Consider the following 323,884-nt stretch of genomic DNA (forward strand, 5'->3'; position numbering starts at 1 on the left):
GATCACCTGCAGCAGGGCGGCGGAGGTGATCGGTTTCGACAGGATCGTGGTCAATCCCGCCGCACGCATGCGCCGCATCGTCTCCGGCGAGACATCGGCCGTCAGTGCGACGATGCGCGGCTGCGCGATCCCGGTGATTTCGCGGATCGCCAGGGCGGTCTCGATGCCGTCGATTCCCGCCATGTGCATGTCGAGCAGCACGAGATCGAAGGACCGCCGGCGCAGCGTCTTCAGCGCGGCCTCGCCGGAAGCGGCAGCCTGCACCTTGTGGCCGGCCTTGCCGACCATCAGCCGCGCGACCTCCCGCGTGACCGGATCGTCATCGACCACGAGAATCGTCTGCAATTGCCCCGTCGCCACCTCGCCTGGCCGGGCCGCGGCCTTGGCCGCCGTCACCGGAAGCCTGACCGAGAAGGTGCTGCCCTGACCTCTGGCGCTGGCGACGGAGATCGAGCCGCCCATCAGCTCGGCCAGCTTGCTGCAGATCGCCAGGCCGAGCCCGACGCCACCATTGCGCCGCCCGGTTTCCGGATCGACCTGCACGAAATCCTGGAAGATCTGCCGTTGCATGACCGGATCGATACCGATGCCGGTATCGCGAACGGTCAAAGTCAGGTCGAGGCCTTTCCCCGGCGAGGCGCGCTGCAATTCGGCCCCGAGTTCCACCTTTCCCTGCTCGGTGAAGCTGATCGCGTTGCGCAGCAGGTTGACCAGGATGCGGTGGATCTTGCCGGCATCGCCGTGCAGGCGCAGCCCGTCGGACGGTGGGCGCAGCGTGAGGGCAAGACCCTTCTGCTCGGCCAGCGGCCGCATCAGCGCCACTGCGGCGCCAAGGAGAGCGCCGAGGTCGAAATCGCGCCGATCGAGACTTTCGGTTCCGGCTTCCAGCCGCGACAGGTCGAGCGTCGCATTGGCGAGGTCGACCAGCGCCTCGCCCGAGGTCGCGGCCATGGCCACGAGGCGGCGGTCGCGCTGACTCATGCGGCGGCGGTCGATCAGCTCGAGGACGCCGAGCACGCCGGCCAGCGGCGTGCGGATGTCGTGCCCGACCACCGCCAGGAACCGGGACTTGGCTCGCGTAGCTTCCTCCGCCGTCCGCTGCCCTGCGGAAGCCAACTGCAGCGCCTGTTCCAGGGCCGCGGTGCGCTCGGCGACCTTGTCCTCCAGCACGGCGCGGCTTTCCGCCAGGCGCTCGGCCATCACGTTGAATCGGTCGCCCAGTTCCTGGAGCTCATCACCGGTCCGGATCGCAATTCGCGCGTCGAGCTCGCCGCGGCCGATCCGCGCGGCCCCCTCGCCGAGGGTCTTGATCGGCGCGACCAGCCTGCGGCTGAGCATGATGCCGGCCAGCACCGCGACCAACAGGGCCAGGAGCAGCACCGTGAGCGAGCGCAGGATCGAGGCATGGATCGGCGCGAAGGCTTCGCTCTCCGGCAGGTCGATCACCACGTTCCAGTCGAGATCCGGAACCGGTGCCATGACCGAAAGGACGCGCCGTCCCTCGATATCCGTCACCGAAAGCCCGGCTCTGGCCGCTCCTGCGGCTTCATGTGCGTTCACGAGCGCGGCGAGGTTGGTGTTGCGCAGCACGAAGCGCAGGTCGGGATGGGCGATCAGTCGCCCGGAGCGGGTGACGATATAGGCGCGGCCGGCCTCGCCGACCTTGAGGCGCGAGACCAGTTCCCGGATGAAAACGAGATTGACGGTCGCCCGCGCGACCCAGTGGGGAGGCGACGCCGCCCGCTTGAGCAGCACCATATGCGGTTCCGAGCCGCGCCGGAATTCAACCTCGCTGTGGAAACTGCCCTGTGCCAGGGCCGCCTGGAAGCCGGGATCGGTCGACCAGTCGGTGCCGCCATCCGCCCGGTCGCGCGCGTAGCGCGACAACAGCAGCTGCTCGCGCCCCACCGGGTCGATCTGGCGTAGTTCGAGGACGGCGGGAACCTGCCGCATCAGCCGCAGGCCGTCGAGCCGGCGCTCCTCCGGCGAATTGCTGCTGGCGCCGCTCTGGGAGGCCCAGTCGAGATGCCCCATGATGTCGGCGACGAAAGCGCCGATCCTCTGGGCCGCCGCCCTGGCCTGCTCCTGCTGGACCCGGACCAGCAGCGCCCTCTGGTCGGAGAAGGCGAAGAAGGTCGCGATCGCCGTGTTGAGCCCGAGCGCAAGGCAGATCGCAAGGCCGACGAAGAGCGCATATTTGCGGGCGAGCTCGCCGCGCCGGCGTGGCGTGCCCTCCTGTCCTGCCGGACGATCCTGCTGCGTCACGACAGGATCCGTTGTGCACGAATCCGCAGCGAGGCCGGCAGGCTCAGCCCCAGCGCCGCAACCGCCTTCTCATTGATGACCAGTTCGAAGCTGCGCGAGAATTGCACTGGCAGTTCGGCGACGTCGGCCCCGCGCAGGATGAGGTCGATATAGGAGGCCAGCATCTCGGCTGTCTCCTCCCGCGCCCCGGCATAGGACATCAATCCGCCCTGCAAGGTGAAGGTATCGAACGGATAGATGGCGGGCAGGGCCAGGCGCGCCGCAGTGGCAGTGCAGAGCGCAGCGTTTCGGTAGGTGAAGCTGTCAGGCAGGAAGACCAGGCCGCCACCCGCTCCCTTGTCGGCGAATCCCGCGATCGCGCTATCGATCGCGGATGGTTCGGTCACCTGGATCGTCTCGAAGGCCAGCCCTCCGGCTGGCGTCGTCGCCTGCAGGCGCGCGAGATAGGTCGCCCCGGCCGCCGGCGTCGTATGGGGATTGAAGACCACGCCGATGCGCCGCGTCGCCGGCGCGATCTCGGTCAGAAGCTCGACCCATTTCTCCGACATGGCAGGGTCGTTGTTGCTGAAGCCCGTGGCGTTTCCGTCCGGGCGTTCGAGCGAGCGCACGAAGCCGCTCCCGACCGGATCGGAGGCCGTCCCGAACAGCACCGGAATCCGCCGGGTCTTCGCCAGCACGGCCGCAGTCTCGGCGCTGGAACCGACGACGATGATGTCCGGGCTCTCGGCGACCACCTCGGCGGCGCCTCGGGCAAGGTCCGCCTCGCTCGTTCCCCAGACTCTCCAGCTGACCCGCAGATTCTTGCCTTCGACCCAGCCGCGATCGGCCAGCAGCCGATAGAGCTCGGCCACCCGCGCGCTCACGATGGGATGGTCGAGCGGCAACCCGATCAACATCGAAATCCGCTTGACCGGCTCCGCCGAGCGCGCCGGCCGCCCCGATAGCGCAAGGCCGCATGTTGCCAGGGCAACCAGGAGGGAGCGGCGATACATGCAGTGAACCAGATGAAGGAAGGAGCCGGCCGCTCCCTAGTGGATAATTTGCATGCTCCGCCCGTTCGCGTCGAGGGGAGATGGTCGCGGAAGGCAGGGAGCGGCCTTTCCCGGCATTTTCAGCGCGTGCGGCACCGAAAAACTCCCATGGGAGCACTCCCGAGCCGGCGAATCTGCCGCACTTTCACTCCGGGATCGCAACTGCTAGACGGGGGCCGATCGCGCGTGCACGGCGCAAACAGGTTCACGAATTATGCTTCTCCGCGTTGGCACCCGCCGCAGTCCCCTTGCCATGACGCAAACCAACTTTGTAATTGGTTCAATTCAGGCATTACATCCGCATATCGAATTCGAGATCTGCCCGATCTCCACGGTCGCCGATCGCGACAGGGTTTCCGAGTTCCATCAGTTCGGCATGATCGGCGTCTTCACGACCGAGCATGAGGAGCAATTGCTTCGCAAGGACGTCGATTTCGTCGTCCACTCCCTCAAGGACCTGCCGACCATCCTCCGCGACGGGCTGACGCTGGCTTCGGTGCCCAAGCGCGAAGATCCGCGCGATGTCCTGTGCGGCTCGGCGCTCGAAGACCTGCCGGAAGGTGCGCGGGTCGGAACCGGCTCGCTGCGCCGCCGCGCGCAGATCCTCAGCCTGCGTCCCGACGTCACCGTTGTTCCCATCCGCGGCAATATTGGCCCGCGGCTCGCCAAGATCGAAGGTGACGATGCGCTCGACGCCGTCATCCTGGCCCATGCCGGGCTGGAGCGGCTCGGCCTCGGGCGCAAGTCGTCCGAATTCCTCGACCCCGTCGCATTCCCCTATGCCGTCGGCCAGGGGGCGCTGGGCATCGAGGCGCGCAGCGAGGACAGCGAGTTGGTCGAGATCCTGCGCTCGATCGAATGCAGGAAGACCCGGGCCGAGGTCGATGCCGAGCGCGAGATGATGCATGCGCTCGGGGCCGGCTGCAGCCTGCCCGTCGGCGCCGTCTGCAACTGGCAGGACGAGCGGCTCAGCCTGCAGGCCCAGATCACCTCGCTCGACGGCCATGAGCGGGTCGTCGCGACGCAGGACGAGCCGGGCGAGCAGGCGAAGGAGCTCGGCCTCGCCGTCGCCGAGACACTGAAAACCCGCGGCGGCGAGAAGATCCTGCAGTCGAGCTATCGGGAATTCTGCAGCCACTTCAAGATGCTGCAATCCTGAGGCGGCTTCGGCACTCTACCGAAGCCACTGCGATCCAGGCCGCCTCACGCGGCCGTCGATTGCGCCATCGTCTCCATCGCTACCGCGATCGCAGCCTCGGTCGCCTCGATATCGGCGAGGCTATGGGCCGATGACAGGTAGCAGAGCCCCCGCGGCAAGGTCATCACCCCCTGCCTGAGCAAGGCGCCGGTGAAGACCAGCGTCTTGTCCTTATCGACCTTTGCCGTGTCGCGCAGCGTCTCGACCGGCCCCGTGGCGGCGAATATCTGCAAGGCCGCTCCAGACTGGCGCGCCCGGACCGGAACGCCGCGACGCGCAGCCTGATCGTTCAGAAACCCGCACAGCCGCGCCGCGAACCCGTCCATGCGCGGATAGATCTCCCCGCGCTCGGCCTGCAGCACCTTGAGGCAGGCGATCGCGGCTGCCACCGAGAGCGGGTTGCCGTTGAAGGTGCCGCGATGCATCAGGCGCCCGCTCGACAGAACCTCCATCGCCGCGCGGCTGCCCGAGACCGCGCTGATCGGCAGGCCGGCGCCAAGCGCCTTGCCGAGCACGCTGATGTCCGGCGTCACGCCATAGCGTTCCTGCGCACCGCCGAGGGCGAGGCGGAAGCCGGTGATCACCTCGTCGAAGATCAACAGCGCGCCGCAGCGCTGCGTTGCCGTCCGCAGCCGCTCGAGGAAACCGGCCGGCGGCTCGAAGCAGCCGCCATTGATCGCCGCCGGCTCGACGATGACGGCGGCGAAGCTGGAATCGAGCACCGCCTCGACCTGCCCGGCATCGCCCCAATCCAGCAGCGTCACGCTCTGGGCCGCCTGCGGGTCCTGGCCGAGGGCCGAGGCGCCGTCCTGCCCGATCGCGTTGCCGACATGGATGCCGTCAGCCCAGCCATGGTAATTGGCCCGGAACTTGATGATCTTGACGCGTCCCGTCGCGGCGCGCGCGACTCGCAGGGCGAGCTGGATCGCCTCGGTGCCGGTGCTGACGAAGCTGGTCTGCTCGGCCGAGGGCACGCAGGCCGCGATCAGCTCGGCCAGCTCGGCCTCGCCGCGATGCACGCTCGCGGTCCGCAGGCCGCGGCTCAGCTCGTCCTGGACGGCGGCGATCACTGACGGAGGCGTATGGCCGAGGATCAGCGGGCCGTAACCGAGCGCGTAATCGACGAAACGATTGCCGTCGACGTCGACGACATGGGCGCCCTCGCCGCGCTCGATCGTGATCGCCACCGGATTCTGCGTTGCGCGCGGGGTCGAGGAGACGCCATAGGCGAGATGGGACAGCGCGGTCTTGCGATGCGCATAGGAGCCGGCGAAGCGCTGGCGGTCTGCGGCGTCGAGGCTGTCACTCATCACTGTCTCGCAAAGGCGTCGGGTGGGCATCAAAACAGCGAAATAGGTATCAATGATATAAACATAATACAACATACTTCCGCGAGCAGCGGGCCTGATTGGTATTCCAGACCATACATGCTAGCGATTCCCCACGACGAATCCGGAAAGGCAATCCATGGCGAGACCGCAGACGGGTACGGCGGCTGAGCGGCCTTCGTCGGAACGGGACGTCATTCCGCTCTATCACCGCGTCTACGTCATGCTGCTCCAGAAGATCATGGACGGCTCCTATCCGCAGGGCTCCCCGATCCCGAGCGAGGACGACCTCGCCGAGACCTTCAGCGTGTCGCGGGTCACCATCCGCAAGGCGATGGAAAGGCTGGAGCGCGAGGGGCGCGTCCTGCGCCAGCGCGGCCGCGGCACCTTCCCGCTGACGCCGGCCAACGAGGCCGGCGAGTCCGCGAGCCAGCTGCTCAACAACCAGATCTCCCTCGCCCGCAAGACGAAGATCGTCCTGCTGGCCTATGACTTCGTCCGCCCCTCGCCCTTGCTCGCCCAGACCTTCGACATCGCCGACGGTACGGAACTCCTGCGGATCGAGCGCGTCCGGGGCGACGAGCGCTCACCGATCTCGCACACGCTCTGCTATCTCCCTGCCGACCTCGCCCCGCTGGTGCCGCGCACCGCGATCTCGTCACTGCCGGTCTCGGCCACGCTCGCCGCCGCGGGCGTCAAGCTCGCCCGCTTCGAGGAGAGGATCACGGCCGTACTCGCCGATTCCGATGTGGCGCCGCATCTCGACGTCGCGATCGGCACGCCACTGGTGGCGATGACCCGCCATGTCCGCGACGAGGACGGACGCCTGATCGAATTGCTGCAGGCGCTCTACCGGCCCGACCGCTACGAATATCGCGTGCAGTACTCCATCGACGGCCAGAATCTCGGCACGCCCTGGAAGGCGATGATCACCGACAGCGGCGCCGCTTAGGACGCCGCTGCCGGGCTCATGCATCAGCGCCGGATGAACGGGTTCGGGATGTCCGTCGCCGTCGAGATCCAGACGCTCTTGGTCTCCATGTACTCCCGGATGCCGGCGATGCCGCCCTCGCGGCCGACACCGCTCATCTTGAAGCCGCCGAAGGGCGAGGTCGTGCTGGTCGAACGGTAGTTGTTGACCCAGACAGTGCCGGCGCGGACGCGGTTGGCCATGGTCAGCGCCCGGCGCATCGACTGCGTCCAGATGCCGGCGGCAAGGCCGAACTGCGTGTCATTGGCAATGCGGACCGCCTCGTCCTCGTCCTTGAAGCGGATCACCGACAGCACGGGGCCGAACACCTCCTCCTGGGCGATGCGCATGCCGTTCTTCACGTCGACGAAGATGGTCGGCTTGAAGAACAGCCCCTTCGGATAGCCCGGCACCGAGGCCGGCTCGCCGCCGGCGACGAGACGCGCGCCTTCGGACTTGGCGATCTCGACATAGGACTTGATCTTCTCGAGCTGCGGCCTGGTCGAGATCGGCGCGACCTGCGTCGCCGGATCGGAGGGATGGCCGAACCTGACATCGGCGATGAAGGCCTTGAGCTGCTCGACGAAGGCGTCGTGGATCGTGTCCTGCACCAGCAGGCGCGAGCCGGCGACGCAGGTCTGGCCCGAGGCCGCGAAGATGCCGGCGACGGCGCCCTTCACCGCCTGGTCGAGCTCGGCATCGTCGAAGATGATGTTCGGCGACTTGCCGCCCAGCTCCAGCGTCACCCGCTTCATGTGGCGGGCGGCCTTCTCGTTGATCATCCGGCCGGCCTCGGGGCCGCCGGTGAAGGCGATGCGCTCGACCAGCGGGTGGCTGATCAGCGCGTCGCCGACCTCAGCGCCATAACCGGTGATGACGTTGACGACCCCCTTGGGGAAGCCGGCCGCCTCGACCAGCTTGACGAATTCGAGCAGCGAGGCCGAGGTGAACTCGGACGGCTTCAGCACGACGGTGCAGCCGGCCGCCAGCGCCGGCGCCAGCTTCAGGCTGGTCAGCGGCAGCGGCGAATTCCACGGCATGATGCAGGCGACGACGCCGATCGGCTCGGGCTTGGTGTAATTGAACACGCCGGGCTTGTCGGTCGGGATCACCGTGCCTTCGATCTTATCGGCCAGCCCGCCATAGTAGTAATAATAGTTCGCCATATAGCGCATCTGCATCGACAGCTCGGCGAAGAGCTTGCCATTGTCGCGCATCTCGACCCGCGCCAGCCAGTCGGCATTCTCCGTGATGAGGTCGCCGAGCTTGCGCATCAGCGCGCCGCGCCCGGAGGCCGAGAGAGCCGGCCACGGCCCTTCCGAGAAGGCGCGATGCGCCGCCGTGACCGCCCGCTCGACATCGGCTGCATCCCCGCGCGCCACCCAGGCCCAGTCCTCGCCCGTCACCGGATCCGACGTCTCCAGCCAGGCATTGCTCGCCGGATCGACGAAGCCGCCGTCGATATAGTGCTGATAGCGATAGCGCTGGTCCGCATCCTGCTTGGTCGGGCGGATCGCGGACGAGATCGGATCGAGCGAGAGCGTGGCTGCGGTCATCGGAGGTTCCTGGAGAGCACGGCGACGGGTTGCCGTTGACAGATATGTATCATCATCATATCAAAAATACCAATACGCTTGTCACGCGGATGGCAGGCGGCTTGACGCGGCAGCCGCACTGCCGTCGATGGCCGTCGAAATCCGGGCTTGATATCCATAAGAACGAGGGGATGAGCATGAAGACGACGAGATTTGCCTGCGCGGGGCTGTTCGCGCTCGGACTGACCGCAGCAGCGGCTCCTGCTTTGGCGCGCGACCTGATGGTCGTCGGCTTCGGCGGCGGCTTCCAGGACAATGCCCGCAAGCACCTGTTCCAGGGCTATGCCGCCGAGAAGGGCGTCAAGGTCGCCGACGACGTCTATAATGGCGAGATGGCCAAGATCTATTCGATGGTGAAGTCGAACGACGTCACCTACGACGTGATCATGGTCGAGGCGCCCGAGCTCGCCCGCGGCTGCGAGGATGGCGTCTTCGAGAAGCTCGACTGGAGCGTGATCGACCAGAAGAAGTTCATCCCCGGCGGCACCACCGCCTGCGGCGCCGGCGCCGTCGGCTGGGGCGTCAGCCTGTTCTACGACCAGGCCCGCACCGCGACCGGCCCGGCCAACTATGCCGAACTCTGGGACATCCAGAAGTTCCCCGGCAAGCGCTCGCTGCGCTCCGGCGCCAAGATGACGCTTGAGATCGCCCTGATCGCCGACGGCGTGCCGGCCGCCGATGTCTACAAGGTGCTGGCCACGGCGGACGGGCAGAAGCGCGCCTTCACCAAGCTCGACCAGATCAAGCCGCATGTCGTCTGGTGGAAGTCGGGCACGCAGCCGCTGCAGCTCGTCGGCTCGGGCGAGGCCGCCTATGCCGTCGGCTATGTCGGGCGCACGATCCGCGCCAACGAAGGCGGCGCCAAGTACCCGGTGCAGTGGAACACGCTGCTGTTCTCGTTCGACTACTGGACTGTGGTGCGCAACTCGCCGAACAAGGCCGAGGGCATGAAGCTGATCAGCTACATGACCGACGAGAAGCCGCTGACCAGCCTGGCGCAGGATTGGGCGGTATCGCCGGCCAACACCGCCGTCGCCAACAACCCCGAGGTCATCAAGAAGAATCCCGGCATGGTCGCCAACCACGCCAAGGAGGGTCTCTTCATCAACACCGAGTTCTGGGTCGAGCACGGCGAGGATCTCGAGGCCCGCTTCAACGCCTGGCTCGCCAAGTAAGCCGTCGAGCAGGCACGGGGACTCGGCATGTCACGACGGAACCTGCTGGCGGCGGCGCTGATCGCGCCCCTCCTGCTCCTGGTCACGCTGAGCTTCCTCGTCCCGCTCGGGGCGACGCTCTATCGGGCGGTCGACGATTCCGAGTTCTCGACCACCCTGCCCCGCACCACTGCCTTGCTGCGCGCCTGGGACGGCAAGGACCTGCCGCCCGACGAGACCTTCGCCACGATGGTCGAGGAACTCCGCACCGCGCAGCAGAACCAGGAAGCCGGGGCCGTCCTCAGCCGCCTGAATTTCGAGGAGACCGGCCTGCGCAGCCTGTTGCTGCAAGCTGCGCGCGCTTCTTCTCGCCTCGCCCCTCCGATGAAAGACGGCCTGATCGCGCTCAACCCGCGCTGGGGCGAGCCTGAGCTCTGGCGCATGTTCAAGCGCGCGACCGGGCCCTGGACCTCGCTCTATCTGCTGCGCTCGCTCGATATGCGGCCGACCGACAAGGGTATCGTCCATGCCGGTGCCGAGGATGCGATCTTCCTGCCGCTGTTCTGGCGCACCTTCGAGATCAGCCTGATCGTCACGGTGATCTGCGCGCTGCTGGCCTACCCCGTCGCCTATACCCTCTCGATCCTGCCGCAGGGCTGGGCCAATGCCGGGATGATGCTGGTGCTGATCCCGTTCTGGACCTCGATCCTGGTCCGGACGACAGCCTGGTTCATCATCCTGCAGCGCGAAGGGCCGATCAACGCGCTGCTGATGGCCTTCGACATCGTCAACCAGCCGCTGACGATGATCTTCACGCGCTTTGCCGTCTATCTCGCCATGGTCCACGTGCTGCTGCCCTTCGCCATTCTGCCGCTCTACGGCGTGATGAAGGGGATCAAGCCCGATTATATGCGCGCCGCCGCCTCGCTCGGCGCGCCGGGCTGGCGCCGCTTCCTGCGCATCTATCTGCCGCTGACCATGCCTGGCGTCGCCGCGGGATCGCTGATGGTGTTCATGCTCTCGGTCGGCTTCTACATCACGCCCGCCCTCGTCGGCGGTTCCGGCGACCAGATGGTCAGCTACTTCATCGCCTTCTTCACCAACACCTCGGTGAACTGGGGCATGGCCGCCGCGCTGGCGACGCTGCTGATGGCGATGACCGCACTGCTCGTCATCGTCGCGCGACTGATCGTGCCCGGCTTCCGCTCCGGCAATGTGAAGGTCTGAGCGATGGCCGGCACTGCTCCCTCCGCTCCTGCACGCAAGCTCTCGGCCGGGCGCCTCGCACTGGCGCTCGCCACGGCCCTGATCCTGCTCTTCCTGGTGGCGCCGATCGTCGTCGTCTTCCCGCTCTCGCTCTCCTCGGGCGAACTGCTGGTGCTGCCGACGCCGGGCTACTCGCTGCGCTGGTACGAGGACTTCTTCACCTCCAGCCGCTGGCTCAGCGCCACCTGGAACAGCTTCGTCGTCGGCATCGCCACCATGATCCTGGCGACGCTGCTTGGCACCCTCGCCGCCTTCGGCATCTTCCTCGGCCGTTTCCCCGGCAAGGCTCTGCTGCTCGCCATCCTGTCGCTGCCGATGGTGACGCCCGTCATCGTCACCGCGATCGCCATGTATTTCTCGCTGTCGCTCGTCGGCCTCGGCTCGACGCTGACCGGCCTGATCCTCGCCCATACCGTGCTGTCGGTGCCCTTCGTGTTGCTGACGGTGCTGGCCTCGCTGCAGACCTTCGACCAGAACCTGCTGCGCGCCGCCGCCAGCCTCGGCGCCAATCCGGCGATCGCCTTCCGCCGCGTCGTGCTGCCGCTGATCGCGCCGGGCGTGGCGACGGGCGCGCTCTTCGCCTTCGCCACCTCCTTCGACGAGCTGATCGTGGCGCTGTTCATCGCCAGCCCCGGCCAGTTCACGCTGCCGCGCCAGATGTATGCCGGCCTGCGGGAGTTCCTGAGCCCGACCATCGCCGCCGCCGCCGTGCTGCTGATCCTCTTCTCGGTGCTGCTGCTGGCCCTCAACGAATTCATCCGGAAGCGCGCGCAGGCCCGCGGGGCCTCCCCCTCCGGCCCGACCGCATGAGTAGTGGCATGAGCGACCCCATCATCGTCTTCGACAAGGTCACCAAGAGCTATGACGGCGCGACGCAGGTCGTGAAGTCGCTCGATTTCAAGGTCGAGCGCGGCGAGTTCGTCACGCTGCTCGGCCCCTCCGGCTCGGGCAAGACCACGACGCTGATGATGCTGGCCGGCTTCGAGGATCCGTCCGGCGGCACCATCACCTTCGACGGCCGCCCGCTGAACAACGTCCCGGCCCACCGGCGCGGTATCGGCGTGGTCTTCCAGAATTACGCGCTCTTCCCGCATATGAGTGTCGCCGCCAACCTCTCCTTCCCGATGGAGATGCAGAGCGTCGGCCGGGCCGAACGCGAGGAGCGGGTGCGCGGTGCGCTCGACATGGTCAAGCTCGGCCATCTTGCCGACCGGCGCCCGACCCAGCTCTCCGGCGGCCAGCAGCAGCGCGTCGCGCTCGCCCGTGCTCTGGTCTTCCGGCCCAAGCTCGTGCTGATGGACGAGCCGCTCGGCGCGCTCGACAAGCAATTGCGTGAGCACATGCAGCTCGAGATCAAGCACATCCACGAGCAGCTCGGCGTCACCGTGGTCTACGTCACCCATGACCAGGGCGAGGCGCTGACCATGTCGAACCGCGTCGCCGTCTTCCATCATGGCCGCATCCAGCAGCTGGCGCCGCCGACCGAGATCTACGAGAAGCCGGCCAACGCCTTCGTCGCCTCCTTCATCGGCGAGAACAACAAGCTCGACGGCACCATCTCCGCCCGCGATGGCGCCCAGTGCCTGCTTCGTCTCTCGGATGGCAGCGAGGTCCGCGCCATGGCCGGGACCGACCTGCCGGTCGGCGCGCCGGCCGTGCTGGCGCTGCGCCCCGAAAAGGTGCTGATCGGCCCGGCCGCCGCCGGCGAGAACCGCTTCGACGCCGTGATCGAGGAGCTCGTCTATTACGGCGATCATACCCGCCTGCGCCTGCGCCTCGGCGGCTCCGACAGCTTCACCGCCCGCCTGACCTTCCGCGATGGCCTGCCCGCCCTGCAGCGTGGCGAGCGCATCCCGGTCGGCTGGGCGGCAGCGAACTGCCTCGTGCTCGGCCCCGAAGAGACTTGACGGCCGATTCTGGCCGCTCTTGCTAAAACATATTAAGTAGCATACTTAATACAAATAGATGCGCGGCGCTCGGCGCCGCCGCGGAGGATGTCCATGACCACCAGCCTGACAACGCAAGTGATCGTAGCCGGCGCCGGGCCGGTCGGCCTCGTCGCGGCCCTGATCCTTGCCAGAGCGGGCGTCGATGTCGTCGTGCTCGAAAAGCGCGCCGCCCTCACCGCCGCGTCCAAGGCCTCGACCTTCCACCCGGCGACGCTGGAGATCCTCGATGAGCTCGGCGTGCTCGCGCCGATGCTGGCCGAGGGCGAGATCGTCAAGCGCATCCAGTACCGCACGCCGGACGGCCCCTTCGCCGAGTTCGTCCTCGCCGATCTTGCCGAGCGCACCCCCTTCCCCTTCCGGCTGCATCTGGAGCAGGCGCGCCTGACGCCGCTGCTGCTGGCGCAGATCGAGACGCACCCCAATGCGCGCGTGCTGTTCGGCGCGGGTTTCGAGGCAGTGGCGCAGGACGGGAATGGCGTCACCGTCACCGCCGATCGCGACGGTGAGAAGCTGATCATCACCGCCGATTACCTGCTCGGCACCGACGGCGCCCGCAGCACCGTGCGCGAGGCGCTCGGTATCGCCTTCGACGGCATGGTCTATCCGCACAAGGTCCTGCGTGTCATGACCTCGGACGATCTCGATATCGTACTGCCGGGGATCGCGCCGATCACCTATCTGCACAATGGCTCGAAGTCGCTGAGCTTCCTCAAGATGCCGGATTGCTGGCGCATCATCATCCGCGTGCCCGGCGACGTGCCGGACGAGACAGCCTTGCAGGATGGCTGGTTCGCCGATCGCATCCGCGAGGTCATGCCGAGCTGGACGACGCCACCCACCGTGCTCGGCCGCGACGTCTACGGCGCCAGCCGCCGCGTCGCCTCGCACTATCATGTCGGGCGCGCCTTCCTCGCCGGCGACGGCGCCCATGTCACCAACACCCGCGGCGGCATGAACATGAATTGCGGCATCCACGATGCGAAGGCGCTGGCTGAGGCGATGATCCGCGCCCTGCGCGAGCGCCGGCCGGAGCTGGTCATCGCGGCGGCCGCCGAGCGCAAGCGCATCGCCGAGGAGATGCTGATCCCGCGCACCGACCGCAACGTCGCCGGCGGCGAGGACTGGCTGCAGAAGGTGCGCGACCTCGCCGCCTCGCGCAGCAGCGCCATCGACTATCTCGCCGCTGCCGCGATGCTCGACATGCTCGAACGCCCTGCCCGCGCCGCCTGAGGGACACCATGGATCTGTCTGAACTCGCCACGCAGCCCGCGCTCGGCCTGCTCGTCCCGCCGGCCAACCCGACCGTCGAGCCGGAGATGAACCGGCTGATCTCCTCGGGCGCGCGGGTCTACGCCACGCGCCTGCCGGTGATGCCGGACACGACGCTGGAGCAGCGCAACCGGGCCTATATTGCCTCCTACCAACCGGCCTTGAAAACCTTCGGCAGCCTGAAGCTCGACGCCGCGACGGTCGCGCTGACCGGGCCGAGCTACCGGCTTGGCGCCAGCGCCGACGACGCATTGGCAGCATGCCTCTCCGAAGCTGCAGGCTTTCCTGTGGAGACCGCAAGCGGCGCGATCCGCCACGCACTGAAGGCGATCGGCGCCAGGCGCATCTGCCTGTTCTCGCCCTATCCGGCCTGGCTCACCGAGGAGGCCGCCGGCTACTGGACCGGCGCCGGCTTCACCGTCGCGCAGGTGGTCAAGGTCTCCGAGACCTTCCGCGCCTATGAGCTGACCACGGAAGAGGTCGAGGAAGCCCTGCGCCAGGTCGAGACGAACGGCATCGACGCCATCGTCATGAGCGGCACCGGCATGATCACCCTGCCGGCCATGTTGGGGCGCGCCGAGGGCTCGGCCCCGCCGCTGCTCTCGTCCAATCTCTGCTGCGCCTGGTGGATGATGAAGCAGGCGGGCGTGAAGCCCGGCGCGTTGTTCACGCGGGCCTGTTCCAAATTGAGCGCGACCCTGGGCTGAGCCGGGTCCAGCTCAGCGGCCTGGCCGGTGGGCGACGCATTTGATCTCGACCAGCAGGCCGGGATGGGCGAGCTCGGAGACGCCGATCCGCGTCCAGGCATAGCCTTCGCGCGGGACGAGGCGGTTCTTGACCTCGCGGAACACGTCCATGTGGCGCGCCATCCCGACATGGTAGGTGGTGACGTCGACCATGTCGGCGAAGCTGCAGCCGGCCGCTTCCAGAACGATCCGGACATTCTCCCAGGCGGCCGCGAACTGCTCCGCCGGGTCCTCGATCACCTGGAGATCGGCGGTGCGGCCGACCTGGCCGACGACATAGACGATCTCGCCGACGCGCACGGCCGGCGCATAGCCGGCCCGCTCGACGATGGCGCGCATCGATTCCGGGACGATGATCTCGCGATCGGCCATAAGGGTCCTCTCAGGCGTCATGCTCGGGCCTGTCCCGAGCATCTCATGCCGAATGGGGCTCTGGAGCACACTCGTCCAGAGATTCCCGGCTCTCCGCTGCGCTTCGGCCGGGAATGACGTCTGGCGGAAGCCTCAACCCTGCACGCCGGTCGGCAAATCGTCGCGGACGGCGAGGCCGCCGAGATAGTCCTTCACCTCGGCCGACGGGATCACGTCGGCATATTTGCAGTTGAGGTCGAACAGGTTGATCGCATGGCTCGCCTGGAAGCGGTCAAACGCCGTCTCCTCCGGGATCACCACCTTGAAATTATAGGAATAGGCGTCGACCGCCGTCGCCCGCAGGCAGCCCGAGGTGGTGCAGCCGGTCAGGATCAGCGTGTCGACGTCGAAGAAGTTGAGATGACTCATGAAGATGGTGCCGAAGAAGCAGGACGGCTTGCGCTTGCCGATGCGGATGTCCTGCGGGCGCGGCGCCAGCGGCGCGACGGTCTGGGTCGCATGCGTCCCCTCGGTCGAGGTCTTCTCGGTGCCGCGATGGTTCTTGCCGACCTGCACGCCGGAATCGATCATGTCCGGCCGGCGGGCGCTCTCGGTGTAGAAGACCGGGATGTTCTTCTCGCGCGCCATCTCCAGCAGCGGCACGATATGCTCGACCGCGGCCCAGGCTTCGGGGCCGCAATGGGTGCGATACTGCTTGAGGCCTTCGAGGATGTCCTCCGGCTTGTCGCCGCAGAAATTGTACTGGACGTCGATGATGAACAGGGCCGGGCGCTTGCCGAAGCCGCCGCGCTTGCCATAGCCGGCCTGCGCATAGACCTGCTTGTCGCGCTCGGTCAGGAAATCGTCCCAGATTCGCTTGGTCATCGTCTTCAGCTTTCAGTCTCAGGAGCGGTGCAGATAGCGGCCGGCCGGCGTCGCGCGTGCCTCGGCATCGACGGCGCCGTCGCTGGCGATGACGCGGCCGCGCAGGATGGTGCGCACGGGCGCGCCCTTGAAGCGCATGCCCTCGTAGGGCGAGTAGTCGGAGTGCGATTCCTGCGTCGCCGGATCGACTAGGACTTCCTTGTCCGGATCGACGACGACGAGATCGGCATCCATGCCGACGGCGATGCCGCCCTTGTTTGGGATCGAATAGAGCCTGGCGACATTGGCGCTGGTCGCGGCGGCGATCTGCTCGATCGGCAGCCCGCGCCTGTGTACGCCCTCATGGATCAGGATCGGCAGCAGCGTGCCGAGGCCGGGGAAGCCGGCGCTCGCCTTCCAGATGTCCGGGCCCTTGGTCTCGCGCTTGCGCGGCACATGGTCGGAGCCGATGGTCGAGATCGTGCCGTCGCGCACGCCCTCCCAAAGCGCCTCGACATCGTTCTCAGACCGCAGCGGCGGATTGACCTTGCCGAGGAAGCCGATCGGCGACTGGCTGGTCAATGCCAGATAGTGGCTGCAGGTCTCGACATGGATCGGCGCACGGCCGGGCCGCTTCGCCCGGCGTACGATCTCCAGGCTCTCGGCGCTCGACATGTGCACGATGTTGACCGGGCACTGCGCCTTCTCGCCGAAATAGATCACGCGGAAGACGTTTTCGGCCTCGAGGAAACCGGGGCTCTGCTCGTCCCAGGCGGGCAGGTCGTTGCGGCCGGCTTCCTTCAGCGGCTCGCGGAAGACCGGGATGACCTCGACATTCTCGCAATGCACGCCGACGACGCCGCCCTTGATGCGCGCACCCTGCAGCAGCGCCCGGTAGAGCAGGCCGTCATCGATCTCGGTAAAACCCTTCGCCGCGCCCGAGGCGCCCTTGTACATCAGGTAGACCTTGATCGAGGTCACGCCGAAACGCTCGGCGCACTCCGGCAGCGTCTCGATGTGCAGCTTGCTGGTGACGCCGAAATGGAAGCCGAAGTCGATCAGCGACTGGCTCTCGCCACGCTCTTTCCACGGCCCGGTCGACTGGCGCAGATCGTTGGAGCGGTGGAAGGTCATCATCCCGGTAACGCCGCCAATGGCGGCGGAGCGCGATTCGGTCTCGAAATCGGTCTCGTTCGAACCGAAGCCGATATGGGTGTGCGGGTCGATCAGCCCCGGCATTACCCATTTGCCACGGCAATCGATGACCTCCTTGGCGCTCGCCTGCTCGCCCGGCGCCAGCAGCGCGGCGATGCGCCCGTCCTTGACCGCGACCGAGCCGGTGCGGACCCCGACGCCCGGGAAGACGATCTCGCCCCCCGCCAGCAAGAGATCGAAACTCATGGATGCTCCGTCGTGACCAGGGCCGGCGCGGTGCGCCGGGTGAAGAAGGCGAGGACCTCGGCCATGATGCCGCCGGCGCGCAGGCAGGCGCGCTCGCTCTGGGTCGAGACATCGGCCGTGACCGAGAAGCGGATGGAACCGGCTGCGCCCGTAGCAACGACCGTCGCCGAGCCGGTGCCGTCGATCGCGGCGACAAGCCCCTCGATGTCGACGGTCTCGCTGCCGTCGAGGCCGAGCTGGCGCCAGCCGTCGCCATCGGCGAAGCGCAGCGGCACCACGCCCATGCCGATCAGGTTGGAGCGGTGGATGCGCTCATAGCTCTCGGCGATGACGGCACGCACCCCGAGGAGGGCCGAGCCCTTGGCCGCCCAGTCGCGGCTGGAGCCCATGCCGTAATCCTTGCCGCCCAACACGACCAGTGGCACGTTGCGCTCGGCATAGGCGCTCGCCGCCTCATGCACGGAGACGACCTCGCCTTCCGGCTGGAGCTGCGTCCAGCCACCCTCGCGGCCGGGCACCATCTGGTTCTTGATGCGCAGATTGGCGAAGGTGGCGCGCGCCATCACCTCGTGATTGCAGCGCCGGCCGACATAGGTGTTGAACGCCTTCGGCTCGATGCCGAGCCCGATCAGATAGCGCCCGGCCGGGCTGTCGACCGGGATCTCGCCGCTCGGCGAGATGTGGTCGGTCGTCAGCGAGTCGCCATAGGCGCCGAGCGCGCGCGCGCCCGTCAGGCGCTCCGGCACACCCTCGCGCGCCCGCTCGCGGGCAAGCTCCAGGAAAGGCGGCTCGACCAGATAGCTCGATTGCGGGTTCCAGCCGAAGCGCAGGCCGCTCGGTGCGGCAAGCTCGTCCCAGAGCAGCGTCGACGGCGTCTCGCCATAGACTTCACGGAACAGGCGCTCATCACCTGCGCGGGCGGCGAGCGTGGCGATCTCTTCCTCGCCCGGCCAGAGATCGGCGAGATAGACCGGCTTTTCCGCTTCCGCGCCGTTGAGCGGCTCGCTTTCGAGATCGATGTCGATCCGCCCGGCCAGCGCGAAGGCGACGACCAGCGGCGGCGACATGATGTAGTTGGCTCGTACCTGGCGATGGATGCGGCCCTCGAAATTGCGGTTGCCCGAGAGCGCGGCGGCGGCGACCAGCCCCCCGGCATCGATCGCCTGCGCCATCACCGGCAGCAGCGGGCCGGACTTGCCGCCGCAGGTGGTGCAGCCATAGCCGACCACGCCGAAGCCAAGCTGCTCCAGCGGTGCCAGCAGGCCGAGTTCGTCGAGATAGCGCGTCACCACGCGCGAGCCCGGCGCCAGCGAGGTCTTGACCCAGTCGGGAACGTTGAGCCCAGCAGCCACAGCATTCCGCGCCAGTAGCCCGGCAGCGATCATCACCGCAGGATTGGAGGTATTGGTGCAGGCGGTGATCGCCGCGATCGCCAGCGCGCCATGCCGAAGCTCTGCCGAGCCGGCGGGTGTCGAGACCGGAACGGCCGCGCCGGGATCGGCGGCAAAGCCGCCCTCCGCCAGCGGCTGCGGCAGCCGGCCCGCGAAATCCGTCGCGACGGCGGATAGATCGAGCCGGTCCTGCGGGCGGCGCGGCCCGGCGACGCTGCGGCCGACCTTAGCGAGGTCGATCTCGATCACGCGCGAATAATCCGGATCGGGCAGGCCGGGCTCGCGGAACATGGCATTGGCCCGCGCATAGGCCTCGACGAAGGCGGCCTGCTCCGGCGAGCGCGTGCGAGAGAGATAGGCGATGGTCTGCGCATCGATCGGAAAGAAGCCAGCGGTCGCGCCATATTCCGGCGCCATGTTGGCGAGCGTTGCCCTCGATGGCACCGACAAAGTCGCCGCGCCCGGCCCGAAATATTCGATCACCGTCGCAACGACCCGCTCGCGCCGCAGCCGCTCGGTGACGGTGAGGACGAGGTCGGTGGTGGTCGCGCCGGCCGGCAGCGCCCCGATGAGCCTGACGCCGACGAATTCCGGCACCGGGAAGACATAAGGTTGCCCGAGCATCGCCGCCTGCGCTTCGATGCCGCCGACGCCCCAGCCGAGCACGCCGATGCCGTTGATCATCGGCGTATGGGAATCGCCGCCGATGACGAAGTCCGGGCAGGCGATCTCGCCGAGCGATGTCGCGACCCGCGTGACCACGGGAGCGATGTGTTCCAGATTGACCTGATGGATGATGCCGGTGCCCGGCGGATAGACACGGACGGAGCGAAAAGCCTGCTGCGCCCATTTCAGGAAGCTGTAGCGCTCGCCATTGCGCTCGAATTCGCGCGCCATGTTGCGCGCCATCGCATCTGGCGTAGCCGAGACGTCGACCTGCAGGGAGTGGTCGACGATGACGTCGACGGGAATGCGCGGCTCGACGCTGGCCAGATCGCAGCCGGCCTCGGCAACGGCATCGCGCAACGAGGCGAGATCGAGCAGTACCGGCAGGCCGCTGGAATCGGGCAGGATGACGCGGCCGACGGTCAGCGGCACGCCGACGCCATGGTTCTCGCGCCACTGCAGCATCGCCGCGACCGCGTCCGCACCGATATTGGGATCGCAGAGCCGACCGCGTTCGAGATTCTCGACGAAGACGCGGCAGGCGTAGGGCAGCGCGACAAGCGAGACACCGGCACGCTCGGCCGCACGGGCGACCGAGACGTAAGCGCCCGCCGCAGCAGCGCTCTCCAGGGGGTTATCGGACGTCATGACGTCGGCCATTTCGCCGTTCGCATCGTTCTCACTCGCCGAAAATGAAAGGGGGGTCCATAAATGTCAACACTTTCAGAAAAGTATTTTTCTACAGACATTTTGGCTCTCGAACGTCCGACGGCTAAACCAGTATCGCATTAAATACTGAGTCTACCACACGAGGCTCTGCTGGCCGGATTCTGGCAAGCGCCCTTCAAAACTGTTGACACATTTTCAACCCGCTCCTAACGTTCGCGCATGGATCTGCAGGAAGCGGCACCCGGCGAACGGCGCCCCGAGACGCTCGGCGAAGAAATCTTCGGCCGCATTCTCGATCTGATCTACAGCACCGAACTCGCGCCCGGCATGGTCGTCAACGAATCCGTGCTGGCCACGCGCTTCGGCGTCAGCCGCGGCCCGGTCCGCGAAGCGATCCGCCGTCTCCAGGGCATCCAGCTCGTCTCCCGCGAGCCGTTCCTGCGGGCGCGCGTCGTCTCGCTCTCGTCGCAGGCGATCCTCGAACTCTTCCAGATGCGCGAAGCGCTCGAAGGCTATGCCTGCCGCCTCGCCGCCCAGCAGATGAGCGAGGCCGAGATCGACGCGCTGATCGCCGATCTCGAGGCCGCCCATTCCGGGCACCAGCCCGAAGGCGCGCGCTTCGATTTCCACGAGCGCGTCGTCCGCGCCAGCGGCAACAGCCGCATCATCGACAGCCTCTGCGGCGATCTCTACCACCTGCTGCGCATCTACCGGCGCATCTCCGGCGCCGTGCCGGAGCGCAAGGAGCTCGCCTTCACCGAGCACTGGCAGATCCTGCGCGCCATCAAGATGCGCGACGGAGCCCTCGCCGAATCCCTGATGCGCTCGCATGTCGAGCGCGCCGGCCGCCATGTGCTGGCCCAGGTTCCCGAAACACCATCCATTGCTGCCGCCGATGCGGAGAAACGAGCATCATGATCGCCAGACGCGAGATTTCGGCTCCGGCCGCCTTCCGGGCCCTGCTCAATTCCGGCGAGTTCATCGTCTCGCCCGGCGTCTATGACGGCTACAGCGCCCGCCTGGTCGAGGCCGCTGGCTTCAAGAGCGCCTGCACCAGCGGCGCCGCCATCGCCAATGCGATCCTCGGCGTCGAGGACCTCGGCATGATGGGGCTGAACGAGAACGTCAATCACTGCCGCCAGCTCGCCCGCTCGATCGCGATCCCGCTGACCTGCGACGCCGACAATGGCTACGGCAACCCGATGAACGTGCACTACACCGTGCAGATGTTCGAGGAGGCCGGCGCTGCCGGCGTCAACCTCGAGGACCAGGTCAGCCCGAAGCGCTGCGGCCACATGCCGGGCAAGGAAGTCGTCTCCAGGGAGGAGATGGTCAAGAAGATCGAGGCCGCCTGCCTCGCCCGCCGCGACGACGACTTCGTCATCATCGCCCGCACCGACGCCCTCGCCGTCGAGGGTCTCGACGCGACGCTGGAGCGCATTCGCGCCTATGTCGCGGCCGGCGCCGACGCGATCTTCCCTGACGCGGTCAAGACCGAGGACCAGATTGCCCGCGTCGTCGAGGCAGCCGGCGGCAAGCCGGTCTCGATCAATATGGGCTTCGGCATCCGCCCGCGCCCGACCACGCCGCTGATCCCGCTGCCGCGCCTCAAGGAGCTCGGCGTGCGCCGTGTCAGCCTGCCGCGCATGCTGCCGGCCGCCGCGATCAAGGCGATGCAGGAAGCGCTCTCGGTGATGCGCGGCGTGATGGAAACCGGCATCCCGGCCGACCGCTCCGACCTGCTCGTCGGGATCGAGGAGATCTGGAACCTGATGGGCTTCCCGGCCATGCAGGCGCTGGAGAAGCAGCTCCTCACCACCGACCATTACGAGACCAAGTACAAGGCGGCGGCGAAGGCCTCCTGAGGTGGAGCGGGCCATGGCGTCCGCCGAGCCTGACCTCGCGGTCGACGTCCTCGTCATCGGCGCCGGCGGCTGCGGCCTCGTCGCGGCGCTCGCAGCGCATGAGGCGGGCGCCGAGGTCGCGGTCGTCGAGAAGCTGCCGCGCCTCGCCGGCAACACCATGCTGTCGAGCGGCTCGATCCCCGCAGCCGGCACACGCTTCCAGGTCGCAGCCAGCATCGCCGACGATCCCGCCCGCTTCGCCGCCGACTTACGCCGCACGGCCGGCCCGCACGAGGCCGAGGCACTGGTCGATCGCCTCAGCGAAATCTCGGCGCCGATGGTCGAATGGCTCGCCGATACCATCGGCCTGCCGATCGAATTGATCGGCGCCTATCGGCATGTCGGCCACAGCGTCAACCGCCTGCACGCCGTGCCTTCGCGCCGCGGCTCCGACCTGATGCAGGGCCTCTGGCAGGCGGCGGAGATGCGCGGCATTCCGGTGGCGCTGGCCACCCCAGCGACGACACTTCTCGTCGAAGATGGTGCCGTCCGCGGTGCGCGGATCCAGACGCAAGGCAGCGAGGAAAGCCTGATCGCCGCTAAGGCGGTGATCCTCGCCTGCAACGGTTTCGGCCATGACCGCCAGCTGCTCGCCCGCCACGCGCCCGACATCGCCGGAGCCGAGTATTTCGGCGCGCTCGGCAGCGATGGCGAGGCGGTGCGCTGGGGCGAGGCACTCGGCGCGCGCCTCGCCAATATGGGCGCTTACCAGGCTCATTCCGCCATCGCCCAGCCGCATGGCGAGCTCGTCACCTGGACGGTCGTCGAGAAGGGCGGCGTCATCGTCGATGAGAGCGGCCGACGCTTCGCCGACGAGACCCTCGGCTACTCCGCCTTCGCCGCGCCGGCCCTGGCGCGCGGCGGGCGCCTGTTCGCGATTTATGACAGCCGCATCCGCGAGGCGACCGCCGCCGGACAGCCGGATTTCGGCGTGCTCGTCGCCCATGGCGGCGCCCCCGATTTCGCCGATGCCGAAGCGCTCGCCACCGCCTGCCGGCTTCCAGCGGATACGCTCACCGAAACGCTGGCGCTGGCTGCCGGCGCAGCCAAGGGCGACCGTCCGGATGCCCTCGGCCGCAAGGCCTGGGGCATGGGGGTGCTGCAGGCACCTTTCGTCGCAACACGGATCGCGCCGGCACTGTTCCACACCCAGGGCGGCCTGCTCGTCGACGAGGAGGCCCGGGTCCTGCGCGCGGATGGCGGCATCGTGCCGGGCCTCTATGCCGGCGGCGGCGCTGCCGCAGGCATCAGCGGACGGGCAGGCGGCGCCGGCTATGCCTCGGGCAACGGCCTGCTCGCGGCGCTCGGCCTCGGCTTCATCGCCGGGCGAGCCGCAGCCGGCCAAGCGCAAGCGACCTAAAGGGGCGCGCGGCCGATGGATCTCCGGGCGCTGCGCTATTTCCGGACGGTCGCCGAATGCGGCAGCTTCAGCCGCGCCTCGGAGATGCTGCGCATCTCCCAGCCGGCCGTGAGCCGCACCATCCGCGAGCTCGAAGCCGAGCTCGGCAAGGAGCTGCTCGAACGCGGCCGCGACGGCGCCCGCCTCACCGAGGCCGGCCGCATCCTGTTCGAGCACTCAGCCCAGCTCCTGCGTCAGGTCGAGCAGGCCGCCAGCGACGTCCGCCGCGGCGCTGCCGCCCTGACCGGCCGCCTCACCATCGGCATGCCGCCGGGCGTCGGCCATCTGCTGGCGCCGCCCCTGCTCGCCCGCTTCAGCGCCGCACATGAGCAGGTCGAAATCAAGATCGTCGGCGGCTTCTCGAGCCAGCTTCACGACCTGCTCGCTCGCCGCCAGCTCGATCTCGCCTTCGCCCATGATCCTCTCCCTCAGCGCGGCCTCAAGGTCACGCCTCTGCTGCGCGAAGAGGTCTTTGTCGTAGGGCTGCCCGGCAGCCTCGGCGACGGTCGCGGCGGCTTGCCATCGGCCGAGATCGTCAAGCTGCCGCTGATCCTGCCGAGCCGGCCGAACGCCTCGCGCCGGCTGCTCGACGCCTGGGCTGCGCGCGAGGGCTTGTGGATCGACGCCCGCTACGAGGTCGACGATCACGTCATCACCAGCGGGCTGGTCAAGCGCGGCCTCGGCGTCAGCCTGATGACCCGCGCAACCCTCGCCGCCGGCATGCTCGCCGGGGAGATCGAGGTCCGCCCGATTGCGCCGCGCGCCTATTGGCCGCTGGCGCTGGTCGAGCTCGATTTGCCTTCGCCCGCGGGCATCGCCAGCGAATTCGTCCGCATCGCCCGCGAGATCGTGCGGGAGATGACCGAACAGGGACGCTGGCCCGGCGCCATCGGGCCCGAGTGACCGTTTTCAGCCTGGCGCCACCAGCGAGGCCCCACCGCAGACATAGAGCGTCTGGCCGGTGATCGCCCCTGCCTCCGGCGCCAGCAGGCACTGCGCGAGATAGGCGACTTCGTCCGGCGCAATCAGCCGGCCGATCGGCAGCGAGACGGAAGGCGCCTCACCGCGACCGGGATCGCGCAGCATCGGCGTGTCGGTCGCCGCCGGTGCCACGACATTGACGGTGATCCCGCGCGGCGCCAGCTCGAGCGCCAGGCTGCGGGCAATACCGTGCAGCGCAGCCTTGGTCGCGGCATAGGCGCCGCGCCCGGGCCGGCCGAGCGCGCCGCGGCTCGACAACAGCACGATACGCCCCCGCCCATCGGGCAAGGTTGGCACGAGCTCGCGCAGGATCGCGATGGCGGCGCCAACATGCAGCCGCCACAGCACCTCGACATCCTCGTCACGTATCTCAGCGATGCGCCCCGTCCGCATCAGCCCGGCGCAATGCACGAAGGCGTCCGGCCGCTCCGCGATGATCGCCGGCAGGACGCCCGCCAGCGCTGCCGCATCGAGCAGGTCGAGCGGGATCGTGCGCAGGCCGGCAGCTTCAGTCTCGGTCGGCGCCGGCTGGCGGTCGATGCCGGTGACGCGCCAGCCGGCCGCGAGCAGGCGCTGCGCCAGAGCGAGCCCGATCCCGGACGAGCTGCCGGTGATCAGGGCGTGACGTGACATTGCCGCCTCAGCCATGGGCCAGTTCCGATTCCGGCCGCATCGCCCCGGCATCGATCACCAGCCGCTTGCGCAACAATGGGACGACCTTCTCGGCGAATTTGGCGAGCCCCTCCGCCATCGGGTGGAAGCGCAGCATCAGGCAATCGACGCCGATGCGCTGGTAGGCCTCGATCCGCTGCGCCAGCAGCTCCGGTGTGCCGACGAGGCCGGCGCCGAGCCCGCGCGCTGCCACCGCGGCGATCCGGCTGCGCTTGCCGTAGTCCAGCATCTCCTCGGCCTGGGCATAGGCCTCGTCCAGCGTATCGGCGCAGATCACATGCGCGCTGAGCCCGATCCCGAGCTCGCGGCCATGGCTCGCCGCGAGCGCCTTCATCTCGGCGATCTCCTGCGTCATCACCGCGAGATTGTCGTCGTAGAGTCGATAGTCGGGCACGTAATCGGCGAACCAGACATCGCAGCTTTCTGCCACCAGCGCCTTGCCCTCCGGCGAGCGGCTGGCGGCATAGATCGGTGGCGGCGAGCGGCGCGCCTTCAAGGGCAGACTCGCTTTCTCCACCGTGTAGTAGCGGCCGCTGAAGGAGAACGCCTCTTCAGTCCACAGGCCGCGCAGCACCCGGACGAATTCGCCCAGGCGCGCGGCACGGTCAGTGCTGTTTTCCAGCCAGCCGCCATTGCCGAACAGGTTCAGCTCGTCTGGCCACCAGCCATTGACCAGGTTGATCGCGAAGCGCCCGCCGCTGATCCGGTCGAGCGAGGCGCCCATCTTGGCCACCGCCTGCGGCGTGACGATGCCGGGATGGGCGGCGACCATCAGTTCCATCCGCCGCGTTCGCTGCGACAGCGCCGAGGCCATGACCCAGGATTCGAGATCGGGGCCCAGCCAGCGCTCGGCGATCAGCGAGATCGAGAACCCGGCTTCTTCCGCCTGCTGCAGGATGCGCGCGGCGAATTCGAAGGAGGTATCGGCCACTCCACCGGCGCCGGCCGTGCCGAGCTCGGCGATCGCGCGCTCCATCTCGGGCTCGGCGCGGATGGTGTGGGGCAAGGGCGCCCAGATTCCCAGTCTCATGGCGTGGTCCCGGTCGATGTGAAGCTCGCGGCGTGCTGCATCGACGCCAGACCGGCAAGCGTGGACGCTTGCGATTGGGCGAAGGCAAGCACCTGCTCGCCGACGCGGCCGAGATCGGCGGTGACCGCGGGGTCGTTGCAAATTCCGCCTGCGAACAGGCCGGGCACGGTGCGGATCGTCGCGCCATAGGGCGTCAGCCAGCCGCGCAGGGCATGCGCGATCGTCCGTAGCGTCGCCAGTGTCTGGCCCGCCGCCTGCCAGCCGGCGGCACAGGCGATCAGCCCGATCGGAACGCCGTCGAGATAGGGCCGCGCCTCCCCCGACAGCTCCTCGGCATAGTCGAGCGCGTTCTTGATCAGGCCGGAGATGGTGCCGTGATAGGCAGGGCTCGCGATGATCAGCCCGTCGCAATGCATCAGCGCCGAGACCAGTGCGGCGGCCCCCGCATCGCGGCTCGCGACGCCAGGCTGATAGAGCGGCAGCAGCAGCTCGCGCCCGGCGAAGATGCGGATCTCGGCTTCCTCCCCGATCGCCTCGCAGGCCTGGCGCAAGGCGAGCTCGGTCGAGGATTGCTCACGGGGCGTGCCGCCGATGCCGACGATCAGCGGTTTGACGGCAGGTGTTACGGCGGGAGGGGACGTGGCCAGCATGGTCTCCGGCTCGAACGGGACTGATGACGCCACGAAACCGGGTCCACGGCCCGACGTCCAAGGCCGTTTCGTCATCGCCCCATAAGCAGATTGCATGCAGGTTTCGTCAAATACTGTTGACACTATCTGTGACCGCCCCCGCGCCACCACCAACGCCCGCCACGCACCGACACTCCTCGTCTCGACAGAGGTGGGCGGCGGGACACCGCCGGGCAGGGCTTCAATCGACAGCAGCCGCTTGACTGCCTGCTTTCGAGACACATGCAGAAATATGCGCCAGGCTGCACGGTAAGAAGTGTTGACATTTTCTTGCATACAGCAAAGGCTCAGATATCGCGCCTGGCCGGGGCACCGTGCCCGGCACGCGCCGATCAGATCGGAACGAGGGAAGACAAACGATGAGCGGGATGGACGATGCGGGGATCGGGAGGCGCGCCCTCCTCGGCGGACTCGTCGCCACGGCCGGGCTCGGCCTGGCGAGCAGAGCGGCCTTCGCCTTTCCGACGCAGCCGATCACCTTCGTCGTGCCCTATGCGCCAGGCTCGACCGACCAGTTCGCCCGCGCCTTCGGCACCGAGCTGGAGAAGATCCTCGGCAAGAACGTGCTGGTCGAGACCCGGCCCGGCGCCGGCGGCACGATCGGCGCGAACTATGTCGCCAAATCGGCCAAGCCCGACGGCCACACCATGCTGTTCTCGACCTCGGCGCCGCTTTCGGTCGCGCCGCACCAGAACCAGCTTCCCTATGCGGTGTCCGACCTGCGGCCGGTTGCCCGCGTCGGCCTCGGTCCCAACGTCATGGGAGCCCGCATCGGCGCGCCCTTCAACGACGTGAAGAGCCTCGTCGCCTATGCCAAGGCCAATCCGGAGAAGGTCACCTTCGGCAGCGCCGGCACCGGTGGCGGCACGCATCTCTCCGGCGAGGCCTTCGCCCTGGCCGCCGACATCAAGCTGACCCATGTGCCCTTCCCCGGCGCGACGCCGGCGGTGGCGGCAACGGTCGGCGGCACCATCGACCTCGCGCTCGGCTTCGCCCAGTCGATCGTGCCGCAGGCCAAGGGCGGGCGCATGATCCCGATCGCCCAGTTCGGCAAGACGCGCGCCAAGATCCTGCCGGATGTGCCGACCTTCGCCGAATCCGGCGTCGATCTCGCACTCTCGCCGCTGGTCGGCATCTGGGCGCCGAAGGCAACACCCGATGCGGTGGTGCAGCAGCTCGCTGCCGCGATCGAGAAGGCCAGCACCGGCCCGGCGGTCATCGCCTTTGCGCAGAGCACGATGACCGAGGTCGAGTTCGCAGGCCCCGACGTCTTCGGCCGCGAGATCGCCGAGGAAAGCGCGATGATGAAGCCACTGCTCGTCAAGCTCGGCCTGGCCAAATGAGCGACTCGGCGAGCGGCCGGCAGAACGGCCTGATCGACAGGCTGCGGCCACGCCTCGGCGCGGTCGTCGGCATCGCCTGCGGCCTGATCGGAATCGTCGCCTCGCTGCAGCTGCCGCTCGGCACGAGCCGGCTGCTCGGCCCCGGCGCGGTGCCGCTGCTGCTCTCGCTGGCAATGACCGGCCTGAGCCTCGCCCTGTTCGTCAAGCCGGGCCCGGACGAGGCCGACGCCGACGAGGAGGATGGCGGCCTGCACGGCGCGATGATGGTCGCGCTCGTCGCGCTGATGATCGGCGCCTTCGCGCTGCTGCTGACCTGGCTCGGCTTCATCGTCGCCGGCATCGCGCTGATGTACGGCCTCTACGCTGTCGGTGAGGAAAGGCTGGTCTCGGCGAAGGCCCTCCTCCGGGCCGTGCTGACCGCCCTCGCCGCCTATCTGCTCTTCGTCGTCGCGCTCTCGGTCAACATGCCGGCCGGCACGCTCTGGGGTTACTGATGGAAGGCTTGCTCGGAGGATTCATCGTCGCCCTCAAGCCGATGAACCTGGTGTTCTGCTTCGGCGGCGCGCTGATCGGCACGCTGATCGGCGTCCTGCCCGGGCTCGGGCCCACGGCGGCGATCGCCATGCTGCTGCCGCTGACCATCGGGCTCGACCCGGTTTCGGCGATCATCATGATCGCCGGCATCTATTACGGCGCCAGCTATGGCGGCTCGACCACCGCGATCCTCGTCAAGATCCCCGGCGAGGCCCAGAGCGTCGTCACCTGCCTCGACGGCTACAAGATGGCGCAGCAGGGCCGCGCCGGCAGCGCCATCGCCATCGCCGCGATCGGCTCCTTCGTCGCCGGCACGGTCGGCGCGCTCGCCATCGGCCTGATCAGCATGCCGCTGGTCGAGTTCGCCATCCGCTTCGGGCCGGCCGAGAACCTGTCGCTGCTGCTGCTCGGCTTCATCGTCATCCTGGTCCTGGCCAAGGGCAACGTCGTCAAGTCGCTGATCATGATCGCCGCCGGCCTCTTGCTCAGCATGGTCGGGCAGGACGTCATCACCGGCCAGCCGCGCTTCACCCTCGGCATCCCCGAGCTCACCGACGGCTTCGGCGTGGTCGTGGTCGCCATGGGCATCTTCGGTCTCGGCGAGGTCTTCGAGAATGTCGAGAAGTTCCGGACACGCTCGATGCAGGCCGTGCCGGTCGGCAGCCTGATGCCGACGAAGGAGGACTGGAAGCGCTCGGCCATGCCGATCGCACGCGGCTCGGTACTCGGCTTCCTGATCGGCCTGCTGCCGGGCGGCGGGGCGACGCTCGCCTCCTTCATCTCCTATGGCGTCGAGAAGAAGTTCACCAAACATCCCGAGGAGTTCGGCAACGGCGCCGTCGAGGGCGTCGCCGGGCCGGAAGCCGCCAACAATGCCGGCGCCGCCGGTTCCTTCATCCCGCTGCTGGCGCTCGGCCTGCCGGGCAACCCTGTCACCGCCCTGTTGCTCGGCGCCCTGATCGTCCACAACGTCACGCCCGGCCCGCTGATGATCCAGGAGCGTCCGGAGATCTTCTGGGGCGTGATCGCCTCGATGTATGTCGGCAATGTCATGCTGGTGGCGCTGAACCTGCCGCTGATCGGTATCTGGGTGCAGCTGCTGAAGGTGCCTTATCGCGCGCTCTACGCCGCGCTGATCCTGTTCATGATCATCGGCGCCTACTCGCTCAACAACAATCCGGTCGAGGTCCTGCTCCTGCTGCTGTTCGGCGTGCTCGGCTACGGCCTGCGCAAGCTGCGCTTCGATACGGCGCCGTTGATCCTCGCCTTCGTGCTGGGCGGGCCGATCGAGTTCAACCTGCGCCAGACCATGATGCTGGCGCGCGATCCGCTCGACTATCTGATGGGCCGGCCGATCGCCTTGACCATCCTGGCTTTCGGCCTGCTGCTGATCGTGCTGCCGATGTTCTCGAAAGTGCGGCAGAAGCTGATGGTGGCAAGGGCTGTCAATGAGCTCTGAAGCGATCCTCTCCCCTGCCCTGGCGGCCGAACGCCATGACGGCCCGAAAGCGCTCGCACTCCGCTATCTCGCGGCGATGGAGCGGCGCGACATCGACGCCGCTCGCAGCTTCGTCTCCGCGGATGCCGCATTCATCTTCCCCGGCGGCGTCAGGCGCAGCGATCTCGCCGCCATCGTCAGCGGCTCGTCCGGCCGCTATCGCAACATCGCCAAGCACATTGAGCGCTGCGACCTCTGCGAGAGCGCTGACGGCACGGCGATCGTCTACGTCCTCGGCAGCCTCTATGGCCATTGGCCTGATGGCACCGCCTTCTCCGGTATCCGCTTCGTTGACCGCTTCGAGATTGCCGGGGGATCGATCCAGCGCCAGGAGGTCTGGAACGACAGCGGCGAGGCGCGGCTGGCGGCGCAGGCGCAAAATGCCGGCTAAGGCTCCGTTCTCGACCGACAACCTCGAAGAGGTCCATGCAATCTTCGGCGATTGCTCGCAACGACGGGCAGCCGGCCGAGGCAGCAACGGTTGACAGAGCCGAGATTTCGGCACGTACTGAATCCGCTAGGTGACTTGTGCTGGATGCTCCCTCTGCAAAGATGGGCCTCCAGGGAAACATTTCGAACCGGCGCTTTTCCTCTGAGCCCGCAAGGGCCAGGGCGAAGCGCCGGTTTTTTTGTTTCGGTCACCCCGACGTCGCTTGCGAGGGGATAGGGATGACCGACAGGCCGAATGCAGCAGAGCCCGCTCCCGCGGCCGAGATGATCCTCCACAACGGCGTGATCCGCACGATGGACGCAGCGAACCCGCTGGCGGAGGCCCTTGCCGTCGCCGGCGGCCGGATCGTCAGGCTCGGCGCGCGCGAGCAGGTCATGGCGCTCGGCGGAGAGGCAACCACCCTCATCGACCTCGGCGGCCGCATGCTGATGCCGGGGCTGATCGATTTCCACGTCCACCTCCTCCCCAGCATGATCGCGCGCCTCCATACGACGGCGCTCGATACGGCCGACGATTTCGACATGATCCTGCGCAAGATCGAGGCAGCCTGCGCCCGCCAGGACGGCCGCGACTGGGTCGTCGCCGGTGCCTATGGGGCGCTCGCTCTACGCCGGATGCGCGAGCCCGGCGCGCTGGCGGCCCTGGATGCGGTCAGTCGCGGTCGGCCCGTTGCGATGCAGCATCTGAGCGGCCATGGCTATTTCGCCAACTCCGCCGCCTTGCGGATCGCGGGCATCGACGCCGCGACGCCGAACCCGCCGGATGGCGAAATCGTCAAGGATGCCGCAGGCGAGCCGACGGGCCTCCTCATCGAGTCCGGTGCCTGGCCCGTCACCGACGCCATCCCCGAACTGTCTGCGGCCGGAAAGGCCGAGGCGGCGCGCGCCTCGATCGCCTATCTCAACAGCCTCGGCATCACCGGCTTCGCCGATGCATCGGCGAGCCTGGAGTCGCTGGAGTTCTACCGGGCCCTCGACGATGCCGGCGCCCTGACCTGCTGGGCTGCCTTCCATCTCGCTCTGAGCCCGACCTGCTCGGGTTATGCGGCCGACGAGGCCAAGCTCATGCGCGAGCAGCGCCGCGAACTCTGCGGCCCGCATATGAACGCCGATTTCGCCAAGATCTTCCTCGATGGCGTGCCCTCGCTGCGCACGGCCGCGATGCTCTTTCCCTATGCCAGCGCGCCCGACGAGGCGCCGGTCGCGACCTCGCTGACACCGGACGAACTGACCGATGCCATCGCCGATTTCGATCGCGACGGTATCGGCGTGAAGGTGCATGCCGTCGGCGATCGCGCCATCCGCATGGTGCTCGATGCCGTCGAGCAGGTGCGCCTTCGCAATGGTCCGGGCGGACCGCAGCACCAGATCGCCCATGGCCAGTTCATCACGGCGGCGGACATTCCGCGCCTGGCGAAGCTCAACGTCCTCCATGACATGTGCCCGCCGCTCTGGCATCCCAATTCCGCGAGCCTGACGCATGAACGGATGGTCGGGCCCGAGCGCTATGCGACGGTCTGGCCGGTCCGCGACATTCTCGCCGCCGGCGCTGCCGTCGTCGCCGCCTCCGACTGGCGCACGATCGCGCCGGACCTCGATCCCTGGGAGGCGATGTGCGGTCTCGTCACTCGGCGCGATCCGACCGGGCGTCATGACGGCGCGCACGCCCCCGATCAGGCCGTCAGCGTCGCCGAGGTCCTGCCGCTCTATACGGCCAACCCGGCCGCGGCCATGCGCCTTGGCCATCGTACCGGCCGGCTCGCGCCGGGGCTGTCTGCGGACATGATCATGCTGGACCGCGACCTGATGACGATCGATCCGCTGGCGATCGCGCAGACCAAGGTCCTCGCCACCTGGTTCGAGGGCAGGCTCGTGCATGGCAGCGCCTGAGCAAGCTGCCGCGCCGCAGCCGGAATGACATGACGACACAATCGACAAGAGGGGAGATCGGGAGCATGCACCGCCGCCACTTCATCGCCGGGGCGACAGCCGCCGCCGCAGGACTTTCCATGCCGCGCCTCGGCCAGGCCCAGGCGAACCGCGCCCGTACCCTGCGCTTTGCCCCCCATACCGATCTGAGCTTTGTCGATCCCGGCTGGACCCTGGCCTATATCGCGCGGAACCACGGCTTCATGGTGTTCGACACGCTCTACGGGCTCGACTCCAGCTTCGAACCTCAGCCCCAGATGGTAGCGGGGCATGTGGTCGAGAACGATGGCCTGTTGTGGCGGCTGACCTTGCGCGACGGACTGCTCTTCCATGACGGCACGCCGGTGCGCGCCCAGGATTGCGTCGCCAGCATCCGGCGCTGGGCGTCTGCCGACGCCTTCGGCCAGAAGCTGATGGCCGCGACCGACGAACTCTCGGCCGCCTCCGATCGCGAGATCCGCTTCAAGCTCAAGCGCCCCTTCCCCCTCCTGCCCGCGGCGCTCGGCAAGGCCAGCCCGTATATGTGTGCGATCATGCCGGAGCGGATCGCCCTCACCCCGCAGACGACGCAGATCACCGAGGTCATCGGCAGCGGCCCGTTCCGCTTCCTCGCCTCGGAGCGGGTGCCGGGCGCCTCCGCGGCCTATGCGAAGTTCGACCGCTATGTCCCGGCTTCCGGCAAGCCGAGCTTCATCGCCGGCGCCAAGATCGCCCATTTCGACCGGATCGAGTGGGTCACCATTCCCGATGCCGGCACGGCCGCGGCCGCGCTCCAGTCGGGCGAGATCGATTGGTGGGAGGCTCCGCCTCCCGACCTGATCCCGCTGCTCAAGGGCAACGGCAAGGTGGCTGTCGAAGCGCTCGACCCGGCCGGCTCGGTCGGCGTGTTCCGGTTCAACCATCTCCAGCCCCCCTTCAACAACCCGGCGATCCGGCGCGCCGTGCTCGCAGCAGTCGACCAGGCCCCGTTCATGCAGGCCATCGCGGGCGACGATCGGGCGATGTGGAACGACCGGGTCGGCTATTTCACGCCCGGCACGCCGATGGCGAACGATGCGGGCATGGCCGGGCTGTTCGGCCCGCGCGACCTCGCCAAGGCCAAGCGCGACCTTGCCGCCGCCGGTTATCGCGGCGAGCGGGTCGTGCTGCTCGCGGCCTCGAACATCGATGCGATCAACGCACTCGCCTTGGTCGCGCAGGACCTGCTGACCCGCATCGGCATGAATGTCGACTATGTCTCGACCGATTGGGGCACGGTGATGCAGCGGCGAACCAGCCAGCAGCCGGTCGAGAACGGCGGCTGGAGCGCCTTTATCGGCACCTGGTCCGGCAATGACCTGGTGAATCCGGCGGTCAGCATCAGCCTGCGCGGTGACGGCAAGGCGGCAGGTGGCTGGCTGACCTCTCCCGAGATCGAGCGGCTGCGCGACGCCTGGTTCGAGGCGTCTGACCTCTCCGAGCGCCAGCGCATCTGCCGGGCGATCCAGGAACAGGCCTGGCAGGACGTGCCCTTCATCCCGCTCGGCCAGTGGAAGACCCAGAGCGCTTGGCGCACCAGCATCACCGACCTGCCCCGCGGCATTCCTCTCTTCTGGAGCGCGCGGCCGAGCTGAGCGGGGCGCGCCAGTCCCACTTCGCCGCACCGGTCAAACCGCGATGATGTCCGTGGTGAATGTCTTCACGACTCCGGCAGGATCGCGCGTCGAGCGATCGACATGGCCGGCAGCCGGATCCTGGCGGAACGCGGCGTTGCCGACCGGCTCCGGCAAGCCCTTGCCAAGCGGAATGTCTATCGTAGGCCCCAGCCCCTCAAAGGAGAGGGCCATGATGAGCCAGGCGGCGAACGGGTCGCCGCCCGAGCCGCCACCTCCAGGGCGTTTCCGGGGCCCCTTCCTATGCGGCCGTCAGGAAGCCTGTCACCGCGTCGAGGAATTCCACCGGCCGCTCGACATTGAGCATGTGAACGCCCGGCATCAGCACCAGCCTGGCGCCTGGAATCGTCGCGGCGATCTCCTCGCTGTGGCTGGCTAGCGTCACCTTGTCATCTATGCCACCGATCACCAGGGTCGGCGCCTTGATCAGCGCGATCGTCCGGCGCAGATCGTTGTCGCGCAGCGCAGCGAAACATCCGGCGAGACCTCGCGGCGGCGTCGCCAGCACCATGGCCCGGAATGTGTCGACGATCTCGTTCGGGCCAGCCAGCATCGAGGCCGGGAACCAGTTGCGCATGAACTGGTCGGCCGTCTCCGACATGTCCTTGACCGCGAGCACCGCCCGGATCTGCGCATCGAAATTGGAGGGCGGCCCGAGATGGGCCGCGGTGTTGGAGAGGACGAGCCGGCCGATCCGATCCGGCGCATGGACGGCGAGCCACTGCCCAATCCAGCCGCCCATCGACAGGCCGCAGAAATGCGCCTGCTTGATCTCCAGCGAATCGAGCAGCTCGACCACGTCGCGTCCCAGCCGATCGACCGAGTAGGCGCCGGCCGGCGTATCGGACTTGCCGTGCCCGCGAAAATCATAGCGCAGCACGCGGAAGCTCTCCGACAATGTCCGCACCTGCCCGTCCCACATATGGAACGAGGTCGCGATCGAATTCGACAGCACCAGGACGGGCCGGTCGGCGCCGCCGGTCAGCTGATAGGCGATGCGGCAGCCGTCGCCGGCGGTGAAATGAAGGGTCTCGGTCATCTTGCTCTCATTGCTGGTTTGGTTCGGGTTGGCGGTGGTCCGCGCCGCGCCGGCGCTGGAGCCGCCGGCCGATTGGGCTGCGGCCAGGCCGGGCGCCATGAGTGCGGAGCCACCGAGCGCGATCGCGCCGCGACGCGTGACGAAACTGGCCATGCCGCATGTCCTTCTGATCGAACGGGAGGCCTGCTCTGGCCGGCCGCGGGCCCCGGTGGATCGAGCGCCGGCCGCAGATATCGCTAGGCCATGTCAGCGTCGCAGAATATTACTATGTTTCGATAATCTCTGTCGGAAATTATGACATTGAACGAGCTGAAGCTTCACGATCTCCGATGTTTCGAGGCCGTCGCCAGCCAAGGCAGCTTTCAGGCCGCGGCGCTCGCCTTGAATCGCTCGCACCCATCCGTGTTCGCGGCCGTCGCCCGCCTCGAGCAGGTGCTCAAGCTGACCTTGCTCGACCGCAGCGGCTACAGGGTGAGCCTGACCGAGGCGGGAGCATTGTTTCATGCACGCGCCCGGCTGATGCTGCGCGAGCTCGACCACCTGCACGGCTATGCCGATCAACTGGCGAGCGGAGAGGAAACGATCCTGCGCGTCGTTCTGGGCGATGTCTGCCCGCGGCCATCAGCCCTGCGCCTGCTCAGCCGGTTCTTCGCCGGCCACAACCGGACGCGTCTTCATCTGGAGTATGAGACGATCAACGGGCCGCTCGAACGCCTGCTCGACGGCAATGCCGACCTGATCCTGCATCGCGCCGACCCGTCGGATCCGCGTCTCGAACGGATCGATCTCTGCGCCGTCGAGTTCGTTCCGGTGGTGGGGCCGGGGTTCCTCTCATTCGCGCCCGGGCCAGCCATTACGCCCGCGCGGATGCGGCCCTACACCCAATGCGTCATCCGCGACACGGCGCGGCAGCCTTCACCGGACAGCTATTTCCTGGTCGAGGGCTCGCAGCGCTGTTCCGTCCCGGACCATCAGATGAAGAAGGAGCTGATCCTCCACGGCCTCGCCTGGGGCCATCTGCCGGCCTGGCTCATCGACGAGGAACTCAAGGACGGCAGGCTGCTCTCGATCGCTGGTGAGCATCTGCCCGGCCGGGTCGAGACCGTGGCGGCCATACGCCGGCGCGATCGATTCCATGGGCCCGTCGCGGAAGCGCTTTGGCAGCACCTGCGGGCGCAGCCCGCATCAATCACCAGCGATGTCTAGAATCGTTTATGTGCGCGCCATTCCCGGGCGCTGATACGTGGCCGCTTCTTGCGCTTGCACAAAGCGTCGTCAAACGCGACGCTGCATCAATAACCAGCTCGCGTTGAGCGGCTATAGCATCGGACCGACAAGTGGAATCCACTTTTCGGAAAAATCCGATGTGAGAACAAAGTGATAGATCATCGTGACCGCGTCCGATCGGACGCGCGATGATCCAACCCGCCGTCGCTCAGGGCGACGCCTGCGCCTGCCGGGTCGCGCGTAGCACCTCGCGCGGCAGCACGCCGGTCTGGCGCTCGACCATGCGGTGCACGACCGGCGGCTCAGGCCCGATATGCAGCTCTCTGACCCGGTCGCCGATTTCGGCGTCGGCCTGGGTGACGCGCTGGGCCTGGCGGACATATTCGACCCAGGTCGGGCTGTCGTAGCGCTCGATCCAGAGCTCGGCATCGGTCAGGTCGCGCAGCAGCGACCAGTGGCGGGCGCCGTCGCGGCGGCGGATACGCCGGCGCTCCTCCATCGCCTTCAGGAACTCGACCACGTCCTCCTGCTTGATCCGCCATTCGATGGTGACGAAGACCGGGCCGCTGCGCGGCTCGATCTCGACCGCGACTTCGGGCTTTCGCCATCGGCCGAGAGGATCGAGATTGAGTGCCTCGAGCGGCGGCAACTGATATCTAAGCCCGACGGCTGCGCCGAAAACGAGCGCGGCCGCCGCGGCGGTGAGGCCTCCGGCCGGGCCGGAATGAAGGGTGACCCAGCCCCAGGCCCAACTGCCCGCGGCCATGCCGCCGAAGGCCGCCATCTGGTAGAGCGCAAGCGCGCGCCCCACCACCCAGCGCGGCGCCGACAGCTGCACCGTCGAATTGAAGGTCGAGAGCGCCAGCACCCAGCAGGCCCCGCCGACCGCAAGCGCCGGCATGGTGAGCCATAGGGTCGGGCTCAGTCCCACCACCAGGGCCGCGGCCGCATAGGCCAGGAAGGTCAGGCGCACGAGGGTCTCGGTGCTGAAGCGACGGCGCAGTCGGGCGCTGACGAAGGCTCCGGCAACCGCGCCTGCGCCGAAGGCTCCCAGCAGGATGCCGTATGTCAGCGGGCCGCCGCGCACGAGATCGCGTGCGACCAGCGGCATCAAGGCCAGGCCGACGATACCCCCGAAGCCGAAAAGGGAGGCGCGCAGGATGACCGCGCGGATATTGGGCGACATTGCGACATAGCGGAGACCGGCACCCATCGCGAGCCAGAACGTCTCGCGCGGCAGCACGCGCTCGACGCGCGGCGGCTGCCAGCGGGCCAACACGACGAGCAGGCCGATATAGCTGAAAGCATTCACGACGAAGGCTGCGACCGCGCCGAAGGCGGCGACGATGGCGCCGCCGATCGCCGGGCCGACGCTGCGAGCGATGTTGAAGGCGACGCTGTTCAGCGTCACCGCCGCCGGCAGCTCGGGTCGCGGCACCATGTCGCCAACCGAGGACTGCCAGGCGGGGTTGTTGAGCGCGTTGCCGCAACCGAGCAGGAAGGTGAAGGCGAGCAGCAGCCAGGGCGAGAGCAGCCCATGCCAGGCGAAGACCGCCAGCATGATCGAGACAGCGAGCATGAAGCTCTGCGCCGTCAGCAGGATGCGGCGGCGGTCGTAATTGTCCGCGATCGCGCCGGCGGCGAGCGAGAACAGCATCACCGGCAGCGCGGTCGAGGCCTGGACGAGCGCGACCATGTCCGGCGAATCGGAAAGCGAGGTCATCAGCCAGGCGGCGCCGACCATCTGGACGAGGCCGCCGAAATTCGAGGCAAGGCTTGCAATCCAGACCGCACGGAAGATCGGCTGGCGCAACGGCGCAAAAGCCGAATAGCGCCCGTCATGAGGCTTCAGGCCCTCGGCGGCGAGGTCGGCTTCGGCGGTCTCGGCAGTGGTCTGCGTGGCGGGCTCATGCGGCATGTCACAGTTAGAGCATGCCGGCGGGCAATGGGAAGCCGCGCTTCGCCATTGTCCGTCATGGCCCGCCTTACAAGCTGCTTCCCGGCATCGGTTCGCGCGGATGCCGGGCATCCGCACGAGCTCGCGAACGAAAAGGATTCATTTGGTAGACCTGACGCTGTCCGCGTCCGAACATCATTCCGATCCGAGATGGCTCGCCCCGATGCCATTGACGAACAGCCCGATCGTCTCGCAGGCGATGTGGTCGACCGAGAGTGGCCCGGCCGGATCGTGCCAACGGGCGATCCAGCTCAGAGCGCCGGCCGCGGCGAAAGCGAGCAGCTTGGGGTCGCAGGAGCGGATCGAGCCATCGGCGATCCCAGCCTCGATCAGTCCGCGGAAGCGCTTGTCGATCTTGCCCTTGAGCCCGCGCAACTCCTTGCGGGTCTCGGCCGGCAAGGGATCCTCGCCGACCAGGATGAGGCAGCGCCCGAAATCCTCGGTGACGATATGGGCGTATTCGGTCCACAGCACGATCAGCCGGTCGAGCCCGCTGCCGCCGCTGCGCCTGGCCTCGGCCACTGCGGCGGCGGCATCGAGCCGTTCGAGCCCGATGCGCACGCATTCGAACAGGATCTCGTCCTTGCTGCGGACGTAGTGGTAGATCGTCGGCTTGGTGACGTTCAGCCGCTCGGCGACGTCATCGAGCGAGGTGCGGTGGAACCCCTGCTCGGCGAAGGCCTGCGCCGCGACGCGCAGCACGGCCTCGCGCTTGAGCGCGCGCTCGCGCTCACGCTCTGCCGGCGTCTTCCAGAGGGCTGTCGCCATGGTCGGCTCAGGCCCGCTCGATCGCGAGCGCGATGCCCTGGCCACCGCCGATGCACATCGTCACCAGCCCGTAGCGCCCGCCGCTGCGCTTCAGCTCATAGGCCGCCTTCAGAGTGATGATCGCACCCGTCGCCCCGACTGGATGGCCGAGCGCAATGGCGCCACCATTGGGATTGACCTTGGCCGGATCGAAGCCGAGTTCCTTGGCCACCGCACAGGCCTGGGCGGCGAAGGCCTCGTTCGATTCGATCACGTCGAAGTCCGCGAGCGAGAGCCCGGTGCGCTTGAGCAGCGCCTGCACCGCCGGCACCGGGCCGATGCCCATCACGCCGGGCTCGACGCCGGCATGGGCGTAGCCGACGATGCGGGCGAGCACCGGCTTGCCTTCGCGGCCGGCGCGGCCCTCTTCCATCAGCACCATCGCGGCGGCGCCGTCATTGATGCCCGAGGCATTGCCGGGCGTGACCGTGCCGTCCTTCTTGAAGGTCGGGCGCAGGCCCTTCAGCGTCTCGGCCGTCGTGCCGGGCTTGGGATGCTCGTCCGTATCGAAGCTGATGGTGTCGCGGCCCTTGCGCACCTCGACCGGCAGGATTTGTTCCTTGAAGCGGCCAGCATTGATTGCCTCGGCCGCCCGGCGCTGGCTTTCGGCAGCGAAGGCGTCCTGGGCTTCGCGGTCGATGCCGTAGCGCTCGGCGACGTTTTCGGCGGTGATGCCCATGATGCCGTTACCGAACGGGTCGGTCAGGATGCCGGTCAGATGGTCCGAGGCGACCGTGTCGCCCATGCGCTGGCCGAAGCGGGCGGTCGACAGCAGATGCGGCGCGCGGCTCATCGTCTCGGCGCCGCCGGCAACAGCGGTATCGCAATCGCCGAGCATGATCGCCTGGGCGGCGGAGACGATCGCCTGGACGCCCGAACCGCAGAGCCGGTTCAGCGTCAGGGCGGGCACTTCGACCGGGATACCGGCGTCGATCGCTGCGATGCGGGCGAGATAGGCGTCCTTCGACTCGGTCAGGATGACGTTGCCGAACACGACATGGCCGACCTCGGAGGCCGGCAGGTCGGCACGGCGCAGCGCCTCGCCGACGCAAGCGGCCCCGAGCGCGGTCGGCGCATGGCCGGAGAGCGCTCCGCCGAAGGTTCCAATCGCGGTGCGGACGCCCGCGGTAATGACGACATGACGGCTCATGGAATTGCTCCTTCAGGCTGGTTCGGCGTGCCGCTCGGGCTTGTACAGGCCCTCGATCTCGGCAGCGTATTTTTTCGCGATGCTGGCGCGGCGCACCTTCATCGTCGCGGTCACCTCGTCATCGTCATGGTCGAGCTCCTTGACGAGGAGGTGGAAGCGCTTGAGCTGCGCCACCGGCGCGAGCTGGCTGTTCGCCTGCTCGATCTCGACGGCAATCAGGTCGCGCACGCGTTCATGCTCGGCGAGGCTGCGGAAATGGGTGAAGGCGATACGGTTCTCCTCCGCCCATTTGCCGACGGTCTCGGCGTCGATCTGGATGAGGGCGGAGGGATAGCGGCGCCCGTCGGCGACGACGATGCACTCCTTGATGAAGGCGCTGCCCTTCACCGTGTTCTCGATCTCCGACGGGCTGAGGTTCTTGCCGCCGGCGGTGATCATGATGTCCTTGAGACGATCGACGATCCTGACCTGGCCGGCCTCGATCACGGCGACGTCGCCCGTGTGGAGCCAGCCTTCGTGCAGCACGCCTGCCGTCGCCTCGGGATTACGGAAATAGCCCTCGAAGACGATATCGCCGCGGATCAGCAACTCACCCTGATCGCCGAGCTTGGCCTCGGCTCCCGCCACCGCTTCGCCGACCGAGCCGGGGAGCAGGTGTTCCAGGCGCTGGCCGACGGACATGCCCGACGTCTCGGTCAGCCCGTAGACCTCGACCAGCGGCACGCCGAGCGTGCGGAAGAACTGCACGATGCGCGGCGGGATCGGAGCCGCGCCGGTCAGCGCGATCCTCGCCTTGCGCAGGCCGATGAAGTTCTGCAGCGGGCGGAAGATGACGAGGTGATAGAAGCCTGCGATCGCTTTCTCGCGCAGGCTGCGTGCGGCCTTCGGCTTGGTGGCGAAAGGCTCGCAGGCGGCAAGACCGGCCTCGAACAGGCGTCGGCGCCAGCCGCCGGCCTCCATCAGCTTGATATGGATCGAGGCGTGCAATTTCTCCCAGATGCGGGGCACGCCGAGGAAGAGCGTCGGCGCGATCTCACGCAGATCTTCCTGCACCGTGCGGATCGACTCGCCGAAGGAGACGCAGGAGCCTGAATAGATCGGCGCCATCGTGCTCAGCATCTGCTCGGCGACATGGCAGAGCGGCAGATACGACAGGTTCGTCGTCGAGGCATCGTAGCCGAGCCGCTCGACAACGCCCGCCGCCTGGGCGCGCATGTTGCGGTAGCTCAGCATCGCCCCCTTGGGCTTGCCGGTCGAGCCGGAGGTATAGACCATCAGGCCGATATCGGCCGGCGTCTGCGCGGCGAGGCAGGCTTCGACCAGACAGGGGTGCTTCGCCTCGTGTTCCGAGCCGAGGCGCAGCACCTCGGCGAAGGCGACGACCAGCTCCGAGGCATAGCCCCGCAGCCCCTTGGGATCGATCACCACGATGCGCTTCAGCCGCGGCAACTCCTCCAGCCGCTCAAGCACCTTGTCGGTCTGCTCCTGGTCCTCACAGACGACGATCTCGACCTCGGCATGGCCCAGCACATAGGCGACCTCGTTAGCCGGGCTGGTCGCATAGACGCCGATCGCGACCGCATTGACCATGCCGGCGCCGAGCTGGGCGACGACCCATTCGGCCCGGTTCTCCGACAGGATGCCGACATGACCGCCCTGCTCCAGGCCGAGCGCCCGCAGTCCGAGACCGAAATGGCGAGCGCGCCGGTCGTACTGCGCCCAGCTGATCGGCAGCCAGATGCCGAAATCCTTCTGCCTGAGCGCGATACGCTCCGGCATGGTGCGCGCATTCTCGCGCAGCATCTGCGGCAGAGTGAGATTGGGAAGCTCGCGCATTGCCGTCCTCACGAGAGCCAGCGCTTGCGGCGCTTGTAGTGCTTGATGTCGCGATAGCTGCGCTCAGCCCCGGCGCCACCGAGGCCGAGATAGAATTCGCGCACGTCCTGGTCGCGCATCAGCTTCTCGACGGGACCGTCGATCACGACCTTGCCCATTTCGAGGATGTAGCCGTAATTCGCCACCGCGAAGGCCACGGCGGCGTTCTGCTCGACCAGCAGCATCGAGACCTTCTGCTCGGCATTGATGCGGGCGATGATCGCAAAGATCTCCTCGACCAGCTTGGGCGCAAGGCCGAGCGAGGGCTCGTCGAGGAGGATCAGCGAGGGCCGGGCGATCAGCGCGCGCCCGATCGCCAGCATTTGCTGCTCGCCGCCGGAGAGATAGCCCGCAAGCCCTTTCCGGCGCTCGTGCAGCCTTGGGAAATAGCTGTAGACGAGATCGAAATCGGCTGCGGGCAGCTTGCGCCCGGTCAGCGCGAAGGTCGCGGCGGTGAGGTTCTCCTCGACGGTCAGGTCCTCGAATATCCGCCGCCCCTCCATCACATGAAAAAGACCGCGCCGGACGAGCCCGTGCGGGGTCAAGGCAGCGATATCGTCACCGCGGAAGCGGATGGCGCCGGCGGTGACGTCGCCATCCTCGAGCGAGAGCAGGTTCGACACCGCCTTCAGCAGCGTCGACTTGCCGGCGCCGTTCGAGCCGAGAAGGGCGACGATCTCGCCCGCCGGCACCTGCAGCGACAGCCCGCGCAGCACCTGCACGGTCCGGTTATAGACCACCTCGACATTGTTCACGTCGAGCAGCGCGGGACCGGCCATGACCTCTAGCCTCTCACTTAGCCGCCGCCGTTACAGCTTGATCCAGTCAGAGGCCGGCTGCATCTGCTTGGCCTTGGCGTCGAAGCGGTAGATGCGCCCGACCGGCACGGAATTGCCGGGGATCGAGATCGGCACGCCGAACAGGCCGCCAGTGTCGAAATCCTTGATGCTGTTGAGCCCGGCCTTGAGGTTGGCGCCGTTGAGTTCCTTGCCGGCGTCGAGCGTGCGCTTGACCGCCTCGGCCATCAGCATCGCGGTGACGAAGCCCTGCAGATAGCCGGTCGATTGGTATTCCGGCCGCATCTGCCGGATCTTCTCCAGCATCGGCGAGGAACCGTCCTTGTCGTAGTAGTAGCGGTAGGGCATCACGCCCATGAAGCCCTCGGCGGCGTCGCCCATGCGCTGCACGGTCGAGTTGTCCATGGTCCAGAACGTGCCCATGAACTGGCTCTTCATGCCCATCTGCTTCGCCTGGGTGACGAATTCCGGGATCGGCGCCAGCACATAGCCGTGGAAGATCGTGAAGTCGGGATTGGCGCGGCGCAGCTTCAGCACCTCGGTGGAGACGTCGACGCTGCCGGGCGGGGTCACGATCTTCTCGACAACGCTGAGCTTCAGCTCCTTGGCGACGGCCTCGCTCGGCGTAATCGGGTCACGGCCGAACTCGCTGTCGGAATAGACGAAGGCGACGCGGGCGCCCGGCTTCTCCTTGGCGATGTAGCGCAAGAGGATGCCGAACATCTCAGTGTAGTCGGGGCCAGCCATGAACTGCAGCGGGAACTTCTTGGGATCGTTGAGCTCGGTCGCGAAGGAGGCGCCGGCCATGAGCATGCTGCCGCGGCGCTCGAGCTCGGGATTGATCGTCTTCGAGAAGCCGGTCGAGTCGCCGTAGTAGAGCGAGACCTTGTCCTGGCCGGTGATCTTGTTGAAGGCGGCGACGGAGGCGTCGACCTTGTAGGCGGTGTCCTCGGCGACGTATTTGATCTTGCGGCCCTTGATGCCGCCGCCATCGTTCAGGATCTTGAGATAGTCCTGGATGCCGGCATGGATGCCGACGCCGGCGAAGGCGAAGACGCCGGTCAGCGGGATCGAGCCGCCGAGCACGATGTCGCCGCCCTCCTGTGCTGCGAGCGGCCTGACGCCGAGCGCCAGCCCGCTGGCGAGCGCTGCGGTGCCGGCGAGAAGCTGGCGCCTGTCGATGAGCTTGGTCATGTCATCCTCCCCAAGGTTTGGCTGCTCTTGCCGGCAGCGGTTTCAGTAAAGTTCTCAGGTCCTGAACGGCCAGAGATGGAAGAAGCGCCGCAGCCGCCGCCAGATCTCGGCGAGACCGCGCGGCTCGAAGATCAGAAAGCCGACGATCAGCCCGCCGAAGACGATGGTGCGCACCGGCGCCAGCGCCGCGAGCGCATCCGGATAGAACGGCGTCGCCCAGTTCGCGACGAACTTCAAAAGCTCGGGCACCAGCGTCATGAAGACCGCGCCGAGGATGCCGCCGAGGATCGTGCCCATGCCGCCGACGATGATTGCGGCGAGATAGAAGATCGAATTGACCAGCGGGAAGCTCTCGGGCGTGACGACGCGGAAGAAATAGGCCCAGAGCCCGCCAGCGAGCCCGGCATAGAAGGACGAGATCGCAAAGCTGGTCAGCTTGTAGCGCAGCAAGGGAATGCCGAGCACCTCGGCCGAGATGTCGCGATCGCGGATGGCGATGAAGGCACGCCCGATCCTGGTCCGCAGCAGGTTGGCGGCGCCGAGCACCATCAGGCAGGTCACCGGCATGATCAGCCAGTAGAGCAGGAAGGGCTGGTCGAGATTGAGGCCGAACAGGCGCGCCGGCGGCATCGACAGGCCGCGCGACTCGCCTGTCAGCGACCAGTGCGAGAACAGGAAGTGCAGGATGACCGAGGCCGCGATCGTCGCGATGGCGAGGTAGAGCCCCTTCACCTTCAGGCTGGGGATACCGACGAGGATACCGACCATCGCGGCTAGGCTGGCGCCGATCAACAGGTTCAGCAGGAAAGGCGTGCCAAGCCGGATCTCCAGCACCGCGACCGTATAGGCGCCGACGCTCATGAAGGCGGCCTGGCCGAGGCTGACGAGGCCGGTATAGCCGGTGAGCAGATTGAGGCCCGTCGCGCTGGCGACATTGATCGCGCAGAGACAGGCGAGGAAGAGCCAATAGGGGCTGGCGACGAACGGAAAGGCGATTGCGGCGAGTGCAAGCAGCACCAAGAGCCCGCGCTGTACCGACGTATCGAAGAGCGCCTCGTCGGCGGCATAGCTGGTCTTGAGCGTGCCGATCCGCATGGCGCTAGAGCCTCTCGATCTCGTGCGTGCCGAACAGGCCGTAGGGGCGGACCATCAGCAGCACGAGCAGCAGCGCGAAGGTGACGACGAGCTTGAACTCGCCGCCGAGGAAGGCCCCGGCAAGCGCCTCGACCAGCCCGATCAGGAGGCCGCCGACCAGCGCCCCGGTGATCGAGTCGAGCCCGCCGATGATGACGACGACGAGGACGGAGAGGCCGAACACGCCCATGGTCGGCGAGATCCCACCGATCGCCCCGACCAGCACGCCGGCGCCGGCGGCAGTGGCGCAGGCGAGGATCCAGGCGATGGAGAAAACGCGGGGCACGTCGATGCCGACCGAATAGGCAGCGCCCTGATCGGCCGCGGTCGCCTTCAGCGCGACGCCGCCGCGCGAGAAGCGGAACAAAGCGAGGAAGAGCCCGATCACCACCGCCGCGGCGACGAAGCCGATCGCGACCTTCGGCGCGAGATAGGCCTCGCCGATGAAGACCGGCGCCGAAGGCATGAATTCGGGCAGGCGCAGCGGGTCGGCGCCCCAGCCGAGCTGCACGACGCCGGCCAGGATCGAGCCGAGACCGATCGTCACCATGAACACCGAGATCGGGCTCTCGCCCAGCATCGGCCGGATCAGGCTGCGCTCGACCAGCCAGCCGAGCGCGCCGCCGGCGGCGATGGCGAGCGGCAATGCGAGCCAGGGCGAGAGGCCGAGCCCCGCTGCAAAGCCGAGGAAGGCATAGCCGCCGAGCATCAGGATCTCGCCGATGGCGAGGTTCACGACCCGCGTGGCCTTGTAGATCAGCACGAAGGCGACGCCTGTCAGCGCATAGAGCGCGCCGGCGCCGAGGCCGGCGAGGGTGACTTCGGCGAGGAAGAGCGCGTCCATCACGCCACCTCCGCCTTGATGCGACGTGCGATCGCGCCGACATCGCCCGAGCCGAGATAGGCCGCGATCACCGCGTCGTTGCCCTGGACCTCGCGCGGCGTGCCGCTGGCGATGACCTGGCCGAAATTCAGCACCACGACATGGTCGGAGATGTCCATCACCATGCCCATGTCGTGCTCGACCATCAGGATGGTGACGCCCCATTCCTCCTTCACGTCGAGGATGAAGCGAGCCATGTCCTCGGTCTCCTCGCGGTTCATGCCCGCGACCGGCTCGTCCAGCATCAGGATGCGCGGACGCATGGCGAGCGCGCGCGCCAGCTCGACGCGCTTCTGCAAACCGTAGGAGAGGGTGCCAACCGAGGCGTTGCGGATGTGCTGGATCTCGAGGAAGTCGATGATGCGCTCCTCGATCTCGGCCCGGAGTTCCAGCTCCTCCTTCTGGGCCCGGCCCCAATAGAACAGTGCGTCGAGCACGCCGGTGCGCATATGGGCGTGGCGGCCGAGCTTGATGTTGTCGAGCACGGTCATGCCGCGAAACAGCGCGATGTTCTGGAAGGTGCGGGCAAGGCCGCGGGAGGCGCGCTGCGGGGCGCGTACGCCCTCCAGGCTTGTCCCGGCGAAGCGGATGCTGCCGGACTGCGGCCGGTAGAAGCCCGAGATCGTATTGAACAGCGAGGTCTTGCCGGCACCGTTCGGCCCGATCACCGCGGTGATCGCGCCTTCCGGCACGCTGAAGGAGACGTCGCTGAGCGCGCGCACCCCGCCGAAGGCGAGCGAGACGCCCGAAACCTCCAGAATGGGCGAAGCCGTCATCTCAGCGCCCCTCGAACTGCGGCGGCCGCTTGGTCAGGAAGGCCTGCACGCCTTCCTTGAAGTCTGCCGTGCGCGTGCCGGCAAGGAAAGCCTCGCGTTCGAGATCGAGCTGGGCGGAGAGATCGTTGCCGAGCGAGCGGCCAACGAGATGCTTGATCCGGCCGTAAGCCGCCGTCGGCCCCTGCGCGAGCCGGCGCGCCAGCGCCAGCGCCTCGCTCGCCAGATCGACGACCGGCACGACGCGGTTAACCAGCCCGAGCGTCAGCGCCTCAAGGGTGCCGACAGGCTCGGCCAGCAAGGCGAGTTCGAGCGCCTTGCGCTCGCCGACGAGCCTGGGCAGCCGATAGGTCGCCGAGCCGTCGGGAGAGGCGCCGATGCGAGAATAGGCCATGGTGAAGACGGCATCGTCAGCCGCAATGCAAAGGCCGCAGGCCATGGCGAGGCTGAAGCCCGCCCCGGCGACCGGGCCCTGCACGGCCGCGAGCGTCGGCAGCTTCAGCGCGTCGAGCGCACGCAGGGCGGCATGAAACGGGTCGATGATCGCCTCGACCGCTGCGGCCGGGTCTTCCGCCGCGAAGCTGGCGACATTGCCGCCAGCACAGAAGGCTCGCCCCTCGCCGCGCAGCAGCAGGGCTCGTGACGTACCATCCTGTTCGATCCGTGCGAGGGCATCCGCAAGACCTCGCGCCATCTGCGCGTCGATCGCGTTGAGCACGCGCGGACGATTGAGCGTGACGGTGGCGACGGCCTGCTCAATCGTGAGCAGCACCGGGCTTTCGGCCTGGTCCATGACGTTCCCCTTGAGTCCGCGGTCGTTTGCCGCCGCGGTATCTCCAGCTCTACTCGATATTCCTGAGCTTACTCACGAGTAAGGCGAAAGCTGGCGGCCTGCGCTATGCGCAATTGCGCACGGCCGGGATTGTCGAAACGGAACAACCTGATCGAACCGGACGCCGAATGTTGAGGACGTGATCTGACGCCGTACGGTCTGAGAGGCTGACAATCGCCAGCGGCACCGGATGCTTGACGTCGGCACACATCGCCACGTCAAGGCATGCTGCCCTGGCCATCTTCACATTTTGTCACGTCCTGGCCCCGCGACAGCAGCCTGATCGATCATCAGGCTGATCGCTGCGGTCCAGGAGAAGCGGCTGCCGCCCAGCCCTTCGCCGGAGGTCGGGTCGAAATATTCGGCGATGCCGCCATCCCGCATCAAGGCCTGTGTCGCCTGGTGGATCCGGCTGGCGAGGGCCGCATGCCCATAGCGCTCGAAGCCCTCTGCGATCATGAAGTTCACCACCGCCCAGATCGGGCCTCGCCAGTACCGCTTCGGCTCGAAGCGGGGATCGAGCGGCGAGGTGCTCGGCACCGGATAGGGCGCCCTGGCGAGCCAGGCTTCCAGCTCGTCGGCAAGGGCAGCGGCCTGCCCGGCCGAGGGGATCCCGGCAAACAATGGCAGCAGGCCGGCCGAAGTCGAGGCATCGACCGTGCTGCCTGTGCCGAGGTCGAGTGCCTGGTAAATCCGCCGATCCTGGTTCCAGAGGCTTGCGAAGGCCGCGGCCCGGCGCGCCATCCGCGCCGCGATCCGGCTGCGTTCCGCTTCAGTGCCGAACTGCTCTGCCAGCACCAGCAGGTCTTCGTCGGCCTTGTGCAGGATGGCGTTGGTCGCGACATCGACCAGCCTGAAGGGCGAGACGCGCCACATCGCTGCGGGCTCCCAGCCATAGCTGGCATAGAGATCGACCAGCGCGATGAAGCGGCGATAATCCTCGTCCTTGGGGCGCATCTCGGCGCCGATATGCGAGGTGTCGCGGCGCCGGATCGGCGTGGTCGGCTGGAGCGTCAGGCGCGCCATGGCCTCGTCCCAGGCCGGGCTGTTGTCCATGCCGGACTCCCAGGGGTGCAGGATGGCGACGAGGCCGGTCCTTTCCGGGTCGCGAGCCGTCTCCCACCAGTCATGCGAGGCGAGCGCGCAGCGATAGAGCCGGGCGGCTCGAGCCTGTGCGTCAGGCCCCCGTGCGATCTCGAAGACGCGGCGCAGCGCCGTGGCGAAGACCGGCGGCTGAGTGATCCCGGAGGTCGGGATGGCATGGCGGGTGCGCCAGACATCCGGGCCGGGAAAATAGTCGTCGCTCGGCGCATGGAAGACGATATGCGGCACCATGCCGTCATCCCATTGCCCCTCGACCAGCCGCTCCAGCTCGCGCCAGGCGCGCTCCTTGTCGAAGGTTGCCCAGCCCATCGCGACGAAGGCCGAATCCCAGTTCCACTGGAACGGGTAGAGCCGGTCGGTCGGGACCGTGTAGCCGCCGCGGTCATTGGCGCGCAGGATGGCGCGGGCCGCCTCGATATCGATCGTCGTCATGTTCTGGTCCATCATTGCGTCGGAAGGGCCCGGCCGGAGGCCGGGTCCATCCACACCAGTCGTTTCGGGTCGGGCTTGAGGCCGATGCGGGTGCCCGGCCTGTGGCCGCTGCCGGCGGGCGCGGCGACGCGCAACAGCGTCGCGCCGCTGCGGCCGGTGACGAGATCGTGCGCGCCGAGGGGCTCGACCACCGCGATGTCGAAGGGCAGGCCCTCGCCGGCCGCGACCGGCATCAGGTCTTCGGCCCGGATGCCCATCAGCAGCTCGCCCGAGGCCTTGGGCGCCGGCAGGCTGGAGCCGGCGAGATCCAACCGCGCATCGGCGACAGAGACCGGCAGGAAGTTCATCGGCGGGCTGCCGACGAAGCCGCCGACGAAGGTCGTCGCCGGGCGCTCATAGACCTCCGTGGGTCGGTCGATCTGCTCGATGCGCCCGCCATGCATCACCGCGATCCGGTCGGCGAGACCCATCGCCTCGGTCTGGTCGTGGGTGACGTAGATCGTCGTGGTCCTGGCCTCGCGCAGCACCGCCTTGAGCTCGGCGCGCATTTCGAGCCGCAGCAGCGCATCGAGATTGGAGAGCGGCTCGTCCATCAGCAGCACCGGCGGCTCGACTGCGAGGGCACGGGCGACAGCGACGCGCTGGCGTTGCCCGCCCGAGAGCTTGGCCGGATAGCGGTCGAGATAGGGCGTGATGTGCAGGAGCTCGGCCGCCTTGCCGACCTGCGCCTTGATCCTAGCCTCGTCGGCGCCCTGCATGCGCAGGCCGAAGCCGACATTCTCGTAGACGCTCATATGCGGGAAGACGGCGTAGTTCTGGAACACCATGGCGAGCCCGCGCCGGCGCGTCGGCACCTCCGTCAGGTCGCGCCCGCCGATGACGATGCGCCCGCTGGTGGCGCTCTCCAGCCCGGCGATGATCCGGAGCAAGGTGGTCTTGCCGCAGCCGGAGGGGCCGAGCAGGGCGACAAACTCGCCATCAGCGACGGAGAGGTCGATCTGCTCCAGCGCCCGCGTCGCGCCGAAGGATTTGGCGATGCCGTCGATGGTGATCTCGGCCATGTCGTTCCCCGTCAGCGGTTGGCGATGCCCCACATCGCGAACAGGTATTTCCGGACCGCGAAGATGAAGGCGAGCGAGGGCAGGATCAGCAGGAAGCCGCCGGCGAAGCGGAAATGCAGCGGCGATTCCGCCAGCACCGTCAGCAGGTAGGCGGTGAGCGTACGGTTCTTCACCGAGAGCACCGAGGCAGCGAAGACCTCGTTCCAGGAGATCACGAAGGCGAAGATCGCCGCCGCCGCGATGCCGGGCAGCGCCAGCGGCAGCACCACGTTGCGGAAGGCCTGCCAGCGGCTGCAGCCGAACACCCAGGCGGCCTCCTCGAGCTCACGCGGGATCGCCTGGAACAGGCTCGCTGAGACCAGTGCCGCGAAGGGCAGCGCCAGCGCCGTGTGCACCAGGCCGACACCGAAGGCGGTGTCGTAGAGCCCGATGCGGATGAAGGCGACTGTCAGCGGCAGCGCCAGGATGGCTAGCGGAAAGGCGCGGGTCAGCAGGATCAGCAGGCGATAGGCGTTCTGGCCGCGGAAGGAGAAGCGCGCCAGCGCATAGCCGGCCGGGGCTCCGAGCCCGATCGAGAGCGCCATGCAGGTCAGCGCCGCGATGATGCTGTTGACCATCGCTGGCCAGACGCCTTCGACGGCGAGGAAGGTCTGCAAAGCGGTAAGCGAGGCATCGCCCGGCCAGAGCGATTTCGGCCAGCGGAACACGCCGCTGCGCCCGCCGAAGGCGCCGAGCGCGATCAGCCAGATCGGCACCAGCACCCAGGCGCAGAGCGCGACGACGCCGGTCCAGAAGACGGTGCGCTTCAGCCCGCTCATGGCTGCTGCTCCGCCGGGACGCGCAACACGCGCAGGTAGATCGCCGTCGCCGCGAGCGAGATCACCACGATCAGCATCGCGTAGGCGGCGGCGACGCCGGTGTTCTGGTTGGCGTTCTGCCAGGTGTAGGCTTCGCCGACGAGCACCGGGAAATTGGTGCCGCCGATGGCGTAGACCACCGCGAACACCTCGAAGGCCAGCACGGTGCGCAGGATCAGCGCCGTCTGGATGCTGGGCTTGAGAAGCGGCAGGGTGATGCTTCGGAAAATCGTCCAGGGCCGGGCGCCGAAGACCTCGGCCGCCTCGCGATACTCCTTCGGGATCAGCTGCAGGCCGGCGACCAGGATGACCAGCACGATCGCGGTGGCGCGCCAGATCTCGGCGAGGACGACGCCGAGGAAGAGCGTGCCGGGCGTCTCATAGGTCAGCCAGGCGGTCGGTCCGTCGATCAGCCCGAGCCCGTAAAGGGCGCTGTTGAGGTAGCCGCGATCCTGCAGGATCGCGAGCCAGACCAGGCCGGCGGCAAGATCGGAGACGCCGAGCGGGATCGTCCAGACCCAGAGCACGAGATCGCGCCCGCGGCCGATCTTCTCGATCATCACGCTCATGCCGAGGGCGAGCGCGAGCTGGATTGGCACGACGACGAGGACGAGCAGGAAGGTGTTGCGCAGGGCCGGGCCGAAATTCAGGTCGGAAACCATGCGCCGGTAATTGCCGAGCGAAGCCGCCCCGCCTTCGCTGAAGGAGAGCGCGATCGTCTGCACCAGCGGCAGCAGGAAGATCGCCGCCAGAAAGAGCAGCGATGGCGCCAGCAGCAGATAGGGGAGAGCTCGCGACTGCGCTCGCTTCATGGTGGTCCCGGCGGCAGCTTACGAAACAGCGGAAAAAGCGGGCGGCCCGCAAGCCGCCCAGTGGGGAGGAACGGTTCGGCTCAGTTCACCGGGCAGGCGCCTTCGCTCGCCTTGTCCGGCGCCCAGCACGGCGCCTTGGTTCCCTCCATCAGACCCTTGAGCACCACAGCCTGCGCATCGAGCACCGCGCGCGGATTCTCGCCGCGCAGCACGATGCGCTGGAAGCTGTCGGAGAAGACCTTGTTGAACTCGCCGCCCTTGTCGCCGAGCCCGATCGGCAGCAGCGCCGGCAACGCATCCTTCGCCCCTTGCGTCTTGGCGACGCCCTCCGCGATCAGCTTGATGCCCGGCGAGAGATCGGCCGGCAGATCGGCCTTCACCACCGGGAAGAAGCCGACCTCGGCCGCGGTCTTCACCTGCGTCTCGGGCTTGGTCAGATGCTCGATCACCGCAGCGGCTCCCGCCCGGTCGGGCGCGCCCTTCGGGATGGCGAGGCCGGCGATGACCGGCATGTAGCCCCGCCCCTTCGGACCGGCCGGCGCCGGGAAGGTCACGTATTTGTCCGGCTCCTGCACCAGCGCGTCCTTGACGCGGGCGACATGGTCGAACGCGACCCAGACCTCGCCGGCCATCAGCGGCTCCTGCATGAAGTCGTAGCTGGTCGAGTTCGGATTGACGTATTGCCAGAGGCTCTTGAACTTGCCCCACATCGCCTCGGCTTCGGCCGAGCGGAACGGCGTCACCACCCCGCCGGTGAAGGAGGGGTAGAGATAGCCCTGGTAGAACCGCGGCATCAGCCCTTTCGGTCCGGCTGGGAAGCCGATCAGGCGCTTGCCGGTCTTCTCGGTCAGTGCCTTGCCCCAGGCTTCGAGCTGGTCATAGGTCAGTGCGTTGACGTCGGCACCGGCCGGCAGCGAGGCGAGCGCCTCCTTGCGCGCGACCATGATGTAGGTCGCCTGCATCCAGGGAATGTAGACCTGCTTGCCGGTACCGAGCTTGCCGAGCTCCATCAGCCCTTGCGGAATGCCGCGATCAGCGAGCCTGGCGGCGATGTCGTCGATCGGCTCGATATCGCCGGAGGTGACGAGCGGCTGCAATTCGCCGTGCAGCGCTCCGGCGAGGCTGATCGTACGCTTGCCGGCCTTGCCTTCGGCCTTCATGCGCACGTCGAATTGCGGGGGCTCCTCGACCAGATAGGAAACCTTGCCGGGCACGCCCTTGAGCAGGACCTGGCGGACCTTCTGCGCTTCCTCGACCGGGCGTAGCTGCGTCGACAGGAAGTTGACGTCCTGGGCGGTGGCGAAGCTCGCGGTGAGCAGGAGCGCGCCGGCGCTCGCAAGAATGGCTTTCATCATACCCTCCCTCTGCAGTCGTTTTCGTGCGGCCTTGCCGACCGCTTCAGTCCAGCTTTGGAAACTCAGGCTTCGCCGCTCGACCCTCGCGGGATCTGGCGCAGGCTAAGCACGGTCGAGAGCTCGCGCGGATCGCCTCCGCCCATCCGGGCGAGCACCATCGCGGCGAGCCGCATGCCGACCTCGGCCGGCGGCAGTTCCATCGTGGTCAAGCCCGGCCGCGCATAGGAAGCGGCGGGAATGTTGTCATGGCCGGTGACCGCGATATCCGGGCCGATGGCGAGGCCGGCCTCGACCACGGCCTGCATCGCTCCGAGGGCCATCCGGTCGGTGGCGCAGAGCAGCGCGGTCGGTGGCTGTGGGCCGGCCAGCAGTTCAGCGGCGAGGCGGTGGCCGTCCGCTTCGGTCGGCTCGCCCTCGACGAGGAGCTGCCGTGCCGCCTCGTCGAGGCCGCCTTCCGTCATCGCCTGCCGCCAGCCGGCAGCGCGTAGCGTCGCGAAGGTGAGATAGGACGGGGCCGACAGATGCGCGATCCGGCGATGGCCGAGCCCGATCAGCCGCGTCGTCAGTGCCTTGAAGCCGGCCTCACCGTCACCGTCGACGAAGGCGTAGGGCCGCTTCGTCTCGGTTCGGCCATGGCAGATGAAGGGGACGCCCTTCGCCTCGAGATAGGCGACGCGCTCGTCATGGCGGCGCGTGCGGGCGATGATGAAGGCATCAGCCCGGCCGCTCTCGACCAGCCGGCGATAGGTCGCCATCTCCTCGAGGCCGGGGCGGGCCGCGAGCAGGATGAGGTCGTGGTGCTCGGCCGCGAGCTTTTCCCCGATCGCCGCCAGCAACTCCGCGAAGACCGGCTCGTGGAAATGCCCGGGCTGCGCCGGCATGACGAAGGCCACCGTCTCGCCCGCCCCCTTGCGCAGGCGGCGGGCGGCGCTATGCGGGCGATAATTGGCTTCGCGCGCCGCATGCCGGACGCGCTCGCGCGTCGACTGGGCAACGTCGGGATAGTCGTCGAGAGCCCGCGACACCGTGGTGATCGAGAGCCCCAGACGCTGCGCAAGGGCCTTGAGAGAGCTCAAAACCGGTCTCCAAAACGTTTTGGAACGTTATCCTGCCGATGCCGCGAGTCAACTGTCCTGCGCTGCGCTGGATGAGTCGCTGCGGTCGGTGGCGGTATCTGTCATCGATCAAAACGGTCAGGCGCGGCTTGAGCGCGCGATCCCATCCGAGGTCCCGGCCTGGTCCGCTGTCTGCAGGAGTTCGGCGGGCCGACCCACCGAGCCGGCCCTGAGGCGGGCACGCTAGAGCATTTTCGAGCGAAGCGGACACCGGTTCGCGTGAAGAAAATGCGATAAAACAAAGGCGTAGAGCAATTTCGCGATTCGGAGAATTGCGAGATTGCTCTAACCCGACCCCTGACTTACGGCCTGACTGAGACTGGCTTTGATGTCGTCTGCATGGAAGCGCGCCAGGTGAACGTGGCGCTCCCGGCAATGCGCAACAAGACTGACAAGCACGACGCCCGCGACATCGCTCATTCCACGATTTTGATGTCGAGTTCACGGATCAGCCGACCGAACCGCTCGATATCCCCGTTGACGAGGCTCGCCATGGCCGCGGGCGAGCCCGGAGCGGCGACGAGGCCGCTGGCTTCCAGCTTCGTTGCGATTTCCGGCGATTTGATCGCCTTGGCCATCGCCTCGTTCAAGCGCTCGACGACAGCCGGCGGTGTCCCGTTCGGCGCCGCAAGACCAAAGAAGTTCGGGATCAGGGGATCCTCCGCCACCCCGAGCTCGGTCATGGTCGGAACGTCGCTCAGCTGCGTGAGCCGGCGCTGGTCCCCCACCGCCAGCGCCTTGATCTTGCCGTCCTGCATCAGCGACAGCGCCGCAGGCGGCGTGGCGATGGTCAAGGCCACCTCGCCCGTCGCAACCGCGGTGACGGCCGGCGGGGCTCCACGATAAGGGACGTGAACCATCCTGACGCCGAGCTTGCGTGCCAGCGCCTCGATGTTGAGGTGTGCCATGCTGCCCTTGCCGAAGCTCGCATAGGTCAGCTCGCGCTGCTTGGCGAGCTTCGCGAAATCCGCAAAGCTGTTCACGCCAAGCCCGGGATTGACGACGAGCACATAGGGGCCTTCGGCAACGACCCCGACATAGGCGAAATCACGCTTTCCATCGAGCGCCTGCTGCGGCATCAGGATCGGGTTGATGCCGAAGACCTCGCGAGGGGCCATCAAGAGCGTGTACCCGTCGGGTTGCGCGCGGGCGACCGCCACTGCGCCGACCATGCCGTTGGCCCCGGGCCTGTTCTCGACAACGACAGTCTGGCCAAAATCCACCCGCATCCTCTCGGCCACCAAACGGGCAGCCAGGTCGACGGCTCCGCCGGCCGGATAGGGGACGACGAGCTGGATTGGCCTGGCCGGATAGGTGCCGGAGCCCTGGGCGAAGGCGGGCATCGCCAGACCTGCGCCGGCGAGCGCCAGAAAGGCGCGGCGTGACTGCGACACGGACATGATGACCTCCCTCCTGCTTTTTATGAATGAAGCTTACGGCTCGTCTGCGCCCCGAACGCGCCGGGTCCATTGCTCCCAGGCACGGTCCATGGCGAAGGGCGTCAGGTTGAAATCGGAGGCGGCCACCGCCTCGGCCGCTGTCAACCGACGCAGCGTCCCGACCTGAGCTGCCTTCAGCTGCACGTCGGCGTTGCGGGCCCCATAGATCGATCGGAATGTCAGCTCACGGACCGAACGCCCAGCCACCGTGGCCCCGTGGCCCCGCATCAGCACGGTCCAGTTGGCGCCGAGGGTCCGCGCCAGGGAATCCCCCTGCTGCCGCGTCGAGACGATCAGGTTCGTGTCCCCGAACTCGTCCTGGCTGTCCCAGAGAGGCACGGTCGCGCCCATGGTCGCGCCGAGATGAAAGACCGGGACAAGCTCGGCATCGCTCGTGCAGAACGGCATCATCTGCGGGGCGTGGTGATGGCAGACGGCGACCACATCCGGCCGGGCGCGATAGATCGCTCCGTGTATGCTGCGCTCGGCGAAGATCCGCGCCTCGGACTTCGAGACGAGAGCGTCGTCCAGGTCGAATATCAGGATATCTTCGGCGCCGACCAGTTCGGCTGCGCGCGTGCGCGGCATCAGATAGTGGCCGGGAGAATTCGGATGGCGGGCCGAGACGTGCCCGAAGCTGTCAATGATCCCTTCATGCGCCAGGATGCGGCTGGCATCCACGATCTCGGCGACAGTCCGCTCCAGCTCCGGCGATCCTTGCATCGGCCCGGCACCAACGGAACCTTCCAAACCTTGCCGCATGAGACCACCCCGACAAACGTGCGCTCTTGCATCGTCGAGGAGAGCTTCATCCCTTGCTCAGGGCAAATCCAATGCGAAGCGCTTAGCTCAGAGCTAAGCGTTTCGAGAGGGCTCGGTGACCGCGAGCGGATGGCCCAGCCCCCGCATGGCCGCTGAAAGCGTCGTCATCGCCGAGCTGACCGCCTCGCGGATCACAGGCAGTGATGCGAGCTGGCCTGCCTTGCGCGAGCCTGCGAGGAAGAGCGTTCGCCTGAGGACCGGGGAGACGATAGGCTGAACGTGGAGTGTTCCGGCCGCGACTTCCGCCAGCACCGTGCCATAGGGCAGGATGCCGGCTCCCGCCCCGCGTGCGACAAGGGTCTTGATGCCCGAGATCGAGCGGATCTCGTGGCCCACTTCGATGTGCAGGCCCTGCCCCGCGGCGGTCCTCTCGACGAGGGAGCGCACGCCATCCCGCGCTTCCGGCAGGATCAGCGGATGGCTCAACGCGTCCGCGAATGCGATCGCGCCTGCGTCGTTGCCCCCTCCCACCGTCACCAGCACGAGATCCTCCTGGTAGAGCGCCCGCTTCCAGAAGCCGGACAGGTCGGCGACGTCATAGGCCAGGATCAGGTCGAGCTCACCTCGCTGCAGGCTGTCCACGAGGAGATGGCTCATTTCCTCGGACAGGCTGAGGGCGAGCTGCGGCGCGCGCTCGGAGACCGCCAGCAGCAGCTCCGGCCCAATGATCTGCATGAGGCTGGGCGTCAGGCCGAGACGGACAGCTTCACGCGCGTCCTCGGTGACTTCGCGCCGAGCCAGCTCGACGAGATCGAGGATCTGCACGGCCCGCTCGAACAGCTTCTCGCCCGCCGCGGTCGGTGAAACGCCGCGGGAATGGCGGGTCAGGAGGGCGACACCAAGCCCCTCTTCCAGCTGCTTGATCTGCATGCCGAGCGCGGGCTGGGCAATCCTGAGCTCGTCGGCCGCGCGTGTCATGTTGGCGGCCTCGACGACGCGGACGAAGTATTTGAGCTGGCGCAGATTCACGTCCTCTCCTTTCGGATGGAGCAATCTGCCATGATCGGCGGTGAGGCTACGAGTCGGAACGGGCTCGCGTTTTCCAGCCCGGCTCGGAAGTGGCCAGTTTCAAACGATACCGCGCCTCGCATAGACCGGTCGTAAACCTTGCGGCGCAAGCTGAGTGTCATGTTCTGAAGATGTTCCTGAGGGGATTTTTCAATCGAGTGATTCTTTTCCAATGATTTCCGGAGCTTTGCGATGTGCGCGTCGCCATGATGAAGGTGAGATTCTGCCGCCGCTCACCCGATGTCATCCACTCCTTCGTTGGTCCGTCGGTGATGTGCCGGGTCATTCTAAGTGCTCCCTCTCTCCCACCAGCAGCGCCGCGGAGAGCCATCCTGGAGAAATCGCCATGGCAGAACCCGCCTCGACATCCGACGGAAGCTGGCGGAGCTTTGCCGCCGCGCTGCTTTTCTCGTTCGCTCTCGCGACTCCTGCGTCTGCACAGAACGTGCCCGTCACCGTTGGCGCGAGCCCGCCGGAAGACGTGGTAACGCTGGCACCGGGCGGTATCGAAAAGGCCTTGGCCGGATTGCCGGCGACGATCGAGGATATCCTGAAGCGCAGCGGCTTGCCTGGTGCTGCCGTGGCCGTCGTGCATGGCGGCAGGACGGTCTTCGCGCGAGGTTACGGCGTCCGGGAATTGGGCAAGCCGGCCAAGGTAGACACCGCTACGGTCTTCCAGATCGCATCGCTGTCGAAGCCGATCGCGGCCACGGTCGCGGCAACGCAAGTCACGGCCGGCCGCATCACATGGGACGACAAGGTCACGAAATACCTGCCCGAATTCAGGCTCAAGGACGCCTATGTGACGGCCAACGCCACGGTGGGCGACTTCTATGCGCACCGCACGGGCCTCCTTCATGCGGCGGGCGATGATCTCGAGGATCTGGGCTTCGACCGGAAGACAATCCTCGAAAGACTGCGCCTCGTCCCGCTCGCGCCGTTTCGGATCAGCTACAACTACGCCAATTTCGGCATCACCATCGGGGCGGAGGCCGTTGCCGCGGCGGCTGGGGTCGCGTGGGAGGACCTATCCCGGCAGGCGCTTTACGAGCCGCTGGGAATGAGCTCCACCAGCTCGCGTCATGCCGACTTCCTGGCGCGCGATAACCGGGCAACGCTGCATTCCCTGGAGAACGGACGCTTCGAAGCGCGCTTCCGGCGCGATCCGGACCCGCAATCGCCCGCTGGCGGCGTGTCCTCCAATGTGGTCGATCTCTCGCAGTGGCTGAAGCTCCTGCTGGCGAATGGCCGCCATGACGGGCGGCAGCTGATCGCGCCCGAGGCTCTGCTGCCCGCGCTGCGTGCCCAGGCCTTCAGCGCCCCCGCCGATAGCGTCGGCTCGCGCTCCGGCTTCTACGGCTTCGGCTTCAACGTCTCCGTCAATGCCAATGGGCGGCCGAGCCTGAGCCATTCCGGCGCCTTCGCGACCGGGGGCGGCACCAATGTGCAGATTCTGCCCTCGGCCGACCTTGCGATCGTCGCGCTGACCAATGGCGCGCCGGTGGGAGCGGCCGAGGCGATCACGACCAGTTTCATGGAAACCGCCCAGTTCGGGGCGCCGACGCGCGATTGGTATGCCGTGATGAATCCGCGGCTGCTGCAGATGTCCGCTCCCGCTGGCGATCTCGCGGGTAAGACGGCTCCTGCTTCCGCGGTGCCCGCGGCCGCTCTGGGCGACTATGTCGGCACTTATGACAGCGCGTATTTCGGGCCGGCCCGGATTTCGCAGAGCCAGGACGGACTCGTTCTGCATCTCGGCCCGGCTGCGTTTGCCTTGCCCCTGAGCCATTGGGATGCAAACAGCTTCGCCATCTCCCCGCGCAGCGAGAACGCCCCTTACGGCTCACGCTCTTCGGTCCGCTTCACGCTCGTCGATGGCAAGGCGACCTCGTTCACCATCGACTATCTCAACGCCGAAGGCCTGGCCGTCTGGACGCGGTGAACAGCCGCTCCTTGCGGAGCACCAGAAGCCGCGGAAAGCAGCATGGCCAGCGTTCGGCGTCTCTTGCGCGGGGGCATCGGAGGAACCACAATCGAGCGGTCCTGCGTCATGACCGCGATTGGCCTCGATGGCATCCGATACCCGCGCGACCGCCCCGTCGTCCTACGAGTTCACGCAGGTATCGGCCGAGGAGTTCGACCCTTCGATCCGATATGACGCGTGGAGGGCGGCCGCCTATCATGCTGTCGATCTCCTGCCGCCGCAGGATGGTGAATTGCTGGAGGGCTCGTCCCGCTTCGTGCGCGGTGACGGCGGCGCATTCGGCTCCCATCAGGGCAGCCGCCGCCGAACCCAGTTTACCTCGCGCGCCCGGAGCGCCGGGCTGGGCGAGTGCATGGTGGTCAATCTGATGGTCGAAGGGGCGGTACGGCTCGACGCGCCCGATGGAAGCCAGCTGCTGGTGCCGGAAGGGTCCCTGGCCATCTACAATGCGACCCGGCCGATGCATTACAGCTGGAGCCGCAGCAAGGAGATCTACCTGCTGCTGCCTCGGGCTGCGGTGCTGCGGAGCCTGCCCGGCGGCGTGAAGGGCCTGTCGCTGTCGCTCGACGCCTCGCCGCTGGCGCCGTTCCTGCGCAGCCAGATGAGCTTGCTCGATCACCATGGCTCGAAGCTCCCGCGCAAGGAACTGGCCGCGATGCTGGACAGCACGATCGCCCTGGCGATGCTGATGCTGGAGGGGTTGAGCAGCGGGCGGGCCGCCGAGCCGGAGGTGGCTGCCAGCGGGCTCTATGCCGCGGCGCTGCGATATCTCGAGGCGAACTGCCAGCGTCCCCAGCTCGATCCCGAGATGATCGCGAGCGAGCTCGGCTGCTCGCGCGCCACCCTCTACCGCGCGTTCCTCGCCAATGGCGCAACGGTGCGGCAGGCCTTGCGCGACATCAGGCTCGATCAGGCCAGGATGAGGCTCAGCAACGCCGCGGCGCTCGGCCTCAACATCGCGGCGGTCGCCTTCGCCTGCGGCTTCGAGGACGCTTCGCTGTTCGCAAAGCAGTTCAGGGCACGCTTCGGCTTGTCGCCGCGCGACTGGCGCGAGCAAGGCCGCGGCGGGTCTCGCCCGAACCCTTCGCCGGCAATCTGACAGGGCCACGCCGGGGTGCGATTCCTGAGACGCCCGAACCAGTATTGAGACGCTGCTGCTATTGCCCGGCGGCCGGCCGCTTCTAATATCCGCGAGAAGGCGATCGCGAGCAGCGCTGCGGAAGCGGCCTGCGATCATGGTGTCGCATGCACCATCGGGAGCTGGCGCGATGTTCTTGAAAACCCTGGCACATTGCCTGTCGCCCCTACCTGAGACAGCTGCCTCGAGCCGGCCCGGAACCGAGTTCGCGGCGGCGAAGAGACATGCCGCATCCGGGCATGGCAGCGTGGTGGCCAGGCAGGCCTGCGGCCGCCTTGGCTCGACGGTGGATCGCTAGCGGTGCGGAGCGTCCCATCTTACGCTCTTGACGCGGATCGTCGCGAGCCTGTGTCGTATTTCGAGCCCGGAGGCCCACCCCGTCAGGGGCTGGCCGACATCTGCATTCCAGCGGCCCCGGACGCCGGAAACCATCTGGCGCCGAAACTTCGGCTGACCTCCCTGGCACTGGGCTGCTCGACCAACAAGGAATTGTGCGCACGCTTCGCGCAGTGCAACCCTCTGACGCTCTTCATCCCTCAGAACGCCTATAAGTGGTTGAGCGGCAAGGCGACGCCTCGCGCCTCCAGCGTCTACGAAGACTGGGCCAGGGTCCTGGGCAAGCCGTTTACCGCCCCGTTCCTCGCTTATGCCTCCTTCGAGGAATTCCAGGCGCTCGTCAGCAAGCATTTCGCCCTGCCGCAAACCGCGCTTGACGGCATCCGCGTCGAAGCTGGCCTGCCTCCGGCGCCTCCCTCCCATGCGCCTGCGCAACTCTCTCCGGGCCTGGTACAGCGTGGCAAGGGCTGGCTGGAGGGCGAGTATCTCGCGCTTTCGCCGGCTTGGGCGAGCACGGAACGAGGGCGGCTGATCGTCGGGATGGCAAGCATCGCGGCTGACGACCAGGGCGACCTGCAGATCCGCTACACCGAGAATCTCTTCGGTCGCCAGGTCGCAATGCGGGGAGCGCTGGTCAGCGACGGGCGCACGGCCCAGAGCGCGCTCACCTGTTCCTATACGCAGCGGCTGTTCTTCCTTGCCCTGAATGTGCCGACGCCACCGGCGAACCTTGTCGGCGGCATCCTCGCCGGTGCCGCCATCCATGACTCGGATGCCCGCGCCTCGGCCTGCCGCATTCTCCTTCTGCGCAGTGCGCCCGGCCTCTCCGAAAGCCTGGCTGCGCGGATGGGCTATATCGACGCCGTCGCCGATGCGTTGCCGGCGGAGTTCGCCGCGCTGGGCTACCGTACCACCGGGCCGATGCCCGCGCTGGCCGCCGGCATCCTCGATTACCTCGGCGCGGACGCTGCGTCCGGCATCTGCGAGGCGGCTCCGAGAAGCCTCGCCCCGCTCGAACGGGACATCGACCGTCTCGCCATCGGCTGAGGCTCAATTGCCGAGCCGGCGCAGGGGGCGCCCGGAGAGCACATTCGCCTCGATCTCTTCCAGGCTCGCGCCCCGCGTCTCCGGGACGTAGGCGAGGCAGAACAGCACGGCGATCAGGCAGACCGCGAGAAACACCCCGATGGCGCCGGACAGGCCGGCCAGCGCGACGAGCGACAGGAAGGTGAAGGCGATCAGCGCATTGAAGAGCCAGCTGGTGGCCGAGGCCGCCGCAATGCCGGATTCACGGATCTGCGTCGGAAACAGTTCCGACATCAGCACATAGGGCAATGGCCCCAGGCTGAAGGCGAAGGCCGCGATGAAGAGGGCAAGGCCTCCGAGGCCGAGCCAGGGCATGGCGAGCAGGCTGGCGCCGACAACGACGGCGAGCCCGGCTGCCATCGCAACCGAGCCCAGAATCAGGAGCGGCCGGCGCCCCAGGCGATCGACCAGCGCCATCGCGGCGATCGTCGCGAGAACGTTGACGAGCCCCAGCCCGAAGGTGGCCGCGAGCGCAGCAGTGCCTTCGGAAAAGCCGAGTTCGCGGAAGATGCGCGGCGCGTAGTACAGGATTCCGTCGATCCCGCTGAGATTCTGCAGAATGAACAGCGTGCTGCAGAACAGCAGGACCGCGATGGTGCTGCCGCGACGGATCTCGCCGGACCCGGCCGAGACCCCGGCTTCGGCCTCCGACGATCTCTCGCGCCATTCATTCGCCAGCCCGAGCGCCTTCGCTGCTTCGAAAGCGCCATCCCGATCCCCTTTGGCCGCAAGCCAGCGCGGGCTTTCGGGCAGGATCTGGATCGCCAGCAGGCACAGGCCGACCGGGAGGACGCCGGCGCCGAGCAGGAACGGCCAGGGCAGGACCGCGGCGAAGCACAATGCGACGCCATAGGCGGCGAGGATGCCGAGCGTGATCGCCAGCTGAAACAGCGAGACCACCGCGCCGCGATAGCGGGCGGGGGTCGCTTCGGCCGCGTACATCGGAACCACCATGGAAAGCAGGCCGATGCAGAGGCCGACGACGCTGCGTCCGACCAGCAACCCTGTCATCCCCGGGCTGGCGACGATGAGCGCATGGCCCAGCACGCCCAGCACGGTCGCCAGCGTGATCGTGCGCCGCCGGCCCCAGCGCGCCGAGACGGCCCCGGCCATCGTCGCGCCGATGAAACAGCCGAGAACCAGGACGCCGACGATAGCCTGCTCGCCGAATTCGGAGAGTTTGAACTCGGATTTGATGAGATCGAGCACGCCGGCTATCGCCGCGATGCCATAACCGAACACGAGGCCGCCCATTCCAACAATAAACGAGATGCCGATAACAGAAATTATACTATCATCATTCCGAGAATTTCCAGTCATTTCCATTTTTTTCCAAATATAGAGGCCAGATTTTCTATCCGAATGCATGCTATAAATGCGTCGGGCGGGGTCAACTGCATTTCTCCGCCGAGGCGTTTGGATTTGCGGCCGGTTGGCTGTCGCTGGAGGAGATGTCCATGACCGATCTGGCCGAAACTCAATCCCGGATTGGCCAGGAGCGGGCCAACCGCCTCGCCATCGACGGCGGTACCCCTGTCCGCAACGAGCCGCTGCCCTGGGAGCTGCCGGGCGCGCATTGGATCGGCGAGGAGGAACGCGAACTGGTCGATCGGGTGGTGCGGGCGCGCAGCCCTTTCCGCTTCTACGGCCCCGATCCGCAGCACATGGTCGAAACCTTCGAGCGGGAATGGTGCGCGGCGTTCGGCCATCGCCATGCGCTCGCCGTGTCGTCGGGAACGGCGGCGCTGACGATCGCGCTTTCGGCGCTGGGCGTCGGCCCGGGCGATGAGGTCTTCGTGCCGGGCTATCTCTGGGTCAGCTGCCTGTCCGCCGTGGTGCGCGTCGGCGCGATCCCGCGGCTGGTCGATATCGACGCGACCTTCTGCATCGATCCCGAAGACCTGAAGCGTAAGATCGGCCCGCATAGCCGCGCCGTCCTCTGCGTCCATATGAGCGGCGTGCCGGGGCGCATCGCCGAGATCGCGGCGATCTGTCGTGAACACGGCCTCGGCCTGGTCGAGGACTGCGCGCAAGCGGCCGGAGCCAGCGTCGACGGCCGCGCCGTCGGCCGGTTCGGCGACATCGGCATCTTCAGCTTCCAGCTCAACAAGAACATGACGTCGGGAGATGGTGGCCTGATCGTCGCCGAGGATCCGGCCCTCTTCCGGCGTATGGTCGCGCTGCATGATCTCGGCTATCCGCGCAACGACAAGGGTCGTCTCGACGCTTCGGACGAGGCCTGTCAGCTCTGGGGCATGGGCGCGCGCATGTCGGAGCTGGCCGGCGCGATGGCGCTGGCGCAAATGCGCAAGCTGCCGCGCATCACGGCAGCGATGCGCGGCTCGAAATGGCGCATCCGCGAGAGGCTCGCCGATCTGCGCGGCATCGAATTCCGCCATGTGCTCGATCCGGCTGGCGATACCGGGCCGTTCCTGCTGATGCTGCTGCCCGATGGCGAGCTGGCGCGACGCTTCGTCGATGCGCTGCGGGCCGAGGGCATTGCCGGCCCGCCGGGCAGCCTCGCCTGCATCACCATGCGGGAATGGGGCATGCACTGGTACTTCAACATTCCCAGCCTGGTGCAGCGCCGCTCCAACAGCCGCGACGGCTTTCCTTGGTCGCATCCAGCGAACGCGTTCGCAGCCGGCTATGACTATGACATCGGCGCCCTGCCGCGCTGCGACGAATACCATGAGCGCGGCGCGCTGCTCGCCATCGGCTCGACGCTGAGCGAGGCCGACGAGGACGATATCGTCACCGCCTTCCGCAAAGTCGCCAGCCGCCTGCTGGCCTGACCGGCGTGCAACCAAGCCAATCGAGGCGGGGATGATGATCTACTACATTGCCGCGATCGCCGGCATCGCCGGTTTCCTGTTCGGTTTCGACGAAGGCGTCATCGCCGGCGCGCTGCATCTCCTGCGCAGCGAATTCACGATCAGCGCCTTCGACGAGGGGCTGATGACCTCGGCGGTGCCGCTCGGCGCGCTCGGCGGGGCCCTGCTGGTCGGCCGCGCCACCGAGACCTATGGACGGCGTGCGCCCCTGCTTGCCGCCGCCGTGCTGTTCGCGCTCGGCGCGCTGTTCTCCAGCATGGCGACGGCAGTGTGGATGCTGACGGCATCGCGGCTCGTGCTGGGCGTCGCGGTCGGAATCGCAGCAATGGTGGCACCGCTCTATATCTCGGAGAGCGCCCCCGCCGAGAAGCGCGGCCTGCTCGTCTCGATCTACCAGCTCGCCATCACCCTCGGCATTCTCGGCGCCTATCTGGTCGATTTCGCCTTCGCGGAATCCTGGCGCCTGATGTTCGTGATGGGCGTCCTGCCGGCGCTGGCGCTACTGGTCGGCATGTATCGGATGGGCGATACGCCGCGTTGGCTCGCCCTGAAGGGGCGGACGGACGAGGCGCGCCAGATGATTGCGCGCATTCGGGAGCGGCCGGCGGCCGATCCGGCCGTGGACTCGGAGCTGGCGAGCATTCGCGCCACCGCCCTGCATGCGGCCGGCCCGGGCAACTGGGCGGATTTGCTCAGCCCGACGGTGCGGCCAGCCCTGATCGTCGGCATGGGCCTGTTCTTCCTGCAGCAGCTCAGCGGCATCAATGCCGTCATCTACTACGCCCCGACCGTGTTCAAGGAGGCCGGCTTCGGCTCGGCCTCGACGCAGATCATGGCGACGATGGGCATCGGCGTCGTCAATGTCGCCATGACCTTCGTCGGCATGCATCTGATCGACAAGATCGGACGCCGCCGCCTGCTCTTCTTCGGCTTCGCCGGTACGGCGCTCAGCCTGGGCATGATCGCGGTGGCGGCGGCGACCGAGTCGGAGGCGCTCGACACACTGGCGATCATCGGCCTGGTCCTCTACATCGCCGCCTTCGCCGCGAGCGTCGGCCCGCTGCCCTGGGTGATGATGTCGGAGATCTTCCCGCTCAAGGTGCGCAGCCTGGGAATGAGCGTCGCGACCATCGCGAACTGGGGCTTCAACTTCCTCGTCGTCTTCTCCTTCCCGATGCTCGTCGGCAGTCTCGGCCTGGGCGGCGTCTTCGCAATCTACGCGCTGGTCTGCGCGATCGGAGTGGTCTTCACCCATCTGCTCGTTCCCGAGACGAGCGGCGTCTCGCTCGAGGAGATCGAGCGACACCTGGAATCGGGCCAGCCCTTCTCGCGGCTGGGCGCCACGGGCGACCGCCTGGTGACGGCATGACGGCGGCGCGAGCAGAAAAGCCCGTCGGAGCATCCGAGCATACCGACCTGATGCGCGGGCATGATCAGGGCCAGGCCGAGGCGCTCGTCTCCGCCTTCATCGGGCTGAGCCCCTATCGCAAGGCGATTGCTCCGCTTCTCGGCGACATCACCCGGATCGCGCTGGCCAACCGGCAGGTCGGCGAGGCGCTCGCCACGGTGGAGCGGCGCGCGGACTTCAGGAGAACCGGCCGGCTCGACCTGGCCGGGCTCGGCAATGAGAAGGCGGTTATCCTCGCCTTCCTCGAACATATCCGCTTCGCTTCGCCGGATTTCCTGCGCTCCGTCGGTGAATGGCCCCTGGGAGAGATCCGTGGCCGAGTCTGATTTCTGTGACGTCGCCGTCGTCGGCACCGGCGCGGGTGGTGGCATCCTCGCCTACAAACTGGCCCGCGCCGGCCTGCGTGTCGTCTCGCTGGAACATGGCGAGATGCTGCCGGAGGACCAGTTCCGGACTGTTATGCCGCCCGGCGCCGGGCGTGATTTCGGCATCGGCCCCGACACGGCCTGGCCGAGCGATCCGCATGACAGCCTGTTCACCCATCCGCTTTTCGCCGACGGCAACGTCGGCTCGACCGCACGGCCGCCAGGCGGCTTCCGGCATTTCCAGGTTCTTGCCGTCAATGGCCTGCAGAACCTCTGGAACGGCGTCAGCGTCAGGTTCTCGGCCCAGGACTTCGAGACCTGGCCGGTCTCCTATCGGGACATGGCGCCGCATTACGACGCCGTCGAGCGCCTGATCGCCGTATGCGGCACCGCCGAGGGGATCGCGGAGCTGCCGGACGGGATCTATTTGCCCCCCAAGCCGCTGCGCCCGGCGGATCGCCTGATCGTCAACGCCGTCAAATCGCTCGGTGAGCCCGACTCGCACGCCATTCCGAACCGCAAGGCGATCAACACCAAGGCCGGCACCGCCCGCGCCTGCATCTCGACCGGCATGTGCACCTCCGGCTGCCCGGTGGGAGCGGTCTACAAATTCTCGACGCGGCTTCTGCCGGAGATCGCCGGCCTGCCGAACTACGAGTTGCGCACCGGGGCAAAGGTCGTGCGCCTGATCCGCGACGGCGACGGCTCGCGCATCACCGAGGTCGAGTATATCGACCTGCGGGATGGAGGCCGGCGACGGCTTCGGGCCAGGACGGTCGTGCTGGCGGCGGGAGCGGTGGAAACGCCGCGCATCCTGTTCAACTCGGCCGACGAGGCCGATCCCTCCGGTCTGTGTAACCGGCAGGATCGGGTCGGAGCCGGCTTGCAGGACAATCCCAAGGTCGTGCTCTCCACCTCGTTGCTCCGGCTCTGGGGCAAGCGGCGCGACTACGATATCGGCTATGGCGATCTCCTGATCCTGATGTCGCAGGCCGGATTGCCGGATGGCTCGTCCTTCCGCTTCATCGGCCATGCGATTCACGGCATCCCGGACGTTCCGCATTACCTCGCCGGCATGCGGCAGCTTCCGTCTTTCCTGAAGGAGCGCCTCGCGCGGTTGATGTTCCACAGCTACGTCACGCTCGGGCTGTTCTGCCGCGGCGACGCGACGCCGACGAACCGCGTCAGGCGTGGCCGCAGCCTTGATGTCTATGGCGTGCCCCAGGTCGAGGTCGATTTCACGATACCGGCCTCGAGCCATCTGATGATGGACGCGATGGCCGCCTGGGGCCGGCGTGTGCTGCGGCGCGCATCCGCGACGTCGATCTATGCCACCCGCGACAATAGCGGGACGGGCATCCACTATGCCGGCACGACCGCCATGGCCGACGATCCCCGGCATGGGGTGGTCGATGCCGATCTCAGAAGCCATGGCATCGACAATCTCTATATCTGCGATGGCGGGGTCATCCCCGATCTGCCGGACAAGCATCTGACCTTGTCGATCATGGCGCTGGCTCACCGGCTTGCCGAGCATCTCGTGACGGAGCAGCACTCCGGGCGAGCCGGAGCCAAGGTCCGGACGAGCAGCGTCGCCTAGGAATCTCCCGTGCGGTTTCGGCATGGACGGTGCCTGATCTCATGGCCAGGCGTTTTCCGCAGGAGCGGCGCGGTCCGAGCGTGCCCTTCCCCATTCCGCTCTCGATCAGGCCGGGGCACATCGGCTTGATCTTCTTGCCGGCGTCGTCACCACGCGGGCCACCGGCTTCACGCGACCCCGCGCCAGGTCAATTCGCTACGACGGAGCACTCAATTGGCGGCTTTTGCTGCCGCCGCAGCTTCGACTGGAGCAAGTCCGCCATTCTCCAAATCGTGGAATTGCTCTGGGCCTTTGTTCTATCGCATTTTCTTCACGCGCACCGGTGCCCGTTTCGCTCGAAAATGCTCTAGGCGATGTAGGTGTTCGGCTCCTGTTGGTAGCGGTCGTTCAGGTGCAAAGTCGCAAATTCGCTCGCGAGCCTAACCCAGGCGTGCCGTCGAGCGCCGTACCACCAGCTCCACCGGCAGCATCGTCGTCTCGGCGAAATGGCCGGCGACGAGCGCCATCAGCGTCTCCGCCGCCAAGGTCCCGATTCGGCCGATCGGCAGATGGACGGTGGTCAGCGAGGGCGAGACATGGGCCGACATATCGAGGCCGTCGATCCCGACGACGGAGAGGCCGGAAGGGACCGATATCCCACGCGCATGCGCCTCCTCCATGCAACCGATGGCGAGGAGATCGATGCCCCCGATCAACGCCGTTGGCGGATCGTCGAGCTCGAGGAGCGTAGCGCAGCCGGCGCGCGCGCCGGCCAGAGTGACCGCCTGCTCGGAATGGAGCTGGTCGGGCAGGCCCAGGCCGGCTTCGGCCAGGGCCGTCCGCACTCCGGCCAGTCTCGCCCGCTGGCGGTCGTTGAAGCGTAGATGGCCAGTGACCATGCCGATCCGGCGATGGCCGAGGCCGATCAGATGCTCGGCGGCGAGGCGTCCGGCGAGCGCATTGTCGATCGCCACCGCCGTGAAATTGCCGTCGCCGCACCAGGTCAGGACGATCGGAACCCGGGCCTCCTTCAGCATGGCGACGGTCTCGGGCGAACGCTCGGCACCGACCAGCATCAGCCCATCGACACCGCGTCCAAGCAACGAGCGCACGGCCTGGGCTTCGGCTGCTGCGTGCCCCTCATGCGAGGCGACGAGGAGCAGGAAGCCCTCCTGCGCCAGCGTCGACTGCATCGCCTGCAGCGCCCGGGCGAAGATGGCGCTGTCGAGCGTCGGCACGATCGCGCCGATCGTCATCGAGCGCCCCGATGCAAGGGCACGCGCCGCGCCATCCGGCAGATAGCCGAGCCGCAGCGCGCTGGCCCGGACTTTCGCGAGCGTCTCCTCCGAGAGCAGATGCGGCTGGGCGATCGCGCGCGACACCGTCGCCGGAGACACCCCGGCGTCGCGCGCCACATCGCTCAACTTGATGCGACCGCCCTGTCTCATGCCGCGCCCTGAAAATTCTTTCATAAGAGATATCGCCGTCATCGCGCGATCTCAAACAAAAAAGCGCATCATTAGCGAGAGATTAGCGCTTGACAGGCGCGAGTGTCTTTGGAAGCTTGAATGAAAGCGCTTTCAATAGATGCGCAACGGGAAACGCCATGATGGGACGAAGGGGATTGGCCGGCCTGACCTCCGTGGCCGCAGCCCTATTGCTCTGGTTCGTAATGACGACGCTGACCGGGCTGGTCTCGCCGGGCCGCTTTCCATCGCCGGCGGAGTTCTGGCAGTCGCTGATCCAGATCGCGACGCGCGGCTATGCCGGGGCGCCGCTGCTCGCCCATGCCGTCCAGAGCCTCAAGCTTGTGCTGTTCGGCTTTGCCGTGGCGGTCGCCACTGGCGTGCCGCTCGGTCTCTGGATGGGTTGGAGCCGGCGGGCCGAGGCGGCGATCAACCCCATCTTCCTGCTGATCCGCCCGATCCCGCCTCTGGCCTGGATCCCGCTCGCCATCCTCTGGCTCGGCCTCGGCGATGCCGCCAAGATCATGGTGATCTGGTTTGCCGCCTTCGTGCCCTCTGTGATCAACGCCTTCGCCGGCGTACGGGCGATCGACCGCCCGATGATCGAGGCCGCGCGCATGCTCGGCACGCCGCGCTGGCGATTGGTTCGGGAAGTCATCGCGCCGGCCGCTTCGCCGATGATCTTCACCGGCCTGCGTCTGTCACTGCAAGCCTCCTGGACGACACTGGTCGCGGCCGAGCTGGTCGGCGCCCTACTCGGCATCGGCTTCGTGCTGAACGTCGCCCAGCAGGACATTTATCCCGGCATGATCCTCGTCGGCATGGTCACGGTCGGCCTGCTCGGCTGGGCGACGACCTGGCTGCTCGCCATGGCCGAGCAGCGCGCCCTCGCCTGGAACATGGCGGCGCGGGACTGAAGCCGATGCGCGACACGCCTCTCTCCCTCACGGAACGGATCGGCTGGGGTGCGCTCGGGCTGGCTGTACTGCTCGGCACCTGGACGCTGCTCACAGCCTCCGGCCTCGTGCCACGCCCGTTCCTGCCGACGCCGGGCGACGTGCTCGGCCGCATGATCGAACTGATGAGCGCACCTTTTGCCGGTGCGACATTGCCGCAGCATCTCGCCTCAAGCTTCGAGCGCTACGCCTATGGCGTGCTGCTCGCGGCCCTGATCGGCGTGCCGCTCGGCCTGCTGATGGGCTGGTTCCACTGGCTCGACGACATCGTCACCCCGCTGTTCGACGGCCTGCGCTTCATCGCGCCGATCGCCTGGGTCCCGTTCGCGGCGCTGTGGTTCGGCACCGGCATGGGCGGGCCGGTGCTGATCATCTTTGCCGGCGCCTTCCCGCCCTGCCTGATCAACGCCTATCGCGGCGCGCGCTTCGTCGAGCCGCGGCTGATCGAGGCGGCGCGCATGCTCGGCACCGGCAATCTGCGCACCATCCTGGAGATCCTGCTGCCGGCAGCCACGCCGTCGATCGTCGCCGGCCTGCGTGTCGCCGCGGGCCTGGGTTGGCAGTCGCTGGTCGGCGCGGAACTCATCGTCGCCGCGGCCGGCGTCGGCTTCATGATGGTGCAGGCGCAGGCGAACGTGGCGACCCCGACGGTGATGGCCGGCATGGTCGCCATCGGCATCGTCGGCATGTTGATCGATGTCGCCCTGCGTCAGGGCGAGGCATGGCTGCGCCGCCGGCGTGGCCTGGAGGCTTGAGGCAAGATGGGTTCGATCCGCTTCGACAAGGTCGACAAGGTCTTCGGTCCGCTGACAGGCGGCGTGAAGGCGCTCGATTCGATCGATCTGGAGATCGCCGAGAAGGAGTTCGTGGCGATCGTCGGCCCGTCGGGCTGCGGCAAGACCACCTGCCTGCGCATGGTCGCGGGCTTCGAGGCGCCGAGCGCCGGCGTGGTCAGCGTCAACGGCAGGAAGGTGACCGCGCCCGGGCCGGACCGGGCCGTTGTCTTCCAGCAATTCGCGCTGTTTCCGTGGAAGACCGTGCGCGAGAACATCGATCTCGGCCTGCGCAACAAGGGCCTGCCGAAGTCTGAGCGCGACGAGCGCATCGCCGGGGCGCTCAGGCTGATGAACCTCGAAAGCCATGCCGATGCCTTCCCGCACCAGCTCTCGGGCGGGATGCAGCAGCGCGTCGCCATCGCCCGCGCCTATGTGCTCGATCCCGAGGTTCTGCTGATGGACGAGCCCTTCGGCGCACTCGACGCGCAGACGCGCGTCGTCATGCAGGAGGAACTGGTACGCCTCGCTCGGGTCAATCCGCGCACAGTGCTGTTCATCACCCACGCCGTCGAGGAAGCGGTCTATCTCGCCGACAGGGTGGCGGTGATGACCCGCCGGCCCGGCCGCATCAAGGAGATCCTCGATATCCGCTCGGTGCGCGAGGCGGAGAACTGGGATCGCCACCAGAAGATCGAGGATGTGATGGATCTCGAATCCTTCGTCCACCTGCGCACCCAGATCTGGAAGTCGCTGCGCGAGGAAAAGGGGCCGCTCGGCGTCTGATCTCGCAGGCCAACACGGCACGGTCGAAGGCCGGCCGAACAAAAGGGAGAGGAACCATGAAACGGATCATCGCTGGAGTTGGCCTGGCGCTTACATTGGGCCTCGCCGCCCCCGGCAGCGCGCAGGCGCAGACCAAGATCGGCGTCAGCTACCAGCCGTCGCTCTACTGGGCGTTGCCCTGGCACTACGCCACGGTCAAGGGCTGGTGGAAGGAGGTCGGCCTTTCCCCTGAATTCTCGACCTTCCCGGCCGGCGCGCCGCAGATCGCCGCCTCGGCGGCGAAGTCCTGGGATGTCGGCGGCACCGGCTCGGTACCGGCCGTGCTCGGCGCGGTGCGGTTCAATATCCTGACCATCGGCATCACCAACGACGAGTCGAAAGCGAACGCGATGATGGTGCGCGGCGACAAGTTCGACGCGATCAAGTCCGATCCCAAGAGCCTGAAGGGTCAGCGCCTGCTTCTGACCACCAATTCGACCGCCGATTTCGCTGCCCGCAAATGCCTGGCGAAATTCGGCCTCGCCTCGAACGACATGCAGTTCGTCAATCTCGGCCAGGCGCAGATCGTCACGGCGATCACCTCCAACAATGGCGATGTCGCCGGCGTCTGGGCTCCGAACACCTATACGCTCGAGGATCGCGCCAACGCGAAATATCTCTGCTCCGGCGCCGATGCCGGCGCGATCGTCCCCGGCGCGCTGATCGTCCGGGCCGATTTCGCCAAGGAACGCCCGGAGGACGTCGCCAAGTTCCTCGCGGTCTATCTGCGCGGCTGGTCCTGGGCCAAGGCGAACATGGCCGAGGCGCAAAAGCTCGCGCTCGACTTCTACAAGCAGGGCGGGCTCGAGGCGACGGCGAAGGCGATGGAACAGGAGTTCGCCCTGCGCCCGACCTTCACCCTCGACGAGCAGCTGAAGCTGATGAGCCGGGGCAGTGGCGCCTCGACCGTCGACGGCTGGTTCTCCGAGATCGGCAAGTTCATGACCGAGGTCGGAACTATCCCGACCAGCCCCGAGGCGAAATCCTACCTGACCGACGACTTCCTCAAGCGGCTCGCCACCGATCCGAAGCTCAAGGCCTTCGCCACCGAATTCGACAAGAAGTGACATCGCCGCGGGTGGCCTCGCGGCCGCCCGCCCACCCGCACGCGTGCCGGATCCCAACCATGGCCATCACCTATCTCAAGACAGCGTCCAAGACCCCGGAGACCGAGACCGATGCGGCGCGAACGGTCGTGAGCGAAATGCTCGCGGCGATCGAAGCCGGCGGAGAAGCGGCCGTGCGCGACTACGCCCTCAAGCTCGACCGCTGGAGCGGCCCGATCGTCCTGGACCAGGAGACCATCGCCGCGCGCATCCGCGACATCCCGCAGGCCGTGAAGGACGATATCGACTTCGCCGCCGGCCAGGTGCGCCGCTTCGCCGAAGCGCAGCGGGATTCGGTCAGGGATTTCTCGCTCGAGCTCTCACCCGGCCTCCAGCTCGGCCAGAAGCTGGTGCCGGTGAACACCGCCGGCTGCTATGTGCCGACCGGGCGCTACGCCCATATCGCTTCAGCCTATATGTCAATCGCGACCGCCAAGGCCGCCGGCGTCAAGACCGTGGTTGCCTGCTCGGCTCCCTATCGCGGCGACAACATCCACCCGCATGTGCTCTACGCCATGACCGTCGCCGGCGCCGATGTGATCATGTGCCTCGGCGGCGTGCAGGCGATCGCGGCGATGACCTACGGGCTCTTCACCGGCAAGCCGGCGGACATCATCGTTGGCCCTGGCAACAAGTTCGTGGCCGAGGCCAAGCGCATGCTCTTCGGCAAGGTCGGCATCGACGTCTTCGCTGGCCCGTCCGAGGTCGCCGTCATCGCCGATGACAGCGCCGATCCGCTGATCGTCGCGGCCGATCTGGTCGGGCAGGCCGAGCACGGCCATGAGAGCCCGGCCTGGCTGATCACCAGCTCCCGGCGCCTCGCCGACGAGGTCGCCCGCCTGATGCCGGAGCTGATCACCGCCCTGCCCGCCACCGCCCGCGACGCGGCCGGCGCCGCCTGGCGTGACTATGGCGAGATCGTGCTCTGCGACACGCGCGAGGAGATCGTCGAGGTCTCCGACCGCTATGCCAGCGAGCATCTCGAAGTGCATTGCGCCGAGCTCGGCTGGTGGCATGAGCGACTGAGCAATTATGGTTCGCTCTTCCTCGGCGAGGAGACCAATGTCGCCTTCGGCGACAAGGTCTCGGGCCCCAACCATATCCTGCCGACCAAGTTCGCGGCGCGTTATTCGGCCGGGCTCTCCGTGCACAAATTCCTGAAGCCGCTGACCTGGCAGCGCATGGACCGGGCCGCCTGTCAGCGCATCGCCCCGGTCTCGGCCCGGATCTCGCGGCTGGAAGGCATGGAGGCTCATGCCCGCACCAGCGATGTCCGCATGGAGAAATATGCGCCCGGCTCGAACGCCGACCTCGGCCGTCCGGTCGAGGCCTGAGCATGTTCCGCCTCGCCTCCCTGTTCGACCTCTCCGGCCGCACCGCCCTCGTCACCGGCGGCAATAGCGGGATCGGACTCGCCATGGCGCGCGGGCTCGGCCTCGCCGGCGCCCGCCTCGTTCTGGTGGCACGCCGTGAAGCCGAGCTGGTGCAGGCAGCAGCGCAGCTCGAAGCTGACGGCATCGAGGCGCGCTGGTTCACCGCCGACCTCGCCATACCGGAGGTGGCCGCGCAGCTCGCGGAGGCCTGCGCGCGCGAAGGGCTCGATATCGACATCCTCGTCAACGCGGCGGGGATCAATCTGCGCCAGCCCTTCAATGTGGTCAGCGCCGAGGCGTTCGACCTGCACATGGCCGTGCATCTGCGCGCTCCTTTCCTGCTGGCACAGCGCTTCGCTCCCGCCATGGCGGCGCGCGGCCATGGCCGGATCATCAACATCGCCTCGCTGCAGAGCTGGCGCGCCTTTGCCGACAGCGCCCCCTACGGCGCAGCCAAGGGCGGTGTGGTCCAGCTCACGCGGGCGATCGCCGAGGCCTGGTCGCGCCATGGCGTCACCTGCAATGCGATCGCGCCCGGCTTCTTCCCGACGCCGCTGACGGCGCCGGTCTTCGGCGATCCCGAACGCTCAGCGCGCAACGCCGCACAGACCGCGATCGGCCGTAATGGCGAACTTGAGGATCTCGTCGGCGCGACCGTGTTCCTGGCCTCGCCCGCCTCGGCCTATGTCACCGGCCAGACCCTTGCCGTTGATGGCGGCTTCACCGCGAAATGAGGATGCTGCCGCGATGAAAGCGCTCGTCTACACCGGCCCGAACCAGCTCGTCTTCCGCGACGAGCCGAGCCCTGTGCCCGAGCCGGGCGAGTTGTTGGTCCGCGTCGAGGCGGTCGGCATCTGCGGCTCCGACATGCACGCCTATCACGGCTACGATGCGCGCCGCCCGCCACCGCTCATCCTCGGCCACGAGGCAGCTGGCCGTATCGTCGGCGGCAAACGCGACGGCGAGCGGGTGACGATCAACCCTCTGGTGGTCGATCCGGCCTGTCCCTATGCGGTCGAGGGGCGCTGGCACCTCTCGCCGACGCGCCAGATCATCTCGATGCCACCCCGGCCAGGCGCCTTCGCTGAGTTCGTCCGCATCCCCGAGCGCAATGTCGTGCCGATCCCGGATTCGCTCCCGATCGAGCATGCCGCCTTGGCGGAGCCCATCGCCGTCGCCTGGCATGCAGTCAGGATCGGCATGGAGAAGCTGCACCGGCCGCTGGCCTCGGCCCGCGTCACGGTGCTCGGCGGCGGGGCGATCGGCCTCGCCTGCGCGCTGGTCGCGCGCCTCTTCGGCGCCGGCGAGATCATGGTCGCGGAAACCAATCCGCTTCGGCGTCGGACGCTCGAAGCCGAGCCGGGGATCGGTGTCTACACGCCGGGCGACGCGGTCGAGCCCGCCGAGAGCAGCATCGACCTCGTCCTTGATGCCGTCGGCGCCGACGCCACCCGCGCCGCTGCCTGCCGCCTCGTCCGCCCCGGCGGCGTGATCGTCCATATCGGCCTGCTGCCCGGAACCGAGGGCCTCGACATCCGCAAGATCACGCTGCAGGAGATCACCCTGAGCGGCTCCTATTGCTACACGCCGACGGATTTCGTCGATACGGTCGGCGCCCTGGTCACCGGTCGGCTCGGCGTGCTCGCCTGGACTGAGGACCGGGCGTTGTCCGAGGGTGCCGACGCTTTCCGCGCGCTCGATACCGGCACAACCGCCGCCGCCAAGATCGTGCTGCGGATCTGAGGCGTTAGCGAGTCCATCGACCGGCCTTCCGGCCTCGCCCCGGAAAGTTCCGGTTCGGCAGCGCAGACCTGAATGGCGGAACCTATTTGGCGGGTGGGGAGCCGAAAAGCAGACATTTCAACCGTCTGCTAGTGTGAAGGGTTTCGGATGCCGGCCGGTGCGGGCGGGTTTGGAACGGGCTGAGGGCCGGCGTTCGAAAGCCTTCACAGGAGCGGACATTCGATTCTTGCCTGGAAGCGGACATCCTGTGCGCCGGCCAGGGCGATTAACCTCGGTTCGCAACCGTCAAGTCTGCGTTACAGGGCGGTGGAGCCGTCGAACCCCAGCGATGTGAGCTACGCTTGGCTGGCTCCACTCACGATGAGTAGCGGGCGCGATCTCGGCACTTCGCGAGGTTTGGCCGAGATCTTCTACGCTCTGACGCTGCCAGCTTCCAGGCTGGCAGCGTCCCGATCAGCCGCTTAGTAGTCCCACCAGGCGGGCACCCAGCGAAAGAGCTTGCCCTCTGCCGCGACGCGCCCGACGGACGGGAAGGGCATATGCGTGGACACGAGCCAGGAGCCGGTCGTTGCCAGTTCCTGCATCAGGCGCAGCCGAACGCGGGTCGCCTCCTCGGGATCGTGTTCGAAACCGTTATGCCATTCGGGATGGTCGAACGAGACCGGGAAGATGGCATCGCCACCGAACATCAGCCTGTCGCTGCCGGATGCGATGCGGACCACGCTGTGCCCAGGGGTATGGCCTCCGGTGCGCGTGACGACCACGCCCGGCGCAACCTGCTGCTCCTGCTCGAATGTGCGTAACTCGGCATGGTACGCATCCAGGAAGCGCCTCGACGCATTCCTGGCGATCTCTGCAAGCGCCGGCGGCATGCCGGTGAGGGAGAAATCCGGCGCTTCCCAGAACTTGGCCTCCGCCGCGGACACATGGATCCGCAGGTCCGGACGCAGCTGCTCCTTCACGCCTTCGACCAGCAGCCCGCCGACATGGTCGAAGTGCATATGCGTCAGCACCACGTCGGTCACGGCAGCCAGGTCGACGCCCGCAGCGGCCAGCCGGTTGCCGAACAGCCCGGCCCGCGTGAAGTCCGGAACTTCGCCGCCAATCCCGCTATCGATGAGAATGGTCTGGTCCCCGCTGCGCACCACGACCGCATTCAGCGCCCAATCGAATGTGTCATGCGCCAGGAATGAACGGTCGAGCCACGCGTTCCGGGTCGCCGGGTCGGCATTGGTCGCCATCGACTCGGCCGGCGGCTCCAGGACGCCGTCGCTGATCACGAGCACATCGATCTCGCCGACCCGCACGGCGTAGCGCGATGGAACGAGGTCGTCGGGCCCCGGCCTGTCGTCGGTCTTAAAGGTCTTCATCGTTTGTGGCTGTCCCACGAGGGCCTCCTGGTAATCCTGCAACTGAGCCGTATCGACCACGTCCTCGGCGGCAACGGCATCGGCAAATAACCTCGGAATGTGTGCCCGGCGGAATCAAGCAACGGTCTAGTCGATGCACACCAATGGATAGGAATGGACCTTTCTGCACTCAGTATTGGATGAGCACGTTCTCGCGTCGCCCGCATTCTTGCTTTCAGCGGCGGCCAATTTCGATGTGCTTGAGCGGCCCGCCGTGCGACAGGAGACCAACCTGACAGTGCGAACCTATGATTTGGTATGGCTCGCCCTATTCCTTGACCCAATCGACCGAAAAACGGGCTCCCAATAGCGTCCCCGGTGCCGTGAGCAGAGCGGCGTCATTAGGAGACAGTCATGAGCCTGGACATCGCCTCACGCCCAAGCAGGACAGGACCCGAGGAGCTCGTTCCATCGCGCTATGCGGTGCAGATCGGCGACATCGAGGTGCTGATCATCAGCGATGGCGTATTGCCGCTTCCGACGAAGATGTTGGGTCACAACGTCGCCGCGACCGAGCGGGCGACGTGGCTGAACGAGATGTTCCTGCCGCAGGACGCATTCGACTGGTCGCTGAACGTCGTCGTGGTCCGCAGCGGCAACCAGACCATTCTCGTCGATGCGGGACTGGGTCTGGACCCGAACCTGAACCTGCCCAAGGCAGGGCAGCTGATCAAGCGACTTGCGGCTGCCGGTATCGACCTCGCATCGGTCACCGACGTCGTGCTGACGCATATGCACATGGACCATGTCGGTGGGCTGCTGGTCGACGGCGTGAAGGAGCAGCTGCGCCCGGACCTGCGGATCCATGTCGCTGCCGCCGAGGTCAAGTTCTGGGAAGCGCCGGACTTCAGCCAGGTCAACATGCCCGAGGGCTTTCCGGATGCGCTTCGCGCTGCCGCCAAGCGGTTCGCGCAGGAATATCGGAGCCATCTGCGACTGTTCGACGATGAGCACGAGGTCGCGCCGGGGGTGATCGTCCGCCGCACCGGCGGCCACACCCCTGGGCACAGCGTGGTCCGCCTGGCATCCGGCGGCGATCGGCTGACCTTCGCCGGCGACGCCGTCTTCACGGTCGGTTTCGACCACCCCGATTGGCACAATGGCTTCGAGCACGACCCCGAGGAGGCAGCCCGCGTCCGGGTTCGTCTTTTGAACGAGCTCGCGGCGACCGGCGAGCAGCTGGTGGCAACCCATCTGCCGTTCCCGTCCGTCGGCCGGGTGGCCGTCGACGGCGACGCTTTCCGCTGGGTCCCGGCCTTCTGGGACTACTGAACCCTTCTCGATCGAGCCGAACCCGAGGCGCCTGCAAGGCATCTCCGGTTCGGCCCAAGGCCCGCCCCACCGGCGCCGTTCGTCCGCAGACCTGACGAACGGCGCCGCATGGATGGCAGCGAACGGAGACATCAGATGAAAATCGTGATTATCGGCGGAACCGGCCTGATCGGCTCCAAGACCGCGGAGCGCCTGCGCCAGAAAGGGCATGACGTCGTTGCCGCCTCACCGAATACCGGCGTCAACACGATCACGGGCGAGGGCCTGGAGGAGGCGCTGAAGGATGCCCAGGTCGTGATCGACCTCGCGAACTCGCCGTCCTTCGAGGACAAGGCCGTGCTCGAATTCTTCGAGACCTCGGGCAGAAACCTGATGGCGGCGGAGAAGAAGGCCGGCGTGAAGCATCATGTCGCGCTCTCCATCGTCGGCACCGATCGGCTGCCGGAGAGCGGCTATCTTCGTGCCAAGGTGGCGCAGGAAACGATCATCCGCGAGGCCGGCATTCCCTATACGATCCTGCGGTCGACGCAGTTCATGGAATTCCTCGGCGGCATCGCCCAGGCAGGAACGGTCGGCGGGACCACCCATCTGTCGACGGGCGATCTGCAGCCGATCGCCTCCGACGATGTCGCCGATTTCGTGACGGAGGCGGCGTTGGCCGCACCGACCGATGGCATCGTCGAAATCGCCGGTCCCGAACGCGCGCGCCTCTGCGATTTCGTCGCGCGCTACCTCAAGGCGATCGGAGATTCTCGCACCGTCGTCCCCGATCCGGAGGCCCGCTATTTCGGGACCAGGCTGGAGGCCGGCTCGCTCGTCTCCGACAACAATCCCCGTATCGGCCGCATCGATTTCGATCGCTGGTTCGCGACGGCTCCCCGGAAGTAACGGCCTGCAGATGAGCCGGCCCCGAACCGGCTCATTGGTTTCCTTCATGAAAGGACGATAAGCATGATCAGATCACTGGCACGTGCCGTCGCGTTGACGGCTCTCCTGTCTGCCCCGGCTCTGGCGCATGACACGCCTGGTGGCGGCGAAGGCGCGAAGGTCACATTGGTCTACGACCACGAACTGCCGAACGTACCGGGCAAGAGCATGCGGGGCGTGCTCGTCGAGTACGCACCGGGCGGCTTTTCGGAGGGCCACACGCACCCGACTTCGGCCTTCATCTATGCGACCGTGCTCGAAGGGGCGATCCGCAGCCAGGTCAATGACGGGCCCGCCACGGTCTACAAGGCCGGCGAAAGCTTCTCGGAACTGCCGGGCGACCGCCACGGCGTCAGCGAGAACGCCAGCAAGACGCAGCCGGCAAAGCTGCTGGCCGTCTTCGTCGTCGATACCGCCCAGCAGGAACTGACGTTCCCGCTCAAAAAGTAGATGGGCTAGCCGGGCTTCGGCCCGGCGCAGCTCCTTTTCAGCCCGGGCGATCGTGATCGAGGCCTCCCTTCATGTTCGGCGATGACCACACCATCCCGCTTGTCCTGATCAACGTCCTGGGACTTGCCGGCATCGTCATCTGGCACATTCAGGGTTGCGACCGCCCGACAGGCCGCCTGATCGTCCAGATCCTGTTCTTCGCCGGCATGAGCCTCGTGCTCTACCTGGGCGGCATCGCTCCGCATCAGCCCGACGATGCCTATGCCGAAGGCCTGACCGCGCTGCTCTCCAAATCCGCCAGGATTCTCTGGTGGACCCATCTCGCCTGGACGATCATCGGCTTCATCCACATCTATGTCAGGCTGAACCGCAAGCCGCGGGAAGCGCACCTGATCCTGGATATGGCCGTTGCGGCCATCTATCTCGGCGTGGCGCTGTCGGTCATGGGCTTCGTCTTCGGCCTGCCGATCGCCACCCTGGTGACGACCTCGGGCGTCGTCGCGCTCATCCTGGGCCTGGCGTTGCAGAATACGCTCGGCGACGTCTTTTCCGGCATCGCACTCACGCTCGGCAAAGCTTATGCCATCGGCGACTGGGTGCAGCTCAGCGACGGTACGGCGGGTCGCGTCACCGAAACCAACTGGCGCTCCACCAATCTTCTGACCGGGTTGAACAACATCGTCGTGCTGCCGAACAGTCTGCTGGCCAAGCAGAGCCTGACCAGCCTGAGCCGTCCCGACGAGTCCCATCTCATCACATTGGGCGTTCGCTTTACCGCCGGGCAAAGGCCGCGCATCGTCGAGGACGCCATGCGATCCGTGCTGGAAGCCAGCACCCGGATCGTCAAGGAGCCGCCGCCGGCCGTCGCCCTGAAGGGCATCGACGCGAAGGCGATCGAGGTGGAACTGCAGTTCCGCGTCGCGAGCCTCGCCACGGGGACCTCCGCCAGGAACGAGATCATCGACCTCATCCATGATCGCTGCGAAGCAAGCGGCCTTTCGCTGGCCGAGCCGGCCTAAGCCTCATTCTTCACGACTCGATTTTCCGGCAAGTCATGGATTTCCATAAGTGCGGCTGCGGCGTCCCGGCGCTAGTTTCTGATGAGCTAGCCAGTCACGCCTTGGAAGACTGGTGCTAGACGAAGCTGCGACGGTTTCCAGGCATTCCGTCTCCGAAAGGGACAGCCGATCATGGTAGCAGCGCTTCGCCGAACGCCGCCGGTGTTGATGATCGTCTCGCTGGCCGTCGGTCTCGCGGCATGCTGGTCGACCGGGACACTCTTCGGCGTCCTGGCTCCGCTGAGCGCATTGTTTCTCAATGCTCGGAGCTATTGGCTCCTGGCGGTCTGGATCGGGCTGCTGATCGCCTTCGCCGCGTCGGCCTTAGCTGCCCTGTTCTATCCGGGAGCCATAAGGGAAGCTGCGCTTTCGCTCGGGGCGCTTGTCGCTGTCGCCGCTTGTATCGGCCTGCTGCTTGTCCCCGCCCCGCTTCGTCGCGGCAACCATTCCGCAGTGCCGCGGCGACCAGAACCGGGGAAGCCGGAGGGGTTCGGGCCCGTTCCGGCGCACGGCGCGATCCACCCCGATGATCGGGCCGCGATCGCGCATGCTGCGGCCTACGCGTTCTGGACGGGCGTGCCTCAGGTGACGGGCTACCGGCTACGCCAGCCGGATGGCAGCTACCACTGGACGGAGTTGCGCGCCGAGCCGGGCTATGGCGTGAGCGTCGACGTCGACGCCATGGTCTCCCGACCGGATGATCGGTGGAGCGTCGCGGAATCCCTCGGAACGACCATGGAGGCGGTCAAGGCAGCCAAGGTGATCGAGAGCCTGCACGGCAAGGCCTGGGCCTTCGATGCGATGGGCAGGTTCACCTATGTCACGCCGGCTGCCCAGGTCGCCATCGACATGGCCCTCGAGGACCTCAACCGCCGCCTCGGCGAACGCGAATTCATCGACGGCGGCGAAGCCGGCTGGATGCGCGGCGTCCATCCCGACGATGTCGACAGGGCAGCCTCCACCCTGCGTCACTGCCTCAAGACTGGCGAGCCGTGGAACATTGAATACCGGATGCTGCGCGCGACGGGGCAATATGTCTGGCACCGCATCTCGGCGCGGCCGACGCGGGATGACGATGGCCAGATCACAGGCTGGTTCGGCACCTCGATCGACATCGACGTCTACAAGAAGACCGAGGCTGCCCTGCGCGCCAGAGAGCAACATCTGGAGCAGTTGATCGACACGGTCCCGGCCATGATCTGGAGCATGACGGGGGCAGGCCATCCCGTCTATCTCAATAGGCGGATGATGGAAGTGACGGGCGCCACGACCGAGACCGTTACGGCTCCTGATGGGTCACTCACGCTCAAGAGGATGATCCATCCCGATTTTCTGGAGCAGGCGGAACGGACATTCGCCAGATCCGTCACGACGGGAGAGCCGTACGCGATCAAATACCTGCAGCATCGCGCCGACGGCACCTATCGCTGGACCGAAACGCGAGCAGAAGCCCTGCGCGATGAGGCGGGCCAGATCATCCGGTGGTACGGCGTATCCGTCGATATCCACGACCTGATCACCACGCAGACGGAGCTGCATCTGCGCAAGCAGGAATTGACGCGGCTCGTCGATCTGGTGCCGAGCTTCCTTTGGCGGCTGACGCCAACTGGGGCGCCGAACTTCTTCAACCGTCGCTTCATCGATTTTCTGGGCCTTGACGAAGGCAGCCTCGAACAGCCTCAGACGGAGCAATATGCTGCGGCGCTGAAGGCCGCGGTCCATCCGGATGACGCCGCTCGCGTGTGGGCCGGTCTCAAGGATTGTCTGAGCAGCGGCCGGCCTTTCGCCATGCGCTATCGTTTGCGCCGCCACGATGGCGTCTATCGCTGGATGGATGGGCGCGCAGAGCCGCTCCTGGACGAGGATGGCAGCATCATCCAGTGGCACGGCTTGTCCCACGACGTTGATGATCAATTGCGGGTGGAGGAGGCTCTCCGGGAAAGCGAGCGTTCGCTGCGCCAATTGGTCGAGACGCTGCCCGCCCTCATCTACTGCGCCGCACCGAACGGGGAGCCGATCTATCGCAGCGAGAAGCTGCGGGAATTTCTCGGCTTCGGGCTCGGCGACAAGGATGAGGAGGGCAAGACGCGCCTGACCGGCACCCTCGACGCGATCATCCATCCCGACGATCTCCCCGACGTCAAAGAGAGATATGCGCATTCTCTGGCGACAGGCTCCCCCTACGCGATGAAGCATCGCCTCAGACGAGCTGACGGAGACTACCGCTGGGTCGAGACGCGAACCGCTGCGATGCGGAATGCCGAAGGTGAGGTCATCCAGTGGAACGGCATCTGCTTCGAGATCGAAGACCAGGTGCGGGCGCAGGAAGCGCTGACATTGACGCAGGAGCGGCTGGCGCGCGCGGCCCAGGCCGCGAGCCTGGCAGAGCTCTCCGCCTCGATCGCCCATGAGGTCAACCAGCCGCTCGCCGCGGTCGTCGCCAACTCGCATGCATGCCAACGCTGGCTCACCTCGGACCCGCCCAATCTGGAGCGGGCACAGAAGACCGTCGAGCGCATCATCCGGGACGCGAATTCCGCCGCCGACGTGGTCGGCAGGGTCCGCGCCCTGTTCAGGCAGACTGTCGAAGCGCGGAGCTTCTGGCAGCTCGACACGATCCTCCACGAGGCCCGGGACCTGATGCTGGAAGAGGCGACCCGGCGGCGGATCCGCATCGAGATCGATGTCGAGCCGGGGCTGCCACCGCTGGCCCTGGACCATATCCAGATCCAGCAGGTTCTGGTCAATCTGATCCGCAATGGCCTCGAGGCGATGGAGCCGACACAGCGCGGGGCGCTTCATATCCGCTCGATGCGTGCCGGCGATCTCATCCGGACCGAAGTCCGCGATACAGGCGCAGGCATCAGCGCCCTGGAGAAGGTCTTCGAGCCGTTCTTCTCGACCAAATCCAACGGCATGGGCATGGGGCTCGCGATATCGCGCACCATCATCGAATCCCATGGCGGGCGTCTCTGGGCCGAGGACAATCAGCCCAGCGGGGCGACCTTCATCTTCACACTCCCTGCCGAAGCGAAAGCGGACCATGATCGTTGACGACACCATCGTGTTCATCGTCGACGATGACGAGGCTCTGCGCGAGGCGCTGGGCGAATTGCTCGAGGCCAACGGGGTCCGGTCGGCGCTGTTCCAATCCGCCGGCGACTATATCGGCGCCGACAAGCCCGATCTTCCGGCCTGTCTCATCCTCGATGTCGAGCTTCCCGATATCAACGGGCTCGAACTGCAACGGCAGATTGCGCGGGAGGACCATCCGCCAATCGTGTTCATCACCGGCCATGGCGACATTCCCTCATCGGTACGCGCCATCAAGCATGGCGCCGTCGACTTCCTGACCAAGCCGTTCAGCGATACCGCGCTTATGGCGGCGATCGGTTCGGCGATCGCGCAGGACCGGGAGACCAGGGCGAAACGTGCCGAGGTCGCGCTGCTGCGGCAGCGTTATCAGGAGCTGTCTCCGCGCGAGCGTGAAGTCCTGCCTCTGGTGGTGAGCGGGCTGCTCAACAAGCAGGCCGCAGCCGAGCTCGGCATCAGCGAAGTCACCCTGCAGATCCACAGAAGAAACGTTATGCAAAAAATGGCGGCGTCATCGCTCGCCGACCTGGTGCGAATTGCGGAGCGGTTGGCAATCCCGATCCAGCATTCGCGCCGGATGGGAGGAATATAGGCTTGCTCACGCACAAATACATCATAGCTGTCGTCGATGACGATCCGAGATTGCTCGAATCGCTTGAAGACCTGCTCGAATCCGCCGGCTATGCCGTTCGTAGCTTCTCATCGGCGGCAGCCTTGACCCGGGCCGGCCTCTCCGGGTTCGACCTCCTCGTCACCGATATCGGCATGCCGGGTCTGGATGGCTTCGAGCTGCGCGACCTCGTGAAAAGGGAGCGTCCGAAGCTGCCGGTATTTCTGATCACCGGGCGCCATGAGATCGCCGATCAGATCAGGGCGCGTGCCGTGGAGAGTTTCTTCTGCAAACCTTTCGACGGCCAGGCCCTGCTCGCGGCAATCGCAGGTGCCCTGCGTCGGTAGCGCGCTCCCGAGCGAAACAGACGCCGGTTTGCGTGAATACAAGCGACAAGTCGCGGAAAATGCTTCTGAGAGATGTGGAAGGTGAACATGATCATTGATCGCTCACTCTCGCCAAGGTCGAGGTCGCTGCCGGTACAACGCCAGGCCGAGGCGAAGCATCCCCTCGTCATCATCGTCGACGATGACGCCTCGGTTCGTGAGGCGCTGTGCGAGTTGATGCTGTCGGCCGGCTTCGAGGCGGTTTCGTTCAGCTCGACCAAGGCACTGCTCGAGACCAGCGCCCTCGAACAGCCGGGATGCCTGATCCTCGACGTTCGCATGCCTGGCTCGAGCGGGCTCGATCTGCAGCGGCATCTGACGTCGAGCGGAAATCCCAAGCCGATCATCTTCCTGACGGCGCATGGCGACATCCCGATGACCGTCCAGGCCATGAAGGCCGGCGCCGTCGATTTCCTGACGAAGCCGGTCCGCGATCAGACGCTGCTGGACGCGGTCAACGCCGCGATCGGGCTGGATGCGGCGCGACGTGCGGAAGCCGCCAGGATCAAGGGCTATGTCGAGCGCTTGCAGACCCTGACGCCGCGGGAGCGCGAAATCATGCATGAGGTGACGCGGGGGCGCCTCAACAAGCAGATCGCCTTCGATCTCGGCATCAGCGAGGTCACGGTCAAGCTGCACAGAGGCAATCTGATGCGGAAGATGGAGGTCGCCTCGATCGGCGAACTCATCCGGGCCTGGGAAGCCCTGCCGGTCAGAATGCGCGCGACCAACGCCGCATAGGACCTTTGAGCGAAACCGGAAGCGGTCGCGGCTGTGTGATGGGATGAACAGCAGGATGGAGCATGTCTCGGGGTTCGAGAGAAACCCGCGACATGCTCCAAGGCGGCAGTCCAGTCACCGCGCCCGATGCGCAAAAACTCGCGCTATGCCGGCGATCAGGTCAGCGCCATGCCGCCATCGACGGTGAGATTGACACCCGTCACGAAGTCGCTCTGCGCCGAGCAGAGGAAAAACGCGGCTTGAGCGAGTTCGTCGGCCTCGCCCATCCGGCCAAACGGGATCACCTGTGCGGCCATCTCCTCGACCTGCGCCAGCGCTTCGGCCGCGACGCCGAGCTTTCCGATGATCGGCGTCGCGGTCGGACCGGGGCTGAGCACGTTGACGCGGATACGCCGATCCTTGAACTCCAGCGCCCAGTTGCGGGCGAACGCCTCGATCGCAGCCTTGCTGCCGGCATAGACGGCGTGGCCGTCCAGCACCTTGCGGCTGGCGATCGAACTGGTCAGCAGGATGGCGCCGCCATCACGCAGCAGCGGGGCGATCTTCTGCACGCCGAAGAAGGTGCCACGCGCATTGGCGAGGAACTGTGCGTCGTAATCCTGCGGCGTCACCGCGAGGCTCGGCTGGATCCGGATGCCGCCTGCATTCGCCATGTAGATATCGGCCTTGCCGAAGCGTTCCGCCACAAGGGCGGCGACGCGCTCATGCGTGGCGAGATCGGCAACGTCGCCGGTAAGACCGATCGCCCTTTGCCCGAGGGCCTCGACGGCTTGATCGACCGCCTCTTCGCGGCGCCCGACAATCAGGACATTTGCGCCTTCGGCCACGAAGATGCGGGCCGTGGCGAAACCGATGCCACTATTGCCGCCGGTGATCACAGCGACCTTGTTCGACAGTTTGTTCATGCGGACCTCCATGTGGAGGATCCGAGATCGGGACGCGCCCGGCTGAAATCAAAATATTCAAAAGTCGATATGATCTATACATATGTATAGATCGGTCTGACATTGAGATTATTGCTCGTAGAATTGCCTGACGCAAGATCAATGGGCCTCGACAAGCCGCGATTCTCTCAACGCATTCACTGCGGTCTCGAAGCCGGCTCTTCAGGAGATGCACAGCCAGGCATCGCCCGGAGGCGTCGATCGCAGCCCCATAGCCGCGCCTCGGAGGCGCCAATGCCGAACGATACATCATCCAATCCGACCGATTGCAGCCGACGCGACCTCCTGTGCGGCGGCGCCTGCGCGGCCGCGGCCGGCACGCTTCCGCTCTCGTCTTTCGCACAGCCCGCCACCGTTTCCACTCGGAACAGCAGAAGGAGCCAACGCATGAACTATGTGACGACCCGTGATGGCGTCGAGATCTTCTACAAGGATTGGGGCCCGAAATCGGCGCAACCGCTCGTCTTCCACCATGGCTGGCCGCTCAGCTCGGATGACTGGGACGCGCAGATGCTGTTTTTCCTGGCGCAGGGCTTCCGGGTCGTCGCGCATGACCGGCGCGGGCATGGCCGCTCCAGCCAGGTCTCCGAGGGGCATGACATGGACCACTACGCCGCCGACGTCGCGGCTGTGGTCGAGCATCTCGACCTGCGCAATGCCGTCCATATCGGCCATTCGACCGGCGGCGGCGAGGCCACGCGCTATGTTGCCCGTCACGGCAGGAAGCGCACGGCCAAGCTCGTCCTCATCGGCGCGGTGCCGCCGATCATGGTCAAGACCGATCGCAATCCCGGCGGCCTGCCGATCGAGGTCTTCGACGGGTTTCGCAAGAGCCTCGCCGCCAATCGCAGCAGGTTCTACACCGATCTCGCGGCGGGACCGTTCTACGGCTTCAACCGACCGGGGGTCGAAGCGGATCCGAGCCTCGTCCAGAACTGGTGGCGCCAGGGCATGATGGGCGCAGCCAAGGCCCATCATGATGGCATCAAGGCCTTTTCGGAGACCGATTTCACCGATGACCTCAAGGTGATCGAGGCCCCGGCGCTGGTGATGCATGGCGATGACGATCAGGTCGTCCCGATCGGCGACAGCGCTCCGCTCACCGCCAAGCTGCTCAAGCGCGCGACGCTGAACATCTACAACAAGCTGCCCCACGGCATGGCGACGACCCATGCGGATGTCGTGAACAGGGACATCCTCACCTTCGTCCGAGGCTGACCCGCGAGGACGAGGTGGCAAATCCGCCTCGTCCTTATTCACGTCGTTCGGCCATCACGACCTTCGGCGCTGGCCCAAGCGCCGGAATTGCTTCTTTGCCATACGGGAAAGCCTATAAATCTGTCTGCTCGGGCAGGATCAAGACATCATCAGCTTCGATACCGAGGTAGCGGACGGTGCTTTCAAGCCTGAAGCGCCCCAGGAGCAGTTGACGGGCGCGCAGGCTGCCGGTGCGCCTGTAGATCGAGGTAACTTTCGTCCGCCTCAGGCGATGGGTCGCATAGAGAGCCGGATCCAGGCCGATCAGGGCGACCCAGCCATCAAGCAAGCGGCCATATTGCTGGGGCGTCACGTGATCGCCAAGTCGGCTACGGCTTGCGAAAGCCTGTCCTGGATCGGCGACGAAGTCCCGAATCCATTTGCGTAGCACATTCTCGTGCACGTCCAGATCGCGCGACGCCTGCGCCACGCTGAGCCTCGCGCTCGGTCAACGACCGCGCTCCAGCTTTCAGGTTGACCCAGCGCTCCTCGATCTCGGTGAGCACAACGAGATGCTTGCGCTTCGCCACCGTCGGATCGCGCGTTCAAAAGCTCTGCTTCTCCTCGCGCTTGCCTGCGAGCTTCTGCAACTCATCCGGGACGCGCTTGCGGAGCCATTAGATGCCGGGCTTCGGATGCTTCCAGGGACGGGCCATTGCGAGAGCCATGCGCACACCCGTGTGTAGCGCTCGGGTGGCTGCGAGCTGTTGGCTTGGCTAAACTCTCTGGAAGATCAATCCCTTAGAGGATCGATGGCGGACAGGGAGGGATTTGAACCCCCGATACCCTTGCGGGTATGCCGCATTTCGAGTGCGGTGCATTCAACCTCTCTGCCACCTGTCCGCGGTCGCTCTGGTCGAGGCGGGGTGCTTACTACACATTGCATCCCCGCTGCACAAGCCTTTCCGGAGCGATGCGTCCACAACGCCGTCATCGCCCTGAAATCAACCGCTGCCACGCTGCTTTTCCTTGACGGCTCGCCCGTGCGCGACTAGGAAGCCGCGTCCGGCGTGGGGAAACCCGCGCCTGATCTCTTTTGGCTGCCGCCGACCACGCCGCTCCAATGCGGCGGGCGCAGCGGGCTTCAAAGAGCAAACCCGACCACGCAACCGACTGCCAAAAAGCCGTCCCGCGTGCGCCCTTCAGGGCACATGACCGGGCGGGGCTCAACATGGAGAACACTAAGATGTTCGCAGTCATCAAGACCGGCGGCAAGCAGTTCCGCGTCGCCGCCAACGACCGCATTACCGTCGCCAAGATCGAGGGCAACCCGGGCGACACCGTCGCTTTCGGCTCTGTGCTGATGCTCACCGATGGCGAGAAGTCGACGATCGGCGCCCCCTTCCTCGGTGACATCACCGTCGCCGGCGAGATCGTCGAGCAGGCCCGCGGCGAGAAGGTCATCGCCTTCAAGAAGCGCCGCCGCCAGAATTCGAAGCGCAAGCGCGGCTTCCGCGCCGAGCTGACCGTGGTGCGCATCACCGACATTCTCACCGGCGGCAAGAAGCCGGAGATGAAGAAGGGCGCCGCCGCCCCCGTCGCGCTCAAGGCCGGCAGCGAAGCCGTCAAGGGCAAGGCCGCGGCCAAGCCTGCCAAGGCCAAGGCGGAAGCCAAGGCCGGGGGCCTCGACGCCTCCAACCTCTCGCTGATCTCGGGCGTCGGCCCGACCATCGAGAAGAAGCTGCGCGCCGCCGGCATCACCTCCTGGAACGACATCGCCGCCTGGACCGAGGCCGATATCGCCAAGTGGGACGAGGAGCTCAAGCTGCGTGGCCGCGCCACCCGCGAAGAGTGGGTCGAGCAGGCCAAGGAGCTGCTCGCCGGCAAGCCGCCGCGGGCCAAGGCCGACCAGGCCGAGCTCGCTTCCGGCGAAGACTACTGACCGGCGCTGACAGGCACCGCGCAGCTTCACGCCCGGTCGGGGTGGCTTTTGCCGCCGATTCGGGTTACATGGACTGAAGAGTTTTTGAGGTAGGGCGTTATGGCTCACAAAAAGGCAGGCGGCTCGTCCCGCAACGGTCGCGACTCCGAAAGCAAGCGCCTCGGCGTGAAGCGCTTCGGCGACCAGGCGGTCGTGGCCGGCAACATCATTATTCGTCAGCGCGGCACCAAATGGCACGCCGGCGTGAACGTCGGCATGGGCAAAGACCATACGCTCTTTGCCACGTCGAACGGTCGCGTCCGATTCACGACGAAGCTCGGCCGAGCTTTCGTGAACGTAGTCCCGGCCCAAGAGGCCGCAGAATAAACGGCGGATAGGGAATGTTCTCGATCCGCCGGTTCCATCGAACCGGACGGATCAAGGGAATAAAAGCCCGAAAGCGGGTTTCCCGAAGGTCAGCGAGGGGGAGATGGGACCAAAGCCCATCTCCCCCTTTCGTTTGCGCCGACGGAGAGACCAGATGTTCCCCGAATTGACGAGAGACGACGTCTTCCGGCTCGAAACCAGGCGGCTGTGGCTGCGCTGGCCGCGGATTGCCGACTCGACCGCCATCCTGCGCCTCGCCGGCGAGAAGGCGGTGGCCGAGATGACGGCGTCGATCCCGCACCCTTATCCGACCCAGGCGGTCGATCCCTTCGTCTTCGCCACCCGCAAGGGCAATGCGCTCGGTGAGCATCTCGTGCTGGCGATCACCCCGCGTGAGAAGCCGAACGAGCTGATCGGCATGATCGGCGCGCACAAGCAGGCGACCGGACGGCCGTTCCTCGGCTACTGGCTCGGCACGCCGCACTGGAACAAGGGCTATGCCACCGAAGCCGTGCAGGCGTTGATCGACACCATGTTCTCGCTGGTCGAGATCGAGGCGATCGAGGCCGACACCCGCGTCATCAACCCGGCTTCGCGCCGGGTGCTGGAGAAGAGCGGCTTTCGGCAGGAAGGATCCTTCCTGAAGTCGCTGCCGGCGCGCGGCGGTCTCTTCCCTTGCGAGCAGTTCCGGCTCGACCGCTCGACCTGGTCGGCGCTGAAGAGCTGGAGCGCCTCAGGCTGGGCGCCGTTGCCGGCTGCCGAACAGCAGCAGCAGGCGGAACGCTTCAGCGAAGAACCCTGCATGGCCTGACGCGAGCCCATTCACATGGGTTCCCGTCATTCCCGACAAGCCGCGATAGCGGCGCTGCTCCGGAATCCATCATAGAGCGCCTGTGCCCTATGATGGATTCCGGCGTTCCGCTTCGCTCCAGCCGGAATGACGGCGCTTTTTAGAGAGCGGCGTGTTGCGCATTGCCCTGCCCGGCGCATACGACTACCTAGCGATCATGAAATTCCTCGACCAAGCCAAGATCTATGTGAAGGCCGGTGACGGCGGCGCCGGCTGCGTCTCGTTCCGGCGCGAGAAGTTCATCGAGTTCGGCGGGCCCAATGGCGGCGATGGCGGACGCGGCGGCGACGTCGTGGTCGAATGCGTGCAGGGCCTGAACACGCTGATCGATTTCCGCTTCCAGCAGCACTTCAAGGCCAGGATCGGCGAGCACGGCATGGGCAAGGACCGGCACGGCGCCAATGGCCCGCCGATCGTGCTCAAGGTCCCGCCGGGCACCGAGATCCTCGACGAGGACGGCGAGACGCTGATCGCCGACCTGACCGAGCCCGGCCAGCGTTTCGTGCTGTGCAAGGGCGGCAATGGCGGCTTCGGCAACGCCTATTTCAAGACCTCGACCAACCAGGCGCCGCGCCATGCCAATCCCGGCCTGCCGGGCGAGGAGCGCTGGGTCTGGCTGCGCCTCAAGCTGATCGCCGATGCCGGTCTGGTCGGCCTGCCCAATGCCGGCAAGTCGACCTTCCTCGCCACGGTGACGGCAGCCAAGCCCAAGATCGCCGACTATCCCTTCACTACGCTCCATCCCGGTCTCGGCGTCGTCCGCGTCGACGGGCGTGAGATGGTGCTCGCCGACATTCCCGGCCTGATCGAGGGGGCGCATGAGGGCCATGGCCTCGGCGACCGCTTCCTCGGCCATATCGAGCGCTGCCGCGTGCTGCTGCATCTGGTCGAAGGCACCAGCGAGCACGCCGGCAAGGCCTACAAGACCGTGCGCAAGGAACTCGCCGCCTATGGCGCCGATCTCGACGAGAAGCCGGAGATCGTCGCGCTCTCCAAGGTCGATGCGCTGACGCCGGAGGCGCGCAAGGAGCAGCTCGCCCGCCTGAAGCGCGCCTGCGGGCGCACGCCGATCGCCCTGTCGGCGGCTTCGGGCGAAGGCGTCGAGGCAGCACTGCGCGCGGTCTTCGCGGTGGTCGAGGAAGCGCGCGCCCAGGAGGCCAAGGACGAGGCTCCGGCGCAGGAGAGCGGCTGGCATCCTTGACGGCTGTCAACAACTGCCGCTTGCGCTGCGGCCGATCCTGGTCTTGAACTCGGCGATTGCCCGCTTCGGACCCATGCCGCCATGCTGAGACGACCGACTGCCCTCGCCTTCTCCACTTTGCTGTTGGCGGGAACCGCCTTGGCCCAGGCGCCGGCGCAACGCCCCGCCCAGCAGCAGCGCCCGGCCCAGGCGCAGGCAACCCCGACGCCCGGCGCCGTCTCCCAGCCCGACAACACCACCGCGACCTATGGCGACTGGGTGATGCGCTGCCAGCAGAGCGTCGCGGCTCGCGTCTGCGAGATCGTCCAGACCCTGGAGCAGCAGGGCCAGCGCGGCCCGATCGCGCTGGTCGCCATCGGGCGGCCGGTCAAGAGCGAGCCGATCAAGCTGGTGATCCAGGTGCCGCCGAATCTGGCGCTCGGCGACAAGGCCAGCGTGCGCGTTGTCGTCGCCGAGAAGGACGAGGCGGTTGCCGTCTTCCAGCGCTGCCTGCCCGGCGGCTGCTTCGCCGAAGCCAGCCTGAGCGACGACGTCTTCAAGCGCTGGCGTGGCCTCAGTGAGGCCGGTCAGATGCGCTATCTCGACGCCGGCAAGCGCGAGATCACGCTGCCGCTCTCGTTCCGCGGCTTCCCGGCCGCGGCCGAAGCGCTGCTGCGCGAGCCCTGATCCTGCGCGTCATGCTCGGGCTTGCCCCGAGCATCTCAGGCCGGAAAAGGTGCTGGTCAGCGCCTTCTCGTCAGAAGATTCTCGGGTCAAGCCCGAGAATGACGATCTTTAATGCGCCGCCGACGGCTTTGCGTCACGCAAGGTCGTCAGCGCCACTGCAACGCAGAAAACCATGCCGGCGATCGCGATCAGCGCGACCGCATGGAAGCCGGCCATGAAGGCCTCGCGCGCCGCCTGCAGCAGATGCGCCGACTGGTCGGGCGTCAGCCGCTCGGCCGCGGCGAGCGCCCCGCCGAGCGTCGAGCGCGCCGGCGCCAGCGTCGTGCTGTCGACGCCCGCGACCGAGAGCCCCGCCATGCTCTGTCGATAGAGCGCCGCACCGAGACTGCCGAAGACGGCGATGCCGAGCGCACCGCCCAATTCGATGCTGGTCTCGGACATCGCCGAAGCCGACCCTGCCCGCTCCTGAGGCGCCGAGCCGACCACGATCCCGGTCGTCAGCGCGATCACCGGCGTGAAGCCGATCGAGAACACGATCGACGAGGCGACGATCTGCACGAGATTGGGCGCAAAGGCCAACCAGGCGAAGCCGAGGCCGGAGAGCACCATGCCACCGGCCATCAGCATCGCCGGCTTGAACCGCACGCTCAGCGGCGTCACCGCGAAGGAGGCGAGCGTGAAGGCGATCGCCGAGGGCAGCGACCAGATTCCGGCTTCCAGCGGCGTCAGCCCGGCGACCAGCTGCAGATACTGCGCCATGAAGATGAAGCTGCCGAACATCACCATGATGCCGGCGAGATTGATCGCCAGCGCCGCCCGGAAAGCGGGAATCCCGAACAAGGTGAGATCGACCATCGGATCGGCGAGGCTCGTCTGCCGGCGCGCGAACACCAGGCCGAGCACGAGCCCGGCAACGATGCAGGCGACGGCATAGGCCGAGAGCCCGAATTCTGCCCAGTGCTTGATCCCATAGATCACCGGCAGGATCGTCGCCAGCGAGAGCAGCGCGCTGACCAAGTCGAGCTTGCCAGCCTGCGGCGCCTTGTATTCCGGCAACAGGATCGGCCCGATCACCAGCAGCACCAGCATCGGCGGCACCGCGATCAGGAAGACCGAGCCCCACCAGAAATACTCGATCAGCGCGCCGCCGATCAGCGGCCCGATCACGGCGCCGGCCGAGAAACTGGCGATCCACATCGAGATCGCGAAGGTGCGCTCGGTCTCGTCCTCGAACATCACCGCGATCAGCGAGAGCGTCGAGGGTGCCAGTGTCGCCCCGGCGATGCCGAGCAGGGCCCGCATCACGATCAGCATCTCCGTGCTGGTCGAGAAGGCGGCCACGGTCGAGGCCAGGCCAAAGGCGGCCGCGCCGATCAGCAGCAGCTTGCGCCGGCCGATCCGGTCGCCGAGCGTGCCCATGGTCATCAGGAACCCGGCAACCATGAAGCCGTAGATGTCGATGATCCAAAGCAGTTCGCCCGCTGTCGGCTTGAGCTCGCGCGTCAGCGTCGGGACCGCCAGGTTCAGCACCGTCAGGTCCATCGAATAGATCATGCAGGGGAAGGCGATCGCGATCAGACCCAGCCATTCGCGGCGGGTGGCTTTACGCGCCGGCGCGGCGGCGTTCGTCGGGGGCGTCACGGCAAAATCTCTTTCAATTTTTTAAGCCGGGACACTGCCAGCAGATTGTGGCAGCTCCTGTCAGCAGCAGCCTGCCACGGGCGCATGCCCGGCATGCTTGTGGCAACGCCGACGCACCACCCTGGCGCTATGCCGGCAGCGCCCGCCGCAGCAGCAGCGTGTCATGCCCGGAGAAGCTGACGATGCGCTCGTCCCGGAAGCCGAAGCGTCGCGCCAGCCGCAGCGAAGGCTTGTTTTCCGGCGCGATCAGGCAGACCGAGCTTTCATGTGTGCCTTGCCTGTCGAGCCAGGCGAGCGCAGCAGTGAGAGCCTCGCTCGCGAAGCCCTGTCCGTGCGCCCAGCCCGCCAGCACCCAGCCAGCCTCGGGAACTCCGCGGATCGACGGTTCGATCGCCCGGTGGAAATCAGCGAAGCCGAGATCGCCAACGAAGCGGCCGCTCGCCTTCTCGGTCAGCGCCCAATAGCCGTAGCCGAGCAGCGGCCAGAGCCCACGATAACGCAGCAGCCGCATCCAGGCGTCCTGAGGCGTCGAGGGCTGGGCGATATGGTGCACCACCGTCGCATCGCTCCACATCTGGGCGAGCGGCTCGAAATGCTCGACGCCGTGCAGGTCGAGGACGAGGCGTTCGGTCTCCAGGCGAATGGCTCAGCCCTCCGCGAATTGCAGCCGGTAGAGCCGCGCATAGGCGCCGTCGCGCGCGATCAGCCCGTCATGGTCGCCGGTCTCCACCACCTTGCCCTCGTCGAGCACGACGATCTGGTCGGCCTCGCGCACGGTCGAGAGCCTGTGCGCGATGACGAGTGTGGTCCGGCCCTTCATCAGCTCCGCCAATGCCTCCTGCACCAATCGCTCCGACTGGGTGTCGAGCGCGCTGGTCGCCTCGTCGAGCAGCAGGATCGGCGCATCCTTCAGGATGGCGCGAGCGATGGCGAGGCGCTGGCGTTCGCCGCCGGAAAGGCGCGAGCCGCGCTCGCCGACCTTCGTGTCATAGCCGTCAGGCATCGCCATGATGAAGTCATGCGCCGCTGCCGCCCTGGCCGCAGCGACGATGTCCGCCTCGCTCGCACCCGGGCGGCCAAAGCCGATATTGGCGCGCACCGTGTCGTCGAACAGCACCACATCCTGGCTGACCACGCCGATCTGGCCACGCAGGCTGCGCAGGGTCACGTCGCGGATGTCCTGTCCGTCGATCTCGACCCGGCCCTCGGTGGGATCATAGAGCCGCGGCACCAGCGCCAGCATGGTCGACTTGCCCGAGCCGGACCGGCCGACCAGCGCCGTTGTCTTGCCGGCCTCGGCGACGAGATCGATGCCTTCGAGGCCGCGCTGGTCGTCGCGATAACGGAAACGCAGGTCGCGGAAGGCGATCTCGCCGCCGTTCACCGCCAGCGGCCTGGCATCCGGGCGCTCGGTGATCAGCGACTTCTCGTCGATCAGCGCGTAGTAGCGCTTCAGCGAGGCACCGGCCTCCTGGACGATGGCGTTGAGATTGCCGAGCGAGCGCATCGGCTGGGCCGCCAGCAGCAGTGCCGAGACATAGCCGGTGAAGTCGCCGACGGTGGAACTGCCCGAGGTGATGCGCACGCCGATCGCCGAGAGCACGCCGGCGACCGCGAGCCCGCCGGCGACCTCGAGCAACGGATCGAGCCGGCCGCGGGCATTGGCCGCCTTCATCTTCAGTGCCCGGATCGTCTCGAAGGCCCCGGCCGCGCGCTCCTTCAGATAAGGCTCGAGCGAATCGGTCTTGGCGACGCGCGCGCCCTGCAGGCTCTCGGTGACCAGGCTCGCCATGATCCCGGTCTGCTCCTGCTGCGAGGCCGCCATCCGGCGCAGCTTCTTGCCGATCCGGCCGATCGGCCTCGCGACGACCGGCGCGATCAGCAGCACGACCGCCGTCATCTTCCAGTCGATCCAGAGCATGGCGCCGACCAGCGCGATCGCCGTCATCACGTCGCGGACCGCGATGTTGACCAGCCGCGTCAGCGCCTCCTTGACGAAGGTGAAGTCGGTGGTGAAGCGCTGCGTCAGCGAGGCCGGGTTTTCCCTCTGGAGCTGCGCGAGATCCGCATCGATCAGATGCGCGTAGAGCGCGCTCTGCATGTCCGCCTCGATCCGGCTGACCACGCTGTTGGTCATGACCGTCTGGGTCAGCAGCGAAAACCCCTTGATCGCAGTGACGATCACCACGACGACCGCGACGGCGTTGACCACGCCGATCTCGAAATTGATCGACTTCGACACCAGCCGCTCCATGCGGCGCACGAAGCCGGTCGCCTCGGCCCCTATGGGATCCGCGAAGGCGTCGAAGGCCGCCTTGATCAGCAGCGGATAGAAGCTCGTCGTCGCCGCGATGAGCACGACGAGGCCGAGGATGGCGAGGAGTTGCGGCGTATAGTGCCGTCCGCGCTCGCGCCAGACTCGGGCGAAAAGCGCAAAGGTGTCGTCGGTGACGCGTCCGATCTTCATGGCGCGCGGCCTAACATGGCCGCCATGCGAGCGCCACTGCCGGTCTTGCTCCGGACACGAAGCTGACGTCCGATGGACATGAGTTGATTCACCAGATTCGAGAGCACATGCCCCTTTCCCCGCCGGCCCGGCCCGGACAGTCCTTCGCCGAGATCGATACGCCCGCTTTGATCATCGATCTCGACGCCTTCGAGCGGAATCTCGTCACCATGGCGGCTTTCGCCGAGGCGACGGGCGTGCGCCTGCGCCCCCATGCCAAGACGCATAAGAGCCCGGAGATCGCCCTGCGCCAGATCGCCCATGGCGCGATCGGGCAATGCTGCCAGAAAGTCGGCGAGGCGGAGATCCTGGTCGCCGGCGGCGTCACCGACGTGCTCGTCACCAATGAGATCGCCGGCGCTGCCAAGCTCGACCGGCTGGCGAAGCTCGCCCGCGAGGCCCGAATCGGGCTCTGCGTCGACCATATCGACGGCGTGCGCGAGGCGGCGGAGGCCGCGGCGCGCAACGACGTCGTCCTCGACGTGCTGGTCGAGCTCGACATCGGCGGGCGTCGTTGCGGCGTCGCTCCCGGCGAGGCGGCGGTCCGGCTCGCCGAGGCGGTGGCGCGCAGCAACACGCTGCGCTTCCGCGGCGTGCAGGCCTATCATGGCTCGGCCCAGCACATGCGTTCGGTCGACGAGCGCAGCGAGGCGATCGAGCGCGCGGGACTGCTGACCCGCAATGCGATCGAGCGCCTCGCCCAGGCCGGCCTCGCCTGCGAGACCGTCGGCGGCGCCGGCACCGGCACCTTCGAGCTGGAAAGCCGCTCCGGCATCTGGAACGAGCTGCAATGCGGCTCCTACATCTTCATGGATGCCGACTATGCCCGGAACCGCATGGCCGACGGCTCGACCTTCCACACTTTCCAGCATGCGCTGTTCGTGCTCGCGGGAGTGATGAGCAAGCCGGTGCCGGACCGCGCCATCGTCGATGCCGGCCACAAGGCCGCCGCGGTCGATTCCGGCATGCCAGTGCCCTGGCAGCGCGACGGCGTGATCTACACCAAGCCCTCCGACGAGCATGGCATCCTGACCGGCGATCCCGTTGCTGTGCCGCATCGCGGCGACCGCATCCTGCTGGTTCCCGGCCATTGCGACCCGACCGTCAACCTGCACGACTGGTATGTCTGCGTGCGCGGCCTTAACGGTCCGGACGCCCATGTCGAGGCGGTCTGGCCGGTCGCGGCACGCGGCGCGCTCGGTTGATTGCAGGAGCCATGATGTCGTCCGAAAGCAGGCATCCACTTTTCGGCATCATGCCCTGATGCTCGCCGAGTTGGCGCTGCAAGCCCTGACGCCGGCTACGCCGCAGGCGCGCCGGTTCGGCCTGCTGCGGGAGGGCATCGCGCTCTGGTCGCGTGGCCTTCGCCAACGCAAGGCCTGGGAGCCGCATCAGGCCCGCTGCCGCGCCATCATCGCCGAGGTCGCAGCCTCCCTGCCGCGCCGCCGCAGGGTCGTGGTGCTTGGCTCCGGCCCCGCCCGGGACATCCCGCTGGACACGCTCTGCGCCAGCTTCGAGGAGGTCGTGCTCGTCGACATCGTTCATCTGCCGCTGCTGCGCCTGAAGCTCTGGCGGCAGGGCAAGGTCAGCCTCCTCAGCCGCGATCTCACCGGCGCCATGGCCTGGCTCACCGGCGAGGCGGAGGGCCGGCAGGACCCGCTGGCCGATCTCGTCGCCAATGACCGCGTCGACCTCGTCATATCAGCCAACCTGCTCTCGCAACTTGCCTGGCCGGTCGCCGACTGGCTCGAGGACAACCCCGCCCGCGCCGCCACCCTGCCCGAAAACCTACCGGCTCGCTGCATCGCCTGGCATCTCGACGACCTCGCCCGCTTCAAGGGCCATGTCTGCCTGATCAGCGATGTCGAGATGGTCGAGCGCGATCGCGCCGGCGCGATCCATGACCGGCTCGACCTGATGTACGGCGTCGGCCTGCCCAAGGAGGACGAGAGCTGGCTCTGGCCGGTCGCGCCCTTCGGCGAGGCCGAACGCGAGCGGGAATATGTGCACAAGGTCTGCGCATGGCGGACGTTCGAGGGCCGCTCGTCAGCTCTCTGACACTGTGTAGACCTTGTGGACCACCCCGTTCTCGGTCCGGTGGGTCCGGAAGCCTCGCGCCTCGTAATAGGCAAGGCCCATCAGGTTGTCGTCGCGGATAGCGGCGTCGATCCGGCCAATGCCGGCCTCCGAAGCAGCCTGCAGCGTGACCGCAAACAGCGTCGTTCCGACACCCTTCCGGCCGACACCCGGCGCGACATGGGTCCCAATGCTCCCCCAGCCATCCGGCGTTCCATAGGGATCGCCCGGCCGCGCCCGGCGCAGGGACTGGAAGCCGACGACCATCCCCGCATCGTCGAGTGCGACCGTGCAGGCGACGCGGTCGGGATGGGCGATATAGGTCGCGAGAACGAAGTCGGGGTCGCTGGGGCGCTCTCGCCCATATGCGGCGATGATGGCGCGCAGGACCGCGCTCATCTGCTCGGCATCGCCAGCGACGGCAGGTCGTGTGCGCATTCCGTCTGGCCCTTCCGCTGCGAGCTTCGCCATCACCCCACCGCCAGCCGCCGCCTTACGATCTCCGCATGGAAACGCGCGCCATGGATCAGGCCCTTGTCGTCGAAGTCGTAGCGCGGATTGTGCAGCGGCGCGCTGTCGCCATTGCCGACGAAGGAGAAACAGCCCGGCACATGCGCAAGGAAGCGGGCAAAATCCTCCGAGCCGGTGAAAGGCTCCGACACCACCGAGACGTTCTCAGCGCCGAGCACATGCCGCGCCGCCTCCAGCGCCGCCTCGGTCTGCGCCGGCTGGTTCACCAAAGGCACGAATTCGCGCGTGTAGGTGACCGACTGTCCGACATTGTAGGCTCGCGCGATGCCTTCGCTGATCACGCGCATCTGCACCTCGATATCGGCGCTGACCTCGGGGTGGAAGCTGCGGGCGTCGCCGAGGATGCGCGCCTGCCCCGGCAGGGCGTTGCGGGTGCCGTCGGTGATCAGCTCCGTCACCGAGACGACGGCGATCTCAGCCGGGCTCAGGCGGCGCGAGACGATGGTCTGCAGGCTGGTGACCAGGGCACAGGCGGCGACGAGCGCCTCGTTGCCGACATGGGGGCGGGCGGCATGGCCGCCGACGCCGGTGAGGACGATCTCGAAATTGTCCTCGGCAGACATGATCGGGCCGATGCGGGTCTGGAACCTGCCGACCGGCAGCTTCGGCGCGTTGTGCAGCCCGTAGATCTCCTCGAAGGGGAAGCGCTCCAGCAATCCGTCATCGAGCATGGCGAGCGCACCGCGTCCCCATTCCTCGGCCGGCTGGAAGACGAAGCGCACTGTGCCATCGAAGCCGCCCTCCTCGGCCAGCAGCTTCGCCGCGCCGAGCAGCATGGCGGTGTGGCCGTCATGGCCGCAGGCATGCATGACGCCGAGATTGCCGGAGCGGTGGGAGAACTCACTTTGCTCGGGGATGCGCAGCGCGTCCATGTCGGCCCGCAACGCGATCACCCGGTTGCCGCTGCCGCGCTTCAGCGTGCCGACCACGCCGGTGCCGCCGACCCCCTCCGCGACATCGTCAAGGCCGAACTCGCGCAGCTTGCTCGCGACGAAGGCACTGGTGCGCATCTCCTCGAAGCCGAACTCCGGATGCGCGTGCAGGTCGCGCCGCCAGTCGGTCATCTCCTGCACGAGCTTGTCGAGATCGATCGTCACGGGGTTGTCCTCGCCTGCTGAATCCGGTCGGAAGACTATGTCCTCGCCAGCGCAAGAGGCGCTGCAATTGCCCGCCCCATTTGCAAGCTTGTTTCGCAAGCGTCCGCTTAGCGATTCAGCCGCACGCTCCCGCTGATCGACAGGTCATAGCCGCCGAACTCCCGCGCCCGCACCGCCATGTCGGGACCGCGCATCCAGGCGAGTAGCTTCTGCGTCGCCGGCTCGAAATAGCTGCGCCGGCGCATGACCAGATCGACATGTTCCCAGACCAGCGGCAGGAAAGTCAGGCCGAAGGCCATTGCGACAGCACGCGCAGCAATGCCGCAATCGGCCCGGCCGGAGCGGATCGCCAGCGCCAGGTCCTGGCCAGTGGCGCAGATGCCGTCGGCGACGACCATGCGGCCGGCCGGAACTCCGGCGCGCTCCAGCAGGCTGAGCAACAGCAATTGCGCCCCGGCCCCGCGCTGGCGCTGGGCGAAGCGCGCGCCCTTGGCCACCGCCGTACCGAGCCCGTTGATCCCGAGCGGATTGTCGGGCGCGACCAAGAGCCCCTGCTCGCGCCGGGCAAAGTTGATCACGACCGCATCGTGCAGCGAGGGCTCCGCCCGGATCGCCGCGAGATTGGCAGCGTCATCATCCGGCGTCGCGTGCAGGTGCAGCGCAGCGATCGCGACCTCGTTGCGCACCAGCCGGTCGAGTCCGGCCTGTGACCCCTCGGCCAGCAGCGCCAGCCCGCAGCCGGATTCGCGGATGGCGAGCTCCAGCAGCGAATCCTGGCTGCCGCCCACGATCGGCGGTGGCGGGACCGCGTCGAACCCGGCCGGACGCGACAACCCGGCTTCCAGCCAGCGATCGAGCCCGGCGCGCGGGAACAGCCATTTGCCGGAGACCTTGGTGCAGGGCACCGCGCCTTGCCCGACCAGTTCGTAGAGCTTGCGCTCCTTGAGGCGCAGATAGCCGGCCGCTTCTTCAGTCGTGAGCCAAGCTTGATCCTGCATCAGCCTGCACATACCTGCGCTGGTTACGGCGTTGGCATTTGGTCGCATTGAACTCTACCAATTGCAAATGCTTGCAATCTCAAGGCGAGCGCGCGGGAGCAGGCTTTGGACGTCGGCGCGATCTTTCAGGCGGCTTTTGCCCTGGTTGTCGGGCTCGATCCCGGCTTCCTCGGCATCGTCCTGCTGTCGCTGCGCGTCACCCTGACCGCCGTGCTGATCGCGGCGCTGATCGGCCTGCCGCTCGGTGCGGCGCTGGCGCTGGCGCGCTTTCCCGGCCGCTCGGCCATCATCGTCTGCCTCAACGCGCTGATGGGCCTGCCGCCGGTCGTCGCCGGCCTTGCCGTCTTCCTCTTGCTCTCGCGCTCCGGCCCGCTCGGCCCCCTCGGCCTGCTGTTCACGCCGACCGCGATGATCATCGCGCAGGTGATCCTCGTCCTGCCGATCGTGATCGCGCTGACCCGGCAGGTGATCGAGGACCTCTGGAGCGAGTACCGGGACCATCTGCGCTCGGTCGGGCTTGAAGGCCTGCGCGCCATCCCGACCCTGCTCTTCGATGGACGCTTCGCGCTGGCGACGGCGCTGCTCGCCGGCTTCGGCCGGGCCAGTGCCGAGGTCGGCGCCGTCCTGATCGTCGGCGGCAACATCGCCGGCTACACCCGCACCATGACGACGGCGATCACGCTGGAGACCTCCAAGGGCGACCTGCCGCTCGCGCTCGGACTCGGCCTCGTCCTGCTTTCGCTGACGCTCGCCATCAACGCAATCGCCTTCGGCGCCAGCCGCATCGGCGCGCGCTATGCCGGTTGAGCGAACATGCTGAGCCAGACCTCGATCCTGCCGCTCACCGTCGAGGCCGCCGCCTTCTCCGGCGACGGCAAGCTGCTGGTCGAGCCCAACAGCTTCACGATTCCCGCCGGTGGCCTGACCGTGCTGCTCGGGCCGAACGGCGCCGGCAAGTCGCTGACCTTACGCCTCTGCCACGGCCTGCTGACGCCGAGCCGCGGGACGGTGCGCTGGGCTGCCGGGGCTGAAGGCCGCGCCAAGCGCCATGCCATGGTCTTCCAGAAGCCGATCATGCTGCGCCGCTCGGTCGAGGCCAACATCACCCACGCCCTCGCCGCCGCCGGCGCGACCGGCCCCGAGCGCAAGGCGCGTGCGGCGCAAGCACTGCAGCGTTTCGGCCTTGCGGAACGCGCCAGCCAGCCGGCCCGCCTGCTCTCTGGCGGCGAGCAACAGCGCCTCGCCATCGCCCGCGCCTGGGCGCTGCGGCCCGAATTGCTCTTCCTGGACGAGCCGACCTCGCAGCTCGACCCCGCAGCGACCCGCCAGATCGAGGAACTGCTCTCCGGCCTCGTCGCCGAGGGCATCACCGTGATGATGTCGACCCATGATCTCGGCCAGGCCCGGCGCCTCGCCGACCGCGTGCTCTTCCTGCATCGCGGCCGCCTGGTCGAGGACGCGCCCGCCAAGGATTTCTTCGCCGGCCCGCACTCGGCCGAAGCGCGCGCCTTCCTCGCCGGCGAACTGCTCTGGTGACCAATAAAGACCAACGACAGGAGAAACGCCCGATGACCGCTTTGCCCCGACGTTCTTTCCTCGCCGCCGGCCTCTTCCTCGGCCTGACCGGCTTCGCCCTCGCCCAGACCCCTGCCACCCCGGCCGGCGAGCGCTTCATCACCGTGGCCTCGACCACCTCGACGCAGGATTCCGGCCTGTTCAATCACATCCTGCCGTTGTTCAAGGCCAAGACCGGCATCGAGGTCCGCGTCATCTCGCAGGGCACCGGCCAGGCCCTCGACACCGCCCGGCGCGGCGATGCCGATGTCGTCTTCGTCCACGCCAGGGCGCAGGAGCTGAAATTCGTCGAGGAAGGCTTTTCGACCGAGCGCCGGCCGGTGATGTACAACGACTTCGTCTTGATCGGCCCAAAGAGCGATCCGGCCGGTGTCGCCGGCAGCAAGGACATCGTCGCAGCCCTGAAGAAGATTCAGGAAAAGGCCGCACCCTTCGTCTCGCGCGGCGACAAGTCCGGCACCCATGCCGCTGAGCTCAATCTCTGGAAGGTCGCGGGCATCGACATCGCCGCGCAGAAGGGCCCCTGGTATCGCGAGATCGGCCAGGGCATGGGCGCGGCGCTCAACACCTCCGGGGCGATGGGCGCCTATGTCCTCTCCGACCGCGCCACCTGGATCTCGTTCAAGAACCGCGGCGATCTCGTCATCTCCGTCGAGGGCGACAAGCGCCTGTTCAACCAGTACGGCGTGATGTCGGTGAACCCCGCCAAGCACGCGCATGTGAAGTTCAACGACGGCAAGCTCTTCGCCGACTGGCTGACCAGCCCGGAAGGCCAGAAGGCAATCGCCGACTACAAGATCGACGGCCAGCAGCTCTTCTTCCCCAACGCCGGCCAGGCGGGAGCCTGAGCCGATGCGCCGGCTCGTCCTCGCTGCCATCGTCAGCCTGTGGCCGGCGCTTGCCTCGGCGCAGCAGGCTGAGAAGCCGGTGCTGCTCCATGCCGCCGGCAGCCTGAAGAACGCGCTGACCGAGGTCTCCAAAGCCTTCGAGACCTCGGCGCGCATTCCGGTCACGACCAGCTTCCGCCCGTCCGGCCTGCTGCGCGAGGCGCTTGCCAAGGGCGAGCCAGCCGAGGTTTTTGCCTCCGCCAACATGGAGCATCCGCTCGCGCTGGCGAAGGACGGCAAAGCCGGCCCCGTCGTGCTCTTCGTCCGCAACGAGACCTGCGCCTTCGCCCGTCCGGGGCTCGACGTGACCAGCAACACGCTGCTCACGCAGATGCTCGATCCGAAGCTCAAGCTCGGCACCTCGACGCCGAAGGCCGACCCGTCCGGCGACTATGCCTGGCAGGTCTTCGCCAAGGCCGAGGCGCTGAAACCCGGCGCCAAGGCGGCGCTGGAGGCCAAGGCGTTGCAACTCGTCGGCGGCTCCAACAGCGCCCCAACCCCGCCGGACCGCAACGGCACCGGTCATCTGCTGGCGACCGGCGCGGCCGACCTCTTCCTGGGCTATTGCACCAATGCCGACCCGATCGCCCGCGAGCAGCCCGGCATCCGCATGGTCAGGCTGCCGGAGAAGCTGCTGGTCGGTGCCGATTACGGGCTGACCGTGATGAACGGCGCCTCCCCGAACGCCTACCGGCTCGCCATGTTCATCCTCTCGCCGGAGGGGCAGCGCATCATGGCGCGGCACGGTTTCGTCGCGCCCGGCCTGCCGCGCGAAGGGAAGTGAGATTTGGCCGCGGCACCCCAGCCGAGCGCGCGCGCCGCTGCCCCGGTGAGCCTGCACGCCGCCGGCAGCCTGCGCGCAGCCCTGCTCGACATCGCCGACGCCTTCCAGAGCGAGACGGGTATCCCCGTCTCCGCACAATTCGGCGCCTCCGGCCTGCTCAGGGACCGGCTCATCAGGGGCGAGACCGGCGAGGTCTTCGCCTCGGCCAATCTGGAGCATCCGCAGGCGCTGGCGCGCTTTGGCCTCGCCGGCCCGGCCGTGCTCTTCGCCCGCAACGAGCTCTGCGCCTTCCTGCGCCCGGGGCTGGTAGCGACAAGCGCCAACCTGCTCGAACTGATGCTCGACCCCAAGGTGAAGCTCGGCACCTCGACACCGAAGGCCGATCCGTCCGGCGACTACGCCTTCGCCGTCTTCGCGAAGGCGGAGGCGGTGAAGCCCGGCGCCAGGGCTGCATTGGAAGCCAAGGCGCTGAAGCTCACCGGTGGGCCGGAGTGCCTGCCGGCGCCAGAAGGCCTCAACGTCTACGGTCACAAGCTGGCGAGCGGCGAGGCCGACATCTTCCTGGCCTATTGCACCAACGCCCAGCCGCTTGCGAGGGAACAGCCGAGGATCGCGATGCTGCGCCTGCCGGACCAGCTCGCCGTCGGCGCGGATTACGGATTGACGGTGCTGAACAAGGCCTCGCCGGACGGCTACAGGCTCGCCATGTACATCCTCTCGCCTCAAGGGCAGGCGCTTCTGGCAAGGCATGGCTTCGTTGCACCGGGTCTGCCGCGCGAGGGATAGCGGAAGGGCGACATCATGGATTGGCAAGCAACCCGGCTGGGTGAGACCGAAGCGCCCTTGCCCGAACGGACCGATGCCCGGCTCGTCTTCATCGGCCGCATCCGCACGCCCTTCGCGACGCGCGACGACTGCCCGCGTCAGGGCCGGCAGGACGGACCGATCTGCCGCGTCGAGATCGATCCGCATTGGCAGCCTGCGCTCAAGGGCATCGAGGCCTTCGGCGAGCTCGACCTGCTCTACTGGATGCATGAAGCCAGGCGCGACCTGCTGACGCAGACGCCACGCGGCGGCGGCACGCTCGGCACTTTCGCCCTGCGTTCACCGGTCCGGCCGAACCCGATCGCCCTGTCGCGGGTGAAGCTTGAAGGCGTTGAAGGCAACGCGCTGCTGGTGCGCGGGCTCGACTGCCTCGACGGCACGCCGCTCCTCGACATCAAGCCATTTCGATGCAGCCATTCGCACGGCACAACGGAAACCTCCCATGCCGCATCCTGACCGCCGCGCCGTCCTCGCTGGCCTCGGCGCGGCGATCGCCGCCCCACGCCTCGCCCGAGCGGCGACCATCCGCGACGGCGCCGGCCGCGAGATCCAGGTTCCCGGCAAGGTCGAGCGCATCTTCCCGGCCGGGCCGCCGGCAGCGATCCTGGTCTATACGCTCGCACCCGACCTGCTGATCGGCTGGCCGCGCGCCAACCGGCCGGAGGAGCGCGAATTCCTGCTGCCCGGCATTGGCGACCGGCCGGAGGTCGGCCGCATCACTGGCCGTGGCAACAGCGCCAATCTCGAAGCCGTGCTGCAGGCGAAGCCCGATCTCATCATCGATTCCGGCTCGACCGGCCGTACCTATGTCGAGCTCGCCGAGCGCGTGCAGCAGCAGACCGGCATCCCCTATGCCCTGCTCGACGGCCGCTTCGACCAGACCCCGGCGAGCTACCGCATCCTCGGCCAGCTCACCGGTCGCAGCGAGCGCGCCGAGACATTGGCGCGCTGGTGCGAGGACAGCTTTGCCACGATCCGGGGCCGCATCACCGCGATCCCGGCAGAGAAGCGGCCGAGCGTCTATTATGCGCGCGGCCCGCGCGGGCTCGAGACCGGGCTCGGCGGCTCGATCAATGTCGAGACGCTGAGTTTTCTCGGCAGCCGCAACGCCGCCGCCGACACACCCGGCAGCGGCCTCGCCCAGGTCTCGCTCGAACAGGTTCTGGCCTGGAACCCCGACGTCATCGTCACCATCGACCTCGCCTTCGCCGAGAGCGTGCGCAGCGATCCGAACTGGGCCGGCGTCAAGGCGGTGCGCGAGGGCCGCGTCCATCTCTCGCCCAAGCTGCCCTTCGGCTGGGTCGACTTCCCGCCCTCGGTCAACCGGGCAATCGGCCTGTGGTGGCTGGCCAAGCTGCTCTATCCCGCGCAGTTCCCGGAGGATATCCGCAAGCTCGCCCGCGACTTCCACACGCTCTTCTACCAGGTGACGCCGAGCGAGGCGCAGCTTGACCGTGTGCTGGCGGGACGCGGATGAATTGATGATCGCCTTGCGGCCGACCGCCCGACTTGCTTCGCTGCACATGCCATGACCTCCTCCCTGCGCGGCAATCTGATCGCCCTTGTGCTGCTGGCGCTCGCCGTGCTCGCCGCCTTCGCGCTCGGTCGTTTTCCGGTCGCGCCCGGCGATCTCGGCCGCCTCTTCTGGTCGCTGCTCACCGGCGAGCCCTCCAGCCTGCCGGCCCAAATCGAGACCGTGGTCTGGAACATCCGCGGCCCGCGCATCCTCGCGGCGATCCTGTGCGGAGCGGCGCTCGCCATCGCCGGCTGCGCCTTCCAGGGCCTGTTCCGCAACCCGCTGGTCTCGCCCGACATCCTCGGTGCGTCCTCTGGCGCAGCGCTCGGCGCCGTCATCGGCATCTATCTCTCGCTCGGCCTGTTCGGCATCCAGCTTGCCGCCTTCGTCGGCGGACTCGTCGCGGTCGGAGCGGTCTATGCGGTGGGATCGACGATCCGGCGCGGCGATCCGGTCCTCGTACTGGTGCTGACCGGCGTCGTCGTCGGCTCGCTGCTCGGCGCCGGCATCGGCCTGGTGAAGTACTGGGCCGACCCATACAACCAGCTCCCGGCCATGACCTTCTGGCTGCTCGGCAGCCTCGCCGGCACGGCCAAGCCCGACCTCATCCCCTTGCTCGGCCCGGTGCTGATCGGCGCCGTCATCCTGCTAGCGTTGCGCTGGCGCATGAACGTGATGTCGCTGCCGGAGGAGGAGGCACGCGCGCTCGGCCTCGCCACCGGTCCCCTGCGGATCGCCATCGTCGCCGCCGCGACATTGGTGACAGCGGCGAGCGTCGCGGCGGCCGGCATCATCGGCTGGGTCGGCCTCGTCGTGCCGCATCTTGCCCGCTTCCTCGTCGGTCCCGATTTCGGCCGGCTGCTGCCGACCGCGGCACTGCTCGGCGGCGGCTATCTCCTTGCCATCGACACGCTGGCGCGCACCGCCGCTCCGGTCGAGACGCCGCTGGGTATCCTCACCGCGGTGATCGGCACGCCCTTCTTCATCTGGCTGCTGGCCTCGGCGCGCGGAGGCTGGTCGTGAGCCTCGTAGCCTCCGCCCTGTCTTACGGTTATCGCGAGCGCGAGATCGGCCGCGACATCGCGCTCGACCTCACTGGTGGGCAGGTGCTGGCTCTGCTCGGCCCCAACGGTCACGGCAAGACCACGCTGCTGAAAACCCTACTCGGCCTGTTGCCGGCAAAGGGCGGCACGCTCACGCTCGATGGCCAGCCGCTGGCGGGGCTTTCCGTCGGCGAACGAGCCCGCGCCCTCGCCTATGTCCCGCAGGTCCATGCCGGCACCTTCGCCTTCGCGGTCAGCGAGGTCGTGCTGATGGGGCGAACCGCCCGCTCCAGCCTGTTCGCCGCGCCTTCGGCGCATGATCGCGACATGGTCGAGGCGATGCTGCAGCGGCTCGGCATCGAGCATCTGGCCACACGCCCCTACACCGAGATCTCTGGCGGCGAGCGCCAGCTCGTCATGATCGCCCGCGCGCTGGCGCAGGAGCCGCGTTACGTCATCCTGGACGAGCCCACCGCAAGCCTCGATTTCGGCAATCAGGGCAAGGTGATGAGCCAGATCCGCCGCCTCGCCGGCGAAGGCCTCGGCGTGCTCTTCACCACCCACGACCCAAACCAAGCGCTGCGCTATGCCGACCGGGCGCTGCTGCTGCGCGATGGCCAGGCGCTCGCCAGCGGGAAGGCGAGCGATCTGCTGACGCCGGAACGGCTCGCCGCGCTCTATGGCGTCGCGATAGAGACCGTCAGGGGCGACGGAAAGCTCGCCTTCCTGCCGGGGTGACGGATGCCTCGGCCAAGTAACCAATCCCGTCACAATCTCCTGATCCGATTTACCTATGGTCAGAACATCGCGTGTGATCGTCGCGCCGCCGGCGGGCCTGCCCGCTTTCGGCAGCACGATCGATTGGCCTGGTCTATGCCTTCGGGGGGATAGTGAATGAAGCGCATCATCGGAGCCGCGCTCCTGGTCGGCCTCGCCGCCACAGCCACTGTGACGAAGGCGGAGGCGCAGCAGCCGACGCAAGCCTCCATCGAAGCGCTGCTGCCGGACTTCGAGAAGCAGGTCGCCGAGGGCATGAAGGCCTTCTCGGTGCCGGGCGTCGCCGTCGGCATCGTCCATGACGACAAGCTGATCTACACCAAGGGCTTCGGCGTCCGCGAGCTCGGCAAGCCCGAGCAGGTCACGCTCGAGACGATCTTCCAGGTCGGCTCGACCACCAAGGCCTTCCTCGCCACGACGCTGGCACAGGCGGTCGATGCCGGCCGGCTCGGCTGGAGCGATCCGGTCATCGACCATATCCCCGAGTTCCAGCTCGCCGACCCCTGGGTCACCCGCGATTTCCGCGTGCTCGACCTCGCCGCCCAGCGCTCCGGCCTGACGGCGTACGTCAACGACGCGCTGACCATGCTCGGCTACGACAAGCAGACGCTGATCCGCTCACTGCGCGTCGCGCCGCAGCTCGGCCTGTTCCGCTCCGATTTCCGCTATCTCAACATCCCGCATGTCGTCGGCGGCGAGATCGTCGCCAAGGTCAACGGCGCGCCGTCCTGGTTCGACTCGCTGCAGAAGAGCCTGCTTTCCCCGCTCGGCATGAACACGACCACGGCTACAGCCGAGGCGATCACTGCCGCTCCGAACCACGCCCAGGGTCACCGCCTGGCCGACAAGGCCGTCGCGGTGCCGTTCCACCCGTCCTTCCCCTATGCGCTCGGCCCGGCCGGGGCGCTGAACTCGAACATCCCCGACATGGCGAGATGGCTGCGCCTGCAGCTCGGCCGCGGCCAGTTCGAGGGCAAGGTACTGGTCTCCGAGGACAATCTCGACGTTACCTGGACGCCGCGCGTCGCGATGAACGAGCGCACGTCCTATGCCATCGGCTGGGTCGCGACCGCGACGCCGCGCGGCCGGATCATCTGGCACAATGGCGGCACCTCCGGCTTCGGCGCCCATACCGGCTTCCTGCCTGACGGCAAGACCGGCATCGTCATCCTGACCAATCTCGAGAATCTCGGCCTGCCGGACGCGCTGGCGATGTGGTTCTACGACCGCGTGCTCGGCAACCCCGCCGTCGACAACGTCGCGCTCGCTGCCGCCGCCACGAAGAAGCGCCGCGAGGCGGCACAGGCCGAGGCCGCCGGCTTCGTGCCCGGCCCGCTGTCGCTGCTCGCCGCGGGCTTCGCCGGCAGCTACGCCTCGCCGATCCTGGGTGACGCCACCGTGGCGCTGGCCGACGGCAAGCTCGGCCTGACGCTGGAGAAGACCGAGGCGCAGCTCCTGCTCGAGCCGAACAAGGACGATCCCTTCCTGTTCCAGGCACGGCTGGCGCCGATCGGCGCTTTCGTCGCGCCCGCCGCGATGTCCGGCGGCGAACCCTTCGTCCAGCTGCGCTTCGAGACCGATGCCGCTGGCAAGATCACCCAGATCCGCTGGCTCAGCCCCGAGCTGCCGCATTCCTTCGCGCGTTCGGCGCAGTGACGAGGGGAGCATCATCATGACGATCCGACCCGTTCTCCTGTCGTTTGCCGCCGCTCTCGCTATCAGCTCCAACGTCTCGGCTGCGCCAGTTTTCGCGCCTCTGCCCGGAACTGCCGCCTCGCTGCCGGTCGAGCCCGCCCGCTCGGCCCTGCGCAAATTCTTCGACGCCCTCGGCGACGACGACGTCCATGACGATCATTACGACTGGAACGACTATCGCGACGCGACCTCGCGCAAGGACCGCATCCGCGACTGGCAGCGCATGCAGCTCGACGCGCAGAAGGACTACTGGCGCCAGCAGAAGGACATGCAGAAGCGGGCGATCAAGGCGCAGCGCGGCTGGTAGATGGCCGGCGCCACGGCCGCAACGTCAGGGGTTGGCAGGAAACCGCCCCACCCCCCTTACCTTTCCCCCTCAGGCTGTTGCATAGTCGCCCAGACGTGGCGTCATGACGCCGCAGGATGGGGAATGGACATGAAGACCTTAACTCTCGCCGCGGCGCTGCTCGCCGCCGGCACCCTCGCCGCTTCCGCGCAGCAGCTCGCGCCCAGCCCGACCCTCGATGCCATCAAGGCGCGCGGCCATCTCGAATGCGGCGTGCATCTCGGCCTGCCCGGCTTCTCCTTCGCCAACGACAAGGGCGAATGGACGGGCCTCGATGTCGATTATTGCCGCGCGCTCGCTGCCGCCGTGCTCGGCGACGCCACCAAGGTCAAGTACACGCCGACCTCGGTGCAGCAGCGCTGGCCGATCCTGCAATCGGGCCAGGTCGACGTGCTCTCGCGCAACTCGACCATCACCTTCTCGCGCAACGCCACGCTCGGCCTCAACTTCCAGGGCATCAACTTCTACGAGGGCCAGACCTTCATCGTCCGCAAGAAGGCCAACGTGAAGGCGGCCGAGGATCTCGACGGCGCCTCGGTCTGCGTCGCCGCCGGCTCGACCGAGGAGAAGAACGCAGCCGACTGGTTCCGCGAGCGCAACCTCAAGGTCACCATCACCAATTTCCAGAAGAACGACGACGCGATCACCGCCTATGACAGCGGCCGCTGCGACGCCTACACCGCCGGCGTCGGCGCCCTTGCCGGCCAGCGCGCCAAGCTCAAGGTTCCGGACGACCACGTCATCCTGACCAAGCCGATCTCGAACGATCCGCAGGGCCCGGTCACCCGCTATGGCGACGAGCGCTGGCAGCTGATCGTGCGCTGGGTGCTGAACGGCACCATCGCCGCCGAGATGCTCGGCGTCACCTCCAAGAACGTCGACGAGATGAAGGCGAACTCGAAGAACACCGAGGTCCGCCGCCTGCTCGGCGCCGAGGGCGGCTTCGGCGCGATGATGGGCCTGCCCGACGACTGGATGTACAAGGCGATCAAGCAGGTCGGGAACTATGGCGAAAGCTATGAGCGCACCGTTGGCCTGGGCTCGCCGCTGAAGCTCGAGCGCGGCCAGAACCAGCTCTGGACCAAGGGCGGCCTGCTCTTCACCCCGCCGTTCCAGTGAGACGCTCCCGTCATGGTCGGGCTTGACCCGACCATGACGGAAACCAGCCTTCGTGTCAGGAGATTCTCGGGTCGCAGCTCGGCTGCGCCCGAGAATGACGCCCCAAGCCGGACGGCCGCCCCTTGAGCAAAGCCCTCGCCTTCATCAACGACAAGCGCGTCCGCGACGTCTTCTACCAGGCGGCGCTGCTCATCGGCCTCGTGGCGCTGCTGGTCTATTTCATCCGCAACGCCTCGCAGAACATGGTCCAGGCCGGCATCGCGTCGGGCTTCGACTTCCTCTGGCGCACCTCCGGCATCGAGGTGCCCTTCGTCCTGACCAACTACACCCAGTCCGACAACATCCTGTCGCTGTTCTGGGCCGGCGTCGCCAACACCATGCTGGTCACGGTGATCGCGCTGGTGCTGTCGACGGCCCTCGGCTTCCTGATCGGCATAGCCCGGCTCTCCTCGATCTGGTTGGTCCAGGCCATCGCCGGCGCCTATGTCGAATTCGTCCGCAACATCCCGCTGCTGTTCTTCGTGCTGTTCTGGTATTTCGGCGTCATCGCCGCCTTGCCGGCACCGCGCGAGAGCCTCTCGGTCTTCGGCGTCGCCTTCCTCAACAATCGCGGCCTGACCATCCCGCTGCCGGACGCCGGCGCCAACTTCAAAGTCGCCTTCATCGCGATCGCGATCTCCTGCTTGCTGCACTGGTTCTTCCTGCGCTGGGCCAAGCGGCGCAAGGAACAGACGGGCAAGGACGCCCCGGTGCTGCGCGTCGGTCTCGTCCTGCTCCTGCTGGTGCCCGCGTTGGCACTCGCCTGGGCGACGCTGGCGACGCGCTGGGACATTCCCGTCCTGCGCGGCTTCAACTATCGCGGCGGCTTCGTCGTCATCCCCGAATTCGTCGCGCTGCTCGCGGCGCTGGTCACCTACACCGCCGGCTTCATCGCCGAGATCGTGCGTGGCGGCATCCAGTCGGTGCCGAACGGCCAGATCGAGGCATCGAGCGCGCTGGGCCTGCGCCCCGGCCCGACGCTGCGCCTCGTCACCATCCCGCAGGCGCTGCGGGTGATGACGCCGCCGATGACCAACCAGTATCTCAACGTGTTGAAGAACTCGTCCTTCGGCGCCGCGATCGCTTATCCTGATGTGGTCAGCCTGTTCATGGGCTCGGCCCTCAACAACACCGGCCAGGCGATCGAGATCATCGCCATGACGCTCGCGGTCTATCTCGTCATCGGCCTCGCCGTCTCGGCCTTCATGAACTGGTACAATGCCCGCATCGCGCTGGTGACCCGATGAGCGCCGCGACCGCCCTCCCGACCAGCTGGCGCGAGCGCCTGTTCGGCAGCCCCACCGTCACTGTGGTGACGCTGCTGCTCGCAGCGCTGATCGCCTGGATCGCCGTCCCGATCATCCGTTGGGCCCTGATCGACGCGACCTGGAGCGGCCAGACCCGCAATGACTGCACCGGCAGCGGCGCCTGCTGGGTCTTCATCAAGGCGCGCTTCGGCCAGTTCATGTACGGGTTCTATCCGATCGAGGAACGCTGGCGGCCGAACCTCGCCGGCATCCTCTTCGCGCTCTCCGGCGCGGCAATAGTCTTCGCACCGAAGCGGTTGAAGCTGGGCCTCGGCCTCGCCGCGCTGGTCATCCTGCCGCCGCTCGGCGTCTGGCTGCTCGCCGGCGGCTTCGGCCTGCGCGCGATCGAGACGCGCGAATGGGGCGGGCTGATGCTGACCGTCTTCATCTCGATCTATGCCAGCCTGATCGCGATCCCGCTCGGCATCCTGCTCGCGCTCGGCCGGCAGTCCGAGCTCAAGGTGGTCAAGCTGATCTCGGTGCTGTTCATCGAGTTCTGGCGCGGCGTGCCGATCATCGCGGTGATCTTCCTGGCCTCGCTGCTGCTGCCGCTGATCATGCCTGCCGGCATCGGCGTCGACCGGCTGGCGCGCGCGGTGATCGGCCTCGGCTTCTGCATCGCCGCCTATATGGCCGAAGCGGTGCGCGGCGGCCTGCAGGCGCTGCCGAAGGGCCAGCGCGAGGCGGCGACCGCGCTCGGCCTCAGCTACTGGAAGGCGACCTGGTTCATCATCCTGCCGCAGGCCCTGCGCATCTCGCTGCCGGCGATCACCAACGAGTTCATCGCGCTGGTGAAGAACACCACGCTGGTGCTGGTGGTCTCGATCCTCGACCTGCTCGGCATCGCCCAGGCCTCGCTCGCCGATCCCGCCTGGGTCGGCATGAACATGGAGGCCTATGTCTTCTCCGGCGCCCTCTACTGGCTGATCTGCTTTGCGCTCTCGCGCTGGAGCAAGAGCCTGGAGACCAGGCGCGGGCGGTAGCGCTCGCAGCGCTCGTCATGCTCGGGCTTGCCCCGAGCATCTCAGGCCGGAGGAGGCTCCAATCGCCTTCTCGTCAGGAGATTCTCGGGTCTGCGCTCCGCTCCGCCCGAGAATGACAGCCTAAGAGTCTCACCCCTTCATGTAATCGTGGATCTTCCGCCCGAAGGGCAGCGTCAGGTCGGCGATGAAGTGATGCGCCCCCAGCACCTTGCGCACCGGCAGGTCGGCCACCGGCGCGTTGACATGCGGGATCAGGTGCAGCCGGCCGGGACCGATCCAGGAGCCCTTCACCGTGATGTCGGTGAGGTTGAGCGCGACGAGCTGGCAGATCTCCGGCTCGCCATCGACGCCGGGGATGATCTTCAGGTTGACCTGCGTCTTGGTCAGCATCGCCGTGGTCTTCACCCCGTTGCCGGCCAGGCTCTCATGCTTGTAGCCCATCGTGCCCATGGCAACCTGCTGGCCGGCATACTCAAGCGTGCCGGTCAGCGTGTCCTTGACCACTTCGAGCTTGGGATGGGCGTATTTCTTGGGGAAGCCCCAGATCTCGCGGCCAGCCGAGATCGGCGGCTCGATGTCGAGATACATCTGCGAGACGAAGCTGACCTCCTCCTCGCCGAACAGGCAGGGGATGACGATGCCGGTCTCGGTATAGGTACCGAAGCCGGAGGAATCCGGCATCTTGATCCATTCATAGCTCACGATCGGCTGTGCGATCGGCATCAGCGGCTCGGGCAGATGATGGCGGATCAGCTCCGGATCGGTCTCGTAGCTGATCACCATGTATTCGCGGTTGATGAAGCGGTACGGCCCGGCCGGATAGCTCGGCCCGGCGAGCGGCATCGAGGGCAGGTCGAGAATGTCTTTACGATTCATGGTCGTGCCCTCACTGCGCGGTCCAGCCGCCATCGACCGGCAGGATGACGCCGGTGATCGACTTTGCCGCATCGGAAGCCAGGAAGACAGCGAGCGCCGCCACCTCCTCGCTGGTGACGAACTGCTTGGTCGGCTGGGCGTGCAGCAGGACATCGTTGATGACCTGCTCCTTGGTGAGATTGCGCGCCGCCATGGTCTCGGGGATCTGCTTCTCGATCAGCGGCGTCCAGACATAGCCGGGGCAGATCGCGTTGGCGGTGACGCCGAAGGTCGCCGCCTCCAGCGCGACCGTCTTGGTCAGGCCGGCGATGCCGTGCTTGGCCGCGACATAGGCACTCTTGAACGGCGAGGCGACCAGCGCATGGGCAGAAGCCGTGTTGATGATCCGGCCCCATTTGCGCTGCTTCATGCCCGGCAACGCGGCACGGATCGCATGGAAGGCAGCCGAGAGATTGATCGCGATGATCGCATCCCATTTCTCGACCGGGAACTCCTCGACCGGCGAGACGAACTGGATGCCGGCATTGTTGACGAGGATGTCGACGCCGCCGAATTCGGCTTCCGCCTCGTCGATCATCGCAGCGATCGCGCCGCCATGGGCCATGTCGGCCGGCGAATAGCGCGCCTTCACCCCGAAATCGGCCTCGATCCCGGCGCGCTCCTGCTCAATCGCCTCGGGAGCGCCGAAGCCGTTGATGACGATGTTGGCGCCTTCGGCCGCATAGGCGCGGGCGATGGCGAGGCCGATGCCGGAGGTCGAGCCGGTGACGACGGCGGTCTTGCCCTTGAGCATGCGTGATCTCCCAACCACGAAAACGCGACGCGAAGCTTGCGTCGCAAGGTCCATGCCGCTGAGGTGGAAGAGCAAGCTGACGGGGCGATGAAGCTTGTCTGACGGGTCGGTGACACCGATATTCGATCCTGCCCGCGTCACATGCCTGTCACCGCCTGCCCCTCAGACATGGGCAAATCCAGCTTTCCCTGACGACCGAGCGAACGGAATCCGCGCCATGAACGCCCCTTTTGCGCCGTCCTCCACCGACCGCTATCTCGGCTGGCGGCCCGAGCGCTGCGACCGCGTCGCGCTCGTGCTCCAGGGCGGCGGCGCGCTCGGCGCCTATCAGGCCGGAGTCTACCAGGCGCTCCACGAGGCTGACATCGAGCCGGACTGGGTATCCGGTGTCTCGATCGGCGCGATCAACTCGGCGATCATCGCCGGCAATCCGCGCGAGCGCCGGCTGGAACGGCTGGAAGCCTTCTGGAACCGCATCACCGACCGCAAGGTCTGGTGGTTCACGCCCGAGGGCGACATCTTCCGTCAGGCGCGCAACGCGACCTCGTCCTTCCTGACCACCATGCTCGGCCAGCCCGGCTTCTTCGAGCCGCGTCGCACCAATGCCTGGCTTGCGCCAGCCGGCGCCAGCGACGCGACCAGCTTCTACGACACTTCGCCCTTACGCGAGACCCTGTTGGATCTGGTCGATTTCGACCTGATCAACAGCAAGAAGGTCCATTTCTCGGTCGGCGCCGTCAACGCGCTCTCCGGAAACTTCGTCTATTTCGACAACACTCAGGAGGAGATCGCGCCCGAGCACGTCATGGCCTCGGGCGCCCTGCCGCCGGCATTTCCGACCGTGCAGATCGGCACCGAGCACTACTGGGATGGCGGCATCGTCTCGAACACGCCGCTGTCGCACCTGCTCGCCCAGGAGGACACGCTGAACTCGCTGATCTTCCAGGTCGACCTGTTCTCCTCGCGCGGCCCGCTGCCACGCACGATGCAGGACGTGATGGGGCGTCACAAGGACATCATGTATTCCTCGCGCACCCGCATGGTCACCGACCTGTTCCAGACCCTGCAGGGCTGGAAGAAGAAGACCCATGACGCCCTCAGCCACATCCCCGAGGACGCCCTGAGCGAGGAAGACCGCAAGCTCCGCGACGAGCTTGCCTTGATCCCCGAGCACACCATCCTGCAGCTGATCTACCAGCAGAAAAGCTATGAGAGCCATGCCAAGGACCACGAGTTCTCGCGGACCTCGATGAGTGACCACTGGCACTCCGGCTATGAGGACACCAAGCAGACGCTGACCCGCAAGGACTGGCTGGTCATCCCGCCCGACGGCGCCGGCATCTGGACGCACGACGTCCATCGCGATTTCGAGCGGCGCTGAGCCTCGGCGCGCGATCAGCGTTCCTGCGGCGGCACATTGCGCAGCAAGTCGCTGCGCTCGCGTCGCTGCTCGGCCGTCCATTGCGAATGATGCCGCTTCGTTCCAGCCGGGCGGTTGGCGAGGCCGAGACCGAGCCCGCCCCAATCGCCGACCGGGCGGACCGGCCGCTGCACGAAGCCGCCACCGCAGCTCGGGCAGACGTTTTCGAGCGTCTTCTCGGCGCACTCCGCGCAATAGGTGCATTCATAGCTGCAGATGCGCGCCTCCAGCGAGGTCGGCGGCAGGTCGCAGTCGCAGAGTTCGCAATTCGGCCTCAGCTCCAGCATGGCGTCTTTCCTCTCTTTGTGGGGACTGGATGCCATGAGCAGGCGATGTCATAAATGACAAGATGACCTCGTTTCCTGCCAGACCTGCCACGGCGCCGATCCGCGTCGTCATCGTGCTGTTCCCGCGCACCAAGCTGCTCGACGTCACCGGCCCCTTGCAGGTCTTCAACGACGTGAAGCGCGCCGACGGCAGCGCCGTCTACGAGATCATCCTCGCCTCCGAGCATGGCGGCCCGGTCGAGAGCGATGCCGGCGTGCCGCTGCCGAGCATCACGCTGAGTGAGGCCGCAGCGCGGCCGATCGATACGCTGCTGGTTTCCGGCGGGCGCTCGGCACTGGACGCAGCCGGCTCGGCAGCGCTGCTCGCCTTCCTGCGCGAGCAGCGCGACAGCGTCCGGCGCCTCGGCTCGATCTGCCTCGGCGCCTTCATCCTCGCTGCCGCTGGCCTGCTCGAAGGCTGCGAGGCGACAACGCATTGGGAATACACCGAGCGCCTCGGCGCGGCCTACCCGGCGACCACGGTCAGGCCGGACGCGATCTTCGTCAGCAATGGCCGGATCTGGACCTCGGCCGGCGTCTCCACCGGCATCGACATGGCGCTCGCCATGGTCGAGGAGGATCTGGGACGCAAAGTCGCGCTCGATCTGGCGCGTGACCTCGTCCTCTACCTCAAGCGCCCTGGCGGCCAGGCGCAATTCAGCGGAGAGTTGCAGCGCCAGTCGCGCGATGCCGCCGGCCGCTTCGAGTCCCTGCACGCCCATATGCGCGAGCATGCCGCCGGCGATCTCTCCGTGCCGGAGCTCGCCCGCGTCATGGCGATGAGCCCGCGCCATTTCGCCAGGATCTATGCGCAGGACACCGGGATCAGCCCGGCCAAGGCGGTCGAGGCCGTCCGGCTCGACCTCGCCCGCGACCTCCTCGAAGAAACGGATATCGGCATCCAGCAGATCGCAGTCCGCGCCGGCTTCGGCGACGATGAGCGCCTGCGCCGCGCCTTCCTGCGCCGCTACGGCGTCGCGCCGGGCGAGTACCGGATGCGCTTCGGGAATGATCGGGCCGGTTAGCTTCGGCCGAGTTCCACCGGCACCGAATAGGAGCGCTTCACCCGCCCGAGCGCGAAGCTCGATTCGATCGAGGCGACGTTGTCGAGCCGCGTCAGCTTGTCCTTGAGGAAGCGCTCATAGGCGGCAAGGTCGCTGACGATGATGCGCAGGAGATAGTCGCGCTGCCCGGTCATCAGATAGCAGTCGGCGACCTCGGGCCAGCGCGAGACCGCCGCGGCGAAGCGGTCGAGCTCCTCCTCGCGCTGGCGCTCCAGCTTGATCGAGGCGAAGACCGAGACGGGCAGGCCGAGCTTCTCCTGGTTCACGATGGCGACATAGCCCTCGATGATCCCGGCCTCCTCCAGCAGGCGCACCCGCCTGGCGCAGGGGCTCGGCGAAAGCCCGACCTTGCCGGCCAGTTCCTGCACGCTGATGCGCCCGTCCGCCTGCAGGGCCTGGACGATACGGCGGTCGATCTCGTCGAGCTTGAACTCTGGCATTTTCCCTCACCTCGTTGGGGGAGCTTAGCGGAAACCGCCAATTCCGTAAGCCGGCGATGCGGTCTTTAGCTGCCTTCCCCAAGGCGATTGTGCATGATGTGTCGGCCCAAGGAGCACCGCGATGTCCGATCCCCGCCTGCCCGTTCTCGCCGAGCTGGAGAAGAAGATCCTCTGGCTGGCGTCGTGGACGATCCACAACGCCAACCACATCCGCGCCAACGAGGACGGGATGAAGGTCGGTGGCCATCAAGCTTCCTCGGCCTCGCTGGCGACGATCATGACCGCGCTCTACATGGCCGCGCTGAAGCCGCAGGACCGGGTGGCGGTGAAGCCGCATGCCTCGCCGATCTTCCACGCCATCAACTATCTGATGGGCCTGCAGACGCAGGAGAAGCTTGAGAACTTCCGCGGCTACAAGGGCGCGCAGAGCTATCCCTCGCGCACCAAAGACATCGACGACGTCGACTTCTCGACCGGCTCGGTCGGCCTCGGCGTGGCACAGACGCTGTTCTCCTCGCTGACCCAGGATTATGTGAAGGCACATGGCTGGGGCAAGGACACGCCCGAGGGCCGGATGGTCGCGCTGATCGGCGATGCCGAGCTCGACGAGGGCAACATCTTCGAGGCCCTGATGGAGGGCTGGAAACACGGCCTGCGCAACACCTGGTGGGTGATCGACTATAACCGCCAGTCGCTCGACGCGGTGATCCGCGAGGGCCTCTATGACCGCTTCGAGCAGATGTTCAGGAATTTCGGCTGGGACGTCGTCACGCTGAAATATGGCTCGCTGCAGCAGGCCGCCTTCAAGGAAAAGGGCGGCGAGCGGCTGAAGGCCTGGATCGATTCCTGCCCGAACCAGCTCTATTCAGCCCTGACCTTCCAGGGTGGCGCCGCCTGGCGCAAGCGCCTGATGGATGATCTCGGCGACCAGGGGCCAGTCACCAAGCTGATCGAGAAGCGCTCCGACGCCGAACTCTCGAAGCTGATGTGCAATCTCGGCGGGCACGATCTGCCCTCGATCCTCGAAGCTTTCGAGGCTGTCGATCATGACCGGCCGGTCTGCTTCCTCGCCTATACGGTCAAGGGCTTCGGCCTGCCGCTGGCCGGGCACAAGGACAACCATTCCGGCCTGATGACCAAGGAGCAGATGGAAGGCTTCAAGGCCGCCAACAAGGTCAGGCCCGGCCATGAATGGGACCTGTTCGAGGGGCTGAGCCTGCCGGAGAAGGAGATCCGCGCCTTCCTCGACAAGGTGCCGTTCTTCGCCAAGGGACGCCGGCGCCATTCAGCCCCGGCCCTGCCGGTTCCGGCCAAGCTGGAGGCAGGCATCCAGGCGACAATGTCGACGCAGATGGGCTTCGGCAAGGTGCTCGACGAATTGGCGAAGCTGGGCGGGCCGCTCGCCGACCGCATCGTCACCACAGCACCCGACGTCACCGTCTCGACCAATCTCGGCCCCTGGGTCAACCGGCGCGGGCTGTTCGCGCGGGCCTCGATGGCCGACACCTTCAAGGACGAACGCATCCCCTCGATGCAGAAGTGGGAGTTCTCTCCCAAGGGCCAGCATGTCGAGCTGGGAATCGCCGAGATGAACCTGTTCATCAACCTCTCGGCGCTCGGCCTGTCGCATTCGATCTTCGGCGAGCGCCTGATCCCGATCGGCACGCTCTACGATCCCTTCATCTCGCGCGGGCTCGATGCGCTGAACTATGCCTGCTACCAGGACGCCCGCTTCATGGTCGTCGCGACGCCGGCCGGCGTCACGCTGGCGCCCGAGGGCGGCGCGCATCAGTCGATCGCGACGCCATTGATCGGCATGAGCCAGGACGGGCTCTGCGCCTTCGAGCCGGCCTTCGTCGACGAGCTCGCCGTGATGATGCGCTGGTCGTTCGAATACCTGCAGAAGGATGGCGAGGGCGATCCGGACGAGCGCACCTGGCTGCGCGACGAGACCGGCGGCTCCGTCTATCTGCGCCTATCGACCCGCCAGGTCGAGCAGCCGAAGCGCGCCATGACGACGGAGCTGGAGCGCGACATCATCGACGGCGCCTACTGGCTGAGGAAGCCCGGCCCGAATGCTTCGGTGGTAATCGCCTATACCGGCGCCGTCGCGCCCGAGGCGATCGAAGCCGTCGGCCTGCTGGCTGAGGACCGCCGCGATGTCGGCCTGCTCGCCATCACCTCGGCCGACCGGCTCAATGCCGGCTGGCAGGCGGCCGAGCGGGCGCGCCAGCGCGGCAATCATGCGGCGACGAGCCATGTCGAGCGCCTGCTCGGCGATCTCCAGCGCGATTGCGGCATCGTCTCGGTGCTGGATGGCCATCCGGCGACGTTGGCCTGGCTCGGCAGCGTCCATGGCCACAGGCAGAAGGCGCTCGGTGTCGAGCATTTCGGCCAGACCGGCACGGTCGCCGACCTCTACCGTCATTTCGGCATCGACGCGAACGCGATCGTGCACGCGGCGAACGCAGCCGCACCGGGCCGGCCAGTGCGGTATCTCAAGGCGCTGCCGTAGGGCACAACGCAGAACCCCTCTCCTGGAAGGAGAGGAGCAGGGGTGAGGTGTTCAGACCGGAAACATTGGCCTGAACCCGACCGCGCGGTGAGTGCTCGCGGAACTGGTCAAGCCGCCCACACCTCACCCTACCCTCTCCTTCCAGGAGAGGGTTCCCCGCGCCTTGGATCAAGCGCCCCGCTTCACCTTCACGCCCGCGATCAGCCACGCCCCCGTCAGGAAAAAGCCGATCAGTACCGCCAGGCCCGCGCGCTGGCTGGCAAAGATCGTCGTCGCCAGAGCGACCAGCGTCGGTCCCATGAAGGACGTCACCTTCCCCGCCAGGGCGAACAGGCCGAAGAACTCGCCGATCCTCGCCGGCGGCGCGATGCGGGCGAGCAAGCTGCGCGAAGAAGCTTGCAGCGGCCCCGCGACGAGGCCGATCAGCAGGCCCAGCCCGAGATAGACCTTCTCCGGCAGCGAGGCGAAGAGGCCATCACCCGGAACCGGCGGCGCAGCCTCGATCACGAAGGCGACCTGCCCCGGCCCGAGCGAGAGGATGCCGACACAGGCGAAGAGCAGGCAGGCGATGGCGCCGAGGATCACTGGCTTGCCGCCGATCGCATCGTCGAGCTTGCCCCCGGCCCAGGCCCCGAGCGTGCCGGTGACGGTGAGCAGGATGCCGAAGACGCCGAGCTCGATCGTCTGCCACCCGAAAACGCCGGCGCCGTAGATGCCGCCGAAGGCGAAGAGCGCGACCAGCCCATCCTGGTAGATCATGTTGGCGAGCAGGAAGCGGCCGAGCCCCGGCAACGAGGGCAATTCGGCAATCGTCGCCTTGAGATGCGAGAAGCCGCCGGCCGCCGCCTCTTTCAACGGGATGCCGGTCCGCGGTGAATCCGGTGTCAGCAGGAACATCGGCGCGACGAAGATCACGAACCAGAGCGCGGTGAGTGGCCCCGAGAAGCGGTCGCCCTCGCGCGCGGCGGCATCGAGCCCGAACAGCGGTGACAGGCCCGCCAGCGTCTTGCCCGTATGCGGATCGGCCGCAAGGAAACCGAGCGTCAGCGTGAGCGAGACCAATCCACCGAGATAGCCGACGGCCCAGCCGGTACCGGAGAGCCGCCCGAGCCGCTCAGGCGGCACCAGCCGCGTCATCATCGCATTGTTGAAGATCGTCGCGAACTCGGCGCCGATCGTGCCGATGACGAAGCCGCAAAGCGCGATCGGCACAGCCCAGGGCGACCCCGGCTTGGCGTACCAGAGCATCGCCGAGCCCGCGACCAGCATGGCGCCGAATACCGCAATCCACGGCTTGCGCGGCCCAGTCCTGTCGGCGATGCCGCCGAGCAGCGGCGAGAGCAGCGCAATGGCAAGCCCGGCGAGGCCCGTCGCATAGCCCCACAATGCCTGCCCTTCCGCCGCATCGCTTGCCAGCGCCGAGGCGAAGAAGGGCGCGAAGACGAAGGTGGTGACCAGCGTGAAAAAGGGCTGCGCCGACCAGTCGAAGAAGATCCAGGCGACGACCGAACGCCGTGGCGGGTAGGTCGCGGGCGGGCTGTCCGCGCCACCGGATTGGGTCATCGCGACATTCAATGGACCGAACCTGTATCGAGAAGAAGCTGGTCATCCCGGACAAGCCGCGCCAGCGGCGCTGATCCGGGACCCATGCCTGAACCTTTATCGGAAAGGCTCAGGCATGGGTCCCGGGTCTCCCTTCGGTCGCCCGGGACGACAAGGAGAAGGGAAACCCGCAAATCACTCACTGCAGCGTCGTGTCCGGATCGGAGCCGCCGCGCGCCAGCTCGATCTCGGTGATCGCGACCAGCACCTCGGCCCGGGTCTTCAGGCTCGGCGCCTCCAGCAGCGCCTGCTTTTCGCGCGGCCCGAACGGGCACATCATCGAGAGCGCGTTGACCAGCGCCTCGTTCGGCGCCTCGTTGACGCCCTTCCAGTCGATCTTGAGCTCGTTTGCCTTGGCGAAGCTGCGCAGCGCCTTGAGCAGGCCAGCGCGATCGACCTCCCCCTCGCCGGCACGGGCCTCGAAATCGACGGCGAAATCGCCATAGGAGACGCGGCCCTGGCGATAGGGCGTGGTGACGGACAGCTCTTCCTCGAGCCGGAAGCGCGAGATGCCGGTCAGCGTGATCACGTAGCGATCGTCGCCGGTCTCGGCGAACTGCGTGATCCGGCCGATGCAGCCGACCTGAAGCAGCGGGGGCACCTGCGCCTGGCGCCCATTCTCCGGCTCGGGCTGGATCATGCCGATGACGCGATGCGTGCGCAGTGCATCGTCGATCATGGCAAGATAGCGCGGCTCGAAGATGTTGAGCGGCATCTGCCCGCGCGGCAGCAGGAGCGCGCCGGCGAGCGGAAACAGCGGGATCACCGCCGGGCAGTCCTCAGGCCCGGAATAGACCGCGTTCATGCCCATCGGCGTGCGCTCCTCTCTCCTCACGAAAACAGCAGGACCGACAGCTTGCGACGGCCCGCGACACTGTGCTCGTCCATCGGCCCCCAGGCCTCGAAGAACTGCAGCAGCTGCTTGCGGGCGCCGTCATCGTTCCATTTGCGATCGGCCTTGATGATCGCAACCAGATGGTCGACCGCTTCCTCGCGCTTGTCGCCGGCGTTCAGCGCCAGCGCCAGGTCGAAACGAGCCTGATGATCCCGGGGGTTGGCGGCGACCCTGGCCTCGAGCTCGGCCGTGTCACCGAGTGAGGCGGCCTGCTCGGCGAGCTCGACCGCGGCCCTGACCGCAACGACGGCTGGATCCTGCGCCTTCGCGTCCGGCACCATGGCGAGAAAGCCCTTGGCACCCTCTATGTCGCCAGCGTCGAGATGCAGGCGCGCGATTCCGGCGATCGCCACGACATTCTCCGGCTCGGCCGCCAGAACCTCGGCATAGAGCTCGCTCGCACCTGCGGCATCACCCGCCTCGAGCGCTTCTGCCGCAGCAGCCAGCACCTCCTCGACCGGCCCCGGCCCCATCGGCCCCACCAGCTTCTCGATGAAGGCTTTCACCTGGCTCTCGGGCTGCGCACCCATGAAGCCGTCCACCGGCTGGCCGCGCTGGAACGCGATCACCGCCGGAATCGACTGGATGCCGAGCTGGCCGGGAATCGCCGGATGCTCGTCGATGTTCATCTTGACCAGCTTGACCTTGCCACCGGCCTCGTTGACCACCTTCTCGATCACCGGGGTCAATTGCTTGCAGGGGCCGCACCAGGGCGCCCAGAAGTCGACCAGCACCGGCTGGTTCATCGATTCGGCGATGACGTCCTGGCGGAAGCCCTGCGTCGTCGTGTCCTTGATCACCCCCTTGGCCGGGGCCGCATCGCCATTGACCAGCATGGCTCGTCCTTCACCTAGCAATCTGTCGACGTGAAAATCGAAAAAACCGGATGCCCGCACGGCGGGCCACCCCATAGATGGGTGGCTTCAACCGTTCTGTCCATCGTCCGGCGGCGTTGGAAGGTCAATGATCGTCGGCTCGTGCCTGACCGCGCGCATGAAGGCGAGCATGTCGTCTCTGGAGATGCCGAGCGTCGCCGTGTTGACCAGAGGATGGAAATTCAGGCGCTCGCCATCCATCAGCGCGGCATCGAGCACCATGGTGACGTCTCCGGCATGATCGTTTGCCACGGCGAAGGCGGTGACCGAACCCGGGGTCACACCGAGCTTCTCCATCAGCAACTCGGCCGAGCCGAAGGACAGCCGCCCGCTGGCGCCGAGCCGCTCGTGCAGCCGTTTCAGGTCGATCCGCGTGCTCTCCAGCGCCGAGACCAGGAAGAGCCTGCCCTTCTTGTCCTTCAGGAACAGGTTCTTGGTGTGATGGCCGGGAACCTTGCCACGCAGTTCCTTCGATTCGGCGACGGTGAAGACCGCGACATGGTCGATGCGCTCGGTCTTGATGCCGAGCTCATCGAGCTTGGCGATGAGAGCGTCGGGGGTGAGAGGCGTGGGCATGCTCGGCCGATCAGGACAGGAAAGCTGCGCGATGCCTAAGGCCGCCCGCCGGCGCAGGCAAGCGATGCGCGGCGTGAAACAGGTCAGATGCCTCTTCGCATCGCTCCGCGCAGCCTATGACAACCGGACATCGCTCGCGTCGGCATGGCACCCGAGCTACCAGGACAACAGGTGTTTCTCCATCATGTCGTCTACCGGATCGACCCATCTGATGGCGCATCCGGCGCTTATCCCGGCTATGACATTGTTTTTTCAGCAGTTTTGCGATCCTGTCACGCAACGATCAGAAAATTGCAACAAGGCGCTTGCGCTTCTCGTCCCGTTGGGCAATAAACCGGCCGCGCCGCCAACACGGCGCGACTGTCTCGGATGCGGGTGTAGCTCAGGGGTAGAGCACAACCTTGCCAAGGTTGGGGTCGAGGGTTCGAATCCCTTCGCCCGCTCCAGACAATCTCAAGGCTTGAGAGGCACGTAAGCGTCGGATTTCCCGGCGCTTTTTGCTTTTTGGGCCTAAGGAATTCGAGGCCATTTCTGAAGAGCTCCGAAAAGCCGTGGTTACCTCGCGGTTACAAGTCCGATCCGGAGCCGTACAGAGCCCCTCGGCCCGCTCCCGCTAATCCCTATTGTTTGAAGCAGTTTTCCCGATGCCTCCGCAGGAAATGCGGATGCGGGCGATCGCGGGCTCGCACAGGCGGTAGTGCTCGACCTGTCCGACAATTGGACGCGAAGCACGATCTATCGAGGTGATCTTCACCGGAGGGCGAGCTGCCAGTTTGGCTTCGAGGCTGTCCTACCAGTCCTCGCCTTCGCCAGGCCTGCTTCCAGCGGAAGCTGTGGACCACGATGGCGACTTGGTATCAGCTCTGCATTCTGTCGTGCTCAGGACGGCTCAAGCCGGTTATCGAGCCTGGTCGGCACTTGCCCCGTCGCGGGAAATCCAGCCCTTGCCCTGCGGCTCGGCCCGCCCCTCCGCTTGCAGCTTAAGGAGATGGGCAGTGACATTGCGTTCAGCCGCCTGGCGCAGCCAGGGATGGGTCTGTGAATAGAGCCTGTCGACCAGATCGCGTGGAGCCACCGGGGCCTCGCGCAAGGCTTCCGCAATCGCCTCCTCGCGCTTGATCCTGTAGTCGAGCAATTCCTGGATATAGGGCGCCGGATCCGATAGCGGCGGCCCATGCCCCGGCAGCAGGAGCCGATCCTGCCGGGCCAGCAAGCGCCGCAGGCTCGCGAAATAGGCGGCCATGTCGCCACCCGGCGGCGACACGACGCTGCTCGACCAAGTCATGACATGGTCAGCGCTGAAGAGGACGCCGTCCGGACGGGCAAAGCAAAGATGGTCGCTGGCATGGCCGGGCGTATGCAGGCACACCATGCCGACGGCCGGACAGCCATCCTTCAGCGGGACATCCGGCTGGAAAGCCGGCTCGGCACTGCGGTGGAATGCGAAGGTTGTGGCTCCTGTCCGTGCCTTCAGCGCCGCGACTGCGCCGAGATGATCCGGATGACTGTGGCTGAGCAGGATCGCAACGACTTGGCCTCCGGTCGCAGCGAGGATCGCCTCGACATGCGCGGCATCGTCTGGCCCGGGATCGAGGACGACCATGCCCTCTGCCGCCTCGATCAGGTAGGTGTTGGTGCCATGATAGGTCATCAGGCCGGCATTGGGCGCCACGATCCGCCTGATTCCCGGCGCGACCTCGCTCGCCAGGCCACGCTCCGGCTCGGGTTCGCTCAGATAGGGCAAGATTGCCCCCCGCAACGACATCTCGGACATTCTCTCCATGACGCGGGCCCCGCCTTACGCCGAGGCCGCGGCGTTCTGCCCGGCCAGCTGGCCGAAGATCAGGGCCATGCCGACATGGCTGGCCGAGAGGTATCCGGCGCCATGGAAGCCGCCGGTCACCTCGCCCGCGGCGTAGAGGCCCGCGACCGGCTCGCCGAAGACATCGATGACGCGCAAGGCAACATCGACCTTGAGGCCGCCGTTGAAATGGGTCGTGCCCGGCACCGTGACGATGCCGTAGAACGGTCCCGAAGCGATGGCGGGCGGCGTACCGGCCGTGCCGACGAGATGGCGCCGGCCGAAGCCGGGATCCTCGCCCCGCCTGACCGCGCGGTTATAGGCCGCGATCTCCAGCTGCGCCTGTTCGGCGTCGAGCCCGGCAGCCTGCTGGAGCAGGCCGAGAAGCTGCTCCAGGGTATCGGCCTTGTGCTCGGCATAGCCGGACAGGACCCTGCCCAGCATGGTGCCGAGATGCGCCTGGCGGATCGCCTCGTCATAGATCTGGAAGATCAGGCCATCGGGCTGTTCGAGCGCCGCCCAGGAGATGTCGTTGTAGAGCCCGGATTCGTCGCAGAAGCGCTGGCCGTCGCGGTTCATAATGACCGCACCCGAATAGACCAGCATCGCCCCCTTGCCGGTCGCCGGGTCGGCCGGACCGGTCGGAGCGATGCCGGCGGTCAGGTAAGCCGTGTCGGCCCCCAGCGCGAGCGCCATGATCAGGCCGTCACCGCGCGATCCGGCGCCGGTGATTGCCAGGATACGCTCGGTCCCCGGCCGGCCATGGTTCCGGATCAGCGCAAGGTTGCGGGTGAAGCCGCCGCTGGCGAGGACAACCGCTCGCGTCGCCGCAAACCTCAGGGTACCGGCGGGCGTATCGACCATGACGGTATCGACGCGGCCTTGTTCGTCGCGCAGGAGCCGCCGGGCCCGGCTGCGGGTCATGATCGAGATACCGCGCTCGCGCGCAGCGATTTCGAGCAAGCGCCCAAGCTCCGCCCCGCCATGCACGCCGGAGCCGGCGATCTCATGGCCCCATGCCTGGTGCATATGCGCGAACTGGAAAGTGCCGGCAAAGCGGACGCCGAGTTCGAGGAGCCTGCGATAAGCCGCTGCCGCGTGATCGACATAGAGGCGGACGAGCGCCTCATCGTGATCGCCGTGATGGGCCTCGAGCAGATCCAGGTAGAGTTCCTCGCGAGACCCCGGTGCCAGATCGGTCTCGCAGAAGGCTGCGTAGCCCGCCGAGAGCCTGGTGCTCCCAGCCGGGCTCGGCTCGCTCTCGATCACGATCACCCGTGCGCCACGATCGGCAGCCTCGATCGCTGCGCTCAGACCAGCGGCGCCGCAACCGATGACGACGACATCCGCCATACGTGCAGGTTCGGGCCCCATCAACGCTCCAATCGACGGGCCACATAGAGCTGGGACGGAACGACAACGACCAGCAGCGCTACCATCAGCAGGATCGCCAGGGCGGCCGCGCCCGGCAGGTCCGGGAACTGCCAGAGGTTCCAGAGGGTCGACGCCGCGACGAGATTGCCGGTCGACATCAGCATCAACGGCACCGTCAGGTCGCGGGCGCTATGGGCGAAGACCCAGAGCCAGCCATTCAGGATCTGCGGCCAGACCAGCGGGAAGACCACCTTGCGCAGCGAGGTCAGCCAGCTCGCGCCGCTGATCAGCGCTGCATCCCCGAGTTCCTTGTGGATCTGGATCAGCGCGCTGCTCATCGTCCGCACGCCGAAGGCGATGTAGATCGTCACATGGCCGAGGACGAGGATCCAGATCGTCCCGTAGAGCGGCGTATTGAGATAGAGCAGCAGGATCGCCAGCACGAGCACGATCGGCGGGATCGCCATCGGCAGGAAGGACAAGGCGTCGAGAATCTTGCCCGCCTTGCTGTTCGAGCGGACCGTGAACCAGCCGATCAGGGACGACACGACCATCACGATCGTCGCGCTCGAGACGACGAGGATGACCGTATTGAGCACGGCGCGCGAGATCATCGGATTGGCCAGCAGGCGACGATAGATGTCTAGGGACAGGCCGCCGAGCGCCGAGAGGCTGGGCGTGCTGTAGGAAGGCTGCAGGCTGACCCAGAGCAGGATCAGCAGCGGCAGCATCATCACCGCGCAATAGCCGAAGGTGAAGCCGAGCGCGGCGAAGCGCCAGCGGCCGAGCTTGATCCGCTTGGGACGAAAGGCCTTCCCTGTCACGACGCGGAAGCGCTCGCCAAGCCGGGTCGCCCGCATATAGGCCCACATCAGGCCAGCTGCGACAACCAGCAGCAGCACGCCGAAAGCCGAAGCGAGACCGTAATTTGGCAGGCCGTTATCGGGCGAAGAAAGCAGGTAGACGCGCGTCGACAGCACCGGAACGTCGGCCGAAAGCCCGATGATCAGCGGCAGGTCGAAAGCCTGGACTACCGCCATGAACATGTAGATGCCGATCGAGAACAGGCCCGGAGTCAGCAGCGGCAGCGTCACCCTTGTGAGCGTCGCCCATGCATTGCCGCCGTGGACACGCGCCGCCTGCTCCAGATTGGGATCCATATTCCGCAGCAGGCTGCTGATCATCACGAAGGCGGTCGGCACGACCGCGAATGCGGTAACGACGATCAGCGACCAGAACGTGTAGATCGTGAGGAGTGGACGAGCGAAGCCGAACAGCTCCCGGAACATCACGTTGAGGGCACCGTTGCCGGGGTTCAGCAACAGGATCCAGCCGAAGCCGACGACGAGTGCGGGCACCATCATCCATGCGAACATCAAGATCCGCACCAGGATGCGGCCGGGCATGTCGGTGCGCTCGGTGCACCATGCGATGGCGGTCGCGATGGCGACGCCGATCGCCATGCTGGAAAGCGCATAGACAACGGTATTCCAGATCAGGCTCAGCGTGCGCGGACTCTGCAGCAGCTGGACATAGTTCTTCAGCGTGAATTCGAGCGTCTCCAGCGGCATCGACTCGGCCGGGGCGAACGACGCCCGGATCAAGACCAGGACCGGTCCGAGAACCAGGATGCTGACGACCGCCAGCAGCAAGGCGAGAACGAGTTTCTGCTGGTCGAGCCTGACACCGGAGCGGCGAGCGCCTGTGACGGAACCGGTCGTCATTGCGGGTTCCGCCCGGAAGGCGGTTTGGCCGCCGGCACAATGACGCAACGCTCCGGCGGCAGCTCGAGGATGAGCTTCTGGCCGACCACGAGCGAGGTATAGGGGTCGAGCATCAAGGTCAGCTTGCGGCCACCCGTCTCGACCTCGGTCTCGACGACATCACCGAGGAAGGTCATGGCATCGACCCGCGCCTTGAAGCGGTTCGATCCCTGCGCCGGATCCGTATCAGGCGCGATCACAATCGCCTGCGGACGGACCACGACCATGACCTGCTCGCCGGGCGCCAGCTCCGAGCCAGCAATGCCCGAGACCGGCCCGATCGCCGTCTGCGCTCGGGCCGTCGCGCCGCCGTTCTCCAGCACGCCGGGTAGAAGATTGCTGCGGCCCATAAAGTCGGCCGTGAAGACGCTGTTCGGCTTGAGATAGATGTCGCGCGGCGAGCCTTGCTGGACGATCTTGCCCGCCTTCATCAGCACGATCTGGTCGGACATGCCGATTGCCTCGACCTGATCGTGCGTAACGAAAATCGTGGTGATCCCAAGTGATTTGACGAGGGAGCGGATCTCGGTACGCATCGTATCGCGCAATTTCGCATCGAGATTACTGAGCGGCTCGTCCAGCAAAAGCAGCCGAGGCTCGTGCGCCAGAGCGCGGGCGAGCGCGACGCGCTGCTGCTGGCCGCCCGAGAGCAGCGGCGCCGGGCGGTCGGCCAGATGGCCGAGTTCGACCATCTCCAGCGCCTTCTGCACACGCGGCCGCACCTCACGGCTCGGGACGCGTTTCACGCCATGGACGAGCGGGAAGGCGACATTGTCGAAGACACTCATATGCGGCCAGATCGCATAGGACTGGAAAACCATGCCGAGCTCGCGCCGATTTGCCGGGACGAGCACGCTCTCGCGCGATGAGAAGACGGCCCTGTCGCCCATCCGGATCGCGCCGGAATCCGGGTTCTCCAGCCCGGCGATGCATTGCAGCGTCGTGGTCTTGCCGCAGCCGCTCGGCCCCAGCAGCGTGAAGATCGCGCCTTCATCGACCTTGAAGGAGACATCCCTGAGAGCCTGAACCTCATCCTGGCCGTGCTGCCCTGGATAGGATTTGACTAGATTCTCGATCACCAGCATCGGTTTTCCGGCTTTCCGTCGGTAAGGGTTGCGCGGAAGCCTTGTGCTGCTCCCGCGCCACTGCCTGCTTGCTCAGCGCGTCATGAGATCGGCGATGGCGTTGCGAACCGAAAGGGCCTGCTTGGTGTCCTCGAGCGAGGTCTCCGTCAGAATCTTGGCGCCACCCTTGACCCGCTCGGCAATCAGCTCGGTGAGCGCTGTGCCCTTGTCCCCGGCGCGCGGCAGCGGCTCCTGGGCGTTGGCGACCGTAATGCCTTCGGTTGTCAGCCAGGCTGCGAACAAGCGCGCGGCATTCGGGTTCGGCGCGCTTTCCGGCACGTAGATGTAGAGATTGTTCAGCGGGATATAATCGCTGAAGAGCTTGAACTTCACGCCTTCGCTGCGGCCTGCAATGTGCAGCGAGGAAACGCCGACCGGCGCCTGCCCAACCGAGATCGCCCGCGTCGCAGCCGCCGTGCCGCGTTCCAGCACCGGCTTGTTGTCGAGCACCGCTTTTGCCATCTTCAGCGTCTCGTCCTTGCCGAGCGCGAAGGAATAATAGTCGAGCGGATTGAGCGAGAAGGCGTTGATCGCGACCCGGCCACGCCATTCACTCTTCAGCAGCTCGGCCCAGGTATTGGGCACGTCCTCATCCTTGATCAGCTTCGGGTTCCAGCCGATGCCATAGGTCGCGTCGAGGATCGGCAGCGCCGCGCCGCGAAGATCCTTCATGACCCGGTTGGTGACTTCCTCCATCTGCGGGAACTGCTTGCCGAACACCGCAGCCCATGGATAGGGCTTCAGAATCTGCCGCTCGAACAGGACCGAAGCCTCCTGGGCGCCGCCGGCGCCGACGACGTCAACGGATCCGCTGGCACGGCCTTTTTCTGCCATCAGCTTGGTGCCGGTCTGGACAGGGTTCGCCGCATTCCATTCGACGGTGACGTTGAGGCCAAAGCGCTCGTTGAAAGCCTTGGCGATCGCCGCATGCGCCGTTGGCGTCCCAGGGCTGCTGACCGCGATGAAGAGACGGCCCTCCTTGCGCGCGCCCTCGAGAATCTGCTCGTAGGTCGGCGTCTGTGCCTGTACGGCGCCGGCCGTCAGAATGACGGTCGCCACCGCGGCAGTGATTGCAAAATGAGAACGAACGATCGCCATTGTTTCCTCCCTGCAGGGTTTAATCCCTGATAGTTCGCCAATTAATTCCATTATATGGAATTTTTTATCGACATTCAGACGACATTCTAGGCGCACGTTGCAGTTATTAGCAAAGCCTGCCTAAATAACTCCACAATGTGGATCAATAGATCTCGATCAGGCCGGCCGCTCCCATTCCGCTGCCGACGCACATCGTCGCAATCGCGCGCCTGGCGCCACGGCGGCGCCCCTCGATCAGGGCATGCCCCAGCATGCGCGCGCCCGACATCCCGTAGGGATGACCGACGGCGATCGCACCACCATCGACATTGAGCCGGTCAGCCGGCAGGCCGAGCTTGTCGCGGCAATAGAGGACCTGGACGGCAAAAGCCTCGTTGAGTTCCCAGAGGTCGATATCGGCGATCGAAAGTCCTGCCCGCGACAGCAGGCGCGGCACGGCGAAGACCGGACCGACGCCCATCTCGTCGGGCTCGCAACCGGCCACGGCGAAATGCGACAACGCGCCGAGCGGCGACAGGCCGAGCTTTTCGGCGAGCTTTTCCTCCATCACCACGCAGGCGGCGGCGCCATCCGAAAGCTGGCTGGCATTGCCGGCGGTGACGGTTCCGCCGGCACGGATCGGCTCCAGCTTGGCCAGCCCCGCGGCATTGGTGTCCGGCCGGTTGCCCTCGTCACGGCTGAGCCGCACGGCGTCCTCGGAGGTCGTCCCCGTCGCCTTGTCGATGACTGTCTTCACGCTATCCATCGGCGCGAGTTCGGCGTCGAAGCGGCCTGCCTCCTGCGCCGCTGCAGTCCGGCGCTGGCTTTCCAGCGCATAGGCATCCTGCGCCTCGCGGCCGATCCCATAGCGCTGCGCCACGACCTCGGCGGTATCGAGCATCGGCATGTAGACGTCGGGCCGATTCGTCTTCAGCCACTCATCGTGGAAGCGATAGGTATTCTTGTGCTCGTTCTGCACGAGGCTGATGGTCTCGACGCCGCCGGCCACGACCGCTTGCGCGCCATGGCTGATAACGCTGTCCACCGCCATGGCAATCGCCTGCAGGCCCGACGAGCAGAAGCGGTTGATGGTTGTGCCGGCCGTGGTGACCGGCAGTCCGGCGCGCAGCACCGCCTGGCGGGCGATGTTGTAGCCGGAAGCCCCTTCCTGCATGGCACAGCCGAGGATTACGTCCTCGATCAGCGTCGGATCGACCTTGGCGCGGGCGACAGCCTCAGCGACGACATGGCCGGCGAGGCTCGCCGCATGGGTGTTGTTGAAGGCGCCGCGATAGGCACGCCCCATCGGCGTGCGCGCGAAGGAAACGATGACAGCCCGGCGCATCACGCCCTCCCCTCGATCGGCGCGCCGGTTTCGCGCTGCCAGAGATCCATCAGCAGCTCGTCACCACCCTCATTGGATTCGAGCCGCCGGAGCCCCTGCGGGTCGATCACCTTGCGGATCAGCCTCAATTCCTCGGCGGTCGGCTCGGGCGTCACTGGAATCTCGCCTGTGGCATGGACGACGAAGCCGGTCTTCTCCTGCACGCGCTCCAGCGTGATGCCCGGATGCAGGGAGACGACGCGCATCGAGCCGCCCGGCCCCTCGAAATCGAAGACGCCGAGATCGGTGACGACGAGGCCGGGCTTCGCACGGCGCACCGGGCGGACCTGACCGCCGCCATCCCCGTTGCCGCGGCCACAGACGAAATCGACCTTGGCGACGATCGTGCGCGGATTGTGCCGCCGTATGTGATAGCAAAGGCTCTCGCAGCCCCAGAGATCGTCGGGAACACCGCGCGCGCCGACGAGCTGCGCCTTCGGCTTGGCCCAGGGGCCGATCACCGAGATGTTGGAGGCGCCATACTGGTCGAGCTGGACCGTACCGATCCAGATCTGCAGCTTGCCGTGGGCAATGAGCTGGAACATCTCCTGCCAGCTCAGATTCATCCGGCTCGAGGCGGCCAGCGTCCACTCGTCGACCAACGCCTTGGCGTGCACGTCGCAATCGGCAGCGGCCCGCGAGCCCGTGGTCAGGAAGAGATCGGGAACATGCAGCGCCTTCGCCAGGCGCGCCGAGAGATCCGACAGGATCGTCGCGCCGACGCCGATGGCGTTGCCGCGGAACTCCCTGGCCATGCGGCTGATCAGGAGCTCTTCGAGCGTGTAGCCGGTCATCGTCACTGCTCCCGAAGCCATGCGGAGAACCATTCGGAATCGGTCGCCCGCTTCTGGTATTCCAGCACCGCCGGCAGGTTGAAGCGGTAGTCGGGGTAGAGCGCCGTCATGCCGGCTCCGCGCGGCGCCTCGATCACGCCGTCGATCCAGAGCCGGGACAGGAAGGTGCCGCCGGCGGTCGCCACATCGTCAGGCAGCTCGTCGACGATCCTCTCGGCCGTGACGAAGACAGTCTTCGCCGCCTGGACGAGGAGCGGGTCGGCATAACCATCGCCGATGATCACCGCATTGCCATGGCGGTCGGCGATATTGGCATGGATGAAGGCGACGTCCGGCCGCAATGCCGGCACCGCCAGCAATTCCTCGCCACTGAACGGGCAGGAAACCTTGCGAAACGGAGCCGTCGGCGTCGTCAGGATGTCGGTGTCGAGCCCGAAGCGCGTCGGCAGGAAGGGCAGGTTCTTCGCGCCGGCCTCGAAGGCGGCGATGATCGTCGCTTCCGAATACTCGACAACCGAGATGCTGCCTGACTCGCGCGCCTTGCGGAAATGCGGCGCGAGCCCGAAAGCATCGAACCCGACGAAGGCGAACTGCAATTCGCGGACCTTGCCGGCCCCGATCAGGAGGTCGACATCCGGGCCGCCGAGCATGGCGACGAGGGTGAGATCGCCGGCATCCGCAGCCGCAAGCGCCCGCGCCGCCGCCATCGGCTTGCGCTGGATTCCGCCACCACCGAACGCCACGGAGCTGCCGGGCGCGACCGCGGCCAGCGCTTTCTCGAGGGTGATCATCTTCGTCATCGTCACTTCCCGTTCTGGCGCAGATCGAGCAGGCGCCGGGATTTTCCGGTGCTGCCGACCTGGGTGAGCGGCAGCAGGCTCGCCGGTGGAACGATCTCCACCGCGACCCGCACACTCAGATCGCGGTGCAGCGCAGCCTCCATCTCGGCGGCGAACACCGCATCGTCGATCTCGTCCGACTTCTTCTCGACCCGCACCGTCATCGACTCCCGGCGCGACAGGCCCTCGCCCGCATAGGCGACGACGCAGAGGAACTCGCCGGTCGCGCGCGGATCGGCGGTGACGGCGCTCTGGCAGGCCATCGGATAGACGTTGGTGCCGCGCAGCTTCACCATCTCGTCGCTGCGCCCGAGGAACATCGAGAGCTTGCGCGTGCACAGGCCGCAGGAACACTCGGAGCGCTCATAGGCGACGAGCAGGTCGCGCAGGTCGTAGCGGATGATCGGCGGCGTGCTGCGATGCAGGCTGGTCACGACGAGATTGCCACGCTCGCCGGCCGGCAGCACCGCGCCGGTCTCGACATCGGCGGTCTCGATATAGACCGTGTCCTCGCTGATGTGCTTGCCGTCCTGCGCCTCGCATTCGAAGGCGATCTGGCCGATCTCATGCGTGCCGTAGTTGTCGTAGACCGGGCAGCCCCAGGCTTCCTCGAGCTGCTTGCGCAGATGGCCATCGACATCCGGGCCCAGGAAGGAATGCAGCCGCTTGGTCTTGAGCGCCCTCAGGTCGAAACCGGTCTCGTTCGCCACCTGGACAAGCCGCGCCAGATATTCGGCGCGGCCATACCAGGCGGTGGTGCCGATCCTCAGCGCGTATTCGAGCTGGCGCTCGCTCGGCGTCACCACGCCCGAGCCGGTCGTCACCGGCATCGCGCCGAGCCAGTGCAGGCAGGCATAGAGCCCGCAATAACCGGCATTGGCCATGGCGAGCGTATAGGTGATCTGCACGGCGTCGCCGGGCCGCGTGCCCTGCGCCCAGAGCGCGCGCGCCGTCTGGATCGCCTGCACTTCGAGCGCGACCGGATCGAACAGGGTCAGGCGCGGGAAGCCAGTGGTGCCGCCTGAGGTATGGACCTTGAACGGCGTGCTCGCCAGATCCTCGGCGGTCACCGGCTGGTGGCTGCCGAAGGGCGGCGCGTCCGCGATCGCCTCCTTGAGGTCGTCGCTGGTGAAGGTCGGCAGCTTCTCGATGTCGTCGAGGCCACGGATATCGCCAGGCTCGATCCCCGCCGCCCGCCAGCGCGTCGCATAGAACGGCGTGCGCCAGGCATCGTCCATGCGCGCCAGGAAGCGGGCGTTCTGCAGCGCGCGCAGCTCCTGGTCGGACATCTTGCCGGTCGTCTGCTGGAAATGCGGCGGCGGCGGGTAGTCCCGCATCAGCCCGTCCCAGTCGACCGACTTCCAGTAATAGGGAACCGCCGGGGCGCTTTCCTCGTCCGTCCGCGCGGGCTTCACCTCGTTGAGAGACACTGGACTACCTCGCTTCCATCTACACCGGCGGCGCTGACGACGGCGCGCTCCGGTGTCAAAAGGCTTTCGATGAACCGGTCGCCGGCGCGCTTGCGCAGCGCCGCGGTGCCGCCGAAGCTGGCATGGAGCCGGCGCGCGCGCTTGAGATAGAAATGCGCGTCGGTCTCCCATGAGAATCCCATGCCGCCATGCAGCTGGATGCAGTCGGCCGTGATCTTCATCGCGGCGTCGGCGGCGATGACCCGGGCAATCTGCGTCGCATCGAGATCGCCGGGCCTTCGCACCGCGTCGGACACGGCGAGCCGAGCATGCGAGAGCAGCGTGAACCCGTCGGCAAGCCGATGCTTGATCGCCTGGAAGCGCCCGATGACCTCACCGAACTGCTTGCGCTGCCGGACATGTGCGACGGCTCGCTCGAAGGCCGCTCGGGCGATGCCGACCAGCTCGACCGCGGTCAGGATATGGATCGGCAGCAGGACGCGCTCGGCCTCGCCATGGCCGCAGCGCGCTCTGGCGATCTCGGCATCCGGCGCCAGCACGACGGATGCGATCGGCGTGGTCGGGTCCATCGGCTGAAGCGTCTGGCTCGTCGCCCCGCCCATGCGATAGAGAACGAAGCTCTGGCCCGCGTCTCCAGGCTCCAGGCGAAGGATATGGCTCGCGCCGGCCGCATGCTCGACCAACGGCAGGAGCGATCGTCCGTCGGAGAGGGATTGCGCCTCGGTGGTCGCGAGCCCGAGCCGCACCGCGCCCTCCGCCAGCTCGCGCAGGAGCGTGTCGCCAACCGCGCCGAAATGCGGCGCGAGCGCGGGCAGGAGTACCGCCGAAAGCGCATACGGGCCGCAGAACAAGTGTGCTCCCATCTCCTCGACGATGTCCGCTGCCTCGGCGAGGCAGAGACCGAGGCCGCCATGACTTTCGGGCACCATGATGCCCGTCCAGCCCATTTCGGCGGCGAGCTGCCAATGGCTCTCGGCGAAGGTCGCGCAGACCTCCCCATCCTGCGCCAGAGCCGCGTTCGGAGCGGCTTCGGCGAGCGTACGCGCCGCGGCGTCGCGCAGCATCTGATCGGAATAGGCCATGGAAACGCCCTGTGTCATCGCGGCAGCTCCAGGCCACGTTCGGCAATGATGTTGCGCTGAATTTCGGATGTGCCGGCCAGGATCGTCTCAGCGCGGGTCCAGAGATAGTCGCGATGCCACAGCCCCTCGGCCGGCGCCGCCTTTTCCTGCGGCCCGTACTGGAAGGCCGGCCCCATGATGTCCATGGCGAGGTCGAAGAGGCGCTGATGCGTCTCGCTCCAGAGCAGCTTCACTGCCGAGCCCTCGACACCGGGCGGCACGCCCTCCTCCGCCTGCTTCAGCATCCGGTCGGCGTGCAACCGCAGGGCATGGGCATCGCAGAACAGGCGAGCGATGGCGTCGCGGATCAGCGGATCCTCGATCGTCTTGCGCCCGTCGCGCTGGGTCGTCGCCGCCAGCCGGACCAGATCCTCGAGCTCGGTCTGCAGCCGCACGATGCGCGGGATGAAATAGGTGCCGCGCTCGAAATTGGCGGCGGCCATGGCGATGCCCCAGCCGGCATTCTCCTCGCCGAGCCGGCAGGCGACCGGCACCTCGACATCGTCGAAGAAGACCTCGCCGTAATCGGCCTCGCCGGTGATCTGGCGGATCGGCCGGACGCGGATACCGGGCAGGTGCATATCGACCAGGAAAACCGAGATGCCGCGCTGGCGCGGCCCCTCGCTCGAGGTCCGGGCGAGCAGGAAGCACCAGTCGCCGAGATGCGAGAAGCTCGTCCAGATCTTCTGGCCGTTGAGAACATAGACATCGCCGCGGCGCTCCGCCCGCGTCGCCAGCGAGGCAAGGTCGGAGCCGGAATTCGGCTCGGAATAGCCCTGGCACCAGATCTCCTCATTGCCGAGGAGCTTTGGAATGAAGCGGTCCTTCTGCTCCTGCGAGCCGAAGGCGATCAGGGTCGGGCCGACGATGCCATGGCCGATCAGATTGACCGCCAGCGGCGCTTTGGCGCGGGCATATTCCTGATGGTAGATCGCTTGCCGCGTCAGCGAGAGCGGCCGGCCGCCGACAGCTTCCGGCCAGCCGAGGCCGGAGAGGCCGGATCGGCAGAGATGATCCTCCCATTCGCGGCGGAAGGCGAGGCGCTGCATCTCGGCCGTGCCATGGCGGGCGCCCGCCAGCCGCGGCAGCTCCTGCGCGAACCAGACCTTGATCCCGGCCCGGAACGCCTCATCGGTCGGCGCGGCGAGAATGGCCGCCGGCGACAGGGCGGCCGCCACCGCGGAAAGGGTATTCATCGCAGATCTCACCGGCGCCCGCGCTCGATCGCGCTCGCCAGACCGCCACCGCGCATCTGCGCGAACTCGTTCGAGACATGCGAAAGCTGGTGGCTGTCGAAATGGGCGGACAGAGCGTTACGGAAGCCCTGCATGTCCATGGTCCGGTTCAGCGAGCGCTTCATCAGCCGCAGCGCGAAGGGCGGCGCGGCCGCGACCTGCTCCGCCATGGCCTGGACCTCGCCTTCGAGTTCGGCCCGGGCGACGACGCGGTTGACCATGCCGGCCACCAGAGCCTCCTGAGCCGAGAGACGCGCGCCGGTAAAGAGGAACTCCTTGGCCTTGCGCGTGCCCATCACCCAGGGATGGACCAGCACCTCGACAGCGGCCGCCCCCATCGAGTGGCAGACCGGATCGGCAAAGAAGGCATCCTCGGACGCGACGACGAGGTCGCAGAGATTGGCGACCATGAAACCGCCGGCGATGCAGGCACCCTGCACCTGCGCGATCGTCGGCTTCGGGCAATCCCAGATCCGCAGCGCATAGTCGAAATAGCGCAGCTGCTCATAATCCCAGCGCTGCTCGACGGTGAAGCCCTGCCGCTTCGCCTGAGCCTCCTTGAGATCGTGCCCGGCCGAGAAGTGATCGCCCTGACCGCCGATCACGATGACCCGAACCTCGGCGTCGGCCGTTGCCGCGGCGAGCGCCGCATCCATCTCGTCCAGCAGGCACTGGCTTTCAGCGTTCCGGGCACCTGGCCGCGCATGCAGGATACGCGCGACCGCCCCCGACACGCTGTACTCGATCTCGCTGAATGCCATGTCGATATTCCATTATATGGATACTTATTGACAAGGCACGCAGCATATCTGCGCAAAATATCGGGTCAATAGAGAATAACAACAAAATATCATCCACTAAGTGGAATAAGAATGCGAACCATCCCGCCGCACAGGCGCCAACGTGCGGACCTCGCCCAGTCCGGCATATTTGGGCCCAGCGATCCGACAGAGGGGCCGCAGCCGCTCCGCTACCACCTTCCCACCATCAAGGAGATCGCCGCGGACATGGAAACGACGCACACGTCCGACAATCAGCTGCGCGCCCCGACCACCAAAGGGGATGACCTGATCGAGGCCGCATTCGAGCGCCGCCGGGACGCACTCCAGCCGCGGCGTCACAACATCGAGCGACGGCACCAGCGACAGACCGAGCAACTCGACCTCACTCACATCGACGGAATGCTCGGCGGCACTGAGGCGAACCGGCTCGATCAACGTTTCATCGGCAATGTTGACGACAAAATCGGCCCGGGCCGCGATGTTTCGTGCCGTGTCCTTCAACTCATCCCCGCGGCGCATGACACTGATCCCGATCAGCGGCGGCTCCGCCCAGAGATAGGTGAAGGCACTGAACGGAGCCAAATTCACCACACCCTCCAGTGACAGACTCGTCACCCAGGCGATCGGGCGCGGAACGATCAATCCGATCAGGAGCCTGTAGACCTCATCGACGGACAGGCTTTCGGCCCTTGCGTTCGTAATTTCCACTATATGAAATATAAAATCTGACTTTATTCCCTATAGCGTTACAAACAGCAATGACATACCGTTATCATTCATAATGATGATCCATATTATGGCATTCAAAGATCTAACATGACCGAAAACCTGCTGCCCACCGTCGCCGAAGTGCTCGCCGCAGAGCTCAAGGCGGCCGGCGTAGAGCTGATCTTCGGCCAGGGCTCGCCCTCCGCCCTCACCCTGGCAACCGAGCGCGGTGGACTGCGGCAAATCGGGTTCCGGACAGAGAACGCCGGAACGGCGATGGCGGATGGCTTCGCCCGTGCCTCCGGCCGCCTCGGCTGCATCGCCACCCAGAACGGCGCCGCCGCGGCACTGGTCGCCGCCGGGTTGAGCGAATCCTTCAAGGCCTCCGTTCCGGTGCTCGTCCTGGTCCAGGATGTCGAACGCTCCCATGTCGACCGCAACGCCTTCCAAGAATTCGACCACGCGACCCTCTTCGCCTCCTGCACGAAATGGTTCCGCCGCCTCGACGATGGCGCGCGAGCCCTCGAAATGCTGCGCAAGGCGATCCTCACCGCGACCAGCGGCCGACCTGGGCCGGTCGCGCTCGCCATCCCGGCCGACGTTCTGGCCGAGCGGGTGCCTCAGTTGCGGGCCCCCCGTTCCGTGCCCGCGGCCTTCCCCGCACTGCGCCAGCAGCCCGAGCCGGCCGCGATCGCCGAGGCCGCGCGGCTGCTCGCCAATGCCAGGACGCCGATCATCGTCGCCGGCGGCGGCGTCCATAGCTCGGGCGCGCAGGCCGAGCTGGCCGGCCTGCAGGAGCGTTTTGCGCTCGGCGTCGCGACGACGATCATGGGCAAGGGGGCCGTGAATGAAGCCGATCCGCTGTCTCTTGGCGTAGTCGGCAGCGCCATGGGGCCCGGCAGCCCGTCGCGGGCGATGCGCTCGCTCATCCGCTCGGCCGATGTGGTGATGTTCGTCGGCAACCGGACCAACGACAATGGCACGGCCTCATGGAGCCTGTTTCCGAACAGCGCCGCGTTCATCCATATCGACGTCGCGGTGGACGAGGCAGTGCGGAACTATCCCTCGCTTCCGCTGATCGGCGACGCTCGCACGACATTGCGCGCGCTAGGCGTCGCTATGGCAGCTCATTGCGATGGCGAAAGCGCCGCGGCGCTCCGCCGCCCCCCGCTCGCGGCCGCCATCGCGCAGGCCCGAGCTGCCGTCGCAGGCGAGGTCGCGGCCGTGAAGCTGCACACGAGCGACCCGATGCGTCCGGAACACCTGATGCATGTCCTGCAGCAGCGCGCTCCCGCCGACACGGTCTTCGTCGCCGATGCCAGCTATTCCAGCCTCTGGGTCTCGCAATATCTGCAGGCCCGCGAGCCCGGCCGGCGCTTCGTGTTTCCGCGCGGGCTTGCCGGGATCGGCTGGGGCTACCCGCTGGCGCTCGGCACTCGCCTCGCCCTGCCCTCCTCTCCTGTCGTCGCGGTGGTCGGCGACGGCGGTTTTTCACATTGCTGGGCGGAGCTGGAATGCGCCGTGCGGCACAGCATCGGCGTCAAGCTGATCGTCCTCAACAATGCTGTTCTCGGCTTCCAGCGCCATGCCGAGATGCTGCGCTTCGGACAGGCGACGGAGGTCTGCGCGATCACCCGGATCGACCATGCGATGATCGCCCGCGCCGTCGGCTGCGCCAACGCCACGGTCACCTCCGCAAGCGAGCTCACAGCCGGGCTCGATGCCATGTTTGCGGCGCAGGGCCCTTTCCTTCTCGATGTCCATGTCGATCCGGAGGCCTATCCGCCGATCGCGGGCTTTGCCAGGCTGCAGGCATCCTGAATGCGCCGGGCCGACCAGGCGGCACAAAGCACCAGCAGTCTTTCCGTCTCTCTTCTCAATGCGTGGGCGGAAGGCTATGTGCTCGACACGGGTCCGCCCTAGCCTATGGTCCGATGAAAAGACCGAATTCGACTGTTCGAGGCCTGCGCCCTGAACCGGGCTGACGGGGAAGCGGAGACCTTCAACAAATGGCTCAGGATGGCGAGAGCACGACGCGGGAGCCCGGCCAGGGCACCCAGGTCATCGACCGTGCCATTTTCCTGTTGCGCTCGATCGCCCAACGTGGCGGGTCGGCGCGCCTCACCGATCTGGCGCGCGGCGCCGATCTTGCGACCCCAACCGCCCGGCGCATCCTGAAGCGGCTCGTCGACCATGGCATGGTCGGGCAGGATCCCGAGACGCAGCGCTACCATCTGGGCATGCTCGCCTATGAGCTGGGGCTTGCAGCGAGCCACCGGGTCGATGTCGCTGCTCGGCTGAAGCCATTGATGCAAAGGCTGGCCGAGCTCTCCGGAGACACCGCCTATCTGGTGATGCGGCAGGATTTCGAGGTCGTCTGCATCGACCGTGTCGAGGGCAACTACCCGATCAAGACGCTGACCCTGAAGGTCGGCGACCGCTACCCGCTCGGCATCACGGCGGGCAGCCTCGCTTTGCTCGGCGCACTGCCGAAAGCCGAAGCCGACGCCATCGTCGAAGCCAACCGCACGGCCTATTCCGAGCGCGGCCACCTCACCGTCGAGCAATTGCGCGACGATCTGGAGAAGACGCGCCAGCGCGGCTATGCACTGCGGCGCGACGCGATCATCGATGGCAGCATCGGCATCGGCCTCTCGGTCCCGAACGGATCATCGCCGCCCTATGCCGCCATCAGCCTCGCCATGGTGCTGGAGCGTATGACCGACAGCCGGCGAGAGCAGCTTCTTGCCATGATCAGAAGCGAGCTGGAGGCCATCGCAGTGCATGCTGGCACCTGACCGGGATATCGCCAGGAGCAACTGCGGTCGCCCCCGCATTTGGGCCATGGTTACCTCGCGGTTGCAGTTCCAGGGCTCTGCGAGCGTTCGTTCCAGTCGCGCGGCTTCAACGAGCACGGGCGCGCGCCCAATCCAGCAGTTGCCTGATGCCGCCGCCTCCACATGCGCACGCTTAACCGCCACGCCGTGAGTATTCTGTTGCATGAGCTGGGGCGTCACGGAGCCATGACGCGGCACGGCTGTGGCGGTGAAGGGGCGGCGGATATCCTGCCCCCTTGCTGGCTCAAAGAAAGCCGATGCTCAACCAGGGAAACGCTGCAATAAGGACGATCGCGACGAGCAGGGCGACAAGGTAAGGTACCATGTTCCACATCGCGTCATCGGGCGAAACCTTTGCGATGGCGCAAGCCGTGTAGTAGCCGTAGCCGAAAGGCGGCGAAAACAGGCCCAGTCCCATCGAAAGCAGCACCACCATCGCATACTGGACCGGGTGGACACCCAGCGACTGGGCGACGGGTACCAGAAGCGGTCCGAACAGGACGATCGCGGGTATGCCTTCAAGGATGCTCCCGAAGATGATGAAGGCGACGATCGAGACCGCGAGGAACGTCAACTTGCCGCCGGGTAGGCCCGTCATCAGCGAGACCAGCGTGTCGGCGAAGCCGGATTGCGTCAGCGCCCAGGACATGGCTCCTGCGAGCGCGATGATGATCATGATGGTGCCGGTCAGCGCGACGGTCTCCACCAGAATCTCGCCCATGCGCGCCAGGGAGAAGCCCCGCATCATCACGGTTCCGACGACCGCCACATAGGCGATGCCGATGACCGCGACCTCCGTCGCCGTCGCGACGCCTTCGAGGACGGCGGCTCGGATGATAAGCGGCAGGGCCAGGGCGGGCATGGCGATGACGAAGGTCTTCCCGATCAGTTTGAGATCGCGCTTTTCCTCGCCCCGGCGCTCGTTGCGGGAGCGAAGCCAAACCGCGACGGCCAGCGCTAGCATGCAGACAACGGCCGGCACGAGACCGCCTATGAAGAGGGCGGCGATCGAGATGCCGGTCACGGAGCCCATGATGATCAGAACGAGGCTCGGCGGGATCGTTTCCGCAGCCGCTGCTGACACGGCCAGCAAGGCAACAATATCGCCCTCCTTCGCGCCGCGGTCCTTCATGGCTGGCGCGAGAATCGGGCCGATCGCTGCCATGTCGGCGGCCTTGGCGCCGGAAATGCCGGATACCAGATACATCGCGCAGAGCATGACGTAGCTCAGCCCGCCGCGCGCCGAGCCGATCAGCGCCGCCACGAAATTGATCATGGCGCGTGCCATGCCGGTGTACTGAATCTGGATGCCCAGGAAGATGAAGAGCGGGATCGTCAGAAGGATGAAATGCGACATGCCTTCATTGATTCGCCCGACGATTACCGTCAGCGGTAGATCGCTGGTGAGCGTGAAATAGCCAACCGTCGCGGCCCCGAACGCGAAGGCGATGGGCACGCCGATGACAATGAGGGCCATGACGCCGACACCGAAGAACAGCAGCAGATTGAGGTTCCCGAGATCTGCCAGCAGCGGAGGCGTCCGTTCAAGGCTGATCGCTATGGCCACGGCGATCACGATTTGCGCGAGGACGGCACGGGCCGAAGAGGCGCGCCACATCTGGATCAGCAGGAACACGGCCATCAGCACGATGCTGACCAGGCTTGCCAGAACCGGAACCGAGCCGGGAATGGAGAGGTTTGGGGTTGTAACGATATGATTTAGCTCGACGAGCTGAAGCGTCGGGACGACTAGCTTGAGGAGAAAGACCAACAGCACGACATGCGCGATGCGCTCGATCCCCGCCCGCCGCTCAGGCGCGAACTTCGATAGGACGAAGGTGAGGCGCAGGTGGATCTTGCGCCTCAGTGCGCTGGCGACGCCGAGCATACCGAACCAGAGGAAGACGAGCATCGCGACTTCCTCGATCCAGGTGATTGGGACATTGAGCAGATAGCGCGCCGTTACCGCCCAGCCGAGCAGGACGATATCGACGAGGAGGAGAGCGGCTGCGACGATATCGACAAGCCTGCCGAGGCCCGATTCCAGCCTGTCCAATGGGCTGAGACCCGTGTGGCCACTGCCGTGACTGACGGCATCGGCCGCTATGAGATCTGTCGCAGCCATTGTCTCAACCCAGCTTGCCGGTGTAGCGCTCGAGCGTGCCCCAAGCCTCGGCTCCGAACTTCTCCTTCCATTCCTTGTAGAAGGTCGATGCAGCCAGCGCCTCGCGGAAAGCCTGGCGGTTGGGCTCGACGATCTTCATGCTCGCGCTGGCCAGCTTCGCGCGGAGGCTTTCATCGAGCTTGACCAGATCGGCGCGTTCCGCGATGGCCGCCTCGGTGAAGCGCCTGGTGACCACGTCCTTGATCTGCTGCGGCTGGCGCTTCCAGAACGGGCCATTCGCCAGCATCCAGAGCCCGTCCCACATGTGGTTGGTCAGGCTGACGAACTTCTGAACCTCGTAGAATTTGCCGCTGTCGACGAGCGGCAACGGATTTTCCTGCGCATCCACGAGCTTGGTCTGGAGGGCAGTGTAAACTTCGCCGAAGCTGATCGATTGCGGTGCGGCGCCAAAGCTCTTGAACAGCGAGGTCGAAAGCGGGCTGGGTGGGACACGAATATGCACGCCGGCAAGATCAGCCGGTTTCTCGATCGGCTTCGAACCGCTCGTGATCTGGCGGAAGCCGTTGTCGAACATCTTGTCGAAGGCATGCAGGCCGGTTTTCTCGAGACCCTGCCTGACAAGGCCGCCAACATCGCCGTCCATGGCTTTCCAGACGTCATCAAGGCTGTTGAAAGCGAAGCCAACGCCGTTCAGCGAGGATGCCGGGGCCAGGTTCGACAGCTGCGCACCGGCCAGCGGATAGAACTGGATCGCTCCCTGCCGCAACTGGGAGAGCACTTCGAGATCGCCTCCGAGCTGACTGTTGGGGAAGACGCGGATGTCGATCTCGCCGTTCGTGTCGGCCTTGATGTTCTTGGCGGCTTCCTCGATCCGCGTGATCATCGGATGCCCGGCAGGCATATTCGTTGCCAGCTTCTGCGTCGCTGCTTGCGCCGGACGGATGATGGCGAAGGTCGTTGCCGCGAAAGTGCCGGACGCGACGAATGATCTGCGTGTGAGCTTCATGTTTCCCTCCGTTTTGTTCTTCTGTTTGCTGCCCCGTCATCCGGGTTTTCAGGCGAGGATCAGGCCCCCGGAAACGTCGAGGATCGCGCCTGTCATGTATCGGGATGCGTCCGAGGCCATGAACAGGACGACATCGACGATGTCCGCAGGCTCGGCCAGGCGCCCGATCGGAATCTGGCCGTTGAGAGCCTGCCCCTCCTCGTCGTTACGCAGCAGACCGCTGACGCGCTCTCCCGCCACCGGGCCGGGAGCGATCGTGTTCACGAGAATGCCGTGACGGGCATACTCGCGGGAAAGATGGCGGGTCATGCCGATCACCGCCGTCTTGGCCGCGGTGTAGGAGCAGCCCAGTAGCGGGCTGACGGAGCGCCCGGCATTCGAGGCGAAGTTGATGATCCGGCCGCCACCAGCCTCTATCATGTGCGGCAGGATCGTCTTCGCGCACAGGAAACTGCCGCGCACATTCGAGGCAAAGACCGAATCCCACTCGTCGACCGGCGTCTCATGCGTGACGCGATAGGCCGCCCCATAGCTGCCGGCCATGTTGACGAGAACATCGATCCTGCCCCAGCGGGACAGCACGGCATCCACGGCCGCACGAACCTCGTTCTCCTTCGAGACATCGGCCACCAGAGGCACGGCCTCGCCATCGGCCTCGGTGATGATCCTGGCCGTTTCGCGTGCGCGCTCCTCGACCAAGTCGCAAATGGCGACGCGGGCGCCGAGCCCTGCCAGCCGTTCGGCCAAGAGCTTTCCGATCCCTCGGCCAGCGCCGGTCACTAGAAAGTTTCGGCCGGCAAAGATGCCCGGCGCAAAGGCCTCACGCGCGGCCACTAGAGAAATCTGGTTCATGGCTGATCCTGTGCGCCCGCAATGCCGCGCGGCGTGACACCAGCGGGCAACGGCAATGGCGGATTGGCGCTTTCGAGATGCTCGACAGTGACGAAGACGAGCGGAGTGTCGCCGATATTATGGAGGTCGTGGACCATGAACTCACCTGCGCCGAAGCGCATGTGGCTGGTCTGGCCGGCATAGTAGGATGACGCTTTGGGCTCCCCGCCGTTGACATGGGATATGGCCTGCCCGGCGCTCAGCGCCGTCCAGAAATAGTCGAGGACATGCCGGTGGAAGCCAATGCGCTCGCCGGGTTCCAGGCGCATGTACCAGACGCGTGCCCGCTCACTTTCGGAGAGCAGGATCTGACCGACGCATGGGTTGAATGCATTGCGCTCGAACTCGGCTTGGAGCGCCGGATCGTAAAGGGATGCCGGATCGCTCATGGCGCCGTCCTTGCCGGCAGGCAGATCATGGGTGTCTCCTGCGTTCACGGGACGATCTTCTTGCGCTGCAGATCGCGGAAGAGGTCGAGGAACATCTCCTCGCTGTCGAGAAACTCGAGGAAGCCGTAGCGCCGGCATTTCGTGGTGTCGGACATCACGTCCCAGTCGTTTGAAAAGGCGTAGTTCGCGAAATTCCAGTTCACGAGCTGCGCGAGCGGGTGCTGCTGCAGGCCTTCGCGCGCGACGATCTTGTCCCAGAGCACGTCGGCACCAGCCATGCGGGTCGGCATGTCGACGGTTTCGACACCACTCGCCTCGAGGCCAAAGAAGCGCGCGAAGACCGGCCACAGGTTCTGGTAGCGGAAGAAGTCGCCATTGGTGATGTTGAAGGCTTGATTGGCACAATCCGGATTGGTCGACATCCAGACCATGGCCCGCGCGAGCAACCCCGCATCCGTGGCCTGATAGACGGAGGTGAAGGCGCCGGGCTTGCCAGGGAAGGTGAAGGGCTGCCCCATCTCCTTCAGCAGCGTCGCATAGGTCGCGATCGTGGTGATGATGTTGAGCGGGTTGCCCAACGCAAAGCCGCAGATCACATGCGGCCGGGCTGCCGACCAGGACCAGCCCTTTCCGGTGCTGGCCTGTTCGGCCAGATCCTGCTGGTCGTAATAGAAATGCGGCACGTCGATCCGCGGGTCCGTTTCCTTCGCAGGGGTTTTGAACGGGCCGAGATACTGTCCGTAATACTTGGTGCCCTGGAGCAGGCAGACATGCTGCAGGTTCGGCGCAGCCGCCTCGATCACCGGCAGGACATTCGCGAACATCTTCGCGTTCGGCGCGCGCGTCTCAGCGATCACCTTGTTGTCGAGATAGGCGCAATAGAAAACATGCGTGACGTCGCTCAAGCCGCCGAGATTGTCCTTGCAGCTTTGCGGATCCATCAGGTCGGCATGCACGAAGCGAGCCTTCGTCTGGAAATACGGCGGCTTGCGCGATACGCCGATCACGTTCCAGTCGGGCTGCCGATCGAGATGCTCGATCAGCGCGCGTCCGGAAACGCCGGTCGCGCCGATGACGAGGGCGGTCTTCTTCTGCATCAAATCTGTCCTTCCTGAACTCCGAAGGCGGGAGGAGGCGGCATCACCACCACATGCTCGCGCAGCAGCGCGTCCTCCCACCGGGCGATTTCGTCGCGGCCGAAAACCTGGTCCTTCCAGGCCCGCAGCCGATCGCGGCCTTGTGCGGCCGCATTTCGTTCGGTGAACCAGAGTTCCACCAGAGCGTCGTAAGGGGCCTCGCCTGTCACAAGCATCAGGTCTCCCTCCACTTTGGAGTTCAACAACTGCCCGGCCTCGTCGAGGCTGAGACGCGCCTGTGACGCCCCCGTGAGATCGCAGAGCCCGGGCTTCACAACCGCAGCGAGGCGTTCAAGGAAGGCCGCGCGAGACTGGTGGGGCGCCCGCTTGAGACAGAGCAGCAGCTTGAACGGCGTCGACGACAATGAACCGGCCCGCTTCAGCCAGCGCTCGCTGGCCAGCAGATGCTCGCGCCGCGCCAGCCAGGCGGATGCATCCTTCGATCCATTGCGGCCGATCTCCGAACCATAGGAAGCCTGGCAAGCTTCGCGCGTGTCGAACCACAGCTGCGCGACACCATCGGCCGGCGGCTCGCCCTCATCCAACGAGAAGCCGAGCATATAGCCGCGCAGACCCGGAAAGGCGGCTGCGATCGGACCATGGATCGTCTCCCAACGTTCCTCGAACGCGGGGCGCGTCAATTGCTCGACGCGCTTCTGGAAAGTCACGAGCTTGATCATCGGCGGCGCGCCAAGCCCGTCACCTGTCCGACGCTGATATCCGTAATCACTGATTCCTCCGACATCCGGCCGTCGTGCTTGCGTCGCGGCTCTTGGCGTGAGGTCAGGCTATGCTCACAGGGGCTTGGCTTGGAACCACCGTTGGTGGACACATACTGTTGAGTGAAACGCAACGATCGGTCGAAGATGAATAGCGGCAGCGAGCTTCAGGTCTTTGCCCATGTCGTTGACAGCGGCAGCTTCGCAGGCGCAGCAAAAATGCTGAACGTGACCCGATCGGCTGTCTGCCGCAGGGTGGATGGTCTGGAGCGCCGCCTCGGCGTGCGACTGCTTGACCGGACAACTCGTCGCCTTTCGCTCACCGAAGCCGGAGAGACCCTGTACCGGCGCGCGCAAACCATCCTCGCGCAGATCGCCGAAGCCGAACTCGTCGTCAGCGAATACGGGGGCGAGCCGCGCGGCACCTTGCGGATCACGAGCCCGATCATGATCGGGTTGCACCGCTTGATCCCGCTGCTTCCCGAATTCCTGGCACTTCATCCCAATATCAAGGTTCATCTCGATCTGTCGGATGATATCGTGGATCCGGCCCTTGCCGATCATGATGTTGGTCTGCGCTGGGGCGCCCCGAAGGACTCGGCCGCGATCATCACGAAAGTAGCCGCGAGCCGGCAGATCATCTGTGCCGCGCCATCTTATCTTGAGCGCCACGGGGCGCCAGAGACGCCCCAGGATCTCTTGCATCACAATTGTCTTCTGATGAGCCGGCTGGGCCTGTTGAGCAATGAGTGGAGCTTTGTCGTCGATGGCCGGCCGTTCAAGCTGAAGGTCCAGGGCAACTATGTCGTCAATGGCGGCCATGGAAACTATGAGGCGGTCGTCTCAGGGCTCGGCATCGGCCGCGTAACCGATCTGCGCGTGGCAGACGACATCCGGACCGGGCGCCTGCGGCCACTTCTCGAAGCTTACGAACCGGAGGACGCCATGCCGATCTTCGCGGCCTACAGAGCAGGCGCCCTGGTACCACCCAAGGTCAGGATTTTTCTCGACTTCCTGCGGCGACGGATGCGTAACCGCTAGGAAATCGGCCGCGCGAAAATCTTCACGCGGCCGGAAGAGAAGTTTTCCTATATCAAGACAGAAGCCACTGGTTGAAGCGCGGCGTGATCTTGCTGCCGTTCTCGGCCCACCAGTCGTAATCCTGGAACACGCCTTTGCTGATGTTCATATCGGACGAGGGAACGTCCTTCAGCCGCTCCGGTGGAAGCAGGGTCAGTGCGTTCTTGTTCACCGGGCCATAGGGGATCAGCTTCGCGTAAGCTGCCTGCTGTTCGGGCTGCAGCGCAAAGGCAATGAACTCCATCGCAGCCTTCTTGTTCTTGGCGCCCTTCAGGATCTGCATTGCGTTGGCGACGAAGAGCGACTGGTTCAGTGTGAAGTCGAGCGAGCCCCCCTCGGCGCGCGGGTCATAGAGGCGCCCGTTCCAGCCCATCGCCAGCGGCACCTCGTCGTCGAGCAGGATCTGGGTCGACTGGGCGCCGGTGCTCCACCAGTAGAGATTGGGCTTGAGCTTATCGAGGCTGCGCAGCGCCCGCTCCAGGTCAAGTGGGTAGAGCTTGTCCTTGTCGACGCCATCGGCCATCAGCGCGATCTCAAGCGTCTGGAAAGGCTGCTTCCACAGGCCACGGCGGCCCTTGAACTTCTGCTGGTCCCACATCTCGGCCCAGGTCTTCGGCGCCACGTCGGACTTGATCGATTTGGTGCTCCAGCCGATCACCGCGGCGGCGACGTCGAAGGGGATGTAGTGGTCGCGCGGCACGCCGGGGATCAGCGCGGATTTGTCGATCACACCGAAATCGAGTCGCTCGAGCAGGCCCTGGGCGCCGAAGCTCGCGGCGATCGCGGCGTCGGCGCTGACGACGTCCCATTCGATCGCGTTGGCCTCGACCATCGACTTGACCTTGGCATAGACGGTCGAGGTCGTGACGATCTCGATGCCGGTCTTCTTCGTGTAAGGCTCGAAGACTGCTTTCTTGAGCGCTTCCTCGGTCTTGCCGCCGGTCGTGGCGATAACGAGGCTGCGGGTCTGGGCACGCAGCACTGTCGGCGCGACGATCGTTCCGGCGAGCGTGGCGCCGAGGCCGGCACCTAGCACTCCGCGCCGCGACATCAAGGTCATGGTCATTGGTTCTCTCCCGTTCGGTAAAGCGGCTGGTCTTCCCTTGCGCCCATGTGCCGCTCCCGCCCCCGGCTGCATGTCGATGGCGAGTCATGAGCAGGTCGATCGGTGGCGGGTGCGCCACGATCTCGCTCTTGCTGGCGGCTACTCAGGAATGATCAGGGTGTCCTTGGCCTTCCAGGTCACGCTCACGGTCTCCCCCAGATCGTGCAGCCTGGCACCGCGCTCGGAGGCCGCCCTGACGATCACCGAACAATTCGGATTAAGGCGGATGCGGTATTTCACGACGCCCGCCAGGTGCACGGCGTCCTCGATCCCGCCGCTGAAGCTGTTGTCGGAGGCCGCGCTGCCTTCCGACAGCTGGATGTTTTCCGGCCTAACGCAGGCGAAGCACGGTCCCGGATGCGCAGCGACGTGCCCGGTCTTCAGCGACAGCCCACTCTGCGTTTCGACGAGCGCGCCGCTGGACGCACCGTCCCGAAGACGGAACAGGTTCGCCTCGCCGAGGAAGTTCGCGACGAAGGCGTTCCGGGGCTCGTCGTAAAGCTCGCGCGGGGTGCCGACCTGTTCGAGCCGGCCGCGGTTCATGATGGCCATGCGATCGGCCATCGCGGCGGCCTCTTCCTGATCGTGCGTGACGTAGAGAACGGTCGATCCGACCTTCCGATGGAAGGCCTTGATCTCGTCCTGCATGCCCTCGCGCAGCTTCTTGTCGAGCGCCCCGAGCGGCTCATCCATGAGCAGAAGCGGCGGATCGTAGACGGCGGCGCGCGCAAGCGCGACGCGCTGCTGCTGGCCGCCCGAGAGCTGCTTTGGCAGACGGTCACCGAGATGGCCGAGCTGGACCATCGCCAGCATAGCCTCGACCTTCGCCTGTGCCTCCTGTTTCGAGGCGCCCCGCATTTCCAGGGGGAAGGCGACGTTTTGCGCGACCGTCCGGAACGGGAACAGGGAGTAGTTCTGGAAGACCATCCCGATATTGCGCTTGTGCGGCGGGCGGCTGTTGATCGCCTGGCCATCGAGCACGATCGAGCCGCTGCTCAGCGGCACGAACCCCGCGACCGTCCCGAGCAGGGTGGATTTGCCCGACCCGCTCGGACCGAGCAAGGCGAAGAACTCGCCGGGCTCGATATGCAGCGAGGTCGGCTGCAGTACGCTCAGCTCGCCATAGCTCTTGGCGACGTCGCGAAACTCTAGTGCGGCACCCCTCATGGCTGGCTCCCAGACGTGGACGGTTCGCTCGCGGCGGCGAAGCGGTGAAGGACGAAGACGAGGACGAGGATCGCCAGCGACAGCGCGAGCACGAGCGTGGCGATGGCGGCGACGGTCGGAGTGAGCGCGTAGGCGAGCTGGTCCCAGATCAGCCGCGGCAGCGTCTCGGTCCGCGGTCCCGTCAGGAACAGCGACAGCATCAGCTCGTCGAACGAGGTGGCGAATGCGAGCACGGCCCCGGTGACAGCGGACGGTGCGATCATCGGCAGCGTGACCTTGCTGAACGCCCGCCACTGATTGGCGCCCAATGTCATGGCCGCGAGCTCGAGCTGGAAGTCGTAGTTCCGCAGCGCGGCGCTGACGGCGACGAAGACCAGCGGGATTCCGACGACGGAGTGGCCGAGGATAGGTGCCCAGAAGGTCCCGGTCAGCCGCAGGTCGACGACGATCGGATAGAGACCGATCGCCAGGATGACATGCGGCAGCATCATCGGCGCGGTGACCAGCACGGCTGCCGGGCGGGTCCAGCCCGCGCGCGATCGCGCGATCGCCAATGCCGCGCAGGTTCCGACCACCGCCGAGATCGCGGCGACCGGCGCGCCGATCAGGACGCTGTTCCAGGTCGCGCGCCACCAGCGCGGCTCGTTGAAGGCCGCCTGATACCAGCGCAGGCCCCATCCGCCCGGCGGGAACCTTAGATAGGCGTCGCTGCTCGCCGAAAGCGGCACCACCACGAGGATGGGCAGGATCAGGAAAAGGACGACCAGTACGGCATATGCCGCGAGCAGGAGGCGCCCGCTCCGGCCACCGCGCGGCGCATCGTTCATGAGGCTCATGGGCGCAGCTCCTTGCCGGGACCGATGAACCAGTTGGCCGTAAAATAGATCGCGGCCGTCACCCCCAGCAGCATCGAGGCGAGAGCGGACGCCAGGGGCCAGTCGAGGAAGGTCGAGGCCTGCTGTTCGATCAGCACCGCAAGCATGGTATTCGACGCCCCGCCCAGCAGAGCGGGTGTGACGTAGAAGCCGAGCGCGGTGATGAAGACCAGCGAAACCCCGGCAGCGATGCCGGGCATCGACAGGGGCAGATAGACGCGCAGGAACAGTTTGACCGGACCGGCGCCCAGGACCTCGCCGGCACGCAGCAATGTCCTGTCCAGCGACCGCAGATTGTTGATCAGCGGCAGCATCATGAACGGCAGCAGGATATGGACCATGCCGATCTGGACGGCGATCGACGTCTGCAGGATCTGGAGCGGCCGGTCGATCCAGCCCAGGCCGGTCAGGGCTTCGTTGAGGACACCGTTCTTCTGGAACAGGATCATCCAGGCATAGCTGCGGATCACGACGCTCGTCCAAAGCGGGATCAGGAGCAGGCCGGTCATCAGGTTCGCCCGGGACGGGCGCAGGCTCGCGACATAGACGGCGAAGGGATAGGCGATGAGCAGGCAAATCGCAGTCACCGAGAAGGCGGTCTGCAGTGTGGTGAGCAGCACGCGCAGATAGGGCCCGCCCGAGAGGATCCGTTCGTAGTTGGACAGGCCGAGGCTCGGCTCGGTGATGCTGCGCGACAGGACGCGCAGCAGAGGCCAGACGAAGAAGAGCCCCAGAAATGCGATCGGCACCACGATGAGCCGCGCATAGGCCATGTTGGCGTCCCAACTGACGTGCGCAGCGTGCCGGGCTCTCCCGACCGGAAAGAGCTTGCGCAATGCGGGAGCACGACGAGTGTCGCTCATCGCAGCCGCCCCCTTCCCCACCCGGGGCCCCTGTCGATCGGCGGCATGGAGCCAGGCGGCCCGTGCGACGCGACAACCGGGCCGGTCATTGCGGGCGCCCGAAGAGCTGGAAGACGTTGCCGTCGGGATCGCTCGCCGTGACGACCCGGCCGTGGGAACCCATGTCGCGCCGCGCCAGGATCGCGCCGCCGGAACGAACCACCGCAGCCTCGGCCTCGGCGATATCCGCAGCCTCGAAGACCGCGACCGCCCCCTGTTCGACCGCCGACTCGTCCGGGCTGCTCAGGGCGAAGTTCGCACCGCCAACATCGAACTGCGTCCAGCGCTCGCCATCGGCGAATTTGGGCATCAGCGCCAGGGCATCGCGATAGAATGCGCTGGCCCGGGCCATGTCGGATACAGGGTAGTAGACGTTCTGAATTCGCTTCACGGTCATGACCGATGCCCCCTGGCTGCGTCAGTAGGCGGTCCAACCGTCATCGGCCGTGATGTTCTGGCCGTTGATGTAGGCGCTCGCCTCCGAGGCCAGGAACAGCGCCACCGGGCTGATCTGGTCGGGCGTGGCACGCGAGGGCCGGGTCGCGAGCCCCTTGTCGCGCAAGGCGATCGCGGCTGGTGACGCCTCGCCGCCGAACTCGCCGGACGAGATGTCGGTCGCGACGGAACCGGGCGAAATCGCATTGCAGCGGATGCCCTGGCTGCCATAGGCGGCGGCGATGCTGCGGGTCAGCCCGATGACGCCGTGCTTCGAGGCTGTATAGGCGGCGCCGCTGCGACCGCCGAGAAATCCGGCGATCGAGGCCGTGTTGATGATCACGCCCCTGCCCTGCGCCAGCATGACCGGCATCGCCGCGCGGCACATGAGATAGGGACCGGTGAGGTTGACGGCGACGACACGTTCCCAGATCTCCGGGGGCGTTTCGAGCAGCGGGCGCTGGCGGTCCGTGATGCCGGCATTGTTGCAGAGCACGTCGATGCGGCCGAACGCCTCGACGACCTGCTTGACCGCCGCATCGACATCGGCGGCGCGGGCCCCGTCGGCGACGATGCCGATCGCCTGCGCGCCCAGCGCACGGGCTTCCTCGGCGGCCTCTTCGGCCCGGTCCTGGCGTATGTCGAGGATCGCCAGCACAGCGCCGGCCCCGGCGAAGTTGCGCACCATGGCGCGGCCGATGCCCGAGCCGCCCCCTGTGATGATCGTGACTTTGCCGGCGACTGAGTTCGTCATGGTCTTCCCCTCTTGATTGCTTGCGGCTTGAGCGGCGCCGTCTTTCGCGTAAGAGCCCGCCGCGATGACCGCGGCGGGTTTTGGCTGGCGCCTGGCTCAGCGCAGGGTCAGGTGTCGCTGGAGGTGTGGCATCACCTCGGAGCCGAAGAGCTCCATCGAGCGCAAGGTCTTTGCCGGCGCGATGCCCGGCAGAGCCATGAACAGGCTCCAATGGGTCGGCTTCAGCGTCTCGAACTGCTTGTCGAGGCGTGCCGCCACCGTCTCCGGATCGCCGATGATCAGGCGATCGGCGAGCTCGTCGAGCGTCGGTTCCCCAGGCTGCGGCTCCTCCTGCAGGATGACGCCGTCAAGCCGCGCCGAGTTGGCGCGCATGGCGCCGGCCACGCGGCGGATGTAACGCGCGGCCTCGGCTGCCTCGAGGGCCTCCTTCCGGTCGCGCGTCACATAGACGTATTGCTGCATCGCGAAGGGCATCGCCTCGGCGTGTCCTCCGACCGCCGTATAGGCATCCAGCGCCTTACCGCGGAACGCCTGGAGCTCCTCCAGCTTGTTCCAGCCCGCAGTGAAGATCGGAACATAACCCTTCGTGGCGATGCGGCGCTGCGTCTCGGGGTCGTTGCCGAGGCCGGCGACATAGACGTCCGGCCGCTTCTGGGTGAAGCGGAGGCTGAAGGCCGTCTCCGGGATGGTGATGTGCTTGCCAGAATATTCGACGCGGCCGTTCTCGATGAACTGCTCGAACACGTCGAGGGTCTCGAGGAAGATGTTGCGGCCCTGCGCGATATCGACGCCGAGCTTGTGGAACTCGTACTGCTGGTAGCCGCTGCCCAGACCGACCACGGCACGGCCGTCACTGACGATGTCGAGCAGGCAGAGATCCTCGAGCATGCGCAGCGGGTGGTAGAGTGGGACCACGATCACGCCGGTGCCGAGCCGGATGCGCTTCGTCCGGCCTGCCATATAGGTCGCCATGCCGATCGGCGCGGGGCAAAGGCAATAGTTCGAGAAGTGATGCTCCGCGAACCAGGCGATGTCGAAGCCGATATCCTCGGCAAGCGTGACCTGGTCGACCGTCTGGCGGAAGACGGAAGCCAGGGGCTGGCTCGTGTCCCGGTACGGCATGAGGCTGAAGAGCCCGAGATGCATGGGTCTATCCTTGAAGATCTGTCTCGTTACGCGGCCGGTCACGCCAGGATCGCCTGTGCCCGGATCTCGACCAGCGCGCCCTTGCCGGCGAGCGCGGACTCGACCGTCGCCCGCGCCGGCAACGCGGCCGGGTCGGCCCAGCTTTCCCAGGCGGCGTTCATCTCGGCGAAGGTGGAGATATCGGTGAGCCAGATGTTGACGCTGACGAGATGCGACTTGTCGCTGCCGGCCTGCGCCAGGTAGCCGTCGATCTGCTGCAGGATGTCGAGCGTCTGCTGGCGTACGTCGCCGGACTTGTCCTTGGCCGTCAGCCCGGAGAGGAAGACGAACCCGCCTGCCTTCAGAGCCTTGCTGAGGCGGCCGGTGGTTTCAAAGCGTTCGATCATGACGTCCTCTCGGATGTTCAGCTGCAATGCCGGTAGCGGCGGTCGTGATAGAGAAGAGGGTCGGTCGCGGCGGAGCTGTGCACCGCTCGGACGAGCCCCATGAAAAGCGTGTGGCTCGATGCATCGACGATCGTCGTCAGCTCGCATTCGAAGGCCACGACGGCTCCGCGCAGCACGGGAGCCCCGGTTTCCCCCTGGTGCCATTCGCCGGTTGCGAAGCGCTGGTCCGGGCCGGCCCGGCCGCCGAAGGCGTCGGCGATCGGCATCTGGCTCGCATCGAGGATGTTCACCGCGAAGAAGCTCGCCCGGCTGATCACCTCGTGAGCCGAGCTCGACTTGTTGATGCAGACCGCCAGCATGGGAGGCTCGGCAGAGACCGAGCAGATCGCAGTGGCGGTCAGGCCGCGACGCACCCCCTCGAAGGACGCGGTGACGATCCCGACTGAGCTCGCGACCTTGCGCATACCGTCCCGGAAGACGGCCGCTGCATCCGGCTCCGTACCCGGATCGTTCGGGATCAGCCTGGACGGCGGGGCCGCCTGCCGGGGTGCGCTGCTATTGGCAACGTCGCGTCCGACCTGCTGCGCACTGTTGTCCATCGTCATCGACGCATGCCTTTCCTCGAATTCGCGGGCGCCACCTGCGGCCTTCATCGAAGATGATAGCGCTAACATTTCTGGGCGAGCTCCGATTTTCGGCTATGGGTGAAGGCTCCTTCGAGCCGACTCGGCTAGACCGAGACGACCCCGCCATTGGCGACGACGACTTCGCCGACGATGTAGCGGTTGCGTTCCGAAGCGAGGAACACGACGATGCCCGCGACGTCATCCGCCTCGGCAGCGTAGCCGACCGGGATCTCGGTGATGCGCTTCGCCAGCCAGCCCTGCGACTTTGCCGTATCCGTCGCGATCGCCCCCGGGCTGACGGCATTCACGATGACGCCACTGGGCGCGAGTTCCCGGGCGAATGACCGGGTCAGGCTGACGACGCCCGCCTTGGCGGCTGCGTAGTGGCAGTTGGTCGGCTTGGCGATATGGCCATCGACGGAGGCGATATTGACGATCCGGCCATAGCCGCGCTCGATCATGCCGTCCATGAAGGCGCGGCTCATCAGAAAGACGCTGCGCAAATTGACGTTGAAGGTGTCGTCCCAGTCCTTGAGGGTGATCTCGCGGACCGGCCGCCCGGCATAGAAGCCGGCATTGTTGATCAGCACGTCGACGGCACCGTTGCGGCCGGCCTTCTCGCCGAAGGCGGCGATGGCGTCCGGGCTCGAGACGTCGCAGACGAAAGTTTCGACATCGGCACCGGAATTGACCAGCTCAGCCTTCGCCGCGTCGAGCGCATCGGCGTCACGGTCGCACAGGACCAGCCTGGCGCCCTGTGCCGCGAGCATCGCCGCGACAGCGAGGCCGAGCCCCTTCGCCCCGCCCGTCACAACGCAGCGGCGCCCCTGAAATTCGGATACGGCCATCGAAATCTTCCTCTAAAGCTCTGTCTGAGACGCCCGTGGGCGCGTGAAAGGTGGTCAGGCAACGGGGCGCAGGTTCGAACGGTGAAACCGGGTCAGAAAGGCCTTGGTTCTTTCGTGCTCCGGCGTCAGCAGGACCTTGTCGGGCGCCCCCTCCTCGACGATGCGGCCGCCGCTCATGAAGCAGACCTTGTCCGCGACCTCTTGCGCGAAGCGCATCTCATGGGTGACGAGGATCATGGTCATCCCCTCCTCGGCCAGCGAACGCAGGACCTGCAGCACCTCGTCCACCAGTTCGGGGTCGAGCGCCGAGGTGACCTCGTCGCAAAGCATGACCTCGGGATTCATCGCCAGGGCGCGAGCGATCGCGACGCGCTGGCGCTGCCCTCCGGACAGGCGCGCCGGATATTCGTTGCGCTTGTCCTGCAGCCCGACCCGCGCCAAGAGCGCCAACGCCTTCTCCGCCGCCTCCTGCCTGGATTCGCCGAGCACAGAGACCGGCCCCTCCATGACATTGGCGAGGGCGGTCATGTGCGGGAACAGATTGAAGTTCTGGAAGACGATGCCGACATTCCGGCGCAGGGCCAGGATGTCACGCTTGGCGACCCGAGCGCCGTCGCCGCTGAAGTCGATCTGCTGGCGCCCGATCTTGACCTGCCCCCCATTGGGCCGCTCCAGCAGGTTGATGCAGCGCAGCAGCGTCGATTTTCCCGACCCGCTCGAGCCAAGCAGCGCAACGACGCTGCCCTTCTCGACATGCAGGTCGACGTTCCTGAGGACCTCCAGCTCGCCGAAGCGCTTCTGGATGCCGATGAGGCTGACGATCGGTGCGGAGGTCGTCATGTCACTCGCCCTTCCTGATGAGCCGCGCCTCTGCGAACTGGGCGAGCAGGGTCAGCGGGAACAGCATCGCGAAATAGATCACCGCGATCGCCGTGTAGACCTCGAGCGGCCGATAGGTCTCGGCCGTGATCCGGCTGCCCTGATAGACGATCTCGGCGATGGCCAGGGTCGAGACCAGGGAGGTGTTCTTCAACTGCATGATCGACTGGTTGACGAACGGTGGGATCATGCGCCGCGCCGCCTGCGGCAGGATGATCCGCCACATCAGCTTGCCGTCGGACATGCCGAGACCGCGGCCGGCATCCCACTGCCCCTTGTCGATCGAACCGATGCCGGCGCGGAAGACCTCCGCGTAAAAGACGCTGCCATAGAGTGTCAGAGCGATGATCGCCGCCGTCTTGGCGTCCATGCTGATGCCGACCAGCACCGGGAATGCGTAGTAAAACCAGATCAATTGCACGAGAAAAGGCGTGCAACGAAAGATTTCGATGAACCCGATGATCGGGTAGTTGACGATCCGCAGATTTGTCATTCGGCAGATCGCGATCGCCATCCCGAGAAGGCAGGCCAGGACGATCGAGATCGCCGTATAGCTCAGCGTCGTCGCAACGCCCTTCCAGAGCAGGTCTTGATACTCCGCCAGAAAACGGAAGTTCCACTGATATGCCATTCCGCTTCCTCCGGGCCGGCGGGCGAATCCAGCGCCCGCCGATCACAACCCTTCGCCGTTAAAACTGAACCTCGGGCGGAATACTCGCCGCATCGATGCCGATATTGGCGAGCCCGTCGGTCAGCCACGTACGGACCTGGCCCATGCCGCGGTGATAGGCGATCCAGACATTGATGAATTCCATCATGCGCTTGTCCGCCTGAGGCACGGTCGCCACGCAGGAATCGGTGAAGACCACCGGGGACGGCACGGACATCTTGCCGAGGCCTGGATTCTTCTTGATCGCATCGAGCCCCAGCAACGGCGTCATGACCATGCAGTCCGCCTTGTTCGAGACCACCGCAAGGATCACCTCGTCGCGGGTCTTGTAGACGGTGATCGTAGCCTTGGGCGCGTTGCGCTTGGTGATCATCTCATGGGCCGAGCCGCCATCGACAGCGATCCGGACCTCCGGCTTGTTCAAGTCCGCCCAGGTCTTGCTCTCGACATTGCGGCAGATCGTGTTGAAGGTGTTGATATGCACCGGATTCGAGAAGTGCATCACCTTGCCTTTGGCAGGGCTCGGGTTCTGCCCGAAATGCACGTCCGTCTTGCCCGACTGCAGATCGAGCACGGCCGTCCCCCAGGATCCGGTCTCGACGACTTCGAGTTCGACACCGAGCCCCTTGGCCATGTCACGGCCCATCTCGATGAAGATGCCGCTCCACTCGCCCGTCTTGCGATCCTTGATATAGTAGGGCGCTTCGTTCGGGATGCCCGAGACACGCAGCTTTCCGCCCTGTGTCACGCGATTCCAGGTCGAATCCTGTGCAGCCACGGGCGCCGGCGCCGCGCAAGCGACCGCGAGCCCCACCGCCGCCACTGCGGCCCGCATCGAGTTCCAGAATGCCATGCTCATCACTCCCCTCGGTCTTGGTTGAATTTATGATAGCGCTCACATAATGCCCGTCAAGCCAGTTCCGAAAAATTTTTGCGGCATTACGGCGATCGCTTGACCGACCACCCTTTCGCACCGTGAGTTTGGAAGCTAATGAGTCTATCGGCAGCGCCGATCGGTGCCGATAACGATCTCAAATCCTGCCACCTTTTCCGGGTGGAAGAGCAGCGTGCTAATGTTAGCGCAATCATGTCGATAACGGTCTAGCGGATATCAAGGATGAAATCTTCGAAGAAGCTCGCCACATCGACCGGCTTTGCGCGCATGTCGGATATCGCGACCCGTGCCGGCGTTTCCCTCATGACTGTCTCCCGAGCCCTGCGGGAGCCGTCCAAGGTTGCCCCGGCGACGCTCGCGAAGATCCGGGCGGTCACCGAGGAACTCGGCTATGTGCCCAATCTGGTCGCCGGCTCGCTCGCGGGGAAGCGCTCCGGCTTCATCGTGGTCATCATCCCCAATCTCAGAGCCGAGATTTACACCGAGTGCTTCGAAGGCATCACCAAGGTCTCCGAGGCTGCCGGCATGCGAATCCTGTTGGGCTGCAGCGGCTATTCGACCGACAGTGAGTTCCGCCTTCTGGAATCATTGATGTCCTATCGGCCGTCCGGCGTGATCCTGACGGGCTACACCCATTCGGCCGAGGTCCGGGACTTGATCCAGAGGATTGGCCTACCGGTGGTCGAGACCTTCAACATCACCGAGACTCCCATCAGCGTCTGCGTCGGGTACTCGAACTACAAGGCGATGTACGACCTGACCGAGGTCCTCGTCAGACGCGGCTGTCGCAACATCGTGCATCTCTGTACCGACTACGCCCCGAATGACCGCAATGCCGATCGGAGGGCCGGCTATGCAGCCGCCTTGCGCGCCAACGGGTTTGCCGAGGACGCTATCCGCTATGTCCCCACCGAATTTACCCATGCCGGAGCTGGCAAGGCGATAGGTGCTTATCTCGACCGCTTCCCGGAAGTCGACGGCATCGCCTGCGGCGGCGATGTACTGGCGATCGGCGCCCTTCTCGAATGTCAGAGCCGAGGGATCAAAGTGCCCAGTCAGATAGCCATCGGGGGCTTCGACGACCTGGAGCTGTCGTCGATCCTGTCGCCGTCCATCACGACCGTCCGAGTTCCGCGGCGTGCCATGGGAGAAGCCGCGGCCGAGCAATTGCTGCGACAGATCGACGGGATAGGCACGCGGCAAAGAGTGATCGACCTCGGCTATGAGATCGTCATTCGTCAGACTGCGTAGACTGCAGCGAGTTCATGAGCTCTTGCAGCGACATCCCTTCCTCACCGCCGGGCAGTTCGTCGGTCAGACAGGCCTCAGCATGGCGACAGTCAATGCTGCCCTCGCCGATCTCGATCGACTCGGCATTGCCGAGGAGGTAACAGGGCGTAAGCGCGGCGCGTGTTCAGCTAGCGCCGCTATCTGGCTCTTTTGAGCGAGGGTACGGACCCGCCGCGAGTCATAACGTGCCCCGGAGATGTCGGCATCCGGCCCTCGGGCTCGGCTCTCGTCAGCAGGAGCACGTGGCTGGTTTCCAGCCAGCCGAGCTGTCAGCGCCTCGTGGCAGGGCAGGCACATTCGCTGAGCCGATGAGCCGCAATCGACCCGAACGGCATCTTCGTCAACCGATCGCCACCAGCGGATCTGGCGCGTCGAATTTCATCGACGATGGCCAAGTCTGGGCTTCGGATAGAGCCAGCCGGATCGGACTGCGCAGCCCAGAGCCTATTCGAGCGAAGCGGGCACCGGCTCGCGTGAAGAAAATTCGATAAAGCAAAGGCCTGGAGCAATTCCACACCTCGGAGAATGGCGAAATTGCTCTGGAGAGTCGTCTGCCACCAGGCGCCCGCTCTGCGCCGGCGCATAGATTCGGCGGGAGATTTGTCAGCTTCAGCGTACCAGGTTGCAGGCTTCGGTGTCAGGAGCTTTGAAGATCTCGCTCCCCGGCAAAGTTTTGACCAGCTCAAGCAGATCCCATTCGCCTTTCGATTCGGCCGGCTTTTTCGCTCGCAGGAGATACATGTCGCGGATGACACGGCCATCGGCGCGAATCGAGCCATCCTTGGTCATGAAATCGTTGATCGGCGTTGCCTTCATTTTCGGCAGGACCTTGCCCGGCTCGACAGCACCCGCTGCCTCGACCGATTTGAGATAGTGCGTTACGGCACCATAGGCGCTGGCCTGGTTCATGTTCGGCATTCTGCCGAACTTCTCCAGATAGCGCTTGGCGAAAGCACGGCTCGCCTCATTCAGGTCCCAATAGAACGCCTCGACGATCATCAGATCGTGAGCGATCGGCAGACCCAGCGCCTTGATGTCGTGGAACGTCAGGGCCGGGGCCGCGACCCGTTGCCCACCGGCGCGCAGTCCGAATTCCTCGACCTGTTTCATCACCGTGACCGAATGCATGGTCGTCGTCATCAGGCCGACGACCGTCGCCTTTGAGGACTGCGCCCGCAGGATGTCGGAAGCGAAGTCGGTCGCCTCGAAGGAGTGCTTCGAAGTTCCGAGCACCTTGCCGCCGGTCGCCGCGACGCGGTTGGTGACGTCCCGCTCCAGATTGGCGCCGTAGGCATAGTCCATGGTGAGGAAGTACCAGCTGTCCTTGGGCGAGCCGCCATAGGCGAGGAAGGCACCATTGGCCTGGCTGTAGGTGTCGTAAGTCCAGTGGATGCCGTTGGGCGAGCAATACTTGCCGGTGATGTCGGTACTGCCGGTGCTGAGATAGACGACGACCTTGTTCTTGTCGCGCGCGAGCTGTTGGACACCGATCGCGATGCTGGTCAGGCCGACGTCGAAAATTGCTTCGACACCCTCGTCATACCAGCGCCGCGCCAGGGCGACGCCGAGATCCGGCTTGCTGAGATGGTCGCCGTCGAGCAATTCAATCGGCCTGCCCAAAACTTTTCCGCCGAAGTCCTCGACGGCCATACGGGCGGCCAGCACCGTTCCACGACCCGAGAAATCGGCTGCGGCACCCGATTGGTCGGTCAGCACGCCGATCTTGACCGGGGTGTTCGACTGAGCGCGAACGGCGGGTTGCGCCGCCACGAGCCCGCTCCATGCGAGAGCCGAGGCGAACATCATCCTGCGTGCGGCAAGCGTAACCGTCATCATGGCCTCCCCTGCGGTTTTTCTATCGTTCTTGGGGCAGAGTTTCAGCCGACTCTGAAAAATAGTCAATGGCCCTACCATTGACACATTATCGGCTTCGACATAGCCCTTGAGCCAACGAGAATGACGTCATGGGAGGCGGAGCCATGCGCCGGATGCGCTGTTACCAGGTCAACGAATTCGGCGGCTCGATCGAGCCGGCGGAGATAGAGCTGCCGCCGCTGCGGGGCGCGCAGGTGCGCCTGCGCGTGATCGCGGCGGGCTTGTGTCACAGCGATGTCCATATCTGCGAGGGCCATTACGATCTCGGCGGCGGCCGCAAGATCACCTTTGCCGACCGCATCAAGTTCCCGCGGGTGCTGGGTCACGAGGTCTCGGGCGAGATCGTCGAACTCGGCCCGGAGGCGCGTGGCGTCGCCATCGGCGATGTCTGCCTGGTCTGCTCGTGGATCGGCTGCGGCGAGTGCGAGCAATGCGCTCAAGGCCTCGAGAACCTCTGCCTCAAGCCGCAATTCGTCGGCGTCAACCGCGATGGCGGCTTCGCCGAATTCGTCGATGTCCCCCATCCCGATTATCTCATCGATCTGAAGGGCCTCGACCCGGTTGCCGCGGCACCCATGGTCTGCTCGGGGCTGACGACCTACAGCGCGCTCAAGAAGTTCGGGCCGCTGGCCGGCCGGCGCCCCGTGGTGATCATCGGTGCCGGCGGACTCGGCCTGATCGCGATCGCGATCGCCAGGATGCTCGACGCCGCCGGCGTCGTCGTCGTCGAGCTCGATGCGGCCAAGCGCCAGGCTGCGCTGGACGCCGGCGCCTTGGCGGCGATCGCGCCCGGCGACGGCGCGACCGACGGCATCAGGCAGGCGGTCGGCGGCTCGGTCTGGGCGGTGCTCGACCTTGTCGGCAGCGGCGCCACGGCACAGCTCGCCGTCGATGTGCTCGACAAGACCGGCAAGCTCGTCGTGGTCGGCCTCTTCGGCGGCGCCGTCGAGCTGCCTGTGCCGATGCTGCCGCTGAAGGTCCTGACGATCCAGGGCAGCTATACCGGTTCGCCGGCAGAGCTGCGCGATTTCGTCGCCCTCGCCCACGCCAAGGGCTTGCCTTCGGCCCCGCTCGACAGGCGTCCGCTGTCGGCGGCGCCGGTGGCGCTGAGGGATCTCAAGGAAGGCCGCGTCGTCGGCCGCGTCATCCTGCAGCCGTGACCGCTACGGGCCCATCTGGGCCGAGCCAATGGAGATGCCGATGAACAGCCATACACCGGCGGCAGCGCCGCATCCCTATCTCACCCAGCCCGACAAGGGCCATTTGATCGACGGGCGAATGGTGCCCGCGCGCTCCGGCCGCAGCTTCGACACCGTGAACCCCGCCACGGGGCAGGTGATCGCCCGGCTCGCCGAGGGCTCGGCGGAGGATGTCGATATCGCCGTCGCCTCGGCGAGGCGCGCCTTCGAGGGGCCGTGGAGCCGCTTCACACCCTATCAGCGCCAGGCATTACTGGTGCGCGTCCATGAACTGCTCGACCGCCATTTCGACGAGCTCGCCCTGCTCGAGACGCTGGACATGGGCGCGCCGCTATCGCGGACGAAGGCGTTCCGGAGCTATCTGCAGCAGGTGGCGCTCTACTATTCGAGCCAGGCGGTGAACACCGCCGGCGAGACATTGCCGAACTCCCTGCCCGGCAGCATCATGACGATGAGCCTCAAGGCGCCGGTCGGCGTCGTCGGCGGCATCATCCCTTGGAACGGTCCGCTGATCAGCCAGTGGTGGCTGCTCGGCGGCGCTCTCGCGACGGGCTGCACGCTGGTTCTCAAACCGGCGGAGGATGCTTCGCTCAGCGTGCTGCGAATGGTCGAGTTGCTGCACGAAGCCGGGATGCCGGAAGGCGTCGTCAATGTCGTGACCGGCTATGGCGCCGTCGCCGGCGAGGCGCTGGCGCGCCACCCCGGCGTCGACCGCGTCGCCTTCACCGGCTCGACCGAGACCGGGCAGCGCATCATCGAGGCCTCTACCTCCAACATCAAGCGGCTCCAGCTCGAACTCGGCGGCAAGTCGCCCGACATCGTCTTCGCCGATGCCGACCTCGACATCGCCGTACCGGGCGCCGCCATGGCAGTGTTCAACAACAGCGGCCAGGTCTGCTATGCCGGTTCGCGGCTGTTCGTCGAACGCAGCATCCAGGCCGAATTCGTCGAGCGCCTCGCCGCCTTCGGCAAGACGCTGCGCGTCGGCAACGGGCTCGACCCGGCCGTGAATCTCGGTCCGCTGATCTCGCAAAAGCAGCTCGACCGTGTTCTCGGCTATATCGACATCGCCGAGAAGGAGGGCGCGGTGCTGGCGGGCGGCGGCGGCCGCCTCGGCGGCGAACTCGCCGGCGGCTATTTCGTCGAGCCGACGATCTTCGCGCAGGTCCGCAACGACATGAGGATCGCGCGGGAGGAGATCTTCGGGCCGGTGATCTCGGTCATCCCGTTCGACACGCCGGACGAAGCGTTGAAGCTCGCCAACGACACCGTCTACGGCCTCGGCGGCGCGGTCTGGACCCGCAATATCGCGACGGCGCTGACGATGGCACGCGGCATCCAGTCGGGGACGGTCTGGGTCAACTGCTACGGCATGGTCGACCCGGCCGTCGGCTTCGGCGGCATCAAGATGAGCGGCTACGGCAACAAGGGCGGGCCGCACCATGTCGACGCCTTCCTCTATCAGAAGAACGTCTACATCAATCATGGTTGAGCGGCGGCGCGAGAAAGGCACGAACTGATGGCGATCGACTTCGAGATCGACGAGGGGATCGCGACGATCACGATCAACCGGCCCGAACGGTTGAACGCGATGGATGCGGATCATTACCGCGCCCTGTCGGAAGCCTGGATCAAGGTCCGGGACGACAACGACATCCGCGTCGCCATCGTCACCGGTGCCGGCGAGCGCGCCTTCACCACCGGAGCCGACATCAAGAGCTTCGTCGCCTCCCCGGCCGATTATTCGCAGATGTGGCTGACGCAGCGCGACCAGCTGCTCAATCGCGGACTGGAGGTCTGGAAGCCGGTGATCTGTGCCGTGAACGGGCTTTGCCTCGGCGGCGGCATGACATTGCTGATGGGCACCGATCTGCGCGTCGCGGCCGAGCACGCCACCTTCAGCCTGGCCGAGGTCAAGCGCGGCGTCATCCCGGCCAATGGCGGCACCCAGCGCGTGCTGTCTCAGCTGCCCCATGCGATCGCGATGGAGATGCTGCTCACCGGCGACTCCATCGACGCGCAGGCCGCGTTGCGCTGGGGCCTGATCAACAAGGTCGTGCCCGCAGGCGAGGTACTGGATGCCGCCAGGGACTATGCCCGCCGCATCGCATCGGCTGCTCCATTGGCCGTGCAGGCCGCCAAGGAGCTGGCCATTCGCGGCAAGGACATGGACCTCACCACCGGCCTGCGCATGGAGCAGTTGGTCCTGAGGCTGCTGCAGGCGACGGACGACGCAAAAGAAGGCCCTGCGGCCTTTGCCAAAAAGCGACCACCCGAATTCCAAGGGCGATGACGACGCGCCAAATGTCGCGACAGGTGCCGCGCACGGCACGCCGCCTTGCAGCAGGAGCAGCTCCCAGATGACTGTCGACCTCGAGATCAACGGGCCGGTCGCCACTGTCCGGCTCAATCGGCCGGACCGGCTCAACGCGCTCTCCGAGGAGATGAAGGAGGCGATGCCCGACATGTTCGGGCAGGTGAACCGCGATCCGGCGATCAAGGTCGTCGTGCTCTGCGGGGCCGGGCGCGGTTTCTGCGCCAGCGGCGACACCTCGACCATGGGCCGGTTCACCGCCGTCTCCGGACGCGAGCGCTTGAAGCGGGCGCATCGGATGATCATCGCGCTGGCCAATATCGAAAAGCCCGTCATCGCCAGCGTTCGCGGGCCAGTCGCCGGCATCGGCTGGAGCATGGCACTGGCCTGCGACATGATCGTCGCCTCCGAGACGGCGGTTTTCTCCCAGGTCTTCCGCAATGTCGGTCTTTCGCCGGATGGCGGCGCGATCTACTTCCTCTCCAAGGTCCTCGGTGAATTGCGCGCCAAGGAACTGGTCTATAGGGCGCGCAAGCTCCCGGCCGAAGAGGCGTATTCTCTTGGTCTCGTGACGAGGCTGGCAGCGGATGCCGAGCTCGAGGCGACGACGCAGACGCTTGTCGAAGAGCTCGTCGACGGGCCGCATTTCTCGTTCGGCACGACCAAGAAGATGTTCAAGCTGCTGCATTCGCCGAGCCTTGAGACCTTCCTCGATGCGGAGGCCTGGGCGCAGGGGGTCAATCTGATGACCGGCGATCACAGCGAAGGCATCCAGGCCTTCGGCGAGAAACGCAAACCGGTTTTCAGCGGACAATAGCCGGCGCAGATCGTGCCCGAGCCCGTGGCATGCTAGAGCGGCTTTCGATCTGATCGAAAGCCGCTCCAGACTCCGCCGATCTTACTCAAGGCGAGATCACCATCCCGGCCGGAGCGAAGCCTCGCCGAGATGACAACGACGGCTCGGTGCGAAATCGGCGCGCTCTAGGCGGCAGGGCGCTTGCGCTGCAATCCCGAGCGGCGGCATTGAGCGACGAGATCGCCGTGTTGATTATAGGCCCGATGCAGGAACGTCACGATGCCGACGTCCGGCCGCGACCGGCTATCGCGCAGCTCAACCACCTCGGTTTCCACCCTGATCGTATCGCCATGAAATAGCGGCTTGGGAAAGCGGACCTCGTCCCAGCCGAGATTGGCGACCGCGGTTCCGAGCGTCGTATCGCCGACCGAAATGCCGACCATCAGTCCGAGGGTAAAGGCGCTGTTGACGAGGCGTTGGCCGAATTCGGTCTGCGTTCGGCAATATTCCTCGTCGAGGTGAAGATAGGCAGGATTATGCGTCAGCGCGCTGAACCAGACGTTGTCGGCTTCAGTGATGGTGCGTCGGATCTCGTGCCTGAAGCTTTGCCCCACGCTCAGTTCGTCGAAAAACAGGCCAGCCATTTGGCTCTCCGCTCTAGACCGGGCAAGCGCCCCGGCGACACAGCGCCGGCCACTCACCATTGACTGAAATATATAATGGTCCTACCTTTTAATTAGCAAATGCCTCGCGCACAAGAGCAATGATGGGAGGATGGTTATGAAGGTAATGTGCGCGAAAGCGCTTTGGCTTGCGGCCGTGCTGGGCTGGCCCGGTTCCGCGACCGCGCAGGACTATCCGCAGAAGCCGATCCGCATGATCGTGCCCTTCGCGGCAGGCGGCGGCACCGATGTGCTGGCCCGGATCGTCGCGAACGGGCTGGCCGAGCGGATGAAGACGCAGGTCGTAGTCGAGAACCGCGCCGGGGCCGGGTCCGTCAGCGGCACGGATGCCGTAGCGAAGGCAGCGCCCGACGGCTACACGATTCTCTACAATTCGGTCGCCTACGCCATCAATCCGGGCGTCTACAAGAGATTGCCCTATGCGCCGGCCGACCTCGTTCCCGTCGCGCTCGCCGGCAGCGCCCCGCTCGTCCTTGTCGCGCATCCCTCGGTACCGGCCAAGGATCTCAAGGAACTGATCGCGCTCTTCAGGTCCAAGCCCGGCGAATACAATTACGGCTCCTCCGGCAACGGCACGACGTTGCACATGGCGGCCGAGATGTTTCGCTCGATGGCCAAGGTCGACATCGTCCACGTGCCTTATCGCGGCGCAGCGCCAGCCATGACCGACCTCATCGGCGGGCGCGTCGCCCTGGTCTTCGACCAGGTGTCGACCGCCGCTCCGCTGGTCGAAGGTGGCCAGCTGAAAGCGATCGCCGTGACAACCAGGACGAGATCCAACCTGCTGCCGAACACGCCGACGCTCGACGAGGCGGGGCTGCCCGGCTACGAGACCTATACTTGGAACGTCGTCGCGGTTCCGCGCGGCACGCCGCAGCCGATCATCGACAGGTTGAACCGGGAGATCGTCGCGCTGATGGGGGACGCGCCGATACGCAAGCGCTACGATGAACTCGGTGCGGAAACGAGCAAGCCCCTATCGCCCTCCGAGGTCGCCGCCTTCGTCAAATCCGAAACCGACAAGTTCGGCGCGATCGCCCGCGAAGCGGGTGTCTCGATCGAGTAGAGAGTAAGAAGGCCTGCCGGCAGGCCGGCAGGCCTGTTCTTTGCCGAGGCGGAATAGAGGCGGCAGGCGGAGCCGCGGCCCCCGTCTACTCGGCAGCGCTGATCCGATCCTCAAGCAGCCCGAGCTCGGCCAGGATCTCGTCGGTATGCTCGCCATGCAATGGCGGCGGCAGGTCGGGTCGGGCGATGGCGCCATCGAAGCGCACGGGCTGTGCGATCGCGTGCAGCGCGCCCGTTTCCGGCCGCGAGTAATCCATCACGATACCGCTGGCCTGCGTATGCGGATGCTTCAGAAGCTGCTCGAGCGAGTTGATCGGCGAGCACGGAATGCCGGCGTGCGACAGTTCCTCATGCCAGTGCGCGACGGTGCCGTGCAGTAGCGCGGCCTGAACAAGCTCCAGCGTGCGCGGGCGATTGCGAACACGGTCGGCGTTGGTGCGGAATTCGGGATCGTCGACGAGATGTTGCAAGCCAGTGGCCGCGCAGAACTTGCGCCAGAGATTGTCATTGGCGACGCCGATCATGATCGGGCCGTCGGCTGCCTCGAAGGCCTGGTAAGGGCAGAGCGATTCATGGCTCGAGCCGCACTTCTTCGGCTGCACCCCGCGCTCCCAGAAGCTCTGCAGATTATAGGCCATCAGGCCCATGGCGGTGTCGTAGAGCGAGACGTTGACGGTACCGCCCTTGCCGCTGCTCTGCCGTTCGAAGAGCTTCGCCAGGATCCCGGTCAGTGCATGCATGCCGGTCATCTGGTCGATCGGTGAGATCGGGCTGCGGATGTGGCTGCCGTTCTCGTCGCCGGTCAGTGCCATCACGCCGCAGAAGGCTTGCAGGATCACATCGTAACCGGGCGCTGCCCGCATCGGACCGGTGCGGCCGAAGCCCGAAATGCTGCAATGGATCAGCCGCGGATTGATCGCCTGCAAGGTCGGCGCATCGATCGCCAGACGTTCGGCGACGCCGGTTCCGAAGCTCTCGACCGCGATGTCGGCGGTCTTCGCCAAGCGATGGACGATGTCGCGCCCACGCTGCGTCTTGAGATCGACCGCGATGCTGCGCTTGTTGCGGTTCACGCTCAGGAAGACCGCACCGAGGCCGGGCGCCCGGAACGGCGGCCAGCCGCGCGTCTCGTCGCCGAGCTCGACGGGCTCGACCTTGATCACGTCGGCGCCCATCTCGCCGAGATATTGGGTGCAAAGCGGACCGGCCAGGACTTTGGTGAGGTCGAGGACGCGGACGCCGTTCAAAGGCTTCGACAATGCGATTCTCCCACGCCGTCACGGACGGCGTTCAACCATGAAGGATTTCGGCCTGCGCTATGGCCCGGTCATTTCTTCTCGATCTTGGCGATCTCGACCAGTTTCACCCAGCGGGCAGCGTCCTCGTCGACATAAGCGCCGAGTTCCGCTGGCGTCGTCGAAAGGATTTCCGAGCCGATCTGGTTGACGAAAGCGATCATCTCGGGCTCGCGCAGCAGCTCGTTCAGCGCCGAGTTCAGGCGCTCGATCACCGGTCGCGGCGTTGCCGCTGGAGCGAAGGCCGCGACCCAGGCCACGATGTTGAAGTCAGGGACACCCAGCTCCATCAACGTCGGGGTATCAGGCAAGGTCGGCACACGCTTGGGGCCCGTCACCGCCAGAACCGGAAAGCGCTTGTCCTGGATCATTCCGAGCGCGCTCGCCGGATCGGGGAAGAAGACGTCGATGCGATCGCCGATCAGGTCCGTCAGGGCCTGCGGCGAGCCGCGATAGGGCACATGCTCCATGTCGAAGCCGAGGCGGGCCTTGAGTAATTCGGCCGAAGCGCGGCTCCCCATGCTGCCGCTACCATAGGAGAGCGAGGGATTGGCTGCCTTGGCGGCCTTGACGAAACCTGCGAAATCCTTCGCCGGCAAGCCCGGCCGGATGGCCAGGATGAACGGGATGCGAATGATACCGCCGACCGGAGCAAAGTCCTTCTTCGGGTCATAGGGCAGGTGCCGATAGACGCTCGGATTGGCCGAATGCGTCGTGTTGGTGGTGATGAGAAGCGTGTAGCCGTCCGGCGTGGCGCTGGCCACCATTCGACTGGCAATGATTCCGTCAGCGCCAGCCTTGTTCTCGATAACGAAACCTTGCCCCAGCTTTCGCTGAAGACCCTCGCTGACCTTGCGGGCGACTGCATCGGTCGCGCTGCCGGCCGGGAATGGCACCACGATGGTGACGGGCCGGGTCGGGAAGTCTGGTCCCTGCGCCCTGCCCGCTGTCGTCGCGCCGACGCACATCGCCGCGGCCAGCATCACCGCGAACGCGTTTAGTTTCGTCATCGTTTGCTCCCTCGCGCTGCTGTCGAGCGTCCCCGGTGTGCGTCAGGCCGTCAGGCGGTCGGTGGCCCGGCTCGTCCGGCAGCTGAAGCCCCGATAGCCGTCTTCCGCGATCTCGGCGCAAATCCTGCGATAGTTCCCGAGTCCCCCGACATAGGGCATGAACATGCGCGTCTTTCCCGGGATGTTGGCGCCCATGTACCAGGAGCTGGCGCTCGGATAGAGCGTCCGCTGGGCGGCGGCGTTGACCTCCTCGGCCCACCGACGCTGGGCCTCCGGCTCCGCTTCGATGATGTCCAGGCCCCGCGAACGCAGATGCGCGAGGCAGGCTGCGATCCAGTCGACATGCTGTTCAATCGAGACGATCATATTGCTCAGGACGGAGGGACTGCCGGGGCCGGTGACCGTGAACAGGTTCGGAAAACCGGCGACCATCAGGCCGAGATAGCTCCTGGGCCCGTCCTGCCATTCCTGCCTGAGCGTCCGCCCACCCTGTCCCGCGATATCGATCGCCGTCAGCGCGCCTGTAAGCGCATCGAAACCGGTCGCGAACACCAGGATATCGAAGGGATGCGTTTCGCCTCCGGCGATGACGCCATCCGGCGTTATGCGTTCGATCGGATGCTTGCGGGCGTCGACGAGCCGGACGTTCTCGCGGTTGTAGGTGGCATAGTAATCGGTGTCGACGCAGATGCGTTTTGCGCCGAGCGGGTGGTCATGCGGCAGCAGCGCGGCGGCCGTGTCGGGATCGGCGACGATCTCCCGGATCTTGCCGTGGACGAAGGCAGCCGCGGTACGGTTCGCCTGCTCGTCGAGCAGCAGATCGTTGAAGGCGTGCATGAAATTCGCACCGCCCTTCTGCCAGCGGCGCTCGTATTCCTGCGATCTTGCCGCTTCATCGACCTGCAGCGCGCCCTTGTCGCTGAATTCGTAGATCGTCCCTGACCAGGTCGTCTCGCGCGCCCGCTTCCTCAATGCGGGATAGTCGCTCTTCCACGATTGCTCGTAAGCCTCGGTCATGTCCCAGTTGCGGGCCGGCACGCTGAAATTCGGCGTGCGCTGGAAGACCGTCAAATGCTCCGCCTGCCGGGCGATCAACGGAATCGCCTGGATGCCGGAGGAACCGGTACCGATCACTCCGACACGCTTGTCGCGGAGATCGACTGGTTCATGTGGCCATTGCGCGGTCTGGAGAATGCGGCCAGCGAAACTGGCGAGGCCGTCGATTGCGGGCAATCGCGAGGAGGAGAGACAGCCAGTGCACATCACGCAATAAGTCGCTTCGATGAGCTCCCCGTGAGCTGTCTCAAGCGCCCAGCGGACGGCCTGCGGATCGAATGTCGCGGCAACGATGCGGGTGTCGAGGACGACGTCGCGGCGCAGATCGAAACGGTCGGCGACATGGTTGATGTAACGCAAGATCTCGGGCTGCGTCGCGAACCGCTCGCTCCAGTGCCACTCCTGCTCGAGCGCCGCATCGAAGGAATAGGAGTACTGCATGCTCTCGACATCGCAGCGCGCGCCTGGATAGCGGTTCCAGAACCAAGTGCCGCCGATATCGCTGCCAGCCTCGTAGACGCGAGCCCGAAATCCTAGGCTGCGCAGCTTGTGCAGCAGGTAGAGACCGGCGAACCCCGCCCCTACGATCGCGACGTCGAGGTCAGATGTCTGCGCGCTCGATTTTGATTGGGTGTGTGCCACGTCGTTTCCCCGCTCGGCGATCTGCGCCTTTCGCGCGTTGGGTCAACGTTAGGCCGGTTCAACTCAATGGTCAAACCATTTGACGATTATTCCGGATTTGCATTAAGAGCTGGCGCAGCCAAGGAGAGAAACGGATGAAACTGCGTTCCATGTTGTTCGTACCGGCCGACAGCGAACGAAAGTTCGCCAAGGCCAATGCAAGCGGCGCCGACGCCCTGATCCTCGACCTCGAGGATTCGGTTGCACCCGATCGCAAAATGATGGCGCGCCAAATGCTGAAGGACCTTGTGCAGCCTGACCCGAGGCGAAGCTGGTCGTTCTGGGTGCGCATCAATGCGCTGGATACAGGCTTGACGTTGGATGACCTCTCGGCAGCGGTGCAGCAAGGCCTCGACGGGATCATGATCCCGAAGGCCAATGGCGCTGCCGACCTTGAGCGGATTGGCCACTATCTCGACGCCCTCGAGGTGCGCAGCGGCATGGCTCGCGGCACGGTAAAGGTCGTCGTCGTGGCCACCGAGACACCAGCTGCGATGTTCAATCTCGGCAGCTATGCGCCGGCGCATGAGCGGTTGGCTGGCTTGACCTGGGGTGCGGAAGATCTTGGCGCCGTGATCGGCTCCAGCGCCAACAAGCAGAGCGACGGCGACTGGACGCAGACCTACCGTATCGTCCGCTCGATGTGCCTGTTCGCGGCGGCGGCGGCCGATGTTGCACGCATCGACACGCTCTATGCCGATTTCCGGGATCCTGCCGGGCTTGAGGAGAGCTGCAGGATGTCCCAGCGTGACGGGTTCACCGGGCGCATCGCGATCCATCCGGACCAGGTCGAGACCATCAACCGCTGCTTCTCGCCATCGGCCGAGGATCTCGCCCAAGCCAGGCGTATCGTCGCCGCCTTCGAATCCCAGCCCGGCATCGGAACGGTCGGCATCGATGGCAAGATGTACGACATGCCCCATCTCAAGCTGGCCCGCCGCCTCGTGGCGGCAGCCGACTGAGATAAATCTACTCGATCAGCAAATCGGACTCCTCGCGTGCCTTGGTCAGGGCACGCGAGGCCTTGACGTGGCGCTCCATCCGCCGATAGGCCGCTGTCCCGTCTCCAGCCTCGATCGCCGCCATGATCCTCGTATGGGCGCCGACGACGGCATGACGAAGCTCCAGCGTGTCGTACTCCTCGACCACCGTCGAGACCGCGACGTCGTAGGAGATGGAGTAGAGGAATGCCGCCAGCAGGTCGTTGCTGCCCGCAGCCGCGACCGCGTTGTGCCAGTCGATGTTAATGGCGGCGAATTGCTCGCGATCCGCGACCGCACCCGCCAGCTCCTCGCTCAGCTCGCGCAGGCGCTGCAGGTCGCCTTCCGTGCGACGCTCCGCGGCCATCCGCGCAAGCGGCGGCTCGAGCGCCTCGCGCGCTTCCTGAAGAGACCTGATCGATATCCGCCGCCCCCGCACGAACTGGGTAACGAAATGCGCCATTGCATCGTTACCGGGCCGGCTGACGATGATGCCCCCGAGGCGACCAAGCTTCGTCTTGATCAGCCCTTCGACCTCCAGCTTGCGCAACGCCTCGCGAACGGAGCCGCGGCTCAGACCGGTTTGCGAGACCAGCTCCCGCTCGGTCGGCAGGCGAGCGCCTTCTTCCAGCGTGCCGTCCAGAATGGTTTGCCTCAACCTGTCGGCGAGCACCTCGTAGGATTTCTGCACTGAAATCCTGCCGAGCATCGGCTCCGAACCGCGTTCCGTATCGCTCATCGCTCTCCTCGACCATAAAGGCTCGGCCAAAACCCTGCTCATTGGCGAAATGGTAGGAGCATATCAAGGCCAAACTTCGAGATCGCCAGCCCTCACGTCGAAATGACCCCGACAGATCATATCAGAATAATCCTGGCGGTTGTGACCTGAGCGGGTCCCGCGCCAAGCGATCCACCGAAATCCTTGCTTTTGCGAGCACCGCTCACCGCCTGCAAAATCATACCTGCGCAGCACAAAAAAGGTCAAACCATTTGACGATTGTCTCCATAGGATTTAGTCGATTCACATAGACCGGCGAGAGAGTGCATGGCTGGCCGGCCTGAAGACAAATCAGGATCGCGTCGCCTGCATGCGAGCTGATGCGGCCATGCCGGCGCAGGGAGGTCGTGCCATGAAGAAACTGCAAAAGGTCATCATCAGCTGCGCCGTGACGGGCTCGATCCACACCCCGTCCATGTCCGAGGCATTGCCGGTCAATGCCGACCAGATCGCCGAGCAGGCGATCGATGCCGCCAAGGCGGGAGCCGCGATCCTGCATTTGCACGCCCGCAACGAGGCCGACGGCTCGCCCTCCTCGGCGCCCGAGGACTATATGCGCTTCCTGCCGCGCATCAGGCAGGACTGCGACGCCGTGGTGAACATCACCACCGGCGGCGGGCTCGGGATGAGCCTCGACCAGCGCCTGCTGGCTGCCAATACGCTGAAGCCCGAGCTGGCCTCGATGAACATGGGCTCGCTGAACTTCGGCCTATTCCCGGCGGCGGAGAAGATCAAGACGTACAAGCAGCCCTGGGAACAGGGCTATCTGGAGATGACGCGCGATTTCATTCTCTCCAACACCTTCGCGCAGATCGAGCGCGGCATCGGTGAGCTCAGCGCGCACGGCACCCGATTCGAGTTCGAATGCTATGATGTCGGCCATCTCTACAACCTGGCCTGGGCAGTCGAGCGCCGGCTCGTCCAGCCGCCTTTCCTGGTGCAGTGCATCTTCGGCGTGCTCGGCGGCATCGGCCCCGACACCGAGAACCTGATGCACATGAAGCGCGTCGCCGACTCCCTCTTCGGCGACGACTACATCCTCTCGGTGCTCGGCGCCGGCCGCCACCAGACCAGCCTGGTCACCATGGGCGCGATCCTCGGCGGCTGCGTGCGCGTCGGACTGGAGGATTCGCTCCATCTCGGCAAGGGCGTGCTGGCGCGCTCGAATGCCGAGCAGGTCGCCAAGATCCGGCGTATCCTCGGCGAGCTCTCGCTGGAGGTCGCGAGCCCCGACGATGCCCGCGCCATGCTCGGCCTCAAGGGCGCTGACAAGACGGCCTTCTAGATCAAGCGAGAGTTCCTGAGATGATCGAGCTGAACGACGACCAGCGAGCGCTCTGCGACGGTGTCGCCGCAGTATGCAGGCGCTTCGACGACGAGTACTGGGCGGCCTGCGAACGCGACGCCCGCTTCCCGCGCGAGTTCCACCAGGCGATGGCGGCCGATGGCTGGCTCGGCGTCACCATGCCCGAGGAATTCGGCGGGGCCGGGCTCGGCGTCACCGAAGCTGCATTGGTCATGCACACGGTCGCCGGCTGTGGCGGCGCAATGGCGGCGGCCTCCTCGATCCACATCAACATGTTCGGCCCGCACCCGATCGTGGTGCACGGCTCACCGGAGCAGAAGCAGCGTTGGCTGCCACGGCTGGTCTCGGGCGAGGATCAGGTCTGCTTCGGCGTGACCGAGCCCAATGCCGGGCTCGACACCACCAACATCACCACCTTCGCCACCAAGGTCGAGGGCGGCTACCGCGTCTCCGGCCGCAAGATCTGGACCTCGACCGCGCAGGTCGCCAGCAAGATCCTGCTGCTCACCCGCACCACCGCGCGCAAGGACGCCAGACGCCCGACCGAGGGCATGACGATCTTCTACACCGATCTCGACCGCTCGAAATTCGAGGTGAAGAGCATCGCCAAGCACGGCCGCGCCGCGGTCGATTCCAACATGGTCTTCATCGACGATGTCTTCATCCCGGAGGAAGACCGCATCGGCGAGGAAGGCAAGGGCTTCAGCTACCTGCTCGACAGCCTGAATCCCGAGCGCGTGCTGATCGCCGTCGAGGCGATCGCGATCGGCCAGGACGCACTCGGCCGGGCCGCGCGCTATGCGCGGGAGCGCAACGTCTTCGGCCGGCCGATCGGCCAGAACCAGGGCATCCAGCACCCTCTGGCCGAGCGCTGGATCGCACTTGAGGCTGCCTGGTTGATGGCGATGAAGGCGGCCACGCTCTACGACGCCGGCAAGCCCTGCGGCGCCGAGGCGAACGGCGCCAAGTTCCTCGGCGCCCGCGCCGGCTACGACGCCTGCCTGCAGGCGGTGATGACCCATGGCGGCATGGGCTATGCCAAGGAATACCAGGTCGAGCGGCTGCTGCGCGAGGTACTGGTGACGCGGCTTGCCCCGATCAGCGAGCAGTTGATCCTCTCGTTCATCGCCGAGAAGGTGCTCGGGCAACCCAAGTCGTATTGAGAGCCGCCCCTGCGGCCGTGTTGGCGAAACCGAAAAGCGAGGATTCATCCCGTGAACAACCGTCAGTGGCGCCTCGCAGAGCATCCCCAGGGCATGCCGAAGGAACAGAACTGGAGCTTGCACGACGCACCGATACCGGAGCCCGGCCCGGGCCAGATCCTGGTCAGGACGCAATGGCTCTCGCTCGACCCCTATATGCGCGGGCGCATCAGCCCCTCGGCGAACTACGCCAAAGGCGTCGCGATCGGCGAAGTGATGCAGGGCGGCGGTCTCGGCGAGGTCCTCGTCTCGAACCACCCGGATTGGAAGCCGGGCGATCTTGCCGAGGCGATGGGCTTCGGCTGGCAGGAATACGTCGTTCTGACGCCGGATCTACCGGGCTCCGCCAAGGCCAACAAGGTCCGCTCCGATCTGGCACCACCGCAAGCCGCGCTGTCCTGGCTCGGCATGCCCGGCCTCACCGCCTATGTCGGGATGTTCGAGATCGGCCGGCCCAAGCCCGGCGACACGTTGCTGGTCTCGGCCGCTTCAGGCGCGGTCGGCCAGATCGTCGGCCAGATCGGCAAGCTTTCCGGGGCACGGGTGATCGGTATCGCCGGCTCCGACGAGAAACTCGCCTGGTGCCGCTCGGTCGGCTTCGACGAGACAATCAACTACAAGACGGTCAACGACCTCGCCGGCACGCTTGCCGCTATCGCCCCGGGCGGCATCGACGTCTTCTTCGACAATACCGGAGGCCCGATTCACGACGCCGCACTGCGCAATCTCGCGACCGCCGCCCGAGTGGTCATCTGCGGGCGCATCGCGCTGGCGAACGATTTCGGCCAGGACGATATCGGCCTGCGCGCCTCCTCGCGCCTGATCGTGACCCGCGCCATGCTGCAGGGCCTCGTCGTCTTCGATTGGTGGCACAAGCGCGACGAGGCTTTCGCCCGCCTGGCGAGATGGCACCGTGATGGGCGGCTGCAGACCAAGGAAGACGTCATCGACGGCTTCGAGCGCGTCCCCGAAGCCTTCCTGCGGATGATGTCGGGCCGCAACTTCGGCAAGCAGCTCGTCAGGCTGGCCTCAGGCTGAGCCCGAGGGACTCAGCCTGCCTTGGCGAAGGGGCAAGCCGCAGGATCGGCCGGAGCGAAGGCTTCGGCCGCCGGCAGCCCCCCGACGACCTTGTAGAGATCCCATTCGCCCTTCGATTCGGCCGGTGTCTTGACCTGCAGGATGACCTGATCGCGCATCACCTGCCCGTCCGGCCGGATCCGGACATTCTTCGACATGAAGTCGTTGACGGGCGTCGCCTTCATATGCGCGACGATTGCCGCATTGTCGTCGCTGCCGACGGCCTTCACCGCTTTGAGATAATGCAGGGTTGCGCCGTAGGCGCTGGCCTGGATCATGTTCGGCATGCGCTTGAACCGCTCGAGGAAGCGCTTGGCGAAGGCACGGCTCTCGTCATTCTGGTCCCAGTAATAGGTCGAGGTCTCCAGCAGTCCCTGGGCGGTCTGCAGCCCCATCGCCTTCACGTCGTGCAGGGTCATGCTGAGCGGCGCGATGAGTTGCTTGGGGCGGATGCCGAACTCGTCAGCCTGCTTGACGACGTTCGGCACGTGGACGCTCGTCGTCGCCAGAGCGAGAACCTTCGCACCGGAGGACTGGGCCTTGAGCAGGTCGGACGAGAAATCGACCGTATCGAAGCCGTGCCTGGCCGAACCGATCACCTTGCCGCCGGCGGCCTGGATCATCGCCGTCGTGTCGTTCTGGACAGTGTGGCCATAGGTATAGTCCACGGTCAGGAAGAACCAGCTGTCTCCGCCGGCCGCGATCATCGCCTTCACCACGCCGATCGCCTGGCTGTAGCTGTTGTGGTTCCAGTGGATGCCGTTGGGTCCGCACTTCTTGCCGGTCAGGTCAGCGCTCGACGACGAGATGAAGATGACGGCCTTGTTCTTGTCCTTGGCGAGCTCCTGAACGCCGAGCGCGACGCTGGTGATGCCGACGTCGAAGATCGCGCTGACCCCGTCATCGTACCAGCGCCGCGCCAGGCTGATGCCGATATCGGGCTTGTTGAGGTGATCGCCCGGGACGATCTCGATTGGGCGGCCGAGGACGGAGCCGCCGAAGTCTTCGACCGCCATCCTGATGCTCATGAACGAGCCCGGGCCGGAGAGATCGACGACGATGCCGGACATGTCGCTGAGGGCGCCGATCCGGAAGGGCTTCCCCTGAGCCGCCCCCCTGCCCGCGGCGAGCAACGGCGCCGACAGAGCAGTTGCGACAAGGGTACGGCGGCTGATGCTGCGAGGCGATGCCATATGCGACTTCATGGTGCTCCTCCCAAAGGCCGCCCGGCCGGTCTCTCCCCGGCTCGTGCGAGACGCGCTGCGCTCGAACCTGCCAGGTTGGCCCTGGTCAGCGGGCGACTTCCCGGCTACGGTGCGAGAAATCTGATAATTGGTCAAACCTTTTTATGATTTACTGATGCGGACGACATTTTTGCCGACGGTGCGGCGGGCGAGAATGTCCTCGTAGCCGCGAATGACGTCCTCGAAGGCGTAGATGCAGCCGACATGAGGCGAGATGCGCCCGTCCTCTATCCATCCCAGCATCCTGTGATAGTCGGCCATCCCCCTACCGCCGGTGGTTTCGATCGCCAGGCGTGCCTCGACGCCGATTATCGAAATCATCTTCACCAGCAGGACATTGGTCTTGGCGAGAGCAGGCAGGCCGGAGGTGAAGCCGACGACCAGGATCCGCCCCCCCGGCGCGATCGCGCGCATCGAGAGCTCGAACGCCTCCCCGCCGACGGGATCGAGATAGACATCGGCCCCCCGTCCCCCGGTGAGCTCCTTGATTCGATCGCGGGCGTTCTCCGTACGCAGGTTGATAACGTGATCGGCGCCAAGGGCCCTGACCTGAGCAAGCCGACCATCATCGCTGCCGGTGCCTATGACTGTGGCGCCCATCGCCTTGCCGAGCTGGACGGCGGCGACGCCGATGCCGCCGGCCGCGCCATGCACAACAAGCGTCTCGCCGGCCTTCAGCCCGCCCCTGTTCTCAAGGGCGTTGAAGCAGGTCCAGTAATTGATCGGATAGGCAGCGGCCTGCTCGAAGGAGATCGTGTCGGGCTTGGCGAAAACGAAGGCCTGCGGCATGACCGCATACTCGGCCAGGCCGCCGCCCTCGAGACTGAACGAGAAGGCAGACACCGCGTCGCCGAGTTTGAACTGATTGACCCCCTCGCCGCAGGCGGTGACGATCCCCGCCATCTCGCTGACCGGGACATAAGGCAGCGGCGGTGTCTTCTGATAGGTGCCCTTGAGCACCAGCGTCTCGCCGAAATTCAAGCCTGCCGCAATCACCCTGATCTGGACCTGGCCGGGCCCCGGCTGCGGAACCGGTATGTCCTCTACGGCCAGGACGAAGGGATCCTGAAACGCCCTGCAGACCCAGGCCTTCATGGTTGAGTCCCCGCTCCGGCGATCGAGAGATCGGCGAGCACTTCCTCGGTGTGTTCGCCCAGCAGCGGCGCGTGCCGCCGGAACTGCGCCGGTGTCGCGGAGAAGCTCGCCGGGTGAACGGGTTGGCGATATCGGCCAAGCAGAGGATGCTCGCGCTCCTCCAGCGAGCCGCAGGCAATGACGTGCGGATCGTCATGGATCTGGTCCGGGCGGTTGACCGGCGCATAGACCGCCTCGACCGTGGCGAGGCGTGCGAGCCAATCCGCCGCCGGGCGCTGCTTCAGCGCCGCCGCGACCTCCTGATTGAGCGATTTCGCATTCGAGAAGCGCTGCGCGATCGTCGCGAAACGGGCATCCGCGAGCAGGTCCGTCCGCTCCAGGACCTGGCATACGGCCTCGAACTCATCATTCGACACGAAGCCGAGCACGATCGGGTCATCCGCAGTCGGGAAGATGTAGCGTATGCTCGACAGCAACCCGCCCTTGCGCACCCCCTCGCCGACCAGCGTGTCCCAGGGCATCGATTCCGGCCAGATGAAGGCGAGCGCCGCATCCAGCATGTTCACTTTCACATGCTGGCCAAGCCCGGTGCGCGCGCGGTGCAGCAACGCCGCCGTGGCCGCCTGGGCGACGATGAGGGAGGTGACCTTGTCGGTGATCGCCTGCTGGACCTGATGGGGCTCGCCGCTCCCGGTATCCGCCTGCACGCTGGCAAAGCCGGCGATCCCTTGCAGCACGACATCGTAGACTCGGCGCCGACGGCCGATCCCGGTCTCGCCGAGCCCGCTGATGGAGACGTAGATGATGTCCTCGCGCAAGGCCCGCAGATCGTCATAACCCATGCCCAGGCGCTCCACCACGCCGGGGCGGAAGTTCTGGACGACGACGTCGCACTGCCTGGCGATCGCGCGCGCGGTCTCGACATCGGCAGGCGATTTCAGGTCGAGCAGCACCGAGCGCTTGTTGCGGTTGACGTTCAGGAACATCGTGCTCATGCCCGCGACGCCTTCACGCGACGAGCCTACCTGCCGGCCTTGATCTCCGCCCGCCGACTCGATCTTGATGACATCGGCGCCCTGATCGGCGAGCAGCATCGTCGCAAAGGGACCGGCAAGGGTCGAGCAGAGCTCGAGCACGCGATAGCCGGCGAGAGGGCCCGTCGGCACGGCATCTTGCGTCATGTCGTCTTCTCCTGCGGCTTGCCTGTTCAACCGTGGCCGAGATAGCCGATCTGGAGCGCCGCGCCGGTCGCCTCGTCGTCGACGCCGCCGCGGAACGAGATCTGGCCGTGATCGATGACGACGATGGTGTCGGCATGTTTCATGGCGTTGGTCGCGAGCTGCTCGAACACCACCACTGCGACGCCCTCCCGGCGCAGCTCGCTGAGCAACGCGTAGACGCGGTCGGTCAGGATCGGCGCCAGCCCGAGCGAGGGCTCGTCGACGAGGACGAGACGTGGCGACGCCATCAGGGCGCGACCGACCGCGAGCATCTGCTGTTCGCCCCCGCTGAAGGTGATCGCGGCGCGTTGCCGCCCTGAGCGCAGCGCCTCGGGCATCAGCTCGTAGATCCGCGCCAGACGCCGCGCGCGCTCGGCGCGGCCGGCGCCGACCGCGCCGAGGATGAGATTCTCTTCGACGGTCAGTTGGCCGAAGAGCCGGCGACCTTCCGGAATCAGGGCGACGCCGAGATCGACCAGACCGCGCTCGCCGGCGCGCCCGCCAACGTCCTGCCCCTCCATCGACAACCGACCCGCTTGCGGTTTCAGGGCGCCGCTGGCGACGAGGGCGAGCGTCGACTTGCCCGCCCCGTTCGGCCCGAGCACAGCAGTGAAGCTGGCCGGTGCGATCGCCAGATCGACACCGTCGAGCGCAAGGACGCCGCTGTAGCGGTGAACGACGTTCTCAAGCGAAAGCAGGGCGGAACCGGTCTTCACGAGGCCATCACCTTTCGTGCCTGAGACAGATCCGATGTCCCGAAATAGGCGCGCAGGACCTCGGGATGCTGCCGGACGTAATCGGGGTCGCCCTCGACCAGCAGGCGCCCGAACTCCAGCGCCACGACCTTGTCCGAGACCGCCATCACCTCCTGAACCGCATGGTCGATGATCAGGATCGAGACGCCGGCAGCGCGCATGGCGTCGAGGATGGTGCGGATGGCGCGCCGCTCTGCCGCATCGAGCCCTGCGAAGGGTTCGTCGAGAGCGATCACCGAGGCGCCGGTCGCCAGGATGCGTCCAACATCCGCGACCTTCTGGATGCCGAAGGGCAACATGTCCGGGAACTCGTCCGCATAGGCCGCCAGACCAAGCCCGGCAAGGATGCGCTCGGCGACGTCGGCCGCAGCAGATTCCGGCAAACCGGCAGCCCGGCGGCGCCCGGCGCCCAGCGCGGCGGCGGTCTCGAAGGTCTGGCGCAAGGTCAGCTCGGCAAACAGCTCGGCATGCTGGAAGGTCCGGCCGAGCCCGGAGGCGATGCGCGCATAGGCGGGCAGGCCGGTGAGGTCTATCTCGCCAAGCCGGACCACTGCGCCCTGGACCGGCTGGTAGAAGCCACTGCAGACATTCAGCAGCGTTGTCTTGCCCGCCCCGTTCGGGCCGATCAGGCCGATCGAGGTTCCCGCCGGCAGGACGAGACTGACCCCGTCCAGGGCCTTCACGCCGCCGAAATGCACCGAGACGTTCTCGAGCCGAAGCGCGGCGCTCGCCGGAGGAAGCAGCTCGCGCACGAGGGCGGTCAGCGTCACGACGTCGACGGCTTCAGCAGGCACCGCCGCACGCGATGTCGGCCGCAGCAGTGTCCTGAGCGAGGGGACGATACCGCGCCTCAGGAACAGCAGGATCAGCACCGTCGCCGAACCGAAAACGTAATAGGCCACGGCCGGAACAGCCCGCGCCAGCTCCGGCACCGTCACGATGAAGGCGGCCCCGAGCAGAGCCCCGAGCGAGCTGCCGGCGCCGCCGACGACGGTCGCCACGATCAGCTTGACGCCGCCGTCGAGGCCGAACCCCAAAGGATCGATATAAGCGATGGAGTAGGCCAGCCCGATCCCCGCAAACGAGGTGATCGCGGCCGACAGGGCGAAAGCGCGGGCATTCTCGCGCTGAGGATTGAGGCCGATCGCCATTGCCGCAGTGCGCTGGCTCTTCACCGCGAGCCAGCCGCGCCCGACATGGCTGTCAGCGACCACGTCGACGAGCAGGAACACCAGCGTCGCCAGTGCGATGCTGAGAACGAAGGCCCCTCCGAGGCTGATGCTCGCACCTGTGAGCAATAGGCGGGGCGGATCGACCGTCATCCCCTGCTGGCCGCCGGTGACCTCGACCCAATGCTCCATCACCTCGCTCGCGGCAAGGCTGAGCGCCATCGTCAGCAGACCGAAATAGAGCACGGAAAACCGGCCGGTGCTGAGCCCCAGCACATAGCCGAACAAGCCCGCCCCGAGGAAAGCGGCGACGAGAACGGCTTCGACCGGCAGGCCAAGGGCCGTGAGATTGGCGGCGAGATAGGCGCCGAAAGCGAGGAAGGCGGTGTGCCCGAGCGACCAGATGCCGGTCAGCCCGGCGAGCATCGAGACCGCGAGCACCGCGATCGAGAAGAAGGCGATCGAGGCCACCACATATTGGGCGTAGCTGCTCAGGACCTGCGGCAAGCTCACCAGCGCAGCTGCCGAAAGACCGATGGCCAGGATGAGAGACCGTCTCGTCAGCGCACTCATACCCGGGCGCTCCGGCCCGAGCCCATGAAGCCGGCGGGCTTGATGAACAGCACCGCGACGATGACGGCGAATACGATGGTGTCGCGATAATTCGCCGACATGTAGCGGCCGACGACATTGTCGAGAATACCAATGACGAAGCCGCCGACCGCAGCGCCCGGCAGGCTGGTCAACCCGCCCAGGAACACGCCGGCAAAGGCGCGGAACAAGGCCGAGAGCGTCAACGCCGCGCTGGCCGAGGTCTCTATGGCCAGGAAGAAGGCGGCAAGGCCGGCAAGAGCGCAGCCGAGGAACCAGGCGAGCGCCGCGATCAGCCCCGGCCGCAGGCCGATGATGCGAGCGGCAAAATGATCCTCGGCGCTGGCGCGCATCTGAATGCCGAGCATGGTGTAGCGGAAGAACCAGGCCACGGCCGCCATTGCGACGAGCGCGATCGCGGACGTCGCGATCTTCGACCAGCTCAGCGAAATGCCGAAGATCGAGATGCTGCCGGAAACGAGTGGCGGCACGGCCAACGGCCGATGGCCCCAGATCGTGGCGATGACGGCATGAATCAGCAGACCAAGGCCGATCGTCACCACCAGCGCGACGAAGAGACTGGCATGGCCGGCGCCGAGCGGGCGGATCAGCACGCGCTCGGTCGCGACGCCGAACAGCCCCGAGAACAGGATCGCCACGGCGAAGCCGGCCGCGACGGAAGCTCCTGCAGCCATCGCCGAAAGGCCGACGAAAACGCCGAGCGTCGCGATATCGCCAATGGCGAAGTTTACCGTATCGGTCGCCCGAAAGATGATCACCAGCCCGAGCGCAAGCAGGGCATAGGTCGATCCGCTGACGAAGCCAGCGGCGATGACGGGAAGAAGGTCCGACATGCTTTCTCGCAATAGGGACAAGTGAAACGGCGCCGGAACACGTTTGACAAAAGCGCGCTCCGGCCGGCGAGCCGTGTCGGTTCTCGGCCTGGATCAGTTCTTGGCTTCGATGAAGTCGCCGACCGTGACCCATTTGCCGCCCTTGAGGACGACGGGTTGCACGGAGCGCGTCCCAAGATGGCGCTCCGGCGAGAACGAGACCTTGCCGATGATGCCGGTGTCGAACTCCTTGATCTTGTAGAACGCCTTGACCAGCGACTCGCGCGTCAGCGGTTCGTCAGCCTGCTTCAGCGCCTCGACCATCACCTTGGCCAGGGCGAAGGTGAGTAGCGAGACATAGTCCGGCTCTTCCTTCGGCGCGTATTTCGCCAGCAGCTCACGGTACTCTTTGACGCCCGGAGCATCCGATTCGAGTGGCAGCGTGTAGTAGACACTTCGCAGCCCCTCGACGGCATCTCCGCCCATTACGACGATCTCCTTATTGACCGCCGGGGCGTAGGAGAAAATCTGCGTCTTGATCGCCTGTTGCTTCACTTCTTTGGCGAAAGCGGCGAGTTCGCCGACGGCGCCCACGAAGACGACAGCGTCAGGTGCCTTGCGCCTGACCTCGAGCGCGATCGGCGCGTAATCCGTCGTTCCGAACTTGACGGACATGAACTCGATCTTGGCGTCGGCAGAGACCGACCTGACCCCCGGCTCCGTAGCTTTGGCCGCCGCCTCGAACTGCGCGACCGCGGAATGGATCACCAGGATGTTCTTGAAGCCGTCCTTTGCCGCCCAATGGCCAAGCACCCAGCATTGATCGTCATACGGCACCTGGGCGCCGATGAGCAGGGGCCGAGGTGGAACGAACCATTTGATGTCGCTGGCGAACGGTATGACGAAGGGCACGCCCTCCTGGGTGAGATAGGGCAGAGCTGCCGAGCTCTGTCCGGTTCCGAACGCGCCCTGGATGGCGAAGACGCCGTCGCTTCCAACGAGCTTTCGCGCCGCGGTGACGCTTTGCTGGGCATTGTACTGGCTGTCTTCCGTGATCAGCCTGATCTTGCGTCCCTTGATGCCGCCCTGATCGTTGATGTGGCTGTAATAGGCGTTGAGGCCGGCGACCCCAGGCAGCCCGTAGACGGCGAGATTGCCGGTCAGCGCGGTCCAGGAGCCGAGCTTGATCTCCGTCGGCGTTACGCCCGGCGTGTCCTTGGCGCCCGCAGCGCCGACACCGAGAGCCGAGGCCAGGAACAGGGCTCCGGCCATGCCGGTCAAAGTGCTTCGCATAGTTTCCTCCCAGGTTCGGCGCTTGGTGCGTCTCGTTCGGCTTGCGACGGGTGTCAGCTCTCCGTCGGCAGCTCTTCGCGCCAATCTAGCCGCGCCTGAAAAACTGTCAAATGGTTAAACCAAAAACAGTTTGATATATTGACGAGCCGCGCGTGCGGCCAACCTCGATCGCCCGCCCTACCGCCGATCCCGCCGAACGAGGCCTCTTACGAAGCGATGAGGCCGCCATCGACATTGATGGTCTGACAGGTGACGAAAGAGGCGTCTTCGCTCAGCAGGAATGCGGCGACGGCAGCGACCTCGGCCGGGCGGCCGATCCGCCCGAGTGGGATTTCGGCCGCAATGGCGTCCTCTCCCTTCAGCGCGATGACTTCGGCCGGCATTGGCGTATCGATCACGCAGGGAGCGAGTGCATTGACGCGAGCATGCGGCGCGAAACGCCGGCCAAGGCCGCGGACGAGGCCGACCAGCCCGGCCTTGGCGATGCCATAGGGCGTGTGCTGCGGTGCGCCCCGCCGAAAGGCTGACGACGAGACGAAGACCTGGCTCATGACGCGCCCCGGATCGCGGGCCGCGAAAGCAGCATGAGCGGCCAGATAGGCGCTGGTGAGATTGCCGGCAATCGCACGCTCATAGACCGCCATGTCGTCGATGCCGTCGGGGTCGCGCTCGAACACCCCCGCGAGGTGAACAAGCCCCGTCACCACGCCATGGGAGCTTGCAAGGAAGCCGCGCGTGTCATCCGCGCGCTCGAAACCACAGACCCGTAAGGTGATCTTGCCGTCGAGGCCCTGGGTCACCTGCCGCAACCGGTCAAGGGCCCGATCGGAGACGTCGGCACAGAGGAGATGCCGGTTGGGGCGCGCCAGTTTTCTAACCGCCTCAACGCCGATGCCACCGGCCGCTCCAGTGATGACGATGGTCTCCATATGGCCACTCCCGACCCGTTGGGTGAAGACGCCGCCCGCGACTCTCGGGGCGCTGGGCAAGACGTCGGCGCCGCAGCACCTGTTTCTTCGTCGGGCTGAGCCTAGAGGCTATTTTTCTTTGGTCAAACCATTATACTGAAATTGTGCATGGCTACCGAAGTGGCCACCAGCCCCGCGCGAAGACCCCGCCCGACAGGAGCTCAGCCAATGGCGCTTCACCCCTTCATCCAGGCCGTGCTCGCAAAGCAGCGCGAGATGGGCCGACCCGCGATTTCGTCGTGCAGCCCGGCCGAGGCGCGGGCCCTGATCGCATCCGGACGAGCGGGCCTGGGGCCCGGACCTGAGATGGCGCGCGTCGAGCAGATCGAGATTCCGACCCGCGGCGGACGCATTCCGGCCCGTCTCTTCGTCCCCGAAGGCGAGATCCGGGCGCTCATCGCCTATGCCCATGGCGGTGGCTGGGTAATCGGCGAACTCGACGATTTCGACAGCTTCGCGCGCACGCTGGCGGCGCGCGCGCAGGCCGCCGTCCTCCTGATCGACTACCGCCTGGCGCCGGAACACCCGTTCCCGGCTGGGCTCGAGGATTGCGAGGACGCCCTCGCCCGGCTGCGATCGACCAAGGAGCTGTTGGGCCGCGAAGTCCCAGTCGTCATCGCCGGGGATAGCGCCGGTGCGAACCTGATGACCGTGGCGGCACACCGCCTGCGTGGCCGGTTCTCGCCGCTGCTCCAGGTCCTGCTCTATCCGGTGACCGATTGCGATCTCGGGCGCGCGAGCTACCGCAGCGAGAGCGACGGCATGCCGATCACCCGCGCCGACATGGTCTGGTTCTTCGATCACTACGTGCCGGACGGGCAGCGCGCCGACCCCGCGATCTCCCCACTCAGGGAGCCTGACCTTTCCGGCATGCCGCGGACGCTGATCATGGTCGCGGAACATGACGTGCTGCGCGACGAGGGCGAGGCCTATGCGGCCCGGCTGCGCGAGGCTGGCACCGAGGTCGAGCTGAAGCGCTATGACGGCGCTCCGCACGGCTTCATCAGGATGCACAACCTCTACGACACCGCGGATCGGGCGGTGAGCGACGTGGCAGCCGCCATTGCCGGGGCATTGGCCTCGGCGCGGGCCGGCGCCTGACCGGAAGGGGAGCGGCCGATGCAGGAGCTTTCAGGCAAGACCGTCCTGGTCACCGGCGCGGCCTCGGGAATCGGCCTGGCGATTGCGAAATCCTTCCTCGCCGCCGGAAGCCGGCTTGCCCTCGCCGACATAGACGAGGACAGGCTGGAACGGGCCGCCGCCGATTGCGAACGCATCGGGCCGGCAGCCACGCCGATCCGGCTCGACGTCGCCTCGGAGGCGTCATGGGCACAGGCGCTGCGGGAGATCGAGGGGCGGCTCGGCCCTGTCGACATCCTCTGCAACAATGCGGGGATCGGCTCGGCGCGCCAGCCGTTCGGGCAAATGACACCCGAGGCGTGGCGGCGGGTTTTCGACATCAACGTACATGGCGTCTTCTATGGTGTTTCGGCGATCCTGCCGGGAATGCTGAAGCGTGCCTCGGCCGCCCATATCGTCAACACCGCCTCGATCCTTGGCCATTTCGCCCGGCCGGATGTCGGTGAGTACGTCGCCGCCAAATATGCGGTCCTCGGCTTGTCGGAAACCTTGCGGATGGAACTCGCCGATACGCGCGTTGGCGTCTCGGTCCTGTGTCCGGGAATGGTTTCCACGCGAATTGGCCAACCATCCGGGAGCCATGGCGAGCCGGGCCCGGTCGCGCCCGCGAGCCCGCAAGCGGGCGCCAGGCCGCAGGGGCTCGAAGCCGACCGGGTTGGGGACGCCGTCGTGGCCGCAGTGCGCGAAGGGCGGTTCTACATCTTCACGCATCCCGAATATGCCGGACTGCTCGGCCAGCGCTTCGACGAGATCGGCCAGGCATTGGCCTCCTCGGCGGCGCTGGGCCCCGCCGAGGACGTCTCCTATCTCGGCAGCGGCTTCAGCAGGGGCTGAAGCCGGCTCGTTCACAATCGCGGCCGGCCATCAGGCGCTTGGCGGCGTCAACACGATCCGGCCGGTCACCTCACCGCGATGCAGCATCGCCATCGCCTCGTTCACCTGGGTCTTCGGCATCTGCGTGATCGGAATTGGCGCCAGCCTGCCCGACTGCGCCAGAGCGACGACATCGCGAAGATCCTGAGGCGAGCCGGTGGCCGAGCCCTGGATCGTGCGAGGACGGAAGATGAGGCTCGCCAGCGACAGGGCAATCTCGCCGCCGGCGACGCCGACAAGGACGAGCTTTCCGCCGCGGGCAAGAGCATCGAGAACGCCGGGAACGGTGCCCGAGGCATTGACGAAATCGATCGCTGCCTTCGCCTGCCCCCCGGCAGCGGCGACGATACGCCCGCTCAACCCATCAGGCGTGCCATCGACAACGGCGGTCGCGCCCGCGTCCAGGGCAGCCTGGCGCTTGCGGGCGTCGATCTCCACCACCGTGATCGCCCGATGCCCGAACGCATGAAGCATCGAGATCGCCGCCAGGCCGAGGCCTCCGGCTCCGACCAAGACCACGGGGTCGTCGGGCGCGATCGGCTGAATCTTCTTGATCGCCGAATAGACTGTGATGCCCGAGCAGGCGAAAGTCGCAGCCAGCGCAGGATCCACGGAGCCCGGATCGACCAGGAATCTGGGATGGGGCGACATCACACGGTCGGCGAAGCCGCCATGGCGGATGACGCCGATGGCGCTCGGCTTGTCGCAGAGATTGTCTTCGCCCGCGCGACAACGCGCGCAATCGCCGCAGCCCAGCCAGGGGAAGACGATCCGGACATCGCCGATCTCGACGCCGTCGGCCTGAGGCCCCTTGGCGACGACACGCCCGACAACCTCATGGCCGATTGCCCGGGGCAAGGTTACGCCACGATCCGTCAGCTTGAGGACATTGCCCCCGCCGAGATCGTAGGATCCCTTCCAGAAATGCAGGTCCGAATGGCAGACACCGCAATGGGTAACCTCGAGCAGGACCTGCGTACCGGCCGGTGCCTCATCGATCACCTCGATACATTGGAGCGGCGCTCCGTTCTCGACTACTGCCCAAGCCCGCATCGTCGTCTCCTGCCCTTGTAGCTCGCTGTTTTGTTGCTGCCCGGCCGGGGCGAAAGGCCTTAGCCCGGCGCGCTGCCGCTGCCGCCGTCCTCGATCTCGATGTCCAGGTCGAGAATCAGGAACGAGAAGGACTTGCCGTGCGCGTCGAGGTTCAGGGAGGTGTTGACCCCGCCCTCGAGCGCGTCTTCCATCACGAAATTCAGGCCCGCGAGATGATCGAGCGCGAAACGGCTGATCTTGCCGCGGAACAGCGACGGATAGGCTTGCCGGATGCGCGCCTCGGTCAAATACCGTTTGATGTCCGGATAGTGGCGCTTGTCATAGGCCCAGACGGCGATGTTGACGGTATTGCCCTTGTCGCCGGCTCGCGCCGAGGCGATCTCCCGCAGCTTGACGATCCTGCTCATGTCTCGACCATCTCGATCCGCGGCTTGACCAGGGTGCGGTCGATAAGGACGGACTGCGTCACGATCGATGGCGTCAGGCGCCCGCGCGCGCCCCCTCCGCCCGCAGGCCCGGCGATCCACAGCGCCTCGACCTCCGCCAGCAATTGCCTGCCGAGCTCGGGATCGACCGTGCGCATCGCAGCGCGCAGCCTTACGTCCCTGGACGGGGGCGAATCCGAGATCGCCGAAGCGTGCAGCGAGCTCATGCCGATGATGTCGAAGCGGATGGCGTCGCGGCAGCGATGCAGCTTCTCCATGCGCAGGCGGACGATCTCCATGGCGAGCCGGGCCCGCTCCGAAGCGCCTGGGCCGGCATAGCTGATCTCGGCCTCGGCGAGGATGCCGCCGTCGAAGCCGACCGTGACCTTGAGGCTGCCCGGGCGCTCGCGTCCGCGCCCGCCTCTGACGCCCACCCGATCAGGCCCGGCCTGGTCGAGCGCGATCTGCGAGAAGTCGGCAGTCACGTCCGGCGTGAGATAAGCGGCAGGGTCGTGGACTTCGTAGAGCAACTGTTCCTTGACGGTATGCCGCGTCACGCAGCCCCCGGTGCCCTCCGGCTTGGTGATGATCGCATCGCCGCTCTCCTCGACCTCGGCGAACGGATAGCCGACAAAAGCGACATCCTCGACATCCTTGAAACCCGGGTCGGCGAAATACCCCCCGGTGATCTGGCAACTGCACTCGAGCAGATGCCCCACGGCCGTGCCCGCCCCCAGCCGTTGCCAGTCGTCGGCGGCCCAGCCGAAACCGTGCATGAGCGGACCGACGACGAGCGAGGGGTCGGCCACGCGTCCGGTGACAACGATGTCCGCCCCCATGTCCAGGGCCGCGGCGACGACGTCGGCGCCGAGATAGGCATTGGCCCCGATCATCGAGCGCCCGGTCGCGGAAATGCTCTCGCCTGTTTCCAGCGACGGCATGGCCGGATCGAGCAGGGACGTGACGTCATCCCCTTCGACGACGGCAATCCTGATCCCGGAAATGCCGAGTCGCCTTGCGGTGGCGGCGATCGCCCGCCCAGCGCCCAGCGGGTTGGCGGCGCCCATATTCGTCACGATACGTGTGCCATTCGCGCGGCAGGCGGGTAGCACGCTTGCAATGCGACGCTCAAGGAGCGGGTTGTAGCCCAGCGCCGGGTTCTGCAGGCGAGCCAGATGGCTCTGTGCGAGCGTGCGCTCGGCCAGGCCTTCGAAGAACAGGAAATCGAGCCGTCCACGTTCGGCCAATTCGATAGCCGGTTCGATCCTGTCGCCAGCGAACCCTGCCCCACAGCCGATACGGATCGTCTTCGACACTTGCCTGCACGCCTTCTTGACCGGCTCAGGCGCGATCTAATCAAGATAACATTATTTGGTCAAACCATTTCCCGGAACCGCTCGTGAACTGGCGCGAAAATGGCAACTGACCGTATCGACCTGGAGCATTTTCGAGCGAACGGGCACCGGTTCGCGTGAAGACAATGCGATAGAGCAAAGGCGTGGAGCAATTCCGCGGTCCGGAGAATTACGGAATTGCTCCAGGATGCGATCCTGAGGGCATGCTTGCCTTGGTCAGCATCGCGATACGCCGCGCCGATCCTGTCCTCTCGCCGCTAGGCTTGCCCCTGCCCTTGTCCCTGCCAGCGTCATAGCCTGACGGCGGCCAAGCAGTGGCGACAAAAAGTGGAACCATTATGGGTTCACCGATGGCGGAATCGAGCGCACCCTCCAATGTTCTGCGAAACCACGAAGCCCCCGCCATCGACCAGCGGCCTCTTGGTTCAACCAGCCGACCATCGTGCGGAGCCCGCCGCTAATCCATTGAGGTATCGACGGATTGGGCAACATTTCGTGCTGCATTGTCTCTTGTCCAAACCGCGACACCAACCGCTGGTGTTGCGTGATTCCCGTTCGCTGATCTGCGGCCGAGATCACGACAGATCGCCCTCACCGAAACGGACGCTATGGTTCCTTCGGGATGCGATGCACTCCCGCGCGTCGTCGCCCCTCTCAGTGTTTAGGCGGCAGATGCAGCTGCACCAATTCGATGCCATTGACGGTTTCGCGCGGGTAGAGCTCATTCACCAGGGGATCATGGCCGGGAATAATGTGACTGTCCCCGGCGACGAGCGTACGCATCCGCCGATAGCTGTCGAGACTCTGCCCGACATCGATGGTGAGCGCGAAGGGCATGTCGTCCCGATAGTTCGCGTAGTAGTGGCTGACATCGGAAGCGAGCAGGATCGGCCCTCGCGCAGTGTTGACGCGGACAGCCTGCAAACCCTTGCTGTGGCCTGGCAGCAGATGCAGCGAGATGCCGGGGAAGAGTTCGGCATCGCCGTCATGGAAGCAGGCGCGGCCGGCATAAGTGCTGCGCACAAAGGCGACGACATCCTCGACATCGAAGGGGAAGCGCATGACGCGGTGGCACATGCAGCGGCCCGTTGCATAGGCGACCTCGGCATCCTGGACATGCAAGGTCGCTTTGGGGAAACGGTCGATATTGCCGGCATGGTCGTAATGCAGATGGGTCAGGATGATCTGTTCGACGCTCTCGGCCGCGATACCAATGCGGGCCAACGCCTCGACCGGGTCGATATCGAGCGGCCGGCCGCGCTCAGCCGCCGCGCGCGCGCCGAAGCCGGTATCGACCAGCACGGTGCGTTCTGCGTTGCGGATGATCCAGACGAAGAAATCCAGCGGCATCGGCCCGTCATGCATGTCGCGCCGGATGAAATTCTCATGGACGCGGCGCTCGGTCGCGCGGGCATAGCGCAGCGCGAGGACCTCATATTCGGGGGTGTCCATCATCACGTCCTTTGCTCTCAGCCGCCGAGATAAATCCGGCGGACATGGTCATCGTCGAGCAGTGCGGCAGCCGGGCCCGCCAGCGACAGCCGGCCGGTTTCGAGGACATAGCCGTAGCTCGCGAGCTTCAACGCCAGCCGGGCGTTCTGCTCGACCAGCACGACGCCGATCCCCTCCGCCGAGATCGAACGGACGATGCCCGCGACCTCATGGATCAGCTTGGGCGCGAGGCCCAGCGTCGGCTCATCCAGCATCAGCAGACGCGGCCCGCTCATCAGCGCGCGCGCAATCGCCGCCATCTGTTGTTCCCCGCCCGAGAGACTGCCGGCGAGCTGGCCGGCGCGCTCGCGCAGCCGCGGAAACAGGTCCCCCACCATGTCGAGCCGCGTGCGGATCGCGGCCTTGTCACGCACGGCATAGGCGCCGATGCGGATGTTGTCGGCCACCGACATCTCCGGGAAAAGCCGGCGTCCTTCGGGACACAGCGTGATGCCGCGACGCAAGGTCTCGTAGGGTGGCAGTCCGGCGATATCCTCGCCGGAAAAGACGATCTTCCCCTGGCCGACGGGGACCAGTCCGGCGATGGCCTTCAGCAGCGTCGATTTGCCGGCGCCATTTGCGCCGAGCACGCAGATCACACCTTCGCGCAGAGACAGCGAGACCTCGCTCAAGGCCTCGACCGCGCCATAGGCAACCGTAAGACCGGAGACCTCAAGCAAACTCATAGTCGGCCCCCAGATAGGCTTCGATCACGGCTTGATCGGCCTGTATCGCTTCGGGCGTGCCGAGTGCGATGCGGCAGCCCTGACGTACCACCAGGATGCGATCGCAGATGCTCATGATCAGCTTCATGTCGTGCTCGACGACGAGGACGTCGATGCCGCGCTCGTCGCGCAGGCGGGCAATGAGCGCCGCCATGACAGTCTTTTCCGTCGGGTTCAGACCGGCAGCCGGCTCGTCCATCAGCATCAGCCTGGGCCGCTGCATCAACGCCATGCCGACGCCGAGGATCTTCTGCAGGCCATAGGCGAGGCTACCAGCGGGCTTGCCCATCTGGTCGGCGAGGCCGATGAAGGCGGCGATCTCGTCGATATCAGGACGCGTGGCGGCGGGTGCACGCCCGGCGAAACATCGGCGCAGGAACGCCAGCGGAGAGTGGATCTCGCCGAACAGGGCGCCGCGGCGGAGATTCTCGGAGACGCTTTCCTCCTTGAAGACGTTGGTCGCCTGGAAAGTCCGGGCGATGCCGAGGCGGGAGACCCGGTCGCTCCTGCTGCCGGTGATCTCCTTGCCGTAGAAGCTGATCCTTCCATCGCTTGCCGGATGAACGCCGGCGATGACGTTGAACAGCGTCGTCTTGCCGGCGCCATTGGGGCCGATCACGCCGAAGATCTCGCCGCGAGCGGTCTCGAACGACATGTCCGACACGGCGCGCAGGCCACCGAAATTGCGGGAGACGCCCGCGAGCGTGAGGCCAGCGGTCATGACGTCGCACGCTGCCGTTTGGCGAGGTAGCCGACGATGCCGTCTCGGAAGAACAGCAGGAAGACGATCAGGATGGCCGCATAGGCCAGCAGCTGGAACTGCTTGGCGTCGCGCAGCAGTTCAGGCAGCGGCACAAGCAGGATCGCGCCGATGACCGGTCCCAGCGGCGTCGCCATGCCGCCGATCACGTTCATCACGATGGCGTCGACCGAGGTCCAGAAGGAGAAGGCCGGCGGCGACAGAAAGCCGAGGTAATGCGCATAGACGCTACCCGCGAGCCCGGCGAAGAAGGCTGTGACGGTGAAGATGCCGACCCGCCAGGACAAGGCATCGAGGCCCAGCGAGCGGCCCAGCGCCTCGTTCTCGTCGAGCGCGGACAGGACAGTGCCGATATCCGAGCGGCGGATAGCCCGGACCGTGAGATAGGTCACCGCTGCGAGCACCGCTGCGAGGCAGTAATAGTGCGAGGCGGCCGTCAGCCGATATCCGAACAGCGCCATCTTCGGAATGCCGAACAGGCCGTTATTGCCGCCGAACAGGCTGGTCCAGTCCTGGAAGACCAGATTGACGATCTGGCTGAAGGCAAATGTCAGCAGGACGAAATAGACGCCCTTGATCCTCAGGAAGAGCGGGCCGATCAGCAGCGCGAGCAGGGCCGCGAGCAACCCGGCGCAGAGGAAGGAGAGCGCCGTCGGAAAGCCCAGCCGCATCGTCAGCAGCGCCGAGGCATAGGCCCCGATGCCCATGAAGGCCACTTGCGCGAAGGAGAGCTGCCCGATCCGCATCATCAGATGCAGGCTGAGCGCGACGGTCGTCATGATGCCGACCATGGTGCCGATATGCAGGATGTAGCGGTCGCCGAAGATCAGCGGCACTGTGGCCAGCACGAGGGCGGCGATGGCCCAGGCAAGCGTCTTCATGCGGCTTTCCCCATCAGGCCGCGCGGCCGCACCAGCACGATGGCGAGCACGACGACGAAGGTTGCGATCAAGGCGAGCGTGCTGTTGCCGAAGGTCGCGGCGACGGATTCGATCACGCCGATCAGCAGGCCGCCGACCACGGCCCCCGGAACGCTGCCAAGGCCGCCGAGGATGACCACGACGAAGGCCTTGAGCATCGGCAGGTCGCCGATATAGGGCCCGACGGTATAGATCGGCGCCATCAGTCCGCCGGCGAGCGCAGCCAGCCCGCTGGCAATGGCGAAGGCGGAGGAATGGATGAAGCCGGGCCGCACGCCCATCAGGCTGGCGGCTTCGGGATCCTGCGCCACGGCCTGCATGGCGAGGCCCGTGCGCGAATATTTCAGGAAGGCGTAGAACAGCGCCAGGATGGCCAGCGAGCAGCCCGCCACCAGCGCGCGATCCTTCGGGATCACCGCTTCGCCGAGGCGCCAGACGCCGGAGATCGGCCGTTCGATCGACTGTTCGGCCGGGCCGAAGACGATCAGCGCCGCAGACTGCAGGGCGATCGCAATCGCCAGCGACATGATCATTCCCGACAATTCGCGCCCGACCAGCGGGCGCAGCAGCAGCCGCTCGATGATCGCGCCCAGGGCCGCCGTCACGATCGCGGCCAGGCCAAGCGCGACGAAATAGTTCAGTCCGAGCAGGCTGTAGAAGACCAGCACGAGGAACCCGCCGATCATGTAGAGCTCGCCATGGGCGAAATTGACCACGCGCATGATCCCGAAGATCAGCGTGAAACCGAGCGCCATGATCACGTAGACGAGCCCGCTCAGCAGGCCGTTGACGATGATCTGCTCAATGGTTGCGAGCATGCGGGCTTCCCTTCGTCCGTGCCGCGGCCGCGTTCAACGGTCGCCACTTGGAGGGGGGAAGAAGGACGCGATCTCAGCCGTCATGAGCGTTTCTCCACTGGCCGGAATGCGGCCTTTTTTCTTTATGATTATCGAAAAGGTTAGACCAAAAAAGGCCAATGTCAATCCGGGGTACTCCCGAGGTGAGGAGTCGAGATAGAAAAAATAATTCAGCAATATCAATATATTAATTCTAAATTCGAGTTCGATCGTGCTGCGCGCAAATGCACTTTTTGGACTGACCATTATAATTATTGACATAAGATCGGGAGCAAATTCTGATAAGCCTTCGCCGGGTCCAAACAGGGCTCGCGGCAGAAGACCCAACCGCGGCCAGAGAACACGCGGGATTGCGAGGAAGCCTGATGTTCGTCGACTATGCCGAGAGCGATGCGATCGCGACCGTGACGCTGAATCGTCCCGAGCGGCTGAATGCGCTGAACGAGCCGTTGAAGCAGGAACTCGGCCAGATCTTTCTCGATCTCGCCTACACCGACGCGGTGCGCGCCGTCATTCTGACGGGGGCCGGACGCGGCTTCTGCGCCAGTGGAGATGTCGGCAATCTCGGCGCGTTCACACCGTTCTCGACCCGCGAGCGTTTTCGCCGGCTGCATCGGGCGATGGCGGCGATCGCCAACCTCGAAAAGCCGGTGGTCGCGGCGGTACGCGGGCCAGCGGCGGGAGTAGGCTTCGCCATGTGCCTGGCCAGCGACATGGTGATCGCTTCCGAAACGGCGCGCTTCTCGATGGTGTTCAAGAATGTCGGCCTGGCGCCTGATGGCGGCGCGGTATTCTTTCTGACGCAGGCGCTGGGGCAGATGCGCGCCAAGGAGCTGGTGTTTTCGGGCCGCACGCTGAGCGCCCCCGAGGCGCATGCGCTCGGGATCGTCGCCAAGGTGGTGCCCGATGCGGAGCTCGAAGCCGAGGCGCGGGCCGCCGCCGAAATGCTGGCGCGCGGGCCGACCATGGCCTTCGGCATCGCCAAGCGGATGTTCAAGGCCATGACGGTGCCGACGCTCGAGGCCTTCCTCGATTTGGAAGCCGTATCGCAGGGGCTCGCCGTGCTGAGCGAGGACCATGCCGAGGGGGTTGCCGCCTTCCTGGAGAAGCGCGCGCCCGTATTCGTTGGCCGTTAGGGAGCGCCATGAACATTCTCATCGTCTTCGCTCATCCCGAGCCGGAAAGCTTTTGCGGCGCCCTGAAAGACGTTGCGGTCTCGACACTGAGCGCTGCGGGGCACGCGGTCGTCGTCTCCGATCTCTATCGCCAGGGCTTTTCGCCGGTCGGCGATCACCGTGATTTCGATCACCCGACCGATGCCCCCTTCATTTACCAGGCCGAGCAGCGACGCGCTCATCGCGAGGGGAGTTATTGCGAGCCGATCGCCGCCGAGCATGCCAAGTTGATGGCGGCGGACGTGGTGATGTTCAATTTTCCGCTCTGGTGGTTCGGCCCGCCGGCGATCCTGAAGGGCTGGATCGATCGGGTCATGTCGGTGGGCTTCGCCTATGACAGCGACCGCCGCTTCGAAGACGGAGGGCTGCAGGGACGCCGGGGGCTGATCACCGTCACCACCGGCAGCCCGGCCGAGCGCTTCGTCAAGGATGGCGCGCGCGCCTATGCGCCCATGGATGAAACTCTGCTCCCGCTTCAGAAGGGGCTTTTCCACTATGTCGGGATGACGGGGCTCGACCCCTTCGTCGCCTATGCCGCAGCGCGCGTCGAACCGCAGACGCGAGCGCGCTACCTGGCCGAGTACAGGGTGCATCTCGAAAAGCAGATCGACGCCTGAACCGGTAGCTTCGCAAGGGACAAAAAATCCGATGGAACTGCCGCTCACCGGCACGAAGGTGCTCGATCTTTCGAAGGTCCTGGCTGGACCGCTCTGCACCCAGCATCTCAGCGATATGGGCGCCGACGTCATCAAGGTGGAGGCCGAAGGCGTCGGCGACGAGACCCGGCGCTGGCCACCCTACAAGGGCGATACCGGCGCCGTGTTCTTGAGCGTGAACCGCAACAAGCGCAGCATCGTGCTGGATCTCAAATCCGAGCATGGCCGCGAGGCTGTCAAGCGGTTGGCGGCTTGGGCCGATGTCGCGATCGAGAGTTTCGCGCCCGGCGTCGCAGCCCGTCTCGGGGTCGATCATGCGAGCCTGCGGGCGACCAATCCCCGCCTCGTCTATTGCAGCATCTCCGGCTACGGCCAGTCCGGTCCCTTGAGCGCGGCGCCGGGCTACGACCTCGTGCTGCAGGCATTCAGCGGGCTGCTGACGATCACCGGAGAAGAGGGCGGCGGGCCGGTGCGCTCGCCGATGTCGCCGATCGACCAGGCCACCGGCATGAATGCGCTTGCAGGCATTCTTGCCGCCCTGCTGCGGCGGGGCCGGACCGGCGAAGGTGGTTATGTCGAGGTTTCACTGTTCGAGACCTCGGTGGCGTTGATGGGCTATGTCCTGCAGAACTACTGGGAGTCCGGCAAGCTGCCGGGCAAGTCCGGTTGCGGGCATCCCTCGCTTTGCCCCTATGACGTTTTCCAAGCCAGGGATCGCGCGATCCTCATCGGCGTGCCCAACGACAATCTGTGGCGGCGCTTCTGCGTCGCGGTCGGCCGAGCCGAACTCGGAACCGATCCGCGTTTTGCCGGCAATGCCGTGCGTGTCGCCAATGCCGGTGAGACCATCGCCCTCGTGCAGTCGATCATCGGGACGGATGACTGCGAACATTGGCTCGGCGTCCTGGCCAGGGCCGGGATTCCGAGCGCGCCGCTGAACACGTTGCAGGATCTGCTGGACCACCCTCACACCAAGGCGCGCGGGCTCGTTACGCAGTATGAGCATCCGGTGCTGGGGCCGACCCAGACGGTGCTGCAGCCGATCACGTTCGATGGCGCGGCCCGCCAGGTTCGGGCGCCGGTGCCGATGTATGGCCAGCATACCGATGAGGTTTTGGCGGAGCTCGGTCTATCGGTGGGGGCGTGAGCCCCCACCGATGAAGAACTCTACTTCTTCTCCAGCCCGCTGACCTCGATCAGCCGCGCCCAGAGCTTGATCTCCGATTTGACGTAGGCGCCGAGTTCGGCCGGCGAGGTCGGCATCAGCGTCGCGCCCATCTTCTCGATGAAGGCCTTCGATTCCGGACGGGCGAGGATCGTGTTGATCTCGGTGTTGAGTCTCCGGACGATCGCCGGATCGGCCTTGGCCGGCATGAAGGCCGCGACCCAGCTGACGACCTCGAAATCCTTGTACCCCAGCTCGATCATGGTGGGGACGTTCGGCAGCAGGGGCAGGCGCGTCCTGTCGGTGACCGCCAGCGCCTTGAGCTTGCCGTCGTTGATCAGGCTGATCGCGGCGAAGGGGTCGGCGAAGAACAGCTTGATATGGCCGCCGACAAGATCGGTCACTGCCTGCGGCGTTCCGCGATACGGTACGTGATCCAGCTTGAGCTTTGCGTCGTGTTTCAACAATTCGCCGGCAACGCGGCTCGAAGTGTTGCCGCTGCCGAAGCTGAGCGGCGTGGTGCTCGCCTGGGCGACCTTGATGAAGCCCGCTAGATCCTGGGCAGGGAAGTCGCTGCGGACGCAAAGCATCTGCATGATCCTGATCAGCCCGCCGACCGGCGTGAAATCGTCGACCGCATCATAGGGTAACTGGCGGTAGAGCGTCGGGTTGACCGCGTGGGTCGAATTGGTGGTGACGAACAGGGTGTAGCCGTCGGGTTCGGACCGCATCACATGCTGGGCGGCGACGATTCCGTCGGCGCCGGGCTTATTCTCGACGATCACTGGTTGGCCCAGCGATTTGCGCAGCTCTTCGGCAATGAAGCGAGCGACGCCGTCGGTGGCGCTGCCTGCCGGAAAGGGCAGGACCATGGTGATGGTCTTGCTGGGATAGGCTTGCGCGAGCGCAGCGACGGGTAGCGCCAATGCGAACCCGAGCGCAAGCAGCGCAGTCTTCAGCCGTTTCATCGAAGTCCTCCCCGGGTTGGTCATATGAGCCGTTCGGCATCTTTGGGTTCAGTGCGCAATGTTCGGCAGAATCGACCTCGCCTCGTATTGGCCGAGTTGGGCGAGCATCATCTCCTCGGTATCGACGAGCGCGTTGAAGCCGGCCTTGCGGATCTTGGTCGTCGAGGAAATCACGTCGTAGTCCCAGCCGAGGCAGAAATCTGCGAAGCCCCAGGATGCGACCCGGTCGATCGAGAGCGGTTGCAGGCCATGGGCACGGACGATCTCGTCCCAGACGGAGGCCTTGTCGGACATCCACTGAACCAGCGAAAAGTGCCGCACGCGCCCGATGTCGAGCCCGAAATGGGCGGCGAGCTTCGGCCAGACCTGTTCCCAGCGGAAGAGATCGCCATTCGTCACGTTGAAGGCCTGGTTCTGCGCTTCCGGCGCCTCGCACATCCAGAATACGGCCTGGGCCAATAGCCTGGCGTCGGTGAGTTCCTGCAGCGCGGTGTAGTTCCCGGGCTTGCCGGGGAAATCGAAGGGCCGCCCGAGATGGCGGCAGATCGCAGCATAGGCGCCGATGGTCGAGAGCAGATTGGGCGCCATGCCGACGGCGACGCCGCTGATCACGCCCGGCCGGCTCGTCGACCAGCTCCAGCCCCGCCGCGCCGATTCCGCGATCAGGAAATCCTGCTGCCCGAAATAGAAGTTCGGCGGAAGGTGGCCAGGGTCGGATTCGCGCGCCGGTGTGGTGAAGGGCCCCAGATGCAGCCCGTACCATTTCGTACCGGCCAGCGCATGAACATGGCGCAATGCCGGATTCTGGCAGGCCAGCACGATATTGCGCAACATTGCGACGTTCGGCTCGACATCCTCGATGCTGACCTTCGAGTAAGGTACCATCGCCGTGTAGAGGGCATGGGGCGCGCGCGCCGCATAGACCAGATGCGTGTAGTCTGCCCCCACCATCGCATTGCGGCAGGACTGCGCGTCGAGCAGATCCGCCGCGATGTAGCGGACGCCGGCTGCGACCTCCTTTGGCGGGTGGCGGCAAAGCCCGGTGACGCGCCAGCCGGGCGTGGCGCGCGCGATATCCACCAGATGCTGTGTCGCGACGCTGGTGGCGCCTGCCACGAGAAGATGCCTGCCTGCCTGCGTCACGGTCCTCGCCCTCCCGCGGCGTCCGATGCGTCAGAAGTTCGTGGCGTCAGCGCCCTTGAGTTCGAGGATCTCGCGGGCCTCGTCGGGGCTCGCCACCGACAGCCCCAGCCCCTCGATGATCTTGCGCACGAGAGCGACCTGCTCGGCATTGGAGGTGGCAAGCCGCCCCGGCCCGGCCCAGAGCGAATCCTCCAGCCCGACGCGGACATTGCCGCCCATCGCCGCAGACATCGCCGCAATCGGCAACTGGTGTCGGCCGGCGCCGAGGACCGACCAGCGATACTGGTCGCCGAACAGCCGGTCGGCGGTACGCTTCATATGTGCGACATCCTCGGGATGGGGGCCTATGCCGCCGAGCAGCCCGAAGACGGACTGGATGAAGAGCGGCGTCTTGACCAGCCCGCGATCGAGGAAGTGCTTGAGCGTGTAGAGATGCCCGATGTCGTAGCACTCGAACTCGAAGCGGGTGTTGTTGTCGTAGCAGGTGGAGAGGATGTATTCGATGTCCTTGAACGTGTTCCGGAAGACGAGATCGCGGGAATTCTCGAGATGCTCGCGCTCCCACTCATGCTTGAAGGTCTTGTATTTGTCGGCGAGGTGGAACAGGCCGAAATTCATCGTGCCCATGTTCAGCGAGGCGACTTCAGGTTTGAACAGCGCTGCCGGCTTCACCCGCTCCTCGACCTTCATATAGGGGCTGCCGCCGGAGGTGATGTTGATCACCGCATCGGTCTGCTGCTTGATCCGCGGCAGGAAACGCTGGAAGGCTTCGATGGTCTGGTCGGGCCGGCCGGTCTGCGGATCGCGCGCATGCAGATGGAGAATCGAGGCGCCGGCCGAGGCCGCGCCCAGGGCCGATTCGATGATCTCCTCGGGCGTGACCGGCAGATGCTCCGACATGGTCGGGGTGTGGATCGCGCCGGTCACGGCACAGGTGATGATGACGCTTCGGCTCCTGGCCATGCTGGCATGTCCTTATGTCGGTGGCCACGCCCTCGCGCGGCCGGAATTGGCTAGATCACCCTGCGCTGACGCAGGTCGGCGATCTCGGCGGGGCCGAGTCCCAGCATGTCGGAGAGCACCTCGCCGCTGTGCTGGCCCGGGTCACCGCTGGGCACCAGTTCGGTCAGAGGGGTGTCCTGGAAGCGCAAGGGCGAACCCGGCAGCACGACATCGCCAAAGCGCGGATGGGCCACTTCGTTGAGGAAGCCGCGCTCGCGCAAATGCACGTCGTTGACAACATCGTCGAGATCGCGAACCGGGGCGCAGGGCACACGGTTCGCGTTCAGCAGCTCGAACAATTCCTGCTTGTCGAAATCCTTCGTGAAGGACGACACCAGCGCATCGACCTCATCCATGCGCGCAACGCGTTCCTTGAGGGTCGCGAAGCGCGGATCATCGGCGAGGTCGGGGCGGCCGACCGTGCGGGCAAGACGGCGCCAGTGCTCGTCAGTCACGCCGATGATGGCGATGTGGCCGTCCTTGGCCGCGTAGACGTTATAGGGGGATTCGGCGAGGCCGCCATGGCGGTTGCCAGTGCGTGCGGGCGCCTTGCCACCACTGCCGAACCACATGCCGAGATTGGAGCTCAGCGAGGCATAAACCGCCTCGATCATCGCAACTTCGACCAGGCGGCCCTTGCCCGTGCGCTCGCGCTCGAACAGCGCCATCGAGACCGCGGTGCAAAGATGCACGCCCCCGAAGAAATCGCAGACCGCGGGGCCCGAGCGGACAGGCGGCTTGTCCGGAAACCCGGTGATGCTCATCACGCCGGCCATCGCCTGAACCGTCAGATCCATGGCCGGGTAATCGCGATACGGGCCGCTCAGGCCGTAGCCGGAGCCGGAGGCATAGATCAGCCTTGGGTTGATCGCCGAGAGTTCGTCATAGCCGACGCCCAGCCGTGTCATCACGCCGGGCGCAAAATTCTCCAGCAGCACATCCGCCTTGCGGACCAGCGCCTGCAGGATCTCGCGGCCGCTATCGCTCTTGAGATCGAGCACGAGGCAGCGCTTGTTCGAGTTCAGCATGGCGAAGGGGAGTGCCCCGCCGCCGACAACCGTGCGCCGGCGCAGGTTCTCGCCACCGGGCGGCTCGATCTTGATGACATCGGCGCCGGCCATCGCCATCAGGAAGGTGGCGTAGGGACCGTTATAGATCTGGCCGAGGTCGAGGACAGTGACACCGGCGAGCGGTCCTGGCCTGGAGGCATCCGGCTGGAGTTGCTGGCTGTCCGCCATGATCAACGGCCCTGGAAGTTCGGCGGGCGCTTTTCAGCGAAAGCTGCCGGGCCTTCCCTAGCGTCCTCGGTCGCCTGGAGCACGCGGTTGATCAACTGCTCCATGCGCAGGCCGGTGGTGAGGTCCATGTCCTTGCCGCGGATGGCCAGCTCCTTGGCGGCCTGCACCGCCAGCGGCGCCGCTGCCGCGATCCGCCGGGCATAGTCCTTGGCGGCGGCGAGCACCTCGCCCTTGGGCACGACCTTGTTGACCAGGCCCCATCTCAACGCGGCCTGCGCGTCGATGGAGTCGCCGGTGAGCAGCATCTCCATCGCGATCGCATGGGGCAGTTGCGACAGCACGCGCTGGGTGCCGCCATTGGCCGGGATGACGCCGCGCTTGACCTCGGCCAGGCTGAAGGTGGCGTGCTCGGCCGCGACGCGCAGATCGGTGCCCATCAGCAACGTCATGCCGCCGCCGAGGCAAAGCCCGTTCACGGCACAGATCACCGGCTTCCAGACCTCCAGTCCGCGATTGAGCAGCTGGTCGCGCTGGGTCAGCCACATTTCGGAGTATGGCAGGGGCGAGGCGATGAAGCTCTTGATGTCGGCGCCGGTGGTGAAGGCGCGCTCGCCGGCGCCGGTGACGATGGCGACGCGGATGTCGAGGCTGTCGCGCACCCGGACCCAAGCCTCGGATAGCCCGCGATAATGATCGGCATCCATCGCATTGAGCTTCTCGGGACGGTTGATGGTGATGACGGCGATGCCGTCCTCGACCTCGAAATCGATCGACATGATGGATCCTTGCGATGCGTTGGGGCCTTGGCGTTTGTTGCGCCCGGCGTTTACCTGGTGCGGCTGCCGAGAAGATTGCGGGCGACGACGAGGCGCTGAACCTCCGACGGCCCTTCGCCGATGCGCTTGATCCGCATCTCGCGATACCAGCGCTCCAGCGGCATTTCCTGCGCGACGCCCATGCCGCCGAGAATCTGGATGCAGCGATCGACGACGCGGCCGGCCGTCTCGGTGGCGAAGACCTTCGCGACCGAGGATTCCATCTTGATGTCCTGCCCGGCATCGGCCCGGCGCGCTGCATCGAGTACCAACAGGCGCGCGGCGCGCAACTCGATCTCGGAATCGGCCAGCATCCACTGGATCGCCTGACGGTCGGCGAGCAGCGCGCCGAAGGTCTGGCGCTGCTTGGCCCAGTCGATCGCGAGTTCGAGCGCGGCCTGGGCGACACCGATGGTGCCGGCCGCATAGGGAACACGACCATGGACGAGCAGGTCGTTGACGAGCTGGAAGCCTTGCCCCTCCTCGCCGATCCGGTTCTCGACAGGGATGCGATAATTCTCGAAATGCAGCTCGAAGGGCGCGTAGGAGCGGATCACGGGGATGACGGTGTGGCTGACGCCGGGCCGATTCATGTCGACGATGAAGCAGGTTATGCCTTCACGGCTCTTCTCGGCGCCGACTCGGGCGAAGACGATGCCCCATGTCGACTCGTTGGCCGCCGTGATCCAGAACTTGGTGCCGTTGAGCACATATTCGTCGCCCTCGCGGCGCGCCGTGGTGCGGATCGCGCGGGCAGGGTCGGAACCGCCGCTTGGCTCGCTGATCGCGAAGAAGGCCTTTTCGCCACGCTCGATCGCGGGCCTGGCATATTTCTCGATCTGGGCCTGGCTACCGCGGAAGATCACGCTCGGCGGGTCGAAGCCGAAGGCGCCACAGGCCGGGATATAGGCTCCCATCCTGCATTTGGCGGCCTCTTCGGCAACGATCACCTGGCCGACCAGGCTCAGGCCGGCGCCGCCATGCTCCTCAGGGCTTTGCACGTTCCAGAGGCCGAGCTCGCGGGCCTTCTTCTGCAGCCTGTCGAGTTGCTCCTTCGGCAGCTTGTAGGCGTCGTGCGGCAGCCCCTCCTCGGCCGGCCTGACGTCGTTCGTCATAAAGCGCCGTACGGTCTCGCGCAGGAGCAGCTCTTCGGATGCGTAGGTGCCGTCCTCACTCTCGTGCGGGCCGCCCTCGCGTCGTGGTGATGCGCTTTGCAGCACGGGTCGTCTCCTCGGCAGTTTCTTGTTCGGAATGGGTCGCGAGCCAATCCATGGCCCGCTCGGCAAAGGCCGCGGTGTGACGCTGCATGCGGCGGAAGGCGGCTGGCGCATCCTGCTTGCGGATCGCTTCGTTGATGCGGCGGTGGATCTCGATCACGCCCGAGCGGACATCGACCGAGTGAAAATCTTTCAGGCTGCTGGCTTCGTGGATATTGTCGGAAATGGCGTTGTAGAAGGCGAGCAGCAGCTCGTTGTGGCTCGCCGTGATGACGGCGAGATGCCATTCGATGTTCACCGTTCGGAAGGTGGCGATATCGTCATAGGAGGCCTCGAGCTGCCGATGTAGCAGTTCGAGTTGGGCAAGTTCCTCCTCGCTGCGATATTGCGCCGCCAGAGCCGCAGCCGAGGGCTCGATCGCCTCGCGCGTCTGAAGAAGCGATTCCATCCGCACGCGGTGGCCGCGAATATAGAGCGTCAAAGACCGTTCCAGCGCTTCCCGATTCGGCCGCTGCACCACCGAGCCGCCATTGCGGCCTGTCTTGACCGCGATGATGCCCTGGACCTCGAGAATGCGCAGGGCTTCGCGCACCGAGGTCCGGCTCAGGCCTGAATGGCTGGCGAGATCGCGCTCGTTGGGCAGCACTGAACCCTCATGGAATTCACCCGCCAGAATGCGCTCACGCAGCTGGTGCGCGAGCATGTCTGAGGCCTTCGGCACGATTACGGGTTCGATCAGCATATTCATCTCCCCTGAAACTGGATGGCTGGTTAGGGCCTGTCAATATCAACTTGCATTCTTTTTAATGGTATGGCCAAATCCTGTTCATGCCGTTTGAAAGGATTGACTATGCCGGTTCGATCGCTCCTTTTCGTGCCCGGAGACAGCGAGCGCAAGTTCAACAAGGCCATGCTTGGCAATGCCGATGCGCTGATCTTCGATCTGGAGGATTCGGTCTCGGTCGATCGCGCCCCCGTTGCCAGGGCCCTCATCGCCGATTGGCTGCGAACCAATCCTCGCGCTAGCCGGACCAAGCAATTCTGGGTGCGGATCAACCCGTTGTCGCAACCGTCCTCGCTGGCCGATCTCGTCGCCGTGATTGGTGGCGAACCTGACGTCGTCTTCCTGCCCAAGACGCAATCGGGCGCCGATGTGAAGCTGCTGGGCGACTATCTGACGGTGCTGGAGGAACGCGAGGACATTCCGCGCGGCGCAACCAAGATCGTGCCGGTCGCGACCGAGACGCCGGAATCGCTGCTCTCCTTCTCGAGCTATATCGGCGCCAGCCCGCGGCTCGCCGGCCTGACCTGGGGCGCCGAAGACCTGGCGGCGGCGCTGCAGGCGACAACCAACCGGCTGCCCGATGGCAGCTACGAGATGACCTATCGAATGGCACGCAGCTTCTGCCTGCTCGGCGCGCGGGCGGCAGGCGTCGAGCCGATCGACACGATCTGGGCCGACTATCGCGATCCCGAAGGGCTGAAAACCGATTCCGAGCTTGGGCGACGCGCCGGCTTCACCGGCAAGGTGGCAATCCACCCCGACCAGATCGACATCATCAATGCCGCCTTCGCGCCCAGCGCCGAGGAAATCTCCTATGCCCAGCAGGTCGTGCAGGCCTTCGAGATGCAAGGGGTCGGCACCGTCGGGCTCAACGGCAAGATGCTCGACATGCCGCATCTCAAGCAGGCCCGCTCGATACTGGCACTGGCCGGCGAAATAGCGGCCAAGGAAGCGGGCCGGAGCAGTGCCGCCCATGTCTAGCGGGGCGCTCGCCGGCATCTGCGTCGTCGAGTTCGCGGCGATCGGCCCGGCCCCGTTCTGCGGGATGATGCTGGCCGATATGGGCGCCGACGTCATCCGGATTGACCGGCCTGGCGCTCAGGACCCGCTGGCGATGAACGCTGTTTTCGGGCGCGGCAAGCGCTCGGTGACGCTGGATCTGAAGAGCGCCGAAGGTCAGGCCCGGGCGCTGGACCTGATCGCGCGGGCAGACATCTTGATCGAGGGCTATCGGCCCGGCGTGATGGAGCGCCTTGGGCTCGGCCCTGAACCTGCGCTCGCGGCCCGGCCCAAGCTGGTCTATGGCCGCGTCACCGGCTGGGGGCGCGGCGGCACGGCTGCGGAGACGGCCGGGCACGACCTCAATTACATCGCCATGTCAGGTGCGCTCTGGCCGATCGGACAGGCCGATGCGCCTCCCCCGCCGCCAATAAATTTCGTCGGCGATTTCGGCGGTGGCGGCATGCTGCTTTTGTCGGGCGTGCTGGCCGCCCACCTCAGCGCGCTCCGGACAGGCCAGGGCCAGACCGTCGACACCGCCATGATGGACGGAGCGCTGATCCAGGCCGCGATGCTCTACAGCCTGACGCAGGATGGCGGCTGGAGCAGCCGGCGCGAAGATAACTTGCTCGATGGGGGCGCACCTTTCTACACCACCTATCGCTGCGCGGATGACGGCTATCTCGCCGTCGGCGCGATCGAGCCCCGCTTCCATGATGTGCTGATGGACGGGCTCGGCCTGCCCCGGCTGACCGCGCATGACCAGATGGACAAGACGCGCTGGCCGGCGCGCCGTGCGCAGATGGCGGCACTTTTCGCCAGCCGCTCCCGGCGCGACTGGGCCGCTCTGTTCGCGGGCAGCGACGCCTGTGTCTCGCCCGTCCTGACGCCAGCTGAAGCCATCCACCATCCCGACCATCTGGCTCGCGAGAGCTTTGTGCAGGTTGACGGCCAGATGCAGCCGGCTCCGCCGATTCGTTTCGGGCGGACCCCTTCGCAAAGGCCTGCGCCCGCGCCGTGTCCCGGCGCGCAGACCCAGGCGATGCTCGCCACATTGTCCGGCGGAGGCGCACGCGTTCCCGCCGGGCAGCTCTAGGAGACCAAGACGCTTACCCCGCCGGACGTTCAAAAAATGGCTCCAGAACGGAGCTTTCACCTTGGGAGGATCAGATGATGCAATTGTCGAGCGTCTTGTCGCGCCGCGCCGTCATGGTCGGCGCTGTCGCTCTTTACGCCCTGGCGCAGGGTGGTGCGGCGCTCGCCGCCGACACCGTCAAGATCGGCGTGATTTCGGCCCTGACCGGCCCGGGCGCGCCATGGGGCATCGCTGCGGCTGAAGGGCCGCGTATCGCCGCCGACGAGATCAATGCACAGGGCGGGCTCGATGTTGGCGGCAAAAAGCTGAAAGTCGAGGTCGTAGCCTATGACGACCAGTACAAGACCGCCGATGCGGTGGCGGCCTTCAACCGCCTGGTCAACCAGGACGGCGTCAAGTTTGTGATCATTCTGTCCTCGGCGGGTACGATGGCCCTGCGTGAGGCGGTGATGGACAACAAGGTCCTCGGTTTCAGCTCGGCCTATACCCGCAAGGCTCTCGACAAATCCAATCCCTATATGTTCCGCCTCTACAGCACGCCGCATGAATATGTGCCGTCGATGGTGGATTGGTTGAAGGCCAATCATCCGACGGCCAAGCGCGTCGCGATCATCAACCCCAATGACGAGACCGGCTGGGACCAGACTGAACTCGGCGAGCGCGTGTTCAAGGAAAAGGGCTTCGAGGTCGTCGGCAAGGAACTCTACGAACGCGCCTTGCGAGATTTCCAGCCGACGCTGACGAAGCTCATGGCCTACAAGCCGGATATCATCGAGCTTGGCGGCACGCCACCCGCCACCGCCGGGTTGATTGTGCGGCAGGCGCGCGAACTCGGCTATACCGGGCTGATCTTCAAGACCGGCGGCGCGGGGCCGCGCGACATCGTGGCGGCAGCTGGAGCCCAAGCCTCCGAAGGGCTGATCAACATGCTCTATGCCGACCCCAACAATGCCGGCTACAAGCGCATCGCCGCCGCTTACGAAAAGCGCACCGGCCATGTGCCTAACGAGATCCTTGTCGCTTATTACGATGGTGCCAGGGCTATGCTGGCAGCGATCTCAAAGGCCGGCACGGCCGACGATACCGCCAAGGTAGCGGCTGCCCTGGCCACAGCCATGCCAATTGAATCCGTTCAGGGCGACAAGCTCAGTCTCGGCGGCAAGCAAGCCTATGGAGCCGACCTCCAGATCGAGACGGTAAACTATATCGGGATCATCAAAGGAGGGCAGCCGGTGGCCATCGGCAAAACGAGGTGACTGACGGACGAAGGAAACCGTCGCCACCAGAACTCCAGAGCATTTTCGAGCGAAGTGGGCACCGGCTCGCGTGAAGACAATGCGATAGAACAAAGGCCTGGGGCAATTCCACGATTCGGGGAATTGCGGCATTGCTCCAGGACTTCAGAGCACGGCGCGACCTGCCGCGACCGTGGGGCGAGACGGTCATCTTTCGACGATAGGATTCGTTGAATTCGCTACAGCCGTGCAGCGGCTTCAGGCCGGCATCTAACGTAAGGCGCAACGGATCGCCTGATGTGAAGCCCAATTGGCAGCCAGAATACCCAATAATTATGAGAAAAGCGCAATGAATCACGTTCCAATATTGAGGAGCGATGGTTCAAATCCCTTCGCCCGGTCAGGCCGGGGCGAGCTTCGGTGAATTGCCGCGAACTTTGAAAGACTCCTTCAAGGCCCAGTTCCTGAAACCTTGCACGCGCGGATCGTCGAAACGGCTTTCGTGGATCAGGAGGTAATATTCGCCGGCGCTGTCGAGCTCGCTGGTCAGCGGAACCGTCAAGCCGCGCATGCCCTCCTCATGCGCCAGGATGATATCAGGCACGAGCGCGATGCCACGCCCCTGGCGCGCCGCATCGAGCGACATGAAGAAATGCCCGAACTGCAGCGTTTGCTCGATCTCGATCGCCGCGCGCACACCATGAGCCTTGAGCCAGTCGGGCCAGGCATGGCGGCGCGTCGAGGTATGGATCAGCGGCCAGCGCGCCAGATCGGCCGGAGTGACGTCCGTTTCGCCGATCAGGCCCGGTGAGCAGACCGGCACCAGCCGATCGGGAAAGAGCTCGTCGGCATGGACACCGTCCCAGCGCGTCAGCATCGACAATTCGATGCGTGGCTGGTTGCGCTCATAGTGCCGGCCCGGCAGGCGTCCGACGCGGATCGCGACATCCGCCTCGTGGGCGAGCAGGTCAGCCGGCTCGATCGACGAGACGACGCGCAGCTCGATCTCCGGATGCAGGCTGGTGAAGAGATGCAGTCGCGGCATCAGCCAGACGGAAGCGATCGTCGGCAGCACCGACACCGTCAACGTCGCCCGGTCCCTGCGCCGGCCAAAGCGGCCAGCGGCGCGCTCGAGCTCGTCGAGCATGCTCTCGACGCTGCGGAAGAACTGCTCCCCCTCGGCGGTGAGCTCGATCCTGCGAGTGAAGCGGCGGAACAGTTCCTGCCCGAGATGAAGCTCGAGCTCCTTGACCTGCCGACTGACGGCGCCCTGCGTCAGGCTCAGCTCTTCGGCGGCCTTGGTGAAGGACAGGTGGCGCGCGGCAGCGTCGAAGCCACGCAGCGCATTCAATGGCGGCAGGCGCCTCTTTCGCATGCAGTACCTCTCGTATGCATGAGATTAGATCATGCATGAGCGCCGAACAATTCGTTTGTGACGACCGGGCGACGGCTTCATCGTCTCGTCAACGCCGGACCTGCCCACGGGCATGGCACCGGTGAACGGGGAACTGCCGATGACGATCGAGCCAGCGATCGCGCTCGCCATGCGCGACATCGCCAAGCGCTATGGCGCGACCTGCGCACTGCGCAGCGCCGACCTGACCTTGCAGGCCGGCCGCGTCCACGCCTTGCTCGGCGAGAACGGTGCCGGCAAGTCGACCCTGGTGAAGATCATCGTCGGCGCGGTGAAGCCCGACAGCGGCAGCGTCTCCCTCGCCGGGAAGCCCGTCGCCTTCCGCTCGGTCGCCGAGGCGATCGCCGCCGGGATCGTGCCGATCTACCAGCATCTCAGCCTGTTCCCCGAACTCTCCGTCCTCGACAATCTCTCCGCCTTCCAGCTTGCTGCCGGCCGCGCCGGCCTCAGCCGCAAGGCGCTGGTGCCGCGCGAGGAGGCGCGGGCCTGGCTCGCTCGCGTCGGGCTCGACCTCGACCTCGACCGTCCGGTCTCATCGCTCTCGCTCGGTGAGCGCCAATTGCTCGAGATCGCCCGCGGTGTCGGCCGCAATTGCCGCATCCTCGTCCTCGACGAGCCGACCGCCGCGCTGAACGGCGCCGAAGCCGATCGGCTCTTCGCCGTGGTCCGCGATCTCTGTGCCGGCGGCACGGCCGTGCTCTTCATCTCGCACAAATTCGACGAGATCGAACGCCTCGCCGACGAGGTCACCGTGCTGCGCGACGGCGCGACCGTGATCGATGCCGCGCCGATCGGCCGGCATGACCGCGCCACGCTAGTCAAGGCGATGCTGGGCATGCAGGTCGAGCACGAGCACCGTTCCGGCAGCGCCCGGGCGGAGGCGGTCCTGACTGCGGCTGGCGTGCGCATGGCGACTGGCCATGCCCTCGACCTCTCGGTGCACGCCGGCGAGATCGTCGGGCTTGCCGGTCTGGTCGGCTCTGGCGCGCTCGCCATCGCCGCGACCATGGCCGGCGCCGCTTCCGGCCAAGGCGAGATCGCTGTCGGCGAGCAGCGCTTCGCCTTGGGCGATCGACGCGAGGCCGTCCGCCTCGGCGTCGCCTATGTCCCGGCCGACCGCCATGCCGAGGGATTGTTTCCGCCAGTCAGCGCGATCGGCAACGCCTCGGCCAGCGCCCTCTCTCGCTTCTCCGCCCGCGGCCTTCTCGGCAAGACGCGCGAACGCGCCGCGATCGAGCCGCTGCTGCGCCGCCTGCATTTGCATCCGGCCCGGCCCGATGCCGAGGCCGCAAGCTTCAGCGGCGGCAACCAGCAGAAGCTGCTGATCGCGCGCTGCCTTGCTCTCCCGAACCTGCGGGCGCTGGTCCTGCTCGAGCCGACGCGCGGGGTCGATGTCGCCGCGCGCGCCCTGATCCACCGAGCCGTCATCGAGATGGCCAGCAACGGCATCGCCGTCCTCGTCGCCTCGAGCGACCTCGACGAGCTGACGGCGCTCTGCGACCGTTACCTCGTGGTCCGAGACGGCATGATCGCGGAGGACCTGCCGGGGAGCGCCTCGACCGAGGCGATCATGGCCGCGCTCGCCGGAAAGGCCGCGGCATGAGCAGCTTTCCAATCGGCGACCGGGGCCCATCCAGCATGCCTGCCAGCCAGCGCCCGCCCGTCATCCTCATCGTGACGGCGCTGCTCTTCGGATTGGCCGCTCTCGCCGTGCCGCGCTTCGGCACGCTCGGCAATATCGAGAACGTGCTGCGCATCGCCGCCATCCTCGGCATCGTCGCCTGCGGCCAAGCCATCGTCGTCATCCTCGCCGGCATCGAGTTCTCCTTCGGTGCCTCGGCGGCGCTGGCGAGCGTCGTCATCGTCATGGCCTTGCCGACAACCGGTGTCGTCGGCGCCTTCCTCCTCGGCAGCCTGCTGATCCTGGGCGTCGGCATGGTCAACGGCCTGCTTGTCGCCCGCTTTTCCGTGCCGCCGGTGATCGCGACGCTCGGCATGCTGATGATCGCATCGGGCCTCGCCGCCTGGCTCGCCGGCGGCCTGCCGATCGATGCGCCGCCGTCGGATGCGTTCTCCTTTCCGGCACGCGGCCGTGTCTTGGGCATCCCCGTGCCGATACTCTGCGCCGCCGCCGCCTTCGCCGTGCTGCATCTGCTGCTCGCGAAGACCCGACTCGGACGCGGCTGGTATCTGGTCGGTGCCAATGCCACGGCCGCCAGGCTCGCCGGGCTCTCCGTGCCTCGCCTCGTCTTCTCCGGCTATGCCGTGGCCGGCCTGTTCTGCGCGCTCGGCGCTGTGATCCTGACCAGCCGCGTCGCCTCGGGCCAGCCCATGCTCGCGCCGAACCTCCCCTTCGAGACCATCGCCGCCTGCGCCGTCGGCGGGCTGCCGCTCGGCGGCGGGCGCGGCAATGTCCTGCAGGTCGCCTGCGGCGTGCTGATCGTCGCCATGCTCAACAACATCGTCGTGCTGCTGAACCTGCCGACCGCCTACCAGCTCATCCTGCTCGGCACGCTCGTCATCGGAGCCGTGCTGCTCCAGCGCGACTGGGCCTTCCTCGGCAACGCGGTCCGCCTGCTGACCAATGGGAGGCGCGGATGAACCAGGTCATCGCTCCCCGTCTGCTCGTCGCTCCCGCAGGCATCATCGCCGCCGGCCTGATCTTCGCCGCGATCGCGCCCGGCTTCCTCTCGCTCGGCAACGCCGCCAGCATCGCCGGCCAGGCCTGGGTCCTCGTCCTGCTCGCGACCGGGCAGATGTTCGCCCTCGCCGCCCGCGGCTTCGACATCTCGGTCGGCGCCATCGCGGCACTCGCCGGAACGCTCGCCGCCATGGCTGCCAACAGCTTCGGGCTGGCGGGCCTGATTGTCGCCCCGCTGGTCGGCCTCGCCTGCGGCACGCTGAACGGCTGGCTGGTCGGCCGCCTTGCCTTGCAGCCGATCGTCGCGACGCTCGGCTCGCTGGTCGCGCTGAAGGGCATTGCCCTGCTGGTCAGCGATGACGGCCAGGCCGTGCCGCTCACGGAGGCCGGCCAGGCCACCAGCCTCGCCTTCGATCCGGTGCTCGGCCTGCCGCCGCTCGCCTGGCTCGCCCTCGCCTGCGTCCTCGGCGCCCAGTTCCTGCTGAGCCATGCCACGCTCGGCAAGCGCATCCTGATGCTCGGCGCCAATCCCGAGGCCGTCGGCCTGGTCGGCGCCGATGCCGGTGCGCTCCAGATCCGGGCCTACCAGCTCTGCGGCCTCTTCGCCGGGCTCGCCGGAGCGCTGATGACGGCGCGGGCCGGCGCCGGCCTGCCGACCGAGGGCGCCGGCATGGAATTGCAGGCGATCGCCGCCGCAATCATCGGCGGGACTGCCCTGTCGGGCGGCGTCGCCAACGCCATCGCAGTCGCTGCCGGCGCCTTCTTCGTCCAGGTCGTGCTGACCGGGCTCAATCTCACCGGGGTCTCGCCCTTCCTGGCGCAGGTCACCGTCGGCCTCGTCATCCTCGGCTCCGGCCTGATGGACACCGCCCTCCGCTCGCTTCTCACCCGCAACCGCCAGCCCAAGGACGTATCGCCATGACATTCCTGTCCCGCCGTAGCCTCCTGCTCGCCTCGATCGCTGCCGCCGCGCTGGCGCAACCAGCCTTCGCCCAGGAGAAGACGATCGGCATCGCCGTGCCGAACCTCGCCTCCTCCTTCTGGATCTCCGCCGTCTACGGCATGGAGAGCGAGGCGAAGGCGGGCGGCGCCAAGGTGCTGAAGCTCAATGCCGGCGGCGACGCCAACGCCTCGCAGCAGATCGCCCAGGTGCAGGACCTGATTCAGCGCAAGGTTTCCGCGATCGTGATCGGCGCCACCAATGGCGATGCAGTCAAGCCGATCGTCGAGCGTGCGATCGAGGCCGGCATCCCGGTCATCGGCATCTCCTCGCCGCCGAACACGCCGAAGCTCGCCTCCTTGGTCAGCGCCGACCATGCCGACATGGGCAAGCTCCAGGCCGAATGCCTGGCCAAGGCCGTCGGCGGCAAGGGCACGGTCGCGATGATGGCCGGGCCCGCCGGCCAAGCCTGGTCGGACCTGCGCGCCAAGGGCTTCCGCGAGGCGCTGGCCAAGGCGGCCCCGGACGTCAAGATCGTCGCGGAATCGCGCCTCGCCGACAATCGCAACGCCGCGCTCGGCACCGCCGAGGACTGGACGCAGCGCTTTCCTGATCTCGCCGGCATCTATGCCGCGACCGACGACATGGCGGCCGGCGTCGTCTCGGCCTTCAAGTCGGCGAGCAAGCCGGTGAAGGTCTCGGCCTCGAACTTCAGCCCGACCGCCCAGCAGATGCTGAAGGACGGCGACATCGCCTGCACCTCGATCCAGCAGGTCGTCGCCCAGGGCAAGGCCGCGATGGCGCAGGCGCTGAAAGCCGCGGCGAAGCAGCCGGTCGAGGCCCGCGTCGTGCTGCCGGCCCTGCTGGTGACGCGTGAGAACGTCGCGACCGTCGATCTCTCCTCGGTCGTCGCGCCGGCCGATTATCGCCCCTGACGGACCCACGCTCATGCTGCCTACCCCTGGACGCTTCCCCTACTCGCCCATCGTCGACCGGCTGGACTTCACCTGGCCGGGCGGCAAGCGGCTCGCCGTCTATGTCGCGCTCTGCGTCGAGCACTTCGCCTATGGCTCGGGACTCGGCCTGCCCTATTCGCCCGGGCTCCAGCACCCCAACACCTATAACTGGGCCTGGCGCGAATACGGCAATCGCGTCGGCGGCTGGCGGCTGATCGAGCTCTTCGACGAGTACCGCCTGCCGCTCTCGGTGCTGCTCAACACCGAGTGCTACGCGCACTGCCCGGAACTGGTCGCGGCCCATCGCCGCCGCGGCGACGAGATCGTCGCCCATGGCCGCACCAATTCCGAGCACCAGAACGGCATGGAGGTCGAGGCCGAGCGCCGGCTGATCGCCGAGGCGACGCAAGCGATCGCGAGCCATGAGGGCGCTGCGCCTGCCGGCTGGATGAGCCCGGGCGCCCATCCCAGCGCCAACACCGAGGACCTGCTCGCCGAGGCCGGCTACGGCTACACCATGGACTGGCCGATGGACGACCAGCCGGTCTGGCTCAGGACCAAGGGCGGCCCCCTGCTGGCGATGCCCTATCCGCACGAGGTCAACGACGTGCCGATGGTCGTGCTGCATGACGGCACGGCTCAGGCCTTCGCCGATATGGCGATCGACAATCTCGACGAGATGCTCGGCCAGTCCGAGCAGCAGGCGTTGGTCTACGGCATGACGATCCACACCTTCATCGTCGGCCAGCCCTTCCGCATCCGGCAGTTCCGCCGGGTGCTCGACCATCTCAACAAGCACCAGGACCGCATCTGGTTCACCACGGCCGGCGCCTGCGCGCGCCATTACGCCAGCCTGTTCCCGGCACCATCAGCCGGCTGAAGACAAGGAAACGCCCATGACCTCCCCTTCCGCACCCGGCGCGCATCCGCGCCGGAGGGTCGCCATCGCCGGTCTCGGCGCCGTCGGCCTCAAGATCGCCAGCGTGCTCGACCAGGGCGTGCCCGGCTGCGAGCTCGTCGCCGTCTCCGCCAATGACCGCGACAAGGCCCGCGAACGCCTCGCCCATCTCTCCCGGGCGATCCCTGTCGTTGCGATCGAGGAGCTCGAAGCACTCGCCGACATCGTCGTCGAATGCGCTCCGGCTGCGCTGCTGCCGGCGATCGCCGAGCCCTTCCTGCGTGCCGGCAAGACAGTGATCGTGCTGAGCTCCGGCGCCATCCTCTCGCATGAGGGGCTGATCGAGATCGCCCGCCAACATGGCGGCCAGATCGTCGTGCCGACCGGCGCCCTGCTCGGCCTCGATGCCGTCACCGCTGCGGCCGAGGGCGTGATCCGCTCGGTCCGGATGATCACCCGCAAGCCGGTGCGCGGCCTCGTCGGCGCGCCCTATCTGATCGAGAACAATATCGCCCTCGACGATGTCCGGGAGCCGACGCGGGTATTCAGCGGCACGCCGCGCGAGGCTGCGATCGGCTTCCCGGCCAATCTCAACGTCGCCGTCGCGCTCTCGCTCGCCGGCATCGGGCCGGACCGGACGACGCTGGAGATCTGGGCCGATCCGGCCCTGACCCGCAACACCCACACCATCGAGGTCGACGCCGACTCCGCCAGCTTCTCCATGACCATCGAGAACGTGCCGAGCGACAACCCGAAGACCGGCCGCATCACCGCGCTCTCGGTCATCTCCTATCTGCGCAAGCTCGACGCTCCCCTGCGCATCGGCTCGTAAGCCGGCTCTCACAAGGAACCCATCATGGATCTGGAAATTGCTGGACGCACGGCGCTCGTACTGGGCGCCGGCGGCGGGCTCGGCCGCGCCATCGCCAGGACACTCGCCCGCGAGGGCGCCAAGGTTGCGCTAGCCGATATCGACGAAAAGGCTCTCGCCGCGACGGCCGCCGACCTCTCCGCCCTCGGCTTAGCCCATCTGGCGCGGCGCTGGGACATCGGCCGCCTCGACGAGGCCGACGGGCATCTTGCCGCGATCGGCGAGGCGCTCGGCCCCGTCGACATCCTCGTCAACAACACCGGCGGCCCGCCGCCGAGCCTCGCCGCCGGCGTGCCGCCCGAGACCTGGACGGCGCAGTTCCAGGCGATGGTGCTCTCCGTCATCGCGCTCACCGACAAGGTGCTGCCGGGAATGCGCGAGCGCGGCTTCGGGCGGATTGTCACCTCGACCTCCTCGGGCGTCGTCGCACCGATCCCGAACCTCGCGATCTCGAACGCCCTGCGGCTGTCGCTGGTCGGTTGGTCGAAGACACTGGCGCGCGAGGTCGCAGCGGCCGGCATCACCTGCAACATCATCCTGCCGGGGCGGATCGCCACCGACCGCATCCTCTTTCTCGACGAGCAGAAGGCCAAGCGCGAAGGCCGCCCGCTCGCCGACATCGTCGCCGAGAGCACGGGCTCGATTCCGCTCGGCCGCTACGGCACGCCCGAGGAATACGCCGACGCCGTCGCCTTCCTCGCCAGCGCCCGCGCCGCCTACATCACCGGCTCGGTCATCCGGGTCGATGGCGGCTATCTCCAGAGCATCTGAAAGGATTTTTGATCATGACCGAACTGCCGCATCGCGACGCCACCTGGCGCGAGGACATCCGCCGCCGCTTCCTTGCCGTCGACACCTCCAATGTCGCCGACGTGCTCGACACGCTCGGCCTGCCGGACCAGGGGCTGGCGCCGCAATTTGCGCCCTATCCGGCGACGACCGGGCAGCTCGCCGGCTTTGCCTATACGATCCGCGGCCAGATGACGCCGTTCCCGCTCGGCGGCGATGCCGAGAAGATGAAGGCCTGCCAGGGCGTCTCGCCCGGCGAGGTCACGGTCTGGAGCGGCGACGGCGAAGGCATCTGCTATTTCGGCGAGTTGATCGCGATCGGCATGAAGGAGAAGGGCTGCGTCGGCGCCCTCGTCGATGGCGGCATCCGCGACATCCGCTGGATCGGGGAGCAGGCCTTCCCGGTCTATGCGCGCTATCGCACCCCGGTGCAGTCGATCGGCCGCTGGAAGGTCAATGCCAGCCAGGTGCCGGTGCTGATGCGGGGCGCGACCAGCCGCTATGTCGAGATCAAGCCGGGCGACTTCATCCTCGCCGACGAGGACGGCGCCATCGCCATCCCGTCGGAGCGGATCGAGGAGGTGCTGGTGGAGGCCGAACGCCTGACCGCAGTCGAGGTCAAGATCCGGCAGGAGCTCTCGCGCGGGCTCTCCCTCGCCGACGCCCTGGCGAAGTACGGCCACGTCTGACCGAACGCTCCGCCAGCGCTGTTGGTCAGGCTGTCAGCGCCTCGCGCAGTGGGATCATGAACTCGCGCGCGAGCTGCGACAGCTCCTCATGCAGCGGATAGCGGATTTTTCCTCGGAGCCACACCGTCATCCTGGACAAGCGGCGAAGCCGCGCAGCTCCGGGATCCATCGTAAGGCACTGAATCCTACGATGGACCCTGGACGAGCTTTGCTCGCCCAGGGGGACGGTATGGCTCCGTGGGAACTTAGCGCGCTCCAGCGAGCGCCTTACGCGCGCGGAAGCACGGTCGCGTAGCGCTCGCGCAGGTCGATCCGCTGCCCGCCCGCGGCGGCCTCGGCCACGGCGAGCGTCGCGATCAGCGTACGCGCGCCGTCCTCGACCGGCTGCAGCGAGGCGGCTTCGCCCCGGACCAGGTCGCGGAAATGATCGAGCTGGGCGATGTAGGGATCGAGCGTCGGCGCATGGACCCGTTGCGCCTGGATCGGCAGGTTCCAGCTCGGGGCGTCACCAGCCTGCGCCCATTGCACCAGATTGGGGAATTCGAGCGCGCCGCGGCTGCCCATGAAGCGATAGCTGCTCTCGCCGCTGAACGGGAACTCCGGGGATTCGCCGACGCCCTGCTCGGTGGTCCAGGGCGAGACGGCGCTGTCGCTGACGAAGAAGGTGCCGATCGTCCCGTTCTCGAACTCGATCAGCACGCCGGCTGTGTCCTCGACGGCAAAGCCGCGCCGGCGATTGGAGAGGACGGCGCCGACAGCCACGATCTCTCCGACGGAAAAGCGCAGGAAGTCGATCTCATGGATCAGGTTGATCAGGACCGGCCCGCCGCCGGCCTGCGTCCGCCAGGGCGCCGCGCTGAAATAGGCCTCCGGCTTGTGTACCGCCCAGATCGCGGAAACCCCGACGAGATCGCCGATCCGGCCCTCGCTCAGCAGGGAGCGCAAGGTCGCGACCTGGCGATGATGGCGGCGATGATGACCGACCAGTGAGCGGATGCCGGCGGCCTTGGTCGCCTCGATCAGCGCAGTCGCTGTTGCCAGCGTGTCCGTCACCGGCTTTTCGATCAGGATATGGATGCCGCGGCGGGCGCATTCGACGCCGTTCTCGGCATGGAGCTGGTTGGGCGAGGCGATGATGACGGCCTCCGGCCGGGCCTCGTCGAGCATCGTCCGGTAATCGGCGAAGACGCGCGCATCGGGGTTCTGGGCCGCGACCTGCTCGGCATTGACGTCGGCGATCCCCGCCAGCGAGAAGTCGGGATGCGCGGCAATCTTGGCCAGATGCTTGCGCCCGATCAGCCCCGCGCCGATCACGCCGATTGCGATGGTCTTCATGCTCCCACGGCTCCCTATGACCGCCATGCATCCCACAATTAACTGCTGGGATAATTGTGCTTTAATTAACCTGATGGATAATTGCTGTCAAGCGCCGTAGGATGAGCTAATCAAACGGGGTTCCTCATCGGAACAGGCAATCGGGATCGCGGGATGACAGCAGCGAGCACGCGCAAGCCGGCGGGCGACCAACCGGCCAATGTCCGCCGCCGGGATCGCGAGAAGACCAAAGCCGAGATCCTGCAGATCGCCTTCGAGGAGTTCGCCGAGAACGGGCTGCTCGGCGCCAATGCCGACGCGATCGCCGCGCGGGCCGGGATCACCAAGCGGCTGATCTTCTACTATTTCAGCTCGAAGGAAGAGCTCTTCATCGCCGTGCTGGAGATGGCCTATGGCAGAATGCGCCAGGCCGAGGAGAGCCTGCACCTCGAGACGCTGGCGCCGGAGGCGGCGATCCGCCGGCTCGCCGAATTCACCTTCGACTTCCATCAGGACAATCCGGAATTCGTCCGGCTGGTCGCGATCGAGAACATCCATCGCGCCCGGCATGTCGCCCGCAGCGAGACGCTCCAGCAGATGACGCGGCCGATCATCGGCCAGATCGAGCGCGTGCTCGCCAAGGGCAAGGATCTTCGTGCAATCAGGCCTGAGGTTGATGCGCACGCGCTCCATGCCACGCTGAACGCCCTGTCGATCTTCTCGGTGGCGAACCGCCACACCTTCGAGGCGCAGTTCCGCTGGGACATGTCCTCGCCGGAGGCGAAGGCTCGCCAGCGGGCCGAGATCGCCGAGGTGCTCTGGCGCTATGTCCGCAGCGACGCCGCCTCCCCTGCGGAAGACGAGGATTAATCCCCGCCCTTGCGCTTGCGACCGCCATCCTCGGCAAGCAGCTCCTTGCGCGCCTTGGCCATGACCTTGCGGGCCTCGTCATCGACCACGGGGAACTGGGGATCGAGCTTTTCCAGCCGGTTCACGATCGCTGCCGCAACGATCAGCCGGGTGAACCATTTGTTGTCGGCGGGAACGACGTGCCAGGGCGCATGCTTGGTCGCGGTCTCGGCGATCGCGTCCTGATAGGCATCCTGGTAGTCGTCCCAGTGCTTGCGTTCGGCGAGGTCACCCGCGTCGAATTTCCAGTTCTTGTCGGCTTCGTCGATCCGCGACAGCAGGCGCCGGCGCTGCTCATCCTTCGACAAATTGAGGAAGAACTTCAGGACCACGGTGCCGTTGCGGGCCAGATGCTTCTCGAAATCGCGGATGCTCTCGAAGCGATCGCGCCAGACATGCTTGCCGATCAGCTTGGGCGGCAGGCCCTGCCTGCGCAGCAGCTCCTCGTGCACGCGCACGACCAGCACCTCCTCGTAATAAGAGCGGTTGAAGATGCCGATCTCGCCGCGCTCCGGCAGCGCGCAGGCGGTGCGCCAGAGAAAATCATGGCGCAGCTCCAGCGAGCTCGGCGCCTTGAAGGAGGTGACCTCGCAGCCCTGCGGATTGACCCCGGACATGACGTGCTCGATCGTCCCGTCCTTGCCAGCGGTGTCGATCGCCTGCAGCACGATCAGCACCGACCAGCGCCGTTCGGCAAAGAGCCGCTCCTGCAGTTCGCGCAGGCGCTTGACGCCGGTCTGCAGCAGATCGCGCGCACCGTCCTTGTCGAGATCGAGGCCGCAGGTCTCGCCGGGGTCGAAACGCTTCAGCTTGAAGTCGTCGCCATCCGTGACCCTGAAGCGCTTGACCATCTCGTCCGGCAGCATGCCTGGCATCCTCTCGCAGAAAGACCTCGGTTCAATCTGTCGCCTCGTCGCCGATTGTCCAGCCTCGCGGCTTCGACCAGACGATCAGCTCCGATAGCGGCAAGCGTGCTCGCGCTGCCGGAAACGCCCCCGTGGCCAAACCGAGCCTGAAAACATTGACCAGACGGTGGCCTGCCGGAATGCCATGCTTTTCGACAAGCCGTCGGTTGCTCGCCGGCCAGTCGGCCAGCACCGAGACCGGACAGGCGGCGAGCCCCTGTGCCGTCATCGCCAGCCAGGCCCGGTAGAAAGCGCGCCCGCTCACGAGCGGATCCTCGCCATCCGGCCGATGGAAGAGTGCGACGGCGGAGTTCGCGAACTTGCCGCGCTCGCTCGCCAGCGTCGCGGCAAGACCCAGCCGACGCAACAGCGGGAACAGCGGGCCGAGCACCAGCCGCGTGCCGAACGCCACCACACCCGGCATCGCCATCGCCTCGGCGCTGAGCCCGTCGCGCTGGTACAACGGATCGGAGCGCGACAGCCGCATCCAGTACAGCAATTCGGCACGATGGGCGTCCTCGCAGAGGAAATGGAAACCAGCCTCGTCGCCGAGCCGCGCGATCGCGTCGACGCTGTCCACGTCGCGGACCAGCCGCACATCGCCGACCATGGCGGAGTACATATGGAGCGCCGCTTGGCCTGCGGCATCGAGGGGCCGGAAACCACCGCGCCAGCTTGTCCGGATCGGGACGAAATCCGCCAGCCCATCAAGCTCGCCGCCCGCAGCGACGGTGATGCGCGCGACGGGCTGCAAGCCATCCGACGCCATGGCGTCGATCAATGGCCCGACCTCCGCGATCCGCAGCCCCCGTTGGCCGAGCGCCAGCGACAGCCCTTCGATCGCGGCACCATGCGAGAGCCTGACATCGTACCCCGACGGATCAGCTGCCGGCAGGCGCCGCGACACATCCTCCAGCAGGAGCAGCGTGTCGCTGCCGATGAGCCGCCAGCGCGTCGGCTGGATATTGTGGACGCTGGGTGCGAGGCGAACCTCGGCGATGAGGTCTTCGAGCAGGGCGCGGTCGAGCATCGTCGTCAGCCTCGCAGGCTCTTGGCGAAGAGATGCAAACGATGCAGCGGCTTTGCTCCCGCCTTCTCGGCTTGCCTGAGGCTCGGCCCGTTGACGTCGGCGATCCAGGTGCCGCCGAGTTCGTCATAGCCGGCTGCCTTCAGCGCACTCGTCACCTTGTAGAGCATGGCGCCGTTGAGCCCGCGATTATGGAAGGCGCGGCTGACCGACTGGTAGACGATGACGGCGCGCCGGTTGGTCCAGCGATGCCAGAGGAAGCGCAAGGGGAAGCTCGGGCCGATCCGCCCGCCAACCGCCCTCACCAGAGGGTTGAGATCGGGGATCGCGATGATCGCGCCGACCGGCTCGCCCTTGTGGTGCACCACGGTCGAGATGCGCTTGTCGATCACCCACATCATGTCGCCGGCCTGGAAGCGGTATTCCTCGGCCGTGGGCGGCACGAACATCGGGTTGGCATCGAAGCCGTCATTGAGGATGAGGCGCGATTCCTCCAGCCGCTCGGCGAAATGCCGGCGGTCGATCGGCATCCAGCGATAATCGGGATCGGCGAGGATCGCCTTTTGCTTGTCGCCGAGCAGTCCCGAGGGATCAACCTCGGCGAGGGCGATCCGGAAGGTCGTCATCGGGAAGGTCGGGGCATAGCCGTTCGCTTCGAGCAGCCGCGCGATATGCGGCGGGCTGAAGAGCATGTCGGTGAAGGGCGTGTTGTCGAAGCCGCCGGTGACGACGCCGGCCTGCTGCATCGCCGTCAGGTTGAAGTTGCCGACGAGTTCCGCCATGCCGCGCTCGCGCGCCCAGCTCTCGGCAGCACCGAGCAGAGCCGAGGCGACCTCGGCATCATCCGCGCAGTCGAAATAGCCGAACTGGGCCCGGGCCGTACCGTGGCGCGCATTCGATGCGTCGTGGATCGCGGCGACGATGCGCCCGAGCGGGCGGCCATCGCGCAGCGCCGTAAACAGCTCGAAGCGGCCATGCCCGTCCTTGACCAGCGGATTGCGCGCGGGATCGAGCATGCGGTCGAAATCGGACCACATCGTCGGCACATAGGGGCTGTCGGCCGGATAGACCTCGGCCGTAACGGCGAAGGCGGCCTTGCGGTCGTTGCTGGTGATCTCGATCATGCCGGAACCTTGCTCGGGGCGCTCGCCAGGAGCCGGCGCACCAGCGCCAGCGCCGTCTCGGTCGCGGGATCGTCCGAGACGACCGGCACGGTGACCAGCAGCAGGTCGAGCGGCTCCTCGCCGAGCACGAGCAGATGGCTGGCGGAATGGGCCGCCATCAAGGCCGCGAGCCGTTCGGCGGCCGGGCTGGTCGAAGGCCAGGGCCAGCTTCGTCCGGAGGCATGAAGCACGGCGACCTCGCGCAGCGCCGGCTTCAGGATTGGGGGGTCGTAGTCGCGCAGCTCGGCCTCGCCGAGCCGGCGGGCGCTGCTGAACAGCGGATGTCCGGCAAGCTGGGCGATCAGCGCCTCCCGCGTCTCCGCCCGCGAGCGGGCGAGCGAGCCAAGGACGCCGGGCGCGGCCGCATCGAAGGAACTCGACAGCGCATCGACCGCGAGCGCGATCGCAAGCACGCCGGCGAGAGTGACGGCGCAGAGCCTGACGCCATGGGCGAGATCGGCGCCGGGCGTGACATGCGCAGCGGCCACGCCCAGCAGCAGCGCGGCGATGACACGCAGGCTGAGCAGGAAGAAGCCCTGCCGGCGCGTCGGCGCCGCCCCACCGGTCACCAGCACGATCGAGACCAGCAGCAATGCGCCGACGCCGCCGAGCCGGACCGGCATGTCCGGCAGCAGCCCGCGGAAATCGCTGAGCGCGAAAGGCAGGATCAGGAAGGCACAGAGTCCGAGCCGCCAGACGCTGGTATTCTCCGCCTCGGTCAGCGATGCCGGGTCGCGCCGGAACAGCAGCGCGCCGCAAAAGGCGACCGTGACGAGTTGGAAGGCGGCCAGCGCCAGATCATAGGCCCAGGGATGATCGGCAAGACCAATGAGGCTGCCGAGCACCAGCAGGCCCGAGCCGGCGAGCACGGCGATCTTGCCGGCGCGCGGCGCATGCCGGCGCAGCATGCCCTCCGTGACGATCAGCGCCCCCAGCGGGAACAGCGCGGCGCAGGACAGCGCCAGCCGCTCCAGCAGAACGCTGCCGCTCCACCAGCTCAGGCCACGCAGCAGGAAGAGCGCGGCGACAAGCCCCATCGCCACGAGAAAGCGCGTCGTCAGCGCCCCGCGCGGATCGCGCCGGCGCAGGGTCAGCATGGCGACGGCAAGCCCGAGCGCGCCGCAGATGTCGACGATGGAATCGGCGACCAAGGCAGGGTTGGCGAAACCGCCGTTCATGGCCCGGCGACCATCTGCTTGAGTGCCCGCACCACGAAGGGCTTCAACAATGCCGCGATCGGCGCCGGCAAAGGCCGCTCGACCGCCGGCCGATAGGGGTTGAAGAACCAGCCGCGGCAATCGGTGCCGGTGCGCTTGCCCAGCGCCAAAGCGATCGCCTCATAAGCCATCATCATGCCAGTGGTGATGACCATCGGCGCGAAGGACATGCGGCTGCGCCGGCCGGCCGCGACCTCGCCGGCGATGGTAAGGTCGACATGATGGCGCGAGCGCGAATGCAGCATGACATGCGTCACCTCGCACAGCATCGCCGCGCGCTTGTCGTCCTCACTGAGCCTGCGCCAGTCCTTGCCGAGCGTTGGGAAGCCGAGCCGCTCCTCCGGGCGCGGATCCTCCGGCCGGACCACGATCACCGAGGGGAGCGGCGCCATATAGGCATCGATCACGCTGGCGTCCGCCGTTTTTGCCGTGCGGTAGAGGTGCAGGCCGGCGGCGATGTCGTCCATGCCGTTGATGATCACCTTGCAGCGCCCCGCGATCTCCGGCAGGCGCTCCGCCCATTCGGCGCCGAGTACCTCGATCTCGATCTCCGGATTGATCGCGCGCGCCGCCTCGGCAGCAGCCTCGGCCTTGGGCCGGCCGACCGTGCCGGCATTGGCGAAGACCTGTCGGTTCAGGTTCGAGACCTCGAACACGTCGATATCGGCGATGACGAAGTGGCCGACCCCCGCCCGGACCAGCGCCATGAAGGCGGCCCCGCCCATACCGCCGACGCCGCAGACGAAGACCGTCGCCTGCCGCAGTTTTGCCTGCTCCGCCTCCGTGACGAAGCCGATATTGCGGGTGGTGAAGAGCTCGTAGCTGAATCCGGGAATCATGGCTTCGTCCTCGCGGCGCGTGGACGCAATGTGCCAAAACGCCGGGTGTCGTCGAGCCAGTGCAGCAAAGGCAGCACCAGCCGCTGCAGCAGGAGGAAGGCGGAAGCGCCGATCAGCCCAGGTAGTGAGGCGCGCGGCACCTGTCCGAGCAGGTAACCTCGCGCCGCCGCCAGATCCATGCGGCCGAGCTGGAGCACGTCGTCGCCGCGCTCGTAGTCCAGCGTCTCCCGGCAGAAATCGTTGTAGCTGACCTCACGATGCTGGGTTGCCTGCTCGAAGCTCTTCTTCAGGTCGTCCGAGCCGCCGGTATAGGCGTCGGTGATGACCGAACGGGCCTCCTCGAAGCCGGCCTCCTCGCCCACGCCGAAGACATGGCGGTGCCCGCGCATGATCTGCCGGGCGAGCGAAAGATGGGCGAAGCTCTGGCGGCTGCTGGCATCCGGCGAGGGATAGACGTCGGAGAAGGTCTCGCAGACCATGCCGACCACGCTCGGCACCTGCGTCACATTCGAGATCCAGCGTGGCCGGAGGCCGCCGCGCACGAACAGCACCAGCACGGTCAGGCCATAGAGCACCCAGGAGAGCCCGCGCCCGCGCACTTCCGGATCGACCATGACGAGGCCGAGATGCGTGACCTGCTCCGGCTCGCCGTTCAGCGAAAGCTGCATCTGCGCCAAAGCGTTGAAGGCGACCGGGCGCCCGGTCGCCGTCTCGCTGATCAGCGTGACGATGCTCTGGCTCAGGCGCTCGCGCTCGCCGGAGAAGACGCCATAGCTCAGCGCGCCCTGCGCCAGCGTTCGCCCCGCCACCGTGCGGAGCTGCTCGACCAGCGCCGCAAGCTCGGCATCGTCGAGCACCACGCCCGGCCGCTCGATGATCCGCGTCGTCAGGCCGGGCGCGGTCGCGAGCGTCAGGTCGAGCGTCGGTCGCCGCAGCGCCTTCAGCCAGAAGCCGAGCATCAAGCCACCGCTGGGGCGGGAGCCTGGGCACGCTCCTTCACCAGCCTGGAGATGCCGGCGAAGTCGAGCTTGCCGGAGCCGAGCACCGGCACGGCCGGCACCACCATCACCTCGGCCGGAATCATCAAATCGGCGGCGCCCTTGCTCTTGGCGAAGGCCTGGAAGGCGGCGCGCGTCGCGTCCTTCTGCTGCGTCACCAGCACCAGCCGCTCGCCCTTGCGGGTATCGGGCAGGCTGGCGACGCCGGAGAGCACGCCCGGCCAGCATTCGGCCGCGAGAGCTTCGACCGCGGCGAGCGAGACCATCTCGCCGGCGATCTTGGCGAAGCGCTTGGCGCGGCCCTTGATGGTGACGAAGCCGTCCTTGTCGATCACGACGATGTCGCCGGTGTCGTGCCAGCCCTCGGGCGGCGGCTCGAGCACGCCGGGGTTCTCCGACTTGAGATAGCCCAGCATGATGTTCGGCCCGGCGACATGCAGCCGGCCGCCCTCTTCGACACCCGGCATCGGCTCGAGCCTGGCTTCCATGCCGGGCATGATCCGGCCGACCGTGCCGAAGCGGTTGAACATCGGCGTATTCAGCGCCAGCACCGGGGCGGTTTCGGTGACGCCATAGCCTTCGAGGATGCGCAGGCCGAACTTCTCGACATAGGTCCGCCGCGTCGTGTCCTTCACCGGCTCGGCACCGGCCACGATGTAGCGCAGCGAGCGCAGGTCGTAAGGGTGCGCGGCGCGGGCATAGCCGGTGAGGAAGGTGTCGGTGCCGAACAGGATGGTGGCGTTGCAGCCATAGACCAGCTCCGGCACCATCCGGTAGTGCAGCGGCGACGGGTAGAGATAGACCGGTACGCCCGAGACCAGCGGCAGGACAAGCCCCGCCGTCAGGCCGAAGGAATGGAACACCGGCAGCACGTTGAAGACCTTGTCGCGCCGGCCGAAATCGATCCGCGCCGCGGCCTGCGCCGCATTGGCCAGCATGTTCCGGTGCGAGAGCACCACGCCCTTGGGCACCCCTTCCGAGCCCGAGGTGAACAGGATCGCGGCGCGGTCAGAACCCTTGGCCTCTTCGATCGGCGTGCCATGGCGCCAGAGCGCCCAAAGCTTGTCACCGGTCGTGACGGTGGCACGCACGTCCTCGAGGTAGACGATCTTGACCTCGCTTTGCAGCGCCTCGATCAGCGGCCCCATCCGGCCCTTCTCGACGAAGGCACGCGAGGTGACGATGGTCTTGACCTCAGCCGCCTTGCAGGCCGCGGCGATGTTGCTGGCGCCGGCGGTGAAGTTGATCATCGCCGGCACGCGCGCCGCCGACATCAGGCCGAGCAGCGTCACCGCCGCGCCATTGGCGTTGGGCAGCATCACGCCGATCGCCTCGCCCTTGCCGGCGAGCGGCATCAGCTTGCGGCCGAGCACCTCGGCGCCGATCAGCAGACGCTTATAGGTCAGGCTTCCGGTGATCGGATCCTCGACCGCGACGCGGCCCTTGCCGTTGATGGTCGCCGCCTCGGCCACCGCGGCGAAGACGCTGCGGTCGATATCGGTAGTCTTGAAGATCAGGTCGGACATGATCTGGTAGAGCGCTGCGCCAGCCGCCTGGCGCCGCGGCTTGCCCTTCAGCTCCTCGGCCACGGTCAGTGAGACCGGCTCCAGCACGGTGACGTGCACCTTGGGGAACCAGCGCCGGCGCACCTGCTCGCGGGTCAAGCGCGAGAAGATCGTCGCCTCCAGCCCCTCGATCCGGACCGGCACGACCTGCGCGCCGGACTTTTCGGCGATCATGCCGACGCCGTCATAGACCTTCATCAGGCTGCCGGTGACGGTAAGGCGTCCCTCCGGGAAGATCACCAGGCTCTCGCCGTTCTTCACGGCGTTGATCAGCGAGCGCGTCGCCAGCGGCCGCGCCGGATCGAGCGGCATGGCACGGGTCAGCTTCAGGAAGGGCTTCACCCACCAGCGCTGGGCGATGCCGTGGTCGATGGCGAAGACCGGCTCCTTGTCGAGGATCGAGAGCGCCAGCGCCGCATCGAGGAAGGAGACATGGTTCAGCGCGATGATCGCGTTGTCCCCGGCCTTGGCGATGTTCTCGCGGCCGGTGACCTCGACGCGGTAGAAGGCGCGGAACAGGATCGAAAGGAAATCGCTGAGCGGATTGGTCGGCAGCGTCCGCAGGATCCAGATGGACGCCGCGATGGTGAGTACGCCGATCAGCAGGAAGAGATGGCTGAGCGTCAGCCCCGCCGCCTGCAGCAGCGCGACCACCACGGCCCCGGCAACCATGAAAGCAGCCGAAAGCACGTTGATGGCGGCGACGATGCGGGCGCGCTTGTCGGCCGGGGCCCAGGCCTGCGCCGCCGCGAAGGACGGCACGACGAAGACGCCGCCGGCGATGGCGAGGCCGGCGAGATCAATGCCGACGCGCCAGGCGGAGGAGCCGGCGAAAAAGGCGCCGATGTCCTGCGCCGGCTGATGTGCGACGATGCCCGAGACGGCCCAGCCGAGATCGAGCGCGAACAGGCCCATCACCACGCCGGCGACCGGCACCGGCAGCAGCACGATGCGCCCGCTCGACAGGAAGGAGCCGATGCCGGAGCCGACCGCGATCGCGATCGCGAAGATGCCGAGATAGGTCGAGACGACCATTTCGGTGCCGCCCATGCCGTTCTTCACCAGCGAAGGCAGCAGCGACATCACGACAGCGCCGATCAGCCAGAACAGCGAGACCATGACACCGGTGCGCCAGAGCCGGGCATCGCCCCAGAGATCCCTGAGCAGGTCGCGGGTCGAGCGCAAGATGTTGCGGTCGACGACGAGATCGGGCGCCGACGGCCCGGTCTTCGGGATGAACAGCGTCGCGACCCAGCAGGCCAGCGCGAACACCAGGATCAGCAGGCTGAGCTGCGCGGCATCGCCGCCTTCGCGCGCCGTCAGGCCGCCGGCAATGGTGCCGAGCAGAATGGCGATGAAGGTCGCGCCTTCGATCAGCGCATTGCCGGCCGGCAATTCCTCGCGCTTCAGATGGTCCGGCAGGATGCCGTATTTGATCGGCCCGAACAGCGCCGCGATCACCCCGAACAGGAAGAGCGCGACGAACAGCACCGGCACGGAATGCAAGATGAAGCCGAGGACCGCGACCGCCGCCGCGCCGATCTCGGCGAGCTTGAGCCGCTGCGCCATCACCGCCTTGTCGAAGCGGTCGGCCATCTGGCCGCCTACGCCCGAGAGCAGGAAGAAGGGCGCGATGAAGAGCCCGCCCGCCAGGGTCACCAGCGCTTCGCCATGCGAGCCGGCGAGCTTGTAGAGGATGATGAAGACCAGCGCGTTCTTGAGGAAATTGTCGTTGAAGGCGGAGAAGAACTGCGCCCAGAACAGCGGGGCGAAACGCCGCTTCAGCATCAATGTGTCGAACATGGCGATCTCACGGGAAGGGACGGTGAGGTTGCATCGGCCGGGCTTTAGCAACTCTTGCCTGCGCCGGCCGATCTCGGTTTGCGGTTAAGCGGGACTTGCCGGCTGAGCGTCAAAGCTCACAGAGCCGGCTTGCCGGCATCCATCAGCAGGCGCTCTGTGCGGGCGTCCTCGATCCGGTTCACCAGCTTCGAGGCTTCGTGCATGTCGCGCACCGTCTTGGTCATGGTGATGCAGGACTGGACCAGCATCACGCAGCCCATCGCCAGATATCCCTTCGCCCACCAGTCGAGCGGCAGGAACAGGACACCGGCGCCGACCATGGCCGCGGCGGCGAAGAAGGAGGCGTAGGTGAAGCTGACCCAGGCGCCGCTATGGGGCTGTGCATTCTGGTTCATGGTTGTTCTCCCGTCGGATGCGTTTGCGGAATGAAGAGGTCAATTCGCCTGGAGCTGCCGGCTGCGCAGCCGCTCCAGCACGTCGTCGGCAGTGCTCCGCAGCCTGGGGCCGAAGCCCTTGGCGGCGAGCTTCTCGGTGACCGAGGCGGCGGCTGCGCCGTCGAGCTCGTCGAGCGCAGTCTCTGCCGCCTCGGTCTCGACCTGGCGCTCGCGCAGGCGCTTCAGGGTCTGCTCGGCCTCGGCCAGCGTCGATTCATGGGCAGGTCCGGTCTCGATCCGGCCCTGCCGCATCTGGCGCACCGCCTCCGAGGCGCGGGCAAGACGCCGGCCGCGATCGAGTTCGGCGATGCGCGCCTGCGCCTGGCCGACATGGCGGCGCAGGCGGACGATCTCGGCGGCGAAGAGAGCCTGCGCGCCCGCCGCCGCATCGCGATCGGCCTCGAGGGCGGCGATGGCCTCGGCGCCCTCGCGGGCCAAGGCCTCGTCGCCGGCGGCAAGCGCGGCGGCGACGCGGTTCTCCAGATCGGCGATGCGGGTCTGGCTCGCGGCGAGCCGCTCGCTCTCCTGCCGGTCCTGCGCGATCGCGACCGCAAGCGCCTTCTTGGCACGCTCGAAGGCGCCGGCGGCATCGCGCATCTGCTGGTCGAGGATGAGGAGCGCGTTGCGATCGGCGAAGCGCTCCTCGGCAATGGCGGCGTTGCCGCGGACGAAGGTGAGAAACATCTTGAGCATTGGCTGTTCCCTGCTATGAACGATGTTCACGAAGCAATGCATAACCCAGCTTTGAACGACGTTCAAGAGATATTTTGAACATCGTTCACAAAATTTGAGATCGACGGAATGACCACCACGGCAGAGCGCCGCGAGCGGCAGCGAATCCAGCTGATCGATGCGGCCGAGAAGGCCATCGCCGAGAGAGGCCTGGCAGGCCTGAAGGCGCGCGAACTGGCGCAGGAGATCGGCTGTGCGCTCGGTGCGATCTACAATCTCGTCGCGGATATGGACGAGCTCGTCCTGCGTGTCGGCTCGCGCACGCTAGCACGGCTCGATGCGGCGCTGAGCGCGGCCGAAGGCGAAGGCGCGCTGGCCTCCGCGGATGCCGCCGCCGACCGGCTGGTCGCGGTCGCCCTCGCCTATTGCGCCTTCGCCCGCGACAACCTGCAGCTCTGGCGCGTCCTGTTCGAGCACCGCATGGCCGAAGGCGCGGTAGTACCGGACTGGGCGGTGAGCGAGCAGATGACGATGTTCCGGCACATCCTCGAACCGCTCGGCATGCTGGTGCCCGAGCGCGGCGAGCCGGAACTTGTGCTGATGGGCCGGACCCTGTTCTCGGCCGTCCACGGCGTCGTCGCGATCGGCCTGGAGGAGAAGCTGATCGCCGTGCCCCGCCGCGATCTCGACCGCCAGATCGAGGGCCTAGTCCGCCTCGTCTGCCGAGGGCTGTCCGTCCCCGCCTGACCGCACCGATCGCCGCCGTCGCGTTGCGGCACCCGGCCCGCATCGCTATCGTCGCGGCGATGACGGCCGCCGACCCCAGCCTCTCGCTCGATGCCTTGACCGATGCGCTCTATCAGGAGCTCCGCAGGATCGCGCATCGCGAGCGCCTGCGCGCCGGCAAGCCGATGACCTTGCAGACCACGGCTCTGGTCAGCGAGAGCTATCTCAAGCTGCGCCAGAGCGCCGGCTGGACCAGCGAGGCGCATTTCCTGGCGAGCGCTGCGACCGCCATGCGGCACGCCCTCGTCGACGCCGCCCGCGCCCGGCTCAGCCTGAAGCGCGGCGAAGGCCAGCGTCCCGTCCCGCTCGACGATCGGCACGATCTCGCCGCTGCCGGCGATGACGAGGTCGTCCGGATCAGCGAGGCGCTCGCCGCGCTCGAGGCGATCGACCCGCGCCTGGTCAAGGTCGTCGAATGCCGCTTCTTCGCCGGCTATAGCGAGGAGGAGACAGGACGCATCCTCGGCATCAGCGACCGCACCGTCAGGCGCGACTGGCTACAGGCCCGGGCCTGGCTCTATCGCGAGCTTCAGGGCTGACGCGGCGCCTTGCCGCGCAGGGCCTCCTCGATCAGCGCCCGCGTCGGGCCGAGCTCGGCGAGATGGGGTGCGCCGGCCGCGCCGGCCTCGCGCAGGATGCCTTCCGCCTGCTCGAGCGCCTGCATCGCCGCAGCCGGATCGCCCCGCGCCAGCAGGATCTGCGAGCGCGCCCCGAGCCCGATCCCGACATAAGGGTGGCGCTCGCCGAAGGCGACCCGCGCCGCCCGCAGGGCCTGGTCGATCTCGCCTTGCGCCTCGGTAAGCCGGTTCTGCACCATCAGCCCGGTGGCGCGGCTCTGGCGCAGCATGATGGTGACGGCATTGCTTTCGCCAGCGAGCGGGGCGGCGATGCCGAGCGCGCCTTCGAGGATCGGCATCGCCTCGGCGAAGCGGCTGCCGGCCATGACCAGCCGGCCGAGATTGAGCTCGATCGCCGCCAGGGCAAGCGAGGGGCCATAGTCGCGCCGTTGCCGTTCGACCGCCTGGCGCCATAGCTTTTCGGCGCCGGCCGCATCGCCCTGGCGCAGCGCCAGCGCGGCCCGCAGATTGAGCACGCCGATCGCGATCACCGAGCGGCCGCGCCCCGACGCGGCCAGCACGCGTTCGGCCTCGTCGAGCGCCTGCGCCGCCACCTCGATCTGCCCGGCCTCCAGCGCATGCAGTGCGAGATTGTGCTGCAACGTCGCGATCTCGCCATTGTCGCGGCCGAACAGGGCCGTGAGCTCGGCGATCGCGGTGCGCAACCGCGCCATCGCCTCGGGACGCTTGCCGGCTTCGCGCAGCAGCCCGGCTTCGACCCCGGCGAGCTCCGCCAGCTGCTTGGGATGGCGCGCCGGCTCAGTCTGGAAGAACCGCTTCGCTTCCAACAACGCTTCCTGCGCCTTGTCGCGCTCGCCGAGCTGAAAGCGGTAGCCGGCCAGCGCCAGCTGCGCTTCGGCCAGCCGCCCGGCACTGCCGCGCACCTGCTCGGCATAACGCTCCATCAAGCGCACGGCCGTGCGCGGATCCCCGATCTCGCCATAGAGCTCGGCCAGGGTCCGCAGCAGCAACGGCGCGTGGGCATCGCCCTCGCGCTCCAATTGCGCGGCGGCGGCATCGAGCACCTGCCGCGCCGAGGCGAAACCGGGCCCACCGCTCTGTGATGCCGCGCGCAGCATCAGCATGAAGCCGTCGCGCAGCGCCGTGGCCCGCTCGTTCTCGGCGGTGCCGGCGAGCCTGGCGATCTCGGTCCGGCGCATCTGCATGACGATGCCGGTCACGCCGGCTCCAAGCGCCGCCAGCAGCAGCCCCGCAGCGATCAGCGGCGTCCGGTTGCGGCGCAGGAAGCGGCGGATGCGGTAGAGCCGCTCGCCGCGTCGCGCCGCGATCGGCTCCAGCCGGCGGAAGCGCCGGATATCTCCCGCGAGTTCGTCGACGCTCTGATAGCGCTCGCCGGCCTCGTAGCGCATCGCCTTCTGCACGATGACGTCGAGATCGCCACGCAGCCGCTCCGGCGCGATGGGGGCCTCCTCGCGCTCGGCCGCAGCCCGGCTGGGCAGCGGCGGCTGGTCCCGCATCACGCGCATCGCCCCGGCGAAGGCCGAGTTCGCCAGCTGCCAGGGTGGCCGCCCCACCAGCAGCTCGAACAGGATCGCGCCGAGCGCGTAGACATCGGTCGCCGTCGTCGGATTGCGCCCCTCGAACTGCTCCGGCGCAGCATAGTCGGGCGTGAACACGACCTGCGTCATCAGTGTCTGGCCGGGCGCTTCCAGCGCGTGGGCGACACCGAAGTCGAGCAGCTTCACCTGCCCCTCCGGCGTGACCAGCACATTGGAGGGCTTGAGGTCGCGATGAACGACGAGGTTGCGATGAGCATAGGCCACGGCCTCGCAGACCTGCCCGAACAGATCGAGCCGTGCTTCAAGCGGGAGTCCTGCCTCGGCACAATGCCGCGTGATCGCCGTCCCTGCGACGAACTCCATGGCGAGGTAGGGCCGCCCGTCCGGCGCCTTGCCGCCATCGACCAGGCGGGCGATGCCGGGATGCTCGAAGCCGGCGAGGACCTGGCGCTCATATTCGAAGCGGGTGAACTGCTCGGCCGCCTCCGGGCGCAGCAGCTTGAGCGCAACGCTCTGCTCGAAGCCACCCTGCCAACGCTCGGCCTGATAGACCTCGCCCTGCCCGCCACGGCCGATCAGCGCCACGATCGAGAAGGCGCCGACCCGCGCTCCGGCCGGCAGCGACTGATACGACATCTCCGGCGCCGGCGTGCCCGCCAGCGGGCCCGCATCGGCCTGCATGAAATCGCCGGCCCCGTCGGCGGCGGCGAGCAGGGCCTTGGTCTCGGCGATCACCGCCGCCGACTGCCGGCTTTCCGCCAGGGCGCGCTCGCGTTCCGCCGGCGAAGCCTCGGCGAGCGCATCGAACAGGTCGCGGATCGCCGCCCATTGCTCCCGGTCGAGATCGACGCGCTGGTTCACGGCAAGCCCTGCTCAATCCTTGCGCGGGCGCACATAGCGCACCACCGGGCGCTCCTCGCCTTCGGTCATCACGTCGATCACCAGCGCCTTGCGGCGCCAGACGAAGACGCATTGGCCAAGGCCCGTACCAGCGCAGACATACATTTCCGGCCGCCCGGCACAGCGCTTGTCGCCGGCCATGCATTGATCGGCATCGGGCAATTTGACCGGCTGCCAATCCTGCCGCAGCAGGGCGGCGCGGGCCTTGCCATAATCCTGGCCGACGAGCTTCGGCAGCGCCTCCGCTGCTCCGGCGGCAACGGCCGCCAGACAGATGGCGAACGCCGCGACGATGATCCCGGATATCCGCATCGCATCCTCCTAGAGATGATCGCTCGCCCTGACCGGCTGGCGCGCCGCCTCGGCCGCCTCGAAGAAGGGCGGCAAATCGCGCACGCCCGCAAGCCCCGCCACCAGCGTGCCGGGAAAGACCTGCACCGCATCGCGGAGATCACCGACCGCCGTGTTGTAGAAGCGGCGCGCCGCGGCGATGTTGGCCTCGACCTCGTCATAGCTGCGCTGCGCCTCGACCATCGGCGCCGAGGAGGTCAGCTCCGGATAGTTCTCGGCCACGGCGAAGAGCCGCGTCATGTCGGCCGAGATCGCTTCTTCCGTCCGGAACTTTTCGGCGATGCCGGCGAAGTCGCGCTCGCCGAGCTTCGGCATCGCCCGCGCCCGCAATGCCGTCAACTCCTCCAGCAGGCCGCGCTCATGCTCCAGGAAGCGGCGGGCAATGGCGAGTACATTGGGGATCAGGTCATGGCGCTGCTGCAGCTGCGCATCGATCGAGCCGAGCGCCTCGCCCACGGCGTTCCGGCGTCGGACGATCGCCGCGTACCAGAGATACATGACAGCGCCGAGGCCGAGCAGGATAATCAGGAAAGCGGTCACGGCATCGGCCCTTTCATCGGGAGGGATCGCTCGGCGGCACGGCCGGCTGTTCGGAGAAAGACGTGCCGGCAGGCATGACGCCGCCCGGCTTGACCGCGACATGCATGGCGATCATCGCGTCGACCAGGCGGAACACCAGCGCGAGTTCGTCTTCGAGATGCTGCAGCTGCGCGGCAGCGTCGTGAGCCTGCAGGCTCGGCGGCTCGAACAGCAGGCGCGTGCCGGTCTGGGCGACGGCGAAGGTGATGCTGTCGCGCTCGACCAGGCAGGAGGGCGGGAAGAAGTCGCCGCCATCGGCCATGGAGAGCAGCCGCTCCATCACCGCCGGCGTCAGCACGGCCCGTGCCTCGACCTGGTCATTGCCATAGACGTCGTAGATCGAGGCGAAGCGCGGGTCTTCCAGCCTGACCGGCATCAGCCCGGACGGAGTCGGGCGCCTCTGGTCGAGCACCATGGTCGTGCCGAGGAAGGGCGTGTCGACCGCGAGCGTGAGCAGGAGGCCGTTGAACACCGTGCTGTTGTTCTTGCCGCTCTTGCGTTCGAGCTCGAGCTCGCTCAGGCGCAGCTCGTAGCCGGCATAGCGGCCGGCAATGGCATCGTCGATCTCGGCCCGGTCGTATCGCGGCAGCAGCCCCCTGGCGGCGAGATCGCCGACCGCCGGGACAGCACCCTCGACATAGCGCAGTTCGCCATAGCGCCGCAGCAGCAGCGGCATCAATTCGCGCTTGAACGTCTTGGCATAGCGCCCCCCGGGAATACTGAGCGCGATCAGCCAGGGCACGGCAGCGCCGAAGCCGAGCAGGAACGGGGCGAACAGCCATCCGGCGAGAATCCCGGAGCTGCTGCCCCGGCTGGGCATCATCAGGAAGCAGATGGCCAGCGCCAGGCCCGCCGGCACATAGAGCATTACCCTGCGGCGGGTGTCCCTGGCGGCTTCGAGCCGCAGCGTGTTCAGCCGCGCGATCTCCGTGGCAAAGCGCGCGGCTGCTTCCGGCGACGCCGTCGCCACCGGCAGGTGGTAGTGCCGGTAGATGACATAGACCAGCGCGGCGAGGATGGCGCTCGGGATCAGCAGCGCCAGCGAGGTCTGGAGCAGGTTGTAGAAGAAGCCGAAGACCACGGCGACCATGACCAGCAGCACGCCCGCGACCGGGCCGAGAAGCCCGGCCATCACCACCATGGCGACGATCGCGAGCGGAACGCCGAACAGCGCCATCATCAGGCAGCCGCCATAGCGCCCGACCTTGCGCTGCGCCTGGCGCATCTCGACGGCGGTGTAGCGCCGCGGCTCGGCCTTCTGCCCGGCCTGCGAGGTGGGATCGGTCATGACGAGGCCCGGCAGAGTGTACTGCGCAGCGGCGAGGCCGGACCGCCGCGAAGATCAAGATGGATGGCGGCGGGCATGCCAGGCATGGTCGTCAGCGTCCCCAATTCGGCCAGGTTCCGTCCAGGCCCCATCGCATCGATCCCTGGACATTCGCTCTATCGTCTCGCGGCTCGGCGAAATCCGTTCCGCCGTCCAGGAAAAGCCCCCCGCAGGCATCCGGCGCCCTTCGGATGAAGGAGGCCGGATGCCCGGCGCGCGTCGCCGAATGGCGGCAATGACGGCGCGCGCGCCATGGGGAACGTCGATCAGCTCGTCGTGCAGCGTAGTTGGCCGCCGATGTTCTGGATGTAGACCCGGCCGCTGCAGCTGGCGAACCGGACCGTCGAGCGCACCCAACGCCCGCCATGGTCGCGGCAGCTGGCGCTCAAACCGTCGCGCCCCTCGCGGATATTGCGGCAACTGCGGTCATAATCGCCGGGAGGAATGGCGAAGGCGGCCCCGGCATAGAGCCCGGCCGCCAAAGCAGCGGCTGCGACGATCGGTTTCATTCCCATTTTCATCCTCCTCGCATGACGGGCCGATGCCTGCCTTGTCCTCTTGGTTACCGGGGCGAGGAGGCTGCCGCGTCCTCCAAATCGAGGAGCCGACATGGCGCGCGAAAAATAACCCTGCATCGCATGTCCGGATTCGCCGCGCGCTTCCGTTTCCGTCGCTGAGACCATCAGCACCGGAGCAGAATTCCATGTCGATCGCGCAGACCTATGCCAGCAGCAGCGCCTCCCGCCCCGCCTGCCGGATGCCGCAGCAGTGGGAGCGGCCGGCCCCGGCGGCGGACGCGATCTGCGTCTTCACGCTCGACGCCGAACTGCGCATCGAGCGGATGAACGCGGCCGCGCTGGCGCTGACCCGAACGGGCATGATCTCGGCGCTGCGCTTTGCGACCCGCGACCGCGAGCTGAACAGCCGCCTGCAGCGCTGGGCCCGGCTCGCGACGCCGGAAGCGGAGCTGCGCCTCGCCTATCGCGACGGCCGCAGCAGCTTCGCGCTCGCCATCTCGCTGGCGGAGGATTGCAACGATGCGGCCGAACCCGCCCGATTCGTCGTCGTGATGCAGGAGCAGGCCGGCGCGATCGACCGCAAGCTCGCCGAGGTCGCCCGCGACCACGGCTTGACCGGCGCCGAGACCCGCGTCGCCGAGCGCCTGCTCCTGGGCGAGAACACGATCCAGGCGGCGCGCGAGCTCGGCGTCGCGCCGACGACGGTGCGCACGCATCTGCAGCGCATCCTCGCCAAGACCGACACGCACCGGCAGAGCGAGTTCGCCTGCCTCGTCGCGCGCTACAGCAACTGAGCCGCGCGTCAGCTCGCCTCGGCGCTCCGGGCTGGAAGCGGCTTACGGTTCCGGCGCCCCCGACCGCGCGGCCTGGGGCGGACGTCGTGCCTTGGTCGAGGCCGAATGGGTCGAGGAACTCCGGCACGAGACGGAAGGCTGGCTCGACAAGGTCGCAACGCCTGTCCGCAGCAGCATCAGGCAGGCCAGCCTCAAGGTCTGCATCGCCAGCAGCGACGTGCACGAGCACGGCAAGAGCCTGATCGAGCATCTCCTGACACGGCTCGACGCCGAGCCGGTCGATGGCGGCACCTCGGCCGACCCCGACGATCTCGTCGCCATCGCGCTGGCCAATGGCTGCGACGTCATCGCGATCAGCACCTATAACGGCATCGCCCTGCGCTTCGCGACCGAGGTGCTGGCGGCGCTGGAGCGCGCCGGAGCGAGGCTCCCCGTCTGCATCGGCGGCCGTCTCAACCAGATCCCCGAGGATTCCAATTCCGGCCTACCGGTCGACGTCACCGACGATCTTGCCCGCCTCGGCGTCATCCCTTGCCCGACGCCGGAAGGCTTGGTCGCCGAACTGGAGACGCTCGCACGGACGCGCTCGGCCCAGGCCGGCGCAGCCTGAGACGGCGCTCCGCCGTGCTGATGACATGATCGGCGCGGAGGCTTCGGGCATGCCGGATTCGGCCTCCCGAAAGGACATCAGCATGACCACCACCCGCAGCCTGCTGGCGGGCACCGCCCTCTTCGCCACGCTCGGCCTCGCCGGCCTGGCCCTGGCGCAGGGTCATCAGGGCCATGGCAGCCATGGAGCGACGATGCCTGCCGCCACCGATACGGCTTCCACTCAGGCCTACAAGGCCGCCAACGACAAGATGCACAAGGAGATGGGCATCGCCTTCAGCGGCGACGCCGATGTCGACTTCGCCCGCGGCATGATCCCGCATCACCAGGGCGCGGTCGACATGGCCAAGGTCGTGCTCGCCCATGGCAAGGACCCGGAACTGCGCAAGCTCGCAGAGGGCGTGATCACCGAGCAGGAGAAGGAGATCGCCTTCCTGCGCGACTGGCTGAAGAAGCAGGGCAAGTAGTTTCGTCACACCGCCCCGGATTCGCCGCGATCCGGGGCGGGCTTGACGCCTGCCGCTTGCCCTGCAGGGCCGGCTTTGGCAGAGAGACGGCGCGACTTGCGTCCACGCGCCCTGCATGCACAAGCCGTGAATCGTAGATGGGCTCTGCTCTCGCCTCCGGCTGCTCGCGGGTTCGATGAAAAAATACCTCGACTATCTCTGGCCGCTGATCGGCCTCGTCGCTGTCGTCTGGTCGGTCGACCTGCTCTGGGACAAGCTCAAGACCGAGGCCCTGACCAATGAGGCCATAGCGGCCCAGCTCGAACAGGCCGGTCTCTGGGACGCGTTCAAGATCGTCGCCACCGGCATCGGCCAGAAGATCGCGCTGATCCCGCCTGCCGCCTTCTTCCACGCTTTGCTGGCGACCCTCGTCGCCTATGCCGCGCTCGCCTGGTACGACCGGATCGCGCTGTTGCACCTGCATCGCGAGAAAGGCATCTCCTGGGCCTATATCTCGCTCTGCTCCTTCGTCACCTACGCGCTCTCGCACAATATCGGCGCCTCGGTCTTCTCCGGCGGCATGGTGCGCTACCGCGCCTATCACGCCAAGGGCCTGAGCGCCGCCGAGATCGCCATCCTGGTCGCGCTCTGCTCCTTTACCTTCGCCTTCGGCACCATCCTGCTGATGGGGCTGGTGCTGATCGGCGAGCCGCAGATCCTGCGGCCACTGCACCGGCTCTCCGACTGGTTCGGCATCGGCGACAAGCAGGCGCGCCTGATCGGCTTTGGCCTGCTCGCCTTCTGCGTGCTCTATACGATCGGCGCCTGGCTGCGCTTCAAGCCGCTCAAGATCGGTTCGTTCGAGCTTGTCTATCCGCGCCTGCCGATCGTCGCCCGCCAGTATTTCGCCGCTCCGCTGGAGCTGATGGGCGCCGCCGGTATCATCTATTTCGCGCTGCCGGAGCAGGGCAATCCCGGCTTCTTCATCGTGCTCGGCGCCTTCCTGATCTCGTTCTCGGCCGGCCTGCTCAGCCAGGTGCCGGGCGGTGTCGGCGTGATGGAGGCGGTGTTCCTGGCGGTGATGCCGGGCGTGCCGGCCCCGGCCGTCTTTGCGGCATTGCTGGTCTGGCGGATGTTCTACCTGATCATCCCGCTGGTGATCTCGCTGCCGATCGTGCTCGCTTTCGAGCGGGCCCAGCTACGCAAGGCGTTGGCTCACGAGACACAGGTGAAGGCGCAGGAGCAGGCGGCAGCCAAGGCCGCGGCGCTGCACATCGACAAGCCGGAGTGAGGCCCAGGTCCCGGCTCTAGCGCTTCAGCGCGATCGCCGCCGCGCCGAACATCAGCAGACTGCCGATCGCTTCGGCCAGCCCAAATGGCTCGCCGAGCGCGAACACCCCGGCCCCGACTGCGACCGCCGGGCTGATGAAGGCGTAGAGCCCGGCGCGGAAGGCACCCCAGTCGCGCACCAGCCTGAGATAGATGGTGAAGCCGATCAGCGAGCCGCCGATCACCAGCACCGCCACCGCCGGCAGCACCGGCCACGCGACCAGCGCGGCGAAGTGGGCCGGCTTCACGTCCTCCAGCAGCGCCGACATCAGGCAGAGCCCGAAGCCGCCGATCAATGTCTGCCAGCCGGCCAGCGTCAGCGTCGGGATGCGGCCCATCACCGGCCGCGACCAGACCGCGCCGAAGCAGTAGAGCAGCGTGCCGGCTGCGACCGCGGCCAGCCCCCAGAGCTCGAGCGGCCCGCCCTTTGCCGCGGCGAGCCCGCCCAGCGCCCGCGTCGAGAACAGGAAGCCGAGGCCGACAGCGCCCAACCCGATCGCCGCGAGCTTGCGCCCGCCGATCGCATGGCCCTCGATCAGGTAGCTGGCGATGATGGTGAAGATCGGGATCGTCGCGAAGTTGACGATCGCCGCGAGTCCGGTCGGCGCCTGCGCCGTGCCCCAGAACAGCAGGGTGTAGTTGCCGGTGTTGAGCAGCAGCGCGGTCATGACGACGCGCGGCCAGGCCTGCGCCGGCACCTTCAGCACGTCCCGGCCGGCCCAGGCCAGCATCAGCGCCCCGGCGATGATGAAGCGCGACGCCGCCAGGAAGACCGGCGGCACATGCTGCGAGCCGACCTTGATCGGCAGCCAGGTCAGGCCCCAGACGAGACACATCAGGGCGAAGAGGGCGGCATTGCGGGACATGGGGCAGCGCTTAGCGAGGGTAGCGGGAAGAACCAATGCCGGCCCGGCATGCGGCCCCGGCGTCGATGGAGGAGCGCCTGCCCCATCCTCTGGCCAACGTCCACGCCGCGCTCTATTATAAGAGAATCAAGGGTATGATGATGGACGATCTCGCGTCAAGATTGGCTGAACGGCTGCGCGGCGAGCGCGAGGCACGCGGCTGGAGCCTGAACGATCTCGCTGAGCGCTCAGGCGTCTCGCGCGCCATGATCAGCCGGATCGAGCGGGGCGAGGCGAGCCCGACCGCAGTGCTGCTCGGCCGGCTCTCCGGCGCCTTCGGCCTGACCCTGTCGAACCTGCTGGCGCGGATCGAGAATGCCGGCGAGCGCGTCCGCCGCGCCAGAGACCAGCCGCTCTGGCGCGATCCCGAGACCGGCTTCGTCCGCCGCGCCATCTCGCCGGCCGGCAATGGCGATCTGGAGCTGGTCGCCGGCGAATTGCCGCCCGGCGCGGCGATCGCCTATCCCGCCAGCTCCTACGCCTTCATCCGCCAGCAGATCTGGATGCAGTCGGGCCTGCTCGACTTCGACGAGGGCGGCATCGTCACCCGGCTTCAGGCTGGAGACTGCATGGAGCTCGGCCCGCCCAGCGATTGCCGCTTCAGCAATCCCGGCACCGAGCCGGCGCGCTATCTCGTGGTGGTGAGCAGGCGCTGACCTCCGTCAGACGCTCCCCACCGTCCTGAGCTTCGCCCGCGGGTGGATCTCGCTCTGCGAGAGCACCGGCGTCTCGCGGCGGAAGCGCTCGATGATCTGGCGCACGAAGGGCCGGGCCATGCCGGATGTGACCAGCGCCGGCATCTCGCCGAGCCGCGCCGCGTCCTCGAACTTCTCGCGCACCTGATGGACGAAGTCCTGCAGCCGCGAGGGCTGCATGGCGAGATGCCGGTCCTCGCCCTGGCCGACGATCGATTCGGCGAAGACGCTCTCCCAGGCCGGCGACAGCGTGATGATCGGCAATTGCCCGTGCTGGTTGGAGAACTGCGCGCAGATCTGGCGGGCGAGGCGGACGCGGACATGCTCGGCGATGTCGCGCGGGCTCCTGACGCTGCCGGCGACCTCGGCGATGCCCTCGACGATGGTGGCGAGGTCGCGGATCGAGATGCGCTCGGCGAGCAGGAGCTGCAGCACGCGCTGGATGCCGGTGGTCGAGATCTGCTGCGGCACGATCTCCTTGACGAGGTCGGCATGATCCTTCGGCAGTTCGCGCAGCAGCTTCTGCACCTCGCCATGCGAGAGCAGCTCCGGCATATGCGACTTCAGCACCTCGGTGAGATGGGTCGAGATCACCGTCGCGGCGTCGACCACGGTGTAGCCGCGCAATTGCGCCTCGTCCTGCAGCGCCCCATCGATCCAGGTCGCCGGCAGGCCGAAGGTCGGTTCCAGCACATTGTGGCCTGGCAGCGTCACGCTGCCGCCCATCGGGTCCATCGCCATGTACTGGCCGGGATAGACCATGCCGTGGCCGGCATCGATCTCCTTGATCTTGATGAAGTAGTGGTTGGCCTCGAGCTGGACGTTGTCGACGATGCGCACCGCCGGCATGACGAAGCCGAGCTCGGCGGCAAGCTGGCGCCGCAGCGCCCTGACCTGGTCGGTCAGCCGGTCGGCACCGCCCGGCGCGTTGACCAGCGGCAGCAGGCCGTAGCCGATCTCGATCTTGAGCTCGTCGAGCTTGAGCAGGTCGTTGAGCGTTTCCTCCTTCGGCGTGCCGTCGGCCGCCACCGGCGAAGCACCTTGCGGACCCTGCGCCGCCGCCTCTGCCTCGCGCGCCTTGGCGAGCTTGCCGAAGTGCCGCGCCAGCCAGCCCGAGCCGGCGGCAAGGGCGAGGAAGGGCAGCATCGGGATGCCGGGCAGGAGCGCGATCAGCAGCATCACCGCCGCCGACATGCCGAGCGCTTTGGGATAGCCGGAGAGCTGCCGACCGAGCGCCTTGTCGGCGGCGCCGCGCACACCCGACTTCGAGACGAGCAAGCCCGCCGCGGTCGAGACGATCAGCGCCGGGATCTGGCTGACGAGACCGTCGCCGACCGTGAGCAGGGTATAGCTGTGCGCCGCCGCGCCGAAGCTCATGCCCTGCTGCGCAACGCCGATGATGATGCCGCCGATCACGTTGATGAAGGTGATCAGGAGGCCGGCGATCGCGTCGCCGCGCACGAATTTCGAGGCGCCGTCCATCGAGCCGAAGAAGTTGGCCTCGTCCTCCAGCGCCTTGCGCCTGACCTTGGCGACATCCTGATCGATCAAGCCGGCCGAGAGGTCGGCGTCGATCGCCATCTGCTTGCCCGGCAGGGCGTCGAGAGCAAAGCGCGCCGCCACCTCGGCGATACGGCCCGAGCCCTTGGTGATGACGACGAAGTTGACGATGATCAGGATGGTGAAGACGATCACCCCGATCACGAAATTGCCGCTCATCACGAAATTGCCGAAGGCCTCGATGACATGGCCGGCCGCGGCGGTGCCCTCATGGCCATGGGCGAGGATGAGGCGGGTCGAGGCGAGATTCAGCGCGAGGCGCAGCATCGTCACGATCAGCAGCACGGTCGGGAAGGCCGAGAACTCCAGCGGCTCCTCGATGAACAGCGCCGTCATCAGGACGAGCACGGAGAGGATGATCGAGAGCGCCAGCAGCAGGTCGAGCAGGATCGCCGGCAGCGGGAAGATCAGCACCACGAGGATGCCCATCACGCCGATGGCAAGGAACAGATCCGGCCGGTTGAGCAGCGTGCCCATCTGGCCGCGCGTCGGCATCGCCATGCCGTTGCCGCTGCCCGCCGTCACATCGCTCATCGAAGAACCGCTCCCACGCGCCACCCTTCCGCAAGGCAGCAGCCGTACCCGGCAATTCTTGCCGGGTGCATGGTGAACGAGTGGTTAAGACGCCTCGAAAAATCCCATCTGGAACCTTTCCCTGAACAGGTCGTTATCGAATGGCCGCGTTCTGGCCGCATTCGGCCGTCCAACTCGCGGTGGGTCGATGACCTCGCCCATCAGGGCCGAAGCCTTCTGGAGGAAATCTTGGATAGACGTTCATTCATGCTGAGCCTTTTCGGCGGTCTTGCCGCGGCAAGCGTCGGCGGCATGGCAATCGCGCAGGCCGCGACCGCAGCTCCCGCCGCTGCCCCACTCCCGAATCCCGAAGAGCTTGCTCCGGCATTGAAGGACGGGCTCGACAAGGCCGATGCCGAGTTCAGCCAGGTCGTCGTGCGCGACCGCGTTGTCGTCCGCCGGCCGCGGCCTTACCGCCGCCCCGTCGTCGTGCGCCGCACGGTCGTGGTGCGCCGGCCGAGGCCCTATCGCCGTCCGGTCGTCGTGCGCCGCCGCGTGATCTACCGCTGACGCCGAGACTATCGGCAGGCGGCCCTAGGGCCGCCTGCCGCCTTTGAAGCGGCGTCAAGCCGGTCTGTCGAAGGGACAAGCCTATTGAACGAGGGACGCGCAAGCCCAGGCGAGATCGTCACCGACATTCCAGCCAGGCTCGACCGCCTGCCCTGGTCGCGTTTCCATACGCTCGTCGTCGTCGCGCTCGGCGTCACCTGGATCCTGGACGGGCTCGAGGTCACCCTGGCTGGTTCCGTCTCCGGGGCGCTGAAGGAAAGCCCGGCGCTCAAATTCACCAACACAGATATCGGCCTCGCCGGCGCCGCCTATATCGCCGGAGCCGTCATCGGCGCGATTCTCTTCGGCTGGCTCACCGACCGGCTCGGCCGCAAAAAGCTCTTCACCATCACCGTGCTGGTCTATCTCTCCGCGACGGCCGCTACCGCCTTCTCCTGGAATCTCTGGAGCTTCCTGCTCTTCCGCTTCCTGACCGGCATGGGTATCGGCGGCGAGTACACCGCGATCAACTCGACCATCCAGGAATTGGTGCCGGCACGGGTGCGCGGCTGGACTGATCTGGTCATCAACGGCTCCTTCTGGGTCGGAGCCGCGATCGGCGGCGTCGCCGCGATCGTGCTGCTCGATCCAGCCATCATCGCCCCCGATCTGGGCTGGCGCCTCGCCTTCTTCATCGGCGCCGGACTCGGGCTGATCATTATGATCCTCAGGCAATGGATTCCCGAGAGTCCGCGCTGGCTGATGAGCCATGGCCGCATCGCCGAGGCCGAGGCCGTCGTCGCCCATATCGAATCCTTCTGCCCGCCACGGCCGGCTGCCGCTCTGCCGACGCTGACCTTGCGCCCGCGGGCCCACACGCCGATGAGCGAGGTCGTCCATACGCTCTTCGTCACGCACCGGCCGCGCACGCTGGTGGCGCTGGCGCTGATGTCGTCGCAGGCCTTCTTCTACAATGCGATCTTCTTCACCTACGCCCTGATCCTGACCGACTTCTACGGCGTCCCGTCCAATCTGATCGGCTGGTTCATCCTGCCCTTCGCCGCCGGCAACTTCCTCGGCCCGGTCCTGATCGGCCGGCTCTTCGACACGCTCGGCCGGCGCCCGATGATCGCCGGAACCTATATCCTCTCCGGCCTCCTGCTCGCCGGCACGGGCTATCTCTTCGCCCGCGAGATGGTCAGCGCCAGCCAGCTCACCCTGTGCTGGAGCGTCGTCTTCTTCTTCGCATCCGCTGCGGCCAGTTCCGCGTATCTGACCGTGAGCGAGACCTATCCGCTGGAAATCAGGGCGCTGGCGATCGCCGTGTTCTATTCCATCGGCACCGGGCTCGGCGGCATCGCCGGCCCCTGGCTGTTCGGCGTGCTGATCGACAGCGGCTCGCGCATCAGCGTGTTCGGCGGCTACCTGTTCGGAGCGGCGCTGATGATCGCCGCCGGGCTGATCGCCTGGCGCTTCGCAGTCAAGGCGGAGCGCCGGTCGCTCGAGGACATCAGCAAGCCGCTGGGAGCGCTATGAGGGCCCGGTGGACGCTCGGCAGGCGATTACGCCTCAAACCATCGCAACAAGCTAACGGCCGGTCTCCCGCGCCGTCGGCCCTTTGTGAACCATTGTCACAACACCAACGTGACGAACGGTCAAAAAGGGGAATAGAGTGGCTTCGTGGGAACGCGGCGCCCGGATCGAACCAACTGGAGGCATGACATGGATCGACGTTCATTTGTTATGGCGCTGTTCGGCGGTCTCGCCGCGGCCAGCGTCGGCGGCATCGCCGCTTCGGAAGCCGCACAGCCCAAGATCGCCCCCCTCCCGGCCAAGAAGCCTGAGGAGCTGTCGGAGGAACTGAAGGAAGGCCTCGACAAGACCGACGCCGACTTCAGCCAGTATTATTATTATCGCAGGCCGCGCTACGTTCGGCGCTATTACTACCGCCCGCGCTACTATTATCGTCCGCGGCGCTACTATTACCGTCGCCGCTACTGGTAAGCGAGCGCCCGAAAGGCCGGAACATTCGTTCCGGCCTTTTTTCTGTTCGCGCCCTGCCAAAAACCATCAGGGCGTATTTCAAAAGCGCGTTGAAGCCCGCTCCCGTCAGGCCGATCCGACCTGATCGGACCCGGCTCTAAAGCGTTTGCGTTCGCGCTTGGCCCGGCTCGGCCACTGGCACGCCGGCGGCGACGTATTCGCTGAGCTTGTTGCGCAGCGTCCGGATCGAGATGCCCAGGATCTTGGCCGCATGGGTCCGGTTGCCCAGGCAATGGTCGAGAGTGTCGAGGATCAGGTCGCGCTCGACATCAGCCACGGTCCGCCCGACCAGGCCACGCGTCACCGCCTCCGCCGTCTGTGCCGCTCGCGAGGCGACGTCGCGGCCACCAGCCGGGCCGAGCGTCTCGCCTTCCGGAGTCAGCATCGCCTCGGTGCCGATCTCGACGCCCTGCGCCAGCAGCACGGCGCGATGCACGGTATTCTCCAGCTCGCGGACGTTGCCGCGCCAGCTATTGCCGAGCAGGAGCTTGCGCGCCTCGGCAGCGATCGGCCGCAGCGGCATGCCGTTCAGCTCGGCGTATTTCTTGGCGAAATGGTCGGCCAGCGCCAGAATGTCACCCGGCCGCTCGCGCAGCGCCGGCAGGCGCAGGTGCACGACATTGAGCCGGTAGAACAGGTCCTCGCGGAAGGAGCCCTCGCGCACGGCGTCGCCGAGATTGCGGTTCGAAGTCGCGATGATGCGCAGGTCCACCTTGACCGGCTGGGTGCCGCCGACCCGGTCGATCATCCGCTCCTGCAGCGCGCGCAGCAGCTTGGCCTGCAGGCGCACATCCATCTCCGAGATCTCGTCGAGCAGGAGCGTGCCGCCATTCGCCTCCTCGAACTTGCCGATGCGCCGGGCGATCGCGCCGGTGAAGGCGCCCTTCTCATGGCCGAACAATTCGGATTCGAGCAGGTTGTCGGGGATGGCGGCGCAATTGACCGCGACGAAAGGCTTGTCCTTGCGCAGCGACTTCTGGTGCAGGTGCTGCGCGATCATCTCCTTGCCGGTGCCGCTCTCGCCGGTGACCAGCACGGGAGCATCCGAGCGCGCGATCTGGTTGGCGAGCTGGACGACGCGCTCCATCGCCGGGTCGCGCCAGATCAGGCTCGCCTTGTCGCCGGCGACGGCGGCGAGCACGGCGGCGATCAGCTCGGGATCCGGCGGCAGCGGCACGTATTCGCGCGCCCCGGCCTGGATCGCGGCAACGGCGGCGCGGGCATCGGTCGAGGTGCCGCAGGCGACCAACGGGGTACGGATGCGCTCGACCTCGAGCGCAGCGATGAGCTTGGCGATCGGCTGCTCGACATCGACCATCAGCAGGTCGCCGCCCTTGGCGCGCAGCACCGCCAGCGCCTGCTCGACGCTCTCGGCATGGGTGACGGCGGCCCCTTGCGACACCGCGATCTTGGCAGCGGTGATGAGCTGGCCTTTGAGGCTGCCGACAATGATGAGGCGCATGGCTCAGGCCTTCCTTGACTGCTGCATTCGCTCCGGCCGGTTCGTCACCGGTCGGTCTTGATGATTTCCGTCATGGTCACGCCGAGGCGTTCCTCGACCACGACGACCTCGCCGCGCGCCACCAGGCGCTCATTGACGAAGATGTCGATGGCTTCGCCGACGCGCCGGTCGAGCTCCAGCACCGTGCCGGGAGTGACGCGCAGGAGGTCGCCGACCGCGATCCGCGACGAGCCGAGCACGGCGGAGACAGTGACCGGCACGTCGAAGACCTGCTCGAGGTCCTCCGCCGTCTTGACCGGGACCGGCCCGGAGCGCGCAACCGAGTCGGAGCCGGCATTGTCGAAGGAGAGATCGGCCGGGTTGAGCGGCGGCAGGTTGAGGTCGTTTTCGTTGGCCATTGTCTCTTACCTCACTGCCGGACCGAAGACGGCCCTGACTGCCTTGTCGACGGCTTCGTCAAGCGCTGCACTGTCGATCGCGATGCCGCCATCGGCCCATTCCAGCCGACCGTCGCCGAGGGCGATGTCGGGCTCGCCCAGCACGACGATGCGGCCTGCGAATCCGGTCTCGCGCACCAGCGCCGACAGCTTGGCCTCGACGGTCTCGACCAGGCTCTCATGCACGCGGATCGCCAGATGCGGCGCGTGCCGGGCATGGGCGAGGCATTCGCGCGCCGCGTCGAGCAATTGCGCCAGCGGCTTGTCGGCCAGGGCCGCACCGGCGAGCCTGCGCGCGGTCGCAATCGCAAGCTGCGCGGCCTGCGCCTCGATCTGCGCCAACTGCTCGTCCTGATGCACCAGCAACCGCTCGCTCTGGCGCACCAGTTGCGAGAGGAGCGCGCCCAGTTGCTGGTCGGCCTCGCGCCGCGCATGGTCGAGCCCACTGTGGAAGCCATCCGCCCGGGCGGCCTCGAGCGCCGTCTCGTCGACTGCCTTGCGGCTATTGCCGCTGAAGTCGGCGGCGAACATGAACTTTTTCGCGGCTGCCATGTCAGTATACCAACTCGTCTTCGGCATTGCCCTTGGCGATGACGATCTCGCCCTTCTCGGCAAGGTCCTTGGCCAGGGTCACCATCTTCATCTGGGCTTCGTCGACCTCCTTGAGGCGCAGCGGCCCGAGACCCTGAATGTCGTCCTGCAGGACCTTGGCGGCGCGCTGCGACATCGCTCCCAGGAAGAAGGCGCGCATTTCCTCGTTGGTCCCCTTGAGGGCGCGCGCCAGCGTGTCCTTGTCGACCTGGCGCATCATGGTCTGCAGGCCAGCCGAATCGAGCTTGCCGAGATCCTCGAAGGTGAACATCAGGGCGCGGATGCGCTCGGCCGATTCCTGGTTGTTGGCGTCGAGCGCGGCGAGGAAGCGCATCTCGGTCTGGCGATCGAAGCCGTTGAAGATCTCGGCCATCATCTCGTGCGGATCGCGCCGGCGCGTCTGCGTCAGCGTCGAGACGAATTCGGTACGCAGCGTGTTCTCGATATGGTCGAGCGCCTCCTTCTGCACCGCTTCCATGCGCAGCATCCGCCCGACCACCTCGATCGACAATTCGTTCGGCAGATTGCGCAGCACATTGGCCGAATGGTCGGGCCGGATGCGCGAGAGGATCACGGCGATCGTCTGCGGATATTCGTTCTTGAGGAAGTTCGCGAGCACGACGGCGTCGATATTGCCGAGCTTCTGCCACATGTTGCGGCCGGCAGGACCGCGGATCTCCTCCATGATCAGCGCGACCTGGTCGGTCGGCAGGATCTTCTCCAGCAACGAGATCGTCCGGTCGAAGGAACCGGTGATCGCCCCAGCGCTGGAAAGCCGGCCGACGAAGTCGAGCATCAGCTTCTCGACCTGATCGGCATCGACCGTGCCGAGCTCGGCCATGGCGCGGGTGATGATCCGGATCTCCTCGTCGTCGAACTCCTGCCAGATCACCCGTCCATGCTCTTCGCCGAGGATGAGCAGGATGACCGCGGCGCGCTGCGGGCCGGTCATGCTGTCGAGCATCATCGGGCTATCGGAATAGTTCGTCACCTCGTCGTCGGAGGCGCTTCCGCTGCGGGTTGCTATGGAGCGTGTCCCGGCCATGGTTCAGGCTCCCGTCACGCCGGTGCTTTCTCGTGGATCCAGCCGCGCAGAACCGCGACGGAATCCGCCGGGTTCTGCGCGACCATGGCGCCGATCTTCTCGACCGACTGGGCCTTGAGCTGACCCTTGATCTGCGCGATCGCCAGCATGCGCTCCGACGGAGCGTCGACGTCGACCTGGCCGGGCTCCCCACCGGCACTACCACCCGCGCTACCGGAGCCCGGCGAGAAGGTCGACGGATCGCCCGTCCCCTGATCGACGACGACCATGCCGTTGCGCATGAAGCTCGGGATCGCCCGGAACTCGCGATCGGGCGCCAGCACCTGCTTGAGCAGCGGGCGCACCACCACCATCAGCACCATCAGGACGAGCAGCGCGATCACGCCCATTTCGGCAAAGCGGACGATGTCTTCCTTGGTGAAGGAAGCGAGCTGCTGCATCAGCGTCTGCTCGACGAGGTCCGTCGGCGCCTGCGGCGCCTCGGCGAAGCGCAGGTTGACGACCTCGACCTGGTCGCCGCGCTGGCGGTCGAAACCGACCGCGGTGCGCACCAGCTGCGAGATGCGCTCCAGCTCCTCGGGCGGGCGCGGCTGGTAGCTGACCTCGTTGCCCTGCTTGCTGTAGAGCCCGTCGACCAGCACGGCGACGGAGAGCTTGCGGATGCGCCCGCCTTCCTGCACCTCGGTCCGGGTGGTGCGCGAGATCTCGTAGTTGACGACTTCCTCGTTCTTCGAGCTGGTGTCGCGCTGGGCGCCCTGCTGCTGGCCCTGGTTCTGCTGCGCGCCCGGCAATTCGTTGCCGACGGTGACGCCCTCGCGCTGCTCGTTCGAGGCAGAGGCCTCGTTACGGTTCTGACTGGAGCGGATGACTTTGCTCTCGGGGTCGAAGGTCTCGGAGCGGCTCTCGATCCGGTTGGAATCGAGCGTCGCCGAGACCTGCACGCGAGCCCGGCCCGGGCCGACGATGCTGGCGACGATATCATCGACCTGCGATTTGATCCGCCGCTCGATCGTGCCCTGGCGCTCGTCCAGCGCCACACCGACCATGCCCTGCTCGCCCTGGGCGCCATCGGCCAGCAGCCGGCCGCGCTCGTCGACGATCGAGACCCGCTCCGGCTTCAGGCCATCGACGGCCGAGGAAACGAGGTGGCGGATCGCCCTGACCTGGGCGTTGTCGAGGTCGCCGGCGAGCTTGAGCGCGATCGAGGCCCGCGGCGGCTCGCGGTCGCGCTCGAACAGGCGCCGCTCGGGGATGACGAGATGGACGCGTGCCGCCTGGACGCGGCTGATCGAGCGGATGGTGCGCGAGAGCTCGCCCTCGAGCGCGCGCAGATGATTGATGTTCTGGACGAAGCTGGTCGAGGAAAAGGCATCGCCCTTGTCGAAGATCTCATAGCCGACGCCGCCGCCGGACGGGATGCCTTTGCCGGCAAGCTCGAGCCTGAGCTTCGGCACATCGGCGCGCGGCGCCAGGATGGTCTGCCCATCGCCGCGCAATTCGTATTTGATCCCGCGCGCGTCGAGGTCCTTGGTGATGGCGCCGACGTCCTGGCTCGACAGGTCGGCGAAGAGCACGCCCATCGCCGGCTGCGACATGCGCAGCATGACGAAGGCGAAGAAGCCGACCAGCGCCAGCGTCACCGCCAGCATAGCCGCCAGCCGCGCCGCGCCGAATCTCCGGAACTGTTCGACTAGCCCGTTCACGCCGTTCTTCCGTCGCCCGGTGCCTGTGAGACCAACGCACAGACGCACCACTAGGCAAGTTTTTCCCGGTGCATGGTTAGCGCCCGGTTAACGACGGTTAGGAAACGGGACAGTTCGGCGCAAATGCCACATCGTCGAAACGCGAAAAGCGCCGGCCTATCGGCCGGCGCTTCCCGAATTTCTGCAGACGCCAGAAGAGGTTACTGGCGGTAATGCTGGATGCGGGTGGTGCGCAGGCCAGCCAGGCCATGCTGGTCGATCGACATCTGCCAGCTCAGGAATTCGTCGACCGTCAGCGTATAGCGCTGGCAGGCCTCCTCCAGGCTGAGCAGGCCGCCGCGCACCGCGGCGACGACTTCGGCCTTGCGCCGGATCACCCAGCGGCGCGTGTTCATCGGCGGCAGATCGGCGATCGTCAACGGGCTGCCATCGGGCCCGATCACATATTTGACGCGCGGTCGCAGCGGCTCGGTCATTGTACTCTCACACAACTCAACAGACCTACTGCCAGAGAGCCTAGCCCGAGCGGGCTTAAATTTTGCCTAAAGCAATCACGCAGGCTTTCGGCATGGCTCATGACGGGTTCGTCAGGACGTGCTCTTCACCGATTTGACCTTGTCGAGCGGAACCTTGATCGCGCCGATCAGCAGCGTCGGCACGGCGGTCGAGAAGTCGATGCCATCGACCTTGCCAGTGATCTCGGTCTTGACCGTGATCGCCGCGCCGGAGACGTCGGTGCCGTCGACCGTGATGGTGTATTCGCCATCGGGCGCAGTGGAGCCCGTCGAGGTCTTGCCGTCCCAGCTATAGGTCTGGTCGCCGGCCGTCAGCGTCTTCGTGCCGGTGTAGACCACCTTGCCGCTGGCATCCTTGATCGTGATCGTGCCGGTGCCACCCTTGGACGCGTTGAGCTTCCATTCGGCATTGCCTTCCTTGAGCGGCGTCGCGGCGCCGTCGGCCGTGACCGTCTGGCCGACGAAGCCGATCGCGCTGGCGCCCGTCGTCGCCTTGCTGACGCCCAGCAGCGCGGTCAGCGTCTCGTTCTGCTTGAGCTGCTGCTCGACGCCGGCAAACTGCACCAGTTGCTGGGTGAACTGGTTGGTGTCGAGCGGATCGAGCGGGTTCTGGTTCCTGAGCTGCGTCGTCAGCAGGGTCAGGAACTGGTCGAAATTGTTGGCGATCGAGGTGCCGCTGCCGGTCGCGGTATTGTTCTGCGCCGCTGCGACCTGCGAGTTCGACAGCTTGCTGGTATTGGAGACGGTCATGGCGCGTCCCTCCTCTAGATGCTGAGATCGACGCCGCCGAGACGGCTGGCGTTCCGCGGCAAGGTCGCGACATCCGTGACGAGCGCGCTGTCTTCGGAGGCCTGGACCCAGGTGCGGCGGCCGCGCGGCGCCTCGTCATCCTGCTGCTGGCGCCCGCCTGCGTGCTCACCACCCGGATCGCGCAGACTGAGATCGATTCCGCCCTCCGAGGGCTTCAGGCCCGCCTGCTCGAAGGCCCGCTCCAGCGTCCGGGCATCGCGCTGCAGCATATGCAGCGTCTCGACCCGGTCGACGGTCAGCTTGGCGCTGACATCGCCCTTGTCCGAAATCTCCAGGCTGACGTCGATGCGCCCAAGCTCGGCCGGATCGAGCCTGATGTCGAAGCGCCTGTTGCCGGCGAGCGCCTGCGCGCCGATCTCGATCGGCACGACATGCAGCGGCGTCGGCCGCCCGGTCTCGCTTGAGACCATCTTGTGGGCCGCCTCGGCCTGGGCGCGGGCGGTCGCCTGGGCGGCGGCGTCGAGTTCGGTCAATGGCGCCTGTGGCGTGGTCAGGCTCTGCGGCCCGGCCGCAAGGATCGCCTGCGGACTCAGAGGCGCGCTTGCCTGCTGCGCGCCGCTGGTGGCTTCGGTCGACGCGGCCTGCGTCGTCTGCCCGGAAACCGGGGCCGCAGTGGCGGCGTCGGCGGCCTTGGTCTCGCTCGCCGCCTTCGTATCGCTGCCAGCGGCGGTGGCGGCGACCTTGCCGGCCTCGCCATCGTCCTTGGCCGTGGCCTGCGCCTCGCCCGTCTTGGTCTCAGCCGTCTTCGCCGCGCCTTGCTCCGTGTCGCCGGACTTGGCCTCGCCCGATTTGCCGTCCGCCCTGGCTTCGGCGCCGGCAGCCGGAAGCTGCGGCTTCAGCCCCGCCTTGATGTCGGCCGCGGCGGCTTCGCCGCCCGCACTCGCCTGGCCGTCGGCCTTCACCGGCAGAGCAGGCGGGACCGGCACGGCAATGACCTCGCCGGTCGCCGGCTCCGTGCTCGCACCGGCCGCCGTCACGGCCTTGCCGTCCTCAGTGGTCGCGCCCTCCGGCTTCGCCGGCTCGCCGCCCTGGAGCGCGATCGCTGCGAGCGCGAGGAATTCCGCGGCGATCGCAGGCGGCGGCACGGGCTGCATCACCGCGCCCGCGGCGGCCTGCTCGTCCGGCGTGCCCTTGCCGATCACCGGCGCCCCGTCGAGGGCGGCAGCCAGCGCGGCCTTGCGCTCCTCGACCGTCTTGCCCCCGGCCGGCTTGTCGCCGGCAGCCGTCCCGCTGGTCTTGGTCTCGCTCGCCGAGGCGTCCTTCACCTCGGTCTTGTCTGTGCCGGCCTCCGCCTTCGTCTTGTCGGATGTCTCGCCGGCGTCCGCAGCTTTCCTGTCCTTGCCGGCATCGTCGGCGCGGGTCGAGGACCTGGCATCGGTCGCGCTGGTCTTGCGGGCGCCGTCATCCGGCTTCGCCTGATCGCGCATGCCGGCGTCATCGCGGCCATTGCGGTCATCGTCGAGACGCGCGCGAGGGCGGTCGTCATCAAGACGCGGACGCGGCCGATCCACCGGCTCCGGCGGCAAGGTGAAAGCCTGATCCGACGCGTCCCGTTCAGGGCTGCGGCGGCTCGGAAACGTGATCTCAGGCAGCGCAGAGGAACGCGAGACCGGCGCAGCTGACATGGGTACTCTCCGGAACGGAACCGTGACGATGTGGCCGCCGCTCTCCCAGCAAGAGGCGAGCCAACCTGAAAGATATTGGAATTCAACGACTTGACTGAATCGATCGGGCCTCTGACCCGGCAGGAATGACGTCCTCGAACGGGAGGACCCGGCAGGAATTGCCGGCCGGATGCTGGCCCGCATCTGTCAAAACCGCTATAGAGCGCCCAAATCCTCGGGCTCGCTTGCCCGAACCCGTCCGGAACCCTGATGACCGTTTCGCTCAACTCGCTCGACATCGCCAAGCCGCCCGCGGCGACACGCGTCGTCGCGGCCATGTCGGGCGGCGTCGATTCCTCGGTGGTGGCGGCGCTGCTGAAGCGCCAGGGTTACGATGTCGTCGGCGTCACCCTGCAGCTCTACGACCATGGCGAAGCCGTGCATCGCGCCGGCGCCTGCTGCGCCGGCCAGGACATCCACGACGCCCGCCGCGTCGCCGAGGCGATCGGCATTCCGCATTACGTGCTCGACTATGAGAGCCGCTTCCGCGACGCGGTGATCGAGCGCTTCGCCGAGAGCTATCTCGCCGGCGAGACGCCGATCCCTTGCGTCGAGTGCAATCGCACCGTGAAATTCCGCGACCTGCTCGGCCTCGCCCGCGAGCTCGGGGCCGATGCGCTCGCCACCGGCCACTACGTCGCCAGCCGCGATCTCGGCACTGGCCATCGCGGCCTGTTCCGTGCCGCCGACGAGAGCCGCGACCAGAGCTATTTCCTCTATGCGACGACGCAGGAGCAGCTCGATTTGCTGCGCTTCCCGCTGGGGGGCCTCGACAAGGCGCAGACCCGCGCGCTCGCAGCGGAGTTCGGCCTCGCCATCGCCGACAAGCCCGACAGCCAGGACATCTGCTTCGTGCCGAACGGCCGCTATGCCGAGGTGATCGAGCGCCTGAAGCCGGGCGCCGCCCGCCCCGGCGCCATCGTCCATCTCGATGGGCGCGTGCTCGGCGAGCATGAGGGCGTGCTGCGCTACACCGTCGGCCAGCGCAAGGGCCTCGGCATCAGCAGCGCCGAGCCGCTCTATGTCGTCGCGCTCGACGCCGAGAACGCGCATGTCATCGTCGGCCCGCGCGAGGCGCTCAGCGTCAGCCGCGTCGACCTGCGCGACCTCAACTGGATCGGTGACGTCGCGCTCGCCGACCTGCCGCCCGAGGGCATCGAGGTCGCCGTCCGCGTCCGCTCGACGCGCGCCCCTCGAGAGGCCCGCCTGCTCGCCGACGACAAGGGCGTGCATGTCCTGCTGACGCAGGGTGAGGAGGGCGTCTCGCCCGGCCAGGCCTGCGTGATCTACAACCATGCCGGCAGCGGAGCCCGCGTGCTCGGCGGCGGCGTCATCATGGCCAAACGGGCGCCCCGCCCGGCGCCGCAGCCCGAGCCCGCCTACGCCATCTCATGACGACGACGAACGGTCTCGACGCCCAAAGGCGCGTCTATGCGGTCTGGGCGAAGTTCTACGACCGGATCTATCAGGGCCTGCTCGCCCGCGCCCAGCGCGAGGCGGTGGCGGCCGCCTGCGCCAGCGGCCGGGAGATCCTCGAGATCGGCGTCGGCACCGGCCTGACCCTGCCCTATTTCGAGCGCGACAAGCAGGTCGTCGGCGCCGACCTCTCGCTCGACATGCTGCGCGTGGCGAGAGCCAAGGTGCTGAGCCAGAATCTCGGCCATGTCCGCGGCCTGATGGTGATGGATGCCTGCCGGCTCGGCTTTGCAGATCGCTCCTTCGACGCGGTCACCGCGCAGTTCGTCATCACCCTGGTCCCCGATCCCGAGCAAGCGCTGGCCGAGATGGACCGGGTGCTGCGCCCGGGCGGCGAGATCGTCATCTCCAGCCGCCTTGTCGACGATGGCGGCTTCGCAGCGCCGTTCTGGAAGGCGGTCGCGCCACTGGCCAGGGCGATCGGCTGGAGCAGCGATTTCAAGGTCTCGCGCCTGACCGACTGGGCCGCCAGCACCGGCCGCTACGAGACCGTCCATGTCGGCCAGGGCTATTTCAAGGTGGTCAGGCTGAGGAAGCTGCGCTGAGCCGCGTCATCAAGGCTTGACGCCGACGCCCCCCGCCCCCTATATCCGCGCCGTCGCGATTGACCGCCGTTCTTAGGCGCGTCGCCATCGGGGCGGGGTAGCTCAGCTGGTTAGAGCAGCGGAATCATAATCCGCGTGTCGGGGGTTCGAGTCCCTCTCCCGCTACCATTTCATCGTACAGCGCCAGTCTATTCCGGACACTTTCCGCTACGGCTTCGCAAGGCCGGTATTGTGCGTCCCGCGCAGCGCGCCGGCCGATTGCCGCACCACTTCCGCGATCTCCAGCAGTTGCTTCGCCAGCGGGCTGGTCTTGCGCCAGACCATGCCGATGGTCCGGGACGGCTCCGGCGCCTTGAAATGCGAGATCGCGACGCAGGCCGAGCGCGTCTCGACCGCCACCGCCATTTCCGGGATCAGCGTGACGCCCAGCCCGGCATCGACCATCTGCACCAGCGTCGACAGCGAGCTGGCATCGAGCAGATCGCGCGACTGCACTGTGCGCGGCTTGGTGCTGCAGAACGACAGTGCCTGCTCGCGGAAGCAATGCCCCTCCTCCAGCAGCAGCAGCCGCATCTCGCGCAACGCCTCGCGATCGGGGGCCGGCTTGCCCTCGTCCGCGCGCGGTCGGACCAGCACGAAGCGCTCGGTGAACAGCGCGACCTCCGCCAGTGACGGTTCCGAGACCGGCAGCGCGACGATCGCCATGTCCAGGCGCCCCTCGCCCAGCTCCTGCACCAGCTTCGGCGTCAGCGTCTCCCGCACATTGAGGTCGAGCTCGCCATGCAGGCGGGTGAGATCGCCGATCAGGCCGGGCAACAGATAGGGCGCCACCGTCGGGATCACGCCGATGCGCAGGCGCGTGACCTGCCCGTCCCGGGAGGCGTGCGCGTAACCTTCCAATTCGTCGAGCGAACGCAGAACGTCCCTGGCCCGTGCGGCGATTTCCTCGCCGAAGTGCGTCAGCCGGACCTGGCGCCTGTCGCGTTCGAACAGCTCGGCGCCGAGCTCCTCCTCCAAGGCCTTGATCTGCTGCGATAAGGCCGGCTGCGAGATCGCGCAGGCTTCGGCAGCGCGGCCGAAATGGCCGTGCCGCGCCAGCGCCTCGAAATAGCGCAGCTGCTTGAAAGTCAGGTTCGTCATAATCACAGCTTATCGTCGCGATCAGAAAATCGGAATTAAAATAATGAAACGGCCCTGCTAAGACCCACCCCGGAACCCAGCCGAGCTTCGGAGAGAGACATGAGCGCGAAGACTGAGGACAGCACGGGCAAATGCCCCGTCGCCCATGGCGGCGGCACCCGTCAGAACCGCGACTGGTGGCCGAGCCAGCTGCCCGTCGACCTCCTGAACCAGCACTCGGCCAAGTCCGATCCGCTCGGCCAGGCCTTCAGCTATCGCGAGTCGTTCAAGAAGCTCGACTATGAGGCGCTGAAGAACGACCTGCGCAAGCTGATGACCGACTCGCAGGACTGGTGGCCTGCCGATTTCGGCAATTACGGCCCGCAATTCGTGCGCATGTCCTGGCATGCCGCCGGCACCTATCGCCTCGCCGACGGCCGTGGCGGCGGTGGCCGCGGCCAGCAGCGCTTCGCCCCGCTCAACAGCTGGCCGGACAATGTCAACATCGACAAGTCGCGCCGCCTGCTCTGGCCGATCAAGCAGAAATACGGCCAGCAGATCTCCTGGGCCGACCTCCTGATCCTCACCGGCAATGTCGCGCTGGAGACCATGGGCTTCCGCACCTTCGGCTTCGCCGGCGGCCGCGAGGACACCTGGGAGCCCGATCACGACGTGAGCTGGGGCACCGAGACCGCCTGGCTGACCCATCGCCCCCTCGACAAGTTCGACGCACCCCTCAGCGCCACCGAAATGGGCCTGATCTACGTCAACCCCGAAGGTCCGGGCGCCAATGGCGATCCGATCTCGGCGGCGCATTTCATCCGCGAGACCTTCGCCCGCATGGCGATGAACGACGAGGAGACGGTCGCGCTGATCGGCGGCGGCCACACCTTCGGCAAGACCCATGGCGCGGCGCCCGAGTCACATAAGGGTCCGGATCCGGAAGGCGCCGAGCTGGAGGCGCAGGGCCTCGGCTGGGCCAGTAATTTCGGCACCGGCCATGGCGCAGACGCTGTCGGCAGCGGCATCGAGGTCACCTGGACGCAGACCCCGGCGCAGTGGAGCAACTTCTTCTTCGAGAACCTGTTCAAGTACGAATGGGTGCAGACCCGCAGCCCCGGCGGCGCGATCCAGTGGGAGGCGAAGGACGCCGAGGCGGTGATCCCCGACGCCCACGACCCGTCGAAGAAGCACAAGCCGACCATGCTGACGACCGACCTGTCGCTGCGCCTGGACCCGGCCTATGAGAAGATCTCGCGCCGCTTCCTCGAGAACCCGCAGGCCTTCGCCGAGGCCTTTGCCCGCGCCTGGTTCAAGCTGACCCATCGCGATCTCGGCCCGCGCTCGCGCTATCTCGGCCCGGAAGTGCCGAAGGAAGAGCTGATCTGGCAGGACGTGCTGCCGGCTGCCGACCATCCGCTGGTCAACGCCGCCGACGTCGTCACGCTCAAGGACAAGATCAAAGCCTCCGGCCTCACCGTCTCCGAGCTGGTCGGCACCGCCTGGGCTTCGGCCGCGACCTTCCGCGGCGGCGACAAGCGTGGCGGCGCCAATGGCGCGCGCGTTCGCCTTGCGCCCCAGAAGGACTGGGAGGTCAACCAGCCGGCCCAGCTCGCCAAGGTGATCGAGGTGCTCGACGGCATCCGCCGCCAGTTCAACAAGGAGGCCGATGGCGACCAGAAGGTCTCGCTGGCCGACCTGATCGTGCTGGCCGGCAATGTCGGCGTCGAGCAGGCGGCCAAGGCCGCCGGCCACGCGGTCGAGGTGCCGTTTACTCCAGGCCGCACCGACGCCAAGCAGGAGCAGACGGAAGTTCACTCCTTCGCGGTGATGGAGCCGGCGCTGGACGGCTTCCGCAACTACCAGAAGCCGGGCGCCAGGGTGCCGGCCGAGGTGGCGCTGATCGACCGCGCCCAGCTGCTGACGCTGACCGCTCCCGAGCTGACGGTGCTGATCGGCGGCCTGCGCGCCATCGACATCAATGCCGACGGCTCCAAGCACGGTGTGCTGACCAACCGGCCGGGCGCGCTGACGAACGACTTTTTCGTCAACCTGCTCGACATGGGCACGCAGTGGAAGGCGACCTCCGAGGCCAAGGACGTGTTCGAGGGCACCGATCGCAAGACCGGCGCCGCCAAGTGGACCGGCACCCGCGTCGATCTCGTCTTCGGTTCGAACTCGATCCTGCGCGCTTTGGCCGAGGTCTATGCCAGCACCGACGCCAAGGAGAAGTTCGTCAAGGACTTCGTCGCGGCCTGGACCAAGGTGATGAACCTCGACCGCTTCGACGTCGCCTGACGGAACGCCCCCCGGTCCGGCATTCTCGCCGGGCCGGGGAGCTCCACCGTCCAGTCAGCGGAGGCGGAGCGCCGCCGCATCACCCTGCGCACCCATGCTGTCAGAAGGCCTATACGCCCCCCGAGGCGAAGGATCCGGAAAAATATAGAACTAAACGAATACTTAGAATCGAAAGAAAGAATACTTTTGACAAATTCGCGCTCGATTTTGCCTGCCCTGCTGATCCGCTCGGTTTAGGAAGCGGTCGTGAATGCAAAAGCGGCTTTCATAATCTGTTCATCGCTAATGTGGTCAACCTGTCCATGTGGGCGATATGAAGGAGAGACATTATGAATCGTCGTTCATTCATCACTGCACTGTTCGGCGGCGTGGCCGCGAGCGCCATCGGCGCGACAATTACAGCGGCACCTGCGATGGCCGCCCCTATCGATAAAGCCGAGCTCGATGCCCTGCCGGCGGAGTTCAGCCAGTACCGTCGCCATCGGCGTCGCCGCGAGGTCTGCACCTTCCGGCGCAACCGCTACGGCCGCCGCGTGCGCGTCTGTCGGACGGTCTACTACTGAAGACCTGGCCCCGGCCCAGCGCCGGGGCTTTTCCGTCCCGAGAGCCGGCCTCCCTCAGGCCCGATCGCTTTCGCCGTCCCGCCGCCCGGCAACCGCATCATCGTCCTGCAGCACCCGCCAGGCCGCCCCGTCGAGATCGGCATACTGGCCGCTGCGCATGCACCAGAAGAAGGCTCCCAGCCCCAGCAGGCCGAGGCCGAGCGCCAGCGGGAACAGAATCACGATGATGTTCATGCCCGTACCTCCGCACTGCTCCGCGCACGCAGCGCATTGAGCGTCACCACCAGCGAGGAGCCGGACATGGCGACGGCGGCGACCAAGGGCGTCGCCAACCCGGCAATGGCGATCGGCACCGCGACCGCATTGTAGAGCACGGCGAAGCAGAGGTTCTGCAGCATCAGTCGGCGCGCCTTGCGGGCGATGTCGAGAGCAGCCGCGACCGGCGCGAGGCTCTCGCCGAGGAAGACGATGTCGGCCGCCGCCTGCGCCAGATGGGTGGCGCTGACCGGCGAGAGCGAGACATGCGCCCCCGCCAGCGCCGGCGCATCGTTGAGCCCGTCGCCGACCATCAGCACCTTGCGGCCATCGGCCGCCATCCGCTCCAGCAGGGCCAGTTTGTCGCCCGGCATCAGGCCGGCATGCAATTCGGTGACGCCGAGCTCGGCGGCGATCGGCGCCACCGCCTCGAACCGGTCGCCGGAGAGGCTCGCGACCTCCAGCCCGGCCTTGCGCAGGGCGGCGATCGTCTCGCGCGCCTGCGGGCGCAGCGCCTGCCCGAGCGCCAGCACCGTGCGGAAGGAGCCATGGCGATAAGCGATCAGCGAGGCGCCGGGATGCAGTGCCGCGACCATGGCCGCCTGCGCCTGCGCACCGCAGAAGGCGACGCTGCCGAGACGGCGCTCGTCGTCGCCTTGTCCAACCGAGAGGCCCTGCCCTAGCTCCTCGTGTGCATCGCCGGCCGGTGACGACACGCCGAGCGCCCTTGCCAGCGCCTGCGCCAGCGGATGCCCGCTCGCCGCCGCCAAAGCGCCGATCTCGGCTCGCCGCTCGCTCGGCAGTGCCTGCGGATTGAGGATCTCCGGTTCCGGCAGGGTCAGCGTGCCGGTCTTGTCGAAGACAGCGATGTCGGCCTCGGCCAGGCGCTCCAGGGCATCGCCCTCCTTCAGCATGATCTTGCGCCTGAACAGGGCGGAGGCCGCGACGACCTGCACGGCGGGAATGGCGAGGCCGAGCGCACAGGGGCAGGTGATGATCAGCACGGTGACGGCGATCATCAGCGCTTCCGGCCAGGCAAGGCCGAAGGCCAGCCAGCCGAGGAAGGTCGAGGCCGCCAACGTGTGCACCACCGGCGCATAGAGCCGCGCGGCGCGGTCGGAAAGGCGGACATAGCGCGAGCGGTTGCCGACCGCCTGGTCCATCAGGCGGTCGATCTCGTCGAGCAGCGTGCCCTGCCCGGCCGCCTCGACCCGCACTGTCAGTGCGCCGGTGAGGTTCAGCGTACCGGCATGGACGCGCTCGCCTTGCCCGATGGCGACCGGCGCGGTCTCGCCGGTGACGAGGCTCTGGTCGAGTTCGGACCGGCCGGTCTCGACGATGCCATCGACCGAAACGCGCTCGCCCGGCCGCACCAGCACGAGATCACCGGGCGCTATCGCGGCGATCGGCATCACCGTCGTGCTGCCATCGGCGGCGAGTCTCGTCGCGGTCTCGGCCTTGAGCGCGGCGAGGTTTCCAGCGAGATCGCGGGTGCGCCGCCGCATCAGCTGGTCGAGATAGCGCCCGATCAAGAGGAAGAAGAGCAGCATGACCACGCCGTCGAAATAGGCGTGGCGGCCATGGTTCCAGGTCTCGGCGACCGACATCACCAGCGCCAGGACGACGCCGATGGTGATCGGCACGTCCATGTTGACCGCGCCGGCCTTCAGCGCCCTGAGCGCACTCTCGAAGAAGGGCCGGCCGGCATAGGCCGCAGTCGGCAGCGCTATCAGGGCGGAGAGCCAGTGGAAGAAGTCGCGCGTCGTCGGATCGATATCGCCGCTATTGCCGGACCAGACCGCGACCGAGAGCAGCATGATGTTCATCGAGGCGAAGCCGGCGACGCCGAGCGCGCGCAGCAGATAGCGCTCCTCGCTCGCGGCTCCCGCCTCCTGCCGCTCGGGCGCGAAGGGATAGGCCTTGAAGCCGAGCGCAGCGAGCTTCTCGACCACCGCTTCAGGCCGCAGCAGCGCCTCGCGCCATTCGACCGAAACGCGCTTCAGCGCCAGGTTGACGCGGGCGCCCAGAATAGCCGGCTCGCGGGCGAGCCCGCCCTCGATCGCCTGCATGCAGCCGGCACAGCGTATGCCGTCGACCGCCAGCTCCATGCTGGCGATGCCATCGTCGCGATGGCGCACGAAGACGGAGAGGTCCTGCGCCGCCATCTCAGCGCTCCAAGGTGACACGGCTGCGCGAGACGAAGACGACCTCCTCCGCGCGCTTCGCCTGCAATTCGAGAATCCAGGCACCGGCCTCGATCGTCTCGAAGCTGGCCTCGTAGCGGCCCGGCCGGCTTTCGCTCAGCGCAAGGTCACGGTCGCGGGCGGAGGTTGCGGGGTGGCGCAGGCGGGCGCTCGCGGCGAGGCCGGTGAGCGGCCCGCCATTGCGATCGGCCAGGGTGACCGTCAGCACCGCGCCCTCGCCTTGCCGGGCCAGCGTCGTGGTGGCGGCCCAGCCGCGCGCATCGCGCTCGTGCTGGCGGGCGATCTCCTCGTTGAAGTGCTGGCTGTCCTCATAGGCGCTGCGGGTCTCGACGCCCGGCATGGTCCGCAGAGCCATCGTCAGGATCGTCGCATTGACCGAGACGATCACGCCGAAGAACAGGATCAGCATGGCCGCGACCATGCCGCCGGTCAGCGCGAAGGGACGGCGCGGTGCAGCCGGGGCCGGATTCTCATAGGGCATGATGATGACTCCGCAGCAGCTCATCGATGGGTCTCCGGCGCCATGAAATGGTCGTCGGCACGCACCGTCTCGCCGGCAAAGAGATCGGACGCGGTGATGGTGATCGCCTGCGAGGGCGCAAGCGGCACGCCGGCCGGGACGGTGACGAGCACGCGCACTTCGCGCGTCGAATCGGGATCGACGATGACGACGGGGCGCAAATCGGCGCTGGGTGGGGCGCCGACCGCTTCGATCCTGATGCCGGGCAGGCCCGAGACGGTCAGGGCAAAGGGCCGATGCTCCGGCCGCTTGTTGAGCAGGCGCACCGCATAGGCGTTGCGGATCGAGCTGTCGCTCAGGGTGACGAACAGCGGCGTGCGCTCGTGCAGCACCGAGATGCCGGCGGTGCTGCGGGTCGCGAGCTGCCAGAGCATGGCGCCGCCGACGATCGCGATCAGCGCCGCATAGGCCAAGGTCCGCAGCCGCACCGGCCGGTAGATCGCGGCCAGCCCGGCGAGGCGGCGCTGGACGTTGCCGTCGGTGTCATAGGCGATCAGCCGGGTCGGGCGGCCGATCTTGGTCATGACGGTGTCGCAGGCGTCGATGCAGAGCCCGCACTGGATGCAGTCGACCTGCGCGCCGTCACGGATGTCGATCCCGGTCGGGCAGACGGCGACGCATTGGAAGCAATCGATGCAGTCGCCCGCCGGCGCGCCCTGCGCCTTCAGCCTCAAAGCCTGCTTCACCGAGACGCGCGGCTCGCCGCGATCGTAGCGATAGGTGACGTTGAGCGCCTCGTCGTCGGTCAGGGCCGCCTGGATGCGCGGCCAGGGGCACATATACTTGCAGACCTGCTCGCGCATGATCCCGGCGAGCGTGTAGGTGGTGAAGGTCAGGATCGCGATCCAGACATAGGCCGAGAGCGGCGCGGTGAAGGTCGCAAGCTCGCGCACCAGGGTCGGCGCATCGGCGAAGTAGAGCACCCAGACGCCGCCGGTCCACCAGGCGATCACCAGCCAGACCGCATGCTTGGCGCTCTTGCGCCAGATCGTGTCGAAGCTCCAGGACTCGGCGTCGCGGCGCATGCGCTCGCGCCGGTCGCCCTCGAAGAAGCGCTCGACGACGAGGAAGAGGTCGGTCCAGACCGTCTGTGGGCAGAGATAGCCGCACCAGACCCGGCCGGCGACCGCGTTCATCAGGAAGAGCACGAAGGAGGCCAGGATCAGCAGGCCGGTGAAGTAGTAGACCTCCTGCGGCCAGAGCTCGATGAAGAAGAAGTAGAAGCGGTTATTGGCGATATCAGCCAGCACCGCCTGGTTCGGGAGGTAGGGGCCGCGATCCCAGCGCAGGAAGGGCAGGAGGTAATAGATGCCCAGGCAGAGGAAGAGGATCAGCCATTTCGCGCGCCGGAACGGGCCCGACACGCTCTGCGGATAGACCTTCCGCGACGCCGCGAAGAGCGGGATGTCGTCAGGATCGGTCCCGGCACTGCTCACGCTACTGCCCTCCCCCCAGCGAGTGGACATAGACGGTCAGCGCCTTGATCGTGGTCTCGTCGAGACGCCCGGCCCAGGCCGGCATCACGCCGTTGCGGCTGTTGCTGATGGTCTCGGTGAGCGAGGCCATGTCCATGCCGTAGAGGCTGATCGCATCGGTGAGGTTCGGCGCGCCGAGCTCCTGGTTGCCCTTGCCCGCCGCGCCATGGCAAGCGGCGCAGTTGTCGGCGAAGACCTTGCGCCCGAGCGGCAGATCCGCCTTCGGCTCGGTTGGCAAGCCGGCGAGCTCGCGGACATGGCTGGTGACGGCTGCAATCTCCTCGCGCTTCAGCACGCCATCGCGCCCGAAGGCCGGCATCTGGCTGACGCGGGTGTCGTTGTCGCCGGCGACACGGATGCCGTGGCGGATGGTTTGCTGGATCGCTGCGGGCGAGCCGCCCCAGAGCCAATCGTCGTCGTTGAGGTTGGGATAGCCCTTGGCGCCGGCACCGCCGACGCCGTGGCACGCCGCGCAATTGTCGCCGAAGGCGGCCTTGCCCTGCGCCATCGCGATCTGGAACAGCGTCGGGTCGGCCTTGATCTGTTCAGGAGTGGCGTCCGCCATGCCGGCGGCCTGCGCTGCGCGCTGCGCCTTGAGCTTGGCCATGTCCGCGCTGATCTCAGCGCGGCTGGCATAGCCGATCACGCCCTTGGTCGTGTCGGTCAAAAGCGGCCAGGCCGGGTAGACGACCCAGTAGCCGATCGACCAGAGGATGCTGGCGTAGAAGATGCCGAGCCACCAGCGCGGCAGCGGCGTGTTCAGCTCGCGGATACCATCCCATTCATGCCCCGTCGTGCTGTAGCCGGTGGCGGCATCGACATTGGGATCGTCGTGCTTCTGGTCCATCGGTCAGTCCTCGCGCAGCGGGTTGAGCGCGGCTTCTTCGAAACGGGCGCGGTTCTTCGGCCAGAAGGCGTAGACGCAGACTCCGAGGAAGACGGCGACGAAGTAGAGAAGTCCGGCGGACTGGGCGAAGCCGGCGAGCCAGTGATAGGTCGTTTGCATGGTCGGGCTCAGCGGATGTTGGCTTTGTCGTCGTAGAGCTTGAAGTCGACCATCGTCCCGAGCGCCTGCAGATAGGCGATCAGGGCGTCGGCTTCGGTGATGCGCTGCGGATTGCCGTCGAAATCGCGCGACTGCGCCTTGGGATAGCGCTTCTCCAGATCGGCCTGGCCGGGATGGTCCGGCGTCGCCTGCGCCCTGAGGTCGGCCTGCGCCTGCGCGATCATCTCGTCGCTATAGGGCACGCCGCCGGCGCGGTTGGCGCGCAGCTCGTCGGCGATGTCGCCGAACGCGAGCTCGGTCTTCTCCAGGAAGGGATAGCCCGGCATGATCGACTGCGGCACGATCGCGCGCGGCTCGGCCAGATGCGCCCGCTGCCACTCGTCGGAATACTTGCCGCCGACGCGAGCGAGATCGGGCCCGGTCCGCTTCGAGCCCCATTGGAACGGCTTGTCGTACATGCTCTCGGCCGCGAGCGAATAGTGCCCGTAGCGCTCGACCTCGTCGCGCAGCGGCCGGATCATCTGGCTGTGGCAGTTGTAGCAGCCCTCGCGCACATAGATGCCGCGGCCGGCGAGCTCGAGCGGCGTATAGGGCCGCATGCCCTGCACCGTCTCGATCGTGTTCCGGAGGTAGAAGAGCGGCGCGATCTCGACCAGGCCGCCGATCGAGATCACCAGCAGCGTGCCGATGACCAGGACGATCGAGTTGGTCTCGAAGATCTTGTGCTTGGCCCAGAGCGAGCGGCGCGGTGCCTTGTGGTCGATGCTCGTCATGATGGTCCTCAGGCAGTGGCGAGCTGGCGCGGCGGCAGCGCATGAGCTTCAGGCGTGTCGGCGGCCTCCTCGCAGCGCACGGTCATCCAGAGATTGAAGGCCATGATCAGCGCGCCCATCAGGAAGAGCGCGCCGCCCAGCGCCCGGATCACGTAGAACGGGTGCATCGCCGCGACGGTTTCGATGAAGGCGTATTCGAGGAAGCCGAGCGAGGTGTAGGCCCGCCACATCAGGCCCTGCAGGATGCCCGAGACCCACATCGCCGTGATGTAGAAGACGATGCCGAGGGTCGAGACCCAGAAGTGCCAGCTCACCAGCCTGAGCGAGTAGAGCCCCTTGCGGTTCCACAGCCAGGGCACCAGGCAGTAGATCGCGCCGAAGGAGATGTAGGCGACCCAGCCGAGCGCGCCGGCATGGACATGGCCGATGGTCCAGTCGGTGTAGTGCGAGAGCCCGTTCACCGCCTTGATCGACATCAGCGGCCCCTCGAAGGTCGCCATGCCGTAGAAGGCGAGCGAGACCACCATCATCCGCAGCACGGGGTCGGTGCGCAGCCGGTCCCAGGCTCCCGACAGGGTCATGATCCCGTTGATCATGCCGCCCCAGGAGGGCATCCACAGCATGATCGAGAAGGTCATGCCGAGCGTCTGCGCCCAGTCGGGCAGCGCGGTGTAGTGCAGATGATGCGGGCCGGCCCAGATATAGATGAAGATCAGCGCCCAGAAATGGATGATCGAGAGCCGATAGCTGTAGATCGGCCGCTCCGCGCGCTTGGGCACGAAGTAGTACATGATCGCGAGGAAGCCGGCGGTCAGGAAGAAGCCGACGGCGTTGTGGCCGTACCACCACTGGAACATCGCATCCTGCACGCCCGACCAGAGGCCATAGGACTTCGGCGACAGGATAGAGACCGGCACGGCGACGTTGTTGCCGATATGCAGGACGGCAATGGTCAGGATGAAGCCGAGATAGAACCAGTTCGCCACATAGATGTGCGGTTCGTTACGCTTCCTCAGCGTGCCCAGGAAGGCCAGGAGATAGGCGACCCAGACGAAGGTCAGCCAGAGATCGGCGTACCATTCGGGCTCGGCGTATTCCTTGCTCTGGGTGATCCCGAGCAGATAGCCGGTGCCGGCGATGACGATGAAAAGGTTGTAGCCGAGCACGACGAACCAGGGCGAAAGGTCGCCGGCAAGGCGGGCCCGGCAGGTGCGCTGCACGACGTAGAACGAAGAGCCGATCAGCACGTTGCCGCCGAAGGCGAAGACCACTGCCGAGGTGTGCAGCGGCCGCATCCGGCCGAAATTGGTCCAGGGCAGGTCGAAGTTCAGGCCGGGAAAGGCGAGCTGCAGCGCGATGATCAGCCCGACGGCAAAGCCGGCGATGCCCCAGACCATCGAGGCGACGGTCGCGAACTTGACCGGCCCCATATTGTAGTTGGGCTTGCCGTCGATCTCCTGCGGCGGGACCGCCGGCGTGCCGTCGAAGCAGCGATTGCCGATCAGGATCATGCTGGCTGCGGCTGCGGCTGCGCCGAGCATGGCGTGGAAGGCGTAGCCGGAGTTTTCGGTCAGTGCGCCGATCAGGATCAGCGGCAGCACGCTGGCGCCCGCGATCAGCATCCCGATCATTTCGCCGACCGTCATTGCCCGGACAGGGCTCGTCGTCGCGCTCACCGCTGACTCCCGCTTCGTCGCAGGCGCTGGGATGCGCCTTCAGCGGGAGACTTAGCGGCCGGTTGAGCGGGGGGCTTTGATCCAGGTCAAGGGCAGGATGGGACGGGCTGCGGCGCGAAGGCGCAGCTCACGCCGCGACGGCGTGCATCCGTTCGGGATTCATCACGCGCACGCCTCCGGGCACGATCAGGATCGTCTTCTCCTTGGCGAGGCGGGTGAAGGTGCGGCTGACCGTCTCGATCGTCAGGCCGAGGAAATCGGCGATGTCCTGCCGCGTCATCGGCAGCGGCACCGTCACCGAGGGCTTGCCGAGCCGGGCCCAGCGCTGCTGCATGCCGAGCAGGAAGCAGATCAGCTTCTCCTCGGCGGTGCGGCGGCCGAGCAGCAGCATCTGCTCATGGGCGAGCGTCAGCTCATGCGTCGCGAACTCGTGCAGGCGCTTGAGCAGATGCGGCTTGGCGTCGACCAGCGCCGTATAGGCGGCGCGCGAGAAAGCGCAGACCGCGACATCGCCGATCGCATCGGCCGAGAAGCCGTAGGCATCGCGCATGGCGAGCCCGAGGAAATCGCCCGGCAGCGCGAAGCCGACGACCTGGCGGCGCCCATCGGACAACAGCTTGTAGAGCCGGATGACGCCGCCGGTGACGTTGTAGACGCAGTGCGCCTCGGCCCCTTGCGTGAACAGCGTCTCGCCGGAGGCAAAATGCGTCGGGTTCGCCAGCTGCTCCAGCAAGGCGAGCTCGTCATCGTTCAGGGAGGCGCAGACGCTGACCAGGCGGACCATGCAGTTGCGGCATCCGCTCTCGCCGTGGGCGGCGGCGCTACACACCGAGGGCTGACAGTTCACAATCGCACCTTCCTGTTCATCGCTGGACCCTACCCCATGCGTGCAGGCTGACAAAGCGTGCGCCCGGCCTCAGCGCCGCGGATTTGATCCAGATCAATGCGGCAATAGGCCCTGCGAAACGAGGTTGCTGCCTGGAAACTCGGGAGAGCCGCACGTGATGGGCGATGACATCTTCGAAGTCGCGCGCATCCTGCCGGGTAGCGCCGACACGGTCTACGGGCTCGTCACCCTGCTGCATCCCGAGCTCACGCCGGATGGCTGGGCCACCTTCGTGCGCGACCATTCGCAGGACGGGGCCCAGCCATCCGGCGTCTTCGCCCTGCGCGACGCGCGCGGCATGCCGCATGCCCTGTTCGGCTTTCGCATCGCGCGCACGATCACGGGCGGCACGACGCTGGAGATCTCCGAGATCGCGATGATGCGGCTGCCCGGAACCTGCCTCGTCGACGCGCTGCTGCGCTTCGCCAACCAGCTTGCGGCACAGCTCGACCTGCCGCGCATCGCGATCTCGCTGGAGCGCTCGGCCGCCTGGCCGCAGGATCACGACGCCCTGCAGCGCTGCGGCTTCCAGATCGACCGTGTCATGGTCCTTGGCCGCGCCAGGCTCGAGCCGGCGGCGTGATCGTCCCGAGCAATCCCTGCGAAAATGCGCAGCGGATCGTGTCCGAGGTTCCGTAAAAACAAAGAGATACAGCATACCCGGCGAAGCAGCTTCACCGGATATGGTTCAGAGGCGGCTGGTTCTAAAGCCGCCACCGGTTCGTCGCCCACCATGCGCCCGCCGCGATGGCGACCATGGCGAGCGCGACTAGAATCGCCTCGCCTATCGGGTCGGCTCCTTCCGTGCGTCCATGAAATTCGCGAACCAGGCGCCGTCGCTATTCCCGCCAGAGCCCTCGCCCTGCTCCGCGGTCACCCGCAACAGCAGCTCGATCTCTTCGAAGGACAGATCATAGAACGGCAGCAGCATCGGATTGCCGACGATCGAGCGCTCGCTCTCGGCCACAGCCTCGCCGTCCATGAACCTCTCCCCCTTTGCGACTGCGTGCGAATCCGTTGCCCCGAAGCTCGCCGAAGCAACAGCAATCGTCAGCGCCTCGCCACACCCAAATGGGGGGTGAGGCGAATATTATTGTTCCTCATGGTACCGATTTCGGCGATTTCGCATAGACCCCTCGGCAGCAGCGCATCTTGAACGGCGACAATGCCAGCGCCAGATGGCGCGGGCGCCGGCAAAACGGCGTGCTGCACCAGCCTCGGACCCGACCATGCCCGCCTCTCTCCAACTCGGCCTCGACACCTTCGGCGACGTCACCGCCAGCCCGGACGGGGTCCTGCTCCCGCATGCACAGGTGATCCGCGATCTCGTCGAGCAGGCGGTGCTCGCCGACGAGATCGGCATCGACTTCTTCGGCATCGGCGAACATCACCGCGCCGATTTCGCGGTGTCTTCCCCGGAGACCGTGCTCGCCGGCATCGCGACGCGCACCAGCCGCATCCGCCTCGGCTCGGCCGTCACGGTGCTGAGCTCGGACGATCCGATCCGGGTCTTTCAGCGCTTCTCTACGGTCGATGCGCTCTCGAACGGCCGCGCCGAGGTCATCCTCGGCCGCGGCTCCTTCACCGAATCCTTTCCTCTCTTCGGCTTCGACCTCAGACAATACGAGGTGCTGTTCGAGGAGAAGCTCGACCTCTTCGTCGAGCTGATCCGCAAGAAGGCCATCACCTGGGAGGGCAGCCTTCGGCCGCCGCTGCGTGACCAGCAGGTCTTCCCGCTATTGGAAAAGGGCGAGCTGACGACCTGGATCGGTGTCGGAGGCAGCCCGGAATCGGTGGTACGGGCGGCACGCTACGACCTGCCGCTGATGCTCGCCATCATCGGCGGGCCGGCCCAGCGCTTCGCACCCTATGCCCAGCTCTACCGCGATGCGATGGGAAAGCTCGGCCACGCCGATCGCCCGATCGGCGTGCATTCGCCCGGCTATGTCGCGGCAACGGATGCTCAGGCAGCCGAGGAGTTCTTCCCCGCCTTCAAGACGATGCGCGATCGCATCGGCGCCGAACGCGGCTGGGGCCCGCTGTCACGCGAGGAGTTCGAGCGCGAGGTTTCGGGCGGCGCGCTCTATCTCGGCTCGCCGCAAACCGTCGCCCGCAAGATCGCCGCGACAGTGAAGGCGCTCGGCCTGCAGCGCTTCCAGCTCAAGATCAGTGCAGGCCCGCTCACGCAGGACAAGCTGCTGCGCTGCATCGAGCTCTATGGCCGCGAGGTCATCCCGATGGTGCGGGAGCTGCTCGCGGCCTGAAGCGCGTCGAGGCGTCACACGGCGCCGTGCGCCTCGACATAGAGGGCGTAGAGCGAGTGCGAGCTCGCCATGTAGAGCCGGTTGCCCTTCGGCCCGCCGAAGCAGAGATTGGCGCAGCGCTCCGGCAGGCGGATGAAGGCGAGCGGCTTACCGGCGGGGCTGAACACCATCACCCCGTCGAGATCCTCCGGCTTGCCGCGCAGGCCGTAGACCTTGCGTCCGCCGACATCGCTCGGCTCGGCATTGAGCGCGCCATTGCTGCCATAGCCACACCAGAGATTGCCGTCGCGGTCGACGCGGAAGCCGTCGAGCGCACCGAAATCGGCGGCATCGACCAGCTTGACCTTGTTCGAGAGCTTGCCGTCGGCGTCGACATCGTAGCTCCAGATGCTGCGGTTCGGCGTGCCCCGCCATTCCACGACATAGAGTTTCTTCTCGTCGGGCGAGAAGGCCAGGCCATTGGGGTTGACCAGATCGGTGATCACCGCGGTCAGCTTGCCGTCCGGCGCAAGCCGGTAGACGTTCGTTGTCGCCTGTTCCGGCTTGGCGCGCGATCCTTCCCATTCACCATTGATGCCGAAGAGCGGATCGGTGAACCAGATCGTGTCGTCCGATCTGACGACAACGTCGTTCGGCGCGTTCAGCCGCTTGCCCTCGAACTTGTCAGCAAGGACGGTGATCTTGCCGTTCTTCTCGGTGCGGGTGATGCGCCGCGTCACCGAGTGCTCGCAGGTGATCAATCGTCCCTGTCGATCGCGGGCATTGCCGTTGGCATAGTTGGCGTTCTCGCGGAAGACGGTGAAGCTGTTCTTCACCTCGTCATATTTCATGATCCGGTTGTTCGGGATATCGCTGACGAGAAGGTAGCGCCCCTCCGGGAAATAGACCGGCCCCTCGGCCCAGCGCATGCCGCTGCCGAGCTGCTCGATGGTGCTCGAATAGATCCGGTACTTGGCAAAGCTCGGGTCGAGGATGTCGACCGCCGGATCGGGATAGCGCTGGTTCGGCTTGAACGGGAAGGCTTGCGCCAGCGCGGGCGTGGCCAGCGCCGAGCCGGCTGCAGCGGCGAGCCCGCCCTTGAGCAGATGACGGCGAAACATGTCGATCATGGCATTTCCCCCTGTGCTCTTGTCATGGATATTCCGTCGAGCGCCGCGATGGCGGCGCCCGTCTCAACCGCTCTTTGGCGGGTCTCTGCCGTCGCGACAGCGGCGGAAGCGCTCTCAGGTCATTTCCAGTCCGGCCGCCATCTCGCGAATTCGGCCTTGGTCTCGGCATTGGCTGGGTAGAGACCGAAGATGCCGCGCCCTTCGCGCACCTTCATCTCGACGAAGTCCTCATAGGCGGTCTGCTCATAGGCCTCGGCCGCGACCTCATTGGCGAGATGGGCTGGGATCACGCAGACGCCCTCGCCGTCGCCGACGACGATGTCGCCGGGATAGACCGCCACGTCGCCGCAGCCGATCGGCGCGTTGATGTCGAGCGCGTGGTGATGGATCAGGTTGGTCGGCGCGCTCGGCCGGTTGTGATAGGCGGCAAAGCCCAGCGCCGCGATGTCGGGGCTGTCGCGGAAGCCGCCATCCGTGACGATGCCGGCGGCGCCGCGCTGCATCAGGCGCGTCACCAGGATGCAGCCAGCCGAAGCCGCGCGCGCATCCTTGCGGCTGTCGATCACCATGACATGGCCCGCCGGGCAGGTTTCGACCGCGACACGCTGCGGGTGCTGCGTGCCCTCGAACACGCTGAGATGGTCGAGATCCTCGCGCGCCGGGATGTAGCGCAGCGTGAAGGCCTCGCCGACCATGCGCGGCGCGCTGGCTGAGAGCGGGCGCACATCCTGGATGAACTGATTGCGCAGGCCGCGCTTGAACAGCGCCGTGGTCAGGGTCGCGGTCGAGACACGCTTCAGCTTCTCGCGATTTTCTTGGGTGAGCGCAGTAGCGGTCATGTCAAAATCATCCTCTCGCGGCCGATAGTCGGCGCGCCATTCCAGAACCCGTCATCCCGGGCTTGCCCCGGGATCCATCGTAGAGCTCAGCACTCTACGATGGATCCCGGAGCTCCGCTTCGCTGCGTCCGGGATGACGGCGTGCTTGTCACTCAGCTCGGCAGATCATTCGATCTTCACATTGGCCTTCTGCGCCACGTCCGCCCAGCGCTTGGTCTCGCTGGCGATATGGGCGGTGAACTCGGCCTGGCTCGAGCCGACCGGATCGACGCCGAGCTTCTTGAGCTGCTCGATCACCGCCGGCTCGCGCATGATCGCCTGCGTCTCGGTGGAGAGCTTGGCGACGATCTCCGGCGGCACCTTCGACGGCGCGAAGAAGCCGTGCCAGGAACTGGCATCGTAGCCCGGAATGAACTCGGACAAGGCCGGCAGGTCCGGCGCGACGGCGAGCCGCTTCGGCGTCGCCGTCGCTAGCGCCCGGATCTTGCCGGCTTCGACATGCGGCCAGGCGATGGTGATGTTGTCGAAGGTCAGCTGGATCTGGCCGGAGAGCAGGTCCTGCGTCACCTGCCCGCTCGACCGGTAGGGCACATGCGCCATGTCGGTGCCGGTCGAGACCTTGAACAGCTCGGCCGCCATATGGGTCGAAGTGCCCGCGCCCGAGGAGCCGAAGGAGTACTTGCCAGGGTTCTTCTTCAGGAGCTCGATCAGCTCCGGCACGGTCTTGGCCGGCAGGTCGATATTGACCATCAGCAGGTTCGGCACGCTCGCTACCTGCGAGATCGGCGTGAAGTCCTTGATGTGGTCATAAGGCATCTTGGTGTAGACGCCGGGATTGATGGCATGGCTGGAGACCGTGCCCATGGTCAGCGTGTAGCCGTCCGGCTCGGATTTCGCGACCGCGGCCGCACCGGTGTTGCCGCCGGCCCCGACCCGGTTCTCGACGATGAACTTGCCGCCGAGGCGCGCGCCCAGCCGGTCGGCCAGGATGCGCCCGAGCAGATCGGTCGTGCCGCCCGCGGCGAAGGGCACCACGATGGTGACGACCCTGGTCCCCGGATAGCCGCTCTGCGCCCAGGCAGGCGTCAAAGCCGGCGCGGCCAACATGGCGCCCGCTCCAGCGAGCAGGCTGCGGCGTGTGATCGATGTCATCCAGTCCTCCCTCGTCATTGTCCATCCGGCCTTGCCGTTCCGGCGTCTTGCGGCCGTCTTGCTCGACTCCATAGCACGCAATTCCAGATTTGAAATCTGAAATTTCAGACTTGATGTCACTTGCGCTTTGTGGTGTCTGATGAGGCAATGGCGATGGGCCAGCGCCGGCATCGAATCGTGCCGCTGCCCCGCCAGAGGAATTGGGATGTCAAACGCGCTCGCGATCGAACCCGTCTCGCCGCATTTGCTGCGCTCCCTGCGCGAGCATGTGCACGAGCGCCTGCGCCGGGCGATCGTCGCCGGCAGCTTCCGCAATGGCGAGCGGCTGAACGAGCGCCAGCTCGCAGACATGCTCGGTGTCTCTACCACGCCGGTGAAGGACGCGATCCGCATGCTGGAGAGCGAAGGGCTGGTTCGGACCGAGGCCCGACGCGGCGTCTTCGTCGAGTTCTCGGCCCGCCAGGCGCTGGAAATGGCGCTCGGCCGCGCCGCGCTTGAAAGCGTCATGACCCATATCGCCGCCAACCGGATCAGTGCTGCCGAGATCACCGAGATGGCTCGCCTGATCGACGAGATGGCGCATGCGACCGAGCACAGCGCGCTGGAGGACCTCGTCCATCTCAACGAGGCCTATCACGGCATGATCCACCGCGTTTCAGGCTGCGCCTATCTCGAGCGCCGGCTCGATGGCCAGCGCATGTACGACCATGCCCAGCGCATCGCTTTGCTCGCCGAGCCGAACGAGCGGCGCCAGGGCTATGTCGAGCACAAGGGCATTTTCGAAGCGCTCGCTGCCCGCGAACCGGCGCGGGCCGAACAGCGCATGCGCAGCCATATCGTGCGCTCCGCCAAGAGCCATGTGCGCCAAGTCTTCGGTGCCAATGCGGAAGGATTGGATTACGATGAGTGACAGGGTTCGCAGTGCGCTGCGCGGCATTTCCGGTGTGCACGTCACCGCCTGGAAGGGCGATGGCGAGGCCGACTGGGCGCTGACCGGCAAGATCGTCGCGCGCATCGCCGAGGCCGGCATCCACAACATCGTCTCGGCCGGCAATACCGGCGAGTTCTACCCGATGACCACGGACGAGGTGGTGCGCAGCCACGCCGTCGCCGCCGAAGCGGCTGCCGGCAAGGCGCTGGTCACCGCCGGCATCGGTCGCTCGCTGCGGGAAGCCGTCGCAACCGGCAAGCTCGCCGCCAAGGCCGGCTGCGATGCGGTGATGGTACATCACCCGCTCGACCCCTTCGCCGCCCCGCAGAGCCAGGCCGACTACATCCTCGCCATTGCCGAGGCGCTGACGATCCCGCTCGTCGCCTATATCCGCTCCGATGCGATCGGCGTGAAGGACCTCGCCCGCGTCGCGACCCATCCCAATGTCGCCGGCGTCAAGTTTGCGTCCTCCAACATGATGCTGCTCGCCGAATGCGTCCGCGCCACGCAAGGCTCGAGCGCCAACTGGATCTGCGGCTTAGCCGAGGGCTGGGCCGCGCCCTTCCACGCGCTCGGCGCCCGCGGCTTTACTTCCGGTCTCGTCAATGTCGCGCCCGAGCGCTCGCTGGCGATCTGGCAGGCGCTGGAGGCCAACGACTACGACCGCGCCCGCCGCCTCGTCGACGAGATCGCCGGCTTCGAGACGCTGCGGACGAAATATGGCAACGGCGCCAATGTGACGGTGGTCAAGGAGGCGCTCGGCCTGCTCGGCACCAATGTCGGCCCGGTCCGCCTGCCCGGCCTGCCCGAGCTGAACGAGATCGAGCGCGCCGAGCTGCGCAAGATCGTCGGCAGCTGGGGCAGCCAGCGGGCGGCGGCGGAGTAACCTCTGTCATTCCGGGGCATCGCGCAGCGATGAACCCGGAACCCACGACCGGGTGAGCCCCTCGTCCAGTGAAAGTCGTTTCACCCAGTCGTGGGTTCCGGGTTCGACCCTGCGGGCCGCCCCGGAATGACAAGTCGTTGAATTCACAAAGAACGCACCGAGGAAACGTCGATGTCCCATCCCCGCAAGACGCCCGACACGCTGCGCTCGAAGCGCTGGTTCGGCGCCAGCGACCTGCGCTCCTTCGGGCATCGCTCGCGGGCGCTGCAGATGGGCCTGAACCATGACGAGTTCATGGGCAAGCCGGTGATCGGCATCCTCAACACCTGGTCAGAGATCAACCCCTGCCACACCCATCTGCGCGACCGTGCCGAGGCGGTTAAGCGCGCGGTCTGGGCAGCCGGTGGCTTCCCGGTCGAGATCCCCGTGATGTCGGCCTCCGAGCAGTACCAGAAGCCGACGACCATGCTCTATCGCAACTTCCTGGCGATGGAGGCTGAGGAGTCGATCAGGTCCCACCCGCTCGACGGCGCGGTGCTGCTCGGCGGTTGCGACAAGTCCACGCCGGCGCTGATCATGGGCGCCTGCAGCGCCGGTCTCCCCTTCATCTTCGTGCCGGCCGGGCCGATGCTGCGCGGCAACTGGGCCGGCAAGACGCTCGGCTCGGGCGCCGATGTCTGGAAATACTGGGCCGAGAAGGAGGCCGGCAACATCTCCGATGCCGACTGGCGCGACATGGAGAGCGGCATCGCCCGCTCGCACGGCACCTGCATGGTGATGGGCACGGCTGCGACCATGATGAGCCATGCCGAGGTGCTTGGCCTGACCCTGCCCGGCGCCTCCGCCATCCCCGCCGCCGACGCCGCCCATCCGCGCATGGCCGCCGCCGCCGGCAAGCGCATCGTCGAGATGGTCTGGGAGGATTTGACGCCCGACCGTATCCTCACCCGCGAGAGCTTCGAGAACGCGCTGACCGTCCACATGGCGGTCGCCGGCTCGACCAACGCCATCATCCATCTCGTCGCCATGGCCGGCCGCGCCGGCGTGCCGCTGACGCCCGATGATTTCGACGCCTTCTCGCGCAAGGTCCCGGTGATCGCGAACCTGCGCCCCTCCGGCGAGTTCCTGATGGAGGATTTCTTCTATGCCGGCGGGCTCCCTGCCCTGCTGAAACAGCTCCAGAGCAAGCTTCACACCGGCGCGATGACCGTGACCGGCAAGCCGATTTCCGAGACGATCGCACTCGCCAAGGTCTACGACGACAACGTCATCCGCCCGCTCGACAGGCCCGTCTCGACCGCCAACGGCCTTGCCGTGCTCAAGGGCAACCTCGCGCCAGGCGGCTGCGTCATCAAGCCCTCGGCCGCAGAGCCGCGCCTGCTGAAGCACTCCGGCCCGGCCCTCGTCTTCGAGGACTATGATGCGATGATGAAGGCGGTGAACGACGAGACCCTCGACGTCACCGCCGACCATGTCATGGTGCTGAAGAACTGCGGCCCGGTCGGCGGCCCCGGCATGCCGGAATGGGGCATGCTGCCGATTCCGAAGAAGCTGCTGAAGCAGGGCGTGCGCGACATGCTTCGGCTCTCCGATGCCCGCATGTCCGGCACCAGCTACGGCGCCTGCGTCCTCCACATCGCGCCCGAGGCCTATATCAAGGGCCCGCTCGCAGCGGTGAAGACCGGCGACATCATCAGCGTCGATGTCGAGGCGCGCAGCATCTCCGTCAATTTGACGGATGCCGAGATCGCCGAGCGTCTGAAGAACTGGACGCCGCCCGACCGCGACTACCCCCGCGGCTGGGGCAAGATGTCGGCCGCCCATATCCAGCAGGCCGATAAGGGCTGCGATTTCGATTACCTCGCCGGCACGGCGAAGGTGGCGGAACCAGAGATCCATTGAGCCCCGTCACATCGCTGTAACCGCGGACGACCAGCTTCGCGGCTCCCAATGGAGCCGCCATGGTCACCCGCCGCAACCTTCTCGCCGCCGGCCTCGCCGCACCCGCTTTCCTGCCCGGATTGGCGCGGGCGCAGGCCGATACGCGGCCGGTGCTACGCGTCGCCGTGCAGGCGTTGCCGCCGACGCTGGAGCCGTTCGAGGCGATCTCGAATGTCGGGTTGCGGCCGACCTATAATGTCTTCGACACGCTCTGGCGCCGCGACTTCAATCGCGAAGCCGCCCAAGGCGGCCAGCATTTGCTGCCGCATCTTGCGACCTCGCTGCGGCAGCGCGATCTGCTGACCTGGGAGGCCAAACTGCGCGACGGCGTGCGCATGCATGACGGCAGCGTGCTCTCGGCCGAGGACGTTCTCTCGACCTTCTCGCCCGAGCGCATGTACGGCAAGGAGGTCCAGCACCATGAGGGCCGCGTCAATTTCGGCCATCTGACCGCGGTGGAGGCGGAAGGGCGCGATACGGTCCTGTTCAGGACCGCGACCCCCGACGTGGCGATGCCGCAGCGCCTGGCTTCCTATGGCGGTTGGATCCATTCGGCGAAGTTCTACAAGGAGCAGGGCCTCGCCGGCATGCGTCTGAAACCGGTCGGCAGCGGCCCCTATCGCATCGGCTCATTTCAGCGCAACCAGCGCCTCGTGCTCGAAAGCCATGACGACTACTGGATGGGCCGCCCTGCCGCACGGCAGATCATCCTCATCGCGGTGCCCGAGGCCTCGACCCGCCTCGCCGGCCTGCATGCGGGCGATTTCGACCTCGTTACCAACCTGCTCCCCGAGCAGGCCGAGACCTTCAGGGGCAGCCCGACGCTGGAAGGCGTCGAGATCGTGCTCGATCTCGCCCATATCCTCTATTACGACACCCGCAATCCGGTGGTCAGGGATGCACGCGTCCGGCGCGGGCTCAACCACGCCGTTGACATGGAGACGCTCGGCAAGTCGCTCTGGGGGCCGCAGTTCCAGCGCATGGCGGCACTGCAGACGCCCGCCTTCGGCGACTATTACGACGCCGGTCGCCGCGGCCATGCCTATGACCCCGACCTCGCGCGCAAGCTGCTTAAGGAGGGCGGTTACAAAGGCGAGGAGGTCGTGATCCGGATCGCGCCGGGCTACTACCTGCAGATGGACCTTGCCGTGCAGGTGGTCCAGCAGATGTGGGAAGCGGTCGGCGTCAGGAGCCGTCTCGAAACCGTCGAGAACGTTGCCCAGGTGATTCGTCCCGGCGCGGATGTCAGGCCGATTTCGGTCTCGTTCCGCTTTCCCGATCCGCTTGGCGGCGGGCTGATGGTCAATCTGTCGAAGGACTACTCGACCCAGAAGAGTGGCTTCTGGCAGCCGGCGAAGTTCAACGCCATCAGCGACGAGCTCAAGCTCGCGACCGACCCGGCCGAGCGCAAGCGGCTCTGGCTGGCGCTGATGGACGAATACGAGGCGGAGGCGCCAGCGCTGACACTCTATCAGGTGCGGGAATACTACGCGAAGCGCCGCGATGTCAGGTGGAACCACTACCCGCTCTACTACATGGATTTCCGCCCCTTCAATCTGAGCTTCGCATGACCCGCGTCATCATCCTCTCTGACCCGCATCTCTCCCCGACCCACGGCTTCTTCTGGCCGAACTGGCAGCTCGCCTGCGACGCAGCCGCCCGGATCGAGGCGGCCTGCACCATCGTCAATGGCGACCTCTGCATCGACGGGCCCGACAGCGACGCCGAAATGGAATTCGCCGCCAAGGCACTGACCGCGCTGCCGGGCATCGTGCTGCCGCTCCCCGGCAATCACGACATCGGCGATGAACCACCAGGCCAGGATCCGAACCAGATCGTCGACGAGCCCCGCCTCGCCCGTTGGGACAATGCGATCGGCGTCGACCGCTGGCGCTTCCAGCTCGACAGCTGGACCCTGCTCGGCGTCAATGCGCAGCTCTTCGGCTCCGGGCTTGCCCGCGAAGCCGAACAAAACGACTGGCTCGACGCCATGCTGACAGAGAGCAAGGGCGACCGCGTCGCGCTCGTGCTGCACAAGCCGCTCTTCGTCGAAAGCCCGGACGAGGCGCTACCGAGCCCCGCCTGCCTTTGCCCTGCTCCGCGCGGCGAGCTGATACAGCGCCTCTGCAAGGCCGATATCCGGCTGATCGTCAGCGGCCACCTGCACGCGCATCGCGATCGCATGATCGACGGCCTGCGCCATCTCTGGGTGCCCTCGCTCGCCTTCTCCGGTAGCCACGGGCTCGACGGTGACGCGCGCTGCGGCTTTGCTGTGCTCGACTTCGATGGCGATGATGTCGGCGTCGAGATCATCAGGCCGGAGGGCCTCGTCTCGCATGACCTCGCCGCCATCAAGCAGCATGGCCGCTACCGCTTCCTGCGCGAGATGCCACCCTCCCCGCCGCTGATAGCAGCCTGATTCCGTCCGGGCAGCGCATCTGGCGCCGGCATCGGGCACCGACTACCGTACCGCCGGCAATCTGACGGCGGGAACGATGACGACGACGGGATCGAATGAACAAGTGCGTTTCGACCCCGCAATCGCCTATGAGATGCCGACCAATTCGCAGATCGAGCAGGAGCGCTGGGTCTTCGCCATGTGCAATGGCCGACGCGACGGCCGGTTTGCCGAGATCGGGGCGTTCGACGGCGTCCTGCACAGCAACAGCTACTTCCTCGAAAGCGAGCATGGCTGGCAGGGTGTCTGCGTCGAGCCGAACCCCGCCCTCTTCGCTCGCTTGAACCAGAACCGCAGCGCGATCTGCCTGGAGCGGGCGGTCTATCGCGAGACTGGCCAGATCCTGTCCTTCATCCCCTCCCAGGAGATCGGGACGCTGGCTGAATTCGCGGGCAATGACCGCTATGCCGACGACCGTGCTCGCGCCGCCGCGACGCATGGGCTGATCCAGGTCGAAACGATCAGCTTCGCCGCGATCGCCGAGATGGCAGACTTCGCCGAAACCGGCTTCGACTATGTCTCGCTCGACACTGAAGGATCGGAACTGGAGATTCTGCGCACGATCGACTTCGCCCGCCACCGCATCGCGCTCTTCACCATCGAGCACAATTTCGTCGAGCCTCGGCGCGAAGAGATGCGAATGTTGCTGGCCGAGGCCGGCTACGACCGCCTCAACGTCGGCTTCGACGACTGGTACTGGCACCCTGCCTTCCTGATCGAGCGGAACCGTGGCGTCGCCGTCGACGCTGGCGCGATCAGCCGGCATTTCAAGAGCATTTTCAAAGACTAACGCCGAAACCGGGCAAACACCTGCCACAACGGATGCACATGGGGCCAGACCGCATCACGAAGGCCTCGGCGGATGTTGACGCAGTTTGGCAACTCTGGAAAAAGCTCGACCGAGAAACGGGCCGCTGGCCGATGCCGCCGCAATTTCAGGATGCACCGTGACGTCGCCAGCAGCCCAGCAGTTCATTGAACGCGTCAACGACCGTTCGCTCGTCGTCGGAATCATCGGCCTCGGCTATGTCGGCATTCCGCTCGCGCTAGCGACCCTGCGGCAGGGTTTTCGCGTCGTCGGCTTCGATATCGATGCTAGGCGCGTCGACGACATCAATGCCGGCCGCAGCGCGATCAAGCACATCCCGATGGAGCCGATCGCGCAGGCCGTAGCCGCCGACCGCTTCGTCGCGACCGCGGATTTCGACCGTCTGGGCGAGCCGGACGCACTGCTGATCGCCGTGCCGACGCCGCTGACCAGGTATCGCGAGCCAGATCTGTCCTATGTCGTCAGGACGACGGAGGCGATCGGCCGGCGCCTGCGCCGCGGCCAGCTCGTCGTGCTGGAATCGACCACCTATCCCGGCACGACCGACGAGATCATGCGCCCGATCCTGGAGAAGGCGAGCGGGCTGAAGAGCGGCGAGGACTTCTTCCTCGCCTTTTCGCCAGAGCGCGAGGACCCCGGCAACCCGGACTTCGGCACCTCCACCATCCCGAAGGTCGTCGGCGGCGACGGCACCGACGCGCAGGCGATGGCGCTGGCGCTCTACGGAGCACTCGTCGTCAGGACCGTGCCGGTCTCCTCGACTGCCACCGCGGAGGCGGTCAAGCTGACCGAGAACATCTTCCGCGCCGTCAACATCGCCCTCGTCAACGAGCTCAAGACGGTCTACTCGGCGATGGGCATCGACATCTGGGAGGTGATCGAGGCGGCCAAGACCAAGCCGTTCGGCTTCATGCCGTTCTACCCCGGCCCCGGTCTCGGCGGCCACTGTGTCCCGATCGACCCGTTCTACCTGACCTGGAAGGCGCGCGAATACGATGTCGCCACCCGCTTCATCGAGCTCGCCGGCGAGATCAACACCCGCATGCCCTATCTGGTCGTCGATCGCCTCGCGACCCTGCTCGACATCCACGGCCGCAAGAACCTGAGCGACGCCTCGATCCTGATCCTCGGCCTGGCCTACAAGAAGAATGTCGAGGACACCCGCGAGAGCCCCTCGCTCAAGCTGATCGAATTGATCGAGAAGCGCGGCGCCCGCACCGCCTTCCACGACCCCCATGTCCCGCTGCTTCCGCCGACCCGCGAGCACCCGACGCTCGCAGGCCGCAGGAGCGTGCCGGTCGACGCTGCCTCGCTCGCCGCTTTCGACGCCGTGCTCATCGCCACCGACCATGACGACGTCGACTATGCGGCGATCGTCGCTGGCTCGAAGTTGGTTGTCGACACGCGCAATGTCTGCACACGGGCCGGCATCAGGGCGGACAACGTCTTCAAAGCCTGATGGCGCCCTGCCGGCGAGGACGGCTCAAAGCTCGGCGTTGAAGGCGATGTCATTGAAAATGGCATAGGCGCGGCCAAGCGCCGAAACGCGGATCGTCGCCAATGCGCCGGCATTGGAGCTTGGGGAGATCGAGCGCTCGCCGCCGAGAATGTTGGCTTCGCCAGCGACGGTATAGCTAGCCGTCGGCACAGCCCGCATCGCGGTCGGGAACGTCAGGACCTGCTGCGAGTATGCGCTGCTCGCCTGATAGACATCGATCAACCAGGAAACACCCGGCCGCCAGTAGTAGCGCTCGCAGAGCTGCCGTTCCTGCGTCTGGCTGCGTGCCAGCCAGGCGCTCGGCACCGTGCCGGTTTCAAGCTTGATCGCGCGGAAGGTCGCTGCCCCCGCCGCCGGCGCGAGCTGAACCGTCAGGTTCCCGGTGTCGCCGGCGGCCGGCGTCAATGCGACGAAGCGGCGGCCGCTTCCCGCGGAGATCGTTCCGGAGACGCTGCCGACCGTCACGTCGAGGTTGCCGCCGCTGAGATCCTCGACCGACAGACATAGCGGCGTGGATGCGAAGGACCCCACACCCCAGAGTGCCGGCTCGACGATCTGCCGGATCGCGCCCGAGGTCAGCGTCAGGTCGAAGCCGCTGCGGCTGAGGCTGGCGCCGCCGGTATGCGCCTTCCAGCGGTCGTAGCCGAATGTTCCCGCGGCCAATGCGCCGCCGGCAAAGCCGCGCTGATTGATCTGCCAGTCGCCGTTGACGAGCAGATTCGGCCGCGGCGTCTCGCGGGCCCAGTTGCTGGCTGGAAGCGTGACCAGCCCGCTCGTCCGGTCGATGACGAGCGCCTCGGTCCAGCCCGCCCCGTCCGGGCTGACCTTGATCCGGAGCTGATCGTCGCCAGCAAGCCCGATCTCCGCCCGGCCGGACCAGTTTTGCTGGAAGAGCAGGCTCGCCGTACGAGCCGCGCTCGCCTTGTTGAGCTTGAGGCGATGGTCGGTGCCCGCGTGAGTGAACAGGGTCGCGTCGGCGGAGACCGAGAGCCGGTTCGTCGTGTCGGCGGTCGCATTCACGCCCCACAGCGCAGCACCAAGGCTGCTCACCGGTTGCGAGCGGCGCCATTGCGTGCCGGTCCAGACATGGTGCTCGGCCTCGTCGCTCACCCAGGCCTGCCAGCCGGAGCGCGGGTCGAGGAAGCTCCAGGCGTCGTCCTCGAAGATCGCAAGATCGTCCTGGTGCCCGGCGAAGACGCCTGTTCCCCCCGCCGGCACGATATAGGCGGCGGTCTCGCCAGGCGAAACCGGCGGGACGGTCTGCGTCCGACTGGCGACGACGAGATGCACCAGCGCATCGAGCCGCATCAGCGCATCGTTATGGGTGACGTGTTTCTGCGCCTGCCCGGCGGCGAGCAGGGGCAGGCCAAGACGCGGCGTATCGCTCATGGAACCTCGCTGGATCGGAGCGGCACGCGGGAGGCGCGCCATGCCAGCCGATTATGCGGGCTCCGAAAGCAGCGGGGATCGATTGCGAATCTATCCCCGTGCCGGGGCGATCAAGCCGGAAAGACGGCCCCGCAACCCTCAGCTCAGCATCCTGGTATCGCCGCAGACCGAGATTTCCTGCCCGGAGATCGTCTTGGCGAAGGGCGAGGCCAGGAAGACGATCTGCTTGGCGATGTCCTTGGGGTCGACGAACTGCTTGATCGAGACGCCGGCGAAGAGCCGGTTGGTCATCTCGTCATGCGAGACGTTGAGCGAGCGCGCCTTGTTGGCGATCACGCTCTGGATGCGCGGCCCGTCGACCAGGCCCGGGCAGATCGCGTTGGCGCGGATCCCGAACTCGCCGAGCTCGGCCGAGAGCGCCTTGGTGAAGCCGATCACGCCCCATTTCGCCGCCGCATAGGGCGAGCGCAGCGGAAAGCCGTGCTTGCCGGCCTGGCTGGAAAGATTGACGATCGAGGCGTTCTTCGACTGCTTCAGGTGCTCGACGGCGAGCCGGGTGCAGTTGAACTGGCCGGTGAGATCGATGGCGACGCAGCTGTCCCAGTCCTCCGGCGCGATCTCGTCCACGCGGCCGGTCGGCCCGGCGATGCCGGCATTATTGACGAGGCAATCGAGGCCGCCCAGCGCCGCCAGCGCCTCCTCGAACAGCCTTGCCACCGCCCTGCGGTCGGAGACGTCGCAGACCGAACGCGTGATCGCCGGATCGCTCTCGGCCATCTCGGCCAGCGCCTTCTCGTCGACATCGCAGATATGGACCCTGGCGCCCTCGGCAGCGAAGGCGCGCGCCGTCGCTCGGCCGATGCCATTGGCGCCCGCCGTCACCAGCACGCGCAATCCCTTGATCGTCAGATCCATCGTTTCCGTCCCTTTTTCCTGCGTTCTTCGGTCGGCCGGCTATTCCGCCAGCCGCGCCGTCCGTTCGATATGCTCGGCCGCGGCACTGATGTCCTCGACCAGCGCCTGCCGCGCTGCTGCCGGATCGCGCCGCCGCAACGCCGCCAGCAACTGCGCATGCGCCACGACGGCACTGCCGCCGTCGAGCCGGCGCGGCTCGTGCCGCATGTCGAGATTGAGGATCGGCCCGGCCTTGAGCCAGAGCCGGGAGATCATCTCGATCAGCGAGGGCATCCCGGCGGCTTCGTAGAGCGCAAAATGCAGGTCACGATTGGCGCCGACCGCGGCAGCCGGGTCCGGCGGGTCCTTTGCGGCGGCCAGAAATGCCGCCTCGTGCCGGGCGACCACGGCGATCTGCGCGTCGGTGATCACCTTCGTCGCCTCCTCGGCGGCGAAGCCCTCGACCACAAGCCTGATCCGGGTGAGCTCGCGGAACTGCGCCAGCGTCAGCACTGGCACCCGCACCGCCCGCCCCGGCAGGACCTCCAGAGCCTTGTCGGCGGCGAGCCGACTCACCGCCTCGCGCACCGGCATCATCGAGACGCCGAGCGCCTCGGCGACGCGGCGCAGCGACAGCTTCTCGCCCGGCGCCAGCCGCCCCGCGATCAGCAGCGCCCGAAGCTCGCCGGTGACTCGCTCGCCCAGCGTCTCATGCTGGAGCGAGCCGACCTCGTCGAGCGCCGACACCTCTCCCGGCTTCCCCGCTCCTGGGGAGGCAGGCCGCGATTGCGGCGCAACAGAGGGCTGGACTCGGGCAACCATGTCTGCCAACCTAACTGTGATCACAGATCACGACAAGCGGTCCGAGACCGCAGAGTGAAGAACGACGATCGACACAATCCGACGCCGAAGAGCGCGGTGCAGTTCTGGGAGGAACGGAATGTCAGAGCAGTCAAGGATCAAGGGCCTCTCGCGTCGTCAGACGCTCGTCGGGCTCGGCGCGGCGGCCACGGGCCTCGTCGCCAGCCCGGCGGTCATTCTCGCACAGACGTCCGAAGCGATCCGCTTCGGCCACCTGACGCCGCGCACCGGCTTTCTCGGCCCGCTCGGCGAATACGGCGTCATGGCCGCCGATCTCGCCGCCGAGGAGATCAACGCCGCCGGCGGCATCAACGGCCGCAAGCTCGAATTGCTCAAGGAGGACTCGGTCAATCCGCAGACCGCCTCGACCAAGGCCGAGCGCATGATCGAGCGCGACAAGGTCGCCTGTATCATCGGCGAGATCTCGTCGGCCTCCTGCCTGACGATCTCGCAGGTCGCAGCCCGCAACAAGACGCTCTTCCTCAACACCGGCGGCAATTCCGATGCCCTGCGCGGCGAGAGCTGCAACCGTTACATGTTCCATGTCGAGCATCAGAACTCGATGTATGTGAAGAGCGCCGGCCGTTCGCTGCTGGCGCAGGGGCTGGTCAAGGGCAAGAAGTGGTTCTCGCTCACCGCCGACTACGCCTTCGGCCATGACCTCAGCAAGGTCGCCAAGCGCTTCATGGAGGCAAATGGCGGCCAGTTCGCCGCCGACAAGCTGGTGCCGACCGACGCGACCGACTTCTCGGCGCTGCTGCTGGAGATCAGGGCGGCCAAGCCCGACCTCGTCATCTCCAACCTCGCCGGCAACCAGATCACCAATTTCCTCAAGCAGTATTCCGAATTCGGCCTGACCTTCCCGGTCGCCGGCTTCGGCTTCGACACCGCCCTCGCCTGGGCCGCCGGCAAGGACAATTTCGGCGGCATCTGGCCCTGCGTCTGGCATCACCTGATCGACACGCCCTCGACCAAGGCCTTCGTCGCCGCCTTCACCAAGAAATACGGCAAGCCGCCGGAGAACCAGGCCTGGGGCGACTATGTCGGCGTCAAGGTCATGGCCCAGTCGATGAACGAGCTGAAGTCGACCGACACCGCCAAGATCCTCGAGCATCTCGAGAAGGGCGCGAAGTTCGACGTGATGAAGCCGCGCCAGGGCTATTTCCGCGCCTCCGACCACCAGCTGATCAGCGAGATGTACACCATCACCGCTTTGCCGGCGGCGCAGGTCAAGAACCAGTGGGACCTCTTCACCTCCTCGCCGCCGGTCCCCGGCCCGAACGAGGACATGGAAGTGATCGCCACCCAGGGCGACGAAGCCGTCTGCAAGATGAGCTGAGCTACTCGCTCAAACGATCCTGTCATCCCGGACAAGCCGCGTAGCGGCGCTGATCCGGGATCCATTCCAGAGCGCTTCAGGAATGGATCCCGGATCTCCCTGCGGTCGCCCGGGATGACGACTCACGAGTCAGACAGACGTTTGCAAAGGCCATCCCTTGCTCACCCTCTTCATCCAGCAGGTGCTGAACGGGCTGCTCGACGGGGTCTATTACCTCCTGATCGCGCTCGGCCTGTCGCTGATCTTCTCGCTCGGCGGCATCGTCAATCTGGCGCATGGCGCCTTCTATGCGATCGGCGCCTATCTCACGATCGTGCTGGCACCGCATATCGGCTTCGGCGGCGCCATCATCGCCTCGCCCGTGCTGGTCGCGCTGATCGGCATCGTCATCGAGCGCGGACTCTTCCAGCGCTTCTATCGCTCCGACCCGATCCTCTCGCTGCTCCTGACCTTCGGCCTCGCCATGGTCGCCGAGCAGTCGCTGCGCATGATCTTCGGGGCGCCGCCGCTCTCCTTCTCGATCCCGCCGGCCTTGCGCGGCCAGCTCTTCATCGGCGACTTCATCTATTCGCGCTATCGCGCCTTGCTGATCCTGATCGCCGCGGCTTGCGTGCTCGGCCTCTGGTTCCTCCTGCAGCGCACCGCCTTCGGCCGCGTCGTGCGCGCCGGCGTGCAGAACCCCGACATGGTCGGCGCCCTCGGCATCTCGCTGCAGCCCTACATGATGACGGTCGCCGGCATCGGCATCGGCCTTGCCGGCCTCGCCGGCGTGCTGCTGGCGCCGATCTACTCGATCCATCCGGCCATGGGCCAGGAGATCATCACCCCGGCCTTCGTCGTCGTCGTCATCGGCGGGCTCGGCTCCTTCTGGGGCGTCGTCGTCGCCGCGCTGATGGTCGGCCTGGTCAAGGGCATCACCATCGGCCTTGGCCTGACGCAATGGTCGACCGCGGTGATCTACCTGATGATGCTGCTCGTCCTGCTCTTCCGTCCGCGCGGCCTGTTCGGCGAGCGCATCCAGCGCTTCGAGTGAGGCCGACATGACCAGCTCCCAGCGCGACTATCTCCCGCTCGCCTTCGCCGCCCTCGGTCTCGCCATCCTGCCCTCGCTGATGCACGCGGTCGGGCTCGGCACCACCTCGGCCACCGAAGTCGTCGTCTTCGCCATCGCCTGCATGGCGCTCAACGTGCTGGTCGGCACGACGGGCCTGGTCTCCTTCGGCCATGGCGCCTGGTTCGGCATTGCCGCCTATGCCGCCGGCCTGATCCAGCGCAACTGGCTGCCCGGCCAGTTCGCCTTGCCGATCCTGCTCGCGGTCGCCCTCGTCGCCGTCATCGCCTTCGCCTTCGGCGCGCTGATCCTGCGCCGTCGCGGCGTCTATTTCTCGCTGCTGACGCTGGCGCTCGCCGCCATGATCTATTCGGTCGCTTTCCGCTGGACCTCGGTCACCGGCGGCGAGGATGGTCTGGGCGGCATCAAGCGCCCGCTCTTCGCCGGCATCGATTTCGAGATCGCCCTGCCCTTCTATGTGCTGGTCGCGACGATCGGTTTCGGAGTCGTCTACGGGCTCTGGCGTTTCCATCGCTCGCCGGTCGGTACCGTCCTCGTCGCCATCCGCGAGAACGAGCAGCGCGCCCGCTTCCTCGGCTATGCCACCACCCGCTACAAGCTCGTCGCCTTTACCGTCTCGGCGGCGCTGACCGGCCTTGCCGGCACGCTCCTCCTCTTCAACAACCGCATGACCTCGGCCGAGCCGATCTCGGTCGCCTTCTCCGGCGAATTGCTGGCGATGGTGGTGATCGGCGGCATGCGCTCCTTCCTCGGCCCGGCGCTGGGTGCGCTCTTCTTCGTCGTCTTCCGCGACCTGCTCTCCAGCGTCACCGAGAACTGGCTGTTCTGGTTCGGCCTGCTCTTCGTCGCCTTCATCGTGTTCTCGCCCGATGGTCTCGTCGGCGTCGGCCAGCGCCTGCTGAAGCCTTTCCGCAAGCAGGCGGCCGAGGATGCAGCGATGTCGGCCCGCAAGGCCGGCGCGGTCGAACTCCCCGCCTTCATGAAGCCGGCTGACGCGAGCGACGGCACCATCCTGACCGCGACCGGGCTCGCCAAAAGCTTCGGCGGCATCAAGGCGGTCGAGAACGTCGACTTGCGCATGCGCGACCGCAAGCTGCATGCACTGATCGGCCCGAACGGCGCCGGCAAGACCACCGCCTTCAACCTGATCTCCGGCATGTTCGCGCCCGATCGCGGCGAAGTCCGCCTGCGCGAGCGCAATGTCGCCGGCCTCTCGCCCGAGGCGATCACCCGGGCCGGCATCGGCCGCGCCTTCCAGATCACCAACCTCTTCCCGGCGCTCTCCGTCGCCGAGAATGTCCGCCTCGCCGTGCAGGCGCGGGCGCCGGAGCGCTTCGGGCTTTGGCAGGCAGCCGGCGGCCTCGATCAGGTCAATGACGAGACCCGCCAGGTCATCTCGACCATGGGCCTCTCCGGCATCGAACAGGCGGAGGCCGGCTCGCTCAGCTATGGCGGCCAGCGCCTGCTCGACATGTCGCTTGCCCTCGCCACCAGCCCACGCGTGCTCCTGCTCGACGAGCCGCTCGCCGGCCTCGCCGCGGCCGAGCGCGAGCGCGTCGGCAACCTGATCAAGTCGATCTCGACCGATCTGCCGGTGCTGCTGGTCGAGCACGACATCGACCGCGTCTTCGCCATCGCCGACCATGTCACGGTGATGAACGAGGGCTCGGTGCTGGTCGACGGCACGGTCGAGGACGCCCGCTCCTCGCCCAAGGTGCAGGAGGTCTATATCGGCTCTGGCGCCCATGCGCTGGCCGAGAAGCCGCGCGAGAGCGCCGCCGGCGACAAGGTGCTGCTCGGCCTCGACAAGGTCGACACCTTCTACGGCAAGAGCCACATCCTGCGTGATGTCAGCTTCGGCGTGCACGAGAACGAGATCGTCGCCTTGCTCGGCCGCAACGGCGCCGGCAAGTCGACCTTGCTCAAGACCATCACCGGCATCGCCCCGCCTGCTTCCGGTTCGATCAGCCTTGCCGGCGACGACATCGCCCGCCTGCCGCCGGCGCAGATCGCCCGCGCCGGCATCGCCTATGTCCCGCAGGGGCGCGGCCTCTTCGCCGGCATGAGCGTCAAGGACAATATGGAGCTCGGGCGCCTGCGCCGCCGCACCGGCAACGGCACCCACTGGAAGGACGAGAAGATCTTCTCCTTCTTCCCGCGCATTCGCGAGCGCTGGCAGTCGCCGGCCGACTATCTCTCCGGTGGCGAGCAGCAGATGGTCGCCGTGGCTCGCGCCCTCTCCGGTGACACCAAGGTGCTCCTGCTCGACGAGCCCTTCGAGGGCCTGGCGCCGGCCGTGGTCGAGGAGTTGTTCGAGGCCTTCGACAAGCTCCGCAAGGAGATCGCCATCGTCATCGTCGACCACCATCTCGACCTGGCACTGGCACTCTCCGACCGCACCGTCGTGCTCGAACGCGGCCAGGTCACCCATATCGGCCCATCCCGCGCCCTCAGCCAGGATCTTGCGCTGCGGCGGCAGGTGCTGTGGCTGTGAACGAGCTTTCTTCTTCGACTGCCATGGACAGGATCGCATGACCAAGATCGCCATCGTCGGCTCGGGCCTGATCGGCCGCGCCTGGGCCACCGTCTTCGCCAGCCATGGCTTCGAGGTCGCGCTGCACGATGTGAAGCCGGAGGCCGCCAAGGCCGCCCGCGTCCATATCGGCAAGAACCTCCGGGAACTCGCCGGCCACGGCCTGGTCGATGATCCCGCGGGCTCGCTCGCCCGCATCCGTGTCGCCAAGGATCTCGCCGATGCGCTGAAGGGCGTCGCGCTGGTCCAGGAGAATGGACCAGAGATGGTCGAGGCCAAGCGCGAGCTCTTCGCGCAGATGGACGCGCTCGCGCCGGCCTCGGCGATCCTGGCCTCCTCGACCTCGTTCATCATGGCCTCGACTTTCTCGGAAGAGCTGAAGGGCCGCGCCCGCTGCCTCGTCGCCCATCCGGTCAACCCGCCGCATCTGGTCCCGATCGTCGAACTCGCCCCGGCGCCCTGGACCGATCCCAAGATCGTCGCCAAGGCCAAGCGCATCTACGAGCAGGCCGGCCAGGTCGCGATCATGCTGCGCAAGGAAAAGCCCGGCTTCGTGCTCAACCGGCTGCAGGCCGTGCTGCTGGCCGAGGCCTTCCGCCTCGTCGGCGAGGGCGTCGCCAGCGCCGAGGACGTCGACAAGACCATCCGCGACGGGCTTGGTCTGCGCTGGTCCTTCATGGGGCCGTTCGAGACGATCGAACTCAATGCGCCGGGCGGGATCCCCGACTACTGTTCGCGCTATTCCGAGTCGCTCGACCGCATGGTCAAATCCTCCGAGGGGCTCGGCAACCCGTTCAAGCCGGAGACGGTCGCCGAAGTGATGCGCGAGTGGCGCGGCGCGCAGGAAGCCGGCCGCGTCAAGCGCCTCAGCGACTGGCGCGACAGCCGCCTTGCCGCCTTGCAGGCGCATAAGCGCGCGGCAAAGCGCAAGCCGGCGTGAGTTTCGAAGATTAGGGATCAGCGAAGGACTTAGATCGCATGGCCAAGAACCGCAAAGTCATCATCACCTGCGCCGTCACCGGCGCGATCCATACGCCCTCGATGTCGCCCTATCTGCCGGTGACACCGGAGGAGATCATCGATGCCGCCGTCGGCGCGGCCGAGGCCGGCGCAGCTTTGGTCCATGTCCATGCCCGCAACCCGAAGACCGGCCAGCCCGACCAGTCGCCGGAGGCCTTCGAGCCCTTCCTCAAGGTGATCAAGCAGCGCTCGAACTGCGTCATCAACATCACCACCGGCGGCGCCCCGACCATGCTGGTCGAGGAACGGCTGCAGCCCTGCGCCCATTTCAAGCCCGAGGTCGCCTCGCTCAACATGGGCTCGATGAATTTCGGGCTCTACCCGATGCTGAATCGCTTCAAGGAGTTCAAGCATGACTGGGAGCGGCCCTATCTCGAAGGCTCGAACGATCGCGTCTTCAAGAACACCTTCAAGGACATCGAGAACATCCTGACCACCTGCGCCGAGAACGGCACCCGCTTCGAGATCGAGTGCTACGATATCGGCCATCTCTACACGCTGGCGCATTTCGTCGATCGCGGGCTGGTGAAGCCGCCCTTCTTCGTCCAGTCGGTCTTCGGCCTGCTGGGCGGCATCGGCCCGCATCCCGAGGACGTCGCCCATATGAAGCGCACGGCCGACCGGCTCTTCGGCGACGACTATCACTGGTCGGTGCTCGGCGCCGGCCGCCACCAACTCCCGATCGCGGCGATGGCGGTCGCGATGGGCGGAAACTTACGCGTCGGCCTCGAGGATTCGCTCTGGCTCGGCCCCGGCCAGCTCGCCAAGTCGAATGCCGACCAGGTCCGCGCCGCCCGCAAGATCATCGAGGGCCTCGGCCTGGAGATCGCAACGCCGGACGATGCCCGCGAACAGCTCCAGCTCAAGGGCGCCGACAAGGTCGCGTTCTGAAATGGCTTGCACCCGCCTCCGGTGAGCTTGGCTCATCGGAGGCCGGACGATAAACCTCGCGGCCGACCCCAGAGCGAACCAGGCCGGCCGCGTACTCAATGCAGATCTTCACCTTCATCCTGATCCTGGTCATGGCGGTGGTAGCCTCGCAGCCGCTGACCCGGCTGCTCAGGATCATCCCGCTGCCGATCGTCCAGATCGCGCTCGGCGCCGCCCTGGCCTGGCCGACCGCCGGCTTCCATCGCCATATCGAGCCGGAGCTCTTCCTCCTGCTCTTCATCGCCCCGCTGCTCTTCGCCGATGCCTGGGAGGCGCCGAAGCGCGAATACCGCAAGCTGCTGCGGCCGATCCTGTCGCTCGCCATCGGCCTGGTCTTCTTCACGACCCTCTTCGGCGGCCTTGCCCTGCACTGGCTGGTGCCGGCCATGCCGCTGCCCGTCGCCTTCGCGCTCGCCGCCGTGCTCTCGCCGACGGACGCAGTCGCGGTCTCCGCCATCGTCGACAAGGAGACCGTGCCGAAGAACCTGATGCATGTGCTGGAGGGGGAATCGCTCCTCAACGACGCCACGGGTCTGGTGATCTTCCGCTTTGCCACCATCGCAGCGCTGACCGGCAGCTTCTCGCTCTGGCAGGCTTCGCTCGCCTTCCTCTTCGCCGTCGCCGGCGGCATCGCCGCCGGGCTGCTCGCGGTCGTGCTCGTCTCCTGGGTCTTGAAGCTGCTGGCGAAATTCGACCGGATCGCACCGGAAGCACAGGTGCTGGTCATCATGTTCCTGCCCTTCGCCGCCTTCCTCGCAGCGGAAGCCATCCACGCCTCCGGCGTGCTCGCCGCCGTGGTCGCTGGCTTCACCGTCGGGCGCACACGCACCGCCAACCAGCTCAGCGTCTCCGCCTACATGCTCGCTCACTCCTTCTGGACGATGCTCGCCTTCCTGCTGAACGGCGCGATCTTCGTGCTGCTCGGCCTGCAATTGCCAGCGATCATCCGCACCGTTCCGCCGGCGCTCATCGACACGCACTGGCTCTGGCAACCGCTCGGCATCATCATCGCGCTGACGCTCTGCCTGATCGTCCTGCGCTATTCCTGGATTTCGATCGCGCTCGGGCTGGGCCGCCTTGTCAGCCGGCTCCTGCACCTGCCGGTGATTCAGGCCAACGCACGTGTTCGCCTCGCCGGCTCGATCGCCGGCGTGCGCGGAGCCGTCACGCTCGCCGGCGTGCTGTCCTTGCCGGTGTTCGCGCTCGACGGCTCACCCTTTCCGGGGCGCGATGTCGCGATCTTCCTGGCCGCCGGCGTGATTCTGCTCTGGCTGGCGATCGCCAGCCTCGGCCTGCCGCCAATCGTACGCGGGCTGGCAGCCGGCCATGGCGCCGCGCAAGCCATCGAGCTGCGGCGGGCGCGGATCGCTGCGACGGAGGCCGCGATCACCCGCCTGGAGGGCGTCGCCCATCGCGGCGGCACCGACGGTGCTGCGACCGTTGACCAGGCAGTGGCGGAGGGACTGATCGCGACCTATCGGCGCCGCCTTGCCCTGCTCGACGACGGCAAGACGCCGCGCGAGGAGGCGGTCGCGCTGCAGCGCTCGGAAAGCACCCTGCGGCAGACCGCTTTGGCGGCTGAGCGCGAGGCCTTGCGCGGCCTGCTCAGGAGTGGCGAGATCGACGATACGACCTTCAACGCGCTGGCGCACGAACTCGTCCTGCACGATGTGCTGGCCGAGTCGAAGGCTGGGTCGCACTGACCGCTGGCTCTATCCCCGCACCGCCAGGATGAACAGGCGCGGAAAGCGCAGCAGTACCTTGCCGTCCGGCTCGAGCGGATAAGCCCTGGCGATCTTCGCGCGATAGCTGGCGAGGAACGCCTCGTGCTCCCCGGCCGGAAGTGGGTCGATATAGGGCTTGAGGCCCGTGCTCTTGAACCACTCGACGATCGCATCGTGGCCTGCGAGCGCATGGACATAGGTCGTCTGCCAGATATCGACCTCGCAGCCGGCTTCCATCAGCCAGCGCCGATAATCCGAGAACGAGCCGATCACCGCCTTCGAGGCCCGCGCATTGGCGAGACGAGCCGCCCATGGCCCTTCGGCCGCGGCTTCGTCCATCGAGACATGCGAGGGCTCGCTGAGATTGTTCGGCATCTGCACGGCGAGCACGCCGCCCGGCGCCAGTGATTGCGCCAGCCTTGCGAACAGGGCCGGGTGGTCGGGAATCCATTGCAGCGCCGCATTGGCGAAGATCAGGTCGTAGCGGCCCTCCGCCGACCAGCTCTCCAGATCGGCCAGCGTGAAGGAGAGCTGCGGCAGGCGCTTGCGCGCCTTCTCCAGCATGTCCGGCGAGGAATCGAGCCCCTCGACGGCCGCATTCGGGAATCGGGCGGCGACCAGCTCGGTACTGTTGCCCGGCCCGCAGCCGAGATCGATGCAGCGCTGCGGATCGGTGAGGCGCACACGCTGGATCAGGTCGAGCGGCGGCCGCGTCCGCTCGTCCTCGAAGCGCAGATACTGGTTCGCATCCCAGTCGACCTTGCCCGCCATCGCGCCTGCTCCGTCCATGCAATCGGAGCGACGGCGTACGCCTCTACAGCGAGCGCATCAAGCCGCCGTCGACGCGCAGGTTCTGGCCGGTGATGTAGCCGGCACCCTCCGAGGCGAGGAAGGCGATCGTCGCGGCGATCTCCTCGCTGGTGCCGTAGCGCTGCATCGGCACGCCGGCGCGACGCTCCTCGGTCTGGGGCAGCGAGTCGATCCAGCCGGGCAGGACATTGTTCATCCGCACGTTCTGCGCCGCATACTGGTCGGCGAAGAGCTTGGTGTAGGCGGCAAGCCCGGCCCGGAACACTGCCGAGGTCGGGAAATTGGCGGCCGGCTCGAAGGCCCAGGCGGTCGAGATGTTGATGATCGCCCCCGACTTCTGCGCCGCCATCACCGGCGCGACCAGCCGGGTCGGCCGGATCACGTTCATCAGATAGACGTCGAGCCCGGTATGCCACTGCTCGTCGGTGATCTCGGTGATCGGCGCGCGCGGGCCATGGCCGGCGCTGTTGACCAGCACGTCGATGCGGCCGAAGCGTGCCATCGTCTCCTCGACCAGGCGCTTCAGGTCGTCGTTCGACTGGTTCGAGCCGGTGACGCCGAAGCCGCCGAGCTCCTTGGCCAGCGCCTCGCCCTTGCCGGAGGAGGACAGGATCGCGACCTTGAACCCGTCCTGCGCCAGCCGCTTCGCCGCGGCCGCGCCCATGCCGCTGCCGCCAGCGGTGACGATAGCGACTTTTTCTCCTGCCATGGGACGCTCCATCTTTCGGCCAAAGGCGTAGAGGCGCTAACAGCTGCGCCACTCGTTCTCGCCTTTCTCGCATTAGACCCATAAACTCGCCAGCCAGTTGGTCAGCGTCATATCGATAGAAAAACTACTGCATGACCGAGCCGCAACAGCGCCTGCCTTCGCTCAACGCGCTGCGCGCCTTCGAGGCGGCGGCGCGGCATCTCAATTTCCGCGCCGCGGCCGATGAGCTCGGCGTCACCCAGGGCGCGGTCGCCCAGCATGTCCGCGGCCTCGAAAGCGAGCTCGGCCTGAAGCTGTTCGAACGCCAACCGCGCCTGCTCGCCTTGACCAGCGCGGGCCGCAGCTATGCGACCCATGTCGCCCGCGCCTTCGCCTTGCTCGCCGAGGCGACCGACACTCTTCGCCCGCAGCCCTTGCGCCTGACGATCAGCGCCACGCCGAGCATCGCGGCGAAATGGCTGGTGCCGCGCTTGCCAGCCTTCACCGCCGCGCATCCGCAACTCGAGCTCAACATTCTCGCCAGCGACGCACTGGCGAACTTCCAGTCGGATGGCGTCGACATCGCGATCCGCCAGGGCCGCCCGCCCTTCGGCCCCGGCCTGACCGCCGACCTGCTGTTCGAGCACGAGATCGTCGCAGTCAGCCAGTCCGCTATGCACGCTGACGAGGAGGAGCTGGCGCGCCTGCCGCTGCTGCGCGACGGGCATGATCTCTGGCCGGAATTCTTCGAGCGCGCTCTGGGGCGCCCCATGCCTCTGACGATCCGCAGCACGCGCTTCAACCAGACCGCGCTCGCCATCGATGCGGCGATCGCCGGTCAGGGCATCGCACTCGCCAGCCGCTTCCTGGTCGAGCCGGACCTCGCTGCCGGCCGCCTCGCGCTGGCGACGCAAGCCAGCATGCGCGGCGGCCTCGATTTCTACGTGGTCAGCGCCCGCAAGCCGCGGCACGCCGAGCAGGCAGCGCAGGTCAGAGCCTGGTTGTTAGCCCAGCGGGGCTGAGCCAGGCGATCAGCCGGCCGTGCGCCGCGACGCTCTTCCTGACCTCAGCCCGTCTCGGCGAACGCCGTCGCCAGCGCGGCGGCGGCTTCGTCGAGCTCGGCCGTCTCATGCGCAGCGCTGACCTGCAGGCGCAGCCGCGCCTCGCCCTGCGCCACGATCGGGAAGGCAACCGCAGGGGCGAAGACGCCCGCCCGGGTCAGGCGCGTGGTCATCGCCCGCGCCCGCTCCTCGCCGCCCACCTTCACGGCCGTGATCGCGCTGTCGCTGTCATGGCAGGCGAGCGCATAGAAGCGCAGCGCCTCGCGCAAATGGGCGACATTGCGCCAGAGCCGCTCGCGGGGCGAAGGATCGTCGCGGCAGATCTTCAGCGCCGTCAGCGCCGTCGCAGCGTTCGCCGTCGTCATCCCCATGGTGAAGATCCAGCTGCGCGACTTGCCCTTCAGCGTCTCGATCAGCGCGCGCGGCCCGGCGACGAAGCCGCCGCTGGCCCCGCCCAGCGCCTTCGACAGCGAGCCGGTCAGCAGCATGTCCGCCGCGCCATTGGCGAGCCCGCAGAGCGGCGCGGTGCCGGTGCCGCCGGGCCCGACCACGCCAGTCGCATGCGCCTCGTCGATCATCAGCAGCGCATCGAATTCGCGCGCCAGCGCCTGGATCTCCGGCAATGGCGCCGCGCCGCCCTCCATGCTGAAGATGCCGTCGGTGACGATCAGCCTGCGCTTCGCCCGTCTTGTCCCCTCCAGCGCCCGGCGGAGGCCAGCGACATTGCGGTTCTCATAGGTCTCGACCTCGGCCCGGCTGAGGCGACAGCCATCGATGATGCTGGCATGGTTCAGCCGGTCGGAGATGATGACGTCGCCGGCCCCGACCAGGGTCGTCAGCACCCCGCCATTGGCGCTGCCGCCGGAGGAGAACAGCGCCACCGCCTCGACGCCGAGGAAGGAAGCGAGGTTCTCCGCCAGCGCCTCGTGCAGCGGCGTGGTCGCGAAGACCGGGTAGATCCCGGTCCCGCTGCCATAGAGCCGCAAGGCCTCGTTGGTCGCCGCCAGCACGCGCTCATCGGTCGAGAGGCCGAGATAATCGTTGGCGCCGAGCATGATTGTATCGACGCCGTCGAGCAGGATGCGCCCGCCGCAGCGGCGTTCGATCACCCGGCGGGTGGGGACATGCGCGTTCATGGCGTGGCCTTCGGCAGCGCGCCGGCGACGAGGTTCTGCCAGTAGCGCAGGACGTGCGGAACGATGCCGTCGTTGAAGACGTAACGGTCGCCGTGCAGGCCCTCGCCGGGGCCGACCTCGCCGGCGCCGATCCAGGCATAGCAACCGCCTGCAGCCCGGATCATGAAGGCAAAGTCCTCGCAGCCCAGGCTCGGCTTGAACTCGGCCATGACATTCTCCGGCCCGACCGCCACAGCGGCTGCCCGCGCCGCCAGCGCCGCCGCCTCGGCGGTGTTGATCACCGGCGGGTAGCCGCGCTTGTAGTCGAGCGTCGCGCTGACGCCATGCGAGGCGGCGACACCCTGCGCGATCTCGCCGATCAGCCGCTCGCACAGGTCCGACAGCGCCGGGTCGAAGAAGCGGCAGGTGCCCTGCAGCCAGACCTCTTTCGGCACGATGTTGCCGACATTGCCGCCATGGACCTGCGTCAGGCTGACGACGATCGGCGTCTGCGGATCGACGGCGCGCGAGACGATGCGCTGCACGCTCTGGATGAAGGCACCGGCGGCAAGGATCGGATCGTCGCCGAGATGCGGCATCGCGACATGGGCGCCGAGCCCGGAGAAGCGCAGCTCGAAATTATCGACCGCCGCCATCTGAGCGCCGGCGCGAGCCGCGATCGTGCCGAAGGGCACGCCCGGCCAGTTGTGCACGGCATAGACGGCCTCGACCGGGAAGCGCTCGAAAAGCCCGGCCTCGATCATCTTCATGCTGCCACCCTCGTTCTCCTCGGCCGGCTGGAAGATGAAATGCACGGTGCCGTCGAAATCCGCGGTCTCGCTGAGCAGCTTGGCCGCCCCGAGCAGCATGGCGCTGTGGCCGTCATGGCCGCAGGCATGCATCACGCCGTCCTTTTTCGAGGCGTAGGGCAGGCCAGTGCGCTCGACCACCGGCAGCGCATCGAGCTCGGCGCGCAGGCCGATGGCGCGCTTGCCGGAACCCGAGCGCAGCGTACCGACCACGCCGGTGCCGCCGATCCCCTCCTGCACCTCAAGGCCGAAGGAGCGCAGCTTGTCAGCGACGAAGCGGGCGGTCTCCACTTCCTGGAAGCCGAGCTCGGGATTGGCGTGGATGTGATGGCGCCAGGCGACGACCTCTGGCGTCAGCCTGGCGATCGGGTCATTGTGCAGCATGGTTCTCTCCTGTCCGTGTCCCAGGATTAGGAGAGCGGGCCGGGCAGCGTCTTGAACCAGATTGACCGATGAGTGAGCCGCGACAGGAAAGTCAGGCGTTCTGGCGCCACGCCGCCTTCCGCGAGCTCGGCCTGCTCGCGGCGCGCTTCCGCGAGCATCGCTATGACCGCCACACCCATGAAGGCTATGTCATCGCGCTGATCACCGAGGGCTGCGAGCGCGTCCGCGTCGGCAGGCAGGAGGTGCTGGCGCCGGCCGGCTCGGTGCTCATCGTCAATCCCGAGGAATGGCACGATGGCGAGGCCGGCGCCGAACAGGGCTGGGCATACCGCACCTTCTATCCCTCGACCGCGCTGCTCTCCGAGATCGCAGCCGAGCTTGGGCAAGCGCAGGCGCCGCTGTTCCCGCAGGCGCTGCTCGACGATCCCGAACTCTCCCGCCTGCTCGCCGCCGCCCATGCCGAATCGACTTCGTCGGATGCGACCCGCGCCGAAGCTTCCCTGCTGACCGCGTTGCGCCGCCTGATCCTGCAGCATGGCGACGCCAGCCGGCCGGCCGAACCGCTCGATCGCTCAGGCGCGAAACGCCGCTTCGCGCGCTATGAGGAGGTGATCGACGACAATCTCGCCGACGAGCTCGACCTGCAGGCGCTCGCCGCAGCTGCCGGCGTCACCCGCTTCCAGGTCATCCGCGATTTCAAGAAGCTGACAGGCTCGACGCCGGCCATCTTCATCCGCGACCGCCGCCTGCGCCGCGCCAACCGTTTGATCCACGAAGGCGCCAGCCTGGCCGACGCCGCCTTCGCCGCCGGCTTTGCCGACCAGAGCCATCTCTCGCGCAGCTTCCGGGCCGTGCACGGCATCACGCCCGGCATGTTCCGCAGGGCAGGCTGAGCACTCTTCTGCAAGCGTCGATGAAACCGCGTCACCTCCTGCTCGCGCTCGTGATCGTCTTCTTCTGGGGCGTCAATTTCGCGATCATCAAGCTCGGCCTGCGCCAGATCTCGCCGCTCGGCCTCGGCGTCATTCGCTTTGTCCTCGCGGCTTTCCCGTGGATCTTCTTCATCAGACGGCCGCCGATTCCGCTCGCGTCGCTGGCGCTCTACAGCCTGCTCATCTTCGCGCTGCAGTTCGGCTTCCTCTTCACTGGCATGAAGGTCGGCGTCAGCGCCGGCCTGGCCTCGCTGGTCATGCAGCTGCAGGTCTTCTTCACCATCGGCTTTGCCGTGCTCTTCCTCGCCGAGCGGCCGACGCGCTGGCAGCTCCTGGGAGCGCTTTTCGCCTTCGGCGGCATCGGCGTCGTCGCGGCGAACCTCGGCGGCGACGTCACGCTCGCCGGCCTGTCGCTGCTGATCCTGGGCGCGATGGCCTGGGGTGGCGGCAACATCGTCTCGCGCGTCATCTCGATGCGCCATGGCGCGATCAACGTGCTCGGCCTGGTCTGCTGGGGCAGCCTGTTCGCCGCGCCGCCCCTGCTGGCGGTGGCGCTGATCCTCGACCCGCAGGGTCTGGCCGCCAGCTTCGCCGGACTCGATTGGACCTCGCTCGGCGCGATCGCCTATCTCGTCTACATCTCGACCCTGTTCTGCTTCGGGGCCTGGAGCCTGTTGCTGGCGCTCTATCCCGTGGCGACCGTAGCGCCCTTCACGCTGCTCGTCCCGGTCTTCGGCTTCCTCGGCTCGGCGGCCCTGCTCGGCGAGGCCATCCAGCCCTGGAAGCTCCTGGCCTCAGCCCTGATCATCGCCGGCCTCATCCTCAACGTCTTCGGCCAGCGCCTGTTCAGGTGAACAGCGGCCGCCGTGATCAGAACTTGTAGGCGAGGCTGGCGCGCACCGCATGCGCCGACGGCTCGTGCTCGACCGTGCGGCCAAGATAGGCGCCGGCCCCGACATGGTCGAAGCGGCCATAATCCGTATAGCGATAGTCGACGCCGAGAATGACATTGTCGGTCAGGGCGTAGTCGACGCCGCCGCCGACCGTCCAGCCGGTCTTCGAGGCGCTGATCGTCTCGCTCAGGCCTGCGAGCGGGCTGACATAGGCATATTCGAGCTTGGTGAAGGCGACACCGCCGGTGGCGTAGATCATGATCCGGTCGAGGCTGTAGCCAAGGCGCGCGCGTACCGAGCCCTGCCAGTCCTGCCGGACCCGGACGGTGCCACCGAGATCGCCCTTCCCTTCATGGCCGTTCATGCCCTCGATGTCGCCCTCGACGCCAACAACGATCGAACCGAGCTGGTAGTTGAAGCCGACACGGGCGCCGCCGATGAAGGAGGACGGGCTGTAGTCGAAGGAGCGGCCGAGCGGCACGCGGCCGACGCTGGCGAATTCGCTCGCCCGGTCGGAGCCCCAGGAATAGCCGACCTGGCCGCCGAGATAGAGGCCGGTCCAGTTGTAGAAGGTCGGCAGCTCCGGCGCCGGCGGCAAGACGCCCCTGCCACGCAGATCGGCTGCCAGGGAGGCTCCGGCGCTGAACAGGGCGATGGCAGCGACTGCAGCTTTCAGCAGGGTCTTCATCGAATTCTCGGGCTCGTAAAGCGGCAACGTCCCGGCGGGACCCGGGCCAGCGCCGCGATGGCGTCAGGAGCGCGATTATGAAAATGTTAAGGTTAATGAACCGCTAAGCAGCCTCCTCGCCGGCGTCACTCTGGAACGAAAACGCCCGTCACGACGTTGGCAAAACCGCAGAGCGATCTACGATCGGCTGCCCCTCGACCGGAGCGCGCATGGCCTATTTCAAGCGACTGACGGGCGCCGCCGGGCTTGTCGCAATGGCCGCCGGCTATGTTCATGGCCTGGTCTCGCGACGGATCGGCGAGCCCTTGCACCAGGCGAGGCGCGGGCGCGGGGCCAGGAGCCCGATCACCCTGCCCTGGCGCGGCTGGAAGGACGTGCTGGCGCGCTTCAGCGCCCGCATCCAGGAAGCGCGCGTGCTCTCGCTCGCCGGCGCCGTCGCCTTCTTCACCCTGCTCTCGCTGGTGCCGGCTTTGTCGCTGCTGGTGACGCTCTACGGCATGCTGTCCGACCCGGCGACGATCGTCGGCCAGCTCGACGAGGTCACCATCCTCTTCCCTGAAGCTGCCCGCGAGCTCATTCGCGAGCAGGCGGTGCGGCTGTCGAGCCATGACGCCGCCAATCTCTCGCTGACCTTCCTGATCGGCTTTCTCGTCGCGATCTGGAGCGCCAATGCCGCGATGAAGGCGGTCTTCGACGCGCTCAACATCATCTACGGCGTGCGCGAGCGCCGCGGTTTCATCCGCCTCAATCTGGTCTCGCTGGCAACGACGCTGAGCGCCCTGGTCGTGCTGATCATGGCGCTTGTCCTGATCGCCAGCCTGCCGGTGGTCACCGCGTTCTTCCCCTTCGGCCACGAGCTGGAGGTCCTGGTCCGCTGGCTGCGCTGGCCTGCCTTCTTCCTCGTCGGCATCACCGCGATCGGCTGCCTCTACTGGATCGGCCCGAGCCGCAAGCCGCCGCGCTTTGCCTGGGTGCTGCCCGGCGCCATCGCTGCCGCCCTGCTCTGGGTCGCGACCTCCATCGGTTTCTCGTTCTATGTCAGCACGCTCGGCCGCTACACCGCGACCTATGGCTCGCTCGCCACCATCGTCGTGTTCATGACCTGGCTCTGGCTTTCGGCGACGATCGTGCTCTCCGGCGCCGAGCTCAACGCCGAGCTGGAACACCAGAGCCGCCATGGCTCGGCCCCGGCGCCTGTCACGCAACTCAGCCGCAACCCGCCGGACGGACGCTGAACCGGAGCTGGAGCACGATGCCACAGCCGCGGGCGCTTGACCTTGCGCGCAGTCGCGGCATCTGTTCGTCGGCAGGCTAGGCCTCGCGCCCACAAGACGGACCCATCATGATCACCGCGACCCGCATCCACCTCACCATCGCCATGCTGATGGGGCTCTCCGGCGTGACGCTGCTCGCGGCCGGCACGCATTCCGGCGCTTCCGACAATGTCCAGATCGCCGGGCAGATGCTGCTCTTCCACGCCCCTGCGGTGATCGCAGCCTGCGCCGCGCGTCGCGCCGAATTGCTCGCCGACTGGCCGGCGCGGCTCGCAATCTCGCTGCTGATCCTCGGCGTCGTGCTCTTCGCGACCGATCTCACAGTGCGCGGCTTCCATGGTGAGCGGCTCTTCCTCGGCGCCGCTCCCGCCGGCGGCTTCATGATGCTCGGCGGCTGGCTCGGGCTCGCCCTTGCAGCTCTGTTCTCCAAGCGCGCCTGACCGGCATCGGCACGCTTTCACAGCCCCCTATCTTCCGCTAGAACGCGGCGCGGCGCGGCTGCCTCCCTGCGCCTTCGCGGAGCCTGCCGATGAACGCCCCACACAATCTCACGCCCTCGCAAGCCGCCGATCTGCTCGTCCAGGCGCTGCCGCACATGCAGCGCTATGACCAGGAGGTGATCGTCATCAAGTATGGCGGCAACGCCATGGGTGACGCTGCCACCGCCGAGGATTTCGCCGAGGATGTAGTGCTGCTTGAGCAGTCCGGCTTGAAGCCGGTGGTCTGCCATGGCGGCGGCCCGCAGATCGCCCGCATGCTGGAGAAGCTCGGCATCAAGTCTGAGTTCAAGCAGGGCCTGCGTGTCACCGACGCCGCGACCGTCGACGTGGTCGAGATGGTCCTGGCCGGCTCGGTCAACAAGGAGATCGTCGGCTACATCTCGCGCGAGGGCGGCAAGGCGATCGGCCTCTGCGGCAAGGACGGCAACATGGTGCTCGCCAGAAAGGCGACCCGCACCATCGTCGATCCCGATTCGAAGATCGAGCAGGTGCTCGATCTCGGCTTCGTCGGCGAGCCCGAGACGGTCGACACCACCGTGCTCAAGGCGATCCTGAAGGAAGAGCTGATCCCGGTGCTGGCGCCGGTCTGCGCCGCCGCCGACGGCCAGACCTACAATGTCAACGCCGACACCTTCGCCGGCGCGATCGCCGGTGCCCTCAACGCCAAGCGGCTGCTGCTGCTCACCGACGTGCCGGGCGTACTCGACAAGGACAAGAAGCTGATCCCCGAGCTCACCATCGAGCAGTGCCGGCGGCTGATCGCCGACGGCACCATCTCCGGCGGCATGATCCCGAAGATCGAGACCTGCATCTACGCGCTGGAGAAGGGCGTCGAGGCCGTCGTCATCCTCGACGGCAAGGTCCCGCATGCGGCGCTGATCGAGCTCTTCACCGATACAGGTTCGGGCACGATCATCCGGAAGTGACGCCAGCCGTCATTCTCGGGCGAAGCGAAGCGCAGACCCGAGAATCTCTGGACGAGAAGGCGCCGGCCGGCGCCTCTTCCGGCCTGAGTTGCTCGGGTCAAGCCCGAGCTGACGGAGTACTTCGCCGTCGCAAGGACTTTGCAAGCATCTTGCATGTCATGATGGCGCCCCCCACATGACATGCCCCGATGAACCAGAATGCACCAATCACCGCCGCCACCCCGCTCCTGCCGGAGCAGGCGGCATTCGGCCATGTCGACCACTGGATCTTCGACCTCGACAACACGCTCTACTCGCACGAGGCGCAGGTCTGGCCGCAGGTCAATGAGCGGATCAGCCTCTATCTGCTCCATCTGTTCGGGCTCGACGGCCTCTCGGCGCAGCAGCTGCGCCGCTATTACTACGAGCGCTACGGCACGACGCTGAACGGGCTGATGTCGGAACACGGTGTCGATCCCGACGACTTCCTCGCCTTCGCCCATGACATTGACCTCACGCTGCTCGATCCCAATCCTGATCTCGGCGCAGCGATCGCCGCCCTGCCCGGCCGCAAGCTGATCCTGACCAATGGCTCACGCGGCCATGCCGAGAACGTCGCCGGCAAGCTCGGGATCCTCCAGCATTTCGAGGACATCTTCGACATCGTCGAGGCCGGCTTCCTGCCCAAGCCCGAGCGCGCGACCTATGAGAACTTCCTCGCCAAGCACGCGGTCGATCCCGCTCGCGCCGCGATGTTCGAGGACATCGACAAGAACCTGATCGTGCCGAACGACCTCGGCATGAAGACGGTGCTGATCGTGCCGCGCACGACCGATCCCTTCCGTGATGCCTCGGAGCAGGCGGTGGTCGAAGCCGCCCACGTCCATTTCGTCACCGATGACCTGACCGGCTTCCTGAAACCGCTGGTCAGATCCGAAGCTTCGTCTCTACCCATTTCCAGATAAGTGAAGTCATCCCGGGCGACCGCAGGGAGACCCGGGATCCATTCCGGAACCTTTCCGATTGGCGTTCCGGAATGGCTCCCGGATCGGCGCCGCTGACGCGGCTTGTCCGGGATGACACCCATAGAGGGTTCAGGCGTAACGCTCCGCCGCAAGCCCGTGGGCGCGGCGTAGCGAAGCAATATCGAGCCCCGGGATCGCCCCGTCGATCACCCGCCAGCGCCCGCCGACCATGACGCGATCGGCCCGATTGGCGCCACACAGCACCAGCGCCGCAATCGGGTCATGCGCGCCCGAGAAACGCAATTCGTCGAGCCTGTAGAGCGCAAGATCGCCCTGCATCCCGACGGCGATCCGGCCGATATCGGAACGCCCGAGGCAGCGGGCCGAGCCCTCGCTCGCCCAGCGGATCGTGTCCCGCGCCGTCACCGCGCTGGCGCTCTTGTAATGCAGCCGATTGACCAGCAGCGCGTGACGCAACTCCTCCATCAGGTTCGAGCCGTCATTGCTGGCCGACCCGTCAACGCCGAGCCCGACCGGTGCTCCAGCCGCTTCCAGCTCGCGCGTCTTGCAGAAGCCCGAGGCGAGCACGCCGTTCGAGGTCGGGCAATGGCAGACGCCGACGCCGGCCTTGCCGAGCCGCTCGCATTCCTCGCAGGAAAAGTGGATGCCGTGCGCCAGCCAGGTCTTCGGCCGCATCCAGCCGGCTTCCTCCAGCAGGTCGAGCGGGCGCTTGCCATAGACCTCCCGGCAATAGGCGTCCTCGTCCTCGGTCTCGGCGAGATGGGTATGCAGCGGCGCATCGAAGCGCGTCGCCAGCTCGGCCGAGGCCGCCATCAGCGAGGTCGTCACCGAGAAGGGCGAGCAGGGCGCCAGCGCGATCTGCACCATGCTGCCCGGCTTGGGATCATGGAACAGGCCGAGCACCCGCTCGCAATCGGCGAGGATCGTGTCCTCGTCCTGCACGACCTCGTCGGGCGGCAGGCCGCCATCCTTCTGCGACAGGTTCATCGAGCCGCGCGAGATGGTGACGCGGATGCCGAGCGCCCGCGCCTCCTCGACGGCGATGTCGACCGCGTTCTCCAGCCCGGCCGGATAGAGATAGTGATGGTCGGCCGCCGTGGTGCAGCCCGACAGCATCAGCTCGACCAGCGCGGCGCGTACCGCCAGGCGCAGGTCCTCGGGTCGCAGGCGCGCCCAGAGCGGGTAGAGCGCCTTCAGCCAGGGGAAGAGCTCGCGGTCGATCGCCGCGGGATGGGCGCGGGTCAGCGTCTGGTAGAAATGGTGATGAGTATTGATGAGCCCGGGCAGCACGACATGGCCGGAGGCGTCGAAGCTCTCGGTCACTGGCAGCGCCGGATAGGCTCCGCTCGCGACAAGCTCGACGATCACCCCGTCTTCGACCACGATTCCGCCCCCGGCATTTTCGGCGAGGATGGCGATCGGGTTCCTGATCCAGATGCGCATGGCGGGTCCGGCGCTCAGTGATTCCTTTGCAAGGACATAGGCTTACGTGACAGCGAAGGCCAGCCCCGCAGCCTGGATCTTCCGGATGAGGTTTTTGCGTGCTCCCGCGCAGGAACACACGCCCAGGGTGAGCAGCTGGCAGCTGTTCGCGCCTGCCAGTTTTCAATAAGCTGTTGGCAAGGCGGCCGGCGGAATTTCCTCCGCGAGGCTTCCGGTCCAACAGGGGAAAACGTTCGCCTTGCGAGGCGAAGCGTGGCTCAAGGAGAGATCCCATGAAGAAACTGTTGCTGGCGACGCTGTCGGCCTCGGCGCTGATGGCGGCGCAGCCGCTGGCGGCCAAGACGCTGGTCTACTGCTCGGAAGGCAGCCCGGAGAATTTCGCGCCGAGCGTCAACACCACCGGCACGTCCTTCGACGCCAACACCCAGATCTACGACACCGTGGTCCAGTTCGAGCGCGGCGGCGTCAAGGTCCAGCCGGCCCTGGCGGAGAAGTGGGACGTCTCGCCTGATGGCCTGACCTACACGCTGCACCTGCGCAAGAACGTGAAGTGGCATTCGAACAAGAACTTCAAGCCGACGCGGAACTTCAACGCCGACGACGTGATGTTCATGTTCGAGCGGCAGTGGAAGGAGGCGCACCCCTATTACAAGGTGACCAGCTCGAACCACTCCTACTTCAACGACATGGGCATGCCCAAGCTGCTGAAGTCCGTCGAGAAGGTCGACGACTACACCGTCAAGATCACGCTGAACCAGCCCGAGGCGCCCTTCCTCGCCGACCTCGCCATGCAATATGCCGGCGTGCAGTCGAAGGAATACGCCGATGCGATGCTGAAGGCCGGTACGCCCGAGAAGCTCGACCAGGAGCCTGTCGGCACCGGCGCGTTCTATCTGGTGCAGTACCAGAAGGACGCGATCATCCGCTACAAGGCCTTCCCCGACTATTGGGCCGGCAAGGCCAAGATCGACGACCTGATCTTCGCGATCACGCCTGACGCCTCGGTGCGCTGGGCCAAGCTGCAGAAGGGCGAATGCCATGTCATGCCCTATCCGAACCCGGCCGATCTCGACGCCATCAAGAAGGACGCCAATGTCCAGATCCTCGAGCAGCCTGGCCTGAACATCGGCTATCTCGCCTACAACACCACCAAGAAGCCCTTCGACGACGTCAAGGTCCGCCGCGCCGTCAACAAGGCGATCAACAAGAAGGCGATCATCGACGCGGTCTATCTCACCAGCGGCGTCGCGGCGACCAACCCGATCCCGCCGACGATGTGGTCCTATAACGAGACCATCAAGGACGATCCCTTCGATCCGGAAGCCGCCAAGAAGGAGCTGGCCGAAGCCGGCTATCCGAACGGCCTGGAGATCGACCTCTGGGCGATGCCGGTGCAGCGCCCCTACAACCCCAACGCCAAGCGCATCGCCGAATTGATGCAGGCCGATCTCGCCAAGGTCGGTATCAAGGCCGAGATCAAGACCTTCGAATGGGGCGAGTACCGCAAGCGCCTGCAGGCGGGCGAGCACCAGACCGGCATGTTCGGCTGGACCGGCGACAATGGCGATCCGGACAACTTCCTGCACACGCTGCTCGGCTGCGACGCGGCCAAGAACAATGGCGGCAACGTCGCCAAGTTCTGCTTCCAGCCCTTCGACGAACTGGTGACCAAGGCCAAGACGATCACCGACCAGGCCGAGCGCGAGAAGCTCTACCGGCAGGCGCAGGTGATCTTCAAGGAGCAGGCGCCCTGGTTCACCATCGCCCATGCCGTCCAGCTCAAGCCAGTCCGCAAGGAAGTGGTCGACTTCAAGCTCTCGCCGTTCGGCCGCCACGTCTTCTACGGCGTCGACATCGGCAAGTGAGCGGATCCATCATCCGCGCCGGCCACCGGCACGGATGATGCTTGCCAACCGGCGTGGCCCGAACGGGCCGCGCCTCCCGGGCCGGAAGACGACGGAGCATGAGGCTTCGCGCCCGATCCGGCCACTGCCTGCCCCTGAGAGATCGCCATGACCCGATCCGCCCGCCCCCTCGCTCTGGCCCTCGGCCTTGGCGCCCTGCTGCTGCCCGCCATCGCCAGCGCCCAGGCGCTCGTCGTCTGCACGGAAGCCAGTCCCGACTTCCTCAACCCGCAGTTCAGCAGCCAGAACACCGCCTATGACGTGGCGGCGCAGGTCTATGAGCGCCTGACGGCGACGCAGCGCGGCGGCTCGCAGATCATCCCGAGCCTGGCCGAGGCCTGGACGATCTCGGACGACGCGCTGAGCTACACCTTCAAGCTGCGCAAGGGCGTGAAATGGCACGCCAGCAAGAGCTTCACGCCGACGCGCGAGTTCAATGCCGACGACGTGCTGTTCTCGTTCAACCGCATGCTCGACCCGAACCACCCCTATGCCAAGGTCGGCAGCGGCAATTTCCAGTTCTTCGGCGAGATCGTGAAGCCGAGCCTCAAGGCGGTCGAGAAGGTCGACGACTACACCGTCAGGATCGTCCTGACCAAGCCGAACGCCCCCCTGCTCTCGGCGCTCTCGGTCGAGCCGATGTCGATCCTCTCGGCCGAATATGCGGCAGCGATGAGCAAGGCCGGCACGCCCGAGCAGATCGACTTCGCCCCGATCGGCACCGGCCCGTTCTCGCTGCTCTCCTACCAGAAGGACGCGGTGATCCGCTTCAAGGCGGTGCCGGACCACTGGACCAAGGCCGCTGGCGACCGCGACCGCATGGCGCTGGTCAACGACCTGATCTTCGTGATCACCCCCGACGCCTCCGTCCGCTTTGCCAAGGTCCGCTCGGGCGAGTGCCAGATCGCGCGCTATCCCAATCCCGGCGACCTTGCCGCGATGAAGACCGAACCGACCATCAACGTCCTGCAGGGCAGCATCGCCGATCAGAGCTTCCTCGCCTTCAACCAGCAGAAGAAGCCCTTCGGCGACAAGCGCGTGCGCGAGGCATTGGCCTACGCCACCAACATCCCGGCGATCATCGACGCCGTCTATCAGGGCACCGGCAAGCCGACCGCCTCGGCGGTTCCGCCCTCGCTCTGGTCGCATGATGCCGACCTCAAGCCGCGCCCCTACGATCCCGACAAGGCCAAGGCGCTGCTCAAGGAGGCCGGCTATCCCGATGGCTTCGAGACGACGCTCTGGGCCATCCCGGTCGTGCGCGCCTATATGCCGAACGGCCGGCGCGCCGCCGAGCTGATCCAGGCCGACTGGGCCAGGATCGGCGTCAAGGCGACGATCCAGACCTTCGAATGGGGCGAATACCTCAAGCGCGGCCGCGCCGGCGAGCACGAGGTCGGCATGTTCGGCTACACCTGGGACTATCCCGATCCGAGCCAGATCCTGTTGACCGGCTGGACCTGCGAGGGTGTGGCGACCGGCGCCAACCGGGCGCGCTGGTGCAACAAGGAGGCCTCTGACGCTCTCGCCAAGGCCAGCACGATCACCGACCAGGCCGAGCGCAGCAAACTCTACAAGCGTTTCCAGGAAATCTTCCACGAAGATGTCGCCGGCCTGCTCTTCGCCAACGCCCAGGCTTTCACGCCGGTGCGCAAAGAGGTGAAGGACTACAAGATCCACTTCTTCGGCGGGCAGCCATTCGTCGGCGTCTCGATCGGCAAATAAAACTCTGCGTCAAATAATCCCGGCGCCGGCATGGCAATCATTGCTTTGCCGGCGCTAGTCTTATTCCTAATGTTGCGCCGCACAATGCCGGCGTTTTTCGAGTCTTGCGCCAAACCCAGGCGCCAATCCCTGCCTTCGGCTCAGAAATCCACCGATTTTGTTGCCGCATTCTTGATCTTTGCGGCGTTCTGGTGTTTGCGCTGCGCCGGAATTCGAATTTGAATAAGATCACAAGGCAGGCCGCCGCGCGACGAGACGCCCGGCCCATAAGACTGGCACAACCATGCTTCGCTTCATCCTGACCAGGGTCAGCCTCGTCATCCCGACCTTCATCGGCATCACGTTGCTGGCCTTCTTCCTGGTCCGGCTCGTGCCGGGCGATCCGATCGAGACCATGGCCGGCGAGCGCGGCATCGATCCCGCCCGCCATGCGCAGTTGCTGAAGGAGTACGGCCTCGACCAGCCGCTCTTCGTCCAGTACGGCCGCTATATCGAGCGCGTGGTCCAGGGCGATCTCGGCAAGTCGATCGTGACGCGCGACAGCGTGCTCTCCGAGTTCGGCCAGCTCTTCCCCGCCACCATCGAGCTTGCGCTCTGCGCCATCCTGCTCGCGCTGCTCATCGGCCTGCCGGCCGGCATCATCGCCGCGGTGAAGCGAAACTCGATCTTCGACCATGGCGTGATGGGGATATCGCTCACCGGCTATTCGATGCCGATCTTCTGGTGGGGCCTGCTGCTGATCCTGCTGTTCTCGGTGCAGCTCGGCATCACGCCGGTCTCCGGCCGCATCGCGGTGCAGTACTTCATCGAGCCGGTCACCGGCTTCCTCACCATCGACAGCCTGCTCGCCGGCGACATCGACGCCTTCTGGTCGGCGCTGTCGCACCTCGTGCTGCCGGCGATCGTGCTCGGCACCGTGCCGCTCGCCGTCATCGCCCGCATGACCCGCTCGGCCATGCTGGAGGTGCTTGGCGAGGACTATATCCGCACCGCCCGGGCCAAGGGCATGGCCCCCTTGCGGGTCGTCGCCCTGCATGCGTTGCGCAACGCACTGATCCCGGTCGTCACCGTGATCGGCCTGCAGGTCGGCACGCTCTTCACCGGCGCGATCCTGACCGAGACGATCTTCTCCTGGCCGGGCGTTGGCAAATGGCTGATCGAGGCGATCAGCCGGCGCGACTATCCGGTCCTGCAAGGCGGAACCTTGCTCCTCGGAATGGTCGTGATGAGCGTCAATCTGCTCGTCGACCTGCTCTACGGCGTGATCAACCCGCGCATCAGGCACGCCCGATGACCCGCCTTTCATCCCTTCGCTCCCATCGGAGCCTTCGCCCATGAGCACCGAGACCTTGCAAGCTCCCGCCGTCAGCGTCGCGCCGCCCCATCCAGCCCGCGAGTTCTGGACTTATTTCAGCGCCAATCGCGGCGCCGTCGCCGGGCTCATCGTCATTGCGCTCGTGCTGTTCTGCGCCCTGTTCGCGCCGCTGATCGCCCCGCATGATCCGAATCTGACCAACAATGCGGTCTTCCTGAAGCCGCCGTTCTGGCAGGAGGGCGGCTCGCTCTCCTATCCGCTCGGCACCGACGCGATCGGCCGCGACATCCTCTCGCGGCTGCTCTATGGCGCCCGGCTCTCGCTGGTCATCGGCATCGCCGTCGTGGCGCTGGCCATCGTCGTCGGCATCGTGCTCGGGCTCGTCGCCGGCTTCTTCAAGGGCATCGCCGATATCGCGATCATGCGGCTGATGGACATCCTGATGACCATGCCGAGCCTGCTGCTCGCCATCGTCATCGTCGCCATCCTCGGCCCCGGCCTGATGAACGCGATGCTCGCCGTCGCCATCGTCGTGCTGCCGCATTACGTCCGCATCACCCGCGCCGCCGTCATCGCCGAATCCTCGAAGGACTATGTCGTTGCCGCCCAGGTCAGCGGTGCGCAGACGGCCCGCCTGATGTTTTCCGAGATCCTGCCGAACTGCGCCGCGCCCCTGATCGTGCAGGCGACGCTCGGCGTCTCCACCGCGATCCTCGACGCCGCTGCGCTCGGCTTCCTCGGCCTCGGCGCCCAGCCGCCGACTCCGGAATGGGGCACCATGCTCGCCGATGCCCGCGAATTCGTGCTGCGCGCCTGGTGGGTCGTCACCTTCCCGGGCCTCGCCATCCTGATCACCGTGCTCGCCTTCAACCTGCTCGGCGACGGGCTGCGCGATGCCCTCGATCCCAAATTGAAGCGCTGATCCCATGCCCCTGCTCGAGATCGAAAACCTCAGCGTCGAGTTCCCGACCTCCCAGGGAACCCTGCGCGCGGTCGACCGCATCGACCTCACCCTCGACGAGGGCGAGGTGCTCGGCGTCGTCGGCGAATCCGGCTCCGGCAAGTCGGTCACCATGCTCGCGCTGATGGGCCTCGTCGGCTATCCCGGCCGCGTCCGCGCCGACAAGCTGCGCTTCGACGGCCGCGACCTCCTGACCATGTCCGCCCGCGAGCGCCGGCAGCTCACCGGCAAGGACGTGGCGATGATCTTCCAGGAGCCGACCACCAGCCTGAACCCCTGCTTCACCATCGGCTTCCAGCTCGCCGAGACCCTGAAGAAGCACGAGCGCATGGACAGCAAGGCGGCCAGGCGCCGGGCGATCGAACTGCTCGAGCAGGTCGGCATCCCCGCCCCGGAAAGCCGCCTCAAGGCCTTTCCGCACCAGCTCTCCGGCGGCATGAACCAGCGTGTGATGATCGCCATGGCGATCGCCTGCAATCCGCGCCTGCTGATCGCCGACGAGCCGACGACAGCGCTCGACGTCACGATCCAGGCGCAGATTCTCGATTTGCTGATGTCGCTGCAGAAGGAGCGCGACATGGCGCTCGTCCTGATCACCCACAACATGGGCGTCGTCGCCGAGACCGCGCAGCGCATCATGGTGATGTATGCCGGGCAGATCATGGAGGAGCGCAAGGTCGACGCGCTGTTCTCCGCCCCGCAGCATCCCTATTCCGCCGCGCTGCTCGCCGCCCTGCCCGAGCGCAGCGAGGGTGCGAACCGGCTCGCCACCATCCCCGGCATGGTGCCCGGCCTCAACGATCGGCCGAAAGGCTGCCTGTTCAGCCCGCGCTGCGCCTACGCTACCCAGCATTCGCGCACGGTCCAGCCACAGCTCCGGCCTTGGGCTGACGGCCATGTCCGCTGCCACTACCCCCTCGGCGATGCCCAGCGCGAGGCGGAGCGCGCCCGCGATGAAGCCGGCGCGACGACGGAGGCGGCCCGATGAGCACTCCCGTCATCGAAGCTCGCGACCTCGTCCAGACCTATCAGGTCAGGCAGGGGCTCTTCCGCCCGCCGGCGCAATTGCAGGCGGTGAACAAGGTCTCCTTCGCGGTCGAGGCCGGCCGCACTCTGGCCGTGGTCGGCGAGTCCGGCTGCGGGAAGTCGACGCTGGCGCGCATGGCGACGCTGATCGAGAAGCCGACTTCGGGGTCGCTGACGCTCGACGGGCTCGACGCTGTCTCGCCACCGGCGAGCGAGCAGCGCCGCCTGCGCCGCACCGTCCAGTTCGTCTTCCAGAACCCCTATGGCTCGCTCAATCCGCGCAAGAAGATCGGCACGATCCTCGAGGAACCGCTGCTGATCAACACCGACCTTTCCAAGGCCGAGCGGACCGAGAAGGCCCGCGCCATGATGGCCAAGGTCGGCCTGCGGCCGGAGCACTATGCCCGCTACCCGCACATGTTCTCGGGCGGCCAGCGCCAGCGCATCGCGATTGCCCGCGCGTTGATCCTGTCGCCCAAGGTCGTGGTCGCCGACGAGCCGGTCTCGGCGCTCGACATCTCGATCCAGGCGCAGGTCCTCAACTTGCTGGCCGACCTGCAGGACGAGCTCAAGCTCGCCTATCTCTTCATCTCGCATGATCTCAGCGTCGTCCGGCACATCGCCCATGACGTGATGGTGATGTATCTCGGCAATGCCATCGAGCATGGGCCGAAGGAGCGAATCTACGCTCGCCCCTTGCATCCCTATACGCAGGCGCTGCTCGCTTCGACCCCGCGCGTCGGCGGTGACAAGCGCGAGCGCATCGTGCTGCGCGGCGAACTGCCCTCGCCGCTCAATCCGCCGACGGGCTGCGTCTTCTCGACCCGCTGCCCCTTCGTTGCCGATCGCTGCCGAACCGAGCGCCCGCAGAAGCGCGAGGTCGACGGACGTCAGGTCGCCTGCCACTACGCCGAAACCTTTTTGGCCAAGTCGGCGGCTTGAGGGCGGAAGCGGCTATCGATTGAAGGCTCGCCCTCGGCAGGCCGGATCATTGCCAGCGAAAGCAAACAGCCCGGGAGCTACCGCTCCCGGGCTGTTTCGTCATTGAGCTCTTCGCAATGGCGAGGCGGCTCACGCCACCTTGGCGATCACCGGCTTGGCTTCCCACTCCTCGCCCCAGATCATCACGGCATGGCCGGGCGAAACCTCGCGGTACTGGCGCACCGGCGGGACATAGTCGGCCGGACGGATCGGGCTCTTGATCTCGTCGTTCGAGACCGGGCGCTTCTGCAGGCGCCGGGCCGGATCGGCGATCGGCACCGCCGCCAGCAGCCGCTTGGTGTACGGATGCTGCGGATTGCCGAAGATCGCCTCGCGCGGGCCGATCTCGACGATCTCGCCAAGATACATCACCGCGACGCGGTGGCTGACGCGTTCGACCACTGCCATGTCGTGCGAGATGAAGAGATAGCCGAGGCCCATGCGGGCCTGCAGGTCGAGCATCAGGTTGACCACCTGCGCCTTCACCGAGACGTCGAGCGCCGAGACCGCCTCGTCCGCCACGATCAGGCGCGGCTCGACCGCGAGCGCGCGGGCGATGCAGATGCGCTGGCGCTGGCCGCCCGAGAACTCGTGTGGGAAGCGGTTCGCCATCTCAGGCAGCAGGCCGACCCGCTTCAGGAGGTCGGCGACCTTGTCGCGCGCTTCCGAGCGGCTGGCGAGGTTGTTGATCAGCAGCGGCTCGGCAATCGCCGCGCCGACATTCATGCGCGGATTGAGCGATGCGAACGGATCCTGGAAGATCATCTGCATGCGCTTGCGCTGCTCGCGCAATTCGCCCTGGTTGAGCTTGAGCACGTCGACGCCATCGAGCAGCACCGAACCGGAGAGCGGTTCGACCAGGCGCAGCACCGAGCGGCCCGTCGTCGATTTGCCGCAGCCGGATTCGCCGACCAGCGCCAGCGTCTCGCCCGCCTTCAGGCTGAAGGAGACGTTCTCGACCGCATGCACCCGGCCCTTGACCGAGGAGAGCAGTCCGGAACGGATCTCGAAGCGGGTGGTGAGGCCCGCGACCTCGAGCACCGGACGCTCGGCCGCCTGGACCGTGTCCGGAACCTCGGTCGGCACGTCGGACAGGCCGGTATTGCGATCGACCACCGGGAAGCGCATCGGCCGCACCTTGCCTTCCATCGAGCCCAGCCGCGGCACGGCCGAGAGCAGCGCCTTGGTGTAGGGCTTCTGCGGGCTGGCGAAGATGTTCTCGGTCGGGCCGGTCTCGATCTCGTCGCCATTGTACATGACGACCGTGCGGTCGGCGATTTCGGCGACGACGCCCATGTCGTGGGTGATGAAGAGGACGGACATGCCCTCCTCATGCTGCAGCTGCTTGATCAGCTCGAGGATCTGCGCCTGGATCGTCACGTCGAGCGCGGTGGTCGGCTCGTCGGCGATCAGGAGCTTGGGCTTGCAGGCCAGCGCCATCGCGATCATCACGCGCTGGCGCATGCCGCCGGAGAAGCGGTGCGGATATTCGTGGAAGCGCGACTTCGCCGAGGGAATCTTGACCTTCTCCAGCAGGCGCACCGTCTCGGCCTCGGCTTCGGAGCGCGACAGGCCGCGATGCAGGATCAGCGCCTCGGCGATCTGGAAGCCGATGGTGAGCACCGGATTCAGCGATGTCATCGGCTCCTGGAAGATCATCGCGATGTCGTTGCCGCGGATCTCGCGCATCTGCGCGTCCGGCAGGGTCAGCAGCTCCTTGCCGTTGAGCTTGATCGAGCCCTCGATCTTGCTGGAGCTCGGCGGCGTCAGGCGCATGATCGACAGCGCCGTGACGCTCTTGCCGGAGCCGGATTCGCCGACGACCGCCAGCGTTTCCTGCGGCTTGATGTCGAAAGAGATGTTGCGCACGACCGGCTTCCAGAGTCCTTCGACCCGGAACGAGGTCGTCAGGTTCGAGACCGAGAGGATCGGAGAGGTCATGCCAGGTCCTTCTTAGCGATCTGATTGGGCTGCAAAGCGGGCACAAGCGCCCACCCCGCGGCCGGTGGGCCGGGTACAAAGTCGGTCCAGAATAACCAGCGCGCGGCAGATGTCAGCAGCCGACGTCACAAAAGATTTGCCACCCTGCCTGCTTTTTACGCCGGAGCGCAGCCGGGTTACACGGCCTGGGCGCAGACTGAGGAACGGCTCGCGCCTGCATTGCATGGCAAAACCGGGCGGCCAACAGCTCCGGCAAGACGCCCTGCCTCGACCTCTGCACCGGCTGTCTCAGGCCGAGCTCACTGCGCCGCGCCAGGGTGACGGCGCTGTTCGCCGCGCACGACATGGATGTGATGCAGCGCTAAGCCCGCTCACATCTTCTTGCCGTCCTTGCCGAACTGCTTGAGGAAGGCGGTGAGATCGGCGATCTCCTTGTCATTCTTGATGCCGGCGAAGACCATCTTGGTGCCGGGGATCTTGGCCTTGGGATCCCGAATGTATTCGGCGAAGACCGCCTC

The 323,884-nt window shown here is 66.6% G+C and carries 301 protein-coding genes, 3 tRNA genes and 1 pseudogene (1 of these 305 cut by a window edge); 141 read left to right on the plus strand and 164 right to left on the minus strand.

Annotated features, from left to right (window positions below):
• Together VGV58_RS20455 and VGV58_RS20460 are read right to left on the minus strand one after the other, a co-directional pair.
• Positions 1-2,265, minus strand: partial view of an ATP-binding protein gene (locus tag VGV58_RS20455; RefSeq protein WP_326875860.1) — the 5' portion only. 417 nt of this gene lie to the left of the window's left edge; 2,265 of the gene's 2,682 nt are visible here — the first part of the coding sequence; the start codon lies at positions 2,263-2,265; the stop codon falls past the left edge of the window.
• Positions 2,262-3,161: an ABC transporter substrate-binding protein gene (locus tag VGV58_RS20460; protein ID WP_326875861.1), complete on the minus strand. Its 900-nt coding sequence runs from the start codon at positions 3,159-3,161 to the stop codon at positions 2,262-2,264. Before VGV58_RS20460 ends, VGV58_RS20455 begins: the two co-directional genes overlap by 4 nt.
• Before the next feature lie 349 nt (positions 3,162-3,510).
• Here VGV58_RS20460 and hemC point away from each other — a divergent pair, with 349 nt between their 5' ends.
• Complete coding sequence (gene hemC / locus VGV58_RS20465) at positions 3,511-4,455, plus strand: hydroxymethylbilane synthase (protein ID WP_326875862.1); 945 nt, start codon at positions 3,511-3,513, stop codon at positions 4,453-4,455.
• 44 nt (positions 4,456-4,499) lie between these two features.
• On the opposite strand, the gene VGV58_RS20470 is transcribed toward hemC, so the two are convergent.
• A complete protein-coding gene (locus VGV58_RS20470; protein ID WP_326875863.1) occupies positions 4,500-5,804 on the minus strand; it encodes an aspartate aminotransferase family protein in 1,305 nt (434 codons plus the stop codon).
• A 157-nt stretch (positions 5,805-5,961) separates the two neighbouring features.
• On the opposite strand from VGV58_RS20470, the gene VGV58_RS20475 reads away from it, so the two are divergent.
• Positions 5,962-6,774 carry a GntR family transcriptional regulator gene (locus VGV58_RS20475; RefSeq protein ID WP_326875864.1) on the plus strand — a complete coding sequence of 271 codons (813 nt, stop codon included), beginning with the start codon at positions 5,962-5,964 and terminating at the stop codon, positions 6,772-6,774.
• Positions 6,775-6,797: 23 nt separating this feature from the next.
• Here the strand turns inward: VGV58_RS20475 and VGV58_RS20480 are convergent, their stop codons facing one another.
• A complete protein-coding gene (locus tag VGV58_RS20480) occupies positions 6,798-8,348 on the minus strand; it encodes an aldehyde dehydrogenase (protein WP_326875865.1) in 1,551 nt (516 codons plus the stop codon).
• 176 nt (positions 8,349-8,524) lie between these two features.
• On the opposite strand from VGV58_RS20480, the gene VGV58_RS20485 reads away from it, so the two are divergent.
• The 6 genes from VGV58_RS20485 to VGV58_RS20510 all read left to right on the plus strand — a co-directional run bounded on the left by VGV58_RS20485 (position 8,525) and on the right by VGV58_RS20510 (position 14,732).
• Entirely contained in the window at positions 8,525-9,562 is a 1,038-nt protein-coding gene (locus VGV58_RS20485) for an extracellular solute-binding protein (protein ID WP_326875866.1), read from the plus strand.
• A gap of 27 nt (positions 9,563-9,589) precedes the next feature.
• A complete protein-coding gene (locus VGV58_RS20490) occupies positions 9,590-10,768 on the plus strand; it encodes an ABC transporter permease (protein WP_326875867.1) in 1,179 nt (392 codons plus the stop codon).
• Positions 10,769-10,771: 3 nt separating this feature from the next.
• Positions 10,772-11,617 (plus strand): ABC transporter permease, encoded by an 846-nt coding sequence (locus VGV58_RS20495; protein ID WP_326875868.1) that lies wholly within the window; start codon positions 10,772-10,774, stop codon positions 11,615-11,617.
• 8 nt (positions 11,618-11,625) lie between these two features.
• A complete protein-coding gene (locus VGV58_RS20500; protein WP_326875869.1) occupies positions 11,626-12,714 on the plus strand; it encodes an ABC transporter ATP-binding protein in 1,089 nt (362 codons plus the stop codon).
• A gap of 93 nt (positions 12,715-12,807) precedes the next feature.
• Complete coding sequence (locus tag VGV58_RS20505) at positions 12,808-13,986, plus strand: FAD-dependent oxidoreductase (protein ID WP_326875870.1); 1,179 nt, start codon at positions 12,808-12,810, stop codon at positions 13,984-13,986.
• Positions 13,987-13,994: 8 nt separating this feature from the next.
• Positions 13,995-14,732, plus strand: coding sequence for a maleate cis-trans isomerase family protein (locus VGV58_RS20510; RefSeq protein ID WP_326875871.1), 738 nt, complete (start codon positions 13,995-13,997; stop codon positions 14,730-14,732).
• A gap of 12 nt (positions 14,733-14,744) precedes the next feature.
• Here VGV58_RS20510 and VGV58_RS20515 read toward each other — a convergent pair whose 3' ends face one another.
• The 4 genes from VGV58_RS20515 to acnA form a co-directional block, all read right to left on the minus strand.
• On the minus strand, positions 14,745-15,143 hold the full coding sequence (locus VGV58_RS20515; RefSeq protein ID WP_137879012.1) for a RidA family protein: 399 nt from the start codon (positions 15,141-15,143) through the stop codon (positions 14,745-14,747).
• A 132-nt stretch (positions 15,144-15,275) separates the two neighbouring features.
• The gene (locus tag VGV58_RS20520; RefSeq protein ID WP_326875872.1) at positions 15,276-16,007 is read right to left on the minus strand and encodes an isochorismatase family protein; all 732 of its coding nucleotides are present in this window, start codon (positions 16,005-16,007) and stop codon (positions 15,276-15,278) included.
• 18 nt (positions 16,008-16,025) lie between these two features.
• On the minus strand, positions 16,026-17,387 hold the full coding sequence (locus VGV58_RS20525) for a dihydroorotase (protein WP_326875873.1): 1,362 nt from the start codon (positions 17,385-17,387) through the stop codon (positions 16,026-16,028).
• Positions 17,384-20,092, minus strand: coding sequence for an aconitate hydratase AcnA (gene acnA / locus VGV58_RS20530; protein ID WP_326875874.1), 2,709 nt, complete (start codon positions 20,090-20,092; stop codon positions 17,384-17,386). The genes VGV58_RS20525 and acnA overlap by 4 nt, the downstream gene beginning before the upstream one ends.
• A gap of 240 nt (positions 20,093-20,332) precedes the next feature.
• Here acnA and VGV58_RS20535 point away from each other — a divergent pair, with 240 nt between their 5' ends.
• From VGV58_RS20535 to VGV58_RS20550, 4 genes are read left to right on the plus strand one after another with little or no spacing between them, the layout of a single operon-like run.
• The gene (locus VGV58_RS20535; RefSeq protein ID WP_326875875.1) at positions 20,333-21,031 is read left to right on the plus strand and encodes a GntR family transcriptional regulator; all 699 of its coding nucleotides are present in this window, start codon (positions 20,333-20,335) and stop codon (positions 21,029-21,031) included.
• A complete protein-coding gene (locus VGV58_RS20540; protein ID WP_326875876.1) occupies positions 21,028-21,978 on the plus strand; it encodes an isocitrate lyase/PEP mutase family protein in 951 nt (316 codons plus the stop codon). The genes VGV58_RS20535 and VGV58_RS20540 overlap by 4 nt, the downstream gene beginning before the upstream one ends.
• 13 nt (positions 21,979-21,991) lie before the next feature.
• Positions 21,992-23,377, plus strand: a complete 1,386-nt coding sequence (locus VGV58_RS20545; protein ID WP_326875877.1) for an FAD-dependent oxidoreductase — start codon at positions 21,992-21,994, stop codon at positions 23,375-23,377.
• A 15-nt stretch (positions 23,378-23,392) separates the two neighbouring features.
• Positions 23,393-24,319: a LysR family transcriptional regulator gene (locus VGV58_RS20550; RefSeq protein WP_326875878.1), complete on the plus strand. Its 927-nt coding sequence runs from the start codon at positions 23,393-23,395 to the stop codon at positions 24,317-24,319.
• A 6-nt stretch (positions 24,320-24,325) separates the two neighbouring features.
• Here VGV58_RS20550 and VGV58_RS20555 read toward each other — a convergent pair whose 3' ends face one another.
• The 3 genes from VGV58_RS20555 to VGV58_RS20565 are packed head-to-tail and all read right to left on the minus strand — an operon-like array spanning position 24,326 to position 26,782.
• Positions 24,326-25,030, minus strand: a complete 705-nt coding sequence (locus VGV58_RS20555; RefSeq protein WP_326875879.1) for an SDR family NAD(P)-dependent oxidoreductase — start codon at positions 25,028-25,030, stop codon at positions 24,326-24,328.
• Positions 25,031-25,037: 7 nt separating this feature from the next.
• Positions 25,038-26,099 carry an LLM class flavin-dependent oxidoreductase gene (locus tag VGV58_RS20560; protein WP_326875880.1) on the minus strand — a complete coding sequence of 354 codons (1,062 nt, stop codon included), beginning with the start codon at positions 26,097-26,099 and terminating at the stop codon, positions 25,038-25,040.
• On the minus strand, positions 26,096-26,782 hold the full coding sequence (locus tag VGV58_RS20565) for an NADPH-dependent FMN reductase (RefSeq protein ID WP_326875881.1): 687 nt from the start codon (positions 26,780-26,782) through the stop codon (positions 26,096-26,098). The genes VGV58_RS20560 and VGV58_RS20565 overlap by 4 nt, the downstream gene beginning before the upstream one ends.
• 365 nt (positions 26,783-27,147) lie before the next feature.
• Between VGV58_RS20565 and VGV58_RS20570 the strand changes: the two genes are divergently transcribed.
• The 6 genes from VGV58_RS20570 to VGV58_RS20595 all read left to right on the plus strand — a co-directional run bounded on the left by VGV58_RS20570 (position 27,148) and on the right by VGV58_RS20595 (position 34,155).
• The gene (locus tag VGV58_RS20570; RefSeq protein WP_326875882.1) at positions 27,148-28,131 is read left to right on the plus strand and encodes a Bug family tripartite tricarboxylate transporter substrate binding protein; all 984 of its coding nucleotides are present in this window, start codon (positions 27,148-27,150) and stop codon (positions 28,129-28,131) included.
• Positions 28,128-28,625, plus strand: coding sequence for a tripartite tricarboxylate transporter TctB family protein (locus tag VGV58_RS20575; protein ID WP_326875883.1), 498 nt, complete (start codon positions 28,128-28,130; stop codon positions 28,623-28,625). The genes VGV58_RS20570 and VGV58_RS20575 overlap by 4 nt, the downstream gene beginning before the upstream one ends.
• Positions 28,625-30,124, plus strand: coding sequence for a tripartite tricarboxylate transporter permease (locus VGV58_RS20580; RefSeq protein ID WP_326875884.1), 1,500 nt, complete (start codon positions 28,625-28,627; stop codon positions 30,122-30,124). Before VGV58_RS20575 ends, VGV58_RS20580 begins: the two co-directional genes overlap by 1 nt.
• The gene (locus VGV58_RS20585) at positions 30,114-30,554 is read left to right on the plus strand and encodes a nuclear transport factor 2 family protein (protein ID WP_326875885.1); all 441 of its coding nucleotides are present in this window, start codon (positions 30,114-30,116) and stop codon (positions 30,552-30,554) included. The genes VGV58_RS20580 and VGV58_RS20585 overlap by 11 nt, the downstream gene beginning before the upstream one ends.
• 278 nt (positions 30,555-30,832) lie before the next feature.
• Complete coding sequence (locus tag VGV58_RS20590) at positions 30,833-32,503, plus strand: amidohydrolase (protein WP_326875886.1); 1,671 nt, start codon at positions 30,833-30,835, stop codon at positions 32,501-32,503.
• Positions 32,504-32,568: 65 nt separating this feature from the next.
• Entirely contained in the window at positions 32,569-34,155 is a 1,587-nt protein-coding gene (locus VGV58_RS20595; RefSeq protein WP_326875887.1) for an ABC transporter substrate-binding protein, read from the plus strand.
• A gap of 33 nt (positions 34,156-34,188) precedes the next feature.
• On the opposite strand, the gene VGV58_RS20600 is transcribed toward VGV58_RS20595, so the two are convergent.
• Positions 34,189-34,368 carry a hypothetical protein gene (locus VGV58_RS20600; protein WP_326875888.1) on the minus strand — a complete coding sequence of 60 codons (180 nt, stop codon included), beginning with the start codon at positions 34,366-34,368 and terminating at the stop codon, positions 34,189-34,191.
• A gap of 67 nt (positions 34,369-34,435) precedes the next feature.
• A complete protein-coding gene (locus VGV58_RS20605) occupies positions 34,436-35,233 on the minus strand; it encodes an alpha/beta fold hydrolase (protein WP_414644047.1) in 798 nt (265 codons plus the stop codon).
• Positions 35,234-35,527: 294 nt separating this feature from the next.
• Here VGV58_RS20605 and VGV58_RS20610 point away from each other — a divergent pair.
• A pseudogene (locus tag VGV58_RS20610) lies at positions 35,528-35,713 on the plus strand (helix-turn-helix domain-containing protein); the annotation flags it as partial.
• A gap of 39 nt (positions 35,714-35,752) precedes the next feature.
• Entirely contained in the window at positions 35,753-36,439 is a 687-nt protein-coding gene (locus VGV58_RS20615; protein WP_326876176.1) for a substrate-binding domain-containing protein, read from the plus strand.
• Between the two features lie 229 nt (positions 36,440-36,668).
• On the opposite strand, the gene VGV58_RS20620 is transcribed toward VGV58_RS20615, so the two are convergent.
• The 19 genes from VGV58_RS20620 to VGV58_RS20710 form a co-directional block, all read right to left on the minus strand.
• Positions 36,669-38,378, minus strand: coding sequence for an MFS transporter (locus VGV58_RS20620; RefSeq protein ID WP_326875890.1), 1,710 nt, complete (start codon positions 38,376-38,378; stop codon positions 36,669-36,671).
• 174 nt (positions 38,379-38,552) lie between these two features.
• A complete protein-coding gene (locus tag VGV58_RS20625; protein ID WP_326875891.1) occupies positions 38,553-39,185 on the minus strand; it encodes a TetR/AcrR family transcriptional regulator in 633 nt (210 codons plus the stop codon).
• A 7-nt stretch (positions 39,186-39,192) separates the two neighbouring features.
• Positions 39,193-40,374, minus strand: coding sequence for a beta-ketothiolase BktB (bktB, locus tag VGV58_RS20630; RefSeq protein WP_326875892.1), 1,182 nt, complete (start codon positions 40,372-40,374; stop codon positions 39,193-39,195).
• 12 nt (positions 40,375-40,386) lie between these two features.
• The gene (locus tag VGV58_RS20635) at positions 40,387-42,210 is read right to left on the minus strand and encodes an AMP-dependent synthetase/ligase (protein ID WP_326875893.1); all 1,824 of its coding nucleotides are present in this window, start codon (positions 42,208-42,210) and stop codon (positions 40,387-40,389) included.
• An 8-nt stretch (positions 42,211-42,218) separates the two neighbouring features.
• The gene (locus VGV58_RS20640) at positions 42,219-43,028 is read right to left on the minus strand and encodes an ABC transporter ATP-binding protein (RefSeq protein WP_326875894.1); all 810 of its coding nucleotides are present in this window, start codon (positions 43,026-43,028) and stop codon (positions 42,219-42,221) included.
• Between the two features lie 30 nt (positions 43,029-43,058).
• Entirely contained in the window at positions 43,059-44,240 is a 1,182-nt protein-coding gene (locus VGV58_RS20645; RefSeq protein WP_326875895.1) for an ABC transporter substrate-binding protein, read from the minus strand.
• A 54-nt stretch (positions 44,241-44,294) separates the two neighbouring features.
• Positions 44,295-45,335: a branched-chain amino acid ABC transporter permease gene (locus VGV58_RS20650; RefSeq protein WP_326875896.1), complete on the minus strand. Its 1,041-nt coding sequence runs from the start codon at positions 45,333-45,335 to the stop codon at positions 44,295-44,297.
• Between the two features lie 4 nt (positions 45,336-45,339).
• On the minus strand, positions 45,340-46,218 hold the full coding sequence (locus tag VGV58_RS20655) for a branched-chain amino acid ABC transporter permease (RefSeq protein ID WP_326875897.1): 879 nt from the start codon (positions 46,216-46,218) through the stop codon (positions 45,340-45,342).
• Positions 46,218-47,033, minus strand: a complete 816-nt coding sequence (locus VGV58_RS20660; RefSeq protein ID WP_326875898.1) for an ABC transporter ATP-binding protein — start codon at positions 47,031-47,033, stop codon at positions 46,218-46,220. The genes VGV58_RS20655 and VGV58_RS20660 overlap by 1 nt, the downstream gene beginning before the upstream one ends.
• A gap of 1 nt (position 47,034) precedes the next feature.
• Positions 47,035-47,823: an enoyl-CoA hydratase/isomerase family protein gene (locus tag VGV58_RS20665; RefSeq protein ID WP_326875899.1), complete on the minus strand. Its 789-nt coding sequence runs from the start codon at positions 47,821-47,823 to the stop codon at positions 47,035-47,037.
• 282 nt (positions 47,824-48,105) lie between these two features.
• Entirely contained in the window at positions 48,106-49,398 is a 1,293-nt protein-coding gene (locus VGV58_RS20670; protein ID WP_326875900.1) for an MGH1-like glycoside hydrolase domain-containing protein, read from the minus strand.
• An 11-nt stretch (positions 49,399-49,409) separates the two neighbouring features.
• On the minus strand, positions 49,410-50,459 hold the full coding sequence (locus VGV58_RS20675) for an ABC transporter ATP-binding protein (RefSeq protein ID WP_326875901.1): 1,050 nt from the start codon (positions 50,457-50,459) through the stop codon (positions 49,410-49,412).
• 11 nt (positions 50,460-50,470) lie between these two features.
• The gene (locus VGV58_RS20680; RefSeq protein WP_326875902.1) at positions 50,471-51,277 is read right to left on the minus strand and encodes a carbohydrate ABC transporter permease; all 807 of its coding nucleotides are present in this window, start codon (positions 51,275-51,277) and stop codon (positions 50,471-50,473) included.
• Positions 51,274-52,128, minus strand: a complete 855-nt coding sequence (locus VGV58_RS20685) for a carbohydrate ABC transporter permease (protein WP_326875904.1) — start codon at positions 52,126-52,128, stop codon at positions 51,274-51,276. The genes VGV58_RS20680 and VGV58_RS20685 overlap by 4 nt, the downstream gene beginning before the upstream one ends.
• Before the next feature lie 80 nt (positions 52,129-52,208).
• On the minus strand, positions 52,209-53,480 hold the full coding sequence (locus tag VGV58_RS20690; RefSeq protein WP_326875905.1) for an extracellular solute-binding protein: 1,272 nt from the start codon (positions 53,478-53,480) through the stop codon (positions 52,209-52,211).
• A 65-nt stretch (positions 53,481-53,545) separates the two neighbouring features.
• The gene (locus VGV58_RS20695) at positions 53,546-54,559 is read right to left on the minus strand and encodes a substrate-binding domain-containing protein (protein WP_326875906.1); all 1,014 of its coding nucleotides are present in this window, start codon (positions 54,557-54,559) and stop codon (positions 53,546-53,548) included.
• Positions 54,560-55,014: 455 nt separating this feature from the next.
• Complete coding sequence (locus tag VGV58_RS20700) at positions 55,015-55,998, minus strand: Bug family tripartite tricarboxylate transporter substrate binding protein (protein WP_326875907.1); 984 nt, start codon at positions 55,996-55,998, stop codon at positions 55,015-55,017.
• 33 nt (positions 55,999-56,031) lie between these two features.
• Positions 56,032-56,799: a class II aldolase/adducin family protein gene (locus VGV58_RS20705; protein ID WP_326875908.1), complete on the minus strand. Its 768-nt coding sequence runs from the start codon at positions 56,797-56,799 to the stop codon at positions 56,032-56,034.
• Positions 56,800-56,892: 93 nt separating this feature from the next.
• Complete coding sequence (locus tag VGV58_RS20710) at positions 56,893-57,828, minus strand: LysR family transcriptional regulator (RefSeq protein WP_326875909.1); 936 nt, start codon at positions 57,826-57,828, stop codon at positions 56,893-56,895.
• A 211-nt stretch (positions 57,829-58,039) separates the two neighbouring features.
• Between VGV58_RS20710 and VGV58_RS20715 the strand changes: the two genes are divergently transcribed.
• The 3 genes from VGV58_RS20715 (at position 58,040) to VGV58_RS20725 (ending at position 62,372) form a co-directional block, all read left to right on the plus strand.
• Entirely contained in the window at positions 58,040-59,809 is a 1,770-nt protein-coding gene (locus tag VGV58_RS20715; RefSeq protein ID WP_326875910.1) for a serine hydrolase, read from the plus strand.
• A 127-nt stretch (positions 59,810-59,936) separates the two neighbouring features.
• Entirely contained in the window at positions 59,937-60,950 is a 1,014-nt protein-coding gene (locus VGV58_RS20720; RefSeq protein ID WP_326875911.1) for a helix-turn-helix domain-containing protein, read from the plus strand.
• Between the two features lie 339 nt (positions 60,951-61,289).
• Positions 61,290-62,372 carry a hypothetical protein gene (locus VGV58_RS20725; protein WP_326875912.1) on the plus strand — a complete coding sequence of 361 codons (1,083 nt, stop codon included), beginning with the start codon at positions 61,290-61,292 and terminating at the stop codon, positions 62,370-62,372.
• Between the two features lie 3 nt (positions 62,373-62,375).
• Here VGV58_RS20725 and VGV58_RS20730 read toward each other — a convergent pair whose 3' ends face one another.
• Positions 62,376-63,779: a sugar porter family MFS transporter gene (locus tag VGV58_RS20730; protein WP_414644032.1), complete on the minus strand. Its 1,404-nt coding sequence runs from the start codon at positions 63,777-63,779 to the stop codon at positions 62,376-62,378.
• Positions 63,780-63,868: 89 nt separating this feature from the next.
• On the opposite strand from VGV58_RS20730, the gene VGV58_RS20735 reads away from it, so the two are divergent.
• The 4 genes from VGV58_RS20735 to VGV58_RS20750 are packed head-to-tail and all read left to right on the plus strand — an operon-like array spanning position 63,869 to position 68,618.
• Positions 63,869-65,206: a DegT/DnrJ/EryC1/StrS family aminotransferase gene (locus VGV58_RS20735; RefSeq protein WP_326875914.1), complete on the plus strand. Its 1,338-nt coding sequence runs from the start codon at positions 63,869-63,871 to the stop codon at positions 65,204-65,206.
• Between the two features lie 31 nt (positions 65,207-65,237).
• Positions 65,238-66,614, plus strand: a complete 1,377-nt coding sequence (locus tag VGV58_RS20740; protein ID WP_326875915.1) for a sugar porter family MFS transporter — start codon at positions 65,238-65,240, stop codon at positions 66,612-66,614.
• A gap of 50 nt (positions 66,615-66,664) precedes the next feature.
• Positions 66,665-66,979 (plus strand): hypothetical protein, encoded by a 315-nt coding sequence (locus VGV58_RS20745; protein ID WP_326875916.1) that lies wholly within the window; start codon positions 66,665-66,667, stop codon positions 66,977-66,979.
• Entirely contained in the window at positions 66,966-68,618 is a 1,653-nt protein-coding gene (locus VGV58_RS20750) for a GMC family oxidoreductase (RefSeq protein WP_326875917.1), read from the plus strand. The genes VGV58_RS20745 and VGV58_RS20750 overlap by 14 nt, the downstream gene beginning before the upstream one ends.
• A 419-nt stretch (positions 68,619-69,037) precedes the next feature.
• Here VGV58_RS20750 and VGV58_RS20755 read toward each other — a convergent pair whose 3' ends face one another.
• Positions 69,038-70,045 (minus strand): LacI family DNA-binding transcriptional regulator, encoded by a 1,008-nt coding sequence (locus VGV58_RS20755; protein WP_326875918.1) that lies wholly within the window; start codon positions 70,043-70,045, stop codon positions 69,038-69,040.
• Positions 70,046-70,203: 158 nt separating this feature from the next.
• Between VGV58_RS20755 and VGV58_RS20760 the strand changes: the two genes are divergently transcribed.
• From VGV58_RS20760 to VGV58_RS20790, 7 genes are read left to right on the plus strand one after another with little or no spacing between them, the layout of a single operon-like run.
• Positions 70,204-70,980: an ABC transporter permease gene (locus VGV58_RS20760; RefSeq protein WP_326875919.1), complete on the plus strand. Its 777-nt coding sequence runs from the start codon at positions 70,204-70,206 to the stop codon at positions 70,978-70,980.
• 5 nt (positions 70,981-70,985) lie between these two features.
• Positions 70,986-71,774 carry an ABC transporter permease gene (locus tag VGV58_RS20765; RefSeq protein WP_326875920.1) on the plus strand — a complete coding sequence of 263 codons (789 nt, stop codon included), beginning with the start codon at positions 70,986-70,988 and terminating at the stop codon, positions 71,772-71,774.
• Positions 71,775-71,780: 6 nt separating this feature from the next.
• A complete protein-coding gene (locus tag VGV58_RS20770; protein WP_326875921.1) occupies positions 71,781-72,578 on the plus strand; it encodes an ABC transporter ATP-binding protein in 798 nt (265 codons plus the stop codon).
• Positions 72,579-72,634: 56 nt separating this feature from the next.
• Positions 72,635-73,684, plus strand: a complete 1,050-nt coding sequence (locus VGV58_RS20775) for an ABC transporter substrate-binding protein (protein ID WP_326875922.1) — start codon at positions 72,635-72,637, stop codon at positions 73,682-73,684.
• Positions 73,685-73,743: 59 nt separating this feature from the next.
• On the plus strand, positions 73,744-75,057 hold the full coding sequence (hpsN, locus tag VGV58_RS20780; protein WP_326875923.1) for a sulfopropanediol 3-dehydrogenase: 1,314 nt from the start codon (positions 73,744-73,746) through the stop codon (positions 75,055-75,057).
• 2 nt (positions 75,058-75,059) lie between these two features.
• Positions 75,060-75,830, plus strand: a complete 771-nt coding sequence (locus VGV58_RS20785; protein WP_326875924.1) for an SDR family NAD(P)-dependent oxidoreductase — start codon at positions 75,060-75,062, stop codon at positions 75,828-75,830.
• 13 nt (positions 75,831-75,843) lie between these two features.
• A complete protein-coding gene (locus VGV58_RS20790) occupies positions 75,844-76,839 on the plus strand; it encodes a zinc-dependent alcohol dehydrogenase (protein ID WP_326875925.1) in 996 nt (331 codons plus the stop codon).
• A 461-nt stretch (positions 76,840-77,300) separates the two neighbouring features.
• Here the strand turns inward: VGV58_RS20790 and VGV58_RS20795 are convergent, their stop codons facing one another.
• On the minus strand, positions 77,301-78,209 hold the full coding sequence (locus VGV58_RS20795) for an MBL fold metallo-hydrolase (protein WP_326876177.1): 909 nt from the start codon (positions 78,207-78,209) through the stop codon (positions 77,301-77,303).
• A gap of 393 nt (positions 78,210-78,602) precedes the next feature.
• On the opposite strand from VGV58_RS20795, the gene VGV58_RS20800 reads away from it, so the two are divergent.
• From VGV58_RS20800 to VGV58_RS20835, 8 genes are all read left to right on the plus strand, one after another.
• Entirely contained in the window at positions 78,603-79,520 is a 918-nt protein-coding gene (locus VGV58_RS20800) for an MBL fold metallo-hydrolase (protein WP_326875926.1), read from the plus strand.
• A gap of 135 nt (positions 79,521-79,655) precedes the next feature.
• Complete coding sequence (locus VGV58_RS20805; RefSeq protein WP_326875927.1) at positions 79,656-80,408, plus strand: SDR family oxidoreductase; 753 nt, start codon at positions 79,656-79,658, stop codon at positions 80,406-80,408.
• A gap of 63 nt (positions 80,409-80,471) precedes the next feature.
• On the plus strand, positions 80,472-80,897 hold the full coding sequence (locus VGV58_RS20810; protein ID WP_326875928.1) for a cupin domain-containing protein: 426 nt from the start codon (positions 80,472-80,474) through the stop codon (positions 80,895-80,897).
• Positions 80,898-80,968: 71 nt separating this feature from the next.
• Positions 80,969-81,916 carry a mechanosensitive ion channel family protein gene (locus VGV58_RS20815; protein ID WP_326875929.1) on the plus strand — a complete coding sequence of 316 codons (948 nt, stop codon included), beginning with the start codon at positions 80,969-80,971 and terminating at the stop codon, positions 81,914-81,916.
• 171 nt (positions 81,917-82,087) lie between these two features.
• A complete protein-coding gene (locus VGV58_RS20820; RefSeq protein ID WP_326875930.1) occupies positions 82,088-85,009 on the plus strand; it encodes a PAS domain-containing protein in 2,922 nt (973 codons plus the stop codon).
• Complete coding sequence (locus tag VGV58_RS20825; RefSeq protein WP_326875931.1) at positions 84,999-85,640, plus strand: response regulator transcription factor; 642 nt, start codon at positions 84,999-85,001, stop codon at positions 85,638-85,640. The genes VGV58_RS20820 and VGV58_RS20825 overlap by 11 nt, the downstream gene beginning before the upstream one ends.
• Before the next feature lie 2 nt (positions 85,641-85,642).
• Entirely contained in the window at positions 85,643-86,005 is a 363-nt protein-coding gene (locus VGV58_RS20830) for a response regulator (protein WP_326875932.1), read from the plus strand.
• An 87-nt stretch (positions 86,006-86,092) separates the two neighbouring features.
• Positions 86,093-86,785, plus strand: a complete 693-nt coding sequence (locus tag VGV58_RS20835) for a response regulator transcription factor (protein WP_326876178.1) — start codon at positions 86,093-86,095, stop codon at positions 86,783-86,785.
• Between the two features lie 155 nt (positions 86,786-86,940).
• On the opposite strand, the gene VGV58_RS20840 is transcribed toward VGV58_RS20835, so the two are convergent.
• Positions 86,941-87,690 (minus strand): SDR family NAD(P)-dependent oxidoreductase, encoded by a 750-nt coding sequence (locus tag VGV58_RS20840; RefSeq protein ID WP_326875933.1) that lies wholly within the window; start codon positions 87,688-87,690, stop codon positions 86,941-86,943.
• Between the two features lie 426 nt (positions 87,691-88,116).
• On the opposite strand from VGV58_RS20840, the gene VGV58_RS20845 reads away from it, so the two are divergent.
• A complete protein-coding gene (locus tag VGV58_RS20845; protein WP_326875934.1) occupies positions 88,117-88,947 on the plus strand; it encodes an alpha/beta fold hydrolase in 831 nt (276 codons plus the stop codon).
• A 112-nt stretch (positions 88,948-89,059) separates the two neighbouring features.
• Here VGV58_RS20845 and VGV58_RS20850 read toward each other — a convergent pair whose 3' ends face one another.
• Positions 89,060-89,416 (minus strand): site-specific integrase, encoded by a 357-nt coding sequence (locus VGV58_RS20850; RefSeq protein WP_414644033.1) that lies wholly within the window; start codon positions 89,414-89,416, stop codon positions 89,060-89,062.
• A gap of 323 nt (positions 89,417-89,739) precedes the next feature.
• Positions 89,740-89,829, minus strand: a tRNA-Ser gene (locus tag VGV58_RS20855).
• 343 nt (positions 89,830-90,172) lie between these two features.
• On the opposite strand from VGV58_RS20855, the gene VGV58_RS20860 reads away from it, so the two are divergent.
• The 5 genes from VGV58_RS20860 to VGV58_RS20880 all read left to right on the plus strand — a co-directional run bounded on the left by VGV58_RS20860 (position 90,173) and on the right by VGV58_RS20880 (position 93,951).
• Complete coding sequence (locus VGV58_RS20860) at positions 90,173-90,868, plus strand: 50S ribosomal protein L21 (protein WP_326875935.1); 696 nt, start codon at positions 90,173-90,175, stop codon at positions 90,866-90,868.
• Positions 90,869-90,967: 99 nt separating this feature from the next.
• Complete coding sequence (rpmA, locus tag VGV58_RS20865; protein ID WP_091842353.1) at positions 90,968-91,234, plus strand: 50S ribosomal protein L27; 267 nt, start codon at positions 90,968-90,970, stop codon at positions 91,232-91,234.
• Between the two features lie 154 nt (positions 91,235-91,388).
• Positions 91,389-92,045, plus strand: coding sequence for a GNAT family N-acetyltransferase (locus tag VGV58_RS20870; RefSeq protein WP_326875936.1), 657 nt, complete (start codon positions 91,389-91,391; stop codon positions 92,043-92,045).
• 196 nt (positions 92,046-92,241) lie between these two features.
• Positions 92,242-93,285 (plus strand): GTPase ObgE, encoded by a 1,044-nt coding sequence (gene obgE / locus VGV58_RS20875; RefSeq protein ID WP_326876179.1) that lies wholly within the window; start codon positions 92,242-92,244, stop codon positions 93,283-93,285.
• A gap of 81 nt (positions 93,286-93,366) precedes the next feature.
• The gene (locus VGV58_RS20880; RefSeq protein WP_326875937.1) at positions 93,367-93,951 is read left to right on the plus strand and encodes an invasion associated locus B family protein; all 585 of its coding nucleotides are present in this window, start codon (positions 93,367-93,369) and stop codon (positions 93,949-93,951) included.
• A gap of 108 nt (positions 93,952-94,059) precedes the next feature.
• Here VGV58_RS20880 and VGV58_RS20885 read toward each other — a convergent pair whose 3' ends face one another.
• The 3 genes from VGV58_RS20885 to VGV58_RS20895 all read right to left on the minus strand — a co-directional run bounded on the left by VGV58_RS20885 (position 94,060) and on the right by VGV58_RS20895 (position 98,059).
• The gene (locus VGV58_RS20885; protein ID WP_326875938.1) at positions 94,060-95,592 is read right to left on the minus strand and encodes an MFS transporter; all 1,533 of its coding nucleotides are present in this window, start codon (positions 95,590-95,592) and stop codon (positions 94,060-94,062) included.
• Between the two features lie 127 nt (positions 95,593-95,719).
• Complete coding sequence (locus VGV58_RS20890) at positions 95,720-96,235, minus strand: GNAT family N-acetyltransferase (protein WP_326876180.1); 516 nt, start codon at positions 96,233-96,235, stop codon at positions 95,720-95,722.
• Between the two features lie 3 nt (positions 96,236-96,238).
• Positions 96,239-98,059 carry an ABC transporter ATP-binding protein gene (locus VGV58_RS20895; RefSeq protein WP_326875939.1) on the minus strand — a complete coding sequence of 607 codons (1,821 nt, stop codon included), beginning with the start codon at positions 98,057-98,059 and terminating at the stop codon, positions 96,239-96,241.
• A 107-nt stretch (positions 98,060-98,166) separates the two neighbouring features.
• On the opposite strand from VGV58_RS20895, the gene VGV58_RS20900 reads away from it, so the two are divergent.
• Together VGV58_RS20900 and VGV58_RS20905 are read left to right on the plus strand one after the other, a co-directional pair.
• Positions 98,167-99,303, plus strand: coding sequence for a DSD1 family PLP-dependent enzyme (locus VGV58_RS20900; protein ID WP_326875940.1), 1,137 nt, complete (start codon positions 98,167-98,169; stop codon positions 99,301-99,303).
• Positions 99,304-99,361: 58 nt separating this feature from the next.
• The gene (locus VGV58_RS20905) at positions 99,362-100,156 is read left to right on the plus strand and encodes a hypothetical protein (RefSeq protein WP_326875941.1); all 795 of its coding nucleotides are present in this window, start codon (positions 99,362-99,364) and stop codon (positions 100,154-100,156) included.
• Here VGV58_RS20905 and VGV58_RS20910 read toward each other — a convergent pair.
• The 3 genes from VGV58_RS20910 to VGV58_RS20920 form a co-directional block, all read right to left on the minus strand.
• Complete coding sequence (locus tag VGV58_RS20910) at positions 100,145-100,612, minus strand: GNAT family N-acetyltransferase (RefSeq protein ID WP_326875942.1); 468 nt, start codon at positions 100,610-100,612, stop codon at positions 100,145-100,147. The two genes, VGV58_RS20905 and VGV58_RS20910, sit on opposite strands and share 12 nt — an antisense overlap.
• A 32-nt stretch (positions 100,613-100,644) precedes the next feature.
• A complete protein-coding gene (locus tag VGV58_RS20915) occupies positions 100,645-101,802 on the minus strand; it encodes a M20 aminoacylase family protein (protein ID WP_326875943.1) in 1,158 nt (385 codons plus the stop codon).
• Between the two features lie 107 nt (positions 101,803-101,909).
• Positions 101,910-102,800 (minus strand): helix-turn-helix transcriptional regulator, encoded by an 891-nt coding sequence (locus tag VGV58_RS20920; protein WP_326875944.1) that lies wholly within the window; start codon positions 102,798-102,800, stop codon positions 101,910-101,912.
• A 105-nt stretch (positions 102,801-102,905) separates the two neighbouring features.
• On the opposite strand from VGV58_RS20920, the gene VGV58_RS20925 reads away from it, so the two are divergent.
• The 14 genes from VGV58_RS20925 (at position 102,906) to VGV58_RS20990 (ending at position 115,696) form a co-directional block, all read left to right on the plus strand.
• Complete coding sequence (locus VGV58_RS20925) at positions 102,906-103,607, plus strand: ABC transporter permease (protein ID WP_414644035.1); 702 nt, start codon at positions 102,906-102,908, stop codon at positions 103,605-103,607.
• A 6-nt stretch (positions 103,608-103,613) separates the two neighbouring features.
• Positions 103,614-104,336: an ATP-binding cassette domain-containing protein gene (locus VGV58_RS20930; RefSeq protein ID WP_326875945.1), complete on the plus strand. Its 723-nt coding sequence runs from the start codon at positions 103,614-103,616 to the stop codon at positions 104,334-104,336.
• Positions 104,337-104,368: 32 nt separating this feature from the next.
• The gene (locus VGV58_RS20935) at positions 104,369-105,223 is read left to right on the plus strand and encodes an ABC transporter substrate-binding protein (RefSeq protein ID WP_326875946.1); all 855 of its coding nucleotides are present in this window, start codon (positions 104,369-104,371) and stop codon (positions 105,221-105,223) included.
• Between the two features lie 4 nt (positions 105,224-105,227).
• Positions 105,228-106,046 (plus strand): molybdate ABC transporter substrate-binding protein, encoded by an 819-nt coding sequence (locus VGV58_RS20940; protein ID WP_326875947.1) that lies wholly within the window; start codon positions 105,228-105,230, stop codon positions 106,044-106,046.
• A gap of 3 nt (positions 106,047-106,049) precedes the next feature.
• The gene (locus VGV58_RS20945) at positions 106,050-106,832 is read left to right on the plus strand and encodes a molybdate ABC transporter substrate-binding protein (protein WP_326875948.1); all 783 of its coding nucleotides are present in this window, start codon (positions 106,050-106,052) and stop codon (positions 106,830-106,832) included.
• A 15-nt stretch (positions 106,833-106,847) separates the two neighbouring features.
• A complete protein-coding gene (tsaA, locus tag VGV58_RS20950; protein ID WP_326875949.1) occupies positions 106,848-107,327 on the plus strand; it encodes a tRNA (N6-threonylcarbamoyladenosine(37)-N6)-methyltransferase TrmO in 480 nt (159 codons plus the stop codon).
• The gene (locus tag VGV58_RS20955) at positions 107,314-108,348 is read left to right on the plus strand and encodes an iron ABC transporter substrate-binding protein (RefSeq protein ID WP_326875950.1); all 1,035 of its coding nucleotides are present in this window, start codon (positions 107,314-107,316) and stop codon (positions 108,346-108,348) included. The genes tsaA and VGV58_RS20955 overlap by 14 nt, the downstream gene beginning before the upstream one ends.
• Before the next feature lie 51 nt (positions 108,349-108,399).
• A complete protein-coding gene (locus VGV58_RS20960; RefSeq protein WP_326875951.1) occupies positions 108,400-109,410 on the plus strand; it encodes a FecCD family ABC transporter permease in 1,011 nt (336 codons plus the stop codon).
• Positions 109,407-110,168 carry an ABC transporter ATP-binding protein gene (locus VGV58_RS20965; RefSeq protein ID WP_326875952.1) on the plus strand — a complete coding sequence of 254 codons (762 nt, stop codon included), beginning with the start codon at positions 109,407-109,409 and terminating at the stop codon, positions 110,166-110,168. The genes VGV58_RS20960 and VGV58_RS20965 overlap by 4 nt, the downstream gene beginning before the upstream one ends.
• A 156-nt stretch (positions 110,169-110,324) precedes the next feature.
• Entirely contained in the window at positions 110,325-111,863 is a 1,539-nt protein-coding gene (locus VGV58_RS20970) for a serine hydrolase (protein WP_326875953.1), read from the plus strand.
• 16 nt (positions 111,864-111,879) lie between these two features.
• Positions 111,880-112,209: a hypothetical protein gene (locus tag VGV58_RS20975; RefSeq protein ID WP_326875954.1), complete on the plus strand. Its 330-nt coding sequence runs from the start codon at positions 111,880-111,882 to the stop codon at positions 112,207-112,209.
• Between the two features lie 129 nt (positions 112,210-112,338).
• The gene (locus tag VGV58_RS20980) at positions 112,339-113,367 is read left to right on the plus strand and encodes an amino acid ABC transporter substrate-binding protein (protein WP_326875955.1); all 1,029 of its coding nucleotides are present in this window, start codon (positions 112,339-112,341) and stop codon (positions 113,365-113,367) included.
• Between the two features lie 122 nt (positions 113,368-113,489).
• Positions 113,490-114,653 (plus strand): amino acid ABC transporter permease, encoded by a 1,164-nt coding sequence (locus tag VGV58_RS20985; protein ID WP_326875956.1) that lies wholly within the window; start codon positions 113,490-113,492, stop codon positions 114,651-114,653.
• A complete protein-coding gene (locus tag VGV58_RS20990) occupies positions 114,650-115,696 on the plus strand; it encodes an amino acid ABC transporter permease (protein WP_326875957.1) in 1,047 nt (348 codons plus the stop codon). The genes VGV58_RS20985 and VGV58_RS20990 overlap by 4 nt, the downstream gene beginning before the upstream one ends.
• A 129-nt stretch (positions 115,697-115,825) precedes the next feature.
• On the opposite strand, the gene VGV58_RS20995 is transcribed toward VGV58_RS20990, so the two are convergent.
• Both VGV58_RS20995 and VGV58_RS21000 read right to left on the minus strand, forming a co-directional pair.
• Entirely contained in the window at positions 115,826-116,572 is a 747-nt protein-coding gene (locus tag VGV58_RS20995; RefSeq protein WP_326875958.1) for an acetoacetate decarboxylase, read from the minus strand.
• Between the two features lie 10 nt (positions 116,573-116,582).
• Positions 116,583-117,365 (minus strand): 3-hydroxybutyrate dehydrogenase, encoded by a 783-nt coding sequence (locus tag VGV58_RS21000; protein WP_326875959.1) that lies wholly within the window; start codon positions 117,363-117,365, stop codon positions 116,583-116,585.
• Positions 117,366-117,582: 217 nt separating this feature from the next.
• Between VGV58_RS21000 and VGV58_RS21005 the strand changes: the two genes are divergently transcribed.
• The gene (locus tag VGV58_RS21005; protein ID WP_326875960.1) at positions 117,583-118,746 is read left to right on the plus strand and encodes a patatin-like phospholipase family protein; all 1,164 of its coding nucleotides are present in this window, start codon (positions 117,583-117,585) and stop codon (positions 118,744-118,746) included.
• Between the two features lie 14 nt (positions 118,747-118,760).
• Here VGV58_RS21005 and VGV58_RS21010 read toward each other — a convergent pair whose 3' ends face one another.
• Positions 118,761-119,072, minus strand: a complete 312-nt coding sequence (locus tag VGV58_RS21010; RefSeq protein ID WP_326875961.1) for a DUF1272 domain-containing protein — start codon at positions 119,070-119,072, stop codon at positions 118,761-118,763.
• A gap of 62 nt (positions 119,073-119,134) precedes the next feature.
• On the opposite strand from VGV58_RS21010, the gene VGV58_RS21015 reads away from it, so the two are divergent.
• A complete protein-coding gene (locus tag VGV58_RS21015; protein WP_326875962.1) occupies positions 119,135-120,136 on the plus strand; it encodes a GlxA family transcriptional regulator in 1,002 nt (333 codons plus the stop codon).
• Here VGV58_RS21015 and VGV58_RS21020 read toward each other — a convergent pair.
• On the minus strand, positions 120,133-120,615 hold the full coding sequence (locus VGV58_RS21020; protein ID WP_137884354.1) for an Lrp/AsnC family transcriptional regulator: 483 nt from the start codon (positions 120,613-120,615) through the stop codon (positions 120,133-120,135). The genes VGV58_RS21015 and VGV58_RS21020 overlap by 4 nt on opposite strands.
• Before the next feature lie 121 nt (positions 120,616-120,736).
• On the opposite strand from VGV58_RS21020, the gene VGV58_RS21025 reads away from it, so the two are divergent.
• Positions 120,737-123,130: a transketolase-like TK C-terminal-containing protein gene (locus VGV58_RS21025; RefSeq protein WP_326875963.1), complete on the plus strand. Its 2,394-nt coding sequence runs from the start codon at positions 120,737-120,739 to the stop codon at positions 123,128-123,130.
• A 168-nt stretch (positions 123,131-123,298) separates the two neighbouring features.
• Here VGV58_RS21025 and VGV58_RS21030 read toward each other — a convergent pair whose 3' ends face one another.
• From VGV58_RS21030 to VGV58_RS21045, 4 genes are all read right to left on the minus strand, one after another.
• Positions 123,299-124,693: an MFS transporter gene (locus VGV58_RS21030; protein ID WP_326875964.1), complete on the minus strand. Its 1,395-nt coding sequence runs from the start codon at positions 124,691-124,693 to the stop codon at positions 123,299-123,301.
• A gap of 178 nt (positions 124,694-124,871) precedes the next feature.
• Positions 124,872-125,543 (minus strand): LON peptidase substrate-binding domain-containing protein, encoded by a 672-nt coding sequence (locus tag VGV58_RS21035; protein WP_326875965.1) that lies wholly within the window; start codon positions 125,541-125,543, stop codon positions 124,872-124,874.
• A gap of 20 nt (positions 125,544-125,563) precedes the next feature.
• Entirely contained in the window at positions 125,564-126,463 is a 900-nt protein-coding gene (trxA, locus tag VGV58_RS21040; protein ID WP_326875966.1) for a thioredoxin, read from the minus strand.
• 87 nt (positions 126,464-126,550) lie between these two features.
• The gene (locus VGV58_RS21045) at positions 126,551-127,078 is read right to left on the minus strand and encodes a prolyl-tRNA synthetase associated domain-containing protein (RefSeq protein ID WP_326875967.1); all 528 of its coding nucleotides are present in this window, start codon (positions 127,076-127,078) and stop codon (positions 126,551-126,553) included.
• A gap of 371 nt (positions 127,079-127,449) precedes the next feature.
• On the opposite strand from VGV58_RS21045, the gene VGV58_RS21050 reads away from it, so the two are divergent.
• Positions 127,450-127,524 (plus strand) — tRNA-Gly (locus tag VGV58_RS21050).
• 452 nt (positions 127,525-127,976) lie between these two features.
• On the opposite strand, the gene VGV58_RS21060 is transcribed toward VGV58_RS21050, so the two are convergent.
• From VGV58_RS21060 to VGV58_RS21120, 13 genes are all read right to left on the minus strand, one after another.
• Positions 127,977-128,852, minus strand: coding sequence for an MBL fold metallo-hydrolase (locus VGV58_RS21060; RefSeq protein WP_326875968.1), 876 nt, complete (start codon positions 128,850-128,852; stop codon positions 127,977-127,979).
• Between the two features lie 24 nt (positions 128,853-128,876).
• The gene (locus VGV58_RS21065; RefSeq protein WP_326875969.1) at positions 128,877-130,253 is read right to left on the minus strand and encodes an FAD-dependent oxidoreductase; all 1,377 of its coding nucleotides are present in this window, start codon (positions 130,251-130,253) and stop codon (positions 128,877-128,879) included.
• On the minus strand, positions 130,253-131,977 hold the full coding sequence (locus tag VGV58_RS21070) for an ABC transporter permease (protein WP_326875970.1): 1,725 nt from the start codon (positions 131,975-131,977) through the stop codon (positions 130,253-130,255). The genes VGV58_RS21065 and VGV58_RS21070 overlap by 1 nt, the downstream gene beginning before the upstream one ends.
• Positions 131,974-133,101, minus strand: a complete 1,128-nt coding sequence (locus VGV58_RS21075; RefSeq protein ID WP_326875971.1) for an ABC transporter ATP-binding protein — start codon at positions 133,099-133,101, stop codon at positions 131,974-131,976. Before VGV58_RS21075 ends, VGV58_RS21070 begins: the two co-directional genes overlap by 4 nt.
• Before the next feature lie 72 nt (positions 133,102-133,173).
• Positions 133,174-134,334 (minus strand): ABC transporter substrate-binding protein, encoded by a 1,161-nt coding sequence (locus VGV58_RS21080; protein ID WP_326875972.1) that lies wholly within the window; start codon positions 134,332-134,334, stop codon positions 133,174-133,176.
• A 46-nt stretch (positions 134,335-134,380) separates the two neighbouring features.
• Positions 134,381-135,562, minus strand: a complete 1,182-nt coding sequence (locus tag VGV58_RS21085) for an acetyl-CoA C-acyltransferase (protein ID WP_326875973.1) — start codon at positions 135,560-135,562, stop codon at positions 134,381-134,383.
• Positions 135,562-136,395, minus strand: coding sequence for a CoA-transferase (locus VGV58_RS21090; protein WP_326875974.1), 834 nt, complete (start codon positions 136,393-136,395; stop codon positions 135,562-135,564). Before VGV58_RS21090 ends, VGV58_RS21085 begins: the two co-directional genes overlap by 1 nt.
• 2 nt (positions 136,396-136,397) lie before the next feature.
• Positions 136,398-137,195 (minus strand): CoA transferase subunit A, encoded by a 798-nt coding sequence (locus tag VGV58_RS21095; protein ID WP_326875975.1) that lies wholly within the window; start codon positions 137,193-137,195, stop codon positions 136,398-136,400.
• Positions 137,196-137,197: 2 nt separating this feature from the next.
• A complete protein-coding gene (locus tag VGV58_RS21100; protein ID WP_326875976.1) occupies positions 137,198-138,664 on the minus strand; it encodes a phenylacetate--CoA ligase family protein in 1,467 nt (488 codons plus the stop codon).
• Entirely contained in the window at positions 138,646-139,764 is a 1,119-nt protein-coding gene (locus tag VGV58_RS21105; RefSeq protein ID WP_326875977.1) for an acyl-CoA dehydrogenase family protein, read from the minus strand. The genes VGV58_RS21100 and VGV58_RS21105 overlap by 19 nt, the downstream gene beginning before the upstream one ends.
• Complete coding sequence (locus tag VGV58_RS21110; protein ID WP_326875978.1) at positions 139,761-140,981, minus strand: acyl-CoA dehydrogenase family protein; 1,221 nt, start codon at positions 140,979-140,981, stop codon at positions 139,761-139,763. Before VGV58_RS21110 ends, VGV58_RS21105 begins: the two co-directional genes overlap by 4 nt.
• Positions 140,982-140,989: 8 nt before the next feature.
• Positions 140,990-141,781, minus strand: a complete 792-nt coding sequence (locus VGV58_RS21115; protein ID WP_326875979.1) for an enoyl-CoA hydratase — start codon at positions 141,779-141,781, stop codon at positions 140,990-140,992.
• A gap of 96 nt (positions 141,782-141,877) precedes the next feature.
• Complete coding sequence (locus VGV58_RS21120) at positions 141,878-142,510, minus strand: flavin reductase family protein (RefSeq protein WP_326875980.1); 633 nt, start codon at positions 142,508-142,510, stop codon at positions 141,878-141,880.
• A 108-nt stretch (positions 142,511-142,618) separates the two neighbouring features.
• Between VGV58_RS21120 and VGV58_RS21125 the strand changes: the two genes are divergently transcribed.
• Complete coding sequence (locus tag VGV58_RS21125) at positions 142,619-144,331, plus strand: acetolactate synthase catalytic subunit (RefSeq protein WP_326875981.1); 1,713 nt, start codon at positions 142,619-142,621, stop codon at positions 144,329-144,331.
• Between the two features lie 188 nt (positions 144,332-144,519).
• Complete coding sequence (locus VGV58_RS21130; protein WP_326875982.1) at positions 144,520-145,308, plus strand: IclR family transcriptional regulator; 789 nt, start codon at positions 144,520-144,522, stop codon at positions 145,306-145,308.
• 283 nt (positions 145,309-145,591) lie between these two features.
• Here the strand turns inward: VGV58_RS21130 and VGV58_RS21135 are convergent, their stop codons facing one another.
• Genes VGV58_RS21135 through VGV58_RS21160 form a run of 6 tightly spaced genes read right to left on the minus strand, consistent with a single transcriptional unit; the run spans position 145,592 to position 151,574 of the window.
• Positions 145,592-147,472 carry a TRAP transporter large permease gene (locus VGV58_RS21135; RefSeq protein ID WP_326875984.1) on the minus strand — a complete coding sequence of 627 codons (1,881 nt, stop codon included), beginning with the start codon at positions 147,470-147,472 and terminating at the stop codon, positions 145,592-145,594.
• Between the two features lie 4 nt (positions 147,473-147,476).
• The gene (locus tag VGV58_RS21140; protein ID WP_326875985.1) at positions 147,477-148,478 is read right to left on the minus strand and encodes a TRAP transporter substrate-binding protein; all 1,002 of its coding nucleotides are present in this window, start codon (positions 148,476-148,478) and stop codon (positions 147,477-147,479) included.
• Positions 148,479-148,526: 48 nt separating this feature from the next.
• Entirely contained in the window at positions 148,527-149,330 is an 804-nt protein-coding gene (locus VGV58_RS21145; protein ID WP_326875986.1) for an SDR family NAD(P)-dependent oxidoreductase, read from the minus strand.
• On the minus strand, positions 149,327-149,758 hold the full coding sequence (locus VGV58_RS21150; protein WP_326875987.1) for a cupin domain-containing protein: 432 nt from the start codon (positions 149,756-149,758) through the stop codon (positions 149,327-149,329). Before VGV58_RS21150 ends, VGV58_RS21145 begins: the two co-directional genes overlap by 4 nt.
• 44 nt (positions 149,759-149,802) lie before the next feature.
• Positions 149,803-150,855, minus strand: coding sequence for an SDR family oxidoreductase (locus VGV58_RS21155; RefSeq protein ID WP_326875988.1), 1,053 nt, complete (start codon positions 150,853-150,855; stop codon positions 149,803-149,805).
• Complete coding sequence (locus VGV58_RS21160; protein ID WP_326875989.1) at positions 150,855-151,574, minus strand: EthD family reductase; 720 nt, start codon at positions 151,572-151,574, stop codon at positions 150,855-150,857. Before VGV58_RS21160 ends, VGV58_RS21155 begins: the two co-directional genes overlap by 1 nt.
• Before the next feature lie 162 nt (positions 151,575-151,736).
• Between VGV58_RS21160 and VGV58_RS21165 the strand changes: the two genes are divergently transcribed.
• Complete coding sequence (locus tag VGV58_RS21165; protein WP_326875990.1) at positions 151,737-152,654, plus strand: LysR family transcriptional regulator; 918 nt, start codon at positions 151,737-151,739, stop codon at positions 152,652-152,654.
• A gap of 52 nt (positions 152,655-152,706) precedes the next feature.
• Here VGV58_RS21165 and VGV58_RS21170 read toward each other — a convergent pair whose 3' ends face one another.
• The 13 genes from VGV58_RS21170 to VGV58_RS21230 all read right to left on the minus strand — a co-directional run bounded on the left by VGV58_RS21170 (position 152,707) and on the right by VGV58_RS21230 (position 163,345).
• Positions 152,707-153,759 carry an ABC transporter substrate-binding protein gene (locus VGV58_RS21170; protein WP_326875991.1) on the minus strand — a complete coding sequence of 351 codons (1,053 nt, stop codon included), beginning with the start codon at positions 153,757-153,759 and terminating at the stop codon, positions 152,707-152,709.
• Positions 153,760-153,897: 138 nt separating this feature from the next.
• Positions 153,898-154,965, minus strand: a complete 1,068-nt coding sequence (locus VGV58_RS21175; RefSeq protein ID WP_326875992.1) for an ABC transporter ATP-binding protein — start codon at positions 154,963-154,965, stop codon at positions 153,898-153,900.
• The gene (locus tag VGV58_RS21180; protein WP_326875993.1) at positions 154,962-155,801 is read right to left on the minus strand and encodes an ABC transporter permease; all 840 of its coding nucleotides are present in this window, start codon (positions 155,799-155,801) and stop codon (positions 154,962-154,964) included. The genes VGV58_RS21175 and VGV58_RS21180 overlap by 4 nt, the downstream gene beginning before the upstream one ends.
• On the minus strand, positions 155,798-156,703 hold the full coding sequence (locus tag VGV58_RS21185; protein WP_326875994.1) for an ABC transporter permease: 906 nt from the start codon (positions 156,701-156,703) through the stop codon (positions 155,798-155,800). Before VGV58_RS21185 ends, VGV58_RS21180 begins: the two co-directional genes overlap by 4 nt.
• Positions 156,704-156,788: 85 nt before the next feature.
• Positions 156,789-157,139 carry a VOC family protein gene (locus VGV58_RS21190; protein WP_326875995.1) on the minus strand — a complete coding sequence of 117 codons (351 nt, stop codon included), beginning with the start codon at positions 157,137-157,139 and terminating at the stop codon, positions 156,789-156,791.
• A 21-nt stretch (positions 157,140-157,160) separates the two neighbouring features.
• Entirely contained in the window at positions 157,161-157,931 is a 771-nt protein-coding gene (locus tag VGV58_RS21195; protein WP_326875996.1) for an SDR family NAD(P)-dependent oxidoreductase, read from the minus strand.
• 96 nt (positions 157,932-158,027) lie between these two features.
• Positions 158,028-159,077 (minus strand): LLM class flavin-dependent oxidoreductase, encoded by a 1,050-nt coding sequence (locus VGV58_RS21200; protein WP_326875997.1) that lies wholly within the window; start codon positions 159,075-159,077, stop codon positions 158,028-158,030.
• Positions 159,078-159,115: 38 nt separating this feature from the next.
• Positions 159,116-159,463, minus strand: coding sequence for a RidA family protein (locus VGV58_RS21205; protein ID WP_326875998.1), 348 nt, complete (start codon positions 159,461-159,463; stop codon positions 159,116-159,118).
• Between the two features lie 17 nt (positions 159,464-159,480).
• A complete protein-coding gene (locus VGV58_RS21210) occupies positions 159,481-160,068 on the minus strand; it encodes a flavin reductase family protein (protein WP_326875999.1) in 588 nt (195 codons plus the stop codon).
• A 125-nt stretch (positions 160,069-160,193) separates the two neighbouring features.
• On the minus strand, positions 160,194-160,937 hold the full coding sequence (locus tag VGV58_RS21215; protein WP_326876000.1) for an SDR family NAD(P)-dependent oxidoreductase: 744 nt from the start codon (positions 160,935-160,937) through the stop codon (positions 160,194-160,196).
• Between the two features lie 54 nt (positions 160,938-160,991).
• Positions 160,992-161,777, minus strand: coding sequence for an amino acid ABC transporter ATP-binding protein (locus VGV58_RS21220; protein ID WP_326876001.1), 786 nt, complete (start codon positions 161,775-161,777; stop codon positions 160,992-160,994).
• A 1-nt stretch (position 161,778) separates the two neighbouring features.
• A complete protein-coding gene (locus VGV58_RS21225) occupies positions 161,779-162,447 on the minus strand; it encodes an amino acid ABC transporter permease (protein WP_326876002.1) in 669 nt (222 codons plus the stop codon).
• A gap of 58 nt (positions 162,448-162,505) precedes the next feature.
• Positions 162,506-163,345, minus strand: coding sequence for a transporter substrate-binding domain-containing protein (locus VGV58_RS21230; RefSeq protein ID WP_326876003.1), 840 nt, complete (start codon positions 163,343-163,345; stop codon positions 162,506-162,508).
• Between the two features lie 258 nt (positions 163,346-163,603).
• Between VGV58_RS21230 and VGV58_RS21235 the strand changes: the two genes are divergently transcribed.
• Positions 163,604-164,632: a LacI family DNA-binding transcriptional regulator gene (locus VGV58_RS21235; protein ID WP_326876004.1), complete on the plus strand. Its 1,029-nt coding sequence runs from the start codon at positions 163,604-163,606 to the stop codon at positions 164,630-164,632.
• A gap of 648 nt (positions 164,633-165,280) precedes the next feature.
• Here the strand turns inward: VGV58_RS21235 and VGV58_RS21240 are convergent.
• On the minus strand, positions 165,281-166,441 hold the full coding sequence (locus VGV58_RS21240) for an ABC transporter substrate-binding protein (protein ID WP_326876005.1): 1,161 nt from the start codon (positions 166,439-166,441) through the stop codon (positions 165,281-165,283).
• 209 nt (positions 166,442-166,650) lie between these two features.
• Between VGV58_RS21240 and VGV58_RS21245 the strand changes: the two genes are divergently transcribed.
• From VGV58_RS21245 to VGV58_RS21260, 4 genes are all read left to right on the plus strand, one after another.
• Complete coding sequence (locus tag VGV58_RS21245; protein ID WP_326876006.1) at positions 166,651-167,706, plus strand: alcohol dehydrogenase; 1,056 nt, start codon at positions 166,651-166,653, stop codon at positions 167,704-167,706.
• A 40-nt stretch (positions 167,707-167,746) separates the two neighbouring features.
• On the plus strand, positions 167,747-169,237 hold the full coding sequence (locus VGV58_RS21250; RefSeq protein ID WP_326876007.1) for an aldehyde dehydrogenase family protein: 1,491 nt from the start codon (positions 167,747-167,749) through the stop codon (positions 169,235-169,237).
• Between the two features lie 27 nt (positions 169,238-169,264).
• Positions 169,265-170,038 carry an enoyl-CoA hydratase/isomerase family protein gene (locus tag VGV58_RS21255; protein WP_326876008.1) on the plus strand — a complete coding sequence of 258 codons (774 nt, stop codon included), beginning with the start codon at positions 169,265-169,267 and terminating at the stop codon, positions 170,036-170,038.
• Positions 170,039-170,105: 67 nt separating this feature from the next.
• A complete protein-coding gene (locus VGV58_RS21260; protein ID WP_326876009.1) occupies positions 170,106-170,876 on the plus strand; it encodes an enoyl-CoA hydratase/isomerase family protein in 771 nt (256 codons plus the stop codon).
• 164 nt (positions 170,877-171,040) lie between these two features.
• Here the strand turns inward: VGV58_RS21260 and VGV58_RS21265 are convergent, their stop codons facing one another.
• Positions 171,041-171,559 carry a MaoC family dehydratase gene (locus VGV58_RS21265; protein WP_326876010.1) on the minus strand — a complete coding sequence of 173 codons (519 nt, stop codon included), beginning with the start codon at positions 171,557-171,559 and terminating at the stop codon, positions 171,041-171,043.
• A gap of 115 nt (positions 171,560-171,674) precedes the next feature.
• On the opposite strand from VGV58_RS21265, the gene VGV58_RS21270 reads away from it, so the two are divergent.
• Entirely contained in the window at positions 171,675-172,604 is a 930-nt protein-coding gene (locus tag VGV58_RS21270; RefSeq protein WP_326876011.1) for a tripartite tricarboxylate transporter substrate binding protein, read from the plus strand.
• Positions 172,605-172,689: 85 nt separating this feature from the next.
• On the opposite strand, the gene VGV58_RS21275 is transcribed toward VGV58_RS21270, so the two are convergent.
• The 3 genes from VGV58_RS21275 to VGV58_RS21285 form a co-directional block, all read right to left on the minus strand.
• Complete coding sequence (locus VGV58_RS21275; protein WP_326876012.1) at positions 172,690-173,862, minus strand: CaiB/BaiF CoA transferase family protein; 1,173 nt, start codon at positions 173,860-173,862, stop codon at positions 172,690-172,692.
• A gap of 68 nt (positions 173,863-173,930) precedes the next feature.
• Positions 173,931-174,908, minus strand: coding sequence for a Bug family tripartite tricarboxylate transporter substrate binding protein (locus tag VGV58_RS21280; RefSeq protein WP_326876013.1), 978 nt, complete (start codon positions 174,906-174,908; stop codon positions 173,931-173,933).
• A gap of 42 nt (positions 174,909-174,950) precedes the next feature.
• Positions 174,951-176,606: a flavin-containing monooxygenase gene (locus VGV58_RS21285; protein ID WP_326876014.1), complete on the minus strand. Its 1,656-nt coding sequence runs from the start codon at positions 176,604-176,606 to the stop codon at positions 174,951-174,953.
• Positions 176,607-176,740: 134 nt separating this feature from the next.
• Here VGV58_RS21285 and VGV58_RS21290 point away from each other — a divergent pair, with 134 nt between their 5' ends.
• Positions 176,741-177,607: an HpcH/HpaI aldolase/citrate lyase family protein gene (locus VGV58_RS21290; protein WP_326876015.1), complete on the plus strand. Its 867-nt coding sequence runs from the start codon at positions 176,741-176,743 to the stop codon at positions 177,605-177,607.
• 7 nt (positions 177,608-177,614) lie between these two features.
• On the opposite strand, the gene VGV58_RS21295 is transcribed toward VGV58_RS21290, so the two are convergent.
• Positions 177,615-178,334: a FadR/GntR family transcriptional regulator gene (locus VGV58_RS21295; protein WP_326876016.1), complete on the minus strand. Its 720-nt coding sequence runs from the start codon at positions 178,332-178,334 to the stop codon at positions 177,615-177,617.
• Positions 178,335-178,755: 421 nt separating this feature from the next.
• Here VGV58_RS21295 and kce (VGV58_RS21300) point away from each other — a divergent pair, with 421 nt between their 5' ends.
• The 3 genes from kce (VGV58_RS21300) to VGV58_RS21310 are packed head-to-tail and all read left to right on the plus strand — an operon-like array spanning position 178,756 to position 181,949.
• Positions 178,756-179,688 (plus strand): 3,5-dioxohexanoate:acetyl-CoA acetone transferase, encoded by a 933-nt coding sequence (kce, locus tag VGV58_RS21300; RefSeq protein WP_326876017.1) that lies wholly within the window; start codon positions 178,756-178,758, stop codon positions 179,686-179,688.
• 20 nt (positions 179,689-179,708) lie between these two features.
• Complete coding sequence (locus tag VGV58_RS21305; protein WP_326876018.1) at positions 179,709-180,872, plus strand: acyl-CoA dehydrogenase family protein; 1,164 nt, start codon at positions 179,709-179,711, stop codon at positions 180,870-180,872.
• Positions 180,873-180,923: 51 nt separating this feature from the next.
• A complete protein-coding gene (locus VGV58_RS21310) occupies positions 180,924-181,949 on the plus strand; it encodes an NADP-dependent oxidoreductase (RefSeq protein WP_326876019.1) in 1,026 nt (341 codons plus the stop codon).
• Between the two features lie 11 nt (positions 181,950-181,960).
• Here VGV58_RS21310 and VGV58_RS21315 read toward each other — a convergent pair whose 3' ends face one another.
• From VGV58_RS21315 to VGV58_RS21350, 8 genes are all read right to left on the minus strand, one after another.
• Entirely contained in the window at positions 181,961-183,193 is a 1,233-nt protein-coding gene (locus VGV58_RS21315; protein ID WP_326876020.1) for an ABC transporter substrate-binding protein, read from the minus strand.
• A gap of 141 nt (positions 183,194-183,334) precedes the next feature.
• Complete coding sequence (locus tag VGV58_RS21320) at positions 183,335-184,327, minus strand: NADPH:quinone oxidoreductase family protein (protein WP_326876021.1); 993 nt, start codon at positions 184,325-184,327, stop codon at positions 183,335-183,337.
• The gene (locus VGV58_RS21325; RefSeq protein WP_326876022.1) at positions 184,324-185,508 is read right to left on the minus strand and encodes a CaiB/BaiF CoA transferase family protein; all 1,185 of its coding nucleotides are present in this window, start codon (positions 185,506-185,508) and stop codon (positions 184,324-184,326) included. The genes VGV58_RS21320 and VGV58_RS21325 overlap by 4 nt, the downstream gene beginning before the upstream one ends.
• Before the next feature lie 26 nt (positions 185,509-185,534).
• On the minus strand, positions 185,535-186,263 hold the full coding sequence (locus tag VGV58_RS21330) for an ABC transporter ATP-binding protein (protein WP_326876023.1): 729 nt from the start codon (positions 186,261-186,263) through the stop codon (positions 185,535-185,537).
• Positions 186,260-188,044, minus strand: coding sequence for a branched-chain amino acid ABC transporter ATP-binding protein/permease (locus tag VGV58_RS21335; RefSeq protein WP_326876024.1), 1,785 nt, complete (start codon positions 188,042-188,044; stop codon positions 186,260-186,262). Before VGV58_RS21335 ends, VGV58_RS21330 begins: the two co-directional genes overlap by 4 nt.
• Positions 188,041-188,916, minus strand: coding sequence for a branched-chain amino acid ABC transporter permease (locus VGV58_RS21340; protein WP_326876025.1), 876 nt, complete (start codon positions 188,914-188,916; stop codon positions 188,041-188,043). The genes VGV58_RS21335 and VGV58_RS21340 overlap by 4 nt, the downstream gene beginning before the upstream one ends.
• Positions 188,917-189,009: 93 nt before the next feature.
• Positions 189,010-190,188, minus strand: a complete 1,179-nt coding sequence (locus tag VGV58_RS21345) for an ABC transporter substrate-binding protein (RefSeq protein ID WP_326876026.1) — start codon at positions 190,186-190,188, stop codon at positions 189,010-189,012.
• A gap of 206 nt (positions 190,189-190,394) precedes the next feature.
• The gene (locus VGV58_RS21350; protein ID WP_326876027.1) at positions 190,395-191,117 is read right to left on the minus strand and encodes an SDR family NAD(P)-dependent oxidoreductase; all 723 of its coding nucleotides are present in this window, start codon (positions 191,115-191,117) and stop codon (positions 190,395-190,397) included.
• 207 nt (positions 191,118-191,324) lie between these two features.
• Here VGV58_RS21350 and VGV58_RS21355 point away from each other — a divergent pair, with 207 nt between their 5' ends.
• A complete protein-coding gene (locus VGV58_RS21355; RefSeq protein ID WP_326876028.1) occupies positions 191,325-192,257 on the plus strand; it encodes an alpha/beta hydrolase in 933 nt (310 codons plus the stop codon).
• A gap of 18 nt (positions 192,258-192,275) precedes the next feature.
• Positions 192,276-193,130 (plus strand): SDR family oxidoreductase, encoded by an 855-nt coding sequence (locus tag VGV58_RS21360; protein WP_326876029.1) that lies wholly within the window; start codon positions 192,276-192,278, stop codon positions 193,128-193,130.
• Between the two features lie 30 nt (positions 193,131-193,160).
• On the opposite strand, the gene VGV58_RS21365 is transcribed toward VGV58_RS21360, so the two are convergent.
• The 8 genes from VGV58_RS21365 to VGV58_RS21400 all read right to left on the minus strand — a co-directional run bounded on the left by VGV58_RS21365 (position 193,161) and on the right by VGV58_RS21400 (position 200,716).
• Positions 193,161-194,222, minus strand: a complete 1,062-nt coding sequence (locus tag VGV58_RS21365) for an alcohol dehydrogenase (protein ID WP_326876030.1) — start codon at positions 194,220-194,222, stop codon at positions 193,161-193,163.
• Positions 194,223-194,281: 59 nt separating this feature from the next.
• Positions 194,282-194,629 carry an AtuA-related protein gene (locus tag VGV58_RS21370; protein WP_326876031.1) on the minus strand — a complete coding sequence of 116 codons (348 nt, stop codon included), beginning with the start codon at positions 194,627-194,629 and terminating at the stop codon, positions 194,282-194,284.
• Complete coding sequence (locus VGV58_RS21375) at positions 194,626-195,963, minus strand: acyclic terpene utilization AtuA family protein (protein ID WP_326876032.1); 1,338 nt, start codon at positions 195,961-195,963, stop codon at positions 194,626-194,628. The genes VGV58_RS21370 and VGV58_RS21375 overlap by 4 nt, the downstream gene beginning before the upstream one ends.
• Positions 195,964-196,656: 693 nt before the next feature.
• Positions 196,657-197,454 carry an N-acyl homoserine lactonase family protein gene (locus VGV58_RS21380; RefSeq protein WP_326876033.1) on the minus strand — a complete coding sequence of 266 codons (798 nt, stop codon included), beginning with the start codon at positions 197,452-197,454 and terminating at the stop codon, positions 196,657-196,659.
• Positions 197,455-197,471: 17 nt separating this feature from the next.
• Positions 197,472-198,173 carry an ABC transporter ATP-binding protein gene (locus VGV58_RS21385; protein WP_414644048.1) on the minus strand — a complete coding sequence of 234 codons (702 nt, stop codon included), beginning with the start codon at positions 198,171-198,173 and terminating at the stop codon, positions 197,472-197,474.
• Positions 198,166-198,939 (minus strand): ABC transporter ATP-binding protein, encoded by a 774-nt coding sequence (locus VGV58_RS21390; RefSeq protein ID WP_326876035.1) that lies wholly within the window; start codon positions 198,937-198,939, stop codon positions 198,166-198,168. The genes VGV58_RS21385 and VGV58_RS21390 overlap by 8 nt, the downstream gene beginning before the upstream one ends.
• Entirely contained in the window at positions 198,936-199,859 is a 924-nt protein-coding gene (locus VGV58_RS21395; protein ID WP_326876036.1) for a branched-chain amino acid ABC transporter permease, read from the minus strand. The genes VGV58_RS21390 and VGV58_RS21395 overlap by 4 nt, the downstream gene beginning before the upstream one ends.
• A complete protein-coding gene (locus VGV58_RS21400; protein WP_326876037.1) occupies positions 199,856-200,716 on the minus strand; it encodes a branched-chain amino acid ABC transporter permease in 861 nt (286 codons plus the stop codon). The genes VGV58_RS21395 and VGV58_RS21400 overlap by 4 nt, the downstream gene beginning before the upstream one ends.
• A 404-nt stretch (positions 200,717-201,120) precedes the next feature.
• Between VGV58_RS21400 and VGV58_RS21405 the strand changes: the two genes are divergently transcribed.
• The 3 genes from VGV58_RS21405 to VGV58_RS21415 are packed head-to-tail and all read left to right on the plus strand — an operon-like array spanning position 201,121 to position 203,733.
• Positions 201,121-201,891: an enoyl-CoA hydratase/isomerase family protein gene (locus tag VGV58_RS21405; RefSeq protein WP_326876038.1), complete on the plus strand. Its 771-nt coding sequence runs from the start codon at positions 201,121-201,123 to the stop codon at positions 201,889-201,891.
• A gap of 8 nt (positions 201,892-201,899) precedes the next feature.
• Positions 201,900-202,547 carry an NAD(P)H-dependent oxidoreductase gene (locus VGV58_RS21410; protein ID WP_326876039.1) on the plus strand — a complete coding sequence of 216 codons (648 nt, stop codon included), beginning with the start codon at positions 201,900-201,902 and terminating at the stop codon, positions 202,545-202,547.
• 31 nt (positions 202,548-202,578) lie between these two features.
• Positions 202,579-203,733 carry a CaiB/BaiF CoA transferase family protein gene (locus VGV58_RS21415; protein ID WP_326876040.1) on the plus strand — a complete coding sequence of 385 codons (1,155 nt, stop codon included), beginning with the start codon at positions 202,579-202,581 and terminating at the stop codon, positions 203,731-203,733.
• A gap of 20 nt (positions 203,734-203,753) precedes the next feature.
• Here VGV58_RS21415 and VGV58_RS21420 read toward each other — a convergent pair whose 3' ends face one another.
• The 7 genes from VGV58_RS21420 to VGV58_RS21450 are packed head-to-tail and all read right to left on the minus strand — an operon-like array spanning position 203,754 to position 210,876.
• The gene (locus tag VGV58_RS21420) at positions 203,754-204,719 is read right to left on the minus strand and encodes a Bug family tripartite tricarboxylate transporter substrate binding protein (protein WP_326876041.1); all 966 of its coding nucleotides are present in this window, start codon (positions 204,717-204,719) and stop codon (positions 203,754-203,756) included.
• 48 nt (positions 204,720-204,767) lie between these two features.
• Entirely contained in the window at positions 204,768-205,862 is a 1,095-nt protein-coding gene (locus tag VGV58_RS21425; RefSeq protein ID WP_326876042.1) for an SDR family oxidoreductase, read from the minus strand.
• 30 nt (positions 205,863-205,892) lie between these two features.
• On the minus strand, positions 205,893-206,825 hold the full coding sequence (gene kce / locus VGV58_RS21430) for a 3,5-dioxohexanoate:acetyl-CoA acetone transferase (protein ID WP_326876043.1): 933 nt from the start codon (positions 206,823-206,825) through the stop codon (positions 205,893-205,895).
• Positions 206,826-206,875: 50 nt separating this feature from the next.
• A complete protein-coding gene (locus VGV58_RS21435; protein ID WP_326876044.1) occupies positions 206,876-208,102 on the minus strand; it encodes a CaiB/BaiF CoA transferase family protein in 1,227 nt (408 codons plus the stop codon).
• Between the two features lie 2 nt (positions 208,103-208,104).
• Entirely contained in the window at positions 208,105-208,878 is a 774-nt protein-coding gene (locus VGV58_RS21440) for an enoyl-CoA hydratase/isomerase family protein (RefSeq protein WP_326876045.1), read from the minus strand.
• A 50-nt stretch (positions 208,879-208,928) separates the two neighbouring features.
• Positions 208,929-210,137, minus strand: a complete 1,209-nt coding sequence (locus VGV58_RS21445) for an acyl-CoA dehydrogenase family protein (protein WP_326876046.1) — start codon at positions 210,135-210,137, stop codon at positions 208,929-208,931.
• Positions 210,088-210,876 (minus strand): FadR/GntR family transcriptional regulator, encoded by a 789-nt coding sequence (locus tag VGV58_RS21450; RefSeq protein ID WP_326876047.1) that lies wholly within the window; start codon positions 210,874-210,876, stop codon positions 210,088-210,090. The genes VGV58_RS21445 and VGV58_RS21450 overlap by 50 nt, the downstream gene beginning before the upstream one ends.
• 108 nt (positions 210,877-210,984) lie before the next feature.
• On the opposite strand from VGV58_RS21450, the gene VGV58_RS21455 reads away from it, so the two are divergent.
• The 3 genes from VGV58_RS21455 (at position 210,985) to VGV58_RS21465 (ending at position 214,269) form a co-directional block, all read left to right on the plus strand.
• Positions 210,985-211,899 carry an HpcH/HpaI aldolase/citrate lyase family protein gene (locus tag VGV58_RS21455; RefSeq protein ID WP_326876048.1) on the plus strand — a complete coding sequence of 305 codons (915 nt, stop codon included), beginning with the start codon at positions 210,985-210,987 and terminating at the stop codon, positions 211,897-211,899.
• Positions 211,892-213,013, plus strand: a complete 1,122-nt coding sequence (locus tag VGV58_RS21460) for a CaiB/BaiF CoA transferase family protein (RefSeq protein ID WP_326876049.1) — start codon at positions 211,892-211,894, stop codon at positions 213,011-213,013. Before VGV58_RS21455 ends, VGV58_RS21460 begins: the two co-directional genes overlap by 8 nt.
• Before the next feature lie 74 nt (positions 213,014-213,087).
• Complete coding sequence (locus VGV58_RS21465) at positions 213,088-214,269, plus strand: ABC transporter substrate-binding protein (RefSeq protein WP_326876050.1); 1,182 nt, start codon at positions 213,088-213,090, stop codon at positions 214,267-214,269.
• 379 nt (positions 214,270-214,648) lie between these two features.
• Here the strand turns inward: VGV58_RS21465 and VGV58_RS21470 are convergent, their stop codons facing one another.
• Positions 214,649-215,623, minus strand: coding sequence for a LysR substrate-binding domain-containing protein (locus VGV58_RS21470; protein ID WP_326876051.1), 975 nt, complete (start codon positions 215,621-215,623; stop codon positions 214,649-214,651).
• A gap of 139 nt (positions 215,624-215,762) precedes the next feature.
• Between VGV58_RS21470 and VGV58_RS21475 the strand changes: the two genes are divergently transcribed.
• Genes VGV58_RS21475 through VGV58_RS21510 form a run of 8 tightly spaced genes read left to right on the plus strand, consistent with a single transcriptional unit; the run spans position 215,763 to position 223,446 of the window.
• Positions 215,763-217,265: a sugar ABC transporter ATP-binding protein gene (locus VGV58_RS21475; RefSeq protein WP_326876052.1), complete on the plus strand. Its 1,503-nt coding sequence runs from the start codon at positions 215,763-215,765 to the stop codon at positions 217,263-217,265.
• Entirely contained in the window at positions 217,262-218,263 is a 1,002-nt protein-coding gene (locus VGV58_RS21480) for an ABC transporter permease (RefSeq protein ID WP_326876053.1), read from the plus strand. The genes VGV58_RS21475 and VGV58_RS21480 overlap by 4 nt, the downstream gene beginning before the upstream one ends.
• Positions 218,260-219,225: an ABC transporter permease gene (locus VGV58_RS21485; RefSeq protein ID WP_326876054.1), complete on the plus strand. Its 966-nt coding sequence runs from the start codon at positions 218,260-218,262 to the stop codon at positions 219,223-219,225. The genes VGV58_RS21480 and VGV58_RS21485 overlap by 4 nt, the downstream gene beginning before the upstream one ends.
• Positions 219,222-220,178, plus strand: a complete 957-nt coding sequence (locus VGV58_RS21490; RefSeq protein WP_326876055.1) for a TMAO reductase system protein TorT — start codon at positions 219,222-219,224, stop codon at positions 220,176-220,178. The genes VGV58_RS21485 and VGV58_RS21490 overlap by 4 nt, the downstream gene beginning before the upstream one ends.
• A 13-nt stretch (positions 220,179-220,191) precedes the next feature.
• Positions 220,192-221,079 (plus strand): polysaccharide deacetylase family protein, encoded by an 888-nt coding sequence (locus VGV58_RS21495; RefSeq protein WP_326876056.1) that lies wholly within the window; start codon positions 220,192-220,194, stop codon positions 221,077-221,079.
• Between the two features lie 16 nt (positions 221,080-221,095).
• Positions 221,096-221,929, plus strand: a complete 834-nt coding sequence (locus tag VGV58_RS21500; protein ID WP_326876057.1) for an aspartate dehydrogenase — start codon at positions 221,096-221,098, stop codon at positions 221,927-221,929.
• A gap of 24 nt (positions 221,930-221,953) precedes the next feature.
• Positions 221,954-222,739, plus strand: coding sequence for an SDR family oxidoreductase (locus VGV58_RS21505; protein WP_326876058.1), 786 nt, complete (start codon positions 221,954-221,956; stop codon positions 222,737-222,739).
• Positions 222,740-222,753: 14 nt separating this feature from the next.
• Positions 222,754-223,446 (plus strand): RraA family protein, encoded by a 693-nt coding sequence (locus VGV58_RS21510; RefSeq protein ID WP_326876059.1) that lies wholly within the window; start codon positions 222,754-222,756, stop codon positions 223,444-223,446.
• Between the two features lie 267 nt (positions 223,447-223,713).
• Here VGV58_RS21510 and VGV58_RS21515 read toward each other — a convergent pair whose 3' ends face one another.
• Entirely contained in the window at positions 223,714-224,781 is a 1,068-nt protein-coding gene (locus VGV58_RS21515) for a Gfo/Idh/MocA family protein (protein WP_326876060.1), read from the minus strand.
• A 153-nt stretch (positions 224,782-224,934) separates the two neighbouring features.
• On the opposite strand from VGV58_RS21515, the gene VGV58_RS21520 reads away from it, so the two are divergent.
• On the plus strand, positions 224,935-225,630 hold the full coding sequence (locus VGV58_RS21520; RefSeq protein WP_326876062.1) for a TetR/AcrR family transcriptional regulator: 696 nt from the start codon (positions 224,935-224,937) through the stop codon (positions 225,628-225,630).
• On the opposite strand, the gene VGV58_RS21525 is transcribed toward VGV58_RS21520, so the two are convergent.
• The 9 genes from VGV58_RS21525 to VGV58_RS21565 all read right to left on the minus strand — a co-directional run bounded on the left by VGV58_RS21525 (position 225,627) and on the right by VGV58_RS21565 (position 236,313).
• The gene (locus VGV58_RS21525; protein WP_414644037.1) at positions 225,627-226,535 is read right to left on the minus strand and encodes a polyphosphate kinase 2 family protein; all 909 of its coding nucleotides are present in this window, start codon (positions 226,533-226,535) and stop codon (positions 225,627-225,629) included. The genes VGV58_RS21520 and VGV58_RS21525 overlap by 4 nt on opposite strands.
• Positions 226,536-226,566: 31 nt before the next feature.
• Positions 226,567-227,604 (minus strand): hypothetical protein, encoded by a 1,038-nt coding sequence (locus tag VGV58_RS21530; RefSeq protein ID WP_326876064.1) that lies wholly within the window; start codon positions 227,602-227,604, stop codon positions 226,567-226,569.
• Between the two features lie 5 nt (positions 227,605-227,609).
• Positions 227,610-228,725 carry a GNAT family N-acetyltransferase gene (locus tag VGV58_RS21535; protein ID WP_326876065.1) on the minus strand — a complete coding sequence of 372 codons (1,116 nt, stop codon included), beginning with the start codon at positions 228,723-228,725 and terminating at the stop codon, positions 227,610-227,612.
• On the minus strand, positions 228,722-229,942 hold the full coding sequence (locus VGV58_RS21540) for a hypothetical protein (protein WP_326876066.1): 1,221 nt from the start codon (positions 229,940-229,942) through the stop codon (positions 228,722-228,724). The genes VGV58_RS21535 and VGV58_RS21540 overlap by 4 nt, the downstream gene beginning before the upstream one ends.
• Entirely contained in the window at positions 229,939-230,820 is an 882-nt protein-coding gene (locus tag VGV58_RS21545; RefSeq protein ID WP_326876067.1) for a ThiF family adenylyltransferase, read from the minus strand. The genes VGV58_RS21540 and VGV58_RS21545 overlap by 4 nt, the downstream gene beginning before the upstream one ends.
• Positions 230,817-231,779, minus strand: a complete 963-nt coding sequence (locus VGV58_RS21550) for a hypothetical protein (protein ID WP_326876068.1) — start codon at positions 231,777-231,779, stop codon at positions 230,817-230,819. Before VGV58_RS21550 ends, VGV58_RS21545 begins: the two co-directional genes overlap by 4 nt.
• On the minus strand, positions 231,779-235,186 hold the full coding sequence (locus VGV58_RS21555) for an acyl-[ACP]--phospholipid O-acyltransferase (protein ID WP_326876069.1): 3,408 nt from the start codon (positions 235,184-235,186) through the stop codon (positions 231,779-231,781). The genes VGV58_RS21550 and VGV58_RS21555 overlap by 1 nt, the downstream gene beginning before the upstream one ends.
• Before the next feature lie 116 nt (positions 235,187-235,302).
• Positions 235,303-235,581, minus strand: a complete 279-nt coding sequence (locus VGV58_RS21560; RefSeq protein ID WP_152015746.1) for a YiaA/YiaB family inner membrane protein — start codon at positions 235,579-235,581, stop codon at positions 235,303-235,305.
• A gap of 39 nt (positions 235,582-235,620) precedes the next feature.
• A complete protein-coding gene (locus tag VGV58_RS21565) occupies positions 235,621-236,313 on the minus strand; it encodes a PspA/IM30 family protein (protein WP_326876070.1) in 693 nt (230 codons plus the stop codon).
• A 108-nt stretch (positions 236,314-236,421) separates the two neighbouring features.
• Between VGV58_RS21565 and VGV58_RS21570 the strand changes: the two genes are divergently transcribed.
• Both VGV58_RS21570 and VGV58_RS21575 read left to right on the plus strand, forming a co-directional pair.
• Positions 236,422-237,039: a TetR/AcrR family transcriptional regulator gene (locus VGV58_RS21570; RefSeq protein ID WP_326876071.1), complete on the plus strand. Its 618-nt coding sequence runs from the start codon at positions 236,422-236,424 to the stop codon at positions 237,037-237,039.
• A gap of 59 nt (positions 237,040-237,098) precedes the next feature.
• Entirely contained in the window at positions 237,099-237,617 is a 519-nt protein-coding gene (locus VGV58_RS21575) for an ECF-type sigma factor (RefSeq protein ID WP_326876072.1), read from the plus strand.
• Here the strand turns inward: VGV58_RS21575 and VGV58_RS21580 are convergent.
• The 5 genes from VGV58_RS21580 to VGV58_RS21600 form a co-directional block, all read right to left on the minus strand.
• Positions 237,608-240,076 carry a serine/threonine-protein kinase gene (locus VGV58_RS21580; protein ID WP_326876073.1) on the minus strand — a complete coding sequence of 823 codons (2,469 nt, stop codon included), beginning with the start codon at positions 240,074-240,076 and terminating at the stop codon, positions 237,608-237,610. The two genes, VGV58_RS21575 and VGV58_RS21580, sit on opposite strands and share 10 nt — an antisense overlap.
• Before the next feature lie 12 nt (positions 240,077-240,088).
• Positions 240,089-240,427 (minus strand): hypothetical protein, encoded by a 339-nt coding sequence (locus VGV58_RS21585; RefSeq protein ID WP_326876074.1) that lies wholly within the window; start codon positions 240,425-240,427, stop codon positions 240,089-240,091.
• Between the two features lie 9 nt (positions 240,428-240,436).
• The gene (locus VGV58_RS21590) at positions 240,437-241,006 is read right to left on the minus strand and encodes a LemA family protein (RefSeq protein WP_326876075.1); all 570 of its coding nucleotides are present in this window, start codon (positions 241,004-241,006) and stop codon (positions 240,437-240,439) included.
• Between the two features lie 13 nt (positions 241,007-241,019).
• On the minus strand, positions 241,020-242,333 hold the full coding sequence (locus VGV58_RS21595; RefSeq protein ID WP_326876076.1) for a DUF3137 domain-containing protein: 1,314 nt from the start codon (positions 242,331-242,333) through the stop codon (positions 241,020-241,022).
• Positions 242,334-242,638: 305 nt separating this feature from the next.
• Positions 242,639-242,881: a hypothetical protein gene (locus tag VGV58_RS21600; protein ID WP_326876077.1), complete on the minus strand. Its 243-nt coding sequence runs from the start codon at positions 242,879-242,881 to the stop codon at positions 242,639-242,641.
• 194 nt (positions 242,882-243,075) lie between these two features.
• On the opposite strand from VGV58_RS21600, the gene VGV58_RS21605 reads away from it, so the two are divergent.
• The 4 genes from VGV58_RS21605 to VGV58_RS21620 all read left to right on the plus strand — a co-directional run bounded on the left by VGV58_RS21605 (position 243,076) and on the right by VGV58_RS21620 (position 246,030).
• Complete coding sequence (locus VGV58_RS21605) at positions 243,076-243,684, plus strand: helix-turn-helix transcriptional regulator (protein ID WP_326876078.1); 609 nt, start codon at positions 243,076-243,078, stop codon at positions 243,682-243,684.
• 91 nt (positions 243,685-243,775) lie between these two features.
• A complete protein-coding gene (locus VGV58_RS21610; protein WP_326876079.1) occupies positions 243,776-244,294 on the plus strand; it encodes a cobalamin-dependent protein in 519 nt (172 codons plus the stop codon).
• Between the two features lie 82 nt (positions 244,295-244,376).
• Positions 244,377-244,760 (plus strand): CopM family metallochaperone, encoded by a 384-nt coding sequence (gene copM, locus VGV58_RS21615; RefSeq protein ID WP_326876080.1) that lies wholly within the window; start codon positions 244,377-244,379, stop codon positions 244,758-244,760.
• A gap of 175 nt (positions 244,761-244,935) precedes the next feature.
• On the plus strand, positions 244,936-246,030 hold the full coding sequence (locus VGV58_RS21620; RefSeq protein WP_326876081.1) for a lysylphosphatidylglycerol synthase transmembrane domain-containing protein: 1,095 nt from the start codon (positions 244,936-244,938) through the stop codon (positions 246,028-246,030).
• Positions 246,031-246,046: 16 nt separating this feature from the next.
• Here VGV58_RS21620 and VGV58_RS21625 read toward each other — a convergent pair whose 3' ends face one another.
• Positions 246,047-246,934, minus strand: a complete 888-nt coding sequence (locus VGV58_RS21625) for a DMT family transporter (protein WP_326876082.1) — start codon at positions 246,932-246,934, stop codon at positions 246,047-246,049.
• Between the two features lie 140 nt (positions 246,935-247,074).
• Between VGV58_RS21625 and VGV58_RS21630 the strand changes: the two genes are divergently transcribed.
• Positions 247,075-247,629: a helix-turn-helix domain-containing protein gene (locus VGV58_RS21630; protein ID WP_326876083.1), complete on the plus strand. Its 555-nt coding sequence runs from the start codon at positions 247,075-247,077 to the stop codon at positions 247,627-247,629.
• 6 nt (positions 247,630-247,635) lie between these two features.
• Here the strand turns inward: VGV58_RS21630 and flhA are convergent, their stop codons facing one another.
• Positions 247,636-249,762, minus strand: a complete 2,127-nt coding sequence (gene flhA, locus VGV58_RS21635) for a flagellar biosynthesis protein FlhA (RefSeq protein ID WP_326876084.1) — start codon at positions 249,760-249,762, stop codon at positions 247,636-247,638.
• A gap of 228 nt (positions 249,763-249,990) precedes the next feature.
• On the opposite strand from flhA, the gene VGV58_RS21640 reads away from it, so the two are divergent.
• The 3 genes from VGV58_RS21640 (at position 249,991) to VGV58_RS21650 (ending at position 252,294) form a co-directional block, all read left to right on the plus strand.
• Positions 249,991-250,311 (plus strand): hypothetical protein, encoded by a 321-nt coding sequence (locus tag VGV58_RS21640; RefSeq protein ID WP_326876085.1) that lies wholly within the window; start codon positions 249,991-249,993, stop codon positions 250,309-250,311.
• Positions 250,312-250,395: 84 nt separating this feature from the next.
• Positions 250,396-251,826: an MFS transporter gene (locus tag VGV58_RS21645; RefSeq protein WP_326876086.1), complete on the plus strand. Its 1,431-nt coding sequence runs from the start codon at positions 250,396-250,398 to the stop codon at positions 251,824-251,826.
• 186 nt (positions 251,827-252,012) lie between these two features.
• On the plus strand, positions 252,013-252,294 hold the full coding sequence (locus VGV58_RS21650) for a hypothetical protein (RefSeq protein WP_326876088.1): 282 nt from the start codon (positions 252,013-252,015) through the stop codon (positions 252,292-252,294).
• 136 nt (positions 252,295-252,430) lie between these two features.
• Here VGV58_RS21650 and flbD read toward each other — a convergent pair whose 3' ends face one another.
• From flbD to VGV58_RS21690, 8 genes are all read right to left on the minus strand, one after another.
• Positions 252,431-253,795: a sigma-54-dependent transcriptional regulator FlbD gene (flbD, locus tag VGV58_RS21655; protein WP_326876089.1), complete on the minus strand. Its 1,365-nt coding sequence runs from the start codon at positions 253,793-253,795 to the stop codon at positions 252,431-252,433.
• 44 nt (positions 253,796-253,839) lie between these two features.
• Positions 253,840-254,193 (minus strand): flagellar motor switch protein FliN, encoded by a 354-nt coding sequence (gene fliN / locus VGV58_RS21660; RefSeq protein WP_326876090.1) that lies wholly within the window; start codon positions 254,191-254,193, stop codon positions 253,840-253,842.
• A gap of 6 nt (positions 254,194-254,199) precedes the next feature.
• On the minus strand, positions 254,200-254,784 hold the full coding sequence (locus tag VGV58_RS21665) for a FliH/SctL family protein (RefSeq protein WP_326876091.1): 585 nt from the start codon (positions 254,782-254,784) through the stop codon (positions 254,200-254,202).
• A 1-nt stretch (position 254,785) separates the two neighbouring features.
• The gene (gene fliG, locus VGV58_RS21670; protein ID WP_326876092.1) at positions 254,786-255,868 is read right to left on the minus strand and encodes a flagellar motor switch protein FliG; all 1,083 of its coding nucleotides are present in this window, start codon (positions 255,866-255,868) and stop codon (positions 254,786-254,788) included.
• A gap of 14 nt (positions 255,869-255,882) precedes the next feature.
• Entirely contained in the window at positions 255,883-257,571 is a 1,689-nt protein-coding gene (gene fliF, locus VGV58_RS21675; protein WP_326876093.1) for a flagellar basal-body MS-ring/collar protein FliF, read from the minus strand.
• A 200-nt stretch (positions 257,572-257,771) separates the two neighbouring features.
• On the minus strand, positions 257,772-258,047 hold the full coding sequence (gene sciP, locus VGV58_RS21680; protein WP_038359348.1) for a CtrA inhibitor SciP: 276 nt from the start codon (positions 258,045-258,047) through the stop codon (positions 257,772-257,774).
• Positions 258,048-258,158: 111 nt separating this feature from the next.
• Positions 258,159-258,836 carry a flagellar hook assembly protein FlgD gene (locus VGV58_RS21685; protein WP_326876094.1) on the minus strand — a complete coding sequence of 226 codons (678 nt, stop codon included), beginning with the start codon at positions 258,834-258,836 and terminating at the stop codon, positions 258,159-258,161.
• Positions 258,837-258,850: 14 nt separating this feature from the next.
• Positions 258,851-260,323, minus strand: a complete 1,473-nt coding sequence (locus tag VGV58_RS21690; RefSeq protein WP_326876095.1) for a flagellar hook-length control protein FliK — start codon at positions 260,321-260,323, stop codon at positions 258,851-258,853.
• Positions 260,324-260,770: 447 nt separating this feature from the next.
• Here VGV58_RS21690 and mnmA point away from each other — a divergent pair, with 447 nt between their 5' ends.
• The 3 genes from mnmA (at position 260,771) to VGV58_RS21705 (ending at position 262,749) form a co-directional block, all read left to right on the plus strand.
• Complete coding sequence (gene mnmA, locus VGV58_RS21695; RefSeq protein WP_326876096.1) at positions 260,771-261,955, plus strand: tRNA 2-thiouridine(34) synthase MnmA; 1,185 nt, start codon at positions 260,771-260,773, stop codon at positions 261,953-261,955.
• Positions 261,952-262,581, plus strand: coding sequence for a class I SAM-dependent methyltransferase (locus VGV58_RS21700; RefSeq protein WP_326876097.1), 630 nt, complete (start codon positions 261,952-261,954; stop codon positions 262,579-262,581). The genes mnmA and VGV58_RS21700 overlap by 4 nt, the downstream gene beginning before the upstream one ends.
• A gap of 91 nt (positions 262,582-262,672) precedes the next feature.
• Positions 262,673-262,749, plus strand: a tRNA-Met gene (locus tag VGV58_RS21705).
• A 39-nt stretch (positions 262,750-262,788) separates the two neighbouring features.
• Here VGV58_RS21705 and VGV58_RS21710 read toward each other — a convergent pair.
• Complete coding sequence (locus VGV58_RS21710) at positions 262,789-263,721, minus strand: hydrogen peroxide-inducible genes activator (protein WP_326876098.1); 933 nt, start codon at positions 263,719-263,721, stop codon at positions 262,789-262,791.
• 99 nt (positions 263,722-263,820) lie between these two features.
• Between VGV58_RS21710 and katG the strand changes: the two genes are divergently transcribed.
• Both katG and VGV58_RS21720 read left to right on the plus strand, forming a co-directional pair.
• Complete coding sequence (katG, locus tag VGV58_RS21715) at positions 263,821-265,998, plus strand: catalase/peroxidase HPI (RefSeq protein ID WP_326876099.1); 2,178 nt, start codon at positions 263,821-263,823, stop codon at positions 265,996-265,998.
• 329 nt (positions 265,999-266,327) lie between these two features.
• Positions 266,328-266,561, plus strand: coding sequence for a hypothetical protein (locus tag VGV58_RS21720; protein WP_326876100.1), 234 nt, complete (start codon positions 266,328-266,330; stop codon positions 266,559-266,561).
• A gap of 54 nt (positions 266,562-266,615) precedes the next feature.
• Here the strand turns inward: VGV58_RS21720 and ccoS are convergent, their stop codons facing one another.
• From ccoS to VGV58_RS21765, 9 genes are all read right to left on the minus strand, one after another.
• Positions 266,616-266,795, minus strand: coding sequence for a cbb3-type cytochrome oxidase assembly protein CcoS (ccoS, locus tag VGV58_RS21725; RefSeq protein WP_326876101.1), 180 nt, complete (start codon positions 266,793-266,795; stop codon positions 266,616-266,618).
• Positions 266,792-268,981: a heavy metal translocating P-type ATPase gene (locus VGV58_RS21730; RefSeq protein WP_326876102.1), complete on the minus strand. Its 2,190-nt coding sequence runs from the start codon at positions 268,979-268,981 to the stop codon at positions 266,792-266,794. The genes ccoS and VGV58_RS21730 overlap by 4 nt, the downstream gene beginning before the upstream one ends.
• Position 268,982: 1 nt before the next feature.
• Entirely contained in the window at positions 268,983-269,525 is a 543-nt protein-coding gene (locus tag VGV58_RS21735; RefSeq protein WP_326876103.1) for a FixH family protein, read from the minus strand.
• Positions 269,522-271,006, minus strand: coding sequence for a cytochrome c oxidase accessory protein CcoG (gene ccoG / locus VGV58_RS21740; RefSeq protein ID WP_326876104.1), 1,485 nt, complete (start codon positions 271,004-271,006; stop codon positions 269,522-269,524). The genes VGV58_RS21735 and ccoG overlap by 4 nt, the downstream gene beginning before the upstream one ends.
• Positions 270,978-271,862, minus strand: coding sequence for a cytochrome-c oxidase, cbb3-type subunit III (gene ccoP, locus VGV58_RS21745; RefSeq protein WP_326876105.1), 885 nt, complete (start codon positions 271,860-271,862; stop codon positions 270,978-270,980). The genes ccoG and ccoP overlap by 29 nt, the downstream gene beginning before the upstream one ends.
• Before the next feature lie 3 nt (positions 271,863-271,865).
• Positions 271,866-272,021, minus strand: a complete 156-nt coding sequence (locus VGV58_RS21750) for a cbb3-type cytochrome c oxidase subunit 3 (RefSeq protein WP_091837401.1) — start codon at positions 272,019-272,021, stop codon at positions 271,866-271,868.
• Positions 272,022-272,029: 8 nt separating this feature from the next.
• Positions 272,030-272,794, minus strand: coding sequence for a cytochrome-c oxidase, cbb3-type subunit II (ccoO, locus tag VGV58_RS21755; protein WP_326876106.1), 765 nt, complete (start codon positions 272,792-272,794; stop codon positions 272,030-272,032).
• A gap of 8 nt (positions 272,795-272,802) precedes the next feature.
• Positions 272,803-274,416: a cytochrome-c oxidase, cbb3-type subunit I gene (ccoN, locus tag VGV58_RS21760; protein WP_326876182.1), complete on the minus strand. Its 1,614-nt coding sequence runs from the start codon at positions 274,414-274,416 to the stop codon at positions 272,803-272,805.
• Between the two features lie 181 nt (positions 274,417-274,597).
• The gene (locus VGV58_RS21765; RefSeq protein ID WP_326876107.1) at positions 274,598-275,254 is read right to left on the minus strand and encodes a helix-turn-helix domain-containing protein; all 657 of its coding nucleotides are present in this window, start codon (positions 275,252-275,254) and stop codon (positions 274,598-274,600) included.
• Between the two features lie 217 nt (positions 275,255-275,471).
• Here VGV58_RS21765 and VGV58_RS21770 point away from each other — a divergent pair, with 217 nt between their 5' ends.
• Positions 275,472-275,939, plus strand: coding sequence for a hypothetical protein (locus VGV58_RS21770; RefSeq protein WP_326876108.1), 468 nt, complete (start codon positions 275,472-275,474; stop codon positions 275,937-275,939).
• A gap of 201 nt (positions 275,940-276,140) precedes the next feature.
• Here VGV58_RS21770 and VGV58_RS21775 read toward each other — a convergent pair whose 3' ends face one another.
• Positions 276,141-276,338, minus strand: a complete 198-nt coding sequence (locus tag VGV58_RS21775) for a hypothetical protein (protein ID WP_326876109.1) — start codon at positions 276,336-276,338, stop codon at positions 276,141-276,143.
• Positions 276,339-276,585: 247 nt separating this feature from the next.
• Between VGV58_RS21775 and VGV58_RS21780 the strand changes: the two genes are divergently transcribed.
• The gene (locus VGV58_RS21780; protein WP_326876110.1) at positions 276,586-277,620 is read left to right on the plus strand and encodes an LLM class flavin-dependent oxidoreductase; all 1,035 of its coding nucleotides are present in this window, start codon (positions 276,586-276,588) and stop codon (positions 277,618-277,620) included.
• 14 nt (positions 277,621-277,634) lie between these two features.
• Here VGV58_RS21780 and VGV58_RS21785 read toward each other — a convergent pair whose 3' ends face one another.
• The 3 genes from VGV58_RS21785 to VGV58_RS21795 form a co-directional block, all read right to left on the minus strand.
• The gene (locus VGV58_RS21785) at positions 277,635-278,720 is read right to left on the minus strand and encodes an SMP-30/gluconolactonase/LRE family protein (protein WP_414644049.1); all 1,086 of its coding nucleotides are present in this window, start codon (positions 278,718-278,720) and stop codon (positions 277,635-277,637) included.
• A gap of 128 nt (positions 278,721-278,848) precedes the next feature.
• Complete coding sequence (locus tag VGV58_RS21790) at positions 278,849-279,568, minus strand: ribonuclease activity regulator RraA (RefSeq protein WP_326876111.1); 720 nt, start codon at positions 279,566-279,568, stop codon at positions 278,849-278,851.
• 165 nt (positions 279,569-279,733) lie between these two features.
• Entirely contained in the window at positions 279,734-280,720 is a 987-nt protein-coding gene (locus tag VGV58_RS21795; RefSeq protein ID WP_326876112.1) for a Bug family tripartite tricarboxylate transporter substrate binding protein, read from the minus strand.
• Between the two features lie 205 nt (positions 280,721-280,925).
• Here VGV58_RS21795 and VGV58_RS21800 point away from each other — a divergent pair, with 205 nt between their 5' ends.
• From VGV58_RS21800 to VGV58_RS21830, 7 genes are all read left to right on the plus strand, one after another.
• Positions 280,926-281,630, plus strand: a complete 705-nt coding sequence (locus tag VGV58_RS21800) for a GntR family transcriptional regulator (RefSeq protein ID WP_326876113.1) — start codon at positions 280,926-280,928, stop codon at positions 281,628-281,630.
• On the plus strand, positions 281,623-282,537 hold the full coding sequence (locus VGV58_RS21805; protein WP_326876114.1) for a dihydrodipicolinate synthase family protein: 915 nt from the start codon (positions 281,623-281,625) through the stop codon (positions 282,535-282,537). Before VGV58_RS21800 ends, VGV58_RS21805 begins: the two co-directional genes overlap by 8 nt.
• Positions 282,538-282,708: 171 nt before the next feature.
• On the plus strand, positions 282,709-284,439 hold the full coding sequence (gene araD / locus VGV58_RS21810) for an L-arabinonate dehydratase (RefSeq protein WP_326876115.1): 1,731 nt from the start codon (positions 282,709-282,711) through the stop codon (positions 284,437-284,439).
• A gap of 59 nt (positions 284,440-284,498) precedes the next feature.
• A complete protein-coding gene (locus tag VGV58_RS21815; RefSeq protein ID WP_326876116.1) occupies positions 284,499-286,049 on the plus strand; it encodes an ABC transporter substrate-binding protein in 1,551 nt (516 codons plus the stop codon).
• Positions 286,046-286,897 carry a metallophosphoesterase family protein gene (locus VGV58_RS21820; RefSeq protein WP_326876117.1) on the plus strand — a complete coding sequence of 284 codons (852 nt, stop codon included), beginning with the start codon at positions 286,046-286,048 and terminating at the stop codon, positions 286,895-286,897. Before VGV58_RS21815 ends, VGV58_RS21820 begins: the two co-directional genes overlap by 4 nt.
• Before the next feature lie 76 nt (positions 286,898-286,973).
• Entirely contained in the window at positions 286,974-287,726 is a 753-nt protein-coding gene (locus VGV58_RS21825; RefSeq protein WP_326876118.1) for an FkbM family methyltransferase, read from the plus strand.
• A 157-nt stretch (positions 287,727-287,883) separates the two neighbouring features.
• Entirely contained in the window at positions 287,884-289,224 is a 1,341-nt protein-coding gene (locus tag VGV58_RS21830) for a nucleotide sugar dehydrogenase (RefSeq protein ID WP_326876119.1), read from the plus strand.
• Positions 289,225-289,248: 24 nt separating this feature from the next.
• Here the strand turns inward: VGV58_RS21830 and VGV58_RS21835 are convergent, their stop codons facing one another.
• The 3 genes from VGV58_RS21835 to VGV58_RS21845 all read right to left on the minus strand — a co-directional run bounded on the left by VGV58_RS21835 (position 289,249) and on the right by VGV58_RS21845 (position 292,293).
• Positions 289,249-290,652: a DUF2793 domain-containing protein gene (locus VGV58_RS21835; protein ID WP_326876120.1), complete on the minus strand. Its 1,404-nt coding sequence runs from the start codon at positions 290,650-290,652 to the stop codon at positions 289,249-289,251.
• Positions 290,653-290,790: 138 nt separating this feature from the next.
• Positions 290,791-291,567, minus strand: a complete 777-nt coding sequence (locus VGV58_RS21840) for an SDR family oxidoreductase (RefSeq protein WP_326876121.1) — start codon at positions 291,565-291,567, stop codon at positions 290,791-290,793.
• A 39-nt stretch (positions 291,568-291,606) separates the two neighbouring features.
• Positions 291,607-292,293 carry a GntR family transcriptional regulator gene (locus VGV58_RS21845; protein ID WP_326876122.1) on the minus strand — a complete coding sequence of 229 codons (687 nt, stop codon included), beginning with the start codon at positions 292,291-292,293 and terminating at the stop codon, positions 291,607-291,609.
• Positions 292,294-292,486: 193 nt separating this feature from the next.
• Between VGV58_RS21845 and VGV58_RS21850 the strand changes: the two genes are divergently transcribed.
• The 6 genes from VGV58_RS21850 to VGV58_RS21875 all read left to right on the plus strand — a co-directional run bounded on the left by VGV58_RS21850 (position 292,487) and on the right by VGV58_RS21875 (position 301,004).
• Positions 292,487-293,746, plus strand: coding sequence for an ABC transporter substrate-binding protein (locus tag VGV58_RS21850; RefSeq protein ID WP_326876123.1), 1,260 nt, complete (start codon positions 292,487-292,489; stop codon positions 293,744-293,746).
• A gap of 157 nt (positions 293,747-293,903) precedes the next feature.
• On the plus strand, positions 293,904-294,779 hold the full coding sequence (locus VGV58_RS21855) for a branched-chain amino acid ABC transporter permease (RefSeq protein WP_092156502.1): 876 nt from the start codon (positions 293,904-293,906) through the stop codon (positions 294,777-294,779).
• A 7-nt stretch (positions 294,780-294,786) separates the two neighbouring features.
• Positions 294,787-297,312: a branched-chain amino acid ABC transporter ATP-binding protein/permease gene (locus VGV58_RS21860; RefSeq protein WP_326876124.1), complete on the plus strand. Its 2,526-nt coding sequence runs from the start codon at positions 294,787-294,789 to the stop codon at positions 297,310-297,312.
• Positions 297,313-297,349: 37 nt separating this feature from the next.
• Positions 297,350-298,291, plus strand: a complete 942-nt coding sequence (locus VGV58_RS21865) for a 3-hydroxyacyl-CoA dehydrogenase (RefSeq protein WP_326876125.1) — start codon at positions 297,350-297,352, stop codon at positions 298,289-298,291.
• A 38-nt stretch (positions 298,292-298,329) separates the two neighbouring features.
• Positions 298,330-299,262: a 3,5-dioxohexanoate:acetyl-CoA acetone transferase gene (gene kce / locus VGV58_RS21870; protein ID WP_152015621.1), complete on the plus strand. Its 933-nt coding sequence runs from the start codon at positions 298,330-298,332 to the stop codon at positions 299,260-299,262.
• A gap of 98 nt (positions 299,263-299,360) precedes the next feature.
• A complete protein-coding gene (locus VGV58_RS21875; protein WP_326876126.1) occupies positions 299,361-301,004 on the plus strand; it encodes a Na+/H+ antiporter in 1,644 nt (547 codons plus the stop codon).
• A 9-nt stretch (positions 301,005-301,013) separates the two neighbouring features.
• Here VGV58_RS21875 and tam read toward each other — a convergent pair whose 3' ends face one another.
• Together tam and VGV58_RS21885 are read right to left on the minus strand one after the other, a co-directional pair.
• Complete coding sequence (tam, locus tag VGV58_RS21880) at positions 301,014-301,796, minus strand: trans-aconitate 2-methyltransferase (RefSeq protein ID WP_326876127.1); 783 nt, start codon at positions 301,794-301,796, stop codon at positions 301,014-301,016.
• A gap of 43 nt (positions 301,797-301,839) precedes the next feature.
• Positions 301,840-302,544: an SDR family oxidoreductase gene (locus VGV58_RS21885; protein ID WP_326876128.1), complete on the minus strand. Its 705-nt coding sequence runs from the start codon at positions 302,542-302,544 to the stop codon at positions 301,840-301,842.
• 131 nt (positions 302,545-302,675) lie between these two features.
• Here VGV58_RS21885 and VGV58_RS21890 point away from each other — a divergent pair, with 131 nt between their 5' ends.
• Complete coding sequence (locus VGV58_RS21890) at positions 302,676-303,545, plus strand: LysR substrate-binding domain-containing protein (RefSeq protein WP_326876129.1); 870 nt, start codon at positions 302,676-302,678, stop codon at positions 303,543-303,545.
• Between the two features lie 44 nt (positions 303,546-303,589).
• Here the strand turns inward: VGV58_RS21890 and VGV58_RS21895 are convergent, their stop codons facing one another.
• Both VGV58_RS21895 and VGV58_RS21900 read right to left on the minus strand, forming a co-directional pair.
• Entirely contained in the window at positions 303,590-304,720 is a 1,131-nt protein-coding gene (locus VGV58_RS21895) for an aminotransferase class I/II-fold pyridoxal phosphate-dependent enzyme (protein ID WP_326876130.1), read from the minus strand.
• A complete protein-coding gene (locus tag VGV58_RS21900; protein WP_326876131.1) occupies positions 304,717-305,892 on the minus strand; it encodes an amidohydrolase in 1,176 nt (391 codons plus the stop codon). Before VGV58_RS21900 ends, VGV58_RS21895 begins: the two co-directional genes overlap by 4 nt.
• 68 nt (positions 305,893-305,960) lie before the next feature.
• Between VGV58_RS21900 and VGV58_RS21905 the strand changes: the two genes are divergently transcribed.
• Positions 305,961-306,785, plus strand: a complete 825-nt coding sequence (locus VGV58_RS21905) for an AraC family ligand binding domain-containing protein (RefSeq protein ID WP_326876132.1) — start codon at positions 305,961-305,963, stop codon at positions 306,783-306,785.
• Positions 306,786-306,805: 20 nt separating this feature from the next.
• Positions 306,806-307,678: an EamA family transporter gene (locus VGV58_RS21910; protein WP_326876133.1), complete on the plus strand. Its 873-nt coding sequence runs from the start codon at positions 306,806-306,808 to the stop codon at positions 307,676-307,678.
• A 16-nt stretch (positions 307,679-307,694) separates the two neighbouring features.
• Here VGV58_RS21910 and VGV58_RS21915 read toward each other — a convergent pair whose 3' ends face one another.
• Complete coding sequence (locus tag VGV58_RS21915) at positions 307,695-308,405, minus strand: outer membrane protein (protein ID WP_326876135.1); 711 nt, start codon at positions 308,403-308,405, stop codon at positions 307,695-307,697.
• Positions 308,406-308,614: 209 nt separating this feature from the next.
• On the opposite strand from VGV58_RS21915, the gene VGV58_RS21920 reads away from it, so the two are divergent.
• The 4 genes from VGV58_RS21920 (at position 308,615) to VGV58_RS21935 (ending at position 312,049) form a co-directional block, all read left to right on the plus strand.
• On the plus strand, positions 308,615-309,640 hold the full coding sequence (locus VGV58_RS21920) for a YihY/virulence factor BrkB family protein (protein ID WP_326876136.1): 1,026 nt from the start codon (positions 308,615-308,617) through the stop codon (positions 309,638-309,640).
• 107 nt (positions 309,641-309,747) lie between these two features.
• Entirely contained in the window at positions 309,748-310,119 is a 372-nt protein-coding gene (locus tag VGV58_RS21925) for a DUF423 domain-containing protein (protein WP_326876137.1), read from the plus strand.
• An 89-nt stretch (positions 310,120-310,208) separates the two neighbouring features.
• Positions 310,209-311,105, plus strand: coding sequence for an acetylglutamate kinase (argB, locus tag VGV58_RS21930; protein ID WP_326876138.1), 897 nt, complete (start codon positions 310,209-310,211; stop codon positions 311,103-311,105).
• Positions 311,106-311,293: 188 nt separating this feature from the next.
• Complete coding sequence (locus VGV58_RS21935) at positions 311,294-312,049, plus strand: pyrimidine 5'-nucleotidase (protein WP_326876139.1); 756 nt, start codon at positions 311,294-311,296, stop codon at positions 312,047-312,049.
• Between the two features lie 129 nt (positions 312,050-312,178).
• On the opposite strand, the gene VGV58_RS21940 is transcribed toward VGV58_RS21935, so the two are convergent.
• Complete coding sequence (locus VGV58_RS21940; protein ID WP_326876140.1) at positions 312,179-313,513, minus strand: 8-oxoguanine deaminase; 1,335 nt, start codon at positions 313,511-313,513, stop codon at positions 312,179-312,181.
• 272 nt (positions 313,514-313,785) lie between these two features.
• Between VGV58_RS21940 and VGV58_RS21945 the strand changes: the two genes are divergently transcribed.
• The 6 genes from VGV58_RS21945 to VGV58_RS21970 all read left to right on the plus strand — a co-directional run bounded on the left by VGV58_RS21945 (position 313,786) and on the right by VGV58_RS21970 (position 321,386).
• Positions 313,786-315,378 carry an ABC transporter substrate-binding protein gene (locus tag VGV58_RS21945; RefSeq protein ID WP_326876141.1) on the plus strand — a complete coding sequence of 531 codons (1,593 nt, stop codon included), beginning with the start codon at positions 313,786-313,788 and terminating at the stop codon, positions 315,376-315,378.
• Positions 315,379-315,525: 147 nt separating this feature from the next.
• Positions 315,526-317,142 (plus strand): ABC transporter substrate-binding protein, encoded by a 1,617-nt coding sequence (locus tag VGV58_RS21950; protein WP_326876142.1) that lies wholly within the window; start codon positions 315,526-315,528, stop codon positions 317,140-317,142.
• 283 nt (positions 317,143-317,425) lie between these two features.
• A complete protein-coding gene (locus VGV58_RS21955) occupies positions 317,426-318,436 on the plus strand; it encodes an ABC transporter permease subunit (RefSeq protein ID WP_326876143.1) in 1,011 nt (336 codons plus the stop codon).
• 40 nt (positions 318,437-318,476) lie between these two features.
• The gene (locus VGV58_RS21960; RefSeq protein WP_326876144.1) at positions 318,477-319,379 is read left to right on the plus strand and encodes an ABC transporter permease subunit; all 903 of its coding nucleotides are present in this window, start codon (positions 318,477-318,479) and stop codon (positions 319,377-319,379) included.
• A 4-nt stretch (positions 319,380-319,383) separates the two neighbouring features.
• A complete protein-coding gene (locus VGV58_RS21965) occupies positions 319,384-320,406 on the plus strand; it encodes an ABC transporter ATP-binding protein (RefSeq protein WP_326876145.1) in 1,023 nt (340 codons plus the stop codon).
• Entirely contained in the window at positions 320,403-321,386 is a 984-nt protein-coding gene (locus VGV58_RS21970; protein WP_326876146.1) for a peptide ABC transporter ATP-binding protein, read from the plus strand. Before VGV58_RS21965 ends, VGV58_RS21970 begins: the two co-directional genes overlap by 4 nt.
• Positions 321,387-321,515: 129 nt before the next feature.
• On the opposite strand, the gene VGV58_RS21975 is transcribed toward VGV58_RS21970, so the two are convergent.
• Positions 321,516-323,366 (minus strand): ABC transporter ATP-binding protein, encoded by a 1,851-nt coding sequence (locus tag VGV58_RS21975; RefSeq protein ID WP_326876147.1) that lies wholly within the window; start codon positions 323,364-323,366, stop codon positions 321,516-321,518.
• Between the two features lie 371 nt (positions 323,367-323,737).
• Positions 323,738-323,884 (minus strand): c-type cytochrome (locus VGV58_RS21980; protein ID WP_414644050.1); only part of this gene is annotated, 147 nt, incomplete at its 5' end.

Origin of the sequence: Allobosea sp. (genome assembly GCF_035944895.1) — a bacterium.
GTDB lineage: Bacteria > Pseudomonadota > Alphaproteobacteria > Rhizobiales > Beijerinckiaceae > Allobosea.

Bases quoted from the DNA above. Each gene is read 5' to 3' on its own strand.
- trxA (WP_326875966.1), bottom strand. From the start codon at position 126,463: ATGCTGGTCAATGGCGATGCGGCCCCGGCCAAGGGGGTGATCAAGGAC.
- flbD (WP_326876089.1), bottom strand. From the start codon at position 253,795: ATGCGCCTCATCATTGTCGGCAGCCTCAAAGGCCAGCTCATCACCGCT.
- VGV58_RS21140 (WP_326875985.1), bottom strand. From the start codon at position 148,478: ATGAAGCTCACACGCAGATCATTCGTCGCGTCCGGCACTTTCGCGGCA.
- VGV58_RS21255 (WP_326876008.1), top strand. From the start codon at position 169,265: ATGGCGATCGACTTCGAGATCGACGAGGGGATCGCGACGATCACGATC.
- kce (WP_326876017.1), top strand. From the start codon at position 178,756: ATGAAGAAACTGCAAAAGGTCATCATCAGCTGCGCCGTGACGGGCTCG.
- VGV58_RS21370 (WP_326876031.1), bottom strand. From the start codon at position 194,629: ATGAGCAGGATCGTCAAGCTGCGGGAGATCGCCTCGGCGCGAGCCGGC.
- VGV58_RS21500 (WP_326876057.1), top strand. From the start codon at position 221,096: ATGACCTCCCCTTCCGCACCCGGCGCGCATCCGCGCCGGAGGGTCGCC.
- VGV58_RS21505 (WP_326876058.1), top strand. From the start codon at position 221,954: ATGGATCTGGAAATTGCTGGACGCACGGCGCTCGTACTGGGCGCCGGC.
- VGV58_RS21530 (WP_326876064.1), bottom strand. From the start codon at position 227,604: ATGCTCGACCGCGCCCTGCTCGAAGACCTCATCGCCGAGGTTCGCCTC.
- VGV58_RS20715 (WP_326875910.1), top strand. From the start codon at position 58,040: ATGATTTCCGGAGCTTTGCGATGTGCGCGTCGCCATGATGAAGGTGAG.
- VGV58_RS21460 (WP_326876049.1), top strand. From the start codon at position 211,892: ATGTCTAGCGGGGCGCTCGCCGGCATCTGCGTCGTCGAGTTCGCGGCG.
- VGV58_RS20525 (WP_326875873.1), bottom strand. From the start codon at position 17,387: ATGAGTTTCGATCTCTTGCTGGCGGGGGGCGAGATCGTCTTCCCGGGC.
- VGV58_RS20645 (WP_326875895.1), bottom strand. From the start codon at position 44,240: ATGACCAAGCTCATCGACAGGCGCCAGCTTCTCGCCGGCACCGCAGCG.
- VGV58_RS20790 (WP_326875925.1), top strand. From the start codon at position 75,844: ATGAAAGCGCTCGTCTACACCGGCCCGAACCAGCTCGTCTTCCGCGAC.
- VGV58_RS20735 (WP_326875914.1), top strand. From the start codon at position 63,869: ATGACCGATCTGGCCGAAACTCAATCCCGGATTGGCCAGGAGCGGGCC.
- VGV58_RS20825 (WP_326875931.1), top strand. From the start codon at position 84,999: ATGATCGTTGACGACACCATCGTGTTCATCGTCGACGATGACGAGGCT.
- VGV58_RS21975 (WP_326876147.1), bottom strand. From the start codon at position 323,366: ATGACCTCTCCGATCCTCTCGGTCTCGAACCTGACGACCTCGTTCCGG.
- VGV58_RS21345 (WP_326876026.1), bottom strand. From the start codon at position 190,188: ATGCGAAGCACTTTGACCGGCATGGCCGGAGCCCTGTTCCTGGCCTCG.
- VGV58_RS21405 (WP_326876038.1), top strand. From the start codon at position 201,121: ATGTTCGTCGACTATGCCGAGAGCGATGCGATCGCGACCGTGACGCTG.
- VGV58_RS21420 (WP_326876041.1), bottom strand. From the start codon at position 204,719: ATGAAACGGCTGAAGACTGCGCTGCTTGCGCTCGGGTTCGCATTGGCG.
- VGV58_RS20685 (WP_326875904.1), bottom strand. From the start codon at position 52,128: ATGAAGCGAGCGCAGTCGCGAGCTCTCCCCTATCTGCTGCTGGCGCCA.
- VGV58_RS20480 (WP_326875865.1), bottom strand. From the start codon at position 8,348: ATGACCGCAGCCACGCTCTCGCTCGATCCGATCTCGTCCGCGATCCGC.
- VGV58_RS21095 (WP_326875975.1), bottom strand. From the start codon at position 137,195: ATGACGAAGATGATCACCCTCGAGAAAGCGCTGGCCGCGGTCGCGCCC.
- VGV58_RS21110 (WP_326875978.1), bottom strand. From the start codon at position 140,981: ATGAATACCCTTTCCGCGGTGGCGGCCGCCCTGTCGCCGGCGGCCATT.
- VGV58_RS20580 (WP_326875884.1), top strand. From the start codon at position 28,625: ATGGAAGGCTTGCTCGGAGGATTCATCGTCGCCCTCAAGCCGATGAAC.
- VGV58_RS21720 (WP_326876100.1), top strand. From the start codon at position 266,328: ATGAATCGTCGTTCATTCATCACTGCACTGTTCGGCGGCGTGGCCGCG.
- VGV58_RS21235 (WP_326876004.1), top strand. From the start codon at position 163,604: ATGAAATCTTCGAAGAAGCTCGCCACATCGACCGGCTTTGCGCGCATG.
- VGV58_RS21940 (WP_326876140.1), bottom strand. From the start codon at position 313,513: ATGCGCATCTGGATCAGGAACCCGATCGCCATCCTCGCCGAAAATGCC.
- VGV58_RS21885 (WP_326876128.1), bottom strand. From the start codon at position 302,544: ATGGCAGGAGAAAAAGTCGCTATCGTCACCGCTGGCGGCAGCGGCATG.
- VGV58_RS21295 (WP_326876016.1), bottom strand. From the start codon at position 178,334: ATGCTCGGCAGGATTTCAGTGCAGAAATCCTACGAGGTGCTCGCCGAC.
- VGV58_RS21085 (WP_326875973.1), bottom strand. From the start codon at position 135,562: ATGCGCCGGGCTGTCATCGTTTCCTTCGCGCGCACGCCGATGGGGCGT.
- ccoN (WP_326876182.1), bottom strand. From the start codon at position 274,416: ATGCTGATCGCGGGCGCCAGCGTGCTGCCGCTGATCCTGATCGGCGCA.
- VGV58_RS20930 (WP_326875945.1), top strand. From the start codon at position 103,614: ATGCTGAGCCAGACCTCGATCCTGCCGCTCACCGTCGAGGCCGCCGCC.
- sciP (WP_038359348.1), bottom strand. From the start codon at position 258,047: ATGACCGAGCCGCTGCGACCGCGCGTCAAATATGTGATCGGGCCCGAT.
- fliG (WP_326876092.1), bottom strand. From the start codon at position 255,868: ATGGCCGGGACACGCTCCATAGCAACCCGCAGCGGAAGCGCCTCCGAC.
- VGV58_RS21960 (WP_326876144.1), top strand. From the start codon at position 318,477: ATGAGCACCGAGACCTTGCAAGCTCCCGCCGTCAGCGTCGCGCCGCCC.
- VGV58_RS21690 (WP_326876095.1), bottom strand. From the start codon at position 260,323: ATGCGCGATCAGGCGAAGCCGGATGACGGCGCCCGCAAGACCAGCGCG.
- VGV58_RS21550 (WP_326876068.1), bottom strand. From the start codon at position 231,779: ATGCTCGGCTTCTGGCTGAAGGCGCTGCGGCGACCGACGCTCGACCTG.
- VGV58_RS21180 (WP_326875993.1), bottom strand. From the start codon at position 155,801: ATGAGCCTCATGAACGATGCGCCGCGCGGTGGCCGGAGCGGGCGCCTC.
- VGV58_RS20675 (WP_326875901.1), bottom strand. From the start codon at position 50,459: ATGGCCGAGATCACCATCGACGGCATCGCCAAATCCTTCGGCGCGACG.
- VGV58_RS20460 (WP_326875861.1), bottom strand. From the start codon at position 3,161: ATGTTGATCGGGTTGCCGCTCGACCATCCCATCGTGAGCGCGCGGGTG.
- VGV58_RS21290 (WP_326876015.1), top strand. From the start codon at position 176,741: ATGAAACTGCGTTCCATGTTGTTCGTACCGGCCGACAGCGAACGAAAG.
- VGV58_RS21900 (WP_326876131.1), bottom strand. From the start codon at position 305,892: ATGCTGCACAATGACCCGATCGCCAGGCTGACGCCAGAGGTCGTCGCC.
- VGV58_RS21785 (WP_414644049.1), bottom strand. From the start codon at position 278,720: ATGTTTCGCCGTCATCTGCTCAAGGGCGGGCTCGCCGCTGCAGCCGGC.
- VGV58_RS21170 (WP_326875991.1), bottom strand. From the start codon at position 153,759: ATGACCATGACCTTGATGTCGCGGCGCGGAGTGCTAGGTGCCGGCCTC.
- VGV58_RS20595 (WP_326875887.1), top strand. From the start codon at position 32,569: ATGCACCGCCGCCACTTCATCGCCGGGGCGACAGCCGCCGCCGCAGGA.
- VGV58_RS21355 (WP_326876028.1), top strand. From the start codon at position 191,325: ATGGCGCTTCACCCCTTCATCCAGGCCGTGCTCGCAAAGCAGCGCGAG.
- VGV58_RS20635 (WP_326875893.1), bottom strand. From the start codon at position 42,210: ATGCGCGAGCTTCCCAATCTCACTCTGCCGCAGATGCTGCGCGAGAAT.
- VGV58_RS21230 (WP_326876003.1), bottom strand. From the start codon at position 163,345: ATGAGCATGGCATTCTGGAACTCGATGCGGGCCGCAGTGGCGGCGGTG.
- VGV58_RS21835 (WP_326876120.1), bottom strand. From the start codon at position 290,652: ATGAGCGATACGCCGCGTCTTGGCCTGCCCCTGCTCGCCGCCGGGCAG.
- VGV58_RS20640 (WP_326875894.1), bottom strand. From the start codon at position 43,028: ATGGCCGGTCCCGCGCTGCTCGACGTGAACAATGTCGAGGTGGTCTAT.
- VGV58_RS20870 (WP_326875936.1), top strand. From the start codon at position 91,389: ATGTTCCCCGAATTGACGAGAGACGACGTCTTCCGGCTCGAAACCAGG.
- VGV58_RS21020 (WP_137884354.1), bottom strand. From the start codon at position 120,615: ATGCCAGAGTTCAAGCTCGACGAGATCGACCGCCGTATCGTCCAGGCC.
- VGV58_RS21015 (WP_326875962.1), top strand. From the start codon at position 119,135: ATGACCTCGTTTCCTGCCAGACCTGCCACGGCGCCGATCCGCGTCGTC.
- VGV58_RS20615 (WP_326876176.1), top strand. From the start codon at position 35,753: ATGCTGCGCGAGCTCGACCACCTGCACGGCTATGCCGATCAACTGGCG.
- VGV58_RS21955 (WP_326876143.1), top strand. From the start codon at position 317,426: ATGCTTCGCTTCATCCTGACCAGGGTCAGCCTCGTCATCCCGACCTTC.
- VGV58_RS20655 (WP_326875897.1), bottom strand. From the start codon at position 46,218: ATGGACGCGCTCTTCCTCGCCGAAGTCACCCTCGCCGGCCTCGGCGCC.
- VGV58_RS21710 (WP_326876098.1), bottom strand. From the start codon at position 263,721: ATGACGAACCTGACTTTCAAGCAGCTGCGCTATTTCGAGGCGCTGGCG.
- hemC (WP_326875862.1), top strand. From the start codon at position 3,511: ATGCTTCTCCGCGTTGGCACCCGCCGCAGTCCCCTTGCCATGACGCAA.
- VGV58_RS20975 (WP_326875954.1), top strand. From the start codon at position 111,880: ATGACGATCCGACCCGTTCTCCTGTCGTTTGCCGCCGCTCTCGCTATC.
- VGV58_RS21130 (WP_326875982.1), top strand. From the start codon at position 144,520: ATGGCTCAGGATGGCGAGAGCACGACGCGGGAGCCCGGCCAGGGCACC.
- VGV58_RS20880 (WP_326875937.1), top strand. From the start codon at position 93,367: ATGCTGAGACGACCGACTGCCCTCGCCTTCTCCACTTTGCTGTTGGCG.
- VGV58_RS21010 (WP_326875961.1), bottom strand. From the start codon at position 119,072: ATGCTGGAGCTGAGGCCGAATTGCGAACTCTGCGACTGCGACCTGCCG.
- VGV58_RS21105 (WP_326875977.1), bottom strand. From the start codon at position 139,764: ATGACACAGGGCGTTTCCATGGCCTATTCCGATCAGATGCTGCGCGAC.
- VGV58_RS21595 (WP_326876076.1), bottom strand. From the start codon at position 242,333: ATGACCGATCCCACCTCGCAGGCCGGGCAGAAGGCCGAGCCGCGGCGC.
- VGV58_RS20810 (WP_326875928.1), top strand. From the start codon at position 80,472: ATGATCAGATCACTGGCACGTGCCGTCGCGTTGACGGCTCTCCTGTCT.
- bktB (WP_326875892.1), bottom strand. From the start codon at position 40,374: ATGAGCCGTCATGTCGTCATTACCGCGGGCGTCCGCACCGCGATTGGA.
- kce (WP_326876043.1), bottom strand. From the start codon at position 206,825: ATGGCCAGGAGCCGAAGCGTCATCATCACCTGTGCCGTGACCGGCGCG.
- VGV58_RS20730 (WP_414644032.1), bottom strand. From the start codon at position 63,779: ATGCATTCGGATAGAAAATCTGGCCTCTATATTTGGAAAAAAATGGAA.
- VGV58_RS21220 (WP_326876001.1), bottom strand. From the start codon at position 161,777: ATGACGACCTCCGCACCGATCGTCAGCCTCATCGGCATCCAGAAGCGC.
- VGV58_RS21400 (WP_326876037.1), bottom strand. From the start codon at position 200,716: ATGCTCGCAACCATTGAGCAGATCATCGTCAACGGCCTGCTGAGCGGG.
- VGV58_RS20740 (WP_326875915.1), top strand. From the start codon at position 65,238: ATGATGATCTACTACATTGCCGCGATCGCCGGCATCGCCGGTTTCCTG.
- VGV58_RS20800 (WP_326875926.1), top strand. From the start codon at position 78,603: ATGAGCCTGGACATCGCCTCACGCCCAAGCAGGACAGGACCCGAGGAG.
- VGV58_RS20795 (WP_326876177.1), bottom strand. From the start codon at position 78,209: ATGAAGACCTTTAAGACCGACGACAGGCCGGGGCCCGACGACCTCGTT.
- VGV58_RS21850 (WP_326876123.1), top strand. From the start codon at position 292,487: ATGTCAGAGCAGTCAAGGATCAAGGGCCTCTCGCGTCGTCAGACGCTC.
- VGV58_RS21525 (WP_414644037.1), bottom strand. From the start codon at position 226,535: ATGCTGCCGGACGAGATGGTCAAGCGCTTCAGGGTCACGGATGGCGAC.
- VGV58_RS21090 (WP_326875974.1), bottom strand. From the start codon at position 136,395: ATGACCGGCTACACGCTCGAAGAGCTCCTGATCAGCCGCATGGCCAGG.
- VGV58_RS21915 (WP_326876135.1), bottom strand. From the start codon at position 308,405: ATGAAGACCCTGCTGAAAGCTGCAGTCGCTGCCATCGCCCTGTTCAGC.
- VGV58_RS21950 (WP_326876142.1), top strand. From the start codon at position 315,526: ATGACCCGATCCGCCCGCCCCCTCGCTCTGGCCCTCGGCCTTGGCGCC.
- VGV58_RS21565 (WP_326876070.1), bottom strand. From the start codon at position 236,313: ATGCTCAAGATGTTTCTCACCTTCGTCCGCGGCAACGCCGCCATTGCC.
- kce (WP_152015621.1), top strand. From the start codon at position 298,330: ATGGCCAAGAACCGCAAAGTCATCATCACCTGCGCCGTCACCGGCGCG.
- VGV58_RS21145 (WP_326875986.1), bottom strand. From the start codon at position 149,330: ATGAACCAGATTTCTCTAGTGGCCGCGCGTGAGGCCTTTGCGCCGGGC.
- VGV58_RS20700 (WP_326875907.1), bottom strand. From the start codon at position 55,998: ATGTCCGTGTCGCAGTCACGCCGCGCCTTTCTGGCGCTCGCCGGCGCA.
- VGV58_RS20550 (WP_326875878.1), top strand. From the start codon at position 23,393: ATGGATCTCCGGGCGCTGCGCTATTTCCGGACGGTCGCCGAATGCGGC.
- tsaA (WP_326875949.1), top strand. From the start codon at position 106,848: ATGGATTGGCAAGCAACCCGGCTGGGTGAGACCGAAGCGCCCTTGCCC.
- VGV58_RS21485 (WP_326876054.1), top strand. From the start codon at position 218,260: ATGAACCAGGTCATCGCTCCCCGTCTGCTCGTCGCTCCCGCAGGCATC.
- VGV58_RS20490 (WP_326875867.1), top strand. From the start codon at position 9,590: ATGTCACGACGGAACCTGCTGGCGGCGGCGCTGATCGCGCCCCTCCTG.
- VGV58_RS21925 (WP_326876137.1), top strand. From the start codon at position 309,748: ATGATCACCGCGACCCGCATCCACCTCACCATCGCCATGCTGATGGGG.
- VGV58_RS21315 (WP_326876020.1), bottom strand. From the start codon at position 183,193: ATGAAGTCGCATATGGCATCGCCTCGCAGCATCAGCCGCCGTACCCTT.
- VGV58_RS20805 (WP_326875927.1), top strand. From the start codon at position 79,656: ATGAAAATCGTGATTATCGGCGGAACCGGCCTGATCGGCTCCAAGACC.
- obgE (WP_326876179.1), top strand. From the start codon at position 92,242: ATGAAATTCCTCGACCAAGCCAAGATCTATGTGAAGGCCGGTGACGGC.
- VGV58_RS21390 (WP_326876035.1), bottom strand. From the start codon at position 198,939: ATGACCGCTGGCCTCACGCTCGCGGGCGTCTCCCGCAATTTCGGTGGC.
- VGV58_RS21630 (WP_326876083.1), top strand. From the start codon at position 247,075: ATGGACGATCTCGCGTCAAGATTGGCTGAACGGCTGCGCGGCGAGCGC.
- VGV58_RS21535 (WP_326876065.1), bottom strand. From the start codon at position 228,725: ATGATCGAGATCACCAGCAACGACCGCAAGGCCGCCTTCGCCGTTACG.
- acnA (WP_326875874.1), bottom strand. From the start codon at position 20,092: ATGACGTCCGATAACCCCCTGGAGAGCGCTGCTGCGGCGGGCGCTTAC.
- VGV58_RS21750 (WP_091837401.1), bottom strand. From the start codon at position 272,021: ATGCAAACGACCTATCACTGGCTCGCCGGCTTCGCCCAGTCCGCCGGA.
- ccoO (WP_326876106.1), bottom strand. From the start codon at position 272,794: ATGACGAGCATCGACCACAAGGCACCGCGCCGCTCGCTCTGGGCCAAG.
- VGV58_RS20665 (WP_326875899.1), bottom strand. From the start codon at position 47,823: ATGGACCAGGCCGAAAGCCCGGTGCTGCTCACGATTGAGCAGGCCGTC.
- VGV58_RS20935 (WP_326875946.1), top strand. From the start codon at position 104,369: ATGACCGCTTTGCCCCGACGTTCTTTCCTCGCCGCCGGCCTCTTCCTC.
- VGV58_RS20570 (WP_326875882.1), top strand. From the start codon at position 27,148: ATGAGCGGGATGGACGATGCGGGGATCGGGAGGCGCGCCCTCCTCGGC.
- VGV58_RS20775 (WP_326875922.1), top strand. From the start codon at position 72,635: ATGAAACGGATCATCGCTGGAGTTGGCCTGGCGCTTACATTGGGCCTC.
- VGV58_RS21000 (WP_326875959.1), bottom strand. From the start codon at position 117,365: ATGCTCAAGGGCAAGACCGCCGTCGTCACCGGCTCGACCTCCGGCATC.
- VGV58_RS20670 (WP_326875900.1), bottom strand. From the start codon at position 49,398: ATGACGACGATCGATATCGAGGCGGCCCGCGCCATCCTGCGCGCCAAT.
- VGV58_RS21280 (WP_326876013.1), bottom strand. From the start codon at position 174,908: ATGACGAAACTAAACGCGTTCGCGGTGATGCTGGCCGCGGCGATGTGC.
- VGV58_RS20835 (WP_326876178.1), top strand. From the start codon at position 86,093: ATGATCATTGATCGCTCACTCTCGCCAAGGTCGAGGTCGCTGCCGGTA.
- VGV58_RS21625 (WP_326876082.1), bottom strand. From the start codon at position 246,934: ATGTCCCGCAATGCCGCCCTCTTCGCCCTGATGTGTCTCGTCTGGGGC.
- VGV58_RS21905 (WP_326876132.1), top strand. From the start codon at position 305,961: ATGAGTGAGCCGCGACAGGAAAGTCAGGCGTTCTGGCGCCACGCCGCC.
- VGV58_RS21490 (WP_326876055.1), top strand. From the start codon at position 219,222: ATGACATTCCTGTCCCGCCGTAGCCTCCTGCTCGCCTCGATCGCTGCC.
- VGV58_RS21815 (WP_326876116.1), top strand. From the start codon at position 284,499: ATGGTCACCCGCCGCAACCTTCTCGCCGCCGGCCTCGCCGCACCCGCT.
- VGV58_RS21520 (WP_326876062.1), top strand. From the start codon at position 224,935: ATGACAGCAGCGAGCACGCGCAAGCCGGCGGGCGACCAACCGGCCAAT.
- VGV58_RS21150 (WP_326875987.1), bottom strand. From the start codon at position 149,758: ATGAGCGATCCGGCATCCCTTTACGATCCGGCGCTCCAAGCCGAGTTC.
- VGV58_RS21860 (WP_326876124.1), top strand. From the start codon at position 294,787: ATGACCAGCTCCCAGCGCGACTATCTCCCGCTCGCCTTCGCCGCCCTC.
- VGV58_RS21305 (WP_326876018.1), top strand. From the start codon at position 179,709: ATGATCGAGCTGAACGACGACCAGCGAGCGCTCTGCGACGGTGTCGCC.
- VGV58_RS20900 (WP_326875940.1), top strand. From the start codon at position 98,167: ATGCCCCTTTCCCCGCCGGCCCGGCCCGGACAGTCCTTCGCCGAGATC.
- VGV58_RS21875 (WP_326876126.1), top strand. From the start codon at position 299,361: ATGCAGATCTTCACCTTCATCCTGATCCTGGTCATGGCGGTGGTAGCC.
- tam (WP_326876127.1), bottom strand. From the start codon at position 301,796: ATGGCGGGCAAGGTCGACTGGGATGCGAACCAGTATCTGCGCTTCGAG.
- VGV58_RS21585 (WP_326876074.1), bottom strand. From the start codon at position 240,427: ATGCGGATATCCGGGATCATCGTCGCGGCGTTCGCCATCTGTCTGGCG.
- VGV58_RS21340 (WP_326876025.1), bottom strand. From the start codon at position 188,916: ATGTCGGACCTTCTTCCCGTCATCGCCGCTGGCTTCGTCAGCGGATCG.
- VGV58_RS21135 (WP_326875984.1), bottom strand. From the start codon at position 147,472: ATGGCTGCGACAGATCTCATAGCGGCCGATGCCGTCAGTCACGGCAGT.
- VGV58_RS21495 (WP_326876056.1), top strand. From the start codon at position 220,192: ATGCTGCCTACCCCTGGACGCTTCCCCTACTCGCCCATCGTCGACCGG.
- VGV58_RS20760 (WP_326875919.1), top strand. From the start codon at position 70,204: ATGATGGGACGAAGGGGATTGGCCGGCCTGACCTCCGTGGCCGCAGCC.
- VGV58_RS21650 (WP_326876088.1), top strand. From the start codon at position 252,013: ATGGATCGACGTTCATTTGTTATGGCGCTGTTCGGCGGTCTCGCCGCG.
- mnmA (WP_326876096.1), top strand. From the start codon at position 260,771: ATGACCGTTTCGCTCAACTCGCTCGACATCGCCAAGCCGCCCGCGGCG.
- VGV58_RS21250 (WP_326876007.1), top strand. From the start codon at position 167,747: ATGAACAGCCATACACCGGCGGCAGCGCCGCATCCCTATCTCACCCAG.
- VGV58_RS20995 (WP_326875958.1), bottom strand. From the start codon at position 116,572: ATGAATCGTAAAGACATTCTCGACCTGCCCTCGATGCCGCTCGCCGGG.
- ccoG (WP_326876104.1), bottom strand. From the start codon at position 271,006: ATGTCCACTCGCTGGGGGGAGGGCAGTAGCGTGAGCAGTGCCGGGACC.
- flhA (WP_326876084.1), bottom strand. From the start codon at position 249,762: ATGAGCGATGTGACGGCGGGCAGCGGCAACGGCATGGCGATGCCGACG.
- VGV58_RS21365 (WP_326876030.1), bottom strand. From the start codon at position 194,222: ATGCGGGCTTGGGCAGTAGTCGAGAACGGAGCGCCGCTCCAATGTATC.
- hpsN (WP_326875923.1), top strand. From the start codon at position 73,744: ATGGCCATCACCTATCTCAAGACAGCGTCCAAGACCCCGGAGACCGAG.
- VGV58_RS21435 (WP_326876044.1), bottom strand. From the start codon at position 208,102: ATGGCGGACAGCCAGCAACTCCAGCCGGATGCCTCCAGGCCAGGACCG.
- VGV58_RS21920 (WP_326876136.1), top strand. From the start codon at position 308,615: ATGGCCTATTTCAAGCGACTGACGGGCGCCGCCGGGCTTGTCGCAATG.
- VGV58_RS20625 (WP_326875891.1), bottom strand. From the start codon at position 39,185: ATGGCGACAGCCCTCTGGAAGACGCCGGCAGAGCGTGAGCGCGAGCGC.
- VGV58_RS21360 (WP_326876029.1), top strand. From the start codon at position 192,276: ATGCAGGAGCTTTCAGGCAAGACCGTCCTGGTCACCGGCGCGGCCTCG.
- VGV58_RS20540 (WP_326875876.1), top strand. From the start codon at position 21,028: ATGATCGCCAGACGCGAGATTTCGGCTCCGGCCGCCTTCCGGGCCCTG.
- VGV58_RS20690 (WP_326875905.1), bottom strand. From the start codon at position 53,480: ATGAAAGCCATTCTTGCGAGCGCCGGCGCGCTCCTGCTCACCGCGAGC.
- VGV58_RS20590 (WP_326875886.1), top strand. From the start codon at position 30,833: ATGACCGACAGGCCGAATGCAGCAGAGCCCGCTCCCGCGGCCGAGATG.
- VGV58_RS21060 (WP_326875968.1), bottom strand. From the start codon at position 128,852: ATGTCCGAGATGTCGTTGCGGGGGGCAATCTTGCCCTATCTGAGCGAA.
- VGV58_RS21380 (WP_326876033.1), bottom strand. From the start codon at position 197,454: ATGGACACCCCCGAATATGAGGTCCTCGCGCTGCGCTATGCCCGCGCG.
- VGV58_RS21895 (WP_326876130.1), bottom strand. From the start codon at position 304,720: ATGAACGCGCATGTCCCCACCCGCCGGGTGATCGAACGCCGCTGCGGC.
- VGV58_RS21545 (WP_326876067.1), bottom strand. From the start codon at position 230,820: ATGATTCCCGGATTCAGCTACGAGCTCTTCACCACCCGCAATATCGGC.
- VGV58_RS20475 (WP_326875864.1), top strand. From the start codon at position 5,962: ATGGCGAGACCGCAGACGGGTACGGCGGCTGAGCGGCCTTCGTCGGAA.
- VGV58_RS21245 (WP_326876006.1), top strand. From the start codon at position 166,651: ATGCGCCGGATGCGCTGTTACCAGGTCAACGAATTCGGCGGCTCGATC.
- VGV58_RS20585 (WP_326875885.1), top strand. From the start codon at position 30,114: ATGAGCTCTGAAGCGATCCTCTCCCCTGCCCTGGCGGCCGAACGCCAT.
- fliN (WP_326876090.1), bottom strand. From the start codon at position 254,193: ATGGCCAACGAAAACGACCTCAACCTGCCGCCGCTCAACCCGGCCGAT.
- araD (WP_326876115.1), top strand. From the start codon at position 282,709: ATGTCCCATCCCCGCAAGACGCCCGACACGCTGCGCTCGAAGCGCTGG.
- VGV58_RS21480 (WP_326876053.1), top strand. From the start codon at position 217,262: ATGAGCAGCTTTCCAATCGGCGACCGGGGCCCATCCAGCATGCCTGCC.
- VGV58_RS20785 (WP_326875924.1), top strand. From the start codon at position 75,060: ATGTTCCGCCTCGCCTCCCTGTTCGACCTCTCCGGCCGCACCGCCCTC.
- VGV58_RS21700 (WP_326876097.1), top strand. From the start codon at position 261,952: ATGACGACGACGAACGGTCTCGACGCCCAAAGGCGCGTCTATGCGGTC.
- VGV58_RS21555 (WP_326876069.1), bottom strand. From the start codon at position 235,186: ATGTTCGACACATTGATGCTGAAGCGGCGTTTCGCCCCGCTGTTCTGG.
- VGV58_RS21160 (WP_326875989.1), bottom strand. From the start codon at position 151,574: ATGATCAAGCTCGTGACTTTCCAGAAGCGCGTCGAGCAATTGACGCGC.
- VGV58_RS21225 (WP_326876002.1), bottom strand. From the start codon at position 162,447: ATGGCATATCAGTGGAACTTCCGTTTTCTGGCGGAGTATCAAGACCTG.
- VGV58_RS21575 (WP_326876072.1), top strand. From the start codon at position 237,099: ATGACGGCCGCCGACCCCAGCCTCTCGCTCGATGCCTTGACCGATGCG.
- VGV58_RS21515 (WP_326876060.1), bottom strand. From the start codon at position 224,781: ATGAAGACCATCGCAATCGGCGTGATCGGCGCGGGGCTGATCGGGCGC.
- VGV58_RS21410 (WP_326876039.1), top strand. From the start codon at position 201,900: ATGAACATTCTCATCGTCTTCGCTCATCCCGAGCCGGAAAGCTTTTGC.
- VGV58_RS20990 (WP_326875957.1), top strand. From the start codon at position 114,650: ATGAGCGCCGCGACCGCCCTCCCGACCAGCTGGCGCGAGCGCCTGTTC.
- VGV58_RS20575 (WP_326875883.1), top strand. From the start codon at position 28,128: ATGAGCGACTCGGCGAGCGGCCGGCAGAACGGCCTGATCGACAGGCTG.
- VGV58_RS20680 (WP_326875902.1), bottom strand. From the start codon at position 51,277: ATGAGCGGGCTGAAGCGCACCGTCTTCTGGACCGGCGTCGTCGCGCTC.
- VGV58_RS21070 (WP_326875970.1), bottom strand. From the start codon at position 131,977: ATGACGACCGGTTCCGTCACAGGCGCTCGCCGCTCCGGTGTCAGGCTC.
- VGV58_RS20755 (WP_326875918.1), bottom strand. From the start codon at position 70,045: ATGAGACAGGGCGGTCGCATCAAGTTGAGCGATGTGGCGCGCGACGCC.
- VGV58_RS20520 (WP_326875872.1), bottom strand. From the start codon at position 16,007: ATGACCAAGCGAATCTGGGACGATTTCCTGACCGAGCGCGACAAGCAG.
- VGV58_RS21195 (WP_326875996.1), bottom strand. From the start codon at position 157,931: ATGACGAACTCAGTCGCCGGCAAAGTCACGATCATCACAGGGGGCGGC.
- VGV58_RS20920 (WP_326875944.1), bottom strand. From the start codon at position 102,800: ATGCAGGATCAAGCTTGGCTCACGACTGAAGAAGCGGCCGGCTATCTG.
- VGV58_RS20605 (WP_414644047.1), bottom strand. From the start codon at position 35,233: ATGACCGAGACCCTTCATTTCACCGCCGGCGACGGCTGCCGCATCGCC.
- VGV58_RS20515 (WP_137879012.1), bottom strand. From the start codon at position 15,143: ATGGCCGATCGCGAGATCATCGTCCCGGAATCGATGCGCGCCATCGTC.
- VGV58_RS20980 (WP_326875955.1), top strand. From the start codon at position 112,339: ATGAAGACCTTAACTCTCGCCGCGGCGCTGCTCGCCGCCGGCACCCTC.
- VGV58_RS21005 (WP_326875960.1), top strand. From the start codon at position 117,583: ATGAACGCCCCTTTTGCGCCGTCCTCCACCGACCGCTATCTCGGCTGG.
- VGV58_RS21945 (WP_326876141.1), top strand. From the start codon at position 313,786: ATGAAGAAACTGTTGCTGGCGACGCTGTCGGCCTCGGCGCTGATGGCG.
- VGV58_RS21465 (WP_326876050.1), top strand. From the start codon at position 213,088: ATGATGCAATTGTCGAGCGTCTTGTCGCGCCGCGCCGTCATGGTCGGC.
- VGV58_RS21730 (WP_326876102.1), bottom strand. From the start codon at position 268,981: ATGGCGGCGCAGGACCTCTCCGTCTTCGTGCGCCATCGCGACGATGGC.
- VGV58_RS21125 (WP_326875981.1), top strand. From the start codon at position 142,619: ATGACCGAAAACCTGCTGCCCACCGTCGCCGAAGTGCTCGCCGCAGAG.
- VGV58_RS21865 (WP_326876125.1), top strand. From the start codon at position 297,350: ATGACCAAGATCGCCATCGTCGGCTCGGGCCTGATCGGCCGCGCCTGG.
- VGV58_RS20660 (WP_326875898.1), bottom strand. From the start codon at position 47,033: ATGACGGCTTCGCCCATTCTGGAGGTTTCGGGCGTCTCGCTCGCCTTC.
- katG (WP_326876099.1), top strand. From the start codon at position 263,821: ATGAGCGCGAAGACTGAGGACAGCACGGGCAAATGCCCCGTCGCCCAT.
- VGV58_RS21890 (WP_326876129.1), top strand. From the start codon at position 302,676: ATGACCGAGCCGCAACAGCGCCTGCCTTCGCTCAACGCGCTGCGCGCC.
- VGV58_RS21820 (WP_326876117.1), top strand. From the start codon at position 286,046: ATGACCCGCGTCATCATCCTCTCTGACCCGCATCTCTCCCCGACCCAC.
- VGV58_RS21765 (WP_326876107.1), bottom strand. From the start codon at position 275,254: ATGGTCCGCCTGGTCAGCGTCTGCGCCTCCCTGAACGATGACGAGCTC.
- VGV58_RS20815 (WP_326875929.1), top strand. From the start codon at position 80,969: ATGTTCGGCGATGACCACACCATCCCGCTTGTCCTGATCAACGTCCTG.
- VGV58_RS21320 (WP_326876021.1), bottom strand. From the start codon at position 184,327: ATGAAGGCCTGGGTCTGCAGGGCGTTTCAGGATCCCTTCGTCCTGGCC.
- VGV58_RS20555 (WP_326875879.1), bottom strand. From the start codon at position 25,030: ATGTCACGTCACGCCCTGATCACCGGCAGCTCGTCCGGGATCGGGCTC.
- VGV58_RS21045 (WP_326875967.1), bottom strand. From the start codon at position 127,078: ATGCCCACGCCTCTCACCCCCGACGCTCTCATCGCCAAGCTCGATGAG.
- VGV58_RS20705 (WP_326875908.1), bottom strand. From the start codon at position 56,799: ATGCGGCAAGGTTTGGAAGGTTCCGTTGGTGCCGGGCCGATGCAAGGA.
- VGV58_RS20560 (WP_326875880.1), bottom strand. From the start codon at position 26,099: ATGAGACTGGGAATCTGGGCGCCCTTGCCCCACACCATCCGCGCCGAG.
- VGV58_RS21115 (WP_326875979.1), bottom strand. From the start codon at position 141,781: ATGGCATTCAGCGAGATCGAGTACAGCGTGTCGGGGGCGGTCGCGCGT.
- VGV58_RS20470 (WP_326875863.1), bottom strand. From the start codon at position 5,804: ATGAGTGACAGCCTCGACGCCGCAGACCGCCAGCGCTTCGCCGGCTCC.
- VGV58_RS21665 (WP_326876091.1), bottom strand. From the start codon at position 254,784: ATGGCAGCCGCGAAAAAGTTCATGTTCGCCGCCGACTTCAGCGGCAAT.
- VGV58_RS21265 (WP_326876010.1), bottom strand. From the start codon at position 171,559: ATGGTGAGTGGCCGGCGCTGTGTCGCCGGGGCGCTTGCCCGGTCTAGA.
- VGV58_RS21395 (WP_326876036.1), bottom strand. From the start codon at position 199,859: ATGAAGACGCTTGCCTGGGCCATCGCCGCCCTCGTGCTGGCCACAGTG.
- VGV58_RS20600 (WP_326875888.1), bottom strand. From the start codon at position 34,368: ATGGCCCTCTCCTTTGAGGGGCTGGGGCCTACGATAGACATTCCGCTT.
- VGV58_RS21805 (WP_326876114.1), top strand. From the start codon at position 281,623: ATGAGTGACAGGGTTCGCAGTGCGCTGCGCGGCATTTCCGGTGTGCAC.
- VGV58_RS20720 (WP_326875911.1), top strand. From the start codon at position 59,937: ATGGCATCCGATACCCGCGCGACCGCCCCGTCGTCCTACGAGTTCACG.
- VGV58_RS20820 (WP_326875930.1), top strand. From the start codon at position 82,088: ATGGTAGCAGCGCTTCGCCGAACGCCGCCGGTGTTGATGATCGTCTCG.
- VGV58_RS20910 (WP_326875942.1), bottom strand. From the start codon at position 100,612: ATGCGCACACGACCTGCCGTCGCTGGCGATGCCGAGCAGATGAGCGCG.
- VGV58_RS21775 (WP_326876109.1), bottom strand. From the start codon at position 276,338: ATGGACGGCGAGGCTGTGGCCGAGAGCGAGCGCTCGATCGTCGGCAAT.
- VGV58_RS20845 (WP_326875934.1), top strand. From the start codon at position 88,117: ATGAACTATGTGACGACCCGTGATGGCGTCGAGATCTTCTACAAGGAT.
- VGV58_RS20860 (WP_326875935.1), top strand. From the start codon at position 90,173: ATGTTCGCAGTCATCAAGACCGGCGGCAAGCAGTTCCGCGTCGCCGCC.
- VGV58_RS20500 (WP_326875869.1), top strand. From the start codon at position 11,626: ATGAGCGACCCCATCATCGTCTTCGACAAGGTCACCAAGAGCTATGAC.
- VGV58_RS21210 (WP_326875999.1), bottom strand. From the start codon at position 160,068: ATGACGATGGACAACAGTGCGCAGCAGGTCGGACGCGACGTTGCCAAT.
- VGV58_RS21215 (WP_326876000.1), bottom strand. From the start codon at position 160,937: ATGGCCGTATCCGAATTTCAGGGGCGCCGCTGCGTTGTGACGGGCGGG.
- VGV58_RS20535 (WP_326875875.1), top strand. From the start codon at position 20,333: ATGGATCTGCAGGAAGCGGCACCCGGCGAACGGCGCCCCGAGACGCTC.
- VGV58_RS21795 (WP_326876112.1), bottom strand. From the start codon at position 280,720: ATGACATCGATCACACGCCGCAGCCTGCTCGCTGGAGCGGGCGCCATG.
- VGV58_RS20940 (WP_326875947.1), top strand. From the start codon at position 105,228: ATGCGCCGGCTCGTCCTCGCTGCCATCGTCAGCCTGTGGCCGGCGCTT.
- VGV58_RS21605 (WP_326876078.1), top strand. From the start codon at position 243,076: ATGTCGATCGCGCAGACCTATGCCAGCAGCAGCGCCTCCCGCCCCGCC.
- VGV58_RS21450 (WP_326876047.1), bottom strand. From the start codon at position 210,876: ATGCTGATCGAACCCGTAATCGTGCCGAAGGCCTCAGACATGCTCGCG.
- VGV58_RS21030 (WP_326875964.1), bottom strand. From the start codon at position 124,693: ATGACCCAATCCGGTGGCGCGGACAGCCCGCCCGCGACCTACCCGCCA.
- VGV58_RS20955 (WP_326875950.1), top strand. From the start codon at position 107,314: ATGCCGCATCCTGACCGCCGCGCCGTCCTCGCTGGCCTCGGCGCGGCG.
- VGV58_RS21540 (WP_326876066.1), bottom strand. From the start codon at position 229,942: ATGAACGGCGGTTTCGCCAACCCTGCCTTGGTCGCCGATTCCATCGTC.
- VGV58_RS21415 (WP_326876040.1), top strand. From the start codon at position 202,579: ATGGAACTGCCGCTCACCGGCACGAAGGTGCTCGATCTTTCGAAGGTC.
- VGV58_RS20745 (WP_326875916.1), top strand. From the start codon at position 66,665: ATGCGCGGGCATGATCAGGGCCAGGCCGAGGCGCTCGTCTCCGCCTTC.
- VGV58_RS21735 (WP_326876103.1), bottom strand. From the start codon at position 269,525: ATGAGCTGCTGCGGAGTCATCATCATGCCCTATGAGAATCCGGCCCCG.
- VGV58_RS20485 (WP_326875866.1), top strand. From the start codon at position 8,525: ATGAAGACGACGAGATTTGCCTGCGCGGGGCTGTTCGCGCTCGGACTG.
- rpmA (WP_091842353.1), top strand. From the start codon at position 90,968: ATGGCTCACAAAAAGGCAGGCGGCTCGTCCCGCAACGGTCGCGACTCC.
- VGV58_RS21910 (WP_326876133.1), top strand. From the start codon at position 306,806: ATGAAACCGCGTCACCTCCTGCTCGCGCTCGTGATCGTCTTCTTCTGG.
- VGV58_RS21620 (WP_326876081.1), top strand. From the start codon at position 244,936: ATGAAAAAATACCTCGACTATCTCTGGCCGCTGATCGGCCTCGTCGCT.
- VGV58_RS21440 (WP_326876045.1), bottom strand. From the start codon at position 208,878: ATGTCGATCGATTTCGAGGTCGAGGACGGCATCGCCGTCATCACCATC.
- VGV58_RS21790 (WP_326876111.1), bottom strand. From the start codon at position 279,568: ATGACCGCTACTGCGCTCACCCAAGAAAATCGCGAGAAGCTGAAGCGT.
- VGV58_RS20510 (WP_326875871.1), top strand. From the start codon at position 13,995: ATGGATCTGTCTGAACTCGCCACGCAGCCCGCGCTCGGCCTGCTCGTC.
- VGV58_RS20765 (WP_326875920.1), top strand. From the start codon at position 70,986: ATGCGCGACACGCCTCTCTCCCTCACGGAACGGATCGGCTGGGGTGCG.
- VGV58_RS21025 (WP_326875963.1), top strand. From the start codon at position 120,737: ATGTCCGATCCCCGCCTGCCCGTTCTCGCCGAGCTGGAGAAGAAGATC.
- VGV58_RS20840 (WP_326875933.1), bottom strand. From the start codon at position 87,690: ATGAACAAACTGTCGAACAAGGTCGCTGTGATCACCGGCGGCAATAGT.
- VGV58_RS20545 (WP_326875877.1), top strand. From the start codon at position 21,992: ATGGCGTCCGCCGAGCCTGACCTCGCGGTCGACGTCCTCGTCATCGGC.
- VGV58_RS21185 (WP_326875994.1), bottom strand. From the start codon at position 156,703: ATGAGCGACACTCGTCGTGCTCCCGCATTGCGCAAGCTCTTTCCGGTC.
- VGV58_RS21175 (WP_326875992.1), bottom strand. From the start codon at position 154,965: ATGAGGGGTGCCGCACTAGAGTTTCGCGACGTCGCCAAGAGCTATGGC.
- VGV58_RS21825 (WP_326876118.1), top strand. From the start codon at position 286,974: ATGACGACGACGGGATCGAATGAACAAGTGCGTTTCGACCCCGCAATC.
- VGV58_RS21840 (WP_326876121.1), bottom strand. From the start codon at position 291,567: ATGGATCTGACGATCAAGGGATTGCGCGTGCTGGTGACGGCGGGCGCC.
- ccoS (WP_326876101.1), bottom strand. From the start codon at position 266,795: ATGAACATCATCGTGATTCTGTTCCCGCTGGCGCTCGGCCTCGGCCTG.
- VGV58_RS21190 (WP_326875995.1), bottom strand. From the start codon at position 157,139: ATGACCGTGAAGCGAATTCAGAACGTCTACTACCCTGTATCCGACATG.
- VGV58_RS21260 (WP_326876009.1), top strand. From the start codon at position 170,106: ATGACTGTCGACCTCGAGATCAACGGGCCGGTCGCCACTGTCCGGCTC.
- VGV58_RS21780 (WP_326876110.1), top strand. From the start codon at position 276,586: ATGCCCGCCTCTCTCCAACTCGGCCTCGACACCTTCGGCGACGTCACC.
- VGV58_RS21350 (WP_326876027.1), bottom strand. From the start codon at position 191,117: ATGGAGACCATCGTCATCACTGGAGCGGCCGGTGGCATCGGCGTTGAG.
- VGV58_RS21685 (WP_326876094.1), bottom strand. From the start codon at position 258,836: ATGACCGTCTCCAATACCAGCAAGCTGTCGAACTCGCAGGTCGCAGCG.
- VGV58_RS21970 (WP_326876146.1), top strand. From the start codon at position 320,403: ATGAGCACTCCCGTCATCGAAGCTCGCGACCTCGTCCAGACCTATCAG.
- copM (WP_326876080.1), top strand. From the start codon at position 244,377: ATGACCACCACCCGCAGCCTGCTGGCGGGCACCGCCCTCTTCGCCACG.
- VGV58_RS21455 (WP_326876048.1), top strand. From the start codon at position 210,985: ATGCCGGTTCGATCGCTCCTTTTCGTGCCCGGAGACAGCGAGCGCAAG.
- VGV58_RS21155 (WP_326875988.1), bottom strand. From the start codon at position 150,855: ATGCAGAAGAAGACCGCCCTCGTCATCGGCGCGACCGGCGTTTCCGGA.
- VGV58_RS21200 (WP_326875997.1), bottom strand. From the start codon at position 159,077: ATGCATCTCGGGCTCTTCAGCCTCATGCCGTACCGGGACACGAGCCAG.
- VGV58_RS21935 (WP_326876139.1), top strand. From the start codon at position 311,294: ATGAACCAGAATGCACCAATCACCGCCGCCACCCCGCTCCTGCCGGAG.
- VGV58_RS21570 (WP_326876071.1), top strand. From the start codon at position 236,422: ATGACCACCACGGCAGAGCGCCGCGAGCGGCAGCGAATCCAGCTGATC.
- VGV58_RS20960 (WP_326875951.1), top strand. From the start codon at position 108,400: ATGACCTCCTCCCTGCGCGGCAATCTGATCGCCCTTGTGCTGCTGGCG.
- ccoP (WP_326876105.1), bottom strand. From the start codon at position 271,862: ATGGACCAGAAGCACGACGATCCCAATGTCGATGCCGCCACCGGCTAC.
- VGV58_RS21065 (WP_326875969.1), bottom strand. From the start codon at position 130,253: ATGGGGCCCGAACCTGCACGTATGGCGGATGTCGTCGTCATCGGTTGC.
- VGV58_RS21075 (WP_326875971.1), bottom strand. From the start codon at position 133,101: ATGCTGGTGATCGAGAATCTAGTCAAATCCTATCCAGGGCAGCACGGC.
- VGV58_RS21470 (WP_326876051.1), bottom strand. From the start codon at position 215,623: ATGCGAAAGAGGCGCCTGCCGCCATTGAATGCGCTGCGTGGCTTCGAC.
- argB (WP_326876138.1), top strand. From the start codon at position 310,209: ATGAACGCCCCACACAATCTCACGCCCTCGCAAGCCGCCGATCTGCTC.
- VGV58_RS20620 (WP_326875890.1), bottom strand. From the start codon at position 38,378: ATGCCGCATGAGCCCGCCACGCAGACCACTGCCGAGACCGCCGAAGCC.
- VGV58_RS20505 (WP_326875870.1), top strand. From the start codon at position 12,808: ATGACCACCAGCCTGACAACGCAAGTGATCGTAGCCGGCGCCGGGCCG.
- VGV58_RS21325 (WP_326876022.1), bottom strand. From the start codon at position 185,508: ATGACGCAAGATGCCGTGCCGACGGGCCCTCTCGCCGGCTATCGCGTG.
- VGV58_RS20905 (WP_326875941.1), top strand. From the start codon at position 99,362: ATGCTCGCCGAGTTGGCGCTGCAAGCCCTGACGCCGGCTACGCCGCAG.
- VGV58_RS21800 (WP_326876113.1), top strand. From the start codon at position 280,926: ATGTCAAACGCGCTCGCGATCGAACCCGTCTCGCCGCATTTGCTGCGC.
- VGV58_RS20895 (WP_326875939.1), bottom strand. From the start codon at position 98,059: ATGAAGATCGGACGCGTCACCGACGACACCTTTGCGCTTTTCGCCCGA.
- VGV58_RS21475 (WP_326876052.1), top strand. From the start codon at position 215,763: ATGACGATCGAGCCAGCGATCGCGCTCGCCATGCGCGACATCGCCAAG.
- VGV58_RS21560 (WP_152015746.1), bottom strand. From the start codon at position 235,581: ATGAACCAGAATGCACAGCCCCATAGCGGCGCCTGGGTCAGCTTCACC.
- VGV58_RS21965 (WP_326876145.1), top strand. From the start codon at position 319,384: ATGCCCCTGCTCGAGATCGAAAACCTCAGCGTCGAGTTCCCGACCTCC.
- VGV58_RS21510 (WP_326876059.1), top strand. From the start codon at position 222,754: ATGACCGAACTGCCGCATCGCGACGCCACCTGGCGCGAGGACATCCGC.
- VGV58_RS21035 (WP_326875965.1), bottom strand. From the start codon at position 125,543: ATGGGCATGAACGCGGTCTATTCCGGGCCTGAGGACTGCCCGGCGGTG.
- VGV58_RS21205 (WP_326875998.1), bottom strand. From the start codon at position 159,463: ATGATCGAACGCTTTGAAACCACCGGCCGCCTCAGCAAGGCTCTGAAG.
- VGV58_RS20495 (WP_326875868.1), top strand. From the start codon at position 10,772: ATGGCCGGCACTGCTCCCTCCGCTCCTGCACGCAAGCTCTCGGCCGGG.
- VGV58_RS20970 (WP_326875953.1), top strand. From the start codon at position 110,325: ATGAAGCGCATCATCGGAGCCGCGCTCCTGGTCGGCCTCGCCGCCACA.
- VGV58_RS20770 (WP_326875921.1), top strand. From the start codon at position 71,781: ATGGGTTCGATCCGCTTCGACAAGGTCGACAAGGTCTTCGGTCCGCTG.
- VGV58_RS21600 (WP_326876077.1), bottom strand. From the start codon at position 242,881: ATGAAACCGATCGTCGCAGCCGCTGCTTTGGCGGCCGGGCTCTATGCC.
- VGV58_RS20650 (WP_326875896.1), bottom strand. From the start codon at position 45,335: ATGCGGATCGGCACGCTCAAGACCAGCTATGCCGCCGACGAGGCGCTC.
- VGV58_RS21335 (WP_326876024.1), bottom strand. From the start codon at position 188,044: ATGAGTGCGCTGACGAGACGGTCTCTCATCCTGGCCATCGGTCTTTCG.